This window comes from Adhaeribacter arboris (assembly GCF_003023845.1).
Lineage (GTDB): Bacteria > Bacteroidota > Bacteroidia > Cytophagales > Hymenobacteraceae > Adhaeribacter > Adhaeribacter arboris.
Genome location: NZ_PYFT01000001.1, coordinates 5238799 through 5700171 on the forward strand (window position 1 = coordinate 5238799; position 461373 = coordinate 5700171).

Annotated in this window: 366 protein-coding genes, 1 tRNA gene and 12 pseudogenes (2 of these 379 cut by a window edge); 177 read left to right on the forward strand and 202 right to left on the reverse strand. The window is 41.5% G+C overall.

The genetic code is table 11. The features are described 5' to 3' along the window. On the reverse strand, positions 1-183 hold the beginning of the coding sequence (locus AHMF7605_RS21275) for a hypothetical protein (protein ID WP_106932024.1). The gene continues 1206 nt to the left of window position 1, outside the view; the window shows 183 of its 1389 coding nt (coding positions 1-183); it begins with the start codon at positions 181-183; its stop codon lies off the left edge, out of view. Positions 184-332: 149 nt separating this feature from the next. Beyond that, positions 333-3428 (reverse strand): TonB-dependent receptor, encoded by a 3096-nt coding sequence (locus AHMF7605_RS21280; RefSeq protein ID WP_106932025.1) that lies wholly within the window; start codon positions 3426-3428, stop codon positions 333-335. Positions 3429-4135: 707 nt separating this feature from the next. Between AHMF7605_RS21280 and AHMF7605_RS29520 the strand changes: the two genes are divergently transcribed. Both AHMF7605_RS29520 and AHMF7605_RS21295 read left to right on the forward strand, forming a co-directional pair. Next, positions 4136-4315: a hypothetical protein gene (locus AHMF7605_RS29520; protein WP_146153639.1), complete on the forward strand. Its 180-nt coding sequence runs from the start codon at positions 4136-4138 to the stop codon at positions 4313-4315. Between the two features lie 997 nt (positions 4316-5312). Next, positions 5313-6560, forward strand: a complete 1248-nt coding sequence (locus tag AHMF7605_RS21295; protein WP_106932028.1) for an alkaline phosphatase family protein — start codon at positions 5313-5315, stop codon at positions 6558-6560. A 227-nt stretch (positions 6561-6787) separates the two neighbouring features. On the opposite strand, the gene AHMF7605_RS21300 is transcribed toward AHMF7605_RS21295, so the two are convergent. Continuing rightward, the gene (locus tag AHMF7605_RS21300) at positions 6788-7744 is read right to left on the reverse strand and encodes a Na/Pi cotransporter family protein (RefSeq protein WP_106932029.1); all 957 of its coding nucleotides are present in this window, start codon (positions 7742-7744) and stop codon (positions 6788-6790) included. 295 nt (positions 7745-8039) lie between these two features. Here AHMF7605_RS21300 and AHMF7605_RS21305 point away from each other — a divergent pair, with 295 nt between their 5' ends. Together AHMF7605_RS21305 and AHMF7605_RS21310 are read left to right on the forward strand one after the other, a co-directional pair. Next, the gene (locus AHMF7605_RS21305; protein ID WP_106932030.1) at positions 8040-10811 is read left to right on the forward strand and encodes a choice-of-anchor I family protein; all 2772 of its coding nucleotides are present in this window, start codon (positions 8040-8042) and stop codon (positions 10809-10811) included. A gap of 277 nt (positions 10812-11088) precedes the next feature. Beyond that, positions 11089-11664, forward strand: a complete 576-nt coding sequence (locus AHMF7605_RS21310; protein ID WP_106932031.1) for a phosphonate degradation HD-domain oxygenase — start codon at positions 11089-11091, stop codon at positions 11662-11664. A 516-nt stretch (positions 11665-12180) separates the two neighbouring features. Here AHMF7605_RS21310 and hisJ read toward each other — a convergent pair. The 3 genes from hisJ to AHMF7605_RS21325 all read right to left on the reverse strand — a co-directional run bounded on the left by hisJ (position 12181) and on the right by AHMF7605_RS21325 (position 15058). Continuing rightward, positions 12181-13044: a histidinol-phosphatase HisJ gene (gene hisJ / locus AHMF7605_RS21315; RefSeq protein WP_106932032.1), complete on the reverse strand. Its 864-nt coding sequence runs from the start codon at positions 13042-13044 to the stop codon at positions 12181-12183. A gap of 168 nt (positions 13045-13212) precedes the next feature. Further along, entirely contained in the window at positions 13213-14373 is a 1161-nt protein-coding gene (locus tag AHMF7605_RS21320) for a TIGR03364 family FAD-dependent oxidoreductase (protein WP_106932033.1), read from the reverse strand. A gap of 106 nt (positions 14374-14479) precedes the next feature. Then, complete coding sequence (locus AHMF7605_RS21325) at positions 14480-15058, reverse strand: helix-turn-helix domain-containing protein (protein ID WP_106932034.1); 579 nt, start codon at positions 15056-15058, stop codon at positions 14480-14482. Between the two features lie 83 nt (positions 15059-15141). Here AHMF7605_RS21325 and AHMF7605_RS21330 point away from each other — a divergent pair, with 83 nt between their 5' ends. Continuing rightward, entirely contained in the window at positions 15142-15900 is a 759-nt protein-coding gene (locus AHMF7605_RS21330; RefSeq protein WP_106932035.1) for an HAD hydrolase-like protein, read from the forward strand. 352 nt (positions 15901-16252) lie between these two features. On the opposite strand, the gene AHMF7605_RS21340 is transcribed toward AHMF7605_RS21330, so the two are convergent. The 16 genes from AHMF7605_RS21340 to AHMF7605_RS21415 form a co-directional block, all read right to left on the reverse strand. Further along, positions 16253-17365, reverse strand: coding sequence for an alkaline phosphatase family protein (locus AHMF7605_RS21340; protein WP_106932037.1), 1113 nt, complete (start codon positions 17363-17365; stop codon positions 16253-16255). A gap of 752 nt (positions 17366-18117) precedes the next feature. Further along, positions 18118-19692, reverse strand: a complete 1575-nt coding sequence (locus tag AHMF7605_RS21345) for a SusD/RagB family nutrient-binding outer membrane lipoprotein (RefSeq protein WP_106932038.1) — start codon at positions 19690-19692, stop codon at positions 18118-18120. A 346-nt stretch (positions 19693-20038) separates the two neighbouring features. Then, positions 20039-23287, reverse strand: coding sequence for a SusC/RagA family TonB-linked outer membrane protein (locus AHMF7605_RS21350; RefSeq protein WP_106932039.1), 3249 nt, complete (start codon positions 23285-23287; stop codon positions 20039-20041). Positions 23288-24015: 728 nt separating this feature from the next. Further along, the gene (locus AHMF7605_RS21355) at positions 24016-25305 is read right to left on the reverse strand and encodes an MFS transporter (protein WP_158267579.1); all 1290 of its coding nucleotides are present in this window, start codon (positions 25303-25305) and stop codon (positions 24016-24018) included. A gap of 547 nt (positions 25306-25852) precedes the next feature. After that, a complete protein-coding gene (locus AHMF7605_RS21360; RefSeq protein ID WP_106932041.1) occupies positions 25853-27661 on the reverse strand; it encodes a hypothetical protein in 1809 nt (602 codons plus the stop codon). Positions 27662-27676: 15 nt separating this feature from the next. Continuing rightward, positions 27677-29827 carry a DUF4175 family protein gene (locus AHMF7605_RS21365; RefSeq protein WP_106932042.1) on the reverse strand — a complete coding sequence of 717 codons (2151 nt, stop codon included), beginning with the start codon at positions 29825-29827 and terminating at the stop codon, positions 27677-27679. After that, complete coding sequence (locus AHMF7605_RS21370) at positions 29824-31344, reverse strand: BatA domain-containing protein (protein ID WP_106932043.1); 1521 nt, start codon at positions 31342-31344, stop codon at positions 29824-29826. Before AHMF7605_RS21370 ends, AHMF7605_RS21365 begins: the two co-directional genes overlap by 4 nt. A 28-nt stretch (positions 31345-31372) precedes the next feature. Beyond that, a complete protein-coding gene (locus AHMF7605_RS21375) occupies positions 31373-32257 on the reverse strand; it encodes a DUF58 domain-containing protein (protein ID WP_106932044.1) in 885 nt (294 codons plus the stop codon). A gap of 53 nt (positions 32258-32310) precedes the next feature. After that, entirely contained in the window at positions 32311-33309 is a 999-nt protein-coding gene (locus AHMF7605_RS21380; RefSeq protein WP_106932045.1) for an AAA family ATPase, read from the reverse strand. A gap of 511 nt (positions 33310-33820) precedes the next feature. Beyond that, the gene (locus tag AHMF7605_RS21385) at positions 33821-34447 is read right to left on the reverse strand and encodes a DUF4159 domain-containing protein (protein WP_106932046.1); all 627 of its coding nucleotides are present in this window, start codon (positions 34445-34447) and stop codon (positions 33821-33823) included. 216 nt (positions 34448-34663) lie between these two features. Then, the gene (locus tag AHMF7605_RS21390) at positions 34664-36001 is read right to left on the reverse strand and encodes a TldD/PmbA family protein (protein WP_106932047.1); all 1338 of its coding nucleotides are present in this window, start codon (positions 35999-36001) and stop codon (positions 34664-34666) included. A gap of 222 nt (positions 36002-36223) precedes the next feature. Further along, complete coding sequence (locus AHMF7605_RS21395; protein WP_106932048.1) at positions 36224-37861, reverse strand: TldD/PmbA family protein; 1638 nt, start codon at positions 37859-37861, stop codon at positions 36224-36226. Positions 37862-38071: 210 nt separating this feature from the next. Further along, complete coding sequence (locus AHMF7605_RS21400) at positions 38072-38527, reverse strand: DUF3368 domain-containing protein (RefSeq protein ID WP_106932049.1); 456 nt, start codon at positions 38525-38527, stop codon at positions 38072-38074. Then, positions 38520-38747: a UPF0175 family protein gene (locus AHMF7605_RS21405; protein WP_106932050.1), complete on the reverse strand. Its 228-nt coding sequence runs from the start codon at positions 38745-38747 to the stop codon at positions 38520-38522. Before AHMF7605_RS21405 ends, AHMF7605_RS21400 begins: the two co-directional genes overlap by 8 nt. Positions 38748-38947: 200 nt before the next feature. After that, positions 38948-40279, reverse strand: a complete 1332-nt coding sequence (locus AHMF7605_RS21410) for a TldD/PmbA family protein (protein WP_106932051.1) — start codon at positions 40277-40279, stop codon at positions 38948-38950. Positions 40280-40451: 172 nt separating this feature from the next. Next, positions 40452-42095, reverse strand: a complete 1644-nt coding sequence (locus AHMF7605_RS21415) for a TldD/PmbA family protein (RefSeq protein WP_106932052.1) — start codon at positions 42093-42095, stop codon at positions 40452-40454. A gap of 825 nt (positions 42096-42920) precedes the next feature. On the opposite strand from AHMF7605_RS21415, the gene AHMF7605_RS21420 reads away from it, so the two are divergent. Continuing rightward, the gene (locus AHMF7605_RS21420) at positions 42921-45692 is read left to right on the forward strand and encodes a malectin domain-containing carbohydrate-binding protein (protein ID WP_106932053.1); all 2772 of its coding nucleotides are present in this window, start codon (positions 42921-42923) and stop codon (positions 45690-45692) included. 412 nt (positions 45693-46104) lie between these two features. Here AHMF7605_RS21420 and AHMF7605_RS21425 read toward each other — a convergent pair whose 3' ends face one another. After that, positions 46105-48240 (reverse strand): elongation factor G, encoded by a 2136-nt coding sequence (locus AHMF7605_RS21425; RefSeq protein WP_106932054.1) that lies wholly within the window; start codon positions 48238-48240, stop codon positions 46105-46107. A gap of 622 nt (positions 48241-48862) precedes the next feature. Here AHMF7605_RS21425 and AHMF7605_RS21430 point away from each other — a divergent pair. Beyond that, a complete protein-coding gene (locus AHMF7605_RS21430; protein WP_262512392.1) occupies positions 48863-49156 on the forward strand; it encodes a T9SS type A sorting domain-containing protein in 294 nt (97 codons plus the stop codon). A 541-nt stretch (positions 49157-49697) separates the two neighbouring features. On the opposite strand, the gene AHMF7605_RS21435 is transcribed toward AHMF7605_RS21430, so the two are convergent. Then, on the reverse strand, positions 49698-50060 hold the full coding sequence (locus AHMF7605_RS21435) for a DUF779 domain-containing protein (protein ID WP_106932056.1): 363 nt from the start codon (positions 50058-50060) through the stop codon (positions 49698-49700). A 57-nt stretch (positions 50061-50117) separates the two neighbouring features. Further along, positions 50118-51650 (reverse strand): annotated as a pseudogene (locus AHMF7605_RS21440) (aldehyde dehydrogenase family protein). 185 nt (positions 51651-51835) lie between these two features. Here AHMF7605_RS21440 and AHMF7605_RS21445 point away from each other — a divergent pair. Beyond that, positions 51836-52744: an AraC family transcriptional regulator gene (locus AHMF7605_RS21445; RefSeq protein WP_233219214.1), complete on the forward strand. Its 909-nt coding sequence runs from the start codon at positions 51836-51838 to the stop codon at positions 52742-52744. Positions 52745-53062: 318 nt separating this feature from the next. Here the strand turns inward: AHMF7605_RS21445 and AHMF7605_RS21450 are convergent, their stop codons facing one another. Beyond that, complete coding sequence (locus AHMF7605_RS21450) at positions 53063-53569, reverse strand: RES family NAD+ phosphorylase (RefSeq protein ID WP_106932058.1); 507 nt, start codon at positions 53567-53569, stop codon at positions 53063-53065. Then, the gene (gene parS, locus AHMF7605_RS21455) at positions 53562-53966 is read right to left on the reverse strand and encodes a type II RES/Xre toxin-antitoxin system antitoxin (protein WP_106932059.1); all 405 of its coding nucleotides are present in this window, start codon (positions 53964-53966) and stop codon (positions 53562-53564) included. The genes AHMF7605_RS21450 and parS overlap by 8 nt, the downstream gene beginning before the upstream one ends. Positions 53967-54158: 192 nt before the next feature. Here parS and AHMF7605_RS21460 point away from each other — a divergent pair, with 192 nt between their 5' ends. The 14 genes and pseudogenes from AHMF7605_RS21460 to AHMF7605_RS31165 form a co-directional block, all read left to right on the forward strand. Continuing rightward, on the forward strand, positions 54159-54611 hold the full coding sequence (locus AHMF7605_RS21460) for a (2Fe-2S)-binding protein (RefSeq protein WP_106932060.1): 453 nt from the start codon (positions 54159-54161) through the stop codon (positions 54609-54611). 13 nt (positions 54612-54624) lie between these two features. Continuing rightward, complete coding sequence (locus AHMF7605_RS21465) at positions 54625-56796, forward strand: xanthine dehydrogenase family protein molybdopterin-binding subunit (RefSeq protein ID WP_199200285.1); 2172 nt, start codon at positions 54625-54627, stop codon at positions 56794-56796. 185 nt (positions 56797-56981) lie between these two features. Continuing rightward, on the forward strand, positions 56982-57200 hold the full coding sequence (locus tag AHMF7605_RS21470; RefSeq protein WP_106932061.1) for a hypothetical protein: 219 nt from the start codon (positions 56982-56984) through the stop codon (positions 57198-57200). Positions 57201-57880: 680 nt separating this feature from the next. Further along, a complete protein-coding gene (locus tag AHMF7605_RS21475; protein ID WP_106932062.1) occupies positions 57881-58654 on the forward strand; it encodes a sensor histidine kinase in 774 nt (257 codons plus the stop codon). An 84-nt stretch (positions 58655-58738) separates the two neighbouring features. After that, on the forward strand, positions 58739-59362 hold the full coding sequence (locus AHMF7605_RS21480; protein ID WP_146153640.1) for a response regulator: 624 nt from the start codon (positions 58739-58741) through the stop codon (positions 59360-59362). A gap of 587 nt (positions 59363-59949) precedes the next feature. Next, positions 59950-60681 (forward strand): hypothetical protein, encoded by a 732-nt coding sequence (locus AHMF7605_RS21485; protein ID WP_106932064.1) that lies wholly within the window; start codon positions 59950-59952, stop codon positions 60679-60681. Between the two features lie 49 nt (positions 60682-60730). Then, complete coding sequence (locus AHMF7605_RS21490) at positions 60731-60970, forward strand: hypothetical protein (protein WP_106932065.1); 240 nt, start codon at positions 60731-60733, stop codon at positions 60968-60970. 139 nt (positions 60971-61109) lie between these two features. After that, a complete protein-coding gene (locus AHMF7605_RS21495; RefSeq protein WP_106932066.1) occupies positions 61110-62264 on the forward strand; it encodes a hypothetical protein in 1155 nt (384 codons plus the stop codon). A gap of 110 nt (positions 62265-62374) precedes the next feature. Further along, on the forward strand, positions 62375-62788 hold the full coding sequence (locus AHMF7605_RS21500) for a hypothetical protein (protein ID WP_106932067.1): 414 nt from the start codon (positions 62375-62377) through the stop codon (positions 62786-62788). 20 nt (positions 62789-62808) lie between these two features. Next, positions 62809-63867 (forward strand): hypothetical protein, encoded by a 1059-nt coding sequence (locus AHMF7605_RS21505; protein WP_106932068.1) that lies wholly within the window; start codon positions 62809-62811, stop codon positions 63865-63867. A gap of 289 nt (positions 63868-64156) precedes the next feature. Continuing rightward, positions 64157-64984: a peptidoglycan-binding domain-containing protein gene (locus AHMF7605_RS21510; protein ID WP_158267580.1), complete on the forward strand. Its 828-nt coding sequence runs from the start codon at positions 64157-64159 to the stop codon at positions 64982-64984. 607 nt (positions 64985-65591) lie between these two features. Then, positions 65592-66506 (forward strand): hypothetical protein, encoded by a 915-nt coding sequence (locus AHMF7605_RS21515; RefSeq protein ID WP_106932070.1) that lies wholly within the window; start codon positions 65592-65594, stop codon positions 66504-66506. A 476-nt stretch (positions 66507-66982) separates the two neighbouring features. After that, positions 66983-67519 carry a hypothetical protein gene (locus AHMF7605_RS21525; protein ID WP_106932072.1) on the forward strand — a complete coding sequence of 179 codons (537 nt, stop codon included), beginning with the start codon at positions 66983-66985 and terminating at the stop codon, positions 67517-67519. Between the two features lie 261 nt (positions 67520-67780). Beyond that, positions 67781-68002, forward strand: a pseudogene (locus AHMF7605_RS31165) (RDD family protein); the annotation flags it as partial. Positions 68003-68197: 195 nt separating this feature from the next. Here the strand turns inward: AHMF7605_RS31165 and AHMF7605_RS21535 are convergent. From AHMF7605_RS21535 to AHMF7605_RS21555, 5 genes are all read right to left on the reverse strand, one after another. Further along, positions 68198-69112 (reverse strand): ARPP-1 family domain-containing protein, encoded by a 915-nt coding sequence (locus AHMF7605_RS21535; RefSeq protein WP_106932074.1) that lies wholly within the window; start codon positions 69110-69112, stop codon positions 68198-68200. 99 nt (positions 69113-69211) lie between these two features. After that, positions 69212-69868, reverse strand: coding sequence for an anti-sigma factor (locus AHMF7605_RS21540; protein ID WP_146153641.1), 657 nt, complete (start codon positions 69866-69868; stop codon positions 69212-69214). Positions 69869-69872: 4 nt separating this feature from the next. Next, complete coding sequence (locus tag AHMF7605_RS21545) at positions 69873-70421, reverse strand: RNA polymerase sigma factor (RefSeq protein ID WP_106932076.1); 549 nt, start codon at positions 70419-70421, stop codon at positions 69873-69875. Between the two features lie 474 nt (positions 70422-70895). Further along, on the reverse strand, positions 70896-71315 hold the full coding sequence (locus tag AHMF7605_RS21550; RefSeq protein ID WP_106932077.1) for a nuclease A inhibitor family protein: 420 nt from the start codon (positions 71313-71315) through the stop codon (positions 70896-70898). A gap of 25 nt (positions 71316-71340) precedes the next feature. Beyond that, positions 71341-72195, reverse strand: a complete 855-nt coding sequence (locus AHMF7605_RS21555; protein WP_106932078.1) for a DNA/RNA non-specific endonuclease — start codon at positions 72193-72195, stop codon at positions 71341-71343. A gap of 377 nt (positions 72196-72572) precedes the next feature. Here AHMF7605_RS21555 and AHMF7605_RS21560 point away from each other — a divergent pair, with 377 nt between their 5' ends. The 3 genes from AHMF7605_RS21560 to AHMF7605_RS31170 all read left to right on the forward strand — a co-directional run bounded on the left by AHMF7605_RS21560 (position 72573) and on the right by AHMF7605_RS31170 (position 75420). Beyond that, positions 72573-73136: a 2'-5' RNA ligase family protein gene (locus AHMF7605_RS21560; RefSeq protein WP_106932079.1), complete on the forward strand. Its 564-nt coding sequence runs from the start codon at positions 72573-72575 to the stop codon at positions 73134-73136. Positions 73137-73505: 369 nt separating this feature from the next. Then, positions 73506-75143, forward strand: a complete 1638-nt coding sequence (locus tag AHMF7605_RS21565) for a tyrosine-type recombinase/integrase (protein ID WP_106932080.1) — start codon at positions 73506-73508, stop codon at positions 75141-75143. Between the two features lie 16 nt (positions 75144-75159). Beyond that, positions 75160-75420: a PDDEXK nuclease domain-containing protein gene (locus AHMF7605_RS31170; RefSeq protein WP_106932081.1), complete on the forward strand. Its 261-nt coding sequence runs from the start codon at positions 75160-75162 to the stop codon at positions 75418-75420. Positions 75421-75930: 510 nt separating this feature from the next. Here AHMF7605_RS31170 and AHMF7605_RS21575 read toward each other — a convergent pair. The 5 genes from AHMF7605_RS21575 to AHMF7605_RS21595 all read right to left on the reverse strand — a co-directional run bounded on the left by AHMF7605_RS21575 (position 75931) and on the right by AHMF7605_RS21595 (position 86221). Beyond that, positions 75931-76572 carry a hypothetical protein gene (locus AHMF7605_RS21575; RefSeq protein WP_106932082.1) on the reverse strand — a complete coding sequence of 214 codons (642 nt, stop codon included), beginning with the start codon at positions 76570-76572 and terminating at the stop codon, positions 75931-75933. A 35-nt stretch (positions 76573-76607) separates the two neighbouring features. After that, positions 76608-77330: a hypothetical protein gene (locus AHMF7605_RS21580; protein WP_106932083.1), complete on the reverse strand. Its 723-nt coding sequence runs from the start codon at positions 77328-77330 to the stop codon at positions 76608-76610. Positions 77331-77449: 119 nt separating this feature from the next. Next, positions 77450-78493 (reverse strand): S66 family peptidase, encoded by a 1044-nt coding sequence (locus tag AHMF7605_RS21585; RefSeq protein WP_106932084.1) that lies wholly within the window; start codon positions 78491-78493, stop codon positions 77450-77452. A gap of 985 nt (positions 78494-79478) precedes the next feature. Then, positions 79479-81782, reverse strand: coding sequence for a T9SS type A sorting domain-containing protein (locus AHMF7605_RS21590; RefSeq protein ID WP_158267581.1), 2304 nt, complete (start codon positions 81780-81782; stop codon positions 79479-79481). A gap of 389 nt (positions 81783-82171) precedes the next feature. Next, positions 82172-86221, reverse strand: a complete 4050-nt coding sequence (locus AHMF7605_RS21595) for a hybrid sensor histidine kinase/response regulator transcription factor (RefSeq protein ID WP_158267582.1) — start codon at positions 86219-86221, stop codon at positions 82172-82174. Between the two features lie 296 nt (positions 86222-86517). Between AHMF7605_RS21595 and AHMF7605_RS21600 the strand changes: the two are divergent. The 6 genes and pseudogenes from AHMF7605_RS21600 to AHMF7605_RS29875 form a co-directional block, all read left to right on the forward strand. Next, positions 86518-86799: pseudogene (locus AHMF7605_RS21600) on the forward strand (transposase); the annotation flags it as partial. A gap of 67 nt (positions 86800-86866) precedes the next feature. After that, positions 86867-87193: a transposase gene (locus tag AHMF7605_RS31175; RefSeq protein WP_394336212.1), complete on the forward strand. Its 327-nt coding sequence runs from the start codon at positions 86867-86869 to the stop codon at positions 87191-87193. 120 nt (positions 87194-87313) lie between these two features. After that, positions 87314-88057 (forward strand): IS3 family transposase, encoded by a 744-nt coding sequence (locus tag AHMF7605_RS31180; RefSeq protein ID WP_394336213.1) that lies wholly within the window; start codon positions 87314-87316, stop codon positions 88055-88057. Positions 88058-88392: 335 nt separating this feature from the next. Then, positions 88393-88716 (forward strand): hypothetical protein, encoded by a 324-nt coding sequence (locus AHMF7605_RS21610; protein WP_106932087.1) that lies wholly within the window; start codon positions 88393-88395, stop codon positions 88714-88716. 86 nt (positions 88717-88802) lie between these two features. Further along, the gene (locus AHMF7605_RS21615) at positions 88803-89051 is read left to right on the forward strand and encodes a hypothetical protein (protein ID WP_106932088.1); all 249 of its coding nucleotides are present in this window, start codon (positions 88803-88805) and stop codon (positions 89049-89051) included. Between the two features lie 712 nt (positions 89052-89763). Continuing rightward, entirely contained in the window at positions 89764-89940 is a 177-nt protein-coding gene (locus AHMF7605_RS29875; RefSeq protein WP_158267583.1) for a hypothetical protein, read from the forward strand. Between the two features lie 686 nt (positions 89941-90626). On the opposite strand, the gene AHMF7605_RS21620 is transcribed toward AHMF7605_RS29875, so the two are convergent. The 4 genes from AHMF7605_RS21620 to AHMF7605_RS21635 all read right to left on the reverse strand — a co-directional run bounded on the left by AHMF7605_RS21620 (position 90627) and on the right by AHMF7605_RS21635 (position 93870). Next, positions 90627-91484 (reverse strand): hypothetical protein, encoded by an 858-nt coding sequence (locus tag AHMF7605_RS21620; protein WP_106932089.1) that lies wholly within the window; start codon positions 91482-91484, stop codon positions 90627-90629. A 198-nt stretch (positions 91485-91682) separates the two neighbouring features. Next, a complete protein-coding gene (locus tag AHMF7605_RS21625; RefSeq protein ID WP_106932090.1) occupies positions 91683-92474 on the reverse strand; it encodes a hypothetical protein in 792 nt (263 codons plus the stop codon). Between the two features lie 191 nt (positions 92475-92665). Further along, positions 92666-93475 (reverse strand): hypothetical protein, encoded by an 810-nt coding sequence (locus AHMF7605_RS21630; RefSeq protein ID WP_146153642.1) that lies wholly within the window; start codon positions 93473-93475, stop codon positions 92666-92668. 125 nt (positions 93476-93600) lie between these two features. Then, positions 93601-93870 (reverse strand): hypothetical protein, encoded by a 270-nt coding sequence (locus AHMF7605_RS21635; RefSeq protein ID WP_106932092.1) that lies wholly within the window; start codon positions 93868-93870, stop codon positions 93601-93603. A gap of 298 nt (positions 93871-94168) precedes the next feature. On the opposite strand from AHMF7605_RS21635, the gene AHMF7605_RS29880 reads away from it, so the two are divergent. After that, positions 94169-94345, forward strand: coding sequence for a hypothetical protein (locus tag AHMF7605_RS29880; protein ID WP_158267584.1), 177 nt, complete (start codon positions 94169-94171; stop codon positions 94343-94345). Positions 94346-94389: 44 nt separating this feature from the next. On the opposite strand, the gene AHMF7605_RS21640 is transcribed toward AHMF7605_RS29880, so the two are convergent. From AHMF7605_RS21640 to AHMF7605_RS21675, 9 genes are all read right to left on the reverse strand, one after another. Continuing rightward, on the reverse strand, positions 94390-95178 hold the full coding sequence (locus AHMF7605_RS21640; protein WP_106932093.1) for a hypothetical protein: 789 nt from the start codon (positions 95176-95178) through the stop codon (positions 94390-94392). Positions 95179-95181: 3 nt separating this feature from the next. Continuing rightward, positions 95182-95358 (reverse strand): hypothetical protein, encoded by a 177-nt coding sequence (locus AHMF7605_RS29885; protein WP_158267585.1) that lies wholly within the window; start codon positions 95356-95358, stop codon positions 95182-95184. Positions 95359-95538: 180 nt separating this feature from the next. Next, positions 95539-97023, reverse strand: a complete 1485-nt coding sequence (locus AHMF7605_RS21645) for a class I SAM-dependent DNA methyltransferase (RefSeq protein ID WP_106932094.1) — start codon at positions 97021-97023, stop codon at positions 95539-95541. Beyond that, on the reverse strand, positions 97016-98509 hold the full coding sequence (locus tag AHMF7605_RS21650) for an RNA-binding domain-containing protein (RefSeq protein WP_106932095.1): 1494 nt from the start codon (positions 98507-98509) through the stop codon (positions 97016-97018). Before AHMF7605_RS21650 ends, AHMF7605_RS21645 begins: the two co-directional genes overlap by 8 nt. Positions 98510-98558: 49 nt before the next feature. Further along, positions 98559-99206: an AbiV family abortive infection protein gene (locus tag AHMF7605_RS21655; RefSeq protein WP_106932096.1), complete on the reverse strand. Its 648-nt coding sequence runs from the start codon at positions 99204-99206 to the stop codon at positions 98559-98561. After that, positions 99203-101176: a restriction endonuclease subunit S gene (locus AHMF7605_RS21660; protein ID WP_106932097.1), complete on the reverse strand. Its 1974-nt coding sequence runs from the start codon at positions 101174-101176 to the stop codon at positions 99203-99205. The genes AHMF7605_RS21655 and AHMF7605_RS21660 overlap by 4 nt, the downstream gene beginning before the upstream one ends. Beyond that, entirely contained in the window at positions 101177-103954 is a 2778-nt protein-coding gene (locus tag AHMF7605_RS21665; RefSeq protein ID WP_106932098.1) for a type I restriction endonuclease subunit R, read from the reverse strand. A 264-nt stretch (positions 103955-104218) separates the two neighbouring features. Beyond that, positions 104219-104527: a hypothetical protein gene (locus AHMF7605_RS21670; RefSeq protein WP_106932099.1), complete on the reverse strand. Its 309-nt coding sequence runs from the start codon at positions 104525-104527 to the stop codon at positions 104219-104221. Between the two features lie 765 nt (positions 104528-105292). Next, a complete protein-coding gene (locus AHMF7605_RS21675) occupies positions 105293-105508 on the reverse strand; it encodes a helix-turn-helix domain-containing protein (protein ID WP_106932100.1) in 216 nt (71 codons plus the stop codon). Positions 105509-105617: 109 nt separating this feature from the next. Here AHMF7605_RS21675 and AHMF7605_RS21680 point away from each other — a divergent pair, with 109 nt between their 5' ends. Both AHMF7605_RS21680 and AHMF7605_RS21690 read left to right on the forward strand, forming a co-directional pair. Next, positions 105618-105884 (forward strand): hypothetical protein, encoded by a 267-nt coding sequence (locus AHMF7605_RS21680; RefSeq protein ID WP_106932101.1) that lies wholly within the window; start codon positions 105618-105620, stop codon positions 105882-105884. A 1173-nt stretch (positions 105885-107057) separates the two neighbouring features. After that, a complete protein-coding gene (locus AHMF7605_RS21690; protein WP_106932103.1) occupies positions 107058-107453 on the forward strand; it encodes a hypothetical protein in 396 nt (131 codons plus the stop codon). A gap of 1398 nt (positions 107454-108851) precedes the next feature. Here AHMF7605_RS21690 and AHMF7605_RS21700 read toward each other — a convergent pair. From AHMF7605_RS21700 to AHMF7605_RS21710, 3 genes are all read right to left on the reverse strand, one after another. Further along, on the reverse strand, positions 108852-109094 hold the full coding sequence (locus tag AHMF7605_RS21700; RefSeq protein ID WP_106932104.1) for a hypothetical protein: 243 nt from the start codon (positions 109092-109094) through the stop codon (positions 108852-108854). A gap of 156 nt (positions 109095-109250) precedes the next feature. Beyond that, positions 109251-109508, reverse strand: coding sequence for a hypothetical protein (locus AHMF7605_RS21705; protein WP_106932105.1), 258 nt, complete (start codon positions 109506-109508; stop codon positions 109251-109253). A gap of 602 nt (positions 109509-110110) precedes the next feature. Continuing rightward, the gene (locus tag AHMF7605_RS21710; RefSeq protein ID WP_146153643.1) at positions 110111-110314 is read right to left on the reverse strand and encodes a hypothetical protein; all 204 of its coding nucleotides are present in this window, start codon (positions 110312-110314) and stop codon (positions 110111-110113) included. A 1581-nt stretch (positions 110315-111895) separates the two neighbouring features. Between AHMF7605_RS21710 and AHMF7605_RS21720 the strand changes: the two genes are divergently transcribed. From AHMF7605_RS21720 to AHMF7605_RS21730, 3 genes are all read left to right on the forward strand, one after another. Then, the gene (locus AHMF7605_RS21720; RefSeq protein ID WP_106932108.1) at positions 111896-113005 is read left to right on the forward strand and encodes a fatty acid desaturase family protein; all 1110 of its coding nucleotides are present in this window, start codon (positions 111896-111898) and stop codon (positions 113003-113005) included. A 41-nt stretch (positions 113006-113046) separates the two neighbouring features. Continuing rightward, on the forward strand, positions 113047-113310 hold the full coding sequence (locus AHMF7605_RS21725; RefSeq protein ID WP_146153644.1) for a hypothetical protein: 264 nt from the start codon (positions 113047-113049) through the stop codon (positions 113308-113310). Between the two features lie 119 nt (positions 113311-113429). Further along, positions 113430-113678: a hypothetical protein gene (locus AHMF7605_RS21730; protein WP_106932110.1), complete on the forward strand. Its 249-nt coding sequence runs from the start codon at positions 113430-113432 to the stop codon at positions 113676-113678. A gap of 151 nt (positions 113679-113829) precedes the next feature. Here AHMF7605_RS21730 and AHMF7605_RS21735 read toward each other — a convergent pair whose 3' ends face one another. Beyond that, complete coding sequence (locus tag AHMF7605_RS21735; protein ID WP_106932111.1) at positions 113830-114909, reverse strand: sensor histidine kinase; 1080 nt, start codon at positions 114907-114909, stop codon at positions 113830-113832. 811 nt (positions 114910-115720) lie between these two features. Between AHMF7605_RS21735 and AHMF7605_RS21745 the strand changes: the two genes are divergently transcribed. Together AHMF7605_RS21745 and AHMF7605_RS21750 are read left to right on the forward strand one after the other, a co-directional pair. Continuing rightward, positions 115721-116776: a chemotaxis protein CheB gene (locus tag AHMF7605_RS21745; protein ID WP_106932113.1), complete on the forward strand. Its 1056-nt coding sequence runs from the start codon at positions 115721-115723 to the stop codon at positions 116774-116776. 34 nt (positions 116777-116810) lie between these two features. Beyond that, the gene (locus AHMF7605_RS21750; RefSeq protein WP_106932114.1) at positions 116811-122438 is read left to right on the forward strand and encodes a PAS domain S-box protein; all 5628 of its coding nucleotides are present in this window, start codon (positions 116811-116813) and stop codon (positions 122436-122438) included. Between the two features lie 631 nt (positions 122439-123069). On the opposite strand, the gene AHMF7605_RS21760 is transcribed toward AHMF7605_RS21750, so the two are convergent. Next, positions 123070-123285: a hypothetical protein gene (locus AHMF7605_RS21760; protein ID WP_106932116.1), complete on the reverse strand. Its 216-nt coding sequence runs from the start codon at positions 123283-123285 to the stop codon at positions 123070-123072. 909 nt (positions 123286-124194) lie between these two features. Beyond that, the gene (locus tag AHMF7605_RS21765; RefSeq protein WP_106932117.1) at positions 124195-125190 is read right to left on the reverse strand and encodes an IS256 family transposase; all 996 of its coding nucleotides are present in this window, start codon (positions 125188-125190) and stop codon (positions 124195-124197) included. 307 nt (positions 125191-125497) lie between these two features. Here AHMF7605_RS21765 and AHMF7605_RS21770 point away from each other — a divergent pair, with 307 nt between their 5' ends. After that, entirely contained in the window at positions 125498-126400 is a 903-nt protein-coding gene (locus tag AHMF7605_RS21770) for a bestrophin family protein (protein WP_199200287.1), read from the forward strand. A 277-nt stretch (positions 126401-126677) separates the two neighbouring features. Here the strand turns inward: AHMF7605_RS21770 and AHMF7605_RS21775 are convergent, their stop codons facing one another. From AHMF7605_RS21775 to AHMF7605_RS21800, 6 genes and pseudogenes are all read right to left on the reverse strand, one after another. Beyond that, complete coding sequence (locus AHMF7605_RS21775) at positions 126678-127661, reverse strand: PorP/SprF family type IX secretion system membrane protein (RefSeq protein WP_106932119.1); 984 nt, start codon at positions 127659-127661, stop codon at positions 126678-126680. An 11-nt stretch (positions 127662-127672) separates the two neighbouring features. Next, positions 127673-132640, reverse strand: coding sequence for an Ig-like domain-containing protein (locus AHMF7605_RS21780; protein ID WP_106932120.1), 4968 nt, complete (start codon positions 132638-132640; stop codon positions 127673-127675). A 3-nt stretch (positions 132641-132643) separates the two neighbouring features. Beyond that, the gene (locus AHMF7605_RS21785; protein ID WP_146153645.1) at positions 132644-133087 is read right to left on the reverse strand and encodes a hypothetical protein; all 444 of its coding nucleotides are present in this window, start codon (positions 133085-133087) and stop codon (positions 132644-132646) included. 898 nt (positions 133088-133985) lie between these two features. Further along, positions 133986-134891: pseudogene (locus AHMF7605_RS21790) on the reverse strand (IS3 family transposase); the annotation flags it as partial. A gap of 171 nt (positions 134892-135062) precedes the next feature. Further along, positions 135063-135260, reverse strand: a complete 198-nt coding sequence (locus AHMF7605_RS21795) for a hypothetical protein (RefSeq protein ID WP_106932123.1) — start codon at positions 135258-135260, stop codon at positions 135063-135065. 23 nt (positions 135261-135283) lie between these two features. Beyond that, positions 135284-136057, reverse strand: a complete 774-nt coding sequence (locus AHMF7605_RS21800) for an SIR2 family NAD-dependent protein deacylase (RefSeq protein WP_106932124.1) — start codon at positions 136055-136057, stop codon at positions 135284-135286. A 201-nt stretch (positions 136058-136258) separates the two neighbouring features. On the opposite strand from AHMF7605_RS21800, the gene AHMF7605_RS21805 reads away from it, so the two are divergent. Beyond that, positions 136259-137299: a Fic family protein gene (locus AHMF7605_RS21805; protein WP_106932125.1), complete on the forward strand. Its 1041-nt coding sequence runs from the start codon at positions 136259-136261 to the stop codon at positions 137297-137299. Positions 137300-137430: 131 nt separating this feature from the next. On the opposite strand, the pseudogene AHMF7605_RS21810 reads toward AHMF7605_RS21805, so the two are convergent. The 6 genes and pseudogenes from AHMF7605_RS21810 to AHMF7605_RS31195 all read right to left on the reverse strand — a co-directional run bounded on the left by AHMF7605_RS21810 (position 137431) and on the right by AHMF7605_RS31195 (position 144776). Then, positions 137431-138239, reverse strand: a pseudogene (locus AHMF7605_RS21810) (IS982 family transposase). 177 nt (positions 138240-138416) lie between these two features. Further along, positions 138417-142112 (reverse strand): lectin-like domain-containing protein, encoded by a 3696-nt coding sequence (locus AHMF7605_RS21815; RefSeq protein ID WP_106932126.1) that lies wholly within the window; start codon positions 142110-142112, stop codon positions 138417-138419. Positions 142113-142256: 144 nt separating this feature from the next. Continuing rightward, entirely contained in the window at positions 142257-142502 is a 246-nt protein-coding gene (locus AHMF7605_RS31185) for a helix-turn-helix domain-containing protein (RefSeq protein ID WP_394336240.1), read from the reverse strand. Next, a pseudogene (locus tag AHMF7605_RS31190) lies at positions 142476-142819 on the reverse strand (recombinase family protein); the annotation flags it as partial. The pseudogene AHMF7605_RS31190 and the gene AHMF7605_RS31185, both read right to left, overlap by 27 nt. A 492-nt stretch (positions 142820-143311) precedes the next feature. Next, a complete protein-coding gene (locus tag AHMF7605_RS21825) occupies positions 143312-144004 on the reverse strand; it encodes a tetratricopeptide repeat protein (RefSeq protein ID WP_106932127.1) in 693 nt (230 codons plus the stop codon). Between the two features lie 145 nt (positions 144005-144149). Next, positions 144150-144776, reverse strand: a pseudogene (locus tag AHMF7605_RS31195) (potassium channel family protein). Positions 144777-145860: 1084 nt separating this feature from the next. On the opposite strand from AHMF7605_RS31195, the gene AHMF7605_RS21840 reads away from it, so the two are divergent. Continuing rightward, complete coding sequence (locus AHMF7605_RS21840; RefSeq protein ID WP_106932129.1) at positions 145861-146166, forward strand: hypothetical protein; 306 nt, start codon at positions 145861-145863, stop codon at positions 146164-146166. A 166-nt stretch (positions 146167-146332) separates the two neighbouring features. Here AHMF7605_RS21840 and AHMF7605_RS21845 read toward each other — a convergent pair whose 3' ends face one another. The 3 genes from AHMF7605_RS21845 to AHMF7605_RS21855 form a co-directional block, all read right to left on the reverse strand. Continuing rightward, positions 146333-147937, reverse strand: coding sequence for a tail fiber domain-containing protein (locus AHMF7605_RS21845; RefSeq protein WP_106932130.1), 1605 nt, complete (start codon positions 147935-147937; stop codon positions 146333-146335). 425 nt (positions 147938-148362) lie between these two features. Further along, positions 148363-149283: an AraC family transcriptional regulator gene (locus tag AHMF7605_RS21850; protein ID WP_106932131.1), complete on the reverse strand. Its 921-nt coding sequence runs from the start codon at positions 149281-149283 to the stop codon at positions 148363-148365. A gap of 264 nt (positions 149284-149547) precedes the next feature. After that, positions 149548-151911 (reverse strand): PAS domain-containing protein, encoded by a 2364-nt coding sequence (locus tag AHMF7605_RS21855; protein ID WP_106932132.1) that lies wholly within the window; start codon positions 151909-151911, stop codon positions 149548-149550. Between the two features lie 574 nt (positions 151912-152485). On the opposite strand from AHMF7605_RS21855, the gene AHMF7605_RS21860 reads away from it, so the two are divergent. Continuing rightward, complete coding sequence (locus tag AHMF7605_RS21860; RefSeq protein ID WP_106932133.1) at positions 152486-152668, forward strand: hypothetical protein; 183 nt, start codon at positions 152486-152488, stop codon at positions 152666-152668. 30 nt (positions 152669-152698) lie between these two features. Here AHMF7605_RS21860 and AHMF7605_RS21865 read toward each other — a convergent pair whose 3' ends face one another. Further along, the gene (locus AHMF7605_RS21865; RefSeq protein ID WP_146153646.1) at positions 152699-153130 is read right to left on the reverse strand and encodes a hypothetical protein; all 432 of its coding nucleotides are present in this window, start codon (positions 153128-153130) and stop codon (positions 152699-152701) included. A 556-nt stretch (positions 153131-153686) separates the two neighbouring features. On the opposite strand from AHMF7605_RS21865, the gene AHMF7605_RS21870 reads away from it, so the two are divergent. Further along, positions 153687-156017, forward strand: a complete 2331-nt coding sequence (locus AHMF7605_RS21870; RefSeq protein WP_106932135.1) for an ABC transporter permease — start codon at positions 153687-153689, stop codon at positions 156015-156017. Positions 156018-156416: 399 nt separating this feature from the next. Then, positions 156417-157949, forward strand: coding sequence for an IS1182 family transposase (locus tag AHMF7605_RS21875; protein ID WP_106925799.1), 1533 nt, complete (start codon positions 156417-156419; stop codon positions 157947-157949). Positions 157950-158199: 250 nt separating this feature from the next. Here AHMF7605_RS21875 and AHMF7605_RS21880 read toward each other — a convergent pair whose 3' ends face one another. Then, entirely contained in the window at positions 158200-158943 is a 744-nt protein-coding gene (locus tag AHMF7605_RS21880) for a DUF421 domain-containing protein (RefSeq protein WP_146153647.1), read from the reverse strand. Positions 158944-159080: 137 nt separating this feature from the next. On the opposite strand from AHMF7605_RS21880, the gene AHMF7605_RS21885 reads away from it, so the two are divergent. Next, entirely contained in the window at positions 159081-159722 is a 642-nt protein-coding gene (locus AHMF7605_RS21885; protein WP_106932137.1) for a DsrE family protein, read from the forward strand. A 317-nt stretch (positions 159723-160039) separates the two neighbouring features. Here the strand turns inward: AHMF7605_RS21885 and AHMF7605_RS21895 are convergent, their stop codons facing one another. The 3 genes from AHMF7605_RS21895 to AHMF7605_RS21905 are packed head-to-tail and all read right to left on the reverse strand — an operon-like array spanning position 160040 to position 161443. Next, the gene (locus AHMF7605_RS21895; protein WP_146153648.1) at positions 160040-160384 is read right to left on the reverse strand and encodes a hypothetical protein; all 345 of its coding nucleotides are present in this window, start codon (positions 160382-160384) and stop codon (positions 160040-160042) included. A 59-nt stretch (positions 160385-160443) separates the two neighbouring features. After that, positions 160444-161160, reverse strand: a complete 717-nt coding sequence (locus tag AHMF7605_RS21900) for an IS1 family transposase (RefSeq protein WP_106925291.1) — start codon at positions 161158-161160, stop codon at positions 160444-160446. 31 nt (positions 161161-161191) lie between these two features. Next, on the reverse strand, positions 161192-161443 hold the full coding sequence (locus tag AHMF7605_RS21905; RefSeq protein WP_106932140.1) for a hypothetical protein: 252 nt from the start codon (positions 161441-161443) through the stop codon (positions 161192-161194). Positions 161444-161901: 458 nt separating this feature from the next. On the opposite strand from AHMF7605_RS21905, the gene AHMF7605_RS21910 reads away from it, so the two are divergent. Both AHMF7605_RS21910 and AHMF7605_RS21915 read left to right on the forward strand, forming a co-directional pair. Then, positions 161902-162354 (forward strand): hypothetical protein, encoded by a 453-nt coding sequence (locus tag AHMF7605_RS21910; RefSeq protein WP_106932141.1) that lies wholly within the window; start codon positions 161902-161904, stop codon positions 162352-162354. A gap of 399 nt (positions 162355-162753) precedes the next feature. Continuing rightward, on the forward strand, positions 162754-163455 hold the full coding sequence (locus tag AHMF7605_RS21915) for a 3-keto-disaccharide hydrolase (protein WP_158267586.1): 702 nt from the start codon (positions 162754-162756) through the stop codon (positions 163453-163455). A 30-nt stretch (positions 163456-163485) separates the two neighbouring features. Here AHMF7605_RS21915 and AHMF7605_RS30835 read toward each other — a convergent pair whose 3' ends face one another. From AHMF7605_RS30835 to AHMF7605_RS21925, 3 genes are all read right to left on the reverse strand, one after another. Further along, the gene (locus AHMF7605_RS30835) at positions 163486-163971 is read right to left on the reverse strand and encodes an amino acid permease (protein ID WP_199200290.1); all 486 of its coding nucleotides are present in this window, start codon (positions 163969-163971) and stop codon (positions 163486-163488) included. A 20-nt stretch (positions 163972-163991) separates the two neighbouring features. Then, positions 163992-164771 (reverse strand): APC family permease, encoded by a 780-nt coding sequence (locus AHMF7605_RS30840; RefSeq protein ID WP_199200291.1) that lies wholly within the window; start codon positions 164769-164771, stop codon positions 163992-163994. A 1388-nt stretch (positions 164772-166159) separates the two neighbouring features. Beyond that, positions 166160-166375 carry a helix-turn-helix domain-containing protein gene (locus tag AHMF7605_RS21925; protein ID WP_106932100.1) on the reverse strand — a complete coding sequence of 72 codons (216 nt, stop codon included), beginning with the start codon at positions 166373-166375 and terminating at the stop codon, positions 166160-166162. A 109-nt stretch (positions 166376-166484) separates the two neighbouring features. On the opposite strand from AHMF7605_RS21925, the gene AHMF7605_RS21930 reads away from it, so the two are divergent. Next, positions 166485-166751, forward strand: a complete 267-nt coding sequence (locus AHMF7605_RS21930) for a hypothetical protein (protein WP_106932101.1) — start codon at positions 166485-166487, stop codon at positions 166749-166751. A 1173-nt stretch (positions 166752-167924) separates the two neighbouring features. Further along, a complete protein-coding gene (locus AHMF7605_RS21940) occupies positions 167925-168326 on the forward strand; it encodes a hypothetical protein (RefSeq protein WP_106932143.1) in 402 nt (133 codons plus the stop codon). 251 nt (positions 168327-168577) lie between these two features. Here AHMF7605_RS21940 and AHMF7605_RS21945 read toward each other — a convergent pair whose 3' ends face one another. The 6 genes from AHMF7605_RS21945 to pheS form a co-directional block, all read right to left on the reverse strand. After that, positions 168578-168937 carry a helix-turn-helix domain-containing protein gene (locus tag AHMF7605_RS21945; RefSeq protein ID WP_106932144.1) on the reverse strand — a complete coding sequence of 120 codons (360 nt, stop codon included), beginning with the start codon at positions 168935-168937 and terminating at the stop codon, positions 168578-168580. Positions 168938-169045: 108 nt separating this feature from the next. Beyond that, positions 169046-170152: a hypothetical protein gene (locus AHMF7605_RS21950; protein ID WP_106932145.1), complete on the reverse strand. Its 1107-nt coding sequence runs from the start codon at positions 170150-170152 to the stop codon at positions 169046-169048. Positions 170153-170415: 263 nt separating this feature from the next. Then, positions 170416-170489, reverse strand: a tRNA-Asn gene (locus tag AHMF7605_RS21955). 118 nt (positions 170490-170607) lie between these two features. Next, positions 170608-171033, reverse strand: a complete 426-nt coding sequence (locus AHMF7605_RS21960; protein ID WP_233219216.1) for a hypothetical protein — start codon at positions 171031-171033, stop codon at positions 170608-170610. Continuing rightward, a complete protein-coding gene (locus AHMF7605_RS21965; RefSeq protein ID WP_233219217.1) occupies positions 171020-171895 on the reverse strand; it encodes a 3-hydroxyacyl-CoA dehydrogenase NAD-binding domain-containing protein in 876 nt (291 codons plus the stop codon). The genes AHMF7605_RS21960 and AHMF7605_RS21965 overlap by 14 nt, the downstream gene beginning before the upstream one ends. 103 nt (positions 171896-171998) lie before the next feature. After that, on the reverse strand, positions 171999-173021 hold the full coding sequence (gene pheS / locus AHMF7605_RS21970) for a phenylalanine--tRNA ligase subunit alpha (RefSeq protein WP_106932146.1): 1023 nt from the start codon (positions 173019-173021) through the stop codon (positions 171999-172001). A 397-nt stretch (positions 173022-173418) separates the two neighbouring features. On the opposite strand from pheS, the gene AHMF7605_RS21975 reads away from it, so the two are divergent. The 6 genes from AHMF7605_RS21975 to AHMF7605_RS22000 all read left to right on the forward strand — a co-directional run bounded on the left by AHMF7605_RS21975 (position 173419) and on the right by AHMF7605_RS22000 (position 181884). Then, positions 173419-174051 carry a TetR/AcrR family transcriptional regulator gene (locus AHMF7605_RS21975; RefSeq protein ID WP_233219218.1) on the forward strand — a complete coding sequence of 211 codons (633 nt, stop codon included), beginning with the start codon at positions 173419-173421 and terminating at the stop codon, positions 174049-174051. Between the two features lie 3 nt (positions 174052-174054). Further along, entirely contained in the window at positions 174055-175533 is a 1479-nt protein-coding gene (locus AHMF7605_RS21980) for a TolC family protein (RefSeq protein WP_106932147.1), read from the forward strand. A 32-nt stretch (positions 175534-175565) separates the two neighbouring features. Further along, positions 175566-176702 carry an efflux RND transporter periplasmic adaptor subunit gene (locus tag AHMF7605_RS21985; RefSeq protein WP_106932148.1) on the forward strand — a complete coding sequence of 379 codons (1137 nt, stop codon included), beginning with the start codon at positions 175566-175568 and terminating at the stop codon, positions 176700-176702. Positions 176703-176711: 9 nt separating this feature from the next. Beyond that, positions 176712-180119 carry an efflux RND transporter permease subunit gene (locus tag AHMF7605_RS21990; protein WP_199200292.1) on the forward strand — a complete coding sequence of 1136 codons (3408 nt, stop codon included), beginning with the start codon at positions 176712-176714 and terminating at the stop codon, positions 180117-180119. An 11-nt stretch (positions 180120-180130) separates the two neighbouring features. Then, positions 180131-180382 (forward strand): acyl carrier protein, encoded by a 252-nt coding sequence (locus AHMF7605_RS21995; protein WP_106932149.1) that lies wholly within the window; start codon positions 180131-180133, stop codon positions 180380-180382. 347 nt (positions 180383-180729) lie between these two features. Next, positions 180730-181884 (forward strand): DUF3810 domain-containing protein, encoded by a 1155-nt coding sequence (locus tag AHMF7605_RS22000; protein WP_158267587.1) that lies wholly within the window; start codon positions 180730-180732, stop codon positions 181882-181884. Positions 181885-182100: 216 nt separating this feature from the next. On the opposite strand, the gene AHMF7605_RS22005 is transcribed toward AHMF7605_RS22000, so the two are convergent. After that, positions 182101-183621, reverse strand: coding sequence for a hypothetical protein (locus tag AHMF7605_RS22005; protein ID WP_106932151.1), 1521 nt, complete (start codon positions 183619-183621; stop codon positions 182101-182103). A 247-nt stretch (positions 183622-183868) separates the two neighbouring features. Between AHMF7605_RS22005 and rbsK the strand changes: the two genes are divergently transcribed. The 6 genes and pseudogenes from rbsK to AHMF7605_RS22035 all read left to right on the forward strand — a co-directional run bounded on the left by rbsK (position 183869) and on the right by AHMF7605_RS22035 (position 196428). Further along, entirely contained in the window at positions 183869-184786 is a 918-nt protein-coding gene (rbsK, locus tag AHMF7605_RS22010; protein WP_106932152.1) for a ribokinase, read from the forward strand. Positions 184787-184832: 46 nt separating this feature from the next. After that, a pseudogene (locus AHMF7605_RS22015) lies at positions 184833-185571 on the forward strand (hypothetical protein). A 302-nt stretch (positions 185572-185873) separates the two neighbouring features. Next, positions 185874-189227 carry a VCBS repeat-containing protein gene (locus tag AHMF7605_RS22020; RefSeq protein WP_233219219.1) on the forward strand — a complete coding sequence of 1118 codons (3354 nt, stop codon included), beginning with the start codon at positions 185874-185876 and terminating at the stop codon, positions 189225-189227. After that, entirely contained in the window at positions 189224-190546 is a 1323-nt protein-coding gene (locus AHMF7605_RS22025) for a vanadium-dependent haloperoxidase (protein WP_106932153.1), read from the forward strand. Before AHMF7605_RS22020 ends, AHMF7605_RS22025 begins: the two co-directional genes overlap by 4 nt. 989 nt (positions 190547-191535) lie before the next feature. Continuing rightward, positions 191536-194772, forward strand: coding sequence for a SusC/RagA family TonB-linked outer membrane protein (locus AHMF7605_RS22030; RefSeq protein WP_106932154.1), 3237 nt, complete (start codon positions 191536-191538; stop codon positions 194770-194772). A 24-nt stretch (positions 194773-194796) separates the two neighbouring features. Further along, entirely contained in the window at positions 194797-196428 is a 1632-nt protein-coding gene (locus AHMF7605_RS22035; RefSeq protein WP_106932155.1) for a SusD/RagB family nutrient-binding outer membrane lipoprotein, read from the forward strand. Positions 196429-196704: 276 nt separating this feature from the next. On the opposite strand, the gene AHMF7605_RS22040 is transcribed toward AHMF7605_RS22035, so the two are convergent. From AHMF7605_RS22040 to AHMF7605_RS22055, 4 genes are all read right to left on the reverse strand, one after another. Then, positions 196705-197286, reverse strand: a complete 582-nt coding sequence (locus AHMF7605_RS22040) for a hypothetical protein (RefSeq protein WP_106932156.1) — start codon at positions 197284-197286, stop codon at positions 196705-196707. Positions 197287-197343: 57 nt separating this feature from the next. Next, the gene (gene selD / locus AHMF7605_RS22045; RefSeq protein WP_106932157.1) at positions 197344-198381 is read right to left on the reverse strand and encodes a selenide, water dikinase SelD; all 1038 of its coding nucleotides are present in this window, start codon (positions 198379-198381) and stop codon (positions 197344-197346) included. A 124-nt stretch (positions 198382-198505) separates the two neighbouring features. Continuing rightward, positions 198506-199558 carry a tRNA 2-selenouridine(34) synthase MnmH gene (mnmH, locus tag AHMF7605_RS22050; protein ID WP_233219220.1) on the reverse strand — a complete coding sequence of 351 codons (1053 nt, stop codon included), beginning with the start codon at positions 199556-199558 and terminating at the stop codon, positions 198506-198508. A 10-nt stretch (positions 199559-199568) separates the two neighbouring features. After that, positions 199569-200282: a pyridoxine 5'-phosphate synthase gene (locus AHMF7605_RS22055; RefSeq protein WP_106932158.1), complete on the reverse strand. Its 714-nt coding sequence runs from the start codon at positions 200280-200282 to the stop codon at positions 199569-199571. A gap of 251 nt (positions 200283-200533) precedes the next feature. On the opposite strand from AHMF7605_RS22055, the gene AHMF7605_RS22060 reads away from it, so the two are divergent. The 14 genes and pseudogenes from AHMF7605_RS22060 to AHMF7605_RS22125 all read left to right on the forward strand — a co-directional run bounded on the left by AHMF7605_RS22060 (position 200534) and on the right by AHMF7605_RS22125 (position 214209). Next, complete coding sequence (locus tag AHMF7605_RS22060; RefSeq protein WP_106932159.1) at positions 200534-200995, forward strand: GatB/YqeY domain-containing protein; 462 nt, start codon at positions 200534-200536, stop codon at positions 200993-200995. Between the two features lie 9 nt (positions 200996-201004). Beyond that, on the forward strand, positions 201005-201523 hold the full coding sequence (locus AHMF7605_RS22065) for a CvpA family protein (RefSeq protein WP_106932160.1): 519 nt from the start codon (positions 201005-201007) through the stop codon (positions 201521-201523). Between the two features lie 50 nt (positions 201524-201573). Next, positions 201574-202146 (forward strand): anthranilate synthase component II, encoded by a 573-nt coding sequence (locus AHMF7605_RS22070; RefSeq protein ID WP_106932161.1) that lies wholly within the window; start codon positions 201574-201576, stop codon positions 202144-202146. A 32-nt stretch (positions 202147-202178) separates the two neighbouring features. Continuing rightward, positions 202179-202937 (forward strand): alpha/beta fold hydrolase, encoded by a 759-nt coding sequence (locus AHMF7605_RS22075; RefSeq protein ID WP_106932162.1) that lies wholly within the window; start codon positions 202179-202181, stop codon positions 202935-202937. An 80-nt stretch (positions 202938-203017) separates the two neighbouring features. Then, entirely contained in the window at positions 203018-203683 is a 666-nt protein-coding gene (locus AHMF7605_RS22080; RefSeq protein WP_106932163.1) for a CBS domain-containing protein, read from the forward strand. Between the two features lie 8 nt (positions 203684-203691). After that, the gene (locus tag AHMF7605_RS22085) at positions 203692-205137 is read left to right on the forward strand and encodes a BamA/TamA family outer membrane protein (protein WP_106932164.1); all 1446 of its coding nucleotides are present in this window, start codon (positions 203692-203694) and stop codon (positions 205135-205137) included. Positions 205138-205144: 7 nt separating this feature from the next. Then, complete coding sequence (locus AHMF7605_RS22090) at positions 205145-206026, forward strand: NAD kinase (RefSeq protein WP_106932165.1); 882 nt, start codon at positions 205145-205147, stop codon at positions 206024-206026. 122 nt (positions 206027-206148) lie between these two features. After that, positions 206149-207177 carry a DUF6089 family protein gene (locus AHMF7605_RS22095; RefSeq protein ID WP_146153649.1) on the forward strand — a complete coding sequence of 343 codons (1029 nt, stop codon included), beginning with the start codon at positions 206149-206151 and terminating at the stop codon, positions 207175-207177. Between the two features lie 40 nt (positions 207178-207217). Next, positions 207218-207973 (forward strand): type IX secretion system protein PorG, encoded by a 756-nt coding sequence (porG, locus tag AHMF7605_RS22100; RefSeq protein ID WP_106932167.1) that lies wholly within the window; start codon positions 207218-207220, stop codon positions 207971-207973. A gap of 277 nt (positions 207974-208250) precedes the next feature. Next, positions 208251-209006 carry an isoprenyl transferase gene (locus AHMF7605_RS22105; protein WP_106932168.1) on the forward strand — a complete coding sequence of 252 codons (756 nt, stop codon included), beginning with the start codon at positions 208251-208253 and terminating at the stop codon, positions 209004-209006. Further along, entirely contained in the window at positions 209006-211492 is a 2487-nt protein-coding gene (gene bamA, locus AHMF7605_RS22110) for an outer membrane protein assembly factor BamA (protein ID WP_106932169.1), read from the forward strand. Before AHMF7605_RS22105 ends, bamA begins: the two co-directional genes overlap by 1 nt. A 131-nt stretch (positions 211493-211623) precedes the next feature. After that, entirely contained in the window at positions 211624-212328 is a 705-nt protein-coding gene (locus tag AHMF7605_RS22115; protein ID WP_106932170.1) for an OmpH family outer membrane protein, read from the forward strand. 25 nt (positions 212329-212353) lie between these two features. Then, complete coding sequence (locus AHMF7605_RS22120) at positions 212354-212992, forward strand: OmpH family outer membrane protein (RefSeq protein ID WP_106932171.1); 639 nt, start codon at positions 212354-212356, stop codon at positions 212990-212992. 177 nt (positions 212993-213169) lie between these two features. Then, positions 213170-214209 (forward strand): annotated as a pseudogene (locus tag AHMF7605_RS22125) (RluA family pseudouridine synthase). A gap of 55 nt (positions 214210-214264) precedes the next feature. Here AHMF7605_RS22125 and AHMF7605_RS22130 read toward each other — a convergent pair. The 7 genes from AHMF7605_RS22130 to mazG form a co-directional block, all read right to left on the reverse strand. Beyond that, positions 214265-215887, reverse strand: a complete 1623-nt coding sequence (locus AHMF7605_RS22130) for a tetratricopeptide repeat protein (RefSeq protein WP_106932172.1) — start codon at positions 215885-215887, stop codon at positions 214265-214267. A gap of 46 nt (positions 215888-215933) precedes the next feature. Then, positions 215934-216890 (reverse strand): PstS family phosphate ABC transporter substrate-binding protein, encoded by a 957-nt coding sequence (locus AHMF7605_RS22135; protein WP_106932173.1) that lies wholly within the window; start codon positions 216888-216890, stop codon positions 215934-215936. A gap of 620 nt (positions 216891-217510) precedes the next feature. Beyond that, positions 217511-218323 (reverse strand): energy transducer TonB, encoded by an 813-nt coding sequence (locus AHMF7605_RS22145; RefSeq protein WP_106932175.1) that lies wholly within the window; start codon positions 218321-218323, stop codon positions 217511-217513. A gap of 6 nt (positions 218324-218329) precedes the next feature. Beyond that, the gene (locus AHMF7605_RS22150) at positions 218330-218857 is read right to left on the reverse strand and encodes an ExbD/TolR family protein (protein WP_106932176.1); all 528 of its coding nucleotides are present in this window, start codon (positions 218855-218857) and stop codon (positions 218330-218332) included. A 12-nt stretch (positions 218858-218869) separates the two neighbouring features. Beyond that, entirely contained in the window at positions 218870-219475 is a 606-nt protein-coding gene (locus AHMF7605_RS22155) for an ExbD/TolR family protein (RefSeq protein ID WP_106932177.1), read from the reverse strand. Between the two features lie 28 nt (positions 219476-219503). Further along, a complete protein-coding gene (locus tag AHMF7605_RS22160; protein ID WP_106932178.1) occupies positions 219504-220409 on the reverse strand; it encodes a MotA/TolQ/ExbB proton channel family protein in 906 nt (301 codons plus the stop codon). A gap of 571 nt (positions 220410-220980) precedes the next feature. Then, positions 220981-221784 (reverse strand): nucleoside triphosphate pyrophosphohydrolase, encoded by an 804-nt coding sequence (mazG, locus tag AHMF7605_RS22165; RefSeq protein WP_106932179.1) that lies wholly within the window; start codon positions 221782-221784, stop codon positions 220981-220983. A 321-nt stretch (positions 221785-222105) separates the two neighbouring features. Here mazG and glmM point away from each other — a divergent pair, with 321 nt between their 5' ends. From glmM to AHMF7605_RS22185, 4 genes are all read left to right on the forward strand, one after another. Further along, positions 222106-223497, forward strand: a complete 1392-nt coding sequence (gene glmM, locus AHMF7605_RS22170) for a phosphoglucosamine mutase (RefSeq protein ID WP_106932180.1) — start codon at positions 222106-222108, stop codon at positions 223495-223497. A gap of 169 nt (positions 223498-223666) precedes the next feature. Continuing rightward, on the forward strand, positions 223667-224809 hold the full coding sequence (locus AHMF7605_RS22175) for a cysteine desulfurase family protein (RefSeq protein ID WP_106932181.1): 1143 nt from the start codon (positions 223667-223669) through the stop codon (positions 224807-224809). Between the two features lie 157 nt (positions 224810-224966). After that, positions 224967-225923, forward strand: coding sequence for an L-threonylcarbamoyladenylate synthase (locus AHMF7605_RS22180; RefSeq protein ID WP_106932182.1), 957 nt, complete (start codon positions 224967-224969; stop codon positions 225921-225923). Positions 225924-226039: 116 nt separating this feature from the next. Further along, positions 226040-226621, forward strand: a complete 582-nt coding sequence (locus AHMF7605_RS22185; protein ID WP_106932183.1) for an LOG family protein — start codon at positions 226040-226042, stop codon at positions 226619-226621. Between the two features lie 61 nt (positions 226622-226682). On the opposite strand, the gene hemH is transcribed toward AHMF7605_RS22185, so the two are convergent. Next, entirely contained in the window at positions 226683-227711 is a 1029-nt protein-coding gene (gene hemH, locus AHMF7605_RS22190; protein ID WP_106932184.1) for a ferrochelatase, read from the reverse strand. Between the two features lie 366 nt (positions 227712-228077). Between hemH and era the strand changes: the two genes are divergently transcribed. The 3 genes from era to AHMF7605_RS22205 all read left to right on the forward strand — a co-directional run bounded on the left by era (position 228078) and on the right by AHMF7605_RS22205 (position 230909). Continuing rightward, positions 228078-228968, forward strand: coding sequence for a GTPase Era (era, locus tag AHMF7605_RS22195; RefSeq protein WP_106932185.1), 891 nt, complete (start codon positions 228078-228080; stop codon positions 228966-228968). 193 nt (positions 228969-229161) lie between these two features. Continuing rightward, positions 229162-230472, forward strand: a complete 1311-nt coding sequence (gene der, locus AHMF7605_RS22200; protein WP_106932186.1) for a ribosome biogenesis GTPase Der — start codon at positions 229162-229164, stop codon at positions 230470-230472. 248 nt (positions 230473-230720) lie between these two features. After that, positions 230721-230909 carry an entericidin gene (locus tag AHMF7605_RS22205; RefSeq protein ID WP_106932187.1) on the forward strand — a complete coding sequence of 63 codons (189 nt, stop codon included), beginning with the start codon at positions 230721-230723 and terminating at the stop codon, positions 230907-230909. 98 nt (positions 230910-231007) lie between these two features. On the opposite strand, the gene AHMF7605_RS22210 is transcribed toward AHMF7605_RS22205, so the two are convergent. From AHMF7605_RS22210 to AHMF7605_RS22220, 3 genes are all read right to left on the reverse strand, one after another. Then, a complete protein-coding gene (locus AHMF7605_RS22210) occupies positions 231008-231574 on the reverse strand; it encodes a hypothetical protein (RefSeq protein ID WP_106932188.1) in 567 nt (188 codons plus the stop codon). Between the two features lie 310 nt (positions 231575-231884). Further along, complete coding sequence (murQ, locus tag AHMF7605_RS22215; protein WP_106932189.1) at positions 231885-232688, reverse strand: N-acetylmuramic acid 6-phosphate etherase; 804 nt, start codon at positions 232686-232688, stop codon at positions 231885-231887. 77 nt (positions 232689-232765) lie between these two features. Further along, positions 232766-233011, reverse strand: a complete 246-nt coding sequence (locus AHMF7605_RS22220; RefSeq protein WP_106932190.1) for a cytochrome b5 domain-containing protein — start codon at positions 233009-233011, stop codon at positions 232766-232768. 161 nt (positions 233012-233172) lie between these two features. Between AHMF7605_RS22220 and AHMF7605_RS22225 the strand changes: the two genes are divergently transcribed. Next, entirely contained in the window at positions 233173-233928 is a 756-nt protein-coding gene (locus AHMF7605_RS22225; protein WP_106932191.1) for an outer membrane beta-barrel protein, read from the forward strand. A gap of 31 nt (positions 233929-233959) precedes the next feature. Here AHMF7605_RS22225 and AHMF7605_RS22230 read toward each other — a convergent pair whose 3' ends face one another. Further along, complete coding sequence (locus AHMF7605_RS22230) at positions 233960-235111, reverse strand: formimidoylglutamase (protein ID WP_106932192.1); 1152 nt, start codon at positions 235109-235111, stop codon at positions 233960-233962. Between the two features lie 201 nt (positions 235112-235312). Here AHMF7605_RS22230 and AHMF7605_RS22235 point away from each other — a divergent pair, with 201 nt between their 5' ends. The 8 genes from AHMF7605_RS22235 (at position 235313) to AHMF7605_RS29525 (ending at position 245493) form a co-directional block, all read left to right on the forward strand. Continuing rightward, complete coding sequence (locus tag AHMF7605_RS22235; RefSeq protein WP_106932193.1) at positions 235313-237082, forward strand: AMP-dependent synthetase/ligase; 1770 nt, start codon at positions 235313-235315, stop codon at positions 237080-237082. Positions 237083-237477: 395 nt separating this feature from the next. Continuing rightward, entirely contained in the window at positions 237478-237915 is a 438-nt protein-coding gene (locus AHMF7605_RS22240) for a MarR family winged helix-turn-helix transcriptional regulator (RefSeq protein ID WP_106933574.1), read from the forward strand. Between the two features lie 151 nt (positions 237916-238066). Then, complete coding sequence (locus AHMF7605_RS22245) at positions 238067-240469, forward strand: 3-hydroxyacyl-CoA dehydrogenase/enoyl-CoA hydratase family protein (protein WP_106932194.1); 2403 nt, start codon at positions 238067-238069, stop codon at positions 240467-240469. 397 nt (positions 240470-240866) lie between these two features. Then, a complete protein-coding gene (locus tag AHMF7605_RS22250) occupies positions 240867-241163 on the forward strand; it encodes a GIY-YIG nuclease family protein (RefSeq protein WP_106932195.1) in 297 nt (98 codons plus the stop codon). 184 nt (positions 241164-241347) lie between these two features. Continuing rightward, positions 241348-242526 (forward strand): thiolase family protein, encoded by a 1179-nt coding sequence (locus AHMF7605_RS22255; protein WP_106932196.1) that lies wholly within the window; start codon positions 241348-241350, stop codon positions 242524-242526. A 32-nt stretch (positions 242527-242558) separates the two neighbouring features. Beyond that, a complete protein-coding gene (locus tag AHMF7605_RS22260) occupies positions 242559-242858 on the forward strand; it encodes a four helix bundle protein (protein ID WP_199200293.1) in 300 nt (99 codons plus the stop codon). Positions 242859-242952: 94 nt separating this feature from the next. Beyond that, positions 242953-244737 carry an acyl-CoA dehydrogenase family protein gene (locus AHMF7605_RS22265; RefSeq protein WP_106932197.1) on the forward strand — a complete coding sequence of 595 codons (1785 nt, stop codon included), beginning with the start codon at positions 242953-242955 and terminating at the stop codon, positions 244735-244737. A 567-nt stretch (positions 244738-245304) separates the two neighbouring features. Then, complete coding sequence (locus tag AHMF7605_RS29525) at positions 245305-245493, forward strand: hypothetical protein (protein ID WP_146153650.1); 189 nt, start codon at positions 245305-245307, stop codon at positions 245491-245493. A gap of 6 nt (positions 245494-245499) precedes the next feature. Here AHMF7605_RS29525 and recG read toward each other — a convergent pair whose 3' ends face one another. From recG to mutY, 5 genes are all read right to left on the reverse strand, one after another. Beyond that, complete coding sequence (gene recG / locus AHMF7605_RS22270) at positions 245500-247593, reverse strand: ATP-dependent DNA helicase RecG (protein ID WP_106932198.1); 2094 nt, start codon at positions 247591-247593, stop codon at positions 245500-245502. A gap of 132 nt (positions 247594-247725) precedes the next feature. Further along, entirely contained in the window at positions 247726-248340 is a 615-nt protein-coding gene (gene gldD, locus AHMF7605_RS22275) for a gliding motility lipoprotein GldD (protein WP_106932199.1), read from the reverse strand. Continuing rightward, positions 248300-249676: a gliding motility-associated protein GldE gene (gldE, locus tag AHMF7605_RS22280; RefSeq protein WP_233219221.1), complete on the reverse strand. Its 1377-nt coding sequence runs from the start codon at positions 249674-249676 to the stop codon at positions 248300-248302. The genes gldD and gldE overlap by 41 nt, the downstream gene beginning before the upstream one ends. Positions 249677-249703: 27 nt before the next feature. Continuing rightward, the gene (locus AHMF7605_RS22285; RefSeq protein WP_106932200.1) at positions 249704-250141 is read right to left on the reverse strand and encodes a single-stranded DNA-binding protein; all 438 of its coding nucleotides are present in this window, start codon (positions 250139-250141) and stop codon (positions 249704-249706) included. A 47-nt stretch (positions 250142-250188) separates the two neighbouring features. Continuing rightward, a complete protein-coding gene (mutY, locus tag AHMF7605_RS22290) occupies positions 250189-251268 on the reverse strand; it encodes an A/G-specific adenine glycosylase (protein WP_106932201.1) in 1080 nt (359 codons plus the stop codon). A 203-nt stretch (positions 251269-251471) separates the two neighbouring features. On the opposite strand from mutY, the gene AHMF7605_RS22295 reads away from it, so the two are divergent. The 3 genes from AHMF7605_RS22295 (at position 251472) to AHMF7605_RS22305 (ending at position 254589) form a co-directional block, all read left to right on the forward strand. Beyond that, positions 251472-251780 carry an HU family DNA-binding protein gene (locus AHMF7605_RS22295; RefSeq protein ID WP_106932202.1) on the forward strand — a complete coding sequence of 103 codons (309 nt, stop codon included), beginning with the start codon at positions 251472-251474 and terminating at the stop codon, positions 251778-251780. Between the two features lie 111 nt (positions 251781-251891). Further along, on the forward strand, positions 251892-252722 hold the full coding sequence (locus AHMF7605_RS22300; protein WP_106932203.1) for a tetratricopeptide repeat protein: 831 nt from the start codon (positions 251892-251894) through the stop codon (positions 252720-252722). Positions 252723-252975: 253 nt separating this feature from the next. Beyond that, positions 252976-254589 (forward strand): Rne/Rng family ribonuclease, encoded by a 1614-nt coding sequence (locus AHMF7605_RS22305; protein WP_106932204.1) that lies wholly within the window; start codon positions 252976-252978, stop codon positions 254587-254589. 108 nt (positions 254590-254697) lie between these two features. Here AHMF7605_RS22305 and AHMF7605_RS22310 read toward each other — a convergent pair whose 3' ends face one another. Continuing rightward, on the reverse strand, positions 254698-255369 hold the full coding sequence (locus AHMF7605_RS22310; RefSeq protein ID WP_106932205.1) for a porin family protein: 672 nt from the start codon (positions 255367-255369) through the stop codon (positions 254698-254700). Between the two features lie 61 nt (positions 255370-255430). Between AHMF7605_RS22310 and gldB the strand changes: the two genes are divergently transcribed. From gldB to AHMF7605_RS22325, 3 genes are all read left to right on the forward strand, one after another. Further along, the gene (gldB, locus tag AHMF7605_RS22315; RefSeq protein WP_106932206.1) at positions 255431-256441 is read left to right on the forward strand and encodes a gliding motility lipoprotein GldB; all 1011 of its coding nucleotides are present in this window, start codon (positions 255431-255433) and stop codon (positions 256439-256441) included. A gap of 163 nt (positions 256442-256604) precedes the next feature. After that, positions 256605-257021, forward strand: a complete 417-nt coding sequence (locus AHMF7605_RS22320) for a hypothetical protein (RefSeq protein WP_106932207.1) — start codon at positions 256605-256607, stop codon at positions 257019-257021. A 257-nt stretch (positions 257022-257278) separates the two neighbouring features. Beyond that, positions 257279-260041, forward strand: a complete 2763-nt coding sequence (locus AHMF7605_RS22325) for a FlgD immunoglobulin-like domain containing protein (protein WP_158267588.1) — start codon at positions 257279-257281, stop codon at positions 260039-260041. A 124-nt stretch (positions 260042-260165) separates the two neighbouring features. Here the strand turns inward: AHMF7605_RS22325 and hemB are convergent, their stop codons facing one another. The 8 genes from hemB to rocD form a co-directional block, all read right to left on the reverse strand. Then, positions 260166-261146 (reverse strand): porphobilinogen synthase, encoded by a 981-nt coding sequence (gene hemB / locus AHMF7605_RS22330; RefSeq protein ID WP_106932209.1) that lies wholly within the window; start codon positions 261144-261146, stop codon positions 260166-260168. A 191-nt stretch (positions 261147-261337) separates the two neighbouring features. After that, positions 261338-261955: a hypothetical protein gene (locus tag AHMF7605_RS22335; RefSeq protein ID WP_106932210.1), complete on the reverse strand. Its 618-nt coding sequence runs from the start codon at positions 261953-261955 to the stop codon at positions 261338-261340. A gap of 170 nt (positions 261956-262125) precedes the next feature. After that, on the reverse strand, positions 262126-262974 hold the full coding sequence (locus tag AHMF7605_RS22340) for a carboxypeptidase-like regulatory domain-containing protein (RefSeq protein WP_106932211.1): 849 nt from the start codon (positions 262972-262974) through the stop codon (positions 262126-262128). A 261-nt stretch (positions 262975-263235) separates the two neighbouring features. Continuing rightward, entirely contained in the window at positions 263236-263823 is a 588-nt protein-coding gene (locus AHMF7605_RS22345; RefSeq protein WP_106932212.1) for a hypothetical protein, read from the reverse strand. A gap of 418 nt (positions 263824-264241) precedes the next feature. Further along, positions 264242-265018, reverse strand: coding sequence for a LytR/AlgR family response regulator transcription factor (locus AHMF7605_RS22350; RefSeq protein WP_106932213.1), 777 nt, complete (start codon positions 265016-265018; stop codon positions 264242-264244). After that, entirely contained in the window at positions 265015-266040 is a 1026-nt protein-coding gene (locus tag AHMF7605_RS22355) for a sensor histidine kinase (RefSeq protein ID WP_106932214.1), read from the reverse strand. Before AHMF7605_RS22355 ends, AHMF7605_RS22350 begins: the two co-directional genes overlap by 4 nt. Positions 266041-266171: 131 nt before the next feature. Further along, the gene (locus AHMF7605_RS22360; RefSeq protein ID WP_106932215.1) at positions 266172-266753 is read right to left on the reverse strand and encodes a hypothetical protein; all 582 of its coding nucleotides are present in this window, start codon (positions 266751-266753) and stop codon (positions 266172-266174) included. 615 nt (positions 266754-267368) lie between these two features. After that, complete coding sequence (rocD, locus tag AHMF7605_RS22370) at positions 267369-268607, reverse strand: ornithine--oxo-acid transaminase (protein ID WP_106932217.1); 1239 nt, start codon at positions 268605-268607, stop codon at positions 267369-267371. A 186-nt stretch (positions 268608-268793) separates the two neighbouring features. Here rocD and AHMF7605_RS30845 point away from each other — a divergent pair. The 3 genes and pseudogenes from AHMF7605_RS30845 to AHMF7605_RS22380 all read left to right on the forward strand — a co-directional run. Then, positions 268794-268925: pseudogene (locus AHMF7605_RS30845) on the forward strand (DUF5522 domain-containing protein); the annotation flags it as partial. Between the two features lie 214 nt (positions 268926-269139). Next, the gene (gene rpmB, locus AHMF7605_RS22375; RefSeq protein ID WP_106932218.1) at positions 269140-269379 is read left to right on the forward strand and encodes a 50S ribosomal protein L28; all 240 of its coding nucleotides are present in this window, start codon (positions 269140-269142) and stop codon (positions 269377-269379) included. A gap of 10 nt (positions 269380-269389) precedes the next feature. Then, positions 269390-270823 carry an aminopeptidase P N-terminal domain-containing protein gene (locus AHMF7605_RS22380; RefSeq protein ID WP_106932219.1) on the forward strand — a complete coding sequence of 478 codons (1434 nt, stop codon included), beginning with the start codon at positions 269390-269392 and terminating at the stop codon, positions 270821-270823. A 137-nt stretch (positions 270824-270960) separates the two neighbouring features. Here AHMF7605_RS22380 and AHMF7605_RS22385 read toward each other — a convergent pair whose 3' ends face one another. Then, positions 270961-271692 carry a glycosyltransferase family 2 protein gene (locus AHMF7605_RS22385; protein WP_106932220.1) on the reverse strand — a complete coding sequence of 244 codons (732 nt, stop codon included), beginning with the start codon at positions 271690-271692 and terminating at the stop codon, positions 270961-270963. 427 nt (positions 271693-272119) lie between these two features. On the opposite strand from AHMF7605_RS22385, the gene rpmG reads away from it, so the two are divergent. The 7 genes from rpmG (at position 272120) to AHMF7605_RS22420 (ending at position 279894) form a co-directional block, all read left to right on the forward strand. Then, positions 272120-272302 carry a 50S ribosomal protein L33 gene (gene rpmG, locus AHMF7605_RS22390; protein WP_106932221.1) on the forward strand — a complete coding sequence of 61 codons (183 nt, stop codon included), beginning with the start codon at positions 272120-272122 and terminating at the stop codon, positions 272300-272302. Positions 272303-272304: 2 nt separating this feature from the next. Next, the gene (locus AHMF7605_RS22395) at positions 272305-272460 is read left to right on the forward strand and encodes a DUF4295 domain-containing protein (RefSeq protein WP_106932222.1); all 156 of its coding nucleotides are present in this window, start codon (positions 272305-272307) and stop codon (positions 272458-272460) included. 277 nt (positions 272461-272737) lie between these two features. After that, positions 272738-273700 (forward strand): signal recognition particle-docking protein FtsY, encoded by a 963-nt coding sequence (gene ftsY / locus AHMF7605_RS22400; RefSeq protein WP_106932223.1) that lies wholly within the window; start codon positions 272738-272740, stop codon positions 273698-273700. Between the two features lie 213 nt (positions 273701-273913). After that, the gene (locus AHMF7605_RS22405) at positions 273914-275902 is read left to right on the forward strand and encodes a sialate O-acetylesterase (RefSeq protein WP_106932224.1); all 1989 of its coding nucleotides are present in this window, start codon (positions 273914-273916) and stop codon (positions 275900-275902) included. Positions 275903-276096: 194 nt separating this feature from the next. Next, complete coding sequence (gene rimO, locus AHMF7605_RS22410; protein ID WP_106932225.1) at positions 276097-277410, forward strand: 30S ribosomal protein S12 methylthiotransferase RimO; 1314 nt, start codon at positions 276097-276099, stop codon at positions 277408-277410. Between the two features lie 349 nt (positions 277411-277759). Then, positions 277760-279322, forward strand: coding sequence for a bacillithiol biosynthesis cysteine-adding enzyme BshC (gene bshC, locus AHMF7605_RS22415; protein WP_106933576.1), 1563 nt, complete (start codon positions 277760-277762; stop codon positions 279320-279322). After that, a complete protein-coding gene (locus AHMF7605_RS22420; protein ID WP_106932226.1) occupies positions 279322-279894 on the forward strand; it encodes a 5-formyltetrahydrofolate cyclo-ligase in 573 nt (190 codons plus the stop codon). Before bshC ends, AHMF7605_RS22420 begins: the two co-directional genes overlap by 1 nt. 328 nt (positions 279895-280222) lie before the next feature. Here AHMF7605_RS22420 and yidD read toward each other — a convergent pair whose 3' ends face one another. Beyond that, entirely contained in the window at positions 280223-280441 is a 219-nt protein-coding gene (gene yidD / locus AHMF7605_RS22425) for a membrane protein insertion efficiency factor YidD (RefSeq protein WP_106932227.1), read from the reverse strand. Between the two features lie 211 nt (positions 280442-280652). On the opposite strand from yidD, the gene AHMF7605_RS22430 reads away from it, so the two are divergent. Beyond that, entirely contained in the window at positions 280653-281078 is a 426-nt protein-coding gene (locus AHMF7605_RS22430) for a hypothetical protein (protein ID WP_106932228.1), read from the forward strand. Between the two features lie 80 nt (positions 281079-281158). Here the strand turns inward: AHMF7605_RS22430 and AHMF7605_RS29895 are convergent, their stop codons facing one another. The 8 genes from AHMF7605_RS29895 to AHMF7605_RS22470 all read right to left on the reverse strand — a co-directional run bounded on the left by AHMF7605_RS29895 (position 281159) and on the right by AHMF7605_RS22470 (position 283969). After that, positions 281159-281329, reverse strand: coding sequence for a hypothetical protein (locus tag AHMF7605_RS29895; RefSeq protein WP_158267590.1), 171 nt, complete (start codon positions 281327-281329; stop codon positions 281159-281161). Positions 281330-281413: 84 nt separating this feature from the next. Then, complete coding sequence (locus AHMF7605_RS22435) at positions 281414-281695, reverse strand: Rha family transcriptional regulator (RefSeq protein ID WP_106932229.1); 282 nt, start codon at positions 281693-281695, stop codon at positions 281414-281416. After that, a complete protein-coding gene (locus tag AHMF7605_RS22440) occupies positions 281682-281999 on the reverse strand; it encodes a hypothetical protein (RefSeq protein WP_106932230.1) in 318 nt (105 codons plus the stop codon). The genes AHMF7605_RS22435 and AHMF7605_RS22440 overlap by 14 nt, the downstream gene beginning before the upstream one ends. Before the next feature lie 20 nt (positions 282000-282019). Beyond that, positions 282020-282379 carry a hypothetical protein gene (locus AHMF7605_RS22445; protein WP_106932231.1) on the reverse strand — a complete coding sequence of 120 codons (360 nt, stop codon included), beginning with the start codon at positions 282377-282379 and terminating at the stop codon, positions 282020-282022. Further along, on the reverse strand, positions 282369-282881 hold the full coding sequence (locus AHMF7605_RS22450) for a hypothetical protein (protein ID WP_106932232.1): 513 nt from the start codon (positions 282879-282881) through the stop codon (positions 282369-282371). Before AHMF7605_RS22450 ends, AHMF7605_RS22445 begins: the two co-directional genes overlap by 11 nt. Before the next feature lie 4 nt (positions 282882-282885). Continuing rightward, positions 282886-283125 carry a hypothetical protein gene (locus AHMF7605_RS22455; RefSeq protein ID WP_106932233.1) on the reverse strand — a complete coding sequence of 80 codons (240 nt, stop codon included), beginning with the start codon at positions 283123-283125 and terminating at the stop codon, positions 282886-282888. A gap of 110 nt (positions 283126-283235) precedes the next feature. Then, positions 283236-283424: a hypothetical protein gene (locus tag AHMF7605_RS22460; protein WP_106932234.1), complete on the reverse strand. Its 189-nt coding sequence runs from the start codon at positions 283422-283424 to the stop codon at positions 283236-283238. Between the two features lie 308 nt (positions 283425-283732). Continuing rightward, positions 283733-283969: a hypothetical protein gene (locus AHMF7605_RS22470; protein WP_106932236.1), complete on the reverse strand. Its 237-nt coding sequence runs from the start codon at positions 283967-283969 to the stop codon at positions 283733-283735. Between the two features lie 88 nt (positions 283970-284057). Between AHMF7605_RS22470 and AHMF7605_RS22475 the strand changes: the two genes are divergently transcribed. The 8 genes from AHMF7605_RS22475 (at position 284058) to AHMF7605_RS22505 (ending at position 290068) form a co-directional block, all read left to right on the forward strand. Continuing rightward, complete coding sequence (locus AHMF7605_RS22475) at positions 284058-284330, forward strand: hypothetical protein (protein WP_106932237.1); 273 nt, start codon at positions 284058-284060, stop codon at positions 284328-284330. Positions 284331-284817: 487 nt separating this feature from the next. After that, positions 284818-285840, forward strand: coding sequence for an SDH family Clp fold serine proteinase (locus AHMF7605_RS22480; RefSeq protein WP_106932238.1), 1023 nt, complete (start codon positions 284818-284820; stop codon positions 285838-285840). A gap of 527 nt (positions 285841-286367) precedes the next feature. Next, on the forward strand, positions 286368-286532 hold the full coding sequence (locus tag AHMF7605_RS29900; protein WP_158267591.1) for a hypothetical protein: 165 nt from the start codon (positions 286368-286370) through the stop codon (positions 286530-286532). Positions 286533-286794: 262 nt separating this feature from the next. After that, positions 286795-287040, forward strand: coding sequence for a hypothetical protein (locus AHMF7605_RS22485; RefSeq protein WP_106932239.1), 246 nt, complete (start codon positions 286795-286797; stop codon positions 287038-287040). Between the two features lie 291 nt (positions 287041-287331). Then, a complete protein-coding gene (locus AHMF7605_RS22490) occupies positions 287332-288741 on the forward strand; it encodes a T9SS type A sorting domain-containing protein (RefSeq protein WP_106932240.1) in 1410 nt (469 codons plus the stop codon). 22 nt (positions 288742-288763) lie between these two features. Continuing rightward, positions 288764-289009 carry a hypothetical protein gene (locus AHMF7605_RS22495; protein ID WP_106932241.1) on the forward strand — a complete coding sequence of 82 codons (246 nt, stop codon included), beginning with the start codon at positions 288764-288766 and terminating at the stop codon, positions 289007-289009. Positions 289010-289029: 20 nt separating this feature from the next. Further along, the gene (locus tag AHMF7605_RS22500; RefSeq protein ID WP_106932242.1) at positions 289030-289224 is read left to right on the forward strand and encodes a hypothetical protein; all 195 of its coding nucleotides are present in this window, start codon (positions 289030-289032) and stop codon (positions 289222-289224) included. A 154-nt stretch (positions 289225-289378) separates the two neighbouring features. Further along, entirely contained in the window at positions 289379-290068 is a 690-nt protein-coding gene (locus AHMF7605_RS22505; RefSeq protein ID WP_106932243.1) for an SOS response-associated peptidase, read from the forward strand. A 30-nt stretch (positions 290069-290098) separates the two neighbouring features. On the opposite strand, the gene AHMF7605_RS29905 is transcribed toward AHMF7605_RS22505, so the two are convergent. Continuing rightward, positions 290099-290251 (reverse strand): hypothetical protein, encoded by a 153-nt coding sequence (locus AHMF7605_RS29905; RefSeq protein WP_158267592.1) that lies wholly within the window; start codon positions 290249-290251, stop codon positions 290099-290101. Between the two features lie 291 nt (positions 290252-290542). Between AHMF7605_RS29905 and dinB the strand changes: the two genes are divergently transcribed. The 5 genes from dinB (at position 290543) to AHMF7605_RS22530 (ending at position 297043) form a co-directional block, all read left to right on the forward strand. After that, positions 290543-291706 (forward strand): DNA polymerase IV, encoded by a 1164-nt coding sequence (gene dinB / locus AHMF7605_RS22510; protein WP_106932244.1) that lies wholly within the window; start codon positions 290543-290545, stop codon positions 291704-291706. Continuing rightward, the gene (locus AHMF7605_RS22515) at positions 291703-294669 is read left to right on the forward strand and encodes a DNA polymerase III subunit alpha (RefSeq protein WP_106932245.1); all 2967 of its coding nucleotides are present in this window, start codon (positions 291703-291705) and stop codon (positions 294667-294669) included. Before dinB ends, AHMF7605_RS22515 begins: the two co-directional genes overlap by 4 nt. Positions 294670-294965: 296 nt before the next feature. Next, positions 294966-295331, forward strand: a complete 366-nt coding sequence (locus tag AHMF7605_RS22520) for a hypothetical protein (protein ID WP_106932246.1) — start codon at positions 294966-294968, stop codon at positions 295329-295331. Positions 295332-295605: 274 nt separating this feature from the next. Beyond that, positions 295606-296403, forward strand: coding sequence for a hypothetical protein (locus AHMF7605_RS22525; protein ID WP_106932247.1), 798 nt, complete (start codon positions 295606-295608; stop codon positions 296401-296403). A gap of 457 nt (positions 296404-296860) precedes the next feature. Continuing rightward, entirely contained in the window at positions 296861-297043 is a 183-nt protein-coding gene (locus AHMF7605_RS22530) for a hypothetical protein (RefSeq protein WP_106932248.1), read from the forward strand. 83 nt (positions 297044-297126) lie between these two features. On the opposite strand, the gene AHMF7605_RS22535 is transcribed toward AHMF7605_RS22530, so the two are convergent. From AHMF7605_RS22535 to AHMF7605_RS22560, 6 genes are all read right to left on the reverse strand, one after another. Beyond that, a complete protein-coding gene (locus AHMF7605_RS22535) occupies positions 297127-297372 on the reverse strand; it encodes a hypothetical protein (RefSeq protein WP_106932249.1) in 246 nt (81 codons plus the stop codon). A 58-nt stretch (positions 297373-297430) separates the two neighbouring features. Continuing rightward, positions 297431-297850 carry a hypothetical protein gene (locus tag AHMF7605_RS22540; RefSeq protein ID WP_106932250.1) on the reverse strand — a complete coding sequence of 140 codons (420 nt, stop codon included), beginning with the start codon at positions 297848-297850 and terminating at the stop codon, positions 297431-297433. 374 nt (positions 297851-298224) lie between these two features. Further along, positions 298225-298473, reverse strand: a complete 249-nt coding sequence (locus tag AHMF7605_RS22545; protein WP_106932251.1) for a hypothetical protein — start codon at positions 298471-298473, stop codon at positions 298225-298227. A 382-nt stretch (positions 298474-298855) separates the two neighbouring features. Further along, complete coding sequence (locus AHMF7605_RS22550; protein WP_106932252.1) at positions 298856-299710, reverse strand: hypothetical protein; 855 nt, start codon at positions 299708-299710, stop codon at positions 298856-298858. Positions 299711-299763: 53 nt separating this feature from the next. Continuing rightward, the gene (locus tag AHMF7605_RS22555; RefSeq protein ID WP_106932253.1) at positions 299764-300042 is read right to left on the reverse strand and encodes a hypothetical protein; all 279 of its coding nucleotides are present in this window, start codon (positions 300040-300042) and stop codon (positions 299764-299766) included. 159 nt (positions 300043-300201) lie between these two features. Then, positions 300202-301050 (reverse strand): hypothetical protein, encoded by an 849-nt coding sequence (locus AHMF7605_RS22560; RefSeq protein WP_146153651.1) that lies wholly within the window; start codon positions 301048-301050, stop codon positions 300202-300204. A 700-nt stretch (positions 301051-301750) separates the two neighbouring features. Between AHMF7605_RS22560 and AHMF7605_RS22565 the strand changes: the two genes are divergently transcribed. After that, positions 301751-302728 carry an exonuclease domain-containing protein gene (locus tag AHMF7605_RS22565; RefSeq protein WP_106932255.1) on the forward strand — a complete coding sequence of 326 codons (978 nt, stop codon included), beginning with the start codon at positions 301751-301753 and terminating at the stop codon, positions 302726-302728. Positions 302729-302872: 144 nt separating this feature from the next. Then, on the forward strand, positions 302873-303340 hold the full coding sequence (locus AHMF7605_RS22570) for a hypothetical protein (protein WP_106932256.1): 468 nt from the start codon (positions 302873-302875) through the stop codon (positions 303338-303340). 304 nt (positions 303341-303644) lie between these two features. On the opposite strand, the gene AHMF7605_RS22575 is transcribed toward AHMF7605_RS22570, so the two are convergent. Further along, positions 303645-304472 (reverse strand): hypothetical protein, encoded by an 828-nt coding sequence (locus AHMF7605_RS22575; RefSeq protein ID WP_106932257.1) that lies wholly within the window; start codon positions 304470-304472, stop codon positions 303645-303647. A 339-nt stretch (positions 304473-304811) separates the two neighbouring features. Here AHMF7605_RS22575 and AHMF7605_RS31200 point away from each other — a divergent pair, with 339 nt between their 5' ends. Then, positions 304812-305090, forward strand: coding sequence for a kelch repeat-containing protein (locus AHMF7605_RS31200; protein WP_158267650.1), 279 nt, complete (start codon positions 304812-304814; stop codon positions 305088-305090). 274 nt (positions 305091-305364) lie between these two features. Here AHMF7605_RS31200 and AHMF7605_RS22580 read toward each other — a convergent pair whose 3' ends face one another. The 3 genes from AHMF7605_RS22580 to AHMF7605_RS22590 are packed head-to-tail and all read right to left on the reverse strand — an operon-like array spanning position 305365 to position 312969. Further along, positions 305365-305790 carry a hypothetical protein gene (locus tag AHMF7605_RS22580; protein WP_106932258.1) on the reverse strand — a complete coding sequence of 142 codons (426 nt, stop codon included), beginning with the start codon at positions 305788-305790 and terminating at the stop codon, positions 305365-305367. A gap of 23 nt (positions 305791-305813) precedes the next feature. Further along, entirely contained in the window at positions 305814-312446 is a 6633-nt protein-coding gene (locus tag AHMF7605_RS22585) for a hypothetical protein (RefSeq protein ID WP_106932259.1), read from the reverse strand. A gap of 4 nt (positions 312447-312450) precedes the next feature. Further along, on the reverse strand, positions 312451-312969 hold the full coding sequence (locus tag AHMF7605_RS22590) for a hypothetical protein (protein ID WP_106932260.1): 519 nt from the start codon (positions 312967-312969) through the stop codon (positions 312451-312453). A gap of 498 nt (positions 312970-313467) precedes the next feature. Here AHMF7605_RS22590 and AHMF7605_RS22595 point away from each other — a divergent pair, with 498 nt between their 5' ends. After that, complete coding sequence (locus AHMF7605_RS22595) at positions 313468-313827, forward strand: hypothetical protein (protein WP_106932261.1); 360 nt, start codon at positions 313468-313470, stop codon at positions 313825-313827. A gap of 34 nt (positions 313828-313861) precedes the next feature. On the opposite strand, the gene AHMF7605_RS22600 is transcribed toward AHMF7605_RS22595, so the two are convergent. From AHMF7605_RS22600 to AHMF7605_RS22670, 17 genes are all read right to left on the reverse strand, one after another. Continuing rightward, complete coding sequence (locus AHMF7605_RS22600) at positions 313862-314380, reverse strand: GNAT family N-acetyltransferase (protein WP_146153652.1); 519 nt, start codon at positions 314378-314380, stop codon at positions 313862-313864. Between the two features lie 24 nt (positions 314381-314404). Further along, positions 314405-314563 (reverse strand): hypothetical protein, encoded by a 159-nt coding sequence (locus AHMF7605_RS30245; protein WP_199200294.1) that lies wholly within the window; start codon positions 314561-314563, stop codon positions 314405-314407. A gap of 332 nt (positions 314564-314895) precedes the next feature. Next, positions 314896-315093: a hypothetical protein gene (locus AHMF7605_RS22605; RefSeq protein WP_106932263.1), complete on the reverse strand. Its 198-nt coding sequence runs from the start codon at positions 315091-315093 to the stop codon at positions 314896-314898. Positions 315094-315286: 193 nt separating this feature from the next. After that, positions 315287-316534 (reverse strand): hypothetical protein, encoded by a 1248-nt coding sequence (locus AHMF7605_RS22610; RefSeq protein WP_106932264.1) that lies wholly within the window; start codon positions 316532-316534, stop codon positions 315287-315289. Positions 316535-317413: 879 nt separating this feature from the next. Then, positions 317414-317647: a hypothetical protein gene (locus tag AHMF7605_RS22615; RefSeq protein WP_106932265.1), complete on the reverse strand. Its 234-nt coding sequence runs from the start codon at positions 317645-317647 to the stop codon at positions 317414-317416. Positions 317648-317687: 40 nt separating this feature from the next. Beyond that, positions 317688-317876 (reverse strand): hypothetical protein, encoded by a 189-nt coding sequence (locus tag AHMF7605_RS22620; RefSeq protein ID WP_106932266.1) that lies wholly within the window; start codon positions 317874-317876, stop codon positions 317688-317690. A 14-nt stretch (positions 317877-317890) separates the two neighbouring features. Beyond that, positions 317891-319384: a phage terminase large subunit gene (gene terL / locus AHMF7605_RS22625; RefSeq protein WP_106932267.1), complete on the reverse strand. Its 1494-nt coding sequence runs from the start codon at positions 319382-319384 to the stop codon at positions 317891-317893. Then, on the reverse strand, positions 319381-320202 hold the full coding sequence (locus tag AHMF7605_RS22630; protein ID WP_106932268.1) for a terminase small subunit: 822 nt from the start codon (positions 320200-320202) through the stop codon (positions 319381-319383). Before AHMF7605_RS22630 ends, terL begins: the two co-directional genes overlap by 4 nt. Before the next feature lie 197 nt (positions 320203-320399). Continuing rightward, the gene (locus AHMF7605_RS22635; protein ID WP_106932269.1) at positions 320400-321689 is read right to left on the reverse strand and encodes a hypothetical protein; all 1290 of its coding nucleotides are present in this window, start codon (positions 321687-321689) and stop codon (positions 320400-320402) included. Positions 321690-321742: 53 nt separating this feature from the next. Next, the gene (locus AHMF7605_RS22640) at positions 321743-322204 is read right to left on the reverse strand and encodes a hypothetical protein (protein ID WP_106932270.1); all 462 of its coding nucleotides are present in this window, start codon (positions 322202-322204) and stop codon (positions 321743-321745) included. A 24-nt stretch (positions 322205-322228) separates the two neighbouring features. Further along, positions 322229-322366, reverse strand: a complete 138-nt coding sequence (locus AHMF7605_RS29915; protein ID WP_158267593.1) for a hypothetical protein — start codon at positions 322364-322366, stop codon at positions 322229-322231. Continuing rightward, complete coding sequence (locus AHMF7605_RS22645) at positions 322363-322725, reverse strand: VRR-NUC domain-containing protein (protein WP_106932271.1); 363 nt, start codon at positions 322723-322725, stop codon at positions 322363-322365. Before AHMF7605_RS22645 ends, AHMF7605_RS29915 begins: the two co-directional genes overlap by 4 nt. Before the next feature lie 313 nt (positions 322726-323038). Next, entirely contained in the window at positions 323039-325189 is a 2151-nt protein-coding gene (locus AHMF7605_RS22650; protein WP_106932272.1) for a VapE domain-containing protein, read from the reverse strand. Further along, entirely contained in the window at positions 325176-326714 is a 1539-nt protein-coding gene (locus AHMF7605_RS22655; RefSeq protein WP_106932273.1) for a DEAD/DEAH box helicase, read from the reverse strand. Before AHMF7605_RS22655 ends, AHMF7605_RS22650 begins: the two co-directional genes overlap by 14 nt. Next, positions 326711-327109 carry a hypothetical protein gene (locus AHMF7605_RS22660; protein ID WP_106932274.1) on the reverse strand — a complete coding sequence of 133 codons (399 nt, stop codon included), beginning with the start codon at positions 327107-327109 and terminating at the stop codon, positions 326711-326713. Before AHMF7605_RS22660 ends, AHMF7605_RS22655 begins: the two co-directional genes overlap by 4 nt. 84 nt (positions 327110-327193) lie before the next feature. Continuing rightward, positions 327194-327913, reverse strand: coding sequence for a hypothetical protein (locus tag AHMF7605_RS22665; protein WP_106932275.1), 720 nt, complete (start codon positions 327911-327913; stop codon positions 327194-327196). Between the two features lie 9 nt (positions 327914-327922). Then, the gene (locus AHMF7605_RS22670) at positions 327923-329149 is read right to left on the reverse strand and encodes a site-specific integrase (RefSeq protein ID WP_106932276.1); all 1227 of its coding nucleotides are present in this window, start codon (positions 329147-329149) and stop codon (positions 327923-327925) included. 324 nt (positions 329150-329473) lie between these two features. On the opposite strand from AHMF7605_RS22670, the gene AHMF7605_RS22675 reads away from it, so the two are divergent. Beyond that, a complete protein-coding gene (locus AHMF7605_RS22675; RefSeq protein WP_106932277.1) occupies positions 329474-329746 on the forward strand; it encodes a hypothetical protein in 273 nt (90 codons plus the stop codon). A 53-nt stretch (positions 329747-329799) separates the two neighbouring features. Then, positions 329800-331866 carry a ComEA family DNA-binding protein gene (locus AHMF7605_RS22680; RefSeq protein WP_233219223.1) on the forward strand — a complete coding sequence of 689 codons (2067 nt, stop codon included), beginning with the start codon at positions 329800-329802 and terminating at the stop codon, positions 331864-331866. Positions 331867-332363: 497 nt separating this feature from the next. Here AHMF7605_RS22680 and AHMF7605_RS31205 read toward each other — a convergent pair whose 3' ends face one another. From AHMF7605_RS31205 to AHMF7605_RS22695, 3 genes are all read right to left on the reverse strand, one after another. After that, on the reverse strand, positions 332364-332471 hold the full coding sequence (locus AHMF7605_RS31205; protein WP_146153653.1) for an IS3 family transposase: 108 nt from the start codon (positions 332469-332471) through the stop codon (positions 332364-332366). 366 nt (positions 332472-332837) lie between these two features. Continuing rightward, positions 332838-333080, reverse strand: coding sequence for a hypothetical protein (locus AHMF7605_RS22690; RefSeq protein ID WP_106932280.1), 243 nt, complete (start codon positions 333078-333080; stop codon positions 332838-332840). Between the two features lie 42 nt (positions 333081-333122). Beyond that, positions 333123-333416: a transposase gene (locus AHMF7605_RS22695; protein WP_106932281.1), complete on the reverse strand. Its 294-nt coding sequence runs from the start codon at positions 333414-333416 to the stop codon at positions 333123-333125. Between the two features lie 204 nt (positions 333417-333620). Here AHMF7605_RS22695 and AHMF7605_RS22700 point away from each other — a divergent pair, with 204 nt between their 5' ends. From AHMF7605_RS22700 to AHMF7605_RS30635, 5 genes are all read left to right on the forward strand, one after another. Continuing rightward, positions 333621-335597, forward strand: a complete 1977-nt coding sequence (locus AHMF7605_RS22700) for a DUF3857 domain-containing protein (protein ID WP_106932282.1) — start codon at positions 333621-333623, stop codon at positions 335595-335597. A gap of 4 nt (positions 335598-335601) precedes the next feature. Beyond that, on the forward strand, positions 335602-337545 hold the full coding sequence (locus AHMF7605_RS22705) for a DUF3857 domain-containing transglutaminase family protein (protein WP_106932283.1): 1944 nt from the start codon (positions 335602-335604) through the stop codon (positions 337543-337545). A 264-nt stretch (positions 337546-337809) separates the two neighbouring features. Beyond that, a complete protein-coding gene (locus AHMF7605_RS22710) occupies positions 337810-338469 on the forward strand; it encodes an ankyrin repeat domain-containing protein (RefSeq protein ID WP_106932284.1) in 660 nt (219 codons plus the stop codon). A 546-nt stretch (positions 338470-339015) separates the two neighbouring features. Further along, positions 339016-339234 (forward strand): DDE-type integrase/transposase/recombinase, encoded by a 219-nt coding sequence (locus tag AHMF7605_RS30630; protein WP_158267594.1) that lies wholly within the window; start codon positions 339016-339018, stop codon positions 339232-339234. Further along, a complete protein-coding gene (locus AHMF7605_RS30635; RefSeq protein ID WP_158267595.1) occupies positions 339221-339616 on the forward strand; it encodes an integrase core domain-containing protein in 396 nt (131 codons plus the stop codon). Before AHMF7605_RS30630 ends, AHMF7605_RS30635 begins: the two co-directional genes overlap by 14 nt. Here the strand turns inward: AHMF7605_RS30635 and AHMF7605_RS31210 are convergent. After that, positions 339596-339925, reverse strand: coding sequence for an IS1 family transposase (locus AHMF7605_RS31210; protein ID WP_106932286.1), 330 nt, complete (start codon positions 339923-339925; stop codon positions 339596-339598). The two genes, AHMF7605_RS30635 and AHMF7605_RS31210, sit on opposite strands and share 21 nt — an antisense overlap. Before the next feature lie 1380 nt (positions 339926-341305). On the opposite strand from AHMF7605_RS31210, the gene AHMF7605_RS22730 reads away from it, so the two are divergent. From AHMF7605_RS22730 to AHMF7605_RS22780, 11 genes are all read left to right on the forward strand, one after another. Then, entirely contained in the window at positions 341306-341740 is a 435-nt protein-coding gene (locus AHMF7605_RS22730; protein WP_158267596.1) for a toxin-antitoxin system YwqK family antitoxin, read from the forward strand. A gap of 132 nt (positions 341741-341872) precedes the next feature. Then, the gene (locus AHMF7605_RS30255) at positions 341873-348055 is read left to right on the forward strand and encodes a DUF6443 domain-containing protein (protein WP_199200295.1); all 6183 of its coding nucleotides are present in this window, start codon (positions 341873-341875) and stop codon (positions 348053-348055) included. 48 nt (positions 348056-348103) lie between these two features. Further along, positions 348104-348658 carry a hypothetical protein gene (locus AHMF7605_RS22740; protein WP_106932289.1) on the forward strand — a complete coding sequence of 185 codons (555 nt, stop codon included), beginning with the start codon at positions 348104-348106 and terminating at the stop codon, positions 348656-348658. 494 nt (positions 348659-349152) lie between these two features. Next, positions 349153-350127, forward strand: coding sequence for a hypothetical protein (locus AHMF7605_RS22745; protein WP_146153654.1), 975 nt, complete (start codon positions 349153-349155; stop codon positions 350125-350127). Between the two features lie 206 nt (positions 350128-350333). Next, on the forward strand, positions 350334-350882 hold the full coding sequence (locus AHMF7605_RS22750; protein ID WP_106932291.1) for a cob(I)yrinic acid a,c-diamide adenosyltransferase: 549 nt from the start codon (positions 350334-350336) through the stop codon (positions 350880-350882). A gap of 200 nt (positions 350883-351082) precedes the next feature. Continuing rightward, entirely contained in the window at positions 351083-352147 is a 1065-nt protein-coding gene (locus AHMF7605_RS22755; protein ID WP_106932292.1) for a branched-chain amino acid aminotransferase, read from the forward strand. Positions 352148-352313: 166 nt separating this feature from the next. Next, positions 352314-353391 (forward strand): peptide chain release factor 2 gene (gene prfB, locus AHMF7605_RS22760; RefSeq protein ID WP_106932293.1). Its coding sequence is split into 2 segments (ribosomal slippage): positions 352314-352373 and positions 352375-353391, totalling 1077 coding nucleotides; the frame shifts between segments, so codons are not numbered across the junction. 480 nt (positions 353392-353871) lie between these two features. Next, positions 353872-357147: a SusC/RagA family TonB-linked outer membrane protein gene (locus AHMF7605_RS22765; RefSeq protein WP_106932294.1), complete on the forward strand. Its 3276-nt coding sequence runs from the start codon at positions 353872-353874 to the stop codon at positions 357145-357147. 10 nt (positions 357148-357157) lie between these two features. Beyond that, a complete protein-coding gene (locus AHMF7605_RS22770; RefSeq protein ID WP_106932295.1) occupies positions 357158-358588 on the forward strand; it encodes a SusD/RagB family nutrient-binding outer membrane lipoprotein in 1431 nt (476 codons plus the stop codon). Positions 358589-358860: 272 nt separating this feature from the next. Beyond that, a complete protein-coding gene (locus AHMF7605_RS22775; RefSeq protein ID WP_106932296.1) occupies positions 358861-361989 on the forward strand; it encodes a SusC/RagA family TonB-linked outer membrane protein in 3129 nt (1042 codons plus the stop codon). Between the two features lie 15 nt (positions 361990-362004). Then, positions 362005-363483: a SusD/RagB family nutrient-binding outer membrane lipoprotein gene (locus tag AHMF7605_RS22780; RefSeq protein WP_106932297.1), complete on the forward strand. Its 1479-nt coding sequence runs from the start codon at positions 362005-362007 to the stop codon at positions 363481-363483. Between the two features lie 133 nt (positions 363484-363616). Here AHMF7605_RS22780 and AHMF7605_RS22785 read toward each other — a convergent pair whose 3' ends face one another. The 7 genes from AHMF7605_RS22785 to AHMF7605_RS22815 form a co-directional block, all read right to left on the reverse strand. Further along, on the reverse strand, positions 363617-364072 hold the full coding sequence (locus tag AHMF7605_RS22785; RefSeq protein WP_106932298.1) for a DUF1801 domain-containing protein: 456 nt from the start codon (positions 364070-364072) through the stop codon (positions 363617-363619). 49 nt (positions 364073-364121) lie between these two features. Beyond that, positions 364122-365285 (reverse strand): DUF1624 domain-containing protein, encoded by a 1164-nt coding sequence (locus tag AHMF7605_RS22790; RefSeq protein WP_106932299.1) that lies wholly within the window; start codon positions 365283-365285, stop codon positions 364122-364124. A gap of 209 nt (positions 365286-365494) precedes the next feature. Beyond that, positions 365495-368161 (reverse strand): alpha-L-rhamnosidase-related protein, encoded by a 2667-nt coding sequence (locus AHMF7605_RS22795; protein ID WP_106932300.1) that lies wholly within the window; start codon positions 368159-368161, stop codon positions 365495-365497. Between the two features lie 127 nt (positions 368162-368288). Beyond that, complete coding sequence (locus tag AHMF7605_RS22800; protein ID WP_146153655.1) at positions 368289-370742, reverse strand: hypothetical protein; 2454 nt, start codon at positions 370740-370742, stop codon at positions 368289-368291. Between the two features lie 14 nt (positions 370743-370756). Then, entirely contained in the window at positions 370757-371944 is a 1188-nt protein-coding gene (locus AHMF7605_RS22805) for a DUF4249 domain-containing protein (protein ID WP_106932302.1), read from the reverse strand. Next, entirely contained in the window at positions 371944-374727 is a 2784-nt protein-coding gene (locus AHMF7605_RS22810) for a TonB-dependent receptor (protein WP_106932303.1), read from the reverse strand. The genes AHMF7605_RS22805 and AHMF7605_RS22810 overlap by 1 nt, the downstream gene beginning before the upstream one ends. 56 nt (positions 374728-374783) lie before the next feature. Next, on the reverse strand, positions 374784-375548 hold the full coding sequence (locus AHMF7605_RS22815; protein ID WP_106932304.1) for a hypothetical protein: 765 nt from the start codon (positions 375546-375548) through the stop codon (positions 374784-374786). A gap of 643 nt (positions 375549-376191) precedes the next feature. Between AHMF7605_RS22815 and AHMF7605_RS29925 the strand changes: the two genes are divergently transcribed. After that, the gene (locus AHMF7605_RS29925) at positions 376192-376368 is read left to right on the forward strand and encodes a hypothetical protein (protein WP_158267597.1); all 177 of its coding nucleotides are present in this window, start codon (positions 376192-376194) and stop codon (positions 376366-376368) included. Positions 376369-376459: 91 nt separating this feature from the next. On the opposite strand, the gene AHMF7605_RS22820 is transcribed toward AHMF7605_RS29925, so the two are convergent. The 6 genes from AHMF7605_RS22820 to AHMF7605_RS22845 all read right to left on the reverse strand — a co-directional run bounded on the left by AHMF7605_RS22820 (position 376460) and on the right by AHMF7605_RS22845 (position 382541). Then, a complete protein-coding gene (locus AHMF7605_RS22820) occupies positions 376460-376735 on the reverse strand; it encodes a hypothetical protein (protein WP_106932305.1) in 276 nt (91 codons plus the stop codon). An 87-nt stretch (positions 376736-376822) separates the two neighbouring features. Then, positions 376823-377536, reverse strand: coding sequence for an ABC transporter ATP-binding protein (locus AHMF7605_RS22825; protein ID WP_106932306.1), 714 nt, complete (start codon positions 377534-377536; stop codon positions 376823-376825). 203 nt (positions 377537-377739) lie between these two features. Then, entirely contained in the window at positions 377740-380781 is a 3042-nt protein-coding gene (locus AHMF7605_RS22830; protein WP_106932307.1) for a tetratricopeptide repeat protein, read from the reverse strand. A 15-nt stretch (positions 380782-380796) separates the two neighbouring features. Beyond that, the gene (gene gatC / locus AHMF7605_RS22835; protein WP_106932308.1) at positions 380797-381084 is read right to left on the reverse strand and encodes an Asp-tRNA(Asn)/Glu-tRNA(Gln) amidotransferase subunit GatC; all 288 of its coding nucleotides are present in this window, start codon (positions 381082-381084) and stop codon (positions 380797-380799) included. Further along, positions 381026-381829 carry a lysophospholipid acyltransferase family protein gene (locus AHMF7605_RS22840; protein ID WP_233219225.1) on the reverse strand — a complete coding sequence of 268 codons (804 nt, stop codon included), beginning with the start codon at positions 381827-381829 and terminating at the stop codon, positions 381026-381028. Before AHMF7605_RS22840 ends, gatC begins: the two co-directional genes overlap by 59 nt. Positions 381830-381986: 157 nt before the next feature. Beyond that, complete coding sequence (locus AHMF7605_RS22845; RefSeq protein ID WP_106933579.1) at positions 381987-382541, reverse strand: NUDIX domain-containing protein; 555 nt, start codon at positions 382539-382541, stop codon at positions 381987-381989. Between the two features lie 255 nt (positions 382542-382796). Here AHMF7605_RS22845 and AHMF7605_RS22850 point away from each other — a divergent pair, with 255 nt between their 5' ends. Next, entirely contained in the window at positions 382797-384353 is a 1557-nt protein-coding gene (locus AHMF7605_RS22850) for a DUF4394 domain-containing protein (protein WP_106932309.1), read from the forward strand. A 348-nt stretch (positions 384354-384701) separates the two neighbouring features. Here AHMF7605_RS22850 and AHMF7605_RS22855 read toward each other — a convergent pair whose 3' ends face one another. Next, the gene (locus AHMF7605_RS22855) at positions 384702-385493 is read right to left on the reverse strand and encodes an FRG domain-containing protein (RefSeq protein WP_106932310.1); all 792 of its coding nucleotides are present in this window, start codon (positions 385491-385493) and stop codon (positions 384702-384704) included. A 485-nt stretch (positions 385494-385978) separates the two neighbouring features. Between AHMF7605_RS22855 and AHMF7605_RS22860 the strand changes: the two genes are divergently transcribed. The 3 genes from AHMF7605_RS22860 (at position 385979) to AHMF7605_RS22870 (ending at position 389723) form a co-directional block, all read left to right on the forward strand. Next, on the forward strand, positions 385979-386995 hold the full coding sequence (locus AHMF7605_RS22860; RefSeq protein WP_199200296.1) for an ABC transporter substrate-binding protein: 1017 nt from the start codon (positions 385979-385981) through the stop codon (positions 386993-386995). A gap of 116 nt (positions 386996-387111) precedes the next feature. Then, positions 387112-388608, forward strand: coding sequence for a sugar ABC transporter ATP-binding protein (locus tag AHMF7605_RS22865; RefSeq protein ID WP_199200297.1), 1497 nt, complete (start codon positions 387112-387114; stop codon positions 388606-388608). A gap of 140 nt (positions 388609-388748) precedes the next feature. Beyond that, positions 388749-389723: an ABC transporter permease gene (locus AHMF7605_RS22870; protein ID WP_106932312.1), complete on the forward strand. Its 975-nt coding sequence runs from the start codon at positions 388749-388751 to the stop codon at positions 389721-389723. A gap of 155 nt (positions 389724-389878) precedes the next feature. On the opposite strand, the gene AHMF7605_RS22875 is transcribed toward AHMF7605_RS22870, so the two are convergent. The 8 genes from AHMF7605_RS22875 to AHMF7605_RS22915 all read right to left on the reverse strand — a co-directional run bounded on the left by AHMF7605_RS22875 (position 389879) and on the right by AHMF7605_RS22915 (position 398887). After that, positions 389879-391453 (reverse strand): aldehyde dehydrogenase (NADP(+)), encoded by a 1575-nt coding sequence (locus AHMF7605_RS22875; RefSeq protein WP_106932313.1) that lies wholly within the window; start codon positions 391451-391453, stop codon positions 389879-389881. A gap of 173 nt (positions 391454-391626) precedes the next feature. Continuing rightward, positions 391627-392463, reverse strand: a complete 837-nt coding sequence (locus AHMF7605_RS22880; protein ID WP_106932314.1) for a fumarylacetoacetate hydrolase family protein — start codon at positions 392461-392463, stop codon at positions 391627-391629. Positions 392464-392747: 284 nt separating this feature from the next. Next, entirely contained in the window at positions 392748-394007 is a 1260-nt protein-coding gene (locus tag AHMF7605_RS22885) for a DEAD/DEAH box helicase (protein WP_106932315.1), read from the reverse strand. Between the two features lie 232 nt (positions 394008-394239). Continuing rightward, positions 394240-394734: a hypothetical protein gene (locus tag AHMF7605_RS22890; RefSeq protein WP_106932316.1), complete on the reverse strand. Its 495-nt coding sequence runs from the start codon at positions 394732-394734 to the stop codon at positions 394240-394242. A 796-nt stretch (positions 394735-395530) separates the two neighbouring features. After that, positions 395531-395767, reverse strand: coding sequence for a hypothetical protein (locus AHMF7605_RS22900; protein WP_106932318.1), 237 nt, complete (start codon positions 395765-395767; stop codon positions 395531-395533). A 108-nt stretch (positions 395768-395875) separates the two neighbouring features. Further along, positions 395876-397177, reverse strand: a complete 1302-nt coding sequence (locus tag AHMF7605_RS22905; protein ID WP_106932319.1) for an outer membrane protein assembly factor BamD — start codon at positions 397175-397177, stop codon at positions 395876-395878. Between the two features lie 290 nt (positions 397178-397467). Then, entirely contained in the window at positions 397468-397839 is a 372-nt protein-coding gene (locus tag AHMF7605_RS22910; protein WP_106932320.1) for a VOC family protein, read from the reverse strand. Between the two features lie 40 nt (positions 397840-397879). Further along, positions 397880-398887, reverse strand: coding sequence for an FIG domain-containing protein (locus AHMF7605_RS22915; RefSeq protein WP_106932321.1), 1008 nt, complete (start codon positions 398885-398887; stop codon positions 397880-397882). Between the two features lie 277 nt (positions 398888-399164). Between AHMF7605_RS22915 and pyrF the strand changes: the two genes are divergently transcribed. The 10 genes from pyrF (at position 399165) to AHMF7605_RS22965 (ending at position 409596) form a co-directional block, all read left to right on the forward strand. Next, positions 399165-399998 (forward strand): orotidine-5'-phosphate decarboxylase, encoded by an 834-nt coding sequence (gene pyrF / locus AHMF7605_RS22920; RefSeq protein WP_106932322.1) that lies wholly within the window; start codon positions 399165-399167, stop codon positions 399996-399998. Positions 399999-400170: 172 nt separating this feature from the next. Beyond that, a complete protein-coding gene (locus AHMF7605_RS22925) occupies positions 400171-401790 on the forward strand; it encodes an AAA family ATPase (RefSeq protein WP_106932323.1) in 1620 nt (539 codons plus the stop codon). 79 nt (positions 401791-401869) lie between these two features. Beyond that, positions 401870-403177 (forward strand): DUF2851 family protein, encoded by a 1308-nt coding sequence (locus AHMF7605_RS22930; RefSeq protein ID WP_106932324.1) that lies wholly within the window; start codon positions 401870-401872, stop codon positions 403175-403177. Further along, entirely contained in the window at positions 403174-404484 is a 1311-nt protein-coding gene (locus tag AHMF7605_RS22935) for a hypothetical protein (protein WP_106932325.1), read from the forward strand. Before AHMF7605_RS22930 ends, AHMF7605_RS22935 begins: the two co-directional genes overlap by 4 nt. Positions 404485-404618: 134 nt before the next feature. After that, a complete protein-coding gene (locus tag AHMF7605_RS22940; protein WP_106932326.1) occupies positions 404619-405251 on the forward strand; it encodes a NeuD/PglB/VioB family sugar acetyltransferase in 633 nt (210 codons plus the stop codon). A gap of 84 nt (positions 405252-405335) precedes the next feature. Beyond that, complete coding sequence (locus AHMF7605_RS22945) at positions 405336-405728, forward strand: lysozyme inhibitor LprI family protein (RefSeq protein WP_106932327.1); 393 nt, start codon at positions 405336-405338, stop codon at positions 405726-405728. Between the two features lie 101 nt (positions 405729-405829). After that, on the forward strand, positions 405830-406783 hold the full coding sequence (gene trhO / locus AHMF7605_RS22950) for an oxygen-dependent tRNA uridine(34) hydroxylase TrhO (RefSeq protein ID WP_106932328.1): 954 nt from the start codon (positions 405830-405832) through the stop codon (positions 406781-406783). 117 nt (positions 406784-406900) lie between these two features. Further along, a complete protein-coding gene (locus AHMF7605_RS22955) occupies positions 406901-407767 on the forward strand; it encodes a nucleoside phosphorylase (protein ID WP_106932329.1) in 867 nt (288 codons plus the stop codon). Positions 407768-408041: 274 nt separating this feature from the next. Then, a complete protein-coding gene (locus tag AHMF7605_RS22960) occupies positions 408042-408686 on the forward strand; it encodes a hypothetical protein (protein WP_106932330.1) in 645 nt (214 codons plus the stop codon). A gap of 121 nt (positions 408687-408807) precedes the next feature. After that, entirely contained in the window at positions 408808-409596 is a 789-nt protein-coding gene (locus tag AHMF7605_RS22965) for an alpha/beta fold hydrolase (RefSeq protein ID WP_106932331.1), read from the forward strand. Between the two features lie 392 nt (positions 409597-409988). On the opposite strand, the gene AHMF7605_RS22970 is transcribed toward AHMF7605_RS22965, so the two are convergent. Next, a complete protein-coding gene (locus AHMF7605_RS22970) occupies positions 409989-410978 on the reverse strand; it encodes an aspartate-semialdehyde dehydrogenase (protein ID WP_106932332.1) in 990 nt (329 codons plus the stop codon). 148 nt (positions 410979-411126) lie between these two features. On the opposite strand from AHMF7605_RS22970, the gene AHMF7605_RS22975 reads away from it, so the two are divergent. Next, the gene (locus tag AHMF7605_RS22975; RefSeq protein WP_106932333.1) at positions 411127-413721 is read left to right on the forward strand and encodes a lamin tail domain-containing protein; all 2595 of its coding nucleotides are present in this window, start codon (positions 411127-411129) and stop codon (positions 413719-413721) included. 81 nt (positions 413722-413802) lie between these two features. On the opposite strand, the pseudogene AHMF7605_RS22980 reads toward AHMF7605_RS22975, so the two are convergent. After that, positions 413803-414300 (reverse strand): annotated as a pseudogene (locus AHMF7605_RS22980) (Uma2 family endonuclease); the annotation flags it as partial. A 318-nt stretch (positions 414301-414618) separates the two neighbouring features. On the opposite strand from AHMF7605_RS22980, the gene AHMF7605_RS22985 reads away from it, so the two are divergent. Continuing rightward, positions 414619-415386 (forward strand): sulfite exporter TauE/SafE family protein, encoded by a 768-nt coding sequence (locus tag AHMF7605_RS22985; protein WP_106932335.1) that lies wholly within the window; start codon positions 414619-414621, stop codon positions 415384-415386. Between the two features lie 261 nt (positions 415387-415647). Continuing rightward, on the forward strand, positions 415648-416133 hold the full coding sequence (locus tag AHMF7605_RS22990) for a fasciclin domain-containing protein (protein WP_394336241.1): 486 nt from the start codon (positions 415648-415650) through the stop codon (positions 416131-416133). Positions 416134-416308: 175 nt separating this feature from the next. Here AHMF7605_RS22990 and AHMF7605_RS22995 read toward each other — a convergent pair whose 3' ends face one another. Next, the gene (locus AHMF7605_RS22995) at positions 416309-417517 is read right to left on the reverse strand and encodes a Pycsar system effector family protein (RefSeq protein WP_106932336.1); all 1209 of its coding nucleotides are present in this window, start codon (positions 417515-417517) and stop codon (positions 416309-416311) included. Between the two features lie 595 nt (positions 417518-418112). Between AHMF7605_RS22995 and AHMF7605_RS23000 the strand changes: the two genes are divergently transcribed. The 4 genes from AHMF7605_RS23000 (at position 418113) to AHMF7605_RS23025 (ending at position 425635) form a co-directional block, all read left to right on the forward strand. Then, the gene (locus AHMF7605_RS23000) at positions 418113-418547 is read left to right on the forward strand and encodes a DoxX family protein (protein ID WP_106932337.1); all 435 of its coding nucleotides are present in this window, start codon (positions 418113-418115) and stop codon (positions 418545-418547) included. Positions 418548-419043: 496 nt separating this feature from the next. Next, a complete protein-coding gene (locus AHMF7605_RS23005; protein WP_106933582.1) occupies positions 419044-422820 on the forward strand; it encodes a metallophosphoesterase in 3777 nt (1258 codons plus the stop codon). A gap of 299 nt (positions 422821-423119) precedes the next feature. Beyond that, positions 423120-423602 carry a CPCC family cysteine-rich protein gene (locus AHMF7605_RS23010; RefSeq protein WP_106932338.1) on the forward strand — a complete coding sequence of 161 codons (483 nt, stop codon included), beginning with the start codon at positions 423120-423122 and terminating at the stop codon, positions 423600-423602. A 1325-nt stretch (positions 423603-424927) separates the two neighbouring features. Beyond that, positions 424928-425635, forward strand: a complete 708-nt coding sequence (locus tag AHMF7605_RS23025) for an outer membrane beta-barrel protein (RefSeq protein ID WP_106932341.1) — start codon at positions 424928-424930, stop codon at positions 425633-425635. 368 nt (positions 425636-426003) lie between these two features. On the opposite strand, the gene AHMF7605_RS23030 is transcribed toward AHMF7605_RS23025, so the two are convergent. From AHMF7605_RS23030 to AHMF7605_RS23085, 11 genes and pseudogenes are all read right to left on the reverse strand, one after another. After that, complete coding sequence (locus tag AHMF7605_RS23030) at positions 426004-426744, reverse strand: methyltransferase family protein (protein WP_106932342.1); 741 nt, start codon at positions 426742-426744, stop codon at positions 426004-426006. A 265-nt stretch (positions 426745-427009) separates the two neighbouring features. After that, positions 427010-429073: a polyphosphate kinase 1 gene (ppk1, locus tag AHMF7605_RS23035; protein ID WP_106932343.1), complete on the reverse strand. Its 2064-nt coding sequence runs from the start codon at positions 429071-429073 to the stop codon at positions 427010-427012. Between the two features lie 78 nt (positions 429074-429151). Beyond that, positions 429152-429646, reverse strand: coding sequence for a SixA phosphatase family protein (locus AHMF7605_RS23040; RefSeq protein WP_106932344.1), 495 nt, complete (start codon positions 429644-429646; stop codon positions 429152-429154). Between the two features lie 400 nt (positions 429647-430046). Then, complete coding sequence (locus AHMF7605_RS23045; RefSeq protein WP_106932345.1) at positions 430047-430640, reverse strand: dihydrofolate reductase family protein; 594 nt, start codon at positions 430638-430640, stop codon at positions 430047-430049. A 51-nt stretch (positions 430641-430691) separates the two neighbouring features. Then, a protein-coding gene (locus tag AHMF7605_RS23050) for an IS3 family transposase (protein WP_394336215.1) occupies positions 430692-431791 on the reverse strand; the annotation gives its coding sequence in 2 pieces (ribosomal slippage) (positions 430692-431530 and positions 431530-431791; 1101 coding nt in all). A gap of 402 nt (positions 431792-432193) precedes the next feature. After that, positions 432194-432664 carry a GNAT family N-acetyltransferase gene (locus tag AHMF7605_RS23055; protein WP_199200298.1) on the reverse strand — a complete coding sequence of 157 codons (471 nt, stop codon included), beginning with the start codon at positions 432662-432664 and terminating at the stop codon, positions 432194-432196. A gap of 163 nt (positions 432665-432827) precedes the next feature. Continuing rightward, the gene (locus AHMF7605_RS23060) at positions 432828-433127 is read right to left on the reverse strand and encodes a HigA family addiction module antitoxin (RefSeq protein WP_106932348.1); all 300 of its coding nucleotides are present in this window, start codon (positions 433125-433127) and stop codon (positions 432828-432830) included. A gap of 4 nt (positions 433128-433131) precedes the next feature. Continuing rightward, positions 433132-433413, reverse strand: a pseudogene (locus AHMF7605_RS23065) (type II toxin-antitoxin system RelE/ParE family toxin). A gap of 143 nt (positions 433414-433556) precedes the next feature. Continuing rightward, entirely contained in the window at positions 433557-434255 is a 699-nt protein-coding gene (locus AHMF7605_RS23070) for a beta propeller repeat protein (protein WP_106932349.1), read from the reverse strand. Between the two features lie 52 nt (positions 434256-434307). Continuing rightward, positions 434308-434805, reverse strand: a complete 498-nt coding sequence (locus AHMF7605_RS23075) for a hypothetical protein (protein WP_106932350.1) — start codon at positions 434803-434805, stop codon at positions 434308-434310. 776 nt (positions 434806-435581) lie between these two features. Continuing rightward, positions 435582-436727 (reverse strand): hypothetical protein, encoded by a 1146-nt coding sequence (locus AHMF7605_RS23085; protein ID WP_233219226.1) that lies wholly within the window; start codon positions 436725-436727, stop codon positions 435582-435584. Positions 436728-437028: 301 nt separating this feature from the next. Here AHMF7605_RS23085 and pta point away from each other — a divergent pair, with 301 nt between their 5' ends. Next, on the forward strand, positions 437029-439119 hold the full coding sequence (gene pta, locus AHMF7605_RS23090) for a phosphate acetyltransferase (protein ID WP_106932352.1): 2091 nt from the start codon (positions 437029-437031) through the stop codon (positions 439117-439119). Between the two features lie 324 nt (positions 439120-439443). Beyond that, positions 439444-440649: an acetate/propionate family kinase gene (locus AHMF7605_RS23095; RefSeq protein WP_106932353.1), complete on the forward strand. Its 1206-nt coding sequence runs from the start codon at positions 439444-439446 to the stop codon at positions 440647-440649. Between the two features lie 137 nt (positions 440650-440786). Here the strand turns inward: AHMF7605_RS23095 and AHMF7605_RS23100 are convergent, their stop codons facing one another. Then, positions 440787-441422, reverse strand: coding sequence for an RNA polymerase sigma factor (locus AHMF7605_RS23100; RefSeq protein ID WP_106932354.1), 636 nt, complete (start codon positions 441420-441422; stop codon positions 440787-440789). A 307-nt stretch (positions 441423-441729) separates the two neighbouring features. On the opposite strand from AHMF7605_RS23100, the gene AHMF7605_RS23105 reads away from it, so the two are divergent. The 5 genes from AHMF7605_RS23105 (at position 441730) to AHMF7605_RS23125 (ending at position 451993) form a co-directional block, all read left to right on the forward strand. Continuing rightward, positions 441730-442824, forward strand: coding sequence for a FecR family protein (locus tag AHMF7605_RS23105; RefSeq protein ID WP_106932355.1), 1095 nt, complete (start codon positions 441730-441732; stop codon positions 442822-442824). Between the two features lie 41 nt (positions 442825-442865). Beyond that, entirely contained in the window at positions 442866-446387 is a 3522-nt protein-coding gene (locus AHMF7605_RS23110) for a SusC/RagA family TonB-linked outer membrane protein (RefSeq protein ID WP_106932356.1), read from the forward strand. Positions 446388-446438: 51 nt separating this feature from the next. Continuing rightward, positions 446439-447983: a RagB/SusD family nutrient uptake outer membrane protein gene (locus tag AHMF7605_RS23115; RefSeq protein ID WP_106932357.1), complete on the forward strand. Its 1545-nt coding sequence runs from the start codon at positions 446439-446441 to the stop codon at positions 447981-447983. Between the two features lie 498 nt (positions 447984-448481). Then, positions 448482-450437, forward strand: a complete 1956-nt coding sequence (locus tag AHMF7605_RS23120) for a CRTAC1 family protein (RefSeq protein ID WP_106932358.1) — start codon at positions 448482-448484, stop codon at positions 450435-450437. Further along, positions 450398-451993 (forward strand): FG-GAP repeat domain-containing protein, encoded by a 1596-nt coding sequence (locus tag AHMF7605_RS23125; RefSeq protein WP_106932359.1) that lies wholly within the window; start codon positions 450398-450400, stop codon positions 451991-451993. Before AHMF7605_RS23120 ends, AHMF7605_RS23125 begins: the two co-directional genes overlap by 40 nt. Before the next feature lie 106 nt (positions 451994-452099). Here AHMF7605_RS23125 and AHMF7605_RS23130 read toward each other — a convergent pair whose 3' ends face one another. After that, positions 452100-452900, reverse strand: coding sequence for an NIPSNAP family protein (locus AHMF7605_RS23130; protein ID WP_233219227.1), 801 nt, complete (start codon positions 452898-452900; stop codon positions 452100-452102). 213 nt (positions 452901-453113) lie between these two features. Beyond that, positions 453114-453806 carry an SGNH/GDSL hydrolase family protein gene (locus tag AHMF7605_RS23135; protein WP_106932361.1) on the reverse strand — a complete coding sequence of 231 codons (693 nt, stop codon included), beginning with the start codon at positions 453804-453806 and terminating at the stop codon, positions 453114-453116. Positions 453807-454108: 302 nt separating this feature from the next. Between AHMF7605_RS23135 and AHMF7605_RS23140 the strand changes: the two genes are divergently transcribed. Further along, positions 454109-454834: a LytR/AlgR family response regulator transcription factor gene (locus tag AHMF7605_RS23140; protein ID WP_106932362.1), complete on the forward strand. Its 726-nt coding sequence runs from the start codon at positions 454109-454111 to the stop codon at positions 454832-454834. On the opposite strand, the gene AHMF7605_RS23145 is transcribed toward AHMF7605_RS23140, so the two are convergent. The 5 genes from AHMF7605_RS23145 to folP form a co-directional block, all read right to left on the reverse strand. Next, positions 454831-455613 (reverse strand): creatininase family protein, encoded by a 783-nt coding sequence (locus tag AHMF7605_RS23145; RefSeq protein WP_106933584.1) that lies wholly within the window; start codon positions 455611-455613, stop codon positions 454831-454833. The two genes, AHMF7605_RS23140 and AHMF7605_RS23145, sit on opposite strands and share 4 nt — an antisense overlap. A gap of 145 nt (positions 455614-455758) precedes the next feature. After that, a complete protein-coding gene (locus tag AHMF7605_RS23150; RefSeq protein WP_106932363.1) occupies positions 455759-456106 on the reverse strand; it encodes a hypothetical protein in 348 nt (115 codons plus the stop codon). A 134-nt stretch (positions 456107-456240) separates the two neighbouring features. Further along, the gene (locus AHMF7605_RS23155; RefSeq protein WP_106932364.1) at positions 456241-457230 is read right to left on the reverse strand and encodes a PDDEXK nuclease domain-containing protein; all 990 of its coding nucleotides are present in this window, start codon (positions 457228-457230) and stop codon (positions 456241-456243) included. Positions 457231-457333: 103 nt separating this feature from the next. Next, complete coding sequence (cdaA, locus tag AHMF7605_RS23160) at positions 457334-458182, reverse strand: diadenylate cyclase CdaA (RefSeq protein ID WP_106932365.1); 849 nt, start codon at positions 458180-458182, stop codon at positions 457334-457336. Between the two features lie 285 nt (positions 458183-458467). Continuing rightward, on the reverse strand, positions 458468-459331 hold the full coding sequence (gene folP, locus AHMF7605_RS23165; RefSeq protein ID WP_106932366.1) for a dihydropteroate synthase: 864 nt from the start codon (positions 459329-459331) through the stop codon (positions 458468-458470). 43 nt (positions 459332-459374) lie between these two features. Here folP and AHMF7605_RS23170 point away from each other — a divergent pair, with 43 nt between their 5' ends. The 3 genes in view from AHMF7605_RS23170 to AHMF7605_RS23180 are tightly spaced (each overlapping or abutting the next) and all read left to right on the forward strand, a layout consistent with a single transcriptional unit that may run on beyond the window. Beyond that, positions 459375-459932, forward strand: a complete 558-nt coding sequence (locus AHMF7605_RS23170) for a DUF1599 domain-containing protein (protein ID WP_106932367.1) — start codon at positions 459375-459377, stop codon at positions 459930-459932. Continuing rightward, positions 459919-461016, forward strand: coding sequence for a BT_3928 family protein (locus tag AHMF7605_RS23175; protein ID WP_106932368.1), 1098 nt, complete (start codon positions 459919-459921; stop codon positions 461014-461016). The genes AHMF7605_RS23170 and AHMF7605_RS23175 overlap by 14 nt, the downstream gene beginning before the upstream one ends. Continuing rightward, positions 461013-461373, forward strand: the beginning of a protein-coding gene (locus AHMF7605_RS23180; protein WP_106932369.1) for an ABC transporter permease. 698 nt of this gene lie beyond the right edge of the window; only the first 361 of its 1059 coding nucleotides appear in the window; the start codon lies at positions 461013-461015; its stop codon lies beyond the right edge, outside the window. Before AHMF7605_RS23175 ends, AHMF7605_RS23180 begins: the two co-directional genes overlap by 4 nt.

Below are 461373 nucleotides of genomic sequence, written 5' to 3' on the forward strand. Positions count from 1 at the left end.
ACTGGCAATAAGGGTATTTGCCCCGCAGGTACCTACGGTTACCTCGGCCAAGGTAGCCTCGCTGCTGTCTTCCCCGGAAGCGGAACTAGGAGATTCTAACTGGTCTTTACAGGCCGTTAAGCCTAAAGCCAGGGCAAACCCGAAGGCAGCTGTTAATTTTACTGAACGAAAGTTGAAATTCATAAAAGATAAAGTTTAGAATGGTTTGGGTTTGTTTTTTAATTTTTGTTGTGCTATAGAATTAAATTGAAGGCAAAAACAGGGGAGCCAACTGCCGGACCCGCGGTACTATTGGGTAAAAAGTAAAAGCATGGCGATGAAGATTGTAGAGTTTAAAAAGTAAGCTGTACCCCGAACGAGTAGTAGCTGCCCGGTTTGTAACTGGCTTCCAGGTAATCCGAAGTAAAAGTGGGCTGGTCGGAGCCTGGTATCTCCGCTAACTTGTTAGGTTTATATTTCTGGTCGGGCACTACATCGCGGTAAATTCGGAAAGGTTGGTTTAATAGATCTTGCACGCCGAGCCTTACCTGCAGAAAACGGGTGAGCCGCTGCGTAATCGTTAAATCAATTACATTCCGGGCTAACTCGTACTGCTCGGCCGTGAAGGAATTACCGGCTGTAGTAAGCCGCTGGCCGATTACGTTATAGAGAGCAGTTACTTGCGTACCGGCATCGGTGTTATCGTAGTAAATGCCGGCGTTAAACGCATACGGCGAAGAACCTTGCAAAGGCCGGATGGTGCGGCGCGGATCGCCGGCGCTGTTGGTAAATAAGGAGTCCGGAAAAACAACTTCGGTTTTAAGCAAGCTGGCATTCGCAATTACCGACATGTAGCGCGTAAAAGAAACCGGAATAAATTCCAATCTTTTCCGGATTTCCAGTTCTAAGCCATAAGCCGTAGATTTAGCCGTATTTAAAAAAGTTATCTCGTCGTTGGCAAAGCCCGAAACCGCTACCGATACGTACTCAATAGGGTTTCGCATGTGTTTGTAGAAGAGGCCTACCGAAACTAATTCATCGTCTTGGGGGTAAAATTCGCCGCGCAAGTCTAAGTTCTGAATGGTAGCGTTATCCAAAAAAGGATTCCCCCGGATAAAAGCCAATCGGTCCAGGTCGTAGAAAGTAGTGGGTGATACTTCCCGGAATTCCGGCCGGTTCAGGGTTTTGCCGTACGCCGCCCGGACCAAGAATTTCGGCGCAAAGCGATAGCTGATATTAAGAGAAGGCAAAGCGTATAATTTTTCTTTCGCTGCCACAATAACCGTATCAGCTACAATTTCTTCTCCTTGCCGGACAAAACCAAACGGAAACACATCGCCGCTCACGTCCAGTTTGTTGTATTCTAAGCGCAGGCCGCCGTAAATATTAATTAATTGGCCCAGTAAAGGAATATTAAATGCGGCGTAACCGGCGTGCTGCTCGTTGGTAGCGGTGTAGCCTGGGGCCTCCCGTAAGCCGGTATAATCGTTAAAGCCAAAGCCGGAACCGTCCGGGCGAAAGTTGCGCGGCGCAAACATCCGTTGTCCGTTTATATCGGGCCGGAAGCTGTTTTCTTTAAAAGTTACTAAATCCTCGGCCAGCGGACCCGTAATATTGGTATTGGTGAGATAATACGTGTATAGTTTCGTGTCGTAATTGCGTTTGCGGTAATCGCTGAAAAAGCCGGCTTTTACCGTAATAGTTCTTTTTCCAATTGCGCGTTCAACATCGGCCGAAGCCGTATAGCCGTTTTCGGACAAGGTAGAGTAAAACCGGGAATTCAATAAGTTTAAGCGGTCGGCCAGAAATAAGCGGTAATAGCCCGGTTGTTGCGGCGTATTGCTTGAGTCAATTACTCCCGGTAAGTTCTCGCGGCGCGATAAGTTAAATCGGCGCACATCCGGCTGCTGTTCGTTGGTATGAGCGTAACCTAAGCGCCAGCCTAATTTTATTGGGTTAACTTTTCCCCATTGATGATCGCCGGAAAGCACCCCGGTATACAAACCCCGGCTGCGGAAATTGTACTGAATATTGCGGCGTAATTCTTTTTCGTAGGTACCGTCATCGTCGGTCCGGTATTCCCGCACTAAGGTTTGGTTCCGACCTAGTTGATTAAATACATTTTTAAATTCCAGGGAATGTTTTTCGTTTATATTCCAGCGGAAGTTTTGCATGGCGCCAATCCGGGCGCTCTGCACATAAGTAGAATCGACGGAACTTTGCAGCGGATAACTCCGGATAGTAGGGTCAGCGTAACGTCTTATTTCGCCGTATTGCCGGGTAATCCGGTTAAACTCATTGGTGAGGGTATAGCTTAAGGAAGTTAAACTGTTCAAGCGTTGCTGCCCAAAGTGCCACGAATCATAATAATTAACGGCTGCCCGCTTGTCAAAATCCTGGTAACGGCGCAACAATTTCCAGGTATTCGGGAAAGAACGGGCAATCCGGGCGTTTTCGGCCATCACGGCTGCTTGGTCGGTATTATTTTGCCGCTCTACATCGGGAAAATTTTTAATATCCGGCAACCCGGCCGGTAACTTACGGGTACCATCGTCGAAACCCAAACGGTCGTATTTACCGCTCTGGGAAGTATAATAATTTGTAAAACTAGAGCCCGGCCGGTATTGCCCCGAGAACTGGACTTGCAATTGGCGGGCATTGGCGAAGCTTTTGGTATAAACTTTTACTACGCCGCCGGAAAAATCGCTCTGTAATTCGGGCGCGGGGGTTTTCGAAATAACTACCCGGTCAATTACCGAACTGTTGAGCATGTCGTACGAAAAAGCTTTGCGGTCGCTCTCCGAACTGGGTGCGGGTACATCGTTGAGCAAGGTTAGCGTATAGCGGGGATCCAGCCCCCGGATAACCACAAAACGGTCGCTTACCAAGGTTACTCCCGAAACCCGGCGTACCACTTCGCCGGCATCGCGGTCTAGGCTTTTACTAATTTGCTCGTTCGATATCCCGGATAAAATACTTCTTGAGTTACGGATTTCATCAATTAACAGGCGTTCGGTGGTATTTTCCGGGACTACTTTGGCCGTAATTACTACTTCGGCTAAGGTGCTGTTATCGGTTATTAGTTTATAATCTACCCGGGTGATGGTACCGGCCTTTACCTGCACCTTGGGTACTTTCGCCGATTTGTAACCAATAAAAGAAAAAACCAAGGTATGCAGTCCTTCGGGTACGTTTTTAATGGTGTAGGTGCCATCGGTATTTACGGCAGCGCCTAGTTGCGTGCCTTCTATTACGGCGGTAGCGCCAATTAAAGCTTCGTTGGTTTCATAATCGCGCAACGAGCCGGCGATAGTACCCACCGAGGCAAACCCGCGAAACGGACGGGCATTAGCCGACGGAAGGACCCAAAAAGTGGTAAGTAAAAAGAGAAAAAGAAGGGCCCTTTTCTTGAGTTGATTAACCGTGGTGCCGGGTAAAAGTTGTTTCATAAATATAATCAGGCTGCTTGTATTTATTTCTGGTCGGTTTAGGCAATAAAAGCTACTCTTACTTTTTTTAAGTAAGTTTTAACCGGACGCGAGTACTGGTTAACTTTTAGTTTATCTTTATGGAATCTTAGTTTTTAAGACTGCTGTATTAGTGGGAACCATTTTCTCAAACAGTTCCTAAAAGGCAATAACTAGCATCTCCTTTCCTTAAAAGGTGTTTTTGGGTTTGTGTAAAGTAAGAATGTACTGGGTTTTATATCTTATTTCCGGCCGTATTTATTCTCTGACTTGCTTGTTGCAAAAACAAGATCAATTGGTGAAAATAAGGCAGAAGCAATAACTGTTCTGAACGCGCCGAATGAATCTGTTTTACTCCTATTGAGTAACCTTCAGAGCTTTAACGGTACATCGACTGGTAAATTTTTCTTAAATGTACGGAGTTGTTTCTCATTTAATTACAGTTCGGCTGTTATCAATTTGTTAATTTAATTGGGAAGAATTTATATCAAATATAAATATAAAGCGATTCTACTATCTTAATACCTTAATTGCTTTGTAGTTATCCGGAAGAGTATCCTAAAGTAACGCGAACCTTAAAAAGCTTAATTATCTTTCCGGATTAACGCTTCCCTGTAACTATTAAGTCATAGGAAGTACCTTATAGGAGTTACCTATTCTACTGTCCTTACCGAAGCACTTTTAGGCAGGTGAAAATAGTTTGGCGCGAGCAGGTAGAGTTAATGCTCGATGGCGGACTAAAAATCAAGGTGTATCAGGCCCACTCTTTCCTGATTTCTGTTAATCTTTTCTCGATTTTTATTTTAATCATCTGGTACTTAATGAAACTCTCCGGACTTTCTTCTTTATCTATCAAAGTATTGATGTAATACAGACTATCCGTACATTCTTCGAAACTAAGAACCGGGATGTTTAAGTTTTCAAAAATGGTAAATATTAATCCCTCCATGGTCCGTTCAATAACCCCAGAAAACATTCTTTTATCTATAAAATTTAATATAGCCTGCCAGATTCCCTTTCCGGATTTGCTTTCTGACGAAAATAGTTTGTTTAAAACTGATTATAGAAAGTAAATAAGCCTTCTCTAATTTATATACCCCGCCAGAATTACTTGAAAAGCACAAAGCTATACCAATCAGCGAAAGATTTTTAGCTTTATAGATTAAGCTTTTTTAAAGAAATTATTACGGATACTTTACAGAGGAACTAGTATTTGAACAAAATAAAGCTAGTTTTGGATACTGCTATTCCAGCAGGCATTTATCCGCTTCCCTAAGTTGTTGGGGGGTTACTTTCTGGAAAGCTTCTAATAGAGTAGTCATTCAACCTTAGCTATACTCTTAATTATTACAGCTTATTTTGAAACCCTGCAAATTAGATGCGGAGCGAGCGGATATTCCTATTTACCAATTTTTGTTACGGCGTCTTTTTCTTTTAAAGGTAAGCCGCCTTTTAAAAGCAATTAATTTCCATCTTTTAAATTTAATTTGTTGCCAGTTATACATGTTCAACAGGTACTTTATAGTAAAAAAGAGCAGAATAGTGCCCAACAAAGTAAGTAGTAGAGAAACAGAAAGCGGCAACATACAAAAATGTACGGCAGTTTAAAGTAAGTGTTTGTAAGCCAATAATTTATTTTATCACAAATACAGAATGCTCGGCTTACTTTAAGGAATTACTTTACAAAAACTTAACCTGAAGTAAAGCATCTATTGCCGCGTTACCTTTATTTTTGAGCGGAAGGATGAGTGCTGTACGGTTCATCCATAGTTTTGCCCACTACTTATACTCGCTTAAAAGAGGTTGGTAAAGGCCTGGTGACGTACTTAAAAACTTACCTGCAAGTAATTTAAATTCAACCTATTTATGAGAGTACTTTTTCGTGCCTTAAAATTTTTACTATTTGGTTTCCTGTTCTTTATTTCTTTTTTCTCCGGATTGGCGCAGGTTAAAAAGAAAAAGGCTGTTTTTATTATTGTGGATGGTATTTCGGCCGATGTACTGGAAAAGCAAAATACTCCTAATTTAAAGAAAATTGCGGCGGCCAGCGGGTATACCCGGGCGCACGTAGGTGGAGAACGAGGCGGGTATTCCGAAACTCCTACCATTTCGGCGGTGGGTTATAATAGTTTATTAACCGGTACCTGGGTAAACAAACATAATGTGTGGGATAATGAAATTGCCGCTCCCAATTATTTTTATCCCACTATTTTCTGCTATTTCGAAACTCAATACCCGGATAAAAAAACCGCTATCTTTTCTACGTGGCTCGATAACCGCACCAAACTGGTGGGCGAAGGCTTGCCGCAAACCCAAAATATTAAACTAGATTATCATTTCGATGGATTGGAACAGGATACCGTAAAATTTCCGCACGATAAAGAAAGCGACTATATTCACCGGATTGACGAACACGTAGCCAACGAAGCTGCCCGTTATATCCGGGCCGAAGCGCCGGATTTATCCTGGGTGTACCTGGAGTACCCCGATGATATGGGCCATCGCTACGGCGACGGTGAAAAAATGTACCGGGCCATTGAAATGGCCGATGACCAGATTGGCCGTATCTGGCAAGCCATTGAACACCGCCAACAGAACTACTCCGAAGATTGGTTAATTGTTATTACCACCGACCACGGCCGCGACAGCCAGGGCAAAGGCCACGGCGGGCAATCGGACCGCGAACGGACTACCTGGATGGTAACCAACGCGAAAAATCTTAATGCCCGGTTTCAGCAAAACCCCGGCGTGGTAGATATTATGCCCAGCCTGGCCCGCTTTCTGAATATTACTATTCCGCCCGAGAATGAAAAAGAAATAGATGGTGTACCTTTTATTGGCAAAATTTCTATTGCGCAACCCACTGCAGTTTACCACGCCGGCCAAATAGCAGTAAGCTGGCAAGCGCTGGAGTCAAAAGGGAAGGTTAAGATATGGGTAACTACCACTAATAATTATAAAACCGGCGGAAAAGACAAATATACCTTATTGAAAGAAGTAGACTTAAAAGACAAAAAAGCAAGCTTAAATGTAAAATTCATACCTTCTGATTATTATAAAATAGTGTTGGAAGCGCCGTTGAACACCGTGAATAAGTGGGTAGTAATCAAGTAAGATTATTCGCAACGAAATAGCTTATTGGCTGAGATGCTACTATCACTCCTTTTTTGCCTTTCGGAAGATTATACCCTAAAACTAGTTGCAGCTTTTTTTATGTTTTGTAATTGCTATTGAAGCTGTACTACGGAGTGATTTTTACGAAACTGTTTGCAAATGAATAAAACCAACAAAAAAGCAGGGCTAAAAAATAGCCGGACTTAAAAGGAAAGAATTTAATTTATTTAAGCTGCTTGCCGGATTGTCTGCTTTTCCCGGATTAACTGGTTCAACAGCCGCTCCGCCAAGGGTACCACCGGAATAAACAGTACTACTCCTATACAGTTAAATAGCACGTGAGCATTCGCGATCTGTCGTTCCAAGGGAGCATTGCCGGATATAGCACTTACCAGTTGTACAAAGGGGTTAAATAAAATAAGCGCCACAATAATAGAAATAACGTTAAAAAGTAAATGAAATATTCCGGTTTTAACGGCTTGCCGGCTACGGCCAATAGAAGCCAGCAAAGTATCGGAGCAAGTACCTAACTCAGCCCCCAGCATCACGGCTATACCGGCGGTAATGGTAATGAGTTTTTTAGCGCCCAAGGCGATGATCATGCTTACCGTAGCCGAAGAAGATTGAATAATTAACGTAACTAAGGCCCCAATACCCACCCCTTTTAAAGGGTTTTCGAGCGCTTGCATCCAATGGGCAAAACGCGGACTTTGCCGCAATGGCGCCACCGATTCTTCCATCACGTACAAACCAAAAAATATTAAACCAAAACCCAGTAATACCCGGCCGATATTTTTCGGTAAACGCTTTTTTGCCAGCATTAGCAGCAAAAAGCCAACTGCCATTAAAACCGAAGAATATTTACCCACGTCCAGGGCAATAATCTGGCTGGAGATAGTGGTACCGATATTGGCGCCCATTACAATGCCTATGGCCTGCCGGAAAGTGAGCGCCCGCGATTTAACCAAAGCAATGGTCATGATGATTACCGCGGAAGAAGAATCCAGCAGCGTAGTAATAACGGTGCCAGAAGCAATGCCGGAAAATAAATTGCCGGTAAACTTGTTCAGGTAAAACTGCATCCGTTCCCCGGTTACCGCTTTTAAACTATCCGATAAATAATTAAGGGCATACAAAAAAAGTGTTAACCCGCCAATTAAGGAAAGTATAATAGATTCCAGCATAGCTGCATGGTGTTTTTTACTGGAAGGTAAGCTTTTCAGGAGGAATTGTTTTATGGGTTTGATTAAGAAATAGTTAAGATTTAGAAGGCAGAAGTTTGCTGCTGGCTAAAAGCACAGTTTAAAGAAAGTTTTGATCTTCGGCTAATCGGGTAATTTAAAAGAGAAGTATTTAAGCAACTTCTACGGTTCTAAGCCGATAAAAATAATTTAATAATATGTTTACAATTTCATCACAATAAAATCATACAAGGCAGCCATCTTAGCTTTTCCGAATCTCTTTCTTAACTAAAAAGCTATGATTAAAAACGTATACCTGCTAACTAGTTTATTATTTCTGTATTTGGGCGTTATTGGCGGGGCATCTGCCGCATCCCTTAAGCAAATAACTGCGGCGGAAGCCCAAATTTCTTTTAAAGATGAATTTTTATCGGTAACAGAAGATGCGGGTTTTGCCCACGTAACCTTGCGTTTGCAAAATTCAACAACCGCCAGCGTAGACCTGGTATTAAAAGGTGCCCCTTTTAGCACCACCGCTGCTACCGATGTAAATTTTACCCGCAAAACCCTGCAATTTAACGCCAGTAGCGCCGGTACGCGTACTATTTCCATTTCCATAAGTAACGATGAGTTGGCAGAGCAGGACGAGTACTTTGTATTAAGTCTGGAAAATTTTAAAGGAATAACCATACAAGGTAAACCTTCTATTACGGTGTATATCCGGGATAACGACCGTCAGGCGCCCCAGCCCAGCCCGGATGTACAATTAGCTTACGTGAGCAGTTTTAAGCCCAACTCCACCGAAGGTAGTACCACCGAAATTGTGGTACACGACCCGGCTTCGCAGCGCTTGTTTATGACCAGCGCCATACAGGATAGGTTAGATATAGCTGATTTTTCGAATCCGGCCGCCATTAAGTTAATTAAATCCATTGATATGAGTCCGTACGGGGGAATTACCAGTGTAGCCGTCCGGAATGGGGTAGTAGCGGTGGCCAGCCCGAATGCGGATGAGCAACAAAACGGTTCGGTGGTATTTTTTAATACCAACGGCGATTTTCAGAAAAAAGTAACGGTAGGCGCCTTGCCCGATATGATTACCTTTACCCCGGACGGTAAAAAAATTTTAACGGCCAACGAAGGCCAACCCAACGACGAATACACCCTCGACCCGGAAGGTTCTATTAGTATTATTGATATCAGTGGCGGTCTGGTCTCGGTTAATCAAAGTAAAGTAATTACCCTGTTATTTACCGGTTTTAATGCCAAAGAAGCAGCTTTGTTGGCAACTGGCGTACGCAAAACCAAAACCACCAGCACTTTGTCGCAGGATTTTGAACCGGAATATATCACCGTAGCCCCTGATTCGAAAAAGGCCTGGGCTACTTTGCAGGAAAACAATGCCATGGCCGAAATTAACTTGGAAACTAATAAAATTAAAGCGGTATGGGCTTTTGGCACTAAAGATTTTAGCACTTCTGGTAATGGGTTCGATGCTTCTGATAAAAGCGAGGTGGTGCACCTGGCTAATTACCCGGTAAAATCGTTTTTTCTGCCCGATGGAGTAGCTAATTTCAAAACCAATAACCGGACCTACCTTATTACCGCCAACGAGGGCGACGAAAAAGAATACGCAGGCTTAAACGAACGCACTACCGTCGGCGCCGTAACCCTGGACCCGGTTAAATTCCCGAATGCGGCCGAATTGCAACAGGATTATAATTTGGGCCGCCTGCGCATTACTAACCTGCAGGGCGATACCGATAAGGACGGCGATTACGATGAGTTATACATGCCCGGCGCTCGTTCTTTTTCCATTTGGGATGCTGCTACTAAAACGCTGGTGTACGACAGCAAAGATGATTTTGAATTTATCACCTCTACCGACCCCCGCGTAGCGCCAATTTTTAACGCCGACAACGAAGAGAATGATTTTAAAGGCCGGAGTCGCGCCAAAGGTCCGGAGCCGGAAGGCGTAACCGTGGCTACCATCAAAGACAAAACCTATGCTTTTATTACTCTGGAGCGCATTGGCGGCGTAATGGTCTACGACGTTACCGACCCCCAGCAAGTTAAATTTGTAGATTATAAAAACAACCGCAGCCTCACCGAATTTGCCGGCGACCACGGTCCGGAGGGCATTATTTACATCGCGGCGCAAAATAGCCCGGATAAAAAGAATTACGTAGCCGTAGCCAATGAAATTAGCGGTACTATTTCGGTGTACGAGCTAAAAGAAAATACCACTCCGCGGCAATTTGCTAACTTCTCCCCGCGCCAAGGCTTACCCGGGACAAACGTGGTAATCACCGATAAAGGACTGGCTTCTGCTAAATCGGTACAGTTTAACGGGGTAAGAGCGGCTTTTAAAATAAGGAGCAATACCGAATTAGTTGCTATTGTACCGCCTGCAGCTACTACTGGCTTTATTACCCTGGAGACAGCCAACGAAAAATTAGTGAGCGACCAAAAATTTACGGTACGGCAACCTACTATCCGCTTTTTCGCGCCGGAATTTGGCGAAGCAGGCTCTAAAGTAGTTTTATTGGGTGATCATTTAGAAACTACCCAAGAAGTATATTTTAACGGAGTAAAAGCCGAGAACTTTAACTTATACTTCGGTTCTTTAATTATTGCGGAAGTGCCCCAAGAGGCAACTACCGGTAAAATAAGTGTAGTACTAACGGGCGGTGGTAAAGCCGAAAGCGAAACGGATTTTATAATAGTTCCTTCGTTTACCAAGCCAGCCGCACAACCACTAGCCGACAACAAAATAAATTTGGGGGGGGCCTCACCAGTAGTAGCCTACCCTAACCCATTTTCCAGCGGAATTACCATTCGTGTTCAACTGCCAAAGCAGGAAGCGGCTAAATTAATAATCTACTCCGAGTCTGGTCAGGTAGTAAAGGAAATTGATTTTAAGATTGTAACACCAGGCACCTCTAGTTTTACTTGGGATGGCACAGATAAACAGCAAATACCTGTAAAAGCCGGATTATACCTGTATCAACTAATTCAGGGTAATTACATACAAACCGGTAGATGGATAAAAACGGAACTTGCCAAATAATTCGAGCTCTTATTGGGCCTTAGTGCTTTAGTTTGTAGATGTTGGGCTACTCATCAAAACTTAAAACGAACCGGGAAGAATATGATAAGTAAATAAAACTGCTGGAAGTTGGGGGTTTTATTTACTTATTAATACTAGATTGAACTATAAAAGTCGTACCCGAGGCGGTTTATCTTTGGAGCTGGGCACCAGCTCCAGGCGGCGGTGCTCTCTTATTGGTACCGTAACCAGTTTGCCTCGTGGCCGGCTATTGTTTGTTTGAATAAAGCAAAAACTCATGGAACCAGAACAAATTAAGAACATTGCCGAAGAAATAATTCAATTGTACGTGCAGCACGGGGCCGATGATTACGTGGGCGAGCCGGTATCACAACTAGAACACATGTCGCAGTGTGCCCAATTAGCCCAGCAGGAAGGCTACGGAGAAGACGTAATTTTGGCGGCCTTTTTACACGATATTGGGCATATTTGCAGCCAGCAAAAACGCGCCGAAGAAAGCATGGATGGTTTTGGTGTCATTCGCCACGAAAAAGTAGGCGCCGATTTTTTACGTTCCAAAGGATTCTCGGAGCGGGTGGCGCGCTTAGTGGAAAGCCACGTGCCCGCCAAGCGGTACCTTACTTTTAAAGACCCGGAATATTACAATCAATTATCCGAAGCCAGTAAGCAAACGCTAGAATTTCAAGGAGGCCGCATGACCGCTGAAGAGGCTGCCGCTTTCGAAGCCGATGATTTATTTAACCTGAGTATCCGGATGCGCCGCTGGGACGAACTAGGGAAAGAAACTGATCAGCCGGTAGTAGAGTTAGGTCGTTTTAAAGAAATGTTTATCCGGCACCTGGCAAGTAGATAAGTAGTTGTTGGTTATTAGTTGTTTGTTGTTCGATAGCTAAAACGCTTTCCATCCAACTAGTATCACAAATTATACTTCCTTTAATTCTCTTTATACTTATTAAGTACACTGTGAACGAAATAAGTTAATAAAAAAATTATTAGTGGAAAGTTCCCCTTTAGAGATAGAGCCGTTAAGTTCTATTGTCAAAAGCTGGAATAATGCGAGCAGCTTCGCTCGGGTTGCGCATCGTCCGGCCTCCCCGAACTACTTCGGGATTTGCAACTGGCCGATAGAAATTTGACTTAATTGCATGTAGAAAGTACTATTGGTTTGCCCGGCCAGAGGCCTCCTGAATAATCTTCACGAGCGAAGACGCTCGCGAAAGTAGTATTTTAAGAACGTAACGGCTCTACCCTTTGGAGGAAATAGGCGAAGGGAAATACCTCTAAATTAGTTCTAATTTTATTTTTTGAAACCTTCACTTACTTTGTTCCCAGAGTACTTAATTTAAAAAAATTATAAGTTTATCTTAACCTACCGTTGTATTCCGGATGAAGTGAGCGGCACCGGCTGCCACTCGCCATCCAGTAAAACCTGTACTTGCTGGTAACCGGTTTCTAGCAATAGTTCAGCCGCGTAATCAAACTTACCCGCGATTTCGCTGGGCTTATGCGCATCTGAATTTATCGTAACCGGAATATTTAATTGCTGCATTTGCGCTAAAATCCAGCGGCCCGGGTAAACCTCCGTGGTTTTATTCTGGTACAAACCCCGGGTATTTACTTCGACAATAACGCCGGCAGCGGCAATTTCCCGGAGGGTTTTTACCACTTCTGCCTGGTACCAATCCTCCGTTTCGGCGAAATAAAACGTGCTGGTATTCTGCATCTTTATCTTATCTAAATGGCCCACTAGAGTGGGGCATTGCTCGCGTACCATTTGGCGGGTTAGTTCGAAATAACGCGTAACCGCGGCCCGGGTATCTTTTTTAAAAATTTGCTCCCAACCTTCCGCAAATACCGCCGGTTTGTTGTCAATTTCCCAATGGCGGCCATCCGGTAAAGTATCCACAAAATGCACTGATCCCACGGTGTAATCTAAGTCCGCCGCCTGAATAAATTTACTTTTTGGCCCCATCAATCCCGGAATAAAATCTACTTCCAGGCCCGCATAAATTTGAATTTGTGATACATACTGGCTTTGCAAAGCTTTAACCTCGGCTATATAAGCGGGCAGCTTTTCCATTTTCATGCTCCAGGTTGTCGGGAAGGGTAGTGGCGCGTGCGAGGAAAACCCATAGGCCGTGAATCCTTGGTTAACAGCTTCTTCTACGTAAACAGCGGGCGCATCGGAGCCATCGCAGTAAGCACAATGGCTGTGGTAATTCGTCCAGGGCATTGGTAAATCTGGTTTTTTAAATTAACTTATAAAATTACGGAAATAAGTAGAAGGACAAAATCAAGTATATACCTGATTTAGGCTGTATATTCTGCGTAAGTTAATTTCGAACAAACATTCACCATAATTAAGTTTAGTGTCTAATATCTTGATAATTGTGTCTTTTCTTTAGTACCCAAGCCTTTGTACGTGGTGCTGGGCAAAACCGGCCGCCGTAGTCATGCCTTTCCCGCCAATACCCGTAACAATGTGAATTTTTTGGTCGATGACGTGCTCAAAGATTTCCGCTGATTTGGATTGCGAATAATACCCGTTCCAAGTGCGTTTGATGCGCCAATCCGGTAAATGTAAAATTTGCTGCGCCTCGCGCAATATAGCGGCGTTAATGGTATCTTCTACGCCGTAATCCAGTTCCTGGGTGGCGGTAGTGTCGGCGTATTCGTGCGAGTCACCGATAATAATGGACCCATCCAGGGCTTGCTTAAACAAAATATGAATACCCCACTGACGCAAATCTTCCGCAACTTCTGCGGGGTTTAGTTGAGCGTACGACGGACAGCTTTTAAAAGCGTAGTACCGCCGGATCGATAAACCCGTGAGGATGGAGCCGGGCAAGGCTACTTGCGGCAACGGATAGGTAGCTAGCATTTGCAGCTTACAAATTTGCAAATCGCTGGTTTGAAACACCTCCGGGAACAAAAATTTAAAATCGCGGCCGCTGCAAATAATTACCTTGGCCGCGGTATAAACCTGACCAAAGACATCCCTTACTTCGCAAGAAACATCGTTGAATGTGCAGGCAATTACCGGGGTGGCGGGCCGGTAATCTAATCCTAGCCGGGTTACGAGATATTCCAGTAACCGATGAATTAAAGTAGCGGGCTCAGCGGTAACTTCCTCCGGAAACAATAAGCCCCCAAAACAATAACTTTCTTTTAAAGCCGGCAAGCGTTGCCGACATTGAGCGGCGGTTAGTAATTCGGAGGGGTAACCTACGTTTTGGTACTGCTGATGTTTTTCTTGGAGCACCTGCATTTCCGTTTCTGAAGAAGCTATGTACGTGGAGCCATTTTGCCGGATGGTAATATTAAATTCCGCCTGAATGCTTTTGTACGTTTCCAGACTGGCTTTGCCGTAACGGAACCATTCGCCGTCGGCCATGCCGGAAGGTACAATTTGCCCGAAATTACGAACGGTGGCCTCGGTGGGTCGGGGGTCTTTTTCCAGCAGTAAAACTTTTAAGCCTTTTTGTAAAGCAAAGTACGCGTGAAAAGCCCCTAATACGCCGCCGCCAATAATAATTAAATCAAAATTTGCTTTACTGCTCATACTAAATACGTCTGTCAATTAAAAAAATGAAAGGTACTACTGTTTACCATCAGGAAACAATTTGTTTGTTTATTCAATTGTTAATTTTGCCTTATTGACTATTAGATTATTCCGTAGAGCGAATCAGGTAAACTTTAAATAACCGGGCGGGTAAATCAGTTTCGTTTTTAACGGAATGGGGCACAATGCCGTCAAAGTACAGAGTATCGCCTTTTAACAAAGTAATATTTTCGCCTTTTAACCCGTAAGTTACTTGCCCTTCCAGCACATGAATTAACTCCAGAGCATCCGTCGCAATAGGCTTTCGGTGAGTGCGCGCGTTAATGGCTACTTCGTTTACGCGTAAATTAAAACTGGTTAAATTTTGCGAAAGCAAGTATTTGTATATTAATCCTTTAGAATCATTTCGAGGTTCTATTTCTCCGGTTCCTTCTCTTACCAGTAGGTAGGGCAGTTGGTGGTTGCCGTTCATATTTTTGACCAACACGGCTACGTCTACTTCCAGCGAATCGGCGATGGTCAGGAGCACCGGCAGCGAAGGAATGGTCCGGTAATTTTCGATTTTAGAGATCAGGCCCGCCGAAAGATTGCTGCGCCTCGCCAGTTCCCGTAAACTCAATCCTTTCTCTTTTCTGAGTTGCATAATGCGCAGGCCAATCAAGCTCAATTTGTCGGGTTTCATCATTTAGTAATATAAAAATAACAAAGAGGCAGGAAAATTATACGTAAATTTAGTGCATATTAGTAAACATTTTTAAAAAATACAGCATGGAAACAGTACAATTATTGGTATTAGACATGGCGGGCACTACGGTACAAGATAACAAAGAAGTAGAAACCTGCTTCGCCGAAGCGGCCCGGCAAACGGGATTACTCGCTTCGGAAGAACGCATATTGGCGGTGCAAGGTATGGCCAAACGAGCCGTCTTCGAAATGCTCTGGCAAGAACAAACCAACGAACACTCCGCCGCGCTCCAGGATAAAGTGGAACATTCGTACCAGGTATTTCGGTCTATTCTGGAACACCATTACCACACCCATTCCGTAAAACCAACGGAGGGCTGTTTAGAATTATTTAGGTTTCTGAAAAAAAATAACATTAAAATTGCTTTAACTACCGGCTTTTACCGCCAGGTAACCAACATTATTTTAGAAAAATTAGGCTGGCTGAATGGCTTAGATAAAAACTTTATTGGTAATGAGAATTCCTTATTAAATATGTCTATTGCCAGCGATGAAGTCGAACAAGGCCGCCCCAGTCCTTTCCTAATTCAGAAAGCTATGCGTACCCTTGGTATTACCGATTCTAAAAGAGTGATTAACATTGGTGATACGCCCTCTGATTTAGCTTCTGGTTTTAACGCGAATTGTGCCGCTAGCTTTGCCGTAACGAATGGTACGCATACCCGGGAGCAATTGCAACAATACCCGAACGACGGCTTATTTGAGTCCTTAACTGCTTTCCAGCAATATCTAAAAAAGAATGATTGTTTTGTAAAACTGCCCGTTTCCGCCGTAAATTTTTAAAAAATCACGCCTCTTCGAGCTTGAGATTTAAATCTCGGCCCCTTATTATCTACTATTTACCGGAAGGTATTTTTACCACCCCTGCCCCTCCTAAAATAGGAGAGGAGCTTTTTACAAATGCCATTTAGCGAGTATCAAGAACCATAATGCTTTTGCGGAGAATCATCCTCTTTTCGCAAGTAAAACTTTGTTGTTTATTATGGCACGGAAGTAAATTCGCGCCATAGTAAACTTTTGCTTTTACAAAAGAGAAAAGAAACTCCCCTCCTTGGATAAGGAGGGGCGGGAGTGATTGATTCTTTATCAAAGCAAACAACATTATATCACCAGCAATCTTTGACAAAGCCTATTTTTACCGGTTGGCTCGGATGGGAGCGGAAAATGCCGCCGATACCGGCGCACCGGGTTTGGGGTTATTCGTGTAAGAAAGGCCCAGTAGCGTAGCCATCGTACTAGCCACTTGATTTTGGTAGAATTGCCCCGCGGTTTTTACCTCACCCATAGCCGGCGTATCCGGACCAATAACGGCTAGCCAGATGGCATCCGCCCCATTTACGTCTTTACCGTGGTCTTTCCAGGCGCCGGCAGCCGCAGCTCCCCGCCCATGGTCGGTGGTAATTAACAGAGTGGTTTTGTTGCGGTATTGCTCCTCCGTTTGCAAGAAATGCCACAACTGCTGAATAAAAGAATCGGCATTGTTTGCGGCGTGTAAATAAGCGCCGTACTCGCCCTGGTGGGCAAAATCGTCGGTTTCGTCGAAAGCCATAAATAATACCCGGGGCTTGTTTTTTTTAACATAAGCCAAAGCGTACTGAAAAGTAAAGGCATCCAGCCGCACTTCGCCTAACGGATTTGGAATACGGGGCATTAATTCGTTCAGGATTTTTTCGGTATCGGTTACGTTACTGCCGGTAGCGGGCTGCATGCCGGCGCTGACCGGAATGCCACTGCGCTTATCGTTGATGATAAAAGGAAAAACTTCCCAGGAGGAAAATGCGGCTACTTTACCGGCAAAAGCGGGCTGCTTGTTTAAGTACTCCAGCACGGTGGTATTAGCATTGTAGTTTTTATCGTTGCTGTTTACCTTTTTATCGGCAAAGCCGGTTAAAATTTCGTTGTAGCCCGGGTACGAAAACCATTGATCGTTGGTCACGTTTACCTTGTTGTTCAATTTGCGGTTTCCGTAGATCTGGCCGTTCTTGGCAATTTCGCCCCACAGAAAGGGCATTAACGTTTGCCGCCGTTCCTCCAAGGTATTTTTCGCAAATACTTCGGCTTGCCCGTTCGGGCCTTTAAAAGCTTTTTGTTGTTTAAATAAAGTAGAATCGGCCCCGTTAAATATTTCTTGCCAGCGCATGCCGTCGAGGGTTACAAGCACGACATTTTCGGTTTTTAATTTTTGGGCTTTACTGGCGGAGATACCAGTAAGGAGTAATAGTGCAAGTAGATACAGGTGTTTTTTCATGTTTGAAGGAAATGATTTTTACTGGTAATTTTTGTTGGCGTAGCTTCGACGGACGCTTTGGTTGCTCAGATATTAACCCTTCTGCCCTCCGGGCACCTTCCCTAAAAACAGGGAAGGAGATACAGTTGACGCTGGAATGCCCGAAAATTAAAAAACTAAAGACTCGCTGAAACAACGGAACAGGTTAGCGTCCCATTTTGCACCGGGCTAAAGCTGTTTGTTGCATATCTTACTAGTAGAATTTAATTTTTTTAATTTATTCCCATTGTCATTCAGGAGGAACCTATTTGGCTACAAAGCAAAAAAGTTTTACTCCGTAGTAGCATCTCTTACATCCCGAAAGTAAAGTAACACTTTTGCAACTTTAACCGGTTAGCTATTTTATCCGGTGAAAAGTCTCCATTCGGAGCCGTTCCGTTCTAGTTTATATCGCGAGCGTCTACGCTCGTGAGAAGTATCGTCCGGCCTCTGGCCGGTAAAATAAAGGCCTGTTTTTTACGGCTCTGTTCATCTGACTGCCCGGCCAGAGGCCTACCAGATAGTAGCCACGAGGCTTGAGCCTCGCGCCAGCTTAATATTTTTATAGAACATTACGATCCTACCCTTCGAAGGGAATTAGGGGGAGAACTCTGCGGTTGAATGTTCCAAATACTAAAGGGAATGAAGAATCTGGCACTTGGCCCATACCGATTCAAATAGCCCATTTAAAAAAATACCTGGCTGCTTTCATACAACCAGGTATTTTTTAAATTTTACTGCAGTAACCACATTACGGCGTCTACGTCGTCTTTCCCGTTGAATTGCCTTTTGATGGCTTCGGTGTAATTGGCGGCGTTGGTGCTGCGTTCGTTATCGGGGTACTGCCAGCGGAGCGGTAAAGTGGTACGACCGCCGCCGGTGCCGGGTCCGCCGACGTCGAATTTGGGAGTACCGGTGCGGCGGTGATTATAGAAGGCTTCCCAGCCGGAATTTTGAAAAAAAGCAATGTATTTCTGCGTGAGTACCTGCTCTAGGCCTTGGGCATTATTACCGGCGTATTTTACTTTGGGCTGAGCGTAATAATCGGCAAAGTTAAAGGGCAGGGCATACGTATCGTACTCGCCAATTTTACCGTCTTTTTTTAACAAAAACACGCTGTTGTCGCCTTCTTTAATGCCGTAGAAGCTTTGGGAAGCCTGGATGCCTTTGGTATAATACTCTTCGGCGCTGCCGGGAGCCCAGCCTCGGTTCAATCCTTCGGCAATGTTAAAACACAACTCGGGGTAACCGATTTGGATAGTGGGTTCGCCGGTGTACGAACCGTAGTAGCGGTAACGGTTAATGAGCGAGTATTGGCCATTCTGCACTTTCGTCGACATATCATCCAGCCCTTCGTCGGAAGGAGCTCCCTGGTAGGCCTGGTGATCCAAGGGGCTTAAGCCACCGGCTACTTTGGCCGGAGCGGGTTCGGCGAACACAAATAACCGGGGATCTTTTAACTCGCGCAACGGCGTGATAATAGCGGCGGTCATGTTGTTACGTAAAGCGGTTTTACCAAATTCATCCGGGTTTAAGGGGTATTTATTCACCGACGTATTGTACACGTACTGCATGTTATCGGTGAGCGTATTCATTAAAGGATATTTAGCCGGATCGGCCAGAATGGCAGCAAACTGCTGTTTAATGTTTAATTCCGGGTCGTTTTCTTTTTTGCTCAGGCTAATTAATACCCGCATTTTGTAGGTATTTACCACTTTCTGCCATTGCCGTAAATCGTTGTTAAAGTAAATATCGCCGCTTAAGGTATTGCTACCGGCCGCAATAAGCGCGGTTAATTCGGTATTCGCTTCGTCGAGCCATTGCAAGGCTTGCAGGTAAACGGCTTTCTGGGTATCATACTTCGGACTCACGTTATCAATGCCTTTCAGCGCATCCGTCAACGGAATGTCGCCTACGCGCTGGGTCATGTTGACGAAGAAAACCGCCCGGAAAAATTTACCCATGGCCGCGTACGGGTTCACTGCTTCGGCCCCGTTGCGAATGGCTTCTTCTTCCATTTTGGCCACGTTTTTTAAAGTAAAATAATTTAAATCCGTAGTGGTCCAGGTGTATTCCTGGTTGCTGTAGTAATTGTAGTTACTGGCCCAAAACTGGTTGTACTGCTGGGTACTGTTCCAGGCGCCTTCCGACATATCGTTGAGGATGCCGTTAAACACCAGCGAAGCGGGTACCGTAGTGGGCCGGTTCGGATTTTTCTCCAATTCTTCAAAATCATCGCAGCTGGTGGTTACGAACGCCAAGCTTATAGCGAGCAAACAAAAGAAGGTTTTGGTTATATAGCGTGTCATTTTTTTAAATTTTTAGTAATAATCATTCTTGTTCCGGGCGAGAATAGTAAATCGGCTACCTGAAACTTCCGATACTATCCACTTCAAGTATTTTGTTCTCTTGGAAAGGGTTTAGGGTCGTTCCGTTCTAGTTTATATCGCGAGCGTCTACGCTCGTGAGAAGTATCGTCCGGCCTCTGGCCGGTAGAATAAAGGCCTGTTTTTTACGGCTCTGTTCATCTGACTGCCCGGCCAGAGGCCTACCAGATGGTAGCCACGAGGCGGGAGCCTCGCGCCATCTTAATTTTTAATAGAACTAAACGGCCTACCTACCAAGGGGGACTTTTCACTTTGTTTCGAGAATTTCCTAAAAAGTAAAATTCAGGTTAATGCCGTAACGTCGGGTAGTCGGCGTTTGCAGCGAGGAGTAGTTATTGTTGCCGTATTGGTCAATATCCACGTCTTTTTCTTTGGCAAAGTACAGCAGGTTGCGGCCCACCAAGGTAATGCCGGCCTGGCGAATAAAGCTTTTGCCCAGAATACTAGCGGGTAATGAATAGCCAATGGTTACTTCCCGTAATTTGGCGTAGGTTTTACTAATCAGGTCGCCTTCGTCGATGGAATGATAGCGGCTGATGTAATCCTGCAAGAAGGTTGGCGTGTTGTTGGCCTTAAACTGCAACTCGCTGTAATTGCTGATTAAACCGGTAACCGGGTCGTATTTTATTTCGCCGCTGGCTACCTGCACGCCTTCCCCGATCCAGGATTTCACGCCTTTGGTATCTTGTTCGCGAGCCACGCCCATGGCGCCCTCGATAGTAGCAATGTGGCGGCCCCCACGGTACGTCTGGCGTTTAATGTAATCGACCATCACGCCGCCAACCCGGCCATCAAACTGGAAACCAAAATTTAAGCCTTTGTAGCTAAAACGGTTGGTTAAACCCCACACCCAATCCGGGTTAGAGTTGCCTAAAAACTGCGGCCGCGGATAAGGAATCGGCCGACCACCCGCATCGTTGATAATCTGGCCGTCGAACTCGCCTCCTTCTACCCGGGCGTATTTCTGCGAATAATACGCATCGGTACGGTCGCCTACGCGGTAAAAATTATACAGTACATCTAAGCCCGGCGGTAATTTGGTGTACACTTCTTTGTACGTCGACCAGTTGGCCGTTACGTCCCAGCGGAAACCTTTATCCGTTTGCACCGGGTTGCCCGAGATAGTGGCTTCCCAACCGTTTTTGCGCGTTTCCACGGCGTTAATCAGCAAAGTATTATAGCCGGAAGTTTCGGAAATGGGTACCTGAAATATTTGCGGACCGTCGTTGTAGATAAAGTAGTTGACATCCAAACCTAAACGATTTTGCAGGAAGCGTACGTCCAGGCCGGTTTCGTAATTGGTGCGGCTGAACGGTTTTAAATTCGGGTTATTAATGGTGTTGGTGTAATAGCCCGCCACCTGGTTATTATACAATAAAGGAGTGGTATACACCGCGCTGTTCTCGTAAGAAGGGCCTTCGTACGACGATTCGTACTGTGACCCGTAACTCAACGGGTAAGAACCGGCGGGCGTAGCGCCAATGGTGCGGCGGGTTAAAGCGCCTTTTACATTGGCGTAAGAGCCCCGTAATTTTAAAAATGAAATGGCTCGCGGCATCGGAATGACATCCGAAAGCACCGCGCTCAACGCCAAAGAAGGATAGAAATAAGAATTGCTCTTAGCCGGTAAAGTAGACAAAATATCCTGGCGGCCGGTACCCGATAAAGTTAAAAAGTTGCGGTAGGTTACATCTAATAAAGCATACGCCCCAACGACGCTCATGGGGGCATTAAAGCTGGTCGCAATGAGCGGATCGCGGGTGTTGCCTAAGTTATAGCCCGAGGGATTGAGCGAAGAAGCCGGTACGTTTAAATAATTCGTCGAAACATAGCTGGAGTTATACTCAAAATCGCGGTAAGCGCCTCCTACCGAGGCCCGTACGTTAAATTGCGGCGCCACATCTTTGTTAAAAGTCAACAGCACATCGGAGTTGGTTTCAAATAAATGACGGGTATCTTCGCGGTAATCGCCTTTCGCTTCTTCGCGGCCGTATACCGTGGCCGATTGCGGAAACTTCTCGCTGCGGAATAAGTCGTAGGTAGTGGCCTGGGTGCGTACGGCTAAATCCAGGAAATCCGTGAACTTGTACTTTAACTGCATGTAGCCGTACACGTCGGTTTTGTAGTGGCTGCGGAGCCATTCGTGGGTAATAAAATACGGGTTGTTGTAGCGGGTATACTCGGCGTAAATCTGCTGGATGCCTTCTTTGCCGGGCTGCCAATAGTTTTTCATGTCGTCGATGTTCCAATCGGCGCCGCCCCAAATGGCAATGTTATAGATCATGCTGTTCGGGCCGTAGTTAACGTCCGGAATGTTGGGCGTATGCTGGCGGTTAAAGTTAATGTTGGAATCGAAGCGTAGCTTCTTCGAGAAATTATAGCCGGCGGATAAGTTAAAATTAAAAATACCGAGCTGGGTATTGGGCACCAGGCCGCGCTGGTACGAGTTAGAGGCCGAGAAGCGCAAATCGTATTTATCGTTGCTGGAAGAAACCGCAATGTTGTTCGTAGACAAAATACCGGTCCGGATAAAACGGCTTAGATTATCTTTGCCACGGGCTACCCAGGGCGTACCTTGCCGCACGCCGTTAATGACCGGGCTATCGTACTGCGGAATCAACTGACCTTCAAACTTAGGACCCCAGACATCGTAATCGGCATCGTTCACGCCACCGCCTTTGCCGTCGCCGAAAGCGTATTTGCCGTGGTCGCCGGGGCCGTATAAATCCTGCACTTTCGGAATGGCAATAAAACCATTGTCGAACTGCGTAGTAGAATTTACCTCCACCGAAAAGCCGCGTTTGTCTTTGGAGCCGCGTTTGGTAGTAATCATAATTACCCCAAACTGCCCGCGGTAGCCGTACAAAGCGGAAGCCGAAGGACCTTTTAACACGGTGTAGGTTTCAATGTCATCGGCGTTAATGTTCCAGGTGTCGGAGTTAATGGGTACGCCATCCACCACAAATAGCGGCTGGTTGCCCCGCAAAAGCAAGGAGGGCGGTCCTAATAATTCGGCCGAAGCCGCTACCGTTAAACCGGCTACTTTCCCCACCAGGTTGTTTAAAGGGTTGGGTTCGCGGGCTTTCACCAGGTCGGCGCCTTTTACTTCCTGAGTGGCGTAGCCTACTTTGGCTTTATCTTTTTCTATACCCAGAGCGGTTACCACTACTTCGTTTAGTTGTTTGGTATCCACGGCTAATCGCACGTCCAGAATGGCCTGGTTGCCCACTTGGATTTCTTTCGGCTCAAAACCAATAAACGAAAATACCAGAACGGCATCGCCCGAAGCGGCCTTAATGGAGTATTGCCCGTTAGCATCGGTAACGGAACCGTTAGTGGTGCCTTTTACCAGAATCGTTACGCCGGGTAGCGGCGTTTCGTCCTGGGCTGAAACCACTTTACCCCGCACCGTCACCTCTTGGGCCAGCACCGGGACTAAAAAAGCGAAATAAAGCAATAGAACCGGACAGGCAGAATGCAGCAGCCAGCGGGTTTGTTTTTGTAAAAGGTTTTTCATTGTTGGCTAATTTTTAAGTAAAAGCTTGGTAGTGGTAGCGCTCACCGGATAAATAAAAAAATCCATCCGGTTAATTCCGTTAGAAGAAAAACTCACCTTGGAGACGGGGTAAGAACAAATTGGAAGAATAAGGCCGGATGAACTAGGTGTTTAAAACCAGTTCCGGGGTTAAGTTTTAAGTAGTTGTTTTTATTTCATAGGGTGTAGTAAAATAGGTCCGGCAACTGTACGTAAATTTTGCATTAGTAGGGACAGGTGCATTTATTCGATTTTATTGCGATGCTCTTATCCTGATTAAAGCTACTCCGTAATTAACGGAGGTAATTCTAGTAATGTAACTGGTTACGAAGCCGTTACACTTTCGCGCGGGTAGTGCATTAGATCTTTAACCCCCCTCCGGATGTTCCTGGGTAGGTTTTCTATTAGGCCCTCCCTTTTAGTGGCGACTATACCGCAAAGGTGCTAGTTTTTCTGCTTTGGCTCCTAAATGGGTAGGTTATATAATTGTTACGAAATGGTTAAATTATGTTGACTAAAGGTATATTTTCTCCGGCAGGATTTCTAGTAAATGGAACGGTAGTAGAGAAGAATTACAAAAAATTTAAAAATTATAACTTCTTAGCACGTTAATTATCAGCTTTTTAAAAATATTATCTTTCAAGCAATTCTGTTTGCCCGGATAAAGAATAAAATACAAAGTGTTGAGCAATGGTAAACAGAAAACTGACTTAAGCAGGCTGGGATTTCGCGGAGTGGCTTTCCTGGGTGCGGTAATAAATAAAGGCGGTACAGGCCGTACCTACGGCCATAGCGGCCAAGGCCAGAAAGGCGGCATTCCAGCCTACGTACTCGGCTAAAAAACCCGTTAACCATAATGCCAAGGTGCCCCCCAAATACCCTACCGCATCCACTAAACCGCCGGCGGTAGCGGCGCCTTTAGGCCCACCGACATCCAACGACATGGCCCCGGCCAGGAATGAATACGGACCTAACAGCAATAAACCGGCTAAGGAAATAAAAATCAGTGGTAAAATCTGACCGGTAAACCCAACGGCCATAAAGCCCAGCACGACCGTTAAAAGCATACCGGCTCCCGCAATAAGTAAACCCCGCACGCCTTTCATCCAGGCATCCGAAAGGTAACCGGCCACCAGAATAGAAATCATGCCGAAAGCTGAGTACAAAGCACTGTATTGCGAAGCTAATCCCTCCGATTGATTGGTAGTTTCGAAGAGGTACGTAGGCAGCCAAAAATTAAGCGCTTCCCGGATAGCGGTAAGGCCGAAGGACATGAGCAAAATGAGGATAAAAGATAAATTTTTAAAATACGGCGCTAATAACTCGCGTAAACTAGCCGGAGGAGCCAATTGATTGTCCGATTGGGCATGCAGGTTTTTCGGATTAGGTGGGGGCGGCACCAGACCCACATTTTCCGGGGAATTTTTTAAAAAAAGAACATTAATCATTGCTATTACCACTAACAAACCGGCGGCTATGTAAAATAAACCGCGCCAACCCATTCCCAAATTTAAAAAATGGCCCAGCAGTAACTTGGCCACAATGTCGCCGACCAAAAAGCTAAGACTCAAAAAGCTCATGATTTTGCCGTAGCTCTTGTACGAAAACCAGTTCGCGGTAATTTTTAATAATCCGCCCCAACCCATGGATTGAATCAGCCGGTTGAAAGACCAAACCGCGCCGAAAAACAACACCCCTTTGCCGAAGCCAAAGAAAATCGTGGCCAGCACCGAGCCCAACATGCCCAGAATAAAGACTTTTTTACCCCCGATAAAGTCGCCCAGTACCCCGTTTATTACTTTGCCCACCGCGTAAAATACCACGCCCAGCGCGGCAATTTGGCCCATGACCACTTTGTTTACCCCCACCGCCGCGTACTCCTGAATAATTAGAGGGGCGGCAATGGCCAGATTACTGCGGCATAAATAATACCCGCTGTAGCCCACAAATAAGCAAATAGCGGTGGAAATTTGCCACGGCTTACTACTTTTATTTTTCAAAATTCCTTAGGAAATCTAACTATTTCTCGTTCCTGGCTAAGTATTCACCGGAAAAGTAAACTCCTTGACTCGAACTACTAGAATTGTTAAAGCAGAGAAACGCTCCCCTTGTTAAAAGTGGAAAATTAGACGAAACTGTTTGGTAATAACAGCTATAATAAAAAAATAACAATTTGATAAAGTAGTCGGACGGGAAGAGGATTTTAAGTTAACTGGATTTATACCCAATAGTATGAGTTACCTTCCATCAGGTTGATTTAAAAAATTGCTTAAACCCGGCGGGTTTTCAAAACCCGCCGGGTTTCATATCCTGCGTTATGGCAGCTACTTGAAGCGATTGGGTATTACACCAGGTTAAACGCATTAAAAGGAAGGACATGAATGATGAAGGCTTGGGAAAAGTGTTAAGCTTTAATGGTACAGCAACAATATTTTCCAGAGATGTTGGATGTCAAGCTAGTCCGCAAGTATAAGCATACTTGCTTAGTCACATCTTAATGCTGAGTTTATGGGCAATCCTAAGCCAAATGTAGTCCTTCTAAATAAATTACCATTTTTCTTCTAGCCAAAGAAAACCCGCACAAACCAAAAGAGTTAAAAAGAAATAAATTGCCGGTATAGGCTGCTTGCCAGTAAAAGACGTATCAGCGAGTGACTTATTAAGATTAGTTTTTACGAAGTTACGGGTAGCGGTTAAGCGAGCGGCGAAGCGCCAGGCAATAAAGGAAGAATCCGCAAAAACGTAGAACAATTGGGGAGAGGCTTGTGGTTTGTTAATCTCATGCCAGCCGCTATTACGAGGCCAAAACGAGCCGGTAAACCGGTGGGGTAATAACGTTTGCTGTGCCAAGTACACCGTATCCGGCTGCTGACTTACCGCGTGCACCATTCCCTTCGGAAAAGATTTATTTTTAGAATAGGTATAATCCGACAAATAGAGCGTAAGTACCTGATTAGCCAAGGGGAAGGGGGCAGCGGCTACGTGCCAGGTATGATCCGTAACCAAAGACTTGCTGGTTTGGCTTAATAGAAAAGACCAAAAATGAGTATAAGCGGATTTATTACTGGCCAATGGCCAGGTATACGTTTGAGGCAATAAACTTACCGTTACTTTTCCCCAACCTGTTCGTTTAGTAGCTACCAAAGCGTTTTCGGCGGCGTCCCAGACTAGTTGCTTCAGGTCCGGTGTTAGCTTAATAAAATAAGGCAAAGAAGTAGATGTAACAGAATGAGTATAATCCGGCCAGAAGACGGGCGTGGTATTTAACTCTGGTTTTGCCAATGGGCTACGAACGAAGGAAAAGTTTTTTAGTAAAGCCGGCGCCGAATGTAAAGGCAAAGCTTCGGGTACTATTATTACTCCTAGTCCGGCTTGCTGCACGGCTTGCGTTAAGGCTTGTTGCTGGCTTGCCGATAATGTTTGGATGGTAGAAACATCCGTAATTAGCAAATCGAACTGCTGCCATAAAACGGCATTCAATGGCTGAAGCGGTACTTTAGGCATATTTAGCCATTCCGTTTGAAAAATATCTTTACTAACAGGAAGGCGTAGAGCGACGCCGTGTTGTTCGGCGGCCAAATAGTTTTTTAAAAATTTTATTTCAAAGGAAGGGCTTGCTGGCAATAGCAGAATACGCAGTTTTTGTTTGGGTTTTACTTCGATGGGCAGCTCTCCGACAAAAGAACGCTTATTCCCTGATTTACAGTGCAGCGCATACACGTACTGGCCGATCTGCTTCGGTAAGTAAGTTACGCTGAAACGATTGACACCGGTATTTTTAATTTGAATAGAATCCTGGGTTTTACCGGCTACAGTTAAATAAAGCCAGGTAGTTCGTTTGGTAGTTTGGTGGTAGCGCCCGGTTAACGTTAACTTTTCGCCTAGGGTTAATTGCTTCGTCCAATCCAGGCTGATTACTCCGATGGGAAAGGCATTTAAATGCGGCACCAGGCGAATGGAATCCTGCGGTTTTAAATCTATTTCATCTAAGCCGTAGCCTAATACGTGCAGGCGCTTTACCCGCGGATAATGTTGCCGGATTTCTGCGACGTTGGTTATGGACTGGTAACCCGTAGCAGCTGTGTCGTAGCTAAATATTGGCGGCTTCCTTCGAAATTCTTTTAGTATTTTTTTTAACGAATCGAGCGGATAACCGGGGGTAAGTAAAATGGCTTCCGTGGCATTTACCCGAAGGGTTCTGTACGCTGGTCGCGCTATAAAAAACAAACTAAGAACGGCACCCGCATTTGCTAAAATCCGAAAAAATAAAAAACGGCGATTCGGGCGTTTCCAGGCTAACCCAAGCAGGGGAACTAAAAGGAGAATTGCGCCGGCAAAAATTAGTATATCCTTCAAGTAGCGTGGTTCAATTTATTTTACATTCCGGAAATACTGTTCGGCCAGCGGGCTCCGATGAACCGATTGAGGAGTTAGCGGTACGGTGGGTTGCGGTAATACGCTTTCAAAAGCCGCAGCTACCGTAACCAAACAGGGGCTACACGTAATTTTGCCGGTTTGCACTTCCGTTATCAGCTGCCTTAAACTTTTTAAGCTTTTTAGATATTTAACCGGTTGATTAACCGTAATCTGAGCTAGTTCCTGACCGGCTTGTTGCAGTAAAAGTATTTCTTTTCCCGCTTTTATAAAGCCCGGTTGCTGGGCGGAAAGCCACGGGAGTGCCTGCCTTATAAAAGGATAAGATTGTTTTTCTGTCCGATTCTCGATGTTGTCCGGAGCGTTTATTTTATTTAATTCCCCGGTAAGTCTTTTTTCAGCTTCTTTCAAGGGCGGCGCATCAAAACCCATTTTACGCACGTAAGCCCGCGATTTTTGCTGTACTTCTTTTAATAAACGTAATGCTTTGTACTCAAAAGGCAGGGCGGCTTCCGGCTGGCTCAGGCGTAGCCGTAGCTCCGCTTCCCACATTTGGGCTAAAGCCGCTTTTAGTTGCGCTTTCACGGCCGGTTCAAAATAAGTAGCATCTTCTTCGGTGTCGTGTTGGTGGATATAAGGTGCCAGTAATTCGGTAGCGTTGTTAGGTTCTTTTGAGGTAGCGCTGTGGCCATGACCATCGTCATCGTGGTGTTCCGCGGCTGGGTTTGCGCCAATCACTGTTTCTGATTCTTCGCCCAAAAATTTGCCGTAACGCAGCCGTAATATTTTCTGGTCGGCACCTAAATTGTTAGAACGTTCCTGCACCACTATGGGCGTTAAAACTTTCTTGCCTTGAATGAGCTTCTCCGTATCGATAATTAACTGGCGTTGGCTCCGGAAATAGGCAGGCACCACGGATACCCCCAAGGATAAAGCTGCGCCATCGGTTACCACGGTAGTATCTTCGAGTTGCACAAAATACGTTTCAGAGCGAGCGTAGCCACGGTGGTTATCCCAGGCTTGCAAATAGAAATAGAACTCATCGCCGTAAGTCATCCCCAAGGCTTTTAAATCTATATTTTTCCGGACGGAATGCTGTTTTAACGATTTAATCGAATTGAGACTTAGCGGGTATGGCACCTCCCGGAATGTAACGCTTTCGCCGGAACCTTGGGCTATGGTGGCCACCAGATTCGCTTTTTGCAAACCGTAATCATCACTCAAGTTTGCCTCTACGTTTACTTGTTGCGGCTCGCCAAATTGAATTTCGGAATAAGGTTTGGGTTTTTGAATTGAAATAACTGGATTTTGATCCGCTAGGAGTTCTACGGCGTATAATTCTGATTTTTTAGCATTTAAATCAAGGGTGTAAATAAAAGAACGGGCGGGAGTGAAGGAAGTTGTATACGTGTTTGGTTTAGTCGCTACCTTCCGGAAAGTAAGCTTAGATTTTTCCGCAGTATTTAGCTGCAAGTTATTTATATTACCGGTAGTACGAACTACCCAGGTTAGGCGGGAGCCTTCTTCTGCTTTAAAATTAAGATTGTTTAAAGTATAAGCGAGCCGGTGCGTATAAGCCGGCGGTATAACCCGGATGCTCACGGATTGGATTCGCGCTACTGATTTTATAGTAGTTTTAATTTGATTTTCCGGTTGCTCCGAGGTAGTTGCCAGAGTAGTTTTTTCCTGGGAAAAATAGGGTAGAAATAAAATAACAGCAGATAAAAACAAGCTTAAAAATAAGGTAAACCAAGCCTTGTTATACGAAATTGCTATCGCTTTTTTCGGGTCCAGAGCACGCAGCAAAGGCGCTAGCCGCTGCACTTGCAATCGTTCCAACAAGTTCAGGTTTTCCGGAGGCGTGAGCAGCAGGTGGCAGCTTTCTTGAAGTTCCGGTTGCGTTCTGTTTAAATGTTGAACAATAGCAGCGGGAGAAATACGCCGGGTTTTTTGAATTTCCCAAATCAGAAAAAAAATACCTATCCCCCAAATAAATAATACAGTAAAACTAGAGCTATTTTCTGGTTGCCATTTAAAATAGATGGCGAGCCACACTAAACTGAATGCCAGGGACAATAAACCATAAAAGGCGATTTTCCGGCGGATATAGGATTGTTTGACTTCGTTAATAAAATCTATGCCGCTCATACTCTTGCCTTTTGAAAGCTTACCATCCGTTCCAGTAAAAATAAAATAGCGGCGAGTAATAGAAACCAATATTTCAAATCCCGTAAATGAATATTTTCAGAAACTATATGGCTGGTTGGCCGACGAATTACGGGTTGCACCTGGGTTTCAGCAATAAGGCGGGCGTCGTATTTTATTGTTGGTTCCGGCCAGAGCAAGGAGCTAAGAATTTCCGGGAAATAGCTGCTTTCGGGCAAACTGTTCCATTGGGAATTAAACCGGCTGGCAAAGTAATAAGTGCCGCCTTTTCCGGCGGGTACAAAGTGCAAAATAGATTCGCCGTAATTGTTTTTCCAGCTTTGCAAACTATTTTCGCGGGAAATAGGCGCATGTTTACTTAATCGAATGGATGCGGGCCAGCCCGTTACCGTAAGCCAGTTAGCGGTGGTACTTTTTATTCCGGTTGGTACATCCTTAAAAATAAAAAGCCCTTGCGCTAGTTTAAGCTTGATATTATCCGGAATAGCCGCGTCGGATAGCCAGAAAAGAAAATCTGCTTTACTGTTTAAATTATTAAGGGTAGTGCTCAATTGAACAGCAACGGGACGATGCGTGTAGGAGCGAAGCGCTTCCAAGGTCGCCCGCACGTATCCGGCATCTGCTTGGCGGCTTTGGTTATAGATAATAGCAACGCGCATGGAATCTTTCTCCACTTCTATTATTTCTGGAGTATTCCGTATTTTCAAAAAAGCTCGTTTACCTTCCTGGGAAAATAGTAAAGCAGGGGCATCAGGAATGGTTACTGTCTGGTTAGATATTGGTTTAGCGAAAGGATAAGGCGTAAACCTAGTTTCGGAACTGGTACTACGGCCCAGTAAAACAGTAAGCGAATCGACATTGGATGGAAAAGCTTCCTGCACCCAAATTTTGTTCTGGTTGGTTGGAATAGTTACCCAGTGAATCGTATTATTTAAAACTGGCCGACGACCAGCGAAATTATTTAAATTATTTGGTGTAAAAATTAAATGCTCTAATGCAGTTGAAAATTTATGGCTTAACTGTTGGACTAAAGTCCAATAATTTGTCGCCCCAGAATCTGCCTTAATTAGTAATTTGCCTTGTTTGATGTTTATCCAATCTTCGGCAGATAGAAGCGGAAAGGTGTTTCTCAGTTGCCGCAGTTCATAATTTTGTTGGGTCAGGGAATCAAGGGTATTTTGAATAAGCGGTAAATTAGGTGTTATTAGAAGTTCTGGTGCTACCCAAACGTATTTTTGGCTTTTCGGCGGAAGCGTTTGCCTCCAGACGGGCTGCACCAGAAACAAAACCAATACGGTTAAAAGCAGACAGCGCAGCAAGAGCAAAGGCCAATCCTGAAAACGCAGGCTACGGGCTTTTTTACTGGCCGTAGCTGCCAGCCATTTAATACTCCCTACCTTAATAACTCTGGGCGGCTTTTTATTCCAGAGGTGAATCAGCACCGGAACCAATAGGCCAGCCAGTGCGATAAACCAAAAGGAAGAAAGCAGTTGCAACATAAAATATTTTAAATTTTGGAATTTTATCTTATCGCTGCAGACGATACTTCAGCAATAAGCGCAGCGCTTTATCTAAAGGTTCGTGCAATAGCAACTGGTCGTAAGTAATTTGTTTTTTGCGCAAGCTAGCGGCCAATTTTTGCAACCAAGCCTGGTAATTGGCTTCGTACAGCAACCGTTGTTGGCTAGAATCTACCTGAATCGTTTCGCCGGTTTCTAAATCCTCCAATAATACCGCACCCGAATAAGCTAAATTTAATTCCTGCTTACCCAATAGGTGCAGCAATAGAACCTCCTGGCCGCGACGGCGCAAAGAACTTAATACATCCGTAATTTCCGTTTCCTGTTCGTACATATCGCTCAGAAAAACGGTAATGGTTTTCTTTTTAGTGGTTTGTAATAAACTATTGCTTACTGGCACTGTAGCAAAACGGCCGGTGGCCGTTAATTTATCGAGTGCGGTAAAAAAGCGGGGCAACTGACGGTTACTACCGGCGGGTAAAATATTAGTTAATTTGTTTTCGTGTAATACGTGTAAGGAGATTTCATCGCCTTGTTGGACTGCCAAATAACCTAAACAAGCCACCACTAATTTAGCGTAAGTTATTTTACTCATACCGGCTTCCTCGTAGTTCATGGAATTACTGGCATCTACCACAAATTGTACCCGCAAATTGGTATCGGTTTCAGATTCCCGGATATAATATCGGTCGGAGCGGGCAAACATTTTCCAGTCCAGTTGTCGCAAATCGTCGCCGGGCTGGTAGCTCCGGTATTGGCTAAACTCTAATCCAGCACCTCGTTTCAGACTATTATGCAAACCGGCAGTAAACCCAGCCACCACCATGCGTGCCACTAAAGACAGATCTTTTAGGGCGGCCAGGGTTTGCGGATCTATTAACTTGGTTTGCATTTTTTAGTTGAGCTTTATAAGGTAAAGAACATTCAATAACCAAAGGCTAATTTTTATTTTAAACTAGATTTCGGAAGTTTAATGGCTTTTAATAACTCGGAAACTACGCGGTCGGTATTTATTTCTTCCGCCTCGGCGTTAAAATCGGTTACGATGCGGTGCCGCAGTACGGGGTAAGCTAAGGTTTGAATATCCGGGGCAGTAACCGAGAAACGATTATGCAGCAAGGCCCGGGCTTTAGCCGTTAAGATTAAAGCTTGTCCGGCCCTTGGACCAGCACCCCAGCGCACGTATTCTTTTACCATACTAACCGTGGTGGTAGCCGAGCGGGTATTCCGTACCAGCTGGTTCACGTAAGAAACTAAATCCGGACTAATGGTTACTTCCCGCACTAATTTTTGTAATTGCACTAAGTCGTGGCTGGTTAAAGCGGCTTTTACTTCTGGTTGGTGGGTGCCGGTTGTGTTGGCCAAAATACTTAATTCTTCTTGTTCGGTGGGGTACTGAATACGGATGTACAATAAAAACCGGTCGAGCTGAGCTTCTGGTAAGGGATACGTGCCGGCTTGTTCAATGGGGTTTTGAGTAGCTAAAATAAAAAAAGGGCGGGGCAGCACATAGGTTTTACCGGCGTAGGTTATCTCAAACTCCTGCATGGCTTCGAGTAAGGCGGCCTGGGTTTTAGGGGGAGTCCGGTTAATTTCATCGGCCAGAACAATATTGGCGAAAACGGGACCTTCGTTAAATTTAAAAAAACGCTTACCGGTACTATGGTCTTCCTCCAGAATTTCGGTACCTAAAATATCGGTGGGCATTAAATCGGGCGTAAACTGAATGCGCCGAAAAACACAATCTGTGGCGTTAGCCAACGTACGAACTAATAAGGTTTTTGCCAGGCCCGGTACTCCTTCCAGCAAACCATGACCACCTGCTAATAAAGTAATGAGCACTTCTTCCAGAACCTGTTCCTGCCCCACAATTATTTTCCCGATTTCAGTTTTGAGCTGCGGTAATTTAGCTAATAAATAATGTACTTGTTCTTCGGTTTGCACGGGTGGAGTAGACTTTAAATTTTTAACTGCCAGTATTTACACGGCTTGCCTTACTGGTTTATCAACTACTTTCTAAATGATATTACGCAAGGATACTATTTTGTCTCTTGGGAAGCTAATCTGTAGAGAAACATTTGAAATCTGCCCTTAACCGAAAGTAAAGCAGAACTTAGCAATCTATAAACAGTAAAAAAGTGGCTTATCTCCATGGAAAAGTTTTTTTTTGAAAATTAAGTTGGCGCGAGCGTCCTCGATCGTGTCTCCCCATGTAGTAGGCCTCTGGCCGGACCAACAGATAACCGATTTTAAATGCAATTAAGTCAAATTCCTGCCGGCCAGAGGCCGGACGATGAACATCACGAGCGAGGACGCTCGCGATAGAGTAAGAACGTAATGGCCTTATCTTTCAATAAAAAATTTCAAGTTTTGCCTCATAGAAACGAATAGTGTTCCGGCAGTTTCATTTTCTTGATTCATTTTAATGAGGAACGGGTATTACTTTGGCGAAAACTTAGGCAGTGAGCGCGTACATAATTATATTAACGCCAAACTTGGTATTATCTTCGGCTAGCCAACGTTTGTTCCGGAAATCGTAATCCCATTCACAGCCGTAATCTTTGTTGCTGTATAAAACGCCTATCCGGCCATCAATTATTATGGCTTTTAAATAATCGTGCACCAGGTCATCGCCCCAGCCGTTTAGTTCAAAAGAAGTGGGCGGCGGACCATCCGGAAATTTAAAAAAAGCTTTATAAATAGGATGTGTATTGGGGATTTTGCGCAAAGCGTTGCTGCCAAAGCAGGTTTCCATTTGTCGTTCGAACGAGCGGGCAAAAAGGCCGTCGATGTCGTGGTTGCAATCGTCGACAAAGACAAAACCACCGTTTTTAACGTATTTTTTGAAGTTGCTTTTCTCTTTGGCCGTAAACTGAACTAGTTTATGCCCGCTGAGATAACAGAAAGGATGTAAAAATAAATCGTCGCTTTCCAACAACACTACTTTCTCCTGGGTATTTACCGGAAGGGTGGTATATTCAATAAGGGAATTCAGGATGTTCGAAGGCATCCGGATATCGGTATCCCAATCGCCGGAACGGTATTGCAAACGAACAAAAGTAAAAGCCGAGGTAAAAAGCATCAATCGGTTTCAAACGGTGTCGCCGAAATATTTTCTTATTCGACTACTTATTCTTTAGCTTCTAAAGTAGAAAATTAAATTAATAATTCCGATTCTGCTTTAAAGGAAGTACGCACTGGTGTTTCGTCCATGGTCGATAGATGATAGTCAGTAAATCTGAGCTATAATGGGGCCAGAGCAGGTGAGATAATTATTTTCCGTAATATTTATTAATGTTTAAACCGCATCGGATAAACTGGTAAAGGTAAAATCTCGAATTTTTAACGGCGGAATCATGTAGTTTTGGAAAGATTCACCGCTTACGGTTCGCTCGGGTTTACCCATCGCTTCCAGGTTGTTGAGCATAATAACCGGACTCTCATTAAACCGGAAGTTTTTAACCGGAAAAGCTATTTTGCCATTTTCGATGTAAAAAGTGCCATCGCGGGTAAGACCGGTTAAAAGTAAGGTTTGCGGGTCTACCGTCCGGATATACCACAAGCGCGTAACCAGGATGCCTTTATCAGTACCTTTAATCAGATCTTCCAGGCTGGCGTTGCCGCCCTCCATGATAAACCCCTTAGGCGGCGGCACTGCTTTTACGCCTTGTTTTTCGGCCCAGTATCGGGAATAAGTTAAGTTTTTGATGACGCCCTTTTCAATCCAATTAATTTTTTCCTGTTTGCGGCCATCACCAGCCCACGGTGAAGTGGGTAGTTCCGGGTGCTGCGGGTCGGAGTAAATATGAATTCGCTCATCTACTAACTTTTCGCCGAGTTTGGTTTTTCCGCCGGGTTTACTCAGAAAGCTGCGGCCTTCGTCGGCGCTACGGGCATCCAGGTTAAAAAATAAGTTTTCCAGCAATACGGCGGCGGCCGTCGGCTCCAGTATTACGGTGTATTTTCCGGGTTCAATGGCTTTGGCGTTTACCGAGCCTTGTGCTTTCTGAATGGCTACCCGGGAAGCGGCCGCCGTATCTAATTTTTGAATATCGTTGTAACCCTTAGTGGCATAGCCCGAACCTTTTCCATCGGCTGTCCGGACGGTTAGAGAAAAGTCGACGTTGGTGCTGGGGTAATAGGCAAATAAACCTTTCGAATTCATTAGGGCCGTGTAGCCTTTGTAATTTTCGAGGTAGCCAGCGGCCGTTAAATTCTGAGCCCGAACTAGCTCCAGGCTTTGCGCTACGGCTTCGGCGCGGGTAGCCGGACTGGCATTAGCCGTAGCCTCCACAAAGCCTCTGCTCTCTAAATACTCCTGGGGAGTAAGCGGTGGCACAAATTCCGGGCTTTCCGGCGATAAGCGGGCTAGTTCTTCTGAGCGGCGTACTACTTTTTCCAGCGAAGCTTCATCAAATTCATCAATGGTGGCCGTACCCACGCGCTTACCAAAAGACGATTGTACCGCAATATTTTTATTGACGAGCGAACCGCTGGTAGAAACTGTGTTGCGGGCATAACGCAAATTGCCTCTTTCTTCACCCAGAATATTTATTTCGCACGTTTCCGCTTTAGAATAGCTCAGAATCTTCTTGCACAAGCTTTCTGCCTCTACCTTTGATAATATTGTTGCCATATTTTAGTCGATAGTCCATGGTCCACCGTCCACGGGTTTATTTTATAGTTGAAAAGTTAAAAAGTTGGAAGGTTGGAAAATTTTAAAGTCAGAAAGTTTAAAGTTTTACAAAGTGCATTCCTCATTTACTTCCAAATGATCATTCATTAAAAGATTTAAAAATCATCTACTTTAGTAGTTCATTAATTTAAAAACCTTCTAACTTTCCAACCTTCCAACCTTCTACAGCTTCCGGGCGGTATTGATAACGTTTACACCATTAAACCGAGCGGTGGCACTGCCGTGCGACACGGCGCTTATCTGTTCGGGTTGTCCTTTGCCATCGAAAAAAGTGCCGCCTAACCGGTAATCGCGCTCGTCGCAGATAGCCGTGCAGGAGTTCCAGAATTCCTGCGTGTTCGATTGGTAAGCCACATCTTTGAGCATGCCGGCAATTTTACCGTCTTTTATTTCGTAAAAAAGCTGTCCGCCAAACTGAAAATTGTAACGTTGCTGGTCAATCGAGAAAGAGCCGTCGCCAATAATATAAATGCCTTTTTTTACATCTTTTATCATTTGTTCTACGCTGAGGGGCAGGGTGCCCGCTGCGAGCGAAACATTCGCCATCCGCTGAAACTGTACATTGCTCCAACTGTCGGCGTAACAGCAGCCATGCGATTCTTTTTCACCAATAATGTGCGCCTGGTCGCGGATAGCCTGGTAATTTACCAAGGTTCCATTTTTTACTAAATCCCAGCGCTTGGTTTTAACACCTTCGTCGTCGTAGGCAACGTAACCCAAAGAGCCAGGCTGCGTTTTATCGGCAAATAAATTTACCTGCGGACTACCGTATTTAAAGGTTTTACTCTGCCATTTATCCAGAGTGGCAAAGCTGGTTCCGGCAAAGTTAGCTTCGTACCCCAAAACCCGATCCAATTCCAAGGGGTGCCCCACCGATTCGTGAATAGTAAGCCACAGATGCGAAGGATCCAAAACTAAATCGTATTTACCGGGTACTACGGTTTTGGCGGTCAGTTTTGCTTTACTTTGCTTGGCAGCGGCTACAATATCTTCGAGCATGTCGTAGCCTTTGTGGTAGCGGGTAGTAACGCCACTTATTTTATCCTGGGGGTTAGTAGTTAAATATTCATAACCCCGGCCCACCGGAGCGCTTAAAGAATCGCGGGTTTCAAATTTACCCGTAGTTTTATCTATAGAAGTTACCTGAAAAACCGGCCAAATGCGGTGCACATCCTGATCGATGTAAGAGCCATCAGTGGAGGCAAAATATTTTTGTTCGTTTACTAAAAACAAAAGCGAGTTTACATAATTTGCTCCGTTTTTGAGGGCGGCGGCATTAGCGGTAAGTAATAAATCGGCTTTTTCTTTGATGGGTATTTCAAAAGCGTTTTTCTGAATGGGCGTTTTCCAGGTTACTTCTCCGGCTCCTTTTTGCGGGGCCAATTGTACCGGCTCCGTTTGCAAGCGGGCATTGGCTTTGGCAATAGCTACCGCATCGGCGGCGGCGAAAGCAACTTCCTGTTCCGTTTTGGCATCTACCACAGCGGCAAAACCCCAGCAACCATTGGCAATAACCCGGATGCCCACGCCGTACGATTCGGTATTAACAATATTTTCTACTTTTTCTTCGCGGGTTATCACAAACTGCCTTAAGTAACGGCCAATGCGCACGTCGGCGTAGGTAGCTCCTTTGGACTTAGCGGCATTTAACGCGGCGTCGGCCAGCCTTTTTTTCAGGGCTACGTCTATAATTTCTAAATAAGCTTCCGGAGAAACCGCACGGCCAAACGCCGGCACCTGCGACAGCAATACGCTGCCCATGCCAATAGAAGTTAACTGAAGGAAATCACGTCGTCTCAAAATAGGTGCGTTAGAAAGTGCCGGGATAAGGTTAGTAAGTGTTTAAAAATAGGCTACTTAAATGTAATCAATTTTAATTATTTTAAAAGAAAGGGCAACTATTTATTTGCGGTAAAATTGTGAGTAGGTTTTTTTGTGAGTATTGTGCAAGTTTGTTTGCGAGGGTAATAGTTAATTTATTAATAATCGATCCTAAAGTGTAGATTTACTTCATTCTCCTACTATTGCTAGAATTTTTTTAAATATATTTTCTGATATCCTGAAATCAGTTTCTTGCACTTGCTCCAGAACTGGCGAAAGCTTTTCAACATAGCCTTTTTCTTTAGCTTTGACTAAAATTCCTAAACTTCCCGTAATTTTCAGATTTAGTGATTTGGCTACTTTTCTGGCTTTTAAGTCGTCAAGTGCTACAATAGAATCAGGTAAATCAAAAGTCAAGGCAATGGCGCTTGATTCTCCTGGTCCTAAAACATGGGTGAGTGTCTTTTGAAGTGCTTGGTTTTTTGCTTCTATTGTTTTTATCCAATCAGGTAAAGCATCACCAAATTCGGCGGCTATAATGGGCGTAACATAAATAGTGTCATAACATTGTCTGAGAAGCTCCAGTTTGCCTATTTTATCAAATAAAATCAAACAACTTGTGTCGCAGATAATTAATTCAGGCATTGGCAATATCAGATAATAAATCTTCTTCTGATTTGCTGAACAGAGAAAATCCGTACATACCCATTATTTCTATGAAAGCTCTTTTAGAAAGTCCGGCTAAATCAGCGGCTTGACCTAAAGAAAGCTTTTCTCTTTCGTATAACTCACCAGCTAATATTATTTTCAACTCTGGTTCATTTATATCCAGATTCTCCGGTAGGGATAAGTTTACTATTCTCATATTATTATCCGTTTAAATTCTTCTATTCTCATTGCTGCAGGTGAAGAGCGTGTCGTTTTAAGTGATAGATTCTCGAACGGTTAGGAAAAAATCTAATGCTTTTTATCTATTATTATACGTGGTTTTTCCTTTCAGAACGGTCAAATCTCAATTGAATGAAAGCTGAACTGGCACTATTCGTCTAGTAATATCAAACTCATTTAAACCGCATCCGACAAACTGGTAAACGTGAAGTCCCGGATTTTCATGGGCGGAACCAGATTGCCGCCTACGCGTTGGGGCTTTCCTAAAGCTTCGAGGTTGTTGAGCATGATTACCGGGCTTTCGTTGAACCGGAAATTTTTTACCGGGTGTTTTATTTTACCGTTCTCAATGTAAAAAGTACCGTCGCGGGTGAGGCCGGTGTACAGTAAGGTTTGCGGGTCTACCGCCCGGATGTACCACAAGCGGGTTACCAAAATGCCCCGGTCGGTACTTTTAATCATGTCGTCGATGCTTTGGGTGCCACCCAGCATAATAAAGCCGCCGGGCCGCGGAATAGATTTGATGTTTTTATGCTGCGCCCAGTAACGGGTGTTGTACAGGTTTTTAACCACGCCTTTTTCAATCCAGGTTATTTTCTCTTGCGGCCGGCCATCGTCCGCCCAACCGCTGCTAGGTATGTCCGGGTTAGTAGGGTCGGAGTAAATGGTGATGCGTTCGTCAAATAATTTTTCGCCAAGTTTAGTGCCACCACCTTTTTTAGCCAGAAAGCTGCGGCCTTCGTCGGCATTACGGGTATCTAAACTGTTGAGTAAAGCTCCCATCAAACTGGCGTCGGTGTTGGCCATTAAAGCGGCGGGCTCCAGAATAACCGTGTATTTTCCGGGTTCAATCGCTTTCGCATTCGAAGAGCCCATGGCTTTGGCAATAGCTACCTGCGAAGCTTCGACCGCGTCAAACTTACTAACGTCGCTAAAATCGCGGGTGGCGTAACCAGAACCGGTACCATCGGCAGTGCGCATGGTTACCGAAAATTCTACGCTTGAATCCTGGTTGTAGGCAAATAAACCTTTCGAATTCATTTTTGCGTTGAAGTTGCTGTAATCTTCCAGGAAACCAGCGGCAGTTAATTTCTGAGCATTGGCCATCTCAATGCTTTTACCGGCTACTTCGGCCCGGTATTCTGGGGTAATATTGGCCGTAGAAGCAAAGTGCGCGTTGGTGGGCAAGTAGGTTTGTGGGCTTAAAAATTCGATGTATTCTGGGTTTTCAGGGGCTAAGCGCGCAGTTTCTTCGGCTTGCCGCACTAATTTTTGCAGCGCGGCATCGTCGAATTCGTTAATTGTAGCCGTGCCCGCGCGTTTACCGAAACGTGATTCTATCGCCAGTGAAGTATTTTCTTCTGCCCCACTCGTAGAAACACTGTTACGCGCATACCGGATGTTGCCGCCCTCGGTTCCGCTCAAATTAACCTCGCATTCATCTGCTTTGGAGTAACTTAAAATTTTGCGTAAAATAGCTTGCGCTTCTTCTTTGTTTAGTATTGCCATGTTTTTTAGTTGAAAAGTTGAAAGGTTAGAAGGTTGGAAAGTTGTTAGATTTCTAGATTGTTAGAGAGTTGAATAGATAATTATATAGAGTTAAATAGGACACACGCTCCGTAAAACTCAAAACTTTTTAACTTTTCAACCTTCTAACTTTATAACCTTCCAACCTTCTAACTTAAATCTTCCGGGCAGTATTAATTACATTCACTCCGTTAAAGCGGGTAGTAGAACTGCCGTGCGACACGGCACTTATTTGGGCCGGTTGGCCTTTGCCATCGAAGAAAGAACCGAATAAACGGTAATCGCTTTCATCGCAGATAGCCGCGCAGGAATTCCAGAATTCCTGGGTGTTCGCCTGATAAGCCACATCTTCCAGCATGCCCACAATTTTACCATTTTTAATCTCGTGGAAAACCGTACCGCCAAACTGGAAATTATAGCGTTGCTGATCGATGGAGAATGAGCCGCGGCCGGAAATATAAATGCCTTTTTCCACGTTTTTAATCATATCATCAACGGATAGCTTGGTTTTACCGGGCGCCAAAGACACGTTGGCCATGCGTTGGAACTGCACCGAACTCCAATTATCGGCGTAGCAACAGCCATGCGATTCTTTTTCGTGAATAATATGCGCTTGGTCGCGGGTTGCCTGGTAATTTACCAATAAGCCTTCTTTAATAAGGTCCCAGCGTTTGGTTTTTACCCCTTCATCGTCGTATTCTACATAACCCAAAGAGCCGGGCTGCGTTTTATCGGCGAAAATATTAACCAGCTTACTGCCGTATTTAAAGTTTTTGCTTTGCCATTTATCTAAAGTGGCGAAACTGGTGCCCGCGTAATTGGCTTCATAACCCAGTACCCGGTCTAACTCGGTGGCGTGGCCCACGGATTCGTGAATGGTTAAGCCTAAATGATTGGGATCCAATACTAAATCATATTTGCCGGGAACTACCGATTTAGCCGAAATTTTAGCTTTAGCTTGTTTGGCGGCGGCGGCGGCATCTTCCAGAATATCATAATATTTATAATAACCTTGCAAACCGGTACCAGCCGGACCGGCAATTTTAGGGGCAGGATTACTTAAATATTCATAACCCATTCCCATGGGGCTGCTCAGGGCTTCCCGGGTCCGGAATTTACCAGTAGTTTTATCTACTGCCGTTACCGTAAAAGTGGGCCAAATTCGGTGCACATCCTGATCGATATAAGAACCATCGGTAGAGGCGAAATATTTTTGTTCATTTATCTGAAACAGGTTAGAATTTACAAAACTAGTCCCGTTCTCCATGGCTTTGGCGTTGGCCGCCAATAATAAATCCGCTTTTTCGGCTACAGGCACCGCAAAAGCATTTTTCACGATGGGAGTGCGCCAGGTAACTTCGCCGGTGCCTTTTACCGGGGCCAGTTGCACGGGTTCTTTCTGAAATTTAGCATTGGCCTGGGCAATAGCTACGGCTTGTGCGGCAGCCTTGGCAATACCCGCCTCCGTAACATTACTGGTGGCCGCAAAGCCCCAGGTACCGTTGGCCAGTACCCGGATTCCTACCCCGTAAGATTCCGCGTTGACAATGTTTTGTACTTGTTTCTCGCGGGTAAAAAGATACTGTTGCAAGTAACGGCCAATGCGTACGTCGGCGTAAGTAGCGCCTTTGGCTTTAGCGGCATTTAAGGCCGCATCGGCCAGCCTTTTTTTCAAGGCCACGTCCACGGTTTCTAGATAAGCATCGGGATGTACGGCGTGGCCAAATACCGGCACCGATCCTAAAAGCAAACCGCCCATGCCGGCAGAAGTTAACTGAATAAAATTGCGTCGTTTCAAAGTATGAAAAGTTTTAAAGTACGCGGAAAATACAGAATGCTCCAATATAACGAAACTGCTCTAGGATAAAATAGAACTTGATTAAAATTTAAGTTACCGGCAACCGGCCACTTCAAAATATTAAATTTTTATATTTTAACGGTTGATCCCCGATGGTGGAATTCACCTAGCTACCGGTACTAACGGAAATGAAATAACTACTGCCGGTGATCTTGTACACAAATGTATCATTAAACCGGGTTACCCCAAAAAGTGCACTAGTACCTAGAGAAATGATTTTAGACGTAACTTGTTAAAGGTACAATTAAAATTTATTTAGCTTCTATTGTTGAGAGATCGGATAATTTTGTTCCGTAGACTATTCTTTTTTGGGCTTTATTTCTTTAAAATGAAATTTCAAATCCAGGCAAGTTTCTATTATAACTACTTAAGTAATAATATATTTTTATATTATAGTATTTTTTGTTTTATTTTTGGTATAATTATGTGGTCAAAAGCTTTGCTCGAAAGTAGGAATATTCTTTCATCATCCTAAGTTAATAAAACGTAGCTTATTCCTTCGGTTAAGGACACTAGCGAGATCATAAAGTTTGCTTAATAAGAAAAAAATTTAAATTAATATACGTTAAAAGCTTTGTTCTATGTAAATCGAAAGTAGTTTTAGATACGCAAGTGCATTTAAGCCTGATTAAATTGTTTGAATGCTTACAATAGAACGAAGGTCTTATATAATAGCGGAACTGCGCGCAAACCGGCAGCCTTCTCTTTTCATCTGTTCATATGGTTGTTGGTTAGTTAATACTGTATCCTGTAATTATATGAAATATGCCATCAACTTTACCTGTAAAACTGCTTTCTAAAAGAAAGAATTGTTCTTATTCTTCTATTTCTAAAATTAGTATTTTCTTTTTAAGTGTATTTCTGCTGCAAGCAAATCGCACTTTTGCTCAATGGACACGTCGGCAAGATGCCTGGAAAAAACACGGGGAGCTTACCAGCATTTTATACAAAGGAAAGATTTATAATTTTACCGGCTTTGGCGTTTGGCCCGAAGCCGAAAGTTCCAGCGAGGTATACGATCCGGTTCTTAACCGCTGGACTCTGCTTGCCGCCATGCCGGACGGAAAAACGGTTACGCACCAAGGTGTCGCCCGGGTAGATGATAAAGTCTGGCATATTGGCGGCCGACTAAAAAATACGACCGGTCCTTTAACCAACGAGGTCTGGATTTATGATTTAAGCCAAAATAACTGGCAACCCGGTCCGTCGTTAAAAGATCCGGCTACCGGCGCTCCCATTTTGTGGGCGGCGGGTGGAGCGGCTTTGGTAGGGCGTACTTTACACGTTTTCGGGGGTTTTACTACCAATGCCTGCAACAACGACCAGGATAAGTACCACCTGACTTTAGACGTAGATAAATGGCTAACGGACCCGCAAAATACTACCTGGGAAAACAAGTTAACGCCCCTACCCATTAAGCGCAATCATGTTAGCACCACGGTATTAGGAGGTAAAATTTACGCGTTAGGCGGTCAGTTTGGGCACGATTGCAATGGTGGTCAGGACCAGAAATATTCGCACGTATACAATCCGCTTACCGACCAATGGACTCGTTTAACCGATTTGCCCAGTGTCCGCTCGCATTGCGAAGCCGCAATTTTTCCTTTGGATGGTAAAATATACATGGCCGGCGGCGATGGCGCTCAAAATAAAGTAACTGTCCTGAACCCTGATGCAAACGGGGGGCTCGGTTCCTGGTCGAATGTAGCGGCGTTGCAATTACCCAAAAATTACATTGGGGTTTCGGCCAAAGTAGTCGGTACTAAATTTATTATCTCGTGCGGCAAGTGGAGCTCCAGTGATACCCGTAAAGAAACTTACCAGGCTACTATTTCGCGGAGCATACCGTATAAATTTGGCTTTACGGCTAGTTGCCTGAGCAAAACCGTACCAGCCGGCGAGAAAACCACCCTAAAAAACTTACTTTTTACCGTAGAAGAGGAAAAAAACTATACCTTAACTTCGAATGCTAGCTGGTTAAAAATAACGAAAAATGCTACCGGGCTGGCTATTCCAACGGCGGTGGAGATAGAAGCTACCATTGATGCCACGGACTTAGCGCCGGGTAATTATCAGGCAATTGTTACCGTAAATGGAACGGGAGGCGCCCCTAATTTCACCAGTACCAGTTTTTGTGTAAACCTATCTATCCCCGGTGCCACGAACGGCCAAACTTTAACCGTAAATACAGTGGGTAACGGAACCGTATCTAAAACTCCGGATAAGCCTGCTTATAATTCCGGTGAATCGGTGGTTTTAGCAGCCTTGCCCGCTTCGGGTTACCAGTTTGCCGGTTGGAGCGGTGCCGTTACCAGCACGGTTAATCCGCTTACTTTAGTCATGAATAATAACCAAACTATTACCGCCAACTTCACGCGGATGGAAACGCTTCCTACTACCATTCGAATAAATGCGGGCGGTACTACGCAAACTATTAACGGAATAACCTGGTCGGGCTGTTCGGCTACTAACAGTTGCAGCAATTACGTAAAAGGCGGCGCCGCGTACACGCAAAAAAACTTGCCCTTTATTACCGGGGCCAGCTTCGATAACTTAAACCAAAGTATTTACCAAACCGAGTGGACCGGCGGTGGCGTAGGAACCGGAGCAGTACCCGTAGGCGCTACTGCTTTTTCTTATACCGTACCCGTATCTAATGGCGATTACCTGGTACGCCTCTACTTTACCGAGTTAAATAAAACCGGCGCTAATTTGCGCCAATTCGATGTAAAAATGGAGGGCAACTTATTGCTTTCTAACTTTGATGTGTTTGTAGAAGCGAATGGCATCCACAAAGCCATTAAACGCGAATTTCCGGTTAGTATTGCGGATGGAGCTATTACGATTGAGTTTATTCGCCGGATTGAAAATGCGAAAATAAGCGCCATTGAAATTATTCCCCGACAGGAAGCCAGCCAGAATATAAATCCTACGGCCAATGCCGGATCAGATCTGGTGGTAACCGCGGGAGCGGATGGTTGGGCCAGCGTTCCCTTAGATGGCACTGCCTCCCTCGATGCCGATGGATACCTGGTAGCTTACGCGTGGCGTTTAAATAATACGCTGCTGGCAACTAGCTCTAGTGCTACTATACCGCTGGAGGTGGGAACACATGAAATAACTTTAAGCGTGAAAGATAATGCCGGGGCAATGCATTCCGTTACCAAGCAAATTATTGTGGAACCTATGTCAGCTCCAGCGCCAAGTACATTAAGCCGGGTTCAGGTAATCAGCGCTTCTGCCCGCAAGGAAATTACGCCTGAAAAATCTATCCGTGAAGTTAGAGTATTCCCGAACCCAGTAAAATCAGGGCATAAAATTTACCTGAACGTAAGCCAGGCTGCTAAGCAGGAAAAATTTAAAATTACTTTACACGATATGGCCGGCCGAGTTATTCAAACCAGTGAGCTTGTGAGCGATTCCCGCGGAGTTATTCATGCCGAGTTTCCATTCGGCAAACCTATTCCAGCGGGCATGTATTTAGTAGAAGTGGTTTCTGCTTTACACAGAAGCCAATTAAAGTTATTACTAGAATAAAGCACAACAAAGCTTCACTTTGTACCGGAGCTACCATTAGAACACAAAAAAGAAAATACATAAAAGACTGAAGCCAGAAAAGCGGTAGCTAAGAAGAATCGACAGCAGTCGGGACAACGAGGACGGGCGTTGATTTTCCGGTGCCGTAAACATTTCGACGTGTAGGGGCGTGCTGCGCACGTTTCTACCAGAGAAAAGGAAAAAAGTAATAGCGGCCTCTCCTCCTCTGTTTTTAGGGGAGGTGCCCGGAGGGCGGAGGGGTAGAAGAGGCCCGCCGGCCTTGAGGCAAACTCAGCCTTGTCGAATAAGTTAGCACAAGAAATCGAAGACTTTAAAAGGATCCACCTAAAAGCAGTTATTCTAACTTTATTTCACTCCGGCTCATTAAAATAACCTCTACCTACTATTCGCTCTAATGCAGTTCGGCCATTTCTAATTGGTGGTATTCTTCGGTGATGCGTTTTTGCAGCTCAGCAGGAATAGGAGTATAATCGGCAAAATGATTGCGCACTTTGGCCCGGCCCTGGCTGATATTCCGCAAAGCCGACAAAAATTTATCTAATTCCGCTAAAGGAATACGGGCTCTTATTACCTGGGCATCTTTTTCACTTTCCATACTCAGAATAATACTGCGCCGGATTTGCAGCTCCGTCATGGCATCTCCCATAATAATCGCCGGCACCGAAACTTCTACTTCCTGGATGGGTTCCAGTAAGAGAGGTTCTGCCTGTAGAAAAGCGTCGCGGAATGCCATAGTACCGGCAATTTTAAAGGAAATATCGTTGCTATCTACCGGGTGCATCTTGCCATCGTATACGCTTACCCGCACGTCGCGGACGTAGGAACCAGTAAGCGGCCCCTGCGACATTTTCTCCATCACACCTTTTAAAATAGAAGGAATAAAACGCGCATCAATCACCCCACCCACGATGCAATTATTAAATACGAGTTTTCCGCCCCAAGGCAAATCGACTATTTCTGTTTCCCGCACCGGAAATTCTTTCACGGGAGGCATTCCTTCGTAATAAGGTTCAATTTTCAGGAACACTTCGCCAAACTGGCCGGCTCCACCCGATTGTTTCTTATGCCGGTACGAAGCAAGAGCTGCTTTCTGAATGGTTTCCCGGTAGGGAACTCGCACTTTCTGGAATTCTACGGGTATTTTCGATATATTCTCCAAGCGCCATTTCATTACGGCTAAATGCAATTCTCCCTGGGCTTCCAGAATAAACTGCTTCAATTCCTGGTTATATTCAATGCCAATCGTCTGATCTTCCAGGTGAACTTCGTTTAATAATTCACTTAATTTCTCTTCGTCTTGCTTGTTTTTGGCAATAATGGCCACCCGGGTTTTATAGGCCGGGAAAAATATAGGTTGCATACTGCCTTTGGCGCCCTTACCGTTGAGCGTATGATTGGTATAGGTATTTTTAAGTTTTAAGGTACAGCCAATATCGCCGGCTTTCAGTCTTTCAATGGGGTTTCGGTTTTTTCCATCCGCGATAAACAACTGACTAATTCGCTCAGTTGTATTGGTTTTTTCGTTGAACAACTCCATGCCGATGGCTACTTCCCCGGCCAGAACTTTAAAAAAAGACAAGCGCCCTAAATGCGGTTCAATCAAAGTTTTAAAGATAAACAGCCGGGTAGGAGCGTTCGGGTCGCAAGGTACTTTATGCCCATCTTCGGTACTACCGGCGGGCATATCTACCGCCGAAGGCGCTACATTATCAATAAAGCCCATCATCCGGCCGGTGCCCATGTCTTTTTTGGCGGATAAACAAAACACCGGGAATACCTGGTGTTTCATCATGCCTATTCTTAAACCTTCGCGCATTTCATCTTCGTCCAGGCTGCCTTTCTCAAAATATTGTTCCATTAAAGCTTCGTCGTTTTCGGCGGCTTTTTCTACCAGTTCGTTGTGCAGCGCATCGGCTCGTTCTTTTTCGCTGTCCGGGATAGGTAATTTTTCGGGTTTGCCGCCGCCGGTTGGAAATTGGTACATAACCATTTTTAGCAAATCAATAATGCCGTTAAAACCCAGACCCGCATTTAAGGGATATTGCATGACGGTTACCGCCGAACCAAGAAAGGCTTTGGCTTCTTCCAGAGTCTGGTTAAAATTGGCCTTATCCGTATCCAGTTGATTTACCGCCAGAATAGTGGGTTTGTTATACTGGTCTACGTAATCCCAGAGTACTTCGGTGCCTACTTCCACGCCGTTTTGCGCGTTTAGCACTAAAACAACGGTATCGCACACGGTAATAGAGGTAATTACTTCGCCAATAAAATCATCCAGACCAGGGGTATCAATAATGTTAATTTTATAATCCCGCCATTCGGTGTGCAAAGTAGAAGCGTACACAGAACTGCCCCGTTCCCGCTCTATTTCCTGGTAGTCCGAAATGGTATTTTTTTCTTCTACGGTTCCCCGCCGGTTAGTAATTCCGGCTTCAAACAGCATGGTTTCGGCCAAGGTGGTCTTGCCGCTTTTCGCAGAGCCAATCAGCACCACGTTTTTAATGTGTTTTTCGTCGTAAGCTTTCATAGAACAGCATTTTGAAGGTGATTTTTGCTTAAAAAACAGTTAAAAAAGAAAAATCTAAAAGCTGGCAATAACCTGGATATGAATCCTTTAAATTACTATCTTTTAAAGAAATATAAAACGAAAAGCAACTGTTTTCCTGGTTAGAATTATTTTAGCACTATCAAGCATAGAGTGTTTGAATTTAGAAAAAGGAAAGACGTGATTTTAAAGAAAGTTGATGGAGAAGCCAGGTGTACATAACTTCCCAAAGAAATTGCTTCAGGGTAATTAATAGTTAGGCTGCTACTGAAGTATGTATAACTTTTCTAAAGCTCGGAAAACTGCTTTTACAAACTCAGAGTTGCGTTACTTAGAGGGATTCTTTGCTTTATAAGATGGAAATAGTTCTTTAAATTTTTTATAAAATACTTATAAAAAATGGGTAACAAATAAGATCTTAACTTCCAGTACGAGCATAAAGCAATGGGATAAACGTTTTGGCGGCAGTGGCTACGAAGAAATCCGGATGGCTTTGCAAACGGCCGACGGGACTACTTGTTAGGCGGACGCTCGGAATCGGGAATTACTGGCTGGTGAAAGTAGCCCCGGAAAATACAGCTATAATGGTTGAGAGAGAACTATACTGGCAGAAGAACCCAAAGTAAAAACAGAGTTTAGCCCGCTAAAAGCTTATCCGAATCCAATAAAGGATAAGGTTACTACCAGCTTTATCTTGCCACATACGCAACCAGTAAGCCTAAAAGTGTATAATTCCCCAGGCCAGGAGATAGCCACTTTATACCAAGGCGAAGCCAAGGCCAATAAAGTATATGAAATAATTTGGCAACCCAAAACTAACCAGTTGAATAATATGTATATCCTCCGGTTGCAAACTTCGCACGTTGCTCATGCGCAGAGAATCCTGTTAACCAAGTAATCTTTGCTGCTTTTCCCAGCCGGTGATTCTATAATGTAGAAAATGCCGGTTGAAAAATAAAGCCTGATTGAAATAATCCGGACACGATCCTAAACAGCCACTTTTTAGACCGGTAATTTTAAGAAATGAGAAATCTAATCATCCTCTTTACACTAAGAGTGTGTTTAGAATTTTTAAGAGCTAATATTAAAAAGAAGGTAAAATATAAGTTTACTGATTTTTAAAAAGTTACATCATTCTGTTTCTGAATGGATGGCTCCAGTAGGCTGCCAACTGAAATTGAAGCAAGGGTTGAAGCCACTACTTTCACTAAGTAAGGGAAATATTTCCTAACAAAACGAGTGTTAAAAAGCTGACTCAAGGCAATCAACCGCATTCGTTAGATAATCTCTAATTGTACAACCTTTAAAATTTAAACATCCTCTAAGTTAGAATAAATTTTAATTCTATTTCTATAAGTCAAATTGGGGAAGTAGTAGTGAGGTAATAAGCTGGGCTGCTATGCTGCACAGAAGCATATATGAAATTTGCTTGTTAACTTCTACAAACTGCTTAATTCTTGCAATTCGGCATCGGTAAAGAGCCGCGACCGGATAATAAAACGTACACCCATTGGAATTTCTAAGGAAAAGCTGGAACCACGTCCGGGCGTTACATCTAGGGTTAACTGGGTATGTTTCCAGTACTCATACTGGTCGCGGGACATATAAAAGTTGCAGCCGTAAATTTCTTCGAGTAATACATCCGAGTCGCCAGTTCGAAATTCGCCGGCTTCAAAGCACATAGGTTGGGAGCCGTCGCAGCACCCGCCGCTCTGGTGAAACATTAACGGACCATTCCGCTGCCGGAGCGTATCAATTATTTCTTTGGCCTCTTCCGTGACTAATACTCTTTTTACTTCCATAATTTTTTAAATAAAAAGCCTGCCGGAGTAACGGCAGGCTAAAACAGGATTTAATTATTAAAAAAAACCTAGTTTGTTCTGGTTGTAAGAAATCAGCATGTTTTTGGTCTGCCGGTAATAGTTGAGCATCATTTTATGATTTTCGCGGCCAAAACCTGATTTTTTATATCCGCCAAATGGGGCGTGGGCCGGATACGTGTGGTAACAGTTTACCCAAACCCGACCAGCTTCAATAGCCTGGGGCATTTGATAAATTTCGAAAGAATCTCGGGTCCAGAGGCCGGCGCCTAAGCCGTACATAGTATCGTTGGCAATGGCAATGGCTTCTTCCGCAGTTTTAAAAGTAGTAACCGACGTTACCGGGCCAAAAATTTCTTCCTGAAAGATGCGCATCTTGTTATTGCCTTTAAAAATGGTAGGCTGAATGTAATAGCCCTTTTCGAGGCCACTGTTCAGGTTTGCCGGTCCACCACCGCAAAGTACTTCGGCGCCTTCTTGCTTACCAATATCTAAGTACGATAGTATTTTCTCGAACTGGTCGTTAGAAGCTTGGGCTCCCATCATGGTATCTTCAGCGAGCGGATGTCCCATTTTAATGGCTTTGGTGCGGGCAATGACCCGTTCCATAAATAGCTCGTAAATATCTTCCTGCACCAGAATCCGGGAGGGACAAGTACACACTTCGCCTTGATTTAAGGCAAACATAACGGCTCCTTCCACGCATTTATCGAAGAAAGCATCATCGGCATCGGCAATGCTTTTCATAAAAATATTCGGCGATTTACCGCCTGATTCCATGGTTACCGGCACCAGGTTTTCCGAAGCGTACTGCATAATTAAACGGCCGGTAGTGGTCTCCCCGGTAAAAGCTACCTTGGCTACCCGCGGCGATGAGGCTAACGGCTTACCGGCTTCTACGCCAAAACCAGTTACTACATTTAATACGCCGGGCGGCAAAATATCCTGAATTAATTCCATTAGCACCATAATGCTGGTGGGAGTTTGTTCGGCGGGTTTTACTACTACGGCGCAGCCAGCGGCTAAAGCCGGCGCTATTTTCCAGGTAGCCATGAGCAGCGGGAAGTTCCAGAGAATAATCTGACCCACCACGCCCAATGGTTCTTGCAGGTTAATGCTAATGGTAAATTCGTCGTGCTCCGAAAGGGTAATTTCATCGGCCCGGATAGCCCCGGCAAAGTACCGGAAATGGTCGATGCACAGCGGTAAGTCAGCCGCCCGTGTTTCCCGGATGGCTTTACCATTATCCACTGTTTCTACCCGGGCCAGGAATTCCAGGTTTTTTTCCATCACGTCGGCAATATCCAGGAGTAACTTGCTGCGGGTAGCCGCCGATGTTTTAGACCAGGTTTTAAAAGCAGTATGAGCAGCATCTAAAGCCCGTTCAATATCGGCTTTGGAACCGCGGGCAGCTTGCGTGAAAACTTTGCCGTCAATCAGCGAAATATTATCAAAATACTCGCCGGAGACAGGAGCTACTCATTCGCCCCCAATAAAATGGTCGTAGCGCTCTTTAAAGGTGGGGCGAGGAAGGACGGAGGATTTTTCCTGAATTAATTCTGCTTTTTCCATTGGTAAATCTTCGTTTTAGTGGATAAAAGAATTCCCAAGTTCAATCTTTTACATACCAATTGCTTTCACTATTATCGCAAAAAAGAGACTTATTGGCTCAATTTTATAAAATCATAGACAAGGTTTCCGGTTGTGTTATAAAGTTCCTATCTTTCTGAATAGCAGAAAAATATAGGTTGCAGCCGGTGCCGCTTCATCCAGAGCCATCCTTGTTTTCGCTCGTCGAAAACCGATCGGCCTATTCCCTGGAAAATTGCGAACTGAACGTGTTCGAAACGCACCAGTCGGCAGTTAACGTTAACTTGTCGTTTAAGGATTGGGTGCTCACGAGTATGCTGCGGGGTAAAAAGGTGATGCATCTTTTTAATAAACCGGCCTTCGAATATTTGCCCGGCGAATCGGTAATTGTACCTCCCCACGAAGTCATGAAAATTGATTTTCCGGAAGCGGAAAGAACTAATCCTACCCAGTGTGTTGCCTTAGCTATTTCGGCGGAACAGATTCGGCGTACCATTGATGCTTTAAACGAACGTTGCCCCAAAGCCGATAGCCAGGACCAATGGGGGTTAAATCAAAACTTTTTTCATTTAATAAATAACCAGGAACTAGCCGAAAGTATTAACCGGTTAATTCGGCTAAGTTTAAATGATAAAACCCGGGAAAAAGATATGCTGGCGGGGCTTACCCTGCGCGAGTTGTTGATTCGGTTAATGCAAACCCAGGCCCGGAAGCTTTTCGAATTAAATTACGCGCAACTATCGGGTAGTTACCGGTTTGCGCACGTTATGCAATACATAAAAGAAAATATTACCGCTAAGCTGGAGGTAGATAAACTAAGCGAACAAGCCTGCATGAGCCGCGCCAATTTCTTCAGGAAGTTTAAAGAACAGTTTGGCTATACGCCCGCCGATTATATTTTGCAGGAACGTTTACGATTGGCGAAAAAATACTTACAGAATCCTTTTAATAGTATTACCCAGGTTTGCTTTATGGCCGGCTTTCAGAATCTGCATTATTTTATCCGGGTTTTTAAAAAAGTAACCGGAAATACTCCTAAAGCTTACCAGCAACAATACAAGATAAATGAAGCATAAGCGTGAATAGCATTATTTTGCCGAGTACCAGAACTAAAGGTTATATAGTTGCTTATTAACGAAATACCAATTCAGAAAATACGCTAGTTTTTTTAAGAATGGTTGGGGTTGAAGTACTTTAATCCCACACTATGGCGCGGACGAAGCATAAGAGTAGCTCTACTTACTCTATTAAGAATTATAGTTTCATATGGCCCGTGCCTCAACACACGACTGCTCTTATAACTTTGTAAAGCACTCTTCCAGGCTAATAACAACTTGTTGCCATTTTAGGAGAAGAAAGGCCATGGAAGTAAACCTATACCATTGATAATTAATTTAAAACTGACGGTCCCGCCACAGGCGCGCGTCAATGTTAAAGGGAGAGGTGTTAATAACTTCTACGCGGGCGTACGCCAAGTGGCGCGGATGCAATAAGTAATTTTTGGATTCTACCACCACGGCCGAGGGTACTTCTAATGCCAGCACCTTTGGGTTCGCCAACCACTCGGCCAATGCCTGGTAATTAACCTGATATTCGGCTTCTTCACGCCAGTCCGGGGGGAGTTCCGGTAGAGGAACAGGCAATTCCGGTAAAGCTAAGGTTACTAAAAATAAGTGGGGTAAATCTTCGTAGGGCAAAGCAGGTAAGTGTACTAATTGCTCCAGTAAAGCTAATTCCGGACTCGCCGAAGTATACAAAATGCCTATCCCCGGTGGGTTCCAGCGGCCGCCGTAGCGCCGGGCTCCCTCCGTGGATAAAGGAGAATTTATAAAACGTTCTTTTACTAACCGATAAGCTACCACCGGTCGTTCGGTGGAAAGAGAAGTACTGCCTTCAGGCATAAATGCCGTGTTCCATTCGACCCAGGACGGCGTGCACCATCCCAAAACCAGTAGCGGTGTCCAGTAAAGCAAGTGGCGCCTGGCGCCGGAGTTCGGACAAGGGTATTCGTAACCATCGCCCTAAAACTTCCGCTCGCCCATCGAAAACATCCAATCCATGACGTAACAAGCCCTTTAGCAACAACAACCGTTCAGAAGCATTATTATCCAGCAAGGCTTCGGGCCGAAGCCGGTGCAAGGTTCGTTCGGAAAGATTAAGAATGCGCGCCATTTCTTTATCGGTGAGCCCCACTTGATGGGCTAATTCATCGGCTTTTCCGCGCGCTACGCCGGCACGAGCTTGCTCTACTACGGCAAAACTATCACCGGCAGTACCTGTTCCTAAGAGTAAATCCATAATCACTGTTTCTTGTCACTAATATAACTGCCATTTGGCACTAATGCAAATAACGCAAGCTTTAACCGGTAAGTTTCGCTACAAAAATTTCTATTTTATTCTTTTACCTAATTCTCTCAGTTCCATGCTTTCTTGGCTTTTTAAAGAAATTTTTCTAAGTTTAATGTATCTGCTCATTTTAAAAATTGAATTATGGAGCTTCAGGTAAACGGGGTAAAGCGTACGGCCAAAGCCACTCCGGAAACGAGTCTGTTAAGTGTTTTGCGCGACGAATTTGACCTGACGGGTACCAAGTACGGTTGCGGAGAAGGGCAATGCGGGGCTTGTACCGTATTGTTAGATGGAAAAGCAGTTCGCTCCTGCCGTACACCCATAAGTTCTCTTTCGGGTAAAGAAATTATTACCGTGGAAGGCTTGGAGAAAAACGGACGTTTGCACCCGGTGCAGGAAGCGTATTTAAAGGTAGATGTATTTCAATGCGGATATTGTGCTTCGGGTATGGTACTATCTACGGTAGCTTTGCTTAAAAATAATCCACATCCTACCCAGGAACAAATTATAGATTTTATGAACGGTAATATTTGCCGCTGTGGTACGTATCCCCGCATTCTGCAAGCCATTCAAGAAGCTGCCTCGCAAGCATAAGGAGAACAAACCCATGAAATCTAAAGAGATAGTAAATGACTCAGTAGCTAATCTGCCGGAACAATTAACTACTCCTTCCGGACAGGAAATGAGCCGACGGAAGTTTTTTAAATGGTTAGGTAGTGGCTTAGCAGTAGCCTTGGTATTACCAGATACATTGGTTCAAGCAGCACCCACTACAATTAATTTAGCCACTACAAAAGTTCCGGTCGAACAAATCGGGGCCTGGCTGCATATTGGCCAAGATAGTACCGTTACAGTTTTTACCGGAAAAGTAGAAGTAGGGCAAAACATTCGTACATCCTTGGCCCAGGTAGTAGCCGAAGAACTTCGGGTGACGGTAGCTTCGATAAAAATGATAATGGGCGATACCGACCTGGTGCCTTACGATGCCGGAACTTTTGGTAGTCGCAGTACTCCGGCTATGGGTAGTCAACTCCGGAAAGCGGCCGCTGCGGCTCGGGAAACTTTATTGGATATGGCCGCTCAGGAGTTAAAAGTAGATAAAAGCTCTCTGAAGGCAGCAGATGGCAGAGTCATGCATGTGGCTAGCCGTAAATCACTACGCTACGGCGAAGTGGTGAAGGGAAAACAAATGCTGCAAACTATTTCCGAAGAAATAACCGCCACTCCGGTAAATCAATGGAAAATTGCCGGAACCTCGGTGCCCAAAGTAAACGGACGCGATTTTTTAACCGGTAAACACAAATACGTTTCAGATTTGAAACTACCAGGAATGGTATACGGCAAAATTCTGCGCCCCCCTGCCTACGGCGCTACCCTGGAAACAGTAGATGCAAGTGCCGCTAAAGCCATAACGGGAGTTACCGTAGTACACGAAGGTGATTTCGTAGGGGTTACAGCTCCTGACGTAGCCACTGCTAACAAGGCAATAGCAGCGATTAAAGCCCAATGGAAAACAACCCCTCAGCCTTCCCGTCCGGAAATATTTACCTATTTAAAAAGTAAGGCCACGGCTGGTCAGGAAAGCGGTCGCGATGCGGGCATTAACAAAGGTAATATTCAACAAGGCCTGGCTACCGCTGATAAAACCATGAAAGAAACGTACCAGGTAGATTACATTGCCCATGCCCCTATGGAACCCCGGGCGGCTCTGGCCTACTGGGAAAATGGAAACCTTACCGTTTATACGGGTACGCAACGGCCGTTTGGCGTACAAAGCGATTTAGCCGAAGAATTTAAAATTCCGGAAGAAAAAGTGCGGGTAATTATGCCCGATACCGGTTCGGCTTACGGCGGCAAGCATTCCGGTGAGGCAGCCCTGGAAGCTGCCCGGCTGGCGAAAGCTATCGGCAAACCCGTAAAACTAACCTGGACCCGCCCGGAAGAATTTACCTGGGCTTACTTCCGGCCAGCCGGTGTAATAGAGGTAAGCAGCGGCGTGAAGAACGATGGTACCCTTACAACCTGGGAGTTTCATAATTATAACTCGGGTGGGTCGGGCATGCATACGCCTTACGAAGTACAAAACCAACAGATTCAATACCACCCATCCGATTCGCCTTTAAAGCAAGGCTCTTACCGCGGACTAGCCGCCACGGCCAATATTTTTGTGCTGGAATCACAAATGAACGATTTGGCGCAATTAGTCAACCAAGACCCGCTAGCCTTCCGGTTACAGAATTTAAAAGACCCGCGTTTACGGGCTGTTTTAGAAGCGGCCGCTAAAGCTTTTAACTGGGGTAGAATTAAACCCGCTCCAGGCCATGGTTTCGGAATAGCCGGTGGTACCGAAAAAGGCGGCTTTACCGCTACCTGCGCCGAAGTAGCCATTGACCAAACCAGCGGGCAAGTAAAAGTAATTCGCACAGTTACTGCTTTTGAATGCGGCGCCGTTATTAATCCCGAGCACTTAGATAACCAGATTATGGGAGCCATTGTGCAAGGGCTGGGCGGAGCCTTGTTTGAAGCCATGGAGTTTGAAAACGGCAAAATTTTAAATCCTACCTTTGCGCAATATCGGGTACCGCGGTTCAAGGATATTCCCACTATTCAGATTATTCAGCTTAACCGAACGGATTTGCCTTCGGTGGGTGCCGGCGAAGCGCCCATTGTCGCCATTGCGCCCGCTATCCGAAACGCCATTGCCGATGCTACCGGTTTAAAATTAAAAACCTTGCCTTTAGCCCCGCAAGGTTTATCGGCGTATTTGAAGAAAAGCTGAAGTACATGGTAAGTAGGAGAAAAAAAGTTCTCTAAAGATAGAACTATGATACAGCAGAAGTTTAGCTTAATAGAGGATGCCTTTAAGTTCATTACCATAAAGATAAACTAATACCAAATAGTAAAAAGTAGCCGCCATAGCCGACTACTCCCCTCGGCTGATCGTTGGAACCTTTTCAAGTCTCCATGCTCTGGTGCTATCTAGTTGGAGAAGTAACCCGTTTGCCTCGGGGCCGGCGGGCCCCGTTTAACTCTTCCAGGCGGTCTAAGCTTCCTTCTCTCCTTCGTCGAGATGCCTCGTTCCTCGGCACCGGAACCTTCGATAATACCCAATCGCTTCAAGTAGCTGCCATAACGCAGGATATGAAACCCGGCGGGTTGGCGCAATTTTTTAAATCAACCTGATGGAAGGTAACTCATACTATTGGGTAGTAATTTATTTCCCGCAAGGTGAGTAACCACAATCGCTATAAAATAACTGTAGTTTCCGGCAAAAAAGCTTCAAGCTAAAGGCGAAAACTATTTTTAAAATTTTCTCTGTTGGTAGGTAACAATCAATCTGTGCGCCGGATGTATTGATGAAAGTAAAGTTTAAAAGGAAGTTATGTATTCAACCTTTTGAATACGGTCTAGTGTTAGTCAAATAACCTTAAATATTATAGTAACCAAATAAAGTTAGTACATTGTTAAATTAATTTTTAGAACAGATTGAATGGATGAAGTGATAGGTGAAGGTATTCCAAACTTATTTCTAATTCCTTATTTCTAATTTTTAATTTGACAGTTTAGGTTAACTTTAAATAAGGCTACAAAAAAATATTTGATTTCTGTTCCTGACAGGTGATTAGATACTTTTTATTTCCATTCCGAGCTAATAAAAACTACAGGGATTACTTTATTACTTAGCAAAAAGTAACAGACTGGCAGGCATCAATACATGCGGTCTTAAAAGTTGAAGAATACTTTTTCTCCTAAATCAAAATTACCTATGCCTATTTAATCAATTCCTTTTAACATACATACTGCAGATCAGTATGGCGAAAAAGGTGCTTTGTTCTAAGAATATTTAATCTAATTTATACTTAATGGTGGTTACTAATATGCTGAGTAACGTCCTGGATTGGACGTACCGGCTCTTGCAACAATATAAATCAAGGGAACAATTATTAACTGCCTACCACTTACTGCAGCAATCGGTATTCGAAGCAGAACGCAAGCAGCAGGCAGAACAAATTAAAGCTTTGCAGCTGGAAAAAGAACTACAAATTCACCGGGAACGCTTAGGCCGTGATCTGCACGATGGCTTAGGCTCTCAACTCACGCACTTAATTTCCCGCCTCGACATACTGGTTTACCTGGGAAATCCGGATGTTAACCAGTTAGTACGCTTATGCGAATTTGCCCGCGAAATGAACCAGACCCTGCGCGAAACCATCTGGCTTTTAGACCGGGGAACAGTGACCCTGGAAACATTCGGTTCTCGCCTGCACGGTATATTACTTAAAATAGGGGAAGACCGGGAAGTTCCGGAACTTCGCTGGCAGCTCCGGAACTCGCCGGATAACCCGGTCCTATCGCCCTTAATAGCTTTGCACCTGATCCGTATCACCCAGGAAGCTACGAATAACGCCCTAAAATATGCCATAGCTACGCAGGTAAGTGTTAACCTGGCTGTTGATAAAACTAATTTGTTGCTGACTATTACCGACAATGGACAGGGCTTTGATGCCCGCACAACCAGCAAGGGATTTGGCCTGACCAACATGCGCAAACGGACCGAAGAGGTGAAAGGTAACTTTAATCTGCAAACTAGTCGTTCCGGTACAAAAATTCGGGTAATTATACCGTTAAATACCTGAAAAATACGGCAAATTGCGTATTTACAAGGGTAATTATCTGCTTTATATTTGAAGGAAAAAAAGGTAACCATTAACTCTTTGCTGATGACTGCTACTTCTGTTGGCCTCGTTGAAGATAATACGCAGCTGGCGCGGGATATCCGGGAGAAATTGGCTTTGAGCGAAGAAACCAACGTGGTGCTGGAAGCCCGGAACGGATTAGAGTTGCTGGAGTTGCTGGCAAAAGGCCCAATTCCCCAGGTAGTGCTCATGGATATTGGCATGCCCGGCATGGACGGGATTGAAGCTACCAAGCTGGCCAAACAGAAATACCCGGACCTGAAAATTGTCATGCTGACGGTGATGGATAACGAGCAGAAACTTTTTGAAGCCTTACAAGCCGGAGCTTCGGGTTATCTGCTCAAAGATGCCCGACCCCACCATTTGCTGAATGCCATTGGCGAGGTATTGGAAGGCAGTTTACCCCTTTCGCCGAGCCTGGCGAATATGGTTTTGAATTATTTACTGGAAAAGGAACCACGGCGAAAGCCACCACTTCCCGGAACAGAAAATTTAACGAGGCGGGAAATGGAAGTATTGGAATTATTAAAACAGGGTTCAACGGTAAAGCAGATTGCCGCCCAACTATTTATTTCCGATAAAACCGTGCGCAAGCACATCGAACATATTTACGAAAAACTGCAAATACATTCCCGAACCAAATTGTAACGCAGCAAACAGTAATTGCCAGAGAAAGCAGGCAGCCGATTTCTTGAATTTTCCTCTGTTGGTGAAATACTGAAGTAAGAAGGGAAAAGTAAAGAAATATAGGAAAATGCTAACTTCAAATGTGAGTTGTGATTTGTTAAAAAATTGAATACTAGGCATTCAATCACAAAACAATGAACAGATGAAATTATAATCTGTAAAACGGAATGATATTATAAAATAGCGCAAAAAATACTTAAAAATCAGTATTGAGCGGGAGTAAATAACCGGTTATAATTACACAAAAAAGAATAATCCCTTAATAAATTGACTACAAGATTAAAAAATACTTCCCAAAAGGAAGGCGGTTGTTTATTGCCTTTCCGCAAGGATTTATAACAATTGGTGGCGAATAACTAGCTACAAAAACCCCCTTTTGAAAGGGATATGGGGATGATTGGTGCTAGTCTCTTAACACAGAAAAGACAGGCATTGCCAAGAGAGTAAAGATTCTTTTACCCAAATTAAGATTAACTTTTTATACAACTAGAAAGACCATGAAATGAAAATTTTACTAGTCATAAAGCCATTGAATTCATTCACAAGCCATGAAAAATATATGCTTATTAGGTAAGGGTAACGGCTGGATATTGGCGGCCCTGTTTATCCTGGTAGGTCTTTTTGCTGCACCCGCCACTGCCCAAAAAATCAAGAACGATAAACTCCGGACAACTTACTACAAAACTCCCCTGCTAGCGCTCACGCCCAAGTATAGTTCTTACTCCATTGAATATGATTGCGGTGATAGGATAGTACTGGCCGGCGAGTGGCCTCAGTTATCCAGCTTGGAATTTAAGAAAGCCGACGGTGATTTAAACCTGAAAATGCGTGTAAAAAGTGTGTACAGTGCCGATAAAGTGCTAAAGCTAGATCAAAGTGATGGCAAACAAAGAGGCTACTACAATGTGACCTATAAAGCCGATTACGGGTACGATTTAGTAGACAAAGCCAGTGGCAATGTCATTGCTTCTTACAAAAGAGCGGGTGGCGTATTTAGCACGCCGTCTTTTGATTCCAAAACGGAAATGAACATGTACATGAAAAATGCCTTGGAGTCTGACCTAATTAAATACCTGGTGGAGAAAGTAAATGACCGGGTAAGCTACGATTTGGTACCAAACAAATACGCCGTACGCTTAGTAGCCAATACCGTTGAAGGCACCGCCCCCGCTTACCAGGAAATATACAAAGCTTCCGCCAATTTATGGCGGCTATTGCCAGTTCCCAACCCGATAAAGAAAAACTACAGTAAGCCGCCACCGTGTGGGAAAACCATTTGAAGAATGTAAAATGGGAAGATAAGAAAGCGAAATAAACAAGAAGGTAGGCATGGCCTTGCTCGAGAATCTCTGTGCCACTTACCTGCTCCTCGAAGATTACCTTAAACTAAATTTAGCGGCAGAGTTAGCCGACAGCAAAAACAAAGGACTCTTGGCCGATTTTTCTAATCTAACCTTTGATATTGGTGGCAAATATCCTGGCCCTTGTTCCTATATCAAAACCACTATCAAAAAAGGCAGAATTGCCCGTGATTACGACCTAATTTTGGCGAGTTTGCAGAGGATTTAGTATCGAAGAAGTGAGGAATATCCATATAACATATGAAGCAAGCAGAAAAAAAGAAGTATTAGATTGCTTGAAGCGAGGATCACTAGTAAAGCAAAAAAATAAATAATTCAAATCACTAATTAAAAGTAAAAAAATCAAAATGGAAACAGAACAACCTAGAGATGAAGTAAATAAAGTAAATGAAACATTACAGACTACGACAGATACAGGAAATAATGAAAGTGAAATACTTGATGAACAAGTAAAGAACATTATCAATCCTATTACAACTACTAGAAAGGGTAAAGCTAAAAGTTCAAGGACAACAAAAAACAGCATTTACTTAGTAGTGGCATTGTTATTTATTGTTTTCATAGTTTTATACAATAATCAGGAATGGTTTATTACTAACAATGCTCTGCTAATACAATTTTATGGTTTATTGTGGGTTGCATTTACTTTTTGGTTAATCAGATGGATATTTACCAATGACTTGTTAAATCCAAAAAGAGAGATGATAGCCCATGGAGAAGGAGATCCCCCACCTGATCTTGTAAGAAAAAGAGGATTCTTAGATTTCTTTGTTGGCGATGATGGACGTTATAGTATGGTTCGATTGCAAGTAGTAGCCTGGGCATATATAATTATTAGTTATCAGGTTGCAGTTTTAATTGCACTTAAAATTAATTACAAAGCTGGTTTAATGGATTTTAAACCAGTGTTTACAGAAGAAGTTTTATGGTTATTAGGCTTAAGCCTTGCAAGTTATGTTTCTATCAAAGGGATAACAGCAGCAAAATCCGAGGGTAATTCAATTCAAAGAGCAACCCCTAAATTAGCTGATTTCATTACTGCAGATAATGGATTGGACTTTAGTAAATTTCAAATGTTTATTTGGACATTAATTGCCATAATTACCTTTTTAGCACAGGGTACCCCATTCATAGTTGCAGCAAGGAATTATAACGATAGGACTTTAATCAATAGGTTATTTGAAGTACCAGATAATAATAAGGATAAACCGCCAGTCCCTTTGCCATCCTTGCCTTGGTCTTTTGTTGTATTAATGGGGTTAAGCCAAGGTGCTTTTGTAGGAAAAAGGCTTGTTCCTACTTTTAAGATTAGTGAAGCTAAAGATAAGCGTAAACTTGAAATTGAAGAATTAAAATTAGCTAGTCAGAATAAAATTAAACTTCTTGAAGAATCATTAATTTTAAAAAAAGATGACCCAGCAATAATTAAAGAACTATTTGAGAATAAAACTAAATTGAGTGATTTGGACCGTGAATTAAAAGAGCTTGAATCAATTACTTAAAATTTAGCTATTGTTTCTTCAAAAGGGTTCTAAATTTAAATAGTATAAAATATTAAAAGCAAAAAGAAATTAATATATAAACAAAAAATGTTTTTATAAAAAATATAATTATGGCTGACGCAAAAATAATAAGTTCTTTTGTGAATTTCAAAACTAATGAAGGTCCCATTACTATTGAAGTAACAAGCGGATTCGCATCATTAGGGACATTTATACTTTCTTGTTCAAAAGTAGATGATTTTGATTTCAAAGAGTTTGGAAAAGATCCCAAAAGAATCGATGATAGTATATTGGATATTTTCCAAGTTCCAATTGATCTGAAAGTAATTAGTAAATATGAAGTTGCCATTTTAGGTAAATATGCACCTGCTCCAGGGCATGAGCAAATTAAAGTAAATTATAAGTTTATTCAAAACAATAAAGAATTAGTAATAACTCCTCCAGGTAGTAATATTATTGAAGAAAAATCCGATGAGCCGTTTAAAAGGTACACTAATTTTTTTAAGTTCGAAGAAAACGGATAATAAATTTTTAAACAAAGAACATGAAAAAACTGTCATTATTTACTTTAATTATTATATCTGCCTTTACTTTAAGAGCTCAAGATAATTCAAAAAGTATCGCTGAAGCCACTAATTTTGCTGTGCCGTCATCACCTGCGTTTTTACTACTTGATGTTAATCCTACTAAAGTAAATAAACCAGGTTTTGCCCGTGATTTTAAATTTGATTGGGTGTTCCAAGGCGAAGGTTTAGCCCCAAATATTGCAATTGAGGCTCAACCTATTTGGCTATTATTTTACGATAAAACTAGTTTGAAGAATTATCAAGATCAGGATTGGCTTCCTAGGACACTTTCTACATTGAGCGTTTCACTTGGAACTGTAGAGCAGGAAAATGTAAGCTCTTTAGCATTTGCTTTTAAAATAAATTTATACAGAGAGGCTGATCCTATAATGGACAATGCTTATATCAATAAAATAGCTCCTGTCTTTAGTGATAAAAATTTAGAATTAAGAATAGCATCTTTAGAAGCAAAAAAAGAACGAACAGGTGCATTAGACCAAAGTGAGCAGAGTGAGTATGGTTTATTGATTCTAAATAGAAACACCCTTGATGAAAAAGAAAGAGAAAGAATTAAGGAAGCACAAAAGCAATATATCAAAGATAATTGGAATGCCACATTGGTAGATATTGGTTATGGAAGGTCGTATAATTATAATAATGCTAATTTTAATAATTTGGATTTTATAAGTAGTGGAAGTGGATTATGGATAAATGCGTGTAAAGGTTTTGGTAGAAGGACTCTCATCTCTGGATTATTAAAATATACCGATGTTGCTAGAAAAGAACAATATATGGGTGGTATAAATTTTCGGTATGGAAGCTCTAAGGTCAACTTCTTTGCAGAATGTGTTTACGAGAATATACCTGGAGAAGAAAGTAAAAGAGTGGATAGATATACATTAGCATACGGAGGTGACTATAGAATTCAACAGAATATTGCTCTACAATTTGGAGTTAGAACAGAATACAACAAAGATTTCAATTTAAATCAATTACGCCCTGTTGTGAATTTAAATTATATTTTAAATAAAGATTAACAAACAGTTTTAAGATAAATTTATTTCAGATTTCAACTTACTGAAAGTAGGTTTAACTTTTTAAAGGTTTTGAAAAACCAAAAAATAATCACTGATTACTGCTCTATACTGAATTTAATGTATTCCAAAGCGGCTGAGTTTTTCCAATAATTATACAGTTAAATAACTCTTGAAATTCTATGTGAGTTATTTACCTTTTTTCTGTAAACAAATGTCTCAATTTCAAATTGACCACTTAATTTTGGATTTTTTGTGCCGGCGGAACAGGTTTTCTTTACCTCCTGAAGAAATGATTTTCTTAGGAGTACGAGGAGCCATGCCGGTAAATCCAGACCAACCTGCTTTTGCTGGTTCACACCAATTAATTTTGACTTCTATCGACCATCAGCATCCTCGGTGCACTTTGGTGCAATGGTTGCCATCCCAGCAAAAGCTGGCTGTTTATCCGGGTAGTACCGTTCCTCACCAAAGATATATCCGGCAGGCCAGAGCCGATGGTGGAGCAGGTGCCAACCAATTGGTAACCGGGTATTACAAAGACTACCGCAAAGGAGACCATAACCTAGATTCGCCTACCCGGCATCGTGCCTTCCGGCAGATGGAGGCCCGGTACGTACAGCGAACCATTGATGATTTGGTTTATAAAACGGATGACCGGATGGAATTTAATAACCCTTTTGATAACCTCCATGCCGCTTGGTGCATGGGTGTAAACCACCCCGATTTTGCTAGCGCCGGATGCCAGGTGGTGGTAGGCTATCCGCACTGCGTAAAGCGAGGTGCATTGCCCGACAGTGGTCCGTGGGCTAGTTTTGTAGATAATGCTTATAAATTAGCTCAGGACCGGTTCCCCTATGTACTGCTTACCGGTCAGGATTATTTCCGGGCTGCTGCCGGCAATCTAGATGTCTCGGATTATCGGTTGCGGTTTGGTTCGGTTGGCAATGAGGTTAGAGAATTGCAAATGCGCCTGAAAAACAAACGTTTTTATGAAGGTATTATTGATGACCAATTCGGTCCGCGTACCATGAGTGCCGTATTTACTTTTCAGCGTGCTTCATTTGGTGCCGATGCGGCTGATGGTATTGTAGAACCAGTTACTTTAAGTGCTTTATAAAAGTAAGCTGATTGTTAAAAATACGAATGACAATAAATTGGATCAATTAATTAAAGCTTTTGACACTTCTAAAATTAAGGACAAGATTGATAAATATTACATCATTATAATTATTAAATAAATATAAGTATCTCAGTCTAAGTCTTTAAAGTTAATTCCTGCTGAATTTAATCACTATTTTGGTATAAGAGAAAACAATTTTGATAATAAGTTCGAATTTTTGATACTATTTTCAAAAATTTATAGGCAAAACCTACAGATTTATGTGGTAAGTATCCTTACTATTTATCAATTAATAAGGGTTAGTTATACATTTTGATCTAGTGAAGTTTACGATAATTTTGTGAAATTGATAATCAATCAAGATAGAAGCACTAGGACCATTGAAACTCAAAAATTTGCAGGTATTTTAGGTGTAAGAGATTCTACGAAAGTTTCTGTTAGAAATACTGATTCAAAAAATACTTTAGAAAAAAATAAATAGAACAGGAAGGACTCCAACAAAGGCCGCCTTCTTCAGGGTTGAACAGAAAAATAGAATCTGAATAGTTTTATTCCCATTTTAATAAGACTACAATAAAGCCTTCTGAATAAATAATGATGTATCATGGATTTAGGGTTAAAAGATATTGGATTTACATTTATTGTGGGAGCTATAACAATTTTGGGCTTTGAACTTATTCTTTTTTATTTTCTTAATACAAACATTACTGGTTTTTTTTCTGGTAAAATCGGCTTAGGTGTTGCACCAAAAAAGTCTAAACTTAATGCTAATACTACAGGATCAAATAATCAAATGGAAAGTATAATTGGAACGAGCGGGTTTCTTTTATTAAGTTTTACAATAGGAATAATAGTTGAAGATGCATCATATAAATTTATGGATCCTGATAAAATCCCGATTTTTGAAGAATGGTTGTCAAATATCTATCCTCAGAGAAAAAAAATGGATGTAGCTAGTGTTCATGTGTTAATGAATGATTGTGATAAACTGATACCTAATTCATTAGGAAAGGATTTAGCAAGAGTAAATGCATTTACTAAAGGGCTATATCATCCAGATTCATATAAAAGAGATACTATCAATCAAATAGAACAATGGTTTGTCAACTCCAATCCGGAAAGTTCACCTATAAGGATGTGGCCTAAGTTTAACAAGTCAGTAGAAGGAGCAATTAAGGGGTTGTATTACGTTGCTAAAAATACTGTTTTCTTAAAAGAAAATTATTACGATGAGTTAAAAAGAATCCAAAACAGAATCGATCTATCAAGATCATTATTAATTTTATCAGTAATTTACTTTTTTATATCTCTGCCTTTTGCAATTATAGCTTTATTTTATAAAGGATCAAATAGAATACCCCTTAGAAGTTATTTAATTGTATATATAACTTTTTTATCAGCTTGGTATTTCTCTAACTTAGCTTATAGAAGAGAGTCAGAAGAATTTAACAAAAGAGTATTTGGCTATTTTTCAACTATGTTATTAAATGAAAGACTATTTAAAAGTGAAGGTAAATAATTTATTTTAAGAAGAATATAGCACAAGCAGTTCATACAACTTAAAAGTAGTTAATTCATAGTACAATAATATAAAGCCATTATGGATGGAAAAATATACCTCCAGAAATATTGTACTCTCTTAAGTTTTATGATAGAACAGCTTTCTAGCTTAGAGTATTACTAATCATTTTAGGTCTGTTAGCTATTATATCATCAACCTTTGTAACTGCTCTCCTGGATAAGGGTTATGTTAGCAATTTTGTAATTCAGATCTTATCCTTTGTTTTTGCTATCACAATCGCAATCATTTCAGCTTTCGGGATAAGTACCAAAGGTATTAATGCAAGACGAGCATATAGGGTATTACTAAATGCTATACTGTTATACAAATCAGATAAATTAGATATTGAAGGTTTAATCAAGATGCATTTCCAAGCAGAGGAAATTTTAGGTTCAGTAGATTTTACTTCTAAATGAAATTGATCAATACTTTTTATGGATGATAATACGAAGAACATACTTGAAGTGGCTTTTCAAGGTATTCAAGCGACTGTATTAATTGCAAGTGCGTTTTGGGCTTATTTTCGTTTTCGGCAAGAAACGCCTTTACACCCACGAATTGAATTTGACGTTAAATGCGTTCTTTATGGACCTCACCTTAATAATTATCTAGCTACTTTTACAATTACAGCTAACAATAAAGGTAATGTTGAGCACAGATTTAGTGAAATTCGGTTAAAGGTGCTAGGAATAAAAAATAATGAACCTTTAACCGAACATATAGAATTTACCCCTTTAATTAATTTTCCAGATAAAATAATTAGAGGAGTAAATATAGTACCATCTAGTTTCGGATATTTTTTTGTGAGACCTAGCGTAAATCAAACTTTTAATTATGCAATTAAAATTCCGGAACATTATCGTTTTATACTTGTTAGAGCTACTTTTAAATACCAGCAAAATGGCGATCTTCATACGGCTGAAAGAGTATTCGAAGTGAAAGCAGAAACAAACCAACACATTCAATTATAATTTTAAAGTGTCACTATATTTAATTTAGGTTTTAATGGCTTTTAAAATAATTAAAGCCTGAAACGTTATTGTTAGTTGGTTATAACTCACATGCTGTTAAATATGAAAGTTGAAATAGTAGATAAAGATGTTCGGTTTTATAACTATATAGTGGATGTGCTAGCTATCATATTTTTAACTTTATTCTTATCAGTATTCGCTAATTATTTTTTATATATCTACTCTACCCTTATCTTTCTTTGATTTTAGGTAGTCTACTTTGTATATTATTTTACCATGGAATACAGTTGCCACAAAACTTTAGGTAAAATGGTGACCAAAACAGTCGTTGTCCATAAGAGTGGAAGAGAACCTTCCTTAGGTAATTATATTGTTAGAACTTTTTTTAGAATTGCCACATTAGACGTTATTTCCTTTTTACTAGGAACTAAGATTGGCATGCATGATATGCTTTCTAATACGAGGGTAGTTAAAATTCAATAGTAAGAAGTTTTAAGCATTTATTTGTTTATAAAATTTCCAAACGGGAGTTATACCTTTTACTAAAGGTACAATTGTCGAAAGGTTCTTGGAGCAATTAAGAAGTAAACATGTAAATTCAAGGCTCGTATTTATTAAACTCTTATTTTGTATTTGTCAGCCACTGACAAATACAAAACAAGAATGGCAGAATTACCTCTACATACCCGTCAGAGTAGCCGAAACAACTTCTCCGTCCACTAGTAAGGCGCTGATGTAGCCCAGCGAAGATTCAATGCGGACGTCGGTGCCAATGGCAGCGGCAGGTTGCGCATAACATTTGCCGTTGGCTATTTCTTTGGCTAAAGTTTGGGCAGGGCTATCTAGTACACTTTCTTTCCGGATAACAGGGGCATATTCGTGGCCGGAAATTACTTGGGGCAATACTTTCTCAAAGGCCGAAGTATTCGCAATCAGGTCTACGGATGGTTCGCCGTTTACCTGTAAAAGTACGCCCTCGGCGGGGGGAAGAGGCAGACCGGAAGGAAATACCCGGTTTTTGCTTTGGTTGCGGTGATACATGTCCTCAAAATCGCTGGAAGAATTATGCAAGCCGCTGGAACTGGAATACGCTTTTATTTCGGACCAAACCCTACTTTGGCTCCCAAATGAACTTTTACAATACATTATTTCTTCCCGCATGGCTTTGCGCAAATTAATGGGGGAATGATGCGCCGATTTTTCAAACGTGGACGAAGTTCGGCGCCAACGACCTTGTTCGATGCAGCTGGCCGGAATAATGTGCCTGGATAAAGGCGGAATTAATTGGGTAGCATTAATTACCCGGTTTTGCTTGCCACCTTTTAATAGGGTGCCTTCGTAGATTAGTAAATAGCTGTTGCTTAAATTAGAAATAGTTAGTTCTTGTACCGAGCCCGACTCATCTATCTCGGATACTTCTACCAGCTTTTTTTCCAAGGCTTCGGAAAATTCAATAACGGGCTTAGAAAAAGTTTGGGGCGTATGAATGGTAAATACCTGAATCTTGGCGACATCCGCCGAATAGTCAAAAGGTTTGAAGTCACAAGCCAATATATAATCGGCCAACTGGGTTTTATAAGCAGTAGTTTCCATAGGTTTTTTTTTGATTGATTACCTAAACTGCTTAAAGGTTACAGGGGCATCCTACATTTTTTTTGTTAAGAGATTAAAGAGTTACCCCATTTATTAAATTCAGTCTTCTGCCTGAAGCGGAGCAATAGGCTGATTTAATTTTAAAGAATATTCTTTGGCTTCCATTCGTAGTTTAATAACTTCTTGGTTCTCTTTTTTATGGTAAAGGAGAATGAGTTTAGTTGGGTCAAAATCGCCGTACAAGAGTAATAGGGTATTGATAGTAGTTGGGTTATATTTACTAGGCACTACTTTAAACCGGTAATGAAAGGTTTGCGACCCGGAAGCCGGAAAGATTTTTACAAACGGAAACAGGTTTTTCCCGGCAGCAGATGTAATGGGAAAGGGTGGTTTGGGATCTCCTTCGTAAGTAATGGTAATATCCGGGTTAGGAGTTGGACGTTCAAAGCTTTTTTCAAGGAATTCCCGGGGAGCAGGTTCTCTATAAGCCTTCGCCGCTACTCGTTCCACCTCCTCAAACGACTGCCGGGGGGGCCATTGAAAAGTACCTTTATCGGTAATATCCCTCTGAGCCTTCTTTAAAGCACGTAGAATTTCATTTTCTTTAATGAGTAAGATCGTCTTTTTCTGTAATTCTACTTCTCTTAAAAACACAGGGTCCGCTTTCAACCTTTGCTCAAAAAGTTGCAGTTCCTCTCCTGAAAGTTCTTTTCTTAAATACCGGTCAATTAAATGTAAATTCTCTGCTGCATTCATGTTTTTAGTTGAATACATCTTTTAGCTTTTGCATACACCTGAATTTCTTAACTTTAAGGGCGTTGGTGCTGGAATAAGGAATAGATTGGGCGATTTCTTCTAAACTTTGATTAAGATAGTAAAATTTTCTCAGAATTTCCTGGCATGACGCATCTAATTGTTCAAAAGCTTCTCGGAATCTTTTCTCCAAAAGCATATCTTCTTCTTCCGGCAGGTAATCCGGAATATCAATGTAATCGTTGGTATCAATGATTTTAATAATGGCTAGTTTACGTTTTTTAAGTTGGTACAGCCATTTTTTACGGCAAATAGAATAAATATAAGTGGACGGCGCACAAGTAAGCACAAAATCAGGCTGAAGCAGTTTTCGGAACAGGACAACGGAAGCTTCCTGGAGTAAATCCTGGGCATCTTCATCCTGTCCGTTATTTAAATGAACAAATCGGATTAGGGAGGGTAAAGATTTGCAATAAAGCTTTTCGTAAGCTTTGGTTTCCCCTTTTCGCAGGGCATTAGTTAGCTCTTCATTTGTCGGATTACTTTCTGGGTCCACATTTTTTCTATTTTACGTAATAAACCATTATTATTTGGCTACTACGTATTTGTACCCAATTTGTGCTTAAAATTTTAAGTAGTTTTACGATAATTATTAAGAGTATCCGTGAATAGTTTTCCCGTTTTCAAAGACTAGAGTTTAACGCCGGGAAATGATCCTACTAAGATAAGTAAGGTTGAAAAAGGTAACAGATTTTAAATGATAGGTTATTTATTTCGAAGGGTCAGGGTTGTTAAGTTCTCTACTGTCTAAGCTGGCGCGAGCGTCTTCGCTCGTGGCTACTATCCGGAAGGCCTCTGGCCGGGTAAAAAGATAAACTTTAGCTATAAAGATGTAAGTTAATTTACTACCGGCCAGAGGCCGGACGATGGAACATCACGAGCGTGGACGCTCGCGATAGAACAAGAACTTAACAGCTCTCCTTTCGAAGTAAGATTTTGTCTGATTTTACGAAAGTCCTAACACTATTATCTACGTTTCAATTATAGTAGTTTTTACACCTATCCAGTTGCCAGAAGCTGTTTTGCCTAGTAATAAAGCCAGAATTGTTCTTCGGCCAATGCGGTAAACTTTTGTTTCTCTTAAATACTGCTCAAAGAAGAGCTGCAATGTTTGAGAATTATTTACAGAACTAACCTCTTTTTCACCGCCTGAATTTACCGGAATAATAGGGCGAAAGAAAGAAGCCGATTCTACCACTTCTACGGGCTCCGCGGGTGTTTTTCCGACTAAGCTCAGAATGGCTTCTTTTGATAACTCATTGGTGGCAGTAGCATTATATTGAACGATTTCTAAAGGGTAATCGGCTTCGCTTTGGTAATACAAGCCCTGGGTTAGTTTTTGGAGTTGATGAAGTATTTCTTCGGTGGTTAAGGTAAGGGGAACGGCCATATTTTAAATGAATAAAGCTTAAGGCTTACTGCGTTGGTCCTTTGTCCACGTTGGCTTCCAGAATTTGTTGGATATCTTCCGGAAGCGAGGAAAGCAAATCATACCCGGTTGCTTTTTCAATCGCATCCACGGTAGTTCTGTACAAACTCCAATCAGAATTCACGCCGTTGCTGTTAGGAGTGTCTATGGCAATAACGCGGGTGTTAGCGGTTATCCGGTTAAGGTCATCGTCTCCTTCCGGCAGAATTACCAGCACTTTCCAGATTTGTTTCGGGACTTTTATTCGCCCGTCTTCTATGGTTCGGGCAGAGCCATTAGAGCCGGTGCCACCCGAGCCGTAATTTCCCATAATCACGTACACTTCCTGGCCTTGTTCCACTAAACTGCGGGTGTATTCTTCCAGGTTGGCCCAAGTATTCCGGTTATTATCCGGCGCCTGCGGCATCATGTTGGTCATCAGGAAAGTGGCCGAGTTATCTTCTATGCTTTTGGTTCTGTCCGCGGAAGGGCAGTTATGGCCCCGGTCGAAACCGCTATTGGTATAACTCCCCGGGCTTACCTTATACCAATCATCCGGTAAACTTTCGTCGGTTCTAAAATCATCTTGCCGGGGAGCGGAACCTAACCAGGTAGAGCTCACGTGCCAGCTCACCCAATTAGGAATACTATTATCGCGACTATAAGATAACACGTACTGCGGCTTTTCCAGGAGATAGTTATTGTAATGGTTGATGTCGGTGGTAGCGTTACTGGGGTTGCCTAAAGTCAGGTGCTCATTCTCCGAAATTAAATTTCTGTTTTTATTGGGTACAACTTCGATTTGCTTACAGCCGGTTAGGAGTAAGATAAAGGAAAATAGGAAAAGGATTTGGTAACGCATACTAGTAGAAAGCAACAAAAGTAGTAACTGATTTTTAGATTTTATTTAGACAGCTTATTACTTGTACGGGTAATTACCTCTTTCTGCCGGAAGAATACCTGTGATTTTATCCGGTAAATTTCAAATATAGGAGTCGATTGTTAGTCTTTAGGTAAATTTAATCTGAGGAATACTGAGTTATGAGGCAAAAAAATGCTGAATATATTTTTATATGCTAATTTATTTAGTATTATTGCCAATACATTTAGTTTATAAATGAAGGAATACCACATACAATAATCTATAACTACTTATTAAATTTCAAATTTGAACGGGATGAAGCAAGGTTCAGGCAGTTTTATACTCTTGATTAATCTTAATATATAACGATATTCTCTATGCAAAAAGCGGATTACCTTCTTATTATTTCTCCTTCTCATGCGGTTAAAAGTGTAGCTATTTACTATAAAAATTGGTTAGCTAGTTATATTGGCTCCTTTACAGCAAGATTTTCGGAACCGCACCTAAGTATTGCTAGCTTTATAATGGATGTTTGTAAAGAAAAAATTTTGGTGCCTACGCTCCGTAGAGCGGCCGCGGAAGAAAAGCCATTTTCCTTATCAACCCACGGCTTTGGGTCTTTCTTTAACTCCCGAACCGTATTTATGCAAATAGAAGAAATAAAAGAGTTTGCTCAATTAAGTAGGAATTTGCATGAGAAATCAACTATTTCCTTCTTACCAAGTACTTGTAAATCCCTGTTTTATGTGCCTCATCTCACGATCGGAAGAAGATTAGAACATAAGTATGAGTACGCTTGTCGTTTGTTTCAATACCAAACCATTAGCCAAACCTTTACAGCATCGGCAGTAATTTTGCTCAAAAGAGATGAACAAGGATTGTTTCAATCTATACAAGAGTTTCCCTTTCTTTCCAGACCAAGCCAACTGTCGTTATTTTGATTATGGTTGCTTGTAGCTTCTTGTTTATTGGTTAGCTAGCGCGAAGGCCTATCCTTTTAATTTGCCGGATGAAACCACTAAATCCAGAAGCATTTATCGGAAGAAATAGGCAAATTGGGAGCAAATAAAAAAGCCACTCACAAGTTTTATCTCGTGAGTGGCTTTTTTATTTGCTCCCCCTCTTGGGCTTGAACCAAGGACCCCATGATTAACAGTCATGTGGAGGTGTGTTATTGTTATTTATATTTTTTACTAAATATTATGTTTAAATGTAATTTAAGCGGTTTCTTGTAATTTTTAGAACTGTTTAATTATTGCTTTTAATTGCAAATGTATGTAATTTGTATGTAATATTAAAAGCCAGCATCAATGTCTAAAGTTACTACTGAAATTGTTCTTAATAAACGGATACCAATGAAAGACGGAACTTTTAGAGTAAAACTCCGAGTGACTTATCTAAGAAAACAGATTTATTATCCAACTAAATTTACCCTTTCAGAAAGTGATTTTGAGAGGACCAGATCTATAAAGCCCAGGGCAGAATTTAAAGATCTTGCTCTTAGTTTCAATAAAATAGAAACTAAGGCCAAAGAAATAATTGATAGATTACCAGCTTTTACCTTCGAAGCCTTCGAAAAGCGCTTTTCAGATACCTCGGATAGAACTGATGTTTTTTCTGCTTTTGATAAACAGATACAAAAGTTAGAGGAGGAAGAAAGAGTTGGAACTAGAGAAAGCTACGAATCAGCCAGAAATTCATTAATTTCTTTTGTTAAGAGAATGCCACCTTTTTCTACTAAGGGGTTAACTAAAGATCAGATTGCTGCCAGGAAAAAAGAGTTCGAAGTAAGGCCGCCGCTTCCATTTATTAATGTTACTGTAGAGTTTTTGAAATCCTATGAAAAATGGATGAAAAAACACGGCCGATCCCGGACAACCATTGGTATTTATTTGCGGCCGTTGCGGGCACTATTCAATGTCACCATAGAAGCGGGTGATCTGAGTAAGGAATTCTATCCTTTTGGTAAACGTAAATATAAAATTCCTTCCGGAAGCAATGTAAAAAAAGCCCTAGAAGAGGAAGATATTGCCTTACTATTCAATTACCATTCCGAAAATGAAAATGAATTATGGGCTCGGGATATGTGGATCCTGACCTATTTAGCTAATGGGATTAATATGAAAGATATTGCCCACTTAAAGAATGAAGATTTAGATAAAGAACATATAACTTTTATCAGAGCTAAAACGGAGCTTACTACTATTGAAAATCAGAGGCCCATTATTGTTACCATTACTCCACTCATCACAGAAATTATTAAGCGGTGGAGAAGTGCAGATTACTCCCCAAGAGCTTTTGTTTTTCCAATCTTAAATAGAGGAATGACCCCTAAGGAAGAGCATAGCAAAGTAAGGGACACGGTAAAAAAGGTAAATAAATACATCCGACAAATTGCCCAAAAGCAGGGAATTGAGGATGATGTTACCACCTATGTGGCTAGACATTCTATGGCGACTGTACTAAATGATGCTGGGGTACCAACCTCCTTCATATCTGATTTATTAGGCCACGGAACAGAGAAAACTACGAAAAGTTATATTGATGGAATAAAAAGTGGGAAGCGGGCTGAGTTAACGATACATCTAACCACATTCCTAGAGAAGGAGGCACAGACTCAAATAATAGAAAAGGAAGATCCGTTAGCATCGACCCTAAAAGTATTGCTAAAACAGAAAGTAGCCCCACCAAAAATTAAATTAACTTGTATTAAAACTTTAGAATATGCGGGAGGGGAGTTTCTAAAAGGGAATGTAATAGTTTTTCAGAATAATAAGCACTTAGTAATTACTGATCCACAAAACATAGTATTTCCAGATTCTGAATTTACCTCCAACTATGGTTCCTTTATCTATTTAAATCAAATTGCAGAATTACTACTGGCTGGAACTACTGGTCAAATAAAAGAGCATTTTAAAGTTGAACTTATCAACGATGTAATTAAATAGTTACGTCGATGCAAACATCGAGGGTGATGATTTTTACCTGGACGTTCTCTTGTATCATACAAAGCTACGGTGTCATGTAGTAGTAAAGATGACGGAGTTTCAACTAAAGTTTGCTGGAAAACTGAATTTCTATCTTAATGCCGAAGATGCCCAAATCCGCTACCCAAATGACAATTCAAGCATTGGCATTTTTCTATGTAAAACACCCAATAAGCTCTACTTTATCATTTTTCTAAACTCGAATTGGCGATTCAGGCAAATAAAAGCCAATTCTTAAACTTATTATTGTATGTAGTCTTAAAAACAGGACATTAAAAAATTAAAAATACCTCTAATTAGGCTTTAAACGCAGTTTATTGTTGTTTTTTAAATGGCTAAAGTCGAGATAAGGAGGTAGTGAAATATTCATTAAAGGATATAACCGCTCCGTTGGGTGTAGCGGAAGATTAGCTGATTCAAGCTGTTCCAGAGGAACTTAGAGGAGAGTTGTCAGCTATTGAAGTGTTAGAAAAAGGGCTCGAAAGAAGACTTCATAGTAAGAATTAATAGCTATCTATCTTTATTAAAGGAGATTGATTTCTAGACTTGTTAAAGCAATATTGTTCTACCTTAAGACGCAGTGTTTTTTCTTAGTAGTACGACTACTTATCATAATACTGGTTGTCAGAAAAGTTCAGAGAGTTCTGAGCGGGCACAAGGAATAGGGTAGGAGGAGTTAGACGGTCATTTGAGCCAGGATCGTTACCCCTACCGGAAGGACAAAGGGAACGCTGGCGGGCTGTTCGAGCTAGGAGGGAGGCAAAGGTAATTTTTCGATGCTTTTTATTTCTTTTACGGTCCATTTCTCTTGCTGATTCAACTCCATAAGGCAATGCACCCGGACGTGACCTTTCGTGCCGTATATAGTTACTTTCACCTCCTCGAGGGAAGGAGAGTCAGGGAAACCAGAGCCATTAAATTTCCCCAAATGCTTTTTAATACTTTTATCTTTCTTCAAGATCTGAATGGCGGCATCCGACGCTTCTGTTTCCGTCCAGGGATAGAGGGTAATTCTAATGGATGCCCCAAGCGCGGCGATCCGGGTGAGGGTAGCGGCGGAGAGTTGTTGCTGTAAATCTTCCGACTGGGCAGTACAGTTATAAGCAATGTCAAACTCGCGGAGGATACAGGCCTCCCATAGCGCTCGGGAGGGTTTAGGTAATGCTTCCATGACCGTGAGCAGGGAAGCAATATCTAGGTCAGGCTCCTGGTGGCGGTCTCCCCCTATAGCAAAACGGGCCGACCAGGAGCCGTCTTGATATGGTCCCACGTAAGGTCCCACATAATAGGGTAAAAGCCCGGAATGAACCAGGGATTCCGCCAGTGAGGCCAAATCAAAGGAGGCAATCAGGAAAAGATCTGTGGTGGCGTAATTCGTTCCGTTTATCATGGGTGAGGGTTTTAGCGGGTTAAGGTGCTTACCATTTAAGATTCAAACAATTTTACTTTAGCAAAATACCAGGGAACAGGTTCTGCCGGACTATTTTTATCATTCATATAGGCTACCAACTCTTGCCACTTAGAATCTGTTTCAATCAAGCCGTATTCATTTACTTGGATTTTAAATTCTTTTTCCAAATATTTCGCCAAACTATGACAATGAAAGGTATGAAAGCTCCCCCCCACTTCTACCCCAATCAAATCATAACCGATAGCTCTTCCTTCATTGGTTTCCAGTTCTTTTTTTTCTAATAGTTGTAGAATACCACCCTCCTCTAAATTTGCGTCTTTAAAGGCTTCATTTGCCTCCTTAAAGGTTTCAACATTACATTCTTTTATTAACTTATCTGCTTGTGAATCGGGTAAATACAATCCTAGTAGTTTTACTTTATCCAGGTGGGAAAAGAATTTCTGCTGGTAATTAGTAGCTGATTCAAGGGTATTAAATACATTTTCATATCCTAGCATACCCGCGGCATCCTTTTGGCTTGTCCAATCCTGAATCCGACTAATAGTTGCAGCAGCAATTTCGAAGGCGTCAATTGCTTTTTGAACATCCTCTTCATTAGAAGTCCAGGCCCGGGAAAAATCATCCAGTAAGTGGCAATTGAAGCAACTGCTAGCCGTTAAAATCTCTGGCCGGTTAAAACTATCATATTCCAAAGGGTTCGCAATAATTAAATAGAATCCGGCTAAATAGTATTTCATAGTATTTTGCTTTCTAAGGTCTAGTCTAACAAGAAGGGATCTATCCATTCATCTTACTTCTTCAGTATGGTTGTTACAAGGCTTATTTACGTATTATAAAGATTTTACCATTCCCTTGGTTAGGGACTCACCCCACTCTCCAATAGGGAAAATATTTTCCGGTCCCCATCAATTTGGGCCATTACTCCGTACGGAAGCGTAAAGGTAGGGCAAGTGTGTCCAAAGTCCATTTCGGTAATTATGGGTAATTGGTCCTGGCCTTGTTCCTCCCGGATGACCTCTAACAGTAATTGATTATACTCGGCCGTATACTTATTATCATAAGGTCGTCCCACCAAGAGTCCGGATATTTTTTGGAATATTCCTTGGGCCGCATAGTTTCGGAGGATGCGCCGGAAATAAACGGGCTCCATGCTTTCTTCGGAAGTCTCCAGAAACAAAATGGCTCCTTGCCATTCGGCGGGACTTAACCAAAAATCAGTTCCTTTTAAAAACTCTAAAACCTCCACACAGCCGCCCAAGAGACGGCCTTGGACTTGCCCGCGGCCTTGCAAATAATTCCACCCACGATTAGGATTTAGCTTCCGTTTTACCCCTTGCAGGGCTAAATCATTCCAATCCTGATGTTCGGAGGTCCACCCACTTCCATTTGGCCAGACCGGCCCAATGGGCAATGTCGAAAAAAGAGTACGCTGGATATCGGCAATTTGATAGGGATGCATCCCGCCGTTTTCGGCAAAGCCCACTAACAAGGAAGTACCATAAAAGGAAGTTAGCCCCGCCTTATAGCACGCCCAATGGGTAACGGTGGTATCGGAAAAGCCCAAGAATATTTTGGGGTTGGCTTTGATGATTGCTAGGTCGGTGTAAGGTAAGGTTCGGATGCTGTCCTCGCCGCCGATGTTAGAAATAATGGCTTTGATGGACGAATCGGCAAAAGCTTCCATCAAATCCTGCGCCCGAACTTGGGGATTTTTAGCCAGAAACTCAGCGGATTTTAAGGCGTTCGCTGTTTCGACCACTTGTAACCCAAAAGTTTGCTGGAGTTGTTTCTTTCCTTGGTAGTAACGGTGCACCAAATCCCCGGCTCCTCCCCAGGAAAGCGAAATTGTGGCTACTTTGTCACCTGGTTGGAGTAATTTAGGTTTAAGAAGTGATTTCATAAACTGGCGATTAAATGGCCGAATGCTATCCTTAACTGGCTGTTCCTTCAAGAGCAGGAAGGAAGCTTAGAGGAACGAGCAATAAGTACTATTTTCCATAATAAAAAGAAAGATAAAGAAGGTAAACCTGGCTGGCAATACTGATTTTTCAGTATTGTTACCAGGCTAGCTACTATCTCCTGATGAGCAGATAGAAGGCCTAGGTCCAAAAAAAATGTTGGATCAAGTCTCGTTCTAAATGGGGAAACGATAAAAAGAGTCTTGACCACAGCCCGTTGTTTTGCCAGTTTTAGTAAAATTGTTAAGCATCTCGGCCTAGTTTTTAAGCCTACCTTACGGGAAGGGCTTGGTCTGGAGCAGGCATGATATAAACTTGATTATCTCATGCCTATCTCAGTAGAGTCAAACATTTTCGTTTAGAGCTCTAGCCGCTTAGAGGTGGGCACTCCCGTTCTATTAGCTTTCTTGATGCTTTCTTTTAGGAACTTGCTTGGTGATGACGGAAAAGAAAGAAGGTCAACGTAAAAAAGACTAAATTTTATGAATATTTAATTAGGGAGGCTATTTCGACAATAGATAGGCAAAAAAGTCAATTGGAAACGAAGAATAAAGGCTTAAAAAAGTATACGTATTAAGTATTTAATCGAAGTTTTAATCAGTAAATAAACGAGGGGTAGATTACTGGAACTGTATTGTTAGTAAAGCACTAGCAAAGGCACAGGAAAAAACCTAAAGTTAGCAGGTAGTATAGTCCGGCAATAACCTGACTTAATTTTTCAGGCAATGACCGTCTTTTTGAGAATATAGCAAGCCATTTAACATAAGGGTACTTATAGAACCCGGGTAAGTTCCGGAAATAGCTTTATCCTCTGAGGATAAAGCTATTTCCGGAACTTAAAAGGTCACGCAAAAGAAACTTATTCGTCTCCTAAGAAAAGAAAGCTAGTCGCGGAAATTTGTTTGGGTTCGTGAAGCCTAAAGCTGCTTATTCCACCACTAACTTCAGCTGCTGGACGCTCTTAGCTGCCTTCAGTCGAGCCAGGTACACGCCTTTCGCTTGTTTTCCCGCCTGCCATTCTACCTGCACGTGTTCCCCGGCCTTAGCTGTGCCACTCGGCAGTTGACTCACCAACTTACCCGATAAATCATAGATGGCTAAAGTATACTCCTCATCCTGGTTGAAGGTAAACTCTAAGGTCGTCTTCTCGGTGAAGGGATTGGGGTAGTTCTTAAACACCGGTAAAGTTTTTTCTGTTATGGCTAGTTCTACTCCAGGCACACTCAGGCGGGCCACCGCCGCTTGGCTGGTTTGAATCAGGATAAATCCCACAATAGCGGTAGCAGGATCGGCTGTTTCGGCGGTGTTACTTAAGTTGTTGTCGTAGACGATCTGGTTACCCTTGTCTTTGTTCCAGATTTTGATGCGGAACTTATCCGGCCGGCCATCCAGAAGAGAAACTAAGAAGCCGTAATTGCCCTGCCCATTGATTCTACCCCTACCGGTATAGCGGGCTTTGGTGCCACTGATAGTTAAAGTTTCGTAAACCGTACTGGCAAAAGCTAATTTTACTTTACCCGCTTTAAAGGCGAACAAGGTGCTGCCTTCGGGTAGGCTGGTGCCTTTTTTGTAGCGGGCGTACAAGCCCAATACGGCGGTTCCGGCGAGCTTGGTATCGGCTTTGTAGGCTTGTTTGGGCGAAGCAAAGCCCCCCGCACCGGTGATCGCGCCGGACTCGTAGACCACCACGTATTCGTACGTCGCTTGAGTCGTTTGTCCACAAGCATCGGTGACGGTGAGGATGGGCGAATAAGTACCTGCCTTAGTGTATTTATGGTTACCTTGCAGGGTGTTACCGCTGATGATAGCCGGAGAAGTGCTGCCATCGCCCCAATTCCAGGTGGCGCTGCTAACGGTACTGCCCGAGAAAGAAACACTTAAGCTAACGCTGGTATTGACCGCTACCGGCGCCGTAGGAGCGGTAACTTCACCTAAGACCAATGCCGGTTTCACCGTTAAAGTGGCTGCATTAGAGGTGACAGTAGTATAGGTTCCTATTACTTCAACCGAGTAATCACCCGCATCCTCTGCGCTTACTGCCTCAATGGAGTAAGTAGGGCTGGTAGCCCCAGGGATAGGCTTAGTTCCCTTTCGCCATTGATAAGTAAGGTTAGAGCCCGTAGCTTCTACCTGAAAGATAGCCTTTTCGCCGGTACAGACGGTAACGTCATTGGGCTGAGCGGTGATGGTAGTCGGAGTACAGGCCGCTTCTATTTCGGCGGGGCTGGTGCAGTTGGTGGCATTATTGGAGATGTTGACCGCACCTTCAGTCGCCTGAATAACCGACAGCAACCGGCAGCATTGCGAAAGTTTAGCATTATCACGAACGTAGAGATCGCTTCCCACGGAAGTAAGCTTTTCCAGTCCGACCAGGCTAGTTAAATTACTATTATTATTAATAGAGAGATCTCTACCCACAGAGGTAAGATTGTCCATGCCAGCCAGGCTGCTCAAATTATAGTTCTCAAAAATGGTGAGACCTCCTCCCACGGAGGTCAGCTTTTCCAGTCCGGCCAGACTGTTCAGACTATTGTTGCCCGTAATGGAGATATCCCCTGACATAAAATTACCTCCTACAGAAGTAAGCTTTTCCAGTCCGGCCAGACTGCTCAGACTACCGTTGAAAGTAATGGCGAGATATCCCACGGAGGTCAGCTTTTCCAGTCTGGCCAAACTGCTCAGACTATTGTTATCAGAAATGATGACTGCTCTCGAGGAGGTAAGGTTTTCCAGCCCGGCTAAGCTGCTCAGACTACTGTTATTACTAACAACGAGGTTTCCTGCCACCGAGGCAAGGTTTTTCAGTCCGGCCAGGTTGCTCAGATGACTGTTATTAGTAATAACGAGACCTTCTCCCACCGAGGTGAGGTTTTCCAGTCCGGCCAAACTGCTAGAACCAGGTATGGAGTAGAGGCCTAAACTAGTTTGCTCAACACGGAATGGTCCTCCCACTTTGGTTAATATAGCCAGGGGCCTAAGATCATAAATGCCTGAACCCTGAATAGTAAGATTGCCGGTTACTTCGGTATAGTTAAAGGCATTTACCTGCGCCTGAGTGCTTAAAATCATAGGACCATTGTAGATTTGGGCTTGTAACAGACGGGGGTATAGCAGCAGTAAACCCGCTACTACCCAAAGGCAAAAACTGGTTTGAAACTTTTTCCCGCTCCCCAGGAGCCACTCCGCCCCTACTGGATGCGGTAGGCGGTTTACTAGTATAAGATTTTTCATTTGTGTGAAATTTTTCAGGTGTAACATTTTTAAATCAGGATTACCAACCTTTATCAAGCAAAGCCATTAGAAAAAGCCCCGAAAAAGGGCTTACTGCGGGGTCAAAGGGGTATTTAAGCAGACTGACTCACTCGGGGAAACTTTGCCTAAATAATAAGCTACAGTAGTCCAGACCGAGAGAACACTCCCGGCGCTTCCATCATCGGTCTGACCGATAGCGGAGAATAGCGCAGATTAATTTTAGCGGCTAGCCAAAAATAAATTCCAGGAAAAAAAAGGGTTAACAAAATTCGGCCAATGAGTACAACTTATTCGCCAAAAGATTAAGGAGGTGGTATTTTGGGGTAATACTTGGGAAAATGTGCTTAAAAATGACTGCTAATTCTTTATTAGCGGGGCTGGGAAAGAGCGTATTCGGAGGGAGAAACAGAAAACTGCGCTTTAAAACACTTGGCGAAATAAGATAACCCTTCGAACCCTACCCGATAAGCGGTCTCCGCCACCGGATGGCCTTCCCGCAACAGCACCGCCGCCTGACTCAACCGGTAATAGCGCATTAACTCATTGGCGTTCATGGCCGTGATGGCCGCTAATTTCCGGTGCAAGGTCCGGGTACTGACGGCCATCTCGCGGGCGAGCTCGTCTACTAAAAAACCGGAGTTGGCCAGTTCCCGGTCCAGCACCTGATGGACTTGCCGCAGGAAGGGGTCTTCCGAAGGCGATGCTGGCTCTTCTGCCGGATTAGACAGGCTGAACTTTTGGCGCCAATATTGGCGCAGGGTCTGCTGGTAACTTAGCCCATTGGCCACGCGTAATTGTAATTCCTGTAAGTTAAACGGTTTAATCAGATAATCGTTGGCCCCGGTGGTGAGCCCTTTCACCCGATCCTCCACCGAGGTCCGCGCCGTGAGTAAAATAACGGCGATATGGGTAGTAAGCGGGTTATTTTTAATGAGTTGGCTCAGGGTAAAGCCATCCATCTCCGGCATGGCTACGTCCGCAATTACCAAGTTGGGTAATTCCTGCTGGGCTAGTTGCCAGCCTTCGGCGCCGTTTGGGGCGGTGAGTACCCGGTACTGCGCGGTCAATTCCTGGGCGATAAAGTGCCGCAGTTCCTCGTGGTCTTCTACCACCAACACCAAAGGTGCCTCCTCCGCGGATGGTGGCAGCGGCAAAGATACCGCTTCTTCCTCCGGGACAATAACTGATTGGGAAGCAAGCGGCCCGGCTGGAACGTTATTCCCTGCTATCCGGAGCGGAAGCACGACGGTAAAAGAACTACCTTTTCCTTCCTGGCTCTCGGCGGCTACGTGTCCACCCATTAACTCGACCAGTTCTTTTACCAGAAACAATCCCAGGCCCGATCCGGCCAAAGCTGCGGTACGGGCATCAGTTACCTGATAAAACCGATTAAAAATAAAGGGCAACTGCGAGGCGGGAATACCTCTACCGGTGTCCCGAACCCGCAACTGAAGTTCATACGTTTCTTCCCTGGAGGCCGGAAGATTTACTTCTACCCGCACCTTACCTCCCGATGCCGTAAACTTTAAAGCGTTGGCCAGCAGGTTATAAATAATTTTCTCTAGTTTTTCGGCGTCAAAAATATACTCCACCGATGCACCGGTGAAAACGTATTGCAACTGGACACCTTGCTGCTCCGCCGCCGGGCGAAAAGATTCGACTATCTGCTCCACCAATAAAGTTATTTCTCCCCTCGATTCATCTAAAATCATATGACCGGCTTCCAGTTTGGCCAAATCTAGCAGTTGGTTAATCAGGCGCAACAGGCGCTGGGCATTTCGGAAGATGACCTTGAGTTGCGGCTTGATAAGCTCGGGCGGGGGCAGCGTCGGCTGCGTACATAACGGTTCCAGCGGACTGATGATGAGCGTTAAAGGCGTGCGGAACTCATGGGTAATGTTGGTGAAGAATTGTGACTTCATTTGTTCGAGTTCCCGTAGCTTTTCCTGCTCTAAATGCTCGAATTTTAACTGGTTTTGCAATTGGAGGCGCTTGAATTGCGACCAGAAAATAATCCCTATAATCGTGAAGATGACAAGCGCATAAAACCCATAAGCAACCGGGGTAAGGTAAAAAGCTTGCCCTACTTCAATGGGAAGGCGTAACTCTTTCCCCCAGATACCACTGCTATCCATACCTTTAATGCGCAGGGTATACTTTCCCGCTGGCAAACCGGTAAATTGGATATAATTTTTGGCACCGATAGGTTGCCATTCATCGGTAATGCCCACTACTTGATAGGCAAACTGGGGAACATTAACATCATCGAAATAAGCTTGCAGGGCAAAATAAACGGTAAAGAACTTGTCTTTATAATGGAGCTGGATGTTGCGAATCAGATGGGCGGCTAATGCATTTTCTTCTATCTTATTTTTAGTACCCCGGTGCTGTACCAGTTTGGTGAGGATGACCCGGGAGACAGCAGCTGTTGGCCGAAACTGCTCCGGATCAAAGGCTACAATACCGTCCAGGGAACCAAAGTATAAGGTTCTATCGCTGCCCGCCCAAGCCGCGCCTGGATGAAAGGTATTATTCGGCAAGCCGTCTTTAACCAGAAAATTCCGGAAGGTTTTCTGCTGGCGATCCAGTCGGGATAATCCATTATCGGTGCTAATCCAGAGTTCGCCGGCCTTGCCCGGTAATATGGCACAGACAATATTGTTAGCTAAGCCTTCTTTTATCGTGTAAGTCTCTTCTATCTGACCATTTGCCGGATGGAGGACGTTAATGCCGCCACCTTTGGTCCCTACCCACAAGCGGCCGTCCAGACCTTCGTATAAGCAGGTAATAAATTCATTGGTTAAACCCGCACGTGGATTTTGTTCTGCAATGGCCGCAAAGTAGCCGGTAATACTTTTACCTTTTACGATGCGGTATAAGCCGTAATCAGTACCCACCCAAATGGATTGGTCTTTCGCCTGGTACAGGGCCATTATTTGCAGGGAGGAGAAGGGCTGTTTGGTTTTTCCCCAGGTAAAAGGCAGGGCCTGCTTGGTTTTGGGATTAAAAAGATAAAGATTATTGTTCCCTCCTAGCCACAGCTGCCCATCGGTGTCTCGTAAGAAAGAATAATTGAAGAGAGAAGCCCGCTCTTCGGGTTTCAGGTCGTCCGGAATAGCGGGTTGGGAAAAGGTATGAGATTTAAGATTAAAAGATAAAACCCCGTTCCCTTCCGTGGCCACCCAGAGATTGCCGTTGGCCGCGGGCACAAAAGCTTTTACCAGCGGATTATACCAATTGCTCCAGCCACGGCCTTGTTTAAACATTTTATATTCCTGGAATCTTTTCGTGAGAGCATTATACTCAAAGAAGCCTTGATAGCTGCCAATCAATATTTTTCCGGGACTGGTTTCATAAATAGCCGGCGCACTAAAAATAGTATTATTGGCTATTCCTGGGGGCGAGATAACCGAAAATCTATTTTCCCGGTTTTCTAACCGGAAGACGCCGAAATAAGTACCCAGCCAAAGCTGACCCTTGGCATCTTCGTACAAGCAGTCGATCGCATAAGGGGCTCCCCCCGTACGCTTAAACGCCGGCGTAAAATCATCGATTTTTTGGGTACGAACGTTGAGACGGCACAATTTTTCGGACGTTGCTACCCAGATATAACCTTTATTATCTTCATAAATATAGCGCAGCTTATTATCCAGTAACTCGGATAAGTCGGCAGATACGAGGGGAAGAAATTGGTTTGCGGAGGCGGAGTAGGTATAAATAGAATGGTAATCGGCGAAAAGCAATTTATTTTTCTGAACGTAACTGGTAATCCATTGTTGCATTGGGGGAAGAGGATACCAGTGTAGTACCGCTCCTTCTGGGCTCAATTTTTGGTATCCGTGATGGTCATCCGCTACCCAGATGAAACGCTGGGAATCTTCGGTTAAGTGCTTCACCAAGGGCGAAAATATACCCGTGGTGCCGGCCGCAACATTTTGCATAAAAGTAAAATGCTCCTTATCCGCCGAACGATACAAATAACCGTTATGCGTGCTGCACCAGAGGGCTCCGTCCGAAGCCTGCAGAATGGCCTGAATACTATTTTTTCCGGTTGCTGCGGCTTTAGCGGTGGCTAAATAGGCCGTTATTGTTTTCCGATCGGTACTTAATTTATTTAGGCCATTGTCGGTGCCAATCCAAAGGTTGGCTTCCCGGTCTTCGTACAACGCCAAGACGGAATTGGAAGACAAACGTATCCCGACGGTGGTAGTAGGAATGAATTCGGTTTGGTAACCATCGTAGCGGTATAAGCCGGTTTCGGTCCCCAGCCACATAAAACCAGAGCTGTCTTTTAGCATACATTTTACCTTCAGCCCCTGTAAATGGGCGACTCTGGTAAACTGATCCTGGCCAAACTCCCTGGACTGAGCAACCCCCCAGCCAGGTAAAACCCAACATAGAGTGAGCAGCCCTAGCATGCATTTTAAGGAATAACTACGAAACCGTTGTCCACGCATCAGGAAGAGATAAAGGAGGTTAATATCTAAAGATACTCTTTTTACAAAAAAACCGAGCCTGGCAAACTCGGTTTTTTCTCCATTAGAGTTCATTTTGGGCCGATTACTATCTGAACAGGTGGAGGTACTGCCCGGAGACCCAACGTTTTTTAGGACTAGGCAAGTCGACCAATCGTTCATGAAACGATCGTGGTTGTTGCACAACTACCTGATTAATGGTAGCCGTTAAAGAAGGTTACCAATTAATCTTTGATGTTATGCAAGGCAAGAAGGTATTTGCCGAGGAGAAGGTGCTGCTCTTCTCCCTCTCGGCGCACGTGCCGAAACACAACTTTTACCGGCGGTTGAAACAAGAGGTGGATCTGGATTTTCTCTACGAACTTACCCAGCCCTATTTCGGGCGTTGTGGCCAACAGTCGATTGACCCGGTAGTCTTCTTTAAGCTCTGCTTAGTGGGTTACCTGGAGAATATTGTCTCGGACCACCAGCTTATCGAACATTGCAGCCTGCGATTGGATCTGCTTTACTTTCTGAACTATGGAGTTGCTACCTTTGACTGGAGGGAAAGAGATAGGCAGATTTAATGAAAGTTTTAAATTTGATTATATGAGTAGACGAGTATTCGATACCGCCTTTAAGAAGATGGCCGTAGAGCTTTCTTATGCCAGAAGCTCCGTGAAGGAGGTCGCCACGGAACTGGGTATAGGTATAGATCCGGGCCGGATAACCAAATGGCGCCACCAGCAACAAAAACCTGGGGAAAAAACTGCTGCTGGCCTCACCGAAGAACAAAAAGAGATCTGCCGACTTCAAAAAGCCCTGAAGGAGGCGCAGTTAGAGCGCGATATGGACCCGATGCTGACGCACGTCTGCGGGTCAAAAAAGGCAGTCAGCATCTTCTCCAAGGGAGACGGGCGATATACGGATTCATAAAAGAGCACCGGAATCAATTCTCCACCAGAGAAGAGGTGCCAGGTGCTCCGGGTAAGTATCAGTGGCTTTTATTATTGGCTGCAGCACCCAGTTGGCTCAAGAGTTCGTCAAGAGTAGCAATTGCTGGCTGCGATTAAAAAGGTGTACCAGCAGAGCGATGGCCGCTATGGTAGCCCCAGGATTGCGGTAGAACTGCAACAGCAAGGCATCTGGGCTTCCCGGCCTCGGGTGGCCCGGCTGATGCGCAAGCATGCCATTCGAAGCATCATCCGCCACAAATACCGGGTGCAAACCACCGATTCTAACCATAGCTTTGCTCTAGCGGAGAACTATCTGAACCGGAACTTTTATGCTACCAGGCTGGCGGAGAAGTGGGTTTCTGACTTAACCTACATTAAAACGCAGGAAGGCTGGCTTTATCTGACAGCAGTGTTGGACCTGGCGGACCGAAAGGTGGTGGGTTGGGCCCTGAGTGAAACCATGGAAGCGGAAGTAACCAGTGTGGCTGCCTGGCGGATGGCAGTGAGGAACCGACCGATAACGCAATCGCTGTTGTTTCACTCCGACCAAGGCGTACAGGATGCCTGTCAGCCGTTCCCAAACCAGCTAAAAGGCATGCCAGTGCTGCAGAGCATGAGCCGTAAAGGAAACTGTTGGGATAATGCCGTAGCGGAAAGTTTTTTCAAAACCATAAAAACGGAGCTAATCTATCATCAAAAGTTTACCACCAGGCAAGAGGCCAGACTAGCCGTCTTTGAGTACATCGAGGGCTGGTATAATAGAAAAAGGAGGCATTCCGTATTGGGCTATCGCACACCCTGCCACTTGGAAAGCTTATACCTGGAAAATTCAATAGCTGCCTAATAAAAAGCCTCCAGTAAACTGTTGCAATTCCAGTTAACTTTCCCACTTCCTTAAAAAACTGGCCCTTTAAAGGACCAGGCGTGTACTTATTGCTAGGGCGAGTAGTAGCCGAGTTTGGATTTCCCAGTTTAGAGGTGGAGAAGATGGATAAACTGCCTTTTCAGGAAAAGCATCAAACCCTTACTAGCTTGGAAAAATCAACTAATTGTAGCTAAATTTATTTTGCTAATAATATTGGTTTTAAGAAATAAATAGTTAAATATGCTAAATAAATTCGCAAATCACTTTTATTCATATCTCCTCAAATTAAGAGGATAAACTAAAAACTAAAATCTATGGAAAACATACCCCGCCACGTTAGAGCCGAAATGAAGGAAATAGCTGCCCAGGTGCGCACTTTTCAGGTGCAAAAAATTACGGAAACCTTAATTCATCTGGGTTTTACCTTCTCCACCCAGGCCGAATTAACCACTTTTGAACGCGAGCGCATGCATGGCATTATCGATGCGGAATGGCCGGAAGTGGAGCACCTCTATGTGGATTATGGGACAGAAAAGGAAATCTACTTAGCGAAGTGTAATAATTATCCCGAAGAAAATGAAGCCGAACAGCTCTACTTTCATGATGGTTATTTTCAATTGCCGGAGGAAAACCTGTAAGTAGATAATTTTTCCTATATACACATGAACTAATATTGCATTCTCGTGTTCTTTAAGCAATTCGAACCATTACGGGTATTTGCTTCATGAACCTTTACTACTTCCATCAGCTTCCTTCGGAGGACAGAGCGACCCTTGTTTGGGAGCAGGGCGAGTTTCTCACGGTTCGCGTGAGCGGCAACTGCAACGTTTGTTTATATGACATGAGAAAGTTCTTTGCCGAGATCTGGTACCGGGTAGAAGAAAACGAAGTGGAGGCCGTCAGAGGTTTTACGAGTAACTCGTGCTTGGAGCCTTATTTAAATCTGGTGGATTTATCCGATATAATCAGGTAAGCTATGGAAGAAAGGCAATGGTAGTACTGGCCTTTAAATCTGATGGTTTTGATATTGGCAAGATTCATCTTAAAAGCTTGGATACAGGAGCGCTGGATTAACCCTTACATAAAGCAAAAACGCAATAGACGTAAATGGTAAAACACGATGACCCACGCCTGACGTATAAGTTACACTTTCCCCGTAAAGAATCAAGACGGTTAATGCGTTTACTCCCATTTTTATTCCTGATAGCCGTATTTATTAACAATTTCCGTGCTTGGATGAATGGCGGTCCCTGGTACTACTCTGTGTTGAATGTATGGCTACTAGCAGGTTGGATTGTGGTGACAGCAGTGATTTATAGAAAGAAGAGACAATAAAAAAGCCACTCGCGAGAGTGGCTTTTTTATATTTTATAAATGTTTATCCAATTATTAATATAGCGGCACATCATAGTGGGTGAAGGTCGTAAATCCTATTAAGATTACTTCATCAGCAATCTTAATAGATTTATATTCATTCGTCGCTGCTACATTCTTGCGAATCCAGGTATACTTACGGGCGTAGTTGTTTTTTTGACAATCTTTAAATTGTTTATAGGGCCAACTTTCACTTTAACAAGAAACCCATACGAATAATGTTGTATGTGGTCCTATTTTCCCAAATAGGCTTATGGATCAGAACGATTAGCTTAATAACAGTTGTAGTAAGGCCATAAAGCTATAAATCTATGGACGTAAAAATCTACTCTAATTCTACAGAACAAAAAAACATTAACCTAGCCGAATCACTAAACTTGTTAGCAGAAACATTATCTAATGCGCAAACCAAAGCAGATTTGTCCAAATTAACACTCAGCCATAAAGATACCCGAGAAGCGATTCAATTCTTAAAAAGCTTGCTTTAGAGATTGCCTTAGTTTAGGTGTTTTATATTTTAAGTCAATTAATCCATTTACGATAATATAAATTTAACATTTAGCTATGAATCCTATTGACCTATTCGCCCTTTCTACTACTGGCTTTATTGTTTCTACCACATGGTTAGTTTTGCGCCTTAAAAAGAAATCCGCTTAAATTATCCAGCTGTTCCTTATGAGCTTTATTTCTTAAGCCTAAGGATCTAGCGATAATTAACGGGTTAAATGCCCCTACACCTGCTCCTTCAAATTGTTGCACCCAGATTATGTTCTCTATGGAGACTATGGTAAAATAAAGTTCTTGTTTATTAAGTCTTTTTCTGCTCTTAGGTCCTGAAATGTACTCTACTACTTACCTACTTCCTTAACTACAATAATGAAATAATATCAATAAACCAGGTGTCAACAAGATTAAGGCAGCTATAATGGTTTTATGAGCAATGACAGGCTTTGGCATGGTAATACTTTTTTAGTAAGTGGTTAATACATATATTTTTATGTATCCATGAACCTTGTCAGACCTTTTCTTGCTTATAGTTCCTCGATTAATCAACAAAAAATTATTATATAGCTAAAGGTAATCCAGTATTCTCCTTTTCTTGGCAGGAACTAAAAATCAGGCTAAAAGCGCTACTCTGATTACTGGTAATTAAATAATCATTAAGTAATTTTATCTAATTACAAGAGTAGGATCTGGTGCTGGTAAGGGGTTCACTAACTTTACCTTGAAAACTGCTGATGGAAGAAGCTTTAACTTCATACCCTTCTGCATTGTACTCCCGGGTTAAATCATTGTAAGAGAATACCCCGGGAACATCCGTTTGAGTACTTATTTTAAGCAAAGGATTTTTACTAAGTGGTATAGTTTCCCAATTATATACTCTCAATAAGGAGTATTCCGAATACTTGTTTTCCTTAGTAAGATCATATTCCAGGGTACTTACATAGGGTTTATTGTTGATGTAGTCAATTTGTTTTACCACATTGCCGTTAAGGTATTCATATTCAATCACCCTTATATAATCCGGACCTGTTGCATACTTATGAATGTAGGTTATTTTAGAAACTTGTCCTTCGGATTTATAATCCGCTGAAATTATAGTAGTGAGTTCCCCTGACGAATTATACATACTGGTTTTTATCCACTTATTATTTTGGTCATACTCATAACTGGCCATGCTTTTACCCTCCGTATTTGGATTGCTTTTTTGCAGCCTGATGATTTTACCGGCATTATCTCTAATGACAGTATCAGTGGAAGTCAATACCGGATTGTATTTTGTAGCAGGAATATAAGTAAAAATACTCTGTAACTTTTTATCCGCTCCGTACTTTAGAGTGACATAGTTGCCGTTGCTACTCTCTTCCTTGGTGAGTAAACAGGTTACTTCTAGCTTCTCAGGAGTTTCGGGTACTGGTACCGGATCCGGTTCTTTTTCTTGATTCTGGGTGCATCCAGCAATAAGAATAAGTCCCAGCAGAATACCAAATGCATTGTTTTTTCTGAAAATAAAATGTATAATATTAATCATTGCTTCTAGGGTAGGCCCACATAGGGTCTATAAAATAATAGGTATAGAATATTTTATATTTAATTAATCTCTTTTGATTTTTAAATTAAGGGAATGGTATGCACTGTTTTAAGCTTTGTACTAAGCCTAAGGTAACGTAATAGGATATACCAATAATTTAATAGTACTTAATCCGAATTCTACTATTTGTAATACCAATTACTGACATTCATACTCGGCAATGTTAGTAAATATATCAGCTTCCACCCCATCGGGATTCTGAAAATTATAATCCATTATATTTTTTAGGGCATAGCCCAGTTCATTGAATTCATAGGTGATTAGAAGCGTAGCGGCAGCTTGGCCCTTGCCATCATACTTTGTTTCTTTTTTAAGCATGTTCTTATTGGCAGTCGGACCCATGAGGTACTTCCTCGCGTAGGTCTGGTAGAAATCCCGGAGTTTTTCTTCCTTATCCAGGTAGTACTCATATTCGGTTTTTATATCCGGCAATCCGGGCTGGTGAATTACTTCTTTCATGCAGTTGCCGTTTAAGTAAGTGTATTCTCTAACAGCATTATAGACCGCCATGTTGGTATTGTAAGTACTCGTTATCCGGGTACGATTTCCTTCCCTGTCGTATTCACAAGTTCCCTCCAGTTTTCCATCGGTGAATAATCCAGTGGTTGGAATAGGCCTTGTTTTAAAGAATTTTGTGATTAGTCCCAGGGTATTGCGCTCAAAAGTAAAAACATCCACAATGTTCTCGGTGAGTTCCTGCTGTCCATAAAAGTAAGTAGCTTTTTGCTTAACAGTAAATTTTTCCATTTGCCCTAGGGCATTAAAAGAATAGGCGTAAGTAGATTTTACCTTACCTTGCCCATAAGTTGTTTGCAGCGTTAACCGGTTTTGACTATCATACTGATAAGTCGTGTAGGATGTAGTATCCTTTTGGTTATATAATTTAACGATCCGGCAAGCTGTCGGCTCAGCTTGAGGATTAGATACCATCACTGTCGCCTTTTTCGCAACTAGTAAGCAATGCTATAATAGCCAGGCACAAAGCTATGGCCCAAGTGGTGGCAGGGAGTAAAGGTTTATTCATGTATAAGGATTAAATTTAGACGGTACTATTGGGTTTAAAATCGGAGTAGGTTACCGGAGATAAGTACAAGTCTCTACACTATTGGTATAATGTGAATTTACAAGCAATCATATTCGAACAGGCGAGAAGTAGTACCTTGTCCGTAGCTACTGGTACGCGTAAAAATCTGTTTGGTGGGATAGCCTTGATCGTTGTACTCCTGAAAGAATTCAAACGTCCCACTTGTAGCTGTATATACTTTGTAAGAACGCGTTTCCAATAACAGCATGTTCTTATTAGCGGTGGGTCCTAAAAGGTTAGATAAATTGGAAGCTTGTTCAAATGCTTGCAGCTTATTTTCTTTCGTTAAATCAAATTCATACAGGTTGGTTCGCTCCGATTCCTGGCCTTCATTGATTATTGCTTTTACACAGTTTCCGTTCTCGTAGGTAAAATAACTAACCGCAGTTAAGGCGGTAGCTAAAACGGTGGTCGTAGTTTTGATCCGATTGCCCTCACTATCATAGGTGCAAATAGTCTCGAAGATGGGTCCGGGGTTGTTATTTTGCAGATCAGAAGTCACGTATTTGGCAACTTGTCCCTGGCTATTATACTCAAAAGTGTAAACCTGGTGATAGCCTCCGTTGTATTCTTGTGCAAAATCGAAGTTCCGTTCCCGTACATCTACCGTTATCAGTTGTCCCAGGTTATTGTATTCGTAAGTTATGGTACTCTTTTCTTTTCCTTTGTAATAACCTTTGGCTTGAAGTACCCGGTTTTGATAGCCATATTGATAAAGGGTATATTGAGTGGTATCATTTAAATCATAGAGTTTAGCTACCCTACAAAAAGAAGCTAGGGGTCTAACTTCTTCTTTCGGTTCAGAACCATCACCCTGCTCGCAGCCGGTTAAAAAGGATAAAAGCACCAGGCACCAAATAATTGGCCTAGAAGCGGTACTAAGTAAGAATTTATTTATATGGAAGTACATGAGTTGGAAGTACAGAATGTTTTGTGTTTGATGATAATGGAAGACTGTGAGGCTGAATAACACTACTTACCGGGCCGGCGGCCGTAACTATTCTCCGCATCCGATTTGCTTACCGCGGAAATCGGATGCGGACACCGGTTCAAATCGGCTCTGCTCTCCGTGCGCTGATAGGCATAGGCACTGCCACCCTCACAGGTGTACACCGGTGGAGCTTGCTGTTTTTTTACCGACGGCTTGGAAGTAAAAGCTTGTGGTTTAGCGGGAGTGGTCGTTTGAGCCGAAGCCAAACCTGTGTGCAGTAGAAAAGCTAAAAGGAGTAAAAGTTGTCGCATTAATAAAAGTTTAATTTGCCTGATTAAATATTGTAATTATAAAATATTTCACTAGGCAAATTAAAAGCCAGTTTTAAGAGTATGCTGGAATTAAGTAGATGTTAGACAAAGATTAGGTGTAAAGTAGAGTGGCATTGTTTAATAGTATAATTTGTATCTTTAATGGCAAACATACTCCATGGGGATAATTGTAATAATCGTTCTATAATGCTATAAGAATATATAACTTTCTGAAGGGGCATCAGCAAAACATATTTTGAGAACAGGTCGTTTTCAACACAGAATATTAATTCAACGCATGAAGCCGTACCACGAGCTAACCTCAAAAGGTAAAATCATCCGCATGACTATTGCCCGGATAGTTATTCATAGTGTTTTACTCCTTGCCTTTTATTTTGCCTGCGCCCGTTTATACAAGAAAATAAATAAAGTGAGAACACCGGCTAATCGGGATAAAAGCTTACCTATTGCTTAAATTAGAATCGTCCTTTTTCCTCCTTGCCAGAATAGCTTGCCGGATTAAGGCTCAATTATCTCTACTGAGGGCTGGCTATCATCTTGGGTATTCTCGGCTGCACCATTAAACTCGTAATACTGAATATTAATGTTTAATATATTGTCGTAGGGGATAGAAAGGTAATTACCCGGGATCTCTCTAAAATGGGTTTCCCCGGTAGCACTAAAGGTCTTTTTGGATGGGTACTTTATGATGATGCGGTCCAGGCCTCCACTCGTTCTGGATAGATAATAATCTTCCAGAATGCCGGAATAAATAATTCCCTCACCAATATTGGTTAAAACATCCACCATTATAAAGTCAATATTTTTGTGGTATTTCCAGCCCCGTTCGGTGTTCAGGTATTCTCCGGTAAACCAATAATGCCAGGTATTCGGAAACCGGAGAAAAGAAAAATAAGGTAGCGTATCCAGGCTTAAACCTCTGACGAAACTTCTCGCTCCGGTACCTACTAAAATACCAAACACGGTTAAACCAATATTATAGGTTAGTATAGGAGCTATATGCGCATGTATGTTCTGGAAGATAGGAGGAACCCGTTCTTTATCGTTTCCGCCCACTACCAAATAACCAATGTTCTCCAGTAATACTTGATAGGACGTTGTAGCTTCTACGACTAAAATGGCAAAAGCATGTAAGAGGATGGCTGGGATAATGGCCCAGATAATCTCATTAACTAGATTAGTGGTAATGTACTCAATGGAGAATCGGGAAGAAAAATAGCTTCGGCGAAGGGCAATACCAAGAAGAGTAATGAATACGAGAAGTACTGTAACAAAAGCAAAATTCACCTACTAAAGCTCTTTTACTTTTACGGTGGAACTATTAATTTTTAAGTTAGCAATAACATGCGCGTTTTTAGAAGAAGCCTCCTGAATGCTTTTTAGAATAGCTCTTCCTTGAGTCTCTTTGCTAAAATAATTTTTTGCTGTTTTACTTTGTCTGGCCTTCATAGCGCTGATTTTATCCAATATGATAAATAAAACGTAATTTTCAAAATGTAGATTCAAAAATTAAATGAGTAATAGTAGGTACCTAGTGCTTAATGAAGTCTACCAAGTACTACTTTTACTCATTCAGCCAGATTAGGTTTGCTTAAGCAACTTTTGATGAAAGATGTTTAAATTATAACTTTAAACTATTCCTAAGAATTACTTCTCCAAAGCCGTTAAAATTGTCCGGAAACTCTCTAATCCTGCTTCCAGGTTCTCGATTATATCCTCTGCCAATACATCCGGGTCCGGTAAGTTATCTAAGTCGGCGAGGGATTTATCTTTTAGCCAGGTAATGTCGAGGCTGGTTTTGTCACGGGCGATTATTTCTTCGTAGGTGAATTTACGCCAGCGGCCTTCCGGGTTGGTTTCGGGGTGGTAGGTTTCGGTGCGTTTGTGGCGGTTTTGCGGGTTGTAGCAGGAGATAAAATCTTGCAAATCTTCCAGCTTAAGTGGGTTCTTTTTAAGGGTATGATGGATGTTGGTGCGGTAATCGTACACCCATATTTCTTTGGTCCAAGGGTCTTTGCTGCTGGGTTTGTTATCGAAAAAAACCACGTTGGCTTTTACCCCGTGGGCGTAGAAAATACCAGTGGGTAAACGCAGGATGGTATGCACATCGGTGGTTTCCAGTAGCTTTTTGCGGACGGTTTCGCCGGCTCCTCCTTCAAACAGCACATTATCCGGTAATACCACGGCAGCCTGACCGGTGGTTTTAAGAATGCTGCGGATGTGCTGCACAAAGTTAAGTTGTTTGTTGCTGGTTGTTGCCCAGAAATCCTGGCGGTTATACGTAAGGTCTTCTTTTTCCTGTTCGCCTTCGGCGTTGGTAAAAGTCTGGCTGCTTTTTTTACCAAAAGGCGGGTTGGCCAGTACGTAATCGTAGCGCACACCGATATCGGCAATCAGGGCATCGGCCGGAGAAATAAAATTATCGCTGTCAATGTCGCCGATGTTGTGCAGGAACAGGTTCATGAGCGCTAGGCGACGAGTGCTGGCTACAATTTCGTTGCCGAAGAAGGTTTTGTATTTCAGGAACTGCCGTTGCTCTTTGTCCAGGTCGTGGTGGGCTAAAAGGTAATCGTAAGCGGCCAGGAAGAAACCGCCGGTACCGCAGGCCGGGTCGGCGATGGTGCGCATAGGCTCCGGGTCTACGCAGGCTACCATGGCTTTTATTAAAGCACGGGGCGTGAAATACTGGCCGGCACCGCTTTTGGTATCTTCGGCGTTTTTCTCCAGCAGACCTTCGTAAATATCGCCTTTATCTTTTACACCCATCATTAGCCATTGCTCGTTGTTAATCATAGCAATGATTTTGGAGAGCTTGGCCGGGTCCTGGATTTTGTTCTGGCTCTTGGTAAATATTTGCCCCAGAATACCTTTTTCTTTGCCCAGTTCCCGGAGCATAATGGTATAATGGGTTTCCAGTTCGGCTCCTTTTAAATCTACCAGGCTTTCCCAGTTGTAATCTTTGGGAATAGGTAACTGGCGGTTGTGCGGTGGTTTGGTATATTCATCCGCCATTTTCAAGAATAGCAGATACGTAAGTTGCTCTAAATAATCGCCGTAGCCCACGCCATCATCGCGGAGGGTATTGCAGAATGACCAGACTTTAGAAACGATAGCGGAGTTGTTGTTACTCATTTTTTAAGTTCTTCTTTAAATATTCGGTCAGATAATACCCGCCGGTTTGAGGAGCATCACCTCTAAACTCAATGAATCCAGCATCTCGAAGTAACCTCAAATATCTTTCAAGGCTTTTCTCTGAAATTCCTGTACTAGTTCTATACTCAGGAATCCTTTTTCCTTCTTGTCTAACTATAGCGTTAAGAAGGGTAGCCAGTTTAATTTTAACATTCTTAGTAGCTCCCTCAATTGCTCCCTCAATTGCTCCCTCAATTGCTCCGTCATTTACAGTATCAGTTGTTCTATTACTTATAACCTCATTAACTGTACCGTTAACTTCTAAAGGAATAGCCATTTTAAATACATCACCTTCTTCAAAAATTGGCACTTTGCCAGGAGCGTAGTGGGGCAGGTATTTATTTACGTTTAAAATACCGGAGCCTAATTCATCCACGTGGCCTAGTTGGGTGAAGAATTTGGCGATAACTGGATTTTTCGCAAAAGGAGAAAAGTTTTCGGGTAATAAGCGACCATAGGTGTGCGGCCGGTTAGCATTCTCAGTAACTACCCGGTCGGTGTAAATGAAGAGCCGAGCGGGATAAGCGTTGGTAAACTCCCGGTGTACGAGCAAATTGGCTACAACTTCCCGGAAAATCTTGGACCTAAGACTAACGCGAATGGCTCCTTCCAGAAAAAACTTATCGGGTAGGTGCTTAGCGATAAAGCTCATTAGTTGGTCGTAAGTGTCTATCAGGTTGGTTTGAACATAAAGACGGTCATCATAACGGTCTAGGTTTTGGCGGCGGACCAGTGCATCCGTTTTGTAATGCGGTAAAATACTTTGAATGATTTCGTCCTGACCTAACAGAAGAGCGGCGGCTAAAGTATAGCCCTCCTGACCGGTTTGCAGGTCGCGGCGGAAAAGGCCGGCTTTCCGGAGCAATTGTTCGTCGTCGAGGGCTAGCCAGGGATGATTATAGTCGCGGCTGCGAATTAAGTTCCGGACTTTCGGAAATAGCTCCGGATTAAAGTCGGAGAACCGCAGCGCTGGGTAAATAGTGTTTTCGGAATAACTGGCACTTTTGCGGGTGTATAATTCGGAAATAGCAATATGGCTGGTAAGTTTATAATCACCATCTTCGCTGCGGTCATAAACGATGCGCCGGCATTTGTGTACCTGCGAACTTTCCGGAACCTGGATATGAATAAGGGTTGCACCTTCTACTTCCACTAATTGGGGGAGCAAAATAAAAGGCGGTTCCAGCAATTGCGGATTATTAGAAATATTGACAATTTCTTTTAAAAGTTGTGGTGCGCGGGCTTTATTAACACCGAGTACTTTGCCACCATCGGAAATTCCTAATAAAATATCGCCGCCGGCTCTATTTAGGAAAGCGCATACGGTTTCGAAAAGGTTAGCGGGGAGTTCCGAAATTGCTTCCTTAAACTCAAGTCGCAAGCCTTCTGTTTGTTGCAGTAATTGCCTAACACGCGCTTCGTTCATTTAAAATAATACTAACTAATTGTAAGATATTTATTCGCCGTACAAATATTTATTCGCCGTACAAAAATGACCTTATTCTTTCATCAGTTAAAGGCATTGTAAAAATTGGACTTATAAACTGCAAAAGCTTATCTGATAAATTTTTATACTTTTGATAGCATATTTTGTCAACATCTTCGGGTATCATCCAATCTTTTTGATAATCAACATAAAAGCCTTTGTTTTTAAGGTTATTAGCCCCTTTAATTAACTCGCTAAGCATTTCCGCCTCCTCTTCGGTTAACTCCCCTAATTTTAAAGCCTTACTTAAAAAGATTGCAGTAGATTGAAATTTGCTTAAAGCGTTATGTGGAGTAAAGAAGTAATACTGCCAATTATATTCGTAATCAGTAATGTAGTATCCTGTTAGTGATAGTAAGAATTCTTCAATATTTAAATGCTTAAAGCTGTGATTTCTAAATATTTTATCTCTTTCAACCGGGCTTATAAAATAAATATCATTGTTTAAACCAATCAATATCAGTGCTTTGATTAATTCTTCGGAAGCAAGAATAACGTGCGAAACGGCAAATCCATAAAATTGCATATTAGCGGCAGCTTCACTCAATAATAAATGATTTTTTCCATTCTCGAAAGAATAACAGGCTCCTGAAAGCAAATCACAATCGGCCCAATAATCTATTTTTTGATTTTTCACTTCTTCTTTTTCAATGTTTTTTTCTCCTGACTTGCCGTCTTCAAAACCATTGAACCTTTACCTTGAGGGATAAAATTGTGGCTTCTCATCCAGGTTAACGCTTTATAAAACTTCTCCCGATTTATGTTTAGCTTTCGCTCCGACCAGTTTTCTCGGGACTCATAAACAATTTCATCATCCGTCGGATTTTTGCTGGCCAATAATAAATTATTCCATCCGGCAAAAAGCGTAGCAATCACTTCGGCTTGTTCCATATCAAATTTCAAAAAAGTTTCTATTAAGGCATTTACTTCTTTAAATTGTTGCTCTGTAAGGAATTGCTGAGTTTTAGCAATAATGTTTTTCATGCCCCGCAGAGAGGTGTATGTATGGCCAATTGGTAGCTTTTTAATTTGAAACCAACCTGCTTTTGTTGCCCGATGTTCTACCTTTTTTAAATGATTAAAATCATCAGGACCAGCGGCATCTTTTACCGGCTGCCTGCCTAATGAAATGCCAAGGAAATTTTCTACCTGATGGGCAATTTTTTCGTCTTTTACGTGATTCAACTTGGGTAAATGCTCCGGGTGCTTTTCATGAGTGTCAATCACCAAGGCAAGAATGCCCGCGTGTAAATCAGTAGCAGTAATACCAGCAATCTTCATGGGAAATTCTTCTTCGGGAACCAAAGGGATAATTTTTGCTTCTTGTTCTTCAGTAACAGTATTGAGGACTTCTTTATAAGCAACCAACTTACCCTCAAAAGCTTTCTTTAAAATACTCTGGCAAAGGGTTTCGGCTTGTTGCAGGCTTTGGGTGATGGTTTCTTCTACTTTATCGCAAACACTTAGGCGGCTTTCTACTTCCTGAACAATTTTTCTCTGTTCTTCAATTGTACAGAGTGGAAAAGGCATTGAATTACAATTCTCTTTATTAAGGTATTGAATAGTTGTTGAAGTGGATTTTTTCTCGAAGTAATATTTATTTAGCTGAATACAATAGGCAAGAAAATTAGAGTCAACTAAATCATTTGTTAAGAAAGCATGCAACTGTTGATTTATAACAATTGGTTTTTCAACTACAGCACTTATCCCAAAAGTACCGACACAAGTCATTATCACACTACCAGTTGGAATTACTCTAGCGTTATATTCCTTTATCTCTGAATCAGATAATCCTAATTTAATCGTTGTGTAATCAATTTTAATTGAATGTTCACTGAGATTCGGAGTTGTTACCCATTTTATTTCTCCTGTAAATGATTTAGGTTTATCCCTGTTCGGAACAATACTTTTACATATATCTCCAATTTTAACCAATCTCCAACCCTCCAGCAATTCACTTTCTTTAACGTCTGGATTGGTAAGTTTTCCTTCAAAAGCCCACTTTAAAACGGCTTGGCGGTAAACTTTTAACTGCTGCCGGGCAGTTTCTAATTGTTCTTTGCCTTTGTCTAATTCGCTTAGCAGTTCCTCTATTTTGGCAACTATTTCTTGTTGTTCATCCAATGTAGGATAAGGTAAAGGAATTTCCTCAATGGTTCTAGAAGACAAATGCTTTACCGTTACAGAAGAAGTTTCAGCATGAATGGCATCAAGGAATGGCTGTAAACAGTAGAATAAAAACCTTTCGTTAATAGCCTCAGAGTCTGGTAAAATCCTACAAACTCGTTGATTTAATAATGCATCTGGTCCTTTCCAATAAGATGCTTTAAAATCTCCATCCATTCCAATAAGGATATTTCCTTTATGAACTATAAATTCTTCACTGTAATTTCCTTTATATCTATCAACTGTAGTAGTATTATCAATATCACGTATTCTGATTAAGGGCATTCCTTCATCCTTGGAAAAGAAGGAAGAACTGAACGCGTAACCATTTTGAACCTTCGCAACTTCTTTTAAATATTTTCTATCCCAATGTTCAGCCTTAACTAATAATTGGTGTTTACCTTCTTCAACTATTTCAATCGGTTTTCTTCCAAGTGCCATCTACGCCGCTAACTCCTCGTTTAATTCATTTATAATTTCATCGGTCTGATCACCGAACAGTTGCCACATTTTACCCAAACCCCCGTGAGCATTAAAGGGGCTTAAATCAAAATCGTCGCGCTCCAGCCGGAAACTGTTGGCTACGTAGTCTTTTATCATCCGGAGCCATTGCATCTGGGTTTCGGTAAACTTGAGGGTACCGGCCTGCTTTTTAAATACCCATTCCTGAAAGTTACGGTCCACGGTTTTGTCGTAGGCCGTCAGGGTTTCGTCGAGTCCGCTTACTTTCCGGATGAGCGCCACCAGAGCCATGAGTTCGTTTTTGGGCTGGCCATTTACTTTTTCCAGTTGTTCGTAAGCCCGCCAGATGTTTAAAGGCGCTAAGTTAGGTCTTGCAGCTTTAATTGTTTCCACCAAATCCTTCATCATTTTATAAGTGAGTTCCCTCCGCCCGTAGGGTTGTCCGTAAAATAACTGCAAAGCCGTAATTTCGGTTTGGTGGGTTTCTATCCAGGTCCGGAAATCCTGCACCAGGTTTTCGGCTTCGGCTTGGTTGTCTTTTACCCAGCCAATATTTACCAGCTCATCGGGGTTAATGTGGTCAATTACCTGGTCGTACTTTTTGCGGACATCAATCACATAATTCCTCAGGTCGTAATCGTTAAACACGGCCGTAGCCTGCTCAATAATTTGTTCGTGTTGTTCCTTTACCTGGGCTTCAATTACATCGGGGGCAGCACCGGGGTTTTGCGCCAGTGCCTGTAATCGTTCGTTTTCCAGCGTGTCCGGGTCGTAGGCGTGCAGCAGTTGCTTTACCACCTGGTTTAGGGTAAGTCCGCCGGCTTTTTCGGCAAAGGCGAGTTTTTCTTTTTCGTTTATCTGTTTATCGAGCCGGATGAGGCGGTTGGCCAGCGTGGTGAGCATGGCTTCGTCTTTGTTGCCCATGGCAATGCCTTCCAGTACTTCTTTCAGCGAGAGGCCCGGCTTTTTCTCCAACGGGCGGCTGTCGGTTTTCCGGCTTTTCTCTACCCCAATGGCATCTATAATCACAAAATGGTCTTTGGTGTATTTAGCGGCCGGGGTGCCGGTAGCTTTGAGTTCTTCTAAACTACAGGTGCGGGTGCCGCGGCCTTTCATTTGCTCGTAATAGCTGCGGCTTTTTACATCGCGCATAAACAGCAGCACTTCCAGCGGCCGGATGTCGGTACCGGTGGCAATCATATCTACGGTAACGGCCACGCGCGGGTAATAACTGTTGCGGAACTGCTGCAACACGGTTTTGGGGTCTTCGCTGCGGTAGGTTATCTTTTTGCAGAACTTGTTTTCTTCGGCAAATTCTTCCCGCACAATATTTATAATGTCGTCGGCGTGGCTGTCGCTTTTGGCAAAAATGAGCATTTTAGGTACTTCAAACTTGCCATCCGGTCCAATCCGGTCGGGGAACATTGCCGGTAAATTATCTTTATCGGCTTTAGCAATGAGCCGGATTTGGTTCGGGTTTACTACTTTCTCGTCGAGTTGCTGGGCCCGGTATTCCACTTCTTCGTCCAGGGTATTCCAGAACTGTTTGCGGGTGAGTTTTTCGCGGGTGCCTACGTATTCGCCTAAATCTATCTTAGCCCCTTGCTGGGTAATTTTAGTGACAATCTCGAAAACATTGTAAGGCACCAGTACACCGTCTTCCACCGCTTTCTGGTAGCCGTAATCGCAAACTAAGTTCTGGTTAAAATAACCAAAGGTCCGATTATCGGGCGTAGCGGTTAAACCAATCTGGAAGGCATCGAAATAATCGAGCACCTGTTTCCAGAGGTTGTAAATGCTGCGGTGGCATTCATCAATCACCACGAAGTCGAAAAACTCCATGGGTATTTTTTCATTATACACCACCGGTAAAGGTTCCTTGGGCTGCCACTTACCTTCGTTCGGGTTTTCTTCTTCGTCGCGTTCGTCTAAAGGGGTGCCTTTTAAAATAGAATACAAGCGCTGGATGGTGCTGATGTACACTTCGCTGTCGGTGGGCACAAAGGCACTGCTCAGGCGGGTAACGCCGTAGAGTTCCGGGAAAAGCCGGTTGTCGTCCTGTGGTTCGTAGCGCTTAAATTCCTGCTCGGCCTGTTCGCCCAAGTTTTTGGTATCTACCAGGAACAAAATGCGCTTGGCTTTGGCAAATTTGAGCAGGCGGTAAATAAAAGTAATAGCCGTAAACGTTTTACCCGAACCCGTCGCCATTTGAATGAGGGCTTTGGGCCGGTTTTCCCGGAAAGATTTCTCCAGGTTGGTGATGGCTTGAATCTGGCAATCGCGTAAGCCATCGGTAGGTAGTCCCGGAATATCATGAAACCGACCTCGTAAGGTTTTACTTTCCTTTATCCATTTCTGAAAAGTCTCGGGCCGATGGAAAGTAAACACCGGCCGGGAGCGAGGTTTGGGATCGCGGTAATCGGTAAAGCGGGTAACTTCACCGGTACTCTCATACACGAACGGCAAAGGACCATTGTTAATGTATTTGAGCTTAGCCGTAGCATAATCAACGGACTGGTCTTCGTGTACCGTCAGCTTGACGCCTTCTTCTTCGCGTTTGGCTTCAATAATACCTACTGGCTTCTTATCCACGAACAACACGTAATCCGCCGGTCCCACATCGGTTTGGTATTCCCGAATCGCAATACCAATGCCGGCGCTTAAATTTACTTTCTTTTTATCCTGTATGATCCAGCCACTAGCAGTAAGTAATTTATCAATCTCGTCACGGGCTTTCTGTTCGGGATTTTGGTTCATGCGGTATTCGGGAATCTATTTCCAATGATACAAAATATTTTCTGTTTTGAATATTATTATAGAGCCTCGACAAAGTATTTTTTTATAGCCCACCTAAAGTCAGGCACCTCAAATTATTTAGGAGGTTTAGGATGGATATCTGAAAACTTAAAAAAGCAGAATAGTTACAGAAGGCGAGTAATCAGGAGATGATTACAAAGAAAAGTAGTTTGGTTTGGGTTATAACAAGTATTAAGGTAAGTTTTCCTTGATTAAGACTTGGCATTAGCTGTATCCTTTTACAAGCAGCTCGTAGAATTTGTGGGCCAAGACATCTAATTGGTTAAAAAAAGCAGAGGTTTCCAGAGCGGTGAAATTTACCATTTGCTGATGATAAAAGGCATAATAACTATCATTGTTTTCTGGTATGCCCATCAGGACCAGAATAATGCTGCCTAGATCACTGTGGTAGGGTTCGGCTATAATTTCGAGTAGGTTTAACCCGAAATGGAGTTTATTGCTTTTCAGGTCCTCTTTAATGAGCTTTACAATTAGCTCCGGCCTAGTGATAAGCGAGTTAGATAGTGGTGTCATAGAGTAAAATAAAAGTTAATGGTTATAGGTTTAATGGATGGATAGGTATAAGAGCAATCCAGTTGAATTACCGGCAGGGAAAAAAGCAAGGTTAGCCTTTTCTATTGTGGAGCTTTCCGATGAAACAGGAAGAGAATAGAATAGAGGAAGGTTTGCAGGAGCTTTATTTGCAAACTTCCTTATAAACTTATCTAAATTGAAAATGTGCTACCGTTAAGGCTATCGAAGATTCTATCATTGGTGAGCCTCATATCAGTGCTTTGGAGCGAGAAGCATGGATTGCCTTAAAGATACAATACCAAAAGTTGATGGAACTTCGGTTATAATCTGTATTATTCTAAAAGAATAGGGAAGGGAAAAAAGCAGCAGTGATACTCCTGGCTTAGTTCAGTTAACAAGTAAAAGGACAATTTTATAACCGAGTTTAATTAATCGGTTACTATGTCGTTCCGAATGCTTTTTTGCAATCGAATACAAAAAGGCTGTTCTAAATAATTAATTTAATAAAGCAGGGAAAGGAAAAAAGCGTTCCTGCTTATTACTTTAAGAAATAGATTACGGTATAAGAGAAGGCTGCATGGGCGAGTATAAATCGATTTCGATTTAAAAGGAGTTGTTAGCAAATTGGTTGAAATGAAGTCAGCTGAAATTTATATCGAATCTTTTGACCAAACAGAAGAAAAGTAATAAATTCTAAAAGCAACAATTGCACTTTCTCTTTAAGATAATCCCGGAGTAACATTCAGATTGGTACCTATTCTTTTTTTAAAAATCCATTAAGTCACGCAAAGGTATTTCCAAGGCCTCACTAATAGAAAGCAACACATCCAAGGTAACAGCAAACTGAGCATTTTCGGTTCGCATAATGGTAGCCCTATTCAGGTTGGCTATATCAGCCAGTTCTTGTTGGCTGATTCCTTTTGATTCTCTGATGTTTTTTAAATGTGTTCCAAAAGCTTTTAATTTCGCTGGATTCTTCACCTGCTAAAGGTCACTAATCCAGAAAAAATTAAATGCTGCATATATGTAACATGATTTAAAATATTCTTAAGTTTGCTGAAACATTTCAGAATATTAATTCAAAACACGTATGGTACAGGTATACAGTTACGGCATGGAAGATGAAGATACCTTCTATATGGAGGGGGAGATAGAGGAGGAAGCGGATGTAGAAGTATTTAGTAAACGATTCCAGGAAGGTCTTCAGACCCATATGGGAACCGTTTATGCTTTAAACTATTTTTACTTCCATCGAGCCTTGAGAGTAACCTACCCCTTCAAACTCCGGTTTCGGGTGGCTTTAGATCGGGAATGCTACTTTAAAATGGGATGGGAAAATGGGTATGATTATTCTTAGTAGAGCTCTTGCCCGTGCTCGAATAGTTCTACCTAAAGCCAGGTGCTACTACCACAAGTAAGCTGACCCGAGCATTAAATAAGTGCCGCAGCAATAAAGAGCGGGACTCAAGAAGTAGTCAAAGAGGAAATGTAGCCTGTTGCTTATCGGCTAAAAGGTGCTTGGAAAGTAATTTCGATGTCGAATACTAGGTAAGCTCGTTAGTTGCTCCGCCAGGAAAACGGTCGAGCAGCATCCCCAGAGTTAGGGTAACCTACTACCCGGAAAGTTTTGCTCAAACCCTAAAGGTGAATTTGATTTCGCCAGTAGGTTATAGCTACCGCCACTAAGAAATGCTACCTGCAAGGGAAATTAAGGCCATAAAACTAGGTTGCCCCAGAAAGGCTCTCTACCCCTGCATAAATCTAAAAGCGGTGCTATGAGCTTCACTGGAGCATAAAGCAAGACATTTAGGATGCAGTACGCGGTACCGGTTCAATAGGGAAGCGCAAAAAAGGGTAGGTACCGATGGTGGGTTTTGGTAAAAAGATTTGGGTTGGGGAAAAAGGGAGAGGGGGTGGTTGAAAAGGGTGGTACCCCGCGTGGCGCGCTGACCCAAAAAGGAGGGTTCTGATTCGCTCGCCTCTTCGAATACCATCCTCTTTTTGGTTACTACCGGCTCCATACAAACCAGGCGGATCCCGGTACCTACCTTACACCCGCATAAATAAAAATTAAGGAACAGTAGTAGAAGTAATGCCGTTCTGGGTTAACCCGAGTAAAATGGATCAGGCCTAGGAGTAAGGATGGATATAGCCTGTGCCTGTAAGGAAGAGCAAATTAAGGTAAATGGGAGAGGGTATTACGGATGATTTTTCAGTAGAACACCCCTTTGAAATACCGGGTGATTCATGTGCTTTAAATGAGGCCCAATCTTAGGCACTATAGTATACTACAGGTATATTAAACACCAGAAAGGAAATCAACCGAAAATTCACCCAAATAGGCTTCGCTCGGAGTACCTCTTCCTGTGATACGAGCCCTACCTAAAGCCCCCTTTTTCGGGTACCATTGCTGGAGGTGTATCGCCTGTGTTTACCCCGAGGAGGGAACTCCATCGTAGGAATTGTTCTTTTAAATAGATTTACTTTATTCGGCCCATTACTCTTACTTAAAACTAACTAGCACTTGCCTATGTCGCCCACTTACCTTTGGATTATCTTACTGGTTCTTGCTGCTTTCTTGCTGCTGCGCTATGTGTACCGGTACCTCAAAGAAGCTTGGCAGATTAGCCGGCAAGGGGGGATGGCTACCAAGTACCAGGAGTTGCTTCGCTTCGTGTGCCAGGCCCAACCTGGCCTGCACGTGCGGAGTACCGGTAGCCGCCATATTGCTTACCGAGAAGAAAGACCTACCGGTCCGGTCATCTTTACCCTCTTCCAAGCCTGGGGCCAGCTAACCGTGGAATGGCGCTTACAACATCCTACCTTTGGCCCTCGCACTTACCAGTGGAAGTTCGCGGAACACGAAAGCCAATCACTCATGTTTGCTAAGATAAAAGCCGATTTAGAATGGGAAGGAGACAAATAATAGGTACGTATTAGCTAAATATCAAAATGAATAGAAGCTGGTTTGTTCTTTTATTTCTGAGGATGCACGTGACTAGTTTTTACTTTATCTTGATTTAGCCTCATCTTATGCCGCTGACTCTTTCGCCCTGACCTGTTGCGTGCTCTACCCCGGCGGCGCTGGTACCTAGTGCGTCATGACTGGCTCACCCCGCGCTTGTAGCAAATAGTAGATTACTTTACAACCTTAGTAAATAATTATTGTCTTAGCTCGACTTTAGCATTAAGCGGCATAGGCTAATACGTGATGCAGATGATTGAGTAAAGATATGGGTATTTGTATCATGTCCTGTTGTTTAGTAGAGGATGAAAAATTAATATTCTGCCAGAAAAGGCCTCTTACGGTAGTAATAGCATCACTGAAAGTAGGCTTTTCTTTTTTGTACCATGCTGTGGCGTTTATCAGCAGTTATCCCTGTTGTTGCAGTCTGTCAGCCAGCAGGGTAATGATAGAGAAAAGGCCCAACAGCACTGGTGTAGTACGCTCTATTGCTTTCTCTGACCACTGCCTTTGCGTCTCTACTCCCAGATGTGCCCTTGTCTCTTCCAGCGTAACTTCTACGAACCACCTTCTGGCAAAGTAGAGCCCTATCATCTCTGCCGATAGTTCCATGTCAGTAGAAAGTAAGGCAACCGGTGCCAGTTTCCCTTCCGGGTCGCGCAGTAGTCCCCAGTATCCGTAGAACAGAGGTAATGGTGCGTTTGCCCGGAGCTGAAATGGCTCCTGCTACTAGAAGACGGGCATGCACAAAAACCGATTTGGAAAATAAACCAGAATAGGCTATTATTATTCCTAAGAACTCATCGGGAAAGCTGGACAAAAATGCTAAAGTCGAGCTTAGAAGGTGAGTAAAATATATCCTTAATACTGTCATTGAGGAGTTTGTTCAGCCAGTTAAACTTCAGACCTCTATTTTCTTTATTAGGAAACAATAGAGTTGCCAAGTGACGTCTAGTATCAATTTAGAGAATACATTGATTGAAGCATTTAATGGTGTAAGTTTTTACCAAGGACGGTAAAACTTTCGTCTAGCCCTCATTTCGGATAGAAAATCGATCTTAAGTGATCATTTATCCAAAATGAGAAATACTTTTTGGTAGAAGAAATATTTAGAGGGGTGTAATTTTAGAGACTAGCTTTCTAAATGGAACGATAAATCGTTAATTGCTATTATGCCTCTACTTAGCATAACACTGGTTATAGGATTCTGCTAAGGTATTTGCATTGAACTATCTATCAAGAAACAATAGAATTTGACCAAGATTCAAGAATTGAGTAAGAAGCACCAAAGGGAGCTTGATTTAAAGGGGAATTAGCTAAGAAAGTATGGCTGATGGAATTCCTAGCTAGTTTATTCTACTAACTTGGTAAACCTAAATCTCTTTTTACTGCCGCAATGACAAATGATTCGGAATGTTCAATAAAGCACCATTTGGTAAGGAGGTATTGCTGGTGTTGCAGTGTTTCCTGCTTATAATACGAAAAGCAAACGAGCTCCTGCTGCGGATCAGGTAACTTTGCTTCCTGAACAGTAAATGTTAATTCAACTTCTGGGTAGCAGGTATTAAAATCTTCAACGAGACTAAAATTAAGGTTATCCATAATGCGATTGAACTAGTAGGCGTATGCTATTGAGGTATTTTTGGTGGAAATAGCTTATCATGCTAAGGCAGGAGTAGCATGGCTTTAATTCTTAATTTTAAAGTAAGACATCCTGTCGTAAAAGAGTAAAACATTTCCAGAAGTCAGATCATTCCTTTAATCTAGGGACATGGGAATGTTGATTAACTGAATTAGTTTCAAATAAGGTTCTAATCCATTCAAGCTGGTAAAACCCCGAATAAGAAAAATTTTCTCGCCGATGCCCTCATACCATACTTCCGCATAGATATGGCGCACATAAAACAAACCCGAATGACATACCAATCGGTGGCAGCTTGCTAAGAAGATACCTTCCTTTTTAATTAGAGTGGTACGTTGATCTAAAGACTGTTGATGGAAGGAAGCTACATTCATCTTTGATTAAAGGCTAATGGTCAACGAGGTAAGTAACACTTTACTTTCTCCGGCATGGATAATTTTGTTGCAAGTAAATCTCAAAATCCGGGTTTATTCCTGATAAATAGTAACTTAACTAAGATTTAGACCTTCCTTTCAGATTAAATCTTTGACCAGCGAACAAGTACGGACTAGGTCGCTATTACTACGGAAATAAGTAATATTCTCTAACCAAACCAGACTTTTAATCGGCACTTATTCAGCCATAAGAAAGGAATTTATAGTAATAAAATTAAGAATCAGTATGGTTATCTGATTACCTGCTGAGTTTTGAGCGCCTCTAAATAGAAATTTTGTTTTGACAATTAACTTCATCTACTGTCTAATGAATGAAGGATATTATTTACATAAAATGTACTTATATGAAAGGAATAAGGAGTAATTAAGACTAAACAGATAAAGATTCCGCAACTTACGACAAAATTTTTGAGATTTGTTTTCAAAGGTTTCCTGGGGTAATACGGGTACAAACAGGTAAAGTAGCAGCCTCTAAACGAGGCTGCTACTTTACCTGTTTGTACCTATGATATAGGAAAAAAGTCTCTCTTAGAAAGCGAGCGTTAAGAAAAAATATGATTTTGTCCGGGCAATGTTAAAAATTTCTCATTTCCCAGTTGAGTCAAATGGTCGAGTATTTTACTTTTTACTTGGAATAGCTGGATTACCTCCGCAATGTCGCTATCCTGATCCAGGTGCAGGTCAATATAAAACAAAGCTTCATCCGCTTCGGCCAAGGTTAATTGATCCACCTCTAGACTTTCCATAATATAATCGATTAATCTTGCCATGGCTTGTTCATATTCAAGTAAATGTAAAGGAATGAACTTTTCCTTTTAGTCGTATTAACCCGGAATTTAACGCGTATAAAGTGGGATATTATACCTAATCTTATTATACATTGTTTATACCAGAGCATTTATTAAACTAACTTAATTAAAATTAACAAGGGCTTTAATTTTCTGCCGGAACAATGCCCTGGATAAACGAATATTTCAGGTAGTTAGAACATCATGGCTAAGGGCTTCTGATAAAATACTTTCAAGAGATGGGTTAATACTGATTCTAGTAGGTAAACACTTAAACTTAAGAGATTAGTACGGAAAATGGAACTTGGAAAGAACTAGATATTCTTCTTAATTGTAACTTCTTTGTCTGCTTAAAAACGGCTTCATCCCATGAGCTTATTAGATAAAGATTAGATAAAGAAATCCTGACGAGTATCTTGTTCTACCACTATCATCAACCAGGGCTAAAGCAAGCTTATAAGGGCCGATACTTGCTTTTTTCGGAAGAAGTAATAATCGGGGATTTTGGCAGCTGCTGGTAAGCCTATCAACAAAGCTACCAGCTCCTGCAGCAACCGCAATTTTTTGTGAAATATTGCCAGTAGAATAATTCTGTATTCTTAATCCGTAGGTAATGCAATTTAAGCTAGACTTTAACCATTTCGTTCCGGTCCAACATGAGCCCACTCAGGCGTACTTGGCTTTTCGAGTGACGGAGAATAAAGATTTTGATACCGCGGCGGATACTGATATTTACAAGTGTTATTTGATAAAATCTAACGGAAAGATTAATCTATTGAAATCTCTTTTGGTGCCTAAGGCCGAGCTTCAGATGATTTTACTTCTACTCTAACCCTTCCTTCGATTTAATTAACCTAATTAGCCTGATCCAACCATTTTTTAACGGCCAGAGGCAAAGATGTTTCTGAGATAAATACTACCTAAATAATTTTGTAAAATCGAGTAGTTATACGGACTGATTCAGTACATCTTCTTTCCATTGCAATATATCTTCTTTCTATTTCAGTATATCTTCTTTCTATTTCAGTATATCTTCTTTCTATGATACTTAGTATACTATAGTAAATATGTTGTACTACTAAAAGAAGCTAATGGCAATATAAAATAAGAAATAATTGCGAGTACCTGTTTGTCTGGATAACAATCAATAGGTAGTAAACATTGCAAAACGATAGACCAGTATAAGTTTATAGCGCTTTATCCTAGCTGCTTATGTTTGATACTTCTACCGGCTCCTGGCCTTTTCTTCCAACATCCGCTAATATTTTATGCTCGTGTTAACAATTTAGGCGATGATCGCGAACCAAATGAATTCTTCCTGCTCCCAACCGTTGAAGAAACCGCTTCATCCATGAGTTGCCGGCTTAATTCGTATCCTTGAAACCTAGTTCCGGCAAAGATTATAGGAGCCTACATTACTTCTCTCCCTGGTTGTTACAAGGTTGGGGTTGAAATTAGTCTTACTTGTTAAACGAAGAGCATGGCACAACCAAGCCTTAACTTCCAATTTATGTGTAATGTATTATCTAATGGCTATCTATGAATCAAAAGGTTAAATTTATTAATAGCCATAAATCAAATTTCTTTGCTACGGTCCGTTATCGGGTAGAGGAGCATTTTGTAGAAAAGGGCGTTTCTAAACATGCTAACCAGGTCATGTGGCTCAAGACTATATTTTATTTAACCGTTTCCCTGACACTCTATCTCTTGATACTTTCGAATCAGTTTGGTATCTGGAGTCTGTTCACTTTGGCGGTACTTTTAGGTATTTTTAACGCGGGCATTGGGTTCAATGTCTGTCATGATGCGATCCACGGCTCCTTTTCGGCTAATAGTAAGTTAAACAAAGCTCTTAGCTTTATCTTTCATTTAATTGGTGCCAACCCTTATGTCTGGAACCTGATGCACAATGTCGTGCACCATACCTATACCAATATACCCGGACACGATGAGGATATCGAAGTAGCTCCGGGATTAATTCGCTTAGATCCTCAGCAGAGAGTGAATAAGTTGCAACGCTTTCAACACCTGTATGCCATTGGCGTTTACAGTCTAGCTTCCCTTTCTTGGGTATTCCGGAAAGATTATGTTAAATTCTTTCAAAAGAAGATTGGACACCACCCAACTTTAAACCACCCGAAACAGGAGTATTTTAATCTATTTTTCTATAAAGGCCTTTATTATTTCCTGTATATTGGCTTGCCTTTACTCGTGCTGGATATTACCTGGTGGCAATTTGTGATTGGCTTCCTGAGCATGCACCTAGTGGAAGGGCTGGTGATGGGCTTAGTCTTTCAACTGGCCCACGTGGTAGAAGGCACCGACTTTCCGGTGCCAAATGAACAAGGTAATATCGAAGAGGCCTGGGCGGCCCACCAGATGCATACCACCGCCAACTTTGCTATTAAGAGTAAACTAGCGGGCTTTCTGCTGGGCGGCTTGAACCAGCAAATTGAACATCACCTCTTTCCCAAAGTTTGTCATATTCACTATCCAGCAATAGCCACTATTATTAAGCAAACAGCCCAGGAGTTTGGTTTACCTTACATTGAGAATCCTACCTTCTTTCGGGCTTTTCAATCGCATTATAGGATGCTAAAAAAACTTGGTTATGAAGCGTACCGATTGCAAAAGGAAATGGTAGTGTAGTGGCCAGGTGAAAAGAGGTACAGGAATAAAGAAACTAGTGAATGATGTTAGAAATACCGGCCGAGTTCCCGTTAGAAGAAGTAAAAAAAGAAATTTTGCAATTCTGTGTCCAAGCCAAAAGCCGGAATGCTATTTTAGAGTATATTTTGGTTGATGATAGTACCTCCAACTTTAGACGATATATTGGGCAGTTACTCAAGCAGCGCTTGCTTAAAAATAATATCAACGACAAACCTTACAGCCGCCAAGAGCAATTTATCATCACCCAAAAAGGCTTAAACTACTTAAAAGCGATTGCTTATTAACTAGATGCTAAATCCGTTTACAGATTATGTGCCCAAGCCATTGACGGAAGGTAGAATAAAAATGGTTTTGGCTTAAATCCCATGAAGTGTAAAATGGATGGATAAAAAGATGTAGAAGGATGATTACCCATAGAACCTTTAATTATTTACCGGTACCCGACAAGCTGATGTACTTGAAGGGAAAAGGAACCGTTATAGCTATCCGTTATACCCACGTATTTGAAATTAAACTCTACTACCTGAATAATTTCTTTGTAGAAGTGTATTATCATCTTCTAGGGCAGCAATGTGACTACATCGGGACCTTTCATAGTACCAGTTGGCTAGAACCATATCTGGACCACATTAAGCTGGATTTAGATTTATAGCGGGTATCTACCTGCTCACCCATGAGAGGATTACAACCGGTTATCCTATCCTAAGAAATAGATAGTGACACGATTTTCCAGAAAGGACCCTTTAACTAAGAATAAATGGGCTTATTTTATATAAAGGAACTTATAAGAAAAGTAACTTGCCTCAAAGTAGTAAAGGAAAGGAGAGATAAAAGGTTGTGCCTTTACTTTCTTCACTTTCCAGTTGGATGGTTCCTCCCTGGAGTTCTACTAAATCCTTTACAATCGATAAGCCAATTGCATTAGGCTTTTCCCCGTTTAAACCGGGTCGAGCTGCTTTGGAGTTATGTTTTTCGAACAAGTAGGGTTGGATCTCCCGCGGAATACCTATTCCGGTATCGGCATGGGAGATAAACAGCCGATTCTGTTGCAGTTCTAGCGAGATACGGATCCTTCCCTCCGGCGGGGTGAACTTGATGGAGTTGGTGATTAAGTTATTAAGAATTTGAGTAAATTTAACCTCATCCAGTTCGACCATGATCTTCTCCTCAGAACTACTCACTTCCATAGTCATTTGAATTACTTTGGACTGGACAAAAGCCTCCACCGTTTGTTTTACCCGTTCGACAATATCGAACCTTACGGTATTTACCGGAGTGGCTACGGACTTGATATGTTCGTCCCGGAGTACATCGGCAATCAGCTTGTTACAATCCTCATAGGCCCGGTAAATGATACTAAGATGAGAAGCCAGGTCCTGATAATTCTGCTGGGTATGGTCCATCTCCATCAGGACGGCAACCCCTTTCATAATGGCCAGCGGCCCTTGTAAATCATGGGCGACAATCTGCAAGGCATTATTTTTTTTGCGGGAGAACTCCAGCAGGAACTCTCGGTATTGCGCTTGCTGGGTAACATCTTCCACCAAACCCACGATAGAAGTTAGCCGCCCTGAGTCATCCAGAACAGGATGAGCATCTACCTTCACCTGCTTGGACCGGTCCGAAGAAAAACAAAGACTAAACTCGATCTGACAAGCCTGGCCCTGCCATACTTTCTCCAAGCGTAAAGCTACTGCTTCCTGGTCGTTTTCATCGATCCTTTTCGCTAAGAGAGGAGGAGATTGTTCTATTAAAGCCTTGTCTATTTCCCACAAGGATTCTACGGTTAAACTGAGATAATCGAATTTACCCGTTAGCAGGTTATACTGGAAAAGTACTTTGTTGCTGGACTTACTTAGCTGGTCAAAAATAGCAAGGTTCATAGGACAATCTACAAAAAGATAAAGGCACTGATGAGGAACTAAAGATATTGGATGCTAAAGCAAGAAAAGAATTCTCCTAATAGTTCCCTCAAAGGCGGGTTACTTTCCAGAAAGCAGCATGCTTATGGCCATCTATTTTTATCATTATACCGTACATCCTATTTTAGCGATTATAGATGCTACCATAATTTTGGAATATATTTAAGTAGTAGCCGCAAGGATTTTGCGTATCTTTTTTGTCTTTACTATTTTTTAGAGGCCGTATAGATAAGTTGTTTGTAGCAGTTAATATGACAAGCTTATTAGATCATATTTTTTGTAATTTGGAGGGAAGAGAGTTAGACCGAGGTCAAATCGAGAGTTATATCCAGTACTTAGATGAGCTTATTCTTCATGGTTTGCCTCTGGAAAAAGAAAAAACCTATCATACCCTCAAACTCCAGCTACAAAATCGCTTGAATAATTTATAAATCAGTGAGAAATCTAATTCCACTAGCAAATTCTAGGTGAATGAGACCAACTTCTCGGCAGTTCACAATAAAATAATAGATTATCTGGAAATTCGTTGACCTAAATGTCTAATAAAACGAGAAAATCCTGCCAATGAATTTGCCTTATTTTACACAAGTGTATTTATAAAACTATTTAGCCAGTCTAACAAGTTGATTATAAGTACAACTACTATAAATAACAACTCGTTTTTACCTTTAGTACAAGTAAGTTCTAGCTTCTCTCATCTAATCACAAATAATGAAGGAAAACTTGTGGAAGCTGGAAAAATGGGGAGCGGTAAACGGAATAGTTTAGAATAATGAAAAAAAGGAATATCGTGGTAATTGGTGCCTCCACTGGCGGTTTTGAGGCCATCAGGCAATTAATAGCCAGATTGCCGGCTGATTTGGATGCCGCTATTTTCATAGTTTGGCACATGTCACCGGATGTAACGGGCATCTTACCTCAATTAATTAACCGGCAGAAAACTATTCTAGCCACTAACGCGGTGGATAAGGAGCCTATTGTTATGAATCGCGTTTATGTAGCCCCTCCCGACCGGCACCTGCTGTTGGAGCAGGGCGTGGTGCGGGTAACCCGAGGGCCCAAAGAAAACCGGTTTCGTCCAGCAGTGGATCCCTTATTCCGTTCCGCGGCTTATATGTATGGCCCCCGAGTAGTTGGAATAGTGCTATCCGGCGGCTTAGATGACGGAACGGCGGGGTTATGGGCCATTAAACACCGAGGCGGCTTGGCTATTGTACAGCAACCTGAGGAGGCTGAAGTGCCTTCTATGCCCGAAAACGCCTTAGCGGCAGTGCAAGTAGATTACTGTTTATCAATTGCTGAAATAGCAGCTCTGTTGGTTAAGTTAACGGCAGAACCCATTCAGGAAGTAAAACAAGAAGATATGAAAGAGCAAGAAAAGACCGAAATAGAAGTGCGCATTGCGCTACAGGATCAAGCCCTGGAGCAAGGCGTTATGAAATTAGGCCATCTATCGCCCTATGCTTGTCCGGAATGCCATGGTGTCTTGTCAGCAATTCAGGATGGCGACATTATCCGCTACCGGTGCCACACGGGTCACGCATATTCGGCGAATAGCCTGCTAACCTCTATTACTGAAAACATCGAAGATAGCTTGTGGGGTGCCATCCGGGGAGTGGAGGAAAGCATGATATTGCTCAATAACTTGGGTGACCATTATGCCGAAAACAATCAACCCAAATTGGCGGCTATGTATTTTAAAAAGGCGCAAGAAGCAGAATCCAGGGCAAATATAGTAAGACAAGCAGTTCTAAACCATGAGCAACTAACCAACGATAGGATCAGCCGGCAAGCAACCGAAGAAGATTTAACATCTTCAGAAAGGTAAAATCCATCTTAGGAATTAGGGTAAGTAAAGTTTAATGGAAACAAATCAAATTACCAAGTTTCTCACCGAAAAACCAGAAGGTTTTCTGATAACCGGTATTGGCGCCTCGGCCGGGGGTGTCCAGGCGCTGAAAGAATTCTTTCAGCACGTACCAGAAGATTCTGGGGTTGCTTATGTGGTCATTCTGCATCTGTCACCCGACCACGACAGTCAGCTGGCCCAGGTACTCCAGGCGGTTACCACTATTCCGGTGAGGCAGGTAACGGAAAAAGTTAAAATTGAGCCCGACCATATCTTCGTGGTTCCCCCTAACCAGCACCTGATAATGGAAGATGGCTTTGTAGTGCCTTCCGTTAACCTGCACTTGGAAGATAGACGGGCGCCGGTAGATATCTTCTTCCGGACATTAGCCGATTCATATGGTCCCCGGGCCATTTGCGTGGTTTTATCCGGTACCGGTGCCAATGGATCTATGGGATTAAAACGGATAAAAGAAATGGGCGGAGTGGCGTACGTGCAAAATCCGCGCGAGGCGGAGTTTAATGAAATGCCGCGCAATGCCATCGCCACAGATTTGGTAGATGAGGTGCTACCAGTGGCGGATATTCCCCGCAAAATAATTATATACCAAAACAGCGTCGGCACGATTGAAATACCCGTTGAAGCCGAAAAGCGCCCGGAACAGCAACAACAAGCGCTGCGAGAAATATTTACGCAGTTGCGCCTGCGTACCGGTCACGATTTCTCCAACTATAAACATCCTACTCTGCTGCGCCGGATTGAGCGGCGTATTAATATTCGCAACCTGCCCGACCTACCCAGCTACGCGGCCTTTGTCCAGCAAAATCTGGAGGAAGTTAATGCCCTGCTCAAAGATTTGTTAATCTCGGTCACTAATTTCTTCCGGGATAAAAAGCCCTTTGAGGCCATGGAACGGGAGATGTTACCTGTTATTTTTAAGAATAAAACTGCCCAAGACGAGGTGAGAATATGGGTGGCGGGTTGTGCCACTGGGGAAGAAGCGTACTCCCTCGCCATGCTGGTGGCCGAAAGAACCCTGAGTGCCTTAAACACCCCTAAAGTACAAATATTTGCCACTGACATTGACGATGCCGCCCTTACGGTAGCCCGGGAAGGGTTGTACACGCTCAACGATGCCGCCGATGTGTCGCCGGAAAGATTGCGGAATTTTTTTCAAAAAGAAGGCGACAATTACCGCATTAAACGCGAGATAAGAGAAATGATTTTGTTTGCGAGCCATAACTTTTTAAAAGACCCGCCTTTTTCGCGCCTCGATCTGGTAACTTGTCGGAATGTATTGATTTACTTGAATGCTACGGCTCAGGAACGGGTAATGGAAACGTTTCACTTTGCTTTAAAATCCGGTGGTTATTTGTTTCTTGGCTCTTCTGAGTCGGTGGATGGCGCAAGTGACCTGTACGCCCCTGTTAGCCGGGATAACCATATCTTCCAAGCGCGGGAAGTGGCTCTGCGCCATTACCCGGTGCCGGAGAGTGTTTCGTCGACCTTTCAATTCCAGAAAAATGAACCCCTGCTGCAAAAGCAAGAAGTCAGTATTGGACAGTCGCTCCATCGAATTTCGTTCGGGGAGCTGCACCAGAAAATGCTGGAACAATACGCGCCACCTTCCCTGGTGGTAAACGCGGATTATGATATTTTGCATATGTCCGAGAAGGTAGGCCGCTTTCTGGAATTTTCCGGTGGGGAACCAACAAAGAATTTGCTAAAACTGATCAAGCCGGAGCTCCGGTTGGAGCTCCGGTCGGCGCTTCACCAAGCCGCACAACGCCAGGCACCTATGGAGGTCCGGAATATACCATATGGTAAAAGTGAAGAACGCCAATTGCTAAGCATTCAGATAAGACCGGTAACGAAAGAAGATGATCCCGCCAATGCGTTTATTCTGGTAATATTTGATCAAAATCAAAAGGAGCCGAGTGCGGAAACAATCGTGTTACGTTCGGACGAACCAGTGGCCAGACATCTGGAAGAAGAACTTATCCAGGTAAAAGCCCAATTAAGACACTCGACGGAGCAGTTCGAATACCAGGCTGAAGAGTTAAAGGCCTCGAATGAGGAATTACAGGCCATTAATGAAGAATTGCGTTCGGCTGCCGAAGAACTAGAAACTAGTAAGGAAGAACTGCAATCCATTAATGAAGAGGTACGGACGGTAAACCAGGAACTGAAGGTAAAAATTGAAGAAATGGGCGTCACCAGCAACAATCTTCAAAATTTGATTAATTCGGCCGAGGTAGCTACTATTTTCCTGGACCGGGCTTTCTGCACCCAGTTATATACTCCGGAGGCGCGGCAAATTTTCAACTTGATTCCTACTGACTACGGTCGCCCCATTTCGGACATCACCCATCGTCTAGAATACCGCGATTTGTTGCACGATGTCGAAACCGTGCTGGAAAAGCTAACGATTATCGAACGGGAAGTAACTACCACCGACGACCAAGCTTTTATGATGCGGATATTACCTTACCGCACCACCGAAGACCGGATAAACGGGGTGGTGATTACCTTTTTTGACATTACGAAGCGAAAACAATCCGAAAAGGCGTTGCAGCAATCTGAAGACCGGCTGCGCTTGTTGATAGAGAGTGCTAAGGATTATGCCATCTTTACCATTGATACAGAAAGACGGGTAATAAGCTGGAGCAGTGGTGCCCAAATGATTCTTGGTTATACGGAAGCCGAAATTATGGGCAAATCCGGCGACATAGTCTTTGTGCCGGAAGACCGCGATCAGATGGCTCCGGAAAAAGAATCGGAGACAGCACACCAAGAAGGCCGCGCCGAAAATGAGCGTTGGCACCTGCGCAAGGATGGCTCCCGCTTTTGGGGTTCGGGAATTACGCAGCCCTTACGTGATGAACAAGGAAAAACTATTGGCTTTGTGAAAATCATGCGGGATTTAACGGAACAGCGGCAAATGGAAGAGGCTAAGTTCTTTTTGGCTTCTATTGTGGAGACTTCCAATGATTCGGTGATTACCATTGACTTTCAAAGAAATATCACCAGTTGGAATAAAGCCGCCGAAAATCTATATGGATTTAGAGCAGAGGAAGCAATTGGTAAGAATTTGACTCTGCTCACGCTTCTCGAAGACTTTGCAGAAATTATAAATTGGATTGACGCCATAGAACATAGCCGGGAAGTGGCCGTTTTTGATACGGTCCGGCATAACAAAGAAGGCGAGCCTGTTTACCTGGAGATCGTGATGTCGCCGGTGTTAAATACTTTCGGGCAGGTTATTGGCATTTCCATCATTGCCCACGACGTAAGTGAACGCAAGCGACGAGAAGCGAACTTAGCCTTCCTAGCAAAAATCAGCATAGATTTCGCCCCCTTATTAACCATACAGCAAGTGATGGAGTTGGTAGGGGAACAGCTTGCCCGTTACTTGCTGCTTTCACGCTGCCACTTTGCCCTAGTTGATGAAGACGACGATCGGGTAGAGGTTATTTACGAATACCGGCGAGATGAAAAAATGCCAAGTTTGATGGGAACGCACCACCTTTCTGATAACCTTACCGAAGAAGGTAGGCGGTATTTAAGGGTCGGTAAAGTGGCAGTGATAAACGCTACCATGAACAGTCGGCTGGTGAAAATCTCGGCGCAGATGCTCCAGCAGATTGGCTTTGGTTCGCGGGTAGATGTGCCGCACTTGGCGGAGGGGCAGTGGAAATTTTTACTCACCGTAGGACGAGCAGAAGTAGGCGAGTGGCGCAGCGATGAAGTGGAACTGCTACAAGAGCTGGCCGCTAAAATATACATTCGCCTAGAAAGAGCCCGCGTTGAAGAAGCGCTTCATCAGTCGGAAGAACGTTTGCAAAAGGCACTTTCTATTGAAACGGTAGGTATAATCTACTTTGATTTAGAAGGAGGTATTCAGGATGCCAATGTTGCTTTTGAACACATGAGTGGCTTTTCGAAAGAAGATTTTGTTCAGGGCAAAGTTCGTTGGGAAGAGATTACGCCGCCGGAATATATGGAAATTACCTCAATCGCCCGGCAGGAGTATGAAGAGAAAGGTCAGAATACGCCATACGAAAAGCAGTATATCCGTCCGGATGGCACCCGTTGGTGGGGACGGTTTGCCGGCAGACGCCTCAGCGAAAACGAGTACGTAGAGTTTGTAGTAGATATTACCGAGCGGAAACAAGCTGAAGAAGAACTCCGACAATTGAATGAGTCGCTGGAACGACAAGTAAGCGAACGTACGCAGGCTTTACGTGAAAGCCGGGACCTGCTACAATCCGTTTTTGATACTACCTTGCTTAGTCTTTCTATTATCAAAGCGGTCCGGGATGAAAATGAGACCATTATTGATTTCAGGATTGAGTTGGTAAATAAAGAACTGGAGCAGGAAACCGGCCGCACGGACCTGGTGGGTAAATTGTATTCAGTCGAATACCCAGGCATTAAACAAGCCGGTCTATTTGATCTTATGCTCCGAGTGATGGATACCGGAGAACCGGGCCAGGTAGAATATTATTACCCGCACGAAAACTTTAACAAGTGGTATTCGGCCATGTTTGTGAAATTAGATGATGGGTTAGTGGCCAGCAACCTGGATATAACGGAGCGGAAGCTTGCCGAAGCGGAACTTACCCGCAATTTCACTATTTTGAAACAAGCCGAGGAAGTCGCGGGGATGGGTAGTTGGGAGTTTGATTATACCACTAATAGCTTCTACTGGTCGGAAGGAATGTACCAATTATTTGGATTATCAATGGGAAGTGAAAAGAGCCCGGAAACTTACCTGGATTATGTGCTAGAAGAAGATCGGATCATTGCAGAGAACCTGGCACAAACGATCCGACATAATCCCCAGCCGCTAGAAGAAACCCTGCGCATCCGGGTAAAGGAAAAGGTAATTACTTTACAAATAAAAGGCATTGTGTTGCGCGATGATTTGGAGCGGCCTTACAAGCTGTTGTGCGTAGACCTGGATGTTTCCGAATTGAAACGTTTGGAGCAGGAAAACCTGCATATTCGTTTAGAACAGCAAAAAGCCTTGCTACTTGCTGTTCTAGAAGCACAGCAAGAAGAAAGAAAAAGAATAGCCGAATCTTTACACAATGGGGTAGGTCAGATCTTATATGCTACTAAATTGAACCTGGACCAATTAGTGGCCCACCTACCTAAAGAAGTGATGACACCCACGGCGAATCTTTTATCGGAGGCTATTCAGGAAACCCGGCGCGTGTCGCACGAGCTGGTGCCGCTCGTTCTTGAAGATTTTGGTTTGACCCAGGCCATGGAGGATTTATGTCAAAAGTATGAACAAAGTGCCATTCAAGTAAATTGCGAGGTAGATCTGGAAGGGCGTTTAGAGTCTTATTTAGAACTAGCGATTTACCGCATGGCCCAAGAATTACTGACCAATGTGGTCAAACATGCGCAAGCCACGGAAGCCGATTTGTTGCTGACCCAGGAAGAAGGAGAAATTACCTTAAAGTTGCGGGATAATGGCCAAGGTATGAACTTGAAAAATGGTAAATCAAAAGGCCTTGGGTTGCGCGCCATTGCTGACCGGGTTAAACTACTCAATGGTACCTTTACAATCGCCACGCCGTCAACAGGCAAAGGCACGCTGATGATTATACAGCTACCCGTTCCCATTTAAATGTGTTGGATAGCTAATTGCATCTCAATTAAGAAAAAATAAATTAATAAAGAGCTCTTTCCTCTACCTGTGAGTTATGATTTTGGACCAAAACTTAAATAGTACAGCTCGAGAGTGATTACAATTAACCTTTAGTTCTCCTATTTTAATTTCCGCAGGAACTTCTTTACCGAAAATTAGTACCAAGTCGTGGATAATGAGATTCAAGAAGTGAGAGGATTTAAAAACAAGAATTTGCTAAAACCTTCTCAGATTTAAATTTTATATCCTTAAAAAATCTAGAGGATATCCTTTATAGGATGTCCATTTATTAGGCTAATTCAGTTTATTGCAATTCTTAAAATAAAAATTAGCTTTTTATATATTTACCAATCCAACCTTAATTTAATTTTCTCTAAATAAGGTTCCAACCGGAGAGTAGCGTTAAAGGCTTCGATGTATTCGCATTTGGCCTTATTCTTGGAAATATTAATTTCTACAAAGAAGTTGGGAACATAAAAAAGAAAAATGCTACAAAAAAACGTATCGCGGCAAGCCAGGAATTTTCCTCTATTATGAATATACTCTAATTTTTCTAGTTGCGATAAGGATTCAAATGTATTCCAAGGTTTCATAATCGTGGGTCCAGGAATTATAATTGGAAAAGCGCCATCAAACACTTCTTAATAGCCTCCGGCTCGTAGAGGCAAGTAAATTCATTCCCATTGTGTTTAATGGTAACTTTTATTTGGCCTAGAAAGTCCGGTTGAACGATGACGCCATAAATTTTTAAGGCATTGTAATTTTCCAGCGTGCAGGCTTGTTCAATAAGAGCGTGCAGCGCCGACTGGGATAAGGTAGTAACCATAAAGATTTTTTGAAGAATAGGCGCAATGGCTTTTATAGATGCAAATCGTATTTCGGGTAGTCAAGTCAAAGATGAAGGTAATGGCTATTAGCTAGTACTAACAGAATCCTGGATTAACTAGCAAATTTTGATAGACTCACCCTTTAAAAGTAATGTTCTAACAAATACTCACCTCAAAAATGAATAACGAACTCTTGTTGTATATCCGTTTCGTAGGACCAAATTTTAGCATCAATATGCTTCCTGTGATACATAAGCAGGAGGTAATATCTAGTTTGATTCTATTGCTTAAGGACGGTAATTAATGTTGTAAGAGAAACAAAAATACTCGCTCATTATAGCTTGTCTCTTAATCCAACCAGAATAAATACTTCATTAATAATTCGTGCTTTTTATAAGTACGTACGTATAATTACTGTTTTGTTAAATGAATTTATACGGAGTGGACTTGTATAAGGTTGACCAATATTATCAAAAGCAGCGGAGCCTTTACAAAACAGAGAAAGAAGTCTTAAACTGGACCTAAAAATTAAAATGGAAAACCAACTTTTTGAGATCAATGTCAAAGAATTTATTAGTCAGGATAAAAATAATTAAGATGATATGGGTAAGTTGATGAAAAAAGAAAAAAGTTAAAAACAAACAAGATTATCCAAGAAGCTTTGAAGTGGGTAGTTAGTTAATTTCTGACGCATCAGTGCTGAATAGTTGGCTGATTGTGGTATAGTTAGTATTAACATAGGTAACTTATAGAGTGGAGAGGAGGTATTCTTGATGGCAATCTCAGAAGTTTATGGCAAAACTTATACTAAGACTAAGGGAGTGTAAAATAAACTGTGTCACTTATTATTTTTATTAGAGTTGTGGGCATGTGGTAAACCTGTTTGGAGGTTTTCCATATGTCCCCAACTATCCATTTTTGAGATAGACTGTGAGTCGTTCTTCAAACCTAATGTAAAGCTGCGATAAAGTCAAGCGCCAGTTGTGCAGCGGCATAGTCCACTTCTCGGATACTTTTTGCACCACCAGGTAAATCAGCTTCAGTAAAGCATTGTCGGAGGTGAAAGCCCCTTTAGTTTTGGTCACTTTACGTACCTGTCGGTGGAAGCCCTCCACGATATTGGTCGAATAAATGACCTTACGAATAGCAGCATCATACTTAAAGAAGGTTGACAAATGCTCCCAGTTATTATACCAGCCTTGTAGCGGCACTGGGTATTTCTTGCCCCACTTCTCGTCCAGCTTCAGCAGGTTTTCATAGCCTTCTTCCTGGTTGAAGGCTTGGTAAACCGGTTTGAGGTCAGCTATAAAGGCTTTCTTATCCTTCTCGGCAATATAGCGTAGGCTGCTGCGAATCTGGTGGACCACACAAGTCTGGATCTCGGTTTGAGGAAAGATGGCAGCAATAGCTTCGGGAAATCCTTTCAGTCCATCAATGCAGACAATGAGCATATCTTCTACGCCGCGACTTTTCAGGTCTGTTAACACCGAGAGCCAGAATTTAGCGCCTTCGCTCTCTGACAAGTACATGCCGATTAAGTCTTTGGTGCCACTAAGACTTACACCTAGAATATTGTACACTGCCCGCGTGACCACACTGCTCCCTTCCCGGACTTTGACTATCGGATCAAAGCTGCCCGAGCGGTCCCGGGTAGTTTCCAGTTCAAACTCTCCTGAAAGGCTCTTGACCTTTTTACTAGTCTTGCCATTCTTGCGGTTGGTCAATCCCGCTGCCTTTTCCTCCTGCAGGTGAGCCTCTAATTCGCCGGCCAGCGCCGACTCTAGAAAGTGTTTGAGTAATGGCGCAAAGATGCCTTTCTCGCCATTCAGCGGTTTGCCTGCATACATCCCTCTTATCGCTTCCTGCTTGAAGCTTTCAAAGTCAAATTCCTGGTCTTTTTCCATAAATAAACTGTGTCCTTTAAAGTTAATTCTTTATTCCCTTTTGTTCTTTTGACACAGTTTATTTTACAATCTCTAAGAGTAGTTATAAGAGAAAAATTATTTTCCTTCTTCTAGTCCCTTTTTCCGTTTGGATTTAATTAAAATAAATACCTTTTCCATGTTCTATTAAGGAAAGGTAATAGGCTCCCTTTGTGCCGGTGGGTTAAACATTATTGTTCCCTAATCGGTAAAGGCAGTATAATTCCTGGCTATGCTGATCCGACGAAATCTAAAGCCAAGTGTCATTTTCTTTTACACTTGGAAGAGTATGCTCTATTACCTCTTGTTGGCTCTGGCGGTTTATCTGCTCCACGACTTTTTTGCCGTCTGGGAATTACATATTCCCTTTACCGCTATTTCGGCTCTGAGTACGGCGCTGGCTATCTTCCTGGGTTTTAAGACCAGTAATGCCTACGAGCGCTGGTGGGAAGCCCGCCAAATCTGGGGTTCGCTCGTTAATTATAGTCGCGCCTGGGCCCGCCAGGTAATTACCATGGTGATCCCGCCCGAACCAGAACAAAGTGCTGCCGTCAAAGATTTACAATACCGGATGGTCTACCGGCACATGGCTTTTGTGCATGCCTTGCGCGTATTTTTAAGGCAGAAACACACCTATAATAAGCAGTGGCAAGAAGAGATTTACGAGGAACCCAATCAATACTCCGACACGGAAGCTTTTCTTTCTCCCACTGAATACCAGCTTTTTACCCATAAGCAAAATCCACCCAACTACCTGCTCGAATTACAAGGCGAAGACCTACGCACCGCTTACGATCAGGGCTGGTTATCCGATTTCCGGTTTGTCAAACTGGAAGAAACGCTGGTGGAGTTTAACAACGTGCAAGGCCGCAGCGAACGCATTAAAAATACGCCCTTTCCGCGGCAGTACAGTTTCTTCTCGCGCGTTTTTGTGTTTATTCATGCTTCCCTCTTACCTTTTGTCTTTGTCGAGGAACTGGGGTGGGCGAGTATTCCCATTTCCGTCATTATTTCTTTTGTGTTCCTGTGCCTAGACTTGATCGGGGAACGCTCGGAAGATCCCTTTGAAAACCGGCTGGAAGATGTGCCACTAACCGCTCTGAGTTTAACGATTGAGACTAACCTAAAAGAACAATGGGGGGCGCTGGATTTTCCCGCTAAAAAGCACCCCCCCGGCGGCATTGTTCTCTAGGATATAGAGGCCATCCACCTATACAAAGAGAGAATGATTCTCCCGTCACTCGTCTCAGCAATCAAAATTTTACTTGTTTTCCGAGATGCCTCTTTGAGATTACTATTCCGTCCAAAATACCGGATTTTACCACATCCTTTTTCTTTATCTTTTTTCTATCGTTTTCTGAGACGGTTGGTCAATTTATTTTAGTACTAGACGTAGAGCTTACCCGCTCAATAAAACAAAAGGCTTATCATTAATGATAAGCCTTTTGTTTTATTGAGCGGGTAACTTATTACCAAAGAGTAATCTTTTTACCCAAGCCTTTATAATTTACAGGCATCAGATTATAAATAAGCACTATTTCATTGCTGCCTCCATTGATGCGGCTGGCCTTACCCGAGGTAGTTTCGTAGGTATACCCGATTCTAACCTGGTTGAAACGCATGCCTCCAGTAAAGGAATAGGCTAAATCCTGTCGGTAGCCCACTCCAGCCCAAAAGGAATTATTAATTACTCCTTTTAATTGGCCTTCAATCGTTTCCCGCAATTTAGAATCATACCGGTAAATGCCATTTACAATCAAGCCAAATTGATCCGAAATACCTTTCCGGTATCCTGCCTGCACCACATGATTGGTTGGAAAAGCATCCTCCAGGTAGTTCCCTCCGGAACTTAACTTTCCCTTAGCCGCATCCTGCAAGGCATATCCGATGTAATAATCTTCTGCCATCAACATCACGCCCACATTCACATCTACTTTAGTAACCCTCGTATTATCGTTAGCAAATAAGTTTTGATATTTCGGATCATTGGTAACATCTACCGCCAGTTTAGTCTGGTCCAGGGAGGTGGCATCATAGGTAATGGCTGCTCCGGCTCGTAAACTTAACTTTTCAGAAAGCCGAACCCGGGAACTATAATTGAGAAAAAGTTGCGTTTGGCGATAAGGACCAAACGTATCCCGCAGCAAGGACAACCCAACAGCGTTTTTAGCTCCTAAGTACTGGTTTGAACCTTGGTCTGGCTTATTGCCATCTTTCCAGGTAGTTAAATCAGCCAAATCTAATTCAGCAGAAATAAAAAGGGTTTTAGGAGCATTTTCAAACCCAGTCCACTGGTTGCGGTAAATACTTTTGAGAACCGATCCATCCTGTCCCGTTAAAGCTGGGTTGAAATAGTGCGGCACCAAAGAAAAGTTAGCAATTTGTTTTCTGTTTTGAGCTTGTACTCTCCAGGCAGAAGCCATTACCAATACAATTATTAAAAACTTTTTCATTTTAGTTACTTTTAGAGAATAGTTATTACTCCTTTGTTCGTCAATTGAATATCTTCCACTTTTATCACGTAGAAGAAGGCGCCTTTTAATACTTGTCCGCGCAGGTCCTTGCCGTCCCAACCCTTTTCCGGATTGGTAGAATGAAATAAAAGCACTCCCGACCGGTCAAAAACATCTATGGATATTTTATTGTAAAATTTAAGTTCCGGTACCATCCAGGTATCGTTGATGCCATCTCCATCCGGAGAAAAGGCATTCACAATCTTTAACTGGTCAACGGCGGTAGCATATTGCGTTTTCGTTAAAGTGAAGGCCCGCTCAATCGTGTTGTTGTAAGGATCGGTGCTTCTTACTCGAATGGTGAACTGGGTCATTCCCGATAAACCATTGTTTGATTTAAGAAAGAGCTGGTTCCCTGTAATTTGGAACAGATTGTTATGCACATCCCCTTGGCCACTTACTAAGGTGTACACCAATTCAGTATCATCCGGATCAGTCGTGGAGAAGGTTCCGATTACCTCATTAGCAGAAGCTTCCGGCCGGAAAGTAGTGGCGTCAAAGGCTAAAGCTGTTGGCGCCTTGTTCGGCTGTACTTCTACGACCACCTGAATGGTCTTATTATCCAGGTTAGTCGTTAAAGGAGAGAGTACCAGTTCCCCAGTGAGGGTATATTGGCCGGCAACGGCACCATTGTAATTACCCTGACTCCAGTTCACCGAAATTTCTTCTTTCGTTCCGGTAGCGTAAGTAACTTCCACTTTAGTCGGCAGTGGAATCCGCGCATATTCTGTCCGGATAGGCACACTAATTATCGCGGGTTCCCTGACTGCTACAATGTTGCGCATGATTTTAATGGTCTGAGCCGTTACTTCCGCGCCTTTATTACCAGCGGCATCCTGCAAGTACAAGGCTATAGTTAAGGTGCCATCGTTTAAACCCGTTAAATCCAGGGTAGAAATATCAAATTGAGCATTTTCTACCTTGATAGATTCGATTACGGGAGTGCCACCATTATTACTGGTTATGGTGTAATAAAGCGTGGTACCCACTTCCGCCCCGCTTATTGGCATCGAAATAGCAGCTATATTGGTAACGTCTACTCTTGCAGTATTGAAAGCTACAGCATAACCTGTTGGTATAACGGTATCTACCTGGATGGCTAAAATACCACTCTGCTCGCTGACATTACCTGCCACATCTTTAGCGGCTACCTGAATGGTATAAGACTCATCCGGGAGACCAGTGTGGAAGGTATAATTCCAGGAACCATCCGCACCTGCTGTTACAGTAGCCACTGACTCCCCATTCAGGTAAATGGTTACTTCGGCGCTTGCCTCAGTATTGCCGGAAATAGTGGGAGTATTGTCATTCGTATTGCCATTATTGCCCTCCGCTAGTACCGGAGCACCTGGAGCGGCTGGTGCTTGCGTATCTACTGTGATTTTTAAAGCGGAACTAGCGTTACTTGTATTGGCGGCAGAATCAGTAGCCGTTACTGTAAAGCTATAATCTCCATCGGTAAGCCCTGCTTCAAAAGTATAACTCCAGTTCCCATCGGCATCAACTGTTACCGTTTCACCTCCGGTTCCATTCGTAAATATGGTTACCCGGGAGTTTGCTTCCGCTCTACCACTTATAGTAGGAGTATTATCATTCGTGTTGCCATTATTCCCTCCCGCTAATACCGGCAAAGTTGGGGTGGCTGGTTCAGCAGTATCTACCCGAATAGTTAAAGCCGTACTGAGCGCACTTGCATTACCAGCCGCATCGGTAGCAATAACGGTAATGTCCTGGGAACCGTCTTCTAAAGCGGTGGTAAAAGTATAAGTCCAGGCGCCTGTTTCATCCGCTGTTAAGGTAGCGACAGCTTCCCCATTCAGGTAGATGGTAACTGCTGAACCCGCCTCGGCTCTACCACTGATGGTAGGAGTATTATCATTCGTGTTGCCATTATTCCCTCCCGCTAATACCGGCAAAGTTGGGGTGGCTGGTTCAGCAGTATCTACCCGAATAGTTAAAGCCGTACTGAGCGCACTTGCATTACCAGCCGCATCGGTAGCAATAACGGTAATGTCCTGGGAACCGTCTTCTAAAGCGGTGGTAAAAGTATAAGTCCAGGCGCCTGTTTCATCCGCTGTTAAGGTAGCGACAGCTTCCCCATTCAGGTAGATGGTAACTGCTGAACCCGCCTCGGCTCTACCACTGATGGTAGGAGTATTATCATTCGTGTTACCATTATTCCCTCCCGCTAATACCGGAGTACCCGGAGTAAGTGGCAGCGAGGTATCAATGATAATTTCTAATGCTGGACTGCCCTCACTAATGTTCCCAGCCTCATCCGTAGCTGTGACGGTAATTTCATAATTGGAGTCGGGTAGAACGGCAGAATAAGTATAAGACCACTTACCCTCTTCGTCGGCCGTAACCGTAGCAGTCATAGTGCCATTGGTGTAAATAGTAACGGTCGCACTAGCTTCTGTCGTCCCAGTAACCGTCGGAGTATTGTCATTGGTATTACCTTGGTTACCTCCAGTTAAAACCGGCATCTCTGGTGTCCCAGGTTTCTGGGTATCGACTACAATCGGAAGAGCGGTACTCTTATCGCCGGTAAAGCCAAGTAAATCCGTGGCATTGGCAGAAAGGTTATGTTCTCCTTCGGTAATATCCGTGGTAAAGGTATAGGTCCATCTTCCATCCTCACCGGCAGTAACACTGGCAATGGAGTCCGCTCCATTGTAGATGGTTACCTGAACATTTGGCTCCGCTGTTCCGGTAACGGTTGGAGTAGCATCATTGATAAACCCGTTCGTACCCCCCGTTAATACCGGCGCAGAAGGAGTAGCTGGTTTATAATACGTTAAGGTTCTAGATGATTCTATTGTTCGGCTTTCACTATTCCCTACGGCAAATTTAATTACCCTTTCAGTAGTATTGGAGGAAGTGCTGCTGAAGGTAACACTCCGCAATATTTCTTGCATTTGAGACGCAGTAGCTGTACCTGTAAACGTCAACACCCCGGTGGCAGCATTATAACTTGAAGAAATTCCGTCCGGTAGTGTTCCAACAGCCAAAACATCCGCATTTTCCCGGAAGCCAGATTGGATATACACGCGGGCACCAGTAACATCCCTTCCCGTAATTGTTAGTTGATCATCCACAATTGAAGCTTGCTTAAAATAAGCCTGCTTATTGGATTCGGTACCTGCTATCACATTATTAGGAATAATGGTAACTGTAATCCTAACCCGTTCTGAAGGGCACCCGCCTACCGTTTGACTAACCCAGTACTCTTGTGAGCCAAGAGAACTTGTGGCAAGGGTTGGCGCAGTAGAGGATCCGGTTCCGCCGGTGGCGGCCTCGTACCATAATAAATTTGAACCCCTTACTTGTTCGCTTAAGCTGGGCGCTTCCTCATCTTGGTAATAGGTTACATTAGTGACTACGGGCGGCTCGGTATCATTCAGGTTCACGGTAGCAGTAAAGGTAGTAGTAGCCTGATCTCCATCGGCATCGGTTACCGTAACGGTTATGTTTGAAGTACCATATTGGCCGGCAATAGGGGTTACCGTTACTGTTCGGTTAGCGCCGGAACCACCTAAAGTAATATTGGTATTCGGAAGAAGTTCTGTGTTGGAAGAAGTAGCAGAAACCGTTAAACTTCCAAGGCTAGTTTCGGTATCCCCAACGGTGAAGTTAAGGGCAGAAGAAGTAACATCCTGGCAAATAGTTGGTCCTGATATGCTGGAAATAGTAGGTATAGCATGACTGGCAAAAGGCGCCCGGAAGACATCAGAGAATTGCGAATTAGCGTCCTGGGTTACAAAGTAAAAATCGTAATTGGTCCCGGCTTGAAGCCCAGTCAGATTAAATGTAGTTTCCACATTGGCTTGCATGGCACTCGAACCTCTGGCGGCAACAACCGTAGCCCCGTAGTTCGCACCTTCTTTTATTTGCGCAGCTGTGGGCGCGGCTGCATTGCGGGGTACTACCATCCAATAACCGGTAGCGGCTACGCTGGAAGTAGCATTAAAAACCGCACTGGTTGAAGTAATGTTAGAAATGCTACCGCTTACCTGTGCTACTTCATTTATAATTTCATTCAAATCTTCCAGTTCCCCGGCCGCATAATACCAGGTAAAATCGTCGCTGGCTCCAACGGCTAAGTCATTCAAACGAACATAAAAGCCATAGGAGCCATCATTGGTTAACTGAGTACTACTGGAAAGGGGATTTTGATTAATAACGTTTCTAAAGTCACAACATCCTTGCATAATGGTATTGCCTTTAGTAGAATTAGTATAAAATAAAATACCTTCTTGTGACGTAAATATTTTAAGAGCGGCTGATCGGGTGGTGGCATTCGGAATCTGAGTAAAAGCTCCATTTACCAGGTTTCCTTTCTGTTTGGTAGGCGTATCTGTACCACCCACAAAATCATCTCTGGTTCCTATCCAAATACGCACATTATCTATTGGGCTAGCGCTTAAGTTCTTAACCTTCACCTTAACTTCTATATAGGCGCTATTTTGCGGTAGGGTATACGTATTTTCAATTTCTAGTAGGGAGCTGCCAACAGTTATATTACCTCTGGAGGTGATAGTGCCATACCCATTGTTACTACCAGTACTCGTATAACCGGAGGTACTAATAACTTGGTTACTTAAAGCCGGATTCTGTACAATCGTGCCATTAAGATTCCATTCATTGGTTTTAACTCCTCCAACGGCAAAAGCATTATCTAAAGGATAATTAGAGAAGGTCAATTGACGCCAGGCATTCTGAACACTATTAAAATAAAAGGGCTGTTGCAAATTCCCGGAGGCATTAACCGAATTCTCGTTGCCATTGCCCATGCGCAGCTTATTATTGTTTAAAATAGTTTGAGCCTGCGCCTTTTCTGGCAAACCAAGCAGTAAGCTTCCCTGAACTAATATTAGGGTTATAAGAAAAAGCTTTGTATATTTTTCTGTATATTTCATGATTTATTTCTCCTGGATTTTAGTTTGGGTTATGGTCCAGGTGTCACCTGTTTTTTGCAAGGCCAAGGTTACGGGTATAAATTCTTCGTATCCCCCTTTGAAATGATAGTAGTAGGCAAAATCTACCTGAGCAGTATTCTGCGTTATTTTAAATTCCCGAAACAGGAAAAAGGCATCTATTTTAGTGGCTTTAACTTCTTCTTTGGTTTTAAAAACCAAAGGCTTGCCATTTTTGGTAACAACCAAGTTACTGGGAAAGGAAACGCCGTGCTGCATGACATACAATTGTTTTACATTGCCATTAGCCGTGCGGGGATAGTACTCTTGTAGTTCTGCCAGACCAACGCATTTCTGCAGTACCCTGGCCTGATCGCTTAAAGATTGAGCCATCAGGTGAATGGCACACCCGAAAAAGATAAAGAGAGTTAGTAAAAGTTTAGTTTTCATTGCTAAAGAAAATTATTGAAAAAATGTATTCGGTTCCGTGTTGATATTTTAGAAACTAAGGCTTACTAGTTAAAAGAGAAGCCGTAGTTTGGAAGGCGCCATTTTACTTGTCTTACCCAAGGTTACGCTTCCAAAAAAACCTTATGGAAAGTATAAATACTCTCTAAATAGGATTTGTAAGAGGAAGTAAAACACAAGCCTAATAAGGCGGATGCTTATTTAAATCTTTTTATAGTAAGTCTTTCTTCATGCTATATAATTTGAAATGAATGGACAAAATACTCCCATCTTAACTTTTGCGTCAAGTTGTACTTTATAAGTTTTTGTATATAAATAAATTACTTAAACATGCCTGCCTAATCTTGTTCGTTTAAATAGGGCAAAACCAGGCTTGATGGCTTAGTTCAATAAAAATTAGGCTATACGCTCTCGGAGCTGGTTGTTATTAAGAATAGCTGCATTTATTACTTCGTAAAAGTACTTCAATGAATTTCTAATGGGAAATATTAACGGGAGAATTAAATTTTTATAATTGTATTATTCTAATACTTTAATAGGAGCAATTTTATAGTGATTAGCAGATTTTAGAATTAGAGGGAAGAATGGAGAGATAGCTCTAGTTAATTAAGTATAATGTATATATACAATACTTAATAAATTTTTACTTTAAATACAAGCCTTAAATCTTCTAAAACATCTAAAAAGAGTATGTAAATCTTGCGTTTTTGACCGAGTGTAATAGCACTTGGTTAGAAAAGAAGTATGTGTAAAAAGCTTTTTTATAATTTTAGTTACTTACCTAGACTTGCATAAAAGTTTCATTTATAAAGGTAAGTTCCTGAAATAGCTTTACCGGTTAAACGGTAAAAATTCTATTTAATTTTTCAATGAACAACTCCTAGTTGACGGGATTTTTTCTTTTGTATTTGCGCCAGCGCTTTCTCAGTGTTCCTTCCTTTAGGTGGGCCTGATTAGGGGTTAAGTAATCACAGGAAGCAGGAGGACGCAGTTGGTTATAAGCCAGGATGGACTTGGTAATAGCGGCCTTGGCCAAGTCAACGGAGATAAAAGCCCGACAGTTGAATTCCTCTTTAATGGTTCTGTTTATTCTTTCGGCTACGGCATTTTCTCCGGGGCCTCCTTGGTTGGTCATATTGATGCGGATGTCACGGGAGCAAAGTAACTGAATATATTCCTGGCAGCAGTACTGGATACCTCGATCCGAATGATGGATCAAGCTTCCTTTTCCCTTGGGTAAAGTCTTAACTGCCATTTGTAGAGCGGCTAGCGGTCCTTTCGTCTGTAAGGTGGTGTCCAAAGCCCAACCAACAATCTTATGAGAATAAGCATCCGTGATTAAACTTAAATAGCTAAAATCACGACCTGTTCTGATGTAGGTGATATCACTTACCCATACCCGATTAGGGCGGGTCGCCGTGAATACTTTCACTAAATTCACATACTTGTAAAATGGATGCTGCGAGTTGGTTGTTTTTGCCCATTTGCGCCGCTTAGAACGTAGTAAATGATGCTCCCGCAACAAATCATACAGCTTATCCCGCCCCAATTTTATGTGCTGTTCAGCTAAGCAGTCACTTAGCAAATGATGTGGTTTTCCCGTGCCCACACCAGGTAATTGCTCTCGCAACTTTACAACTTCTTGTACAATAGTCATTTGATTTACCTGCTTTTTATCTTGTTGCCATACTTGCTGGTAATAAGCTTGCCTTGATTTTCCAAACAGTCCGCACAGTTTCCCTAAACCAATTAAGGGATGCTGCGTGTTTAACGCTTGGACCGTTTGGAACCAGACTTTTTTCGGATGTCTATGCTTAACTGTTTTTCCGCTACTTTAATCATCGTCTCTAAAGCGGTATTCTGGAGCCTTACTTGGGCGAGCTAGGCTAGCGCTTCGGCTAGTTGCTGCTCTAATTGCTCAGTTCTTGTCTGGGATGGCGCCATATGAAAAGAAGGTTTAGTTCGATAATACTCCGAGCAGCCTAGTTTTAAAGTAACAGCGATTCCATTTTTGTAAAACGGAACCCGAAACTGGATGCTTTTGGATGGATTCTCGAAAAGATAGCAGGCCGGAACGAATTTCTTCGACCATGATCCTTTTCTCTTTAGACGAATAAGCTTCTTTTACGTTTCCTTTTAATTCCCTTTTGTTCATAGCTTTATACTCTTGGTGTAAAGCTATTTCAGGAGTTTACCGTTTCCTTTTATATTTATAACCTTAACCCCTCGTCTTTCAAATCTAGCTTTTTCATGTGGAGAACAATCAATTTTTAGAACATAAGCTTGGCGCCTGAGATTACCAAGCCTATCTTTAATGACCTGCCAAATTTGCCTAAAATCGGTATCATCCAAACTGTAACCTATAAACAATGGAGTTCTCATAATTAGCAGATTCGCTAAATATGTTGCTAGCATAGGATTTCTACTTAAAAACCTGTCATAGTCTTCCTCTGTTATAACGAGCCTATTTGGATGATGCAAATCTCCATGCAATTTTAAGATGGTTATTCCATCACTTGTATTTGCAATTGAAAGTTGGTCTTCATCAATTATTGGTCTGCAATATTTTGGAATTAAAGAGTATCCTTGTTCAAGTAAAAATTCAAAGTTTGTGGTGCATACCATATCAAATTGAAGCTCACAAAATGCCTTGTGGGTTTTCCCTGGTTTAACAGAGCCAAGTAACAGCAAATCCGTAAGCTTCTCAATTAGATTAGTTCTTGAATATTCGTGACAGTAAGCAGATATAGCATCGAGGGCATTCGTGTATTTATAATCTTGAATATTCGCTGCGACGGCTCTTCCCAGTTCATCCCAATCTAGCATCTTTTTGTTTCTTGGGATTTCTGCATTTTTAGAAAAGCCTGCTCCAATGATAGGCAAACAACGGTTACTCACTAAGTCATCCAAAAATGGTTTAGGGAAGTATTCGAGGTACTTGTATTTCTTCATACTGTTTTGCTGTAATGCAATATCCCCTAACTAGCGAGTAGGCACAACGGAATCAACGAATATACTATATATTTGAAATAATATAAATTAGCAGAGAGTGGAACACCCAAATTCTTCTTTTAAATAATCCTACCGAATATATATTAGATCAAACCGTATCATATCGTATCATTTATTTAGTAAAAGTGCTTTATTTGTAACATGAGTAATAATGTATTCTCTTTTACAATTAACTTAGATTGGCCATTAGTTAATCTCATCAGCCAAATTGATCGATTTGATGCTTCCTGGTCTTCTATCGAGCGAAAAGAAGGACAAAGTTTAAAACAGCTTAAATCTATCGCTACTGTCAGAAGCGTGGGTGCCTCTACCCGTATAGAAGGATCTCGGATGAGTGATGAGGAAGTAGAAGTTCTGCTAAACCAAATTAACATTACCAAACTAGAAGACCGGGATTCTCAAGAGGTAATGGGCTACTTTGAAACGCTAGATATTATATCCGAATCTTTTGAGGATATAGCTATTACTGAAAGTAGTATAAAGAATTTGCACAACATCCTAATGAAATATAGTAAAAAGGATGTCTGGCACAAGGGTAATTACAAGCAGCATAGTAATGCGGTAGAAGCCAATTATCCGGATGGTACCAAACAAATCATCTTCCAAACCACTGCTGCCGGATTTCCCACAGAAGATGCTATGCGCGCCTTGATTGCCTGGTACCACCAGGATGCCGAAACGCATCCGCTGGTAAAATGTGCTTTATTTACATACGAGTTTTTAAGCATTCACCCTTTTCAAGATGGAAATGGCCGCTTAAGCCGGCTGCTCTCTACTTTACTGTTACTAAAAACAGGCTATAAATGGACACAGTATGTCAGCTTTGAACATGAAATAGAAAACCGAAAAGCAGAGTACTACCGAGTTTTAAGAAGTTGCCAAGCTCAGCGACCTCGGGAGAATATAAGCGATTGGGTGAATTTCTTTTTTGATGCCCTAAAAAAAATACAAGAGCAGTTAATGCAAAAATTAGAAATCAAGGGGGTAGAAGGTCAATTATCTCCTCGAGAAAAATCTATTATGGCGTTCATTGGAAATCATCCTGGTTGTAAATCAGGCGATATTGCAAAAAAATTAGCTATACCTAATCCAACTGTAAAGCGGATATTGTCCGATCTATTTAATAAAAGCCTTTTGGAAAAGCATGGAGTTGGCCCAGGTACAAATTATACGATTGCTTAATATCCTATTTTACATTAGTTAAAGGCTGGTTCTTTAAACGGTTAATAGGAAGCTGAACTATCTAGGGAAGAGCAGAAATAAGTGGACAAAAAACCCTTCTATTTTTCCTACTTAACTCAAGTTGCGAGCTATTAGACTAAATTAGTGAGCGTAAAAGCGAAGATAAATAAGATTATTTTAAGAATGAATCCTTGGGCAGTAACGGCATGAATCTTCTTAGGGAAGAAGTTAGTGATGCCGGAAAAAGTGGTTTCGATGCGTTTTCGGTAATAGTTTTTAAAAAAGCTACGTATGGTTCTTCTTTTCTTTTGGCCTTAGATTTACGGCAGACTCGTAACTCCACTTGTTCACATTCGGCGAACAGATCTTCGAGTTCATAGCAGGTATAGCCGCTATCGGCATAAAGCTGGCTCTGTTCCGGCAGATAAACTGGCATAGCTTTTAGGGCGGTTACATCGGCAAAAGAGCCGGCATGGATATAAAATTGCACCGGCAGGCCAGCCTCTGTGGTAATCACTTGTACCTTAAAACCGTAGAAATAACGCCTCTTACTAGCATTTTTACCGCGGTAAGCTTCATTTTGCAAAATATAACACCGGTTAATCCGGATGTTATCACAAACCGCTCCGGGAAAGGAATCGATTAGATAGCGACAGCCCGTATTGAGTTCTTTCAGGCTTTGGCCTAAACAAGGCAATAAGCGGATTTTGCCGGCCCTGTAAACGGCGGATAAAGCCGGATTTGTCAATCATCTTAACCCCGTGGTGTTCTTTCAAATAGGTGCAAGAGGAAGAAAGATTGCCATAGAAGTAGCGGGCAGCCAGTAAAGCGGTGGTGAGTATTTCGGCATCGGAAATCTTGCAATGAATATCACTTTTTCTACCAATAGTGTGAAAAAATCGTCAATAAAGCAGTATATTGCAATGGTCTGTTCTTTCATGGCTTTTACATTTTGATGGTTCCCAAGCTTTAAAACGTATTTGATCATGGGTAGGACAGACTTCTTTTTATATCCCGCAACTTGAGTTAATTAAAAAAAGCGGTTTTTCGGGCTTGTGGCTGGTTAGAAAAACTGGGCAAAAAAGAGTAGTATCTTTCTTGAAAGAAAGAATAATCCTTAAGGTACCACTTCCTGCTTGATCATTCGCTGTAACAGGTGAAAGGCCGAACCAGTTACCTGAACCAGGTAAATACCATTGGGCACGCCTTCTAAGTTAAAATCTATTGCATTATAGCCAGCAATAACCGGTATGATCTTAGTCTGAAGGATTTTTCCGGTTATATCGCTAATAATTACCTGCACCTTTTCGGAGGCAGCAGCCGTTATATTTAAAGTAAACTGGCTCGTTGTTGGATTGGGATAGATGGTTATATTAGGAAGTGAGCTTCCTTCCCGTTTAACTGAAATAATCGGGCTAGTTGCTGTTTGGCTGCTAGTATCCACCAGGATTAAACGATAATAACTTGTTCCGTTTACACGTTGTCCGTCCGGAAAGGTATACGTTAGAAGCTGCTGGCTGGAGCCCGCTCCTTTCACTTTACCAACCACCTGAAAAGAGATACCATCCAAGCTTCGTTCTACTAAAAAATAATCATTATCTTTCTCGTAAGAGGTCTCCCAATAAAGCAGGACTTGATTTTTGTTATTTTTAGCGGTAAATGTAACTAGCTCTATTGGTAGAGCCACATTTATCGCATTTTCCCGGAAAGCATAATTGGGGGTAGGCTCCGTACCAAAAGTGGAAGGATCAAAAAAATCTACCCAACCATCCTGATCGGTTTCGTGGTAAAAACTATTACCCACATCTAAATAATTGAAAATACCATCTGCATCATCGTCTTCCAACCAATCCGGTACCGTGTCGCTATCGGTATCCAAGTTGTTTCTATAATAAAGAGCGGCCGCGTTATTACCCGCATTTGTGGCGTTAGTAGTAAATTGAGTAGCTAAGGCTTTTAATTCTGTTATAGAATAACCCACATTCGACGCCGGATTGGAACTGTCGTAGGCTTCGATAGCGTCTTGATACCGATCATTATCACTGTTTAAATCCAGATAGTCCGGGTAATTATCGCCATCCAGGCCAAAGTTCTGCGGATTTAAAGGCACTCCGTTGGTAGTACACCCGCAGGTTCCATCGTATCTATCGTCTATTCCATCCCGATCGGCATCCGTTCCAGCGGGTAAAACCGGGGTTTGGCCAGGAGTTGCCTGAGCTTCCAAGTAATCGCGCAGTCCATCATTGTCCGAATCAATATCCAGGAAATTTTTTAATCCGTCTCCATCCCGGTCGTCCAAGCTGGCATTGGTGAGTGTCAGGGAACTGCTGGGAATCCCATTAGCATTTACTAGACTGGTCAGGCGACCCGTATTGTTATCGTAATCGGTAGCAGGTACAAAGCCATAAGGTGCTTGTTCCACTACGTCGGTAATACCATCCCCGTCCGAATCCAGGTCAAAAGCATTAATAATGCCATCCCTGTCTTTATCAAAAGTATCATTCACTCCGTCGTTATTGGTATCAACCCAGACAATGCCCCCACCCGGAGTAGTATCCCGAAAGTTAGGTAAACCATCATTGTCAATGTCGGTGGTTGGATCAACCCCATTCGATTCTAATGTATCCGGAATACCGTCATTGTCATCATCTAAATCCAGAGCATCCGCAACCCCATCGCCATCCGAATCCAATGGATTAAGCGTAATATCGCACACACTCTGCAGGTTGGTTAAACTGCCCGTGCTGGCCGTATATCCAAAATAAACCGAGGGATTATTCCCAAAAACGGTACTGACAAAATCTTCGGAATATTGCTGGCGCAGGACCCCGTCAAAATAAACATATAAGGTATTGGAAGTATTTTTCCAGACAATTTGAATCAGGTGAGTGGCATTGTCTTCCACGTTAGCCGAAGTACTGCTCATTTGTACCGCGGGTAATACCGGTTGCCGTTCCTCGCCATTTTTGAAAATAGCAATGTGGTCCGCGGCAAGGTCCGTGGTTATATTAACATTATTATTATTATGAGTGTCAAATTCAATCGCTATGGAAGGGGTTATCCCGCCGGAGCGCGGCGTGGCAGCACTGGCCCCGTGCCCAAAGCCAATACCTTCGCCGGGCGCCCCTACCGCAAATAACGGATTACTGGTACGCTGAAATCCAAAAGCTATTCCGTCCGCTCCATCGTGGTTCCCAAAAAAAGCGTGGAAACTAATTTCAAAAGCATTGCTTAACGAAATGGGGGTGGCCCGCCAAACTTGGCCCCGCTGGTTGGCTACATCGGCGGTTAATTGATAACAATTTTCCCCGGTTTTAATGGCGTTGGCATTAGCCTGGTAATTATCATTGGTGATGACCAGAGTTAGGGGTAAATCAATGGTTCTGCCGCCTCTAATATCGGTGAGTGTCACCGTAGAATTGTAAGTGCCTGCTACTACCGTGGTACTATTTACCGTAATATTGCCGTTGGCATTCAAGGTTAAAAAAGCGGGTAAGGCTGTGCCGGTTACAACTGCCTCGGTAATAGTGCCATTCGGGTCGGTCGCAGTGGCTAGGATGGCGCCATTTTGCAGCCCGAATTTAGAATATCCCGTAGCGGCCGTGTAGGTGTAAGTAGCTGCATTATCGGCCGTAACCGGGATAATATAATTGGCGGTAGTAGAAGTGGCCGCGGTAGGTGTATTTTTATCGGTCGCCGAATAAGTGAACGTCGCATTACCGGTAAAACCCGCTGCCGGTGTAAAGGATAAACCACTGAGCTGATTATTCGTAGCGGTGAAGCTGTTGCCACTCGTTACCGCCACATTGTTAATATATAAGGTACCCGAAGTAGGTGCCGAAACAATTCGAAAGCTGCCAATGGCATTACTACCCCCATCCGGATCGGTAGCTACTAAATTGGCGATAGCTTTTTGCAGGGCGGTATTCGCCACCTGGGGAGAGGTGGTGATGGTACCAACGACGGGTGCTTCGTTGACATTCGTTACCGTTACCGTTATAGTTTGGTCATCGGTTAACCCCCCGTTATCGGTTACGCGAACAATAACCGTATACGTATTACTGCCGGCAGCTGAACCAGGCGCTTCAAAGTTGGGGTAGGGACTGTTAAAACTAAGAGCCCGGGAAGTAGGATTTAAGGTAAACTTACCCGCATCCGCTCCCCCCACAATGGCGTAAGTCAGGGTTCCCACATTTTCATCCGTCGCGTTAACCGTAGTCACAGCAGCAATGTTTTCGGCCATGGAAATAGAAGCGGTGGCTAAGCCACCGTTGGAAGAAATAACCGGAGGCGCATTCGCCGTACCAAACACCTGAAATTCAAATAAAGAGTACCCGTAAACGTTATTTCTGGCCGTGCCATTCATGCGCACGTAGCGCCCATTTCCGGTTAAACCCGTATAATTCAGGTAAGAACCAGAAGTGGTGTTACCGGTTACCGTCCGGATAGTTGTCCAACTACTTTCTACCTCCGGATTAGCGGATGCTACCTGTAATTGATAATCCCGGCCACTTGCCGCTTCCCACCAGAGGCTTATTTGCGTAATATTATAGACGGCTTGTAAATCCACATAGATCCAGGCGGTAGCACCCGTGTTACTGGACCAGCGCGAGTTTCCGGTGGTATTACCATCAAACGCCAAATCAGCGGTGTAACTCGTCATCATTTGGACCGAGGAGGCCGTAGCCGGTTTGTTTAAAGCTAGGTTAACTTGGGCAAAAGATTGGCTAGTAGAAAAAATAAGAACCAGTAACCAAATTAGATTTAAAAATGGAGAGAGAAGCTTTTTACTAAAAGAGAAACGTGTTCGCATAGCCAGAAAAAATAGCTCGAAACCGTAGTCGGCAAATGAACCAAAATGGAAGGTACAAAGAGTAGTGCATAAAAAAGTGAAATACCAACTAATAAGGCATAAAATGCCAATAAATAATGGGATAGTTTCATTGGTAGTACAATTTTATGAATCAGTTGCTTCTAAGTACCGGTAACAAGTAGCCCGGGAAATACCCAGAATCTTTGCGATCTCTTCCGCTCGTTTACCAGATTCGGAAAGAACTTTCGCTGACTTGGCTTTTTCTTGTGCTTCGGGCGTTAAACCACCCGGTCTCCCCCCTGCTCTACCCCGAGCTCTAGCGGCTACTAAGCCGGCTTTGGTTCTTTCCTTGATGATCTCCCGCTCAAATTCGGCCAGGGAAGCAAAAATGTTAAAGGTAAAGCGACCAGTGGAAGTAGCCGTATTAATCCCATCCTGTAAACTCACAAAGTCCACTCCCCTTTTTTGAAATTCGGCGACCAGGTCAATCAAATCGCGTAAGGATCTACCCAGTCGATCCAGCTTCCACACCACCACCGTATCACCAGCTCGGAGCTGCCCCAAGAGCTTCTCCAGCTCTGGTCGTTCCTTGTTTTCCCCGACTTCTTTTCCTGGAAGACCATCTCACAACCTTGTTTGATTAGAGCGTCTAGTTGCAATTCTAATTTTTGATCCTGGGTGCTGACCCGGGCATAGCCAATTTTCATATTTGTCTCACGAATGCCATTTCAAATATACAAAATTACTTTTGATTTGTGAGATGCTCATTTGAGACGGATTTTAGCGAGAAAAAGCCTCTTTTTCGAGGCTCTATTTTCGTCTCAGAAAACGGTCTAATAAAAAAATTCAGGTAGCTCTTGGTTCACGTAGATATTCGCTTGTAACACCTTATATTTGTAGAGTAAGCAATTGGTAGGCTTTTATCCCGAATAATAGGGGTTCTCATTTTATTTATCGTCCTGAACAATCTAGTGCAGGCCTAGTAAAACACTAAGGCAGGATGAAACTTGTTGTAAAATTTGATTTATTCCCATTTGTTTTAAATCTATACTAGTTAGATCCTTATACAACTGGTGTTTGACTTTATCGAGCGCTTTACATTAGGTTTGAAGATTGATTAAAAGACAATATCAATAATCACTGACACAGTTCAGTTTACTCTCCCTTCCGTTTACCCTCCCATAAAAGTTGGCAACTAGTTAACTCTTAGCTGAAATTACTTTCATCAGAGCAGTATAATACGCTGCCTCTTCCTTTCTACCCGCTTTCTCATATAAATCAATAGCTTTTCTATAGTAGTTTGTATTTAACGGCTGTCTACTTAGTAGATATTCCATTGTTTCAATTGCCTTGTCATTTTTTCCCTTTGCCATAAATTCTTCTACTCTTGCCAAGTATTTGCTATCCTCCTGATAATTGTAAAAACCATTATTTGGGAAATAACCTACCACTACTATTGATTCATGGAAGTATGTAGGAATATTTTCTACATTCACATTATAATCTGCTCCAGAAAGTTTAAACTGAACTGGGATAACCACATAAAAGAAATCGGAGGTATCATTCGTAGGCAGCCACTTACCATCCGTTAGCTTGGCCACCTGAAAAAATTGATCTTTAAAGGCTTTAGGCACTTTATTCAAGGTTCCTATATCTTCAATTGTACCACTTTTTTTTACCTTAATAACTCCTAAAACAGTGCAGACTTCTGGGTTGCTCATCATTTCCCTGGTTAGTCTTGTGGATCTGGCGAAATGTTTCAGTAAGACCTCTTCGCCTTCCTTATACTGAGCAGCATTTTTAATTTGCCTTAGATCACTGGAAGCTATCTGAGCCAAGCTATATTGATGAACAAGACCAAGTAAGAGAAATGTCAGGATATAGTTTTTCATAATGGTATATAAAGCAAGTCAGTATTACTAGTAAAGTAGCGAACAGTTAAGCAAGCTATCAATACTGATTTTTCAGTATTGTTAGCTTGCTTTACAATGTTAGATTGTTGCCTCATTCTTTATATGTTTTCTTTTCCTCTATAAATCAGGAGGCGACAAAGGCAGTAAAAGTCCCAAACAGTCCGACTCCAATAGTCATTAAAAGTGCGGCTATTACCCGCCCTTCGGTAGTAACTAGAAATTTGTCTCCGTAACCTACTGTGGTAATTGTTACATAAGCCCACCATAAAGCATCCTCCGCTGTTTTAATATTACTGTTTGGATCCGTTTCTACTTGCAGAATGGCAATGGCTGAAAATAACACCATTAACACGGTAATGGTAGCTCCTGCGGAGAAGGTGCCTTGAACTCTGTTTTTGAAGATGTGATTAACCAGGTGCTTAGTAGAACGAAATGCTCGTAGAATCCGCAATAATCGAATTAGCCTAATAGCTCAACCTGCTCTCAAGAAATCTACGGCAGGAATACTGGAAATTAAGTCAATCCATCCCCCGCGCATAAACTTCAACTTATTATCTGATTTATAAAAACGGTAAAGAAAATCTGCTAGAAAGAAAATACAAATGGTATTATCTAGTAGACTAAGTAGTGGGGATATTTCAGGAGGTAGTTTAAAAATGGTTTCTACAATCAGGGCACCTAAAACGTAAATGGCTAAAACAATAATTAATAGATTTAGTAAGCCTAACTTTTCATTATAATTAGCTTGCATCCTGTATGGAGTATTTCTCTAAAGTAGGAAATTTCTCCATACAGGATATTAAAATTAGAGTAAGCTATTTTCTTGCTGCATTTGCTCTAGGATACCTATATCCAATTATATGGCAACTGCTCGCTAATTTAGGGAGTGGTTCGAATCTTTCTCTCTCCGCTAATTTTTAAATAGTAAAAAACTCCTTAAATATTAATCAATCATTTTCTGATAATTAACGTAAAAACTACGCCATTTTTAAGAAAGTAATTATGGCCACCGACTCTTCTAACTTCGCCTTAAAAAGCTTAATTGAACATATCTGCATTTTCCAAAATTATGATCAATTACGGGCGTACGGGATCACCGTGCGACCCGACATCCTTATTCAAGGAAAACTAATTGTCAAATATCAGGGTAATGAATTCAATTACGGGAACGATCCACCCGCGTTGAAATCTTGCTTGGAGAGAATTCTTAAGTTGTAAGTGGCCTTCTGCCTGAATCAGGTTATTTGCCTATAAGGCAGAAGAACGCTCCCATAACTGTCTACTTGTATAAATTTGAAGTAGATTGCCGGCTAAGCTTATTTAAATTAGTCCAAGTCCATAACCATATAAGCCTTAGGTTAGGAAGCGCAATAAAAGTATACGTACTGGTTAGTTTGGCATTATATTTAATATATTATATAAATATATAATGAAACTCCACGACTTTAACCGGAATATTCATGAACAGAGGGCCTCTTTGGTTTGAGCTAAAGGAGAATTCCTAGTTGCTCGCATCAGTAGTGTATATAATATCTGCCTGTACTTCATGGGTAGTTTCTTTGCTAAGGCCTTTTATCGAATAGCTGATAAAGAGATAGATTTAGTGAGGGAGTTTAAAAGCACCTCTTTTCTAAATACTTACCTAGACAATATACATCTGGATTCTATTAGCTTATGAATTGTGGTTTGTTTATAAGATAGTGCAGGTGTCACTAGGCAAGGCTTAATAGTAATTCCCCTACTCTTATTATTTTAAAATTATCCTTTTGTTAAATCCTTAGAAAATAGCTATATGCAAGGTTCTCTTGTATTACTTTGGTGAAAAATAATGCCTCATGAATCAAAGAACAAAGATACTTATAACTGGTCAAGATTGCCCCAGATTAACACTACCAATATATTCCTTGGGAAAGGACAAGGATGATAAAATAATAGATACTCCTATTCCAAGCTATAAGAAATTAAGATATTACCTTCATAAAGATGATGAACTGGATAAAATTTTTTATAATAATGATAACTTTAAAATTGCGTTTGAAGAGGAGGCAAAATCTATGGATAATGATGAAGTCATAGATGATTACAGTGACGATAACTACAGTGATGAGGACTATGATTTTGATGATTTCAGATATAAGTAATTAGGGGCACCACTATTTACCATTATCAATTTCACTATATATGTTCAATGTGCTAGAATATTGTTGTTAGTGGTAATTAACACTATGCTTATAGTATGCGTACTACCATCTAAAAAGCCATTCCATTACTCAGATATCTATCTTGTTCGTTCTACTAATAGGTACCTTATCTCGATAAGATTAACTGTTTGGAAGCTACCTGTTTGCCATTCACCACTAAGGTGTAGATGTAATTACCCGCTGGTAAGTCATTCCCATTCATCTGTATCTCCCCACTAGCAGGAGCCTGTAAAGTTTTTACCAGTTTTCCCGTAGCAGAATTATAGACAAGAATTTGAGCAGTAGCATTAGCAGGAACAGTGTAGCGGAAAGTAGTAGTGGAGTTAACTGGATTAGGAGTGTTTTGTTCCAGTGAAACGCCTAATGAACCTGAATGCTCGGAATTGTTACTTCCACTCATTCTACCACCCGCTTCTAATTTAGCAATTTTATCTGTTAGGATATTGATAGTTTGCTGTTGTTCCTGCATAGCCTTAATCATGATAGGAATCAGTTCCGTATAATTTACGGCTTTTGTATTCAGAATGTCTCTTGTAACTGGTTGGGGATCTATCCTTGCATTGGCAAGATCTTCGTTTGCAGAGGGCCTCATTTCTTGAGGTTTATTATTAACTTGAGTATCCGAATTCAATGCAAAAGGCATTTCGTTTACCAGATTAGGTAAAACTTGTTCTAAGTCCTGGGCTAGTAAGCCATAGTGGTTACCTTTAGGCAATTGAAGAGAGGCATATTTTCCATCTTCCCGGTACTGATAGTATTTAGGATTAAGCTTGTTTATTATATCTATTGCATTGCCAAAGTCCTGTATATTTTTCTTGATTTCTTTATCGCTGGGTAGGTAGGAGCCATACGTAAAAACATTGCCTTTAAAGGCTCCGGCATAAACACCAGAGGCCGTTGATCCAGTCTCAGCCCATAAACCATGGTTGGAACTGGAGTAAAAGTTTCCCCCATAATTTCGGAAACTAGATCCCCAAACCGCAATATTGCTGTTGCTGGTCCCAAAAACGCCAATCCCACTGCTGGTAAACCCATAAACCCCATAACTACTACCCACGCCATAGATGCCCGTATCCGTACCTCTACCGTACACTCCAACATTGCCATTCCCATAAACTCCGGTACTAGTGCTGCTATAACCATTCACGCCATAAGTACTGCCCGTACCATATACGCCCCTTTTACCCGTACCAAATACCCCCGCACCGTCGGCATTTTCACTGGAACCATAAACACCATAGGTGGCTCCCTGACCCTGAACCCCGGTTCCGGTACTACTGTTGCCATACATAGATATTCCACCCCCTTCTACGTGCAATTTAGCAGCGGGGGAATTAGTACCGATGCCTACGGGTCCGAACACATACAAGCCATTGCTGGGAGGAACTACATTGGCCCCGATAGACACGCCACCAGCATTATGGGCCAGAAACTTGGTTACTCCATTTACCTGGACCCGAAAAGGAATTTGACTACTAGTACTATTCACGTGGAGCTTGGCATTCGGCGCTTTCACGCCCAGTCCCCATAAACCTGCCCCAGTAACTCTGCCCCTTTCCAGGTTATTTGTTTCAAAGATGACCGAATAGCCGGTGTTGGAACCTATCTTTTCCGCTGTAGTAAGATTATTTCCACCCAGCTTCCATTGAGCTTGGATATCAGAATTAGCTAAAAATAGGAAGCCTAAGGCGGTAAGGGTAATTCTTTTCATAATGTTGAAGTTAAGGTAGGTGACAGGAAATGCTTAGTTCAGGAGGGCAGACGAAACAAGTTCCTTTTAGTAGGTATGCTAAAAGGAACTACCAGGGTGGAGGAATCTTGCAAGCTAAAGCTTTAAGGTATCAGAATGCAAGAATAATTTTAGGAAATACTCGGTTCATGTACCGACTAAATTATTCAATAATAACCATTTAACCAATATGCTTCTGGAGGATATAACCAAGTCGTTCGCCATATACGGGCAACCTTGTACTTAGAGAACCGAAAAATTTTTATGGAAGTATATAAGTTTACTGACGAAGCGGGGAAGTAAAATAGAGTAGTTTAAAATGGTTTAGAAAAAAGGCTATTAATTGCTAGAATGTGCTGTATTTTAATAGCTTAGGATAATTACTAGTCATTTCGATTTAGTACCTCCTATTTAATCGGAATATGGAAGTCCACGATACATTTATTTTCCGGTTGTTTCCGAAAATCATTATGGTAGACTTCATAAGGGGCAAGTTCCGATTTCTGGTAGCCATGTTCCTGCATCCAAACGAAAAGACTATTCCAGGCTTGTTCAAAATCGTTAAAAGTTATAGTAAATCGCCCAACAATACTTCTTCCTTTCTGAATAGTTAAAGCCTTTATTTCTCCCGCTTCCTTAAAGGGTTTATCCGTGGTGAGACAAATGCTCATGCGGATTTTAGTGGAAGCCGTTACTTTATTACTATCGTGCAATATTCTAACTATTTTAGTATCCGGATTTTTTAATAGTCCTTTTGGCTGGGCCCATTTAATTAATTGATCAAAGGCTTTCTCTACACCTTTTACACCAATGTGGGTGAGGCAGGCAAAATGTATATCTGGGTTCTCTTTAAGTTCAATTTTTGCATTCATTGTCAGCCAGTTTAAATGGTCCATAATGTTGCAAATATATGGTTCAATGATCAAAGATATTTGTCCATTCTTGCTATCTAGTCTACTTATCTTACTGAATCTATCAGGCATTCTTTTTCTAAATTCCGAGGGTGTTAATCCATAATACATCTTGAAAGCCCTGGTGAAGGAAGAATGGCTGTTAAAACCGAATTGGAGCAAAAGCTCCGCTAGGCTAACGACTTTATTCTGCATTAAGATAGAAGCAATTTTTTCAATCCTTCGGCGGCTTATATACGCATTTAAGGGTTCGCCAATGACGGCTTTAAATAATCTATGAAAATGATAAGGAGAATAAAAAGCTACGGTGGAAACCAAGTTTAAAGATAAATCGGCGTTTAGATTCTCCTCAATGTAATTCAATGCAAGGTTTATACGACGTATATAATCTTTCTGTAATTCCTCTGGATGTATCATTTTAAGGGTAGGCAAGACCGCTAGCGAATATACATTATTATGCCTATAGTCACTTTATAACTCTAAAATAGACTGGCAAGTTTGTCTTCAAAACTAATGGAAAAAGGAAATAGACCTATCCTTGTTTAACAAAAGCTTACTTATAGGGCAAAATTGGAGACTCAAGAGGAAATGGACCCGGAAGCAGTTAATTGAATTTCGAAGAGGGAAAAGTAAAAAAGGGCGAGTAGCCCTTTCCTTCTAAAAGCAATCGTACCTTAAAAATTATTCGTTCGCCTTCCAATAAATTTTAAAGGTAGAGCCTTTCCCTTCCCGACTCTCCAATTCAATTTTTCCACCCCTATTTTCAATTATTTTTTTAACAATATACAATCCAATACCACTGCCTTCCACATGGTGATGGGCTCTTGTAAACATGCCAAATATCTTCTTTTGGTTTTCTTTAATGATGCCCAGGCCGTTATCCGACACTTGTAAAACAATCTGATCCTTTTCTTTATAGGATGAAATATGTACTTCCGCTCTACGGTCCGGGGAGGAATATTTTAATGCATTAGAAACTAAATTATAAATAATGCTTCTTAGGTTTTTTTTGGAATACTGGATTTCCGAAATTTTAAAATTAGTGGTCACCATGGGATTAAATGTTTCTATAAGTTCTCGGATATCCAGCTTTACTTCTTCCAATATCTGTGTAAAAGATACTAACTCCACTTCTTGAAGCTCCATCCGTTGCAGTTTGGAAATATCCGTTAAATCTTTGATGGTGTGTTTAAAACGTTCCACGGCTTGAAACATTCTATCAACTAACGGCTGTTGCTCTTCCCTGATAGTATCCTCTTCCACCAAGGCGTTTAACAATCCTTCCAGATTAGAGATGGGGGCTTTCAGGTCATGCGATGCGGTATAAATGAAATTATCCAGATCGTTGTTCACGATGGTTAGCTGCTCATTTTTCAGTTTCAGACTTTCTTCTGCTTTTTTTAATGCTGTAATATCAGATAGGGTGCCCGTTAATCGAATTACTTTACCTTTTTCATTTAGCACTGCCTTTCCCTTGGCAACAACATTCCTGATTTCTCCGGATGGGTGAAGTGTTCTATATTCAACCTCGAACTCTACTCCTTTTTCCACATGAGCTTGGAAAGCATCCTTTATCTTATCTACATCTTCGGGATGGATATACTGACTCATGCTTTGTAAGCCTCTTTCCTCTTCCGGTATATATGCTCCCGTGATTTCCGCATAGCGATCATCCCACCAGGCTTTATCGTTGATAAAGTCCCAATCCCAAATGCCATCCCGGGTGGCTTGCAGGGCAAGACTTAAACGTTGTTCACTCTCTTGTACCTCCTTCCGGGCAACCACAAGATCCGTCACATCGGCCGCCGTATTTACTATTCCATAAACTTCCCCCGCGGAATTTACCAGCGGCGTAAGACTGTAATTATAATAAAACCGCTGGACCTTTCCTGCTATCTCCATATCGAGTCGCTGTTGTTTTACATGCAAAGGGTGTCCAGAATCAAATACTTGATCCATTTGTTCAAACACTTGCTGGTTTTCTAACTCCTGCATCAAGGCTCGATACGACTTGCCAATTACATCATTTCCTTTTCCTAGGCCATCTCTTAAGGCTTGATTGGCAAACTGGATCCGCAACTTCTCCCGGCCCACGTAAACCCCTATGGGATAGGGAGAGCTTTCGACCACGGTTCGTACCAGTTGCTCACTTTCCATTACTTTTTTTCGGCTTATCACCTGATCCGTTACATCAATGGCGTGAACCAGTATCCCATAAGTATTACCTGCCCTATCCAGGTAGGGCTGGTAAACTAAATCAAGAAATACATCCTCGAGCTCTCCTGTGGCTTTCCTGGCAAGTTTGGCAGGCATCTCATTGCCGACAAAGGCTGTTTTGGTTTGATAGACTTGGTCTAAAAGTTCGAAGAGCCCTTGCTCTTCTAATTCCGGTAATGCCTCCCGCACGGGTTTACCAATTATTGGTCGATTAATCCCCACCAACTCCCTATATTTGGGATTGGCGAGCTCAAAAACATGATCGGGTCCGGTTAAAACGCCAATAATAACCGGAGCCTGCATAAACAAGGAATAAAGCTTTTCTTTTTCAACCTGTATCTGATTTTTTACTGAAACAACATCCTCAATTTGTTGAGCAGATTTTTTGACGTAACTTTTATATTCCTCCTCTCTTTGAATCTCTTTGGTGATATCTACTACCTTCTGGATAATATACTCCACTTCCTTATCGGCATTTAAAACGGGAGTATGAATGGGGTACCAGAATTTCTCTTCGAAGCCGGTACCCAAATGGGCAGGCCGCGGAACATCATACCGTTGCACCTCCATCTTGTGGGGTGTTTTATGTTTTAATACATACTCTAAGGATGATCTAACTTTTGAAACCCCATTCGCATCCACCTGCTCCGGATTATCCGGAAATGCCTCAAAAATATGTTTACCGATAAGCTGTTCCCGAAAAGTGAAAGTGGCTTCTAAATAAGCATTGCTGGCATTAAGGATGATCAGATCCGGGGAAAGAATTAAATATAGATCGGGAACCGTCTCAAAAACCTGTAGTTTTGATTTATCTAATTTGGATGCCATTATACGTAATCTATATCATGATTATTTAGGAAAATGTAAACTACAGCTAAAAAAGCAACTTTAAATAGGAACCTATCTTTTAATGGCCATATTTCCTACATGAAGGCAGTAGGATTTTAATTCTTCCCAGATATACGTGTCAAGCCGCAAATGGACCACTTTTAAACCAGGATGGACGAGACCAACGGTCAACTTTTTTCAGAATGAGTCACCTGATAAATCTATCTCAAAAATGACTTAAATAAGAGAAAGAAAAAGACTTGGTAGTTGCAGGTCTTTTTGGCTGAATAGTAATCTCGAATAGGCATCTCGAAAAACAAGATTGATTTTTCATTCTGATGAGGAGATAGCAAGATAATAGAGGATTAAGGAGTATTAATTAGGTTTAATATCTATTATTAACTATATTTAAACCGGCTAAGGATATCCTGCTTATGAAAGCATCGCTTCTCTGGTAGCTATGGCAGAAAAAATAATATTTTACCAATAAAATACCACCAGGAACTAAGTAAGCGTTTTAGGTGTAATGCGCTCAACCTGGCAGAGGTGCTTTCCTTAGTTTAAAAGATAAATTATGTTAGCCAACATCACCTTCTATCAAACCAATCGCGAGAGGTTAAAACAGCTTTATAGTGGACGGTATCTGCTCATTATTGAACAAAAGGTTTGGGGTGATTTTACTACTTGGGCGGAAGCTTGCCGGAAAGGATTAGGCTTACTCCACCAAGACAATTTCCTGATCAAGTACTGCTCTTAGACTAAGACCCTAACTTTGAGGCAAGTTTTTCTACCTCTTGGCTACTATCAATTCGGCTTGCGCCTGCTGTAACCATTCTTCTGCCTGAATTTTCTTGTTAAAGATTTGCATCTGAAAAGCTCCTCGTATTCGATGGTGCAGGTTTTCGGCCGATAAACGGGCTAAGGGTTCTGGGCTAGTAATGTGGGCAAAATGCGTCAATCCGGCTGTGAGGGCTCGGGGAACCCAGTGGGTGACAAGCCATTCGGTGGCCTGGCTCCAGGGGCCCGCCACTAACCGGTTATCATTTAGTAGCTGGGAACTTTCATTATCCGCTACTACTTCCAGGCTGGCGTCGGCACCTTGCTGAACACTGGCCAGGCATTGCGAACCCAACCAATTATTATAGACCCAGCCGGTTGCTGGCTCGTAGGTGATGGTCAGAAAAATCCGCCCTGCTGCATTCTTTAATTCTCTTTTCACGTCTATAAGGATTATTCCCCCGAGCCACCCATTTGGACTGGGTAGGGTGGTATACGTAATCCCCATTAAATCAACTAGTAAGTGTTAAAAAACTTAGTCTTAATAACGAATCTTATGGTAAATAAGCGATCTTTTCTAGGTTTTGTTATATTGTGAGATTGCCACGCAGCAACCATACGGGCGAGGGAACAGCTATTTTATTAATGCTAATGCTTTTGTTGTTATAAATTAGACAAGCCCCAATTACCTACTGTGCTTCGTTAACGCAAAGTTAAAATAGGGTATTCTCGCAGCTTGCCTAATTGGTCGAATAGTTCATAAACTTCCTCGTTATCGTGTTCCAAAAACGTTCAATGCTTGTACCAAAAACGAACACTTTAATGCCTTATTTTGTCACAACCAAGTGATAATTAAGCATTTGATTTCTGGCATATTTTTAGACCCAAAACTCGGATGCGGTAAATAGTAACCAGATACATAACTTCTGCGCTGCTAAGATATAACAGTTACAGGTATAAAAAAGGAGAAGTATAAGCGTTTAAATAAACTTTCTTTTATGTTTAGAACAAATCTTAAAATTGCCTGGCGAAATCTTGTAAAAGACAAGCAATTTACCTTTATAAATGTACTTGGTTTATCGGCAGGACTTGCTTGTTCGTTACTTATTTTCTTATGGGTGAAGGACGAATTGAGCTATGATAAATTCTTTGCTAATGAGGATCGCATATACAAGCTCATGGAAAACAATTCAGAAGAATCATCGGGCTTGTTAAGCGATGCGGTTAAGCAACAAATACCGGGAGTTAAGTATGCAGCAGCCGTCGCACCGTCTAACTGGTTTCCACAATACACGCTTTCCGTTGGCGACAAAAATATTAAAGCCAATGGGCAATATACCGGTAAGGATTATTTCCATATTTTTTCTTTCAAACTTATCGAAGGCAAAAAAAATGGAGTACTCGAAAACAAAAATTCCATTGTGCTATCGGACGAGCTGGCAAAGAAACTTTTTGGTTCTACCGAAAATATTATCGGGAAGCCGGTACGATTTGATCAAGCAACAACCTTCTATGTCTCCGGCGTGTTTGAAAAAGTACCGAAGCATTCCTCGCAGCAGTTTGACTTTGTACTATCATTTGAATATTTTAAAATTATTAAAGATTGGGTAACAAGATGGGAGAATAAAGGCCCACACAACTATATATTGTTAGACCAAAAAACGGATATTAAAGCCTTTAACAAAAAAGTCTCCAACATAATTGCGGTCAATTTCGGCGATACGACCAGTAAAGTTTCGGCAGCAAGATTTTCAGATCTTTACCTGCATAATAATTACGGCAATAATGCGAAAAGCGCCGGCAGAATTGAATATGTGAGACTGTTTTCAATACTGGCCATATTTATTTTAGTGATTGCCTGTATCAACTTCATGAATCTTTCCACCGCAAAGGCATCCGGCCGTTTAAAAGAAATCGGCATTAAGAAAGTAATTGGCGCCGATCGTAAACAGCTCATCTTTCAATTTCTCTCCGAATCGTTGTTGCTTACATTATTAGCAACCGTATTGGCAGCAGCAATTGCCATATTGCTATTGCCCGCCTTCAATCAGATTACAGGAAAACAAATCATTCTAAATTTTGACACGACTATCATCGTTTATCTTATAGTAATTATTCTCGGCACCGGTTTACTGGCCGGCAGCTATCCGGCTTTGTATTTGTCTAAGTTTAATCCTCTTTCTGTATTAAAAGGCAAACTCCATACTTCTGCAGCGGAAGTGTTGTCGAGAAAAGGACTCGTGGTTTTTCAATTTACCCTATCCACTATTTTAATTGTTGCCGTAATGGTTATCTATCAGCAGATACAATTAATACAAAACACTGACGCTGGTTATAATAAAAATAATATTCTTCGCCTGTCTGTAGAAGGTAACATACGAGGTAAAGAAAAAGAATTTATAGCAGAACTTAAAAATATTCCGGGCGTCGTTAATGCCAGCTCTACGTTGCATAAAATGATTGGGCATGGCTATTCCCATTACGGTATGAATTGGCCAGGAAAAGATCCTAGCAGTGAACTTATTTTTGAAGCTTTTGAAGTTGATTATGACTTTATTGAAACGATGGGGATGCAAATTAAAGAAGGCAGAAGTTTTTCACGGAGTTTTGGCGCCGATTCCACAAAAATTGTCTTGAATGAAACAGCGGCTAAAATGATGGGGCTAAAAGATCCAGTGGGGAAAAACATCCTTAAGTTTGGTAATAAAATGCAGATTATTGGGGTTGTAAAGGATTTTCATTTTGAGTCCTTGCATGAGCCAATAAAGCCTTGTTATCTGTCCTTACTGCCGGGGAATACAATCGTGGCCAGGGTGCAGGTAAACAATGAACGACAAACTATTGCCGCCATTGGGCGCTTGTATGAAAATTATAATCCCGGTTTACCGTTCACATTTAATTTTCTGGAGGAAGCTTATCAAAAGCAATATGAATCAGAAACAAGAGTATCTGCCTTATCCAAATATTTTGCGGGATTAGCCATTGTTATTTCCTGCCTGGGCTTATTTGGCCTAGCAGCATTCACTGCCCAAAAAAGAAGAAAAGAAATCGCGGTGAGAAAAGTAATCGGCGCCTCCGTCATCAACATTACAACGATGCTGTCAAAAGATTTTTTAAAGTTGATTTTTATTTCATTGACGCTTGCTCTTCCTGCAGCGGGGTGGTTGATGAGTAATTGGCTTCAAAGCTATGCGTACCGCATCCGCATTACACCCTACATATTTGTAATTACCGGCCTATCTATAATACTAATAACTTTATTCACCATAAGTTTTCAAGCTATAAAAGCAGCAATGGCAAACCCGGTGAAGAGTTTGAAAACGGAATAAGGGCTAAATGGAATTCTTAAGCAGGAATATCTGCTTCATCGCTGGGTGTATTCTTTGATTCAGGCGCGATGGGTGCTGGAGCAAGCCGTGTTTCTCTACAACTACAAGCGTCCCTACCTAAGTTGTGACCTGCTGGATCCCGAACAGGCCCATCACCAGACAGGGTACCTGAAAAGAAGATGGAAAAACTACTATAAAAAAAGTATTTAGCAACGTTGGCCAGTAACGTCAAACAAGAGGAACCAATAATGGTCAACTCCGAGTAAGGATTAATAACCAACGGTTAACGTTTTTAGGACGGGTCAATCCCAAATCTGTCTCAGGAAACGACGGTGGCTGTTGCACAACCCCTTGATTGAAGTTAATCGTTGAAGAAGGATAGGACTATTTTTTAAGGTTATGCAAGGCAGAAAGGTTTTGGAAGATGAAAAGGCGTTGCTTTTTTCGCTCTCGGCACATGTACCAGAACACAACTTCTATCGCCGCTTGAAACAGCAGTTGAATTTGGATTTTCTCTACGAGCTTACCCAACCTTACTACGGACGATGTGGTCAGCAGTCGATCGATCCGGTAGTCTTCTTTAAGCTCTGCTTGGTGGGTTACCTGGAGAATATTGTTTCCGACCGCCAACTGATCGAGCACTGTAGCCTCCGACTAGATCTGCTTTACTTTTTAGACTACCAAATAGATGAGCCCTTGCCCTGGCACTCCACGGTTTCTCGTACTCGGCAGCTTTACCCGGAGAAGTTGTTTGAGCTACTGTTTGATAGAGTCTTTCGCTTATGTGTCGAGAAAGGCATGGTAGCCGGTCATCGGCAGGCGATTGACTCCGCCCCCATTAAGGCCAATGCTTCGATGGATAGCCTGCTTTTAAAACAATCACCCGAGTCGGTGAAAAAGCACTTAACGAAGGTTATCCTCGAGAATGAAGCGGTAGTAAAGAAGTCCAACCAGAATAAAGAGGGAAAGCCAGAACAGTTCCTCTCGGCTCCGGAGTACCAGTTAAGAAAACTGGAAAAGCACCAAGATCAGCTGAAAGCATCTCCCAAAGGCTTAGGCGGTAAGCACGAGAAGGCCCGCCTGGTCAGCAATAAAACGCACTACAGTTCCACCGATCCGGATGCCCGCATATCGGTCAAACCGGGCAAAGCCAGACAACTTAACTATTATTGCAGCCTGGCGGTGGATACAGCCAAAGGCGTTATCAGCCATGTTCAAGCGGATTTGGCTGATGGGCGGGACAGCCAATATTTGCCGGCTATCACGCTGAGATTGCAGCGACGGCTACTAGATAATGAACTACGTCTAAAGGAACTGCTAGCGGATGGTGGCTATTCTAACGGTAGCAACTACGCCTTTTTAGAGCAAAGAAAGATAACGGGCTGGATACCCGTATTTGGCCAGTACAAGTCCGAGATAGAAGGTTTTCCTTATGACCAACAAGCTGACTATTTCACCTGTCCGACCGGGAAGATACTCGCCTTTAAGACCTATGACACCAATGCGGAGGGAGGTTTGCTAAAAATCTACCGGGCTACCTACCAGGACTGTAAACATTGCCCGCTCAAATCTTCTTGCGTTCCCAAAAGCCAATGCCGCCAAATCACCCGTACTGCATACGATTCGGAATATCGACGAGCATTAGAAAGACAGCAAAGTAGAAAAGGTAAACGGATGAAGCGAGTTCGACAAAGCACGGTAGAGCCGGTCTTCGGCAGCTTAATTCATTACTATGGTCTCCGGAAAATAGGAGTGCGGGGTAAAGCCGGGGCTCACAAGGTGATGCTGCTGGCCACCACTGCTTTTAACTTGAAGAAATATCTGAAGTTTAAACCGGTGAAAGCGGTCAGCCAAGCTTTGGCACTTCAAAAGAATCAAGAATCTGCTTTTAGCAGCTATTCTTTTGCTTTTACTAAGCTGTTTTTCCACTAAGAGAGCACTATTAGGAGCAGCATTGAGTTCAGATAGGGAAATAGGACGCGGCTCAAAAGGGAGTTGTGCAACAGCCACGACGGAATTAAAAGATTTAAAAAGACCGGGTAGTAGCAGGTCTTTTTGGGAAATATCCCTCTCATAAAGCCATCTTAAGAATGAACCCATTTTTTGTTTTCTGAGATGCTTTTCAAGAGATTCCGCGAGGGAGGTTCTTATATTACCTTCCCGAGCTTGGTATCCGCTACTCCTAAGTAATGCGTTTAGTGCGACACGCTTCTAGCCAGAGCTCCTGCTGGCATTTCGAACAAGCGTGCTTAGGGGTGGGCTGGAGTTCTTGCACATGGCCACAGCTCTTACAAGCATACCAGCCAATCAATGATATCTCCTGGCGCGCCTGGGCTAAAACTTCCGGAAAGATCGGTAAACCCGCTTTGATGGCGGATTCCTCAAAAAAGTACAGACTGATTTCCCCGGTGGATTCCAGATATACTTTTCGGACCTGTCCTAAATGTTCCACCTGATATTGCCGCATTTCGCCAAAGAACTCTCGATAAGTTAACTTTTGACTTTTAAAAGCGCTTAAGTTAATTTCTCCGTCTTCTAAGATACAAGTAGCCTTTCCTTCCAACCAGGTTTCTACCCGTTCGCTTTGTTCGGTCCAGTAGTTAAACAAGACATATAAAGCCAGAATTACAGCAAAGACAGCCACCGCATGCATAATTGGAACATCTTCATAAAACATGGGATCGCCAGCGGCCGAACCTAAAGCTAAAATAATACTAAATTCAAACAGGGAAAGTTGTTTGATGCCTCGCTTTCCCATGATGCGTAGCGTGAGTAATATTAATAAATACATGAGCACACTCCGGAAAAGGACTTCCCCCAGGAAGGTAAGAGGTGCTTCTTCCCCCAACCAGATGCGGGACCAATCAAATGGAACAGTTTCTTTCATAAGCAACATTTTTACTAACGTATTATGGAAAGTATACAAGATTGGGGGATAAAAGCAATAGCTATTGCCAATGGAAGAGTCACATAAGTGGGCTTCGGTAGATTCGGCTGGTGTCGGTAGTTTTTTTATCCCCTAGATTGGGGTATCTTTATCTTTCCACTAACCAATTCAGTGTCATGAAAAGACTGGCCCTAATGGCTTTCGTATTCCTATTTATTATTATCTCTGCCCAGGCACAATCCGCCACTATTACTCCGGTAACTTCCACTGCCCGCTCTACGGAGTCGCGGTTTCAAGCCTTCCGAACATTTGTTGCCTCTCAGGCGATCTATCCGCTGATCAAAAGCAGCAAGTATTCCGGGGTGGTGCCGGTAGAAAAGGTGAATGAAAAGCCCGATGCAAACCTAAAGTATAAATTATTAATGGATGTGTCGACGGGGATCAAAGATAATTTGGCAGCTAAGGAAATAAACGACGGACTGGCCGAGGTTGCCCGCGCCATTAATACGCATATTGCCGCCGGAGTTCCTAAAAATAATTTGGAGGTGGTTGTGGTGGTTCATGGCGGGGCTTTGAAATCGTTCTATACTAATGCCCTATATAAAGAAAAGTACCAGACAGATAATCCTAATACGGTCTTGTTCCAAGAACTACAAGCGATAGGCGTTAAGTTTACGGCTTGCGGGCAATCGATGGCTTTTCAAAATATCACCCCTGAGCAGTTAATGCCTTGGTTGAAGACGGCTTTATCGGCCCAAATTCCTATTTCTACTTACCAGCTTAAAGGGTATGTTTACAAAAAAATAGAAACTGAGTAAAATACTTTTCTATTCGAATAAATTTGTCCTCATAAGTCAAGTTATGTTAAATGATCTAAATTAATTAGCAGAAAATTAGTCCTTTCGTGAAATAAAATTTCACCCCTATTTCTGAGACAGACCTTATGGCAACATCTAAAAAATAGAAAAAGAAAATTGTCTTAACCGTCTCTTCCCCCTTCGGTGAGGTTTTACCTTCACCGAAGGGGGAGGAGACTTGAAAGTAGATAAACTTATTTTTCTTCTTCGCCGCCTTCCCCTTCTTCGTTAATCGCATCGTCAATCGCATCGCCAACAGAACAGCTTCTCCCACCGCACTACCAACTGTTGCCCACAGCAGCTCCCGGTAAACCACCCGCACCAAACCCTATAAGGGCTCCAAGGATGGCCCCAGCCGCTTTTCCCGCAGAACCCCCATTCACGGCATTTCCCTCGGGTTCTTCAGTCGGCGTAAGAATACCTTGTAGATTTCTCACGATGCTGCTTCCTACTGCGGTAGTAGGTTTAAACGGAATTAATACCTTTCGGGCATCGCGAATGCTGTTCGGGTTCCGGAAATTCAACTTACTTAATAAAAGGGAAAATACCCGCTTTTCTTCGGGTGAAATGGTGCCGTTGCGAACGGACATAGAAAGTATTTCCTGGCTCGTAAGGGGAGCCACTCCGCTTATCGTAGGTACCAATACATGAGCAACCCCTCCGGCAACTTTTTAGTTGTGGACTACAAAGTATGATGTTTGGCTTTATGTCTATTGCGATAGTCAAACATCAGGTTTAGACTTGCTAAATGGTTTTCCTTCTTTTTGGAGAAGCAGGTTGTTTTTCTGACGAACCGTCTGTTTCTGGCTCTGATGCAAGTATTCACGCCTTCTATGTTTTTAGTGTAAGCTTTTCCTATCGTGTGCTTTGTCGGGGGGATTACCTGAGCAAACGCTTTCCAATGATCAGTACAATATTGTTCTATTTCCACTCCTTTTAGCTTTTTGAGTAGCTGGCGTACTGTTTTAGCGCTTCGGCCGCCACAACTATAAGCCAGTACTTCATCTGTTTGGGGACAGTAAGCATACAACAACCAGTATTTTCCTTTCTTGCGCTTTCCGACAAAGCTCCAGACTTCATCGATCTGTACGGATCTATAATGCTTTTGGGTTGGTTGAATCTTAAGGGCATTCCCCTGTCGGCACAAGTTGCTTAGCACACACTTTCTACTCACTTCCAGCAACTTTTCAATGTCACGAACACCATTATTTCTTTCCAGAAGACGCCGTATCAACCGCTTGGTAGTCGGATCCGCTCCTCTATAGCGATATATTGGCTGAAATTGCTTCTGGCAATTACGACATAGAAGGTTCTGAGAACCATTCTTTTTCTTGCCATTTTTTACTACCTTGCTGCTCTGGCAGTGGGGACAGTTTATTTTGATCTGAACTTCGAACATTCCATCATCTTAAACACTTCACTGCCTCTTTTTATCCCATCATACTTTCTTTACCACTACCAACTTTTTTATTGAAATCTGCCGGTAGTTTAGGGTTTTTCTTACTTTGGGCCACTACCTGGGCCACTATCTGCTGGAGCTTTTGTTTGGTTAAAGACTCCTGATCCTGTACTAGCTGGGAGGCAGAAGTAGTTTCCTTCATTTTTGGCGCTATTTCCTCCCTATCTTTGCTGCAAGAGCTTAATACGAGAACTGCCAATACCATCATTTGCATCTTTTTCATGATTGTTTTAGGTTTTTTAAGTGAATAATAAAATTTAAAAGCGTTCTATAATGAAGAGTTTAAGGTTAGTATTCTGGTTTAGAGTAATTAGATTGTCCAAATAGATGAGGTATTTTGTTTTAAGAAAGGTAGTAGATCACTCAGCAGAATAGGAACTCCATTTCACAGCTGGTGATCAACGTTTCGTAAGTGGTAGATTTGCGGTATAAGTGCTTCGGGTACCGGGGATAAAGCACCTCCAATAAGAGGAATAGGTTAGAAGAGTAAAAGCGCTAAAGCTAAATGAAACCGGCAAGGAATTACTACAGCTGAGTCGCAAACGACTTTCTTTAGCTGTTAGTTGGCCTTCAGGCCGCTATGGCGCACCAGAGAATAAAAACTACCTTACTAAAGTGTCCGTTTAGAGAACTTTATGCCAGAGAAACTACTAACCCTTACGACTTGCTTTCGTTAATAAGATGGCCGGGATTATTAAAAATAATGTCCTCAACGAATACCTTCTCACCGAAATCTCGCCGTTAACCCCGGCAGAATTCAAAGAAATATCTAAGAAAAATGGGTGGCGCTTTGACTGGACGGTTGAATTTACGCATCTTCAGCGGCAGGTTTTTAAAGTGACGGTTACCAAACACCCGACCATTATTCAGGGCATTATAAGTTTAGAACTTAAGCCGGACCACGTCTATATTCATCTGATAGAAAGTGCTCCCTTTAATATTGGCAGAAATAAACTTTATTCCGGGGTGGCGCTTACTTTAGTAGGATACGCTCGTCAACTTTCCCAAAAGCATGGGGGTGGCGGTTGCGTTCAATTTATTGCCGAGCCCGAATTAGTGAACCACTATATAAAAAACTGGGTCGCCGGGCCTTTAGGGAAACTGTTAATGGTCCTACCTGCGGCTACCGCATAGAATTAATGAACGAGTAAGGCTGTTGATTGTCTGTAACGATAAAAACTATTATTGCAAGAATCAAATCCTGGCGAGGCAGCGAGCTATCCAAATTCTAAAAGTTACTTTCTCCTCCTACTCGGTCAGCCAGGTCTGATAAGTACGGTTAAGTTAAACTAAGCTGTCTAAGCTTAATAAAACGGTTAACTTATTAGAAATTTTCGTCCAATTATTTTGCAATAATACCTGAAAACATAAGGAGATTGTTGCAGGTTCACTCAACCTTACCAAACAAAAGGCAGCCGCCATCTATTTGCATAAGCAAAATCTATTGCTTTTATTCCTGCACCAACCACTATTTTAAAGTAAATAATACCTTACTTTAGGGGCGGCTCATCAAACTGCCTAATCATGATTCCTATGCATAAATTATTTTTACTCCTCGGAGTTTTGGCACTGTATTCCTGCTCCAGTAATACCTCTAATAAACAGGAAACCCGGACTACCGGGCAACCAACTTCCGACTGGGTTTTCTTGTTAGAAGGTAACAATTTGGATCAATGGAAAATGTATAATGAAGGTCCCCTGCAAGGTTGGGAACTTACGAATGGCGAATTACATGGGTCCGGCGCAGGATGGGACGCCAACCAAGATTTGATCACCAAACAAGCTTATGAAAACTTTGAATTGTCTTTAGACTGGAAAATAGCTCCGGCTAACAGTTCCGGTATTTTTTATAATGTTCCGAAAGGCAGTGCTCAGCCCATCTACGAAGCGGCTCCCGAGTATCAGATCCTGGATGATAAAGGCTGGCCGAAGAAAATGCAACCGAATCAGTACACCGCTGCCAGCTATGATATGTATGCTCCCGATGGCGCCAAAGTTAAGTCAGTTGGAGAGTGGAATTCTACCAGAATCATTGTTAAATATCCCCAGGTAGAGCATTGGTTAAATGGCGTTAAGGTAGTAACGTATGAAATTGGCAGTACCGATTGGAAGGCCCACAAAGCCGCTGGCAAATGGGCCCAGGTTCCGCAGTACGGCATCGCCAAATCCGGACATATTGGTTTGCAAAATGCGGGCAAAGTCATCTACCGGAACATAAAAATCAAGCAACTTTAATTGATTTACGCGCGCCTCAAAGAATACCAGTTATTTAAAATACTTTAGCAGGTAGAACACGCTACTTAATACGACCAGGGTAATAATCATGCCCATCATCTCGGCTTGGGTCAAATTATATAAAAAAGCCAGAATCGTTGCTACTGCTAGCAAGGGCACCGTATAGCCGCCGGGAATTCTAAAAGCGGAAGTTTCCGGTAGCTGGTTGATTCTTAGTTTAATAACTGCTAAGGCCACCCCTAAATAAATAAGCAGCACCGAAGAAGAAGATAAAACGGCTAACTGCTTGAATTCTCCCGTAATAGCCAGCACACAGCTTAAAACGGTAAAGGCGATTACCGAAACATAGGGCGTGGCAAATTTCGGATGGATCAGCGCTAATGATCGGATAGGAATTACGCCATCCTTAGCCGAACGGAATAATACCCGCGGCATATTCAAGATATCCCCGCTTAGATAACCAAACATGGAAATGGAAGCTCCCAGGATCATCAAGGTTACGCCGAAAGGACCCATGATTCTCTGAGCTACTTCCGCTAAGGGAGCTGTCTGGTACTGCGGGAAGGAGTCCCCCCGATATACAGCAACAAAATAACTAATAAACTCAACAAGATGCCTTTGGGGATCGTTTTTTGCGGGTTACGAACTTCCCCACTCACGCTTAAACTATTTTCAGCGCCTTGAAAAGCAAAAAAAAGAATCAGGGAAACACTGCCAAAATCGGAGAGTGCGGGTACCCGCTCCCATTGTAGGTTCTGGACCGAGATGTGGGTGGATCCCCAGAGCACTAAAAGTAGCAAGGGCGTCAATTTAGCGATCGTGGTTAGCTTTACCAGGCGGATGCCTTGCTTTACCCCGATTACATTAACCAGGGTTAGACTCGCAAATAGCACCACAAAAAAAGCGGCTCTAAATAGCTGGTTCGTGAAAAGGGGCACCAAGTAAGATAGAGTGTCGGCCAGAGCATTGGCCACCGCCGCTGTGGCCATCAAGGAAGCCCCCAAAATAAAGAGATTAATGGTTAGAAAGCCCCAGTACTGGCCAAAGGCAGCTTCAATATACGCGTAAGCCCCGCCGGTCACGGTTATTTGACTACCGACCTCGGCAAAACAGAGCAGGATGATGGTGATGAGAAAGCCACAAAACAGGTAAGCTACTATCCCCGCTGCTCCCAGGCCTTGGCTAACGACTGCCGGCAAAACAAAGATGCCCGAGCCTATAACCACATTGATGATATTGGCGGTTAACCCCCACAGGCCTATTTCTCTTTTTAAACCTTCTTCGGTTGAAGGGCTACTCCCCGTAGTATGCTGCATAAAAAATAGGTAGTTGGCCTTTTTCCTAAAACTAGATAGCCTTCTGTAAGGCCTGGCCAGCATAGTAACTGCTAAAGAGAACCATTGTTTCATTTTAGGGAAAGTACCCGGGAGGAAAAGCGGCGTTATTCCTCCTACCAGAAAAGGTAATGTGCCTTTGAGTGGTTGGTCCAACCTATTTTATTTTGGGAGTCCATGGTCTCATAACCAATTATATGATAAATAAGGATTAGATTAACATAGAAACTTAATGTAAATGGTTCCAAATTCAATATAATCTCCCAAGAGCACCCTTACCCTGATGCCTATTAACTCACTTGTGAGGGAAGATAGAAGAGAAGCAATCCTTAAGTAGTTTCCTTTTATAAGAAATTTAATTATAGCCTTTGATTTTTTCAATTCTATTGCAAACTCCAATAAATTTTACTATTCATTAACTTCTTATAGTATTACTGCTGGTTTTATTGACAAGCTGACCGGAAGAACAGTAATTCTAATTTAATTGCCATTAGATTTGAAAATTTATCTTTCTGCAAGGTCAGAAGTGGCAATATTACACGGTATTCTCTATTATCCTCTGGTACCACCAAATGACCACTTGGGCTAATTCAGCGCTCTCGGATACATCACCCTAACTTATATATTTAGATAAGCGCTCTTTAAACCTATTGGAGAACATTGTTAAACATTTTCCATTTTCCTGAAAAAGGCCTTCTTCCAAGTTTCTTCCGACGTTTGGCTTTTCACCGGAATATAGTGTTTTTACATTTGTTATAATTTAATTTCCGGTTGGCGGAAAAATCCTAGTGCGACACCGCCCACACTCGATTCCAACTGAATGGCATTGGGCTCGGGATAAAGTAACATCAGTCATATCAGTGCTTTGGAGCGAGAAGCATGGATTGCCTTAAAGATACAATACCAAAAGTTGATGGAACTTCGGTTATAATCTGTATTATTCTAAAAGAATAGGGAAGGGAAAAAAGCAGCAGTGATACTCCTGGCTTAGTTCAGTTAACAAGTAAAAGGACAATTTTATAACCGAGTTTAATTAATCGGTTACTATGTCGTTCCGAATGCTTTTTTGCAATCGAATACAAAAAGGCTGTTCTAAATAATTAATTTAATAAAGCAGGGAAAGGAAAAAAGCGTTCCTGCTTATTACTTTAAGAAATAGATTACGGTATAAGAGAAGGCTGCATGGGCGAGTATAAATCGATTTCGATTTAAAAGGAGTTGTTAGCAAATTGGTTGAAATGAAGTCAGCTGAAATTTATATCGAATCTTTTGACCAAACAGAAGAAAAGTAATAAATTCTAAAAGCAACAATTGCACTTTCTCTTTAAGATAATCCCGGAGTAACATTCAGATTGGTACCTATTCTTTTTTTAAAAATCCATTAAGTCACGCAAAGGTATTTCCAAGGCCTCACTAATAGAAAGCAACACATCCAAGGTAACAGCAAACTGAGCATTTTCGGTTCGCATAATGGTAGCCCTATTCAGGTTGGCTATATCAGCCAGTTCTTGTTGGCTGATTCCTTTTGATTCTCTGATGTTTTTTAAATGTGTTCCAAAAGCTTTTAATTTCGCTGGATTCTTCACCTGCTAAAGGTCACTAATCCAGAAAAAATTAAATGCTGCATATATGTAACATGATTTAAAATATTCTTAAGTTTGCTGAAACATTTCAGAATATTAATTCAAAACACGTATGGTACAGGTATACAGTTACGGCATGGAAGATGAAGATACCTTCTATATGGAGGGGGAGATAGAGGAGGAAGCGGATGTAGAAGTATTTAGTAAACGATTCCAGGAAGGTCTTCAGACCCATATGGGAACCGTTTATGCTTTAAACTATTTTTACTTCCATCGAGCCTTGAGAGTAACCTACCCCTTCAAACTCCGGTTTCGGGTGGCTTTAGATCGGGAATGCTACTTTAAAATGGGATGGGAAAATGGGTATGATTATTCTTAGTAGAGCTCTTGCCCGTGCTCGAATAGTTCTACCTAAAGCCAGGTGCTACTACCACAAGTAAGCTGACCCGAGCATTAAATAAGTGCCGCAGCAATAAAGAGCGGGACTCAAGAAGTAGTCAAAGAGGAAATGTAGCCTGTTGCTTATCGGCTAAAAGGTGCTTGGAAAGTAATTTCGATGTCGAATACTAGGTAAGCTCGTTAGTTGCTCCGCCAGGAAAACGGTCGAGCAGCATCCCCAGAGTTAGGGTAACCTACTACCCGGAAAGTTTTGCTCAAACCCTAAAGGTGAATTTGATTTCGCCAGTAGGTTATAGCTACCGCCACTAAGAAATGCTACCTGCAAGGGAAATTAAGGCCATAAAACTAGGTTGCCCCAGAAAGGCTCTCTACCCCTGCATAAATCTAAAAGCGGTGCTATGAGCTTCACTGGAGCATAAAGCAAGACATTTAGGATGCAGTACGCGGTACCGGTTCAATAGGGAAGCGCAAAAAAGGGTAGGTACCGATGGTGGGTTTTGGTAAAAAGATTTGGGTTGGGGAAAAAGGGAGAGGGGGTGGTTGAAAAGGGTGGTACCCCGCGTGGCGCGCTGACCCAAAAAGGAGGGTTCTGATTCGCTCGCCTCTTCGAATACCATCCTCTTTTTGGTTACTACCGGCTCCATACAAACCAGGCGGATCCCGGTACCTACCTTACACCCGCATAAATAAAAATTAAGGAACAGTAGTAGAAGTAATGCCGTTCTGGGTTAACCCGAGTAAAATGGATCAGGCCTAGGAGTAAGGATGGATATAGCCTGTGCCTGTAAGGAAGAGCAAATTAAGGTAAATGGGAGAGGGTATTACGGATGATTTTTCAGTAGAACACCCCTTTGAAATACCGGGTGATTCATGTGCTTTAAATGAGGCCCAATCTTAGGCACTATAGTATACTACAGGTATATTAAACACCAGAAAGGAAATCAACCGAAAATTCACCCAAATAGGCTTCGCTCGGAGTACCTCTTCCTGTGATACGAGCCCTACCTAAAGCCCCCTTTTTCGGGTACCATTGCTGGAGGTGTATCGCCTGTGTTTACCCCGAGGAGGGAACTCCATCGTAGGAATTGTTCTTTTAAATAGATTTACTTTATTCGGCCCATTACTCTTACTTAAAACTAACTAGCACTTGCCTATGTCGCCCACTTACCTTTGGATTATCTTACTGGTTCTTGCTGCTTTCTTGCTGCTGCGCTATGTGTACCGGTACCTCAAAGAAGCTTGGCAGATTAGCCGGCAAGGGGGGATGGCTACCAAGTACCAGGAGTTGCTTCGCTTCGTGTGCCAGGCCCAACCTGGCCTGCACGTGCGGAGTACCGGTAGCCGCCATATTGCTTACCGAGAAGAAAGACCTACCGGTCCGGTCATCTTTACCCTCTTCCAAGCCTGGGGCCAGCTAACCGTGGAATGGCGCTTACAACATCCTACCTTTGGCCCTCGCACTTACCAGTGGAAGTTCGCGGAACACGAAAGCCAACCACTCATGTTTGCTAAGATAAAAGCCGATTTAGAATGGAAAGAATACTCGAAGTTATAAGATAAGCAGTTTAGTCCGGTACTAGCAAGTTTGAAGCTAGCTGGTTGCGGGAGGAACGAAGCTTTTAGATTTAATGGCAGCTTTACTAGGGACTAGCAATTAGGCTCCCTAATTGTGATCAAAGACTGCCCATTCATTAATCGGGTTAAGCCCAAATTGTCCTAATGGCTAACCATCAAAGGTCAGTAAACGCGATGATGGTAAAAACATAAGTTAATCCGATAATAGAGATTCTTTAAACTTTTCTTTGGCTACCTACCTTTATTATTTCTGGTTCTTACCGACTTCATGGCATCTTCCATTATTTCTGATACTGTCTTTTGCCTTTCTTCTAATAACCATTTTCTTAATTCTGATTTTAAGAAGTAAAGCCTTTTGCTTCCTGAGCGCTTGAAGAAAGGGATTTCTTTCCGGCTTACCAGGCTATAAAGGGTGGGAACCGCCAGATTCGTAAAAGTAGCCGCTTCTTGAACAGTAAGTGGTTGATCATTTGATTCAGAGGAGGGAGGGAGAGAAGGATAGTTGCCTTCATTGAGGACTTTGCGAACGGAGTTTTGAATGAGCATTTCCAGCTCACTCAGTCGGATAGGGGTTAAGAGGATGTCGTGCATAGCAGTTAGTGTTTTATATTACTGCTACAAAGGAAGTGGTAATAAAACCAAGTATAAAGATTTTAGAATATACAGAATATACCCGTATAAAATATATAATAAGTATAATCAAGATAAGGTGGAGGCGGGAGGTATGAAAGGCAGCTGGTGTTCTTCTGGTTTGGCTTTCTTAATCGTGATAATAGCTATAGTTCTGCCGAACGTATTTTTAGCAATACAAGCAATCTGGTGAGGGGTTAGCTCAATATTATTCTTATAATAACCCTGGCGGTGTAAGTACTTAAGCAGAGCCGCTAAAAGCCCTTTGTAGCCTTTGTTTTCATCTTTCCAGATATAGGTGGCTGGCTGTAAATAGCCCTGCTCTACAAATAAGTTCATTACCAGTTTATATTTAGATATGTCTTCGAAAACGTGAAAAAGATTCAGAGAAGTAGTTTCCGGTAAATGAGCAGGAAGTAGTGTATCATTTTTCTCTGGGGGAGAAGATGCTACTACCTCTATTGGTGGGTTTGTTTTTGAACTATCAGCAGGGTTGGACAATTTTATTGAATCTTCGTTACTGCCAAGCTTTTTAAATGGATTTACTTGGGGTGCTTGATTTTTCTTCTGAGATGGCCGAAGCACCTGTTTCAAGGAAGTATCCGTCGCATTCTTACCTGATTCAAGTAAGGTAGTGGCATAAAAGAGTGGGTTTTCGAGAAGATAACTCCAAGCTTTATAAACCTTACCGACGGTTAGGCCATATTCATAAATACCTTGTGGTGAGTAGGAGGCTTTAGGGGAAGCAAAATCCTTATGCTGCAAAACTAGCTTACTAGGGAAGGTGGATATGTCCCGGTTAATTTCTTTTAAGATAAGCTCTTTCCTGTGCTCTGTTGTATCCACAAAGGGAATAAAAGAGGCTTCAAAACCCTGGAAGAACCCTTGCTGATAATTTGGTATATACAAAAATTTATCCGAATTATTTTCCTGAAGCAGCCTGGTAAAAGCAACTCGGGAAACTGGAATGGGATGGGGAAGAATTCCTTTTACCCATAAGTATTGGAAAATGGGTTTATTATCTGGAAAATAAAAATTATAAACGGACATAGGTAATTCCTTAGTTTCCGCTAAATGGGCAAAATGCTTTTTATATGGTAGACCTGTATGGGGTATATCGATAAAATCACTGAGGTTATATCCTGGATCAACAAAAGCTACGTGCGATAATTTCATTGTATTCCTGAAAATAAAAAATTTTACCTTTTGGCTTTGAAAAAGTTACACTCAGTGAGAAGCATTTGACAGGTGGACAGGAAATACAATGCAACGCTAGCCTTTTACATCAATAGAACATAGGTTATATAAGTATCGTTATCGTTCATTTTGAGGTTTAAGTTAAAATTTTTAGGAAAGCAAAAATCAAAAAAAGTATGTAATTTGTATGTAATAAAAAAAGCCACTTACAAGTTTAGTCTCGTAAGTGGCTGATTTTCAAGCTCCCCCTCTTGGGCTTGAACCAAGGACCCCATGATTAACAGTCATGTGCTCTAACCAACTGAGCTAAGGAGGAGTTTGCGAACTAGGTTAATCCTGAATTCGAGGGCAATATTAGGGCAAAAACCCGTGGAATGCAACTGTTTGTTCGAAAAAATTAGAAAATTGTTGCATCTTCCTGATTATGAGAAAAATTAATTATTGATATAAAGTAAGTTGCCGGTTAAAGAGGTACTGTATTGTTTTAACGGGTAAGGAGAGGGGCCACCCGTCACAAAGCCATTCAAGTCGAATACTGATTGGCAGCACGAATCAGACATAAAAAAGCCGGACGGATCCATGGAAACCTGGGCACAATCATCAAATGGTCGATAAGGGCAGTTGCGCTCAAAGGCGGCATAGGTGTCGCCGGTTTTATGCAGTAAAATAATGCCTTTCACGCCGCTTTTTAAATAGACATATCCGTTATCCCGCCGAAGCGCATTGTATTGAATATTGGTTAAGTTTATTTGCTCGTTAACAAGCACGTTAGGAATAATCGGATTATCCGTAGTTTCGTCGCAGGCAACAAAACCGGTAAGCAGAAGTACAAAAAATAAGAAACGTTTAAAAATAGTCATAAAAACCTTTACCGGATTTGCGGCCGTGATAGCCGGCGTCTACTTTTTGTTTTTGTATACGGCTCGGCCGGAGCTTCGGATCATGGTAAAAAGCTTCGTACAGAGCATTGGTTACCGCAAAATTTACATCTACGCCAATCAAATCCATTAACTCGAAGGGACCCATTTTAAATCCGGTTGCCCGCATCAATGCGTCAATGGTAGGTATATCGGCAACGTTTTCTTCTAACACTTTTAAACTTTCCGTATAAAAAGGCCTTGCTACCCGATTAACGATAAAGCCGGGTGAATCTTGTACCCGTACCGGCGATTTGCCCAATTGTTTTGCTATTTCATAAATCGTATCGGCTACCTTGGTATTGGTGTTCAGGCCCGATACTACTTCGACTAAGGGCATAATCGGAGCAGGATTGAAAAAGTGCATGCCTACTACTCTTTCGGGAAACGGAACTTTAGCGGCAATACTCGTGATAGGTAAAGAGGAGGTGTTAGAAGCCAGAATAGTACTAGGTTGGTTGATAGTAGCTAATTCAGTTAATAAATTTTGCTTTACTTCCAGTTTTTCTATTATGGCTTCCATAATTAAATCGGCTTTAACCTGTTGTAGATCCGAAGTAAATACAATTTGTTTTCCTGCTTCGTTTTTCTGCTCCGGCGTTAATTTGCCTTTTTCAACTGCACGTTGCCAACTTTGTTCAATTACCTGACGGGCCTGGCTTAATACCGCCGGATTAATATCGTACAAGATGGTTGAGAAACCCGCTTGGGCACAAACTTGGGCAATGCCCTGACCCATAGTGCCGGCACCCACCACCCCGATGGTTTTAATTGAATAGTCGATAGTCGATAGTCCACGGTCCACAGAAAATTGTTATTTAAAGAGTGAATGAAAGTAATGGCTTGTATTTAATAAAATCACGATTTCAGAAGCCGTGAACTATCGACTATCGACCAAGGACTATGGTCTAAATCGATTCGAATTGGCGTAAAAACCGGACGTCGTTCTCAGTAAATAAACGCAGATCTTTTATCTGGTATTTTAGCATGGCAATACGCTCGATACCCATACCAAAGGCAAACCCAGAATAACGCACCGGATCAATGTTACAGTTTTTTAATACCTCCGGATCAACCATGCCGGAGCCGCCAATTTCTACCCAGCCACTTTGTTTGCAGATGTTGCAACCCGCTCCCTTACAAATTAAGCAGGAAATATCAATCTCGGCGCTGGGCTCGGTAAAAGGGAAAAATGAAGGCCGGAAACGAATTTTAGTGTCGGCGCCGAACATTTCCTGCACAAAATAATACAGGGTTTGTTTTAAATCCGCGAAGCTTACTTTTTCGTCGATAAACAGGCCCTCTACCTGGTGGAAAATGCAATGCGCCCGCGCGGAAATAGCTTCGTTGCGGTACACCCGACCCGGCGAAAGAGTCCGGATGGGTGGTTTTTCGTTTTCCATAACCCGTACCTGCACGCTGGAGGTATGGGTGCGTAACAACATGGCCGCGTCTTCGCCCACGAAGAAAGTATCCTGCATGTCGCGGGCCGGGTGGTTTTCGGGAAAATTCAGCGCCGAGAAGTTGTGCCAGTCATCTTCAATTTCCGGTCCTTCGGAAAGGTTAAAGCCAATCCGTTCAAAAATTCGGATTATTTCTTCGCGCACTAAGGTTAAAGGGTGGCGAGTTCCCAAAGTTTGGGGAATAACCGGTAAGGTAAAATCAAAAAGAATTTCGGTGGAGGCAGAGCTGGCAGCTTCTAGTTCTTCTTGTTTAGCTTTAAATTTAGCTATAGCCTGTTCTTTTAGCGCATTTAGTTCTTGGCCGTAAGCTTTCCGTTGCTCCGGGGCAATATTTTTAATACCATCGAATAAATCAGCAATCCGGCCTTTCCGGCCGGTATATAAATTCCGGAATTGTTCTAACTGCTCCTTATTGGTCAATTCAAAGGTCGCCACTTCTTGGGCTACCTGGACTAATTCTTCAAACATCATAAGTGCAAATATACACTTTATCAGAATTTAGCGAATGTACCCGTTAGGATAAATACTCCCTTTAAAGGTTATAAAAAAGCCAAATGCAACTTATCTGTTTGAAGCTTTTACTTGATTCTCTGAACATTAGTAAAAATAGAAAGAATAATTCACCGACTAATTCCGGCTTTTTACCGGTAAATCTTACCCTATTTGCTTTTTTCTTATTGTTCCGACTTCAATCGCCTAATACCTTTAGAACATCTTCAAAAAATTACTAATCTATCTAATAAGATTTCTATTTAAAGAAAAAAATTAAAAATCTGAGCTAAGTAAGGCCTGCTTTTTAAACAAAAACTAAATTTTTAGGTTATACTCTGGAAACTTTGGAAACAAAAATAGTTTCCTTAGTTTTGTGCCGGATGTAACGGAAATGGAAATCAAAGATAAAATTTTACAGGCAGCTTTTCGGCTGTTTATGCGCAACGGTATAAAAAGTGTTTCGATGGATGATATTGCTTTAAACCTGGGAGTGTCGAAAAAAACGCTTTATAAATGGTTCGAAAACAAAGACCAGCTGGTAATGGCTATGTTGCAGGACCATTTAGATAAGATGGTGGATGATTGCGGCAGTTTTACGATGCAAGCTAAAAATGCCATTGAAGAGCTTTTTCAGATGATGCAGATGATCCGGCAGCAATTAGCCGGCATGCACCCTTCGGTGTTTTACGATCTGCAAAAATACCATCAACCGGCCTGGCAAATCTGGATCACGCACAAAAACAAATTTATTCTGCAGCAAATTGCCCGGAACCTGAAAGACGGAGTGAAGCAAGGGTTATACCGAACCGATTTTGATCTGGATATAATGGCCCGCTTACGACTGGCCCAAATTGAAGATGTATTTAACCCCGAAATATTTCCGCCGGACAAATTTGATTTACAAAAAGTACAGTTAGCCACGCTTGAACATTTTATGCTGGGCATTGCCAGTTTAAAAGGGCACAAGCTTATTAATGCCTATAAACAAGTTGTTGAACAAGATTAAATTATGAAAAAACAATTATTCCGTTTCCTGTTCGCAGGTATTTTCAGTTGGTCCGCCCAAACTGTTACGGCGCAGCAAGCGCCTCAGGCCTTCAGCCTACAACAAAGTATCGACTACGCCTTAGCTAATCAGCCTAATTTAAAAAATGCTCAGCTGCAAAACGAAATAGCCAAAGCCCGGATCGGACAGATTCGTTCGCAAGGCTTGCCCCAAATTAATGCGGCCGTGGAGGTAGGTAATAATGTGGTATTACAAAAAACGCTGATCGACCCCAATACCTTCGGCCCTCAACTAGAAATAACTCCTCGTACTCTTACGGTGCCGGCGGCAGATATCAACCAAGGCAGAGATGTTTTAATTACGCCGGCCTTTGATACGGCCAGGTCTACCAGATCATTACCGCCGCAAACCTTAGCGTTTGGCTTGAAATATTCTGGTTCGGCCGCTATTAGTGCCAGCCAGTTACTGTTCGATGGTTCGTACCTGATTGGCTTGAAGGCCGCGAAAGTGTATACGGCTTTATCGCAGAAGCAGGCGCAGCAAACCGAAATTGATGTGATTGACCAGGTAACCAAAGCATATTACGGAGTTTTAGTTTCCCGGGAACGCCTGAATTTATTAGACCGGAATTTAGAGCGGCTCGAAAATCAATTACGCGAAATTACCGAAATTAACCGCCAAGGTTTAGCGGAAAAAATAGACGTAGACCGGCTACGAGTGGCTTACAATAACCTGAAAGTAGAAAAAGATAAAGCTACTCGTTTGGTAGAACTGGGAGTGGATTTATTAAAATTTCAAATGGGCATGGATTTGAGTCAGCCTTTGGAATTAACGGATAAGTTAGAGAATGCCCTCGTAGAAGCCGAAGTAGTAGCTAACAGTAACTTTGACTATAGCCAGCGAATAGAATATTCTATTTTAGAAACCCAGCGCGATTTAGCGAAGCTGGATATTAAAAATAAGCAATCGGGTTACTATCCTAAATTATTGTTAAATGGGCGCTATGGGTACAGTGGATCAAGCAATAGTTTCCGGGATTTAGCGCGATTTGAGACGCAGGTAGCCGAAAAATTTTATCCTAATTGGTTCAATTTTGCTTTCGTGGGAGTAAGCTTGCAGGTACCTATATTTGATGGTTTGCGGAAGAAATACGAAGTTCAGGAAGCGAAGCTGACCTTAAAAACGCTGGATAACGGTTTCCGGAATTTACAGCAAAGTATCGACTTGCAGTTAAACCAGTCGAATACCAATCTGCAGAACGCCTTGCAGGTAATTAAGTCGCAGAAGGAAAGCCTGGAATTAGCCACCGAAGTAGCCCGCGTAACCAATATTAAATTTAAGGAAGGCGTGGGCTCTAACCTGGAAGTAATTACCGCCGAAACCGAATTGCGTCAAGCCCAAACCAACTACTACGCTGCCATTTACGATGCGCTTATTGCCAAAGTAGATTTACAAAAATCAGCCGGAACCTTACATAAATAATTTTTTCAGAAATGATACGCACTAATAAAAAGATGAAAAAACAATTATCGATAGCTCTTATAGCTGCCTTAGTAGGTTTTACGGCCTGCTCGAAAGGTGGTGGCACTCCCGAAGAACAACTCGCGGCTCTTAAAAAACAGCAATCGGAAACGCAAAGCAAAATTGCGGAACTGGAAGGTAAAGTAAAAAGTACCGGTAAAGAAACTGCTCCGGCGGCCGCCGCCGTGCAGGTAGTGGTGCAGCCGGTAGAACCCAAAACGTTTGACCATTTCCTGGAAGTGCAAGGCAGGGTTGATTTTGACGAAAACGTAGTGGTAAGTCCGAAAGTACCCGGCGTGCTTACCAGTGTGCGGGTGGACGTGGGCGACCGCGTTACCAAAGGACAAGTTCTGGCAACTATTGACGCTTCTATTCTGGAAACCAGCGAACAGGAACTCCTTACCGGTTTAGAATTAGCCAATACTGTTTTTGAGAAACAACAACGCCTCTGGGATCAAAAAATAGGTACCGAAATTCAATATTTAACCGCTAAAAATAATAAAGAATCGCTGGAGCGGCGCTTGGCTACTTTACGGCAGCAAAAAGACCAGTACATTATTAAAGCTCCTATTAGCGGCGTAATTGATGAATTTAACCCGAAAGTAGGGGAAGCCGTAACTCCAGGTTCTCCTATGCCGGTAGCCCGCATAGTAAATACTTCCAGTATGAAGGTTTTAGCCGAAATTTCGGAAGCCAATGCCGGTAAAATAAACAAAGGCGACGAAGCCATAGTAGTTCTGCCCGACTTAAATAAAGAATTTCCCGCTACGGTTACCGTGGTTAGTCAGGCAATTAATTCTTCTTCCCGGTCCTTTCCCGTGGAATTATCCATTAAAGGAGGATCAAAATCAGAGCTGCGCCCCAATATGATTGCCTTGATAAAAGTAAAAGATTACGAAAAATCAAAGGCCTTGGTAGTACCCGTAAATGTGGTGCAACGCGATGATACCGGAGATTTTGTGTACGTAGCCTCGAAAGAAGGTAACCAAAATGTGGTTCGTAAAAAGAAAGTACAGACTGGTTTAAGCTATGCGGGTAAAGCCGAAGTAACCGGGGGGCTGGCCGTAAATGATCAGGTGATTACTACCGGTTATCAGAATCTGTACGAAGGTCAAACAATTACTTTTTAAAGTAAGCCGATGAAAAATATAAAAGAATTTTTTCCGACCAGCTGGTCTATTGACAATAAAACCAGCATTTATGTAATGACGGTAATCCTGACCATCGCGGGTTTACTATCGTACAACAGTCTCCAGAAAGAAAACTTTCCGGACATTGTTATTCCCACGATTATTACCGGGGTTATTTACCCCGGTACGTCGCCCTCCGATATGGAAAATCTGGTAACCCGGCCTTTGGAGAAAGAAATCAAATCCTTATCGGGCGTTAAAAAAGTTACCTCTAACTCCATGCAGGATTTCTGTATGATAACGGTAGAATTTAATACCGACGTGGAAGTAGATGTGGCGAAGCAAAAGGTAAAAGATGCGGTAGATAAAGCGAAAGCCGATTTACCCCAGGATATGCCTAATGAGCCAGATGTGCAGGAAGTAAGCTTTTCCGAGTTTCCGATTATGTACATTAACTTGTCCGGCGATTACTCCAGCGATAAGTTAAAGCAGTACGCCGAAAACGTGCAGGACCGCATCGAAGCTTTATCCGAAATTAATCGGGTAGATATTGTAGGTGCTCTGGAGCAGGAAGTACAAATAAACGTGGATATGTATAAAATGCAGGCCGCGCAGGTTACTTTCGGAGATATTCAACGAGCCATTGCTTCCGAAAACATGACCATGTCCGGCGGCTTAATTGAAGTAGGCGAAATGAAACGCGCCGTGCGGGTAGTGGGGCAATATACCGATGCCAATGAAATCGGGAACATCGTGGTAAAATCACTGCCGGGAGCCAATATTCCATTGCACGACATTGCTACGGTTACCGATGGCTTTAAAGAAAAAGAAAGTTACGCCCGCCTGGATGGCAAACCGGTAATTACGCTCAATGTAATTAAGCGCAGCGGCATGAATCTGATCGAAGCTTCGGATAAAATCAATGCAATTGTAAAAGAGATGCAGGGCAACGCGCTGCCCAAAGACCTGAAAGTAACGGTAACCGGCGACCAATCAACCCGTACCCGCCATAGTCTGAATGACCTAATTAATACCATCATCATTGGTTTTATTCTGGTAACGGTTATTTTGATGTTCTTTATGGGTACCACCAACGCTTTGTTTGTGGGTTTATCAGTGCCTATTTCCATGTTCGTGGCTTTTATCGTGCTATCGTTCTTTGGCATCTCCATGAACATGATTGTGCTTTTTGCCTTTTTGCTAGCCCTCGGAATTGTAGTAGATGATGCCATTGTGGTAATCGAAAATACGCACCGTATTCACCATGAGCATCCCTGGAGTATTTTTAAATCTGCCAAAGCGGCTGCCGGCGAAGTATTTGTGCCGGTACTGGCGGGTACGCTCACTACCGTAGCTCCGTTTGCGCCGCTTTTATTCTGGCCGGGTATTGTAGGGGAGTTTATGTACTATTTGCCGGTTACGCTTATTATTACCTTAATGGCTTCGTTGCTGGTAGCGTTTATTATTAACCCGGTATTTGCGGTGTCATTCATGGGTAAAAAAGAGGTGAATCCGGTAAAAGCGCGCAAAACATTCCTTTATTCTATGATTGGGATGGCGGTGTTTGCGGGGATTTGTTACTTAGCTGGTTTCCGGGGAGTAGGTAACTTAACCGTGTTTATTATGCTTTTTGTTGCTTTAAATAAATACGTCTTTACCAGTTGGATTAATTCTTTCCAGACGAAAGTACTGCCTAAGTTCATGAACTTGTACGAGCGTACTCTACGCGGTGTATTAAAAGGCAGCCGCCCGTGGATGGTGTTAGGTACCGTTATTTTTCTGCTCATACTTTCCGTTGTGTTTACTATTGTCCGGCAGCCGAAAGTCGACTTTTTCCCGTCCGGTGACCCGAACTTTGTTTACGCCTACTTAACGCTGCCCGTGGGTACCGACCAATCCGTAACTGACTCTTTGACTAAAGTGGTAGAGCAACGGGTAAATAACGTAATCGGTAAAAATAATCCTGATGTAGAATCGGTAATTGCGAACGTAGCCATTGGCGCCGGTGACCCCACGCAGCCTTCTTATACGGCCGAGTCGCACAAAGGAAAAGTTACGGTTGCTTTTGTGGAATTTATGGAACGTACGGGCCCAAACACCAAAACCTACCTGAACAAAATCCGGGAAAGCGTGAAAGGCATTCCGGGCGTGGAAATTATTGTGGACCAGGAGCAAAACGGGCCGCCGGTAGGTAAACCGGTAAGTATTGAAGTATCCGGCGAAGATTTTGCCCAGCTGATTAAAGTATCCAAAGACGTAGAACAATACATTAATTCTTTGGGTATTGCCGGGATTGAAGATTTACGGACCGATTTAGAAGATAAAAACCCGCAAATTAGTGTAGCCATTGACCGCGTACGAGCCAACCGCGAAGGTATCAGCACGGCCCAGGTAGCCATGGAATTACGAACTGCCATTTTTGGAACCGAGGCGTCTAAGTTTAAACGCGACGAAGACGAGTACCCGATTCAGGTGCGTTACGCGGAGCCTTACCGTAAAAATATCGACGCTTTAATGGATATGCGCATTACTTTCCGGGATATGTCGATGGGCGGGGCTATCCGGCAGATTCCATTATCATCGGTAGCTAAAATTGATTACTCTAATACGTTTGGGGGTATTCGGCGCAAAAACTTAAAACGGGTAATTACACTTTCGTCTAACGTACTGGAAGGGTATAATGCCAACGAAATTGTTGGCCAGATTCAACAGTCTTTACCAAATTTTAAAGCGCCGGAAGGCTACGAAGTAAAAATTGGCGGGCAGCAGGAAGATCAAAAAGAAACCAGTGATTTCCTCGGGGTTGCGTTGATTTCTTCTATTGGTCTAATCTTTTTAATTTTGGTGACTCAGTTTAATTCGGTGTCCAAACCGCTCATTATTTTATCGGAAATTGTGTTTAGCTTAATTGGAGTACTGTTAGGTTTCTCCATTTTCAACATGAATATCTCTATTGTAATGACGGGAGTAGGTGTAATAGCGCTGGCGGGTATTGTGGTGAAGAACGGTATATTACTAGTGGAATTTGCCGATGTACTGCGCGAACGGGAAGGTTATGAGTTGAAAGAAGCAGTAGTAATGGCCGGTAAAACCCGTTTAACCCCTGTAATTCTAACCGCTACGGCCGCTATTCTGGGCTTAATTCCATTAGCTATTGGATTGAACCTGAACTTCTTTACCTTGTTCTCGGACTTTGAACCACACTTCTTCCTGGGGGGCGATAGCGTCGTATTCTGGGGACCACTCGCCTGGACGATTATCTTTGGCTTAAGTTTTGCTACTATATTAACCCTTTTAGTAGTGCCGGCTATGTATCTGATTAGTGAGCGCTTTAAATTAAAGATAGGTCGGAAGCCGAAACACGTGCAACCAATAGAGCCTCAACCTCATCTTGTAGAAGAATACAGTACACATTAAATTATACTAACATGCCACGAACTCAAAACATCGAGCATCAAATCATTAATATAATCAGTAAAACCAAAGAAATTAAGCCTTCCCGATTGCAGGCCCACGCTAATTTAAGCCGGGAATTTGGTTTCGATACCGTGGATGTTGTTGACATTATTCTGGAACTGGAGAAAAGCTTTAAAATAACCATTCCGGATGAAGTGCCGCTCGATACCGTAGGCGATTTTATTCATTATGTTTCCACCCAAACGCTGCGTAAAGCGAGTTAGCAAGGGATGTAATTTAAATTTGCGGACCAGAGTGATAATTAATAACGGGAAAGGCGGATCTTGAAAAAGGTTCGCCTTTCCTGTTACTAGTAAGGTTGTTAATTTTTTAGTGAGCCAAGTACTTGGCTTTGCAATTCTCACTTCTAAAGGAATTATTTTGAATTTTCAGGCTGCAATAAAGAATGGACTAAAAAGTTATTTCTTTATTGCAGCCTAATTGATGGTAAGAAACAAGTAAATACCTGGATTTAATATTCTAAAGATTGAAGGAGTGAACCTTCTGAAATTAAATTTAACTTATAGTTAAGAGGTAGATTGCTTCTGTTATTTATAGTAGAATTGGTAAAGTGAACAATAAACTTAAAAACATTTTAATTTATCTCAGTCTACCGGTGCAAATAGTAGTAGTACAGATAATTGCGGCTAATCCGTTACTGGTAGAAAAATTTTATACGGGCTTGTTTTACAAGAAACTGAGCCATTTTTTAAGAATATTATTTGGTGATTTCTCCTTTCCTATCGGGCAAATTTTGTTCTATAGCCTGGTAACAGGTTTATTGATTGCTATTGTAAAACATATCCGGAAATTAATTCTCCGGCAGATAAGCTTTAAAGAATTTGGCCGCAGCAGCTTACTCGGAGTTTTTACGTTTTTATCTATATTTTACTTTCTGTTTACCGGCATGTGGGGTTTAAATTACCATCGTCGGCCGATAGAAGAAATTGTCCAGATAAAAGAAGAACCCGTATCTAAGGCTGAATTAGAATTGCTCTGCCGTCGGCTTATTCAGCTTACCAATGCCAGCCGGCAGCAACTCACTCAAGATCAAAAACACGCTTTGCGTTTACCAATTACCCACAACCAAATGTTGGCCCAGGCTACAGCGGGTTTTCAAAGGGTAGCCAAAGTTTTTCCGGAATTAGCTTACGCGCATTACTCGGTAAAGGCCGTTTATGTGCCCCAGGTAATGTCCTATTTTGGAGTGAGTGGTATTTATTTTCCTTTTACCGGCGAAGCCAACGTAAACATGCATCCGCCGGCGTATTTGTTACCCGGAACCATTTGCCACGAAATGGCGCACCAAATTGGTTTTGCTTCCGAGGATGAGGCTAACTTTGTATCCTATTTGGTTTGTCGCTTAAATCCGAATCCTTTTTTTGAATATTCCGGTAATTACATGGCTTTAAGATACGCCATGAACCGGTTGCGAAAAATAAACCCCCGGGCTTACAAGAAAATGCAGCGTTATTACAGTGCGGGTTTAAAACAAGATTTAGTTGAAAACCGCCGTTATTGGGAAAGTTTTCAGAACCCCATAGAAGTTTTCAGCGAATGGTTTTACGATTTATTTCTGAAAGCCAATGACCAGAAGGACGGCATAAAAAGTTATTCAAAAGTAGTAGAATTGCTAATGGGTGAATTCCGGAAGAATAATTTAAACTACCCAGTAAAAACTTTCCCCGGACCAAAGAACAAATTTTTGTTGTTAAACCAGAGATAAGTACGTGGTTCGATTTAAGTTATACGATTTTAACAGATTAGATACCAACCTGACATTCTTACTGGACTTACCTAAAAAAGCTACCTCCCTCGTCTTTCATACTAATGCCCATACAAAATGGAAGTGGATTTCAGCACAATCCTTAATTTTGAAGTAAATAGAGCTACTATTTAATTCTCATTTCAAATTTTTAATTTGGTGAAGCCCTGTTTTATTTTAACACACCATTTCTTTGTTTTTGGCCTGAATAAGTTGCGCGTAGGTTTGCCGGGTTAGTTTGGCTTCGGTCCAGGAAATAAAATCAAACCAGGTAAGTAGCTGATTTTCATAAGGGTCTTGCATAATCTCTTTTACATTCCGAAAAAACAATTCTAAATGTTTAGGTGCCCGGTTGCTGGCTATCCATTTTTTTAAAAACTGAATGGTAAGTTTTTCGGTTTTAAAAAGCTTTTCTTCGGCTTTTAGCTTTCTTTCTACGGAGCGCAATTCATAGTACAAATAATCATCGTTCTTTAACTCCACCTGAATAATGAGCCGCAGAATCCGGCAAAGCGAATATACCTGGTGCGAAATATACTTGCTGGATTGATGCAGGACATAATTTACGTGGTGCAGGGCCGTCGGGAACTGATGTAAGCCGAAGTAAATTAGAGCCATAGCTAAATGAATGGTGGCATCGGCGTTGGGCGGAATAACTTTAACTTTGTTTAAAATCTCTTTTTTATACGTTTGAATCAAAATTTCTCCTTGCGCATAGTTGCCCAAATCTAGAGCTAAAATTATTTGGTGCAGGTAAAGTAAATGTTGAATAAATAAAGCTAAACTTTCGGAGGCCGGTTCAATGCGGCGCAGACAATCGATAAAATAAGGCATTTCGCGGTGTTGCCGCATAGAGCGCAAATCGGTTAAAATGCCATTAATTAAATAAATGTAGTAGAGCGGGGAATCGAGTAATAAATGTTGATGCGCTTGAAATAAAACTAGTAGCTGCTTAAAGAGATGTAAACTTTCCGGGTGATTTCCGGTCATTAAAAAGTAAGTAGATTGAAAGTGCAGGTGCAGTTTTTTCGATAAAATAGAATGGTGGTGTTTATTAGAAATTACCTGAAATTCTTCGAGCAGTAAATCGTTTAGCTTATTTATTTCTAGTTGGCTGCGGACGGGGCCGTTGTGCAAATACCGGTGCAACAAAACTTCGTCCAGGGTAAAGTGGCGGTTAATCCATTGTTCCTGGTGCAATACCTGGTTTATTTTCTCTTGCTTGGTAATAAGAGCATTTTCGTCGGTATCGGGAAATTCCAGCAAGGTAAGATACTGCAATTCGAGCCGGGCCAGAATTAAGTAATACGAAAATTTTTCGTATTTTAAAGCCAGTTCCATGGCTCGCTCCAACTCTCCGAAACACAATTCTAAAAGCCCTTTGTTAAACAAAATTTTAATATCTTGAATGCGTTGCATCAACCGGTTCTCGATGGCTTTATCCGATTCAAAACTGCGCAAACTTTTCATGAGCATCCGGTACAAGTGCTTCCGGGCAGTTTCAATTACCGCTTCCGGATATTTTTTACTCATAATGGTAGTAATTTCCTCCGGACCGTATTCTTTTTTCTCTAAAAGCTGGTAAAGGCAAAAATAAATTTTATTACCCGTCTGTAAATCGCAAAATAATTTGAAATAGCGTTTCTCCGCCTTCGATAAGGAATGCACTAAAGCCTGTAAAGCGGTGAAAGAAGACATAGGATTATTTCATTTTAGTAGTTTGCTTCGCTTAAGAGCAATAATTATTTCTAGATTTTGAATAATAACAATTAGCTATACAAATAATTATCAAGGTGTTGTACGTTAAAAATTTGCTGAAAATTAATCCTGAGTTACCTGCTTAGCCTAAGAATTACGAATTAGCAATGTCTAAAATAAGAATTATTGGGATGATAATAAGAAGTAAGTAAATTATACTTACCAATGCTTTAAAAAATTTAGGCCTATGAACAAGAAAATACTGGTTATTGGTAGCGCTAATACCGACATGGTTATTAAAACGAAACATTTTCCTTTACCCGGCGAAACTGTATTAGGCGGCAGATTTATTATGAATCCGGGAGGAAAAGGCGCTAACCAGGCTATTGCTGCGGCTCGTTTAGGCGGCCAAATTACCTTTATTACTAAAATTGGCAACGATATTTTTGGCCGCCAGGCGCTGCAGCAATTCTTGAAAGAAGGAGTAAATGCCGGTTATGTTATCTCCGACCCGGATAATCCTTCGGGGGTAGCTTTAATTACCGTCGACGAAAAAGGCGAAAATGCCATAGTGGTAGCGCCTGGTTCGAATGGTACGCTTAGCCCGGAAGATGTTACGAAAGCCGAAGCCGTTTTTGCCGAAGCCGAAATAATTTTAATGCAGTTGGAGATTCCCTTACCTACCGTACTGTTTGCCGCCGATTTGGCAGCGCGTTACAGCAAAAAAGTAATTTTAAACCCTGCTCCGGCTGCCCTTTTACCTTATGAATTGTACCGGAACTTATATATTATTACTCCTAACCGTTCGGAAGCCGAAGCTTTAACCGGCGTGCTCATTAAAGATTTAGCCACAACGGAACAAGCCGCTCAGAAATTGCGCCAGAAAGGAATTGCTAACGTGGTCATAACCTTGGGTACCGAAGGCGCTTTTGCTTACAATGATTCCCTTGCCAAACTAATTCCGGCTACTCTGGTAACAGCTGTAGATACCACGGCCGCCGGCGATGTATTTAACGGTGCTTTAGCCGTAAGTTTAGCGGAAGGTTTAGAGTTAGATGTTGCCGTAGAATTTGCCAATCAAGCAGCAGCAATTTCGGTAACCCGCATGGGCGCCCAAGCCTCGGCTCCCTTCCGGAAAGAGCTGCTGAGCGCACCCTTAAAATAATAGTACCAGAATTCCCTTTTTAAATGTTAAATTAAATACTAACCGCATGTTTATCATAGATAGCTATACCACTGCCGTTGTTTTTTGCTTCGTCACTATGCTTTGCTGGGGCTCCTGGGCCAATACCCAAAAGCTGGCTGCCAGCATCTGGCGTTTTGAACTGTTTTATTGGGATTATGTACTGGGTATTCTTTTAATAGCACTTTTATTTGCGATAACCTTGGGCAGTGTGGGTGAACAAGGAAGAAGCTTTTGGCGGATATTGCGCAGGCTAGTTTTATTAATACTGGTCTGGCAGTTTTAGGCGGGATTATTTTTAATGCGGCTAATATTTTGCTCGGAGCGGCCATTGCTACTGCCGGTATGTCGGTAGCTTTTCCGGTGCGTATTGGTATTGCCTTGGTTTGGGGCGTACTGGTTAATTACCGCGATAACCCAGTGGGTGATTCTACGCTTTTATTTACCGGCGTAGGGTTGGTGGTTTTGGCTATTTTACTCAATGCTTTTGCGTATCGCCGCACTGCTGCGCATACCAAGGGCGTTTCTTCTAAAGGGTTACTATTATCGATTGTGGCCGGGGTAGCTATGGGCTTTTTTTACAAATACGTAGCAGCTTCTATGCTATTTCGTACGGTTTAGGCCAGGGAGCCACCGTAATAGCCGCTATCTGGCGAATTTTTATCTGGCGCGAGTTCCGGAATGCACCCAAAGGTACTTCACTGGTATTGAATAGTATGTTGGTTTGTTATTTAATTGGCCTCGGGTTAATTATCGCTGCCCGGTAAATGCGTTCTTTTTTACTTTAATTTAAACTCGCTTCATTCATTAGCTACTTACATTTTACAGCCTTTATGCTAAAACCCATTACTGGGTTATACAAATTATATTTTCAGACTTTCTCCTGAAAGTTAGTTACCGCATTTAAACTTTTGCTTTGAATTGGAGTTTCGGGGGAATAAATATTTATTTTTCTTAAAATGAAATAGATTAAGTATCTTGTATGAAGTAATGAAGAGAAGCTGGTTCCAGTTTTAGGAACGGCCTTAATTTTTACTTTAAAAAGTTTGAGAATAATGCAGTAGTAGCAGTGGAAGCAAAAATATTTACCTTTAACCATACAATTCAATCTACCCGCCTTAGTAGTCAGCAGATAAATTTTTTTTATAGTATTAAATTTGTCTTTTTTTGTTGGCTGTTTGTTTTCATTAGTTTAAAGGCCAGTGCTCAGTTTACTCTTCTTTCTTCTAAGCAAACCGGTATTCAATTTGTAAATAAACTTACTGAGTCGGAATCAGCGAATGTGCTGGCCTACGAATATTTTTATAATGGGGGAGGAGTAGCTGCCGGCGACTTCAATAATGATGGTCTGCCTGATTTATATTTTACGGGGAACATGGTGCCGGACCGGCTCTACCTAAACCAAGGCAACTTACAATTTAAAGACATTACCTCGCCGGCCGGATTAAACAAAAGTAAGGGTTGGAAAACCGGGGTTAGTCTGGTAGATATTAATCAGGATGGCTGGTTGGATATTTACGTGTGCTACTCCGGTAACGGGGAACCAAAAGACCGGCGCAATAAATTATTTATCAATAACAAGAATCTTACCTTCACTGAGAAAGCCGCTGAGTACGGTTTAGATTTGCCCACCCACAGTACGCAGGCAGTTTTCTTCGACTACGATAAAGACGGCGACCTCGATTGTTATTCGCTTAATCATAACGTAAAAGATTTTAAGCGCTTCGACGCGGCGGCGGTAAAAGCCATGCGCGATGAATTTGCCGGCGACCGGCTTTTGCGGAACGATAACGGCAAGTTTGTGGATGTAAGCGCAAACGCCGGTATTAAAGGCAACCCCATTGGTTTTGGTTTGGGAGTAGCTATTGCCGATGTAAACCTGGATGGCTGGCCGGATATTTACGTATCGAACGATTACATTGAGCAAGATTATCTATACCTGAACAACGGTAACGGAACCTTCACCGATAAGCTGGAGCAAGCCATTGGTCACCTGAGTTATTTTTCAATGGGTAACGAAATTGCGGATATCAACAACGACGGGCTGCCCGATATATTTACCCTAGACATGCTGCCCGCCGACAACCACCGGCAGAAACTATTATACGGACCGGAAAACTACGAGACATACTATAATATGCTCAAGAACGGGTTCTATCACCAGATAATGCGCAATATGTTGCAACTCAATAATGGTGATGGTACTTTCAGCGAAATAGGGCAATTAGCGGGTGTATCTAACACCGACTGGAGTTGGGCTCCCTTAGTAGCTGATTTCGATAACGACGGCTGGAAAGACCTTTTTATCACCAATGGTTACTTGCGCGATTACACCAACATGGACTTCATGAAGTATTACGCGGACCAGAAAATGAAAGAAGCGCTAGGGAGTCCTACTGCTCTCATGGACATCTTAAAACAAATGCCATCATCGGCTACGCAAAACTATATTTTTCGCAATAATGGTCGTTTAGGGTTTCAGAACAAAGTAAAAGAATGGGGCTTCGACCAAACTTTTCTTTCTAATGGGGCTGTTTACGCTGATTTAGATAATGACGGTGATTTAGAAATTATTAGCAACAATGTTAATAAAGAAGCCGCCATTTACCGCAACGAAGCTAGCTCTAAAGGTGGAAATTACCTGCAGGTGCAATTAGGGAAAGGTTTACCGGCAAAAGCCTTAGGCGCCAAGGTTTGGGTTTTTGCCAAAGGTAACTTGCAGTATCAGGAATTTTATCCTTCCCGCGGATTTCAATCCAGCATGTACCTGCCGCTGCATTTTGGGTTAGGCGCCATCAACCAAGTGGATAGCGTCCGGGTAGTTTGGCCGGATAATAAAATGCAAACCCAGACTTCTATTAAAACAAACCAAAAATTAGTTTTAGAGCCTCAAGCTGTTGGCAAAAATTGGAAGCAAATGGCGCGTATGAAGCCTTTGTTTACGGTGGTTAGTAAGGATACCGTTCCTTTCGAGCATTATGAAGATGATTACAATGATTTTAAGCGCCAGTCGCTCATGCCCAACATGTTATCTTACCAGGGACCGCACCTGGCTCAAGCCGATGTAAATAACGATGGTTTGATAGATATATATGCTGCCGGAGCGAAAGGTCAAGCGGGTGCTTTACTGTTACAACAAAAAAATGGTTCCTGGAAAGTTTCTCCTCAAGCTGATTTTAACACCGATTTTATGTGCGAAGATACGGGGGCTTTATTCTTTGATGCGGATAAGGATGGGGATCAGGATTTATACGTAGTGAGCGGCGGCTTTGCTTATATGGAGAAAGATATGCTTTTGCAGGATCGGTTATACCTGAACAATGGTACGGGCAGCTTCACCCGCGCGAAAGAAAACATTCCCTACGAAAGCAGCAGCGATGCCTGTGTAACGGCTTTAGATATAGACAAAGACGGTGACCTGGATCTATTTGTGGGAGGCAGAGTAATTCCGGGCAAATATCCGGAGCCAGCCAGCAGCCGGATTTTGCTCAACGATGGCAAAGGGAAATTTACGGATGGTACCGCTCAGATAGCTCCTTTCCTGGAAAAAATTGGTCTGGTAACCGATGCCGTTTCGCTGGACGTGAACAAAGATAGCTGGCCCGATTTAGTTATTGCCGGTGAGTGGATGCCGATAACCGTTTTACTAAACCAAAAAAGCATATTAAAACCGGCAGAGGCAGCCATAACCGGAACAAATACGAACGGCTGGTGGAACCGGCTGGCCTTAGAAGATTTAGACAAAGACGGGGATTTAGATATTGTAGCCGGTAATTTTGGGCAGAATACGCAATTAAAGCCTTCCGAAAAAGAACCGGTTACCGTCGTGTACGGCGACTTTGATCAAAACGAATCGATTGATCCTTTTGTATGCTATTACATTCAAGGAAACTCGTACCCACTGGTAACCCGCGATGAAGCTTTAAACCAGATGATTCCATTACGCAAGAAATTTACGAGTTATAAAGCCTATGCCGATGCTACTTTATCGGATATTTTAACCCCCGAACAGCTTAGCCAGGCTAAAACCTTAAAAGCAACTAATTTTAGTTCAATTTTATTGGAGAACAAAGGTGATGGAACCTTTATAACCCAAGAATTACCTGCCGAAGCGCAGTTTGCACCGGTTTACGCGATTGCTCTTTTAGATGTGGACCAAGATGGCTTGAAGGATATTATACTCGGTGGCAATCAATCGTACTCCCGGCTTAAAATAGGGAAAATGGATGCTAATTACGGTATGGTTTTGCGTAATACCGGTAAGCTGCAGTTTACCTATGTGCCGCAATGGCAAAGCGGCTTGCAAGTAAAAGGCGATGTGCGGGATATTGCCGTCGTAAAAAAAGGCGGTGCTACTCTATTATTATTTGGCCGGAATAATCAAACCATCCACAGCTATTTGTTAAATGCCCCCGGTTTATGAAGCGGCTTATTCCATTATTATTTTTAATTTTTTTATTAAATCCCGGAAAAGCAGGAACCCCAACTTATCCGGCAGAAGCAAAGATTTACGTACAAACGCTGAAGAAACTAACGGATGTGATGGTGCGGGATGTTACCGGACCTTGCGCGGCGGCCCGTTACTATGCTTACGCGAATCTGGCTGCTTATGAAGTTCAGCGCCAAAGAGCAAAGCCTGCGCATTATGTTGCTTTCCAAGAAATGCTGCGCAACTACCCGGATTTTTCTTCTGTAACCGCTAATCAGCCCATTGAAGCTAATTTTTCGAGTTTATACGCGCTGCTCCGGATGGGGGAAGAATTATTGCCTTCTGGTTATTTGCTCGAAGAACCGCGTAAAACATTAGTGGCAGAAGCTAGTACTAAGTATGGTTTAGATAAAGAAATACTGGCTAGTTCAATCGCCTATACCGATCAAATTGTAAAGCAATTAATGCAGTACGCGGCGAAAGATGGTTATCTTAAAACTACCGGTTATTTGCGGTATACGCCACTGAAAGAAGCGCAAAATTGGCAACCCACCCCACCTGGTTACCTGGAGGCTTACGAACCTTATTGGGGTACCTTGCGGCCTTTTTTGCTGGATAGTGCGGCTCAATTTAAACCTTTGCCGCCGGTAGCTTTTAATCAGGAGGTGGGTACGCCTTTCTATAACTTAGCCCACGAAGTATACAGTGTTACCCGTAACTTAAGTCAGGAACAAAAAAATATGGCTAATTTCTGGGACTGCAATCCTTTCTTTTTGGTGCTGCAAGGGCACGTTAGTTACGGAACCAAGAAAATTTCTCCCGGAGGGCATTGGATGGGAATAACCGGTATTGCCTGTATGCAGAAGCAACTTACTTTAGCAGAAACTATTCGGTGGCACACCTTAGTGGGACTTACTATGTCTGATGCATTTATCTCTTGCTGGAACGAAAAATACCGGAGCAATCGGATTCGGCCGGAGACTTTTATAAACGCGCACATCGATCAAAAGTGGCGTTCTCTGCTGCAAACCCCGCCCTTTCCGGAATATACCAGCGGGCACAGCGTGGTTTCTTCGGCTGTTGCTTTGGTATTAACGGCATTGGCCGGCGAAAACTTTGCTTATACCGACACGGTAGAAGTAGAGTTTGGTTTGCCTGCTCGTAAGTTTACTTCCTTTCAGCAGGCGGCTCAAGAAGCCGCTATTTCCCGGTTGTATGGCGGTATTCACTATCGCGATGCCGTGGATAATGGCTTAAAACAAGGACAACAAATTGGACAATATGTGTTGCTAAAATTAAAGCCGGGTAAATAATACCCGTTCGTATTTACTAGCTATCTAAGCAATATCTTAAAAAGGAAAGCCAACTCGACTGGGTTGAATCTACAACTGTTAGAACAATTACTTTCGGTGATTTGGCATAATAAGCTGCTTTCATCTTCCCTTAAATAGTAGACAGTTTAGCAGAGCTACAGTTTTGTCTTACCTGCACCGATTTAAGATTTGGTTCAGCCACAAATGTATTCCTGATAATACACTTATTAAAGCAAAGATATCCTGTTTTTAATAAACAAGCTTGTCGTTTAAAATAAGTAGAATACCGTCTTTTCTATTCATTCGAGTCCTCCTGAAAGGATCTAACCGGTTTAAAGCGATGGTTGGGGCCATCCTATAAGGTTATTTATTATTTTCAACAGGTAATCACCGGTAGTACTTCTGTACAGTTCTTCTTTTCTGCTGGTTATATCCCTTATAGGAGCACGGAAGAGAGGAAAGTAAATATAATGGGTAGAGCCAGAATCTAAGTTTCGGACAATCCTATTACAAGTAAAAGTCTATCCGTTTTTATTAAATAAAACAAAAATAATAGAGTATATTTCACATAGTAGCCTCTCTAGATTATTATAGGTACCAGGCAAGCTGGTTTGTTTAGATTATTGTAAGACGATACATACTCTAACTCAGATAAACTTTTTAAATCAATGTTTTATGCAAAAAATCACAAGAGTACTAGCTAAATGATTTTTCGGTATTTATTGATTAAATTTTAAAGATATAAGCTTATTATTGATTGTTTTTCAGATAAATTGATATTGGGCAAAAGGTTATCGAAATTTTATAAGCATCTGTTTTATATATAAAAATAAATATTAAATTTAAATCATACACATCACCACCAATTTTAAAGTTTTGCGCGCTCCTTATGACCATGTTCTAAGATGGTAGAGTTCCAACAACTTGGAACGCAATTATTTAACTTACTACTTTAGTACTTTTAAATTTTTAACCTATTTATCAAAGCAATGAAAAAAAAATTACTTTTTATTTTTCTTATGACTTGCTGGCTAACCATAACAGTAAGAGCCCAAATTCCTATCAAAGGCAGGGTAATGGGCACTGGCAATGAGGCCTTGCCAGGAGTAAGTATTGTTGTGCAAGGTACCACTCAAGGAACCACCACAGATGTGGATGGTAACTACTCGCTGCAGGCACCTGCTACTGGTACCTTGGTATTTTCTTATATTGGTTACAATGCCCGAACTGTTTCTATTAATAATCAGGCTACGATTAACGTAACTCTGGAAGCTGATACCAAGCAACTCAGCGAGGTGGTTGTAACGGCGTTGGGTATTCAGCGCGAAAAGAAAGCACTAGGTTACTCGGTAACGGAAGTAGGCGGAGAGAACCTTACCCAAGCTAGGGAAAATAACCTTTCTAATGCTTTATCCGGTAGAGTAGCCGGGGTAAACGTGAGTGCGCCCGCTTCTGGGCCAGCCGGTTCTTCCCGGGTGGTTATACGGGGTAATAAATCGCTTCAGGGGGCTAACCAACCGCTTTATGTAATCGATGGTATCCCAATGGACAATTCTAATTTTGGCCAAGCCGGTGTTTGGGGCGGAGTAGATAAAGGGGATGGTATGGCTAGTATTAACCCGGACGATATAGAATCCATTTCAGTGTTGAAAGGCGCTAGTGCCTCCGCGCTTTATGGTTCTAGAGCAGGTACCGGCGTTATTTTGATTACCACTAAAAAAGGTTCTAAAAGAAAAGGAATAGGAGTGGAGTATAATTCTAATTTCGTTTTCGAGAGTCTTAATAATCAAACCGATCTGCAAAAAGATTACGGTAGCGGCAGTTACGTCCGATCTAACCCGAGTGATCCTACTTCACCTTCGGTGGCTACCAAGCCACGTACGGCTCAAGAAGCTTATAACTGGGGTGATGACTCTTGGGGGCCTCGGTTCGATGGCAGTCCGACGATTCAATTCGATGGCGTAAATCGGCCTTACTCGTACACCGGCGACAACTGGAAACGTTTTTACGAAACCGGCACCGCCTGGACCAATACGTTGGCTTTAACCGGCGGCGGCGAAAACCAATCGTTCCGTTTTTCCATTTCCGATCTCCGCAGCAAATCCATTATGCCTAATTCCGGCTTCGACCGGTTGAATATGTCGTTATCTACGGATGGTAAATTCGGTAAAAGAGTTACTTTCAACGCGAAGGTGTTGTATTCGAATGAGAATGCTAAAAACCGACCTTGGCTATCGGATTCTCCGAATAATGCTTTTCAATCTATTTACCGGATGCCGGGTAATTATAATGTGCTAGACTACCAAGGCGACCCGAATAAGCTGGGTGCTATTCCGGCTAATATTGATCCGAACCTTTTAAAAATTTGGGGTAAATCCGTGGGCGAAGAATACCAGCAAGCCGACAATAACTGGGGCCAAAATCCGTACTGGGTAGCGCATCAAGTCTCAGTAGATGACATCCGGGACCGCGTTATCCCGTCAGCTCAGATGCGGTTTAATATCACCGATTACCTTTACATTTCCGGCCGGGGCGGCATGGACTGGTTCACTCGTAGAGATCAGCAAGTAGTACCCCAAGGTACTGGGCATACTCGCAGTGGATCCATGAATGAAGGGGAAGATCGGGTGCGCGAAATTAACCTGGAGTCTATTATGGGGTTTGATAAAACTTTTGGTAAATTTAATGTAAATGCCTTTGTTGGTGCTAACCGCATGCGCCGCAGAAGTGAGCGGTTAAATTTAAATGGCAATGGTTTTAACGTGCCATTTGAGCATTTTATTAATAATGCTACTACCCGAACCTACGATTTTGGGTACTCGGAATCTGGCATCAACTCCATATTTGGGTCAGCAGAAATTAGCTTTAATGAATATTTGTATTTAACTGGAACTGTCCGGAAAGACTGGTTTTCGGTATTAAATCCGGATATAAACGATATTACTTATCCCTCCATTGGGGCTAGCTTTGTGTTTACCGATGCTTTCTCTACTATGCCTTCTTGGTTAAGTTTCGGTAAAATTCGGGCCTCTTGGGCTCAGGTGGGTGGTGCTACTGGCGTTAATCCTTACGAAATTAATACGACCTATTCTTTATTAGGAGCGACCCACTTAGGCCGGCCAATGGCTACTTTTTCCACCGCCGCCGGAAGAGATGGAACTATTCCTAATAGAAACTTACTGCCTTCTACTTCTACCGAAATAGAAACGGGAGTAGATTTTCGCTTCTTGCAAGATCGGTTAGGATTGGAGTTTACGTACTATCACCAAAAGACTACCGATGATATACTGAGAGCTAATATTTCCCGGTCGGCTGGATTTGCCAATACTTTAATAAATATCGGTGAATTAGAAAATAAAGGCATTGAAGTTTTATTAAATGCAACACCCGTTAAAGGTGCTTTCACCTGGGATGCTTCCTTAAACTTTGCCCGCAACCGTAATAAAGTAACGAAGTTAATAGAAGGTAACCCCGAAATAATTGTAGAAGAGCCTCGTACCCGTACCGTTTTTGTAAAACATATTGTCGGACGTCCTTTTGGTGAACTAACCGGCTGGGTCCAAAAAAGATCGCCCGATGGCCAATTAGTATTTGAGGCCAATGGCGCGCCCGTACAATCCGACAAGATGGAGCTTATTGGCAACGGCTTAGCCGACTGGACGGGTGGTTTTAATAACTCTTTCTCCTTTAAAAACTTTAATCTGGGTGTGCTGATTGACTTTAAAGTAGGTGGCGATATTTATTCGGGTACCAACGTGCGCTTAACCCAATGGGGTTTGCATAAGCAATCGCTACAAGGTCGGGAAGGAGAGGCACCTTTAACAGTGTCCGGCGTTACTCAACCTCGCGTGAATGGTCAGCCAGCCGTAGATGCCAGCGGCAATCCTATTTACGAAACATTCTCTAAAACTCTTACTCCACAAGAAGCTCAGAATTACTGGCAGCAATTAGGCGAGAGAGCGCAGGATCGTTTTGTGTACGATGCTTCCTTCGCCAAACTTCGGCAGCTAACCTTTGGGTATAATTTTCCGCAAAGTCTGTTACAGAAAACCCCGTTTCAGAGCTTGAGCTTATCTTTCGTGGGCCGTAACCTTTCTATCCTCTGGAAAAAAACCGACAATATTGATCCGGAATCTAGTTATTCCAGTGGTAATGGCCAAGGTTTAGATTATTTCGGCATGCCGCGGACCCGGAGCTATGGTTTTAACTTACGAGTAGGGTTTTGATTAACTAACTAAGAAAAGATTAAAATGAAATACATTCATAAAATTATATTAGGTACCTTGGGAATGATGCTTCCCCTGGCCAGTTGCGATACAGAAGAACTACACGATTTAAATATCAATCCGCAGGCGGTAGATCAAATAGATTTAAACTACTTATTTACCACCTCCGAATTGGGTATTGCTTCGAATGGTTCTGCCCAAGATAATCGATTTATCGATTGGCGAACGAATATTGGTATGACCGCTTATGCCATTCAGCATTTAGCCAATGCCGGTGGGGGCATTGCACCGGGCGATAAGTACACCGATAACTTTGAAACGGCGTCTGCCCCTTTTGAATTTACCTACGGTGACCAATTAAAAAATATTGCCGAAATTCTGAAACAAACCGGCCCAGGCGGATTCGCGGAAGGAAAGTACCAGAATATGCGCCAAGCGGCCCGGATATTAAGAGCCTTTAGCTTTCACCGGTTAACGGATTTTTACGGAAGTGTTCCTTACTTTGAAGCTAACAAAGGTATGGAGCTGGTATTCTTTCCTGTTTACGATAAGCAATCGGCCATTTATGCTGATTTATTGAAGGAACTGGACGAAGCGGCTACCGCCCTAAATGCGTCCAATCCGGATGAAGGTTTTGCAAGGGCCGATTTTATTTATGATGGGGATATTACTAGATGGAAAAGATGGAGTTATTCGCTAATGTTACGGTTAGCCATGCGGGTGTCGAACGTAGCTCCCGAATTGGCTAAGCAGTACGTAACCAAAGCAGTTGCGGGAGGGGTATTTACCAGTAACGCCGATAATGTTTGGGTAAAAATGGGAACCGGACCTAGCCAGTGGATAAACCAGAATGGTATTTCCCGAGCTTTTTATCCCGGAGATGGTGGTCAGCCTACTTTTTTGAGCAAAACCTTGGTAGATTTTCTAAAGGGGACTGATATGACTACTGCTGCTGATGATGATCCCAGATTAATGATTCTGAGCGGTGGTATTGGTACGTGGGTAGTAGAAAATAACGCATCTGTTTGGAAGCCATTTGGGCCCAATAGTGCGGATCCGCTAGCGCAGAAGGGTATGCCTAATGGTTATGATCAGAGTGGATTAGATGCTTTAGAAGGAAAAGCGGTTACTCAATCAGAAACGTATTCCAGCATTAACACCAAGTTGCTAAACCTGGATGAGCCTTACATGATTATGAACTACGGCGAAGTAGAGCTGCTTTTGGCCGAAGCATTAGAAAGGAGCATTGGTACGGGCATTACCGGTACTGCTGCAGAGCATTATAATGCAGGCGTAAAAGCTTCGATGCAAATGTATACTCCTTATGATGCATCTTTGGTGGCGTCTGATGCGCAAGTAGCTACTTATCTGGCTACTTATCCGTACGGCGTAACTAAAGGAGCACTGCCTATGATTTACGAGCAGTTATGGGTAAACAAATTCTTTAACTGGTGGGAGGCTTGGTCAGACTGGAGAAGAACCGAATCTCCTCAGTTAACGCCAGTAAATTACCAAGGAAATGTTACGAATGGTACTATACCGGTGCGCCTGAAATATCCGGCTATTGAAGCAGCTGGTAATCCAAATTATTTAACTGGAGCTACTAAACCGGATACTTACACTACTAAAGTTTGGTGGGATGGTGGAACCGAATAATGATAAACATTTAACAATTTCCTGATTAAAAAAAGCCCTTGAACTACTCAAGGGCTTTTTCTTTATAAAGAACTTTCTAAGAACTAGAGTTTCGCCTGATTAATGATTAATAGTTTCGGCTAAAAGATTTTTAAACTAAAAGAAATGCTAATGGTATTTCTACTAATTTATAGCGGGAAAGTACTAGGTTAAGGAAACACAACAACTTTTTGTTTTCCGGTTAATTGAATTTTATAAAAAATAAAGTAGAAGCATGAAGTAAATTAGCGGATAAAATTAAAGCCAGCAAATAGTTTTGGTTTGCATCTGGATTGTTTTAGCGGGCAAAAAACGGATAAGTTGGTCCAAAGGCAGTAGAAGGGAAGTAATTGTAATCTTATCGCCATTCACCATTTCAAAAATCAGGTATTCATATTTACTCCAAAAATACTGTCGCGATCGGCAGCGGATATAGGTAGTCCGGATAATTTTTTCTTTGGGGTAGAAATTCTTGTGAATTAGATTATAAACCTTAAAGCTTTCGTTGCGTTTATCGACCTCGATAAGCAAATTCCGGTTTTGGCGCCAATACTGGAAATGAAGGAAAAAACTCGGTAGCGAGAAAGACAACAAAAACATTACCGCCACTAATAAAAATACTAATTCCAGGGGTAAAAGTACAGTAGAAATAAGAGCACCTAGTAAAGGAATGATTACCAGTAAACTTAAAATAGACCAAAAAAGCAACGAAAACTGCCGGTGAATATCGACAGTAAACGTGCTCTGCCGCTTCGAAAATAAACCAATACAGAACCGTAATGCATACAAACCTCCTACCAGCAATGCCAGCGTTTTAATTAATTTTAAATATAAAGCCATGTAGTGCGGTTGTAGATTAAACCTAATTTATAGAAGTATAAAACCAATAGGTTTTTATTAGTCAACGGTAATTAAGGTACCGGAACCATCCGGGGTATGCAAGTAGCCACAAGGTTTTAAATTTAAATGATAGGATTTAAATAGGGCTTGTACTTCTTCGCGACTGGCCGGATCAACGGCTACCAATAAGCCGCCGCTGGTTTGCGGATCGCAAAGAATGGCCCGTTGGTAATCGGTTAGTTCGCTAATTTTATGACCGTAGCTGTCCCAGTTACGCGTAGTGCCACCCGGAACAGATTTTTGGATCAGGTATTTATCCAACTCTGGTAGCCGCGGAACTTCCGAAAATTGAATAGTAGCTTGTAAGCCGCTGCCTTCGCATACTTCGGAAAGGTGACCCAGTAATCCGAAACCAGTTACATCGGTTAAGGCTTTTACCCCGGGTAATTTGCCTAACTCGGCGCCAATTTTATTTAACTGCATCATTTGCAGTGGTGCAATTTGGGCGTGTTCAGGTTGTAAAATACCTTTCTTCTGAGCCGTAGTTAAAATACCTACCCCAAGAGGTTTAGTAAGGTACAATTCGCAACCTGCGGTGGCTGTATTATTTTGTTTTAAATGCTCCATGTTTACCAACCCTGTAACTGCCAAGCCAAAAATTGGTTCCGGACTATCGATACTATGACCGCCCGCCAACGGTATACCGGCTTCGTGGCAAATTGCGCGGCTGCCGTCAATTACTTGTTGCGCTACTTCGGCCGGTAAGGTATTTATGGGCCAACCAAGCACAGCAATTGCCATTAAAGGTTTACCGCCCATCGCATAAACATCACTAATAGCATTCGCCGAAGCAATCTTCCCAAAATCAAAAGCATCGTCCACAATCGGCATGAAAAAATCGGTAGTGCTGATAATGGCAGTACCATCGCCCAAGGCATACACCGCTGCATCGTCGCGGGAACTGTTGCCTACGAGCAGATTTTTATCTTCCGGGGCCTTAAAGGTAGTATGCAGGATAGTATCTAATACTTTAGGGGAAATTTTACACCCGCAACCGGCTCCATGACTGTACTGCGTTAACTTAATGTTTTGCATATTTTAATAATAGGTAGCTATTAATTTTATAAATTATAAGAAGTATTATCAATTATACTTTTTATGATTTATAAAATTGACTTCTTAATAAATGTAAAACCAGATGGGGAATAAATTTTTAAAATTATTCTATTCCTAAAATTAGTTTTTTCTTACGCACTACTTCTAATATTTCCCGGGCATTTTCTTGCGCATCAATTTTGGGTAGGGCTATAGTTATAATTTTGTCGGCTGGTTTATTAGCTAATTGGTAGGCGTAGGCTTTATCGTAGTAAACCAAGGCCAAATCTACCATTTTCTCGATGTTGCCCGCTTCAATGGCTTGTAAAGCTTCTTTGTAAGCAAGTCCGCCCAAGCGTTTTTTGATGCGTTCAATAGCTTGTTGCAGTAATGTTTTATCCACGGAACGGTAATCTTCGGCTAGCTTTTGGATACGGGCACTTTTTGGTACCTCCAGTTTCACCAGAGGCGCTTGCTGCATCTGGTTATAAAGTGGATTCGGTAAATTTATGCGGCCAATAATGCTACTTTCATCTTCCAACCAGATACGGTGAGAAGATAGAAATTGCCGTAAAGTTACTCCCAAATCATTTTCAAACTGCTCCACAGTTGGTTGATTTGACTGACCTATACTGCCAAATGCCGAGCCCCGGTGGTGTGCCAGTTTTTCCAGATCTACTACCTGCTCACCTAAATGGTGTAATTCCTGCAATATTTCGGTTTTGCCGCTGCCCGTGAAGCCGCCAATCACTACCAAGGGAAGGGGCCGTTCAAAGGCATGCAATACTAAGCGGCGGAAAGCCTTATAACCATCGCGTAGCAAATTAACTTTAAAGCCGGCTAAATCTAAAAGCCAGGCTACTCCGGCACTGCGCATACCACCCCGCCAGCAATGCAGCATTACCTCTTTTCCGGGTGTCAGTTTTTCGGCTTGCCGGACCATTGCCGACATTTTTGGTCCGAATAAATCGAGACCCAGCAAAATAGCCTGTTCTTTGTTAATTTGTTTGTAAGTAGTACCAACTTGTTTTCGTTCCTCGTCCGTGAATAAGGGTAAGCTAAGGGCATTAGGTATATGACCTGCGGTAAATTCTTTCGGAGCCCGTACATCCAATACCGGGGTATTATGCTGAGCAACGTAATTTAAGAAAGCATCTATGTCGAGCGTTTGAATCAAAGGATACTACTTAAACAAGCTGGCGTAAATAAAGCTGTATCGTATTTTCCAGGCCAAAATACAAAGCGTCGCAAATAAGGGCATGCCCAATGGAAACTTCGAGTAAACCCGGAATATTTTGGTTCAGGTATTTTAAATTATCTAAATCCAAATCATGGCCGGCATTAATCCCAAGTCCTAACTTAACGGCTCGTTCGGCAGCGCGGGCGTAAGGCGCAATAGCTTGTTCTCGGTCTTGGTGGAAGTGACTAGCGTAAGCTTCGGTATATAATTCAATGCGGTCAGTGCCGGTTTGAGCGGCTCCTTCTACCATTTCTATTACCGGATCTACAAATATCGAAACCCGCGTACCTGTGCTTTTTAAATCGGATATAACTTCCCGTAAATAGTTTTGGTGCTGAATGGTATCCCAGCCAGCGTTGGAAGTAATAGCATCGGGAGCATCGGGTACCAAAGTTACTTGTTCGGGTTTAACTTTTTTTACCAGTTCCAGAAACCCAGGAGTAGGATTACCTTCTATATTAAATTCGGTAGTTACCACTGCTTTCAGATCTAATACGTCCTGGTACCGAATATGACGCTCATCGGGCCGGGGATGCACGGTTATGCCTTGCGCCCCGAAACGTTCGCAGTCTAAAGCGCTTTGTATTAAATTAGGTCGATTGCCGCCGCGGGCGTTCCGGAGGGTAGCAATTTTATTTATGTTCACGCTTAACTTAGTCATTTTTTTAGATGTTAGCTATTCGATATTAGACATTGGACTTAGGAATAGACTTAGTTATTGAGATATTAATTTTAAATATACCTCGCCGCTTTTTTGCGGTTCTCTGGCAGGTGTTGCCGATTAGCTTCGGCTAAATACAAATTTATTTCTTAATTTTAACCCTACAGTATCATTAACTGACAAAATGCATTTCACTATTTTGTCTTTATTCAAATATCTATAATCATCCGAACAACTAAAAATCTGAAACTATGAGTTTAAAAGAAAAGATTGAAGGCGACATTAAAAAGGCTATGTTGGCGAAAGATAAAGTACGCTTAGAAGCTTTGCGCAGCATAAAATCGCAAATATTATTGGCTGAAACGGAAAAAGGAGCTTCGGAAAATTTATCTGCCGAAGCTGAATTAAAATTACTGACCAAAGCTGCTAAACAACGCCGCGAATCGGCCGAAATTTTCGCGAAGCAAAACCGGTCGGATTTAGAACAGGTAGAATTAGCCCAATTAGCTGTAATTGAAGATTATTTACCCGCTCAACTCGACGAAGGCGACCTGCGAACTCGTTTATTGGAAATAATTCAACGCGTAGGAGCCACTGGACCTTCCGATTTAGGTAAAGTAATGGGGGTAGCTGCCCGGGAACTCAGTGGTCAGGCCGATGGGAAAGCTATTTCGGCCGCGGTAAGTCAATTATTAAACAACACTAACGCCTAATTACTGAACTTGTCAACTTTTGACCTTTTATTGCTGGCACCCATTGCCTACGGTGCTTTTAATGGATTCCGGAAGGGATTGCTGCTCGAAGTAGTTTCGCTGGTAGCTTGGTTTATCGCGTTAATTTTCGGGCTGCAATTTTTAAATGCAGCCATACCCATGATGCGGGGCATTATTGGCGAAGCATACGGCTTTTTACCTTTTATTACCTTTCTGGTTGTTTTTATTCTAATTATAATGGGAGTACGACTGGCCGGTACCTTAGCAAAAAAAGTTATTCATCTTACGCCCTTAGGTATGTTCGATAGCTTAGCCGGAGGAGTATTAGGTGCCTTAAAGTGGTGCTTTGGCGTAAGTCTTTTTTTGTACGTCTTAAATCTGGCAAATATTTCTATCACCGAAGAAGCAATTAAAAAATCAGAGGTGTACCCAATTATTGTTAAGGCAACGCCGTATGCACTGGAGGTATTGGGCTTTTTTCTGCCTTTTGTAAAATATTTATTGAGTACCTTAAAAGGTTTATTTTAAGGTACTCAATATTTACCTAGCTTCAGGCACAGTTAACTATTCCCTGAGATTTGATCTTGTTGTTGGATTCTTTTGATTCGTTTACGTATAACTTGCTGGATTACTTCGGACAGTTAGGCGTACCAGCATTGGTGGTCCGGAACGATGTATCGTTATCGGCCATTCAGCAACTGAATTTTAAGGCCATTGTTTTATCACCGGGGCCGGGTAAACCACGGGAGGCAGGTGTTTTAATGCCGGTAATTGAATATTATCACGCGCAATTACCTATTCTGGGAATTTGCCTAGGCCATCAGGCATTAGGCGAATTTTTTGGGGCTACCTTAGTGAAAGGCAGCAAACCTATGCACGGTAAGGTTTCCGAAATTACTTGCCTGCCCGATCCCATTTTTGCCGGGTTGCCGCAAAAAATGCCGGTAGTACGTTATCATTCGCTGGTATTACAGGAGCCGGGACCATACATGGTACCACTGGCTTACACCAATGCCGGGGAGCTTATGGCATTTCGGCACAAAACATTACCTTTATATGCGTTGCAGTTTCATCCGGAAGCAGCATTAACTACGTACGGTTTGGATATACTGCGTAATTGGATTACTATTGCTAATATTGAAGTAAAATAAAAGGCCGTGGCCCAGGAATAAGGATTACCTTAATGGAGTACAAATTAAAAGAAGAAGGAGATTTTAAATACATCGACGAAGGTAAAGGCGAAGTATTGTTGCTGCTGCACGGCTTATTTGGCGCTCTAAGTAACTGGAACGGTGTTATTAATGCTTTTTCGCCGCATTACCGGATCATTATTCCATTAATGCCTATTTACGAAATGCCTTTGCGCGAAGCCGGTGTACCGGGTTTAACCGCTTTTATCGAAAAATTTGTGCATTTAAAACAATTAGATAACTTTACTTTATTAGGAAATTCGCTGGGTGGGCATATTGCTTTAGTATATACTTTAAACAATATATCGCGCGTAAAACGGTTAGTATTAACGGGTAGTTCGGGCTTGTTCGAAGATTCAATGGGGAGTACCTTTCCGAAACGCGGGAACTACGGTTATATAAAAGAACGGGTAGAATTTACTTTTTACGATCCGCAAACAGCTACCAAAGAACTGGTAGATGAGGTGTTCTCCATTACAAACAGTAATTCTAAAGTTCTTCGGATTATTGCGATGGCCAAATCGGCCCAACGCCATAATATGACAAAAGATATAACTCGGATAACGGTGCCTACGTGTTTAATATGGGGCTTAAACGATACCATTACGCCTCCGCATGTAGCGCATGAGTTTAACCGGTTAATAAAAAATTCGGAATTGCATTTTGTAGATAAATGCTCGCATGCGCCGATGATGGAGCAGCCGGAAGTTTTTAATAAATACTTGCACAAATTTCTGGAAAGAAATCCTTAATAGGGGCACATTACGTATGTAAACTAATTAGTAGCTATTTTCTGTTATATAGTCAGAAATAGAGAACCGGAGATAACAACATGATTGCAGAAGAACTAATAAACCAAATGATTCCACCCTTAAAGCTATCGGACACGCCTGCCAAGGCGGTACGCTGGATGGAAGAATTCCGGGTAAACCAACTCCCGGTGGTAAAGCTGCGTCAATTTCTGGGCCTGATTACCGAAGAAGATATCCTGGAATCTAAAGCAACCCACGAGTCGTTACAAACGGTATCCTTTGGTTACGAAGACGTATTTGTGATGCATAACCAGCATTTCTATAACGTAATGGAAACAGCTATTAAAAATAAAATTCAGGTGGTGCCGGTGCTCGACGAGCAACATGAGTTTTTAGGGGTTATTACCGTTAACGATACTATCTCTGCTTTTGGTCAAATGGCTGCTATGCAAGGTCAGGGCGGCATACTGATATTAAGTATGAACGAGCGCGATTATTCACTTTCTGAAATCAGTCGTTTGGTGGAGATGAATAATGCTAAAATTTTAAGCGCCTATGTTTCGCCGGACGAATTAGACCCTTTTAAAATCCGGCTAACGCTTAAAATTAATACTAGCGATTTGAAACGCATTATTGCCACTTTCGAGCGTTTTAATTATCGTATTACCGCCCAATACCAGGATGCTGCCGAAGAAAAAAACGATCAGGATCGTTTAGACTTGCTCCTGAAGTACATCAATATCTAATTCACTCCGTGCGGCGGTTTCCGTTATTTCTGCTTTTCCTTTTTATCTTTCAATTTACGGCTGCCGCGCAAACAACTGTTAGTCCGGCAAATAATTTTGCTATAGATTCGGCACAAAATATCCTGGGTTGCCCCACCGATTCCGGGCAAATACGGATTAGCAGCATTCAATTTGAAGGCAATAAAATTACGCAAGAAAAAATTCTACGAGCTGAGCTCGATTTAAAAGAAGGAGAGCAGCTAAACTCCGCCGATTTACGGAAGCGCTTGGCTGCCAACCAACTCCGGTTGTATAACTTGCAGCTTTTTCATTGGGTACGTTATATTGCCTTATGCGAAAATGGGAAGTTAAATCTTATTTTTGCTTTGCAGGAACGCTGGTATGTTTGGCCAGTCCCTATTTTTTCGCTCGCCGACCGTAATTTTAATGCCTGGCTTTACCACCATGACTGGCGCCGGATTGATTATGGCGTACATCTGCTGGTCAGAAATTTTCGGGGCTTAAACGAAACTATCCGGATGAATGTACAGCATGGGTTTAACCGAAAATACGAATTATTTTACATTAAACCGGCGGCTAACCGTTCTAAATTAGGAGCTACGTTTGGTGCTTCGCTTTATCGCAGCCACGCTCTCGATTATACTACTCAGTTTAACCAACCAGTTACTTTAAGGCAGAATAATGAGTATCCTATCCAAAGAATGTACGTGTCGGCGGGCTTGCTGTACCGACCAGATGTGCAAAGACAAACTACCCTTTCTCTGGCGTATAACTGGCAGCAAATTTCGGAGGATGCTTTTAATTTAAATCTATCTTACTTTTTAAGCAGGCAAAAACGACAGTTTGTAGAAATTAATTTAGTTCATACCCGTAATTACCGGAACACTTTTTCGTATCCACTTTCCGGAAGTTTTTTTCAAGTAGCTTTTTCTCAACGTTTTTACGGTAACAAAAGTGGCAATGCCAGTACATCGTTGCGATTAAGGTACAGCCGGTATCTGTCATTAACCCGAAATCTTTTCTACAGCATTAGCCTGGAAGGAAAAAGCACTCTAAGCCGTCGTTTAGCCTACGCTGATAACCAAGTCTTGGGTTTCGGTTCGGTGGTAGTGCGGGGTTACCAGTTGTATGTAGTAGGTGGCCAGCAGTTTGGCCTGTTTAAGCAAGGCTTATCCCGTACTCTATTGCCACAACGCGAAATTGTACTCGATTTTATTAAAAGTCCAAAGTTTAATCGTATTCCACTGGCAATATATGTAAATGCCTTTACGGATGCCGGCTATGCCCGGGATGAATTTTATGCTGCGGAAAATAGTTTTGCCAATCGTTTGCTAATGTCCGCAGGAATTGGATTACACCTTGTTACGTATTACGATAAAGTTGTTACTTTGGAGTATACTTTAACCAAAACCGGGCAAACAGGATTTTTTATAACAACCGGCATTCCATTTTAGATCTTGCATGAAAATAGCCATTCTCGGGAAGCCTTTTAAGGAAGCGCTGCTGCCGTATATTCAGGAACTTTTCCATGATTTGGCTGGACGCCAAACGGAAATAATAATTGTTGAGTACTTTAAGATTTACTTGCAAAATCATATTCAATTGCCGCCAAATGTAAATACTTTTCGGCGAGGCGATCCGTTACTAGGAGTAGAGTTTGTCCTGAGTATTGGCGGAGACGGCACTTTGTTAGATACTATTACCTATGTAGGAGACAAACAAATACCGATTTTAGGGATTAATACCGGGCGTTTAGGCTTTCTGGCGAACGTACCGTTTAACCAAACAGCTCAGGCCATTGATGCTTTGTATAAAGGGGAATATACGATAGACGAACGGTCTTTAATTCGGGCCGAAACCGATCAGGAAATATTTGACGGTATTAACTTTGGTCTGAATGAGTTCTCTATTTTAAAAACAGATACTTCTACCATGATTGTGGTGCATACCTACATCGATGGCGAATATCTGAACTCGTATTGGGCCGATGGGCTGATAGTGGCAACACCAACGGGTTCAACGGGTTACTCGTTGAGTTGCGGGGGGCCAGTAGTTTTGCCCCAAACCAACAATTTTGTTATTTCGCCCGTATGTCCACATAATTTAAATGTTCGGCCATTAGTCGTATCTGACCAATGTGTTCTGTCGTTTGAAATTGAAGGGCGTAGTAATAATTTTCTGGTTTCGCTCGATTCCCGTTCAAAGCCTGTAGATGCTTCCATTAAAATTGCGGTAAAACGAGAACGTTTTAATGCTCGGTTGGTTAAGGTAACAGGAACAAATTTTCTAACTACCCTCCGTACCAAGTTAAACTGGGGGTTTGATAAACGGAACGATTTATAAAGACGGAGGCGTACGATAGAAAATATTTTTAATTCTATATTTAATTCTTAATTTTGAGCAGCTTGGGTATTATTAGCGAAGTACTGCTCTCTGCAATTAGTATACTTGTGAAGGAAGTGAAAATGAAAAATATTAGCGCCACGGTTGTTATAATTATTGGTTTATTGTCGTTCACGGTTGATACTGCTCATGGTCAGAATTGGCTTAAAAAAAGGCGTTATAGAAAAATTGGTACCGATATTCGGGTTTCCGATGCTTATGGTCAGCCGTGGTCAAAAGCAAGACGTTATGGTACTATTGGGCTGAACATAAATGCCATGAATTACTTGGGTGAAACAGCTCCTGATGCGAATATTACAAGTCTTCGTTTACTCTCTACCCGATTAAATTTTGGTGCCACTTACACTTATAAGTTCACGCCTCGCATTTCGGCCCGGGGTAGCTTGTCGTGGGGGCGTATTTACGGCGATGATAAGAAAAGTGCTTCCGAAAACGAAGAAGATAACATTCCTCGTTTTCAACGTAATTTAAACTTCCGGAACAATATTTTAGAGTTAAATGGTGTCGCTATTTTCGAATTATTCGAGAACAGCTTTCCTTATCGCCGCCGCCCTAATTTTATGCCTTATGGTTTTATAGGCATTGGTGTTTTCAAACATAACCCGAAAGCTTATTTTGATGGGGAAGGCATGGAGGCCGGTTTTTATGAGCTACAACCCTTGGGTACCGAAGGTCAGTACGCCGAGGATCGGGAGAGTAAAGGCTATCCGAAACCCTACCGCTTAATTCAATTAGCTATTCCGTTAGGCATTGGGGCAAAGTATAAAATTGATGCAAACCTGGATATAGGTTTTGAAATTTGCTGGCGTAAAACTTTTACCGATTACATTGATGACATAAGCAGTAATTACGCCGACAAAGGAGATCTGACCGCTGCAAAAGGCCGCACTGCTGCCTTATTGTCGGATAGAAGTGCTGACTCGGGTTTTACCCCGGTATTAACCGATAACTATGGTTACCAACATATTAGCGGCTTTGGTCTGAAAGGAGATCAACGCGGCGACATAAGCGATAAAGACTGGTATATAACTACGGGTATTGCCCTGTATTATATTATTCCGCATCCTATTAAGTGTCCTAAACCCAGATAGTAAAATGAGGTAATTCTACTTTACTTTTCTAAAATATTACATGTTCAAGCGCAGTGTACGCACTACACTCCTTATTGGCTTATGGCCAATAAGGAGTCTTTTTTTTGCCAATGAGTTACTTGCCCAAAACACCAGTGAAGTTGGCGGTGGTATTGGAGGGTTAGTTTACAAAGGGGAAGTTGCCCCTAATTACCGTTTCCAGAATAATCGTCCGGGTATCGTTTTATTTTACAAAAAAGATATCTCTAAGCCCGTTACTTTAAAAGCCAGCCTGATGGGTGGCATGTTGCGGGCTAAAGACGAAGACGCTAAATTACCCGTAAACACTTTTCGGCAAGCCGACTTTAAGACTAACTTGGTTGAACTAGCAGCGGGCTTAGAATATAACTTTCTGGATTACTATGATCAGAAGCGGCGTACCCGTTGGACACCTTACTACTTTATTAGTTTTGCCGCTGCCCGCTTTAACAATAAAGTAGTATTAGCAAATAAATACACCAAGCCCGCGGAGAGTGCTACCGTACTTTCTATTCCTACGGGCATTGGCTTTAAATATGCTCTTTCCTATAACTGGAATTTAGGTTTGGAAGTAGGGGCACGTAAAACTCTCGCTAAAAATGGAGATCGCCTGGATTACCTACAAACGCAGGACTACCCGGAACTTCCCATCCAGGAGCTCACCCTTACCGATCCTTACGATAATGATTGGTACTTTTATAATGGCCTCAGTATTTCTTATACTTTTTACAAACTCCTTTGCCCACCAGCTACGAAAGGTAAAGCGGCTAAACATTAAAATAATTACGTAACCAGGCAACCTTTTCAACAAGCTATCCATCTAAATAAAGGCAGGGCAGAAATCTTTATGCTTGCTGGTAAAAAACGGAAATTTTAATAAGTAAATGTTTGTCTTACCTGGTAGAATAAGACTTAAATGGAACTATATTCGCTGGAAATCAATTGCTTTCAAGCATTTACCATGAAGCTTGATCCGGAAGGAAATAATCAATTATTGCAGATTCATAACGCATAATTGCCAGGGTTTTTGTAACTTGCGCGGAAATTTGGGTTGAATGAATCTTCAGGAAAAAATTGATTTAAACAATTTACCAAAACACGTTGCCGTTATTATGGATGGCAATGGACGATGGGCAAAACAAAAGGGAGGAGCCCGCATATTCGGGCATCAAAATGCTATTTCTGCGGTGCGGGATACAGTAGAAGGATCAGCGGAGTTGGGAATTCCTTATTTAACCCTTTACGCTTTTTCTACCGAGAACTGGTCGAGACCGCAATATGAAGTAAACGCATTAATGGAGTTGCTGGTTTCAACCATCCGGAAGGAAACAGCTACCTTAAATAAAAATAATATTCGGTTACAAACTATCGGGGATACAGATAGCTTGCCTAAAACATGCCGTCGGGAACTGCTGGAAGCAATGGAACTAACCGCCGATAATACCCGCATGACATTAAATGTTGCGCTTAGTTACAGCGGACGTTGGGATTTAACCCAAGCTATGCGGCAGATAAGTGCTTTAGTGGTTGCTGGTGAACTGCAGCCGGCAGATATTAACGAACAGCTTATTTCAGAACATGTGGCTACGGCAGGAATGCCCGATCCGGAATTACTTATTCGAACCAGCGGCGAAATGCGGATTAGTAATTTTTTGCTTTGGCAACTGGCTTATACCGAAATTTATATTACCAACTTACTCTGGCCTGATTTCCGGAAACAACATTTATACGAAGCTATCTTGTCTTTCCAGAGCCGGGAACGCCGCTTTGGTAAAACAAGTGAACAATTAACTAATAAAAGTATTACTTAATGATTAAATATTTCTGGTTGTTTTTGTTTGTTTTATTAACAACCGTTGCATCCGCTCAAGTAAATATAGGAACCCAAGGTACCGGTGTAGAATTGGATTACAATAATCCGAAAGAATACCGTATTGGTGCGGTAACAGTAAGTGGAGCTAAATTCTTGGACCCTAATACTCTTATTTCTATTACCGGTTTACGCGTAGGCGACCGTATAAAGCTCCCCGGTGAGGATTTGAGCAAAGCTATTCATAAACTATGGGATCAAGGTATTTTGGGTAACGTGGAGGTATCTATTACCAAAATCGAGGGCGACCAAGTATTCTTAGATTTCTTTCTGACCGAGCGGCCTCGTTTATCCCGCTTTGATTTCTCAGGTGTTAAAAAAGGGCAGGCGGATGCTTTACGTGATAAAATAAAGTTAATTCGAGGCAAAGTAGTAACCGATGCTTTGGTAAGTACTACCAAAAATACGGTTCGTAATTACTTTGTAGATAAAGGGTATATGAACGCTAAAGTGAATGTGTTTCAAAAACCTGATTCCGTGCTGCCAAATAGTGTTGTATTAAATATTGCGGTGGATAAAGGCAACAAAGTGAAAATAGAAGAAATTGCTTTTGAAGGCAATAAAGCTATTTCAGATAAAAAGCTGCGCCGCAAGATGAAGAAAACCAAAGAGAAACGCCCTTATAAACTCTTTACAGCTTCAAAATTTAATCGTGCCTTGTACGAAACAGATAAAACCAGTGTGATTGATTTCTATAATGCGCAAGGTTTTCGGGATGCCACTATTGTATCCGACTCGGTTTACATGCGGCCAAATGGCAAACTAGCCATTAAGATTAATGTAGACGAAGGCCGTAAATATTTTTTCCGCGATATCACCTGGACGGGTAATTATATTTACGATGCCAAACAATTGGGCAGTGTACTAGGCATTAAAAAAGGCGATGTTTACAATAAAGAAGAATTAAACAAGCGCTTGCAATACAATCCGAATGGCAGCGATGTGTCGTCGCTTTACATGGACGATGGTTATTTGTTCTTCCAGATTGACCCAGTGGAAGTATTGGTAGAAGGCGACTCTATTGATATTGAAATGCGCGTGCGAGAAGGTGCCCAAGCACGAATTAAAGAAGTTACCGTTGCTGGTAATACCAAAACCAGCGATCACGTAATTTTACGCGAATTGTATACCATTCCAGGTCAGAAATTTAGTCGTTCTGATTTGATACGCTCACAACGCGAAATTGCTACGCTCGGGTATTTTGACCCCGAACAAATTGGCATGAACCCGATTCCTAATCAGGAAGATGGTACGGTAGATATTAAGTATACTGTAACGGAAAAGCCGAGCGATCAAATTACTTTATCCGGTGGCTGGGGTGGACCATATGGAATTGTGGGTACGGTAGGTCTAGTATTAAACAATTTCTCCCTTAAAAAAGCCGGTGATCCGCGCAATTGGCGCCCCATACCAGGTGGCGATGGTCAACGATTAGCATTGAATATCCAAGCCAATGGTTTGCGTTATCAATCTTACTCATTATCATTTACCGAGCCGTGGTTAGGTGGCCGTAAGCGGAACTCGTTTAGTGTAGGTATAAACCGGACGGTATCGCGCACCATCAGTAACGGCGAAGAAGTACAAGGTATCCGAATCAATGGTGGTTCTGTTAGCTTAGGCCGTCGTTTAAGCTGGCCCGATAATTACTTCAGTTTATCCCACTCGCTGTCCTATAATCAGTATATAACAAAAAACTATCCTATTTTCGGCACTAATTATCAATCTGGAACATTAAATAGTATTTCGTTTATCAATACTTTATCCCGAAGCAGTGTCGATCAGCTTACTTTTCCGAGAAGTGGTTCAACCCTGAGTTTAAGTTTAAATTTAACTCCACCATATTCACTCTTTGATGAAAATCGGGATGCTATGAAATGGATAGAATTCAATAAATGGATGTTTGATGCTTCGTTCTTTACTGCCTTAACGCGCAAAGGAAAATTAGTATTAAATACCCGGGCTCACTTTGGATTCCTGGGTAGTTACGGAAAAAATCAGCAAGTTGGACCTGTAGAACGCTTTAAGTTAGGTGGTTCCGGTTTAGGCGGTGGTAATATCTTAGTAGGTACGGAGTATATCGGCTTACGTGGGTACGAAGACGAATCCATTAGTCCATCTAGTCAAGGAGGGGTTGCTTACAATAAATTTGTTACCGAATTGCGTTACTTAGTATCGCCTAATCCGCAGGCAACGGTGTATGTGTTAGGATTTGCCGAAGCAGGTAATAATTTTGGTTCGCTTCAGCAGTACAATCCATTTAAGCTTTACCGTTCAGCTGGGGTAGGAGCCCGTATTTTTATGGCCGCTTTTGGTTTGCTAGGCTTTGACTATGGCTGGGGCTTTGATAGAGTGCCTGCTGCTCCTAATGTACCTAACACCAAACCAGGTGGTATGTTCCACTTTATTATAGGTCAGCAAATTAGATAAGCTATTTATAATAAAATATTTATGGTACGAAATTTTAATAATTTTATCTGTGTTTACTATAAAATACAGTACTTTGTCAAGTTTGATTTAACCTTTAAGGCAAAATATTAAAGAATCTACTTAATTTAAAAATGAAAAAATATTTGTTTATTGTTATCTTACTCCTTCTTTTAACCAAAGCTTCTTATGCTCAGAAGTTTGGTTACGTAGATTCAGAGTTTATTTTAAGTAAAATGCCCGCTTACAACTCGGCTCAAAAAGAAATCGATAAATTATCGGCTAATTGGCAGAAAGATATTGAAGGAATGTACCAAAATATTGATAAGATGTATAAAGCTTATCAAGCAGAGGAGGTATTGTTAACGGAGGAAATGAAAAAGAAGCGGCAGAATGAAATTGTAGAGAAAGAAAAAGAAGTTAAGGAATACCAAAAGAAAATTTTCGGTTTTGAGGGTACTGTATTCAAGAAGCGTCAAGAGTTAATTAAACCAGTGCAAGATGAAGTTTACGATGCTATTGAGAAAGTAGCTAAAAAACGCCAGTTGCAAATTGTTTTTGATAAATCCGGTGAGTTGGTTATGTTATATACCAATCCGGTTCATGATTATACCGAATACGTATTAGAAGAATTAGGTTTAGCGTCGCCCGATAAGAACACGGCCGGAACTCGGCCTAATACAACGAATGTAGATACCCCGGGTAGCCAGGTTCAATCGCAGGAAGGCGATGAGGTGGGAACTTCCGATGAGGGTGCTACTACTCAAAGACAAGCTCCGGCAGCTCGTAAAGCAGCGGGTAGTAAAACCCCTGCTAAAACTCAACCAAAGAAAAAGTAAAAAGTAAACCAATTAATTGATTAAAATGAACAAAGTAAAAATTTTTATTGCTACTTCTTTATTATTTGTAACCGTGCACTTTGCGTCTTATGCGCAATCAACTACTCCCAAAATTGGCTATACTAACGTAGATTATGTATTAAGCTTAATGCCGGAGAGTAAACAAATTGAATCAGATTTAAAAACATATAGTGCGCAATTAGAAACTCAGCTGCAAAGTAAAGTTAAAGAATTTGAATCTAAGGGAGAAACCTACCAGAAAGGGGCCGCTACCATGACGGACGTTATCCGGAAGGATAAAGAAAAAGAACTCATGAACCTGCGCTCTTCTATTGAAGAGTTTCAACGCAACGCTGAATTATCTTTACAGAAAAAGCAACAAACTTTATTAGAGCCAGCTTATAAAAAGATGCAGAAAGCGATTGATGATGTAGCAAAAAGTAATGGTTATACCTATGTATTTAACTCTGATGCGGGTGCCGGAACTGCTGCTATTTTATTGCATGCTCCCGAAGATGGTAATATTTCTGATTTAGTTTTAAAACAAATGGGTATTACTCCTCCTGCTAAAGGTGCGCCAGCTCCGGCGGTACAAGCTCCAGCAGCCAGCAATACTTTACCTGGTAAAGCAATTGCTCCTGCTACCGGAAAGAAAAACAAATAAGGATATAAATTTCTTTTTAAAAGCCGGTGTAAGGTTTACACCGGCTTTTTTAATTAGTAGTAGTTACAATTAAGTAAGGTCGCGTTTATCAACAGCATTTTGATATTGCTTTGTCTTTTGTAAGTTGATTTACAAATAAGTTATTACCAGAATTTACTAGTAAAAATTGCTAATCTAATGTTGCAGGAAAATCAGTTGTTTGAGGAAAACTTGTTAGAATCTGACGATCTGTACGAGCACGTCCGGATAGTGGTGGATAAAGGACAAGCTCTATTACGATTAGATAAATTTCTAATGGATCGCTTGCCCAATGTAACGCGTAATAAATTGCAAAATGCTATTCGTTCAAAGTCCATCCGGGTTAATAACGAATCAGCCAAGGTAAGTTATAAAATAAAGCCCAACGATGTAATAACGGTTACCTTGCCTGATCCTCCGCGTGATACAGATATTGTACCCGAAAATATTCCCCTTAATATTATTTATGAAGATGAGGAACTCTTACTAGTTAATAAAGAAGCGGGTATGGTAGTACATCCTGCTTACAGTAACTGGACAGGAACCCTGGTAAATGCTTTAACGTATCATTTGCAGAATTTGCCCACGGGCCGTAACGGCGAAGGCCGGCCAGGTTTAGTTCATCGAATTGATAAAGATACTTCTGGTCTGCTTGTAATAGCCAAAACGGAGTATGCCATGAGCTATTTAGCTCGCCAATTTTTTGATCATTCTATTGAACGCACCTACTATGCCTTAATATGGGGCGTACCGAAAGAACCAACAGGAACCATTCGGGACATATTGGACGTAGTTTAAAGGACCGTAAAATTATGGCTGTATACCCGAATGGTGAACAAGGTAAACCAGCTGTTACTCATTACAAGGTACTACAATCGTTTGAGTACGTAACATTAGTGAAGTGTAATTTAGAGACGGGCCGCACTCACCAGATTCGGGCTCACTTTAAGTATATTGGTCATCCTTTATTTGGTGATTCTACTTATGGGGGCGATAAACAATTATACGGACAAAAAACAGGTTCTTTCAAAACTTTTATAGAAAATACCTTAAATCTTATGCCCCGTCAGGCTCTTCACGCCAAATCACTTGGATTCCGCCATCCAACTACGAAAAAAATAATGCAGTTTGATTCCGATTTGCCCAATGATTTTACAATTGTGTTGGATAGGTGGCAGAAATTTTTAGATAATAAATAAAAAGCCTGCTCTAACAAGAAGAGCAGGCTTTTTATTTATTATCTAAAGGCTTTATTTATTTCCTTTTAGATGCGGTTGGTCTTTTTTGGGCGGCTGCAATATTTTTTAAAGCAACATCTACATCTTTGTTAGTTGGATCTAAGCTTTTTGCGGCTGTCCAGTAGGTTTTGGCAGTAGCTAAATCTTTGGCTTTATAGGCCTGGAAGCCTAAATAGTAATTAGCGATAAACAAACCTTGCTTATTAGAAGCCGCTTTTGTTGGATCCTGATTAGCCACTTTAATGTACTCTTCGTAAGCTGTTTTTGCGGCTCCCGTTTGTCCTTTATCTTTCGCTTCAGCTATTTGAGCCCGGCGCAAATAAGCCGTCGCGTATTCTGGCCTAGCTTGTATAATACCGGCGTATAAAGAATCAGCTGTATCAAATTTTTCCGCAGCTGCATACACTTCTGCTAATTTAAAATTATCTACTAAACTAGGTTTAGCGGCAATTTTAGTTTTGTACATCGCAATAGCTTTATCGTATTGCTTAGCTTTTACATAAGCTGCTGCTGCCTCGTTTTGCACATCTAAATTCTCAGGATCCATGGCAAGAGCTTTCTCCAGGTTTGCTGTTGCTTCAGTAGTTTTACCAGTATCTGCTAACATACGACCGTAATACGCATAATCAGAAGCTATAATCTTGGTTGGATCTGCTTGCGCTATTTTGAAATAATTTTCCATCGCCTGTAAGGCTTCCGGAACCTTATTGGTTTTGTACAGAGAATATGCTAATAAACGGTTCATTACTAAATTATTAGGATCTTGCTGCAGCACTTGTTGAGCTTCGGCTAGCGTACCGGCATAGTCTTCCGTTAAGAACAAGAATGACGCATATTTAATTTGGGTATCTACTGAATTTTCGGCCATTGAGCGATATTTCTTAAAGTTCTCAACAGCTCTATCGTATTTACCTACGAAGTAATTCATTTCACCTAAATCGCGATAAGCAGGAGCATAATTTGGATTTAGAGCAATAACTTTCTCAAAAGCTGCCTGAGCTTCGTTATAGTTCTTAGAGCGAACATATAACTGACCTTTTTTCAGGTAAGCTTTCGCATTATTAGGATCAATTTGAATGGCCCTATCATAAGCAGTCATTGCCTCACCACCACCATTTGGGTTCTTTAAATGAATATCACCCAAAATGATATGAGCCTCTGCATCGTTGTTTTTAGTGTTTTTGTTGGCTTCGTTGATGTATCCGAGGGCTTTGGTAATATCTTTTACATCAGAATCAGCGTAGGCTTGGCCAATTAATTTAAAAATGCTGGCGTCTTTGCCTTTTGTTCGCTTAATAGCTGCTTCAAACTGACGCTCCGCTTCAGCAGTATTGCCTTTCATTAAAGCAACTTTGCCTAAGCCCACCATACTTCTAGCAGATTTATCGTCTTTTGCCAAGGCTTGCGTAAATATGACGTTGGCGGAGTCAATTTTTCCTTCTTTTAGATATAAATCTCCTAAGTTGTAACTTACTTCCTCATTAGGATTTGATGTATTTAGGCGAAGTAAGGTTGCTTTTGCTTCTTTATAACGTTCTACTTCTACCAAACGCTGTACATCTTGCACGGATTGCGCAAAAGCAGCTGATGTAATAAAAGAAGCAGAAATCGCCAGAATATACTTCCAGTTTTTGATCATGGTTTAAAAGGTTTAATAATTAGAAGATTGGTAGTTGGTTTAATTTTTATTCTTTAATTGATATTATACGAACTGGCACGCTGGCAGGTACTAAGCCCGACTTTAGTACAATTCGCTGGCCTTTATCACCAGCTACAAAAGACGCAAAACCTGTGCCAAGCCCTGCCCGTGCCTCTCGGCTTACAATATAAACATTTCGACGCAAAGGATAAGATTTTTGTGCCAAATATCCTTGAAACGGTTGAACATAAGCATCGGTTACTTCCTTATCTGGATTGCTACTTACCGCGGCTACTTTTATCTTACGTAAAAAACCAATTGAGGTGCTATCATCAAAGTCGCTTATCCAATTTACACCTATTACTCCTAAGGCATTTGGGTTCTGAGCGACATAGTCTATTAAAGCTTTGTTTGTTTTTGCCGCAAATACTTTTTTGGGTAGGGGTTGTTTGTTTATAACAGAATCCGTGATGTAACGTGCCGTACTAGAGCCTGCGTTATCAAACACAATGGTAATATCGGATAATATAGAACCAGGATCAAGCTGTTTCCAAGAACTAACTTTTCCACTAAAAATATTACGCACTTCTTCCATAGTAAAGGTAGTATCAGGGTTACTTGGATGCGTAATAAGAGCTATTCCATCAATGGCGATTTTAGTTATACGTGGCGTTATCTTTTGCTGCTCAAAAACTTTCTTTTCTTCGTTGGTTAATGGCCGTGAAATCACTACTAACCGGGCACTATCCTGTAGTAAATCCTTTACCGTTTCGGCTTCGGACTTATAAGTAGCATTTATTTTTGCATACTTATAAAATTTTTGGAACGCATAAATATGCGAATCTATAATAGGAGCAAAAGCTTCGTCAACGCTTATCTTTATGTTTCCGGAGGTAGGTGTATCTTCAATCTTACCTTCCCGGTTACAGGCAAATATTCCGGCTGCCAATAGCAGGCAAACCATCCATTTCCAATATAATTTTAAGATTACTGAATTTTTCATTTTATATAAAACGGATTAGTTATCGCATTATAATTAAAGAAAATATTATGGCGTAAGCTGTTTACTTTTAGCAATTCTATTTGTTTCAATTACTCCGCAAACTCGTTTTATGGTTGTATAACAAGATTATATTATATAACGTTATTAATGCTCAACTATTTTCGTTTGGATAGTCGCGCGGAAAGTATTTTTTGTAAGCCCGATAAAACCGTAATACCCCGTACACAATTAACATTATTCCTAGAATAACTTTATAATTCGTAGGCAAAGCAAGCCGGCTGTTATCAGATAACATAATAAAAAGACCCAGTGCCGGGTATAATAGACACATAGTTAAAGCAAAATACTTTAATACCTTATCAGGGCTTCGATTAGGTTGGTTTGAACTAGGAAGCATAAAAATGGTGATAATTTTAAACTTTACTAATACGATTTTCTTTATGGCTGTTTATTTATTAGGTATTTATAGCAGTATAATAAGGCTATTATAAATAACTAAAAAGTTAGCGAGCCAACTTAAAAAGCATTATTGGTAAAATAGGATAGTCTCTTATTTATTAGAATAAAAAAACTCTGATTTCCATAAAAGAAACCAGAGTTTTTTTCTAAGTGCGGAATAATTACTGTAATTTAAATCTAACAGGTAAGGTATAACGCACATTTACCGGCCGACCGTTTTGCTTTCCTGGAGTCCAGTTAGGCATTGATTTAATTACCCGAATCGCTTCTTCGTCAGTACCGCCACCCAGGGATTTTACTACCTGAATATCGGAGATAGCTCCTTCTTTATTTACTACGAACTGTAGAATTACGTTACCTTCTAAGCCATTTCGGGAAGCTACTGCGGGGTATCTGATATTTTTACCTAGATACTTATACATGGCTTCTATACCACCAGGGAAAGTTGGGTTTTGTTCTACGAAGGTAAAAATTTGTTCTTCAACAACTTCACCTACTTCAGAAGGCGCCTCTACCTCAGTTAAAACTTCCTGGTTCGTATTGCCTTCTACCGTTTTAGTAGAGATAACTACATCTTCCAGTTCTTTCTGGTCCGGAATTTCTTCCTCTTCCCGTACTTCCTCATCCTTTTTAATAACCGGAGGAGTAAATTTTACCGTTGAAACCACGGGTGGCGGTGGTGGTGGCAAATCTGGTGGGGGTGGAGGTGGTTTGTTTTCTAATGATGGCGGTTCGGCCAATTCTACTACTTTCTCTATTTTCACCACTTTATTTGAGTCATCGTCGCCACCAATTAATTTAGCAATTAAAGGAGCGCTTAGAAACAAAATAAAAAGGGCAATAGCAACAATAGTAGCAATGGTTACGTGTTTATTGTAAATCTTACGAAGGAAAAATGCTCCGTAGGATTTATTGCGGTACTCGAAAACAATATCATCGAGCGACGCGGTTGCATAATTCAGTTGTTTTTCCATTTTATACTATAATTTCGCTTTCGCTTCTGTAATCATTTTCGTATCCCGAGGGTCAACATCTACGATTGCATACTTCCGGATGCCAGTAATATTCATTTCATCCAGCATATCTACCATATTCTTGTAGCGCGATTTATCGGTTTGCTTTAACAGAACGGTTAAGTTCGGGTTAGAGCGTTTCTCCAATAAAATTTTCCGGAGACCATTAGCCGAATAATCGGTTAATTGTACACCAGGAGCAGTAGGAGCATCGGGTAAGCCTGCGTACCAGAATAACTGATCTTTCTCATCAGCAATCAGCGTAAGCGCATTTGAAGCTTTCAATGCTTGCTGTTCTTCTTCTTTAACTGGTTTTACCGGCATGTTAATTTCCATTGTCTGCGGTTTGGAGAAGGTTGTTGTGAGAATAAAGAACGTTAATAAAAGGAACCCAAGGTCCACCATCGGGGTCATGTCAATTCGGGTGGATTGCTTCTTGGATCTTTTCTTCCCGCCTTTCCCGCCTCCGCCGCCTTTCTCTTGTATTTCTGCCATTTCTGTCTGTGCTTAGAGGTTTCTAGGTTTTACTTCCATATCGGTGATCAGGTTAAAACGGTTTACCTTTCTATCCTGCAGAGTTTTTATCACCCCTTTAATCGCAGGAACATCGGCATCGTTATCACCTTTAATCGCAATCTTCACTTTTGGGTTGGAGTAACGAGTTTGCATAATCCAGTCGCCTAATTGATTGTTCACAGAATCAAAAGGAACACCTGGCTGTTTAGCTCTTTTCCGTTCTTCCGGACTCAGGTTAAGTAAAGATTTCAATTGTTCAATCGGCACGCCAAAACTCTCCATGGTAGCGAATTGTTTTCTTTCCGCAGGGGTGAAGTTGATTTTGTATTTAGCCGACATTTTATCTAATAATGCTTGTCTGGTTTGTTGGCCGCCTACTGCGTAAAAAGCTCGTCCGGTTTTATCTACCGTAATCGTAATAATATCCGATTCCGGTAATTTAATGTCCGAGGTTGATGACGGAGTATCTACCACTACCACTTCTTCGGGAGCAAATTTAGAAATCAGCATGAAGAAGGTAACCAGCAAGAAGGCCAAATCCACCATGGGCGTCATGTCCAGTGAGGGTCGGGCTCTATGAGGTTTTACTTTTGGCATATTGCTTTGGTACTAAAAAATTTAATTATTAAACGTTTACAGTTGAATGAGTAGCCGTTTGGCCGGTGTTATCGTGCTGAGCGGCAAAGGTTTGAATAATACTAAAACCAGCTTCGTCGATGCTATAAGTAAGAGCATCAATTTTACTAGTAAAGAAGTTATACGCCACAATCGCAATGGTAGAACCAATAATACCTAATGCCGTGTTAATCAAAGCTTCAGAGATACCGTTTGCGAGAGCTACGGCGTCCGGGCTACCGGCCGTTGCCAGAGCGGAGAACGCTTTAATCATACCTAATACTGTTCCAATCAGACCTACCAGGGTTGAGATAGAAGCAATAGTGGAAATAATTACCAGGTTCTTCTCCAGCATAGGTAATTCTAAGGCAGTAGATTCTTCAATTTCCTTCTGAATAGCCAGGATTTTTTGATCTTTCGCTAAAGTGCGCTCATTTTCCATTTCCTTGTATTTGCCTAAACCAGCTCTTACCACGTTGGCTACGGAACCTTTCTGTGCGTCACAAGCAGCTAATGCGCCATTTACATCATTTACATTTAATCTTTGGCGGATAGTTCTTACAAATTGCTCAATTCCCTTGCTGCCTCTTGCTTTATTGATGGTTAAGAAACGCTCAATAGCAAAAGTTAAAATCATTAAGTTAAGGGAAATCAACATGGGCACAATAATGCCACCTTTGTAAACTACGCCAAGGTAATTACCTGGTAGGGGGTGATTTTCCGGATTTCCACCTTCAAAGTTTGCCGGGTTACCCAGGATAAACATGTATATCAGGATTGAAACCACAATTGCTACAGGGATAACGATGCTGGCAAATATAGAACCGGCGGCTCCTCCATCTTTATTGGCAGTAGCAGCTGGCTTTGAAGTTGCTGGTTTTGGCGCATTCGTAATTACGGCATTCTTTTTTTCCATTGTTGTTGAGATTTAAAAGTTTAGTTTTTGGGTTGGGTTAAATAATTTTTTTGTTTTTGTTTTAAAAGGCTATTTGCTAAAATAACCGGTTTACGCCTTTTTAAGAACCAGCTAAGTAAAATTTGATTTGAAACAGAGTGTAACCAGAATTTCCAGGATTACTCAGTTTTTTATCAGCTACCTGATTTAAGGATGTAAGTAAAGAGAAATTTCCATAAAATTCTAGCAACATTTATCACAAACCTAAATAAAAATAGCCCTTAACGCAAAATACAGATATTTTTGAAATTAGTATTTTTCTACATGAATTAATTTATCCTTGACAAATTAATAAAAATTTATTTATCTATCTTTAATACTAATAATGTATTTAGTTAAATTTTATATTAATTTAATTTTAAGCTTAAATTCAATAATAGTAAATATCAAGTATTTATATGTATTATACTCTTACTATATATTTTAAGTTGACCTAATGTAGTGATAAATGCCCGTTTAATTACATTTTAACAAAAAAAATATTTTGCTGCCTATACTTTTATACTTATTTCTAATATAAATAGATGAGTTCTTAAAGCTCTTTTTTCGCTTGTTCCCAATATACATCCATCTCAGCGAGAGTCATTTGGTGAAGAGATTTGCCGTTTTTTCGGGCTTCCTGTTCCAAATACTGAAATCGGTTAATAAATTTTAAATTAGTCTTCTCTAAGGCTTCTTCCGGATTTACACCGATAAAACGGGCGAAGTTGATCAGGGAAAATAGTAAGTCGCCGAATTCGGCTGTTGCTTTCTCCGGATCAATTTCTTCTTCGTTTTTTAATTGAAATTCTGTTTTAAATTCACCTAGCTCCTCTTCCACCTTTTCCCAAACTTGGGTTTTATTATCCCAATCAAATCCAGCTCCGCGGGCCTTTTCCTGAATGCGCATAGCTTTTACCAAAGCTGGCAACGATACAGGAACGCCGCCCAGCACCGATTTATTGCCTTCTTTTAACTTTAGCTGCTCCCAGTTTCTTTTAACCTCTTCTTCCGTGTGGGCTTCGGTAGTACCATAAATATGTGGATGCCGAAAAATAAGTTTATCACATAAAGTATGCAATACATCGGCTAAGTCAAAAGACTGTGTCTCAGAAGCAATTTTAGCGTAAAATACTAAATGCAGCATTAGATCGCCTAATTCTTTTTTAATATCGGGTAAATCGTGGCGTAAAATAGCATCCGAAAGCTCATAAGTTTCTTCTATTGTTAAATGCCGGAGACTGGCAATTGTTTGTTTACGATCCCAAGGACATTTTTCTCGTAACTCGTCCATAATATCCAGCAGGCGGTTAAATGCTTGTAACTGATTCTGTCGGGTGGTTTCTTTGTCGGACATAAATTAAATAAAGGATAAAAAATAAATCTAATTCAATTATTATAAAGTACGTTAATAAAGCAAAACAGATTTGAGGTAAAGGTATGGCAAAGATTTCTAAAAATGCCCGGATTCTGATTCTTACCGTTAGTTTGGTACACCTCTATGTTCTATTCTAGAGGGATGGTTGGTAATCCTGTTAACTGTATCGTATATTGCACCTCTAATTTAAAATTAGGCATAAAAATTCATGAATTAGCCCTAACCTAATAATTCGGCTGCTTTTTTGTAGAGCAATATATTCTTGAATAAGTACCTTTGTAAAAAATAAACGTAATACACGTGGCTTTAATAAAATCAATCTCAGGAATCCGAGGAACAATTGGGGGAAAAACGGGGGAAGCTCTTACTCCATTGGATGTAGTTAAGTTTACCGCCGCCTTTGGTGAATGGGTTCTGCAAACAACGCAAAATAACACTATTGTAGTAGGTCGCGATGCCCGCTTGTCCGGCGACATGGTTAATAAGCTGGTAGCGGCTACCCTGCAGAGTATGGGAATTAACGTAGTGGATGTAGGCTTGTCTACTACTCCCACCGTTGAAATGGCCGTACCCGCTAAAAAGGCGGGGGGAGGCATTATTCTAACCGCTAGCCATAATCCGAAACAATGGAACGCTTTAAAATTACTGAATGACAAAGGCGAGTTTATTTCGGATAATGAGGGTAAGTTAGTGTTGCAGTTAGCCGAAAAAGAAGCTTTTGAATTTGCTCCGGTTACTAAATTAGGTAAATACATTCAAAGTGACACGGCGCTACGCAAGCACATAAAAGCTATTTTAGAACTGCCTTTGGTTGATGTAGAAGCTATTAAGGAGAAAAATTTTCGGGTAGTAGTGGATGCCGTAAATTCCAGTGGTGGTTTTGCGGTGCCGATGTTGTTAGAAGCTTTGGGAGTGACGCAAATTGAGAAATTATACTGCGAACCTGACGGTAACTTTGCGCATAACCCAGAACCTTTACCCGAAAATCTGCGCGAAATCTCAAAAGTACTGGAAAAAGGTAAATTTGATTTAGGCATAGTAGTAGATCCGGACGTAGACCGGCTGGCTTTGGTTTGCGAAGACGGCAGTATGTTCGGCGAAGAGTACACTTTGGTAGCCGTAGCCGATTACGTATTACAACACAATAAAGGTAATACGGTGTCTAATTTGTCTTCTACCCGGGCCTTACGCGATGTAACTGAAAAAGCTGGTGGAGAATATTTTGCTTCGGCAGTTGGTGAAGTAAACGTAGTAAATTTAATGAAGGAGAAAAATGCCGTAATTGGGGGAGAAGGTAACGGAGGTATTATTTACCCGGAACTGCATTACGGTCGCGACGCCTTGGTGGGTATTGCCTTGTTTTTAACTCATTTAGCCAAAAGTAATTTGCGCATGACCCGTATGCGGGCTTCTTATCCTAACTATTACATTTCAAAAAATAAAATAGAATTAACGCCGGAAATAGATGTAGGAGATGTTTTGGTGCAAATGCAGAAACGCTACGCCAAGCAGCCGGTAAATACAATTGATGGGGTAAAGATCGAGTTTAACAAAGAATGGGTGCACCTCCGCCGGTCTAATACTGAACCTATCATCCGGATTTACGCCGAATCAGAAACCAACGCCACCGCCGAGCATTTGGCCAATAAAATCATCGCCGATATTAAAGAAATTATTTCGGTAAAAGCTTGAGCTTGAAGTAGAAATTTTAAGTTATAAATCAAAAATGGATGGAAAGTTTAGCTATTAAACTTTCCATCCATTTTTTTATGTTTTATTTTTGAGCAGAAGAATAGAATAGCATGATAGAATAGGATTTGTGCTTTCGTAATTTCTCATTCCTAATTTTAATTAACAAGATATGGTTGTTTACCTGGATAACGCCGCCACTACTCCTTTAGATAAAGAAGTTTTTGATGCTATGGCGCCGTACATGTTAGAATATTATGGCAATCCATCGTCCATTCATGCGCACGGACGCCAGGTGCGGTCGGCCATTGAAAAAGCTCGTAAAACGATTGCCGGTTTGCTTAACGCCGCTCCTGCCGAAATATTCTTTACCTCCGGGGGCACCGAAGCCGATAATGCTGCCATATTTTCCACTATCCGGGCATTAGGCATTAAACAGGCCATTACCACGCGTTTAGAGCACCATGCCGTATTGCACCCTTTAGAAACATTAGAAAAATCCGGTGAAATTAAACTGCACTATCTCCAACACGACGAACGAGGTAATCTGAATTTAAATCACTTAGAATCTCTGTTAGCAGAAAATAGCCAGACGTTTGTATCTGTTATGCACGCCAATAACGAAATTGGCAACTTAAACGATATCCAAACTATTAGTGAAATTTGTGTAAAATACAAGGCTGTTTTTCATTCGGATACAGTGCAAACCATGGGACATTACCGCCATGATTTACAGCAAGTAAAAGCTCATTTTATAGTTGGGTCGGCTCATAAGTTTCACGGGCCTAAAGGAGTAGGTTTTATTTATACCAGCGGAGCCGTAAAAGTGCCTCCGCTGATTCATGGCGGTTCGCAGGAACGTAACATGCGCGGAGGAACCGAAAACGTGTATGGTATTATTGGCTTAGCCAAGGCGATGGAAATTGCCTACCGCGATTTAGAAGCTCATCAGCAATATATCCAAAGTTTGAAAAATCGCATGGTTGAACGTTTAACCGCTCAAATTCCGGATGTACAGTTTAACGGAAATTCAGCTATACCCGAAAAAAGCTTGTATACCGTTTTAAATGTAAGTTTACCGCCCTCTGACATTACCGAAATGCTGCTGTTTAACTTAGACATAAACAAAATCTCAGCCTCCGGAGGAAGTGCTTGTACCAGTGGCGCAAATGCCGGTTCACATGTTTTAAGCGCGTTAAATTGCGATCCGGAAAGAGGAGCCATCCGGTTTTCATTCAGTAAATACAATACTCCCACCGAAATTGACTATGCCGCGGAAAAATTAGCCAGCTTATACGTTAAAGTTTCGGTATAAAATATTCAAAACCTTGACATTATAAAGAAGGGCTGCTATAAACAAAAATAGCAGCCCTCGTGTTTTATGTCTATTCCGAATTTATTTTTAAATGATTTTTAAGAATAAGCTTGAAATAGTTTAATTTTTCTACTTTTGCGGCAATTTACCAATCATTATGGCAATAATAGGAACGGATACAGAACAGGCAGCTAATTTATTGCGAGCCGGACAATTGGTATCTATCCCAACCGAAACGGTTTATGGCTTAGCTGCTAACGCCTACCTGGAAGAAGCAGTTGTGTCTATTTTTGAGGCCAAACAACGGCCGGCTTTTGATCCTTTAATTGTGCATACGCATAGTATTCAGGAATTGAATAAGATAGCCGTGAATATACCGCAGCGGGCTTACCAATTAGCCGAAGCCTTTATGCCGGGACCTGTTACTCTAATTTTACCGCGACATCCGAAAATTCCGTTGTTGGTTACCTCTGGTAATGAGTCGGTAGGAGTGCGTATTCCCAATCATCCGCTTACATTAAGCTTATTACAGCAACTGGATTTTCCCGTAGCGGCTCCCAGCGCTAATCCCTTTGGCTATGTCAGTCCTACTACTGCTCAACATGTTGAGCAACAACTCGGCGACCGAATTCCTTATATTATAGACGGTGGACCTTGCCAAATTGGAATAGAATCTACAATTATTAATTTAGTAAACAATGAAGTAGAAATACTACGTTTGGGCGGCTTGGCTATTGAGGAAATTGAAACTGTTATTAAGCAGCCCGTAAAATATGTGAAAACGAGTAGTTCTAACCCGAAAGCACCGGGCATGCTGAGCAGCCATTACGCGCCTCGTAAAAAAGTTTTACTGGGCAACATCCGTGAAAATTTAAAAAATTACAATCCGGAACGAACAGGTATTCTATCTTTCCAAAATGTTTGGGAGCAGGTTCCCCGTAATCAGCAATTTATTTTAGCCCCTAATGGCGATACCAATGAGGCTGCCCGAAATTTATTTGCGGCTTTACGGCAGCTGGATTCCTTATCTATCGATATAATTTTGGCGGAGTTAGTACCGGAAACAGGTTTGGGCAAAGCTATAAATGACCGATTAATCCGTGCTTCTTTCTAGTATGCTAGTTAATAGATTATGCAAATATGGTGTTAATTTTAAAAGTATGCTGGTTGTGGCAAAACTTACTGATTTGCTGTTGAACGAAGGTTTACCACCGACTAAAACGAAAACAAATGAATAGTGTAGCTGTATTCTGCGGTGCTAATTTTGGTAGTAATCCCATTTATAAAATCAAGGCCCAGGTATTAGGAAAATTGTTGGCCGAGCGAAACATTAAACTGGTATTTGGCGGCGGCAAAGTAGGTTTAATGGGTGCTATTGCCGATAGTGTATTGGCGCACGGCGGAAGAGTAACAGGAGTAATTCCACAAAGTTTAGTAGACCGGGAAGTAGCCCATGCCGCGCTTACGGAATTGCACGTGGTACAAACCATGCACGAACGCAAAGCTTTAATGGCCAGTTTAGCGGATGGCTTTATTGCCATGCCCGGCGGCTTTGGTACCCTGGATGAAGTTTGTGAAATTATCACCTGGAACCAACTGGATATTATCACTAAACCCGTGGCCTTTTATAACGTGAATAATTACTTTAACTCGTTTATGCAGTTCATAGACGGGAGCGTGGCCGACGGCTTTATCCGGGAAGAACACTGGGCGAGCTTGATTGTAGCGGAAGAACCGGAAGAACTATTGCAAAAGTTGCGAGCTTATACTCCGGTAACTGTCTGTAAATGGATAGATTTAAATAAAGTTTAAAAAGAAGACATCCTCGTGGAGCTGCCTTCTTTTTTAAAATCAATCCTGCAGAAATAAAGTTTTAATGGCGTAAAATCAGCTGTTTCACGGCCTCTACCCATAGGGGACTAGAGTTTAAGCTTTCTACCAATTGCCAGTGTTTGCCGCCGGCTTTTTCAAACAGTTCCTTAAATTCGCTGCCTACTTCAATGGTGGTTTCCAAACAATCGGCCACAAAAGCCGGACTAAACGCCAGCACTCGCTTTTTCCCTTGCGCTGGTAAATCTTGCAGTAATATATCGGTATAAGGTTTTAACCACGGGTCTTTTCCTAGCCGCGATTGGAATGTAACGCTGTATTGGTCTTCCGTTAGGTTTAATTCTTTAGCCAGCAACCGCGAGGTTAGAAAACATTGGGCCCGGTAGCAATAGCGGTTCATTTTATGGTAGGTATCGCAGCAGGAACCTAGTTTACAATAATTATTCACGCTGCCTTTTAAAACGTGTCGTTCTGGTATGCCATGGTAACTAAAAACCACGTGGTCGTATTGTTCTTTTTCTAAATACTTGCGGCCCAAAGCGGCAAAAGCCTGAATAAACAACGGATCGTCGCAGAACGAACTGATAAAAGTAATATCCGGCACAATCCACCATTCCCGGACAATTTCCATTACTTTGTCCTGCACGGAGCCGGTAGAAGCCGAGGCGTACTGCGGAAACAAGGGTAGCACAATAATCCGGTCCACATATTTACTGCGCAGTTCTTCTAACGCACTCTGAATGCTGGGGCTTTGGTAGCGCATACCCAAAGCCACGTGGTATTTAGAACCCAGTTCCTCTTGGAGTTTATTTTTTAAATCTACGCTGTGGTACAACAAAGGCGAGCCGCGTTCTTCCCACAGCTCTTTATATATTTTGGCCGATTTAGGAGCCCGGAACGGAGCAATAATGCCGTTGATTAAAACAAAACGTTGGGGCGTGGGTATATCAATTACCCGCTTATCCATCAAAAATTCCCGCAGGTATTTCCGTACATCACCCGTTTCAGGAGTATCGGGCGTACCTAAATTAACTAATAAAACCCCGGTTTTCCGGGTGTTGGTGTCATTCATGTTTAGCGTTGCCGGTTTCAGGTTGCAAGTTACTAGTTGCTAGTTGAAAAGTTTGAAAGTTGAAAGGTTATAAAGTTGAAAAGTTAACATATGTAAGCCCAGCTTTGTTCTAAAATTTATCGGGCAACAAGCTTACGTGAAGAAGAACAACAAAAATCCAACAAAAAGCCGTACTTTTGCGCCCTCGTTGCCAGAGATAGAGGAAATTAGCTGAAAACTTTAAAATTTAAACGTTAAGTACTTTGTTGGAGTAAGAATTAACAATAGATAAAAATTCTCAGTAGTAACCCAAAATTTCAACCTTTTAACCTTACAACTTTCCAACCTTCTAACCTGCAACTTGTAACCTGTAACCGTTAACCAATTATGAGCGAAAAACCACACAAAGCCGGGTTTGTCAGTATTATTGGCAAACCCAACGTAGGCAAATCTACGCTCATGAACGTAATGGTGGGCGAGCGGCTATCTATAATTACCTCTAAAGCCCAAACCACGCGGCACCGGATTATGGGTATTCTTAACGGTGCTGATTTTCAGGTGGTGTATTCCGATACGCCGGGTATTATTCAGCCGAAGTACGAGTTGCACCAATCGATGATGCGGTTTGTAAGTGCTTCTTTAGAGGATGCTGATGTTATTTTATTTGTTACGGACATTTACGAAAAGCACGACGAGGAGGAAATAATTAAACGGCTGCAAAACGTAGAAGCTAAAATCCTGCTGCTGATCAATAAAATAGACCAATCTTCGGAGCCGGAAGTAGAAGAAAAAGTGGCTTACTGGCAAGATAAAATTAAAGCCGATCGCATTATTCCCATTTCGGCTCTGGAGAAATTCAATACGGACCAAGTTTTTAATTCTATTCTGGAATATTTACCGGTGCATCCGCCGTACTACGATAAAGATGAACTAACCGATAAGCCCGAACGTTTCTTTGCCGCCGAGTTTATCCGCGAAAAGATTTTCCTGAATTATAAAAAAGAAATTCCGTACAGCTGCGAAGTAGTAGTGGAAGAGTTTAAAGAAGATGATACCATTATCCGGATGCGGGCCGAAATTATGGTGGAACGCAAAAGCCAGAAAGGCATTGTAATCGGCCACGAAGGTAAAATGCTGAAAAAAGTAGGCACCCAGGCCCGGCAGGAAATGGAGCAGTTTTTTGCCAAACAAGTGCATTTAGAATTGTACGTACGCGTGCAGGAAGATTGGCGCTCTAACCCCAAAGCGCTTAATAAATTTGGGTATAACGATTTGTAGTTACTGGTTTTTAGTTGCTAGTTATTAGTTAAAACCTATCATCTACTAATAACGAACAACCAACAACTAGTAACTATGTGCCATGGAAGGAATACCGGCTGTAAACTGCCGGCCATGGATTTTAATTAATTTCTAAATCGGTTTCGGTAACCCGTCCGCTCCGGCACGGGCTGAAACCACAAAACAAAGACGAATGTCAAATATTGTTGCAATTGTGGGGCGCCCCAACGTGGGTAAATCCACGCTTTTTAACCGCCTGGTAGGCGAGCGTAAAGCCATTATGGATAACCAAAGCGGCGTTACCCGCGACCGCCATTACGGCTACGGCGAATGGATTGGTAAAAATTTTACCGTGGTAGATACCGGCGGCTACGTGCACGGCTCCGATGATATTTTCGAAGGAGAAATCCGGAAACAAGTAGAACTGGCCATTAAAGAAGCTACCGTAATTTTATTTATGGTGGATGTAGAAGAAGGTTTGCACAGCCTCGACGAAGAGTTTGCCGCGGTATTGCGCCGCTCCGATAAGCCCATTTACATTGTAGCCAATAAAGCTGATACCAACTTAAAATCGCAATTTATCGGCGATTTTTACGCTTTAGGTTTAGGCGAGGAAATATTCCCGGTATCCTCGGCTAGCGGCTCCGGCACCGGTGACTTATTAGACGAAGTGGTGAAGCATTTTCAGACCGAAGATGCTGAAAACCCCGACGAAGGTATTCCAAGATTAGCGGTTGTAGGCCGGCCTAATGTGGGGAAATCCTCGTTCGTTAATTTATTACTCGGCGAAGAGCGGAATATTGTAACCGATGTAGCCGGCACAACCCGCGACTCGATTAATTCCCGTTACAATGCTTTCGGGATGGAATTTATTATTACCGATACGGCCGGCTTGCGTCGTAAAACCAAAGTGCACGAAGATATTGAGTTTTATTCGGTGTTGCGGTCTATCAAAGCTATTGAAGAATCGGATGTGTGCATTGTGATGCTAGATGCGACCCGCGGCCTGGAAGCGCAGGACATGAACATTATTGGGCTTGCCGATAAAAACCGCAAAGGCATTGTGATTCTGGTAAACAAATGGGATTTAGTGGAAAAAGAAACCAATACCATGAAAGAATACGAAGAGCAGCTCCGCGAAAAAATGGCGCCGCTTACCTACATGCCCATTATTTTTACGTCAGTATTAACCAAACAGCGGGTACACAAAGCCATTGAAACGGCTTACCAGGTTTACAAAAACAAAACGCAGAAAATATCTACTTCCAAATTAAACGATGTCATCTTAAAAGAAATTGAAGCGTATCCGCCGCCAGCAATTAAAGGAAAATTTGTGAAAATTAAGTACATCACCCAGTTACCGACGCATAATCCTACCTTCGCATTTTTCTGTAATTTACCGCAGTACATTAAAGAAAGCTACACCCGTTTCCTGGAAAATAAAATCCGGAAACATTTTGGTTTTGAAGGGGTGCCGATTAACATTGTTTTCCGAAAAAAGTAAACATAATTTTAAATTCAGAAATAATTCCCTCCAGATTATATATACGTGGTAAAAGTTGATTTTTAGTAATTCATTTTAATATAGTACTACAAGAAAAGAGCCTCACTTAGGTGGGGCTTTTTTATGCGTATTAGTTCGGAAAACAATTCTGTAATAACTCCGTATAAACCACAAATTATATATTAAAAGGCTTCTATTAAGCTCAAAGAAAAGCGTTTTATAAAATCTGCCACCGAACCCTTGAAACTATGAAAAAACTATTGTTTATGTTTATTGCGGCCAGCGCTTTTACATTTACTTCTTGCGAATCTAAACAGGAAAAAGCGGCCGAGGATGCTACAGAACACAGAGAAGACGCAGCTGAACACCAGGAAGAGGCAGCGAAAGATAATGCAGAAGCCTCAAAGGATAGTATTGACGCCGTTACTCCCCAGTAACCAGCAAACGTAAATCTATTATGAGGAAAGGCCCGGCTTTATCGCCGGGCCTTTTTTATTGTTTCATCCGGAAAACTCGCTTTCCATTATTTAAGTTGTTAACCCAGTCTTTTTTGAATTAAAGTACTTACTAACTGAAATAACCGGCGAGGCTCCAGCGTACGCCAGTGGATTTCTTCCAGGTTGCCGCCAAAGTTAATGTAATAATCCAGGTTGTATTTTTTCATCTCTTCGAGAACAAAATCCTGAAAGTTAATAGCTACAATCCAGCCATCTTCCACGTCTTCAAACCATTCTTCGTAATAACAATCATCGGAACCGTGAAAATTAAATACGTTTTCGCCGATTAAAATAAATTTCTGAATACCTTCCTGCACCATCGGGTCAATAATGTTCCGCTTTAGCTGCATAATATCGTTGTGCAGGGTATCATTCCACTCGCCGATAAATTCAATAATGCAAAAACGTAAATCGTAATCCACAAAAAGTATTTTTAAGAACAGCGTTTCCGATTCAATATCGTCCCACTGCGGATGGATGTAGTAGCCGTATATGGTATTCGTAAATTCCATTAAGTTATTCTCCGCGCCGAAAAGGGGGGAACGCGGGTCTTCAGAAGCACTGTAGGCCTCGATCCAGTTGTAAAAAGGCTCAATGGTATGCATAAAATGAGTAAAAATTTAGATAATTAAATTTACTCATTCCTACTCAAAACCAAAAACGAGGTTTCTTATTTGAATCGCAGATTTACGCGGATAACACGGATTTAGCAGATTATTTTCAGGGACACTTAAAAAATTTATTTCGCCGAAGAGCAACCATCTTTAATCTTCTCTCACTTAAAGAAGGATGTTTTATATGTAACTGTTCCAGGTTCACAAATTCTGTTCACCTTGTATTTTAAATCTTTACATTCTGGTTCTGATAAACAATCCGCGAAATTCGTGTCATCTGCAAAAATCTGCGATTCTGATTTTACTTTTGGTATTGCTCAAGAGCTTCGCGCACGTTACCGTATCGCTTGATTAAGGCGGTGGCTTTTGCTTCATCAACCTTTAATTCATCCATCACCATCCGGATGGCTCGGTTTACCAATTTGTGGTTAGACAGTTGCATGTCTACCATTTTGTTGCCTTTCACGTGGCCGAGTTGAATCATGGTGGCGGTAGTAAGCATGTTTAAGGCAAGTTTTTGGGCGGTGCCCGCTTTCATGCGGGTGCTGCCGGTTACAAACTCCGGACCGGTAACGATTTCAACGGGAAACTCGGCCGCAGCGGCTACTTTTGAACCGGCGTTACACACAATGCAACCCGTAACAAGGCCATTTTTTCGGGCTGTTTCCAAGCCGCCTATTACGTAAGGCGTTCGGCCAGAAGCCGCAATACCTACCACCACATCTTTATTTGAAATAGTGTAAGCTTGTAAATCCTGCCAAGCCTGGCTAAAATCATCTTCGGCAAATTCTACTGCCTTCCGGATAGCGGTGTCGCCGCCGGCTATAATTCCTACTACTAAACCGTGCGGTACACCATAAGTCGGCGGGCATTCCGAAGCATCTACAATTCCTAACCGGCCGCTGGTACCGGCCCCAATATAAAACAACCGGCCACCCGCCCGCATTTTTTCTACCACAGCTTTTACCAAGGCTTCTATTTGCGGAATAGCTTTTTCTACTGCCAGCGGTACGGTTTTATCTTCCTGGTTAATATTGGTTAGTAGTTCGTTTACCGACATTTTTTCCAGATTATCGAAATGGGAGGCGGTTTCGGTAGTACTCATTAGTAAGTTTCAAGTTGGAAGTTGTAAGTTTATGAAAAAGGATATATTCATGGCAATGCAACCTTAGATTTATCTTTTTACTTTTTTAAACGGCCGATTATTTGAAATTTATCGAAGACGTAGTCAGTGTGCGGAGCGTCTTGCAGTTCTTCCGTTAAATCTTGCCCCGCCCAATGTTCGTAATGGTTGCCGCGGCTCCATAATCGTGATTTTTTTACATCGTAAATAGCACCTTTGTAAGCAATCCAGATATCATCGTGGTCTTGCCCGTTGCGTAAAGCTAATTGATTTTTGGTGTATTCTGGGAGTACCTTTTCTGCCATGAAGCAAAGCAATTATAAAAATAGCATAGTTACACAGCGGGACATAAATATTTTTAATTTAGCAAAAATATAATTTTTTGCTCGCAACTAGAAGATAGCTTTTCAGGTCATATGTTTAATGATACCTCCAAGATTTATCTGCTTTTCTAATTCAATGCGCGATGAAGTTACTTTTAAAAAACATTAACCAAAGCTTTAGGTTGCTCGTTTGCGGGAGCGAATATTTATTATTAATCGTTTTACTTCTTCCGGCCAGCACAGCCCTGGGGCAGCAGATCGAATATTCCGGTCAGATAAATTCGGGATTATCCTGGTTTGGTGGTAGATCAGCAGCAAACAGTTCTAAAATTGTTTTAAACGATATAAATGTTCCCAATTATACTAATCATCCGTATGGTAAAAAACCAGGTATTTCGTACGGGGCTTTAGTGCAAGCACAAATAATTACAAACCATAAAATAGTATTTGGGGTGCAGACTGGTTACGAAGTTTTAAAGAGCAAAATAGATATTGATGGCTTCTTCAGTTCGAACTACAGATTATCTACCTTTACTGGCGGAGAAACTGTTTTAAGGAATAATTTTATTAATTTTCAACCCTTTTTCGGGTACAGAGTTAAGCAAAATAATTGGACGTTGGATATAACGGCAGGGCCTGAGTTTGGTTTATTTTTGAAAAGTCACGAAAAAGGATTTGCTACTGAAGCTGGTGGTTATAAGTATACCACCGACTTAAAGCGAACCCATCCGGTAATGGATTGGCGAGCCTGCCTAAATGCTACCGCTTATTACCGGAAAATAGGCGTGAGTTTAGGGTACGCGCACGGCTTAAGTAATTACCAGGCCAACCTGGAAGGGGCAGATTATGAAACTTACTCCCGCATAACCCGCTTCGGAATAATATATCGCTTTAACTAATTTAATAATTTAAACTTGTAACCTGCAACCTCTAAGCCAGCCGCGATTGCGTTAAAATCCAGCGGTTGGGTATTTCGCCTTTAGCGGCGAGTAAATAATCTTCGTAAGAACACGGTATTATTTGAGGTTGTTTTTCGGAGCGCAGCGGCTCTACTTCCATCCACCATTTATCGCTTACCTTGCTTTTATAAAACACCATTTTATTGGGGTTATCATGAAAACCAATGGCGTATTTTAAAAACTTGTTGCTGGTAAAATCAGTTTCGTTTTTACGATGATAAAATCCCTCCACAAAATACCAGATCATAACGGCAATGGCAGAGGCTGTTACCTGACGCACATCTAAGGCTGGATTGTATTCATAAATACCAAAAGAGGTAAGCGAATCGTTTAATCCGGCATACCAGCATAATTGGCAAGCTTCCTCGCCGGTTAGGCCAAAGGGATTGGCGGGTTCGTAGCCCGGTGCATCGTTGTGTTTTAACGCCCGGATATCAAAACTAATAAGATCGGCGTGCCGGAGAACGGGTTCCACTTCCTGAATATTGGTGTGTACCTGACCAAGACGAATTGTTTCGAAATGCAGCTTTTCTAAAACTACGGCTACTTCCTGTTCTACAAAGTACGATTGGTAGGCAACCTGGCTCAGGCTGAATAAATAATTAGGTTCGTGCAGCAGAATACGTTGCAGGTGTTGCCGGTGCGCGGGTACCTCCACTTCTTCGCTCATATCAATGTGGGAGTCAACAATAACCAGATTGATGGCTTTGTCCAGGTTTTCGTACGCTAGGAATTGGCCGTAATCTAAGTCGTGGCTGCCGCCAATTAGCACCGGCAACGTGTTATGACTAATCAGGTTTTCTACAATTTCTTTAATGCGCAGGTAAGTGTCTTCCAGCGTAATGCCGGAAAGTAAATTGCCTAAATCAACAATTTTATAACGTCCTGTTCCTTTCTTTAAGGCGTATAATTTACGCCTAACTTCGTCGGCTGGGCAAATTTCTGGCTGCGTATCTACCCCAGTTCCTCGTACTTCATTTATTCCTAACAAAGCAATATCAGCTTGCCGCCAATCCGGAAATTTATGAATAAAAGAATCAAGGCTGGCTCCAAAAGTTTTGGGGCTACTTTGCGACAGATTAAATTCTTCGGTAATAGGTTCAAAGAAAATAGATAGATTCATGCGGAAATAGTAATGTATATCAAAAATACTAAAATTGTGCAGACTGCTTCAGGTAAAAGCATTTTGGGGTTAGTATTTTTTAAATTTTTAATTCGGATTCAGTCAGAAGTACGTATCTTTCGGAGATGCTTTTTTTACAAAAAAGACGTTATACCAATGTATTGTTACGTATTTATTTAGTAAAAAGTACAAGAACTCTCGATGAGCGCCATACCCCAAATAACCCGTGCATTTGATATTTTAGCGTATCAGTTGCAAAAATATCCTCAAACCGATTGCTTAGCGGCTAAAATAAACGGCGCTTGGCAAACCCAGAGTACGCAGCAAGTAAAAGATGCCGTAGATAAGTTTAGTTTGGGTTTATTGGCCAACGGAATTAAAAAGAATGATAAAATAGCCTTGGTATCTTTTAACCGGCCGGAGTGGATTATTGCTGACTTAGGTATTCAGCAAATGGGGGCAGTTAGCGTACCCATGTACCCCACCATTACCGAAGAAGATTACCGGTATATATTTAAAGAAGCCGAAGTAAAGCTTATTCTGGTTTCCGACGAAAAATTATATAACCGGGTAAGTGCGGCTACTGCCCAAATAGAAGGTATTCAGGGAATTTATTCTTTTGACCACCTCACTGGAGTGAAACATTGGTCAGAAATTTCAGACCAATATAAGGCTGTAAGCGCAGCAGAATTAGAAGCCAGCAAAGCCGCTATTACTTCCAAAGATTTATTTACCATTATTTATACCTCGGGTACAACCGGCAATCCCAAAGGGGTAATGCTGACGCATCATAACATTGTCAGTAATTATACATCCTGCCAGCCTTATGTGCCGGTTAATAACCAGCACCGGGCCTTAAGTTTTTTACCGCTTTGTCACATTTACGAACGCATGCTCTCGGTATTGTACATCGCCGAAGGAGTAAGTATTTATTACGCCGAAAGTATAGAAAAAGTAGCCGATAATTTGCGCGAAGTAAAACCCCACGTATTTGCCACCGTGCCGCGCTTATTAGAAAAAGTGTACGATAAAATTGTGGCGAAAGGAAGAGAGTTAACTGGGGTGAAAAAATCTTTATTTTTTTGGGCTTTAGAATTAGGTTTAAAGTACGATGTGCGGGGTACAAGTGCCTGGTATAATGCTCAATTAGCAATAGCCAATAAAATTATTTTTAATAAGTGGCGCGAAGCGTTAGGCGGCAATGTAATTGCCATTGTATCGGGTGGTGCCGCTTTGCAACCGCGCCTGGCCCGGGTATTTGGGGCGGCCAACATTCGGGTAATGGAAGGGTATGGACTTACCGAAACTTCTCCTGTAATTGCGGTTAACCGGCATAACCCCGAAGATCACATGATCGGTACCGTAGGTCCGCCGGTGGACGACATAGAAGTAAAAATTGCGGAATCGGACGGTGAAATCTTAACTCGCAGTGCCAGCGTAATGAAAGGCTACTACAAGCACCCGGAACAAACCGCCGAAGTAATTGATGCGGATGGTTGGTTTCATACTGGTGATATTGGCGAATTAGTAGAAGGAAAATACCTGCGAATTACCGACCGGAAAAAAGAAATGTTTAAAACCTCGGGCGGTAAATACATTGCTCCTCAACTAATTGAAAATAAACTAAAAGAATCGGTTTTAATTGAGCAGGTAATGGTAATTGGCGACGGGCGTAAATTTGCTTCGGCGTTAATTGTCCCTTCTTTTCCTGATTTACGCGAATGGTGCCGCCTGCATAATATTCCGTACACTACCGATGCAGAAATGATTAAACACCCCGAAGTACTGGCCAAATACGATAAGGAAGTTAAGAAGTATAACGAGCATTTTGCGCAATGGGAACAAATTAAACGCCACGAACTGCTGTCAAAATTGTGGAGTATTGAAAGCGGAGAATTGACCGCCAAATTAAGTCTCAAACGCAAAGTTATTCTGCAGAATAATCAAGAACTCATCGAAAAAATTTATTAATTACTGCTCTCACTTAAATTTTACAAATCTGGTACAAACCAAGTTAACAGAAGCAAAAGCCAGGTAGCTTTGTACTTTTGGGTGGCTTTTGCTTTGTTGCTAGCAATGCCAACTTCCGCTTCGGTAGTTGTAGTAATTTTTTCGTTTTAGTGGTACGTATTTAGTTTATGGTTACCAATTTACTTTTCTGCGTACTGGCCGTAGATTCATTCTACTTCTTTCAGGATAAGAGGTAGACACTCGCTTTTCTGTTCTACTTTTCTATTATTTCTTCGGATAAAATCTGGTTTAATCAGTTAAAATTTAAGTAGACAGAAAATTTATTTTAAAATGTGTTATGCTTGCATACTATTTTTTTAGTTTCTTTCGTATATTTGATAACACCTCGCTTACCCATGAAGCCCGAAGAAACCGTCGATTATAATGTAAAAGTATGTTGGCACGCCATTGCCAGAATGTATAACCTGCAAGCCGCTAAATTTGATATTACCACTTCTATTGGTTTTGTTCTCTTAAATATTCATCCGCAGGAAGGTACGCCAGCCACGAAGATTGCGCCTAAAATGGGCCTTGAAGCCCGTAGTTTAACCCGAATTTTAAAAAGTATGGAAGAGGATGGGTTAATATACAAAGTAGGCGATGCTATTGACAAACGTTCCGTGCGGATATTCCTAACAGAGAAGGGATTAGACAAGAAAGAATTGGCCCGGCAAACCGTTAGGACTTTTAATCAGAAGGTACGCGAACAAATACCTGAAAATGAACTGGCAATATTTTTTAAGGTAATTAACCAAATTAACGGTTTAGTGGAAAGCAAAGAAGTTTATAAGTAACACGCGGAAGCATTCTTACTTGAATTATAAGTACTTTGACGAAATGAGTTTATACCAATTTTTTGCTTGTTAAAAATTTACTGGTCGAGCAACCAACAACTAATAACGAACAAAACTTAGTGTCTAACATTCTGATACTTGTATCTATAAAATGAAAAGAATAATAAAAAAAGTTGCGGTTTTAGGTTCGGGCGTTATGGGTTCGCGCATTGCCTGCCATTTTGCCAATATTGGCGTGCCGGTACTGCTGCTTGATATGGCGCCTAAAGAACTGGCCCCGGAAGAAGCCCAACGTGGTTTAACCCTGGACCATCCCGCGGTAAAAAACCGGATTGTGAACAGCGCCTTACAAACGGCCATTGGCTCTAATCCGGCCCCGCTTTACCGTAAAACCGACGCGAAATATATTACTACGGGTAACTTCCAAGATAACCTAAAAGATATTGCTACCTGCGACTGGGTATTAGAAGTGGTGGTAGAAAATTTAAAAATTAAGCAACAACTTTTCGAGAAAGTAGAACAATTCCGTAAACCAGGTACCCTCATTACTTCTAACACATCGGGTATTCCCATTCACCTGATGGCAACCGGCCGCTCCGATGATTTCCGGAAACACTTTTGTGGAACGCACTTTTTTAATCCGCCGCGGTATTTAAAACTGCTCGAAATCATTCCGAGCCCCGAAACCGATAAAACGGTAGTAGATTTTTTGCTGCACTACGGCGATTTATACCTGGGCAAAACCACTGTGCTGGCGAAAGATACGCCGGCTTTTATTGCCAACCGCATCGGTATTTTCGGGATAATGGATGCTTTTTACCAGATGCAAAAGCTGGGCTTAAACATCGACGAAGTGGACCGCATTACGGGCCCCGTAATTGGTCGCCCTAAATCGGCCACTTTCCGCACCCTGGATGTAGTAGGTTTAGATACATTAGCGAAAGTAGCCCAGGGCTTGTACCAAACCGGCGAGAAAGACGAGGCCCGCCACTTATTTCAATTACCCACTTACGTGCAGCAAATGCTGGAGCAAAACTGGCTGGGCGATAAATCGGGCCAAGGCTTTTACAAGAAAACTAAAAATGCGCAAGGTGAAACCGAAATCCTGACTTTAGATTTAAACTCGCTGGAGTACGCGCCCAAGCAAAAAGTAAAGTTTGCCAGTATGGAGTCGCTCAAAACCATGGATAACCTGAAGCCGCGCTTAAAAGCTTTTTATACTGGTTCCGATAAAGCCTCCGAGTTTTTTAAAGCCACGGCGCACGGTTTGTTCCAATACATTTCTAACCGCATTCCCGAAATATCCGACGAATTATACCGGATTGACGATGCTATGCAGGCTGGTTTTGGCTGGGAAATTGGGCCGTTTGAAATGTGGGATGCCCTGGGCATAGCCGAAACAATAAAAGTCATGGAAGCAGAAGAACGCAAACCAGCCGCTTGGGTGTACGATTTGCTGGCGGCCGGACATGCTTCGTTCTATAAAACGGATCGGGGCACGCGCCTGTATTATGATATTCCAACCCAATCTTACCGAAATATACCAGGCACTGAAAGCTTTATTATTCTGGACAATTTCCGGGAAAGCAACGTCGTCTGGAAAAATAACGGGGCTACTTTGTTTGACATTGGCGATGGCATCCTGAATTTAGAATTCCAAACCAAAATGAATACTATCGGTTCCGAAATTATTCAGGGGCTGAACAAAGCCATAGAAATCGGCGAGAAAAATTTCCGGGGATTAGTAGTCGGGAACGATGCGCCTAACTTCTCGGCGGGCGCTAATCTGGCCTTGGTTTACATGTACGCCCTTGACCAAGATTACGATGAAATGAACCTTATGATCCGGCAGTTCCAGAATACCATGATGCGCATGCGTTACAGCGCCATTCCGGTAGTAGCCGCGCCGCATGGTTTGGCATTGGGTGGCGGTTGCGAGTTAAGTCTGCACGCCGATAAAATTCAGGCCGCCGCCGAAACCTATATCGGGCTCGTGGAGTTTGGCGTGGGTTTAATTCCGGGGGGCGGTGGTACCAAAGAAATGACTTTACGCACCGCTGATTCTTTTGAAGAAGGCGACCCGGAGTTTAACAGCTTACGCAATACCTTCACCACCATCGCCATGGCGAAAGTATCTACTTCGGCGGAAGAAGCCTTTGATTTAGGATTTATGCGCCGCGGTGATGCCATTACCATTAACAATAACCGCTTACTCGCCGAAGCTAAGTTAGCCACAATAGAACTCGCCGAAGCCGGCTATACGCAACCCCTGCCGCGCAAAGACATTAAAGTACTGGGCCGCGGTGCCTTAGCCATGTTTATGGCCGGTGTTTACGCCATGTACGAAGGAAGCTACATCTCGGAGCACGATCAAAAAATTGCCCGCAAATTAGCTTACGTCATGTCGGGGGGTGATTTATCGGCTCCCACGTTGGTATCGGAGCAATACTTACTCGACCTGGAGCGCGAAGCATTTTTATCGCTCACCGGCGAACGCAAAACCCTGGAACGCATCAAAAGCATATTAACCTCGGGTAAACCGTTAAGAAATTAGTGAAGAGTGAAGAGTTATAAGTTGAGAGTTATGAGTTTAAAGTTATATATGAAGAGTTAAGATATGCTTACAAGCTTGTTTTCCTGGATTATTTTAAAGAACTATTTTGTAAGCGTGATAAGCTGTTATTCTGTTCAACTTTAAATATTTCATTAGTAAGAAAAAATGAAATTAATAAAGAGTAATAATTATGTAGTTGATTGTCATAACTCTAAAAGCCGAACAACTAATTACGACCAGCTACTTAGTGTACATAACAACTAGTAAGTGTTTTTAAAATAATAGTTAAAATAGTGATAATAAAACCAGCCGCCACTCTTCTAGTCATCCTGAAAGGAACTAGCCGGGATTGGTAATAAACCTTTACTTACTAAAGAGCAAACTGCTTTTTACAGAAATGTGGAACCAGAACTATTTCACTTACATCGCTACTAACCCGCGCAAAACGGTTCTTTACGTGGGAGTTACTAACGACTTAGAAAGACGATTAAACGAGCGTTTTGAGAATAGAGGAAAACCAGAAACTTTTGCTGGCAAATATTACTGTTATAACCTTCTTTATTATGAGCGGCATTTAAAGATGATTCATGCCATTGAACGGGAAAAGGAAATAAAGTTAATGAGCCGGGAAGATAAAGAGAAGCTGATTAAATCGGAGAATCCACATTTATTATTTTTAAAAATCAGAGATTAAGAGAGCAGTTAAACATACCTGTTTCATTGTTAGCTCTTTTGGTTGGCCGGTTAGATCCTTTCAGGATGACAGGAGAAGGAAGCTAAATGAAGATTAAATAAACGGGTTTGATATTTAGTTATAAAAAGTAAAAAGGTTTAAGATCATTCGAAAATCTAACGTCCAATACCTAACATCTAAAAATATGCAAAATGCCTATATCGTAGCCGGTTACCGTTCGGCTATTACCAAAGCAAACCGGGGCGGTTTTCGGTTTACCCGCCCCGACGACCTGGCTGCCGATGTTATTAAATATTTGCTGGCTTCGGTTCCCCAACTAGACCCCGAGCGGGTGGATGACTTGATTGTGGGCAATGCGGTGCCCGAAGCAGAACAAGGCTTACAAATGGGCCGGATGATTGCCTTACTCGCTTTACCCACCAGTGTATCCGGGATGACGGTAAACCGTTATTGTGGCTCCGGGATTGAAACCATTGCCATTGCCTGTAGTAAAATTGCCGCTGGTATTTCCGATTGTATTATTGCCGGTGGTACCGAATCCATGTCACTGGTGCCCACGGTAGGTTTTAAAACAGCGCCTAATTATAATTTGGCGGTAAAGCACCCGGAATATTTTTTAAGCATGGGCTTAACCGCCGAAGCAGTCGCGAAAGATTATAACATCACCCGCGAAGACCAGGACGAATTCTCTTATAATTCGCATCAGAAGGCCATTAAAGCCATTGAAGCCGGTTTGTTGCAGGAGCAGATTGTGCCCATTACCATTGAAGAAACCTACGTAGACGATAATGGCAAAAAGAAAACCCGTTCCTACGTGGTAGATGCCGACGAAGGTCCGCGGGCCGATACTTCCCTGGATAAGTTAGCTAAGCTGAAGCCCGTATTCGCCCAAAACGGAACGGTAACCGCCGGCAACGCTTCGCAAACGTCGGATGGAGCTGCCTTTGTCATTGTCATGAGCGAGCGAATGGTAAAAGAACTCAATCTCGAACCAATTGCCCGCATGGTGACGTACGCTACCGGCGGTGTAGATCCGCGCATTATGGGCATGGGGCCTATCGCGGCCGTGCCGAAAGCCATCAAGCAAGCTGGCCTGCACCTGAATGATATCGACCTTTTTGAAATAAACGAAGCTTTCGCGGCGCAAACCTTAGCGGTAATTCGCCATTTAGATATTCCGGAGGAAAAATTAAACGTGAGTGGCGGCGCTATTGCTACTGGTCACCCTTTAGGTTGTTCCGGTGCCAAACTCAGCATCCAGCAATGGCACGAACTCCGTCGCCGAAAGCAGAAATACGGTTTAGTAACCGCTTGTGTAGGTGGCGGCCAAGGCGTAGCAGGAATTTATGAATTACTTAGTTAGATGCTAGAATCTAGACGCTAGACATTAGACTTATGCATAATGATAAGGAGTTAAAGATCTGGCAAGAAGGAATTATTTTAGCAAAGCTAATTTATCAGGCTACGGCTAATTTTCCTTCTAATGAAAAATATGGACTTACATCACAAATAAACAGATCAGCAGTTTCTATTCCGTCTAACATAGCTGAAGGGGCTGGTAGAAGTTATGATAAGGAGTTTATTCAGTTTTTAGGCATTGCACTTGATTCAGCCTTTGAGCTTGAAACACAAATTATCCTCGCTAATTCTTTTGGTTTTATAAAAGAAGAAAATTTTTCAGAATTGTCTGAATAATTAGTAAAAGTACAGAAGATGATTAATGGTTTTCGATTATCAATTATAAATAAAAAATCTAATGTCTAGATACTAGTGTCTAGCGTCTAAGCTTATGGAAACAATAAACAAAACCCTGAAAGGCGGGGAGTTCTTGATTAAAGAAACTGCGGCTGCCGATATATTTATTCCCGAAGAATTTAACGAAGAGCAGCGCATGATGGCCGACACAGCCAAGGGATTTGTGCAGACGCAGGTAGAACCTTTGCTGGACCGACTGGATAACCACGAAGAAGGCTTGATGGAAGGTTTGATGAAACAGGCCGGCGAGTTAGGTTTATTTGCGTTAAGCTTGCCCGAAGAATACGGTGGCTTTGATAAAGATTTTAATACGGCTTTGCTGGTAACGGAATCGGTAGGCGGCGGGCATTCGTTTCCGGTGGCGTTCGCGGCGCATACCGGTATTGGCATATTACCTATTTTGTATTTTGGTACCGAAGAACAAAAACAAAAATACTTACCCAAATTAGCCAGCGGCGAGTGGACCGCCGCTTATTGCCTCACCGAACCAGGTTCAGGCTCCGATGCACTGGCAGCTAAAACCAAAGCAATACTGGATGCCACCGGCGAAAATTATATTTTAAACGGCCAGAAAATGTGGATTACCAATGCTGGTTTCGCGCAGGTTTTTATTGTTTTTGCGCAGGTGGATGGCAATAAATTTACCGGTTTCATCGTGGAGAAAAATTTTCCGGGTTTGAGCTTAGGCAACGAAGAGCATAAAATGGGCATTAAAGGCTCTTCTACCCGCCAGGTATTTCTAACGGATTGTATCGTGCCGAAAGAAAACGTACTCGGTGAAATTGGGAAAGGGCATTTAATTGCTTTTAATATTTTAAATCTGGGACGGATTAAACTGGCAGCCGCTACGTTGGGAGCTTCTAAAAAGGTATTGAATCTGGCCGTGAAATACGCGAACGAACGGTCGCAGTTTAAAATTCCGATTGCTAAATTTGGGGCTATCCGCCACAAGTTAGGCCAAATGGCGACTCGGATTTATGCCAGCGAATCGGCCTTGTACCGCACTGGTAATGATATTTACCTGAAAGAGCAGGAACTGTTAGCCACCGGTAAACCCTTTGCCGAAGCTTTATTAGGTGCGGCCAAAGAGTTTGCCGTAGAAGCAGCCATGCTAAAAGTAGACGGTTCCGAAACCCTGGATTACGTGGTAGACGAAGGCGTACAAATTTACGGGGGCTATGGCTACTCCGCCGATTATCCCATGGACCGCGCGTACCGCGATGCCCGCATTAACCGCATTTTTGAAGGCACCAACGAAATCAACCGCATGCTTACGGTAGATATGCTCCTGAAAAAAGCTTTAAAAGGAGAGTTAGATTTAATGAGTCCGGCCAAAGCTATTCAGGATGAATTAATGAGCATTCCGGATTTTGGCGAAGAGGAAGAAGGCTTGTTTGTTGCGGAAAAGAAAATGATTCGCAACATGAAAAAGGCTATTTTACTCGTTGCGGGCACCGCCGTGCAAAAATTTATGATGACCCTGGAAAAAGAACAGGAAGTACTCATGAACATTGCCGACATGGCTATAAAAACCTATACCGCTGAATCGACCTTGCTGCGCGTAGAAAAGTTAATTACTCTGCAAGGGGAGGAAGCGGCCGCTCGGCAAAAAGATATGACCATGGTTTACCTGTACGATGCGTTGGATGCTATTTACTTAGCCGGAAAAGAAGCTATTGCCTCTATGGTCGAAGGCGATGAATACAAATTATTATTTATCGGAATAAAGCGTTTCACAAAAGCAGAACCATTTAACACCAAAGAAGCCCGCCGGCGAATAGCAGCCGATATGATTCAGCAGAACCAATTTATTTACTAGTACTAGACGTACGAAGTTATTGCTATTAAAGCCAATTCTTTAATTAGGAGTTGGCTTTTTTAGTGATTAAAGTTATAGTAATATGAAGTAATTGTTAATAAAAAGCGGTTGATTTTAGTAATAAAAAAGGTTGTCTCATCATGTTGCTCTTTAATTAAATATAAATTACTCTATATTTAATTAGTCAGTAATTAGGTAAGATTTTTGTCAAAAGTAGGATATTGCATAATTTTATAGATAATATAGTAAGCCTAACTTCAAAATTACCTGGATAATAAAAAGAATGTTATAGGATTATTCGAATTTGACTAGAATTTTAAAAAATATGCTTATTACCTTTAAGGCAGAAAATATGTAATAGTACTACTCACTAATTTTTAAAGTAGTTTTATACTTTTAAGCTTATTAGCCAAGTTATATTATACAAGGAGTTAGTAAATATGAGTTAATTACGATTTATTTTTTTAAGGAAAAACTATTCACTAATTAAAAGATAACTAACCAACATATAAAAGGTAAATTTTAAATGTTGGTGAAATTATACTTATAAACAGTTTGAATGCTTATATGAAATCTATACTTAAAGTGTTGTTGTTAGGAAGTTTAATGATAGTAAGTCGGTTAAATAAACATAACTGGCAGTTAACCCCTCAACCAGTTGAAGTAATTATTCCGGCAACTTACCCAATGAGCGGGAATGAATTAACTAAAACGGTAAATACCCCCATTCAGCAGCTTTATATTAGTCAACGATAATTTCTTTTAACTTATTCTACTCCAATTTACCGTGTTGGCCTGCAACGATTGAATATGCTGTCGTATATTCTCATGTTCCCGCAAGACTAACTCCGGATCAATGGCTAATATATCCTGGGCTGCTGCCCTGGATTCCTGTAATATTTTAGCATCTTTCGCCAAATCAGCAATTAATAAATCTAATACGCCACTTTGCTGAGTGCCCATTAAATCTCCGGGACCACGTAGTTTTAAATCTATATCGGCAATTTCAAAACCATTGTTGGTGCGCACCATAGTTTCTAAACGTACTTTACTGTCTTTACTTAGTTTATAGCTGGTCATCAGAATGCAATAACTTTGCTCGGCTCCTCGGCCTACACGTCCGCGTAATTGATGCAATTGCGATAAACCAAACCGTTCGGCACTTTCAATAATCATGACCGAGGCATTGGGTACATTTACACCCACTTCAATAACCGTAGTGGCTACCATAATCTGGGTTTCATTTTTTACGAAGCGTTGCATTTCAAAGTCCTTATCCTGCGGCTTCATTTTACCGTGTACCATACTAATCCGGTATTCCGGGAAAGCCCGTTTTACGCTTTCGTATCCATCCATCAAATCTTTATAATCCATGGTTTCGGATTCTTCGATGAGCGGATAAACAATATATACCTGACGGCCTAATTTTATTTGTTCGCGCAGGAAGCCAAATACCCGTAGCCGGTGCGCATCGTAGCGGTGCACCGTAATAATTTCTTTCCGGCCGGCCGGTAATTCATCAATCACGGATACATCTAAATCGCCGTACAAGGTCATGGCCAAGGTACGCGGAATGGGGGTAGCAGTCATAACCAATACGTGGGGTATCATGCGTGGATTTTTCTGCCAGAGTTTGGAGCGCTGTGCTACCCCGAACCGGTGTTGTTCATCAATGATGCAAAGTCCCAGGTTCTGAAACTGTACCACGTCTTCGAGTAAAGCATGCGTACCTACTATCATTTGCATTTCGCCGGATTGCAGTTGTTCGTGCAAAATTCTGCGATCGCTTTGTTTAGTAGAGCCCGTAAGTTTGCCCATGAGAATCCCTAATTTATCGGCGTATTGCTTTAAACCTACGTAATGCTGGTCGGCTAAAATTTCGGTAGGCGCCATTAAACAGGCCTGTGCCCCGTTATCGTGCGCGATAAGCATTGCGATAAAGGCCACAATGGTTTTTCCGCTACCTACATCGCCCTGCAGGAGCCGGTTCATTTGTTTTCCGGCGCCTAAATCTTTGTATATTTCCTTAATTACCCTTTTCTGGGCATTAGTTAAATCAAAAGCTAAATGATTATTATAAAACTCGGTAAGCGTAGGTACTTGTTTAAATACCTGACCTTTTAACTCGGCTTTACGAACTGTTTTTTGCCGCAGCAATTTAAGTTGTACATAAAATAACTCTTCAAACTTAAGACGGAAGCGGGCCGCCGTAAGCTTTTCGGTGGATACCGGAAAATGGATATTCTGTAAAGCATCTAATTTCGAAATCATCCGGTATCGGTCCAGCAGATGAAAAGGTAAGGTTTCTTTTACTTGCGGCTGGGCTAGCTTTAACAATTCGGCCATCATTCGGTTAATAGCCTTGCTATCGATGCGATGATTTTTAAGTTTTTCGGTGGTATTATAAACTGGCTGCAGAAAACTTTGGTCGGCTTTTATTTCGGTTACAGCTTCTATTTCTGGGTGGGCCATATTCAGGCGGCTGTTAAAAAGTGTAGGCTTACCAAAAATGATGTACTCCAAGCCTTTTTGCAGGTGAGTATGCATCCATTTTACGCCTTTAAACCAAACTAATTCCAGTTTACCGGTCTCATCTTGTATTATCACCGACAAGCGTTGTTTACGACCTTCGCCTAATAATTCTTTCGACTTTATAAAGCCTTTTACCTGTACAAAGGGTAAGCCTTCCTCGAGATCTGCAATTTGGTAGAACTGGGTGCGATCGAGATAGCGAAATGGGTAATGCTGAATAAGGTCGCCGTAAGTAAAAATATTAAGTTCTGTTTGTAACAAAGCCGCTCTTTGCGGTCCAATTCCCTTCAGAAACTCAATTTTTGTACGGAAAAAGTTAGACACTTTTGAGAGTTAAGAGTTATGAGTTAAAAGTTATGAGTTGGGTAAAAATCTAATTAAGGAAAAGGTTGAATGTCCTTCTGTTTCACCTATTATTCCATTCGCAAATATAACTTATAACTCATAACTTTAAACTCACTTCCTCCACTCCAAAGTATTAAGCATATGGACGATATCTTTTTTGATGTATTCGATTACGGGAGCTAGGGAATCGTTGGCGGTAGCGGTACGGAAATACAAGGCGCCCCGGAAAAAACGCTCAGTAGAATCAGTTACGTAAAACTGAAACTGACTGGGTACTTCGCCGCTTAATTCAAATAAATTGGCCGTTTTACCTTTAGGCGTTTTTATAACTGCTTCCGTAATGCCTTCGGCCTTTATCTGGTGCTTAGAGGTAAGACGACGGGCGTCTTCTATGAGGGCATTAAAGGTTTTTTGGTTGTGATTTATAGTGCGGTACGTAAGCTGCACGTTGGCATTAAACCGGGGGTAATACACGTTTAACCAATGCGGCTCCGCCAGGCGCGACGAATCAGGACGAATTTTACTGTACACCGAATACTCGAAAAAATAGGGATGTTTTTCGGTGAGCGGTTGGTACTTTGGAACCGGTAAATCAATGCGGTTATAGCCTTTGGGTTTAGGAGTAAACTCTTCGGAACACGAATAAAACAAGAATGAGCCCAGACATAGCAGTAGAATAGGCTGCTTAAGCCACCGATGAAATATTTTCTTTGCTCTCTCCCACATATACTTTTACTAGTTTTACATGCTTATTATCAGCCGATTCTATTACAAACTTAAATTTATCAAATTCAGTATCTTCGCCAGCCAGCGGAATTTTGGAAAACAACTCAATCATTAAACCTCCAATGGATTCGTTTTTGCCCCTTACTGGTTCAAAAACATCAGTAGAACTACCAATAATCCGGCAGAAATCGGCGAGAGAAGTTTTCCCTTCAAAGATATAAGTGTTTTCGTCGATCTGCGAATAAACAATTTCGTCTTCTTCGTCGAATTCATCTTTTATATCCCCGACAACTTCTTCAATTACATCTTCAAAAGTAAGCAAACCTGACGTGCCACCGTATTCATCTACTACAATAGCCATATGAACGTGCCGCTCCTGAAAATCTTTCAGCAAATCATCTACTTTTTTAATTTCCGGTACAAAGTAAGGGGGCCGGATTAAGGTTTGCCAGACAAAATCAGGTTCTGCGTCTAAATGAGGAAGTAAATCTTTTACGTACAAAATGCCTTCTATCTGATCAATGCTGCCATTATAAACCGGTATCCGGGAATATTCATACTGGTTGATTAAGGATAGAATTTCGTCGAGCTTCTGCGTAATGTCAAAAGCAACAATATCCATCCGGGAACGCATAATTTGTTTTACCGTGAGGGAGCCAAAGTTAATAATGCCTTTTAATAATTCTTTTTCTTCGTGCGTAGTTTCGGAGGTGCTGGCCTCTTCAATAGCTTGTTGCAGCTCTTCTATAATTTGCGTCGTGGGCCGATTACGGTACCGGTTCTCTATAGTCTGCGTGAAATATAAAAGCATAGAAATAAGCGGATAGAGTAATTTTTCGGCGGTATTTATTGCTCCAACCATTCGCTGGGCCGTGGTTAATTTTTTCTGGTTGGCGTATGCTTTAGGTAACACTTCTCCAAAAAAAACAATTGCTAAAGTAAATAGCATTACAAAACCTAATAACATGCCCGTGGAAATAGCAGGCAAAACGGTTACTTCCCAAAAAAGATGCAAACTGATAATAACAATACTTAAATTAATACTAGTATTGAGCACCAACAAGGTGGTAAGCAGCCGACGCGGGTTTTCCAGTAGAACAGGTATAAGCTGCAAGGAACGTTTCGGACTTTGCCGGCAAAGTAGCAGGTCGCTTTCGGATAAGGAGAAAAAGGCAACCTCAGCTCCTGAAACCAGAGCTGAGGCCGTTAACAATAAAATAATACTAATAAAAGTAAGGTACGGCAAAAGGCCCGAAAAATCGGAAAGGTATAAAAGTAAGGAGAGTGTAGTAAAACTCTTACTCTCAGGGTCGCCGCCCGAATCAATATTTTCCAAAATAAAACTATTTAGTGGAACATCGGGTTAGAAGGGCAAGTCATCGGGTTCGCCCTCGAAAGCCGGCGCTTCGGAACGCCCACCTGCATTAGAACTAGCCGTTTCCGGATTGCCATTATTGGCTCCGGCATCGGTGCGGCCACCTAACATAGTTAGGTTATCGGCTACAATTTCGGTAGTATAACGCTGAATCCCTTCTTTATCCTGGTAACTGTTGGTTCTGATTTTTCCTTCAATGTAAACAGATTGGCCTTTTTTTAAGTATTTCTCGGCTACCTCGGCCAAGTTGCGCCAAACCACAATGTTGTGCCATTCGGTACGTTCTTGTTTCTGGCCGTTTTTATCTTTAAAGCTTTCGGAAGTAGCAATCGGGAAACGAGCTACTGCTAAGCCACCTTCCAGATGCCGTACTTCCGGGTCTTTGCCCAAATTACCTACTAAAATTACTTTGTTTACACTTGCCATAGTAAATTCGGTTACGTTTATAAAAATAAAGTTAAGATTAAAAATAATTAAAATCCGGTATCCTGCAAATATTGACTGATAAGTACCGCTTTGGGTAATTGTTCAATTTCCTCCCGAGAATAAGCGGCTAAACCCGTTGCTTGCAGGTTTTCTTCCTTTAAACGGAAATTTAATTCAATAAGATAAAATTTGGCCACTATTTTCTGATGGCTTAAAGTACGTTTGTACGTTTTGGTAGGTTCCATAATAAATTCATAAGTAATAGACGGATCTAAATTAGCTAATTCTTGCTGGATAGTTTCCCGGGATACCGAGACTTCTCCTTCTGGTAATAGATAAAAATCGTAGAGTCCTTGCCAAATATCGTTCTGGGTGCGTTTTTTAAGATAATACATTTGCTGGTGCCGGAATACTAAGTAATGAAAATAACGCAGGCGACTAACTTTATTTTTAACTTTATGCGGTAAAGCCTCCACCAGACCATGTTGGAAAGCATAGCAAGCGTGCTGGAGAGGACAAAATAAACAATCAGGCATGAATGGCGTGCATTGAATAGCTCCAAATTCCATAATGGCTTGATTAAACGTGTCCGGATGATCGACCGGAATGAGGGAATCGGCGAGTATTTGAAAGGCCTTCTTTCCTGCCAGACTGGCAATATTTTCGGCCAGACCAAAAACCCGGGCCAAAACCCGGAAAACGTTACCATCCACTACGGCTACTTTTTCTTTAAAAGCAAAGGAGGCAATAGCCGCCGCCGTGTACGGGCCAATTCCTTTTAATTGTAATAATCCATTATAAGTAGTAGGAAATATTCCGTTGCATTCTTTCGTTATGTAGATGGCCGTTTGGTGCATGTTACGGGCCCGGGAATAATACCCCAGACCTTGCCAATGGCGGAGTACTTCATCGGAGGGAGCAGCTGCCAGATCCTGAACAGTAGGGTAAGCAGAGATAAAATCCAAGTAGTAAGGTAAGCCTTGTTTTACCCGGGTTTGTTGTAAAATTACTTCGGATAACCAAATCGCGTACGGATCTTTGGTTTCGCGCCAAGGCAAAGAACGTTGGTGCCGGTAATACCAATTTAGTAAAGTAGCGGCAAATTGAACAGGAGTAGAAAGTACCATTCTGGTATTATTTGACTTAAAAATAGTATGCAGAGTAACAATTTATAGGCATAAAATGATTTTTTGAGTAAATAGTTTTTACTTATCGAAAAGTGGGAGTACCTTTGTGCCCCGATTTAAAGCTAAGTAATAGACGGAGTTAACTTTAAAACAGATTAATTTTATTTAATTATTTTTTTAACTAACAAACTAATTTTACCACAGTGACTAAAGCAGAAGTAATATCAGAGATTGCAGAGAAGACAGGTATTGAGAAAACGGATGTAGCAGCTACCGTTGAAGCATTCTTCAAGGTAGTTAAAGATTCTATGTCAAATGGCAACAATATCTATGTGAGAGGATTCGGTAGCTTTGTCAATAAAAAGAGAGCAAAGAAAGTAGCCCGGAACATTTCTAAAAATACGGCTATTATTATTGATGAGCACTTTATTCCTTCCTTTAAACCTTCTAAAACATTTATTCAGAAAATAAAGAACAGCAAAAAGCTGAACGTAGCCACTATTTCTCAATAAATGGTAATATACATCCTATCTTATTTGTATCATAATAATTCGTAATAGCTTCTGAAAACGATCCGGCTTCAAATTTTAGTAGTACTAGCAGCAGTTTTGCTCGCTATCGGTATGTTTTTTCTGCCCAGAGTTATTATAAACAAAGATAAGCAAGGTGCCCTATCTAAATCAGGTGCGGCCCGCGATAAGGGAACCGCACCTGCTAAGGGGGAAGAAAGCCATGAAGGGCATGCCCATGCTCCCGGTGAAGGACATGATGCGGAGGAGATGGCCCACGTGGAAGCGACTCCGCAACAACTAGGTGAATTAAGTCTTCTTCGTCGTCAGTATAACCTGGAGAAAAATAGTTTGGCGCGCTTGAAACTTGCTAATCAGTTAGGGGAAAAGTACGCAGCAATCAGCAAGTTTGATAGTGCGGGTTACTTTTATGAGCAGGTAGCGGTGGCTCGCCCCGGTGAAACTGCTTACCAAAAAGCGGCCGATCAGTACTTTGAAGCTTTCAGCTTTGCCGCTACCGAAGACCGCTCGAAGGTATTAGGAGAAAAAGCCCGGAGTCTGTACGAAAAAGTATTGCAAAATAATCCGGCAAACCTGGACGCTAAAACCAATATTGCCATGACTTACATTGCCAGTGAGTCGCCGATGCAAGGAATTACCCTGTTACGGGAAGTAATTGCCACCGATCCAAACAACGAAAAAGCTTTGTTTAATTTGGGTATATTATCTATTCAATCTACGCAGTACGATAAAGCGATTGAGCGATTTGAAAAGTTGGTAAGTCTTAATCCCAAGCATGTGCAAGGTAATTTTTACCTGGGAGTAGCCCTGGCCGAAGCTGGTAAAAAACAAGAAGCGAAGGCTGCTTTAAAAAAAGCAAAAACTCTTAGCGATGACCCCGGATTTCAGGCTTCCGTAGATAATGAGTTGAGTAAATTGAAGTAATGGTATTTAGTTAAATTACTAAACTATTACTTTTGGTAAATAAAAAATCAAAAATTTTAATCCATTAAATTAAAAAATTATGCCTTGCGGTAAAAAAAGAAAAAGACACAAAATCTCTACCCACAAAAGAAAGAAACGTCTCAGAAAGAACAGACATAAGAAAAAATAACAGCTTGTTGTTTTTTTGCAGGCCCACGTTGCAGCGCGCAACCGTGGGTTTTGGTATTTTAGTTAACACCTAATCCTTAAAATAGTGAGTAATGAATTAATTATCAATTCTACTCAGGATGGGGAACGAATCGCGCTCCTACAAGATAAAAGACTGGTTGAATATCATTTTGAACGCAATGATACCAACTACACCGTAGGAGATATTTTTTTGGGCACCGTAAAAAAAGTGATGCCCGGACTGAATGCTGCTTTTATTGATATTGGATACGAGAAAGATGCTTTTCTCCATTATCACGACTTAGGTATTAATTTCCGGTCGCTGAGTAAATTCGTAAAAGTAGCACAGACGCAAAAAAACGCTACGGCTCGTTTAAGCCAGTATAAATTTGAACCGGAAATTGATAAGCTCGGAAAAATCAACGACGTGTTGAAAAAAGGGCAGCAATTACTGGTGCAGATAGTTAAAGAACCTATTTCTACTAAAGGGCCGCGACTTTCGTGTGAGTTGTCGTTGGCCGGACGGTATCTGGTGTTAGTTCCGTTTTCGAATACAGTAAGTGTATCAAAGAAAATTGTGAGCAAAGAGGAACGCCAGCGACTAAAACGGTTGATTATGTCCATTAAACCCGAAAATTTCGGGGTAATTATCCGGACAGTTGCCGAAGGTCGCGATGTAGCAGAACTGGATAAAGATCTGCGGAGCATGGTAGCCAACTGGGAAGAAGGATTTAATGTACTGCGTACAGCCAAAGAGCGCGATAAAGTTCTCGGCGAACTAGGAAGATCGTCGTCCATCCTGCGGGATATTTTAAACGAAAGTTTCGACAGCATAGTGGTAGATAGTGCCAAGCTGTACGAAGAGACCCGAAATTATATTGAAAAAATAGCACCGGATAAAGCCCGGATTTTAAAGCACTATTCAGGTAAAGTAAAAACCTTTGAGCAGTTCGGCATTGAAAAACAGCTAAAATCGCTGTTTGGTAAAACGGTAAGTATACCAGGTGGCGGTTACCTGGTAATAGAACACACCGAAGCGTTGCACGTAATCGACGTGAACAGCGGTAATAAATCGAACACTGAAACGGATCAGGAAGCCACCGCTTTAAATGTAAACCTGACCGCTGCCCGCGAAGTAGTGCGTCAACTGCGGCTCCGCGATTTGGGGGGCATAATTGTTACCGATTTCATCGACATGAAATCGGCGGAAAACCGCCAGAAAGTGTTTGATGTAGTAAAAGAAGAGATGAAAAGAGACCGTTCTAAATCAACGGTTTTGCCTATCTCAAAGTTTGGGTTAATGCAGATTACCCGCCAGCGCGTACGTCCGGAACAAAATATTGTAACCGGCGAAGTTTGCCCGACTTGTAACGGCACTGGTAAAATATCGGCCAGCATTTTGGTGACGGACGAAATCGAAAATACCATTGATGATTTACTAACGAACCAGAATCAGAAGAACATTACACTTTTCGTGCATCCGTTTTTATACGCGTATTACACCAAAGGCCTGATTTCGAAGCAATTGAAGTGGTTTTTCCATTATTATAAATGGATAGGAGTAATGAAAGATACTTCCCTTGGTTTAACGGAATATAAAATTATGGATGAACGAAACGAAGAAATTGAAGTACACTCCAGCGCCGTAGAGGTAAACAGTGTACAAGATAAGTTTGAAGCTGTAGACGAAGTAGTTTAATGAGCCCCCATTACTAATAAAAAATAAAACCCGCCGTTAAATAAACGGCGGGTTTTTTAATGGGGTCTAGTTATGAATATAAAATGAATTTAGATAAGATGAATATTCTTAAAACTTAACGCCTAAGTCGAGGGAAAAAACATTATTCCGAAGTTCTATCTTATCATTCTTACTTTCATAATAATCATCAATGCTGGCTAATCCTCGATGGTACGATATACCGCCGAACAATTTAGTAGTTTCTCCTACTTGGTATTCCAAGCCAGTTCCCAAAATAACATCGGCATCCAGTACGTTAAATCGCTTAGAATACTTTTCATTATTATTGGTTTGATCTAATTTTTCACCGTTCACTTTTGCTCCCATCCGCGGATTTAATGAAAAACCAGTTTGGAAAAAGATGCGCATATCCGGAGCTACTTCATTAGTAAATAGTTTTACTGTTAATGGGATTTCTAAGTATTGCAGCGAAATTTCGTCTGTGATGCGGCCATTATTACTTCCAGGTGTAATCAAAGAAGTAGGATAAGAAACGGTACCGCCTTTACCAGTAAAAGATAAGCCAGTGGAAAAAGCTGCATTTTCGGTAAAATATAAATCGGCTATTACCCCAAATCCAAAACGGAGATTGGCTCCTTCTTTTTCAAAATTTACTTCTGAAGGAGCAATGATACGACTGCCTGAGATATTTGGTGTAATTTTAATGCCTAATTCTAAATCCTGGGCGAAAGCAGTAGACGTAAAAGCCAATAAGAAGCAGATAAAGGTAATTTTTTTCATAGTTGTAAATTAAGTAAACGGATTAAAAGCCTATTAGTATAATAGTTTAGTTTTGTAGCAAATGTATTTAATAAAACGAAGCCAAATATTTGTTTTTCTTTCCTTGTTGTTAGCATTCAGCTGCCAGAAAAAATCCTGCGAGATGGATCCCAGAATTGCTGCCATTAACCTTAATCTGCCAATACAACGCCTGGAAAAAGACTTATACGCCAGTAAATCAAAAGAAGATGTGCAACGCTTTTTACAAACAAACCCTGTATTCGATCGCAAGTACCTGCAAGTTGATCCTAACCGTTTAGATGACAACTTTATAAACTCACTTTACGGGCTGGTTACCAATCCACAATTAAATAAGTTTGTGACGGAGACTGAGCAAACTTTTGGTAATCTGGAGACCCAACAGCGCGACTTGGTAACGGCATTTAAGCACATTAAGTATTATTACCCAAAAACAAATTTACCACGGGTCCAAACTTTTATTTCGGGTTTACTCGGGCCGGATTTAGTAGTGAGCGATAGTTTAATTGTTTTAGGATTGGATTACTTTGTAGGAGATAAGGGCAGTTATCGACCTAAACAACCCCAGTATATTTTATACCGGTACAAACCTCAAAATTTAATTCCGGCGGTAATGCTGCAGCAATCGGCTAAATTTAATTCTACGGATTTAGAAGATAAGCGCATGATGGCACAAATGATTTATTACGGAAAGTCGTATTATTTTACGCAACAGGTTCTGCCTTGCACTCCCGATTCAACCTTAATTGGTTTCTCCGATCAGCAAATAGCCGATATACGGTACAACGAAGGTAAAATTTGGGCGCATTTAGTAGAGAAGAATTTGCTCTTTGAAACCAATCACTTTAAAACCGGCAAATACCTGGAAGAGCGCCCCACCGTACCGGAAATTGATGCCAAATGCCCCGGTCGGATTGGCCGGTGGGTAGGCTGGCAAATTGTGCGGAAATACATGGAAGAAAATCCGACTGTTACCTTGCCGCAGCTCATGGCGGAAAAAGACGCGCAGAAAATTTTTAATAATTCGCATTATAAACCAAAACGCCGGAGTTAAAACAAATTGTTGAACTTATCTAAAAGGAGGTAGAAAGGGCTAGATGAAAATACCTGTTAAATGGATAACTGCTTGCGTATGGTCGGTTGTATGGTTATGGAATTGCAAATCGATTTCCCAGCAAAAAAAGGAGGCGGAGCTACCAGCAACTACCAAAAACCAGATGATTGAAAAGAAAAAAGTCCCACCTTTGCCTATTACGCTGAATAACCAGCAAACAGCGGCTCCAGTTATAGCGCCCGGGCATTGTCGCATTATCGGGAAAGTAATTGCTATTTCACCGGAACCCGAAGCCGGAGCTACCGGTATTTGTGGTAAAGTACCTTGCCGGGCAAAAATAAAAATTCAAAAAATATTAGGCTACGGGCATTCCTTTAATCAAACGCTGGCCATAGATCAGGAAGTCAACGCTTATTTTACTTTTTCCTTACAACCTACGGCTAAGCTGTTACCGAACATGACCACTCCTTTGTCTGGTTTAAAAATAGGCAGTTCTTTTCAGGCCGATATTTCACCAAGCGCGGAGATGGCCGGCACAACGGTGCCTTGGTACCAGGTGGCCGTTTATCAAATTCCTTAAATTTTATTACTGGTACTAGATGCTTTTTTATCTCGTTTTAAAGTAAAGTTATATAATCAATAAAAGTTAAAACTCTGATTTACTATGTTGGGTAGATACTGGTTAATGGCTTATATAGCCATTCGACGGGAAACTAATTTTCTTTATTACTTATCTTTTTGTGCATGAGGCATTCATCAACCAGGAATCGCTACGGGTTATCTATATTTTTCTTAATTATTCTTTTTTGTGGGGCGTTTTATTTTTCTACTGAAACTATGTTGCGAAATAAAGACGCCCAATCTGCCTCTTACTACATTCACCGCATCAAGAAAAAAGTAAAATCCGAAATTGGCTCCGAAGAAGATCCGGGTGCCCGCGCCCGCTATGAATTTGAGAGACTCAAAAATCCGTTTACCGGGAAAATTCCGGAAAATATTCGCGCGAAAGAATTAAGTTTTTCGGCCAGATTACCCCGCAACACAGCTTTATTGCGGTATAAAAATGTACATCCGGCGGCTAGGCGATTAATTGCCGACTGGAACCAACGCGGTCCGTTTAATGTGGGCGGGCGTACACGGGCTTTGGCAATCGACGTGGCCGACGAAAATGTGATTTTAGCCGGTGGCGTTTCGGGTGGTATGTGGCGCTCTACGGATAATGGTGCTTCGTGGGAGAAAACAACCGAACCCAGTATGCTGCACAGTGTTTCGGCCTTGGCGCAAGATACTCGCCCGGGTAAAACGAATATTTGGTACCACGGGAGCGGTGAGCTGGAGGGTAATTCAGCGGCAGCGCCAGCGGCCAATTACCGGGGCAACGGCATTTATAAATCAACGGATAACGGGGCTTCCTGGCAAATTTTACCGTCTACCCAAACCACTGATGTTACCACTTTTAGTAATGTGTTTCAGTGGAGTTGGCGCTTGGCCACTAACCCGGCTAATGCCAATCAGGATGAAGTCTACGCCGCTACTATTGGCGGTATTCAGCGTTCTGTAAATGGCGGCACCACCTGGACGAATGCCTTGGGCACGAACAGCGCCGTCCAAAGTAATAATTACTCCCGTTACACGGATATTGCCCTAAGTAGCCAGGGAGTGCGTTATGCTACCATGAGCGAGGTTACTACCAGTGGAACCGGCAGCTCGCCCCAAAAAGGTGTTTTCCGGTCAGTTGATGGCACCAACTGGACCAATATAACGCCGGCTAACTTTCCGGAAGGCTTCGAGCGAATTGTGCTGGCTATTGCGCCTGCAAACGAAAACATAGTGTATTTTCTGGCCCATACTCCCGGCTTTGGTAAGTTTGATGCCAGCATCTGGAAATATACGTACTTGTCCGGCGATGGCACTGGAGCGGGTGGTATTTGGGAAGATCGATCAGCCAACGTGCCTGATTTCCCGCAGGATATAGGAGATTATAATGCCCAGGATAATTACAATATGCTTATCCAGGTGAAACCCGACAATCCGAATCAAGTTTTTATTGGCGGTACCAACTTGTATATGTCCACGAACGGGTTTGCTACTGCTAATCAAACCCGCTGGATTGGGGGTTATCTGGTAGATGTAAATCCTTATCTGAATCATCATCCGGACCAGCACGCTTTGGTATTTTATCCATCTAATCCGAACCGGATGCTATCCGGGCACGATGGGGGGCTTAGCCGGGCTAATAATATCAATACTGCCGATTCTATTCGTTACGAAGATTTAAACCGGGGCTATATTACTACGCAATGCCACGCTATTGCCATTAACCTAAACGAACAGGACAACGATATTCTGGGTGGTTTTCAGGACAACGGCTCCTGGGTAACGCAAAATACGAATGCCACTACTAACTGGAGTGACTTATTGTTTGGGGACGGTGCAACGGCTGCTATTACCAGAAATTCCTGGATTGTTTCGGCGCAGGAAGGTTTTATTATCCGGTTTGCTTTTAGCAATACCAACGAATTTCTAGGCTATTCGCAGCTTAATCCAGCGGAGGTGGAAGGCTACGACTTTATTAACCCGTACCTTATTGATCCGAATAATCAATATGTGATGTATTTACCCAAAGGCGATACCTTGTACCGCAACAGCGATATTTCGACTATTCCGGTTTCCAAAGGTAATTTAAACGAAGAAACTCCTAATTGGCGGATTATAAGCACTGTCGAGCTTTCTTTATCCCGGCGTATTACCACGGTGGCGGTAAGTAAAACACCCGCCGATATTGTTTATTTTGGCACCGATAATGGTAAATTATTTAAATTAACGAATCCGGGAGGAGCCTCCCCAACCAGAACTACTATTACCGGAACTAATCTCCCGCCGGGTTATATTTCTTGTATTGCCGTAAATCCAGTTGATGCGAAGGAAGTAATTGTTACGTTTTCCAACTATGGGGTGATTAGTTTATTTCAAACCAAAGATGGCGGTACTTCCTGGACCGCAGTGGCCGGTAATTTAGAACAAAGCTCCGATGGTACAGGTAATGGTCCTTCTACCCGCTGGGTAAGTATTTTACCTTCTACCACCGGTGGTCAAACCAAATATTTTGTAGGAACCAGTACTGGTTTATATGCCACCGCCAATTTACAGGGCGAACAAACTATCTGGCTGAAAGAAGGCCAAAACACCATTGGTGATGTTCCGATAGATATGGTGTTATCCCGCTCGGTAGATAACTTAGTAGCAGTGGGAACTCACGGTAATGGGGTATATACCGTAAATTATAACGTGGATATTGAAAGCCCTGCCTCCGCCGATCAGATTGCGGTAAGAGCTTATCCCTCGCCGTTCACGGTAAATAATCCGATAACCATTGAATATACTATTCCACGCGCAAGCCGGGTAACTATTAAAATTTACGATGTAGCGGGGCGACTTATTACTACTTTGTTAGACGAAAGCAAACAACCCGGTAACAATACAGTGCAATGGAATGGCCGTTCGTCCACGGGAATCCAAGTGCATCGGGGTATGTACTTATATACCGTAGCTACTGCTACTGATTTAGAATCGGGTAAAGTGGTGTTTTTAGGTGATTAAGAAAACTGATTTTTGTGCCGCCGCCGAAAAATCTTGTAGGCAAAAGAAGATAAAAAGATTACGAAAAACAGGAAGGGCTAGTGTATGTAGCTGGCCCTTCCTGTTTCAAAGTATTGTTGAATTTTTAGCCTTTTTTTAGATATTGAGCGGCTTCTTTGGCAAAATAAGTAAGAATTATATCGGCGCCAGCGCGTTTCATGCTTAGTAAACACTCCATCATGGCTTTTTCGCCATCAATCCATCCATTTTGGGCAGCCGCTTTTACCATGGCGTACTCGCCGCTCACATTGTAGGCGGCAATAGGTAAATGGGAGTTGTCGCGCAGCAATTTTATAATATCCAGGTAGGCTAAAGCTGGTTTTACCATTAAATAATCGGCTCCTTCGGCAGTATCTAATTCGGCTTCCAATAAGGCTTCCCGGCTATTCGCCGGGTTCATTTGGTAGGTTTTCTTATCGCCAAATTTAGGCGCAGAATCTAGGGCATCGCGGAACGGACCGTAAAAAGCGCCGGCATATTTAGCGGTATAACTCATTATTGCTACATTCTGAAATCCATTGCGGTCTAATTGTTCCCGGATAAAAGCAACCCGTCCATCCATCATGTCGGAAGGAGCAATAATATCGGCACCGGCGCGGGCTTGCTCTAAGGCCATTTTAGCGAGTATTTCTAAGGTAGCATCATTTAAAATTTCGCCATTATCTACAATGCCGTCGTGGCCGTCGGAAGAGTAAGGGTCCATAGCCACATCGGTTACTAAAATCACATCCGGAAAATTTCTTTTTACTTCCCGGATAAAAGATGGAAATAAACCTTCGGGGTTAAAACTTTCCGTAGCAAAGCGGTCTTTTTTGCTTTCCTGAATATTGGGGAAAGGAGCAAAAGCTTTCACGCCGAGTTCTACACAAGCCGCAATCTCGTCGAGCATTCTATCGGGAGAATAACGCGCAATGCCGGGCATAGAGGTAATTTCCGCTTTCTTGTTTTCACCTTCCAGCACAAAAATGGGGTATATTAAATCGTTAACGGTAAGATTATTTTCCTGCACCAAGTTCCGGATTACTTCGGTTCTCCGGTTCCGGCGCGGACGTCTGGTTAAGTTCATGGGTAAATATTTTAAGTTTTAAGAGCTAGTTAAAATAAACCAGCTCTTATTATCACAAAGTTTAAACCTGTGCCGTTCCCTTGCAAGTAAATTTACTATTCCGTAGATTTTTACTAGATATGGTTCACTTAAATTTAAAAAGCTGTATGAACATCTTGTAATCTTGAACCTCGCTTTGCCAATAAATTTTTTTAAGAAGATACGTTTACGGGATAATCAGGAATAGATTTCAGTGGGCTGGTATTCAGATTTTGATTAGCAGGTTGCTCTTTAGAGATCAGAACCACAATGGCCAGCAAGCTCCACGCAACGGCTGAGTATACGCCACCTATGATAAAAGCCGTTGAAGTACGGCCAAGAATTACCATTGCTAAGCTGGCAATGGGGAACCACATACCCACTAGGAGCGGTACCAACCGGTGCCACCCGGGCAGAACTTTGGCCCATACTACGGTAATGCCTACTAGCAACATAATCAGGTTGCTGATAGGCCAGAAGGAATCCAGTATCCAGAACAAGGTAGTTCGATCTTTAGGGAAGATAAGTAAGTACACATTAGAGGCTTCCGCTAGGAGCAGAGTACAGATAATAACCCAGATTATGCCTTTTCCAAACTTGCTGGTGCCAGTAGCTTTCAAACGTTGTAAAGCAATAATACTGGCCAGCCAGGCCGATATGTACATAAATTCCCAAGCGCCGGTAAACCAGGAATACGCTAACTCTTGATTATATATTTCTTCTAATTGCATGCCGATAAAGAGGAACGGAGCGCCGATCAGGCCCAGTATTCCCAATGTTTTGTTGTTCATGAGTTTATATTTTAATTTTTAAAGTTTAGAAAGGTAGTTGCCAGCTGTTTAAAAGGAGGGCGTGGATGAATTTTGTTAGTTTGTTAATCAATAACGAATGGTTAGCGAGATGCTTCCGACGAGCATAAGTAAAAAAAGTATGCAACTACTTTGGTCCTAATTATGAATCATTAATTCTTTTGACCCATGTAAAAGGGTGTATTAGTGGGAGTAAGAATGCCGCTTTCGTAGGTGCCCGACGAACCACCCACCGGGTTAAAGTCAAATTCTAACCACTCGTACAAATTACCGTATTTTTCCCCGAGGTATACCTGTTTTTTACTGTTGTTTCGCTCACTCATAATAGAAATGTGGTATTCGGTTACCGGAATATCGCTTATATAATAATTCTGGTCTGTATCGCTGTTGATGGTAAAACTTTTAATGATGGGGTTGGTTGTGGAGGTGGGGGTGCCATCCAGGTATTTAGCATTTGGGGTGGGGGTAAGGGTAACTGTTACCTGCGTACCAGCGACCATGGCTGGTACCACGGCATTATCGTTAACAAATCTTAGCGAACCGCCAAAATAACCTGCACCACTTTTAATGTCCGCACCTCGGTCCGCAATCCGGCCGCTCAATTTCCAGACAAAGTTCTTTACTGCACCTTTATCACCGGCGGTAAAAGCATCATAATCTTTGTCATCGTTCATGCCTAAACGCAGGTGGTAAATTTTACCTTTATACTCTACTTCTTTCCAGGCGTAAATTTTCCAACCACCTACCGTAGACAAAGGTAAAGAGTATTTACCGTCCGGTCCGGTGGTGCCATCTACGTAAATGTTGTAGCCCGTAGGGTTTTCGGCCCGTACTTTCACGCCCGCTAACGGATTACCTTGCGCATCAACGGCTTTTCCGCTCACAGTATTGGCACCCGCCCCATTATCCGGTTTAGGGTCATTATCTTTAGTAGTACAGGCCGTAAAAGCGAATACTACCACTAAGTAAAAAAGAATGAGTTTAGTTAATTGTGTTTTCATGATGGGATTGAATTATTTGAGAGTTTAAGTAATAGATTAAGGAGAAAATAGGTTCTTGCTAGCCTTGGTTTTAAATAGAAGCGGACTGGCAGGTTTTTAAAGTTGTGCTTTTAATTTAGCGTATGTAGGGAATGGATATTGGTAATTCTTTTTTAGGTTTTAGCTGAAAAATTGTAGTTGGGACCAGGAGCAATTTATTTTGACGGATCTTTCTGTAATTTTAAATAACCCAGTAAGAGTTGGACATTTACAGAGATTGCCTCAGACTACTTGCCATCCCGCTTCAGCGGTTTTGTTTAAGATGGAAGTTTCTTTAACCGTTAGAACAACTATAGCCAGTAAACTCCAGGCAACTGCCGAGTAGTAAGGAACAAATACCATAATAGGAGCATCACGACCGACTAAAGCCATAATTAACATGGTTAACGGAAACCACAAACCAACTACTAGTGGTACATAGCGTTTCCAACTGGGTAGTACTTTAGCTTTTATAATGGAGATACCCACTATCAGCATAACTAAATTACTAATGGGCCAGAAAGAGTCCAGCGTCATAAATAAGATAGATTTATCTTGTGGGGCAAGGAGCTGGTATACATTGGAAATATTAGCTAAGGTAAGGGTGCTTATTATAACCCACAGTAGCCTTTTTCCAATTTGACTGTTACCGGTAGCCTCTATGCGGCGGAGAGCAAGCATGCTCGCCATCCAGGCCGAAATGTAAACAATGCCCCAAATTCCGGTTAGCCAAGAATTAGATAAAGCAGGATAGGTTTGTTCTGCCTGTGTACCAATTAAAAGGGCAGGTGCTCCAATAAGAGCAAAAATGCCGAGAGTTTTGTTGTTCATCAGTTTCGTAAAGAGTAGTGTTTGATTTGATACAAAGGAATAGCTTAAATTTTGGCTCTCAAGCATATAGGTGACTTACTCGCCTTATTTTAGGTTTCAATCGTAGAAAAAGCTGTTTGAGTGGTAGCTTTAGTTTTACTAAGATTTACTACTGCTTTTAAAAGTATATTTTAGATAAAGGATTGTACCAAAAAGGAGAAACTCGGCTCAAAGCTGAACCAACTTAAATAAAATACAGGGCTTCTAAACCTAAGGCTAACTTTCGTTTTCTTAAAATTTAAAATGCAGCGAATAGAAGGTGTAATTTTTAGGAATACCTACTGGCACAGGAATGCCATAGAAGCGGTTGCTCCGGCAAACACATTTAAGATAAATATTAAGAGGAAGGTTTTTGAGCGTATAAGTAGAAACCTTTAGCTTAAGCGCCCAGCCATTTTTTAAACTCTGGCGCCCGGTCGCGGCTTACGTACACCTCTTCGTTGGAAGCAGGCTTTAAAGCTAACTTGTATTTGCCGTTAAAATGCACGAAAATATCGCTAATGGCTCGGCGTTGAACCAGGTACTGGCGACTAGCCCGAAAAAACTTTCCGTTGTCTACTTGTTGTTCTACTTCTTCTAAAGGATAATCCAAAGAAAAAAAACGACCATCGTGCGTTTTAAGAAAGGTAACCCGGTCTTCACTGTAAAAGTAAGCTACATCGTTGGTATCTACCGAAACAAGGCGTTGGCCTTGCCGCACCAGAAAATGTTCCCGAATTGGTTTAATAGCGGGCGCGGCAGTGCGCCGCAACTCTTTTAACAACTCCTCTATCCGGAGCGTAGGCTGCTGGCCGTATACTTGTTGCAATTGTTGAAACTTAATTAAACTTTTTTGTAAATCTTCGCGCTGAATAGGTTTGAGTAAGTAATCAATGCTGTGCACTTTAAAGGCCTGCAAGGCAAACTCATCGTAGGCAGTGGTAAAAATTACCGGGCAGGTAACTTCTACTTCGCTAAAAATCTCAAAACTTTGCCCGTCTACCAGTTCTATGTCCATGAGTATCAGGTCGGGCATCGGGTGAGTACGCAAGAACTGCACACTTTCTTCAATGCTATCAGCTGGTCCCATAATTTGGGCCGCGGGTACAATTTGTTGTACCATTTCCAGCATGCGTTCGGCAGCTACAGTTTCGTCTTCTATTATTAAAATTCTCATGCTGCTTGTGCTTTAATAAGAGGAACTTTTACCGTGAAACAATTTGGTTCTTTTAAAATAATAACTTCGGGTTGATTAAGTATTTTGTACTTAGCCGTGATGTTGGTTAAACCCATGCCATTAGAAAGTACAGTGCCTCTTTTCGGTTGTAAATTATTGCTTATTACCAACCAGTCTTGCTCGCTCTGGATAATTACATCTAAGGGTTTGCGTACCGAAACCTGGTTGTGTTTCATGGCATTTTCCAGGAGTATTTGCAAAGTCAGCGGCGGAATCAGGCAATTCATTAAATTTTCGGCTACTTGCATCTTTAGGGTGATGCCCTCCCCAAAACGGGTACGCAATAAAAAAAAATAGGCCTGGGTAAATTGTAATTCCTGATCTAAACCAATTAGTTCTTTTTCGCTGCTCTGTAACAAGTAGCGATATACCTGGGCCAGTTCGGCAATAAATTTTACCGCCTGCACCGAGTCTTTCTCCACCAAAGCGGTTAAAGTATTTAAGCTGTTAAATAAAAAATGCGGTTTAACCTGGTTTTTAAGCGATTCGAGTTGGGCCATCAGGTTTATTTTTTTAAGCTCTTCGGCTTCTTGGGTGGCTTTTTTCCAGGCGTCCATATAAAATAATAATTCGTAAAAGGCGGCTACTAAAACGCCGAATAAAAAGGTATAAAGAAATCCATACAACAGAAATATAGGCTTAACCGCTAAAATCTCTTGTGGACTTTCGTGCAAGAGCATTATGACACCGTATAGAATGCCGTTAGCCGATAATACCCCGAAAGTTTCTAGAATGTATCTTTTCACCGAAAGTTGTAAGGCGTATCTGCGATGAAAAAAAAGTACCACGGCCCGGCTGGTTTCCCATATTATCACCGAAGCAATCAGAATATTATCTATTAACCCTTGCAGCGTTATTCTGCCTTCCATCTCCAGGGTTGCCGAGCCAAAAAGCCCGAATCGGAGCAGGGCTACCACTAATATCCCAATAATGCGTATTTGGTAGCTATGAGTAAGTTTCAAGAGACAACGGGCTAAGTGTTGGAATTAATACAAAGTAACAAGTTGCGTTCTTACAAGCAAATGGATAACTCTATCATGCCGCAAATGAAAGTTCTCACTCGTAATTAGGCTAGGTGCAGTACTCTAGAAAGTTACATCTTCTCCATATAGGAAATTGTACCGCTTTCATTAACTAAACGGATTTCCGGAATATTCCTGCTACTAGTGCCTAGTTCGTACCCCAAATAAGTTTTAGTACGGTTGGTCAATTCTTCGTCGCTGTAAGTAAAATGACCATCCGTGCTATTGGCGCTGGGTGCTGTGGTTTTTTCCCATTCTCCTTTTGCCCAAATCAAAGTCAGACGGCCATCGGTGCCTACTTTCACCCGGCCGGTTTCTTTGGAGGCCCCGTAAATACTATAATAAGTACTGGGGCGATTTTCGGTGTACCAGTAACGTTCTACTTTATTATCGTCTTTAAATACGAGGGTAATAGCGCCCGAAACACCAATGGCCTTCACAAATTGACCTTGGTTCCAGGCGTTCGCCAGCGAAATAGTGGTAGTAGACCAACTGCCTTTTAGTTCATCGGGTAAATTACTACCACCCGGATGCGGGCCGTATGCAGCACTGTTTTCTTCTTTTTCTTCGGTTTCGAGTAGTTCGCAACTGGTAAGAGATAGCAGGAATAAACAGGAAATAGATAAAATAGGCAGGAAAAAGAGCTTTTTCATTTTCTTGATTTTTTTAAGTTGTTAGGTGATTAGTGGGTTAGGTTTAATACAAAGTAATAAGGTCCACTTTCACCGGTAAACAGATTACCTACTCACTCTTCCAATTATGCGTTTCGGTTGTAGAAAAGAATGCCTGAATCGTATTGAGGAAATGCCCACTAATAAGCAGGCACAAAAAAAGAAAAATATAGGAGAAGTAAGAAAAGTAGCCCGCCCGAGCGTTCCGAAGAGGCTTGCTGGCGCCGGCAAACTTGCAGTTAGAAGTTGCATCAGTACCTTCGCCGGGAGACTTGAAAAGGCTCCTCAGAAGAACGCTAAATGAAGAAAGATGGACCCTAATCAAAGAATTATTAAGAAATGACTTAGAGAATTGTAAATCAGAAAGGTGGCTGTAAACCGCTGCTTTTAGCGGGTTGCCCTTATTATTCCTAGGCTTAAAACATAAAAAAGCCCCTTTTCTGCCCAAAAAGGGGATAGACTAAATCCAGAGCAAAAGCAAATTAAGGTAAGTACTTCTAGGAAATTGTTTTAAACTAGTATTTGGGATAACTTACTGGTTACTATATATTAATTAGTCGAGTAGCGAACAGCTAATAACCAATTTCTACTTAAATTCTAAAACTCCGAGATAGTCTTCTGAATAATGTCGCAGCATTCGTGTAACTGCTCTTCCGAAATAACTAGCGGCGGGGCGAAGCGGATAATATCGCCGTGGGTAGGTTTAGCGAGTAACCCATTTTCTTTTAAAGCCAGACATACCTCCCAGGCAGTGCGTCCATCTGGGGTAGGTTTAATTACTAGGGCATTGAGCAAGCCTCTGCCGCGTACGGTTTGTAATACTTCGGGGTACTGACCTTGCAATTGGCGCATGCGAGCCCGGAAAATTTCACCTAATTTAAAAGCATTCTCGGTTAAGTTTTCTTCTTTTATTACCTCTAAAGCAGCTATAGACACGGCGCAAGCCAAAGGATTTCCCCCGTATGTGGAGCCATGCTGACCGGGTCTGATACACAGCATAATCGCATCATCGGCTAAAACGGCAGAAACGGGTAAAACACCACCCGATAAAGCCTTACCTAAAATTAATACGTCGGGGTGAATATTATCGTATTGCGAAGCGAGCAATTTACCGGTACGGCCAATACCGGTTTGAATTTCATCGGCGAGCAGCAAAACTTTATACTTTTCACACAGCGCTTTGGCTTGGGTTAAATATCCCTCACTGGGTACATAAACACCTGCTTCGCCTTGAATAGGTTCTACTAAGAAACCGCATACGTGCGGATTTTGCAAAGCCTCTTCTAAAGCTGCCAAATCGTCGTAAGGCACTACTTTAAAGCCCGGCATAAATGGTCCGAAACCACCCGTAGAATCCGGATCGGTAGAAAAAGAAATAATACCGCTGGTACGACCGTGAAAATTATGCTCGACCACTATAATCTCGGCCTGGTACTTCGGAATGCCTTTTTCTTCGTAACCCCACTTACGAGCTAATTTTATGGCTGTTTCTACGGCTTCGGCCCCCGAGTTCATGAGTAAAGCTTTATTGTAACCAAAATAATCGCAGATATACTTTTCGCATTCGCCCAGTTTGTCGTTGTAAAAAGCCCGTGAAGTAAGCGTGAGTACTTGTGCTTGGTCTACTAATGCCTGAATAATTTTGGGATGGCAATGGCCTTGGTTTACCGCGCTGTAAGCCGACAGAAAATCAAAATATTGTTTGCCTTCTACATCCCATAAATAAACGCCTTCGCCCCGCGTTAACACTACCGGCAACGGATGGTAATTATGCGCTCCGTATTTTTCTTCAAGGTCTATGGCTTGTTGGCTGGAGGTAATGCTGGTAAAATTCATGGCTAGGTAATTTTAAATGAATAGGCTGTTGCTTAAACAGCAGTTACGTTTATTTTCTTTCAAATAGCTAAAATTACGTAAAACAGCTTGCTATTCAAAGGTGGCTTTATAACCAGGAACGTGTAATTTTGTTAAATCAATAAAATTTAAAATTTTCTTCTTTTTGAAAAAAATAATCTTCCCCCATTAGAGCCTGGCGATTTCTATTTTAACGAGCAAGGCTTAATGGTTTTCACAGCTGCTTATCATTTAAAACGGGGTTATTGCTGTCAGAATGGCTGTAAACATTGTCCGTACGGATTTAAGAAAAAAGCCTGAAGTATTTCTGTATATAAGCTTTTAAAATAATGGCGGTTCTTTTTTACAAGCAGATATATTGCTTTTTTATTCGTAGTAAAAACTTGTTTCGATTTATTCGTTAACGGCCAAATCCAAGCATTTCGAAAATTATTCAAATGAGAGTTTGATTTTCAGATGATTTTTCGGATATTTGCGTCCCTTTAAGAATAAACTGATTTAGACAAAGATAGAAATGGCCAGAGTTTGTGATTTAACCGGAAAAAGACCACAGGTTGGTAATAACGTATCACACGCAAATAATAAAACTAAGCGTAAATTTTACCCCAATCTTCAGAAAAAGAAATTCTATGTACCGGAAGAAGATGCCTGGATTACTTTAAAAGTATCTACCTCAGCTATCCGGACCATTAACAAAAATGGTATTTCGGCGGTACTTAAGAAAGCAGTAGCCGACGGTTATATCGTTTACTAATATTTTCTTTATGGCGGCTATCCGGCTTTTCCTGCTTTTGGTAGGAATTAGTTTCGCCACTCAGGCCTTTGCACAAGGCGAAGTTTCTCCGGAGAAGCCAACCGATTTTTTAGATAAAGATTTTCACCGGCAACGGAGAGAGCTGCTAATTAAACAATTGCCGGCTCATTCCGTTGCCGTTTTTTTTGCCAATCCGGAACGTAACCGCGCCAATGATGTAGATTTTAACTATCACCAAGACCCTGATTTTTACTACCTCACCGGTTACCATGAACCTAATTCCGTTTTAATTCTGTTTGCGCAAGAACAATCTATTGGGGGTAAGTCTACGCGCGAAGTTATTTTTGTGCAGCCCCGCGACCTGAAGCAAGAACAATGGAACGGAAAACGCCTCGGCGAAAAAGGAGTAGCCCAACAATTAGGCTTTCAGAATATTTTACTGAATTCCGCATTTGCGGCTTTTGACTTAAACTCATCTGCTTTTACGGGTGGAATTTTGATAAAAGACTTACCCGAAGATACCCGCGATGCTCCCCGTGACCCCGCCGATTTATTTAGCTTAATACAGCAGTTTAAACAAAAAGTAAATTTCCCGGGCAACCCGAAGGTAAATAATACCATTTTACATGCTATTCTGGATAGAATGCGGGAAATTAAAACCCCCGAAGAATTAAGATTATTGCGGAAAGCCATTGCTATTTCGGCAGTAGGGCAGCAGGAAGTGATGAAGGCCATGCGGCCAAATATGTCCGAAAGCGAAATTCAAGGATTGCACGAGTTTGTTTACAAAAAATACGGTTCCGAGTACGAGGGTTATCCTTCTATTGTGGGGGCCGGTAATAATGCTTGTGTCCTGCATTACATCGAAAACGACAAACCCCAGGTAGGTACTAATTTAGTTTTAATGGATGTAGGAGCTGAGTACCACGGTTATACCGCTGATGTAACGCGTACCATTCCGGCCAGTGGCAAATTTACGCCGGAGCAAAAGCAAGTGTATCAATTGGTATTCGAAGCCCAGCAGGCCGCTTTTGAGCAATGTAAAACGGGAAATCCGTTTAACGCCCCGCATCAAGCTGCCCAGCGTATAATTGCTCAAGGGCTTAAAAAGTTGGGAATTATTAAAAAGGAAGAAGACGCTTCTACTTATTTTCCGCACGGTACTTCGCATTACTTGGGCTTGGACGTACACGACCGGGGAACGTATGGTAAGTTACAAACCAACAGTGTTATTACCGTAGAACCAGGGATTTACATTCCGGAAGGTAGCCCCTGTAATAAGAAGTGGTGGGGAATGGGTATCCGGATAGAAGACGATATTTTAATTACGGAAAAAGGCTGGGAAAATTTGTCGATTGCGGCTCCGCGTAGTGTTGCCGAGATAGAAGCTCTGATGGCGCAGCCCAGTGCCTTGCATGATTTTGTACTGCCGGAATTAAAGTAACAATTATACAATTGTTCTTTTTAAGATTTATTCCAGGTTTATCGTACCCAAGAAAAAAGGCGTTTTAAAGGCTGGATCAAGAATCTCCTTACCCGAATAATTTAAAAATAAAATTCTATAAAATAAAGAAAGAAGCCTTAAAGGCTTCTTTCTTTATTTTGGGGCTGCTCAATTAAATAATCGTGGTCTATTTTTTTAGTAGCAAATGAGCTGATTTGTTTAACTATATTTTTAAAACCTGCATACAATACAATGTCCGTAAACATCTCAAATTCTTTCTTGTATCCTTCTACTAAACCTATTTTTTTAGCTTTATACGTATTGGTAGCTGACCAGGGCATCCAGCGTACCTTGCGTTTGTGTTTTTGCATGTACAGGTTAATGGCCAGTTCTACTTGGTAACGGTTTACTTCCTGGTCTAGAATTTTAATTAAATCTTTTTTCTTTACAATTCGCTCCCCCGATAGTAAAATATCTCCCCGATCAAATTTAACAAACCAAGGGGCATTTACCCGGCGCAGAATAAGCATATCCAGGTTATAATGGGCAATTGCTTGAATAGCGCTCTCTACTTCCGATTTATTAATTGATTGTAAATCAGCATCCATCAACAGGATGTTTTCATACTTGGCATATTTTAAACCCTGCCGGATAGCGGCGGCTTTACCTTGGTTATAAGGCAAACGGACAAGTTTTACCTGCGGATAGTATTGTTCGATTAAATCTGCGGTATCATCGTTTGAGCCATCGTCTACACAAATTATTTGAACAATATTTCTGATTTCTGTTACGACTTCCAGTACCTGAAACACTCGGTATTCTTCGTTATAAAAAGGGATAATGCACGTAGTCCGGATGTTTAATGGCATAAGTTGCTTTTCGTTGCTTTAATAGTAGTGTATGTATTAATTAGGTTTGGGAAAGTTGAACAAAATACAATTACTTTCGCTGTTAGCAAATACGTGTTTGCTGTAAAAAAGACTATTTTAGGTACTGAAAGTTATATATATTTCTCTCGCCTTAGTTTAATAACGAATTAAGCTTCTATTTGAATACGTTTTGCTTAAAGGATAGTAGGTAGGCTCTTGAATAAATCTGCCGTTTACAGTACTTTTGCCTGTGCTTGTAAGTTATTGATAGTTATAGAGATACTTGATTTAAGAATATAAATGGCAATGAGTTAGGATAAGTATGTGAAATCAAGATATCAGGCAAAGAAAACTTTTAAAGAGGCTTCCTTGTAATTTAAAATTGAATAAGCTATATTTGCAGTCCTAATTCAAAAATACAGTTGAGATGGCTAAAAAAGGAAATAGAGTACAGGTAATAATGGAATGCACCGAGCAAAAAAACTCAGGTGTTCCGGGTACTTCCAGATATATTACTACCAAAAATCGTAAAAATACCCCTGAACGGTTAGAATTAAAGAAATTTAATCCAAATCTGAAAAAAGTTACTGTACATAAAGAAATTAAATAACCATGGCTAAGAAAGTAGTTGCGACCCTTAAAACCTCCACTGGTAAAGATTGGGCAAAAGTTATTAAAGCAGTAAAGTCACCAAAAACCGGAGCCTATACTTTTAGAGAAGAAATGGTGCCCGTAGATAAAGTGCAAGAATTTTTAGCAGCGAAATAATTTCTATTTTCGCTCTCCATTTAATATTAAGAAGTCCCACAAAATTTGTTGGGACTTTTTCTGTTTATAGTCAGTGAATTGCAATTCTAAAAAGAAGAGTAATAAACTTATTATTGCTTTTGGCGCGATAGACGTAAACAATAGCTTAATTTTTATTTCCTCAGCTAAATAGAGTTTTGAGCAATAACTTATTTGGTTAACCTTGTATTAAATAGTATTTGATACTTAAAAATTTATAATTATAACTTAATAACATATTTCAGCAGTAATTACCACTATGGGACTTTTCGACTTCTTCAGTAAAGAAAAAAAGGAATCGTTGGATAAAGGTTTGGAAAAAACTAAAACCAACTTTTTCGACCAGTTAAGCAAAGCTGTAGTTGGTAAATCTAAGGTAGACGAAGAAGTACTGGACGACTTAGAAGATACCCTCGTGCACTCGGATGTAGGCGTACAAACTACCATTAAAATTATTAAGCGCATCGAAGATCGCGTAGCACGCGACAAATACCTGGGAACGGCTGAACTCGACCGCATTCTGCGCGAAGAAATTGCCGCTTTACTCGAAGAAAATAATTCCGGTAAAGTTACTGCTGAATTTGTGCTGCCCGCTAATATTAAACCCTACGTAATAATGGTAGTGGGCGTAAACGGAGTAGGCAAAACTACCACTATTGGTAAATTGGCCGCTCAGTTTAATAAAGCAGGTAAAAAAGTAGTTTTAGGAGCAGCTGATACGTTCCGGGCGGCGGCCGTTGATCAATTAATTATTTGGGGCGAACGCGTTGGTGTACCGGTTATTTCGCATGGTATGAACACCGACCCAGCTTCGGTAGCTTTCGATGCGGTAAAGAAAGGCGTAGAAATGGAGGCGGATGTGGTCATTATTGATACGGCTGGTCGTTTGCACAACAAAGTGGGTTTAATGAACGAGCTTACGAAAATAAAACGGGTCATGCAGAAGTTTATCGAGCAGGCGCCACACGAAGTGTTGCTGGTATTGGATGGCAGCACCGGCCAGAATGCCGTTATTCAGGCGCGTGAATTTATGAAAGCTACGGATGTTACGGCACTGGCTATTACCAAACTGGACGGTACGGCCAAAGGCGGAGTTGTTATTGGTATTTCTGATGAGTTTAAAATTCCAGTAAAATACATCGGTGTCGGTGAGAAAATTGATGACTTGCAAGTTTTTGACAAACACGAATTTGTTGATTCGCTTTTCTCCAAGCAGAAGTAAAATCTATCCATATAAATTTTCCTATTTTTAAAATTTTCTTTATACCAGTTCCAGACCAAACTATTAGAAGGTTAGGAACTGGTTTTTTGTTTGAATTCAGTGCTTACTTTGAATAATCCTCTGAAATACAACGCTATTTAACTTGCCGGCATTGTAATTATTTCTTTATATTGGCTTTGGATAGAATTATTTTTCTGCTTTCAACTGTCAATTATGTCTTATATCTTTTTTCGCTACCTGCTGCTAATCTTTTTCTTTTCTGTATCATGTATTAGCTGGGCTAATGTACGATTACCCAAACTGGTTAGTGATAACATGGTCCTGCAACGCAATAGGAAAGTGCCGGTTTGGGGCTGGGCGGATAAAGGAGAAAAAGTAACCGTACAATTTAAAAATAAAACCTACTCCGCAGTGCCCGATGCGACTGGTAAATGGCTGGTTAATCTTCCGGCAATGGCAGCTGGTGGCCCGTATGATATGCAGATTACCGGCAAAAATTCTATTACGGTAAAAAATATCTTAATGGGCGATGTCTGGTTAGGTTCTGGCCAGTCTAATATGGAGTTTCAGAGTTCCTGGCTCAAATTCAACGATGCGCAACTCGGGAAAGCGGAATTTCCAAACATTCGCCTGTTTACCGTAGAAAATGATTTAAGCCCCATACCTTTGGCAGATGTTAAAAAGGCGGAATGGAAAGTCTGTAATAAAGAGAACGCTTATAATTTTTCGGCTGTAGCCTTTTTCTTCGCCCGGGAATTGCACCAAAGAGAAAAAGTGCCGATAGGAGTAATTCTTACCTCGTGGGGCGGCACCATCATCGAAACCTGGATGAGTCCGGATGCAATAAATAAATTTCCGGAGCTGAAAAGCCAAATTGCTGGTATGGATGGCTCGCCCGATTTCTTAAATAAATTAAAACAGGAAAATGAAGCTCAGGTACAAGAATGGATAAAGCAGAGCTATACGGTTGATGCAGGATATACGAATGGCATGGCCAGTTGGAACAGCCCCAATGTAAATTCTCCTGATTGGAAAGAAATGAATATTCCTTCCTTATGGGAAACTATCGCTCTGCCTGATTTTGATGGCATTGTTTGGTTACGCAAAGAATTTACTTTACCTACCAATTTTAAAGCGCAGGAAATAATTCTGAACTTAGGTCCGATTGATGATCTGGATCAGACTTGGGTAAACGGTGCACTCGTAGGCGAAAGCGGGCAATACAATATTCCTCGTAAATATCCGGTAAAAGCAGGGGTTGTAAAGCCTGGTAAAAATGTAGTAGTGGTGCGCGTAACGGATACGGGCGGCGGAGGCGGTATCTACGGCAAACCGGAAGAATTATTTCTGACTGATACTAAAGCAAATAAAATTGCCGACTTGAGTGGGACCTGGCAGTATAAGGTAGGCAGCGATTCTAAGCAAAACAAAATAGGTACGCCGCCATCCGTAGATGTAGGGCCTAATAGTCGCCCAACTTTACTGTATAATGCCATGGTTAAGCCCCTAATTCCTTACGCTATCAAAGGAATGATTTGGTACCAAGGCGAAAGCAATGCGGGTAGAGCCTACCGTTACCGCGATTTATTTCCAGCAATGATAACAGATTGGCGAGCTAAGTGGGGCCAGGGAAACTTTCCGTTTTTGTTTGTGCAACTCGCTAATTTTATGAAAACCACTCCGGAACCTAACGAAAGCGAGTGGGCAGAATTACGAGAAGCCCAAGCCAAAACTTTAACTATACCTAATACGGCTATGACCGTTATTATTGATATTGGCGAAGCGGACGACATTCACCCAAAAAATAAACTAGACGTTGGGAAGCGTTTAGCCCTTGCCGCAGAAAAGCTGGCTTACAACCAAAAAGTAACGTTCAGCGGTCCGTTGTATAAAAATATGAAAGTGGAAGGAAGCAAAATTCGTCTCACATTTGATCATGCTGAACCAGGACTTATAACCAAAAACGGAGCAACTTTAAAAGGTTTTGCTATTGCCGGTTCAGATCATAAATTCGTTTGGGCCGATGCGCAGATTGAAGGAAACACAGTAGTGGTATCTTCGACTCAAGTTTTGGCACCAGTAGCCGTGCGTTATGCCTGGGCTGACAATCCGGATGAGGCTAATTTATACAATAAAGCCGATTTACCGGCCTCTCCGTTCCGCACGGATGACTGGCCAGGATTAACCATTAACAAAAAGTAGCAGAAGTAAATTCTTAGCTACCGGTTTTAATTTTTGTATCAGCTATTCGTTATCAGGTTCTACTACTATATCAAAAACGTTTTGGATTTATTTAATTCACTAAACAATTGTAACTTTGCCAGCCATTTCGAAACGAACCATTCTATCCAAAAGAAGGTTTTCGATTTGAATACATATTACCTCATAATTAATAAGTGAAAGTAAGAACGTTAAAAAAAGATAAGGTAAACGTTATCACCTTAGGTTGTTCTAAGAATCTGGTTGATTCGGAAGTTTTAATGGGGCAATTGCGCAGTAACAATTTTGCGGTTACCCACGAATCCGGAAAAAACGATGCCAATATTATAATCATAAATACCTGCGGTTTTATCGACAATGCCAAGCAGGAATCCATTGATACTATTCTGCAATACGCCGACGAGAAAGAAGCCGGCAACATTGACAAATTATACGTAACCGGGTGCTTGTCGCAGCGCTACAAAGATTCTCTGGAAGCAGAAATCCCGCAGGTAGATGCGTATTTCGGTACTTTGGAAATGCCGCAATTGCTTAAAACTTTAAATGCCGATTATAAGCACGAATTAGTTGGCGAACGCCTTCTGACCACACCCAAACATTACGCTTACTTTAAAATCGCCGAAGGCTGCAATCGCCCCTGTTCTTTCTGTGCTATTCCGTTAATGCGGGGCAAACACGTAGACCGCCCAATAGAAGATTTGGTGAAAGAAGCGAATCGTTTAGCCGAAATGGGCACAAAAGAATTGATCTTGATTGCGCAGGATTTAACCTACTACGGATTGCAGCAGTACGGCGAGCGGAAGTTGCCGGATTTGTTACGGCACTTATCCGATGTACCCGGTATCGATTGGATTCGGTTGCAGTACGCTTATCCCTCGCAGTTCCCGATGGAAGCTTTGGACGTAATGGCCGAGCGCGCGAATATCTGTAAATACCTGGATATGCCGCTGCAGCACATTTCCGATAATATGCTTAAAACCATGCGTCGCGGAATAAGTAAACGCCGTACTATTGAACTGGTAGAAACTATTCGGGAGCGGGTGCCAAATATTGCTTTGCGCACTACTTTGATTGCTGGTCATCCTGGCGAAACGCAACAAGATTTCGAAGAGCTTTACGATTTTGTGGAAAGAACCCGCTTCGATCGTTTGGGTATATTTACGTATTCGCACGAGGAAAACACGCATTCACACACCCTTGGCGATACGGTGCCGGATGAAGTAAAACAAGAGCGGGCCGATGCTATTATGGAATTACAGCAAGGTATTTCTTTAGAGCTGAACGAAGCGCGCCTAGGCCAGACTTATAAAGTATTATTTGATCGAAAGGAAAGCGGTTATTACGTTGGTCGTACTCAATACGACTCACCGGAAGTAGATAACGAGGTACTGGTTCCGGCTACTAACCACTATATAAGAACGGGAGAATTTGCCAACGTAAAAATTACCAGCAGTACCGATTTTGATTTATACGGGGAAGTAGTTAGCTAAATTTACCTTTTTTCGGCCGGAGTATCTAGTTTAAGGCTTCTGGAACATTAAATTTTTATAAATACCGATTAGAAGCAGCGTTTCTGAGAAGTAGCTGGGAATGTTCTTGAAAGTAATTAGGATTTTATCATCCACTACTTTCAGGAACATTTCTTTTTTAGCTTGGCTCTTTCCGCATGAACATTTGTATTCGGTTTAAACTATTTCGGTACATTGTTGTTACTCTCCATAAAATAAAATTTACTTGCTGAAGCGTAAAAAACGTTTTCCGTTAAAATCCCTGTCAAACTAATAAAATAACATGTTACTTTGCGATACGGCACTAGCCGGCCACCAAAAATGCTTTCGAATGAAAATTTCGCAAATAGATTACAGTGCTACTCATGCGTTTTCGCCCTTAGTAACCGATTATCTACAGCAAAAAAACAATTTAGCTTCTTTTTATCATCGTTTCCCTACTTTAGAAAATTTTCAGTTACAAATTTCTGAAAAACAATTTACTCCCGAACAACGAACTTTACTTTGCGAGGAACTGGAAAGGCAATATGCTTTACTACCTGAAGTGCAGGCCGGCGTGCGTAAAAACCTGGATTTGTTAAAACAGCCTAATACTTTTACTATTACTACCGGGCATCAATTAAGTATTTTTACTGGTCCGCTGTATTTTATTTACAAGATAATTACGGCTATTAAAACGGCGCAGCAATTACAACAGCAATACCCCGATTATAACTTCGTGCCGGTATATTGGATGGCAACCGAAGACCATGATTTTGCGGAGATTAATCATTTTACCTTATTTGGTAAAACCTACACCTGGGAAACCGATCAAAAAGGGGCAGTAGGCCGGTTTAAAACAGATTCCATTTCTTCTTTAATTAAATCTTTACCGGAAAGTTATCCCTTGTTTGAGAAAGCTTATACAGAATTTGGTACGCTATCGGCGGCTACCCGTTTTCTGGCGCACGAATTATTTGGTGAATTTGGTTTAATTAGCATTGATGGCGATGCTCCCGCCTTAAAAAAAGCACTGCAACCCGTAGTAAAAAACGAGTTGCTTGAGCAAACTACTTTTAAGCTAGTCAATGCTACTACCGAGAAATTAGCGGCGGCCGGTTATAAAACCCAAGTAACTCCTCGCGAGATTAATTTATTTTACTTGGATAATGGCTTACGCGAACGTTTGGTGCTAAAAGAGGGTCGTTATCAGGTTTTAAATACCGATTTGTCCTTTAGTCAGGAAGAAATTCTGCATTTAGCAGAAACGCAACCCGAAAAGTTTAGCCCCAATGTTATCCTGCGGCCACTTTACGAAGAAATACTTTTACCTAATCTTTGTTATATTGGGGGTGGAGCCGAAGTGGCTTATTGGTTCCAATTAAAAGAAGTATTCCAGTTTTTTAAAGTTCCTTTTCCTGTTATAATGCTACGCAATTCGGGTTTGTACATTGCAAAAAATCAGGCTACCCGGATGCATAAATTAAATTTGCAAGCCACGGATTTATTCCAGGATTTACCAGCCTTAAAAAAACAGGTAACCGCTACTTACCAAGAAAAAGAACTCAACCTGGAAGAAGAAAGAAAACAAGTGGAAGCCGTTTTTGCGGGAATTGAAAAGCTTGTGGCGACCATTGATCCTACTTTATCGAGAACAGTAGCTGCCGAAGCGCAAAAAACGCACAATTCTTTAATGGTACTGGAGAAAAAAATTGTAAAGGCTAACGATACTAAGTACGAAACTATTTACAACCAACTTACTTCTTTAAGAGATAAATTATTTCCGAATGGCACTTTGCAGGAACGCGTCGAAAATTTATTAACCTATCAAACGAATAATTCAGAATTTATCCGCGATTTGTACGAGGCGTTCGAGCCATTTGCCGCTAAATTTACTATTCTGGAAGAAGAATAATGCTCAAAACTACGCTTCGCCGGAAAATGCTGCAAAAGCGCCAGGAGTATACGCCGGAAGAAGTAACCATTCGTAGTCAGGAAATTTGCCGGCAGTTTTTTAGTTTTTTTTCAATTAATAACTTTAAAATAATCCACAGTTTTTTACCCATTGCTTCTAAGAATGAGGTAAATACCTGGTTTATTATCGAGCGCTTGCGGGCTGATTTCCCAAGGATAACTCTTGCGGTGCCGGTTACGGACACGCAAACCCTTTCCCATTATTTACTCTCTTCCGAAACCAAGCTGTTACTCAATCAATGGGGTATTCCGGAGCCAAATGGTGCTGAGCCAGTTACCCCGCAAGACTTGGATCTGGTACTGGTTCCATTACTGGCCTTTGATGAAAAAGGGCATCGGGTAGGTTACGGAAAAGGTTATTACGATCGTTTTTTGGCTGAGTGCCGTCCGGATACAGTTACCGTAGGATTATCGCTGGAGGAAGAACCGGTACTGCTAATTTCCGATGTGGACGAGAAAGATATTTCGTTACAGTTTATTACAACTCCTTCCAAGGTTTACCAATTTCACTAATAAGTTTAAGATTTTACTTCAGGTTACTTGTAGTTCTATACTATCGTAATTACTACTACTTAGCCATATCTACCTCAAGTAATATTCTCACCTATTTACTCCACTCAAGAATTTAAAATTTTGCTGAGCAAGCTTAAGATGAAATATGAAATTTTTAAGTTGCCAAATTGTATCTTATTCTTTAATGCAAATAAAAGCCGACACCTTAAGCAGTAAGCTAAACTTCTTACCTGGTAGGGCTTGTTACGCAGATATTGTTAACTATAATAGATCGAAGGTATGTAGCCGTTTTGGTTAATTATTTAAAATTGAATTAATATCTGTTGGCTTAAGGAACAGGATCATACCCACTGCTGCCCCAAGGATGGCATTTTGCTAATCGTTTAACAGCCAGTTTAGCACCTTGGATGGGGCCATGTTTGCGAAGGGCTTGCGCGGCATATTCGGAACAGGTTGGGGTAAAACGACAACTTGGTGGTTTGAGAGGGGAAAGTATCTTTTGGTAAACCCAAACGAAACCTAGTAATAAGTATTGCAGTATTTTCATGCGTTCTGAACTACAAGGTAGTTCTATATTAACTAAAAATAAAGTAGTTACGTGCGCCGACGATCTATAAATTCTTTCCGGTATTACAGGAGTACTGTTCAGAAAAACTAAAAAGAATAATTGTTGAAAGTGTTATAAGTTGAATAAATCCTTTTAAAAGATTAAGGCGGCTAGTTAATAGCGCTATAAATTAAAATTTTAATACTACTGCATGGTTGTTTTTACCCGGTTACTATTTTGTATTTTTCTTCTTATTGCACTAAAAGGTTCCGCTGCCCACGAACCTTTTCCTATTGGTGCCCGGGCAGCTGGCTTAGCAGGTGCAGCAGTTACTTTATCCGATGTTTGGTCTAGCCGCAATAACGTAGCAGGAATTGCTTCTTTAAAAAAGGTGGAAATTGGAATCTTCGCGGAGAACCGGTTTAATGTAACCGCTTTTACAACCGTGGGTTTACAAGCTGTATTGCCAACTAAAAAGCTAGGTTCTATTGGCGTTGATTTATCCCGTTTTGGTGACCAGTGGTATAATGAACAACGTTTAGGTATTGGCTTTGGCCATCGATTGGGTACAGTAAACATAGGTATCAAAGCTGACCTATTGCAAACGCATATAGATAAAATAGTTGAAGCGATATAATTCTCTGTTTATCAGCTGATTATATATACTTTTTAATTGTTTGCTTTTATGCTTGCACACGATTTGTACACAACTAACCCTTATCTCATAAAAAAGGGTTCTTCCGGATGTTCTTTCTGATGCAATAGGATTTGATCTAAAGTATCATCAAAGCTAAGCAGCTCGTGTGCATTTTCATAGCCCAGTACTCGGGCCATGTCGTAGGAGTTCACGTACAGTTGGTTGGTGGCTTTATCTTTGTAAAACCGCATTGACCGGCCTTCTTCTTTATCTAGATAGGTGATACCCTCCTAATTTCGACTATTAGTTGCATGAACAATCGTCTTAGTATAAAATCAATTAAATTGTTGAGGTAATTGCTCTAAATTCTGGGAAAGAGCACCAATGAAAATAGCCTGATCTTCGGTCAAATAAGCAACGGCGCTTTTCTGGATACCTCCGGCCGTGGGTAAGGGTTCCGTTTCAAACGCCACCCTTCCAAAAGTACTTTCAATGGTAGAAAGATGCTTGTCTATGGTTTCGAGTAAGTTCTTGTGCTTAATCCCTAACTCGGAAGCAATATCCCGGCTATCTACTACCGGGATATTATTGTATTGAGAAATTTTAATCAGTTCCATCGCTTTTTACGGGAATGCCTGCCTTAATTCCTTTGGCAAGCTTTTTTATAAAAAACCGTCGCTGTTGATATTCATCTTCCTTGCAGTTCTTAGCATTTTTACGCAGCTTTTTTTGCAGATTCTTGTCAGATTTTAGAAGGTGTTTCAACCATTTTGCAAACTCTTGAGGACGGTCAAAATCTTCTAAAATCTCTTGTAACAAAGGAACAGCATTGTAATTCTTAAAAACAGCTTCCACAATAATGGCCTTAACATTGCAGTGTAGCATTGAAGGGATTATATAGTTATTTTTTGCCTGACACATTTTTTTAACTTTAAAGGTTTTTACATGGTAAATTGACTGTCTTTATGATCACCATCCCCTAACGGTATTCCATCCGGCAAGCCGTGTAAAATGGCATCCCGTAACCGCTTGATTCGCCAAATGTGATGGTATACATCTGAATGCAGGCTGTTATCCGAACTGGCATCACTCAATACCTGTAAAAATTCAAAGATGAAAGAATCCAGGGCTTGTACCATTAGGTACGGTTCATCATAAGCCACTACCTCTAACAAGGCTTGAGCATTGAAAACTACATCTGGCTTTATGGCAAATAAAATATCCGGATTGTTGCCTTCCTTAACTGCTTTTTCACGGGCTTGTGATTGTAAAAGTGCTATTTCTTTATCTTTATTTTCCATCGCCTTTGGGATTATATTGTGTAACCATACCTAAAACCGCATTGGTATAACCGAAAATAATTCCGTTTCTAAGCTCTCTTAAATTGTTATACATTCGTATCAAGTTGCCATTCATTGTCCAACCTGCTTTTTCCATATAACCAATCATAAATACCATGCTTTGGTCAAGAGCTTGAGCAACTTCTTCCGGCGTAGATTCGGCAATAGCTTGCAGAATGTAAGTAGCATTAAACACAACTTCTGTAGGCTGACTATAATAGGTTGTGTTTTTAAATCGGATTTCTATATCCTCACAATCGTTTTCATCTAAGTCTATCAGATAACCAGATTGCTTTTTTTCCAAATTTTCTAATGCCTCTTCATAGGTGAATTGTGATTTGGTATCATCTTTAATTAAATAACCATAAAAGCGAAATTCTTCCTCACTTATTTTATTAAGGTTAAAAGCAGTATCGGCCGCTGTTTTTAACTTTTCGCGAATACTATTTAATTGATTTTCCATAGCCTTAATCCAGATTAATATTGTTGGAACCAACTAAAATCGCGTTTCGCATTTCGCGTAAATTCCAGTACAAATCAAATTGATCGGGATTGACTATATTTTCAGTAATAACATAACTGATTAGAAAAAACATAGCTTTGTCTAATGTTCTCGCGGCCGTATCGGGTTCAATCACATTTACAATAAAATTGATTAAAGCCCTAGGGTCAAACGGTTGTTCTTGGTTTTGGCATTCGTTTTGCATAACTTCCAATAATTAAATGTTTCTTGTTAATTTTTAATTTAGGGAGCCTATTACGAGTAGGCTCCTTTTTTCATAGCTCGGATTGATTATAGGTCGGATAAGGCAATCTGTTAGAATGGGAATGTTCGGGCCTCCTTCCTTCGTAATGCGTTGACTAGGTTAGCGGCATAAGTTTTATTCTTCTCCGCCTCCTTTGTTAAAAATTTGTTTATCCAGGTTCCGTTCTGGTAAACTATCACATCTAGCCGTTTATGGCCGTCTACTTTGTAATGCTTGTAGCTGATGGTGTAAGCGTTCATTTTATTAAGTGTTTATAGTTCGCGTTTTAAAGATTCTAATGCAATTGGAAGTAAACTGTAACTGCTTTTCCCGGCTCTCTAAAGTGTTAGTAAATACCTTTTTGCCATTCTGATAAATGTTAGTCTCATACTTTTTAACTCCGTTTAGTTTATAGGTTTTGAAGGATGCAGTGTAAGTTTTCATATACTTAAATATTGTACATGTATAACATATTCGAAAAAAATAAAAGGTTTTACACCTCTCTGAATTATTATACTGTAAATGTATGTGAAATGTTTAACATGTACAACATTTCACTTAAAAAATATTAATTGTTTTTTGGCTTTGATCTTCCTTTATATTCGATTGGGTAATCGTTTAGTTTTGTAGGTGGAAATTTAATAGTGTCAATTAATCTTTTTACTGTTCCATCCATACTAGTTTCTTCTGAAAGTTCAATTAAACCTCGCTCAATACGTCCGTAAATAGCAGTATAAGACACGCCGCACAGTTGAGCGTATTTATAAGGCGTTACAAATTGAGGTACTGGTTTCTTATCTGCCATTTAAATAATAATTACGCAATTATATTATATATGTTGGACATATACAAGTTTATCATTAATTTTATAATTCAATCCTATATTAATTTATATGCCCGTTTTACAAACCTCTTTTATTGGCCTGTATAGTATCCTAGGGCTTATTATTGCTCTTACCGTCCTGAATGTATACCTTTTTATCAGTCAAAAGCGGACAGATGCCAAATTACAGGCACATAAAGCCTTTGTATTGCAAAAGCTAGAAGAACTAGAAAAATTAAAAGAAGAACTTGAAGTAAGGCATAAAGCTAATAACGAGTATAAAAGTGAAATAGAAAGTCCGATCTTAAATACCATATACCGTTTTTGTCCGAGTGATAATTAAATGCGTTACTAATACTACTTTAATTAATTCAATATTATTTATTATATTTGAAATTAGATTGTTTTAATCAAAAGAATGACAGCCATAATAGGTATTTTAAACAAAACCACAGTTGCATCTGATAGTGCCGCTACTGTCAGAGGCAAGTACTAGTCATACCATTTTTGATCAAAGTTGTATGACTTGGTATGACTTTTATGTAATTTTGCTTGCTATTAATCCCTAATCTACTAAAATTCGCTTTATGACACCTATTACTCGATTTTCCCATAATATCCCCAACGTTAAAATTTATACAAAAGAAAAAAAGTTAAGTGTAACTGAGGTCTTAAACCATGATATTGATAAAAAGAACAATAATATTGGTACACATCATTCACCTAAAAAAGATTCAATCTTACCTTCAAAAAAGGCGTAATAAATAACTTTTTGTGTTAATTTTTAACCCCTTAATCAAGGGGCTTTTTATTTATAAAATAAATTAATTATGAGCTTGATGGAGAGTAATAGCAATGGACAAATAGAGGATGTTGAAACTGATGCAACCGAAGCTAACATAGATACAGGCGGGTTACAAATTGATGCAGCACCAGCTGACAAGCAAAAGGCGGATAGTGTTTCTGCTGTTGATGTGATAAACAGCACTATTAATGGGTTCTCAGAAACGGGGACAGAAGCCTTAAAAGCCGAGTGCTATAAAGTCATAAAAAAATACTTGAAACAAACGGCTAAAGAACACCTCTGCTGCGATACATATAACGTACTGATTCTGCACGATAATGGGGCGCTTGTAAAAGGTGACGCTGATAGAATTTATAATGCAGTAACGGATTTTCCAGAAAAGAAGCCAATATTGTTGATACTCTATTCACCGGGCGGTGATGCTGGTTCTGCTTATCTGATCGGCAAATTGTGTATTGATAATTCTGGTGGAAGATTTATAATTGCTGTGCCACGAATGGCAAAGTCGGCGGCCACATTAATTTGTTGCGCGGCCAATGAAATTCACATGGGTAGTTTGTCGGAATTGGGCCCTATTGACCCGCAAATAAACGAATTGCCGGCTTTAGGATTAAAAAATTCTGTTGAGCATATTGCAGAATTGGTGAAAAACCATCCAGCATCTTCTGAAATGTTTGCTAATTATTTAAACTCATCGCTTCCACTCATTCACTTAGGATATTATGAAAGAGTAGCTGAGTCAGCCATGCAATATGCGGAAAAGCTACTGAATAGTCACCGTAATGAATTGAAAAAAGACGTAAAGGGAATTGCTAATGAGTTAGTTTACAAGTACAAAGATCATAGTTTTGTTATTGACAAATCTGAGGCGGAGGAGATTTTTGGGTCTGAAATCATTAAAACAAACACTCCTGAATACGAACTTGGAAACAGCTTGTATTCAGCATTGACCTTTATTAACCGTATAGCAGATATGATGAATCATAATTTTTATTTTACTGGCTCGTTTGAATCAGACCCTGTATTTACGAAGAAAAGGGGGCGCTAATATTATTATAGCTGCCACTATGCAGCCATAATAATTGAAAGAAAAACCCGCACATATAAACAAGGGCTTAACTGACAAAGAACTTATTACCAAGAACGAAAAGAGCATAATGCCTGTTAAAAGTGTAATTGCACGAATGCTGCGCGTGAAAAAACCAACTCTACAAAATCCACCCAGACCTAATCCAACTTCAACTACACCTCCTAGGATTGAATTAGATTTTAAACGAGATTTCCCCGGGCAAAGCAACTCGCCATTACCGTCACCCAAACTTTAAGGAATTGATTAGTTAATTTTATTCTTAATAAGCTCCAGTAATAGGAGCTTTTTTGTTTATTTAGGGTATGAGTTAACCCCTATACTCTCCGGCTGTACATAAGTATAAGCACTAGGAAGGAATATAAGCTTATTTGTATTTAAATAAGATAGGGATATAAAAGTTTTTTAATTCTGATGGTTACTAAAAACGGGTGAAACCTTCCTCCCGATAAAAACGCTACTGCCATTCTAACCATCTACTCTAGAATATGCAGGTTCTTTTAAATCCACTCTTTCATTTAGCTTTAGGTGCCACCGGTCTGGTAAGTACCGGAATATTGTTAAAAGATGTATTAGCTATTAGAAAACAATTCCGTCAAGATACGGGCAAAAGCAAGCTTAAAAATACTCTACGCACTAAGGAAGTATATTAATTTAAAATCACGGGAAAACCAACCATAAAAACAGCCACCTTACTAACAGCATTGCTTATGCTGGCTGTAGTATTTGGTGGCATTATCTCCTTTATTAATCATAACAGACAGGTTACCTTTTACTACTGGTGGGGCATAATTTTCTTCGTAGGCATCGCGGCAATTAAATTTATGAATTCAGAACCTTAAGTTACTGTTTAGTGGAATTATCTTTACCCATCCACCTACATGCCCACTTTACAGTAAAGACAATCTCTAAATAATGGATGATTACTTTGAATTACCCGTCACCTACAAAGGGGAGGAGTATCTTTTTCCAGTGCGACTAGTTCAAACCGGCTACACCCACAAGTTAGAGGTAAATGTAGATGGCGTACACGTCTTTTTTGAACCAGACGATGAACAGAACTACCGGGCTCTGGTAGATGAATTTCAATTAAAGAACTTTAAAATAGAAGTAGGTTTACTCCAAGCCATTGCAGAAGTTATTGAATCAATGAGGAAGTGAGGAAATAAGTTTTGTTTAAAACCTTGCACTTTCTATTTGTAATTAGCTTTTACTAGGTAAAAAGTGCAAGGAGTAGAATCAGGTGGGTGGGAAGTAGTCTAGCTCTTGTCTCCGTTAAATAAATTACACATCTATTAAATATATTTTGTACTATTCTCCTATATTCATTGGATAACTTCTTCCTCCTTACATTTTGCCAGAACAACCAACTACAGAGTGCCTATTTTGCCGGTATATTCAAGTATATCAAGAAAATATACCTATTGATTTTCCATAATTTCCACTAATCCTATGCGCTTACTACTACTTATTGCCGTTGTTCTCTTAACCGGAAATCTATCTTATGGACAAGATCAGTTGTATTTAACCAAAAGAATAGATTTTACGGACCACCAAGGGGATTCCGAATCATTATCTACAATCGCTTTAACCCCTAATAAATTTGTAATTGCCTATCTGCAAGGAGGATTTTGGGAAGGTAGGATACGAATCGGAAGTATTAGCAAAGATTCGACCATTACCTTAAATAAGCCAACCTCCTTTTCAACCGATATGGTAATAAACGGGTTGGAAGTTACCAGGCTAACCAACACTACATTTATTTTAACCGCCAGGACCAACTCCACTACTACTATAAGAGTATGCGAAGTTATAAGCGATGATTTTATTATAGTAGGGAACCCTATTAGATTGGCCTCCCCGTTCGTATATGATTTTTCATTGGTTGCTCTATCGGAAGACTCCTTTTTAATTGCCTATATGGAGCCTATAACTCAATTGGGTAAATGTTTAATTGGTAAGGTAAAAGACGTGATCAGTATCTCATTAGGCCCTTCTCACAATTTTACTTTGTCTTCAATGAACAATTCAACCATCATCTCCCTGGATACGCTCTCCAGTACTAAATTTGTGATTGCCTATGGCTATGATGGTGGAACTGCACTTATTGGGTCAATAGAGGCTAATGGGACTATTGCCTTTGGAAATCCTTATAGATTCTCTACTGAGGATTGCTATTCTGTTAGGGCTGTAGGACTTCATGAAAACCAATTTGCTCTTGTCTATACAGAAAATTACTGGGACCACCAAAGTGTTGTTCAGCTAGGCACTACAACTGAAAAGGAGATTTCCTTTTCTCAAAAATTTACCTTCCACGAAGATCAAAATATAGGGATTTCAGCTACTAAACTTTCCGCTGACAGAATAGTGATTGGGTTTGATAATATTTCCCCAGGAGGTGTCTTCCAAGGAAATATTCTTTTGGTCGACATTCATAAAGACTTAGTTGGATTTTCGGAAAAAATCACTTCCCCTGATATGCTGTATGTTAATGGCAATAAGCCCGTAGCGGTACTTAACCAGAAGAGATGTATTTTTTTATATAATGACAATAACAGTCAGGCCGGTTTTCTAAGGCTAGCCAGTACTGAAAAGTACCAAATAGTAACCGCTGTACCAGGGGAAATAAGGCTAGATTATTCTATCTTTCCCAATCCCACCAAAGACTTTATAAACATCAAAATGGAAAAGAGCTCTCGGCAAGCAATGGTCAAACTATACAATGTAACAGGTAAAATTTTCTACAAGGAAGAATTTAAATCTGCCACTCGTATAAACATTTCTAATTACCCCAAAGGAACCTACCTGCTACAAATCAACGATGGTAAAAAAATACGAAACAGTAAAATTATTGTAGAATAATACTTGCAGCATATCAACTTGCATGGAATTGTACGATTTCAATCGCGGTAATTATAACCAACGGGCGGAAATGGTTTGGAATAAAGGTGAGTTCTTAGCGGCCCGAATCAGTGGTAATTACACCTTGTGCCTCTACCACATGGGCAACTTCTTTGCCGAAATCTGGTACCGGGTAGCGGATAATGAGGTTCAAGGAGTAAGAGGATTTAATAGTATTATCTGCCTGGAGCCGTATTTAAATATGGTAGATTTGTCCGACATAACTTAGTAATTCTTTCATATCTTCCTATGAAAACCGAACAAGAAGTCTTAGCTAGAATCCAGGAATTAGAGAGTCAAAACGAGCTTCTATCGCTTAAAGATACAAAAATCGTGGCCCAAGATGAAATTGACCAAGTAGCCATGGGCACCCTGCTGGAAAACCAAAAGCAGATTAAAATCAACCAGACCATCCTGGATGCTTTGCATTGGGTAGTAAGCTAATTAGTTTGTTATAAAAGGGGGAATTAGTACAAATAGATTTTACTATGGAATGGTACGACTGGATGGCTTACGCCTTTATTGCGGCCGGCATTTACTTGATAATCATTAAAAGAATTCGTAAAAACCGGTAATTTCAAGTTTAAATATTAATCCTATGTGCGGACGTTATGCAGAATCAGAAGATGTAGATGTACTGGAGGAGCGGTTTGATTTACAAATCGACCAGAAGTATAAGCCTAATTACAACGCTTCTCCGGGAAACGTATTACCCGTCATTACCAACAAGGATCCTAAGCAGCTAACTTTTATGAAGTGGTCTATCCTGCCGCATTGGTCCAAGACCAGAGAGATTAAATACAGTACCTTTAACGCCAAAGCAGAAGAACTCACGGAAAAGCCTTCCTTCCGGAGCCTTATAACAAGCAAGCGCTGCCTGGTTCCTTGTACCGGCTTTTATGAATGGAAGGATGTAACTACACCAGAGAAGGATATGTTTGGTCAACCGATTGCTAAACCCAAAACCAAAAAGGAAAAACAAATTTACTTTATCAATTTAAAATCAGACGAGCTCTTTGCCATGGCCGGCTTGTGGGATGAGTGGGTAGATCAGAAAACCGGCGAAGTTGTGCCTTCTTTTACCATTATTACTACCACTGCTAATGAATTAGTAAAACCAATCCACCCGGAACGCATGCCGGTAATCTTAACCCGGGAAACCGAAAAGCTGTGGCTGGATGATAGCTTATCCAAAGAGCAGTTATTAGCGCTACTAACCCCTTATGAATCCCAGGAGATGAAAGCCATGCCCATTCCAGGGATTACTTCTTTCCCTAATCCCAAGTAAATCCGGTAACTACAACTCCCAGCATCCTCATCAATAGCTCGCCGGCGTATAGCCGCTGCCCCGGCTACGGATTATAGTTACTTGCGTAATCTTCTCGGACAAGTTTTCCTCTATCTCCAGCACACTTGCCAGGTACGTTATTGTTTCCTGCTGTTTGGCGGTACAGGCGTATAGAATACCCATCCAAGCTTCGGGTTCGTACTGGGAAGAATAAGCACTTTGAGCAGGATCAAAAATAATTTTTCGTTTAAATAGGTTCCTATATTTAGCAGCTTTGATCTGTCTATTTTTAGTTTAGCCAGTTTTTCTGGCAGAATTAGCAGCATCAGTCATTCATTATGCTAATTATTTTGGTTTTATTGGTGCATAGCAAAAAAAATAATTCCAATATATTTAGCTTTAGTATATTTTATTACGTTATTGCTAACATAATTAGTATTTAGTTATACTAATCTTTAGCCATGCTGGTAAGATATGCTGCTGGAAAATCGAACCATTGCTCACTTAGATTTAGATACCTTCTTTGTGTCCGTCGAGCGATTACGTAACTCGGACCTAAAGAATAAGCCGCTTATCATTGGTGGCTTATCGGACAGAGGGGTAGTCGCCAGTTGCAGTTACGAAACCCGCTACTACGGGGTACACGCCGGCATGCCCATGCGAATGGCGAAACAGCTCTGTAAAGAAGCCCTGGTGCTCCGGGGCGATATGGAAGCGTATAGCCAGTACTCGGCCGATGTGACGCAAATCATTGCCGAGAAAGCGGACATTTACGAGAAAGCTTCTATTGATGAACATTACCTGGATGTGACGGGCATGGACCGCTTCTTTGGTACCTGGAAGTGGACTAATGAACTCCGCAACTATATTATGCAGGAAACGGGCCTCCCACTCTCCTTCGGTTTATCCGTGAATAAAACGGTTTCCAAGATTGCTACCGGGCAAGCGAAACCGAATGGTACTTTGCAGGTGCGGCAAGAGCAAGTCAAGCCTTTTCTTTCCCCGCTTTCCATCCGCAAGATTCCGGGCGTGGGAGAAAAGAACTACCAGCTCCTGCGCAACATGGGGGTGCCCACCATTGAAGTGCTCACCATGATTCCGGTGGACGTCATTCAGAAGGTCTTGGGCAAAGAAGGGGTGAGTATCTGGGAAAAAGCCAACGGCATTGACTTAACCCCCGTGGTGCCTTACTCGGAGCAGAAGTCTATTAGCACCGAACAGACCTTTGCTACGGATACGACGGATATTCCTTTTCTCAACAACCTGCTGGTAGCCATGGTCGAGAAGCTGGCCTTTGAACTGCGCCGGCAAGAAAAGCTAACCAGTTGTATTACCGTCAAGATTCGCTACGCCAACTTTGATACCCATACTCAGCAGCTGATGATTCCTTATAATGCGGCCGACCATATCCTTATTCGCAAGGCCAAAGAATTGTTCCACAAGCTTTATAACCGGAGAATGCTGATTCGGCTTTTGGGCGTCCGGCTCAGCCATTTAGTGCAGGGCTTTCAGCAGATTGATTTATTTGAAGATACCGCGGAACTGGTGAACCTCTACCAGGCCATGGATAAGATCCGGCACCGCTACGGAGCCGAGGCCGTTAAACGAGCGGCGGGACTAACGGGTAAGAAGCGATGATTGCCTTTGTTCATTCCTACTACAGTTTACGCTACGGTACCCTGTCCGTCGAAGATTTAGTAGCGATAGGCGTGAACCAAGGTTATCAAACGTTAGTGCTGACCGATATTAATAATACCTCCGGGGTTTTCCCCTTTATAGCCGCCTGCCAGCAGCAGGGCATCCATCCCGTAGTAGGTATTGAGTTTCGGCGCGAGAACCAGCTACTCTACACAGGAGTAGCTTTGAATCAGTTAGGTTTTCAGGAGTTAAATCAGTTTCTTAGCTACTATCAATTAAAGCAACAGCCCTTACCCGACGTTCCTCCCACTTTTAATCAGGTAGTTGTCATTTACCCTTTCTCTGCGGCTGGTTCCCAGGCGCTCCGGGAGAATGAATACATCGGCATCCGACCCCACGAACTAAATAAGCTAACCTTCTCGGACTTGCGCCACCAACCCGAAAAACTCTTGCTACAACCGGTATTTACTTACTTGGACGCGGAAGGCTATGCTTTGCACCGCCACTTACGGGCCATTGATCATAATATCTTACTTAGTCAGCTTACCCCGGAGCATGCGTTAAGTGAAAATGCAGCCTTTCTGCCGGCGAACCAACTAAGTCCTCTTTCCCAGCGGTTCCCTCGCTTAATGACCAATCTGGAAAAGCTCGTAGAACAAGCGACTTTTACCTTCGATTTTACCACCCGCAAAAACAAATTTCATTATAGTACCACGGCCTATGATGATAAGCTGCTGCTGGAGAAATTAGCCTGGGATGGCTTACGGCACCGCTACGGAGCAAGTAATAAAGTCGCTAAACAGCGGGTGGAACACGAACTAGCGATCATTGATAAGCTGGGCTTTTCGGCTTATTTTTTGATTACTTGGGATGTTATTCGTTATTCCATGAGCCGCAGCTTTTACCATGTCGGCCGGGGCAGCGGCGCGAACAGCGTAGTAGCGTATTGTTTGCACATCACCGACGTTGACCCGATTGAGCTGGACTTGTACTTTGAGCGCTTCTTAAATCCCAAACGCACCAGCCCCCCTGATTTTGACATTGATTACAGTTGGGATGAACGGGACGAGGTATTAGACTATATCTTCAAACGCTACGGCCACGAGCACACCGCTTTGCTCGGCGCGATGAGTACCTTTCAGCAAAATGCCATCTTACGGGAGCTAGGGAAAGTCTACGGCTTGCCCAAAAGTGAATTGGATATGTTGGTAGCTAACCCGGGAGCTAACGTTAACCAAAACCAGTACACGAAGCAAATCTTCCGTTACGGCAAATTGCTCACCGACTTTCCCAATGTCCGTTCCATTCACGCCGGCGGGGTGCTTATTTCTGAACAGCCGCTTACCTGCTATACGGCCCTGGACTTACCCCCGAAAAACATGCCTACCAGCCAGTGGGATATGTATGTCGCCGAAAGTATTGGTTTTGAGAAACTCGACATCTTAAGTCAGCGCGGCATTGGGCACATCAAAGAATGCGTGCATCTTGTGCAGCAGAACCAGCAGATTAAAGTAGATGCCCACGATATCGCCCGCTTTAAGCAGGACGAGAAGGTAAAAGCGCAACTAAAAGCCGGTGATACCATCGGTTGTTTTTATATCGAAAGCCCGGCCATGCGCGGCTTACTTAAGAAACTACGCTGTGATAATTATCTATCCCTGGTGGCAGCTAGTTCCATTATCCGGCCGGGAGTAGCGAAATCAGGGATGATGCGGGCCTATATCGAGCGCTTTCACGCTCCCGATAAGATTCAGCACATTCATCCGGTACTAGGCGAGCAACTGCAGGAAACCTACGGGGTGATGGTTTACCAGGAAGATGTGCTGAAAGTCTGCCACCACTTTGCGGGGTTGGATTTAGCCGATGCCGACGTATTGCGCCGGGGTATGTCGGGCAAGTCGCGCTCCAAAAAAGAATTTCAGAAGTTAGTGGATAAGTTCTTTCAAAACTGCCGGGAGAAGGGCTACCCCGAAGCCATCACTCAAGAAGTCTGGCGGCAGGTCGAGAGTTTCGCGGGATATAGTTTTTCGAAAGCACATTCCGCTTCTTTTGCCGTGGAAAGCTACCAGAGCCTGTATTTGAAAACCTACTTTCCCTTAGAGTTTATGGTGGCCGTGATTAATAACTTTGGCGGGTTCTACTCGACCTGGGTCTATGTGCAGGAAGCTCGTAAAGCCGGAGCTATTATCCACTTGCCTTGTATCAACCAGAGCCACTTTACTACCTTCCTTTACGGCCAGGACATTTATTTAGGCTTGGTACATATCCAGAACCTGGAACAGCAGTTAGGGCAAAGACTGGTAGCCGAGCGCCAGCAGCAGGGTACCTATGCCAGTTTAGAAGATTTTATTAAGCGCACTCAGGTAACCGTAGAGCAAATTGAAATTCTCATTCGCATTGATGCCTTTCGCTTTACGGGTAAAAATAAAACTACTTTGCTCTGGGAAGCCCTTTACCTCCTCGGGCATAAAAGCAGCTTGGATACAGAAGCCGCTCTTTTTCCTTGTTCGGCTAAACCCTTTACTTTGCCGCCGCTGACCTATACCCAGGTAGATGCAGCCTGGGATGAACTGGAATTACTTGGCTTTCCGGTTAGTCTGTCCTATTTTGACTTACTCAAAACCAAACAAAGAGGCGATGTACTAGCCGTAAATTTGCCGCAGTGGGTAGGACGGAGAGTACGGATGATGGGCATTCTGGTAACCACCAAACAGGTGCGCACCATTAGAGGCGAGTTAATGCAGTTTGGTACTTTTCTGGATGCACAAAACAACTTTTTTGATACCGTTAACTTCCCGGCTTCCTTAAAAGAGTGGCCCTTTAAAGGTCCAGGAGTGTATTTGCTTCTAGGCCGGGTAGTAGTAGAATTTGGTTTTCCTAGTTTGGAAGTTGAGAAAATGGATAAACTCCCCTTTCAGGAAAAGCACCAATCCAGTAGCGCAATGGTTAAGAGTAGTAATTAAAAATAGAAGTCATTCAATAGATGCCATGTAGATGCTGAAATAAAGAAATAGCCACCTAGTGCAATTTTAACTTAATGGATTCCAGGCTCTCGTAAATTTGCTGAAGTGACTCTTCGCAGGAATGCAGCATAGCCATTACATTCTCGATACTTCTCTTATTGCTGTTCTGTTATAATGCTATTATACTTAGTTATTTGTCATATAATTAATAAAAAAAATGAATCAACTAAAAATATTAGTAAATATAATATCGTATTCGTACTTTGGCTGCATCGAAAACTAAAGAATAAAGCATTATGAGACATCTATCCAGTATTACCAAAGCAGAATTATTAGAGATTGCTAAAATTGTTTTGTATTCTGATTCTGATGTACACCCCGAACAATGGGAAATTCTTCCTTTTGCGGGAGAGCCTGCTATTGGTATTCGGTTAGATGCAGAGGACTACGAAATACGGATTGTATGGGAAAACAATGAGCCACTTAGAATTTTTACTACCGCTATAGGGCATTTTGAATCAATTGAACCAAGTAAACTTAATCGGATACAAACCAAGCTCCAGGAAATGGGCTTTGATATTCCTACTTTAGAAACCTGGGGCTTTCCGGATACGGATTTGATATTGGAAGAAAAACTTGATGGTCTTGGGATTCAAGAGTAATTAAGGCTGCATACGGATTGTACTGTAACAGTTGTAACGCGTGTATTCAGTGTTACAGCTGTCAGATTAATTCAGATAAATGTAGGCTTCCTTCTTGTTGGATCTACTTATAAAAATGAGGTAAGGAGAAGATTTAAACGGGCGAGTAATAGCAATATCGCCAAGCTTTATAATCTGGACAAAGCTTGGTGGAACTGACATTGCCTTTTTGTAGTTACTAAATATTTTTTTTGTTTGGCCCGTTAAGGTATTAAAAAAATTATTTAATTTAAAAATGCTTACTCCAGAAGAAAAAGAACGAATTCGGCAGGAAGAAATTTACAGGCAAGAAATTCGATTGGATTTAGATAAACAACAGGAAACAATTAATTTTAAAAAATGGGCCGGTTGGTGGAAATTTGTTAATACAAGTTTTGGTATCTGGTTACTTTCTTCCGTCATCGTAGGTGCAATTACTTTTCTTTATAGTGAAAACCAAAAAAAGTACACTGAAGAAAGTAAAAAGCAGGCGCAAATAGATAGATTATCTACTGAAATCACCAGCCGACTTTATGAACTATTTTATGTTTCGTCAGAGATTAATGAAGAATTTGAATATTTAGTATCTGACCAATTCAGGCAAATAGATAGTGTTAATTATGATGAGAAAGCTATTAGTGAAATGGACTTTAATCTTACAAAATCTTTTAATACTATAAAGAAACCCGATTTAAATTCTGAATTCATAATATTTCCCGAATATTCTAAAAGAAACTTAATTTCTTTATTTATCGAACTTCGAAGCATAGCTCCTAAATCCAAAATAGAGGGCTTGAATAGTTGCATAAAGGTATTTAGGTATATGGCCTCAGAAGAAAAAAGTATTATAAACAGAATTAAACCTAAAGATTTGATTAAATATTTACCTTATCACACTAATAAACTTACAAAAGGAGAATTGTATAATATTAAATTATTAAAGAGAAAAAGCAATCAATATCTACATTATGCTATGAATGGTTTAGATAAACTTCGGGGGCTTTCAAATAGGGATATAGAGTACGATTTTAGTATAGATTTCCATATTCCATAAATTAATATCGTCTACATCTACCTATAACTCCTATCCTTATTCCTCTGCCCTAAGCCCGGGTATTTAATAATTCTATTATAATTTCGGATTGTAGTAACACTTTCTCAACTACAAGAATGAAATAAAAGTACTATAACAGGCGTCATAAGTAGTAAAGCAACTATAATAGTTTTATGAGCAACGACCGGCTTTGGCATATTAATAAAAATAAGAAGTAAGTGTTTAATATATAGATATTTGTATATGCATAAACTAGGCCAATACCTATCTTTACTAACCTACCTTTTGACCACCGATTAATTAATAATATAAACTGAACGAAGCGGTTTTTGCCAGCCAAAGTTTTTATGGTGGCTAATTTGGACAGGAATCCTTCCTGTACTGTGGATTAAAGAGTCGCCTGGGTAAAGGATGTCATAAGGAACATAATGGAGTAGATTAGGGTTTAATATCTAATATGGTACAAACATCTAAAGCACAGGATTTTTTAGCTTTGACTCAAGCCTTTGAAATACTGGAAACCAAACAGCAATTTTTTGACGAAGAATTATTTAGTAATTTAAAGTCTGCCCTCCATCAAGCCGCCGCAGGTTTAGTTAACTCTCCCAAACCTCAACCCAGTTTACCGGATCACTGGTAATCTTCTTGCATAAGTTTTGTTTTAGAAGAATAGAAGACCTAAGTATTTTGCGGATCATGCTTTAATAGGGAATTTTTCTAATTCTACTCCCATTTCACCATTAACTGCTCCAGATATGGCTCCAGCATTTTAGTGCCTTTGAAGGTGACAATGTCCTTGAATTTACCTCCCGGATAATGTACATAAATTTCTACAAAGAAGTTGGGTAAGTAATGCAAGTACACCCGGTGCGAAGAAGTTTTCCGAACGCAGAGAAACCGACTATGTTTGTAGAGGTATTCTAACTGGTTTGTTGGGGAAAGGGAATTGAATTCGCGCCAGGTTAACAAAGTTTTATCTTGATTAATAGTAGGTTTAAGGCGGGTATTCTTTCTTCGTTTGGCATGGTTAGTAGGTAGAAGAAGGATAAGATAAACCTTGTTTTATATCTCCATTGACAAAGTTAGCTTTTACGAAATCTGGCACTTCTTCCAAGTTTTGATTGTCAGCAACCCACCGTTTAAAATTATGCGGCACGTCGGTAACCATATTTCTAAATTGGAATAGAGAAGCAGTGCCATTTAGAATCGATTCTTCGTACTGACTGTATTCTACTTCATCTGGCATTATAGGAGTTAAAGAACAACCGCAATCTTCTCGCCAGCCGGTAAACTCAAACCATTTCGGATAGATGCCTGCAAGTTGTTGGCATATAGGATAAGGAAGGTGCGTGCGAGCAGGCGGTTTAACTTCGTAGCCCAGAACAAAATCCATGTTTCGCCAGCGTTTCAAATCATTGCTCCAAAAGCGGCGATTTAGTTCGGGCATATATCAGGGTAAATTATTTCTTGCCAGTTGAAAAATGAATTTTGAAGAGTTTAAATATACGGTAAGTTTTCAGCTAAGGGCAAAACAGACAAAATTTTTTAAAAAGTTTTAGCCTTACACAAATGGGTAGACTTGGATTAAAGGCTTAGATCTTATTGTGATTCTGGGTGGGACCACAATGGATTGTAGAGAGAGAGGGATTTGACCCTATACTGATATGAAAAAAATATAAGAACTATAAACCTTTGTATTTCCGGCGCTTATTTGGCTTGGGCTTCCATTGATTCAGGAGCCATTCCCATGCTGACCAGAGGGTAACGATACCCCAAAGACAAAATATTACGGCTATCAGCCATTGCCACCACTGCATATTATTAATGGGCTAATTGGGGTAGTTCTATGGAATCTAGATAAGGCTCAAGTATGGACACTCCGGTAAAGCCTCTAACTAGAGCAATTTCACTATCCGATTTCCGGTACCAGACCTCGGCAAAAAAATTCTCCATGCAATACAAACAAATCTCGTGGTCTTTGGTAGAACGCACAGCTAAGAATCTACCATGTTTGGCTACCAATGCAGCGCGTAGCTCGTGAATATTCCGGTTAAACTCGTGGAGTTTCATCTGATATTTATATTTAATATAATATATATTAAATATAATGCCAAACTAACCACAATGTTATATTTTTATAGCGCTTTATCTAGCAAGTCCCGGTTGGTGGATCGTTCAGTAAATTAGCGAGCCAGTTTACTGATAATTGGATATGGGTATCTTAGAATATATGCAGCAAAAATGTTTTTTTACATGTGGCAATTTCCAAAGTACTTAACGGCAAACCTGCTTTATCCTAGTGCTGTTGCATAATATGAATAACCCCCTGCTTATTCCCTTATAAATATTCATTAAGGAAAAAGAATTAATTAAAAGCCACTCATTTACAAGGTGGCTCTTAATGTAAACGATAGGGTAAAAAAGTGCAGTTTGCCTATTTTACCGTTAGCTTTCACGGGCAATTATATTCCATTAAATAGGTAGCCGTTTTGGGAGTAAAGTTCTCCGGATAGATAATATATTGTCGGATGGGAAATCCTTGCTCGTTGTAATCGTAAGAGTATTGATAGTGCAAAGTTAAATCTACCGCTTGGAGGTTCTCCGTCTCGGATTTTAGCAAGTTCTTATTACCCGTACGCCCCATAAAATGCATGAGAACGTTGAAATTGTTAATTGATGAGTGTTTGTTCTCCTTATCCAGGTAAAATTCATATTGGGTAGTACTCTCCAGAGAGGAACCATAATTATAGACAGCCTTTACGCAGTTTCCATTTTCATAAGTGTAAACATTGGTTATAGGAGTATTTCCATTCTCAAAAGTAGTAGTTGTCTTGATGCGATTACCTTCACTATCGTACGAACAAACCGTTTCGGAAATTGGTTTAGAACCGGCGCTTGCAGGTTGGGTGATTTTATATTTGGCTATCTGCCCCATCGAGTTATATTCATACAGATATACGGAAGAATAATCGTTGGCAACTCCATCCCGGTTGAAAACTTTTGCCTCCCTGTTGATAGTAACCAATTTCCCGGAAGCGTTATAGTTAAAAGTTGTTAGTTCCCAATCTTTATTGGTTGATTTTTTACTTTGAAGGATTCTGTTTTGGTTATCAAATAGATAGGTAGTATACTTAGTGGAATCCAAACCATAAATAAATTTACTTAATCGGCATTCGGAAGGTGTTTCCTTCGGCTCTGGATTTTCTTCCGCCTTTTCACAGCTACTTAACAGAAAAAGAAAAATCAAGCACCAGGCAATGGTCCAATTAAATATGTGGAGGAAAGGTTTACTTATATTTAAGTACATGAGTTGGAAGTAAAGAATGTTTTGGGGTTGATGATAATTTTATACTGTTCGAATTAATAACACTTCTTACAAGGCCGTCGTCCGTAACTATTCTCTGCATCCGCTTTGCTTACTGCCAAAATCGTGTGCGTGCATCGGTTCAAACCAGCGCAGCTTTCCGTGCGATGGTAGGCGTAAGCACTACCACCCTCACAAATGTACACCGGTGGAGCTTGCTGTTTTTTTACCGACGGTTTGGAAGTAGTAGCCTGAGCCTTGGCAGGATTGGCCGTTTGAGCCGGGGCCGAACCAATGTGCAGAAGAAAAGCTAGAAGGAGTAAAAGTTGTTTCATTAATAAAGGTTTAATTTGCCTGACTAAATATTTTGTTTGCGCAATATTTGTCTAGGCAAATTAAAAGCCAGTTTTAAGATTCTACAGGAATTAAGCAGTTATTAGGCAAACAGAAGGGCTAAAGTAAAATAGACTTATTTATTATGATAATCCACTCCATTACTGGCAAACATACTCCATAGCGATAACTGTGGTTCCCGAATTGAAAAAGTTCTTCCAGGTATCATTTACTTTAGTTGGATAACCGTGCTCATTGTACTCATAAGTCTGCTTGTAGGTACTATTATGTTGGGGATCTGCATTGGTTTGCGTGGATTCCGCGCTCATATTCTTACTAGCAGTTGGTCCCGTTAGGTGCATTAAACTAAACTTCTGGTTAAAACTTCTAAGTTTGTTTTCTTTGCTTAAGTCATACTGATAAAAGGTGGGCCCCACCGGTGATGGTCCTTGATTAATATCTCTTTGAATGCAATTACCATCTTTATAGGTGTAAACCGTAGTAAAACTGTTGGCGCCATTGTCAGTGGTGGTAGTAGTTTTCGTACGATTCCCTTCCGAATCGTACTCGCAAGTTGTTTCCTCTAAGGCGTAGGAATTATTCAGCCAGGGTTTGTAAGAGGAGTATTTACTCACTTGACCCAAAGAGTTGTAGTCAAAGGTGTAGATCATATAAACTTTATCCGGTAAGCCAAGATCAATACTTAGTGCCTCATCCGTAATCGTTATTCTCCCAACTTGCCCTTGAGCATTATACTCGTAGATTGAGGCTCTGCTCTCTTTACCCTTTACATAATCGGAGATGCGGGTTAGTCTCTGCAGATCATCGTACTGAAAAGTCGTGTATTGAGTGGGATCGGCAGCATTGTAATTTTTACTGGGAAGGCAGGTAGTAGGTTTTACTTCCAGAGCAGGAGTGTCTTCCTTCTTCTCGCAGCTTGATAAAAAAGATAAAAGCCCCAGGCATAAAGCAAGCGGCCTAGTAGAGGTTCGTAGTAAAGGTTTCTTCATAAAAAAGTGCATAGTTTTCTAAAAGCTTGCAAGTTATGCACCGAAAACAAGGCCTTGAGGAATATGTACTCGAATTGCTTGAAAGTACTATGATGCTATTTGAATAATTCTATCCGGAAGGGTTACCAACAAAACATATTTAGAAAACAGGTTGTTTTCAATACAGAATATTAATCTTATATATGAAGCCTTATAATGAGCTCTCCCCAGAAGGTAAAATCATCCGCATGACAATAGCCCGGATTGTAATTTATAGCGCCTTACTCATAGCCTTTACTTTGCCTGCGCAAGATTGTACAGGACGATAAATAAAGTGAGAACACCTATTAACCCGGATAAAAGCTTGCCAATAGCTGTTAGTACATTTTCTTATTGAAGCCTATTAATATTTTTAATTCGGCAAACCTAAAATTTATGATTGATTTCCTTAATTAAAGCATTTTCATTTCCTATTAATTGTGACAAAGGAAACAAGAAATGGTAAGATGTCCCACTAAGATATTTGAACAATATTTTCAATAAATAGAAGATTTACTAAAATAGGATAGTGTTTAGAATACCATTATATTTTTCCGGTTTTTCCCGCGAGATAAATTAAAAAGTAGATCATTGATTTCTCTTAACTAAATATATGGAATAGTATATGTAATGTAAGGCTTCTATAATATTTATCAAGAGAAAACCTTACTGCATCAATCCTATGACCAAAGTTCTACCCTTTAAAACAGTATACAACAGTATACAACAAGAGATTCAGAAGTATAAAAAGTTAAGAGATTCTTTAACTTTTACGGCCATTGATTTTGAAACTGCTAACGAAATGTACAGTAGTGCTTGCTGCGTGGGCTACGTTCGGGTGGAGCATGGCAAGATCGTAGATATGGGTTGTTCTTTGATATATCCGCGTTTTCATCCGGTGAGCTCCAGGAACTATCTTATTCACGGAATTAGCAATGAACAATTGCAGAAGGCTCCCACTTTCGACGAAATCTGGGTAAAACTACAACCTTTGATTGAAGGTCAAATTGTAGTATCTCATAACAGTAGTTTCGACATAAATGTGCTGGAGGAAACAGCGGAATACAACTATATTTCACTTGCAGATTACCGTTATATGTGCTCGCACCGATTAGTGCAGGAAGCCTTTCCATCTTTAGAAAATTATCGGCTAAATGATTGTGCCAAATTCTTTGGTTTAAACCTAGATCATCACAATGCCTTATCTGATGCTCTAGTATGTGCGGAAATTACGCTTAAAGCTTTGAAGTCAGGTCATGACACTGGATTTAATTACTTAAATCAGGATCTAACCGGACATATCATAAAAAAGAAATCTGCTGACAAACTTGATCGAAGTTTTGATTCCCTAGTTGGACACAAAAAGGTGGACTCAAATCTATTGAAACCTAATCTGGAGGCTGCTGATAAAGAACACGTGTTTTATAATAAGAAAATTGTCTTTACCGGCGATTTAAAAACAATTACTAGGCACGAGGCGGCAGCAAAGGTACAGGCGCTAGGAGGGGACATTAATACAGCCATAAGTAAGAAAACCAATATTGTAATTATGGGCGAAAAAGCTGGACCTTCTAAGTTAGAGAAAATCTTTACATATAACTCTGAAGGGTGTAATATCCAAATTATAGAAGAAGAAGAATTTCTAACCTACCTTAATTAGCGAGAAAACTATATCGTGAGTCGTTTTAGTTTTACCTGATTACATTATTTATCTCCATAATAAATTTTAACAAAGCCCTGTAAAATACATAATGGGCTTGATTACCTAAATTTTCACTTGTTAGTTTTGCACGGAAAGTATTAAATGCTCAATAATTCCTATTTCCTATTTCTATTTTTGATCATTCTACTAGTTTCTTGTACTAAAGAAGATAATCCTCCTTTAAGGACTCAATTAAATGAGGTAAAAATTGAAATCATCAGTGGCAATAATCAATCAGATACTATTGGCCGAGTATTACCTGAACCTTTAGTTATTAAAGTTACCAAGGCGGATACGGTATTAAAAAACGTCTTGGTCCAGTTCACAGATAGTTCTTGTGTTGGTTTAAACTGGAACAGTGGAACAACAAATCAATTAGGATTAGTGAAGTTTCATTGGCAATTAAATCCAACTATCGGGAGGCAACAATTAAAAATATCCGTACAGGATCCATTACAAAAAGTAACTAAATCTGTTATGGCACTAGCCGAAGGAACAGCGCCACCCAAATCGTGGCTTCCTGGTAATATCTATATTCCTAAGAAAAAGCAAGCATACTTATTTAATTAACTCTAATCTATTCTTTGTCTTAGAATGCTGATTTCCTTAATAATGCAAACCTTGCAAAGTGTACAAAACCTGCAAAGTAAGAGTTAACTTAAGAAAAGGTGAGCTACAGGTAAACTCCTGCCCTGCTTAGAAGGTGGTGAGGATGGTTTCATGACCTTCATCCATCTTGAACAACCGTAGTAGTAGCCAAGCAATAATAAAACATAAATTATCAATCTAGCTATATTCTTTCTTAAGAATTTACCTCTGGGAGTTAATTTAGCATATGGTTCATATGGTAAAATGCTATTACTGCCGTAAGTCTTTAAGGATAAACTTTCTTGATTATTCCCTTAGAACCAATAAGGAATGAGTTTTTACTTATAAGATTGTGTTTAATAGCATTGTCCTTAATATATTTTGCTTTACTTGATTCATAAAGGCCTATTGTTACTGCATAACTTCCGTTTGAAGTAAAATACACTTCTGGGGAGAAATCTTTATTAATCTTAGTCAAGGCAAAATTCTTTGCATCCTCGAAGTTTGGTGCAGAGTAAATCACTACATATAGTTCACTTTCTTTATCTTCCTTCCAAAAATCTGTATTGATGGAAATAATACTGACAAGAACTGCAAATATTCCTCCTATAATAGCTGACCAGATTCCAGCTGTTGTTGGATTTAGATCAACCTCATAGGATTTAGATTTATTAACAAATATATCTAACACCTTTCTACTTGTTAATCCAACTAAAAATCCTCCAAGTGCTCCAAAATAGGAAGTATATATTATAAAAAATACCTCCCCAAATACTTGAACACTATCTGGATATAAAAAACCTCGTCCAAGATTAGCTCCTGCTATTAATCCCAATGTGGTACCTATTACTATTCGTTTTGTTTTGTTCTGAGAATTACCAAAAATAGGGTAAAATAAGGTTGTACCTAGTATAGAATGGAGCATAGCACCAAATAACCCACTTCCTAGGCTTACCTCACTATTTTGGTGATAGTGGTAAAAAGTATGAAGAATCCAGACGTAAATTGAGGCAGCAAGAAGAGTCAGTATTATACCATAAAATACCCCTATGAAGAAACCTAAAAACGCTTCTAACCATTTCTTGAATGAGGTTGATAAAATGTTATCCTTCATGATATGTTGAACTTTACTTAAGGATAGTATTGCTTTAATAGCAATTAATCGAATCTACTATAAAGGCATGATCTAAATCCTTCAGATTCATTAAGTTACAGTATCCTAATATTACTAATAATAACCTATCTACTCAAGAAATTAGCTAGTAAATTCGATCAGACAATTAACTATTTAAAAAAGTTATAATGTCGTTTAGGGTAATCACAAAAATACTGAAAATTCAGTATTGCGGATCTATTAGGAAATCTTTAAAATACTGATCTATCAATTAATATGTAGTAGTTAGCATTTAACGATTTTTATAAATATAATAGTCTAACTAATACCTGGTCATCCATTGCTAACTTTGTCGATGCAAGATCATATACTTCTTCCTTTAGTATTAATCAATTAGGGTATGTAGTAGGTGGGGCAGCAGTAACTAGGTGGGATACTAACGATTGTTACCAATATGACCCACTCACCAATAAATGGAAGAACTTATCTCCTATAGGGTATCGGCCGATAGAAAGGGGCTTTGCCTTTGTCAATAATGGAAGAGCTTATAGTAGTTCAGGTACTTCCAGCGCCTCGAATCATGAGCTCTATGAAGTTTACGGTAATAACATCAAATAACAGAATCAATAAAACATTTAGGTGAACAAAACGGAGAAGCCCGTAAGAGCCGGCAAAATCATCATGGGGCATCGGGTAAAAAGTGAATTGACACGGCTTACTAAGTAAAATTTTTTCCGGAAGGTAAAATTATTGGGGTAGAGAGGATTGAAGCAGCAAATCTCCATCCGGTTAATCCTAATGAATTAGCTTATTAGCGCCTAATTGCTTTAAAAATATAAAAGGCCACTCAGCTGTTAGTGGCCTTTTATTATGTGTCTAGCATGTTATTGCTTTATTTGAATTTACTCCTAATAAAGGACCAGATAGATTGAGTTTTTAGCCTGATATTTTCTGAGGCTAGTTTTTCAATCTTCGCTTCATTATTTTTTGTCTCCACTTCGTGCATTGCTTTTGCCTGTCTCAAAGCTTCTCCAAATTCCAAGTTTAATTTATAGAGAACGATCGCGGAAGCACTAATAGTTTTATAACCCTCCGAGGCTTGTGTTAAAGCATCCTTGGCATCCAAGAGAGCCCGGGCATTGGAGATAATGGCATCTTGTATTATCCCGGGTAAATCAAAATTTTTGATACATTGAACAGCCGTCTCGTTCATTACATCAGACATTTGACTAATAGTATGTAGGTTTGTATTTATGACAAACTGGGCCTTCTGCTGCATGGCAGTAAGCCGATCTAAACTTATTTTTTGTGATTCCATTCTTGTTTTTAGTTTAATTGGTTTTATCCCCGCCCTGGCCTGCCTGTATAGCCATTAGACCGTAATTGATCCTGCTCAGTTATGCCGGTGCCGGCTTTTATTTTGCTATCCATTGATTTTAAATAATCCGCTATTACTGGCATTAAAACCGGTAAAACTTTTGAATACTCAGCATTCAGGCGGGTGTTCTCATCAATTCGTCCCAGTTTCTCATCCATCCTGTTAAAAATAGCCGAATTAAACTGGCTAATTTCTGCTGACTGTTTGATGGCCTGCGCGATTTCCGGCGAATTAAGGTTTGCACTCTGTCTCTCTAAACTTTGTTTTATAGTTTCTATAAACTCCGGCGAATTCAGGCCATAACTCTGATCACCCGACTTAAGAGAGTTTACATACTGCTGTAAAATATCATTACCCTTAATAGTTTCGAAAGTCAGATTACTAAAGTCTTTACTGAAATCTAATTTGTTACCAATACCATCCACTAAACCTTTAGACCAATCATAGAAATCACCGGATTTTCCTTGTACCTCGGAAGGGATTAAACCAGTGCCATCTGCTTTAGGTAGTTCCGGATTGCCGGCCAATATAGCCACCAGCCCTCGTACATCTTTTAAGACTTCCAATTGCTCTATCTGGACAATTCTTTCAGCTCCCCATTGCGATGCTAAAAGGGTACCTGTTTCCTCCGTGAGCTCCCGGCGAATGGCGCCTTTCAAGGTATTGGCATCGTTAGCCTTATTAGCCGCAAAGTCCACCCCGGCAATTTGCTGTAGATCATCAAATTGCTTTTGAGCATTCTCAATTATTTCATTATAGGTTTTTTGCAACTCCGCTATTTCCTCTTTATCCAAGCCACCCTCACTTTCCGAAGCCTTCGCCAAATCATCATAGAATTTTTTAAGAGGAACCTCTAAGGCGGTCATTTTGAGCGATTGGATAATAGCATTCTCCATGAGTTCCTGGAAATTTTTGGCAAAAGCTTCTGGGCCGGACATATCCTTGAAAGCGTTAGCCATGGTATCTACGATGGAACTATAGGTAGTACCCGTAACCACTTCTTGTACTTTTGCCCGGTAAGATTCTAGTTGACCTTCTAAGCCTTCATATTGCTCAATAAGGGCTTTTAATTCGTCAATATTCCCTTTTAACCGCCCTGATTCCATTTGTTTATACAGGTCGTTAATAGCGGCCCGGTTAGCCTCAATTACTTTATCAATGGTATCCAGCTGGCTTTCCAGTTGCTCTACGCCTGGGTTAACTACTACCGGATTACCATTAATATCCCGGCCGGAATTAGTTCCTCTATCCGGTCTACCCTGATCACCCCCGATGGTATCATTGAGCTTTTTAAGAGCGGCTTCGTACTCCACTACTCCGCGTTCGGCGTTAATAAATAAATCTACTCCGTTGATTTTATCAATGGTTTTGAGAATATCATCTTTAATTAACCCGATTTGATTCCGATAAGCCGTAATTTTATCTACCCCCAAGGCTTTGTCAATAATCTTTGCCTGCTGCTCTAAAGCCCGGTTCATGCCTTCAATAGCGGCCTGGGTTTTCTCCATACTCTGTCTTTGGCGTTCCTGGTAAGCTGCTTGTCGCTCCTGGGATTTATCCATTAGTTCCATAAACCCGGTCATAATACCAGCAGCGCCGGCAATTAAAGCAGCTGGATCCATGGTAGAAGCACCTTTGAATATTTGGGCGGCGGAATCAACTAAATTAGCTACCGTATTTACAGCTTGCGCAGCTTTTTTATCAAACAGGCCGATTAGATCCACGGATGCTTTCAGATTACTAGAGAGTTTGCTAGCTTCATTGCCTAAGAAAGCCACCTTTTGATCACCCGTCATTTGGTTAAACTCAGCCCAGGTATCTTTCATTTCCTGCAACTGCTGAATGTTCTTAGCCTGTTCTTTGGTGTAAGCCCTTATTTGGGCAACCGAAAGTTTTTCTTTGTTATTGATGTCATTTTGTTTGGCCAAGAGCTTATCTATCTCTTGATTCCGCTTTATCAGACTTTGTTCATAAGCTTTATCGGGCCGGGTTTTAATCTGAATCTCCAAATCAGCTAACTTTTCTTGCAACTCGGCTTTGAGTTCCGGCGCCATGTTCTTAACCAGTTCTAAACTATTTTTTATAGCGGCTATTTCTGCTTTTAACTGAATTTTGCTATACTGAATAATATCCTCGCTTAACTTTTTATAAATCTTCGTGCGCTGGAAATATTCATCATTGGTAGCATCAATTTTAGCTTCACTATCTTTTTTAAGAAGTTCTACTTCCCGGTCAACATTGCCACCTGGATTAGCATCCCGCAGGGCTTGTACTTTGCGGCCAAATTCTTCTTTTATTTTCAGAACTTTCTGCTCATAAGAGATAGTCTCGTTGTAGGCATCCACAAAATCCTGCTCCCGAAGTTTAGCTTGATTTTGCCAGTTTTCTTTAGCCAGGTTGGTATACAAATCCAAACGGGCTTTTATGTCGGCATCCATCGGACCAGAAGTATCAATCTTGGCAATCTGCTCCTGAATAAATTGTCCAAAATTCTCGTAACCCTTCAGTTCATTGGCGAAACGCTTATCTGCCTCTTCTTTACTAGTTTGAGTTTTAAACGCTTCATACTCGGCAAAGGAAGCTTTTAACTTTTCGGCATCAATGCCGAGCTTTTCTGTATTCTGCCGGTAGGTTAAATCATCAATAATCTTATTTCTCAACTCTTCCAGGCCTTCAGTTTTAATTTTTAAAACATTTTTCGGGTCTCGGTTGAATTGCGCAATATCAGTAGCGATGTTTTTAAACTCATCTCTTACCTTTTGGATTTCAGCCTCCGGTGTTTCCATAGTCTTGCTGGCATACTTGCTCTTTATACCATCCAACTTCTGCATCATATCCTCATAGCGCTTCAGATAATCATTGGTAACACCAGATTTGTTTTTATCCGGATCGTAGACTTTCAGTAAGTTTTTAACTTGTTCCAGTTTTTGCTGTAATCGAGCAATATCTTTATTATTAGGCGCTAATCCTTCTATTTTGATTTGCATCGCATCCCGGATTTTTTCCAGGTCATCTTTGCTAGTAACCAGTTCCAGCAGTCTTTTGAAGTTTTTGTCTACTTCAACTAATAAGGAATCAAATTCGGGAACATCCGGAGTGGCTGCTTTTAAACTATCCTCTAAGAGTTTCCCGCTATCAGCAGCCAACAAAGCCCTTTGTTGCGCCTCGGTTTGACGCAATTCTCGGTACCGGTTTTGAATCGCCTTTTTCTCCTCCCCAGTTGCTTTGCGGTAAACCTCGCCCACAATAGGACTACCCCCAAAAGCATCACCCGCACCGGCTGAAACATTAGGTAACTTGATCTCCCCTGTTTTGGCTAGCTCATCCATCTGTTTTTTCAATGGGCCAAGGGTAGTAGTTAATTCTTCCAACCGGTCTTTTGTTTTCTTAATCCGCTCTGCGTTCAGCGCCTGCAAAACCAGAACCTGTTGTTTGACAAAATCCCGGCCTTTATCGGTGTTAGCGGACAAGGCGTTGCCGTAATTATCGAAAGCCGTAATCGCACCTGGAGTAGTATCACTGATACGTTTGAGGGCATCTTTTAACTCCTGCTGCTCCTGTTTATTGAGTTTCGTAACCCCGCCATTTGCTTTAGCTTTAGCCGAAAGTTCATCGTAACGATTGAGCAGAGGAACAAACTCTTTTTGCAGTTTGGTAACTTCTTGTCCAGTATCGAAGAAAGCTTTATTGGCCTCGTTTAAACCATCGTAGTTAAATACTTTAATAATACCCTGGCCAATCTTCTCTTTTAAATTCTGATAGAAAGCCCCTATTCGGGCCATACGATCTGCCGAAGTATCTACCACTTGGCCCAATTCCTGTAACTTTCGTTCCGTTATGTTGGCAACAGCTACCTGAAAATCGCCGGTTTTCTTAATTTCTTTTTGCAGTTCTACTTGAGAGATTTGCAGATTATCCAATATCCGGATAGACTTACGGCCTAATCCATCCACAAAAGAGTTAGTAAGGTAGGTTACGTCTTGTCCGGTCTGGCGAGAGATTTTACCGGCGAGTTCTAAACCTTTAGCGAGTAGTTCCGGGCCTATTTGAAAGTTTTTACCCCGGATAGCGGCGGCCATTAAATCTATGTCAGAAGTAGCGCCTCGGGTAGCTTCCCGTAATCGTTGCAAGGTATTATCATCACCAATCCTTTTAAAAGCTGTCCGGATACCTTCCCCTTTGGCGGCTAATTCTACGGATTCAGAAACTAGCCGCTTCATAAAGCCAATTACCTCCTGAATAGTATTGGCAATACCTAGACCGGCCACTAATTGACCTAATCCACCTTTTATGCCACCTAAAAAGCCTCCTACTTTATTAGAACTTTTCTCAATGGCATTGCCTACTTCATCAAAACCGACCTTACCTATATTTTGCATGCGTTTTAAACGCGCTTCGGCTTCCTGTAATTTAGCGTTGTACTTGGTTATAAGTTCGGTACTCGGAGCAGTGGCAATCCCGCGTTTATAGATTTGAATAACTTTCTCCAATTTCCCCATCAGCGAAAGTTGCTCTTTTACCGGTCTTCCTAATGCATCAAACCCTTCCTTCCCCACATTCTTGATCGCTTGCATCTCGGTTTTAACCCGGGAGACTTCACCGGCGTACTTTTTAATAACAACCGGATCCCACGACTTTTCAATGATAGCCTCGTAAGATTGCAGCTCGATTTTAAGTTGCTGCATGGTCTTGTTCAAACGCTGGCCACTTTGCTCACTTTTGCTAAAACCATCCATGGTGCTGGTGCTTTCCAAAACGGCTTTTACCTGGGTGATACTTTTCTCGATTTCGGCAATATCTTTTTGAAAACTACCCCCTACTTCCGGGTCCAGCTTGGCGCTTTGCGGTAAGTTTTGGTACACCGCTTTGAGTTTATTTAAACTTTTGGTTTCTTCTTCAATGATATCCTTGCCTGCTTTTTGAAAATCAGCATTTTGTCTTAAGGCATTACTCCCCTTCACCAAGGCAGAAACCAATCCATTCTCTTCCGCTTCCAGTTTGGCCAGAGCCTGAGCGTAGGCAGTAGCATCAATGGCACCTGCTTTAAAATCCGTTTCTATTTTTAATTTAGCTACCTCTATGTTGGAAAGGTCTCGTTCGATAGCAAGTAGGTCTCGGTACTCGTTTTTAACCTTGGCAATGCCCGTAGCATTCACGTTATTACCAATCTTACCCACTTTGGCAATCAGTTCATCTACCTCCCTGGAGGTTTGCTCAATATCTTTCGCAATGGCCAGTCCCGGACCAGTACCTTTCTCCGCATCGTTTAACTGAGCATAAGTTAGGCGCAAACTTTCCAATTTAGCTTGCTTGTCCTGTAAATCACCAAAGTTTAACTCCGGAGTCGTGGTTAGGGCTTTATTGATAGCTAAAATCTTTTCTTCCACCCGGTCCATATCAGCTACTAGCTGATCCCCCTTACCCGCGGCCATATCCGCATCCGACAATTTTTCCAGTTGCGTTTCTAACTCCCGAAACCTTTGCTTTTCTTTTTCCAGGTCTCCCAGCGTAAAAACCGGCATGCTGCTAACCGTACTTTTCAGTTCGTTTGCATGGGTCGTTACTTGTTCAAACACGCGGTTGAGAACTCCCAGCTCCGCAGTTGCTGCCTGTAAATCGGCCTGCAACTTTCCGCCAACTTCGGGTAAGGCTTTATCCGAATCGGAGAATTTATCATAAGCCTCGTTTAAAGCAATAATTTTCATCCGTCGTTCTTCCGCCGCTGCCGCCGCGGCTTGCTGGATAGTAGCATTATTTTTTAAGGCAACAGATTCTTTTTCCAGAGCGCTTTCAATTTCCCGTTCCGCAAGATTGAGCTTCTCTAGTTCCTCCCGGTATTGGGTAATGTATTTGGCGTCATCGCCGAAGTTGTTTTTTAACTCAACTTTTTCGAGCTTTATTTTCGATAGCCTTTCGGTTTGATCTGCTAGCAGCTTGGTTTGGTTAGTGCGTTGCTCTAAGATTTTAGTCTCCGCATCTTGCCCTTTTGAAACAGAGGTTTCTAACCGCTTAATGTCTGCCTGAGCCGTTTGAGCGGCCGGGGAGCCAGGGGAAGATTTTGCCAGTTCGGCATACATGATCCGAAGCCTTTCCAGCTGTTTCTCTTCCGCCTTTAGCTTGGATTGATTCTGGCTGTACTGCGCCTCTATGCTTTTTAGACTAGCCTTAGTCGCTTCGAGTTGGCTTTTTAATAATTGTTCCTGATCCGTAAGCTTAGCGAGCTCCTGCCGGTAATTAGCCGCGTTGGTTTGATTAACCTTGAAATTATCAGCGAGAGAAATTTTGTCTAGTTTAATCTTACCTAATTGTTGCTCTAAATCCTGAAAGGTTTTAATGGATTGTTGGGCCTCCTGGTTGATCCCGGAAAAAGCTCCTTTGCTATTTTTACCTACGTTGCGATACGACTCTACTACCGCATTTAATGCTTTTTCATTATCTTGAATGTGACTAATTACCTTATCAAATTCTTTGCTGACACCGGTACCCATAACAACGGCACCGTTCAGCATCTTTTTCAGATCCTCCGCATACCGGTCTAGGTTGATGCCGGACTCAAAGTATAATCCTCCGTCTTCCCCCGTTATATTCACTCCCATGATTCTATTCCTCCTTTAAAGTAAGTTGTAGTACTTCGCCGGCAGGTACTTCCTCCGGAGTGGGTTTAGTGATATTGTCCAGAATACTCGGACCCTTAACCATGACAATCATTTCCAAGAGGGAGGGCAGGTTCCTTTGTTTTAGTACCAAGGGTAGGATCCGAAGCAGGTCTTGTAAATCAAAATTATCCCGAATAGTTTTTAACAAAGATTTAGAGGGTTCGCGGCCGTTGTTTTGTAACCCCACGGCGACGATATAAATGATTTTATCCAGGTGTTCCCAGGTAGCATGTTCTAAGGCTTTGGTGATATTACCTCCCGTTAACTCTTCGGGCAAGTCCGACATTTTGGCGCATACCCGGCTAACGTTAATTACCAGAAGTGGCCTTAGCACATATTTTTTTTGCAAGCGTCTTAATTTTAATCGCACTAATAGACGTTGCCACAAAGAGGTAGGAGCTGGGAAATCTACCATTACAGTGAAGGACTCTTCGGGAGATCCTTTAGTTAAATTTTTTTGCATTATTGCACTTATTATCAGGTTATTACTTACTTAAATATAAGAAATTATTCCTAATTATAAGTTTTTTAAAGCAGGTAAATTGTGCCTTTTACTAAAAAAAGTACAAGAAAAATACAAATGGGTAACTGTTGTAAAATAAAGGTTAGAAGGATTAGTAGAGAAAGCTAAAACTTACTAAATAGAGGAAGAAAGACTATCACTTTAAGGCTAAAAAGAGGTAGCTCTGTAAGAGTTTTGCTGAAGTTGGCTAGTAGCGGCTTGATTGCTGCTGTAGGTAGTAATGAAAGTATTCTTTGTAATTTGGCCAACACTGACCAGTTTAAAATGAAATGTAATAACTTCTACCAGCAATCGGTAATGACTGTGGATGAGCAATGGATAGATTTCACTGGTACGACGTACCTGCCACTATCTTATCAGCAATAGTAGTGTTTTACTTCCTGCCGCATTTTTTCCGGGAAAGGTGGATTAATAAGTATAAGAAAAGAAGAAAATAATATGACTACTTATAAAATGGAAGATTTAGACCCGGAAGAAGCACACCTAATGCTGCTGACCGGGTTAACCTTTGCGGAAAACTACCAGCATTTTCAGAAAACTAAGGAAATGACGGAAAGTGCTATTTCTAAAGCTCTGAGTAAAATTAGCAAAGATGATCCCACGAGAGAAGAACTGGAAAGTTGCGATAGAATCCTACGTCAAATCATCGCCAAACATCAGGAGTTTTTAAAACGGAATAACGCTACGATGGATTGGCGGGTATCGGATAAAATTTACCAGGAATATGAAAGCTGGGTACATTTCCAAATAAACTTACTATCTCCTTTACTGGATGAAATCAAGGAAAGGTTAAAGTAACCAGTAATTATAAAAGCCACCCAGGAGAGTGGCTTTATAGTAATCTTGCTAAATCGAAAAACATAATTCGTGTTTCTTGTCCCTCGTCTGATTTAGTTAAAAAGTTAAATTCATTTCTTTGGTAAAAACTTATAACTTTGGGTTTATTATAAGCGTCTACTAATATAAACCTACATCCTGTTTTATTATCAAAAGCAAACCACCCTTTTATAAAGTCAAGTATTTGATCACCTATATTTTGCCCTTGGTAATTTACTGAAACCCCAAGCCTGCCAATTTTTACCGAAGGGTATTCCTTTCTCCGTTTTGAATTATTAATTCCTCTATTTAGCTTATTCCAAATACTTCTGTCACCTTTATCAATTAGGCTATCATTTGAGATACAAAAATACCCTACTAATTCTTTGTTATCAGGATGGATGAATCCATAAGAAACAGCCATTAGACTATTACAAAAATTTATAGCGTCTTCTTTAAGAAAATCGTTTATGTCTGGATCTCCGCAGTCAAACTCGCTAAAACTATGACCATCATTTAGTCGTTCGAATGACAAGGAGGAAAGGGAAAGCAAAAGAGATTAGATATAAGAATTATTTAAAACACTTTTCACGAGTTTCTTCATTTGATTTTTTTTCTCTTCAGAAACCTTTTGAGAACTAGATTTAACAATAATCTCATTAAAGTTTTTTGAGTCTTTACCTGTAAGCACAGGCGTATTTCTAATAGGTTTAGCCATTTATGCTCCTCTCTTAATTAATATTTTACTTTTGTTGTAGCTTTGTTGTAATCTTGTTGTAACAAATGTACGTAATTTATTTATACGCGTATAAATAAATATACAGTTTGTTTGGCTGGATGTTCAGTCAGAAAGTACCTCCGCAGTTTAGTGCGGAGTTCCTCGCTTAATCGCGTTTTTATTTCCCTGTCTTACCTCCCCGTTGCCCGTAGCTGATCGGCTTGGCTTATTCCGGGTTTAATCTTGCTATCCATTGATTTTAAATATCCTTCTACTGACGGCCAAACTTTGGCGTATTGGGCAATAATCTCCACACCTTCTGCGGTTCGGCGTTAGTATTCTTCCATACGGGCATAAATGGCGGTATTAGCTTGTTGAATAGCGATAGTTTCTTGCTGGGCCTGGGTTAATTGCTCTGTATTAATGTTTAGTCCGGTATCCGCAAACTTAAATTCTAGGCCATTCTTTAGAATGTCGTTGGTTTCCACTAGTCGTAAATCCAAACCACTAACATCAAACTTGCCCCCCAAGCCATCTACTAAGCCTTTACTCCATTCGTAGAAATCGCCCGATTTACCCTGTACTTCAGAAGGAATAAGGCCGGTACCATCCGATTTAGGTAGTTCCGGATTATCTGCTAATATAGCAACCAGGCTGCGTACATCCTTCAGAACTTCTAATTGTTCAATTTGTACTATTCTTTGAGCATTAAAGGCACCTGTTTTATTCAGTTGTATTTGCCCAATCTGAAATAGCTTGTCTAACCCTTCCTAAACCTACATCTGGATTACCACTAACTCCTTCTTGTCTAAGAATTGTACCATTTGGTGTAAGAATTACTAGTAAACAATTTTCTAAAGGATCTTCAATAGGAATAAATTCTGCCACATTAGGCACATCTTTATCTACTAAAACTTGGATAAAATTTTCTTTAATTAAATTTTTAGTTGTTTCATATTCAGTAAAATAACCTAATGCATGTTTAAGTTTACTTTTAGTAGGATTGGAATCATCGTAAATTACCATGAAAATAGGCTTATTAATTTCACCAGATAATTGTTTTGCCGAAGAAAAGTCCTTAAAAACTTTACCTTTAAAATACTGATTTGAGAATTCTTCTATAGGAGCGGATTCTTCTATTGGAGTAGATTTTATTTCTGTTTTATTAAATATATTTTTTATAAAGCTTAATAGATTATCTAATTCAGCTTTAGTAATTTCTGAAGTTAATAATTGTATGCCTGCATTCCGACTATTTTGAAAAGCCTGAACTTTATCAAACTCAGTTGATGTAATTATATTGTACTTTCTTGCAATAGCAAGCATTTGATTTAAATCACCTTTTCTAAATATTAAATCTCTTGATCTTAAAGCCTTGAAAATAGCATTTTCCAGTATTTTGAAGGCTTCAACAAAAGATTGATAATAATATCCCTCCCTATACAATTTATTCGCAATTTCAAGTGATTTTATTTCCTCATATTCTAATTCTGCTTGTTCCGTTTTTTTTCTAATCTTTTTGTACTTATCTATAAGCATATTAATTACAACCATAAATAAAGTACTAATTGTTGTAGAAATAGCTGCATTAAGTAAATCTGCATACCTAGTATTAAATACAAAAGGCTTAATTGTTGACAGCCATAAAAAAGCAGTATTTAGAATATAAACAGTTGCTAAAATGAATGGAAGGGCTAAGGTGAATAGAAACAAGGTAAAACTGATGGTTTCAAGAGTGTTAAATATTTTGAAATTTGCATACTGCGTTTCTGCAAGAATATATAGGATTACATATAGATGAACAATTAAAACAAACGATAAAATTAAAGCATATAAATAACTTGCGCCTGTAAAGGAAATAAAACCAAAATCAATTAAAATCTTATTTAGCTCTTCTTTGAATGCGCTTAATGAAATTATAATCGCTGCAAACCCTATAATAAATTGATATCTATCTTTTACGTTTTTCATTTTTGAATTAATATCACAATCAATAACACCTAAGAGCCTAAACTAATAAAATTCAGTTTATAGCTAAATTTTACAAAAGGGAATAAACATATAAACCTTACATCTTTTACAAAAGAAGCCCGCCCTTAAAATATACTCTTCCTTCACCTGAATAGATTGCATATCTTCCAGTAGTTCTTCCGGCCCTCTTCCTGCAAAGTAACAAGCAGAAGGCGGCCGGAGTATGTACTGAGGTTTAAGCGGGTTACACATTTTCTGGGAAAATCCCTCTAGGAAATGTAGTTTTATGTAGTTTTCCTTGTGAAAGTTCTATAAAAGGTAAAGTTTTGTTAAGTTCTGGCTTCAAGTAGGTAGAGTTGTGCAGGATATTATTGGTACAAAAGTGAACTTTTAGCTCATAAGTTTCAGGTTTTCTCAGGTTTTGTACGCATCTGCTTTGTGATTGGAATAAAATCTTCCCGCGTGCAGAATCGGGGTGTTTAAGGAGTGAGAAGCCTTCCCTAATAATTTCTTTTCCTTTTTTTATGGAATTAATAAACGCAATATGGTAATTTCATCTATGCGAGTTATTACTCCCGAAAAGTCTTTAGGGAGCTTATTCCTCTTTTTAAGTAGGTCATAAAATACATATTTTGAAAGTTCTGCCCTTTTATAGCTGTTGAAAAAGTCGAATTTTAGGCGATTCCTAATCCGCGCGTAGAGACTCCGAAAAAATCTTCTAATAGCTTTCAGAAACGACTTATACCCTTTCTCACTTTTTTAAATTTCTTTTCTCGTGTGGGGAGTTAATTCCTTGCTTTACTCCTTCTTTAAGTGGTCAAAAAATCCAATTTTGCCACCATTTACTTTATTTAGATGCCCACTTGAACCAAATAGCTATTAATGTGAATTACAGTTCTTAAGAAAACTGTAGAACGGTTCACTTAATACAATTTCAAACTCCTTTTCTTCTTCCTCACCTGCCCACGAACTATACATCAGGGCATCATAAAAGCCATTTAACAACCGGATGTACGGCTTACCAGACTTAGTCACGCGCCGGAGTTGTTGGAGCAAATGTGTTTCTTTGTTTTCTATGGCCTGTATAATTAAGGCTCGGTGTTCTGGGCCCATTCGTTTTTATAAGGTCTGGATATTTAGTGTATTCTTCATATTATTGCTCGATTAATTCTACACATTGACCATCTTTATCTAGGTCTAAGTAAAGTCGGCTTACTATATAGAGCATACTCTCAAAGCTCACTTGTAGGCCCGGATAAACCTTCACTTGGTAGTCATACTTTCTAAGTATTTTAATTCCTTTTTCATTAGCTGTATCTTGGATAAAAAACAGTGTTTGCATTTTATTTTGATTGATTAGCGAATAAGCATTTGCAGTACAGCCGGGTCCGTTGGCATGTTTTTACCGATATGCTCCACCATGCCGGTTAAGGTATCTTGCGCATCATCGTGCGCGTTTTTACCGGTAGCGGCGTAACTAGTAACGTGTTTGTAAAAAGTAGGCCAAAGCTTATCCCAGTTGGCCGGCATGTAGATCATATTAGTAACCTCCGCGGAACGGGTAAATATGCGTACCTCTTTGCTATCCGACTGGTGAAACCAACTTACTCTGGTTCCATGGTTTTTAAGAATACGCATTTGGGATTCCACATTTCGGGCAAAACCACGGCCTCCGTTGTTGCTTTCAATGCGAGCAACTGAAACTTTATGTTTAGTTAATTGAGTAGCTGTCTCCGGTTCAGTAGTTTCCATTGGTGCCTGAGTATACAAGATATCGACCACATAAAGCCCGATTTCCGTTTCATCGTACACAATAGAGCAGAGGTAATCAGAGCCCGTATCGGCCGTATCTATATAAGCTTTGCGGGTTTTACGTTTAGTAGCAGGAGCAACTGTATAAGTCTTGAAGGTTGAATAAAGCAGGCCTTCTTTTGGTTGTGGGTTTTGCATGTATTGCCGGCCAAATACCAAAGGATTCCGGCTGTTCATGGCCTTAAGCTCTTCCAAGGTGTGCTTGAAGGGCCAAAGAGCCACTTCATTACCGTGCTCATCTTCCTGAATAGCGGGCAAGCTTAAAACATCCCATACACCCGGCTCATTCTCCATTAAATAGCCGCACAGGTCCCATTCGTGCAGGCGCTGCATAATGATGATAATGGGGGTATTGCGGCTGTTTACCCGGTTAGAGATGGTAGAATCAAAGCGCTGGTTTACGCGCTCGCGGATGGTTTCTGAATCGGCATCAACCGGCTTTGTTGGATCATCAATAATGAGGGCGCCGCCAAAGCCTTGTTTTTGCTCTATGTCGGTGAGGAAATTATCTATCTCTACTTCATTATTTTCCTGCTCTTCATCATCTACTATACCAGCTCCAAACCCAGTTACCTGGCCAGCAGCTGCGGTAGCGTAAACACCTCCTCCGGCCGTGGTATACCACTTTTTTTTCGAGTTAGATTCTTTTTTAATTTGGACCTGAGGAAACATCTTTTTATAGAAATCTTGTTGTACCAGGTCACGAACCGTTTCCGAATTATCCAGGGCTAAATCATCGGAATAAGATAAATGAATATATTTTGAAGCAGGATTTAAGGCCAATCCATTGGCTATAAATGATTTTACTGCTAGTTCCGTTTTACCATACCGAGGCCCGATATTGATAATAAGCCGTGTAATTTCTCCTCTTAAAACAGCATCTAGCTTCTGAGTAATAAGCTCGTGGTGCTTACCAATTACAAACTTTCGATTGTACTGTTTTTTGAAAAAGTAAGCCGTAAAAAATAAAGTAGAATCTAAACAGGCAAACTTAGCAACCCTCTCTTTCGCTGGATCAAACTCTACTTCCTCAATCATAAATATTCCTTTTTTAAAGCCTGGTATAAGGATTGGATTTCTTTTTCACTTAAGTTCGATACATCATAGTTGAGGTTACGGTTGGTATTCGTACTTTCCACTTTTTCCGGAGCGTATAGGCCATGAATCTTAACGATGTCGCGCAACGCTGCATCGGCAGCATACAATTCGACTTTAGTCCCGAACTGGGTAGGTGTTACGGATTTAATGCTGCCTTTCTCTTTTGCTTTCACTAACCGGACTAGGTTTAATTCTGCTACTTCCTTCTTCACTGGTGGACCTGATACCAGGCGCTTAGCCAGTGGATCCCTTTCCAATTCCATTTGCATACGTAATATTTTGAGTTTCCGGGCCTCTTGTTGTTTTTGGTGACTGGTGAGTGTTTTGCCAGTAAACCCCGCTCTTTCGGCAAACTCCTGTTCAAACTTAACCTCTTCTTCCAGCTCGTAAATTATTTCGATTAATGGCTTTTCAATTTGGGTAAGCTCATCTACTTCAATGATATCATAATATTCATTTAGATTTGCCCGGGCGATATTCGTCATCCGCATAGTGGCTTCTTCTGCGGGCATGCTTAACTCTTCCAGCCGGGCTTTTATGGCTTTCTTGATGTGTGGTTTTTTAAGCAGCTGATAAGCTATTCTACGGGAGTTTTTTTCACTATAACCGGCTTCTTTAGCGCTACGGCTACCGTTAAAATCTGAACAGAATTCTTCAATGAACCGGGATTCCTTTACCGTAAATTTTGTAGGACTTTGTTCGTCTGGATTAGGAGTTTCGGCTAATTCGTCTTCTAGCTCCTGTTCGTCTGAGTTCATAAAAATTTAATTAAGCCTAAATCTTCTTAAAAGATACACATTTTTATAACGTGAAGGAAGGTGATGTAATTCAATTGGTTATTAAAATTTATATATTCTATATTTCTTATTATGAATCTGCTATAGGCAAGGATTTAGATCACATCTTTTAAACCAAACACTTATTAATTTGTCTAGTTTTGTCTAGCATAAGAGGTCTATTCGTGCCAATAAAAATGAAAGGCTTCAGTTATAACTTTCAAGGAAACCTCTAATTCGTTTGCTACTTCACCGAGTCTGGACTGTGTTGTATCTTCATCCATTAGATTGAAAGCCTGAGATATTGCTGCGGCAATCGAACTGAATTTGTTTGCCGGAGTGAGGTAAGAAACAAAACCTGACCAAGTGTCCGGCAAATGAAATTCTTTAGGTTCGATAGCCAGTAAGTCCTTGTATTTAGCACCATTCGTAATAGCAATTTTTAAAGCTAAACGGTACTTACTCTCCCGGCCGTAAATTATAATATTTTCAAGCTCTTCGGTAAAATCGGATAATCTACTCTCTTGATCCGCGAACATCTCTTTCAAATGCTGGGCATCTTTTACTATAGTCTTAAATTTTTCTTCGACTAAATCTAAAAATGTTTCCATCGCTTGCGGGTCGTCGATGTCAATGGCTAATGCCGTAGTTACCCAGTTCTTTTTATCATTTAATACTTTTTCGACTTTTATTCTCTTTTTGCAATACTTCAGGTAATCTATTTCGACGGAGTTTATTTTATTATTTAAAAATGCTCCTCCCAGATCGTTATCGGAAGCAATTTGTTTATCTTTTATTAAACCCAAATTGGTAGCTTTTGCTAGTATATTTGTGAAAAATACAGGCAGGGGTACCCTCTCATAAAAGGGTGTTAAGGTTACATTTTTTTTGTTTTCTTTCTCTTGATAAATATTTAAATACTTTTGGTAAGCATCTTCCCCAAGCCGATTAACATAATTAGTCATAAACTGGAGGGGTTTGGGAAAATATTGTTTAATTATCGCCATGGTCACAGGATAGGGGCGCGTACTAGACTTTACCGAATCTACTACTGTAATATAAGCCCATCTTTCGTAACTTTTTCTTTCTTCGTCGGCTTGTTGTTGGCTCCGGGCAACCCCAAAGATCCCCGCTTGCAGAAGTTCTTCTTTGGTCATCGATTCTAATTTATGGCGCAACCTGGATTCCAAATCTTTAACCGGCAGGGAATAATCAGTAGCAACACCTGCCTTTTCGCTTAAATACAAAAAGTGGGTTCTTAGATCTCGATCCGTATAGGGAACTGCTAGAAAAGGCTGTAAGTAATCTTCTATTTTTTGCCTGGCTTGCTCATCGTTTTCCGGCAGAGTAGGAGTGAATGGCACAAAGCCTCTTTTCTGCTTCTCATGTAAGGGTAAATTATCCACACTTTCTTGAATAAGATTTCTTAATCGTAAAATTGCTTCTAAAAGCATATTATCTTGGGGCATAGATCTACGGGTTAAATTGAAGTGTTGTGGTTGTAAAGAGAGGAGACTAACTATCAGTATTCTTTCGACACGATGCCTAACTTACTATAGATACTTTCAAATCTTTGGTGCTCCTCTCCGGTTAAATGCTCCTGCATGGTTGATTGATAAAAGAAAAGAGCATCCACGATTATATCTACTTCACTGTGGGGTAGAGATAGATCAAAGATTTTTGTGCTTACTTCCTGAGGAATAATTTTCTCTAAAGTTTGGTTCTGAAGAGCCCACCCAGGAGAGTGCGATAAATCACCAAATGGAAACACTTCGGGTTTTTCTTTATACTCTTGCGCTTGGTCTAATACAAACTGTTCGGTTTCATTGGAGGTGTTGTCTTTCAAAGTAGCAATGAGGACCTTTAAGCTATTGGAGTCACTCGTTATTTCCTCATTAGCAATTATACCGGTCATAATACCTAATAAGGCGCCGTACTTCTGCTCAATGGTAGTGGGCTGTGGTAATTTGTTTTCTGAATACATAATTTTTAAGGTTATTTAGGGTAGTTATATATCTGAATAAATATGCTTGCCGCATTGAAGGCAAATCTCTTCTTCGTACCGATCAGGCCAATAAACGAGGATGGTTTTCTTAGTCGGATGCCGGCAGAAGTACTGCTTTATCCAGGTGCGTATCTTATTCATGATGCTTGTTCTAAAGGATTAATAATGGGTAAAATCCAGTTCCAAAATTCTTGCTCTGTCCGGATAACGGTGTAAGGGATACCCTGTTTTTCGCATTGTTCCCGGAATTTAATTTGGGCTTCTCTCAGCTTGCCGGTAAGCGTTTTAAATTCGGCGGCGTAGCCTTTCCCTTGCCACAAAAGAATAGTGTCTGCTACCCCTGGTACTAAGCCGGAAGCCTTCAACTGCATTGCTTCTATTGAATTCCGGGTACCGCCGTTCGGTACGGCAAAGAAGGAGTACCGAGTTTGCGGGTATTCGTTCCAAAGACGCTGAAATACGGAAGCCTGTAATTGTATTTCTGATTGTTTGGTTTGCATTTTATAAATATTTTAAAGGAGTACCAGAAAAGTAACCATTTCAAATTAGTACCCGCAACTACTTGATAATCATTGTCTAAAAGGCTGTTTTTAACAGTACCAAAATTTATTTCTCAAAAGTCCTATAGGAATATACTATATGCCTGTTCAAACTATATATTTAGTTATTTGAGCCTGTTTTGCATTTGCTTACGTTTAATAGATTATTATATGGTACTTTTGGTACTTATATTTATATTATTAATTACCAATTAGTTAGGGGCATAAAATCGGTAACATTTTATTTTAAAAAGTACCAAAAGTACCAAATTAGTTAGGCGGTTGCCGCTTGCTTAATCCTAAATTCAAATCCCCAAAGCTTATCGCCTGCGATTTTATATTGCTTATAAACATACCCTAGCTGCTCCATGCCTAATTTTAATTTTCGCTTATCTATCCGGTGCTGTGTATGCTTCGTTAACCAACTGGCAATCCAAGATAAAGAGCGACGTTGCTTATCTAAAGAGCCTACAAAACCTTCATCATCCACCCTATCAAAGTATTCCAGCACTAATTCTTTTTCGGTAAAAACTTCTTCAAATTCGGAGGTTTGCCCATTTAATAAGGCAACTTCCTCTTTGCTTAAATGCCAAGGATAGTTAAAAATGTAATGCTGGTAGACTTCGGCAAAAAGGGCCGTTTTATCTACTTCATTGTACATTTTATGATTGATAGAAAGCACATTAACCGGAATAATGCGCCGGTTGCCAGTCGGGTCGGAAAGTACCTGCGTGTCGTTGGTCGTGCCACAAAGCACCGCTAAACGCTGCAAGTCCACGTTGTTACGTCCGTATGGTTCCCGCAGGGAAAAGGTCTGCTTGGAAGTAAGTTCTTTTAAGCGTTTGGCTTCCTGCTTGGACTTGCCCCCCATTTCATCGTCCATAATCAGCAGCTTTTGGGTCATCAATAATTCATCATCTTTCCCGGCATCTAGTTTAGATTCCGCATAATACTTCGCCAAGCCCGGAGGAAACAAGCGCCGGAAAAATTCCGTTTTACCGGAACCCTGCCCCCCGGTTAAAACCAACACTAAGGGACTGTGCTTACCGTGAGCGGCACTCACAATACCTACTAACCATTTCATTATGTAAGGCTTAATATCGAAGGTGTTGTCTGTCCGAATACAACCAATCAATTTATCAATATTGCCTCCGGCCGGGTCATATTGGTGGCGCTGAAAAAATTCAATCAAGGGATTGTAGTCCGGCGTTAAGTCCGAATTTATGAGCCGATCGCACAAATCGTAAGTAAGTGAATCACCAACCGCTTTCCGGGCTTGCAAGTAGATACTGTTTAAATCTTTGGCCGTTAGTTCTTTACCCTGGTGCTCGATGTAGCGGGTAATCACATTGCGGCGAAAGGAGTAGTTTGTTTTTAAGAACAATTCCGCTTGTTCGACTAATGGAAGATCGGATTCATCGCGGGTATCTATATTTTGACTGAATACCTGCTTAACAATCGGCTCCGATTCTTCCGGTGAAATGCCATCAAACTGCTCTAAAATATTGATGGCACTGGCTTCATCGCGGCGGCTCCTTTTGGCCTGCTTCGCAGCGGTCGCAATTACCCGCGTCCGGTCCGATATAATCTGTAAGCCGGCCATTTTAGCGAAATAAAAGAAGGTACTGATAGTAATGCCGGCGCCTTTACTTTTAACGCAATAGCGGTATTGCTTAACCGTTAGCTCGTAATTATACTTGGGGTGGAATTGGCTAATGGCCACAAAGTATTCTTCGCCCGCTTCTTTAAACACCGAAGCAATCGCAAATCCTATGTTGCGCCATTGGTGGTAATCGCCCGTAAGGTCCAAGTTATTATCTACTATTTGCTGAATGACATTATCAAAATCCGAATTAGAGTAAATAAAAGTCGTTAGTTTCGGCTGTGCTTTCTTAGGTAAGTAAGTCGTAAACTTTTGACTATTGGGATTCAGATAGGCATCCGGGTCATACGTTACGTAGCGAGGTCGCGAAACATCTTTACAGGATGGATCGGCGATGAGCGAATACTTATTGTAGTAATAACTTTCTAATCCCAAATAAGCCTCCTGATGTCTTTTGGGATCTATCTTCACAATAGCCGCTAAACCCCGGCCAGAAGCTGAAACCATACAGGCATACATAAACGGGTCGCTTATTATATTTTGTTTGGTTTGATTCAGATTTTGGACATCATCAAAATCAATGCACAATAAGCCGGAATGTTCCTGTAAGCCTTTTTCGTTACGCGGGCAGAAGGTACCTGAAATGGTGACGTAAGGCAGTTTCTTCTTATATTCCTGGCGACGTTCCTGGTCGGGTTCCGTCCGTACGCGATGCAGCAAATCTTCCCATTCCCCATTTCTTACGCTGTCCAAAAAATCTATGAAAGAGATGTTTTCCGGGCTTAAAGTTTCGGTAAGATATTTAAACTTAGATATTAACATATTCTTCTTCCATTTGATGGTTTACCCAACCCGCTTTATAATTTTTCAATTGGGCATATTCTTCTAGGGCCGTGCGGCCCCGTTCCCGAAGTTGATGCACCGCCCAACCTATTTTATAGCCCCTCAAAAGGCGGAATGCTTCTACTTCACGCACACTCATTTTGTTTGCCGGCTTATTTAAATCGCTAGGTGTAATTTCCACAAAGCCGGCAGATCGAAGTAGCTCTTTAGTTTCTACTTCTTTAGTGTATTTAAACCCACAGTGTTGGCACAATTTGGATACTGCCGGAATAATGGCATTGCATTCCGGGCATTCTTTTACTGGGGCAACTCCGGCGTTTTTACTTGGTTTTTTGGGGTTTAAAAAGCGTTCTTTCCAGTTTACCGGCTCATTCCAAAGCCCATGCTCTTTGAAATTGGAACCCATATCAATAATGATAAAATCTTCTTTCCCTTCCAGAATCCGACTGCCCCGGCCACACATTTGAAAGTAAAGCGAAGTGCTTTTAGTGGCCCGGTTAACGATAATACAGGAAATGGAAGGTTCATCAAATCCGGTGGTAAGCACTCCCACGTTGCACAAAACTTCAAACTCACCTTTCTTGAAAGAAGCTAAAATTCTTTTACGCTCAGTTTCCGAGATCTCTCCATCTAAGTGTTCGCAACGGATACCGGCATCCCGAAAAGCATCCCGCATTTTCAAGCTATGTTCAATATTGATATTGAAACAAATGGCCTTTCTGCCTTGGGCAAAGTCTTTATAATGATTAATTGCATCATCATACATGAGCTTCTTATCAAAAGCACCCATTAACGAAGCATCCGTATACTCTCCCATTTTAGTTTTCAGGTTCGATACTTCTTCTATTGCCCCGTATGTCCGGGCGGATGCCAAAAAACCCATTAGGATTAAAGAAGGAATATCTATCGGCACAATTATTTCATCAAAGAAGTCTTTCAAAGGAAATTCCTTCTTAGATGAAATCGGGGTAGCCGTGGCGCCGATAATATGGACATCCGGAAATAATTCTAAAACCTTACGAAAATTACCTAAATGGCATTCATCAATAATTATCAGCGTTATATTACCAATTACTTGAACGAATTCAGGCTTTTGTAAACGACGGTAGAGCGTTTCTACCATTGCCACGTAACATGAGGAGGGATGAATGTGCTTGCAATTTGCCTGAATAATAAAGGGGTTTAAACCTACTTTCGATAAAGCACCGTTGGCCTGAGTTAGTAGTTCTACCCGGTGAGTAAGGATTAATACCTTACCTCCTTTATCAATTGTTTTTTTGGCTAAATCACTAAAGGTATAAGTTTTTCCCGCTCCGGTGGGCAAGCACAGAATGACCTTCTTTTTTTGCGAACGAAAAGCTCCTCGTAACTGCAAAATGGCTTCTGATTGGTAGGGTCTTAATGATAATATAGAAGGGTCTTTTTTTTCTTTTGCAAGTAGGGGAATGATAGTGTTCTCCTTATCACTCTTTTCAATTGTTTGGTTAGATAGAGGGAATTTCATATCTTTACTGCTGCGTTAAAGAATATTATTAGATTAAGGCTGTGGTGGTGCACAGCCTTATTTTTTTGTTTTGCACGAGCGCTCTTTGCTAAAGATAAAACGATATCTTGATTATTAGATTTTTCTAATAATTGAGATTCAATCCAGTTAAGAAGGTCTTTGCGGGAAAATACTAAACGGGAACCGAAGCACTTAAGGGGTACCTCGTTAGCTGCACATTGCTTTCTGAATTTGGATTCGCTTATTGTACACCCTTGTTCGTTTAAAAATTTTAATGCTTCTTCAAAATTGCACCGGTCTGTTTGGGACGGCGCCGAAGGTATAAATTTGCTTTCTATAAGGAGCTCGATCCGGTTTAACTTTCTTTCTAATACTGCGAATGGGTTGTCTATCATGGCCTATCTTTTTAAGTATAGACCAAAATTGCAACGGTTTTAAGTTGCGATTTTTGCTAATAAGTTGCTGCAACTAAAAAGCAATTATTTGGGCTTTTGTAAATTATAGATAATTCTTTTATGAGCATTAAACATCTCTTCCTCTTTATCGAACAAGCTTTCTCTACTTACATTATTGAAATATCTGTCATAAGCTTGTCTCTCGCCTATTTTACCGAAGCATTGAGTTAAAGATTTATTTAAACGTGTTTTGTTCTTGGTATAATTTTTCGTTATTAATTCAAATTCTTCCAGTGCTAACAACATATAAAATATTTCTTGCGGGTCAGAGTTCTGGTACTCCTTAATTAAAGCCGGTAAGATTTCTTTTCCTTCTTCAGTTAAAAAGTCTTCAAATAAAACCTCTTTCTTGGTACTTGTATTTTCGCTATTTCGAGGAGGAGTAACTTTATTTTCTCTATACTGTATTGTTTTTTCAATAGCATATAGCAAATCTTTAAAGCGATTAATATAAACATTTCGATTTTCTATAATAAGTTGATTTAATTCCACTGCATTTCGAAAAGGCGTAGGATGCTCATCAAAGTATCCTTGTAAATTAGTTATTATTTGAACGCATTGGATTTCAAACAACCTCAATTCTTCAAGAGTAGAATTTGTGCTGTAACGCGTTAAAATTCTTTCATACTCGGTTTTCCACTGGTTTATATTTCTTTCATAGTCAGATTGTTCCCGTAGATTTTCATAATTTAAATCAGCTTGAAGTTTTTCAAGCTCATCATCTGAGGTTATCACATTCGTCATGTATATAAATCAAAAGTTAGTTAATAAAGCCGCATTCTTAGCCCGTTCTTCCTGCTCAAAGGATGCAAGGTAGTTTTCTGTAGTTTTTAGATCACTATGACCCAGGCTCTCCGATATAAAGGCAATGTTAGCACCAGACCGTTTTAATACACTGGCATAACTATGCCGGGCTGTGTAGGTAGATAGATTACTAATACCTAAAGCTGCTCCTATAATCTGAAGATGGTGGCACATAAAGGAAATAAGATTTGAAATAACCTTTTTTTCTTCAATGGCACTTTCTCCACCCTTCATGAAGGTAAAGATATAATCATCTGGATTATTGGACTTATTTCCCCATTTATCCATTATGGCTTGCATCTGTGGGGTAACTATTGCTAGGATAAGCTTCTTTTTTTTGGTTTTAGTTATTGTTTTTTGCCGGTAAAACGCAATCTCATTACCTCGGATATTACTGAACTTAAAACGACAAATGTCAGCCATATTTGCCCCATTACATAAGTAAGAGAAAAACCATAGATCCCGGGATAACTCCTGTTTACTGTTTTTACACTCATAATTAACAATCCTGGCTATTTCTTTTAAGTTTAAAGCAATATTACGGCCGGCAGATTGAGGAATTTCATATTTACCCTTTCCAAATGGATACTGGTTAGCTTTTATAATGCCGGCTGCTTTAGCCTCATTAACAATTACCTGTAAAGACCGCAAATACATGGAAATAGTAGTGTAAGACTTTCCTTTATCTAACATATACCGTTCAAACCGCCGCAACCAATCTGGAGTAATCTGATTAAACTTAATGTTATTACCGGCAAAAACTGTAAGGCTTACTTCCGCTGATTTATATATGGCAACCGTTCCTACTTGGTTATTTTCCAACATACTTGCTATTCTGGCTTTTATGGCAGTATTAACCGAAAGGCCTAAAGCGCTACCTAATCTTATATTTAAAGAATCAAAAGTAAATAGATCATCTTTTATTAAATCCCGGGTTGCCTGCTTAATCTTATCGAATGCCACTTGAATATCTTTTTTAAGATCAGAAAGCTTTTTGCTTTTAGCATCGGGTAGCCTTACCCATTCGGTTAAAGTAAGCCACTTCCCGGTAGAGTAGTATTTACGCTCTCTCTTAAAAGTTACTCTTACTTTTACCGGATATAGGCCTTCTTTATTTGCCCTTCTATTGTCTATCATGGCCGCTATGGTTACACCACTATCTGAGTAATCAAACATAACTAGTTTCTTACAATGTTGCACACACAATTTGCACACAATATAAGAAAATAAACGAAAATGGAAAGTATTAAATGCATTATAAATTACTTATAATTAGCCTTTATATTGCTTTATGCGAACAAATGAAAATAGGAGAAATTAAAAGAAAATAACATCTACCTACTGCAAACGCATATAGAAGAAGTTGGTAGTAAACAAGCGGTTGCTATTTCTCTGGGCGGACAATCCGAAGTAATTCCTCATTTAATTTTTGCTGCCTCGGTTTTCAATATTAATCAGGCGAAATTAGCCGAGTATACTGATGAGCGTTTGCCAACTGTTATGCGGGCTGGGTTATCGTACCAGCCTGTATCATCGGTGCTTTTAGTAACGGAAGCCGAGAAGCACTTAGATTACCCGGTTAATGTAAAAGTAGGTCTGGAGTATAAATTAATTGCTAAGCTTAGCTTACGTGCTGGAATTGCTACTGCTACTGAACAATTTTCGTTTGGCACGGGCTTTCAGGCAAAACAACTTCAATTCGATTATGCCTACGGCCGACAAACCGTGTTAGGTAACCTGCACCAATTAGCTATTTCATATAAATGGAATTAAGCAGCAAGAAGTGGCTGATAACATTGCTTTTTAGTTTTCTAATAGCAAAAAGTGTGGTTGTCTCTGCCCAGGATGTTCCCCGGCCAACCCTTAACTTGGAACTGTTTGCCCAAGAATTGTTGGCTCAGCCTGATAATACTAATCTGGTCTACGAAGATATTTACGAAAATCTTTTACAATATTACCAGCAACCAATTAATCTCAACCAAACTACCCGCGAAGAATTAGAGTCACTGTTTATTCTGTCGCCGGCTCAAGTAAACAACTTTTTTGAGTATAGGAAGCAGAACAGCCCATTATTAAATATTTACGAATTACAAGCGGTACCAAGTTTTGATGTACAAACTATTTATAAACTCTTACCATTTGTAGATGTTCCTGAAGGCAACCTGTTTGCTCAATTAAAGCCGCTATGGTTACGAATGCGGCAGGAGCAAAACCAATATCTGCTTGTTCGCTATGATCGTTCTTTGCAGCAAAAAAAAGGCTATACTTTGGCGGATACTAGCAGTATGGGTAATGTCGCCTCTAGATATCAAGGATCACCGGATAAGTTTTTAGTTCGTTACCGCAACAGTCATGCCCGGGATTACAGTGTGGGGTTTACCGCCGAAAAAGATGCCGGAGAAAAATTTATCTGGAATACGAACTCTCAACGGTATGGTCTGGACTTTTACTCGGCGCATGTGCAATTGTATAACCAAGGTAAATTTAAAACCCTGGCTTTGGGAGATTATCAAATTCAATTTGGGCAGGGACTATTATTGGCGGGCGGCTTTGGGGTAGGTAAAGGAGCCGAAACCATTACTACCTTGCGCCGGAGTAATTTGGGGATCCGACCCTATACTTCTGTTTTAGAAGCTTCGTTTTTGCGGGGAGCGGCTTTCACCTACTCGTGGCACCAATGGGAATTAACTTCTTTTTATTCTAATAAAAAACTTGATGGAAACGTGGAAAGTGGGCTGGATACTCTCGATGCTAATACTGGATTAGAGGAATTTTCTTTTTCGTCTATTCAAACAACGGGTTTTCACCGCACTCTTTCCGAAATTGCTGCCAAACATCAGTTAAGGGAGCAAGTAGCCGGGAGTAATCTTTTGTTTCGGACTAAGAATCAGCCGTTTACCATTGGTATAACGGCTCTCCGAACTGTTTATAATGTGGCCAGGAAACCCTTGTCCCGAACCTACAATCAATTTGAGTTTGCCGGACGACAACTTACCAACTTAGGGACGCATTATTCATATAATTGGCATAATATAAACTTATTTGGTGAAACAGCTTACTCCTCTACGGGTGGTTGGGGAACTGTAAATGGTTTACTGGCAAGCTTATCGGCTCGTCTGGAAGCTTCCATCCTTTACCGGAATTACAGCCGGAGGTTTTACTCCTTTTATGGCACTGCTTTTGGGGAAAACACCCGGAATAATAATGAGCAAGGCTGGTATTTTGGAGTAAAGATAAAACCAACAACTCCGTGGGAAATTACTGCTTATTACGACGCCTTTATTTTTCCGTGGTTAAAATACCGGGTAGATGCCCCTTCCTACGGGCACGAAAGTTTAGTAAGATTGCAATATCGCCCAAGCAAAACGGCTTTGTTGTACGTGCAATTTCGTTCGGAAAAGAAAGGCCGTAATGCTCCGTTACTAAACCAGCAAATTGATTTTGTAAGTCAGGCAAGACACAACAGTTATTTACTTTACCTGGATTATACTCCCACCGCAAAAGTTAATTTACGGTCCCGTATCCAGCACAGTACTTTTGCATTAGCTGGAACCACTACCCAAGGATATTTCATGGCTCAGGATATTAATCTTGATTTAAAAAGATGGCAGCTAAGCGCTCGGTATGGTTTATTCGACACGGATAATTATGATAACCGCCAATATACCATTGAAAGAGATGTATTGTATGCCTTTTCGGTGCCGGCTCTGAGTGGATTAGGAGCACATTATTATGTATTAGCCCAATTTAAAGTGGGTCCTAATCTTGATTTCTGGATTAAATATTCAAATACTAATTACCGTCATCAGGAAACTATTGGATCAGGTTTAGAAGAAATCAAAGGACATAAACGAGAAGACATTCGTTTACAAGTTCGTTATGGATTTAATTAATACTATTGCTAAGAAGTAGATACTTTTTGATAGTGAAAAAGTATCTACTTCTTATACTAAAAACCCTAATAGTATTTTAACAAGCTAGGTAACTATTCTTGCTAAAAGTAGATTAATAAAAGCGAGTTGCAAAAGCGCCAATGTCTGCTCCCCTTATGAAAACCAATCAATAATAAAAAAATTCATTAAATTTTAACATAGCTGCCGCTATCATTAAGAGACGTAATTGCGGTTAACTCGCCCAGTTATCCACTTGTTAACCCCACCTTTAGCTAAGACATATGCCTTGGGCTTAGTTCTGGCAGTTGAGAAAAAACATTAGCCTATATTAGTTTTGTAATAAAGCTGTAAACTGAGCGTTTTATTGGTACGAAAGGGGCAATGCAACAGTTTACTGGAGGCTTTTTTTAAGCGGCTACTATTTGTTGTTAGAATAAACTTTCAAAGTGGCAGGAGTTGCAATATCCCAAAGCCGAATGTATCCTTTTTCGGTTATACTAGCCCTCGATATACTCAAAAACAGCCAAGCGGGCTTCTTTCCGGGTAATAAATTTCCGATGGTAGATTAACTCGGCTTTCATCGATTTGAAAAAGCTTTCAGCCACAGCATCCAACAGTTGCCCTTACGGCTTATCCTTTGCCGCACTGGCTTGCCTTGTAGTTGGTTTCTGAACTGCTGACAGGTATTATACTGCATGCCTTGGTCAGAATGAAACAAGAGCGATTGGATTGTTGGTCTGTTTCTCACCGCCACCTGTTAGGCAGCCACACTGGTTACTTCCGCTTCTATGGTATTATTTAAGGCCCAGCCTACTACTTTCCTATCAGCCAGATCCAGTACCGCCTTCAGGTAAAGCCAGCCTTCCTAAGTCTTAATGTAAGTCAGGTCAGATACCCATTTCTCCGCCAGCCTGGTAGCGGAAAAATTCCGATTCAGGTAATTATCTGCTAAGGCAAAGCTATGCTTAAAATCAGTGATTCGCACCCGATATTTCCGGCGGATAATGCTGCGAGTAGCGTGTTTGCGCATCAGTCGGGCTATTCTTGGTTAATGCCTTTCTGCAAATCCACTGCATTTTAGGGCTAGCATAACAGCCGCCACTCTGCCAGTATACCTTCTTAACTGCCGCTAGCAGTTGCTGCTCCTTTCCGGCTTTTAAATCAACCGGGTGTTGCAGCCAATAATAAAAGCCACTGATACTTACCCGGAGCACCTGGCACCTCTTCTCTGGTGGAGAATTGATTCCGGTGCGCTTTTATGAATCCATATATCGCCCGTCTCCCCTGGAGAAGAGGCTAACTGCCTTATTTAAAATGGCGCGCTCTAGTTGCGCCTCCTTCAGTGCTTTTTGTAACCGACGGATCTCTTTTTGTTCTTCGGTGAGGCCAGCAGCAGTTTTTTTCCCAGGTTTTTGTTGCTGGTGGCTCCATTTGGTTATCCGGCCCGGATTAATGCCCAACTTGGCAGTCGCCCCTTTAACTGAATTCCTGGCATAAGAAAGATCCACGACCATTTTTTTAAAAGCAGTATTAAATACTCGTCTACTCATCTAGTCAAATTTAATACTTTCATCAAACCTGCCTATCTTTTTCTCTCCAGCCAAAGGTAGCAACTCTTTAGGTTAATTACTCATTAACTTAAAATCATTCATAGTTTCTCACTATTGGCATGATATTTATAAATTAATATATTTATATATTTCCAAAATCAAACCTCATTTATTTAACTAATCTTCCATTTTAAAACAATTCGTATGGTAAAACGTCTACCTTTTTTTCTAATTCTATTTTGCAGCTCTTTTTGGTCTTTTAGCCAGTTACCCGTAGAAATTCCTAAATTTGGCAAGATAGACATTAAAGATTTTGAAAAAACTCCTTACAGTGCAGACACCAGCGTAAGTGCCGTGGTATTGTTTGAGGTAGGAGAATCAAAGTTTTCCGTAGATGCCTCCGGTCTGGTTTTATACTCTGACCACCATGTCCGGATAAAAATTCTTAAAAAGAGTGGTTATGAATGGGCCACCGAAACCATTCCCCTTTACGGTAATTCTAATGCTGATCGAGAAGTGGTAATGAATCTTAAAGGGAATACGTACAATTTGGTTGACGGTAAAATTATTACCGATAAGTTATCGAAAGAAGCCATTTTTACCGAAAAAGAAGATGACGTCTGGACAAATCAAAAATTCTCTTTACCCAATGTAAAAGAGGGTTCCATAATAGAATATAGTTACCGGATTAAATCGGGTTATTTCTTCGATTTTCCTAACTGGACATTTCAGCGAACTATCCCTGTATTATACAGCCAATACAAAGCAGAATTTCCGCAATATTTCGATTATAAAAAAGTTACCCAAGGCTACGAAGCTTTTTACATAGTTAAATCAGAACCAATAAACGTTAGTTTATCCTCTACTTTAGCCACTTCGGGTACGCGTTATATTTGGGCTATGAAAGACGTTCCGGCCATTGAAGAAGAACCTTATATGGGCAGCATTAAAGATTATGTAGCCCGCATCGAATTTGAATTAGGTCAAATAAGCCTCCCCGGTGATTTTGTACGTCCCATTAATAATAGTTGGGAAAAAATCACTACTAATTTGCTTGCCAGCGAAAACTTTGGTGGCCGCATAAAGAAAAGTTCTGTTGTAAAAAGTTTAACGGCTCCTGTACTTGCGCAGAGCACTGATCCAATTAAACGGTTGGAAGCTATTTTTGATTATGTACGGTCTAATTTTAAATGGAACGATGCAAATCGGCTTTTTGCTAGTCAAAGCTTTGGTAAATTGGTAGAAAAGAAAGTGGGTTCTTCTGCCGAAATTAATTTATTATTAACTGCTATGCTAAAAGAAGCAGACATAGAAGCTAACCCACTTATTTTAAGTACCCGTGGTCACGGCAGAGTTAATCCTTATTATCCGAGTTTAACTAAATTTAACTATACCATTGCACATGCTAAAATAGGCGACAAGGTGTATTTACTTGATGCTACTGAACCAATGGGGACCTTAAATGTACTGCCAACCCGTTGTTTAAACGAAGTGGGCCGCTTAATATCCGCTACTAATTCCGACTGGGTAGTATTACAATCTGAAGCAAAAGATTCGTTTGTTCACCACTCCAAATTAGTGATTAATCAAGACAATTCTATTAGTGGCGCCGTACACGTTATCCGAAACGGCCATAATGCATTCACTTATCGTAAATCTATTTCTCAGGACGGCGAAAAGAAGTATATAGATAATTTAAAGAAAGCCTCTGATCTTTTTGAAATTAAAAATATCAACCTAAAAAATACAACGCCATCTTTAGAGCCACTTATTATTGATTACGAGATAGCTACTACCAACCAAGCTCAGCCTTCCAATATCATTTACTTGCAGCCCCTTCAAAACGCGGCAACGAAAGCAAATCCGTTTAAGCACGAAACTCGCAAATTTCCTATTGACTTTACTACGCCTATTGATCAAACCTATATGTACACCTATACCATTCCGGATGGTTATACAGTGGAAGAGCAACCTAAAAGTGCTAAGGTGTCTTTACCCGAAAATGGCGGAAGCTTTATTTATAGCGTAACCACCATGGGCAGTACTATTAATGTGCTGAGTAAAGTGGTGATAAACCGGCCTCAATTTCTGGCAGAAGAATATCCTTACTTAAAAGAATTCTATAATCAGATTGTAGCCAAACAATCCGAACAGATTGTATTAAAGAAGAACGCGAACTAAGCAAATGAAATCAGAAATGCGCATAAATTGGGGCAGAGCAATTTTTACTGCCCTTATTTTAGTACTTCTTACTAATGCATTCAGTTTGGCAGCTGATAGTAAATATGAGGTAAGTGCTATTCCAGCGACACTACGAGAAAATGCAAACGCCGTTATTCGTTTGCACGAAACAACTTTCACTGTGTTAGGTCCAGGTCGGGCAATAAAAAAGGTACATTATGTAGTTACCATTTTCAATGAAAAAGCCAAGAATTACCGGATATGCGGCGTTGGCTATGATAAATTTGTAAAATTCGGGTACTTAAAAGGTAATTTGTACGATGCTGATGGTAAGCTGATTAAAAAGCTAAAGAACTCTGATCTACAAGATATTTCCACCACTTCCAATTTTTCTTTGTATGAGGATAATCGTGCTAAAGTTGCTGGTTTTGAGGACACTCGCTATCCGTATACTGTAGAGTTTGAAAATGAAATAAACTTGAATGGCATTCTTGGTTATCCGGATTGGATGCCTCAAGACGATGAAAATCTCGCGCTAGAGAAAGCTACGTTCCAAATAAGTTTACCAACCGATATGGAGCTTCGGTATAAAGAAGTGAATATCAATCAGGCCGCGGCAACGAGTAACGAAGCAAACCGCAAAACTTATAACTGGTCACTAACAAACTTACCCGCTAAAGAAATTGAACCATTTAGTTTGCCGATTAGCCAATTAATGTCTGCTGTTTATACTGCTCCGAACGAATTTGAACTAAGTGGTTCTATGGGTAATATGAAGAGTTGGCAAGCATTTGGTAATTGGTATTATGAGTTGAATAAAGACCGGGATCATCTGCCGGAAGTAACCGTAGCCAAATTAAAAGAAATTGTTAAGAATGAGAATGAGGTGGAGGGTAAGGTCAAGAAATTGTATGATTATCTGCAAGCCAATACGCGTTACGTTGGTATTCAGTTAGGTATTGGCGGTTTACAAACATTCGAAGCCTTAACAGTAGATAAGAATGGCTATGGCGATTGTAAAGCCCTAACCAATTACATGAAAGCTATGCTTAAAGCGGTAGGTATAGATTCTCATGCAGCATTGGTTATGTCAGGTCGGAATGAATCTGATATTCTTACCGATTTTCCAAGTTTTCAGTTTAACCACGTAATTTTAAGTGTTCCTTTACCCAAAGATACCATGTGGCTAGAATGTACCAGTCAAACAGAATCTATGGGGTATCTGGGAAGTTTTACCAGCGACCGGCATGTGTTGCTCATCACTCCTGAAGGTGGGAAATTAGTAAAAACGCCCACTTACCAAGCTCAACATAATATACAGCAACGTTCTGTTCTAGTTGATCTTGACCAAGAAGGTAATGCTACTGTCGAAGTAAATACTACTTATACAGGTTTGCAGCAAGACGAAGTAAGTAGTATCATGCAGGAAACAACCGAAAAGCAAAAGAAATGGCTTTACGACAATTTCTCGTTAGCAAACTTTAATATTAACAAATTTGAATTTAAATCGCAGAGAAATAAGGTACCTGCAGTTAAAGAGAAGGTATTACTGCAAGCAAACAAATACGCAACTGTTAGTGGTAAAAGGCTTTTCCTGGATGTTAATATGCTTAATCGCTCCCGGCACGTTCCTCCAAAATTAGAAAATCGCGAGTCAGAAATAGTGCGACGGTTAGCCTTCTGTGATTCAGATACTATTCGGTACCATTTACCTACGGGTGCTTTCGAAATCGAGCATTTACCGGAAAAAATATCTATAAAATCTACTTTTGGAGAATATACGGCCACTATTACCGCTGACAAAAATACCTTGGTTTACACGCGTAAATTACTGATGAACAAGGGCGCTTATCCCAAAACAGCCTACACGGAGTTAATTAACTTCTATAAAAAGGTAGCTGTAGCCGATAAAATGCAGGTTGTTTTATTAAGTAATAAACCACAATAATAAAACTTCTCCATCCATTACAAAAGCTTGTATCTGCATAAGGGTACAAGCTTTTTTATTTTATATTAAGTTGCTTTATTTAAAGGGCACATTCCGAAAAATTCAAATATTCAACTTACCTGAATGCTCTATTCAATTTTACTGGCTAATTATTATAAGTTAAAGTTCTGCATTTAATAAACAGTTAAGAGCAATATTGTAAATTATTGAAAACAAAATTCGGTATATTCGTTATTTACGGTATAAAAAATAATTTGCTCTGCTATGTCTACTCAAACCGAAATATTAGAAGCCGTAAAGAACGGTAATATTGCGAAGGTTAAATCTTTATTGGCAGCTGAGCCGAATTTAATCGAGGCAAAAACTGAAAATCAAATATCTTTGGTTTTGCTAGCTACTTATCAACGCAATCCACGATTATTGGAGGCTATACTAAGTAACACTAATTACGAGCTTACTATTTTTGAAGCGGCTGCTTTAGGAGTGAACGAGCGCGTTGTGGAACTACTAAATAATCAACCAGATTTACTCAATGCTATCTCACCCGATGGATTTAGTTCTTTGGGTTTAGCCAGTTTTTTTGGTCATGCTGATACCGTAAAATTATTAGTTGAAAAAGGTGCCAACATAAATCAACCTTCCAAAAATGATTGGCAAGTACAACCCTTGCATTCGGCAGTTGCGGCTCGCAGTCTTGAAATTGCTACTTATTTATTGGAGAATGGCGCCGAAGTAAATACCCAACAGCAACATGGCTTCACGCCCTTACATGCTGCTGCCCAGAGCGGTGATGCGGAAATGATTAAACTTTTATTGGAACACAAAGCCGATATCAACGCCACTACCAGCAGCGGTGAAACAGCTATGGACATTGCTCTTAAGTGTAAACATACGGAAGCCGCTCATATGTTTGTGGCCGGTTAACTTTAGATATTTCGGAATTTAAAACTTAGTCAGAATATATTTGCTCTATTGTATTTCCTTTAAAATAGAATTGTATTTGTTTCTAAAGTGTGAAGGTTCAAGGGATACGCTACAGTCTTACTAGTTGACATAATCTTCCATAGTAACTATTATTAAAGCTGAGGGCTGGTGAAGTTATGTAAAAACAAAAGCAACGCAGAAAGCCCGAGCGTACTGGATAAGAATTTATGAACAATTAATTTCAATCAGCAAGACTGCTCGTCATTGTGGTATTACCCGCGCTACCCTCCAACGGTAGCTTAAACGCCTGCTCCAAGAAGGATTAGCAGACCGTTCCAGAAGGCCGCAGAAACTAGATCATGAAACCATTATTCTTATTTTTGCTGTAAGGGATGTATACCGATTCGGCAAAATCCGGATTTGCTCTCACCTGTGGCAACACCATCAAATTAGAACATCAGCTTTCACAGTTGCCAGAGTTCTGGAAAGATATGACCGGAAGTTGCTTAAACGCTATGCCAAAGACATTCCGAGGAAAAGGTTCAGATGGATCTTTGCAAAATAAGCACCAGCATTTATCAGTATACGGCTATTGACGGCTGTAGCCGCTTCCGGGTACTTCATATTTATTCCCGAAGAACGGCTAAAAACTCTATTAATTTTCTGGAGCGGGTGGTGGAACAAATGCCTTTTCTTATCCAGCGGGTTCAGACGGACCGAGGACAGGAATTTTTCTCTCTTTCAACAGAAGTTGCAGGAGTATAGTCTTAAGTTCAGGTCTATTAAGCCGCGTTCTCCTCATCTGAATGGAAAAGTGGAACGGAGCCATCAGATGAACCTGCAAGAGTTTTACGTAGCAGCCAACCTAAAAGTCCCGAACTTAAATGGCAGGATGGAGGAACGGCAATTTCATTATAATTGGTATTGGCAGCATAGTTCTTTAAAAGGTAAAACACCCATGAACATTGTTTGTAGCAAATCTGCCTTAACTTCTTTTTGGGAGGATGTAGAAGCCAAATATGACTCTGTTAAAGAACCTATCCGGGAACAAAGTTATCGAAAAGACCGCAACCTCCTAAGTTTAGAAAAAAAGCCTTACTTCCTTAAACTTGAGCAAATCTCAATTTTAAAAGTAATTAAACTGTAGCGAATCTATGGAACCATTACAGCCAATTGATTTAATTTCTTTTTGGAGAAGTCGGTTGTTTTTTCGCGCAGATTTTCTGGTTCTAGTCCTAATACAGATATTCAGACCTTCTATAATTTTAATATACGCTTTTCCGATAATGTGTTTTTCTGAGGATAGTACTTTCGGAAAGGCTTTCCGATGATTGGTGCAATACTCTTCTAATTTTACTGCTTCCAGCTTTTTGACCAACTCCCGAACTGTTTTAGCACTCCTCCTACCACAACTATATGTTAGTATTGGGTCTGTTTCAGGACAACAGACATACAATAACTAATATTTCTCCTTTATTGCGTTTACCGACAAAACTCCACACTTCATCTATCTGAACGGGTTTATAATGCTGGTCTATCATAAGCCAAACGTCAGTATAGTAATACATGGAATAAAAAATTATAATTAAAGAATCATGTAAATACTAAGCTTTAGATAATAAGATGATTTTCCTATTAAATTGAATAAATAAAGTTCATTTTTTACTTACTTAATAAATTAATATATGTACTTGATTTTTACTGTATATTATATAATAAGCTTAATCGTTTACTTATTCTATATTAATGTGTTTAGTTATAAATATTTAAAATTAGAATGATTGATTCGAATATCTATAAAATTTTAAATTATTACATTTTTAATTTAGTAACTGTCGCATAAATGATGTAATCTATTATTTTATATGATAATAGATGTTATTTTTATAAAATCTATTATCATATAATTTTCTATAAACTGGTTTAAAATATAGTTGTAATATAAAAATAATTATATAATATAATAAACATTATTATGTTAATTTATGCAGTAATAGTTATATTTGCATAGTTTTTGGAAATACATATTGTATAACTAGCTGATAGGTAAATTTTACTATTTTTCTTTATGAAGATACTTTTAACAATACATAAGATTTTAATTTTATATATCGTATTATGTTGCTTTTTTCTAAAATAAGTTGGGTTCAAATTAAAACTTCTACAACTATACCTTCCTCTCCGAATGCTGCTGCATTGATGAAGTTCGGGGATATTCCAGTTAGTAACTATTCAGGAACTCTAAATATTGATGTACCTCTGTATACCATTGAAAGCGGTAACATTACTGTGGCCATCTCTCTAGCGTATCATGCTGCTGTATTAAGTTAAGTGAAGAAGCTAGTTCTGTAAATTTAGGTTGGGAGCCTTCATGACAACGTATACCCACGATCTTTTAGTTGGTATTTCCTCTGTAATGGGTAGTAATAACCAAATTGCCTATTACAAATATGATGAGCTTGGTCGGTTAATCTTAGTAAAAGATGGGAGAGGCAATGTTGTTAAATCATATAAATACTATTATCGCAATAGCGGATTACTCCAAGCAACTAAATAAGCCTTTTTATCAAAAACGTCTGCTTTTACCCCTTTCACCTGTATTCATAAAAATTTCAATATTTACTATAAGTTTACTATGGTTTATTTACGATTTCTTTTATTCTTCCTTCTTATTTGCTCGGCTAAGTTTATTCTGGCACAACCTAGTCAGACGATCTACTTTAATGAGGCGGGCAAAGCAACGATTAAAGATCAGGCTAGCTATTATAGTACTATTACCCAAATAAAAAAAGATACAACACGCTATACAGTTAGTACTTTTTTTATATCGGGAAATTTGAAAGAAAATGGTATCTATGAGGTCCGCAATTTTCCGGTTATCTGGGAAACATTATACCAACTTGATTTTTCAAATGCGTTAAAAGAAGGACTTTTTAAGGAGTATTATCCTAATCAGCAACTCAAGTTCGAAGGAAAGTTTAGGAAGGGATTTGGGGAAGGAAAACACCGCCGGTGGTATGATAATGGGCAATTGCTTTCTGAAACAACCTTGGTCAATGGGCGTGAAGAAGGAAAAGTAATGAGCTATTACGAGAATGGAAAGCCAAGTACGCAATACAAAGCCAGTAGTGGTAAAATCGAGGGGGAATTAGTAGAATACTATACAAATGGCCGGAAAAGATCCCGGGCAACTTTCAGTAATGGCCTATTAGTGGGAGATATTATCTATTATGATTCGAAAGAAAACGAAGGTCCTAAAAAAAGTAAATAAGACTTTGTTTATTTAATCTATTATTTTTTCATATACCTGTAATATAAATTAATACAGAATAAGGAATGCTCTTATAGCAGGGTTAGGCTAGCACCTAAGCTTGCGAGGGATGATTATTGTTTAAACTTTTCTATGCTACACATTTACAAACCCATTTTTCTTGTTAGTAATACGTTTTTAGATAAAAAGGTAAGCTTAGTAGTACTCCTAATACTATGTGCTATCTTACAGGTACAGGCGCAAACCCCAACTATTTTCAGTCCTTATGGTTCACCTTGCGTTGGTGCTAATCAGGTATTTGCACTTCAGGGAGGCAGCGCTAGTTCCTGGGGCGTACAGAACGGCACTATTTTATCGCAAAGTTCTACCAGTATTCAGGTTCGTTGGACTACAGTGGGGAGTGGTTATGTATATGCTTATTATAACAGCTCTACCTATCCGTATAATGGTACAGTATCTTCGCCTACTTACTCTATCTCTAGTAATGTAACACCATCCGTGAAAATAGCGGCAAATAAAACGATTATTTGCGGCAATGGGCAAGATGCCGTCACATTTACCGCTACTCCTACTAATGGAGGTACTAGCCCGACTTATCAGTGGTACAAGAATGGCACAGCCATCTCGGGAGCAACGGCCAAAACTTACGTTGCTACTTCCGCTAATTTTACTTCCAATGATGCTATTACCTGCGTACTTTATTCTAATTACCCCTGTGTCACAAGCTATAATTCTAGTCCCTCCAACGCATTAAAAGTGAGTGTTAGTATTGCTACCCCAATAAGTATCTCTATTAGAGCAAGTACACCGGTTTGTGCCGATGGTAAAGGAGCGTTTATTGCCGATGTTAGCGGCGGGACGAGTTATACTTATAAGTGGAGGGTAAATGGTATAAGCAGAACAAGCGATACGCCTAATGCGCCTTCCTATGTATTATCATCTACTTTTAATAGTAATGACAAAGTTACTTGTGAGATAACTGCTACTGGAAATTGTTTATCTAATAATCCGGCAACTTCTAATACTCTGCTTGTAACTAGAGCAGCAAGCGTAACCCCTTACGTGAGTATTACGCCTACCAGTGGCGCTACGCCCTCGGCGGAAGGATATTATTATACTTGTTTGGGTAGTAGTATTACTTTTACCGCAACACCGGGTAGCAATGGGGTGGGAGCAGCGGGTTACTCCTGGACAGTGGCCGGACAAGCGGCTGGTACGGGTGCTACTTGTACCGTGCCTAATTATATTGGTCAGAATGTATCCGTTACTATGAATGCCACTGGCTCCTGTTTAACTAGTAATACGGCCACCAATACGATCAGTATACTTATTAAACCAAATGTAGGTCCACTAACGGCTATAAGTGGACTTGCGAGCCGTTGCCAAGGAGCCGGAACCGATACTTACAACAGTTCGGCTGCTAATGCTACTCATTATAGTTGGAGTCTTACCCCAGCTACGGCAGGTACAATTAATAATTTAGGAGTTGTTACTTGGGCAACTGATTTTACTGGTTCTGCTACCATTACCGTAACAGCTTTTGGTTGTGGGCCTTCTCAATCAGCTACTAAAATGGTTACCGTAACGAAACCGCTGGCAAACGCTGGAGTGGCAAAAGTTATCTGCTCGGGAGGTACAACCAGCATAGGAGTAGCGCCCGCGGAGGGTTATACGTATAAGTGGAGTCCGGCCACTGGCTTGTCGAGCGCTAATGTAGCCAATCCAACCGTAAATTTAACGAATACAACGTCTGAACCGGTTAGTCATACATATACGCTTACTACTACCATTAATGGTTGCTCTGCCACGGATCAGGTAGTAGTAACAGTAAACCCGGCAGTAGTAGCAGATGCTGGAGCCGATAAAGCAATTTGTATTGATAATTCTACTGTACTAACAGCTACCGGGGGAATAACTTATAACTGGTACCCTGCAGCTGGGTTATCAGATCCTAATATTGCGAATCCAATGGCTTCTCCAACAGAGACTACTGTTTACCGGGTAACCGTTACTAATGCGTATGGCTGTTCGGCCACGGATGAAATAGTTGTTACCGTAAACCCAAAACCAATAGCTTCAATAACCTATACCAACCCTGATAATATCTATCAGAGCGATAAAAAAGTTTTAACCGCTAGTACGGGTAAATCTTACCGCTGGAGTACGGGAGCCACGACTCCTAGCATTACGGTAACTGCGGCAGGAAATTATTCGGTAATAGTAACGAACGATGGGGGTTGCTCCAGCGAGGCCACTATTGCCCTGGAACCTAACAATTATAATTATGTAGTCAGCAATACAATCTTAACGGAAGGCATCACCAGCGAAGCCCAAGTAGAAAACCTTTCGATAGAGCAACGTTCCCAAAGTATTGTTTATTTCGACGGATTGGGCCGGGAATTACAAACGGTTGTTACCCAAGGAAGCCCCACGAAAAAGGATATAGTGCAACCAATTGCCTACGACGCTTTTGGTCGTCAGACTACCACTTACTTGCCATATACAAGTGGTGATAATGGCTATTTTAAAACCGATGCCTTACTACCTGATTATTCTGCCAGTCAGCAGTACTTATTTTATCAAAATGCTGCCGCCAACGCGGATAAACACGCGGCGGATACTGCTCCTTACGCTCTAAACGTTTTGGAAGCTTCGCCTTTAAATCGTGTAATAGAAAAAGGAGCTGCCGGGGCGGCTTGGCAACCCATGGCTGGTAGCGAAGCCGGCAAAACCGTTAAGATTACTGAGCGCACGAATACTGCTAATGAAGTAAGACTTTGGAGGTATGAGTATGCGACTGATCGCACTACAGCAGCAAGCTTTTACGAAGCGCGGCAATTGTATGTAACCGAGCAGCGCGATGAGCACAATGCTCTTACGCTCGAATACAAGGATAAGGAAGGCCACATAGTCCTGAAAAAAGTGCAGGAAAGCGCTACTACTCCGCAGGATGATTCGGGTTACTTGTTAACTTACTACGTGTACGACGATTTGGGTAATCTGCGCCTCGTAGTGCCACCACAAGGCGTTCGCTCGCTGCCGAGTGGTACGGCTACCTGGGCTCCGGAAAAAGAATTCATACATACCTGGTGCTTTCAGTACGATTACGATGCCCGCCAGCGGATGATTTTAAAGAAAGTGCCGGGAGCACAACCAATTCGAATGGTTTATAACCGGCGCGATCAACTCATCTTAACCCAGGATGGCGAACAGAGTAAGACTAACCAGTGGAGCTTCACCAAATACGATGCCTTCAGCCGGCCGATTCTGTCGGGTATGCTCACGGATAATCGTACTCATGACCAAATGCAAGCAGCAGCGGCTGAGGACTTAACTCCGTTCGAAACCCAGAACAGCACTGCTTCGTCTGGTTACACACTTACTAATTCATTCCCGACGAACGTAACCGACGCCGACCTGCTCACCATTACTTATTACGACGGTTATAACTATCCTGCCTTACAAAATACTACGTTCGCTTTTACCGCGCCAGGCAGTCCAGCCAATGGTTGGGCTTCGGATTACTTTGAACGAGTAAAGGAGCAAGTAACAGGTCAGCGGGTAAAAGTACTGGGTAGCTTTACCTGGCTCACTACCGCCAACTATTACGACGATAACTACCGCCTTATTCAAACAGTGGCCGATAACAGCGTAGGTGGCATTGATCGCTTGGCGAGCCGTTACGATTTTACCGGTAAAGTATTGGAAACTCTGGCAACGCACACCAAAGGCAACCAAAGTCATATTGTAACTACCTCCTTTACTTACGACCACGGGGGCCGGTTGCTGCAAACTACCCAGCAGATGGATGGCGCCAACCCGGTTGTGCTGGCAACTAATCAATACAACGAATTGGGCCAACTCATCGACAAAAAGCTGCATCGGTCTGTTAGCGACAATAATTATTTACAAAGCGTGGACTACCGCTATACTATCCGGGGCTGGCTCACGCACATTAATAATACCGCCTTGAGTAACGATAATGGTACTACGAACGACGATACGAACGATGTCTTCGGTTTTGAACTGACGTATAACCAGCCCACTTCCGACCCGAAGGCCAAAGCGCAGTTTAACGGCAATATTGCCGAGAGTTTCTGGAAAACCAGCACCGATAAGCAATTGCGCGGCTACCATTACGCCTACGACCCGGTGAACCGCTTAACCGGAGCCGCTTATTTGGCTCCCTCGGCCAGCACCGAAGATTACAGCGTTTCTAACATCAGTTACGATGCGAATGGCAATATCCGGACGATGAATCGCAAAGGATTACGCGCCGAAGTAGACGGCGTAAAAACTTTCGGCGACCTGGATAAGCTAAAATATAGTTATAGTGCGGCCAGTGGTAACCAACTATTAGGAGTAGACGACACAGAGACGACGGCTACGCCGCACGATTTTGAAGATTTAAACGCGCGTAAGTACCATGAAGCAGCTCCGGAATATGCCTATGATGCAAACGGTAACCTTATCAAGGACGATAACAAAGGCATTACGCATATTACTTACAATCATTTGAACTTGCCGCAGCGCATCTATTTTGGCTCTGATAAATATCTGGATTTTAGCTACAATGCCGCCGGAATAAAGCTGCGTAAACGAGTAGTAGAAAGTGGTAAAGCCGATAAAGTAACTGATTACAGCGGCAGCTTCGTGTACCAAAATGATACCCTGCAGTTTGCGCATAGCAGCGAAGGCCGAGTTTTGTATAAACCGGCTACTAACACTTGGCAGTACGAGTACCACCTAAAAGATCACTTGGGTAATCTGCGGGTGTCGTTTGCCGAACCAACGGTAGAGCAACATTTAGCTACGATGGAGGTCGAACGGGCCGAGCAGGAAACGAAATTTAAAGATTTTGGTAACACTAAAGTGCCAGTAGCCACGGCTTTAGACCATACGCATACAACTACTTACTCCACGGGAGCCACGCCGGAAGTAGTGCGGCTCAACCGGGGTCGGAGTGTAGCCGACATCCGGCCTAGCTTGAGCTTGCGTGTGATGCCCGGCGACCACGTACAAGCGAAAGTCTACGCCAAATACCTAGATTTACGGCAAAGCCAACTCAACGCCAATGTGTTGCTAGCAGCACTGACCGGAGCCGCTGGTTACTCGATTACCAGCGACGGCGTGCTAACGACCGTAGTAGATAATGCCTCCGGTACGGCTGCTACCCTGCAAAACGGCGGCAGTTCCGACCAGCAGCCCCACGCTTATCTCAATTATTATCTCTTCGACGAGAACAACCACCGCATTACCTCCGGTTACGAGCAGGTAAATAGTACTGCGGCGATGTATGATGCCGCGAGTACCAACGGCAATCACCAGGAATTAGTGTTAAATATCCCTCCCATCGAAAAAGCTGGTTATTTACGCATTGAACTTAGCCATGATGTGGCCGAAAATATCGATATTTACTTCGATGATTTAACTATAACGCATCAGCACGGTTTGATTGTACAGGAAAACCATTATGATCCCTGGGGTCTGAACTTAACCGGTATTGAAAGTAAAGGTCAGCCCGATCATAAATTCCAGTACAATGGTAAAGAGAGGCAGGAGGAATTTGGATTAAACTGGAGTGATTATGGAGCTAGATTCTATGATCCACAGCTAGGCCAATGGCATAGTGTGGATCCGCTAGCCGATAAGATGCGGAGGCATTCACCTTATAACTATGCGTTTGACAATCCGATTAGGTTTATTGATCTGGATGGAATGGCACCCCAAAACCCAGAAGGAGATGACCCCAACCTTAAGTATGGCAAAAAGGCAAAAGCTTCGGATGTTGCTCCTTCATCAGAGAAAGTCTTAAAAGAAATAGCTAAAGATGCTGGTTTAGAAGAATTAACTATAACTAATACTGCACGCACACCCGCTCATCAAGCAAGAGTTATGTACGAAAATAAAGTGAAAGGTAAATCTTCATCATACGGAAGACCAGGAAAAGAAGTACTTAAAGTTTACGATAAAATGGCTGGAAAAAATTCCCCAAAAGAAATAAAAAGTGCAATGACAGATAAAATAAATGAATTAGGGCCAACAACAGTGTCGCATCATGCAAGTGATCCAAGTACCCTCACAGTTGTAGATGTTTCTATAGCAAGTGTAAAAAGTCAAGGAGGGTTTAATGCTCAAAGAAATTTTGTAAATACAGTTGAAAGTTATGTAGAAAAAGGAGCTGTGTCCAAATTTTTACATCCTGGCAACAATAAAGGTGAAGCTGCTTATCACATTGAAATCAAGGTGACTGCGGAGCCACAAAGGGGTATTCCTATGCCTAAAATGGATTATTCTCAATTAATTACTTGGTAAAAATAAGTTATAAATCTAAAAACTACTTCTTTACATAATATTAATGCTATGAAAAATTTAAGTATTATATTTCTATTAACAATGAGTTTATTGCCTCTAAAGGTATTAACAAGTACAAATGCATTTAAAAAAAGCTCAGTATTTCAATCAAATAGTATAACAAACCTTTCATATCTAAAGAATAAGCAAGAAATTATTTATTTCAATTATGATGAATTAAATAAAAGAGGAAATGGAATATTAAAGAATCGCTATATTTTTCAAGTAAAGCCATGGAATAATGAAGATGAATATGGCATTACATTCGTAAGTTTAACAACTAATTCAAAAAAAGAGATACTAGGTAATGAAGCTAAAGTAAGTGAATACAAAGCATATTTAGAGGCAGAAATTCGGATGCTTACTAAAATTTTATTGAAAGATAAAATAGCTATTCAAGTAATAGAAAGTTCTATAGCTTCTAAAAAAGGTAAGTTCAATTTAAAGAATGGTATTTATAGCCTTATTACTGATGGGGGTAACTATGACGAAATTTCAGTTCAAGTAATGCACTTTGATTACTATTCAGATTTAATTACAATAAGTTGTCGAGCAGTTAATTAAATGGTTTGTTGAATTCTCATGTGTTAACTATTAAGTAGATTAGCTTAATGGAGTACATTTAATCAAAGTCGAATGTTAGAGTCTAGTCTGATGCTAATGTATATATAGTAAAATAGGTGATTATAATAGATTATGTTATTTGCGTAAGTTATATGGTTGAGTATATAAGTAAAAATAAATATATAATTTTTAATACTTTTAAATGAGGGTAAGATTTTGCTCCGACATAGATGAACATGTTAATTATTTCCAAATCAAAGAGCCTAATTACAAATTCTGTATTGTTGATTTTAACGTTAAAGTTATTTCTTTTTTTTCATTTAAATAGTTACGCTCAACAGCAAAATATAAATCAAAATACAAATTTATTTGAGCTGTCTATGCAAGATTTACTTTCAGAACAGGATAGCTCACAGGTGTCAAGCATATCAGATTCTTTACAATTTAAAACAGTCATTGATAGCCTGAGACATTTAAACCAAGAATCTACTAAATTGGAACACAAAGTAGATAGCTTGCTGCAGGTAGTTACCGGTAGAGTAAAAGGATTAAGTAAAGATGAGATTTCGAATACCGAGCTGTCTAATTTAATTGAAAATGGAAAGCAAGTAATACCATCAGACGTACTACCAACCAAAGCAGACCAAGTAATTACAAAATTAAACCAAATTACTATTTCCCAAAAATTACCCGACCAACTCCATTTAATTAAATCAAGCTTACCTAACATTCCTCTCGCGCAGAAAGTAGCAGGCGTAGAAGTAATAAAGAAGTTACCAGATGCGAAAGCAGCAGCGGAACTGGCAAAACAAGCCGCTTCGGATGCGGCCGAAACTTACTTCGGAAAGCAGTCAACGGCTCTTGACCAGGCGCGAAACGAATTAACTAAATATAAAGGCCGGCTGGAGAAGGTAGAAAGCTTAAAAGATTTACCTAAAGGAATGTTCCGGTTGAATCCGCTCCGCAATAAACCCTGGTACGAACGGGTAGTACTGGGCAGTCAGTGGCAGTTTAGTAAACAGGAACGATACCGCATTGATTTGGGGCCTTCGGTTGCCTGGCTGTTTACGGATAAGTTGTCGGCGGGAGCAGGCTTTCAGTACCGATTGAGCGTGAGTACGAAGCAGAAACCTTGGGTAAGCAGTTCCGATAAAGTGTTTGGTTATTTTGCCTTCAGCGATTTTCAGGTGACAAAAGGCTTTTTTGCCCGGTTCCATTACGATATTTTAAATACTTCCGTTCCTCGCCTGAACTCGTGGCAACAAGCTGAAATAGTAGAACAACGCTGGGTAAATGGTTTGTCGCTTGGCATAGGTAAGAGTTATACGTTTTATAAGAAAATAAATGGTTATGCTTTGATGCAGTATAACCTGTTACACCAGGCTGGGGAGAGTCCTTACTTAAAACCCGTACAGGCAAAAATCGGCTTCTATATCAACGGGAAATACTTAACTAAATCAAAGCCATAATTTTTAAACCAACTTAATTTAAAAACAATAAAATAAGTTAGCCAGATAAAATTTAATTGTTTAGCTAAATAGAAGAGAGGCATTCAATTACCTTTGCCGGTAGTAATTTACTAGAACGCCGCAAGCTTTTAGCAAAGTGAAAGGCAAGTAGTCTTAAATTATTTTCACTTTCTTACATAACAATTAAATTTTGAGGCTTATTTACCATGAAAATATACACCAAAACCGGCGACCAGGGTTTAACCAGTTTAATTGGCGGCACGCGGGTACGAAAATCACATTTGCGTATTGAAGCTTATGGTACGGTGGATGAATTGAACTCTTATATAGGATTGGTACGCGACCAGCCGGTAAATGAATTCCGGAAAAACTTATTGCAGGAAATCCAGGATCGGCTATTTACCATTGGGGCATTGTTGGCTTCTGACCCCGACAAAGTCAAAAAAAACATTCCGGACTTACACGAAGCAGATATAATCCGATTAGAAGTTGAAATGGATGGGATAGATGCTATTTTACCGCCCTTAAAAGCCTTTATTTTACCTGGTGGGCACCCCGCGGTATCGTTTTGCCACGTTGCTCGTTGCGTTTGCCGACGCGCCGAACGTTTAATCATTGCCTTGCAGGAAGAATCGTTTGTGGAACCTATTATAATTAAATACTTAAATCGCCTTTCTGATTACTTATTTATGCTGAGCCGCCAGATGGCGCACGAGCTAAAGGTAGAGGAACTATCCTGGCAACCGCGGTTGTAGTTTAAGAAACCGTAAAATGTAAACTCAAAAATAGGTTTCCTCATAACCGGACAACTTCATTCCTTCTTGCACCCAGGTAATTGCCGTAATCCCAGTATATTCTCTAAAAATTTGTTACTTTTGCTTCGTGCATCCGTTATAAAAGAGTATATATTTTTTATAAGCGATTCTTTATAGTTAATTTTTTAATTTCTTTTCCTATGCTCGACACGCAGACGATCCAGATACAAAAAACTACCGAATCTCGGTTATCGGCCGTAGATTTTGCAAATCTTGATTTTGGTGCAGTTTTTTCTGACCACATGCTGGTTATTGATTATGCCAATGGTGAGTGGCAAACGCCTACTATTGTTCCCTTTGCTGATTTTAAATTAAGTCCGGCTAATCCGGCTTTGCACTACGGACAAGCCATTTTTGAAGGCTTAAAAGCTTATAAAAATGAGCAAAGCGAAATATCCGTTTTTCGTCCGGTAGCTAACTTAGACCGGCTAAACATTTCGGCAGAGCGTTTATGCATGCCTACTTTACCGGAAGAACTGTTTATGCAAGGTTTAACCGAATTGCTGCGCCTCGATGCCGATTGGATTCCTTCGGCTCCGGGTAGTGCCTTGTATATCCGGCCATTTATGTTCGGAACCGGCGAGTTTTTAGGAGTAAGACCCGCAACGGAATACCGCTTTGCCATTATTACCTGTCCGGTAAATGCTTATTATTCGGCGCCTTTACGGGTTAAGGTAGAAGAAACGTATGTGCGGGCAGTAGAAGGAGGTTTTGGTTTTGCGAAAGCTGCTGGTAATTACGCCGGATCTTTGTTACCGGCTAAAAAAGCTTTTGAAGCCGGTTACCATCAATTACTCTGGACAGACGGTAAAACCCACGAATATTTTGAAGAATCGGGTACCATGAACTTGATGTTCGTAATTAACGATACTTTACTAACGCCGGCTTTAAGTACTTCCATTTTGGCAGGTATTACCCGCGACAGTATCCTGCAATTAGCCAAAGATCAAGGCATAACGGTAGAAGAGCGCAAAGTTTCGGTAGGGGAAGTAATGGAAGCCATTCAGCAAGGTACTTTGCAAGAAGCATTTGGCTGCGGTACGGCCGCTGTTATTTCGCACATTGTTACCATTGGTTATCAGGGTCAGGATTACGAATTACCACCCGTTAATACCCGGAAATATTCTCCGCAATTAGCTCAAGTCTTAGATGATATCCGCACGGGCAAAGCTCCGGATACCCACAATTGGATGGTTCAGATTTAAAATTAGGTTATACGTAATAGGTTGTAAGTAGTAAGTTTGGTAAGTTTTAATTACCGCTTACGGCTTACAACCTTTTATTTTCTTCCTACTTCTTAATGTAACAACTTAAATTCTCAATAGTAAAACAACAACCTAAAACCTACTACTTATAACTTATAACGTAAACATGACGGTAGAACAAATTAAAGATTTAAAGGCCCGGGTAGAGGCTTTGAGGAGGTATCTTTGACTACGATGCGAAAAAAACGCAGGTAACCGAAACGGAACAACAAACCACTGCTTCCGGCTTTTGGGATGATTCTAAAAAAGCCGAAGCAATTTTAAAAGAAATAAAATCAATTAAAATCTGGACTGATCAGTTTGAGGAAGTAGCTACCCGGTTAGCTGATCTGGAAGTATTATTTGACTTTTATAAAGAAGGGGACGTTTCGGAGGAAGACATTACCCGGGAATACGCGGATACCTTGGCCTTATTAGAACAGTTGGAATTTAAGCGCATGCTCAGCAACGAAGAAGATCAACTGAGCGCCATTTTAGAAATTAATCCGGGAGCCGGCGGTACCGAGAGCCAGGATTGGGCCGAAATGCTGATGCGGATGTATATTATGTGGGCGGAAAGTCATCGGTACCAGGTTAGACAGTTAAATTACCAGGCCGGCGACGGAGCTGGTATTAAGTCGGCTACGCTTGAAATTAACGGCGACTTTGCGTATGGCTATTTAAAATCAGAAATTGGGGTTCACCGTTTAGTGCGCATTTCTCCCTTTGATTCCGGAGGACGCCGCCACACCTCTTTTGCTTCGGTATTTGCTTATCCTTTAGTGGACGACTCCATTCATATTGATATCAATCTGGCCGATATTGAATGGGATACGTTTCGGTCGGGGGGGGCCGGTGGGCAAAATGTAAATAAAGTAGAAACTGCCGTACGCTTAAAGCACAAACCTTCGGGTATTATCATTGAATGCCAGATAGAGCGGTCGCAGCTGATGAATAAAGAACATGCCATCAACATGTTACGCTCCCGCTTGTACCAAATAGAAGTAGACAAACGCAACGAAGAGCGCGATAAACTGGAAAGTACCAAAAAACGCATTGATTTTGGTTCCCAAATCCGGAATTACGTTTTACACCCGTACAAATTAATTAAAGATTTACGTACCGGCATAGAACGGACCGACGTACAAACCGTTTTAGACGGAGATTTAGACGAATATATTAAAGCTTTTTTAATGCAGAGTTAAACTCTGTGGCTTAGATAAGCAAATTCTTTTTACTATTCAATTATCTCAATAATCTAAATAATTAATTTTATCTTATAAATAATATAATAAAAGCGTGCTTTAGTTAAAGTACGCTTTTATTATTTGTACAGGTATCTAGCTGATATTTTTAAAAGTATTTAACTTTAGTATTTGATTTTTTAAAAATATATAATAAAGTTAAATATAGTTAAGTTTTATTGCATAATCCAAAATGAAAATGACTGCGTTGTATTTAAATTATAAAAATTATTTTACAATTTTTAATTAAGATATAATCTTATATAAATCTTAATTAAATTATAATAAACTAATCTTCAAGTATTTAGAATCAAAATTATAAAACTTCCGTATATAAGTGCCTAAACTAGGCAATATTAAGATTTTGTTAATTCGCTCAAAATCTTTAAAATTGAACATAGTTCTTATATTTTTTAACTAAAACAAACTAAAACCAACAAAATGAAAAAAATTCTACTGATGAATTTTCTTTTTGTCATGATGCTGTTGCAAACGGCATTTGCACAAGATAAGAAAATCTCGGGCCGGGTTCTCGACGCAGCGTCGAACCAGGGCTTACCTGGAGTAACGGTATTGGTGAAGGGTACCTCTACGGGTACTGCTACCGATGCGGAAGGTAATTATTCTTTAAATGTACCTAATACGGGTACCTTAGTATTCAGTTTTATCGGTTACACTACTATAGAGCAAGCTATTGGCGCTGCTTCTACCGTAAACGTTTCGCTAGCGGCCGATACCCGCCAGTTAAATGAAGTAGTGGTTACCGCCTTAGGGGTAGAAAGAAGCCGTAACTCTTTGCCGTACGCGGCCACTCAAGTTGCGGGGGATGATGTTACAAAAGCTCGTAACCCAAACTTCTTGAACTCTTTATCGGGTAAAGTATCAGGGGTAAATATCAGACAATCGAACAACATCGGTGGTTCTACCAACGTGGTTATCCGGGGTAATAAATCCTTGTATAACAGTAACCAGGCTTTGTTTGTAGTAGACGGAGTGCCAATTAGTAATGCCAACACCAATCAATCGGATCAGTATACCGGCCGGGGTGGCTATGACTACGGTAACGTAGGGGCCGACGTTAACCCCGACGATATTGCTTCGGTAAGTATCTTAAAAGGTGCTGCGGCAACTGCTCTTTATGGTTCCCGTGCCTCTAACGGGGTAATTTTAATTACTACTAAAAAAGGTAAAAAAGGTAATGTAAATGTTACTCTTAATACGGGTGCCACAATGGGCTTCGTGGATAAGAGTACTTTTGTTAAATATCAGGATCAATATGGGGCTGGTTACGGCGCTTATTATGGTCCGAACGAAGATGCTTACTTTCAACAGTATAACAGACCTGGTTTCGAACCGGGAGCATTGTATGTTCCATTTACCGAGGATGCTTCTTATGGAGCTGGTTTTGATCCTAATTTAGCTGTATACCAATGGAACTCTTTAGATCCTACATCTCCCACTTATGCTCAAAAAACTCCTTGGGTAGCCGCTAAAAATGATCCCAGCTATTTTCTGAAAGATGCGGTAGGATTTAATAATAATATTACCATTGATGGGGGTAGTGAAGCCGGAACTTTTAAATTAGGCTATACCAACACCAAAGACAAAGGTATTTTACCTAATAGCGAAATCAACAAGAACATGGTAAACTTTGCCGGTTCACTTAATTTAACACCAAAATTAGTAACCAGTGCCAACATTAATTTTACCAAAATCGATGGTTTAGGCCGTTACGGTACGGGTTATGACTCCTGGAACCCAATGCAGCAATTCCGGCAATGGTTTCAAACCAATGTTGATTTAAAAGAGCAAAAAGATGCTTATTTCCGGAACAAGCAAAACATAACCTGGAACCCCAGAAGTGCTACCGACTTACGGCCCATTTATTCGGATAATCCTTACTGGGTACGTTACGAAAACTACGAGAACGATGAGCGTTTTCACTATTTTGGTAACGTAGTAGCTACTTACAAATTTACGGATTGGTTTGATGTAATGGGTCGGGTTACCCTGGACTCTTACGACGAATTACAGGAAGAAAGAAACGCGGTAGGTAGTACCGGTACTCCTTTTTATACTCGTTATAACCGTACCGCCCGCGAAACAAACTACGACCTGATTGCTAACTTCAATAAAAATATTACCGAAGATTTTACCTTTAAAGGTTTATTGGGTAGCAACTTCCGCAGACACCAGATTAATACTATTTTTGCGCAAACCAATGGTGGTTTAGTAGTTCCGGGAATCTATTCTTTATCTAACTCGGTAAACCCGCTGAACCCACCGTTTGAAAATGACCAGAGATACGGGGTAGATGGTTACTTTGCGAGTGCTACTTTCGGTTTTAAAGAATTGGCCTTTTTAGATTTGACTGCCAGAAGAGACCAATCTTCTACTCTACCTAAAGGTAATAATATTTATTACTATCCTTCAGCGGCTGGTAGCTTTGTGTTCTCCGAATTATTTAAAGATACCCCATGGTTATCTTACGGTAAAGCCCGCGTTAACTACGCCGAAGTAGGTAATGATGCTCAGGTTTATTCTGTATATAATACGTATGGCAAACAAGACCAGGAGATTAACAGCTCTACTCGTCCTTCGGTAGGTAGTTTTGGTTCTATTCCGTTATTCTCCTTACCTAATACCCGGAATAACCCAGAATTAAAACCCGAAAGAACGAAGAGTTTTGAAGCGGGGTTAGAAATGTCTTTCTTAACCAATCGCGTTGGTTTTGATGTTACCTACTATAAGTCAAACACGGTAGACCAAATTATTCCAATTCAGGTATCAACTACCAGCGGGTTTAACTTTAAATATGTAAACTCCGGTGAAGTACAAAATAAAGGTTTTGAAGTTACTGCTTTTGTTAACCCTATTAAAAACGATAACTTCTCCTGGACTTTAAACGCTAACTGGACTCGGAACCGCAACAAGATTTTATCTTTAGCTCCTGGTACCGAAAACCTGGTAATATCCACTTACCAAGGCGGCGTATCTTCTAACGCCAGTGTTGGTCAACCTTTTGGTACTATTCGGGGTACAGGTTTCGTATTTAACGACAGAGGTGAAAAAGTAATTGATTCTAATCCAGCCAGTGCTACTTATGGCTTATACAAGCAATCGCCTTCTACTACTGTAATTGCGGATCCCAATGCTTCCTGGATAGGTGGTGTTTCAAACACCTTAGAATACAAAGGCGTTTCTTTATACTTCCTGATTGATGTACGGCACGGTGGTCAGTTGTTTAACTTAGATACCTATTATGGTTACGGTACGGGTATGTACCCAGAAACAGCGGGTAATAATGATTTAGGTAACCCATCCAGAGATCCGGTAGGAGAAGGTGGGGGCATTATCTTCTCGGGTGTGAAAGAAGACGGTACTCCTAATGATATTCGCATTGATAATACCGAAGGGGTTTATGGTTATAATCAGCCTCGCCAAATGCACGTGTATGATGCTGGATTCGTTAAGTTAAGAGAAGCTTCTTTAACTTACTCTTTACCTGCTGCTTTCATCAACAGAATTAAACCTTTCAAAGGTGTGGATCTTTCTTTAACCGGTAGAAATTTATGGATTATTAAAAAACATGTTCCGTATGCCGATCCGGAAGATAATTTAGGTGCTGGTGGTAACGGTAACTACGGATTAGGTTATATGTCCGGTTCTTATCCCACTACTCGCAATATCGGTGTTAACTTAAGATTTAGATTTTAATTAAATAGAAATGAAAAAAATATTAATATTCTGCATCCCGGCACTGATGTTCGCTACATCGTGTAAAGATTTGGATGATTACAATAACTTAAACCCTAAAGCAGCTACTGTTGTTCCGGGCGTTTCTTTAGTAAGTAATGCCCAACGAGTATTAGCTAATACGGTAAATACCCCCGATTATAATATAAACCCATTCCGGTTTTATGTGCAGCATTGGGCAGCCACTACCTACCCGGATGAAAGTCAATTTATTATTGAAACCAGATCTATTAACCGTTTTTTCTGGGATCCTTTATACCGGGATGTATTAAGTGATTTAAACGAGGGTAAAAAAATTATTACCGCGGATGCCGTTTTAGATCCGAAAGTTAAAGCCAATCAATTAGCGGCTGTAGAAGTTCTGGAAGTTTATGCCTGGTCCGTATTGGTAAACACTTTTGGTGATGTTCCTTACACCGAAGCTTTAAATGCGGATAACGTTTTACCTAAATTTGATGATGATGCCGCTATTTATGCGGATTTGGCTACCCGCTTAGATAAAGCTATTGGTATGTTTGATGCCACTGCGGCGGGTTTAGGTACCGGTGATTTATATTACAGTGGCAACGTCGCTAATTGGGTTAAATTTGCTAATTCTCTGAAGTTGCGTTTGGGTATGAACTACGCCGATGTAGATCCTGGCAAGTCAAAAACAATGGTAGAGGCTGCAGTGCCTAATGTTTTTACCTCTAATGCCGACAATGCCAAAATCACTTATTTAAATGCATTACCCAACCGTAATCAACTGTACGAATCTTTAGTGCAAAGTGGCCGGTCTGATTTTGTCGGTGCTAGTACTTTAGTTGATCCAATGGTTGCTACTAACGATCCACGACTTCCAATTTATTTTAAACCAGTGGCAGGTAGTGCTACTTTTAAAGGAGGAACGGCTGGCGCACCGAACAGTGCAACTAATAATTCTACTCCTGGTGCCGCCTTGGAAAATCCTACCCTACCTGGAATGCTGTTAACTTACTCCGAAGTGGAGTTTTTATTAGCAGAAGCCGTAGAAAGAGGATACGCAGTTAGTGGAACCGCAGCCCAACATTATAATGCTGGCGTTACTGCTTCTATTTTAGAATGGGGCGTTACTGCTGCTGCGGCTGAATCGTATTTGGCCCAGCCCGCGGTTGCCTATGCTACAGCAGCGGGTGATTGGAAGCAGAAAATAGGTACTCAGAAATGGATTGCCTTGTATAGCCAACCAACTCAGGCCTGGACGGAATGGAGAAGATTAGATGCTCCTAATTTAGTAAAACCAGCGGCGGCCATCTCCGAAATCCCGCTTCGATTAACGTACCCGACTACGGAAGCTAACTTAAATACTACTAATTACCAAGCTGCTTCATCTGCAATTGGCGGCGACGTGGTAACTGCCAGAATTTTCTGGGATAAGTTGTAATTTTTAATTTCTAATTCTAGTGCATAAAAAAAGGCGAACTATGATTCGCCTTTTTTTATGCACTAGAATTACGAATAAGCTTTTAATAAATAATTACTCCAATTTAATTAAGGAAGAACAATTTTTAATCTAATTAGGGATTTTTAATTGTTTTTTCAATTAGAGGCAATAAAAATTTAAGATTATAAATTAAAAAGCAATATCATTTTTTATTTCCTAGCTAATTTTGGTAAATTGTACCTAAGTATTATTATCTATCAAATCAAACTAAAATGAAAAAAATTTTACTATTGAGTTTTCTCCTGTTTACGATGCTTCTGTTGCAGGCCAAAGCTCAAGACAGAACCATTACCGGTAAAGTTACCGATGGTTCTAACAGCCAGGGCCTTCCGGGCGTTACAGTATTGGTGAAAGGCACTTCCACTGGAACATCGACGGATACAGAAGGTAATTATTCTCTACAAGTGCCTACAACAGGACAAACCTTAGTATTTAGTTTTATTGGCTATCTTACCCAAGAGCGTCCTATTGGTAGTACTACTGTTTTAAATGTTACTCTTCCTGTGGATGCCAAACAATTACAAGAAGTAGTGGTAACGGCTTTGGGCGTAGAGCGGGAAAAAAGAACTCTTGGTTATGCGGCTCAAAATGTTGCTCCCCAGCAAATTTTAAATTCCCGGGAGCCTAACCTGGTAAATGCGCTGGCGGGTAAAGTGGCTGGAGTGCAAATTAATAACTCCGGTGGTCAGGCGGGTTCTTCTTCGCGGATCGTTATTAGAGGTAATACTTCCTTAACGGGCAATAACCAGCCTTTATTTGTGGTAGATGGTATTCCGATTGATAACTCTACCAACCGGGGTATTTCAGAAAATACAGAGAGTGCTTTATTTAATGGGTATGCCGGTAACCGGGGTATTGATATTGACCCAAATATTATTGAAAATGTAACGGTATTAAAGGGTGCCTCCGCTACTGCGTTATATGGTTCCAGAGGTGCTTTTGGGGTTATCTTAATTACTACTAAAAAAGGACAAAAATCTGCTGACCGGAAATACCCGAGAGTTTCTTTATCTTCTAGTGTAGCTTTTGACGATGCTATTACCGAAGGTTATCAAAACAAATACTTACAAGGTTTAAATGGTTTGTACCGGAATGGTTTGCCGTTAGGCCAAGGTGGTTACGCTCAAACTCCGAACGGCGCTTCTCAAGGAACAACCAGTTGGGGACCTCACCGCGATTCGGTTAGCCAGGCCGTAATTGACTCAATTGGTATGCCGCGCGTTTTTGACCCGAGAAAAGATTTTTATAGAACCGGCCAAGTTTGGAACAACTCTCTATCTATTAGTGGTGGGGGCGACAAATCAACTTATATCGTTACCTACTCCAACCTAAACCAACAGGGGATTGTACCGAATAACACCTTTAAGCGCAATAGCGTTTTAGCAAGCTTTTCCTCGCAGTTAAGCGAAAAATTCAGTGTTAGTACCTCGGTAAACTACATTAATTCTAAAAACAATAGGATGCCGGAAGGGAATACAAAACGGTCTTATTTATACAGCTTAAACTTTGCCCCGATTAGTTTTGATAACAAAGCTGCTTTTGAGCAATTTGGTAACCGTAGCTGGACAACTGGAACTGGCTTTAATAACCCTTACTGGTTAACGGAGAATTCGACTATGCCTAATACCGTGGATAGAATTATTGCTTCTAATGAGGCAACTCTGGAAATTTTACCGTGGTTAAAATTAACTAATCGGGTAGGTTTAGATACTTACACCGACAACCAAAAGGAACATGTAAACATAGGTACTCTTTCGGTACCGAATGGTAGAATGTTCGAATCTTTGATTAAGAGAACGCAAATTAATAATGACTTGATTTTGGCAATTAATAAAAACTTTAGTGAAGACTGGGTTTTAAATGCTTTAATTGGTCACAATGTAAATCAACGTTCATACACCAGCAGAACCATTCAAGGTTTTAACCTCGGTCAACCTGGCTTCTATGATATTACTAACGTAGAATCTACCCAACCTTTTCAATCCGATACGGAAAGAAGATTAATTGGTCTTTATGCCAGTGCTACCGTAGATTACAAAAATTATTTATTCCTGAATTTAACGGCCAGAAACGACTGGTCTTCTACGTTGCCCGCCGGTAATAATTCTTACTTCTATCCATCTGTATCTTTAGGTTTTGTATTTACCGAAGTTCTTGGCCTGGCTAACAACACGTACTTCCCTTATGGTAAACTGCGAATATCTTACGCGCAAGCTGGTAACGATGCCAGTGAATACCTAACTAACCAAACTTATCAGCAAGCAAACCCAAGCGATGGTCAAAGAGGTAATATTAACTTTCCGTTTCAGGGAGTTAATGCTTTTCAAACGGGTACCTTGTTAACTAACAATAATCTAATTCCGGAAATTGTAACCGAAAAAGAAATTGGAGCTGATTTAAAATTCTTTAAAAACCGTTTAGGAGTAGATGTTTCTCTTTATGATAAAGTGAGTAAATCGCAAATTCTGCAACAGGAAATTAGTTCTTCCAGTGGTTTTGTGGAGCGCGTAATTAATGCCGGGGAAATTCAAAACAGAGGTATTGAATTAACAGTACAAGCTACGCCTATTGCAGTTAAAGATTTTACCTGGGATGTTCAACTAAACTATGGTAAAAACAACTATCGTCTTAAATCTATTGCCGAAGGGGTAGATAATATTTTCTTAGGTGGTTTTGAATCTCCACAAATAAGAGCAGATAAAACCTATGGTTACGGCGTAATCTGGGGCCAAGGATTTAAACGCAACGATGACGGAAAATTAGTTATTGGCGATGATGGTTTGCCTTTATTAGCGGATGAATTAGGACCAATTGGTAATTCTACTCCAAAATGGGCGGGTGGATTACGGAATACTTTCACTTACAAAGGTATTTCTTTATCTGCTTTGTTTGATGCCCGTAAAGGTGGCGACATCATGAATATGGATTTGTTCTATTCTACTTTCTACGGTACAGCTAAGGTAACGGAGCAAAGAAATACGACTATTGTTTATGATGGCGTGAAAGAAGATGGCTCACCTAACACTACTCCTGTTTTGCGTGATCAGGATTATTTCCTTAACTGGTATTCTGCTGTTGATGAAAACTTTGTGGAAGATGGCAGCTTTGTTAAATTAAGAGAAGTTACCTTAAGTTACTCTTTACCTCAGGCTTTATTAGCTAAAACTCCATTTCAAGGCGTTAGTTTTTCTGCAACCGGCCGTAACCTGTGGCGCAGCACCGATTTTAGCTACGGCGATCCGGAAGGTAACTTATTAGGAAATACCAATGCGCAAGGTTTTTACCACGCAGTAACCCCTTCTACCAAAGGCTATACCTTCGGGGTAAACATTCAATTTTAATTACCTAATTCAATCATGAAAAGAAAAAGTTTATTACTTCTAATTATAAGTTTGTTTTCAACAACATTTTATAGTTGCGAAAACTACCTTGATATCAATTACGATCCGAATGCTCCAAAAGAAGTAACGGAAAAGTTAATGCTACCTGCTATTCTGAGCACCTTTTCGTACGAGATAGCCGGTGGTTTTCCGGTTCGTATTTCTGCTAACTGGACCAAGTACCTCGCTTTTGCCGGTACTGGACCCCACGAAGGTCAGTACCGTTTAACCGCTAATGAAACGGATAATTTCTGGCGCTATTCTTCTTACACAGATATAATGAAAACCAGTACCGAATTGATTGCCAAAGCGGATCAGAACGGTAATCCGGCTTACAGCGCCATTGCTAAAATTATATTGGCCTGGAACATGTCGTACATTACAGATGCTTTTGGCGATGCTCCTTTTTCCCAAGCTTTTCAGGGTGAAACGGGCGTTACAAAACCTGCTTACGACAAGCAGGAAGATATTTATAAGCGCATACAGGTATTATTGGATGAAGCAATAGTGGATGCCGGTAAAACAACCGGTATTCAGCCCGGAGCCGAAGATTTTATATACGGCGGTGACATGGTACTATGGCAAAAGTTAGCTCACACATTAAAAGCCCGCTTTCACTTACGGCTATCTAATGCCCCTGGTTATAATGCTGCTACGCAAGCTAATTTAGCTTTAGAGGCATTAGATGCGGGTACTTTATCTAGTAACGATGAAATGCCTAAATTTAATTACATTAATGCCCCAAATGCGGAAAACCCCTGGTACCAGTATACAATAGATGGAAAGTGGAGTACTGCTTATAAACCTTCTATTTTCTACCTTAATTTATTAAATTCTAAAAATGATCCGCGGTTACAGTACCAGGTAGATCCGGTTGCGGAGGGGGACAATGAAGGTCAATACGTAGGGGTTACAAATGATGCTACGCCTACTGGCCTAGCTAACTACTCGGCTATTGGTTCTTTTTACAGTGCGGCCGATGCCCCGCTTTATCTTTTAATTTATGCCGAAGTTCCTTTTATCAGAGCCGAAGCAGAATTTTTAAAAGCGGGTAATACTATTACTCCGGCGGTAGTTACAGCTTACAACGAAGGTATTGCGGCTTCCATGGGTATGTACGGAATTGATGAAGCAGCTATCGCAACTTATCAAACGGCTAATCTATTGCTCCCAACAACTGCCTACGAGCAAATAATGACCGAAAAATATATTGCAAATTATTTGCAGTTTGAGTCGTATAATGATTTCAGAAGAACGGGTTACCCGAATTTACCTTTAAATACGGAAACATATCCGGATACAGAATTAGAAGTAGCGCCAGTACTTGAAAGTATTCCGGTTAGATTCCCTTATCCTTCTTCTGAAAGATCTTATAACCCGGACAATATTCCTGCTGAAGTACCATCGGCATTTTTACAGGCCATGCTGGTACCCGTTTGGTGGGATAAGCAGTAAGTTTAATAATTGTTTTAATAAAAAGGCAGGTACTTTACCTGCCTTTTTATTTGCTTAGATTCAAGCATTTGAGTTTACCAGAAGATGTTCCAGACACCAATCTAATCAGTCAAATCCTTCTCTTTTTTCACTCTCACCTTTTAAACTGACTTTCGTAGATTTCAATCCATTGTTGTGGCGTAATTTTGGAAGCCAGTTCTCCTATTAATGGATAAGGTATTTGCTCGATTTTCTTAAACCGAATGCAGCTTTTCCCCATGTCTAGTTTGGTTTTCACCTGTTTAGAATATTCTTCTTTAAACCAGTTTAGTAGCTCGGGACTAGCGTACAAACCCATGTGGTACACCGCAATAAAGTTTTTTTGCGAAGCAATATTAATAAAAGGTAAAGGTTCTTGCGGGTTGCAATGATATCCCGGCGGGTAAAGCGATAAAGGAACTACGTACCCAATCATACCGTAGCTCATTGCTTCGGAAAAACCTTCCGGTAAATTTTGCCTGATAACCTTTCTTAGTTCGTTTATTGCCTGTTGTTTGTCTTCGGGAAGTGTCTCCAGGTAATGTTCGGGTGTTAATACCTTAGTTTGCATAAGATCATCGAAATAATTTAAAGTTTGCCTTCTGGTAATATCCTAGGTTTTATAAATACCGCAGCCAGGTTTTTTCCGGATGGTTTGATCGGTAGCGTTGGTACCAATGGCATAATGGATACAAAGCCACCACTACACTTAGCCAGATGAAGTAAATAACCGCTAAATTCACCCCACTCGGTTGTTTCGGCCGGCCAAACAGGAAGGTGCCGAATTGTAAATCGTCCCAGTGAAAACCTTGCAGAAAAACCATGGCTAACAAAATAAGGTGCAGCAAATACCAGTGAATGATATAATAAAATAAAGGTACTTTCCCGTAGGTACTAATAATCTGCACCAGCTTATTTTTAAAGCCATCCACTAACCAAAAAATTAAAAACATTATACCCAAGGTCATGCAAGTATATAGCAAAGAGGGCGGGTATTTAGTCGTATTCAGAAAAGATAGGAAAGTAAATAATCCTGCATTTTGCATCGACCAGGCGGCGGGATCGCCATAAATGTTACTGAATCGTAGACAGATAAAAAAGACCACGGTAGCCAAACCTGTTCTCCAGAAAAAGCTTTTGCGCTGAGCTACCGGCAAAGTAAATAAAGGCCCTACGGAAAACCCAATCAACATAATACCTAACCACGGAATAGGAGGATAGCCTACAAAAAAGGTAAGTTGCGGTGTAATCTGGAAAATATTAGGATTAAATAAGGTTAAAGCTACCCGAGAAAGCGGTGTAGCAGCGCCTAAAGGAAGAATAGATACAAGATTATGCCCGAAAACGATAAGTAAGCCAATTAATCCAATTACCCGGGCAGGTAACTTCAGCAATAAAGCTAATACGATAAAGCTAAAGCCGATAGCCGCAATTACCTGAAAGAAGAAAGTTCGGAACTTTAAATCGAACCAAATACCAAACGAAATAATCGTAAATTCTAAAATTATCAGCCAAATTCCCCGGCGCAGCAAGAATTTACGGGCTTCCGTTACATTGCCAGTTCTTTGCAACGAAAGATAAGCCGAAGTACCGGATAAAAAAACGAAGATAGGAGCGCACAAATGCGTGATCCAGCGGGTAAAAAACAAGGCGGGAGTAGTGGTACTTAGGTCAGTAGGGCTCTGCGTTAAAGAACTTATATGAAGTAAATCGCGAGTATGGTCCAGGGCCATTATAATCATTACCAAGCCCCGGGTAAAATCAATTGCGTTGATTCGCTGCATAAGCTATTTGCTAAAGTTTTTAAAAGAATACCTAACCGGATTTACTTTGCTGGGTGAGCTTCATTAAGATAGGAATAAAACTTTTCTTTACCAATTACAATGGCTAATCCAATATTGCAGTAGCTTGGTAATAAACCAAAGATTAGTAAATTTTTAAATGAGCTGGGTTTGCTAATAATTATGTAAGTATTTACGAGCAAATCAGGTACTTACTCGGCAATCTTTGTAACCCGCATATAATCCAGTAGAGCCCGGTTTACTTCAGTATTCATATTTTCGTTAGTAGGCTCAAAGGCTAAGGCTAAATCGTGGGGGCCTTGCTCCAGTCTTACTTGTACCGCGTTCGTAAAACCCCAATCCGACCATTCGTCGGCGCCGCGTTGGGGCAGTACGATGGTGCCTAAGATTTTATTATTTAGTTTAAGCGTACGGATGGCACATTTATTATTGGTACTGATTGGCCCTTCCCCGTTAGCATACCGGAAATCAATCGCGTATAATCCGGGCGCCGGTATTAAAATCTGTACGGTGAGATTTGTGTTTTTACTAATTTCCAGGAAATCAGCTGTATAGCTTTCTTCCCCCGCCAGATTAGCTTCGGGAGTATCTTTTTTCAGGGAGTAAAGATGTTGGTTTTCTTCTAAAGATACTGCTAATGGCTCACTAGCAAAAGACTCGTGCCCTTGGTTATTTACCGCTATTATTTGGTATTCAGTATAAACCGTAGGCGAAATGGTAATTTGGGTAGCTCTCGTATGCAGAAATTCTTTTCCGTTCCGCAGGATTTTATAGTTCTCGGCTTCAGCTATTTTTTGCCAGGACAAAATGCCTTGTGCGTACGAAACCTCCGGCATTGTGGGCGAAAATTCTACCGGTACTTTAGTTATTTCAGCTTCCGGTAAGTTATTATTTTCCAGCTCAATTTTAATAAAATGCTGCCCTTGTAAAGTAGCTGGTAGTATAGGTGCCGCGAGTTCTTTATCGTTCAGGGTTATACTTTTAATTTGGTTGCCATATCCTTCTAACCCGATATCCAGAATAGCATTCCGGTAGGTAAAGTTTTTTAAATTTTTAAGTCCTTGCCACGCCTTTGGAACCATTGGTTTAAAAACTAAGCCGTCTGGTTGAAGTTCCATTCCAAAAATCACTTTATAGATCAGGCTCAAGTTACCGGCTAAACTCCAGAGCATATTACTGGAATTAATTTGCGTGCCGGCATAATCGCCGTTGCTGGCGACAAAGTTTTCCTGGTTGGTTAAGAAAAGCGCTGCCGGGCGGTAAATGGCACTCATGCTTTCAAGTAACGCTTTTTCATTGCCGGCTTTAGCCGTAGCCAAAGACCAATACGCTTGTACAAACGGCCAAACCGCATTATTATGGTAGGATGGAATAGTAGGTATTTGGGGATAAATGCAAGGAATACCGTAAGGAGTAATGGGCGTTCGGGCTACAAGCAATTGTTGTTTTTCATCGTCCGCAATATCAAAAAGTACGCATAAGGCTTCTCCCAAAGCTTCTGCTTTAGGCGACAAAATTTTAAAATTGCGGCCGTATCGAAATTGCCCGTAGTAGCCTTTTGCCGGTAACCATAAGTGCTCGTTTATTGCTGATTTTACTTTTTCGGCTAATTGGCTATATTTTATCGCTGCTGGATTATCAGCCAGCAAATTGGCCATTTGCGCCAGAAGGTTACAAGCCTGGTAAAAAAGAGCATTCGTGCTTAAACATTCCGATTCGTAAATATCGGCCGGCTGCATCCACTGTGGGTAGGTTTGTTCCCGCCAGTCCAAGAAGGAGGACTCGCCCCGGAACAAGCCGGTCTTCGGGTTATAGAGGTTAATCAGGTCATCTTCTAGAGAATTTTTAATAATCCGGTAAGATTTCTTCAGCCAGTTAGTATCGCTGGTAACTGTATAAAGTTCCCAGGCGGCAATCGCCCATACAATTCGGTCGGAAGAAACTGGGTAAGCGCCCCCAGTGCCGGTATCCTGAATAATGCGCCGGTTTTTATTTACTTTCCGCAGCAGACTTTTACGGGCCACTTGGGGCTGTACAATTGCCATGGCTAAAATAATGCTGTAGCTAATATCTCGGGTCCAGACACCAGCCCATTCTTTACCCGTCCGGAAGGTATTATCCGGTTCTACGGCATTTAGCATTTCTTCTAACCCTAAGTTGTACAGAGCATCCATTATGGGGTAACCAGAGGAATACTGCGGGAAAGCGGTTGTATTTTTAGATAACTGCCAGCTGGTAGGGTTAGTGGTTTCCGTTGGATCAGGATTCAGGAGTAAGGTAACTTCAAAAATGCCTTCTTCTTTTGTATTTTGTAATTCTAGTTCGGGTTGATTGGCTAGATTAGCGAAGTTCCAGGTTAAGGGCGCGGGCTGGCCCGCGACAAATACGCCTTTAAAATCTTCTTGATAAATTTTTTCGCCGGTATAAGTTGTGTAAAAGCCGGATTGCTCAAAAGCATCTAACACCGGGCTTAAATTCAGGCGAATTTTAAATTTGGTATTAGGGGTCAGATAGGTATCGGTGGGCACTTTGCCCGGTAATTTTAATGGGGAACCAAAAGTAATAATGGGGGTTTCGGAGTAACCATTTTGCGCTATACAGACAAACTGGTGATCTTTGCCCGGCTCCATTTCGTTATCGTGGCCGTTAATACTAAACTTAAACGTAAGCAGCGGGTTAAGGAAATTATTCGCGCTGGATACATAGTTAGAGATTACTTTCGTGGGGGATAGTACGTGCGCCACAAAATTTTGCTGCACCACCTGGGCCGGATAAATGGTATACTCCTCCGATTGCCAGATAGCGGTTGCATCGCTAGCCGGATGTTCTGAATGCTGTGATTGGCAAAACTTGCCCATGATAAACAACTAAATCTAAGAAAACACGCTTTCGCGCACCGTCATTAATGCGGAGGGAAGATAAGAAGTAAAATCAATTCTTTAGGTAAGTAAAGAAATTCTTGCTGGCTTCGGCCTGAAATAAAAATTATAATGCTGCGGATTTTACCTCGAAGGTAAAGCTTGTGCTACCCGCCAAACCGTTCGGAGAAAGCCCTTGGATCAATACCCTGTATTTGCCGGCTTTATCTGAGGTAAAAAAATCTAGTTTCTGATTGCCCGTTGTGTCGGTAATAACTTGAGGCTTCCAATAGAGCAAATTTCTTAAATCGGGCAGGCGGCTTTGTTTTTCGGCGGCGGTTTCGTAGCGGGGGGCGTAAAACTCTCTTTGTCGCTGCAATCCTTCGTATTCCAACACAAACGTGTGCGGATCTAACGTGTAACCTTCTAAATCGCCTTTATACGTGGAAAAACTGACCAGTCCGTTGTAAGACAAAGTTCCTTGAAAATAACGGCTGGTAATAACTTCCAGTTTCTGAATCTTAAGCGGATCCATCGCCATTATTTTGTTAATATTAAAAACCGGTACCCCATCTAACAATACCAGCGGGTTCTCCTGAAAAATAGTTTTGTTTACGTTATCATACACCATAAAATGAAACCCATCTTTCCGGATTCGGACTTGTACGCCGGGCACGTACTCCCGCAATACCTCTTCCATAACCTTAAAACGGGTATAATCATCTAACCGGTATTTCTCGTCGGGCTCCCCGTAAAAAGCTAGACTATCCATTTTGGGCCAGCGGAACGAAAGAGCCGGCTTTTTATAGAAATTATTCTGTACCTGCATTTGCACGTGCCTTTGAACAATATCGGAGGTAAATTTTTCGGATAAAGTAAAAAGTGGTACCTGACTGGCGGAATAATTAGGCGAGAAAGGACTAAAAATCTCGAATTGATAAAGGCTATCTTGGCGGGTATGGGTTTGCACCACTATTTCCCGGGAACCATAAGAATCTTTTGTTTCAAATTGCAGGGTGCCTTTATCTGTACTAATTGCATGGTATACGCGAACCAAACGACTCGGCGAGGCCAAGTAAGTTAAAATACCCGGCGCCGGTTGCCCCGTACCTCGCTGCGTAATCCGGCCCCGAACCAGGTGACCATTTAATTCCGGAACAAACTCTAACGAATCACGCTTATTGGTAAAAATACTTTCCCAACGAAATCGTCGCCAGCCTTGGGTTAACATTAAGTTGTCCGCGGCGGTTGTTACTTCTGGTTCCCCAGAAGTAAAGTAGTATTCCGGATTTTCAATCGTTCCTCTCAGGTCGGAGCTTAGCCATAAGTAGCTGTTAATGGAAGGCGGCGGAAGTGAAGGAAGCGAATCTAAGCGGTAAACAGAAACAGATAAATTAGCGGGTATCGCCTCTTTTAAGGAGTTAGCGGTAGCTACTTGTAAACTTACTTTTTCGCGGGTAGGGTAGTTATTTTTATCGGTGGTAGAAGTAATAATTAATTTTTGGGAAGGTCGCTGAAAATACAATCTTTCGCAGAGCGGCTGTTTGCGCGAATTTAATAGAGTGAAGTGCGAAATACCCTGGGCTAAATCTTTCTTGTTAAGCGTAAACGCAGCAGTTCCATTATTCAAGCGATTACCTAAGGCTACGGATATTTTCTGGCGGGCATGTCCTAGCAAAAAAACATCTTCGAAAGTTTGCCCGGTTACATTGGTTTGCACGGTTATTTTAATCTGTTCCGGGTTGGTATCTTCCAGGTGCATAACGTAGCCTTGCTCATAAACGGGAGGTAAGGCTTGCGTGATAATGGTACCATCAACTAATTTTAAAGTAGCCGTGTACCTGTCAACTTCGGTGGGCGTAAAATCAAAGTGCCCTAAACCAAATTGGAAGGTTTTAAAGGAGGCTAGTACTTTGCCTTGTTTATCTTGGATGCTTCCTGCGGCCTCTAATCCCCGTCCTGATTTATCCGTAACTTTAAAAGCTACCGTGCTGGCAATTCCTTTCACCAGATTGCCGCCTTCCGGAAAAAACTGAGCCGCATAAGTGGCCGAATCTTTGGCTGGTTTTACCCCGGAAGGAGTTAACGTATTTAGAATAGTTACCGGGCTTTGAAAAAAATAATCCGGACTAAAGTTTTTCATCCAGTTCGTATAGGCCCGCACCAAATAATTCCCGGATGCCAGCGAAGGAGGTAAAATAAACGAACCTTGACCAGTAGCTTCGGATAAAGCAATTTTGCCCTGTAACACGGGTTTTTGCTCTTTATCAAGTACCTCCACGTAGGCAATTTTACTTAAAATTAAAGGTTTATGAAAAGTGCCGTCTACGGCGTAAATTTTAAACCACATCGTCTCGCCAGCCAGGTACAGTGGTCGGTCCAGGTGCAGAAACAGCTTTTCCGGTAAAGTGTGTTCGCTATACTGATTAAATTGCTGGTTTATGCTGGATAAAATTTCACTCTGGCTATACACCGGGTTTGAATGGGTAAGCCCCACCCACAGGCAGAGTAAACCGAAAAGCCGGCCGATGACAGTATTTTGTTTATAACCCCACAAAAAGTTTTTTCCTTGACGTATCAATGCTTTAATACTAATTATTTCCAAAAATCTGGTTTTATATTGGTGCCTCTTAGCCGGCAGTCTACGCAGGAAATGGAAGCCGCCGTATAGCCAATTAAGCGCGGAATACCTACCGGTGGATAAATAGGCGTTACCGGTAAGTAAATACCCGGTGCAAAATAAGTTTCCACATCTTCTATTGTAAAATATCGAATATAATCAATAACAATGGAGTCAAGCGGAGGACAATCTTCGTAGCCGGTAGAAAATCGGCCCCAGGTTTTAGGTAATTCTTCTCTGTCTACGAATATTCTTTTCTGCGTTTCGGAGTGGGCTCCAATAAAGCCAATTATCGGTTCTGTTGGATTGGTTACACAATGAATGTTGCCGGTTAACTGCGTAGGAAGGGGGTCGAATAAAGAACCAATATTTTCGGTATTTTTTCGTAGCGCTTCGTAATACGCGTATTCTTCCTGGCTGAGAGCATATTGTTTGACTAAAATACTATAACGCCGACCTAATTTTACGGAACCTTGCGGAATTAAAACCAAAGGATAATTAGATATTACATCTTGATTCAGCCGGGCCGTAGTGCCAATTCTTATGGCCGAGGAATTTTCGGTTTTCCAGCAAACATAAATGTTGTCGTTCGAATTGCGTGATTTTACGCCGTTGTCCCGGTACTCTAAAGAAGTAGAATAAGCCGAATTAAACTCCCAGGTCTCTTCGTATTTCCAGCGGTAGAATTTAGTCTCATTGGCGGCATCCTGGCTGCTCACGTAAATTTGCAGGCCATTGTTTTTGGGTTGCCAGGTAATATTATCAATAGCGGGAGTAACTTTAACCGGAACGTAATCCGAAGTATATTCTTTCCCGGCTACGGTGGTAAAATGTAACCGGTATTTCTTAAGAGGGTCTAAAGTTAAATTATCCGAAATGTACGTGCCGGCGTCTTGTTCCCTTAACGCATATTGCATTCCATTTTCTTCTTCCAGATACACCGAAGCCCGGCTTTCGGCGGGCGGAACAGTATCGGCCGTTAAGTTAATGGTACGCGATAATTTTATGCTGGTAATGCCCTGACTGTTAATATAACCATCTACTACTACAAAACTTTCGGGTATGTCTTTTACCTTAGGATCAAACGGGTCTACGCAGCTGCTCAACGATAAGAGCAGAGCAAAGAATAAGAGCGTTGGCCGGTAACGAATGGATAAACTCATTAAAATTTAAAATTATACGTGACGGTAGGAATAGGCCGGCCAAAAATGGAGAGCTGGTACCCGTTAATTTGGGTGCCTTCCGATTTAAAATAAATAGAATACGGATTTTTACGCCCGGTCAGGTTATAAATAGCCAAGGTCCAGGAGCTATGCGCCAACTTCTGCACTTTATGATTGCCTTCCATATTCATGGCAAAATCGGCGCGGTAATAATCGGGCACCCGGTACGCATTTCGGTCAGAATAATAAACCCGGTACGAATTGTCGACGAAATATTTAGCTAATGGCAAAGTTATCGGGCGGCCGGTATTGTAGGTGAAGTTTAACGATGTGCTAAACCGGCGGCTAAACCGGTAATTACCAATTAAGGTGAAATCATGGGGTTTGTCGAAATTACTGGGATAATACGAACCACCATTAATTTTATCGGAAGTAGTGCCTTCGTTTACTTTTACCAACGACCGGGAATACGTATAACTTACCCAACCATTAACTTTACCCGTCAGCTTTTTTACCATTACTTCTAATCCGTAGGCTTTGCCCGCGGCGTTTACTACATCGGTTTCTATGTGATGGTTTAACAAGAGAGTGGCCCCGCTTTTATAATCCACAAAATCGTGCATCTTTTTATAATAAGTTTCGACGGAAGTTTCGATGGTGTTAGATTTAAAATTACGGTAGTATCCCAATGCTACCTGGTCGCCGATTTGCGGCCGGATGTACGAATCGCTCAATTTCCAGATATCGGTAGGCGACATGGCGGCGGTATTAGAAAGCATGTGAATGTACTGGCGCATCCGGTTGTAACTCATTTTTACCGATGAGTTTTCGGTAAGCGCTAATTTGGCCGAGAGGCGGTATTCTGGTCCGTGGTATTTTGCTAGTACGTCTCCCGCTTTATACTGCAGCGTATCGGTAATGGTACTTTCGCTTCGGGAAATACCAGGTAAATACTGGTATACTTGTTTGGGGCCTAAAGCCTGATACAGGGAGTATCGCAAACCAATAGAAACGGAAAGCCTAGTGGAAATATCTATTCTATCCGAAGCATAAAGAGCGCTTTCTACCGCTTTTTCCCGGCTCAACACATCGGTGACCATTAAGGATTCGGTGCCTAACGGTTTTAAGCTGCCGGGAGCAATATGGTACAAAATAGAACTCGCCCCAAAATCAAAAGTGTGTTTAGCGTTATGAAAATAACTAAAATCGGCTTGAACGTTCGATTGGTTGATGCTGTAGTTAAGTTTGGAGGCATTTACCGGATTAATGTCGCTGGTAATATTATACTGGTAATAACTATAAGCCCCGGTTAAAACGCCGTATAATTTATTATTAAAAATATGCTTCCATTTTAAGCTGGCATTCTGATTTAAATACTGGTACAACGTATCGGCGGCTAGTTTAAATTTATCGCGGCTCCGGTAACCAGTGGCGTAAATACTGTTTTTAGAATTTATCTCGTGGCTGATGTGCGCATTTAAGTCGTAGAAAGCCGCAGAGCTATTTTTAAAACTGCTGTTCGGTAACTTTTGCAAAATCCAATCGGAGTAAGTACTGCGGCCACTTACAATAAAAGCACTTTTATCTTTTATTATCGGACCTTCTAAGGTAAGCCGACTGGTAAGTAATCCGATGCCGCCGGAGCCGGAAAATTGTTTTTTATTGCCATCGCGGGTAGCTATTTCCAGCACCGAAGATAATCGCCCGCCGTATTTGGCCGGCACCGCGCTTTTATATAGTTCTACCGTTTTTAATATATCCGGATTAAAGGCCGAAAAAAAGCCAAATAAGTGCGCCGGATTGTAGATAGTAGCATCGTTAAAAAGAATTAAGTTTTGGTCGGTAGCTCCGCCGCGTACGTTCATGCCGGTATTGCCTTCGCCCACCGATTTTACGCCGGGTAAAGTAAGTACCACCCGCAAAATATCGGTTTCCCCGAAAGCGGTGGGTACCTGGCGCATAGTTTTAATATCCAGTTTTTCCAGACCCATTTGCATACCGGCTACATTTTTATCTTTTTCCGCTTCAATTACTACTTCTTTCAGGGGCGTTATGTCTTCTTCTACTTCAATTTCCAGTTGGCCATCGCTCTGCAGCAAAAGCTGGCGTTTGGTATTTTTTATCCCCGAGCCCCGAATAAATAAATCATGCCGCCCCAAAGGTAAAGTGAGCGAGTAATAACCAAACTGGTCGGTGGTGGTGCCGATAGAAGGAGATTGAATGTAAACAGCCGCCCCAATTACCGGCTCTCCGGATTTTACATCGCGCAAGTGACCCGCTAAGGTAGCTTTGCCGGCGCTGGTGTTTCCACCGGACCTGCCTATTTCGTACAGTTTCCGTTCGGCTAAAGTTAAAGAGCGGGAATTACCAGAAGTTGTTACCGAGGAATTATTTGGCTGGCTGTTTTGGGTGATGGCGTTGTTTGCCGCTTCGGGTTTAAAATAATTATCCGGTAAATTTAAGTTCAGGGCTACTCCCGAGGTAATATAAACCCGGTTTTCTGCATCTACCGCGAAATGCAAGGCAGTACCATTCAAAACCGTAGTAAGTACCGTTGCCAGAGGTTGATCTTTTACCTGAACCGTAACAAATAAACTATCTACTGCCGTAGAGTCATAAAAAAAATGGTAGTTGGTTTGTGCTTCTACCGAGTGGACGAATTGATTAAAACGTAAGTTTTTAAAATCCCCGGTAATTACATTATTTTTGGTATTCTGCCCGTAACTAACCCCACTTTTTGTAATCAGAAGCAGGAAAATTAACAAGCGGTAGTAACAATTCATAAACAATACTTTTAGGCTGACGAAGAAACTTGATTTTTTAAACTGGGTTCCTTCTTTTAGGGCGATTTACCTGGGGGTAGATTGTTGTAATATTGGATTAGTTTAACCAGAGCATACTCCCGGGTTTCTTTTTTAAATTTTAGATGCTGATTGCGGCTGTATTTTTGGAGCTCCTTTTTGTTGTCGGTCAGTATTTTCAGAACGGCTTTCTTTTTGCTCACCGGATAGTATTGATCATTTTTGCGGATAAAGAATCTATCTTCGGTTATAAATTCTCCTTCCATGCCTCGGATGGTAGCATCTTCGTACACTCTTTTCACCCTTTTGGCAAGTAATTTTGTTTTGCCGTCCACGAGCAAATCATAAAAGCCCGTTTTAACCGGAGATTCGCTTAAAGTGTCGGCGGCTAAGCGAATAAAAGTATGGTCATGTACTTTAAAATAGTTTACTTTTTTGTTTTCGAGCTTAAACAGCAGAGAGCCGTTCGGCTCGGAAATAACAATCTGGTCCAGCAGGACGTCGTACAACAAGGGTACGTTCGTAAACAAATACCCGTCGTAGTACACATCCCCTTCTTGTTCTTCACCGGATCTAAAAAACTGGTGCCCTTTTAAGTAATATTTATCGTAGGTTAAATATTCTTTACCATTAAAAAGAATTTTCTGGTCGCCAATAGCTTGGTCATACTGGGAAATTAAATTATTTATTCTGGTGGCCAAATAAGCCGAGTCGTTAGTTGCCACCTGGCTAAAAGCCTGACTAGAAATAATTACTCCCAGTAATGTAAAGAAATAGTTTGATTTTATTAAAAAGCGCTTCATTCCATTACTTTTAACTAAATAAAACGGCCTGTAAGAATTAATTTTTTCAGACTACTAGCATTAATTCTTAAACCAATTTTCTGCATTGCTTTAGCCCAAGTATTTCTCTCTACTTCAACTATATAGTAATCCTAAATGTAGTACAAATTCTAAGATATCCATCAAGGTAAAGCACAACTTTATTTTATGGGCCGTAGGTTTCTTCGTTCCAACTCGGTCAGCCGTATTTGCTGCTGAAAATCTCTTCTGATAAAAGTAGTTAATGGCTGTTGCCTGGCCTCAGACAGATGGGCAAATGAGATATTTTTGGATCTTAGGTAAGCTATTATTTTTCATAGGGTCTATTTTGCTTCTAAGGGTATTTATGATTATACCTGCTTTCGGTTAAGCAAAATTTTATTTAAAACTTTTAGAAATGGGCCAAGACCAAAACTAATGCTCGGAAATTAGCCTCTATTAATAGGTAGTAGATCAAAATTTCTTTTCTGTAATAACATACTATCTATATATAAGAAAAAACATTTTAATAATTAAACAAGATTAGCATTGGGTTTATGCGATAAGAAAGTTTGATTCTCTATTTAGCTAAATTATACCGAACGATTAGCCTGGTTTTAGTTGTAGTGATGGAAACGATAAAATTATGGAACTGAAAGACTACCCTATTTTACAAGAAGAAGAATACGATGCTATGGCTCACCGCCTGAACCTGTTAGCGGAGGCATTAGAAAATGTAAATCCAGGTGCGAACGTACCTAAATCGAAAGAACTAAAACAAGCCGCCCGGGAGGTTTTATATTTCTTCCGACAATTAATCTAATCTGAAAAAGAAGCTAAGAAGGCCCCGACAAGGGGCTTTTTTCATTTATATTGGTTATCTGGCTGCACTTTGTTGAGTATTCATACTTTTATTACTTTATTAAACCTGGGTACTCTGAGAAATAGACATTCATCCCGATTTCTCCCATTATTTTCATTGATTCAGCATTGAGTACACCACCACCTCCAGATGCATCTTTTCTAATATCAAAACCCATATCTGCCACATAACTTCCTTTTGGCAAATTCTTTCCTTCTATTCTAAGCCAATTTTCAAGTGAATCAATCTGATTGGGCAAATCCCAAACATCATCGCAGAGAAAATCTATACTTTCATAATTTGCCTCATTGTAAATATTTATAGGCATGTTTTTTTGTTTTGGATAAACTGCCGGATAAATTACCTGATAGGTGTTAATGGGGAAAGGAGGGAGAAGAAGAATCTAAACTCCTGTTTAAACCGGCACCGAATGCCGCATAATTTCCTTATTTATCTCATCCGATTCTATTAAACCATCGCGCAGGCGGACAATGCGGTGGGCATATTTGGCGATATCCTCTTCGTGGGTAACCATAATAATAGTATTTCCTTTGGAGTGCAGGTTTTCGAAGAGCTCCATTATTTCGTATGAAGTTTTCGAATCCAGGTTACCGGTAGGTTCATCGGCGAGCATAATGCTCGGGTTGTTTACCAAGGCCCGGGCAATGGCTACCCGCTGGCGCTGTCCGCCCGAAAGTTCATTGGGTTTATGTTTGGCGCGGGGGCCTAAGCCTACACTTTCCAGGGCTTGCATGGCTTTCTCTTCCCGGACACTTTTGCCATAACCCGCGTAAATTAACGGTAAAACAACATTATCCAGGGAGGTAGAGCGAGGTAGTAAATTAAACGTTTGAAAGACAAAGCCAATTTCTTTGTTTCGGATTTCGGCCAATTCGTTATCGGTCATATTACTCACGTCTTTGCCATTTAAAATATATTGCCCGCCAGAAGGCGTATCCAGGCAGCCCACAATATTCATGAGAGTAGATTTGCCGGAACCCGATGGGCCCATAAAGGCCACGTATTCACCCCGGTTTATATTTATCGACACACTTTTAAGGGCATGAATGGTTTCACTACCCATGTGGTAGACCCGCGAGATGTCTTTCGTTTCGATAACTATGCTCATAATTAGTGGCGTTCCTAATTTTAAACGATAAAGCTGTTGTTTATTCTATGTAACCGGAAATGGATTTAACTTTTAAAGAAACTAGTTTAATTCTTTTAAAGTACTTCAACGAAATTAGTTTAGATAACCATTTGCCCTAGATACAGCTAATCCTAAAGGTATTAATCTAGCAACGAACAACTAATAACAAGCAACTACTTCTATTATTCCCAGCCCGGAAAAGCGGCTTGTTTCTCTTTTAATTTTTGCTCGTACGTCGTTTGAAAGATAGCATACTCTGCCGGACTTAGCAAGTTTTTTAATTCCTGCGCCGCGGTTTGCGCAAAATCAATAAAGCCGAGTTTAATACTACTAAAAATATAAGCCTGATACAAGCGAGGCGAAAACGGATTATACTTAATACTACTTAAAAGTAAATCGTAGGCTTGATTGTCGTTTTTCTGAACGCGGCTAAAAAAATCAGCGGCCGCTAATACCGCATCTTCGTCGTAGATTAAGGCTTGCGGAACTTGCCGGTAAAAAGCTCTGGCTTGCTGTGGATTAGTTTTTTCGGCTACTACTGCCTGGTAAAATAATTTATGGTTTTGGCCGCCACTTGGGTTGGTAAGTGCAGGTACTAGCTTATCTAATTCACGTACATTATTTTGCTTTACTAATAAATCAGCCCGCAGAAAGTTAAGGGCGGCTGCTAAATTTTTATCTTGAGCCGCATAAGATTGGGCAGTTTGAATGGTTTGAGCCGCCGCTGTTAGATTATTGTTTTGTAAATAGTGCCGCGCTAACTCTAGTTGTCCCAACCCTTTAAAATTACCGGCAGTGATAGAGGTTACTACACTTTCAAATTCAGGAGTTTTTAAATCTGGTTGGTACAAAATCAGGTAAGCTACTTTGGCTGAGTCGGAAGCGGTAAGTACACTTTGCGTAGTTAAATTAAGTACGTTGGCCAGAAAGGTAGCCTGGGCTTTAAGTTTAGGCTCTTTTATTTCCGAAACTGCTTGGGAAACGGCTGCATACGCCGCGCCTTTATCCGGGGTATGAGCCAGGGCGTACAAATACGGCAGTTCTGCTTCCGGTATTTTATTCGTACGGGCTTTATCGAAATAACCAACCGCCGCTTGGTATAACTTCTGCTCCATCAGCCAGGAACCAATTAAATAATAATAAAAACCAGCGGTATTCGGCGAAGCCAAGGCTTGATTTTCTAAAGTTGTGCGGGCCTCATTTACCTGACCGGAATAATACTGCGCTAAACCTTTTAATAAAATTAGATTCTCGGCGTAAGGTGTATTTTCTTGTTGCGCCAGGTACTGGTTAATGCGCTTTACTGTTGCCGGATTGGATTGTCCGATATGCTCCAAAGTAGTATGGTAAAATAAAGCAAATTCGGCCGGCGTAAGTACTTTAGCCGGAAGATTTATATCATTGGAACCGGCAGTTGTTTTCTCTTGGAGCAGATTTAATAAAGTTACATTACTTTGCCAGGCTAACCATTTACCAGAGGTGGAGCCTTGTTCTGCTAAAGCTACCGCCTGTTGGGGATTTCCGTTTTTTAAATAAAAAGCCAGTAAATTACTCTGTACCAGTTCCCGGTGATTACCCGCTTCGCTCAGCGCTTGCTGATAAAAATACTCCGTAGAATCTACGAGCGAAGTGGTTTCGTAGAGCAATGCTTTATTTGTCAGCAAAGCCGTACTGTTCGGGAAAGTGCGTAATCCCTGGTTTAATAAAAACAAATGATTAAAGAAGCTTTTCGGGTCGGTTTGCGTACCGGCTAAACGGGCGTAAACTTTTTCAGAAGGTTGGCCGGCTAAGGCATCTTTTAATAAATTTATTTCGGCGGTACTGTAGGCGCGCTCGCGGTAAAGGCCTGCCAGGGCGTATGTTGATTTTAAATTATGATGGCTAAACACGGTACCCTCCGTGTAAAAACGTTCGGCGAGTAATAGGTTATCGGCAGCTTTATAAAAATCACCGAGGTAATTATAGTAACCAGCTTGAGCCTTGTTGTAAACGCTAAACGTAGACCGGAAAATTAACGCCAGCAGCAATAAACTCCCCATGAGGTAAACCGTGTAAAAAGGCATTTGTTTAGGATCGAATACTACTTTATGAACGGCTAACCGCTGTTGAATGAGCTTATAAAAATTAAGTAAAATATACAGGAAAAACAGAAAACCGTAGGCCAAATGCGTATACACAATAACATCGGTAAAAGCAGAAATAAGCGGGGTATTGGCCGTAGCAAATGCGTACCCAATACTTAACAAGCTAATAATAGCCAAAGTCAGATACAAATAAGAAGCTCCGGTGGTAAAGGTAAAATACTGCTGGTACTGAACTTTCCGTCTTTTCCATCCCCAGTATCCGGCTAGCGTGGATAAGAAAAGAATAATAAACGGATCTACGTAGTAAAAATCCAGCTGTATAATTGCGGCATTTTTGAGGTAGAGCAATAGTAAATTAAGTAAGTACAAAAGGCCAATCAAGATAAAATGCCATAAACCGTAGCGACGTTCCGGCGACGGGCCCTGTGTATTTATCCAAAGCAAAGCGTGAATGTTTTCGAAGGCCACCAGAAAAATAAACAAGCACGTTGCTACAAATGCTCCCAGGCTGCTGTAATGCACTACCTGCATGGCCGATAAAGTAGCGGAAAACGGCGATTGAGAATTCAGGAAAGCCGCCAGAGCGACCAGAATTCCGAGAAAAGTAAAAAAGCGGACCCACAGCGAAACTTGAGTAACAAAAGCCTGAAAAGCATAACTTACCAGCACTAATATTCCCAACACCAAAATTAAAAATACCTGATTATCATCGGGAGTAGCCCGTAACAAGTCAAAGTTGCAGGTAGCCAGAAAAAGCATCGCCAAAATCATGGCCACGATATAAGGCAATCGCAGAAAGGTGCTGATAATAGTAAAGTATACGGCCAGAGCTAAGCTTAAAATTCCTAAGAAGATAGCGGCTAATTCGGGTCGCAATTCGGGTAAACCCACGTCAAAGCGTTCAGAAACCAGAAAACCGGTAACCGGTACCAGAAACGTTTGAAAAAGATCGGTAAACCGGGAAAACGTGGCCGAAATCGGGTACAGTTCGGCTTGTGGTTGCCACGGCATCACCTGCTCGGCGCCGGTAAAATAATGGTAAATGGCCAGGCTTAATGCGGCTAAACCCAGCAGGAGTAATAAATAAAAAAGAAAAGGGCCGCCTTTACGCCGGCCGCCCAGTAAATTTTGTTCTGCCATTTACGGTTTTAAACGTTAATCCAGCACTTTTGGTACTCTAAAATAATCAGAATCTTTGCGAGGAGCGTTTTTAAGGCCTTCTTCGTGCGTGATAATAATTTTCGGTTCATCCGGCCGCAATACATTTACCTCTTCGCTCATGTGCAATAAAGGCTCTACCTGAGAAGTATCGAGTTCCCGCAGCTTTTCCATCCAGTCCAAAATTTTATTCAGATCCTGCAGCATTTCCTGTTCTTTGGTTAAATCAAATTCCAGACGGGCTAAATGTGCTAATTTCCGGATCGTTTGTATATCGGTGCTCATAATGATTATGTAAACTTAAATCGGCTTGAATTATTTTAAATACTTTACTTTTTAAATCTTCCAGATCGGCCAGGGTAAGATCGGCAGTAGATATAGGTTCAAAGAACGTAATTTTTAAGGAGTGCCAGTGCACAATAAATTTACCATCTACGTCCGGCAAGAAAATATGATTGTAGGGCATAGAAACCGGTACAATAGGTATTTTCTTTTCAATCGCTAATTTAAACGGTCCGTCTTTAAAAGGGAGCATGTCGTAACCGGCAGTTTCGGCAATGGTGCCTTCCGGGAAAATAACTACCGATCGTCCCTGATCAAGCGTGCGCCCCGACTGAATGTACGATTTGGCCCGGCTCACCGCGCTATTCCGATCCACGGAGATATACAACTTATTATAAATCGGCCCCCAAAGCGGTACTTTCGCCAGCGATTTTTTACCCACGAAATTTAAATACCCCGGTACACTGTTTAACAACAACGGAATATCAATGTAAGAACTATGATTGGGGGTATAAATATAAGGTGTGTTTTTAGCAAGCAAAGCCTTACGGGTAATTTGCAGCGGTAAACCGTACAAGCGCAATTGTATATACGACCAAAAACGATTAAGCCCATGCGCGTACGGGTACCAGCGAGGTTTCTGTACCAAAACCACAAAAAAAGGATAAAGCAGAAAAAAAGGTATAATAAACGAAATAACGCACCAGCCAGCGTAAATCTTACGTACTATTTTTACCAGCAGCTTCATGAAGGCAAAAGTACAAATATTCGGTTTAAGTTCACGTACGGACTTGCTTTTTCCGGTTTCCGATTTAAAATAACCTCAAAAGTTGGTATGAAACGGAACCAAGTTTTCACAGAAATTTGAAGATACCAAAGAGTGATTGAAAGAAGAAATTAAAAAATTATTGCGGATGTTTTAAAACTTTATCTGCTTTTAAAATACCGGCGATGCTTAAAGCATCCGTAATTTCGCCGGCCATTACCATGCGCACGGCTTCGGCGAGCGGCACCTTTTTAATATGCAACTCTTCTGTTTCTTCGTGTTCGGTTTCGCCGGCAGTTAAATCCTGGGCTAAAAAAAGAAAGCCAAATTCGCTGGTAACCGAGTTAGAAGTATGAATGCGGCCCAGATTTGTCCAGGTAGCGGCGGTAAAACCAGTTTCTTCTTTTAATTCGCGTTTGGCCGATTCCAAGGCATCAATGCCGTGCGGGCCACCGCCTTCCGGAATTTCCCAGGAGTACTCGTTTAAAGGATAACGATATTGGCCTACCAGGTAGGTATTGCCATCGGCATCAATGGGCACTACGCCAATAGCCATATTTTTGAAATCGACTACCCCGTAAATGCCGCGGCCACCTTTCGGGTTAATTACCTGATCTTCGCGGAGGCTGAGCCAAGGATTTTCATAAATAGGCTGGGAAGAAAGAGTAGTCCAGGGGTTTTCGTGTTCGTTCATGGTTAAGTTGCAGGTTGTCGGTTGCAGGTTACAAGTTACGAAAGTGCCGTTAATCTGTTTAAAATGTAATATTAACAAATAATTGCTACGCATTTCAGGCTAAATAATGCCACACCCCGGAAAGTATTGCCCCTAAGTAACCAATAGTAAGGGTATGTTATCCGTCTGAAAATAAATGAGTTAATAAGCAATCCGTTAGGGGAGACACATCGTAGGTTTTTTGTTCTTTAAAACCTTCAACTAAAACTTTCGAAAATGAAAAAAAGCTTTTACCAGATTAAATTGGCTGCTCTGGCTATGCTGCTATTGTCATTCGCCAGCTGCCAGAATGATTTTGACTCCGCCTCCGAAAAAGAAGTAAATTCTTCCAGCGACTTACTGATGAGCCGACCCAAGCTAGATATTACTTTTTATGCCTTACAGCGTGGGTCAATCCTCCACAAGCTTAATACCGATGATCCAGGGAAAATAATAAAAGCCATCACCATTACCGGATTACAGGCCGATGAAAAAATATTAGCCATTGATTTCCGGCCGGCTACCGGGCAGTTGTATGGGGTGGGCAGTACCAGCCGATTATACGCCATTAATTTAAATTCCGGCGCTGCTACCATGATTGGTATGGAACCTTTTACTCCGGCTCTGGAAGGTAATTTAACCGGGTTTGATTTTAACCCAACCGTTGATCGCATCCGGATAGTAACAAATACCGGACAAAATCTGCGGTTAAACCCCGAAAACGGCAAGGTGGCGATGGAAGACGCCGACATCAACGGGGCATCCGGTGCCATGATAGCCGCTGTAGCGTATACCAACAGCATGGCGGGAGCAGCTACCACTACTTTATACGATATTGACGTGAGTAAACAAAAACTTTACAAACAAGATCCTCCTAACGACGGTAAATTAGTAGAAGTAGGCGATTTAGGTTTGAAAATAAGCGGCGAAGGTGGTTTTGATATTGTAGCTAAAGGAAATAAAGCACTGGCTCTTTTTAACGTGGAAGATAAATCAACCTTGTTTACGGTAGATTTAAAAAATGGTCATACCCAAGTACTGGGAAGATACGCTAAAAGCCGGCAGTACACCGGTATCGCTATTCCTACCCCGCCCGTAGCCTACGCCGTGAGTTTGATGAACGACCTTTTAATTTTTAACCCGAAAGATCCAGCCAGTATTATCTCCAAGCCTATTACCGGATTACAAGCCGACGAAAAAGTTTTGGGTCTTGATTTCCGGCCAAAGAACGGTCAACTCTACGCTTTGGGCAGTACCAGCCGCATCTACACAGTTAATGCGGCTTCGGGGGCCGTTATGGAAGTGGGTAAATTAACTACCCGTTTAAGTGGTTCAGTCTTTGGTTTTGATTTTAACCCGGTTGCCGATCGCATCCGGATTGTGAGCAGCAATGAGCAAAACCTACGGGTAAACCCGGATGATGCTACGGCTACCGTGGATGGTAATATTAACGCCGATACAAAGAATCTGGCTGTTACTGCAGCCGCGTACACCAACAATTTTGCCGGTACTATGACGACTGAACTCTTCGTGCTGAATTCGGCCGAAAACAAGCTTTATCAGCAAAATCCACCTAATGAGGGCACTTTGATGTTAAGAGGAAATCTGGGGATAAATGAAAATGGAGTGAACGGTTTTGATATTGGCGGAACCAGCGGAATGGCTTACGCTCTTTTAACCACCAAAGATGGTAAAACCAAACTGTACCGTATTAATTTAGCTAGAGGAGCGGCTACTCCGGTAGCTAATTTTAGTTCAACTGTAAGAGGTTTTACTTTGGGCTTAGGTTTTTAAGTTTTACGTTATAAGTAGTACGTTTTAAGTTATACGTTATTGATTTATACGAGCTTGTCCATCAGATACGTAACCTGAACGTACGGTAGAATTGATTTTCTCTTTTTAATTGAGAACAATCAAAAGCCGCTGCCTTTTATAAGCTGAAAGGTAGCGGCTTTTAATTTAACAGAAAAGGTATGTAGGTTGGAGTTACCGAGGAAACTATTATCTCCTCGCGTTTAGCACTATATTATTCTCTAAGTTTTAGTTAATAGGTAGATAATCTCCGAAAATTTAAGATAAACTCAACATTTATTGGTTATTTACGAGCCAAAATTACAAAAGCTTATAACCGAAAACTTAAAATCAGATAGTAGTATAATGGCGGCGCAACCACTCGCTTAAACCGTTAAGCCCCGGAAATAATACCCGTTCGGTAATATTGGCTTGGTCTAGTTTATCGCGGATTTCCCATTTTAAACGCGCCGGAATAATAATCCGGAAATACAAATCCGGATTTTGTTTCAGCCAATCGCTGAGCAAGGCCGTTGGCTTCGACATCATGGCAAACAAAGCAAATTGATGCACTATTCTACCGTCCAGCGAAGGTGGTTCCAGAAATATAACGTAATCTTCCTCCTGAAAAGCGCCTAATTCTTTCAGCGAACTGCAGACCGGCTCCAATACTTCAGGGGTAAAAACATTCGAACCTTCCTCCGAAATGGCATCTTTCAGCACCAAGGGCAAATGGGAGTTCGACCGTACGTAATTCACGCACCAAATTACAGCATCCGTATCGTAGTGCAATAAATTATTAGTGGCAAAATGCAAGGCTACGTAAGGGGAGTAAGTCCAGTCGAGCAAACGGGTGGGCAAACCATGGTGCTGCGCTACGGCTAGCCAATTCCAGATTGAATTGCCCGGGGCAGCATCGCGGTGCGCGTATTTCCTAAAATTGCGCAGTAAATGCGTTTCCAGCTTTGGATAATCACCACCGAGCCGGATTAAGCTAGTGGTTAACTCAAAATTTTTATTCCACATGCCCCGGTAAACATAAGAAGAGCGGTAACGATTAATTTTCGGGTCCCAAGAATCATTAAATAGCGCCCTTTGCAATTCCTCCCAAGAGTTAACCAAAATATCGTTATCTGATGACATATTTAAAAAGGGACAGTTAAAGTTTACTGTTCCGTATACGTGAATCCGGTAAATTGTATAATTATTTACCGGAAGATGCTTGCCACCACCCAGAGAAATTTACCCGATCTAGAAAATGTAAGCTTGATTTAAGGACTGGTGGAGCCACGACCTGTCTTTTGTTCCAGGCAATAAATATGAAAGCAAATTGTTTTAATAAAAATTAATTTCCCTATTTTCACCACGCGATGAGCTGGCACTGAAGCAAAATTTTACGCTTAACTATTTAAATAAAAGGTTTGCACTAAAATTTATTTAGTACTTCAACGAAATTAGTTTGGCCTATGCCTTACACTAATTTATTGGTAAGCACCAATTTATTAATCGAACAACTACTTATACAACCGGTTTTGCCTTCATTCAGCAAAAATCTACTTAGTAGATTTTACAACAGACAAGATAATTTTTTACGCCTTATAAAAATGATAACTAATCGAAGCAGATTTTTGAAAAATGCCCTGGTTCTGGGAGCAATGGCTCTTGGTTCTGTTTTTACGGCCTGTAATAATAATTCTGGCTCCACGCAGGAAAATAGCACTAATGCTAAGCCAACAGCGGGTGAGACGTTAAAGATTGCCGTAATACCAAAAGGTTCGACGCATACCTACTGGAAAAGTGTACACGCCGGCGCCATGAAAGCAGCCAGCGAGTTAGGTAATGTAGAAGTTATTTGGCAGGGACCGCAAAAAGAAGACGACCGGCAAATGCAAATTCAGGTGGTTCAAAACTTTATCAGCCGCGGGGTGAACGGTATTGTTTTAGCTCCCCTCGACGAACGAAGCTTAGTACCGCCCGTGAAAGCCGCTATAAAACGTAAAATTCCGGTAGTAATTTTCGACTCCGATTTGGGTTCAAAAGAATACGCCAGTTTTGTGGCTACCGATAATTTTGCGGGAGGTAAATTATGCGCGCAACGGTTGGCGGAGTTGACCGGCGGGAAAGGAAAAATAATAATGCTGCGTTACAGCGAAGGCTCGGCCAGTACTCATGCTCGCGAAGAGGGTTTTTTAGCGGGCATGAAAGAATATGCTCCTGATGCCCAACTGGTTTCTACGAACCAGTACGCCGGCGCTACCATGGAAAAAGCTTTTCAGGCTTCTCAAAATTTGTTAAACCGTTTTGCTGACGTAAATGGTATTTACTGCCCGAATGAATCTTCCACGCAAGGAATGTTGCGGGCTTTGCAAACGGCCGGCAAAGCGGGCAAAGTAAAATTTGTGGGCTTTGATTCGAATGAAACTTTAATTACGGCCTTAAATGCGGGTACTATTCAGGGATTAGCTTTGCAGGACCCGTTTAACATGGGATACCAGGGAGTAAAAACCGCAGTAGCTGTTATTAAAGGGGATGCTTTCGAAAAGCGCATTGATACCGGAATTACTATGGCTACGAAAGAAAATATCAATGATCCTAAGATTAATGCCTTGCTCACGCCCGATTTAAAAAAATGGCTGAATGAGTAATTAGGCTTTAGTCGATAGTCCATAGTCCATAGTCTGTGGACCATAGTCCACAGACTATGGACTATAATTTTATAGGTACAGCCAGTTAAAATCTTATTCATTTAAATCTAAATTTCTTGCTGCTTTCTTTAGAAAATATAAGCAAAAGCTTTGGGCCGGTAAAAGCCTTAAAGAACGTTAGCTTGCAGGTAGAGCGTGGCGAAGTGCACGCGTTAATCGGCGAAAATGGGGCGGGTAAAAGTACCCTCATGAAAGTTTTGAGTGGAGCTTACACCGCGGATGGCGGCACCATGCATTTAGATGGCCAGTTATACGCGCCGGAATCACCGGCGGCGGGTCGTCAGTCGGGTATTGCCATGATTTACCAGGAATTAACTTTAGCGCCTCATTTGTCGATTGAAGAAAATATAATGCTGGGGCTGGAACGCACTTCGTTTGGGTTCGTGAAAAAGCAGCGGCAGCAGGTAAAAGAAGCACTCGACTGGTTAGGACAAGGTCACCTTGACCCGGATATGCCGGTTAATCGCTTAAGCTTAGGTAAACAACAACTGGTAGAAATTGCCCGCGCTTTGGTGATTGAATCAAGAGTGGTTATCCTGGATGAGCCTACCAGCTCTTTAACCGCCGAAGATGCCCGCGCTTTGTTTAAAGTAATCCGGAAGCTAAAAGAAAATAATATATCGGTTATTTACATCAGCCACTTTCTGGAAGAAGTAATGGAAATAGCCGACCGGTTTACCGTAATCCGCGACGGAGAATCTATCACTTCCGGTAACATATCCGAAGTTACTATTCCGGAAATAATCCGGCACATGATTGGCCGATCGGTAGAGGAGTTATACCCGCATCTTCCGCACCAAATTGGGGAGCCGGTTTTAACTGTTCGCAATCTGGTAACGGCTCCGTATCATAAAGAAATAACTTTTACGCTCCGGCGAGGTGAAATTTTAGGCATTTCGGGCTTGGTAGGGGCGGGGCGTTCCGAAACCATCCGGAGTATTTTTGGCTTGGAAATCGTTCGTAATGGTCAGGTAAAAATTAAAAATTACCCGGAACTCAACGCCGTATACATTAATCCGGGCAAGGCTTTAGGCACCGAAATGGATTTATTAAGCGAAAACCGGAAAGAAGAAGGCTTAGCTTTAAATTTATCCGTTGCCAATAACATTACTTTATCTGCCCTAAGTAAATACAGCAAATTCGGACTATTAAATTTGAACCAAGAGCACGAAACTGCTTCTAATTGGTCGGAAAAATTGCGCATAAAATGCCGTGATCCGAAACAAGCTATTGGTAGTTTATCGGGCGGAAATCAGCAGAAAGCTTGTATTGCGCGTTTATTGCACCACGATAGCGACATTTTATTCTTGGATGAACCCACCCGGGGAATTGATGTAGGAAGTAAAGCCGAAATTTACCGGTTAATTCAAACCTTAGCCTCCGAAGGTAAAGCCATTGTAGTTGTAAGTTCTTATTTACCGGAATTATTGGGAGTGTGCGATACCCTAGCGGTTATGTACCGGGGCCAGATGTCGGAGATTAAACCAATTTCCGCCTGGAATGAGCACGATATTATGCTTTATGCTACTTCCGGAGCAGAAGCAATGGCCTAATTTATTTGGTAATAGAAGAGCTTGTTGCCGGACCTTGCAGAATAAATATTTTTAATTTTATTTACCGGGTTTAAACTGAATTTAGCCAAAGTATATTTTACCCGGTTTCGGTTTCTACCTATTTGATTTTTATCTGATATATGAATAAAGTTTTAGCCAGGTTTGGGCCGTTTTTCGGGCTGCTGTTTGTGATAATTCTGTTTACCATTCTATGTCCGCCGCAGTTTAATTCTTTCGATAACGTAAAAACCATTCTTACTCAAAGTGTTATTGTGGGAATTGCGGCCTTTGGCATGACCATGGTCATTATTTCCGGCGGGATTGATTTAAGCGTAGGATCTCAAATTGCTTTAGGTACGGTGGTTATTGCTACCATCATGAATCTGCAGGGTGGTTCCGAGGCTACTTCCGTAGGGGGAATTATGCCTCTTGTGGCAGCTTTAGCGGCAATTGGGGCTTGTGCTTTATGCGGTTTAATTATTGGGTCGTTTATTTCCCGGTTTACTATTGTGCCGTTTATTGTTACGCTGGGTATGATGCAGATTGCCCGCGGCGTGGCAAAATGGATTGGGAAAGAACAAACCATTAGTACGCCACCCAACTGGTTGCAGGATTTAATGTTGTTAGATCCGGAACCATCGTGGCTGGTATTCGCACCGGGAGTTTGGATAACCGTATTGTTATTTGCCATACTGGCTATCCTTTTAAAATATACGGTATTTGGCCGGCATATTTTTGCTATTGGCTCCAACGAACTCACGGCCCGCCTTTGCGGCATTAAAGTAAATCTCAACAAAGCTATGATTTACACGGTAAGCTCCATATTTGTGGGTATTGCTTCGGTAATGCAGTACAGCAACTTAACCGTAGGCGATCCTACGGCGGCGAACGGGATGGAATTAGATATTATTGCGGCGGTGGTAATTGGCGGCGGATCTTTAAGTGGAGGGGAAGGTAGCGCTTTGGGTTCCATTATTGGAGCATTGATAATGGCGGTTTTGCGTAATGGCTGTAATATGTTGGGCTTGCCCAATTACGTGCAGGAAATTATCATCGGGATAATTATTGTGGGTGCCGTTTTAATAGATCGCTTAAAGCACCGCATTAACGCTTAGTAGCATTTTTTAGTAAGGAAGCTCTCCGAATAGTTAATAAAAAAGTCCGACAGAAGATTTTACAATTAAAAATCTTCTGTCGGACTTTTTTATTAACTGACAAAATTTATCTTCTTCTGAAATTAGTAGTTAGCCAGCTTTAATAACTGCATCCGTTATATTTTATCTTTCGTTAACTGACCATTCACATTGCGCCAAATATTCAAAGGGTTGCTATTTTGTAGTTCTGCTGGTAATACACTATCCGGAAAATCCTGGTAACAAACGGGTCGGCTGAACCGGTAGATAGCCGCCGTCCCCACCGAAGTGGTACGCGCATCGGTAGTAGCCGGGAAAGGTCCGCCGTGTACCATGGAGGCACAAACTTCTACTCCCGTCGGGAAGCCATTAATTAGTAAGCGGCCAACTTTCCGTTCCAAGATTGCGACCAGATCGGCGTATTCTACCAAATCCTCCGGGGTAGCTTGCAAGGTGGCCGTTAAGTGCCCGTGTAAGCCATTGGCAATAGCCATTAACTCTTCTTTACCCGTAGCCGAAATGTAAACCGTAGAAGGTCCAAATACTTCTTCGCCAATTTCCGGAGTAGCCAAAAAAGTAGTTGCATCGGTACGAAGTAAATGCGGAGTACCGCCGCAAGCGCTCTCATTGCTTATGCCGGTAGCTAGTACCGAAACGCCCGCCGTTTGCGTTAGCTTTTGAATGCCCGCATCAAAAGCTTGCTTTATGGTAGGAGTTAGCATGGTGCCCGCCGATAAACCCGTAAATACCTCCGTGGTTTTATTTAAAAATTTTTCTGCTTCCGTAGATTGCTGCGCTACCACTAAACCCGGATTGGTACAAAACTGACCAACGCCCATAGTTACAGAAGTCGCAAGCCCTTGCGCTAAATTCTCGCCCCGTTCTTTCAAAGCCCCTGGTAAAATAAATACCGGGTTAGTGCTGCCCATTTCGGCATAAACCGGAATAGGTTCAGGTCGGCGGGCTGCTGCGTCGAAAAGAGCCTTGCCGCCCCGGTATGAGCCGGTAAAGCCAATGGCCTTAATAAGCGGATGTTCTACCAAATCCATGCCTACCGCCGTGGATTGCCCGTGTACCATCGAAAATACGCCATCGGGCATATTAGTGGCCTGAGCTGCCCGCAACACTGCTGCCGCCATTAACTGCGAAGTGCCCGGATGAGCCGGGTGGCCTTTAACTACTACCGTACAACCTGCCGCCAACGCCGATGCCGTATCGCCGCCGGCTACCGAAAAAGCCAAGGGGAAATTACTCGCTCCAAAAATACCCACTGGTCCCAAAGCAATATTCATTCGCCGCAAGTCCGATTTAGGCAAAGGTTTCCGGTCGGGTATGGCCGTGTCAACAGTGGCATCTACCCAGGAACCTTCCCGTAATAAGGCGGCAAACATATTTAACTGACCAATGGTACGGCCTCGTTCACCCTGTAAACGGGCTTCGGGCAAACCAGATTCTTCCTGGCAAAGGGTTATGAGGGCATCGCCTAAGTTCATGATTTCTTCGCCAATTTTCTGCAGGAAATCTGCCCTTTCTGCTCCTGTTTTTTTCCGGTAGATTAAAAAAGCGGCTTCCGCTTTCTCTGCTGCCGCCGCTACTGCTTCCGGGGAACTTTCGGTGAATTCGGTGGTTAACCATTCGCCTTTAGTCGGGTTAAAACCCCGGAACGTTTTTGATGGAGTTGAAACTTCCGTAAGTATATTTTTATCAGTCATGATGATCGTATTTAAAGATTGGGAAACCTGATTATTTAAATTTCGAGAAATAAGGTTTACGTACTTTTATCCTAATGTCGTTACTTGAACTTAGCTTTAGGTTGATTTAAGAAAAGAAAATAAGGTAAACTAAAGTGTTTAAGCCGGCACTATCCGAACCGGCAGACTGGTTTTTAGCGGACGTAGTTTATTAATGTACCAATATGTTCAATACTAATCCGGATTTCATCGCCGCTGGCTAAGGTAAAATCATTAGGAGGAATAATGCCAGTGCCGGTCATCAGGTAAACGCCGTAACTAAAGCTGCACTCCCGAAACAAAAAGTCTACTAATTCCTCATGCGAACGCTTAATTTGATTTATGCTGATCGTATCTGAAAATACCGTTTTTTCTTTGCGGATAATTTCGAGACTGATATTGGCATCCTTATCAATTTTATTTTCCGCAAGATATAAGCCGGGTCCAATGGCGGCGCTGTTATCGTAGGTTTTAGCCTGGGGTAAATACAGCGGATTTTCGCCTTCGATGCTGCGGGAACTCATATCGTTGCCAATGGTGTAACCTGCAATTTGGCCTTTGTTGTTGATAAAAATAGTTAATTCTGGTTCCGGAACATCCCAGGTAGAATCTTTCCGGATGTGCACCGCACCCAAATGGCCAACCGTACGGGCAGCAGTAGCTTTAAAAAATATTTCCGGCCGTTCGGCATCGTATACTCGATCGTAAAAATCACCCCCGCCCGCATCTTTCGATTCTTCCATTCGGGCATTTTTACTGCGATAATAAGTAACGCCGGCGGCCCAAATTTCTTGCCGCACGATTGGTACTAACAACTCATCGGCAATTAATTGCGTACCGTTTGTTTCTGGGCGGAGCCGGCTGATCTCGGCTTTTACTTCCTCGTACAAGTTTTCCCGATTGATAAACCTATCCCAATCTGTATCCTGCGACAGGTAAAAAGTTTGATCTTCTTCAATGAGAATGCCGGTCTTTAGACGATATAATTTCATAGTTCTTTCAATTTATTCTTTACAAACCTTTAAAGATAGAAGAGAGACGCTGAAAATGTATAATCTTTCTGATAATTTAATTAAACCATTACTTCATTAAAAAGGGTCGTGGTTAAAGCGGCCGTTTACTAGTAAATAATACGAGGAGATAAACCGAGGAGCAAAAATTTAACAGGTAAAATAAAAAAACGCCGCCGCTATTTTATTTAAATAGCGGCGGTGCAGGTAGTAGATTCTAAAAGAGTGAAAATGCTATTTATTTCTAAAAAGCATGCTTATTTTTATTAGTTTTTAGAGGCATTAGACCATCTTTTAGGCGCATTTCTGTTTCTAGAGTTACTCTTATTAAAAGATCCATTTGCTTTGTTTTCCGTGATGGGTGTTGCTGCTTTCGAGTGCGCAACGGGCGTCATTGGATAAGGATGATCCTGTATTACCGGAATAGTTTTAGCAATTAGTTTATTTATGTCGCGGAGATAAAGTTGTTCCTCAGCGTCGCAGAAAGACCAGGCAATGCCGTTCGCACCCGCCCGCCCCGTACGACCAATCCGGTGCACATACGTTTCGGGTACATTAGGTAATTCAAAATTAATCACGTGGGTTAATTCTTCTACGTCAATGCCGCGGGCAGCGATATCCGTAGCCACCAATACGCGCGTTTGCCGGGTTTTAAAATTAGTTAAAGCACGTTGCCGGGCATTCTGCGATTTATTGCCGTGAATAGCTTCAGCCCCAATCCCGGCCCGGTTTAAATCTTTCGCTACTTTATCGGCGCCATGTTTCGTGCGCGTAAATATTAAGGCCGTTTCAATAGAAGAATCGGCTAATAAGTGAAGTAATAAAGGTTTTTTATCGTTTTTCTGAACGTAATAAACGGCCTGTTCAATAGTATGGGCCGTTGAGGAAACAGGTGTTACTTCTACTTTAACCGGATTTACCAGAATAGTGTCCGCTAATTTTACGATCTCGGGCGGCATGGTTGCGGAAAAAAACAAAGTTTGTCTTTTTGCCGGCAATTTCGTGATTACTCTTTTTACGTCGTGCACAAAACCCATATCCAACATCCGATCGGCTTCGTCGAGTACGAATAAATTTAGGTGCTGCAAGCTAATAAAGCCTTGATTCATTAAATCGAGTAAACGACCTGGGGTAGCAATCAAAATATCTACGCCGGCGCGTAAAGCATCTGTTTGTGCTTTCTGCGGTACCCCGCCAAAAATTACCTGATGCCGTAAGTTGGTATAACGGCCGTAAGCCGCAAAACTTTCCCCAATCTGGATAGCTAGTTCGCGGGTAGGCGTTAAAATTAAGGCTTTTACGGGCCGGTAACTCTTGGTAGGTGTTTGTTGGTTGTGCAATAATTGAATTATAGGAATAGCAAAAGCAGCCGTTTTACCCGTGCCGGTTTGGGCACAGCCGAGTAAATCATGTTTCTTTAATATAATAGGAATTGCTTTCTCTTGAATAGGAGTAGGATTCGTGTATCCTTCGGTTTGTAAAGCCTTTAAGATAGGCTCCATTATCTGTAAGTCGGTAAATAACATTCTTATTTTTCTTGAATAGCGGCCTGTTTTAGATTTGTACAGATGATTTAATTCAGGCTAGATAGTAATTTGTGGTTTAGATTATTCAACTGAAGCTGATAATCTTCAGAACTATAAGCGTAATACTAGGTTTATGGTTCAATTTGGAAGGTAATCAGCTACAATTCGGTAAATATAAAACAAAAAAGGTAGATATATCTATCTACCTTTTTTATAGTGGTTATATACTTTTTTATTGATTCTTTTCCCAATCTTCGAACTGCATAGTACCCACGTTTTGGCTGAATACTTTTTTAAAGTTTAAAGTTTGATCGGCACCGATTTCTACATTTTTATAAGAGTAAGCCTGGCTACCGGGTAGGTCAGATTTGTTAATTACGACATAAACCAAATATTTCCCTGGTTTGATTTTTTCCGTCATGACTACTCCAATTGCCCCATATTCCGCGCTAACGTAGGTTTTAGTTGTTTTATCAAAGATTCTCCCTACGTAAATTTCTGATCCGGAAGCGGCTATATCATAATCACGGTTCTCGGTTCTCCACATCCAGATGGTACAGGTTATGGGAGCTTTGACCGCCTTACCTGTAGCCGGATCTTGCGTTATTTTAAAAACTCCTAAGTCTACTTTAGCGGATTCCTCGTCGGGATTAACTTCTTCGTCTTTCTTGCAACCGCTAAATGTAAATACCGCAAGGAGTAATAAAAAGGAAAATAGGTTTTTCATAAAATATAAATTAAGGAAATAAATAGTAATATACTTGGTAAATGTTAAAAGGAAATTCTGTTATAAAAGGGATAGATTTTTCTATATGTAATAAAAATCATGCCAGTAGAAAGTTTTAGAGGGTAGTAAAACTTTAGTTAAGATAAATAATCGAAGGAATGTTTATATTTTAGTTTGATTGGTAAACTAAAATCGGTTTGTAATAGTTTAATTCAGAATAAATTTTTTACTATTTAACTATACTATTTTCTAATTAAGGTTTATAAATAGAGAAAATGCAAATAATAAATTCTGGAATATACTTGATGGTTAGTTTTACTAAATACTTTTATACCGTTTAAAGTAAGGGAATAATTCATTTACATTCATATAAAGCACACCGTATTACTTACTTAACTATTGCTACTGGAGCCGATAAAAGCCTGGTTAAGGTTAATAATTTTATCTTTTTGGGTGGTGTTTTTATTTTGAAATCTTTCACCATAGAACCGGGTTCCAACGCTATACTAGCAACGCCCTCACAAAAGCTACCTACTAAAAATTTACCTATCAGGATACTATTTACCTTAAACTTAAGACTGCTCACGAAAATTTACTTCCAGACCCAGAGGAATTGGATGTTAAGGATAATCGGGATTGGCTCGATTGGCTACATACTCGCCTTATAAGCGAGCTGGATGCATAAATTGCTGGGCAAATGTTAGAACTAATTATAAGAAAAGTGTGCTGTTAAAGAGCAAGCAGGTAATAATCAGATGTACGTTGTACCTCTGAAAAAGAAAGAACTGTTTTTTAGTTACTTAGTCCTGAGATTATTAGCGGTACTGCCGTCGAGTTGTTCTGCATCCCATTCGTTTTCGGCCCCAACATTACCAACTTCTTCTTTCCCTTCGTAATCGTGATCAAAGGCGTCGGTTTGGTTGCCCGATAGGGGATCGGGATTAGCATCCGGTAGTATTTTGCTATCGTCGGCGTTGGTAATTTGTTCGTTTTCTTTGGGTGGTTGTACCGGTTCGGTTTTATTCGTTTCCATAATATGGCTTTTAACACCTCATACGAAAATTCTGCCGTTAGGTAATGACTACTTGTATTTTAGATTATTTATTTGCTTCGATCGGAAGATTTAAAAATTAATAAATGATTATTCATTAGTCGATTTCGTTTCTGAGCGCAGCGTTACGTTGCTGGCGGGTGTTTTGCCGCCGCCTTGTTTAATGGTAGCAATGGCTTTGTCAATTTTATAGCCTTTATTCTGAAACTCGGCCCGGTGCATTTCCAGAATATCAATCGCCTTCTGGCGTTGATTAGAAGCCAGCAATGGTTGTACTTTTAATAGTAATACTTTTATCGCCTGATCAGTGGGAGCCGCTAATTTAACGTAGGCATCTACCTGGTCGTCCTTGAATCCCCGGAAATTATTAAGCAGCATGTTTAACCCGAATGTGGCCAGTTCCACATCGTTTTGAACATCGTTTTTGTAAGGATAATCCGGGTATTTGGTTAAAAATTGGGTATACACTTCAGGATCGCCGCTATCGGTGTATAAAATATAAATTTTATTCCAGGCTTCGTATATTTTTTTACTGTTCGGGTATTTTTGAATGTAGCGTTCGTACTCCGGAATAGACGGAAAAGAAGTATACTTGGCAAAAATGCTATCTTCGGCTACTTTCACAAACTTACTATCCGGATAATTAGCAATATAGGCTTCGTAACTGGTTTCAGTATCGTCGGCGGTTAAATGCTTAAATAAGGCTACTTCGTATTTTTGTTTGGCTTCTTCTAAATAAGGGCTTTCCGGATAATTATCTATAAAGAACTTATACGCTTTATAGTCTTTGGATTCGGTAACTTTGGTGTAAATTAATTTATCGTATTTCTTTTTAACCTCGGCTTTGTTCTTTGAATTGGGGTATTTCTTAAGAAAAGCGCTGTACGCTTTATCGGTGTTTTCGCGTAAGGTTTCCTGAAAAGTTAATTCTTCTTTTAATTCATTGGCTTTATCGGCATAAAGTGAATTTTTATGGATATCCAGGTATTCCTGAACAGCTTCCAAGGTATTTTTTTGAATTACTTCTGCAAAAGATAAAGAATCCAACTGATTTTGGAGATCAATGATCGCCTGTTCGTTGATTTTAGCTTTCAGTAGTTTCTTTTTAACTTTTTCGTTTACAGAAGGAAAGGCTCCTTTGGCATTTACAATATGAACATAGGCTTTTTCAAGGTCACGCGAGGTGTAATCCGGTAAACTAAGTAATTTACTCATCCCATATAGGGCCGCCACATCATCCGGATTTTCGGATAAAGATTTATAAAAAATTGTAAATGCTTTATCGTATTTCTTCTTCTGTAAAGCCTCCAAACCATCGTCAAAAGCAAAGGCTTGCCCGAAGCTGCAGGCTATTAATAAAAAAGTAAAAATAAACTGTAACGGTGCGCGCATGGAAGAGTGAAATAAAAACCTTGTATAAAGTAATACTATAATTAAGAACCTACAAAATAGAAACTTACAAATGCTGGAGTATAATTTATCATACTGCTAAAACTATTCCTTGGTTCTGAATATTATTACAAATGAATGTTATTTGCTGCATGTAAATTCTCATGAAAACCGCGGAAAAAAATGTTTAGAAGTTTAATAAATCTTCTGTGGTTTTTTTACAAAAACGAAAGAAAATCATTTATTTAGGTTTACCCGGAATGTTTTGGCTTTAGCTCTTTGCCCAAGCTCAACTAACCTGGCAGTTCGGTAAATTCCAGAGTGTGGCCATCCGGATCTTCCAGGAAGATTTGCCACATGCCATCCGGCCGTTTTTTGGGACCCATAAAGTTTAACCCAGCGGCTCGTAAATATGCTTCGGTTTCCTGAATAGAGGCTACTTTTAAAGCAAAATGATTGCCGCGATGGTGGCTATGTACGGCCTGGTACCGGTCGCCGATTAAGTGCAGTTCTTGGTGTGGTCCCAGCGCAAACCAGGCACCCGGAAAATCAAAAGCGGGGCGCGCCAGGGAACGGAAGCCAAGCAAATCGCCGTAGAAACGGCAACTTGCCGGAACGTCCTGCACGTGTAAAGCAACGTGGTTTAATTCTAAAATATTTAACATGGTACTATTTTTAAGGGTTAGAGCAAGCCTGAATCCGTAATTAGGTTGTAAGCAAATTGTTTTTAATTAGCAGCTCGCGTAAAACAGGTTGTACCTGCTGCTGAATATGTTCGTTCGCGAAAAGCATAAAACCCACTGGCGAGGTAACATCTAATTTCGGGTTAAGCGGTTCGCTTAATTCATTGGTAATAATAATTCCGGCTTCGCTACCAATCAAATGAGCGGCTACATCGTACGGGTGGCATACCAAACCAATTGTTTTTCCTTCGCGCGCCAGCCGATTGTAAAGCAAAGGCCGGAGGTCGGCAATAAACCGGTCATGTCCCATCAGAACTTCGTACAACTGCCCACCGCTCGAAATATATTGGTCTTCAAACAAAATAGCTTTGCCGGCGGGCATATTTGGCGCTAAAATCTGAATTAATTCGTCATCTAAATGGGCTAATAGGGCCCGTCCGGGAGGAAAGAACCGGGCAATCTGGCTAAAACCGCCTACAATGGTGCGGGCTTTAGAAGGAGAAATATTCCGGGAAACAATTTCGCTGGTTTTTAAATCGCGGGTAAAAGCAAAAGCACCTTTATTTTTAATGGCCCATATGGTGTCGCTCAGGAACGAACGCGAAGTAGGCAGCTCCGTCATTACAGCTACCTCAATATCTTGCAAACAAGTTTCCGAACCTTTATTGGGCGCTGCCCCGGCCAGAAAAAAAGCCGACCGTTTATCGTACATAATGCCCCGGGTGCCATCAATGGGGTCAATAATCAGCCGGATTTGGGCTTGGTCCGAAGGCATGCCCACGGGTAGTACCATTTCGTTAACGCCTTCCGCAATTAACACGATACCACCTAATGGAGGAGCATAAGTTGTTAAACGAGGAATTAAAATTTCTTCTACGTCGCGGTCAATCTGGTAAATAGTATCGTCTTCGCCTTCTTTATAAATGGCGCTCAACGCCTCCACCGAACTCTGCCGGAGCGATTGATGAACTTTTTGGCACACGGCTTCCCCGAGTTCGCAAAGAATATTTTTTATTAATTCATGATTCATGCCTAGGAGGTAAATAGCTAATATCCGGAATTTGCACCGGAAATTAAAATTTCTTCCCAGTACCAGGTTAGCACTTCAGGTAAACAAACTGCATTTAAATTAGTATCCCCGTGCCACCGGCGCAGTAAAGTTAAGGAGTACGGCAGAGCTATATAAAAGCATAGCAAGATAAAGTTATTCAACCTGTCTGGTAAACGGCGAAAGAATAATCCTGTAAATTGCTGCCGAATAGATAATTTCTATTCTATACAAAAAGATTCAGATTACTTCTACTATAATGACCAAAGAGCAGTTATTCGACCAAATTAAAAAAAAGCACTCGTATTTATGCGTTGGTTTAGATACCGACTTACAAAAAATACCCGTCCATTTACGCGATCTAGAAGACCCCATTTTTGAGTTCAACCGCCAGATTATTGATGCTACGGCGGATTTGTGCGTAGCTTATAAACCGAATATTGCCTTTTATGAAGCTCTTGGGCCGAAAGGTTGGATAAGCCTCGAAAAAACCTTAAACTACATTCCGAAGGATATTTTTACCATTGCCGATGCCAAACGCGGCGATATTGGCAATACTTCCGAACTCTATGCCCGGGCTTTTTTTGAAAATTTAAATTTTGATTCGATCACCGTTGCTCCGTACATGGGCGAAGATTCGGTAAAGCCATTTCTCTTGAAAGCTGATAAATGGGTGATTTTACTAGCGTTAACCTCTAACCCCGGGAGCGCCGATTTTCAGCTTTTGCAAACCGATGATGGTACCGACGATTATTCCCGTTGTTTGTTCGAGAATGTACTAAGTACGAGTAAATCCTGGGCCACCGATGAACAATTAATGTACGTAGTAGGCGCTACCCGGCCGGATTTTATTCAGCGCGTACGCGAAATAGTACCCAATCACTTTTTGTTAGTTCCGGGAGTGGGCGCCCAAGGCGGCAATTTGGCGGATATTTCGCGTTTGGGGATGAACCAGCAATGCGGCCTGCTCGTGAACTCGTCGCGTACTATTATTTACGCTTCCAACGGCACCGACTTTGCCGAACAAGCCCGTGCCGCTGCTTTGTTGATCCAGCAGGAAATGGCAGGTTATTTAAGTCGGTACTTGGGGTAAGATTGTGAAGTAAATATGGCTGTTGACTGTAGTGTCCTTTCGAAGAATTTTTAAGTATGAAGAAATAATATCTATAACTTTAAAAAAGTTTGCCTAATTGTAACGTATTTGGCCTCTCTTGAAAAAATAAGTTAAGTGATATAATATCTGTGTAATACTATTTTATAAATAGATGAAAGTAAGCAAGATTGAATTAGTAAACTTTAAAAGGTTTACTGACTTAACTATTTCAGACATACCTGAGACAGCGAAACTCGTTTTATTAATAGGCTCAAATGGCTCTGGCAAATCCTCGTTGTTTGATGCTTTTGATTGGTTAAACGTCCCGTATAAAGCTAGGACCTATAGCGATGATGAAGCATCTGATTACTATCAAAAGAAAAAAAACGAAGAACCAAAAGTAGTGGTAAAATTTACCAGTGGCGATTTAATTGAAAAAACTGGTTATAATATCATCAAAGGAACGGAGCTGGTTAAGAAATTTATAGGAAGAAGCAGTATTCGCATAGTGCCTAGAAATTCTAACGATGCCAATCCCTCTGCTGTATCCACGGATATGGATAGCCCTATCACTTATATTGAAAATGACACCCGTTTTATTAATGATGTATTCCTTTATATCCAAAAGATAAATCAAGCTTTAAGAGAGCCTGTATTTAGTGGTAAACAAGCAGATACTTTAAAAATTTTTAGGGACTTTATTGAGCCATTAAATAGTTCACTTCTTAAAATATTCGGGGGTGACGAAACTACAACTATTCAAATTGCAGAGTTTCAAGACGCAACTCCTCGCACTCCAGCCAAGTTGATTTTTAAAAAAGGTGAATCAAAAATCAATTATGACTTATTAAGCCACGGTGAGAAACAAGTAATTATCTTACTTATAAACTTTATAGCAAGAAAAGAATATTATAGCAACTCCATAATTTTTATCGATGAAATGGATAATCATTTAAATACTGCTTTACAAGCAAGTTTATTAGAGGAGATTGTTACTAAGTGGATTTCGGATGACTCTCAACTTTGGACTGCTTCGCATGCTTTAGGTTTTATAGACTACGCCAGAAATAGTGATATTGCTTCAATTATTGATTTAAATTTAATAAATTTTGACACCAAACAAGAACTAATACCTTTATCTAAGAATAAACTAGAGGTTTATGAAATAGCAATTCCCAAAGCAACTATTGCTTCCATTCTTAAAGGATATAAGCTAGTTATAGTTGAGAATAAAAATGATGAATATTTCAATTCTGCTTTAGGCCAAGATGGTTTTCTATTCTTACCGGCAAATAACAACCGAGAGGTTTTTTTGACAGTCAAAAGCGACAAAGATAAGTTAGGATTAAGAGATAGAGATTATTTAAAATCGGAAGAAATTGAAAAAATCAGAGGTCAACTGCCAAATTTAAAAATATTACTTCTTTCTACATTTGAGAATTACATCTATCATCCAGATAACTTTGGAGAATTAAGATATGCTAAATTTGATAAAGAAGAATATATCGCTGAAATCTTAAGGCAAAAGAATGAGAAGCTTATTGATGTAGTAAGTGAAATTGGCACATCACGAACTCATTATATTGAATTTAAGGATTGCATAAAAGATGATGGTAATATTAAGCCAATTACGGAAGCATTAAAGAGTAATATATTCGATGACTTTTATCCGTTTTTTAACATGAAAAAGCATTTCAATAAAAAATACCTTACAAGATTTAATTATACAATCAGTGATTTGGCCAAAACACAGTGGTTTAGAGGTGAAATTTTACGAGTGCTTAATAGCTAGAGTATTCTTAAATAGCAATTAGTTTAGCCTATTTATGTTTTTATGCTTATTCTTGTAAATACCCTCCGCTTACCGTACCATGACCTCCGCTGTGCCCTTTAAAGAAGATTTTCTGCATTATGTGTGGCAGCAGCAGTATTTCGATAAAGCCGATTTAGTTACCTCGCACAATGAAGCAGTGCATGTACTAAAACCAGGGTTTTATAATACCAATGCCGGTCCGGATTTTTATAATGCTCGACTGCGAATAGGAACCGAAGAATGGAACGGCAGCGTGGAGATTCATGTCTACGCCTCGGATTGGGAAAAACACTCCCACCAAACCGACCCGAAGTACAACCAGGTAATCTTGCACGTAGTTTGGGAAAACGATAAACCCGCGAGGCGCGCCGATGGTACAGAAATACCCACGATAGCTCTACACGGGCGAATTCCTTTACACCTGGTAAATACCTATCAGCAATTTTTAGAAAATCGCGAGGAAATTCCGTGTAGTCCTTTTGCCCCCCAGGTACCTGGCTTGATTAAAACCAGCATGCAGGAACGGGTTCGGATGGAACGCTTGCAGACGAAAGCCGACCGGGTACTAACTATTTTAACTACCACTCAAAACAATTGGGAAGAAACTTGTTATGCCTGGCTATTAAGTAGTTTCGGGTTTAAAATAAACCAGACGGGCATGCTGCGTCTGGCCCAGGTTTTACCTTACGCCATTTTGCGCCGCCACCGGCATCAGTTAATCGCGCTCGAAGCGTTATTGTTTGGCCAAGCTGGTTTTTTGCTGCCCGATGCACCGGATGATTATTGGCGTACCTTATTTCAGGAATTTACTTATTTACAACACAAATATGCGTTACCCACTGGCTTAAAACGGGCCGACTGGAATTTTTTGCGGCTCCGGCCGGCTAATTTCCCTACGGTAAGATTGGCGCAATTGGCGGCTTTGCTGCACCAACAAGAACATTTATTTTCCAATTTGCTTTCGGCTAACTCTATGGCTGCTTGGCAAACCTACTTTCAGGTAGAACCAGCAACCTACTGGCAAACGCATGTATTACCGGGCCAAGAAACCAGAAAGGCACCTAAAGGTTTGGGGAAAAGCAGCATTTACTTATTACTAATAAATGCGGTAGCTCCCTTACTAGTGGCGTATGGCAAATATAAAAACGACGAAAGTTACGTAGAGAAAGCCATTGCCTTACTGGAACAATTACCCCCGGAAGATAATCGTATTACCCGTTTGTACACCGGTTTGGATTTTTACCACCAAACCGCTGCTGATTCGCAGGCATTGCTGCAGCTAAACCAAAATTATTGTGTGCCACGTAACTGCCTGCAATGCAGCATTGGTAGTTTTATTTTAAAGAAAAATCACTTTGCCCGATGAATGGGTTGTATGTACTGGCAAATATTTTATTCATAAGCCTAATTTCTTACCGTGGACGGAAGCAACAAACGGTTCCTTTCTTAAAAGTTATTTTCTGGCCCGCTTTAGTTTTTAAACTAATTTGTGGCCTATTGGTAGGTTATCTTTACCAGCATTATTTACTTGGCGGCGATACCTTCGTGTACCAGCAACAAGCTGAAATTCTGAGCCGGTATGCTTCGCAAGACCCCAGCAATTACCTGAGTTTTTTACTAACCGGCGAGTACCAAAGCGTGTATTTGTACGATGTAATGAAGTACCGGGAGTATTCCAATTCTTTCTTTATGGTGCTGGTGCTGCATTTTTTAAATTTTGAAACCGGGTATAATTATTATTTAAATGCGGTTTACTTTTCGCTGTTTAGTTTTTATGGTTGCTGGCAACTAACGGTAACTATTACCAAGGTTTTTCCGGCTACCAAAGTAGCGGCCGCTTTGGCTTTTTTGTTTTTTCCGTCGGTCGTTTTTTGGTCGTCGGGGGTGTTAAAAGAAAGTATTTTGGTGGGCAGTTCAACCTTGCTGCTCGCCGTGGTACTGCAATTTGTTTATCAACCTGGTAATCAAAAAGTAGTCTTGCGTAGCATTGCCTTACTTGTGGCAGCGTTTTTTTGCTTCAAAATCCGGTTTTATTTTGCCGTGGCTTATTTTCCATTACTTGCCGGCTTCGCTCTGGTAGAATTGGCTGCGCGGAGGTGGCACCTACCCAGGCAAAAAAAACTTTACTTCTATCTTGTTGCCTTACTGGTTCTAGGGATAGGAGCTTCTTTTTTGCACGAGGCGATAAATTTGGATTATTTTTTCCGGGAGTTAATAAACAGTTACCAAACCTCAAAATTAGCTACTACCCGCAAAGCTTTTATCGATTTGCCCCATTTACAGCCTACTTTCGCTAGTTTAATTCAATATGCCCCGAAAGCTATCGGTAGTGCTATTTTTCGGCCTTTTCTCGGTGAAATTAATTCGGTAGAGTACTGGTTAGCTGGTTTTGAAAATTTACTGGTGTTGCTGCTGGCAGTAATTAGTTTACTTTCTTTTTGGAAGCATAAATCTAATTTGCCAATTACACTCGTAGTCTCCTTATTGATTTATATTCTGTTGCTGGCCGGCTTAATTGGTTTTTCTACCGCTAATTTGGGTTCGGTGAGCCGGTACAAGGTAGCCTTTATGCCCTTCTTGCTGTATTTACTCTTACAAACCGGAGCGAATCAAAAAATCCTAACCAGATTGGAAAACTGGGTAAATGACCTGTTAAGCAATAAAGCGAAATAAACCAAGGGTTGGAAGCCGGTTCGGAAACCATTATCTTTGCGGATTATTCATCATAAGGTATTGGTTAGGCTTGTTTTAACAGCAATAGATAGCTTCTGGCAAGTTTAACCCGGGTACTTTTAATTTTTTCATTTATGCAGAATCCTGTAATTATATTAGGTGCCCAAAAACTGGGCATTGCCGCGCTGGATATTTTTCTAAGCAACCATGTAATTGTGTACTGCTTCCTGGACGACGAAGTGAAACTGCACCAAACGGAGGTAAACGGCATTACCATAATGGGTACCACCGACGACCCGGAATTTCTAAAGATTTTGGGCAAGAAATGCGAAGTTTTTGTAGCCGCCGAAGAAACTGCCACCCGCAAGAGTTTAATTAACTTGTTAAAAGACGAGTACCAGGTCATACCGGTAAATGCCATTCACAAGTTTACGTCGGTGTCAGAGCATGCCTGGCTGGGACACGGTAATTTAATAAACGCCGGCGCCGTGGTAAATGCCAATGCCCGCATAAACAATAATTGCATTATTCATTCTAATGCCTTAGTTGACTCCGGGGCGAAGATTGCCGATTTCGTGCAGATTGGCGCGGGTGCTAACGTGGGCTCTGACGTGGAAGTCGAGGAAAGTGCCTTTATCGGCGCGGGTGCCGTAGTAGTAGCCGGCGTAAAAATCGGGAAAAAAGCCCGGGTGGGAGCCGGCGCCGTAGTTGTAGCCGATGTTCCGGCGAATCAAACCGTTTTCGGCAACCCGGCACAAAAAGTTTAATAGCTTTGTTTGGCATATTAACCAAATCAATATCCCAACATAAAGTTCAGTTATTTAATTTTAAGCTAATTGCTTGCCCGTAAAATGGAAAAAGTGCTTATTGTTTTATTTACCTGCCTTGTAACTTGTTCTTTTGGTCAGACTCAAACTGAAATGAATGAAGAAGCTTATTCGAATTACCAGAAAGCCGATAAAGAATTAAATGGAGTTTATAAAAATATTCTGGTAAAATATAAAACAGACAAGGCATTTTTAGCTAATCTAAAAGCCTCTCAAAGAATCTGGATTAGTTTTAGAGATGCCGAACTAAAAATGAAATATCCGGAAAGAGAGGTTGGGTATTATGGGTCTATTCATCCTGTTTGTCAAGCAAATTATCTGGAAAAATTAACCCGGGAAAGAACAAATCATCTCCGGACTTGGCTGAATGGGGTAGAAGAAGGAGATGCTTGTTCCGGTTCTATTCAAACGAAGTAACATACCCGCGGGCATTCAACCCTATTTAATATTAATCCAAACATCTAACATCCAATATCTAACATCTAACAAGATACACTCGGTCTGAAACCAAGATTTGTATGAAAAATTATAGTATTTTACTTTACTACTGTTACACCCCTATTGCTGATCCGGAAGCGTTCCGGGAAGAACACCACCGGCTTTGTCTGTCGTTCAATTTACGAGGCCGGATAATTGTAGCCTCCGAAGGCTTAAACGGAACAGTATCCGGCCTACGCGAAGACTGCGAAAAGTACATGGCAGTTTTAAAGGCTGATCCGCGTTTTGCTAAAATTGATTTTAAAGTAGAAGCTTCAGATAAACATGCTTTTGCCAAACTGCACGTGCGCCACAAACCCGAAATGGTGCACAGTAAATTATACCACCTTGATCCGAATAAGCGTACCGGAATTCATCTGGAACCGGAAGAATTTAAAAAAATGAAAGACCAGGACGACGTGGTGGTTCTGGATGTGCGCTCGGATTACGAGCATTCGGTGGGCCGGTTTAAAAATTCAGTAACTCTACCTATCGAAAATTTCCGCGATTTTCCGGAAAAAGTAGAGGAGCTAAAAGAAAAATACCCGGGCAAGAAAATATTGACCTATTGCACCGGCGGCATTAAATGCGAAAAAGCCAGCGCCTTTTTATTGGAGCAAGGATTCGAGAATGTGTACCAATTACACGGCGGCATCATTAAATACGGCCTCGAAGCTGGCGGCGAAGATTTTGAAGGCAAATGCTATGTGTTCGATAACCGGATAACGGTAGACGTAAACAAAGTAAACCCAACGGTTATTTCTAAATGCTACGTTTGTGGCACGGCCAGCGACCGGATGGTAAATTGTGCCAATCCGGAGTGCAATATTCATGTGCCCATGTGCCAACAATGCGGCGAAACCATGCATGGTGCCTGCTCCGATACGTGTAAAGAACACCCAAAAGTGCGGCCTTACGATGGCAGCGGTTATTACCAGAAAGAACTGAACGGTTATAATCCGCTTAAAGGTTTAAAACGAACGAAAGTAGTTTAAATACAAACAAAGAAGTAAAACCCGGTAAATTTTGAAACTTACCGGGTTTTACTTTTTAAACACAATTTGTCCTTACTCGTATTTTTTATTTTCATTCTAACCTAAACTTCACCCGCCATGCCTATTGCCGAATCAGAATTAATTTTAAACGCCGACGGAAGTGTTTACCATTTAAACTTATTACCCGAACATATTTCGGATACCATTATTACTGTGGGCGATCCGGAGCGCGTACCGCGGATAAGCAAATATTTTGATTCGATTGAAGTAGAAATAGCCAAGCGGGAGTTCGTAACGCATACGGGCTACTATAAAGGCAAACGCTTAACGGTGCTTTCCACGGGCATGGGCACCGATAACGTAGAAATTGTAATGAACGAACTCGATGCCCTGGTAAATATTGATTTAGTTTCGCGCGAAGTTACCGACGATCCCATTTCCCTGAAAATTATCCGGATTGGTACTTCCGGTTCTTTACAGGAATCTATTCCGGTGGGCAGCCATTTGGTAACCGAATACGCCATTGGTTTGGATCCGCTCATGCAATTTTACCCTTTCGTGCAAACCGGTTACGAAAATACCATTAGCAGCGCCCTCCAGGAAAGTCTGCAACTGGGCTATCAACCTTACTGCGTGAAAGGATCGGATATCTTACGGGAACAACTAGGTAAAGATTTAATTACGGGTAATACGCTTACGTGTCCGGGTTTTTATGCGCCGCAAGGCCGGGTGCTGCGCCTGGAGTTAAAAGATGCCGATTTAGTAACTAATTTCAACCGGTTTAAGGTAGACGATTTCTGGTTAACTAATTTTGAAATGGAAACTGCCGGTTATTACGCATTGGGCGTAATGCTGGGGCACGAAGTGGTGTCGTTAAATGCCATTGTGGTAAACCGAATCACCAAACAATTTGACCCAAACGCGGAACAAACGGTAGAGAATCTAATCACAAAAACCCTCGATCGCCTAGTTGCTATTTCTTAATTTGAGAAAAAAACAAGATGTTATTCAAGTAAAAGATTAAAATTCTTTTAAAATACAAAAGGCTCTTGTTTTTGGTATAGGCTTTTACTATTCAAGAATTTAGTGGAAGGAAAGTCTAGGGTCTCGTGTCTTAATACTTTTGTCTCTTTACTTATAGTAATGCAGAACATTTCTTTAAACTGTTACCAGAATCGTTGTAAATATTTTTATGACAGTAACTTGAATTATTTCATTTTTATTTTTTATTATTAAGGCATAAACAAGACTCAACTTTATGAAAAAATTCTTACAACTTATTCTGGCTTTTACGATAGTAGTTTGCCTGGCCTCGTGCAAAGGCGAAGATGGTAAAGATGGCGCTCCCGGACCAGCCGGGCCAGCTGGTCCAACGGGCCCAACGGGTCAACAGGGACCTCCCGGTGCTTCCGCCGATTCAGCCCGTGTATTTGATATTCAAGCGCCAAATTTTGCTCCTAATGCTAACGGTGAATATCTGATTGCTTTGGAATACGCAGCTAATGAAATTGAGGTAGGAGAGAATGATGTAGTTTTGGCCTATCTGCTTACTAGAGTAGCTCAAAATAACGGTCAGAATATTCCGTTCTGGAGTGCCTTACCACAAACCTATTACGTAGATGGATTACCTATTACCTTTAATTTTGCTTATTCGAATGTGGCCTTGCTTTTAACTCTGGAAGCTGGATTTAATTTGGCTGAACCAGGCAAAGATTACACTCGCTTTACGAATGAGAATATATATCGACTGGTTATCATTCCAGGTAGAGCAGGCAGAACGGCGGGTGCACCTTTAACCAAAGCGGACCTTAGCATGTATCCCATTGATTTGAAAAATTATAAAGAAGTAGTAAAGTATTTCAAACTTAATGATACAAGCGTGAAAAAAATCACGCTTAAGTAATAAAATCAAAAATTAAGCTGGCTGACTGATATGTAAATTCAAGCATTATTTCAGCGGTGAAATAGAAAAACCCGTAAGAAGAAACACTTACGGGTTTTTTCGTGCTTAAAACAGAATAAAGATGAAAGGAGTAGATCCACAAACTGTTTCGGATTCCGGTGGTTCGGGCAAGGTACTGGTGTTTTTACATGGCTTTTGCGAAAGTAAAGAAGTTTGGAACGCTTTCTGTCAGCCTTTCCGGGAAACGTACCGGGTAATTGCCCTAGATTTGCCGGGTTTTGGTAAAAATATAGCGCCGCAGCCAGGTTATTCTATGGAAGAAGCGGCAGCCTACGTTCATAAAGTTTTGAAAGCGTTGGAAATTAAAAAATGCGCCCTAATTGGACATTCCATGGGTGGTTACGTAGCCCTAGCCTTTGCCGAAAAACATGGCAATATGGTGAATGGCTTGTGTCTTTTTCATTCCAGCGCTTTACCCGATTCTAAAGAAAAGAAAGCTATCCGCACCAAGAGCATAAAATTTATTAAAAAGAATGGCGTTTCGGTTTTTATGGATGCTTTTACGGCGCCCTTGTTTTCGCCGGTAAATCGTAAGTACTTCGCGAAAGAAATAAAAATGCTCACCGCTATGGGCAAAGAAACCCCACCAGAGGCCGTAATGGGCGCCATGAAAGGCATGCGTGACCGGAAAAAACGAATTAAAGTTTTGAAAGATGCCCGGTATCAGGTATTATTTATCGCCGGGAAAGATGATCAGGCAATAACGCTGGAACAAACCTTGGCGCAATGTTATTTACCGGCTTATTCTAGTGTGCTTTTCCTGGCAAAAACCGGTCACCAGGGTATGTTCGAAAAGCCGCTGGAAACCCGTAATGCCTTGCGCAGCTTTGCCGAAAATAGTATAATCTGAATCGCGGATTTTCGCGGATTATAAATTACCAGAATTGGAAGGTAAAGTTTGAATAATAGCATTAAAAAGCTCCCTGCCTCCGAAAAACTGGGCGATCTGGTTTTAACAGGATAACTATTTTGGCAAGTATGGTAATCATTCCAAGCTCATTCTATGCTTTCAAATTCTTCTATCCGTGATTCAGATAAAATCAAGGCAATCCTTTAATCTTACAAATCAAGGTTCAGACAATATAAAAAGCCCCAACGCTTCTGCCGGGGCTTTTTATAACTTTATAAATGTAAGTACTTCAACGAAAATAGTTTAGACTATAATTTATTATAAATTCTTAATTTTAAAAATTTACTAGTCGAGCAACAAGCAACTACTAACGAACAACTACTTATTTGCTATTACACTAAATCATGCGCCAGTAAATATTCGGCAATTTGTACCGCGTTGGTAGCGGCGCCTTTGCGCAGGTTGTCCGCCACAATCCACATATTTAACGTGCGATCCTGGGTTTCATCTAAGCGCACGCGGCCTACCAATACCTCATCTTTCTGGTGAGCATCTTTGGGCATCGGATATTTCAAATTTTTTACGTCATCCACTACCACTACTCCCGGAGTTTTTTCTAATAGAGCATACACCTCTTCTAAAGTAAAATCTTTTTCAAATTCCACATTCACCGATTCGGAGTGCCCGCCCATTACCGGAATCCGGACGGTAGTAGCCGTAACTTTTACGCTATCGTCGCCGAAGATTTTCTTGGTTTCTTTCACCATTTTCATTTCTTCTTTGGTGTAGCCGTTTTCGGTAAATACATCAATGTGCGGAATTACGTTTAAATCAATCTTATAGGGGTAAGCCATTTCGCCTTCTTTACCGGCGCGCTCGTTCATCAGCTGGTCCACGGCTTTTTTACCGGTACCTGTTACAGATTGATACGTAGAAACCACAATTCGCTTAATTTTAAAAGCTTTATGCAGTTCATTCAAAGCCACCACCATCTGAATGGTAGAGCAATTGGGGTTGGCAATTATTTTATCTTCTTTCGTTAATTCCTGGGCGTTTATTTCGGGTACAACCAATTTCTTGGTGGGGTCCATCCGCCAGGCCGAAGAATTATCAATTACCGTAATGCCAGCCGCGGCAAAATTAGGAGCCTCGGCTAAAGAAGTGCTGCCTCCCGCCGAAAAAATTGCAATCTCCGGTTTTGCCGCAATCGCATCTTTTACGCCCATTACAGTCAGTTCCTTACCCTTAAAAGTTTTCTTGGTACCAATGGATTTTTCAGAAGCTACTAATAATACTTCGTCCACGGGGAAATTTCTTTCCTCCAATACTTTTAAGATTTCACCGCCTACCAGGCCGGTGGCACCTACTACTGCTACTTTCATGGGGTTTAATTGAATTAAAAAAAATAAAAAATGTTAGCTATACGTTGCTGAAAACCAGATTCAAGTCAAATAACAGTTGTTTAGTGACTTAAAACTTTTTCAAAACGAGGCGCAAATAAAATATATTTTTCAAGACTAACTTCTTTCTATGCGAAAAATTTTACTTTTCTTTTTCTTATTTTACAGATTTATCAGCTTCGCGCAGTTACAGGAAGATTTTACGGATGGAAATTTTTCGCAAAATCCGGTTTGGCAAGGTAACGTGGAAGCTTTTATTGTTAACCCGGCGCAGCAGTTACAGAGTAATGGCCCGGCGGTTACCGGTACCCAACTGCAATTAACTACGGCTTCGCCCTCGGCGGTAGATGTGTCCTGGGAATTTTGGGCGCAGCTTAATTTTGCTACTTCTTCCAGCAATTACGCCGATGTTTATTTGTTATCTGATTCCACCAACTTGGCCGGTAAAAACAGCGGTTATTTTGTTCGGCTTGGCGGCACCGCCGACGAAGTAAGCCTGTTCCGGAAAGATGCGGGCAAAACACCCGTGAACATTATTAACGGAACGGATAAAACCCTGGCAAGCAGTACAGCAAATACGGTAAGGGTAAAAGTAACGCGTAGTGTAGCCGGTCAATGGGAACTGGTCGCTGATTTTTCGGGGAAAGGCACTAACTTTGAATCGCAGGGAACCACTACCGATAGCACCTACCGGCGAGCCGCTTTTTTCGGTATTTTAGTAAAGTACTCCTCGGCTAATTCTAAAAAATTCTTCTTCGACGATATCCGAATCCGCGATACCAAAGCTCCTTCGTTGCTGGCTATTAATCGAACAGGCCCTCAGACCATAGACGTAATTTTTAGTGAAGCAGTAGAATTAGCGTCCGCCGAAGCAATTGGAAATTATATTCTTAACCCAACCAACGTGCATCCGCTTACTGCTACCCGCGACCCTGGCAACGAAAGTTTAGTGCATCTTACATTCGCTGATGAATTCACCAATGATACCAATACTTTAACGGTAAATAATGTCCGCGATTTGTACGCGAACGCTCAAACGGGGCCGGAGAGCCGTGCTTTTACTTATTCGCGACCGGTGATAGCCCTGCCCGGCGACGTGCGCATCACCGAAATTCTGGCGGATTATTCCCCAGCTGTAGAGTTACCGGAAAGTGAGTTTTTTGAGATGTATAATACCAGTGCTAAAACCTTTAACCTGGCCGGATGGAAGTACTCCGATGCTACCACCTCTGCCGGAACATTTCCGGCATTTTCTCTGCGTCCGGGGGAGTACGTCATTGTGTGCCGGACTACCGATACTTTAGAATTTAAAACTTTCGGTAAAGTAGTAGGATTAAAAACTTTTCCGGCTTTAAACGATGGCGGCGATGCCGTTGAATTGTTTGATCAAACGGGTAAATTAATTGACAAAGTAAATTTTACCCCAGCTTGGTACCGGGAGGCCAGCAAAGCGGAAGGCGGTTGGAGCCTAGAAATGATTGATTTGCAAAATCCCTGCGTTTCGAGTAACAATTGGGTAGCTAGTACCCATCCGGACGGCGGCACTCCCGGTAAAGAAAATGCGGTAAAAGCCAATAACCCCGATAACTTACCACCTACCTTGCTGAAAGCGCAAATCAAGTCGGCTAGGGAACTCATTCTTACCTTCAACGAAAAACTAGACAGTGCTCTTTCGGTACAACCCTCTTATTATACTAGTAATCTCGGTTTAAAGGTAGATAAAGTAGTTGTTTTAAGTCCGGATTTTACCACGGTAGAGTTAACATTTAACGCGGATTGGCAGCCGGGAAAAATGTATGAAATACAGGTAGCGAATATTCGCGATTGCAGTGGTAATATTTTAGCCAATCCGGTAAAAACTACTTTTATGTTGCCCGAAGCCGCTGCACCGGGTGATATTGTTATCAATGAAATTCTTTTTAACCCAAAGAGCGGCGGCGTTGATTTTGTGGAATTGGTAAACCGATCGGTTAAATATATCTCTTTACAAAACTGGCAAATTGGGAATATGAAGGCTGATTCGGCCCTTGATGCTCGGGCCATTACTTCTGAACCAATGATACTGGCTCCGCAGCAATATTTAGTAATCACTACGCGTCCAGACATTGTGCAGCAGCATTATCCTAAGGCAAAATCAGAAACCTTGTTTAAAGTAAGCAGTTTGCCTTCTTTCCCCGACGAAGCCGGTACAGTTGTATTATTAACATCAGATAAACAAGAAATAGATCGGGTTACTTACCACGAAGACATGCACTTTAAACTGATAAATGATGTAAACGGGGTGTCGTTGGAACGGATTCGGTTAGAGGGTCCGAGTATAGCCAGTAATTTCTATTCGGCAGCCAGTAATGTAGGGTACGCAACGCCTGGTTACCGCAACTCGCAGGTACAAGAACCGGCCACCGCGGCGCAGGTATTTTCCATTAAACCTAAAGTATTTACCCCGGATGGCGACGGCGATCAGGATTTTACTACCATTAACTACGCGGCGGCTAAAGTTGGCCAGGTAGCCAATATTACCGTTTATGATGCAAACGGTCGGTTAATCAAAAACCTGGTAAAAAACGAATTACTCGCCAATCAAGGTTTTTTTCAGTGGGATGGTACGAATAATCAACAGCAAAAAGCGCCCATTGGCTACTATGTTTTATTTATTCAGCTGTTTAACCTGCAAGGCAACGTTCAAACTTTTAAAGAAACGGTAGTAGTAGGAGGGCGGCTTTAAGTGCATCTACCACATGGCAACGAAGTAAAATAATGCGTTTTAATTAATCTTGGTGGAGCCGAACAAATTTTACTAAAGCTGTTATACGACTTGTAAGTCAACTGTTGCACTATAAATTTCTTCTACCGTTAATTTATAAGGAATACTGTTGAAGATGACATTATCTTCTGGCTGTTTATAATCCGTAAGTATCCAATGATTATCCGAATTACGAGTATATTTTTCGATTAATCGGTATTGCGAATCAATTAAGATATACTCCTGCAGCGAAGAAATACTCCGGTAAAGCATAAATTTTTTACCCCGATCGTACTTCTCGGTAGATGGGGAAAGAATTTTAAAAAATATTAATGGGTTAATAATGGTATCTTGTTGTGGATCTAAAAACTCTGGTTTCCCGCAGATAATAGTTACATCCGGGTAAGTGTAAAGGCTGTTAAGCGGAATATGCAGGCGTAAATCACTACCGAAAGCTTGGCAGCCATTTTTTCGCAAGCCAAATAATAATCCTAACAAATTCGCGGCTATCACATTATGATTATAACTATCGCCCAAAATCGCAAATACTTCTCCTTGGTAATATTCGCTTTTAAATTATGCTTCTCTTTCTGCAACAAGGTATTCTTCCGGGGTAATGTAGTTTTTGGTTTGAACGGCCATACAATTCTGCTTTTAAACAAATACAAGAAAACACCTCTTCGTTTGTTACCCCTATAATTTGTTTTATAGGGTTTCGCTTAGCCGGTCAAGGAAAAATTAAATTTATCTGATCTGCTTATTCGTTTTTGTAAAGCGTTTGGGAAGTCCATGAAAAAGAATCATTCCGGGCAAAAGTGAAAATATGCTTACTTTTACGGCGCCTTGTTCGTGTAAGAGCAGGCTTAAAAGAAGACTCTTTTGGAAATACTTTACCTTTGTTTTTTTGCTTTTCTGGCGGGTTTTATTGATTCGATAGTAGGAGGCGGCGGCCTGATCCAAACGCCGGCCATGCTCATTTTACTGCCCCAGGTACCGATTGCCAGTTTGCTGGGCACCGGTAAATTAGCCGGAATTTCAGGTACTACCGCGGCATTATTGCGCTATCGCCGGAGCGTACAAATTAAATGGAGCAACATTTTACCTACGGCGGTAGCGGCATTTATTTTTTCTTTTGTCGGAGCGCGTACGGTGAGTGCTATTCCCACGGATATGCTGCGCCCGGTAATTTTAGTCTTATTAATTGGAGTAGCCGGTTATACCTTTCTGCGGAAAGATTTTGGTAGCTTTCATGCTCCTCGTTTATCGGAAAATAAGGAAAAAATATACGGGGTAATGGTAGGTTTACTAATTGGTTTTTACGACGGCTTTTTTGGCCCTGGCACTGGCAGTTTTTTGATATTTATTTTTATCGGCTTATTCGGGTTTAATTTTTTAGCCGCTTCGGCTTCGGCAAAGGTAGTAAATGTAGCCACTAACCTTTCGGCTTTGCTATATTTTGCTTTTACGAACCAGGTTTTATATCAAATTGGTATTCCGATGGCTATTTGCAATATTTTAGGATCAACGCTCGGTTCCCGGCTGGCTATACAAAAAGGTACTGGTTTTATCCGGGTGTTTTTTCTGATAGTGGTTATAGCTATCATCGGTAAATTTGCTTACGACAGCTTCTTTAAGGAATTCTACTAATCATTTAAATTAATACACAAGCAGTAAAAGAGCTGTCGATTACTATCTCCTTTAACTTTTGTTAAAACGCGACAATCAGTACATTCTAACGGACTCCTTAAAAACTATATTTTACTTATCGCAATCCGGATAGCGGTGGTGCCCGTAGGTTTGGTCATGTTCTTTATAAACCAACAACCTATTATGAAAAAGTTAATTACGGCCAGTGCCTTTATGCTGGCGATCTGTGCTCTGTCTTCTTCCGATGTTGCCGCGCAAACCATGGCCAAAGCTAAAATGGCGAAAGCAGGTTCTGAAAAAGGAGTGATGGTAGGCGGTGCCATGATGGTGCCTTCTAAAAACATCGTGGAAAATGCATTGGGCTCCAGCGACCATACCACTTTAGTAGCCGCTGTAAAAGCAGCTGGTTTAGTAGAAACCCTTAGCGGAACCGGACCTTTTACGGTGTTTGCTCCTACTAACGCGGCTTTCGAGAAATTACCTGCCGGCACCGTCGACGAGCTGGTAAAACCGGAAAGCAAAGAAAAATTAACGTCTATCCTTACGTACCACGTGGTGCCGGGAGCTTTACGCGCCAAAGATTTAAAAGATGGACAAACCTTGAAAACGGTAAACGGCGAAATGCTTACGGTAAGTAAAAAAGGCGGTAAAGTAATGATTAACGGGGCAAATGTTTCTACTCCGGATGTTATTTCCAGCAACGGCGTTACTCATGTGGTAGATACCGTTATTTTACCAACTAAATAATTTCAACTATTCCGAATTTTCCATTGTTCCTGTTTTGCAAAACGCCTGCTCCTTTGAGCAGGCGTTTTTGTTTAATTGCATTTTGTTTTCCAGCGTATTTATTAAAAATAAGCTTTTAATAGGGAGTAGCTTCTATGGATTTCAATAGTCTAACCTTTAAAAGCTACTCCGTAAGTTACCGGCTAATCGCAATCACAAAGGCAATTACGGTAAGGATTAACCCAATCATGAAAATAGTGTAGGAAATGCGCAATAGCCGGTATTTTTTGGCCAGTACATCGCCCAGGTAATAGATATCGGTAATCATGTTGGTATACAAGGCGTCTTTCTCGCGCATAATTTCGTACATGCCCGCCTGAAAATCTTCGAGCGGCAGCTTGGTAAAGTTGCCGAAGAACAACAAGTTTATTTTTTTACTTTGTACTTTATTGGGCTTAATGTTAAAACTAGTTACTTCGGGCTGCGCCGACATTATGGCCGATACCACCGAACCCAAAGTGGTTAATAATAAAATGCCCACCGGAATCATGAGAATAGGATTGCGGGTAAACTCCGTACCAATAACCGAGGTTTTAGCCCCTAAATAAGTTATAATCACCGACATAATAATCGCATTGAGGCTTATCATCATATTGGCTTTATTATCCGCAATGGAACTCAGGTTCATGTGGTTGCTGTACGTGCTCTGAAACATGGTTTCAATGCCGCGTTTGGGCTGGGCAAACGTTTTACGCTTTTTCTTTTCGGCCTTTTTCTCTTTTTTGGTGCTTTCTACCAGAATATCGCGTTGTTCTTGTATATTTTTAGCTAACTGGTCGTTGTACCGGCGTTGCGCGGCTTCGGTATGAAACTGAGTAGCTTGTAAAAAGTCGAGCTGGTATTGCGCCCATTCCGCATCGGTATAAAAATTATTCAAGAAGATTTCCCATTCGGCTCGCAGCAATTCTGCATTCGGGAAAAAAGTTTTTTTGCCAATATTCGAAATATCCGCATCTACCAAAATTTCTTCTAACAAATTGGCGGGTTTTACGCTGGCTTTGGTAGCTAAAATGCAAGAGCTAATACGTTGAATTTGAGCGGGCGGGTAATTTTCTTGTTGCAGAAAAGCGGTAGCTATTTCCACGCTGCGTTCTTCGTGACCTTGGTAAATATCTAAATAGCCCGTATCGTGAAACCAGGCGGCTAAAAGCAAAATTTCTTTTTCTGATTCCGGTAGTTGGTACGCATCGGCCAGAATACTAGCTTCCTGCACGATATCCGAAGTATGTTTATAATTGTGATAAACGTATTTCTTAGAAAGTTTTTCTTTAAAAAGCGCCAAAACATAGTTATTCGCTTTCTTAATAATTTCTTGTTCTATTTTTAAAGTAAGTGGCGTTTCCATAAAGTAATAACGGGGCGCATAAATGAATAAAGGATAAGGGTGGTAAATACTTCGACGAAATTAGTTTAGCCTACCATTTAAAGTAGCTGACTGATTACCAAATAATTATTAGTCGAACAACGAACAACTACTTATCAAGCTCTGTAAACCAGTAAAACGCTAATTATTACCGTAAGGTTAACTTAACGTTTCGGAGGCAGCAAAAGGAAGCTATTTACCTAACTAAATTAACTTTTTTTCGAGAATTACCAGTAAGTATTTGGCTTTTATATTGGGTGAATCATAAACAGAACTTTATTTTCCGGATTAATAATTCAGTGGTTAGGGGTAGCACAGTTTGTTTGCTTTTGCCGGTACTAAAAACTGTAAAGGCATCTTTATTATTTTACCAACCTACCTTCCGGTAATGTATCAAACAATACATTTCTGGCAAAATAAATTGTTTATCCTGCACTGGCTAATGAGTAACAGCATTTGGTGGTGAATAATATAGCTTAATAATAAAGATTGTAGCTCAAAATCAGTATATTAGGTGCGTTTTACGCGAAAGTATTTATAAGTAAAGCCTTCGATAACTTACCTAACTGATACGAAAATGAGTACTACTTCTTTACCAAACACAAAATCCTCGAAAGGATTACACATTGTTTTATGGATTTTGCAAGTGGCCCTGGCCGGTATGTTTATTATGGCCGGATTCATGAAACTGACTACTCCCGTAGAACAATTAGGAACTCAAATGGCTTGGGTGAAAGATGTATCCGCTGGCCTGGTACGTTTTATTGGCGCTTCCGAATTGCTCGGCGGGCTAGGGCTGGTATTGCCTTCTTTACTCAGAATTAAGCCTTGGCTAACTCCTTTAGCGGCTATCGGCCTTGCTTTAATTATGTTCCTGGCCGCCATTTTTCACATTTCACGAGGCGAAACCGGTGCGCTGGGCATAAACTTTATTTTGGCGGCGCTTGCTATTTTCATAGCTTGGGGCCGCTCTAAAAAGGCTCCTATTCATACAAGAAACCTCCAGGCTTAAATCAAGAATTGTTTCTCATAACAAATCAGGGCAATGCTTTAAATTATATTTTTAGCTTTCATTAAAACCAGAAATTTGCCTGATTCTCAAACCAGATTAATTTTTGGTTTTGCTCTCTTTCATAGATAAATAAATAAAATACAGGAAAGTAGAATTACTTGCCTCAGCTTTTTAGCTTGTTATTTTCTAGAACATCTTCGAAACAAAATCTCCTGCTTTACTCCATTCGGTCACGCTGCTTTCTTAATCTTGAGCGTAATATTCTGTTGAAAACGCGTTATTAGAAGAAAATATTTTTGCCATCCTATACATCAGGTAGGATAATGCGTATACTCTTTCCAACTGACCCAAAAACACCTTTTTATTTTCCCTGAAGGAAGCTCTGGCTGGTAAGTAGCCGGAAAAGCTGCTGCTGATTGGTTGAATGGGCCGGCTGTTCATTTTTAAACAAATAGGTTCTCTCCGAAGTATTTGTTTCGGGATTTATCCGGTTTCTATGCATAAAAATTACCTGAGTAGTTTACTTTACTGGCTTTTTCTTTTTTTTCTATCCGCCTGCGCGGTTCACCCACCTTATTACCGGCAAGATGTAGCCAACTGGCGGCAAAATACCCCTCCGGCACCCAGCCAATTAAATTATAGCATTTTTCTGATTGGAGACGTGGGAGCGCCCGCCCGCAACCCATTGGAACCTTCGCTGAATTTGCTGCACCGGCAAATTATGGCAGCCGGCGAAAAAAGTGCCGTTGTTTTTTTAGGAGATAATATTTATTCCTACGGTCTAACGGAGCCAGGCAGCCCCGGCCGGAAAACCGACGAAGAGCGCATGCGCACCCAACTGGATATTTTTAAAGGTTACCAAGGCGAAAAGTACATGATTCCGGGCAACCACGACTGGGCTCAGGGTCAACCCGGCGGTTTGCAATCGGTTATTCGGCAGGAAGCTTTTGTGGAAGAATACCTGCAGGATACTGCCGCGGTGAGTGGGGGAAACTTTTTCGTGCCCGACGAAGGCTGTCCGGGTCCGTACGAGGTTTTTCTGCAGGAAGATATGGTGTTAATTGCGCTTAATTCGCAGTGGTGGCTGCAAAGCGAAGAACGCCCTTACGGTCCTAATAATTACTGCAACGTTTCCGACGAAGCCGAGGTGCTGGTGCAACTGGAAGATATTATCAGCAAGAACAGCGGCAAAAACATTATGGTGGTGGGGCACCATCCTTTGCAGACCAACGGTACCCACGGCGGTAATTTCCGGTTAACCGACCATCTTTTTCCATTAACCATGTTAAATCCTTGGTTGGTAATTCCGCTGCCCATAATTGGTTCTATTTACCCTTGGGCGCGTCGGTACGGGGGTATTAGTCAGGATATTCCGCATCCCAAGTACCAGGCCTACGTGAACGGTTTAATGAATATTTTTAATAAATACCCAAACGTAGTGTATGCGGCCGGACATGACCATAACTTACAATACTTTAAAACAAATAATGTACGCGCTATTGTGAGTGGCTCGGGCTGCAAAACGCAATACATGAAACGGGGTGGCGGCCAAGCGCAGTTTGGGCACGAGGAAAAAGGGTATGCCCTGGTAAATTATTACAACAACGGCGAAGCCTGGCTCGAATTCTGGGAACCGAAAGGCAACGGCGACCAAGGGGAACTAATGTTCCGGACTAAATTGTATGAGCGCCAGAATGCTGCCCCGGTTAAGGAAATACCCGTAGTAACATCCAATATCAGTTTTAAAGATAGCAGCATTACTGTAGCCGCGAATCCGGAGCAATACCAGGCGGGTAAAACCAAGCAATTTTTATTGGGTACGCATTATCGTCGCGAATGGGCAACGCCGGTAAAAATGCCGCTGTTAGACTTGCAAACCGAACAAGAAGGCCTGGTGCCTTACCGTTTGGGGGGTGGTAAACAAACAACTTCGCTTCGGTTACGCAACGAGGCTGGCCGGGAGTTCTCGCTTCGATCGGTTAATAAAAATCCTTCGCCCCTACTACCCACTGATTTACGTCAAACCTTAATGCAGGACTTGCTCCAGGACCAAATTTCGGCGCAGCATCCTTACGGTGCGTTAATATTGCCGCCTTTAGCTGATGCCGCCGGAGTGTACCACGTAAATCCCAGACTGGTATTCGTGCCCAACGATCCGCGTTTAGGTAAATACCAGGCCATTTTTAATAACCAGGTAGCCATTCTGGAAGAAAACCCCGACGAAGACCACCGCAACGTGGCTAGTTTAGGGAATGCGAAAAATTTAGTGGGCACCGACAAAGTACTCGAACGCAAACGCGAGGATAACGATAATACGGTAAGCGAAGTAAGTTTTGCCCGCGCCCGGCTTTTTGATATGTTAATCGGGGATTGGGACCGGCACGAAGGGCAGTGGCGCTGGATAGAACGTAAAACCGAAGATGAACGCGTTTTTGAACCGGTACCCAAAGACCGGGATGTAGTGTTTTTTAAAACCGATGGTTTTATTCCCTACTTGCTTACCCGAAAATGGGCTTTGCGGAATGTGCAGGATTTTGGCTACGAATTTAAAGATTACATAGGCTTGAATTTAACCGCCTTCACCACCGATCGCACTTTTTTAGCCTCTGTAACCAAAGAACAATGGGTAGCCGAAGCGGAAAAAATAAAACAAAATGTTACCGATGCCATTATCCAGCAAGCGATTCAACTCTGGCCCCCGGAAATAGCTAATCTATCGGGACCAGAAATCGCGGCCAAACTCAAATCCCGCCGGGATCGGTTACCCCAATTAGCCGCGGATTATTATACTTTTCTGTCCAAAACGGTAGATGTGGTGGGCAGCGATAAACGCGAAAAATTTACCGTAACCCGCTTAAATAACGATCAAACCCAGGTAGTAGTCAATAATATTCGCCGCGATGGTTCCCTTGGCCGACAGGTATACGACCGTACTTTCCGGACGAATGAAACCAAGGAAATCCGATTATATGGCTTGGGGGGCGACGATGTTTTTAACGTGAGCGGAAAGGTAGACAAAGGTATTCGGGTACGTATAATTGGCGGCAGCGACCGCGACAGCATTACGGATAATTCAGTGGTAAAAGGCTTAAGTCGCAAAACCATGGTGTACGATACCAAAGCCGGTAATTTCCTGGCTTTCGGACCGGAAACCAAAGATGAGACGCAGGAATACAAAGAAGTAAACCGCTACGACCGTACGGCCCCCCAGATGCCGTACTTCGGGCCCCGCTTGCCTTTGGGTTTTAACCCCGATGATAGATTTTTCCTGGGACTTGGTTTCGTTTACCGCACGCGTAAATTCCGGCGAGAGCCTTATGCCGCCGAACATCGTTTGCAGGGTAATTACCTTTTCGCCTCTTCGTCTTATAACCTGCACTACCAGGCCGATTTTAAACGCTTATTGGGGAACTACGATGTAGGCGTAAAATCGTATTATTATGGCTTCCAGCCCTTATTTAATTACTTTGGCCAAGGCAACAAAACACAAGCTGATTTAAATCAAATGAAAGATTACCGGCTCCAGTTTTCGCATTTTTACTTCTCGCCTACAATAAACAAAGATATATTTAGCTTCCTGAAATTTGGTATCGGCCCGCAATACGATAATTTCCGGATAGATTCCGCTACTTCCGGCCACCAGGCCCGTGGATTGGTACAAACCAGCGACGAATCAGTTGGCGTTTACGAAACGAATAAATACCTGGGCTTGCGGTTTTTCCTGAACCTGGAAGCGGTGAGTAGCCCCTTGAATCCGTACATTGGCATTAAGTTTTTGAACGAAGTAACCTTTAACCGCGAATTACGCCACAACCAATTGCGGTATACCAGCCTTAATTCGCAGGCGGTGTTTTATCTTACCCCAAGTTTTCCTTTTCAGTTAACCTGGGCCGGCCGGTTAGGGGCTTCTCATAATTTTGGCGATTACCGCTTTTTTCAGGCGAATACCTTGGGCGGCACTACCAATCTGCGGGGGTACAACCGGAACCGTTTTGCCGGCCGCAGTACGGTTTACGCCAACGCCGAGGCCCGTCTTCAATTATTTAAGTTTAACCAGTATTTGTTTCCGGGTAAGTTCGGTACGCTATTGTTTTACGATACCGGCCGGGTATTTGCCGACAATGATACTTCCCAAAAATTATTTAAGGATTTGCACCACAGCTATGGGATAGGCGCCTGGGTAGACTTTTTTAACCGGGCGGTTTTTTCCGGCACGTATTCCATTGGCGGCGAAGCTCGTTATTTTAACCTTTCCTACGGCTTTTTCTTTTAAGCGCTTTTCTGGGTTGAGTGAGGAGAAGGTAGGTTTTATCTATGTCTCTAAGGCTGTTTGCTAAATAGTTTAAATCATTTGCTTTATAGAGTTATATTTAATCTATCTAAAAATATTCAAGTAGATGATTGTATAATTGGTCTTCGATATATTTACTTGCGGATATTGTAGTAATGGAGAATTTAGCCAGAATTCTGAAATTTAACAGATTCGTATTTAGCAAAAACAAAACTAATCCTCCGTACATAATGCAGATAACGGGAACAGTTCCTTTTATCTGCTAGTTACCTTCAATTTTAATGATAACAGATAAAGAAGGAATAAATGGTAGCCAAAACTGGTTCAACGGCTATATCGACAAAATTGAGAAGGCTACAGGCCAAAATCATAAAAAATTTGGCGACTTCTTTCTCTGCCCTTGTTGCGGCTACCCAACTTTGACGGAAAGAGTAGCTTGGGATATATGCGTTCTATGCCACTGGGAAGATGACGGACAAGATGACCCGCATGCGCATGAAGTCTGGGGAGGGCCTAACTCAAACTACTCACTTTCGGAAGCACGCGAGAACTTCAGGAAACACTACACTATGTATCGACCTTCTGACGAACGTGCTTTCAGTAACGGGAGAGTAAGAAAGAGCTCATCAGGTAAACTATTACTAGATAAGGTTGCCCTGAAGAAATCAATAATAGAGAGGTACCAGCAACTCTTCAACACAACAGATGAAAAGCAGATACAGAACCTGTGGCGGGAGATTGAAAAGCTTGAGAAGAAACTATAGAAAGAAAAAACAGAAGGTAACAACACCTAAACGTCAGTCTCGGCCGACGGCCTCGCCCGTCGTTTAGCCCAGTACGTTACCATAAATTTTAAACATAGAATCTTTATAATGAAAAGAGCAGATATCTACAGCGTTGGTTCAAACAATTATGTTGCTTACTTGATGTTAACTGATAGTTCAAATAACAGATTCAATATTTATGATAGTTAAAGCAATAATTACGTTGCTTATGGTAATATAAATGGTAATAACATAGTGATTTATGATTCATCTACGAACAACTACATTTCTTATGAAAGTTTAAATGGTAAACAATTTGATATTTACGATAGCCAAACAAATCAATATATTCAATATGGAATGTTTCAGTAACCTATAAATAGAGTTCCAGACTAAGGCTAAACTACTTAATCATACTTGCCTATAACAAAAAAACTCGTGCCAACAATGTATAAACTTCACCCTCGGCCGACGGCCTTGCGCGTCGTTTATACGCGGCCGTTGGAAAGTCAAATAATAAAAAGTAGTGATTAGACAGCTTTACATGATTCTAAACTTCATCATTTTAATCTCTGTTAGTCAACTGTTGCTCTATCTAATTATAGATAAACTAAATTTTAGATATGGAAAAGTTTTAATACTAACTTTAATATTAGTAGGGCATTTTTTTATTTTCCCTAAGTATTTTTACCCAGAACCTAATTCAGACGGAGTTAATTGTGGTATGCCAGTTTTAGGAATTACCTTTGCGTTTTGGGTATTTGGCAGTGCTATTACCTTGTTAGTGCATTCCATTTATTCTTTCATAAAAAATAGAATAAACCCCCTACTCACAACAATAGCTAAACACATTCAATTGTGTCTTAGTCCAGTACATTAGGCTCCGTCAGGAGAAACGAAAATGCGAGACAATCGATTAATATGGAGATATTTATTGCAGTTACAAACTATCTGACTTTTGTATTTATAATAATAGTTCCGATTTTACTAATCATGGTTTTGAAGAGAATCAAAATTAAAAAATTTATGATTTTCTATTTTTTAATTAGCTTGTTCGTGTCTGGGGTTCTCATTTGGTTTTCTACATGGTGGGGTTATGAATCTGATTTAATTCTATTGAAGCAATATGGTTACAATGCGTATGGAATGAATAATGTTGAATCCTATGGAAATGTTTTCCTGAAAATATGGAACGAGTAAAAAGACTTGAAACAAGTATAATGGGTGTTGGGTGGCCTTTAAAAGCAATTTTCGGATTCGTAATAGTAATACCTTATTTGGTAGTGGTTTGTGTTGGAAATATATTGATTAGCTTTAAGTAAAAAATGAACAATTTACTTATTTTTTATCTTACTGCTGTTTTCCTTTTTCCATTGTCAGCAGTTGGGAACTCAGCTGATTCTGTAGCTCTTAAAGAGAATAAGTTGTATATGGGCATAGGCTTAAGCAATACTTCTTATCATATCTATTATAAGAATCCAACTACTGAAAGTGCATTTATTGCGGGGGCTGTAGCTTCCGGGTACTTTACTCCTTTAGCCTTAAATCTAGGTTATCAAGCTAATAATAGAATAAGCCTTCAATTTGGACTCGCTTATGGAGGTAGTAAAAATCACGGCTTTTTAGCTGATGTATATGGAGTAGATTACAATTTTTACTCTAAAACTAGAGTAGTAGCAATTTCTATAACTACAAGATTTATTGTATTAAATGCTTACAAGCGCTTTCCCATTTATGCCACTGTAAGTATAATGCCTGCTTGGGGAAAAACTACCTTAAGATCCGTTGAAAACTGCAATACTGTTATAACCACTAAATCTGCGCAAGATGCCGGTATGAATCTATTTGCTACTGCCGGAGTAGGTTTTAATTATAAAATATGGCGGCGATTTACAGGTTATGCGGAAGTGCTACTAGTAAAGAGCAACTTAACCGGTGAAAATTCTAGATATTATGATTGGCGGGGGGAATCTCCTCAATACATTCAGGTAATTAGCTCCTTGGCATTTGGGTTTAATTACAATTTCCGGTGAAGTAGCAATAAAGTTTACTGATTTACCCTCTCCGTTGTGCGTAGAGTTCGCGTCAGCGGTCTCTACGTACCTACCGGAAAGCTAATCTCCTGATCAATGTCATTAAGTTAAGAAATGATAGCTTTTGGAAAATTTAATCAGATGCTGTTTGTCATCCCCCTACCCCCTTGGAAGGGGACAATTTCTCACCCAATTGGCTTAATGACATTGATCAGGAGATTGGCAGTACCAAAATGCGTAGAGCGCGTGGCTAACTCTACGCATAACATATTTAAGCGAGCAAGTGCAAGTCTCCTCAAACAAATTGGTTTAACTAGCTATTCTCTTTCTGTGGACTATGGTCTATTGACCATCGACTATCGACTAATTCACCTGCCGGCAATTTCGAGAACGTGGGTATACTTTTTAAGGGAACGCAGAATGAGAAACAGAACTGTACCTAAACCAAATACAATCTGCCAAAATTTATCTACCTGAAAACGATGGTGCACCATTAAATGACTTAGAGCATTGAGGGCAGTAAACGAGATGACCATGGCAAACAAACCGTTGTATTCGCGTTTTAACACGTTACGCAACGAAAAAGGCAGGTTAGAAGAACGCCAGCCACTGAACCGGGGAAAAAAGGCCGGGGTTTGGCGCGCCCAGTTTTCGTAGGCACTAGAGTAGCTGCGGCGCAAAAACTCTTCTTCGGCAAACATTATGCGTTCGTAGTACAGCCAGTAAGCCAGAGCGCAAATTACCACAAACCACCAGATACCCATAAACAGAAACAAGCCCAGCCACATTAAAAAATTACCTAAATACAAAGGATGGCGCACCACCGAGTAAATACCGGTATGGTTTAAACATTCGGCAATTTGTTTGTCGGTGTTGCGGCCGGAAGTACCTTTAGGCGTGTGCCCCACGGTAATGGCCCGAATAAATAAACCCACCAGCGATATAAGCAGGCAAAATGCGCCCCACAAAGTGCTGGTAACGCAGGCATAAGTTTTCTCCGGATAAAAATAAAGCAAGGCAATGGCTAACGGATAAAGTAACAGGGGCAACCAGCCTCTTCGCCGGAATAACCAGTTACCGGAACTCTCAAATTCTTCTCTTAATGGCATTCGCTCAAACTAATTACAGCAAGATAAATAACGTATCCTGCCCAACCCACACGGCTGATTAGAACCCAAAACTAGGCAAAATACTACATAACTAAACGGAAAGTTTTTCGATTAGAGGGGTTAAAAATGAAATAAAATTAATGAGGCTAAAAATTTATTCACGGATAGGTAAGCTGTTTGTAAGGCAAACCAGAATTTAGCCGGGTATTTTAGCGGCCTAGCTTTCTCTTCTTGTCCTCGTCCGGAAAGCAGAATTATTACCTGTTTACTGGCTTGCCGCTGGTACAGATTCAACTGCCTGGTACAGGTTTTGGAGGTACGAATAAGTAGCAAATTGCGCCCGGGTTTCTTTACCATCATTCCGCAGGTATTTATTTTGAATAGTACGGGCTTTGGTATTGTCGCGCAGTTGTAATTCGATTAGGTGGCGTACTTCCCGGCGTAAAGCTTCGTCGAACAAAGGAAACCCAACTTCTACCCGGCGGCTCAAGTTACGGGTCATCCAGTCGGCGGAGGCAATGTACATTTTTTCGTTGCCGTTATTGCCGAAAATAAACACGCGGGCATGTTCCAGGTAACGGTCTACGATACTGCGCACGTGAATATTCTCGCTTAAGTTTTTTACGCCCGGGTTCAGGCAGCAAATTCCCCGTACAATTAAATCGATGCGCACGCCGGCCGCGCTGGCTTCGTATAATTTTAAAATCATAGCTTCGTCTTGCAGCGAATTCATTTTTAAGATTAAGTAGGCCGCTAAACCTTTTTGCGCATTTTTAATTTCTTTATTAATCAGTTTTACAAACTTGTTACGCATGTTAAAGGGTGCCACCAGCAAGTGGCGGAACTGCTTATTAGAGTCGCGGTCCAGGAAAAACTGAAATACGCTTTGTACTTCTTTTGTCAGACGAACATCGCTGGTAAACAAACCGTGGTCGGCGTAAATGCGCGAGGTTTTTTCGTTGAAATTACCAGTACTTAAATACGCGTAGTCTACCGGTCCGTTTTTCTCTTGCCGCGTTACCAGGCATAGCTTACCATGCACTTTGTAGCCCGGTAAACCCGGAATAACGGTTGCCCCGGCTTTTTCTAGTTTGCGCGCCCAATTAATATTAGATTCTTCGTCGAAGCGGGCTTTTACCTCCACTATTACCGTTACTCTTTTGCCTTTTTTGGCGGCTTTTACCAAAGCTTTGGCCACCTTCGATTTATCGGCCACCCGGTATAAAGTGGCACTTACGGCAGTAACCGCCGGATCAGCGGCGGCTTCGTTCAGAAACTGCAATACGTATTCGAAGGACTGGTACGGATAATGGAGTAAGAAATCTTGCTGGTAAATGGCCGGGAGTAATTTTTTTTGGTTGTGCAATTCCGGATGCGGTAAAGCAGGCTGCGGCAAATACTTTAAGTGCGTTAAATTAAAATCCGGAAAGCCAAAAAAATCGCGAAAATTATGGTAACGGCTACCCCTTACCAACTCTTCGGAGGTAATATGGATCAGCCGGCAAATAGCGTCGATGAGTAAAGGAGGAGTGGCGCTGTCGTAGAGCAGGCGCGAGGGATAACCCATTTCGCGCTTCTTCAGGCTGCGTTTAATTTTGGCTAGTAAATTCTCGGAAACTTCTTCTTCCATATCCAGTTCAGCGTCGCGGGATATTTTAATGGCATAGGCCGTAGCTGAATCGTACTCCGGAAATAGTTGCAGTAAATTAAACCGGATCACATCGTCCAAAAACATGACAAAATGCTCGGCTTGCTGAGTAGGCAATGCTACGAAACGGCTGCCGTGTTTTTGGGTGGGTACTTCCAGAATAGCGGTAGCAGCTGGTTGCCCGGCTTGGGTAAGCTCGATTAATAAATAAAGCGTTTGATCTTTCAGGAAAAAGAAATTTACTTCTGGGGTAAGCAGCACCGGCTTTAATAATTCTTGTACTTTTAGGGCAAAATAATCCCGGACGAAGGGTTCCTGCTCCGGCCGGAGGGTTTTTTCGTCGAGTAAATATATTTTTTCGGCGCGTAAAGCGGGCAAAATCTGGTTACGGAAAGTTTCGCCTAGTTTTTCCTGCTGGCGGGCTACTTCAACTAAAACCTGGTCTAATTCTTCGCTCGGGTCTTGGGCCAATTTCTGACGGGTGCGTTTTTTAAGCTGAATTAGCCGTTTGAGCGTAGCCACGCGCACTTTAAAATACTCATCGAGGTTCGAAGAGAAAATAGCCAGAAACTGAATCCGCTCCAACAAAGGCACCGAAGCATCTTTGGCTTCCTGCAACACGCGGTAATTAAAAGCCAGCCAGCTAAGTTCGCGACTCTGAATTTTCTTATTCTCTTCCATCACAATTTAAGGTAAATCGCCGATAGCCTTACGCAGAAAAGCCCCTGAAGAGTTAAGTAAAAGAAGAAAATGTATAAATTATTTGTGGTTTTTCGGGAAATCATAAAAAAGAAGAGCCGCATTTTCCTGATTAATCTCTTTCCAAGAAAGGCAGGTAAAACGTAGGCTTACGACTGCGGCCGTCGGCATATCCACAATATGTTCCGGCGATAACATATTCGCCAAGTCGGAAATATCCGGGTTATGGCCGACCAGCATCAGGCTATCGACAGCATCGGACGTTTTCTGAATAATGCGGTATAATTCTTCTTTGCTGGCGCCGTAAATATTTTCGTCGATTACCATTCTGCTGGTTTCGTAGTCTAGTTCTTTGGCTACCAGCGAGGCGGTAGTAAGCGCCCGCACCGCCGAACTGGAAATAATCAAATCCAGTTCTATGTCGCGCGATAATAATTCCCGACCGATTAAAGGAGCGTCGTGGCGGCCCCGGTTATTCAAAGGCCGGTCGTGGTCGCTGAGTTCTTCAAAATTCCAACTCGATTTCGCGTGCCGAAGCAGGTATAAGGTTTTCATAGGCGAGGCTTTAAGGGTTGAAGGCAAGGTAAAGTGCCGGTTAAATTAGAAAATCTTATTCAAAAAGATACTACCCGCTATTGCTCTCTATACTGTTAGGGTTTAGAAATTGTTATAAAGGCAAAGAAGCAGACAACTACTAGCTAAAGAATGAACAACTCCTTGCGGCAACCTTGTAGTAGGTTAGTTAGAAAAAAACCTTTCTTTAAATCCTGGTGTCAGCCGCATTGGTTGAATTACCCTGATAATGGTTTGTGCTTTTCTTCGGAACATTATTGCTCGTATATCCTAGCTTTTTTTTACCTAACCCTTTAATTAGCATCTATAAAAGTGGGTGATGCAGACGTGGGCTGGCCTACATCTCCCGGATGAAGCAATTGTTTTTTAATTTTATTTCACCTTAAGCGCCAACAGTTCCCGTCTTAACTTCCCCGGCTCGCTGGTAATGGGCAATAATAACGCCCGTGGAGGTAACAGTACTTTCGGTTAAGGTAAATGCAGCCGGAATTGGACCGTTGTCAAATAATTTTTTTCCTTCGCCCAGCGTTAACGGGTGAATCATGAGCCAGAGTTCGTCGACTAAATCATGCTTTAATAGTAGCTGAATGAGCTGGCTGCTGCCCCAAACTTTCATGTCAGAACCATCGGAATTTTTGAGCTTTTCGATATCCGCCAGGCTTTCCAGGAAAACGGAGTTTTCCCAATCTGACTTTTTCAGGGTCGTGGACAAAACGTATTTTGTAACCTCATTAATACCCGGCCAGCGATCGGCATGTTCGGGCCAGAAGTTCTCCCAAATCTCAAATGTTTGTCTGCCCAAAAGCAGATCGGCCGGTTTCATGAGTTTTTCCATGAACTTGCCACCAACTTCGTCGCCATAAGGCGCCACCCAACCGCCGTATTGGAAGCCGCCGGAGGTGTCTTCTTCCGGTCCGCCAGGTGCTTGCATTACCCCATCTAACGTAATCATGGATAGCACAATTATTTTTCGCATATTATTTTGTCAGCTTCCCGTTTTTAGAACTGGGTAAAAGTATAAATTTGTTTAAGTGGATAATAGTAGGTCAAGTTGTTTTTTTCTGGCGAACTCCATAGGTGCCATTCCGGCTAAAGCATCATGGGGTCTTTTATAATTGTAATCCTGTAACCACCCTGTTGTAATTTCTCTTACCTCCTCGAGGTTCTCAAATAAGTAAGCATCTAAAACATGCCGGCGAAAAGTACCGTTAAACCGTTCCACAAAGGCATTCTGCGTCGGCTTGCCGGGTTGGATAAAGACAAACTCAATTCCATGTATCTGGCTCCATTCAGTCATTAAGGTAGCCATAAACTCTGGCCCATTATCCATTCTAATCCGCTTAGGTTTTTCCCTACGTTTAATCAAATGATTCAGCACCCAGACTACCCGGTTGCTTTTTAAGGAGAAATCCACTTCCATATGCAAGGCTTCCCGATTGTAATCATCCAACACATGGAAGGAGCGGAACTTTCTGCCATTCAGTAAAGCATCACTCATAAAGTCAATCGACCAGGTATGGTTTAACTCTTTCGGCACCTGTAAAGGCTGTTGAATACGGGCCGGCAATCGCTTTTTCGCTTTGCGCCGCAGGTTTAAGCCCAAGGCTGTGTAGATGCGGTGGACCCGTTTATGATTCCAAGGCTGTCCTTCCTGGCGTAATCGTCCAAAAGCCTTCCAGAAGCCTTCTCGGGGGTGTTGCTCGGCTTTCTGCCGTAAAGCTTGCTCTACTGGCTGATCCTCTTTATGCGATTGATAGTAATACACCGACTTACTTAAGTTTAATACCCGGCACGCCCTGCTGATGCCGGCCTGAGGCTGCTGATGTACTTCTTGCACCATCTGGCGCTTCTGACAGGGCTTCAGAGCTTTTTTTCAATAATCTCCTTAGCTAGCTTCAGGTCCAAAGCTAGTTCCGCGTACATGGCTTTGAGCCGTCGGTTCTCTTCTTCTAAGTCTTTGAGCCGCTTGAGCTCGGTCGCATCCATGCCATTGTAGCGCTGACGCCACTTGTAAAAAGCCGCTTGGCTCACACCATGCTCCCGGCTAATATCAGCGGCACTTTTGCCTTCCTCAAACTCCTTGAGGATTTTGGCAATTTGTTGGGGAGTGAAGGTTTTCCTTTTCATAAATACTGTTCTAAGTTAAGATATTTTCTCTTCCGAAACAGTTCTATTTGCGGGGAAGCTGACAATTTTACCTCCTCTTATAATTTATTTTAAAAAGCTTCTTTTAAACTAATTTTAGTACGCTACAAATCTAGTTAAGAATACGTTGCCGTACGGGGGGGATGCGACAATTTTGGGGCTAAAAGCGGCAGTATGAAGAAGTAAGTTAGTATGAAAGGATTTGTCGCCATCATGCTTTACTGCTACTATTCCAGGGGTATTGCCAAATTCAGGGTTTGGCATTCCTGAAGTAGATTAAAGTTATGTTAATTACGAATTGTTCCTAGCTTTAAAAGTAATGCCTTTGCTATTTTTTTGTCTTATTATGCTGGCAGCAATGTTTTTGTTTCCGCTAGTTTTATGCTAGCTCAATTGGTAAATAAATTCTTCTATCTCCGTTTTTCGGGCATTGGCAAAGCCTTTGTCTTTGCCAATTTTGACAAAACCACCTTTCTCTAAAACTTTCTGTGAACCGAAATTGTCAAAGGCCACTCTTCCGAAAATAGGTCTTGTTTTTTCAACGTTTAAGAAATTTTTAAGGGCCTTTGTGGCCACTCCTTTATTCCAAAACTTTTTGTCAATCCAATAGGTAATTCCTGCTTCGCCTTTTATTTCAAACTTTGCTATACTTCCTGCAATAATTTTGTCGACAATTATGGTTTGCATATTCACCGTTGGGTCGTTCCATAATTTTAAATATTTACTAATGTAGGCTGATTTGTTAGTTGGGTCTACGGAGGTAAATGCAGCTAGGTGATTGGCTTCTTCGTCCAACTGAAAAATAAAGAATGTCTCTAAATCCTTTGGTTCTGTCGGACGCAAAATAATTTCCATATCGTTTATCATTTATTTAACCGGCTTATTTCGCTCTAAGTCGGTTGTCTAAGAAAACTGTCAAGGGTAACTTTAATAGTGGTTGGGAAGTTTAATATTGCTGGCCACGGCAACGTGCATGCAAAGCTTGCTCCAGCGCAGCAAGGGTTATATATACCTTTGGTTAAGCAGCGTTTTTCTCAAATTTTCTTGTACTTTCTAGCTCTTTCTGCTTGTTTATCATTTCTTGTTCCAAATCATAATCATGCTGCAATCCAAGCCAAAATTTCGGAGAATTGCCGAAGTAGCGGCTTAATCTAAGGGATGTATCCGCAGTAATTCTCCTATTGCCTTTCAAGATTTCTGATATCCTGGTCTGAGGAATATTTATGTCTTTAGATAACCGGTAAGCCGTAATGTTTAGAGGCACAAAAAATTCTTCTTGCAATACTTCTCCCGGATGAATATTAGGTAATTTTTCCATTTCTTTAATGATAGGCAATGATTTCTACTTCCGAAGATTGTCCGTTGTTCCATTTGAAGATGATTCTCCACTGATCGTTTATTCGGATGCTGTAAAATTCCTTCAGAATACCGGACAGCTTTTCTAATCTATTAGAAGGAGGAACCTTCAAGTCCGCTATATTCTGTGAGTTGTTCAGCATCCTCAATTTACGTCTGCCAATTGCCTGGATTCCTATTTAGAGTTTAGTAACCCGTTCTCCATTCCAAATCTTCTCTGTCTCTTTTGCGCCAAAAGATATAATTATACTTCTGCTTTACGATAGTAATGCTAAAAGTAAATATTGTTCTCTGATTTATATTCTGGAAGATAGGTTTTCTTAAATAATGCCTAACGTTTCTGCTAGGGCACGTTTTAATGTGCTTTAGGTTTTGTTGGGCGCTGATTTGTTTAATATACTTTTACTGTATCTTTTCCTATTAAGAAAATACCACCTCTATTGTACATCCACTTTCTTCCTTTTGCGTCTTTCACAAATTCTTTTCTTATCCATGGGTTTGGAGATTCTTGGCTGTTTGAAATAGAATCAACGATTGTCCACTTAAGTTCTGAGCTGGTATCTACCAATTTATAAATCTTGTTATTATAGTCAATTATCTTCAATGGCTCATTTGGTTGAGAATAAAAGTCTGCTGGAAATAACTCTTTGGTATCTAATTCATATGTGATCCAGCTTCTGCCTTTATTATTAGATAAATATAAAGTACTCCGGTCTGCTTCATGTATGCCTTGCCAGCTATGAATCCCCCATATACGTCCCTCAACGTCTATAGTCATCTTGATGATTAATCCAGGTGTTGCTACTTCATTCCAAGTTTTTCCAGCATCCATTGTCAGCACCAACCCATTGTACTGTGTTGCGGCAATTAGAGTGTCCTTAGTTATTGGTAGAAGGTCATAAGTTGCAGAGGGATACTTCTTTTTAGCTAATTTCCTTATTCGAGCAGATTCCTCAATTCTTCTCTTTTCCCATTCTTTACTCCCATAAACTATAATCTTAGAATTAATCTTGTCCTCATCATTTTTCTTTTTGCTATTACAGCTAAAAAGAAATAATGTGGTGAAAACCCAAAAGAATATTCCTTTCATAATTTAATTAACGCCCAACGTTTTGGCTAAAAGGCGTTTTAATGCTTTTTAGTTAGTGTTGTAGGTAGTTGTTTTTATTATTTACTTGGATAATGGATTCAAATTTATTCACCAGTCTTCTGGTTGCTCTACGCATTTCAAAATATAGAATGAAATTGAAGAAGGGCAATAATATTAAAACAAGACCTTTAGGAACTTCTAAAAAAGTGTCAATCCCGAAAAGTTCACCCAAAAAAAGAATAGTGATTATGTAAAAGAAGAAGATAAGAACAATGTTAGGTCGACATTTTACCAAAATGCTTGTACCATTTTCCTCTTGTTTTAGCTTTCCGTTTAAATAGGCAGGTTTAGAACCGAAGCTTCCACTGCCTATTATCATAAAGTTGAAAAAGGTAGTAAACTCAAAGGTGTCATTACTTTTGAAACTTCCTGTAAGGTTATCTGAGTATTCGAACCATTTTTTCTCCGCAATAGCTTTGATCCTCGCTCTTACAGTTCCTATAGATTCACGAATTTTATATTCTTCTCTCTCAGTAAATAAAATATCCATTTACTTGTTATAATTTCCTATAACGGTCTCGTGCATGAGACGTGCAAGGTCGTCGGCCGTAGCATGACTTATGCACTTTGTTGTGGGTAGTGATTCTTTTCCTAAAGCAATCCATTAAATTCACACCCTAAAAACTTTCCTCCTTTTAGCAAGACAGTAACTGTTGGTCCAATTAAAAATATAATCAAAGGGAGTAAAACTATTAGGCTATAAAGAATGAACTTATTTATTCTTTTCCCTTTATATTTTTTTACCAAATCATAAATGTGCTTATTTCTAATGTACTTTTTATAAACTATATAAATTAATAATCCTAAAATGCAGAATATAGTGATGGTCAAGACACTCTTATCATAAGCTAATGAGTTATTGAAGCACAGTTTGTTTACAACTTCACTTACAGGAAGATATATACTGAAGAGTAATAGGAAGTAGAAAAAGCTTATGTATAGCGTAATATTAAGTTCCGCAGGCTCTTTCTTCTTTTTATATTCTTCAAATAGCTTAGCGAAGAAAAAGTCCATGTATCAGTATTAAGCTAATATAAGTTTCTAAAATTTATTTTCATTACCCACAACTACCGGATATACGGAACTGTTCCGGTTATCGGCAATATAATTTAGCTACTTATTCCATATATCCGCCCAAAAACAACCGATAACCGGAATAGATCTTATATACTTTTAAATGTACCGAAAGCTTTACAGACTAATAAAGTTTAAAATATATGGCAGTAAAAAGTTTCTAAAAATAAAAGTGCCAACTAGATCCGCAACTTATTGCTTAATACCATACTTACGCAAGTCGGCGTCGATGCGGCTGTTCCAGGCTTCTTGGGCCCCAGAGTTGGTGCCGTGGCCGGTTTCACCATCGTACTTTTCCTGCATCCGGTTCATTTCCCGGAACGATTCGATAAATTTGTACTGCACCATGCTGTTATAATCGTTCAGGGTTAAACTATCGGGTTGAATTTTGCGCTTGAAGCGCTCGGCTACCAGTTTTACAATATCGAAGTGCCGTTGTTCGTGGTTTAAGCTGTAGGCATCGCGGGCGGCATCTTTCACCCACGACGAGCTCCGGATTACGTATACTTTTACGGTTAAATTCAACTGAATCACGCCGTTTACTACTTCGCTGCCCCCTTGGTAAGCAAAACTCGGGAAAACCAAGGCGGCATATTTCCCGCCGCGAGGCGTAGCCGTAAAATCATTCCACTTTAAAGGGCGGTTAGGCGTGTAAAAAACGGTATCATCTTCGGCGTCGCGAATGTAATCCGTAAAATTCACCTGAATACCGGTGGCGAGTTTTTCATTTCGGCCGGCTTCCTGGTCCATCCAAATGTTAATGTACCTTATTCCGGCAATTAACGACTGGCGCAAAGTTGGTTCTATCACCGAAAAAGAATTTGCCGGCCGGCTGTAACGAGCGCCGCCCCGGTATTCTACCAAGTGCACCGGTTTACCTTCGCGCCGGTAATCATAAGCCAGCGCAATAGTAATTTTACCCTCTACCCGGCCTTTCGTAGCACCAGGAGTTTCTACCACTTTACATTCTTTCAGGCGAATAATGAGAGGGCGTAGTTTATTGTTCTGAGACCAACTGCGCTGAATAAATTCGCGGATTCCTGCCAGGCCACCTCCTTGTAAATCTACGGGTTGGGGAGTGGTAGGCAAAGGTAAACCGGGCGAGGCCGGAGTTGGTATTAAATACGCAACCGCTTTGCGGTCTTCGCGTTCGTCTTTTACTTCGGCAATATAAAATTCTTTGGGAGTAAACGGTAGGGGCGCGGGGCGTAAAACAATAGGCGCCATTTTTACGGTAGGTTGCCGGGCAGCGCCGCAAACCAAGGTAAGTACTATAAGTAACCAGGTGGCAATTCTATAACGAGCGATTAATACGTTTGTCCTTTTCTGTAGCAACAAGGTAAATTTATTTTTAAATAGATATGTCGTTTATAACGAAAATGCCGGAAGAATAATCTTATAACTCAAGCAAATAAACGCGTGCCATCTTATTCGGGTCCGGCGACTTAAAAACATTTACGGCTTTAATTCGGTTCGTTCCTGTAAACTTGCCCGGTGGCGATGATGGATTATATTTATTTGGGAAAAATCAGCCTTGGGTCATTCATTAAAACTAGTTCGCTAAAAACTAAAAAGACTTTAACGTAGTATGAAGCCATATTCTTACTATTGCCGCTATTATGTCTAAACGATCAGCTCTATGACTAAATCCATTTTTATTGCGTCGGCCGAACCTTACAGTGGTAAATCGTTGGTAGCACTAGGTTTGGTGAACATGCTGCTGGGGAAAGCGCAAAAAATCGGTTATTATAAACCAATTATTCAGTCCAATCCGGCCGAGAAGAAGGATGTGCATATCCAAACCATTGTGAATTATTTTAATCTGCCGGTACAATACTCCGATACTTTTGCTTTTACGGGTCAGGAGGTACTGCGCCTGATTGAAGCGGATAACGAAGGAGAAATTATTGATACCATTATCGGTAAGTTTAAGCAGTTCGAAGAAAACTACGATTTTACGGTAGTAGAAGGAACCGACTTTGTGGGCGAAGGAACGGCGTTTGAGTTTGATATCAATGTAATGGTAGCCAAAAACCTGGGCATTCCAATTATTTTGGTGGTGTCCGGCGAACGTAAAACGACGGCTCAGGTAATTAATTCGGTATTAACTACTTTGCGCAATTTTGAGGCACGGGAACTGCAAATTATAGCCCTCATTGCCAATAAAGTGAACCCGGAGCAAGCTACGGATGTGCGCGAATTATTACAGGATCAGTTACCTCCCGGTTTAATAGTTACGGTAATTCCGGACGATATAAGTTTAAAAAACCCGACCATGCGGGAAATTCACGAAAACCTGGGCGGCAAATTACTTTTTGGGGAAGAGCAACTCACCAACCAGGTAGATAATTTTGTGACCGGAGCGATGCAAGTGCCGAATTTTTTGAAACATATAAAAGATAACGTACTCATTGTTACCCCCGGCGACCGCGGCGACATTATTATTTGCGCCTTGCAGGCCAATCTCTCGGCTAATTATCCCCGCATTGCCGGAATTGTGCTTACCGCCGGCTCCGAACCCGAAGAACCTATTTTGCGCTTGATCGAGGGGTTACAAACCGTAGTACCTATAATTGCGGTAAAAACCGGTACTTTCCAAACCACCACCGAAGTAGGAGCTATTAAATCACAGATTACCCCGGATAATACCAAAAAGATTGAACTGGCCATTGATACTTTCGAGAAATACGTGGATGTGGCCGCCCTGGATCAAAAGATCATCACGTTTACGCGCGAAGGTATTACGCCGCACATGTTTCAGTACCAATTGGTGAAATGGGCCAAAAGCCAGAAGAAACACATTGTGCTGCCCGAAGGCAACGACGACCGCATTTTGCGGGCCGCCGCCAGACTGATTAACCAGGAAATTGTGGATTTAACTATCCTGGGCAATGCGGCCGAAATGGCCGCCGCCGTAAAACGCATGGGCTTGCCCTTGGATATGAGCCGGGTGCGGATTATTGATCCGGCGGAATCGGAATACTACGAAGAATACGTGCAGACTTTATACGAACTCCGGAAAAATAAAAACGTGGAGCTGGAAATGGCTTACGACCTGATGACGGACGTTTCGTATTTCGGTACCATGATGGTGTACAAAGGCCACGCCAACGGGATGGTTTCCGGGGCGGTGCATACTACTTTGCATACCATTCGGCCAGCCTTGCAGTTCGTGAAAACCAAACCCGGAGTTTCCATTGTGTCGTCGGTGTTTTTTATGTGTTTGCCCGACCGGGTATCCGTTTTTGGGGATTGTGCCGTTAACCCGAACCCTACCGCCGAACAACTAGCCGAGATTGCCATTTCATCCGCCGAAAGCAGTCAACGTTTTGGGATTGAGCCGCGGATAGCCATGCTCTCGTATTCGTCGGGTACTTCCGGCGAGGGCGAAGAAGTAGAAAAAGTGCGCCGGGCTACCGAAATAGTGAAGCAAAAACGTCCTGATTTAAAAGTTGAAGGACCTATTCAATACGATGCGGCCGTAGACCCGGTAGTGGGCAAACAAAAATTGCCCAATTCTGAAGTAGCGGGCCAAGCCAGTGTACTCATTTTTCCGGATTTAAACACGGGTAATAACACCTACAAAGCTGTGCAACGCGAAACTGGTGCTCTGGCCATTGGCCCCATGCTGCAAGGCCTGAACAAACCGGTAAACGATTTAAGCCGCGGCTGTACCGTGGATGATATTTTTAACACGGTGGTGATTACCGCGATTCAAAGCCAAGGATAGTTAAGTTGCCGGTTGGAAAGTTAGAAAGTGGAAAGGTTGTGGACTTTACAGAAATTAAGTAATCTACCTACCACCTGCTGGCGAGCGTCTTCGCTCGTGTCTATTATGTGGCAGGCCTCTGGCCGGGCGAACAGATAGACTTTTCTAAAAGAAAATTTAGTTGAATTCCTACCGGCCAGAGGCCGGACGATGGGTATCACGAGCGAAGACGCTCGCGATAGTGGAGGTTATTATTTTAACAAGTAGGATGTTAAATGAAAGGGAGATCTATTCCAAAAAACGTATAACCTACTACGTAAAACCTAATCCGTAAATAAAAACTACATGAACATATTTGTTGTAAACGCCGGCAGCAGTTCGATTAAATACCAATTATTTAAAATGCCTTCCGTGCAGCCCATCTGCAGCGGTCTGATTGAACGCATTGGCTTGGAAGATGCCGTTATTACCCACCGGATATTTACTACCCAACCGGAAAAAGTAATTCGCTTAACGTTAGATTTACCCGATCACGCGGCGGGTTTGCAGGAAGTAGAACGGTTGTTAACTGATCCGGAAACCGGCGTGATTCAGAATCCGGACGAGATTGAAGTGGTCGGCCACCGGGTTGTGCACGGCGGCGAAACTTTTGCCGCGACTACCATTATTACCCCGGAAGTAAAAGCCGAAATTAAAAAATTGTTCCCGCTGGCGCCTTTACACAATCCTTCTAATTATCTGGGCATTGAAGTAGCCGAAAAAACTTTCCGGAAAGCCCGGCAAGTTGTTGTTTTTGATACGGCCTTTCACCAAACCATGCCCGAATACGCTTTTCGGTATGCCTTACCCGAATCTTTTTACACCGATTTAGGCATCCGGGTGTATGGTTTTCATGGTACCAGCCATAAGTACGTAGCCGAGCAAGCCGTGGAATATCTAGGTAAACCCGATGCCAAACTTATTACTATTCACCTGGGAAATGGCTGCAGTATTACCGCGGTAAAAGGGAATCAAGCCCTGGATACCAGCATGGGTTTCGGACCTTTAAGCGGTTTAATCATGGGAACGCGTTCCGGCGACATTGACCCCTCGGTTATTTTTCATTTGGTAAACCAATTAGGCTACGACCCGGAGCAGGTAAATGCTTTGCTCAACAAACGCAGCGGCATGCTGGGCTTAACCGGCTTCAGCGACATGCGCGATATTACCCAAGTCCTACAAGAAGGAAATACGGCGGCTAATTTAGCGTACGATTTGTACGCGTACCGGATTAAAAAATACATCGGTGCCTACGCGGCCGTGTTAAATGGTTTGGACGCTGTAGTTTTTACCGCTGGCGTAGGCGAAAACGACCCGGACGTACGCGCCCGTGTATGCCGCAACCTGGATTTTCTGGGAATCCAACTTAACGAAGAAAAAAACCAAATCCGCTCAAAAGAACTCCGCGAAATTAATTACCCGGCATCGCCGGTGAAAGTATTGGTCATTCCTACGAACGAAGAACGGGAGATAGCGAAGCAATGCTTTGAGTTGTTAACGGAAACAGCTTGAGAGAAAAATATTATCGCTTAATTTTAATTGTCAGACAATTATCCCGTTGTCTTAGTAAAGAAAAAATTTGAATTTACGTTCGTAGTTACCCTAAGCCTTATAAAGGTAGAATATAGAGGAAAAAAGGCAGAAGAAAGCTAAGAAGTAACTAATTTAAGGGAAGAACGGCTTAGCAGAGCGGCTATTTCCGGTCGTTGCCGGATGTTGGTTAAGGCCCGCTGGGTGTAGTTCAACACCGATTGGTAACTCAAATCCATTAATTGCGCTATCTCCGTCAGACTTAAATCTTCGTAAAACCGCAGGTAAAGTACTTCGCGCTGGCGTTTGGGCAAACTGTTCAACAGAAAAATTAATTTTTGCGCTATTTCGTGATCTGCTTCGGAACGCATGGTTATTTCTTCGGCGGAGAAAACAATGGCGGGGTCTTGGTTAAAAAACGGATGAAGTAGTTTTTGCTGCTTTTTTATATGCAGCAAAACAAGGCGCCGGTAAGAAGTAAATAAATAAAATTTAACCGACTGCACCGCACTAATCTGTTGCCGGGTAGCCCACAAATTAGCGAATAAATCCTGAAGGCAGTCTTCACTAATGGCCGCGTTTTGGCTCAACTTAACCCCGTACCGGAAAAGGCTTTTATAATACGTTTTATGTAGTTGGGCAAGTGCCGCTTCGTCTCCCTGACGCATTCCTTCCCAAATCTCCGGCTCGGTAAGATTGGCGACCTGCGGGCAGGAAGAGGATGGTATTGCTGATATGGGTATAATCAAAGCCATAAACACTTGAAAAAGCTATCCGGATATAAAAAGTAAAATTTATCGCTTTAAATCAAACCAAACTTGAGAGCAGGGTAGAAAATGAAAAATCTGGTGAAATCCAGTTCTAATACTACTAAATTATTTTGGAAAATGATAATTCTAAAATCAATAAAATAAGGCAATTACAAAATCTATTTTCCTTTGTTTAACAGTCTAGTATATTATTTAAGTAACAATTTGCTTTATTGTATTTTTTACAATAATATCTTCTAAAAAATGATAAAAATGTAAATTTTACAAATACTTGAATTTTACTGGGTAGAAATTGACCGGTTTTCTCTCTTTAAATAAAAAGAAAACAACAGGCGTGAAGTATCCCATGGATTTGCCAGACTTTACCATTGAAGAACTTCTCCAGGATTCATCCTTTCAGCATTGGGTCTACAAAACCGACGTTGCTGCGGAAGTAAAATGGGATACTTTTCTGGCGGCTCACCCCGAGCAATTGGTTGTTGCCGAGCAGGCCGCTTTGTTACTGGCGGGTATTTCTTTTACCCCAATGGTTATACCGGAGGTACAGGAGCAGGAAAGCTGGCAGCGTTTAAAATACCGGCTTGCCTTTCAGGAAAATGCCGCACCCCTACAGCCAGTTAAAATTACTAATCGCTCCTATCCGCAATGGTCAAAATGGGCCGCTGCTGTAATTTTATTTTGCCTGGGAAGCACTTTATTTTACTATGCTGCACTTAAGCAAAAGCAACAAGTTTACCGCACCAATTACGGCGAAACAGCTACTCTTATTCTGCCCGATTCTTCTACGGTTGTATTAAACGGCAACACTACCTTGCGTTACATGGCTAACTGGCGCTCCAACGAGAGCCGGGAAGTTTGGCTCGCCGGCGAAGCCTTTTTTAGTGTACTCCAGAAACCTGGCCGGGGTAATGCCAAGTTTATTGTGCATACTCCCGAGGTAAACGTGCGGGTATTAGGTACGCGCTTTAATGTTACTAACCGGCGCCAAACAACCAGAATCGTTCTTAACTCGGGCAAAGTTTGTCTGTCCGTCAATAATAGTATTAATGAAAAGGTAACGGAGACTCTGAAGCCCGGCGAAATGGCGGAATTATTACCCGTCGAACAAAAATTTACCAAGCGCCGGGTAAACCCCGAGCTTTATTCTTCCTGGACGCATAAGAAACTCATTTTTGAAGCTACACCTCTGGCAGATATTGTGACTTTACTCGAAGAAAATTATGGCTTTACGGTAAAAGTAAGCGATCCCCGGATTGTAACCCGCAAAATCACCGGCGAAATCTATATCGACGATGTCAATACCTTACTGTTAGCGCTTTCTACTTCCTTTGATTTAAAACTAGAAAAACAAGGCCGGAAAACATTACTGATCACTCCTAATAGTTAAACTTTTGAATAATACAATTAAAAAATTAAAGCTTGTGAAAAATGATTACTAACCAAAACAAAAAGCTGCTACGCAATGCCTTACTGCTGGCTTGTTTGGCTTCTATGCCCGAGGTGTACGCGCAAGACCTGCTCTTAGCGAATAATCAGCTAAATACTTCCAAGGCTACCCATGTTTCCAGTAAGAAGGTTCCGCTTACCGATGTGCTGCAGAACTTGCAGCAACAATACCACATTTCCTTTTTGTACGAAACCCAAAACTTGGAAGGTAAATTAGTGGCAGCTTCAGGTTTGCCGGCCGACAAGATGGAGAAAGGACTGGATAAATTATTAGCTACGGTAAGCCTGCGCTACGCTAAAATCAACGAGCGGACCTATGCCATTTTACCGGAAAACAAAACAGAAGGCATAAATTTACCTAATGCTTTTCAGCCATTAACAACCGCTTCAACTGATAATAATAGTAACAGTCCGTCTCCGGTTCGGCTTGCGGGTAGCCGGCCCGAAAAATTACCGCTTTATGTGGTTGCCAAAGCGCCGGAGTGGCAGATTACCGGTAAAGTTACCGGCGCTAACGGCGAAGGTTTACCTGGGGTAACGGTATTGTTAAAAGGAAGTACCACAGGTGCCACCACCAGCCCTGATGGTACTTTTAGCATTAGTATTCCGGAGCAGGCTGGTACCTTGGTTTTTTCGTTTATTGGTTATAGTACGAAAGAAGTCTCGGTTTCGGGGCCTGGCCCGATAACAGTGGCACTGGTGGAAGATACCAAAGCCTTAGAAGAAGTAGTGGTAGTAGGTTACGGTACCCAGAAAAGAGAGTCGGTAACGGGCGCTATTAGTTCCGTATCGGCCAAGCAAATTTCGGAGTTACCGGTTCCGAGTGTAGCCCAGGCTTTACAAGGCCGGGCGGCCGGCGTAACGGTAGTAAATACGGGTACACCGGGTACCGCGCCCATTGTTCGCATCCGGGGGATAGGTTCCGTTAGTTTTAGCTCCGAGCCCTTGTACGTAGTAGATGGCATTCCTACGGGTGGGTTAACCGGTATCGACACGAAAGATATTGCTTCCGTAGAAGTTTTAAAAGATGCAGCGGCTACCGCTATTTACGGTTCCAGAGCAGCGAACGGGGTAGTTATTATTACTACTAAATCCGGCGGCAAAGACGGTAAAATGCGGGTTACCATTGATTCAAACGTAGGCACGCAGGCTGCTACTAAAAGGCTCGATCTGTTAAATACCGAGCAATACGTGCAGTATGCTACCATGTTAATTAAAAATGCCGACCCGAATGCCAATCTGCCTACTCGTTTAAGCCCAACTGAATTTAATAAACCTATTTACGAAGGCGCTACCCAAACCTACGCGCAAACGAATACCGATTGGCAAGACGAGCTTTTTAAATCCGGACTGATTACACAAAACAACATAAGCTTATCCGGTGGTAACGAAAGATCGCAGTTTTTTACAAACGCGGGTTATTTTAAGCAAGAGGGTATTATGCAGGGAGTTGGTTTCGACCGGTATAACTTACGGGTTAATTCCAACCATAATATCAGCAAATTTGTAACCGTAGGCCAGAATTTAATGGGTTCTTACGGCACGCAGAACTACGATCCATCGGGCAACAGAACCCGGCTAGTTAATGCGATTCGGTCGCAGCCTTATATGCCAGTGTATGACCCTACCAAATTAGGCGGCTTCCGGGAATCGGATGCTTTAGATAGCTCTGACCCTACCAACCCTATCCGGGAAGCTTTATTGGAGGACTACGAAAACCGCGATGTAAAAATACTGGGCAACCTGAACATAGAATTAAAGTTTACCAACTGGCTGCGCTTTAAAACTACCGGCGGCGTAGATTATTTTAATAATTTAAACTACATCTATCAACCCATTTATAATGCGGGTGGTGCCGTTACCCGGCCAAATGCTACTATCCAGAATAACCGTTCTACCGGTCGTTCTTTAATTATTACCAACCAATTAACTTTCGATAAAACTTTCGGTAGCCATTACATAAATGCCATTGCGGTACAAGAGCGGCAAGGCTTTAAAGGTATTACCGAATTTATCCGGGGTAGCCAAGCCAATAATATTGTGCAAACGCTTAATAACCCGAGTAACTTATCGGCGGGCCAGACTTACGGCGAAAATTTGCTTATTTCATATTTAAGCCGCATCAATTACGAGTACAAAGGTAAGTACTTATTAAGTGCTTCTTTCCGGCGCGATGGCTCCTCTAAATTTGCTCCCGGTAATAAATGGGGTAATTTCCCGGGTGCCTCCATTGGCTGGCGCGTAACCGAAGAACCGTTCATGAAATCTGTAAGAGCTCTCTCTGACCTTAAATTAAGAGCCAGTTACGGTAAAGTTGGTTTTAATGGTTTAGGTGATTACGATTGGATGGTGTTAGCCTCCGTAAACGGGGCGGCTTATCCTTTTACCACTACCGGTACGCCAGCTTCGGCATCTTTTTATTCCGGTATTGCCAATCGTCAGCTTCGTTGGGAAATTACCAGTATGCGTAATTACGGAGTGGATTTCGGTTTTTTAAACAATAAAATTACTTTCTCAGCCGAGTATTTTGAACGCACCACCGATGATGATTATGGTTTGATTTTATCTGTACCTACTCCTAATTCTTTTGGTTTCCAGGGGGCTGGGGTAAGAGCCAACGTAGGTAAAATGCAAAACCGAGGCTGGGAATTCCAAGCAGGCTACAACGAAACGGAAAACGAATTTAAATGGAATGTAAATGCCAATGTTAGCCGTATCCGGAACGAAGTGGTAAGTTTAACGGCGGCTAGCCCGACCATTGATGCCGGCGGAAACGCCGATTTCGGTGGGGACCAAATTACCCGTACCGCCGCTGGTCAGCCCATTCAGTCTTTCTACGGCTGGCAAGTAGATCGTATATTTCAAAATGCCGATGATGTGAAAAATTCACCTAAACAAGAAAACGGTACGGCCGCCGGCGATATAAAATTTAAAGATTTAAACGGCGATAACGTGATTAACGCGCTGGACAAAACTTTCTTGGGTAATTACCTGCCTAAATTCAGTTACGGTTTAAATGCCTCGGCTAATTTCCGGAATTTTGATGCTACCTTGTTTTTCCAAGGCGTGCAGGGGAACAAAATATACAATGCCAGCCGGGTAATTATTGAAGGTGGTCAGCGTTTATTTAATGCCGGTACGCAAGTATTAGATGCCTGGACGCCGACCAACACCGATACGGCTATTCCGCGCATGGTAGCCGGTGATCCTAACCGAAATAACCGGGTTTCCGACCGGTTCTTAGAAGATGGTTCTTATCTCCGTTTGAAAAACTTAGTAATCGGCTATACCCTACCAACTGGTACGATGCAGTCGTTTGCCGGAGGTAAAATTAGCGGTTTAAGAATTTATTTTTCTTCGCAAAACCTGTTCACCATTACCAAATACAAGGGCTTAGATCCGGAAGTAGGTACTTTAAACGGGGGCTTGTTACAAAATGGAGTTGATTTCGGGCAATATCCTACCGCCAGAACTTTCCTGGGAGGTATTCAGATTACGCTGTAATTTTTTTCGGATATTATCAGAAGAGCATTTGTTATTTAATTATTGGCAATTATGAGAAAAATATATGTATCAGCTTGTTTGTTAGGGGCTTTACTTCTTTCAAACTGCCACGACGATTTAGATAAAGTTAATCCCAACAGTCTTACCTCTGAATCTTATTTTAAAACGGCCAATGAGCTGGAACTGGCAGTAAATAGTATCTATGCTACGGCACACTCCAACTTGTTAGTGGCCCGCGAGTGGTTCTTTACGCACTCCTTGCGCAGCGGAGATTTTGCTACCGGCGGAGCGCAACTAGAAGCCCCCCGGGCGCAAATCTTGAACGGTAATACCACCCCGGATAATGGCGTCAGTGGTTCCGTCTGGAATGGCTTCTACACCGTTATTCACCGGGCAAATACCGTAATTTTAAACGGACCACTGGCCAGCGGCGATGCGACCAAAAAAGATTTAATGGTAGCCGAAGCCCGGTTTTTACGCGCCTGGGCTTATTACGAGCTAGTAAACTTTTTTGGCGCCGTGCCGCTTTACACCGAACCGGTAACGGCCGTAGATGCTTTTCAGGCTCGCACCAAGCCCGAAGATATTTACAAAGTGGTACTAGAAGATTTAAAAGCGGCTCAGGCGGGTTTGCCTCCTACTCGTTCCGGCGGTGATTTAGGCCGCGCTACTTCCGGCGCCGCTACGTTCCTGTTGGGTAAATCGTATATGCAGCAAGGCGACTACACCACTGCTAAAACCGAACTGGAAAAGCTAGTGGGTAAATATACGCTTACGGCCAAATACAACGATAATTTCCGGGAAGAAACCGAGTACAATTCCGAGTCAATCTGGGAAATTGGTTTTCAGGGCCGGAGCGATAACGGTTACAACTGGGGGTCGGGCGATGGCCCGAACGAAGCGCAATCTTCGGTGCGTAACCAGGAAATTAATCCGATTTCGTGGCGTAACCTAATTCCGTCGGATAAATTATTGAACGAGTACGAAACACCGGAAAACGGCGCGGCGAAAAGAGACCCGCGGTTAGATTATACCGTATTTTTCCCGGGCGATAAGTTTAATAACGACACCAAAGTTTTAACCGAAGCTTTGCAAGGCGGAGCGGGTACTTCTACCCTGAACGGACAACCCATTAAAGTTAGCTGGGAAAAATACACTAATCTTTACAAAACGGATTCCGGATTCAATCCGGCCGGTATTAATACCCGGGTAATGCGTTACGCCGAAGCGCTTTTATTACTGGCAGAATGCGAAAACGAATTGGGCAACCAAACAGCCGCCGTAAGTTATTTAAATCAATTGCGCGATCGGGCCGATGTAATGATGCCCCATTATCCAACGGCGAAGTTTCCGGTTGGGTCTAAGGGAGAAGTTTTTGCGGCTATTGTGCACGAAAGTGCGGTAGAGCGCGGCGGCGAAGAAGGCCGGGATTTTGATGTATTGCGTTGGATAAAGGCGAGTAAAATAACGCCACCTTTTACGACTTACAGCTTCAATCCGAATCGCGACTTTGTTTTACCTGTTCCGCAGGACGAAATCAACCGTAATCCGCAATTGGGAGCGGCCGGTATCTCCGCTCAGAATCCTAATTATTAAAGCAGAATTTTAATTGAATACGTAATAGGCCGCAAACTTCACCTGTTTGCGGCCTGTTTTATGTTAACACGAAATCTAAGAACTTACGGCAGTAATTGCTTAACAGATATAATCAAATACAATTTGAAAAGAATATAAGTGGTTAGCAAATTTCTGTTAGATGATGATAGAAAGACAGTAGCTAAGAAAAACAGACACCCGTTTGGCTAAGGATGGCCTTCTAAGGTTCCGGTGTGCCGAGGAACGAACAAAGGAAGCTTAGACCCGCCCGGAAGAGCCAAACGAGGCCCACCGGCCAGGAGGCAAACAGGTTACTCATCAAACTAGATAGCACCAGTGCCTGGAGACGGGAAAAGGCTCCAAAGATAAACCACCCTTAGTACCTCTTTTAGATTTCAATCTGGTATAAAACTTTCGTTGGATACACATGAACCAATACCTATCCTGAAAATTGCTTATATTAGTTACTTTACTTGTGCTTTGCGAATCATTTAGATAATGAAAATTAAGTTTTTACTGCCATTTACTCTCTTCATTTGCCTGTTACCAGGTTGTCATTTATTTAAACAAGAAAAGCTGTTATTTACCTTACTAGAACCCGGCGAAACGGGCATTACCTTCCATAACACCATCACCGAAACGGATTCTTTAAACGTGCTAACCTACGGGTACATGTACAATGGCGGCGGGGTAGCCGTGGGAGATGTTAACAACGATGGCTTACCCGACCTTTACTTTTCGGGAAATATGGTTTCGAGCAAATTATACCTGAACAAAGGCAATTTCCAATTCGAAGATATTACAGTTTCTTCCGGCACGGCTACTAATCTATGGGTAAACGGTGTAACCATGGTAGATATAAACCAGGACGGTTTTTTAGATATTTATGCCTGTACCGTCAACCCAATAGCCGGAAAACCACAAACGCCCAACGTATTATTTATCAATAAAGGCTTAAATGCGGCTGGTAAACCTTTTTTTAAAGAAGAAGCTAAAGCCTATGGTTTAGCGGAAGCCGGTTACAGTACCCAGGCCGTTTTCCTGGATTATGATAAAGATCAGGACCTGGATATGTACTTGCTGCGTAATGCTCCCGAAGGCACGAGTAATCCCAATGTTCCCCGCCCCAAAATAACTAATGGCACTTCCCTGAGTACAGATAAATTGTTCCGGAACAATGGCAATAATACCTTTACTGATGTATCAAAAGAGGCGGGTATTTTGATAGAGGGTCGGGGTTTAGGTGTAGCGGTTAGCGATATTAACCAGGACGGCTGGCCCGATATTTATACCGCTAACGATTTTTTAAGCAACGACCTGCTTTGGATAAATAACCGGAACGGCACTTTTACGAATAAACTGAACCAATACCTCAAGCACACCAGCTACAACGGCATGGGCACTGATATTGCCGATTATAATAACGACGGGCTACCGGATATTGTGGAAATGGACATGATGCCGGAAGATAATAAGCGGCAAAAGCTAACTATGGAAGCACCTAACTACGAACGCTTTCAATTAAACAAGCGCTTAGGGTACGATATTCAATACGTCCGGAATACGCTGCAGATAAATAATGGCAACAATACTTTCAGCGAAATCGGGCAACTGGCCGGAGTGTATGCTACCGATTGGAGTTGGAGCGCTTTACTCGCCGATTACGACAACGATGGCTGGCGCGATTTATTTATTACCAATGGCTACTTAAAAGACATGATTAACTTGGATTACATGCACTACCAATCGGAGCAGGCAATGTTTGGTACCCAAGAAGCCATGGAAGCAAAACTGAAGAAAGAATTTAAGAAGCTGGAGAGCGTTATTGTGCCGAATTACATCTACCAAAATAAACACGATTTAACGTTTGCGAACAAAACAACTGATTGGGGCTTAGAAAAGCCGTCTACTTCTAACGGGGCCGCTTACGCGGATTTAGATAAGGATGGTGATTTAGATTTGGTGGTTAATAACCTCAACAGTCCTGCCTTTGTGTATCGCAACAACGCGGAAACTATCTTACAAACGCACTTTTTGAAAATACAATTGCAAGGGCAAGTACCCAACCGGGATGGTATTGGCGCTACTATCCAACTTAAAAGTAAAGGCCAGCAACAATTCTACGAGCATTACTTAACTCGGGGATACCAGTCATCGTTAGATAAAAGTATTCATTTTGGTTTAGGCAACACCACCTTAATTGATTCACTGGAAATTACCTGGCCCGACGGCAGCTATCAACTACTTACCAAGGTGCCCGCAAACCAAACCCTGACGCTGAAGCAGCAAAATGGTATTTTACGTAAACTGGTAGTGAAACCGGCGCCAAAACCACTTTTCAAAAAATTAATACCGCCTACGGAATTGCTTTTAAACACGAAGAAAACGACTACGTTGATTTTAAAAATCAGCCTTTGCTGCCGCATAAATACTCTCAAAGTGGACCCGGTTTAGCCGTTGGCGATGTAAATGGCGATAACCTCGACGATTTTTACGTGGGCGGTTCCGGTAATTATACAGGTACTATTTTTTATCAGACAAAACAAGGACGTTTCCAAAGTAAACCGCTAACCAAAACGCGAAATCGGGCGGATGATACGGGAAGCTTGTTTTTCGATGCGGACGGGGATAATGATCTGGATTTGTACGTAGTAAGCGGAGGCAACGAGTTTAAAGCTGCTTCTGACCAATACCAGCACCGCTTGTACCAGAACGACGGAAAAGGAAATTTCACGCTCGATAGTTTGGCCTTACCCCGAATGGTAGCCAGCGGCTCCTGCGTTACCGCCACTGATTTTGATAAAGACGGTGACCTGGATTTGTTTATTGGGGGCCGAAACGAACCGCAGAAATACCCCTTACCCGGACAAAGCTGTATTTTACGCAACCAAAATGGCCGTTTTACTAACGTTACCCAACAAGTATGCCCCGAGCTGGAGCGAGCCGGTATGGTAACCGCCGCCCTCTGGACGGATTTTGATAACGATAATCAAATTGATTTAATTCTAACCGGGGAGTGGATGCCTGTTTGCTTTTTTAAAAATCAAAAAGGAAAACTTACCAATGTAACTTCTGCTACGGGCTTAAAAAATACCAACGGTTGGTGGAACAGTTTAACGGCCGGCGATTTCGATAACGATGGCGATATGGACTATATAGCCGGTAATTTAGGGCTTAATTCAAAGTACAAAGCCAGTCCGGAACAGCCCGTAAGTGTATTCGCCAAAGATTTTGATAAAAACGGCAGCATCGACCCGGTTATTAGTTATTTTATTCAGAATACCAATTATCCGGCTCCCGCGCGCGATGCGCTTACCGACCAGATGGTAGCCATGCGCCGCCGGTTTCCCCGGTACGCCGATTACGGCGCCAGTACCACGGAAAGTCTTTTTACCGAGGAGGAATTAAAAGATGCTTATACCTATAAGAGTTACACCTTTGCCAGCAGTTATATCCAGAACAATGGCCACGGAAAATTTACGCTCCAAGCTTTGCCCCTAACAGCTCAATACGCGCCGGTTTTTGGAATGAACGTGGCCGATTTTAATTACGATGGCAATTTAGATGTTTTATTAGTCGGTAATTCTTTTGCTTCGGAAACGGCCGTAGGTTATTACGATGCCTTTAATGGTGTTTGCTTGCTGGGCAACGGAAAAGGTAAATTCAGGACCTTACCGCCCAAAGCAACCGGTTTAAAAGTTTCCGGCGATGCCAAAGCTATGGTTAGGCTAATAACAATTAATAAGCAGCCATTAGAAATAATAAGCTGCAACGCGGACAGCCTGCAGGTTTATCAGGGATTAAATCCAATCGGTAAAGATTCGATTATCCGCCTCAGACCAACCGATGCTTATGCCGATCTGCTATTTAAAAATGGTAAAAAACGCCACGAAGAATTTTTCTACGGTAGTGGTTATTTGTCTCAATCTTGTCGGGCACTATTTGGTACCGGATTAGAAACAATCATTATAACGGATTTTAGCGGCAAGCAAAGGCAAGTTAAGTTGTAATTTATACCCACTTAAGATAAAGGCAGTACCCGGTTGCAGATACTGCCTGTATTTTCAATCCTTTTAGTACTCGTAACTTTTAATATTCAGCTAAGCAGGTTTAATTTTATATCTGCGAATAGGAGGTAGGTATTAAAAAAGTACGGGTAATATTCGATACAATTTTAGCGTCGGCGTATTCCGGCATGCCGCTTATCTTTTTCCATTCGGGGTCGCTGCCAAAGGTTTTCCAGTTACGGTCGTGTTCGGCCATATCGTCGAAGGTAAGCAGGTAGGTTAAGTTAGGACGCATTTCGCCAATAATTGCTTCACCAAAAAATACGGGCGTTAAACCTACCCGCTTAAATATGGCAATTTCGCCTTTGTTAAACATTTCCATCTTCTTTTTACCGGCGGCTTCGCTAGCGCTTTCGTAACGGCGAAGTTCAAATATGCGCGGCTGATTAGCGGGTATTTCCAATTTGGGCATACCCGTAAAGGCTTCCAGCAAAGAACTTTCAATGCGTTCGTAGGCTGGTTCCGTAGCCGGAGCGTTTAAATAAGCCGCCCCTGCCTGCTGAAAGGGGGCATCTGCCAGCAAACGTTCATTCGTTTTGGTAAAATCTTCCAACGACTTATACGGAATAATAACGTAAATTTTGGTTTGACCGGTAGGTTGCTGCTCCGTGAACACGCCTACATTTTTACTGCCCAAGCGATTAAGGGCCGGAATGGCCGCATTCTGAAAATAGTCTTCTACCAGTTTTTGCTGCGTTTCGTTTTTTAACGAGTATACCCGCAATTCGTAGTACTCTGGTTTACTAGCTTTTTGTTTAACTGAACCAAATGCTGGATTTAAAAAAGGAACGGTGCTGGATAAACAGCCGCTCAGGAGCGAAGCTTTTACAAAGGTGCGTCGTTTCATCATGGAATAAAAAATCTGATATTTTAAATGAAATACTAATTATAGGGTAATAAGGAGAAAAGACTAAAATAAGTTAAATGGATACAAGTCTTTTATCTGGTGGTAAGTTAATTGTAGGTCGATGGGTGTTATAAATTGTAATTACTCACAAATCAACTAATTAAAAGTATGGACTATGGACTAAACACTAGTATCTAACCACTAAAATTCCGTGCTTTATTTTAAGTAAGCCAACATTTGTTCCGCTACTAAGCGGTTACCCGCGGCATTTAGGTGTACCCGGTCGGTAGTTAAAATACCTTGTTCGGCATTTTCGGTATTTTGCTCTTTCAGGTGTTTGAGAAAGGCGGTGCGTAAATCGCAGAGTTTTACTTTGGTTTCGCGGGCTACTTTCCGGCTAATAGTGGCGTACTGCTCCAGCATGGCATCTTCGGCGTTGCTGCCATCCGGTTTTTCTCCAATTACACTGGGCGTACATAAAACTACTTTTGCCCCAGTAGCTTTAATTTGATTAATGATATCTTTCAGGCCGGTTTCGTATTGCCCAACAGGCGTACCACCGGCTTTATCTTTGCAGCACGGATGCGTAAAATGCCACACGTCGTTAATGCCAATATAAATAAATACTAAGTCGGGTTTTTTGGCGAGCACATCGGTAGCTAAGCGCTTTTGTAAATCGGGTACTTTGTTGCCGCTTATACCCGCACCTACCAAGTTAAAGCGCGAACTTTTGCCGCTTTTAGTCAGCTCCTGATTCAACACATCAATGTAGCCACCCGGTTTTACGGCCGCTTGGGTTATTGAATCGCCAAAAAATACCACGGTTTTCGTTTTAGGAGCCGGGATAAAGGCGAGTAAAAGCCCAATTACAAAGAAAGAAATAAGTGCTAAGAAGCGGGTTTGTTTCATAAAAAAATGGTGTAGAGAAGAAGTTTTACAATAGTATCTTTTTAGCTGTTCCATCACGTTTATCAACTTAAATAACTGCTGGAGCAGAATCCTGAATTTGATTCTTTTTTTGTAGCAAAACAAATTTGTCTTTCTTATAATTTTTTATGTTTTGGTTTATAAGAAAAGAATGCTCGGGAACAAAATGAAATATAAATAGTTTATATACTTGAAATAAGAAGCTAATTATCCGAAAAGTACCTACTTTTCGGATAATTAGCCCTATTGATTTTAGTTATTAATAGCTATTAAAAACTACGTTCATGCTCGCGCCACTGGTTGTTCATTCTCCTTTTAAATGTAAATGCTTAATTATAGACGACGATATTTTTTCGACGAAGATTATTCAAAAGTTTATCTCGAATACGGATTTCCTGGAATTAATGGGTACGGCAAGCGGAGGCATTGAAGCTTCCCGCATTTTAAGGGAAACGGCCGTAGATATATTGTTTCTGGATATGGAAATGCCGGATATGTCGGGGCTGGATCTGCTGAGTACTATCAGCAACAAAGATTTACTTGTAATTGTAACCAGTGCCAGCCGCGATTATGCCGTAGAAGCTTTTGAAAAGAACGTGATTGATTACCTGGTAAAACCCATTACGTACCCCCGTTTTCTGATTGCCGCTCAAAAAGCGTATGATAAATTAAACCAACGCCAGCACACCAATACCTCCGCCGATTTCACTTTTGTAAAAGTAGAGCAAAAGCTGATAAAAATTTATTTTGCCGATATTCAATACATAGAAGCGCTCGGCGATTACGTGCACATTGTGTCTAACAACAAAAAAACAATTGTGTACGCCACCATGAAATCTATTGCCAACCGTTTCCCGGTAAATAAATTTATCCGGGTACATCGTTCTTTTATCGTTAATTTAGATGCTATAACGGCCGTAGAAGATAATAACGTAACGATTGGTTCTAAATTTATTCCTATTGGCGCTACCTACGCCAAAGGTGTATTGCAACTGCTTAGCAAGTTTTAAATACTCTGATTTCTTTCGTACAAATTATTTAAATCGGCGTGGGCCAGTTCCACCAAATAGCTGGCAATATTAGCAGAAGTAGCCTCTATAAATTTCTTACCTTTTTCAGGAGTAGAGCGGGCCGGATTACCGACGCCGGTGTCGTTGGTGGCTTTGGTCCAGGCGCGGGGAGTCCAGGCCCAACCTTCCTGATGCGCCTTTAGCTTTAATTTGTTGCTTTTACCCAATCCCGCTTCCGATAAAGGTAATACCCAATCCGGGTTTACGTGCATTACGGCGCTGGTTTCGAGTTCGCCGGCATGGTCGCCGGGTTCGTCAAAAAAGTCGGTGTCTTTGGCAGTTCGCCACCAGTTAACCGTAGAAATAAACATATCCGGATGGCTACCCTGTAATTCCCGGATCATCTGCCGAAAATCGTTGCCGCCGTGGGCATTCAAAACTACCAGTTTTTTAATATTCTGTCCGGATAAGGAATCTACAATGTCGCGCAGCACCAGAGCCTGCGTTGCCGGGTTCATATTAATGGTAAATGGAATATCTAACTGACCGGTATTAACGCCAAAGGCTATGGAAGGCAGCACCATTACTCTGGTATCTTGTTCCCAGGTCAACCGGGCCGCCTCTGCTGCCACGTGCTCGGCCAGAATAGTGTCGGTAGCGTAAGGCATATGATAATTGTGGGCTTCGGTAGCGCCCCAGGGCAAAACGGCTACTTTGTAGCGGGTATCTTTAACAGTTTTCCAGTTGGTTTCGGATAGAATATAAGGTCTGGGCAACATAGCTTTCGGAAATTTGGTCAAAGTGCTGAGCTGATTAAAAGGCCAAATTATAAATTTTGCTTTACGTTATGCTCGGGTATTGGTTAAAATGTTTTCCGAAAGTTGCGGTTGTTGTATTTGAAGAGCCAATAGCGAGTTTTAATTTCTATAACTTTTCGTACTGCATTACTGCGCCATCTAAGGAAATATCAGCGCCCCAATAAATAGTTAATTTTCCATTCCTAATTTCTAGAAATTGCATGGATGCATTTATATCATCATCATCGTAAATAATTCGCTCCATTAATTCACCATTAAAAGATTTTCCTGAAATCAGCGTGTACGTGCCGTTTTTAGTGAGTTGCCCATTAGAATACTTGGAATAATTAGTATCCTCAAACTTTAAAATATTACCATTGCCGGGAGTGTATTTAGGATGAACCATTAAGCCGCCCACAACTGAACGAAGTTCCCAAGTACCGGTTAAGGTATTATCAATTTTTCTTTCCGGCAACCAAGAGTACAAGTAAGATTAAGCAGAATAAAGAATAGAACCAATTTCTTCATGGGATTTAAAATATATAATTAGATGACCCATGCAGAGAGCTTTTGGTTGTATATAGATAGTAAAATTAGCATATAACTTTTTTACCTATTGTTATTCAGTTCAAAATGAATCCGGTCGGCTTCTATTAGTTGAATTAACTCTTCTTCCTTAGGTAGATATAAGCGGTATTTGCTCGCAAAGAGCTGTTCGTTTTCGGCTAGCACCGAGTATTTTACAATCGTTTCGTCTTTTTCCGTGCACAAAATAATGCCAATCGTGGGATTATCGCCTTCGCTGCGTTTTAAGTCGTTGTACATGCGCACGTACATATCCATCTGCCCAATGGCCGCATGTGTAAGCTTATCCGTTTTAAGATCAATCAGCACAAAGCATTTGAGATAATAATTGTAGAAAACGAGATCAATATAAAAGTCGGAGGTATCGGTTACAATATGTTGCTGCCGGGCAACAAAGGCAAAGCCTTTTCCCAATTCCATTAGAAATTGCTGCAAATGATTGATGAGTGAGGTTTCTATTCTGCTTTCGCTTACGGCTGTATTGTAGGGTAATCCTAAAAACTCGAAAATATACGGGTCTTTTAACAATTGCTGAGCTTTTGGTATTTTGCCGGCGATACTAGAATCCAATATGCGGCCAATGTATTGCGTTTTTATATTTCGCTGTAGAGTACGGGTGTCCCAGTTACTCTCTACGGCGTGTTGTAGATATTTTTCTCTAAGACCTTCACTTTCTAGCCGACTGAGAATACGGTAATGCGTCCAGCTCAATTCGTGACGCAGCGCGTCACGAATTGGAAAAGCTATATAAAATTGGCGAATGTTACGCAAGTTACTTTCGTCGAAACCTTTGCCAAATTCGAGAGTAAGCTGCCGGGAGAGATTTTTGAGCACTTCTTTGCCATAAGCAGCTTTTGCTTTGCCTTGTTGCTCGTCTTCCACGATAAGCTTGCCTATTTGCCAATACATCTGAAGCAAAATAGAATTATTGTTTTTAAAGGCCAAGCTTTTGGCTTGAATGATAATTTCCTTTACTGCCGTAAGAAGTTCTTTTCCCGTTTGAATACTGTTCATTTTTTGTCAATCATTCTTTTAACTTGGTACGCATGAGTACTAAATGGCCGGTTTCAATATAATAAAATAAACGGGCTAGTAAGGATAAAAGAAAGGGTAAATTCTAGGCTACTGATACTGATTTTTCTCCGGCAGGAGCGGTTGTTGATTTAGGCTCGATATCGAAGAGGAAGTGGTTGAGCTTAGAACGCAAATCGGCGGCCGCGAGGTTGCGGTATACTTGCCCATTTCGAACCAAGGCTATTTGGCCGGTTTCTTCTGAAACTACCAACACCACACTATCGGTTACTTCGCTTAAGCCAATAGCGGCCCGGTGCCGCAAACCCATGGAGGCGGGTACATCCGTATTTTCGGTAACGGGTAAAATACAACGCGCTGCTTTAATCCGGTTATTGGCAATAATTACGGCCCCATCGTGTAGCGGGCTGGTTTTATTAAAAATAGAAAGCAGTAAACGTTTAGAAACTACCGCATCAATCGTGTCGCCGGAATCAGCGTAAAATTTTAGCTCGGAGCTGCGGGCAAAAACAATTAGAGCACCAATATTTTTGCCCGCCAATGATTTAGCCGCTTCAATAAAAGGCGTCAAATTAATGCGATTTTCGTTCTCGGATTTGCGCCACGGAAAGCCCAGGAAAAATTTATCGCTGTTAAAAGGGGTGCTTTTGCCAATCATCATCAGGAAGCGCCGGATTTCCTGCTGAAACAAAATAATCATGGCAAGTACGCCCACTCCCATAAATTGCCCCAGAATAATCGTAAGCAATTCCATACCGGCTGCTTTTACTACCAGGTACAAGAGGTAAATAGAAAGCAAACCCACAAAGATTTTAAGCGCCACGCTCCCGGTAAGCACTTTATACAACTGGTACAGCAATACCGTTACCAGCAAGATATCCGCGATATCGAGCCAGTTTATTTCCAAAAAGCCAATGGTAAATAACGGTATCAAATTAGTTTCAGGTTACAGGTTGCAAATTATTTTAAGTTACAACTTACAGATTGCAAGTTGATTTAATATTTATTTCGTTATGGTTAAAGTCAAAGATTAAGCAACGTCTATTTTTAATATTTATTTTTGGTTAAGGTTGCAAACGTTTTATTTCCGTATCAACTATAATCAAACTATAAAAAATCATAAATTTTGGTTGCCTAGAGCATCATAATCAAGCGATAAACAATTTGTCAACTGGCAATCTGTAACCTGCAACTTAATGCGACTTGCAACCTGTAACCTTCAACCTGCAACCTGTAACCTACTCACCAATTTAATGGTTTGTACGGCTTCTTTCACGTCGTGAACCCGCAAAATGCTGGCGCCTTGGAGCAAAGCCAATGTGTTTAGAGCAATAGTGCCCGGCAGGGCCTCCGTAGCTTCTATGCCTAAGGTTTTGTAAGTCATCGATTTGCGCGAAAGACCTGCCAAAACCGGTAGTTCAAATAAGCTAAACTCGTGTAGGTTTCGCAGTAACATAAAGTTTTGCTCTATGGTTTTGGCGAAACCAAAGCCAGGATCAATAATAATATCTACTACTCCGGCCGCGCGTAATTGGGCCACTTTTTGCTCAAAATACGTCACCAATTCCAATAGCAAATTATCGTAATTAGTTAGCTGCTTCATGGTTTGGGGCGTACCCCGCATGTGCATTAAAATATAAGGCGCTTTTAAAGCCGCGGCTTTCGCAAACATAGCTTCATCCAGGCTACCTCCCGAAATATCGTTGATAATAGAGGCTCCGGCTTTTACGGCCGCTTCGGCTACCTGGGACCGGAAAGTATCAATCGAAATAAGAGTGCCCGGCAGAGCTTTTCGGATAGCTTCAATAGCCGGTATAACCCGGTCCATTTCTTCGGTCACCGAAATATCCTCGGCTCCCGGACGCGACGAATATCCGCCAATGTCCAGGATATCTGCTCCTTCGGCCAACATTTTTTCGGCCTTAGCTACTACCTGATCGAGGCTAATGAGCCGGCTGCCCTCGTAAAAAGAATCAGGCGTTACATTTAAAATCCCCATGACTACCGGGGTGGCCAGCGAAAGGATTTTTCCGTGGCAGTTAAGAGTGCTCTTTTTGTAAAAAAACGTATCTTTCGCCTTCAAACCGGGATATCTGTTTACGATTCTCTAAAATAAGCCTAAAAAGTTGATTAATCAAACGCTGTCGGAATATAAACGGGTAATTAGTGCCTGTCAGGAAATTTTTATTAAAAAAACTAGTGATTACGGTACGGCCTGGCGCATTTTACGCTTGCCTTCCATTACCGATCAAATTTTTATTAAAGCCCAACGCATCCGGTCCATTCAGGAAAAGGGGGTGCAGAAAGTGCCCGAAGATATTACGTCGGAGTTTGTGGGAATTATAAATTATTGCGTGATTGCTCTCATGCAAATGGACCTGGCCGATGAAACCGAACTGGAAATTCCTGCTGCAAAGGTAGCTGCCTGGTACGAAGCGCACATCGAAAAAAACATTCAATTGTTATTAGCTAAAAACCACGATTACGGCGAGGCCTGGCGCGATATGCGCGTTTCGTCTATCACCGATATCATTTTAATGAAACTTTACCGAACTAAGCAAATTGAAGACAATCAGGGGCAAACCTTGATTTCGGAAGGAGTGGAGGCGAACTACCGCGACATGATTAACTACGCCGTTTTTGCCTTGATAAAACTAAATTTTAACAGCCATGAGACTAATTAGCAGATTAAGCTGGCTTTTTGTAGGTGGCTTGTTTATTTTTTCGGGCCTGATTAAAATAAACGACCCCGTTGGCACCGCCATTAAACTGGAAGAATATTTTGATGTATTTGCCGCCGATTTTTCGTCGTTTTTTTTAATTTTTAAACCTTATGCGCTTTTTTTATCTATTTTTTTGAGTGCGCTGGAAATAATATTGGGCGTGGCTTTGCTGCTGCGCTGGCGTTTGCGACAAATTCTGCGGGGTTTGTTGGTTCTGATTATTTTCTTTACGTTTCTCACTTTTTACTCGGCTTACTTTAACAAAGTAACCGATTGCGGTTGTTTCGGTGATGCCATTAAACTCACGCCTTGGCAGTCGTTTTCGAAAGATATTTTATTGCTGCTATTAATTGTGGTATTGCTGGCTACGCGCCGGTATTTGCCCGAAACCAAAACGGCCAGAGTAGCGGGAGTTTTGGTAGCCCTTACGGCTATTCTTTCGTTTGGAATCGGAATTTACGCTTATAACCACGAGCCATTCATTGATTTCCGGGCGTATAAAGTAGGCAATAACATTCCGGCATTGATGAAACCTTCTTCGCCGTTGCGTTACAAATATATTATGGCAAGAAATGGCCAGGAAAAAGAGTTTACGCAGTATCCCACCGACTCTACCTGGAAATTCAAACAAATGGTAGCCATAAATCCGGAAGATGGGCCTAAGATTACCGATTTTAATGTGTGGAACGATCAGGGCGATTTTACCCAGGAAGTATTTAGCGGTAATAAGCTGCTTATTCTGGTGCAGGACGTAAGCAAAGTGAACCCCAAAAAATTTGCGGATATTAATAACCTGATTGTGGCCGCCGAAAAGTCAAGTAAAAACATTAAACCGGTGGTTGTTACCGCCAGCAGCACCCAGGATTTTGACGTTTTCCGGCACGAAGCAAATTTAAGCGCCCCGTATTATTTTGGCGATGCCACCGTGCTTAAAACTATGATGCGGGCGAACCCCGGTATTATGTTATTAAAAAATGGTCAGGTAGTAGGTAAGTGGCATTATAACGATACGCCCGGTATTCAAACCGTAGAGCGGCAATTATGAACGGGCTGCGCTTCGTTGGGCAAAGGTTAGCGCACGGCCTGCTGATAATGTTAGGAGTGGTGGTGGCTGTGTTTTTTTTGTTTAACGTTTTGCCCGGCGACCCGGTAGCGATGCTGGCTGGTCAGCGGAACGATATTGCTACCCGCGCGGCTATTATTGCCGACTTAGGTTTGGATAAACCGTTACCTGCGCAACTGCTCTATTACCTGAATGATATTTCGCCAATATCCGTACACCCAGATACCCCCGATAATCAGCAAAAATATAATTACCAACGCTTATTTACATTCGGTAACCAGGCCGTAGTACTTAAATGGCCATATTTGCGCCGTTCGTTTCAGAGTAATAAACCAGTAA

Excerpts from the sequence above, each read along its gene's own strand:
- AHMF7605_RS21280 (WP_106932025.1), bottom strand. The coding sequence starts at position 3,428 with ATGAAACAACTTTTACCCGGCACCACGGTTAATCAACTCAAGAAAAGG.
- AHMF7605_RS21295 (WP_106932028.1), top strand. The coding sequence starts at position 5,313 with ATGAGAGTACTTTTTCGTGCCTTAAAATTTTTACTATTTGGTTTCCTG.
- AHMF7605_RS21300 (WP_106932029.1), bottom strand. The coding sequence starts at position 7,744 with ATGCTGGAATCTATTATACTTTCCTTAATTGGCGGGTTAACACTTTTT.
- AHMF7605_RS21305 (WP_106932030.1), top strand. The coding sequence starts at position 8,040 with ATGATTAAAAACGTATACCTGCTAACTAGTTTATTATTTCTGTATTTG.
- AHMF7605_RS21310 (WP_106932031.1), top strand. The coding sequence starts at position 11,089 with ATGGAACCAGAACAAATTAAGAACATTGCCGAAGAAATAATTCAATTG.
- hisJ (WP_106932032.1), bottom strand. The coding sequence starts at position 13,044 with ATGCCCTGGACGAATTACCACAGCCATTGTGCTTACTGCGATGGCTCC.
- AHMF7605_RS21320 (WP_106932033.1), bottom strand. The coding sequence starts at position 14,373 with ATGAGCAGTAAAGCAAATTTTGATTTAATTATTATTGGCGGCGGCGTA.
- AHMF7605_RS21325 (WP_106932034.1), bottom strand. The coding sequence starts at position 15,058 with ATGATGAAACCCGACAAATTGAGCTTGATTGGCCTGCGCATTATGCAA.
- AHMF7605_RS21330 (WP_106932035.1), top strand. The coding sequence starts at position 15,142 with ATGGAAACAGTACAATTATTGGTATTAGACATGGCGGGCACTACGGTA.
- AHMF7605_RS21340 (WP_106932037.1), bottom strand. The coding sequence starts at position 17,365 with ATGAAAAAACACCTGTATCTACTTGCACTATTACTCCTTACTGGTATC.
- AHMF7605_RS21345 (WP_106932038.1), bottom strand. The coding sequence starts at position 19,692 with ATGACACGCTATATAACCAAAACCTTCTTTTGTTTGCTCGCTATAAGC.
- AHMF7605_RS21350 (WP_106932039.1), bottom strand. The coding sequence starts at position 23,287 with ATGAAAAACCTTTTACAAAAACAAACCCGCTGGCTGCTGCATTCTGCC.
- AHMF7605_RS21365 (WP_106932042.1), bottom strand. The coding sequence starts at position 29,827 with ATGAGCGGCATAGATTTTATTAACGAAGTCAAACAATCCTATATCCGC.
- AHMF7605_RS21370 (WP_106932043.1), bottom strand. The coding sequence starts at position 31,344 with ATGTTGCAACTGCTTTCTTCCTTTTGGTTTATCGCACTGGCTGGCCTA.
- AHMF7605_RS21375 (WP_106932044.1), bottom strand. The coding sequence starts at position 32,257 with ATGCAAACCAAGTTAATAGATCCGCAAACCCTGGCCGCCCTAAAAGAT.
- AHMF7605_RS21385 (WP_106932046.1), bottom strand. The coding sequence starts at position 34,447 with ATGCTTTTTACCTCGGCTTTTACTTTTGTTCGTTTGCAATACCGTTCC.
- AHMF7605_RS21390 (WP_106932047.1), bottom strand. The coding sequence starts at position 36,001 with ATGGCAACAATATTATCAAAGGTAGAGGCAGAAAGCTTGTGCAAGAAG.
- AHMF7605_RS21400 (WP_106932049.1), bottom strand. The coding sequence starts at position 38,527 with ATGCCTGAATTAATTATCTGCGACACAAGTTGTTTGATTTTATTTGAT.
- AHMF7605_RS21405 (WP_106932050.1), bottom strand. The coding sequence starts at position 38,747 with ATGAGAATAGTAAACTTATCCCTACCGGAGAATCTGGATATAAATGAA.
- AHMF7605_RS21410 (WP_106932051.1), bottom strand. The coding sequence starts at position 40,279 with ATGGCAATACTAAACAAAGAAGAAGCGCAAGCTATTTTACGCAAAATT.
- AHMF7605_RS21420 (WP_106932053.1), top strand. The coding sequence starts at position 42,921 with ATGCCATCAACTTTACCTGTAAAACTGCTTTCTAAAAGAAAGAATTGT.
- AHMF7605_RS21425 (WP_106932054.1), bottom strand. The coding sequence starts at position 48,240 with ATGAAAGCTTACGACGAAAAACACATTAAAAACGTGGTGCTGATTGGC.
- AHMF7605_RS21435 (WP_106932056.1), bottom strand. The coding sequence starts at position 50,060 with ATGGAAGTAAAAAGAGTATTAGTCACGGAAGAGGCCAAAGAAATAATT.
- AHMF7605_RS21450 (WP_106932058.1), bottom strand. The coding sequence starts at position 53,569 with ATGCCTGAAGGCAGTACTTCTCTTTCCACCGAACGACCGGTGGTAGCT.
- parS (WP_106932059.1), bottom strand. The coding sequence starts at position 53,966 with ATGGATTTACTCTTAGGAACAGGTACTGCCGGTGATAGTTTTGCCGTA.
- AHMF7605_RS21460 (WP_106932060.1), top strand. The coding sequence starts at position 54,159 with ATGGAGCTTCAGGTAAACGGGGTAAAGCGTACGGCCAAAGCCACTCCG.
- AHMF7605_RS21465 (WP_199200285.1), top strand. The coding sequence starts at position 54,625 with ATGAAATCTAAAGAGATAGTAAATGACTCAGTAGCTAATCTGCCGGAA.
- AHMF7605_RS21470 (WP_106932061.1), top strand. The coding sequence starts at position 56,982 with ATGCTCTGGTGCTATCTAGTTGGAGAAGTAACCCGTTTGCCTCGGGGC.
- AHMF7605_RS21475 (WP_106932062.1), top strand. The coding sequence starts at position 57,881 with ATGGTGGTTACTAATATGCTGAGTAACGTCCTGGATTGGACGTACCGG.
- AHMF7605_RS21480 (WP_146153640.1), top strand. The coding sequence starts at position 58,739 with ATGACTGCTACTTCTGTTGGCCTCGTTGAAGATAATACGCAGCTGGCG.
- AHMF7605_RS21485 (WP_106932064.1), top strand. The coding sequence starts at position 59,950 with ATGAAAAATATATGCTTATTAGGTAAGGGTAACGGCTGGATATTGGCG.
- AHMF7605_RS21490 (WP_106932065.1), top strand. The coding sequence starts at position 60,731 with ATGGCCTTGCTCGAGAATCTCTGTGCCACTTACCTGCTCCTCGAAGAT.
- AHMF7605_RS21495 (WP_106932066.1), top strand. The coding sequence starts at position 61,110 with ATGGAAACAGAACAACCTAGAGATGAAGTAAATAAAGTAAATGAAACA.
- AHMF7605_RS21500 (WP_106932067.1), top strand. The coding sequence starts at position 62,375 with ATGGCTGACGCAAAAATAATAAGTTCTTTTGTGAATTTCAAAACTAAT.
- AHMF7605_RS21505 (WP_106932068.1), top strand. The coding sequence starts at position 62,809 with ATGAAAAAACTGTCATTATTTACTTTAATTATTATATCTGCCTTTACT.
- AHMF7605_RS21510 (WP_158267580.1), top strand. The coding sequence starts at position 64,157 with ATGATTTTCTTAGGAGTACGAGGAGCCATGCCGGTAAATCCAGACCAA.
- AHMF7605_RS21515 (WP_106932070.1), top strand. The coding sequence starts at position 65,592 with ATGGATTTAGGGTTAAAAGATATTGGATTTACATTTATTGTGGGAGCT.
- AHMF7605_RS21525 (WP_106932072.1), top strand. The coding sequence starts at position 66,983 with ATGGATGATAATACGAAGAACATACTTGAAGTGGCTTTTCAAGGTATT.
- AHMF7605_RS21535 (WP_106932074.1), bottom strand. The coding sequence starts at position 69,112 with ATGGAAACTACTGCTTATAAAACCCAGTTGGCCGATTATATATTGGCT.
- AHMF7605_RS21540 (WP_146153641.1), bottom strand. The coding sequence starts at position 69,868 with ATGAATGCAGCAGAGAATTTACATTTAATTGACCGGTATTTAAGAAAA.
- AHMF7605_RS21550 (WP_106932077.1), bottom strand. The coding sequence starts at position 71,315 with ATGGCCGTTCCCCTTACCTTAACCACCGAAGAAATACTTCATCAACTC.
- AHMF7605_RS21555 (WP_106932078.1), bottom strand. The coding sequence starts at position 72,195 with ATGCGTTACCAAATCCTTTTCCTATTTTCCTTTATCTTACTCCTAACC.
- AHMF7605_RS21560 (WP_106932079.1), top strand. The coding sequence starts at position 72,573 with ATGCAAAAAGCGGATTACCTTCTTATTATTTCTCCTTCTCATGCGGTT.
- AHMF7605_RS21565 (WP_106932080.1), top strand. The coding sequence starts at position 73,506 with ATGTCTAAAGTTACTACTGAAATTGTTCTTAATAAACGGATACCAATG.
- AHMF7605_RS21575 (WP_106932082.1), bottom strand. The coding sequence starts at position 76,572 with ATGATAAACGGAACGAATTACGCCACCACAGATCTTTTCCTGATTGCC.
- AHMF7605_RS21580 (WP_106932083.1), bottom strand. The coding sequence starts at position 77,330 with ATGAAATACTATTTAGCCGGATTCTATTTAATTATTGCGAACCCTTTG.
- AHMF7605_RS21585 (WP_106932084.1), bottom strand. The coding sequence starts at position 78,493 with ATGAAATCACTTCTTAAACCTAAATTACTCCAACCAGGTGACAAAGTA.
- AHMF7605_RS21590 (WP_158267581.1), bottom strand. The coding sequence starts at position 81,782 with ATGAAAAATCTTATACTAGTAAACCGCCTACCGCATCCAGTAGGGGCG.
- AHMF7605_RS21595 (WP_158267582.1), bottom strand. The coding sequence starts at position 86,221 with ATGCTAGGGCTGCTCACTCTATGTTGGGTTTTACCTGGCTGGGGGGTT.
- AHMF7605_RS31175 (WP_394336212.1), top strand. The coding sequence starts at position 86,867 with ATGAGTAGACGAGTATTCGATACCGCCTTTAAGAAGATGGCCGTAGAG.
- AHMF7605_RS21610 (WP_106932087.1), top strand. The coding sequence starts at position 88,393 with ATGGAAAACATACCCCGCCACGTTAGAGCCGAAATGAAGGAAATAGCT.
- AHMF7605_RS21615 (WP_106932088.1), top strand. The coding sequence starts at position 88,803 with ATGAACCTTTACTACTTCCATCAGCTTCCTTCGGAGGACAGAGCGACC.
- AHMF7605_RS29875 (WP_158267583.1), top strand. The coding sequence starts at position 89,764 with ATGGACGTAAAAATCTACTCTAATTCTACAGAACAAAAAAACATTAAC.
- AHMF7605_RS21620 (WP_106932089.1), bottom strand. The coding sequence starts at position 91,484 with ATGATTAATATTATACATTTTATTTTCAGAAAAAACAATGCATTTGGT.
- AHMF7605_RS21625 (WP_106932090.1), bottom strand. The coding sequence starts at position 92,474 with ATGGTATCTAATCCTCAAGCTGAGCCGACAGCTTGCCGGATCGTTAAA.
- AHMF7605_RS21635 (WP_106932092.1), bottom strand. The coding sequence starts at position 93,870 with ATGCGACAACTTTTACTCCTTTTAGCTTTTCTACTGCACACAGGTTTG.
- AHMF7605_RS29880 (WP_158267584.1), top strand. The coding sequence starts at position 94,169 with ATGAAGCCGTACCACGAGCTAACCTCAAAAGGTAAAATCATCCGCATG.
- AHMF7605_RS21645 (WP_106932094.1), bottom strand. The coding sequence starts at position 97,023 with ATGAGTAACAACAACTCCGCTATCGTTTCTAAAGTCTGGTCATTCTGC.
- AHMF7605_RS21650 (WP_106932095.1), bottom strand. The coding sequence starts at position 98,509 with ATGAACGAAGCGCGTGTTAGGCAATTACTGCAACAAACAGAAGGCTTG.
- AHMF7605_RS21660 (WP_106932097.1), bottom strand. The coding sequence starts at position 101,176 with ATGGCACTTGGAAGAAAACCGATTGAAATAGTTGAAGAAGGTAAACAC.
- AHMF7605_RS21665 (WP_106932098.1), bottom strand. The coding sequence starts at position 103,954 with ATGAACCAAAATCCCGAACAGAAAGCCCGTGACGAGATTGATAAATTA.
- AHMF7605_RS21670 (WP_106932099.1), bottom strand. The coding sequence starts at position 104,527 with ATGACACCACTATCTAACTCGCTTATCACTAGGCCGGAGCTAATTGTA.
- AHMF7605_RS21680 (WP_106932101.1), top strand. The coding sequence starts at position 105,618 with ATGGTACAGGTATACAGTTACGGCATGGAAGATGAAGATACCTTCTAT.
- AHMF7605_RS21690 (WP_106932103.1), top strand. The coding sequence starts at position 107,058 with ATGTCGCCCACTTACCTTTGGATTATCTTACTGGTTCTTGCTGCTTTC.
- AHMF7605_RS21700 (WP_106932104.1), bottom strand. The coding sequence starts at position 109,094 with ATGGATAACCTTAATTTTAGTCTCGTTGAAGATTTTAATACCTGCTAC.
- AHMF7605_RS21705 (WP_106932105.1), bottom strand. The coding sequence starts at position 109,508 with ATGAATGTAGCTTCCTTCCATCAACAGTCTTTAGATCAACGTACCACT.
- AHMF7605_RS21710 (WP_146153643.1), bottom strand. The coding sequence starts at position 110,314 with ATGGAAAGTCTAGAGGTGGATCAATTAACCTTGGCCGAAGCGGATGAA.
- AHMF7605_RS21720 (WP_106932108.1), top strand. The coding sequence starts at position 111,896 with ATGAATCAAAAGGTTAAATTTATTAATAGCCATAAATCAAATTTCTTT.
- AHMF7605_RS21725 (WP_146153644.1), top strand. The coding sequence starts at position 113,047 with ATGATGTTAGAAATACCGGCCGAGTTCCCGTTAGAAGAAGTAAAAAAA.
- AHMF7605_RS21730 (WP_106932110.1), top strand. The coding sequence starts at position 113,430 with ATGATTACCCATAGAACCTTTAATTATTTACCGGTACCCGACAAGCTG.
- AHMF7605_RS21735 (WP_106932111.1), bottom strand. The coding sequence starts at position 114,909 with ATGAACCTTGCTATTTTTGACCAGCTAAGTAAGTCCAGCAACAAAGTA.
- AHMF7605_RS21745 (WP_106932113.1), top strand. The coding sequence starts at position 115,721 with ATGAAAAAAAGGAATATCGTGGTAATTGGTGCCTCCACTGGCGGTTTT.
- AHMF7605_RS21750 (WP_106932114.1), top strand. The coding sequence starts at position 116,811 with ATGGAAACAAATCAAATTACCAAGTTTCTCACCGAAAAACCAGAAGGT.
- AHMF7605_RS21760 (WP_106932116.1), bottom strand. The coding sequence starts at position 123,285 with ATGGTTACTACCTTATCCCAGTCGGCGCTGCACGCTCTTATTGAACAA.
- AHMF7605_RS21765 (WP_106932117.1), bottom strand. The coding sequence starts at position 125,190 with ATGGAAAAAGACCAGGAATTTGACTTTGAAAGCTTCAAGCAGGAAGCG.
- AHMF7605_RS21770 (WP_199200287.1), top strand. The coding sequence starts at position 125,498 with ATGCTCTATTACCTCTTGTTGGCTCTGGCGGTTTATCTGCTCCACGAC.
- AHMF7605_RS21775 (WP_106932119.1), bottom strand. The coding sequence starts at position 127,661 with ATGAAAAAGTTTTTAATAATTGTATTGGTAATGGCTTCTGCCTGGAGA.
- AHMF7605_RS21780 (WP_106932120.1), bottom strand. The coding sequence starts at position 132,640 with ATGAAATATACAGAAAAATATACAAAGCTTTTTCTTATAACCCTAATA.
- AHMF7605_RS21785 (WP_146153645.1), bottom strand. The coding sequence starts at position 133,087 with ATGAAAACTAAACTTTTACTAACTCTCTTTATCTTTTTCGGGTGTGCC.
- AHMF7605_RS21795 (WP_106932123.1), bottom strand. The coding sequence starts at position 135,260 with ATGAACAAAAGGGAATTAAAAGGAAACGTAAAAGAAGCTTATTCGTCT.
- AHMF7605_RS21800 (WP_106932124.1), bottom strand. The coding sequence starts at position 136,057 with ATGAAGAAATACAAGTACCTCGAATACTTCCCTAAACCATTTTTGGAT.
- AHMF7605_RS21805 (WP_106932125.1), top strand. The coding sequence starts at position 136,259 with ATGAGTAATAATGTATTCTCTTTTACAATTAACTTAGATTGGCCATTA.
- AHMF7605_RS21815 (WP_106932126.1), bottom strand. The coding sequence starts at position 142,112 with ATGCGAACACGTTTCTCTTTTAGTAAAAAGCTTCTCTCTCCATTTTTA.
- AHMF7605_RS21825 (WP_106932127.1), bottom strand. The coding sequence starts at position 144,004 with ATGAAAAACTATATCCTGACATTTCTCTTACTTGGTCTTGTTCATCAA.
- AHMF7605_RS21840 (WP_106932129.1), top strand. The coding sequence starts at position 145,861 with ATGAATCAAAGAACAAAGATACTTATAACTGGTCAAGATTGCCCCAGA.
- AHMF7605_RS21845 (WP_106932130.1), bottom strand. The coding sequence starts at position 147,937 with ATGAAAAGAATTACCCTTACCGCCTTAGGCTTCCTATTTTTAGCTAAT.
- AHMF7605_RS21850 (WP_106932131.1), bottom strand. The coding sequence starts at position 149,283 with ATGATACATCCAGAGGAATTACAGAAAGATTATATACGTCGTATAAAC.
- AHMF7605_RS21855 (WP_106932132.1), bottom strand. The coding sequence starts at position 151,911 with ATGGCATCCAAATTAGATAAATCAAAACTACAGGTTTTTGAGACGGTT.
- AHMF7605_RS21860 (WP_106932133.1), top strand. The coding sequence starts at position 152,486 with ATGTTAGCCAACATCACCTTCTATCAAACCAATCGCGAGAGGTTAAAA.
- AHMF7605_RS21870 (WP_106932135.1), top strand. The coding sequence starts at position 153,687 with ATGTTTAGAACAAATCTTAAAATTGCCTGGCGAAATCTTGTAAAAGAC.
- AHMF7605_RS21875 (WP_106925799.1), top strand. The coding sequence starts at position 156,417 with ATGCAAGGCAGAAAGGTTTTGGAAGATGAAAAGGCGTTGCTTTTTTCG.
- AHMF7605_RS21885 (WP_106932137.1), top strand. The coding sequence starts at position 159,081 with ATGAAAAGACTGGCCCTAATGGCTTTCGTATTCCTATTTATTATTATC.
- AHMF7605_RS21900 (WP_106925291.1), bottom strand. The coding sequence starts at position 161,160 with ATGTTCGAAGTTCAGATCAAAATAAACTGTCCCCACTGCCAGAGCAGC.
- AHMF7605_RS21905 (WP_106932140.1), bottom strand. The coding sequence starts at position 161,443 with ATGAAAAAGATGCAAATGATGGTATTGGCAGTTCTCGTATTAAGCTCT.
- AHMF7605_RS21910 (WP_106932141.1), top strand. The coding sequence starts at position 161,902 with ATGGCCGGGATTATTAAAAATAATGTCCTCAACGAATACCTTCTCACC.
- AHMF7605_RS21915 (WP_158267586.1), top strand. The coding sequence starts at position 162,754 with ATGCATAAATTATTTTTACTCCTCGGAGTTTTGGCACTGTATTCCTGC.
- AHMF7605_RS30835 (WP_199200290.1), bottom strand. The coding sequence starts at position 163,971 with ATGGGTCCTTTCGGCGTAACCTTGATGATCCTGGGAGCTTCCATTTCC.
- AHMF7605_RS30840 (WP_199200291.1), bottom strand. The coding sequence starts at position 164,771 with ATGCAGCATACTACGGGGAGTAGCCCTTCAACCGAAGAAGGTTTAAAA.
- AHMF7605_RS21930 (WP_106932101.1), top strand. The coding sequence starts at position 166,485 with ATGGTACAGGTATACAGTTACGGCATGGAAGATGAAGATACCTTCTAT.
- AHMF7605_RS21940 (WP_106932143.1), top strand. The coding sequence starts at position 167,925 with ATGTCGCCCACTTACCTTTGGATTATCTTACTGGTTCTTGCTGCTTTC.
- AHMF7605_RS21945 (WP_106932144.1), bottom strand. The coding sequence starts at position 168,937 with ATGCACGACATCCTCTTAACCCCTATCCGACTGAGTGAGCTGGAAATG.
- AHMF7605_RS21950 (WP_106932145.1), bottom strand. The coding sequence starts at position 170,152 with ATGAAATTATCGCACGTAGCTTTTGTTGATCCAGGATATAACCTCAGT.
- AHMF7605_RS21960 (WP_233219216.1), bottom strand. The coding sequence starts at position 171,033 with ATGACTATTTTTAAACGTTTCTTATTTTTTGTACTTCTGCTTACCGGT.
- pheS (WP_106932146.1), bottom strand. The coding sequence starts at position 173,021 with ATGTTTGAAGAATTAGTCCAGGTAGCCCAAGAAGTGGCGACCTTTGAA.
- AHMF7605_RS21980 (WP_106932147.1), top strand. The coding sequence starts at position 174,055 with ATGAAAAAACAATTATTCCGTTTCCTGTTCGCAGGTATTTTCAGTTGG.
- AHMF7605_RS21985 (WP_106932148.1), top strand. The coding sequence starts at position 175,566 with ATGAAAAAACAATTATCGATAGCTCTTATAGCTGCCTTAGTAGGTTTT.
- AHMF7605_RS21990 (WP_199200292.1), top strand. The coding sequence starts at position 176,712 with ATGAAAAATATAAAAGAATTTTTTCCGACCAGCTGGTCTATTGACAAT.
- AHMF7605_RS21995 (WP_106932149.1), top strand. The coding sequence starts at position 180,131 with ATGCCACGAACTCAAAACATCGAGCATCAAATCATTAATATAATCAGT.
- AHMF7605_RS22005 (WP_106932151.1), bottom strand. The coding sequence starts at position 183,621 with ATGTCTTCTTTCACCGCTTTACAGGCTTTAGTGCATTCCTTATCGAAG.
- rbsK (WP_106932152.1), top strand. The coding sequence starts at position 183,869 with ATGAACAAGAAAATACTGGTTATTGGTAGCGCTAATACCGACATGGTT.
- AHMF7605_RS22025 (WP_106932153.1), top strand. The coding sequence starts at position 189,224 with ATGAAGCGGCTTATTCCATTATTATTTTTAATTTTTTTATTAAATCCC.
- AHMF7605_RS22030 (WP_106932154.1), top strand. The coding sequence starts at position 191,536 with ATGAAAAAAAAATTACTTTTTATTTTTCTTATGACTTGCTGGCTAACC.
- AHMF7605_RS22035 (WP_106932155.1), top strand. The coding sequence starts at position 194,797 with ATGAAATACATTCATAAAATTATATTAGGTACCTTGGGAATGATGCTT.
- AHMF7605_RS22040 (WP_106932156.1), bottom strand. The coding sequence starts at position 197,286 with ATGGCTTTATATTTAAAATTAATTAAAACGCTGGCATTGCTGGTAGGA.
- selD (WP_106932157.1), bottom strand. The coding sequence starts at position 198,381 with ATGCAAAACATTAAGTTAACGCAGTACAGTCATGGAGCCGGTTGCGGG.
- AHMF7605_RS22055 (WP_106932158.1), bottom strand. The coding sequence starts at position 200,282 with ATGACTAAGTTAAGCGTGAACATAAATAAAATTGCTACCCTCCGGAAC.
- AHMF7605_RS22060 (WP_106932159.1), top strand. The coding sequence starts at position 200,534 with ATGAGTTTAAAAGAAAAGATTGAAGGCGACATTAAAAAGGCTATGTTG.
- AHMF7605_RS22075 (WP_106932162.1), top strand. The coding sequence starts at position 202,179 with ATGGAGTACAAATTAAAAGAAGAAGGAGATTTTAAATACATCGACGAA.
- AHMF7605_RS22080 (WP_106932163.1), top strand. The coding sequence starts at position 203,018 with ATGATTGCAGAAGAACTAATAAACCAAATGATTCCACCCTTAAAGCTA.
- AHMF7605_RS22090 (WP_106932165.1), top strand. The coding sequence starts at position 205,145 with ATGAAAATAGCCATTCTCGGGAAGCCTTTTAAGGAAGCGCTGCTGCCG.
- AHMF7605_RS22095 (WP_146153649.1), top strand. The coding sequence starts at position 206,149 with ATGAAAAATATTAGCGCCACGGTTGTTATAATTATTGGTTTATTGTCG.
- porG (WP_106932167.1), top strand. The coding sequence starts at position 207,218 with ATGTTCAAGCGCAGTGTACGCACTACACTCCTTATTGGCTTATGGCCA.
- AHMF7605_RS22105 (WP_106932168.1), top strand. The coding sequence starts at position 208,251 with ATGAATCTTCAGGAAAAAATTGATTTAAACAATTTACCAAAACACGTT.
- bamA (WP_106932169.1), top strand. The coding sequence starts at position 209,006 with ATGATTAAATATTTCTGGTTGTTTTTGTTTGTTTTATTAACAACCGTT.
- AHMF7605_RS22115 (WP_106932170.1), top strand. The coding sequence starts at position 211,624 with ATGAAAAAATATTTGTTTATTGTTATCTTACTCCTTCTTTTAACCAAA.
- AHMF7605_RS22120 (WP_106932171.1), top strand. The coding sequence starts at position 212,354 with ATGAACAAAGTAAAAATTTTTATTGCTACTTCTTTATTATTTGTAACC.
- AHMF7605_RS22130 (WP_106932172.1), bottom strand. The coding sequence starts at position 215,887 with ATGATCAAAAACTGGAAGTATATTCTGGCGATTTCTGCTTCTTTTATT.
- AHMF7605_RS22135 (WP_106932173.1), bottom strand. The coding sequence starts at position 216,890 with ATGAAAAATTCAGTAATCTTAAAATTATATTGGAAATGGATGGTTTGC.
- AHMF7605_RS22145 (WP_106932175.1), bottom strand. The coding sequence starts at position 218,323 with ATGGAAAAACAACTGAATTATGCAACCGCGTCGCTCGATGATATTGTT.
- AHMF7605_RS22150 (WP_106932176.1), bottom strand. The coding sequence starts at position 218,857 with ATGGCAGAAATACAAGAGAAAGGCGGCGGAGGCGGGAAAGGCGGGAAG.
- AHMF7605_RS22155 (WP_106932177.1), bottom strand. The coding sequence starts at position 219,475 with ATGCCAAAAGTAAAACCTCATAGAGCCCGACCCTCACTGGACATGACG.
- AHMF7605_RS22160 (WP_106932178.1), bottom strand. The coding sequence starts at position 220,409 with ATGGAAAAAAAGAATGCCGTAATTACGAATGCGCCAAAACCAGCAACT.
- mazG (WP_106932179.1), bottom strand. The coding sequence starts at position 221,784 with ATGTCCGACAAAGAAACCACCCGACAGAATCAGTTACAAGCATTTAAC.
- AHMF7605_RS22175 (WP_106932181.1), top strand. The coding sequence starts at position 223,667 with ATGGTTGTTTACCTGGATAACGCCGCCACTACTCCTTTAGATAAAGAA.
- AHMF7605_RS22180 (WP_106932182.1), top strand. The coding sequence starts at position 224,967 with ATGGCAATAATAGGAACGGATACAGAACAGGCAGCTAATTTATTGCGA.
- AHMF7605_RS22185 (WP_106932183.1), top strand. The coding sequence starts at position 226,040 with ATGAATAGTGTAGCTGTATTCTGCGGTGCTAATTTTGGTAGTAATCCC.
- hemH (WP_106932184.1), bottom strand. The coding sequence starts at position 227,711 with ATGAATGACACCAACACCCGGAAAACCGGGGTTTTATTAGTTAATTTA.
- era (WP_106932185.1), top strand. The coding sequence starts at position 228,078 with ATGAGCGAAAAACCACACAAAGCCGGGTTTGTCAGTATTATTGGCAAA.
- der (WP_106932186.1), top strand. The coding sequence starts at position 229,162 with ATGTCAAATATTGTTGCAATTGTGGGGCGCCCCAACGTGGGTAAATCC.
- AHMF7605_RS22205 (WP_106932187.1), top strand. The coding sequence starts at position 230,721 with ATGAAAAAACTATTGTTTATGTTTATTGCGGCCAGCGCTTTTACATTT.
- AHMF7605_RS22210 (WP_106932188.1), bottom strand. The coding sequence starts at position 231,574 with ATGCATACCATTGAGCCTTTTTACAACTGGATCGAGGCCTACAGTGCT.
- murQ (WP_106932189.1), bottom strand. The coding sequence starts at position 232,688 with ATGAGTACTACCGAAACCGCCTCCCATTTCGATAATCTGGAAAAAATG.
- AHMF7605_RS22220 (WP_106932190.1), bottom strand. The coding sequence starts at position 233,011 with ATGGCAGAAAAGGTACTCCCAGAATACACCAAAAATCAATTAGCTTTA.
- AHMF7605_RS22225 (WP_106932191.1), top strand. The coding sequence starts at position 233,173 with ATGAAGTTACTTTTAAAAAACATTAACCAAAGCTTTAGGTTGCTCGTT.
- AHMF7605_RS22230 (WP_106932192.1), bottom strand. The coding sequence starts at position 235,111 with ATGAATCTATCTATTTTCTTTGAACCTATTACCGAAGAATTTAATCTG.
- AHMF7605_RS22235 (WP_106932193.1), top strand. The coding sequence starts at position 235,313 with ATGAGCGCCATACCCCAAATAACCCGTGCATTTGATATTTTAGCGTAT.
- AHMF7605_RS22240 (WP_106933574.1), top strand. The coding sequence starts at position 237,478 with ATGAAGCCCGAAGAAACCGTCGATTATAATGTAAAAGTATGTTGGCAC.
- AHMF7605_RS22245 (WP_106932194.1), top strand. The coding sequence starts at position 238,067 with ATGAAAAGAATAATAAAAAAAGTTGCGGTTTTAGGTTCGGGCGTTATG.
- AHMF7605_RS22250 (WP_106932195.1), top strand. The coding sequence starts at position 240,867 with ATGTGGAACCAGAACTATTTCACTTACATCGCTACTAACCCGCGCAAA.
- AHMF7605_RS22255 (WP_106932196.1), top strand. The coding sequence starts at position 241,348 with ATGCAAAATGCCTATATCGTAGCCGGTTACCGTTCGGCTATTACCAAA.
- AHMF7605_RS22260 (WP_199200293.1), top strand. The coding sequence starts at position 242,559 with ATGCATAATGATAAGGAGTTAAAGATCTGGCAAGAAGGAATTATTTTA.
- AHMF7605_RS22265 (WP_106932197.1), top strand. The coding sequence starts at position 242,953 with ATGGAAACAATAAACAAAACCCTGAAAGGCGGGGAGTTCTTGATTAAA.
- AHMF7605_RS29525 (WP_146153650.1), top strand. The coding sequence starts at position 245,305 with ATGAAATCTATACTTAAAGTGTTGTTGTTAGGAAGTTTAATGATAGTA.
- gldD (WP_106932199.1), bottom strand. The coding sequence starts at position 248,340 with ATGTGGGAGAGAGCAAAGAAAATATTTCATCGGTGGCTTAAGCAGCCT.
- AHMF7605_RS22285 (WP_106932200.1), bottom strand. The coding sequence starts at position 250,141 with ATGGCAAGTGTAAACAAAGTAATTTTAGTAGGTAATTTGGGCAAAGAC.
- mutY (WP_106932201.1), bottom strand. The coding sequence starts at position 251,268 with ATGGTACTTTCTACTCCTGTTCAATTTGCCGCTACTTTACTAAATTGG.
- AHMF7605_RS22300 (WP_106932203.1), top strand. The coding sequence starts at position 251,892 with ATGTTTTTTCTGCCCAGAGTTATTATAAACAAAGATAAGCAAGGTGCC.
- AHMF7605_RS22310 (WP_106932205.1), bottom strand. The coding sequence starts at position 255,369 with ATGAAAAAAATTACCTTTATCTGCTTCTTATTGGCTTTTACGTCTACT.
- gldB (WP_106932206.1), top strand. The coding sequence starts at position 255,431 with ATGTATTTAATAAAACGAAGCCAAATATTTGTTTTTCTTTCCTTGTTG.
- AHMF7605_RS22320 (WP_106932207.1), top strand. The coding sequence starts at position 256,605 with ATGATTGAAAAGAAAAAAGTCCCACCTTTGCCTATTACGCTGAATAAC.
- AHMF7605_RS22325 (WP_158267588.1), top strand. The coding sequence starts at position 257,279 with ATGTTGCGAAATAAAGACGCCCAATCTGCCTCTTACTACATTCACCGC.
- hemB (WP_106932209.1), bottom strand. The coding sequence starts at position 261,146 with ATGAACTTAACCAGACGTCCGCGCCGGAACCGGAGAACCGAAGTAATC.
- AHMF7605_RS22335 (WP_106932210.1), bottom strand. The coding sequence starts at position 261,955 with ATGAACAACAAAACATTGGGAATACTGGGCCTGATCGGCGCTCCGTTC.
- AHMF7605_RS22340 (WP_106932211.1), bottom strand. The coding sequence starts at position 262,974 with ATGAAAACACAATTAACTAAACTCATTCTTTTTTACTTAGTGGTAGTA.
- AHMF7605_RS22345 (WP_106932212.1), bottom strand. The coding sequence starts at position 263,823 with ATGAACAACAAAACTCTCGGCATTTTTGCTCTTATTGGAGCACCTGCC.
- AHMF7605_RS22350 (WP_106932213.1), bottom strand. The coding sequence starts at position 265,018 with ATGAGAATTTTAATAATAGAAGACGAAACTGTAGCTGCCGAACGCATG.
- AHMF7605_RS22360 (WP_106932215.1), bottom strand. The coding sequence starts at position 266,753 with ATGAAAAAGCTCTTTTTCCTGCCTATTTTATCTATTTCCTGTTTATTC.
- rocD (WP_106932217.1), bottom strand. The coding sequence starts at position 268,607 with ATGAATTTTACCAGCATTACCTCCAGCCAACAAGCCATAGACCTTGAA.
- rpmB (WP_106932218.1), top strand. The coding sequence starts at position 269,140 with ATGGCCAGAGTTTGTGATTTAACCGGAAAAAGACCACAGGTTGGTAAT.
- AHMF7605_RS22380 (WP_106932219.1), top strand. The coding sequence starts at position 269,390 with ATGGCGGCTATCCGGCTTTTCCTGCTTTTGGTAGGAATTAGTTTCGCC.
- AHMF7605_RS22385 (WP_106932220.1), bottom strand. The coding sequence starts at position 271,692 with ATGCCATTAAACATCCGGACTACGTGCATTATCCCTTTTTATAACGAA.
- rpmG (WP_106932221.1), top strand. The coding sequence starts at position 272,120 with ATGGCTAAAAAAGGAAATAGAGTACAGGTAATAATGGAATGCACCGAG.
- AHMF7605_RS22395 (WP_106932222.1), top strand. The coding sequence starts at position 272,305 with ATGGCTAAGAAAGTAGTTGCGACCCTTAAAACCTCCACTGGTAAAGAT.
- ftsY (WP_106932223.1), top strand. The coding sequence starts at position 272,738 with ATGGGACTTTTCGACTTCTTCAGTAAAGAAAAAAAGGAATCGTTGGAT.
- AHMF7605_RS22405 (WP_106932224.1), top strand. The coding sequence starts at position 273,914 with ATGTCTTATATCTTTTTTCGCTACCTGCTGCTAATCTTTTTCTTTTCT.
- bshC (WP_106933576.1), top strand. The coding sequence starts at position 277,760 with ATGAAAATTTCGCAAATAGATTACAGTGCTACTCATGCGTTTTCGCCC.
- AHMF7605_RS22420 (WP_106932226.1), top strand. The coding sequence starts at position 279,322 with ATGCTCAAAACTACGCTTCGCCGGAAAATGCTGCAAAAGCGCCAGGAG.
- yidD (WP_106932227.1), bottom strand. The coding sequence starts at position 280,441 with ATGAAAATACTGCAATACTTATTACTAGGTTTCGTTTGGGTTTACCAA.
- AHMF7605_RS22430 (WP_106932228.1), top strand. The coding sequence starts at position 280,653 with ATGGTTGTTTTTACCCGGTTACTATTTTGTATTTTTCTTCTTATTGCA.
- AHMF7605_RS29895 (WP_158267590.1), bottom strand. The coding sequence starts at position 281,329 with ATGCGGTTTTACAAAGATAAAGCCACCAACCAACTGTACGTGAACTCC.
- AHMF7605_RS22435 (WP_106932229.1), bottom strand. The coding sequence starts at position 281,695 with ATGGAACTGATTAAAATTTCTCAATACAATAATATCCCGGTAGTAGAT.
- AHMF7605_RS22440 (WP_106932230.1), bottom strand. The coding sequence starts at position 281,999 with ATGTGTCAGGCAAAAAATAACTATATAATCCCTTCAATGCTACACTGC.
- AHMF7605_RS22445 (WP_106932231.1), bottom strand. The coding sequence starts at position 282,379 with ATGGAAAATAAAGATAAAGAAATAGCACTTTTACAATCACAAGCCCGT.
- AHMF7605_RS22450 (WP_106932232.1), bottom strand. The coding sequence starts at position 282,881 with ATGGAAAATCAATTAAATAGTATTCGCGAAAAGTTAAAAACAGCGGCC.
- AHMF7605_RS22455 (WP_106932233.1), bottom strand. The coding sequence starts at position 283,125 with ATGCAAAACGAATGCCAAAACCAAGAACAACCGTTTGACCCTAGGGCT.
- AHMF7605_RS22460 (WP_106932234.1), bottom strand. The coding sequence starts at position 283,424 with ATGAACGCTTACACCATCAGCTACAAGCATTACAAAGTAGACGGCCAT.
- AHMF7605_RS22470 (WP_106932236.1), bottom strand. The coding sequence starts at position 283,969 with ATGGCAGATAAGAAACCAGTACCTCAATTTGTAACGCCTTATAAATAC.
- AHMF7605_RS22475 (WP_106932237.1), top strand. The coding sequence starts at position 284,058 with ATGCCCGTTTTACAAACCTCTTTTATTGGCCTGTATAGTATCCTAGGG.
- AHMF7605_RS22480 (WP_106932238.1), top strand. The coding sequence starts at position 284,818 with ATGAGCTTGATGGAGAGTAATAGCAATGGACAAATAGAGGATGTTGAA.
- AHMF7605_RS29900 (WP_158267591.1), top strand. The coding sequence starts at position 286,368 with ATGCAGGTTCTTTTAAATCCACTCTTTCATTTAGCTTTAGGTGCCACC.
- AHMF7605_RS22485 (WP_106932239.1), top strand. The coding sequence starts at position 286,795 with ATGGATGATTACTTTGAATTACCCGTCACCTACAAAGGGGAGGAGTAT.
- AHMF7605_RS22490 (WP_106932240.1), top strand. The coding sequence starts at position 287,332 with ATGCGCTTACTACTACTTATTGCCGTTGTTCTCTTAACCGGAAATCTA.
- AHMF7605_RS22495 (WP_106932241.1), top strand. The coding sequence starts at position 288,764 with ATGGAATTGTACGATTTCAATCGCGGTAATTATAACCAACGGGCGGAA.
- AHMF7605_RS22500 (WP_106932242.1), top strand. The coding sequence starts at position 289,030 with ATGAAAACCGAACAAGAAGTCTTAGCTAGAATCCAGGAATTAGAGAGT.
- AHMF7605_RS22505 (WP_106932243.1), top strand. The coding sequence starts at position 289,379 with ATGTGCGGACGTTATGCAGAATCAGAAGATGTAGATGTACTGGAGGAG.
- AHMF7605_RS29905 (WP_158267592.1), bottom strand. The coding sequence starts at position 290,251 with ATGGGTATTCTATACGCCTGTACCGCCAAACAGCAGGAAACAATAACG.
- dinB (WP_106932244.1), top strand. The coding sequence starts at position 290,543 with ATGCTGCTGGAAAATCGAACCATTGCTCACTTAGATTTAGATACCTTC.
- AHMF7605_RS22515 (WP_106932245.1), top strand. The coding sequence starts at position 291,703 with ATGATTGCCTTTGTTCATTCCTACTACAGTTTACGCTACGGTACCCTG.
- AHMF7605_RS22520 (WP_106932246.1), top strand. The coding sequence starts at position 294,966 with ATGAGACATCTATCCAGTATTACCAAAGCAGAATTATTAGAGATTGCT.
- AHMF7605_RS22525 (WP_106932247.1), top strand. The coding sequence starts at position 295,606 with ATGCTTACTCCAGAAGAAAAAGAACGAATTCGGCAGGAAGAAATTTAC.
- AHMF7605_RS22530 (WP_106932248.1), top strand. The coding sequence starts at position 296,861 with ATGGTACAAACATCTAAAGCACAGGATTTTTTAGCTTTGACTCAAGCC.
- AHMF7605_RS22540 (WP_106932250.1), bottom strand. The coding sequence starts at position 297,850 with ATGCCCGAACTAAATCGCCGCTTTTGGAGCAATGATTTGAAACGCTGG.
- AHMF7605_RS22545 (WP_106932251.1), bottom strand. The coding sequence starts at position 298,473 with ATGAAACTCCACGAGTTTAACCGGAATATTCACGAGCTACGCGCTGCA.
- AHMF7605_RS22550 (WP_106932252.1), bottom strand. The coding sequence starts at position 299,710 with ATGTACTTAAATATAAGTAAACCTTTCCTCCACATATTTAATTGGACC.
- AHMF7605_RS22555 (WP_106932253.1), bottom strand. The coding sequence starts at position 300,042 with ATGAAACAACTTTTACTCCTTCTAGCTTTTCTTCTGCACATTGGTTCG.
- AHMF7605_RS22560 (WP_146153651.1), bottom strand. The coding sequence starts at position 301,050 with ATGAAGAAACCTTTACTACGAACCTCTACTAGGCCGCTTGCTTTATGC.
- AHMF7605_RS22565 (WP_106932255.1), top strand. The coding sequence starts at position 301,751 with ATGACCAAAGTTCTACCCTTTAAAACAGTATACAACAGTATACAACAA.
- AHMF7605_RS22570 (WP_106932256.1), top strand. The coding sequence starts at position 302,873 with ATGCTCAATAATTCCTATTTCCTATTTCTATTTTTGATCATTCTACTA.
- AHMF7605_RS22575 (WP_106932257.1), bottom strand. The coding sequence starts at position 304,472 with ATGAAGGATAACATTTTATCAACCTCATTCAAGAAATGGTTAGAAGCG.
- AHMF7605_RS22580 (WP_106932258.1), bottom strand. The coding sequence starts at position 305,790 with ATGGAATCACAAAAAATAAGTTTAGATCGGCTTACTGCCATGCAGCAG.
- AHMF7605_RS22585 (WP_106932259.1), bottom strand. The coding sequence starts at position 312,446 with ATGGGAGTGAATATAACGGGGGAAGACGGAGGATTATACTTTGAGTCC.
- AHMF7605_RS22590 (WP_106932260.1), bottom strand. The coding sequence starts at position 312,969 with ATGCAAAAAAATTTAACTAAAGGATCTCCCGAAGAGTCCTTCACTGTA.
- AHMF7605_RS22595 (WP_106932261.1), top strand. The coding sequence starts at position 313,468 with ATGACTACTTATAAAATGGAAGATTTAGACCCGGAAGAAGCACACCTA.
- AHMF7605_RS30245 (WP_199200294.1), bottom strand. The coding sequence starts at position 314,563 with ATGGCTAAACCTATTAGAAATACGCCTGTGCTTACAGGTAAAGACTCA.
- AHMF7605_RS22610 (WP_106932264.1), bottom strand. The coding sequence starts at position 316,534 with ATGAAAAACGTAAAAGATAGATATCAATTTATTATAGGGTTTGCAGCG.
- AHMF7605_RS22615 (WP_106932265.1), bottom strand. The coding sequence starts at position 317,647 with ATGGGCCCAGAACACCGAGCCTTAATTATACAGGCCATAGAAAACAAA.
- AHMF7605_RS22620 (WP_106932266.1), bottom strand. The coding sequence starts at position 317,876 with ATGCAAACACTGTTTTTTATCCAAGATACAGCTAATGAAAAAGGAATT.
- terL (WP_106932267.1), bottom strand. The coding sequence starts at position 319,384 with ATGATTGAGGAAGTAGAGTTTGATCCAGCGAAAGAGAGGGTTGCTAAG.
- AHMF7605_RS22630 (WP_106932268.1), bottom strand. The coding sequence starts at position 320,202 with ATGAACTCAGACGAACAGGAGCTAGAAGACGAATTAGCCGAAACTCCT.
- AHMF7605_RS22635 (WP_106932269.1), bottom strand. The coding sequence starts at position 321,689 with ATGCCCCAAGATAATATGCTTTTAGAAGCAATTTTACGATTAAGAAAT.
- AHMF7605_RS22640 (WP_106932270.1), bottom strand. The coding sequence starts at position 322,204 with ATGTATTCAGAAAACAAATTACCACAGCCCACTACCATTGAGCAGAAG.
- AHMF7605_RS29915 (WP_158267593.1), bottom strand. The coding sequence starts at position 322,366 with ATGAATAAGATACGCACCTGGATAAAGCAGTACTTCTGCCGGCATCCG.
- AHMF7605_RS22645 (WP_106932271.1), bottom strand. The coding sequence starts at position 322,725 with ATGCAAACCAAACAATCAGAAATACAATTACAGGCTTCCGTATTTCAG.
- AHMF7605_RS22650 (WP_106932272.1), bottom strand. The coding sequence starts at position 325,189 with ATGTTAATATCTAAGTTTAAATATCTTACCGAAACTTTAAGCCCGGAA.
- AHMF7605_RS22655 (WP_106932273.1), bottom strand. The coding sequence starts at position 326,714 with ATGAAATTCCCTCTATCTAACCAAACAATTGAAAAGAGTGATAAGGAG.
- AHMF7605_RS22660 (WP_106932274.1), bottom strand. The coding sequence starts at position 327,109 with ATGATAGACAACCCATTCGCAGTATTAGAAAGAAAGTTAAACCGGATC.
- AHMF7605_RS22665 (WP_106932275.1), bottom strand. The coding sequence starts at position 327,913 with ATGACGAATGTGATAACCTCAGATGATGAGCTTGAAAAACTTCAAGCT.
- AHMF7605_RS22670 (WP_106932276.1), bottom strand. The coding sequence starts at position 329,149 with ATGTTTGATTACTCAGATAGTGGTGTAACCATAGCGGCCATGATAGAC.
- AHMF7605_RS22675 (WP_106932277.1), top strand. The coding sequence starts at position 329,474 with ATGCGGGCTGGGTTATCGTACCAGCCTGTATCATCGGTGCTTTTAGTA.
- AHMF7605_RS22695 (WP_106932281.1), bottom strand. The coding sequence starts at position 333,416 with ATGAGTAGACGAGTATTTAATACTGCTTTTAAAAAAATGGTCGTGGAT.
- AHMF7605_RS22700 (WP_106932282.1), top strand. The coding sequence starts at position 333,621 with ATGGTAAAACGTCTACCTTTTTTTCTAATTCTATTTTGCAGCTCTTTT.
- AHMF7605_RS22705 (WP_106932283.1), top strand. The coding sequence starts at position 335,602 with ATGAAATCAGAAATGCGCATAAATTGGGGCAGAGCAATTTTTACTGCC.
- AHMF7605_RS22710 (WP_106932284.1), top strand. The coding sequence starts at position 337,810 with ATGTCTACTCAAACCGAAATATTAGAAGCCGTAAAGAACGGTAATATT.
- AHMF7605_RS30630 (WP_158267594.1), top strand. The coding sequence starts at position 339,016 with ATGGATCTTTGCAAAATAAGCACCAGCATTTATCAGTATACGGCTATT.
- AHMF7605_RS30255 (WP_199200295.1), top strand. The coding sequence starts at position 341,873 with ATGCTACACATTTACAAACCCATTTTTCTTGTTAGTAATACGTTTTTA.
- AHMF7605_RS22740 (WP_106932289.1), top strand. The coding sequence starts at position 348,104 with ATGAAAAATTTAAGTATTATATTTCTATTAACAATGAGTTTATTGCCT.
- AHMF7605_RS22750 (WP_106932291.1), top strand. The coding sequence starts at position 350,334 with ATGAAAATATACACCAAAACCGGCGACCAGGGTTTAACCAGTTTAATT.
- AHMF7605_RS22755 (WP_106932292.1), top strand. The coding sequence starts at position 351,083 with ATGCTCGACACGCAGACGATCCAGATACAAAAAACTACCGAATCTCGG.
- AHMF7605_RS22765 (WP_106932294.1), top strand. The coding sequence starts at position 353,872 with ATGAAAAAAATTCTACTGATGAATTTTCTTTTTGTCATGATGCTGTTG.
- AHMF7605_RS22770 (WP_106932295.1), top strand. The coding sequence starts at position 357,158 with ATGAAAAAAATATTAATATTCTGCATCCCGGCACTGATGTTCGCTACA.
- AHMF7605_RS22775 (WP_106932296.1), top strand. The coding sequence starts at position 358,861 with ATGAAAAAAATTTTACTATTGAGTTTTCTCCTGTTTACGATGCTTCTG.
- AHMF7605_RS22780 (WP_106932297.1), top strand. The coding sequence starts at position 362,005 with ATGAAAAGAAAAAGTTTATTACTTCTAATTATAAGTTTGTTTTCAACA.
- AHMF7605_RS22785 (WP_106932298.1), bottom strand. The coding sequence starts at position 364,072 with ATGCAAACTAAGGTATTAACACCCGAACATTACCTGGAGACACTTCCC.
- AHMF7605_RS22790 (WP_106932299.1), bottom strand. The coding sequence starts at position 365,285 with ATGCAGCGAATCAACGCAATTGATTTTACCCGGGGCTTGGTAATGATT.
- AHMF7605_RS22795 (WP_106932300.1), bottom strand. The coding sequence starts at position 368,161 with ATGGGCAAGTTTTGCCAATCACAGCATTCAGAACATCCGGCTAGCGAT.
- AHMF7605_RS22805 (WP_106932302.1), bottom strand. The coding sequence starts at position 371,944 with ATGAGTTTATCCATTCGTTACCGGCCAACGCTCTTATTCTTTGCTCTG.
- AHMF7605_RS22810 (WP_106932303.1), bottom strand. The coding sequence starts at position 374,727 with ATGAATTGTTACTACCGCTTGTTAATTTTCCTGCTTCTGATTACAAAA.
- AHMF7605_RS22815 (WP_106932304.1), bottom strand. The coding sequence starts at position 375,548 with ATGAAGCGCTTTTTAATAAAATCAAACTATTTCTTTACATTACTGGGA.
- AHMF7605_RS29925 (WP_158267597.1), top strand. The coding sequence starts at position 376,192 with ATGGAACTGAAAGACTACCCTATTTTACAAGAAGAAGAATACGATGCT.
- AHMF7605_RS22820 (WP_106932305.1), bottom strand. The coding sequence starts at position 376,735 with ATGCCTATAAATATTTACAATGAGGCAAATTATGAAAGTATAGATTTT.
- AHMF7605_RS22825 (WP_106932306.1), bottom strand. The coding sequence starts at position 377,536 with ATGAGCATAGTTATCGAAACGAAAGACATCTCGCGGGTCTACCACATG.
- AHMF7605_RS22830 (WP_106932307.1), bottom strand. The coding sequence starts at position 380,781 with ATGGCAGAACAAAATTTACTGGGCGGCCGGCGTAAAGGCGGCCCTTTT.
- gatC (WP_106932308.1), bottom strand. The coding sequence starts at position 381,084 with ATGAGCACCGATATACAAACGATCCGGAAATTAGCACATTTAGCCCGT.
- AHMF7605_RS22840 (WP_233219225.1), bottom strand. The coding sequence starts at position 381,829 with ATGAAGCTGCTGGTAAAAATAGTACGTAAGATTTACGCTGGCTGGTGC.
- AHMF7605_RS22845 (WP_106933579.1), bottom strand. The coding sequence starts at position 382,541 with ATGAACGAACACGAAAACCCCTGGACTACTCTTTCTTCCCAGCCTATT.
- AHMF7605_RS22850 (WP_106932309.1), top strand. The coding sequence starts at position 382,797 with ATGAAAAAAAGCTTTTACCAGATTAAATTGGCTGCTCTGGCTATGCTG.
- AHMF7605_RS22855 (WP_106932310.1), bottom strand. The coding sequence starts at position 385,493 with ATGTCATCAGATAACGATATTTTGGTTAACTCTTGGGAGGAATTGCAA.
- AHMF7605_RS22870 (WP_106932312.1), top strand. The coding sequence starts at position 388,749 with ATGAATAAAGTTTTAGCCAGGTTTGGGCCGTTTTTCGGGCTGCTGTTT.
- AHMF7605_RS22875 (WP_106932313.1), bottom strand. The coding sequence starts at position 391,453 with ATGACTGATAAAAATATACTTACGGAAGTTTCAACTCCATCAAAAACG.
- AHMF7605_RS22880 (WP_106932314.1), bottom strand. The coding sequence starts at position 392,463 with ATGAAATTATATCGTCTAAAGACCGGCATTCTCATTGAAGAAGATCAA.
- AHMF7605_RS22885 (WP_106932315.1), bottom strand. The coding sequence starts at position 394,007 with ATGTTATTTACCGACTTACAGATAATGGAGCCTATCTTAAAGGCTTTA.
- AHMF7605_RS22890 (WP_106932316.1), bottom strand. The coding sequence starts at position 394,734 with ATGAAAAACCTATTTTCCTTTTTATTACTCCTTGCGGTATTTACATTT.
- AHMF7605_RS22900 (WP_106932318.1), bottom strand. The coding sequence starts at position 395,767 with ATGGAAACGAATAAAACCGAACCGGTACAACCACCCAAAGAAAACGAA.
- AHMF7605_RS22905 (WP_106932319.1), bottom strand. The coding sequence starts at position 397,177 with ATGCGCGCACCGTTACAGTTTATTTTTACTTTTTTATTAATAGCCTGC.
- AHMF7605_RS22910 (WP_106932320.1), bottom strand. The coding sequence starts at position 397,839 with ATGTTAAATATTTTAGAATTAAACCACGTTGCTTTACACGTGCAGGAC.
- AHMF7605_RS22915 (WP_106932321.1), bottom strand. The coding sequence starts at position 398,887 with ATGAATCATGAATTAATAAAAAATATTCTTTGCGAACTCGGGGAAGCC.
- pyrF (WP_106932322.1), top strand. The coding sequence starts at position 399,165 with ATGACCAAAGAGCAGTTATTCGACCAAATTAAAAAAAAGCACTCGTAT.
- AHMF7605_RS22925 (WP_106932323.1), top strand. The coding sequence starts at position 400,171 with ATGAAAGTAAGCAAGATTGAATTAGTAAACTTTAAAAGGTTTACTGAC.
- AHMF7605_RS22930 (WP_106932324.1), top strand. The coding sequence starts at position 401,870 with ATGACCTCCGCTGTGCCCTTTAAAGAAGATTTTCTGCATTATGTGTGG.
- AHMF7605_RS22935 (WP_106932325.1), top strand. The coding sequence starts at position 403,174 with ATGAATGGGTTGTATGTACTGGCAAATATTTTATTCATAAGCCTAATT.
- AHMF7605_RS22940 (WP_106932326.1), top strand. The coding sequence starts at position 404,619 with ATGCAGAATCCTGTAATTATATTAGGTGCCCAAAAACTGGGCATTGCC.
- AHMF7605_RS22945 (WP_106932327.1), top strand. The coding sequence starts at position 405,336 with ATGGAAAAAGTGCTTATTGTTTTATTTACCTGCCTTGTAACTTGTTCT.
- trhO (WP_106932328.1), top strand. The coding sequence starts at position 405,830 with ATGAAAAATTATAGTATTTTACTTTACTACTGTTACACCCCTATTGCT.
- AHMF7605_RS22955 (WP_106932329.1), top strand. The coding sequence starts at position 406,901 with ATGCCTATTGCCGAATCAGAATTAATTTTAAACGCCGACGGAAGTGTT.
- AHMF7605_RS22960 (WP_106932330.1), top strand. The coding sequence starts at position 408,042 with ATGAAAAAATTCTTACAACTTATTCTGGCTTTTACGATAGTAGTTTGC.
- AHMF7605_RS22965 (WP_106932331.1), top strand. The coding sequence starts at position 408,808 with ATGAAAGGAGTAGATCCACAAACTGTTTCGGATTCCGGTGGTTCGGGC.
- AHMF7605_RS22970 (WP_106932332.1), bottom strand. The coding sequence starts at position 410,978 with ATGAAAGTAGCAGTAGTAGGTGCCACCGGCCTGGTAGGCGGTGAAATC.
- AHMF7605_RS22975 (WP_106932333.1), top strand. The coding sequence starts at position 411,127 with ATGCGAAAAATTTTACTTTTCTTTTTCTTATTTTACAGATTTATCAGC.
- AHMF7605_RS22990 (WP_394336241.1), top strand. The coding sequence starts at position 415,648 with ATGGCCAAAGCTAAAATGGCGAAAGCAGGTTCTGAAAAAGGAGTGATG.
- AHMF7605_RS22995 (WP_106932336.1), bottom strand. The coding sequence starts at position 417,517 with ATGGAAACGCCACTTACTTTAAAAATAGAACAAGAAATTATTAAGAAA.
- AHMF7605_RS23000 (WP_106932337.1), top strand. The coding sequence starts at position 418,113 with ATGAGTACTACTTCTTTACCAAACACAAAATCCTCGAAAGGATTACAC.
- AHMF7605_RS23005 (WP_106933582.1), top strand. The coding sequence starts at position 419,044 with ATGCATAAAAATTACCTGAGTAGTTTACTTTACTGGCTTTTTCTTTTT.
- AHMF7605_RS23010 (WP_106932338.1), top strand. The coding sequence starts at position 423,120 with ATGATAACAGATAAAGAAGGAATAAATGGTAGCCAAAACTGGTTCAAC.
- AHMF7605_RS23025 (WP_106932341.1), top strand. The coding sequence starts at position 424,928 with ATGAACAATTTACTTATTTTTTATCTTACTGCTGTTTTCCTTTTTCCA.
- AHMF7605_RS23030 (WP_106932342.1), bottom strand. The coding sequence starts at position 426,744 with ATGCCATTAAGAGAAGAATTTGAGAGTTCCGGTAACTGGTTATTCCGG.
- ppk1 (WP_106932343.1), bottom strand. The coding sequence starts at position 429,073 with ATGGAAGAGAATAAGAAAATTCAGAGTCGCGAACTTAGCTGGCTGGCT.
- AHMF7605_RS23040 (WP_106932344.1), bottom strand. The coding sequence starts at position 429,646 with ATGAAAACCTTATACCTGCTTCGGCACGCGAAATCGAGTTGGAATTTT.
- AHMF7605_RS23045 (WP_106932345.1), bottom strand. The coding sequence starts at position 430,640 with ATGCGAAAAATAATTGTGCTATCCATGATTACGTTAGATGGGGTAATG.
- AHMF7605_RS23055 (WP_199200298.1), bottom strand. The coding sequence starts at position 432,664 with ATGGAAATTATTTTGCGTCCGACAGAACCAAAGGATTTAGAGACATTC.
- AHMF7605_RS23060 (WP_106932348.1), bottom strand. The coding sequence starts at position 433,127 with ATGGAAAAATTACCTAATATTCATCCGGGAGAAGTATTGCAAGAAGAA.
- AHMF7605_RS23070 (WP_106932349.1), bottom strand. The coding sequence starts at position 434,255 with ATGAAAGGAATATTCTTTTGGGTTTTCACCACATTATTTCTTTTTAGC.
- AHMF7605_RS23075 (WP_106932350.1), bottom strand. The coding sequence starts at position 434,805 with ATGGATATTTTATTTACTGAGAGAGAAGAATATAAAATTCGTGAATCT.
- pta (WP_106932352.1), top strand. The coding sequence starts at position 437,029 with ATGACTAAATCCATTTTTATTGCGTCGGCCGAACCTTACAGTGGTAAA.
- AHMF7605_RS23095 (WP_106932353.1), top strand. The coding sequence starts at position 439,444 with ATGAACATATTTGTTGTAAACGCCGGCAGCAGTTCGATTAAATACCAA.
- AHMF7605_RS23100 (WP_106932354.1), bottom strand. The coding sequence starts at position 441,422 with ATGGCTTTGATTATACCCATATCAGCAATACCATCCTCTTCCTGCCCG.
- AHMF7605_RS23110 (WP_106932356.1), top strand. The coding sequence starts at position 442,866 with ATGATTACTAACCAAAACAAAAAGCTGCTACGCAATGCCTTACTGCTG.
- AHMF7605_RS23115 (WP_106932357.1), top strand. The coding sequence starts at position 446,439 with ATGAGAAAAATATATGTATCAGCTTGTTTGTTAGGGGCTTTACTTCTT.
- AHMF7605_RS23120 (WP_106932358.1), top strand. The coding sequence starts at position 448,482 with ATGAAAATTAAGTTTTTACTGCCATTTACTCTCTTCATTTGCCTGTTA.
- AHMF7605_RS23130 (WP_233219227.1), bottom strand. The coding sequence starts at position 452,900 with ATGATGAAACGACGCACCTTTGTAAAAGCTTCGCTCCTGAGCGGCTGT.
- AHMF7605_RS23135 (WP_106932361.1), bottom strand. The coding sequence starts at position 453,806 with ATGAAACAAACCCGCTTCTTAGCACTTATTTCTTTCTTTGTAATTGGG.
- AHMF7605_RS23140 (WP_106932362.1), top strand. The coding sequence starts at position 454,109 with ATGCTCGCGCCACTGGTTGTTCATTCTCCTTTTAAATGTAAATGCTTA.
- AHMF7605_RS23145 (WP_106933584.1), bottom strand. The coding sequence starts at position 455,613 with ATGTTGCCCAGACCTTATATTCTATCCGAAACCAACTGGAAAACTGTT.
- AHMF7605_RS23155 (WP_106932364.1), bottom strand. The coding sequence starts at position 457,230 with ATGAACAGTATTCAAACGGGAAAAGAACTTCTTACGGCAGTAAAGGAA.
- AHMF7605_RS23175 (WP_106932368.1), top strand. The coding sequence starts at position 459,919 with ATGAGACTAATTAGCAGATTAAGCTGGCTTTTTGTAGGTGGCTTGTTT.